Origin of the sequence: Pseudoxanthomonas sp. SL93 (genome assembly GCF_026625825.1) — a bacterium.
Classification (GTDB): Bacteria; Pseudomonadota; Gammaproteobacteria; order Xanthomonadales; family Xanthomonadaceae; genus Pseudoxanthomonas_A.
Window position 1 is genome coordinate 678269 of the sequence record NZ_CP113065.1, and the last position, 457660, is coordinate 1135928.

409 protein-coding genes, 4 tRNA genes, 1 other RNA gene and 6 pseudogenes (2 of these 420 cut by a window edge) are annotated in these 457660 nt (G+C 66.2%); 202 read left to right on the forward strand and 218 right to left on the reverse strand.

Annotated features, from left to right (window positions below; translation table 11 throughout):
* The 3 genes in view from OVA13_RS03140 to OVA13_RS03150 are tightly spaced (at most 6 nt apart) and all read left to right on the forward strand, a layout consistent with a single transcriptional unit that may run on beyond the window.
* Positions 1 to 932, forward strand: partial view of a Y-family DNA polymerase gene (locus tag OVA13_RS03140; RefSeq protein WP_267792368.1) — the 3' portion only. It extends 487 nt beyond the left edge of the window; 932 of the gene's 1419 nt are visible here — the last part of the coding sequence; its start codon lies off the left edge, out of view; its stop codon occupies positions 930 to 932.
* Entirely contained in the window at positions 929 to 4186 is a 3258-nt protein-coding gene (locus OVA13_RS03145) for an error-prone DNA polymerase (protein WP_267792369.1), read from the forward strand. The genes OVA13_RS03140 and OVA13_RS03145 overlap by 4 nt, the downstream gene beginning before the upstream one ends.
* A 6-nt stretch (positions 4187 to 4192) precedes the next feature.
* Positions 4193 to 4786 carry an alpha-ketoglutarate-dependent dioxygenase AlkB gene (locus OVA13_RS03150; protein WP_267792370.1) on the forward strand — a complete coding sequence of 198 codons (594 nt, stop codon included), beginning with the start codon at positions 4193 to 4195 and terminating at the stop codon, positions 4784 to 4786.
* A gap of 203 nt (positions 4787 to 4989) precedes the next feature.
* Here the strand turns inward: OVA13_RS03150 and flgL are convergent, their stop codons facing one another.
* The 12 genes from flgL to OVA13_RS03210 form a co-directional block, all read right to left on the reverse strand.
* Complete coding sequence (flgL, locus tag OVA13_RS03155; protein WP_267792371.1) at positions 4990 to 6192, reverse strand: flagellar hook-associated protein FlgL; 1203 nt, start codon at positions 6190 to 6192, stop codon at positions 4990 to 4992.
* Complete coding sequence (gene flgK / locus OVA13_RS03160) at positions 6189 to 8069, reverse strand: flagellar hook-associated protein FlgK (protein WP_267792372.1); 1881 nt, start codon at positions 8067 to 8069, stop codon at positions 6189 to 6191. The genes flgL and flgK overlap by 4 nt, the downstream gene beginning before the upstream one ends.
* Positions 8070 to 8083: 14 nt before the next feature.
* Positions 8084 to 9097 carry a flagellar assembly peptidoglycan hydrolase FlgJ gene (gene flgJ / locus OVA13_RS03165; RefSeq protein WP_267793612.1) on the reverse strand — a complete coding sequence of 338 codons (1014 nt, stop codon included), beginning with the start codon at positions 9095 to 9097 and terminating at the stop codon, positions 8084 to 8086.
* 35 nt (positions 9098 to 9132) lie between these two features.
* Positions 9133 to 10314: a flagellar basal body P-ring protein FlgI gene (locus OVA13_RS03170; protein ID WP_324288258.1), complete on the reverse strand. Its 1182-nt coding sequence runs from the start codon at positions 10312 to 10314 to the stop codon at positions 9133 to 9135.
* Positions 10315 to 10324: 10 nt separating this feature from the next.
* The gene (gene flgH, locus OVA13_RS03175; RefSeq protein ID WP_267792373.1) at positions 10325 to 11011 is read right to left on the reverse strand and encodes a flagellar basal body L-ring protein FlgH; all 687 of its coding nucleotides are present in this window, start codon (positions 11009 to 11011) and stop codon (positions 10325 to 10327) included.
* A 22-nt stretch (positions 11012 to 11033) separates the two neighbouring features.
* On the reverse strand, positions 11034 to 11819 hold the full coding sequence (gene flgG, locus OVA13_RS03180) for a flagellar basal-body rod protein FlgG (RefSeq protein WP_267792374.1): 786 nt from the start codon (positions 11817 to 11819) through the stop codon (positions 11034 to 11036).
* Positions 11820 to 12688: 869 nt separating this feature from the next.
* Positions 12689 to 13441 carry a flagellar basal-body rod protein FlgF gene (locus OVA13_RS03185; protein ID WP_267792375.1) on the reverse strand — a complete coding sequence of 251 codons (753 nt, stop codon included), beginning with the start codon at positions 13439 to 13441 and terminating at the stop codon, positions 12689 to 12691.
* 98 nt (positions 13442 to 13539) lie between these two features.
* Entirely contained in the window at positions 13540 to 14760 is a 1221-nt protein-coding gene (gene flgE, locus OVA13_RS03190) for a flagellar hook protein FlgE (RefSeq protein WP_267792376.1), read from the reverse strand.
* Between the two features lie 43 nt (positions 14761 to 14803).
* Positions 14804 to 15484: a flagellar hook capping FlgD N-terminal domain-containing protein gene (locus OVA13_RS03195; RefSeq protein WP_267792377.1), complete on the reverse strand. Its 681-nt coding sequence runs from the start codon at positions 15482 to 15484 to the stop codon at positions 14804 to 14806.
* Positions 15485 to 15514: 30 nt separating this feature from the next.
* Entirely contained in the window at positions 15515 to 15922 is a 408-nt protein-coding gene (gene flgC, locus OVA13_RS03200; protein ID WP_267792378.1) for a flagellar basal body rod protein FlgC, read from the reverse strand.
* A gap of 3 nt (positions 15923 to 15925) precedes the next feature.
* A complete protein-coding gene (gene flgB / locus OVA13_RS03205) occupies positions 15926 to 16312 on the reverse strand; it encodes a flagellar basal body rod protein FlgB (protein ID WP_267792379.1) in 387 nt (128 codons plus the stop codon).
* Positions 16313 to 16436: 124 nt separating this feature from the next.
* Positions 16437 to 17393 carry a chemotaxis protein gene (locus OVA13_RS03210; RefSeq protein WP_267792380.1) on the reverse strand — a complete coding sequence of 319 codons (957 nt, stop codon included), beginning with the start codon at positions 17391 to 17393 and terminating at the stop codon, positions 16437 to 16439.
* Positions 17394 to 18207: 814 nt separating this feature from the next.
* Here OVA13_RS03210 and flgA point away from each other — a divergent pair.
* The 4 genes from flgA (at position 18208) to OVA13_RS03230 (ending at position 21015) form a co-directional block, all read left to right on the forward strand.
* Complete coding sequence (gene flgA, locus OVA13_RS03215; RefSeq protein WP_267792381.1) at positions 18208 to 18858, forward strand: flagellar basal body P-ring formation chaperone FlgA; 651 nt, start codon at positions 18208 to 18210, stop codon at positions 18856 to 18858.
* Positions 18859 to 19029: 171 nt separating this feature from the next.
* Positions 19030 to 19338 carry a flagellar biosynthesis anti-sigma factor FlgM gene (gene flgM / locus OVA13_RS03220; protein WP_267792382.1) on the forward strand — a complete coding sequence of 103 codons (309 nt, stop codon included), beginning with the start codon at positions 19030 to 19032 and terminating at the stop codon, positions 19336 to 19338.
* A complete protein-coding gene (locus OVA13_RS03225) occupies positions 19335 to 19688 on the forward strand; it encodes a flagellar protein FlgN (protein WP_267792383.1) in 354 nt (117 codons plus the stop codon). Before flgM ends, OVA13_RS03225 begins: the two co-directional genes overlap by 4 nt.
* A 154-nt stretch (positions 19689 to 19842) precedes the next feature.
* Positions 19843 to 21015, forward strand: coding sequence for an ATP-binding protein (locus OVA13_RS03230; protein ID WP_267793614.1), 1173 nt, complete (start codon positions 19843 to 19845; stop codon positions 21013 to 21015).
* A 150-nt stretch (positions 21016 to 21165) separates the two neighbouring features.
* On the opposite strand, the gene OVA13_RS03235 is transcribed toward OVA13_RS03230, so the two are convergent.
* The 3 genes from OVA13_RS03235 to OVA13_RS03245 form a co-directional block, all read right to left on the reverse strand.
* On the reverse strand, positions 21166 to 21507 hold the full coding sequence (locus OVA13_RS03235) for a GIY-YIG nuclease family protein (protein ID WP_267792384.1): 342 nt from the start codon (positions 21505 to 21507) through the stop codon (positions 21166 to 21168).
* Positions 21473 to 23119, reverse strand: coding sequence for an EAL domain-containing protein (locus tag OVA13_RS03240; RefSeq protein ID WP_267793615.1), 1647 nt, complete (start codon positions 23117 to 23119; stop codon positions 21473 to 21475). The genes OVA13_RS03235 and OVA13_RS03240 overlap by 35 nt, the downstream gene beginning before the upstream one ends.
* Positions 23120 to 23184: 65 nt before the next feature.
* Positions 23185 to 23859 carry a sensor histidine kinase gene (locus tag OVA13_RS03245; protein ID WP_267792385.1) on the reverse strand — a complete coding sequence of 225 codons (675 nt, stop codon included), beginning with the start codon at positions 23857 to 23859 and terminating at the stop codon, positions 23185 to 23187.
* 231 nt (positions 23860 to 24090) lie between these two features.
* Here OVA13_RS03245 and OVA13_RS03250 point away from each other — a divergent pair, with 231 nt between their 5' ends.
* Complete coding sequence (locus OVA13_RS03250; RefSeq protein ID WP_267792386.1) at positions 24091 to 25614, forward strand: phospholipase D family protein; 1524 nt, start codon at positions 24091 to 24093, stop codon at positions 25612 to 25614.
* Between the two features lie 100 nt (positions 25615 to 25714).
* Here OVA13_RS03250 and OVA13_RS03255 read toward each other — a convergent pair whose 3' ends face one another.
* From OVA13_RS03255 to flhB, 29 genes and pseudogenes are all read right to left on the reverse strand, one after another.
* On the reverse strand, positions 25715 to 26905 hold the full coding sequence (locus OVA13_RS03255; protein ID WP_267792387.1) for a methyl-accepting chemotaxis protein: 1191 nt from the start codon (positions 26903 to 26905) through the stop codon (positions 25715 to 25717).
* Between the two features lie 127 nt (positions 26906 to 27032).
* The gene (locus OVA13_RS03260; RefSeq protein ID WP_267792388.1) at positions 27033 to 28103 is read right to left on the reverse strand and encodes a protein-glutamate methylesterase/protein-glutamine glutaminase; all 1071 of its coding nucleotides are present in this window, start codon (positions 28101 to 28103) and stop codon (positions 27033 to 27035) included.
* Positions 28103 to 28705 (reverse strand): chemoreceptor glutamine deamidase CheD, encoded by a 603-nt coding sequence (cheD, locus tag OVA13_RS03265; protein WP_192202683.1) that lies wholly within the window; start codon positions 28703 to 28705, stop codon positions 28103 to 28105. Before cheD ends, OVA13_RS03260 begins: the two co-directional genes overlap by 1 nt.
* A complete protein-coding gene (locus OVA13_RS03270) occupies positions 28702 to 29616 on the reverse strand; it encodes a CheR family methyltransferase (protein ID WP_267792389.1) in 915 nt (304 codons plus the stop codon). The genes cheD and OVA13_RS03270 overlap by 4 nt, the downstream gene beginning before the upstream one ends.
* A 98-nt stretch (positions 29617 to 29714) precedes the next feature.
* Complete coding sequence (locus tag OVA13_RS03275; protein WP_324288262.1) at positions 29715 to 31943, reverse strand: methyl-accepting chemotaxis protein; 2229 nt, start codon at positions 31941 to 31943, stop codon at positions 29715 to 29717.
* A 91-nt stretch (positions 31944 to 32034) separates the two neighbouring features.
* Positions 32035 to 32439 (reverse strand): hypothetical protein, encoded by a 405-nt coding sequence (locus tag OVA13_RS03285; RefSeq protein ID WP_267792390.1) that lies wholly within the window; start codon positions 32437 to 32439, stop codon positions 32035 to 32037.
* Positions 32440 to 32617: 178 nt separating this feature from the next.
* Positions 32618 to 35260 (reverse strand): EAL domain-containing protein, encoded by a 2643-nt coding sequence (locus tag OVA13_RS03290; RefSeq protein ID WP_267792391.1) that lies wholly within the window; start codon positions 35258 to 35260, stop codon positions 32618 to 32620.
* A gap of 200 nt (positions 35261 to 35460) precedes the next feature.
* Positions 35461 to 37716 carry a methyl-accepting chemotaxis protein gene (locus OVA13_RS03295; RefSeq protein ID WP_267792392.1) on the reverse strand — a complete coding sequence of 752 codons (2256 nt, stop codon included), beginning with the start codon at positions 37714 to 37716 and terminating at the stop codon, positions 35461 to 35463.
* A gap of 218 nt (positions 37717 to 37934) precedes the next feature.
* A complete protein-coding gene (locus OVA13_RS03300; protein ID WP_267792393.1) occupies positions 37935 to 38423 on the reverse strand; it encodes a chemotaxis protein CheW in 489 nt (162 codons plus the stop codon).
* Positions 38424 to 38523: 100 nt separating this feature from the next.
* Positions 38524 to 41241: a methyl-accepting chemotaxis protein gene (locus OVA13_RS03305; RefSeq protein ID WP_267792394.1), complete on the reverse strand. Its 2718-nt coding sequence runs from the start codon at positions 41239 to 41241 to the stop codon at positions 38524 to 38526.
* Between the two features lie 109 nt (positions 41242 to 41350).
* Complete coding sequence (locus OVA13_RS03310) at positions 41351 to 42130, reverse strand: flagellar brake protein (RefSeq protein WP_267792395.1); 780 nt, start codon at positions 42128 to 42130, stop codon at positions 41351 to 41353.
* 497 nt (positions 42131 to 42627) lie between these two features.
* On the reverse strand, positions 42628 to 44868 hold the full coding sequence (locus OVA13_RS03315) for a methyl-accepting chemotaxis protein (RefSeq protein ID WP_267792396.1): 2241 nt from the start codon (positions 44866 to 44868) through the stop codon (positions 42628 to 42630).
* A 255-nt stretch (positions 44869 to 45123) separates the two neighbouring features.
* On the reverse strand, positions 45124 to 46314 hold the full coding sequence (locus tag OVA13_RS03320; protein WP_267792397.1) for an OprO/OprP family phosphate-selective porin: 1191 nt from the start codon (positions 46312 to 46314) through the stop codon (positions 45124 to 45126).
* 97 nt (positions 46315 to 46411) lie between these two features.
* A complete protein-coding gene (locus OVA13_RS03325) occupies positions 46412 to 48388 on the reverse strand; it encodes a chemotaxis protein CheA (protein WP_267792398.1) in 1977 nt (658 codons plus the stop codon).
* A 50-nt stretch (positions 48389 to 48438) separates the two neighbouring features.
* Positions 48439 to 48804, reverse strand: a complete 366-nt coding sequence (locus OVA13_RS03330; protein WP_192202671.1) for a response regulator — start codon at positions 48802 to 48804, stop codon at positions 48439 to 48441.
* Positions 48801 to 49115: an STAS domain-containing protein gene (locus OVA13_RS03335; RefSeq protein ID WP_267792399.1), complete on the reverse strand. Its 315-nt coding sequence runs from the start codon at positions 49113 to 49115 to the stop codon at positions 48801 to 48803. Before OVA13_RS03335 ends, OVA13_RS03330 begins: the two co-directional genes overlap by 4 nt.
* 127 nt (positions 49116 to 49242) lie before the next feature.
* The gene (locus OVA13_RS03340) at positions 49243 to 50250 is read right to left on the reverse strand and encodes a chemotaxis protein CheW (protein WP_267792400.1); all 1008 of its coding nucleotides are present in this window, start codon (positions 50248 to 50250) and stop codon (positions 49243 to 49245) included.
* Positions 50247 to 51029, reverse strand: coding sequence for a ParA family protein (locus tag OVA13_RS03345; protein WP_267792401.1), 783 nt, complete (start codon positions 51027 to 51029; stop codon positions 50247 to 50249). Before OVA13_RS03345 ends, OVA13_RS03340 begins: the two co-directional genes overlap by 4 nt.
* 101 nt (positions 51030 to 51130) lie before the next feature.
* Positions 51131 to 51979, reverse strand: a pseudogene (motD, locus tag OVA13_RS03350) (flagellar motor protein MotD); the annotation flags it as partial.
* A gap of 18 nt (positions 51980 to 51997) precedes the next feature.
* Positions 51998 to 52738 (reverse strand): flagellar motor protein, encoded by a 741-nt coding sequence (locus tag OVA13_RS03355; RefSeq protein ID WP_267792402.1) that lies wholly within the window; start codon positions 52736 to 52738, stop codon positions 51998 to 52000.
* 297 nt (positions 52739 to 53035) lie between these two features.
* Positions 53036 to 54877, reverse strand: a complete 1842-nt coding sequence (locus OVA13_RS03360; protein ID WP_267792403.1) for a chemotaxis protein CheA — start codon at positions 54875 to 54877, stop codon at positions 53036 to 53038.
* 27 nt (positions 54878 to 54904) lie between these two features.
* Positions 54905 to 55048: a hypothetical protein gene (locus tag OVA13_RS03365; RefSeq protein WP_267792404.1), complete on the reverse strand. Its 144-nt coding sequence runs from the start codon at positions 55046 to 55048 to the stop codon at positions 54905 to 54907.
* 37 nt (positions 55049 to 55085) lie between these two features.
* Positions 55086 to 55697 (reverse strand): protein phosphatase CheZ, encoded by a 612-nt coding sequence (locus OVA13_RS03370; RefSeq protein WP_267792405.1) that lies wholly within the window; start codon positions 55695 to 55697, stop codon positions 55086 to 55088.
* The gene (locus tag OVA13_RS03375) at positions 55697 to 56077 is read right to left on the reverse strand and encodes a chemotaxis response regulator CheY (RefSeq protein WP_267793616.1); all 381 of its coding nucleotides are present in this window, start codon (positions 56075 to 56077) and stop codon (positions 55697 to 55699) included. The genes OVA13_RS03370 and OVA13_RS03375 overlap by 1 nt, the downstream gene beginning before the upstream one ends.
* Before the next feature lie 130 nt (positions 56078 to 56207).
* Positions 56208 to 56960 carry an RNA polymerase sigma factor FliA gene (locus tag OVA13_RS03380; protein ID WP_267792406.1) on the reverse strand — a complete coding sequence of 251 codons (753 nt, stop codon included), beginning with the start codon at positions 56958 to 56960 and terminating at the stop codon, positions 56208 to 56210.
* Positions 56957 to 57772 (reverse strand): annotated as a pseudogene (locus OVA13_RS03385) (MinD/ParA family protein); the annotation flags it as partial. The pseudogene OVA13_RS03385 and the gene OVA13_RS03380, both read right to left, overlap by 4 nt.
* Positions 57773 to 57827: 55 nt before the next feature.
* On the reverse strand, positions 57828 to 59558 hold the full coding sequence (gene flhF / locus OVA13_RS03390) for a flagellar biosynthesis GTPase FlhF (protein ID WP_267792408.1): 1731 nt from the start codon (positions 59556 to 59558) through the stop codon (positions 57828 to 57830).
* Positions 59559 to 59724: 166 nt separating this feature from the next.
* Positions 59725 to 61806 carry a flagellar biosynthesis protein FlhA gene (flhA, locus tag OVA13_RS03395; RefSeq protein WP_267792409.1) on the reverse strand — a complete coding sequence of 694 codons (2082 nt, stop codon included), beginning with the start codon at positions 61804 to 61806 and terminating at the stop codon, positions 59725 to 59727.
* The gene (gene flhB, locus OVA13_RS03400) at positions 61803 to 62933 is read right to left on the reverse strand and encodes a flagellar biosynthesis protein FlhB (protein WP_267792410.1); all 1131 of its coding nucleotides are present in this window, start codon (positions 62931 to 62933) and stop codon (positions 61803 to 61805) included. The genes flhA and flhB overlap by 4 nt, the downstream gene beginning before the upstream one ends.
* A 142-nt stretch (positions 62934 to 63075) precedes the next feature.
* Here flhB and OVA13_RS03405 point away from each other — a divergent pair, with 142 nt between their 5' ends.
* The 5 genes from OVA13_RS03405 (at position 63076) to OVA13_RS03425 (ending at position 71188) form a co-directional block, all read left to right on the forward strand.
* Positions 63076 to 64902, forward strand: coding sequence for a DUF885 domain-containing protein (locus tag OVA13_RS03405; RefSeq protein ID WP_267792411.1), 1827 nt, complete (start codon positions 63076 to 63078; stop codon positions 64900 to 64902).
* 66 nt (positions 64903 to 64968) lie between these two features.
* A complete protein-coding gene (locus OVA13_RS03410) occupies positions 64969 to 65361 on the forward strand; it encodes a DUF2946 family protein (RefSeq protein ID WP_267792412.1) in 393 nt (130 codons plus the stop codon).
* A gap of 61 nt (positions 65362 to 65422) precedes the next feature.
* Positions 65423 to 66712, forward strand: coding sequence for a TolC family protein (locus OVA13_RS03415; protein ID WP_267792413.1), 1290 nt, complete (start codon positions 65423 to 65425; stop codon positions 66710 to 66712).
* Complete coding sequence (locus tag OVA13_RS03420; RefSeq protein WP_267792414.1) at positions 66709 to 67956, forward strand: efflux RND transporter periplasmic adaptor subunit; 1248 nt, start codon at positions 66709 to 66711, stop codon at positions 67954 to 67956. The genes OVA13_RS03415 and OVA13_RS03420 overlap by 4 nt, the downstream gene beginning before the upstream one ends.
* A gap of 25 nt (positions 67957 to 67981) precedes the next feature.
* Positions 67982 to 71188 (forward strand): efflux RND transporter permease subunit, encoded by a 3207-nt coding sequence (locus OVA13_RS03425; RefSeq protein ID WP_267793617.1) that lies wholly within the window; start codon positions 67982 to 67984, stop codon positions 71186 to 71188.
* On the opposite strand, the gene OVA13_RS03430 is transcribed toward OVA13_RS03425, so the two are convergent.
* Positions 71161 to 72144, reverse strand: coding sequence for a GGDEF domain-containing protein (locus OVA13_RS03430; RefSeq protein ID WP_267792415.1), 984 nt, complete (start codon positions 72142 to 72144; stop codon positions 71161 to 71163). The two genes, OVA13_RS03425 and OVA13_RS03430, sit on opposite strands and share 28 nt — an antisense overlap.
* 156 nt (positions 72145 to 72300) lie before the next feature.
* Complete coding sequence (cls, locus tag OVA13_RS03435) at positions 72301 to 73563, reverse strand: cardiolipin synthase (RefSeq protein ID WP_267792416.1); 1263 nt, start codon at positions 73561 to 73563, stop codon at positions 72301 to 72303.
* 191 nt (positions 73564 to 73754) lie between these two features.
* On the opposite strand from cls, the gene OVA13_RS03440 reads away from it, so the two are divergent.
* The gene (locus OVA13_RS03440; protein ID WP_267792417.1) at positions 73755 to 74393 is read left to right on the forward strand and encodes a hypothetical protein; all 639 of its coding nucleotides are present in this window, start codon (positions 73755 to 73757) and stop codon (positions 74391 to 74393) included.
* Positions 74394 to 74471: 78 nt separating this feature from the next.
* On the opposite strand, the gene OVA13_RS03445 is transcribed toward OVA13_RS03440, so the two are convergent.
* The 30 genes and pseudogenes from OVA13_RS03445 to OVA13_RS03590 all read right to left on the reverse strand — a co-directional run bounded on the left by OVA13_RS03445 (position 74472) and on the right by OVA13_RS03590 (position 102839).
* A complete protein-coding gene (locus OVA13_RS03445) occupies positions 74472 to 74744 on the reverse strand; it encodes a hypothetical protein (protein WP_267792418.1) in 273 nt (90 codons plus the stop codon).
* An 87-nt stretch (positions 74745 to 74831) separates the two neighbouring features.
* Positions 74832 to 77285: a YadA-like family protein gene (locus OVA13_RS03450; protein WP_267792419.1), complete on the reverse strand. Its 2454-nt coding sequence runs from the start codon at positions 77283 to 77285 to the stop codon at positions 74832 to 74834.
* A 419-nt stretch (positions 77286 to 77704) separates the two neighbouring features.
* Positions 77705 to 78295, reverse strand: a complete 591-nt coding sequence (locus tag OVA13_RS03455; RefSeq protein WP_267792420.1) for a TetR/AcrR family transcriptional regulator — start codon at positions 78293 to 78295, stop codon at positions 77705 to 77707.
* A gap of 216 nt (positions 78296 to 78511) precedes the next feature.
* Positions 78512 to 79303, reverse strand: coding sequence for a flagellar biosynthetic protein FliR (fliR, locus tag OVA13_RS03460; RefSeq protein ID WP_267792421.1), 792 nt, complete (start codon positions 79301 to 79303; stop codon positions 78512 to 78514).
* A gap of 18 nt (positions 79304 to 79321) precedes the next feature.
* A complete protein-coding gene (locus OVA13_RS03465) occupies positions 79322 to 79591 on the reverse strand; it encodes a flagellar biosynthetic protein FliQ (protein ID WP_267792422.1) in 270 nt (89 codons plus the stop codon).
* Between the two features lie 10 nt (positions 79592 to 79601).
* Positions 79602 to 80438, reverse strand: a complete 837-nt coding sequence (fliP, locus tag OVA13_RS03470) for a flagellar type III secretion system pore protein FliP (RefSeq protein WP_267792423.1) — start codon at positions 80436 to 80438, stop codon at positions 79602 to 79604.
* 3 nt (positions 80439 to 80441) lie between these two features.
* Positions 80442 to 80834 carry a flagellar biosynthetic protein FliO gene (gene fliO, locus OVA13_RS03475; RefSeq protein WP_267792424.1) on the reverse strand — a complete coding sequence of 131 codons (393 nt, stop codon included), beginning with the start codon at positions 80832 to 80834 and terminating at the stop codon, positions 80442 to 80444.
* Between the two features lie 10 nt (positions 80835 to 80844).
* Positions 80845 to 81120 (reverse strand): flagellar motor switch protein FliN, encoded by a 276-nt coding sequence (gene fliN, locus OVA13_RS03480; RefSeq protein ID WP_324288294.1) that lies wholly within the window; start codon positions 81118 to 81120, stop codon positions 80845 to 80847.
* Between the two features lie 65 nt (positions 81121 to 81185).
* Positions 81186 to 82223, reverse strand: coding sequence for a flagellar motor switch protein FliM (fliM, locus tag OVA13_RS03485; RefSeq protein WP_267792425.1), 1038 nt, complete (start codon positions 82221 to 82223; stop codon positions 81186 to 81188).
* An 18-nt stretch (positions 82224 to 82241) separates the two neighbouring features.
* Positions 82242 to 82799 carry a flagellar basal body-associated FliL family protein gene (locus OVA13_RS03490; RefSeq protein WP_267793618.1) on the reverse strand — a complete coding sequence of 186 codons (558 nt, stop codon included), beginning with the start codon at positions 82797 to 82799 and terminating at the stop codon, positions 82242 to 82244.
* 203 nt (positions 82800 to 83002) lie between these two features.
* Entirely contained in the window at positions 83003 to 84265 is a 1263-nt protein-coding gene (locus OVA13_RS03495) for a flagellar hook-length control protein FliK (protein ID WP_267792426.1), read from the reverse strand.
* Positions 84265 to 84720: a flagellar export protein FliJ gene (gene fliJ / locus OVA13_RS03500; RefSeq protein WP_267792427.1), complete on the reverse strand. Its 456-nt coding sequence runs from the start codon at positions 84718 to 84720 to the stop codon at positions 84265 to 84267. The genes OVA13_RS03495 and fliJ overlap by 1 nt, the downstream gene beginning before the upstream one ends.
* A gap of 18 nt (positions 84721 to 84738) precedes the next feature.
* A complete protein-coding gene (gene fliI, locus OVA13_RS03505) occupies positions 84739 to 86136 on the reverse strand; it encodes a flagellar protein export ATPase FliI (RefSeq protein WP_267792428.1) in 1398 nt (465 codons plus the stop codon).
* Positions 86133 to 86660, reverse strand: a pseudogene (locus OVA13_RS03510) (FliH/SctL family protein); the annotation flags it as partial. The pseudogene OVA13_RS03510 and the gene fliI, both read right to left, overlap by 4 nt.
* Positions 86661 to 86749: 89 nt before the next feature.
* The gene (gene fliG / locus OVA13_RS03515; protein ID WP_267792429.1) at positions 86750 to 87757 is read right to left on the reverse strand and encodes a flagellar motor switch protein FliG; all 1008 of its coding nucleotides are present in this window, start codon (positions 87755 to 87757) and stop codon (positions 86750 to 86752) included.
* Positions 87750 to 89417 (reverse strand): flagellar basal-body MS-ring/collar protein FliF, encoded by a 1668-nt coding sequence (gene fliF, locus OVA13_RS03520; protein WP_267792430.1) that lies wholly within the window; start codon positions 89415 to 89417, stop codon positions 87750 to 87752. Before fliF ends, fliG begins: the two co-directional genes overlap by 8 nt.
* A gap of 109 nt (positions 89418 to 89526) precedes the next feature.
* Complete coding sequence (gene fliE / locus OVA13_RS03525) at positions 89527 to 89889, reverse strand: flagellar hook-basal body complex protein FliE (RefSeq protein WP_267792431.1); 363 nt, start codon at positions 89887 to 89889, stop codon at positions 89527 to 89529.
* 77 nt (positions 89890 to 89966) lie between these two features.
* Positions 89967 to 91448: a sigma-54 dependent transcriptional regulator gene (locus OVA13_RS03530; protein WP_267792432.1), complete on the reverse strand. Its 1482-nt coding sequence runs from the start codon at positions 91446 to 91448 to the stop codon at positions 89967 to 89969.
* Positions 91441 to 91821, reverse strand: a complete 381-nt coding sequence (locus OVA13_RS03535) for a response regulator (RefSeq protein WP_267792433.1) — start codon at positions 91819 to 91821, stop codon at positions 91441 to 91443. Before OVA13_RS03535 ends, OVA13_RS03530 begins: the two co-directional genes overlap by 8 nt.
* A gap of 18 nt (positions 91822 to 91839) precedes the next feature.
* Positions 91840 to 93255, reverse strand: coding sequence for an RNA polymerase factor sigma-54 (gene rpoN / locus OVA13_RS03540; RefSeq protein WP_267792434.1), 1416 nt, complete (start codon positions 93253 to 93255; stop codon positions 91840 to 91842).
* A gap of 237 nt (positions 93256 to 93492) precedes the next feature.
* Entirely contained in the window at positions 93493 to 94125 is a 633-nt protein-coding gene (locus OVA13_RS03545) for a response regulator (protein WP_267792435.1), read from the reverse strand.
* Between the two features lie 229 nt (positions 94126 to 94354).
* The gene (locus OVA13_RS03550) at positions 94355 to 94933 is read right to left on the reverse strand and encodes a PilZ domain-containing protein (RefSeq protein ID WP_267792436.1); all 579 of its coding nucleotides are present in this window, start codon (positions 94931 to 94933) and stop codon (positions 94355 to 94357) included.
* A gap of 2 nt (positions 94934 to 94935) precedes the next feature.
* A complete protein-coding gene (locus OVA13_RS03555; protein ID WP_267792437.1) occupies positions 94936 to 95241 on the reverse strand; it encodes a hypothetical protein in 306 nt (101 codons plus the stop codon).
* Positions 95238 to 95657 carry a flagellar export chaperone FliS gene (fliS, locus tag OVA13_RS03560; RefSeq protein ID WP_267792438.1) on the reverse strand — a complete coding sequence of 140 codons (420 nt, stop codon included), beginning with the start codon at positions 95655 to 95657 and terminating at the stop codon, positions 95238 to 95240. Before fliS ends, OVA13_RS03555 begins: the two co-directional genes overlap by 4 nt.
* A 55-nt stretch (positions 95658 to 95712) precedes the next feature.
* Positions 95713 to 97077 carry a flagellar filament capping protein FliD gene (gene fliD / locus OVA13_RS03565; protein ID WP_267792439.1) on the reverse strand — a complete coding sequence of 455 codons (1365 nt, stop codon included), beginning with the start codon at positions 97075 to 97077 and terminating at the stop codon, positions 95713 to 95715.
* A gap of 341 nt (positions 97078 to 97418) precedes the next feature.
* A complete protein-coding gene (locus OVA13_RS03570) occupies positions 97419 to 98624 on the reverse strand; it encodes a flagellin (RefSeq protein WP_267792440.1) in 1206 nt (401 codons plus the stop codon).
* Positions 98625 to 98714: 90 nt separating this feature from the next.
* On the reverse strand, positions 98715 to 99860 hold the full coding sequence (locus OVA13_RS03575; protein WP_267792441.1) for a flagellin: 1146 nt from the start codon (positions 99858 to 99860) through the stop codon (positions 98715 to 98717).
* A 79-nt stretch (positions 99861 to 99939) separates the two neighbouring features.
* Entirely contained in the window at positions 99940 to 101136 is a 1197-nt protein-coding gene (locus tag OVA13_RS03580; RefSeq protein ID WP_267792442.1) for a flagellin, read from the reverse strand.
* Between the two features lie 337 nt (positions 101137 to 101473).
* Positions 101474 to 102073, reverse strand: a complete 600-nt coding sequence (locus tag OVA13_RS03585) for a hypothetical protein (protein ID WP_267792443.1) — start codon at positions 102071 to 102073, stop codon at positions 101474 to 101476.
* Positions 102057 to 102839 carry a tetratricopeptide repeat protein gene (locus tag OVA13_RS03590; protein WP_267792444.1) on the reverse strand — a complete coding sequence of 261 codons (783 nt, stop codon included), beginning with the start codon at positions 102837 to 102839 and terminating at the stop codon, positions 102057 to 102059. Before OVA13_RS03590 ends, OVA13_RS03585 begins: the two co-directional genes overlap by 17 nt.
* 224 nt (positions 102840 to 103063) lie before the next feature.
* Here OVA13_RS03590 and OVA13_RS03595 point away from each other — a divergent pair, with 224 nt between their 5' ends.
* Both OVA13_RS03595 and OVA13_RS03600 read left to right on the forward strand, forming a co-directional pair.
* Positions 103064 to 103483 (forward strand): hypothetical protein, encoded by a 420-nt coding sequence (locus OVA13_RS03595; RefSeq protein ID WP_267792445.1) that lies wholly within the window; start codon positions 103064 to 103066, stop codon positions 103481 to 103483.
* Positions 103484 to 103830: 347 nt separating this feature from the next.
* Positions 103831 to 104784 carry a helix-turn-helix transcriptional regulator gene (locus OVA13_RS03600; protein ID WP_267792446.1) on the forward strand — a complete coding sequence of 318 codons (954 nt, stop codon included), beginning with the start codon at positions 103831 to 103833 and terminating at the stop codon, positions 104782 to 104784.
* A gap of 53 nt (positions 104785 to 104837) precedes the next feature.
* Here the strand turns inward: OVA13_RS03600 and OVA13_RS03605 are convergent, their stop codons facing one another.
* Positions 104838 to 105464 carry a TetR/AcrR family transcriptional regulator gene (locus OVA13_RS03605; protein ID WP_267792447.1) on the reverse strand — a complete coding sequence of 209 codons (627 nt, stop codon included), beginning with the start codon at positions 105462 to 105464 and terminating at the stop codon, positions 104838 to 104840.
* Positions 105464 to 105721, reverse strand: coding sequence for an acyl-CoA-binding protein (locus tag OVA13_RS03610; protein WP_267792448.1), 258 nt, complete (start codon positions 105719 to 105721; stop codon positions 105464 to 105466). The genes OVA13_RS03605 and OVA13_RS03610 overlap by 1 nt, the downstream gene beginning before the upstream one ends.
* 151 nt (positions 105722 to 105872) lie before the next feature.
* On the opposite strand from OVA13_RS03610, the gene OVA13_RS03615 reads away from it, so the two are divergent.
* On the forward strand, positions 105873 to 107861 hold the full coding sequence (locus OVA13_RS03615; RefSeq protein ID WP_267792449.1) for an SDR family oxidoreductase: 1989 nt from the start codon (positions 105873 to 105875) through the stop codon (positions 107859 to 107861).
* 6 nt (positions 107862 to 107867) lie between these two features.
* A complete protein-coding gene (locus tag OVA13_RS03620) occupies positions 107868 to 108512 on the forward strand; it encodes a hypothetical protein (RefSeq protein WP_267792450.1) in 645 nt (214 codons plus the stop codon).
* A gap of 27 nt (positions 108513 to 108539) precedes the next feature.
* Here OVA13_RS03620 and OVA13_RS03625 read toward each other — a convergent pair whose 3' ends face one another.
* The 4 genes from OVA13_RS03625 to OVA13_RS03640 all read right to left on the reverse strand — a co-directional run bounded on the left by OVA13_RS03625 (position 108540) and on the right by OVA13_RS03640 (position 112188).
* Positions 108540 to 108965, reverse strand: a complete 426-nt coding sequence (locus OVA13_RS03625; RefSeq protein WP_267792451.1) for a group II truncated hemoglobin — start codon at positions 108963 to 108965, stop codon at positions 108540 to 108542.
* A gap of 90 nt (positions 108966 to 109055) precedes the next feature.
* Positions 109056 to 110006, reverse strand: a complete 951-nt coding sequence (locus OVA13_RS03630; RefSeq protein ID WP_267792452.1) for a restriction endonuclease — start codon at positions 110004 to 110006, stop codon at positions 109056 to 109058.
* Between the two features lie 272 nt (positions 110007 to 110278).
* Positions 110279 to 110848, reverse strand: a complete 570-nt coding sequence (locus OVA13_RS03635; protein WP_267792453.1) for a phasin family protein — start codon at positions 110846 to 110848, stop codon at positions 110279 to 110281.
* A gap of 95 nt (positions 110849 to 110943) precedes the next feature.
* Positions 110944 to 112188: a patatin-like phospholipase family protein gene (locus OVA13_RS03640; protein ID WP_267792454.1), complete on the reverse strand. Its 1245-nt coding sequence runs from the start codon at positions 112186 to 112188 to the stop codon at positions 110944 to 110946.
* 87 nt (positions 112189 to 112275) lie between these two features.
* Between OVA13_RS03640 and OVA13_RS03645 the strand changes: the two genes are divergently transcribed.
* Positions 112276 to 112989: a DUF8198 family protein gene (locus tag OVA13_RS03645; protein WP_267792455.1), complete on the forward strand. Its 714-nt coding sequence runs from the start codon at positions 112276 to 112278 to the stop codon at positions 112987 to 112989.
* Position 112990: 1 nt separating this feature from the next.
* On the opposite strand, the gene OVA13_RS03650 is transcribed toward OVA13_RS03645, so the two are convergent.
* On the reverse strand, positions 112991 to 113266 hold the full coding sequence (locus OVA13_RS03650) for a polyhydroxyalkanoic acid system family protein (RefSeq protein ID WP_267792456.1): 276 nt from the start codon (positions 113264 to 113266) through the stop codon (positions 112991 to 112993).
* A 96-nt stretch (positions 113267 to 113362) separates the two neighbouring features.
* On the opposite strand from OVA13_RS03650, the gene OVA13_RS03655 reads away from it, so the two are divergent.
* Positions 113363 to 114163: an FHA domain-containing protein gene (locus OVA13_RS03655; RefSeq protein WP_267792457.1), complete on the forward strand. Its 801-nt coding sequence runs from the start codon at positions 113363 to 113365 to the stop codon at positions 114161 to 114163.
* On the opposite strand, the gene msrQ is transcribed toward OVA13_RS03655, so the two are convergent.
* A complete protein-coding gene (msrQ, locus tag OVA13_RS03660) occupies positions 114132 to 114761 on the reverse strand; it encodes a protein-methionine-sulfoxide reductase heme-binding subunit MsrQ (protein WP_267792458.1) in 630 nt (209 codons plus the stop codon). The two genes, OVA13_RS03655 and msrQ, sit on opposite strands and share 32 nt — an antisense overlap.
* 138 nt (positions 114762 to 114899) lie before the next feature.
* Positions 114900 to 115868: a protein-methionine-sulfoxide reductase catalytic subunit MsrP gene (gene msrP, locus OVA13_RS03665; protein WP_267792459.1), complete on the reverse strand. Its 969-nt coding sequence runs from the start codon at positions 115866 to 115868 to the stop codon at positions 114900 to 114902.
* 208 nt (positions 115869 to 116076) lie between these two features.
* Here msrP and serC point away from each other — a divergent pair, with 208 nt between their 5' ends.
* The 3 genes from serC to aroA all read left to right on the forward strand — a co-directional run bounded on the left by serC (position 116077) and on the right by aroA (position 119838).
* Positions 116077 to 117162 (forward strand): phosphoserine transaminase, encoded by a 1086-nt coding sequence (gene serC / locus OVA13_RS03670; RefSeq protein WP_267792460.1) that lies wholly within the window; start codon positions 116077 to 116079, stop codon positions 117160 to 117162.
* Positions 117163 to 117260: 98 nt separating this feature from the next.
* Positions 117261 to 118418, forward strand: coding sequence for a prephenate dehydratase (pheA, locus tag OVA13_RS03675; protein WP_267792461.1), 1158 nt, complete (start codon positions 117261 to 117263; stop codon positions 118416 to 118418).
* 115 nt (positions 118419 to 118533) lie between these two features.
* Entirely contained in the window at positions 118534 to 119838 is a 1305-nt protein-coding gene (gene aroA, locus OVA13_RS03680; RefSeq protein WP_267792462.1) for a 3-phosphoshikimate 1-carboxyvinyltransferase, read from the forward strand.
* A 224-nt stretch (positions 119839 to 120062) separates the two neighbouring features.
* On the opposite strand, the gene OVA13_RS03685 is transcribed toward aroA, so the two are convergent.
* Both OVA13_RS03685 and OVA13_RS03690 read right to left on the reverse strand, forming a co-directional pair.
* A complete protein-coding gene (locus OVA13_RS03685; protein WP_267792463.1) occupies positions 120063 to 120641 on the reverse strand; it encodes an energy transducer TonB in 579 nt (192 codons plus the stop codon).
* A 133-nt stretch (positions 120642 to 120774) separates the two neighbouring features.
* Entirely contained in the window at positions 120775 to 121425 is a 651-nt protein-coding gene (locus OVA13_RS03690) for an energy transducer TonB (protein WP_267792464.1), read from the reverse strand.
* A gap of 111 nt (positions 121426 to 121536) precedes the next feature.
* On the opposite strand from OVA13_RS03690, the gene serS reads away from it, so the two are divergent.
* Positions 121537 to 122817 carry a serine--tRNA ligase gene (gene serS / locus OVA13_RS03695; RefSeq protein ID WP_267792465.1) on the forward strand — a complete coding sequence of 427 codons (1281 nt, stop codon included), beginning with the start codon at positions 121537 to 121539 and terminating at the stop codon, positions 122815 to 122817.
* A gap of 231 nt (positions 122818 to 123048) precedes the next feature.
* On the opposite strand, the gene OVA13_RS03700 is transcribed toward serS, so the two are convergent.
* Together OVA13_RS03700 and OVA13_RS03705 are read right to left on the reverse strand one after the other, a co-directional pair.
* Complete coding sequence (locus OVA13_RS03700; protein WP_267792466.1) at positions 123049 to 123825, reverse strand: DNA alkylation repair protein; 777 nt, start codon at positions 123823 to 123825, stop codon at positions 123049 to 123051.
* Positions 123826 to 123888: 63 nt separating this feature from the next.
* Positions 123889 to 124467: an FMN-dependent NADH-azoreductase gene (locus tag OVA13_RS03705; protein WP_267792467.1), complete on the reverse strand. Its 579-nt coding sequence runs from the start codon at positions 124465 to 124467 to the stop codon at positions 123889 to 123891.
* A gap of 116 nt (positions 124468 to 124583) precedes the next feature.
* On the opposite strand from OVA13_RS03705, the gene OVA13_RS03710 reads away from it, so the two are divergent.
* The 4 genes from OVA13_RS03710 (at position 124584) to OVA13_RS03725 (ending at position 127318) form a co-directional block, all read left to right on the forward strand.
* Positions 124584 to 125591: a LysR family transcriptional regulator gene (locus tag OVA13_RS03710; protein ID WP_267792468.1), complete on the forward strand. Its 1008-nt coding sequence runs from the start codon at positions 124584 to 124586 to the stop codon at positions 125589 to 125591.
* A gap of 248 nt (positions 125592 to 125839) precedes the next feature.
* Positions 125840 to 125929, forward strand: a tRNA-Ser gene (locus tag OVA13_RS03715).
* A gap of 38 nt (positions 125930 to 125967) precedes the next feature.
* The gene (locus OVA13_RS03720; protein WP_267792469.1) at positions 125968 to 126756 is read left to right on the forward strand and encodes a DUF5694 domain-containing protein; all 789 of its coding nucleotides are present in this window, start codon (positions 125968 to 125970) and stop codon (positions 126754 to 126756) included.
* Positions 126757 to 127036: 280 nt separating this feature from the next.
* A complete protein-coding gene (locus tag OVA13_RS03725; protein ID WP_267792470.1) occupies positions 127037 to 127318 on the forward strand; it encodes a hypothetical protein in 282 nt (93 codons plus the stop codon).
* A gap of 84 nt (positions 127319 to 127402) precedes the next feature.
* Here the strand turns inward: OVA13_RS03725 and OVA13_RS03730 are convergent, their stop codons facing one another.
* Positions 127403 to 127834, reverse strand: coding sequence for a penta-EF hand family protein (locus OVA13_RS03730; protein ID WP_267792471.1), 432 nt, complete (start codon positions 127832 to 127834; stop codon positions 127403 to 127405).
* 312 nt (positions 127835 to 128146) lie between these two features.
* On the opposite strand from OVA13_RS03730, the gene OVA13_RS03735 reads away from it, so the two are divergent.
* Together OVA13_RS03735 and OVA13_RS03740 are read left to right on the forward strand one after the other, a co-directional pair.
* Positions 128147 to 131272, forward strand: coding sequence for a sensor histidine kinase (locus OVA13_RS03735; RefSeq protein ID WP_267792472.1), 3126 nt, complete (start codon positions 128147 to 128149; stop codon positions 131270 to 131272).
* Between the two features lie 93 nt (positions 131273 to 131365).
* Positions 131366 to 132532, forward strand: coding sequence for a serine hydrolase domain-containing protein (locus OVA13_RS03740; protein ID WP_267792473.1), 1167 nt, complete (start codon positions 131366 to 131368; stop codon positions 132530 to 132532).
* Positions 132533 to 132665: 133 nt separating this feature from the next.
* On the opposite strand, the gene OVA13_RS03745 is transcribed toward OVA13_RS03740, so the two are convergent.
* Positions 132666 to 133508: a type 1 glutamine amidotransferase domain-containing protein gene (locus tag OVA13_RS03745; RefSeq protein ID WP_267792474.1), complete on the reverse strand. Its 843-nt coding sequence runs from the start codon at positions 133506 to 133508 to the stop codon at positions 132666 to 132668.
* A gap of 108 nt (positions 133509 to 133616) precedes the next feature.
* On the opposite strand from OVA13_RS03745, the gene OVA13_RS03750 reads away from it, so the two are divergent.
* Positions 133617 to 134522 carry a LysR family transcriptional regulator gene (locus OVA13_RS03750; RefSeq protein WP_267792475.1) on the forward strand — a complete coding sequence of 302 codons (906 nt, stop codon included), beginning with the start codon at positions 133617 to 133619 and terminating at the stop codon, positions 134520 to 134522.
* A 514-nt stretch (positions 134523 to 135036) separates the two neighbouring features.
* Here the strand turns inward: OVA13_RS03750 and OVA13_RS03755 are convergent.
* From OVA13_RS03755 to OVA13_RS03765, 3 genes are all read right to left on the reverse strand, one after another.
* Positions 135037 to 135843: an isocitrate lyase/PEP mutase family protein gene (locus OVA13_RS03755; RefSeq protein ID WP_267792476.1), complete on the reverse strand. Its 807-nt coding sequence runs from the start codon at positions 135841 to 135843 to the stop codon at positions 135037 to 135039.
* Positions 135844 to 135943: 100 nt separating this feature from the next.
* Positions 135944 to 136165: a DUF2188 domain-containing protein gene (locus tag OVA13_RS03760; RefSeq protein WP_267792477.1), complete on the reverse strand. Its 222-nt coding sequence runs from the start codon at positions 136163 to 136165 to the stop codon at positions 135944 to 135946.
* A 444-nt stretch (positions 136166 to 136609) separates the two neighbouring features.
* Entirely contained in the window at positions 136610 to 137482 is an 873-nt protein-coding gene (locus tag OVA13_RS03765; RefSeq protein ID WP_267792478.1) for a M28 family peptidase, read from the reverse strand.
* Positions 137483 to 137630: 148 nt separating this feature from the next.
* Here OVA13_RS03765 and OVA13_RS03770 point away from each other — a divergent pair, with 148 nt between their 5' ends.
* Positions 137631 to 138278, forward strand: coding sequence for a response regulator (locus OVA13_RS03770; RefSeq protein ID WP_267792479.1), 648 nt, complete (start codon positions 137631 to 137633; stop codon positions 138276 to 138278).
* 98 nt (positions 138279 to 138376) lie between these two features.
* Here the strand turns inward: OVA13_RS03770 and rne are convergent, their stop codons facing one another.
* Complete coding sequence (gene rne / locus OVA13_RS03775; protein WP_267792480.1) at positions 138377 to 141553, reverse strand: ribonuclease E; 3177 nt, start codon at positions 141551 to 141553, stop codon at positions 138377 to 138379.
* Between the two features lie 381 nt (positions 141554 to 141934).
* Between rne and OVA13_RS03780 the strand changes: the two genes are divergently transcribed.
* The gene (locus tag OVA13_RS03780) at positions 141935 to 142933 is read left to right on the forward strand and encodes an RluA family pseudouridine synthase (protein ID WP_267792481.1); all 999 of its coding nucleotides are present in this window, start codon (positions 141935 to 141937) and stop codon (positions 142931 to 142933) included.
* Positions 142934 to 142957: 24 nt separating this feature from the next.
* Here the strand turns inward: OVA13_RS03780 and OVA13_RS03785 are convergent, their stop codons facing one another.
* The 3 genes from OVA13_RS03785 to OVA13_RS03795 are packed head-to-tail and all read right to left on the reverse strand — an operon-like array spanning position 142958 to position 144132.
* Complete coding sequence (locus OVA13_RS03785; RefSeq protein WP_267792482.1) at positions 142958 to 143347, reverse strand: DUF1761 domain-containing protein; 390 nt, start codon at positions 143345 to 143347, stop codon at positions 142958 to 142960.
* 24 nt (positions 143348 to 143371) lie between these two features.
* The gene (locus OVA13_RS03790) at positions 143372 to 143779 is read right to left on the reverse strand and encodes an energy transducer TonB (RefSeq protein WP_267793619.1); all 408 of its coding nucleotides are present in this window, start codon (positions 143777 to 143779) and stop codon (positions 143372 to 143374) included.
* Positions 143780 to 143784: 5 nt separating this feature from the next.
* On the reverse strand, positions 143785 to 144132 hold the full coding sequence (locus OVA13_RS03795; protein WP_267792483.1) for a 4a-hydroxytetrahydrobiopterin dehydratase: 348 nt from the start codon (positions 144130 to 144132) through the stop codon (positions 143785 to 143787).
* A gap of 92 nt (positions 144133 to 144224) precedes the next feature.
* Here OVA13_RS03795 and OVA13_RS03800 point away from each other — a divergent pair, with 92 nt between their 5' ends.
* Positions 144225 to 144821: an NfuA family Fe-S biogenesis protein gene (locus OVA13_RS03800; protein WP_267792484.1), complete on the forward strand. Its 597-nt coding sequence runs from the start codon at positions 144225 to 144227 to the stop codon at positions 144819 to 144821.
* Between the two features lie 15 nt (positions 144822 to 144836).
* The gene (locus OVA13_RS03805) at positions 144837 to 146453 is read left to right on the forward strand and encodes a transmembrane repetitive protein (protein ID WP_267792485.1); all 1617 of its coding nucleotides are present in this window, start codon (positions 144837 to 144839) and stop codon (positions 146451 to 146453) included.
* 144 nt (positions 146454 to 146597) lie between these two features.
* Here the strand turns inward: OVA13_RS03805 and OVA13_RS03810 are convergent, their stop codons facing one another.
* Together OVA13_RS03810 and OVA13_RS03815 are read right to left on the reverse strand one after the other, a co-directional pair.
* Entirely contained in the window at positions 146598 to 147053 is a 456-nt protein-coding gene (locus OVA13_RS03810) for a c-type cytochrome (RefSeq protein WP_267792486.1), read from the reverse strand.
* 7 nt (positions 147054 to 147060) lie between these two features.
* Positions 147061 to 147465, reverse strand: coding sequence for a c-type cytochrome (locus tag OVA13_RS03815; protein ID WP_267793620.1), 405 nt, complete (start codon positions 147463 to 147465; stop codon positions 147061 to 147063).
* Positions 147466 to 147858: 393 nt separating this feature from the next.
* Here OVA13_RS03815 and OVA13_RS03820 point away from each other — a divergent pair, with 393 nt between their 5' ends.
* Genes OVA13_RS03820 through OVA13_RS03830 form a run of 3 tightly spaced genes read left to right on the forward strand, consistent with a single transcriptional unit; the run spans position 147859 to position 155614 of the window.
* On the forward strand, positions 147859 to 149001 hold the full coding sequence (locus OVA13_RS03820) for an efflux RND transporter periplasmic adaptor subunit (RefSeq protein ID WP_267792487.1): 1143 nt from the start codon (positions 147859 to 147861) through the stop codon (positions 148999 to 149001).
* Positions 148998 to 152507, forward strand: coding sequence for an efflux RND transporter permease subunit (locus OVA13_RS03825; RefSeq protein WP_267792488.1), 3510 nt, complete (start codon positions 148998 to 149000; stop codon positions 152505 to 152507). The genes OVA13_RS03820 and OVA13_RS03825 overlap by 4 nt, the downstream gene beginning before the upstream one ends.
* Positions 152504 to 155614, forward strand: a complete 3111-nt coding sequence (locus tag OVA13_RS03830) for an efflux RND transporter permease subunit (protein ID WP_267792489.1) — start codon at positions 152504 to 152506, stop codon at positions 155612 to 155614. The genes OVA13_RS03825 and OVA13_RS03830 overlap by 4 nt, the downstream gene beginning before the upstream one ends.
* Before the next feature lie 84 nt (positions 155615 to 155698).
* On the opposite strand, the gene OVA13_RS03835 is transcribed toward OVA13_RS03830, so the two are convergent.
* The 8 genes from OVA13_RS03835 to ykgO form a co-directional block, all read right to left on the reverse strand.
* Complete coding sequence (locus OVA13_RS03835) at positions 155699 to 156961, reverse strand: TraB/GumN family protein (protein WP_267792490.1); 1263 nt, start codon at positions 156959 to 156961, stop codon at positions 155699 to 155701.
* Positions 156951 to 157481, reverse strand: coding sequence for a GNAT family N-acetyltransferase (locus OVA13_RS03840; RefSeq protein WP_267792491.1), 531 nt, complete (start codon positions 157479 to 157481; stop codon positions 156951 to 156953). The genes OVA13_RS03835 and OVA13_RS03840 overlap by 11 nt, the downstream gene beginning before the upstream one ends.
* Before the next feature lie 10 nt (positions 157482 to 157491).
* Positions 157492 to 158376, reverse strand: coding sequence for a carbon-nitrogen hydrolase (locus OVA13_RS03845; protein WP_267793621.1), 885 nt, complete (start codon positions 158374 to 158376; stop codon positions 157492 to 157494).
* Positions 158377 to 158467: 91 nt separating this feature from the next.
* Positions 158468 to 159781: an NTP/NDP exchange transporter gene (locus OVA13_RS03850; protein WP_267792492.1), complete on the reverse strand. Its 1314-nt coding sequence runs from the start codon at positions 159779 to 159781 to the stop codon at positions 158468 to 158470.
* 9 nt (positions 159782 to 159790) lie between these two features.
* Positions 159791 to 160753, reverse strand: coding sequence for an aldo/keto reductase (locus tag OVA13_RS03855; protein ID WP_267792493.1), 963 nt, complete (start codon positions 160751 to 160753; stop codon positions 159791 to 159793).
* A 122-nt stretch (positions 160754 to 160875) separates the two neighbouring features.
* Complete coding sequence (locus tag OVA13_RS03860; protein ID WP_267792494.1) at positions 160876 to 161907, reverse strand: agmatine deiminase family protein; 1032 nt, start codon at positions 161905 to 161907, stop codon at positions 160876 to 160878.
* A 32-nt stretch (positions 161908 to 161939) separates the two neighbouring features.
* A complete protein-coding gene (locus OVA13_RS03865; protein ID WP_267792495.1) occupies positions 161940 to 162269 on the reverse strand; it encodes a hypothetical protein in 330 nt (109 codons plus the stop codon).
* A 174-nt stretch (positions 162270 to 162443) separates the two neighbouring features.
* Positions 162444 to 162569, reverse strand: coding sequence for a type B 50S ribosomal protein L36 (gene ykgO / locus OVA13_RS03870; protein ID WP_010342887.1), 126 nt, complete (start codon positions 162567 to 162569; stop codon positions 162444 to 162446).
* 171 nt (positions 162570 to 162740) lie between these two features.
* Here ykgO and cmk point away from each other — a divergent pair, with 171 nt between their 5' ends.
* From cmk to OVA13_RS03920, 10 genes are all read left to right on the forward strand, one after another.
* Complete coding sequence (gene cmk, locus OVA13_RS03875; RefSeq protein ID WP_267792496.1) at positions 162741 to 163409, forward strand: (d)CMP kinase; 669 nt, start codon at positions 162741 to 162743, stop codon at positions 163407 to 163409.
* Between the two features lie 188 nt (positions 163410 to 163597).
* Complete coding sequence (gene rpsA / locus OVA13_RS03880; RefSeq protein ID WP_267792497.1) at positions 163598 to 165289, forward strand: 30S ribosomal protein S1; 1692 nt, start codon at positions 163598 to 163600, stop codon at positions 165287 to 165289.
* A 99-nt stretch (positions 165290 to 165388) separates the two neighbouring features.
* Positions 165389 to 165694, forward strand: a complete 306-nt coding sequence (locus OVA13_RS03885; protein ID WP_267792498.1) for an integration host factor subunit beta — start codon at positions 165389 to 165391, stop codon at positions 165692 to 165694.
* Between the two features lie 79 nt (positions 165695 to 165773).
* Entirely contained in the window at positions 165774 to 166061 is a 288-nt protein-coding gene (locus OVA13_RS03890; RefSeq protein WP_267792499.1) for a lipopolysaccharide assembly protein LapA domain-containing protein, read from the forward strand.
* 3 nt (positions 166062 to 166064) lie between these two features.
* A complete protein-coding gene (gene lapB, locus OVA13_RS03895; protein ID WP_267792500.1) occupies positions 166065 to 167243 on the forward strand; it encodes a lipopolysaccharide assembly protein LapB in 1179 nt (392 codons plus the stop codon).
* Positions 167243 to 168208 carry an MraY family glycosyltransferase gene (locus tag OVA13_RS03900; RefSeq protein WP_267792501.1) on the forward strand — a complete coding sequence of 322 codons (966 nt, stop codon included), beginning with the start codon at positions 167243 to 167245 and terminating at the stop codon, positions 168206 to 168208. Before lapB ends, OVA13_RS03900 begins: the two co-directional genes overlap by 1 nt.
* Positions 168209 to 168227: 19 nt before the next feature.
* Positions 168228 to 170141, forward strand: a complete 1914-nt coding sequence (locus OVA13_RS03905; protein ID WP_267792502.1) for a nucleoside-diphosphate sugar epimerase/dehydratase — start codon at positions 168228 to 168230, stop codon at positions 170139 to 170141.
* A complete protein-coding gene (gene galU, locus OVA13_RS03910; protein ID WP_267792503.1) occupies positions 170138 to 171037 on the forward strand; it encodes a UTP--glucose-1-phosphate uridylyltransferase GalU in 900 nt (299 codons plus the stop codon). Before OVA13_RS03905 ends, galU begins: the two co-directional genes overlap by 4 nt.
* 57 nt (positions 171038 to 171094) lie before the next feature.
* Positions 171095 to 172393 carry an NAD(P)/FAD-dependent oxidoreductase gene (locus OVA13_RS03915; RefSeq protein WP_267792504.1) on the forward strand — a complete coding sequence of 433 codons (1299 nt, stop codon included), beginning with the start codon at positions 171095 to 171097 and terminating at the stop codon, positions 172391 to 172393.
* 5 nt (positions 172394 to 172398) lie between these two features.
* A complete protein-coding gene (locus OVA13_RS03920) occupies positions 172399 to 172743 on the forward strand; it encodes a tRNA-binding protein (RefSeq protein ID WP_267792505.1) in 345 nt (114 codons plus the stop codon).
* A 70-nt stretch (positions 172744 to 172813) separates the two neighbouring features.
* On the opposite strand, the gene OVA13_RS03925 is transcribed toward OVA13_RS03920, so the two are convergent.
* Genes OVA13_RS03925 through OVA13_RS03935 form a run of 3 tightly spaced genes read right to left on the reverse strand, consistent with a single transcriptional unit; the run spans position 172814 to position 177072 of the window.
* Positions 172814 to 174019, reverse strand: a complete 1206-nt coding sequence (locus OVA13_RS03925) for an acetyl-CoA C-acyltransferase (RefSeq protein ID WP_267792506.1) — start codon at positions 174017 to 174019, stop codon at positions 172814 to 172816.
* A 23-nt stretch (positions 174020 to 174042) separates the two neighbouring features.
* Positions 174043 to 176415 (reverse strand): 3-hydroxyacyl-CoA dehydrogenase/enoyl-CoA hydratase family protein, encoded by a 2373-nt coding sequence (locus tag OVA13_RS03930; protein ID WP_267792507.1) that lies wholly within the window; start codon positions 176413 to 176415, stop codon positions 174043 to 174045.
* A 15-nt stretch (positions 176416 to 176430) separates the two neighbouring features.
* Positions 176431 to 177072, reverse strand: a complete 642-nt coding sequence (locus OVA13_RS03935) for a TetR/AcrR family transcriptional regulator (protein WP_267792508.1) — start codon at positions 177070 to 177072, stop codon at positions 176431 to 176433.
* 221 nt (positions 177073 to 177293) lie between these two features.
* Between OVA13_RS03935 and ndk the strand changes: the two genes are divergently transcribed.
* From ndk to OVA13_RS03990, 11 genes are all read left to right on the forward strand, one after another.
* Positions 177294 to 177719 (forward strand): nucleoside-diphosphate kinase, encoded by a 426-nt coding sequence (gene ndk, locus OVA13_RS03940; RefSeq protein WP_162337947.1) that lies wholly within the window; start codon positions 177294 to 177296, stop codon positions 177717 to 177719.
* A 46-nt stretch (positions 177720 to 177765) separates the two neighbouring features.
* Positions 177766 to 178953, forward strand: coding sequence for a dual-specificity RNA methyltransferase RlmN (gene rlmN / locus OVA13_RS03945; RefSeq protein ID WP_267793622.1), 1188 nt, complete (start codon positions 177766 to 177768; stop codon positions 178951 to 178953).
* Entirely contained in the window at positions 178943 to 179758 is an 816-nt protein-coding gene (gene pilW / locus OVA13_RS03950) for a type IV pilus biogenesis/stability protein PilW (protein ID WP_267792509.1), read from the forward strand. Before rlmN ends, pilW begins: the two co-directional genes overlap by 11 nt.
* On the forward strand, positions 179755 to 180570 hold the full coding sequence (locus OVA13_RS03955; protein WP_267792510.1) for a helix-turn-helix domain-containing protein: 816 nt from the start codon (positions 179755 to 179757) through the stop codon (positions 180568 to 180570). The genes pilW and OVA13_RS03955 overlap by 4 nt, the downstream gene beginning before the upstream one ends.
* 60 nt (positions 180571 to 180630) lie before the next feature.
* The gene (locus tag OVA13_RS03960) at positions 180631 to 181266 is read left to right on the forward strand and encodes a YfgM family protein (protein WP_267792511.1); all 636 of its coding nucleotides are present in this window, start codon (positions 180631 to 180633) and stop codon (positions 181264 to 181266) included.
* Positions 181266 to 182453: an outer membrane protein assembly factor BamB gene (gene bamB, locus OVA13_RS03965; RefSeq protein ID WP_267792512.1), complete on the forward strand. Its 1188-nt coding sequence runs from the start codon at positions 181266 to 181268 to the stop codon at positions 182451 to 182453. The genes OVA13_RS03960 and bamB overlap by 1 nt, the downstream gene beginning before the upstream one ends.
* Positions 182454 to 182646: 193 nt before the next feature.
* Complete coding sequence (gene der / locus OVA13_RS03970; RefSeq protein ID WP_267792513.1) at positions 182647 to 184047, forward strand: ribosome biogenesis GTPase Der; 1401 nt, start codon at positions 182647 to 182649, stop codon at positions 184045 to 184047.
* Positions 184044 to 185261, forward strand: a complete 1218-nt coding sequence (gene glp / locus OVA13_RS03975; RefSeq protein WP_267792514.1) for a molybdopterin molybdotransferase MoeA — start codon at positions 184044 to 184046, stop codon at positions 185259 to 185261. The genes der and glp overlap by 4 nt, the downstream gene beginning before the upstream one ends.
* 36 nt (positions 185262 to 185297) lie before the next feature.
* Positions 185298 to 186437: a molybdopterin-synthase adenylyltransferase MoeB gene (moeB, locus tag OVA13_RS03980; RefSeq protein WP_267792515.1), complete on the forward strand. Its 1140-nt coding sequence runs from the start codon at positions 185298 to 185300 to the stop codon at positions 186435 to 186437.
* A 75-nt stretch (positions 186438 to 186512) separates the two neighbouring features.
* Positions 186513 to 186764, forward strand: a complete 252-nt coding sequence (locus tag OVA13_RS03985; RefSeq protein WP_267792516.1) for a hypothetical protein — start codon at positions 186513 to 186515, stop codon at positions 186762 to 186764.
* Positions 186765 to 186794: 30 nt separating this feature from the next.
* Positions 186795 to 188639, forward strand: a complete 1845-nt coding sequence (locus tag OVA13_RS03990) for a monovalent cation:proton antiporter-2 (CPA2) family protein (protein WP_267792517.1) — start codon at positions 186795 to 186797, stop codon at positions 188637 to 188639.
* Here the strand turns inward: OVA13_RS03990 and OVA13_RS03995 are convergent, their stop codons facing one another.
* Positions 188640 to 189437: an alpha/beta hydrolase gene (locus tag OVA13_RS03995; RefSeq protein WP_267792518.1), complete on the reverse strand. Its 798-nt coding sequence runs from the start codon at positions 189435 to 189437 to the stop codon at positions 188640 to 188642.
* Positions 189438 to 189456: 19 nt separating this feature from the next.
* Positions 189457 to 189753, reverse strand: coding sequence for a DUF1244 domain-containing protein (locus tag OVA13_RS04000; protein ID WP_267792519.1), 297 nt, complete (start codon positions 189751 to 189753; stop codon positions 189457 to 189459).
* A gap of 106 nt (positions 189754 to 189859) precedes the next feature.
* Between OVA13_RS04000 and folD the strand changes: the two genes are divergently transcribed.
* The 4 genes from folD to tadA all read left to right on the forward strand — a co-directional run bounded on the left by folD (position 189860) and on the right by tadA (position 194479).
* The gene (folD, locus tag OVA13_RS04005) at positions 189860 to 190717 is read left to right on the forward strand and encodes a bifunctional methylenetetrahydrofolate dehydrogenase/methenyltetrahydrofolate cyclohydrolase FolD (protein WP_267792520.1); all 858 of its coding nucleotides are present in this window, start codon (positions 189860 to 189862) and stop codon (positions 190715 to 190717) included.
* Positions 190718 to 190913: 196 nt separating this feature from the next.
* Positions 190914 to 192371 carry an IMP dehydrogenase gene (guaB, locus tag OVA13_RS04010; RefSeq protein ID WP_267793623.1) on the forward strand — a complete coding sequence of 486 codons (1458 nt, stop codon included), beginning with the start codon at positions 190914 to 190916 and terminating at the stop codon, positions 192369 to 192371.
* 60 nt (positions 192372 to 192431) lie between these two features.
* The gene (gene guaA, locus OVA13_RS04015; protein WP_267792521.1) at positions 192432 to 193997 is read left to right on the forward strand and encodes a glutamine-hydrolyzing GMP synthase; all 1566 of its coding nucleotides are present in this window, start codon (positions 192432 to 192434) and stop codon (positions 193995 to 193997) included.
* Positions 193998 to 193999: 2 nt separating this feature from the next.
* Positions 194000 to 194479 carry a tRNA adenosine(34) deaminase TadA gene (gene tadA, locus OVA13_RS04020; RefSeq protein WP_267792522.1) on the forward strand — a complete coding sequence of 160 codons (480 nt, stop codon included), beginning with the start codon at positions 194000 to 194002 and terminating at the stop codon, positions 194477 to 194479.
* A gap of 4 nt (positions 194480 to 194483) precedes the next feature.
* Here tadA and OVA13_RS04025 read toward each other — a convergent pair whose 3' ends face one another.
* Positions 194484 to 194951, reverse strand: a complete 468-nt coding sequence (locus tag OVA13_RS04025) for a DUF2721 domain-containing protein (RefSeq protein ID WP_267792523.1) — start codon at positions 194949 to 194951, stop codon at positions 194484 to 194486.
* A 102-nt stretch (positions 194952 to 195053) separates the two neighbouring features.
* Between OVA13_RS04025 and orn the strand changes: the two genes are divergently transcribed.
* On the forward strand, positions 195054 to 195623 hold the full coding sequence (gene orn / locus OVA13_RS04030) for an oligoribonuclease (RefSeq protein WP_267792524.1): 570 nt from the start codon (positions 195054 to 195056) through the stop codon (positions 195621 to 195623).
* A 53-nt stretch (positions 195624 to 195676) separates the two neighbouring features.
* Here orn and OVA13_RS04035 read toward each other — a convergent pair whose 3' ends face one another.
* Together OVA13_RS04035 and ppsA are read right to left on the reverse strand one after the other, a co-directional pair.
* The gene (locus tag OVA13_RS04035; RefSeq protein WP_267792525.1) at positions 195677 to 196624 is read right to left on the reverse strand and encodes a mechanosensitive ion channel family protein; all 948 of its coding nucleotides are present in this window, start codon (positions 196622 to 196624) and stop codon (positions 195677 to 195679) included.
* 100 nt (positions 196625 to 196724) lie between these two features.
* Positions 196725 to 199115 (reverse strand): phosphoenolpyruvate synthase, encoded by a 2391-nt coding sequence (ppsA, locus tag OVA13_RS04040; RefSeq protein WP_267792526.1) that lies wholly within the window; start codon positions 199113 to 199115, stop codon positions 196725 to 196727.
* 151 nt (positions 199116 to 199266) lie between these two features.
* On the opposite strand from ppsA, the gene OVA13_RS04045 reads away from it, so the two are divergent.
* Positions 199267 to 200088: a posphoenolpyruvate synthetase regulatory kinase/phosphorylase PpsR gene (locus OVA13_RS04045; protein ID WP_267792527.1), complete on the forward strand. Its 822-nt coding sequence runs from the start codon at positions 199267 to 199269 to the stop codon at positions 200086 to 200088.
* A gap of 117 nt (positions 200089 to 200205) precedes the next feature.
* Positions 200206 to 200691 (forward strand): DUF1249 domain-containing protein, encoded by a 486-nt coding sequence (locus tag OVA13_RS04050; protein ID WP_267792528.1) that lies wholly within the window; start codon positions 200206 to 200208, stop codon positions 200689 to 200691.
* Between the two features lie 20 nt (positions 200692 to 200711).
* Here the strand turns inward: OVA13_RS04050 and OVA13_RS04055 are convergent, their stop codons facing one another.
* From OVA13_RS04055 to OVA13_RS04065, 3 genes are all read right to left on the reverse strand, one after another.
* The gene (locus OVA13_RS04055; protein WP_267792529.1) at positions 200712 to 200939 is read right to left on the reverse strand and encodes a hypothetical protein; all 228 of its coding nucleotides are present in this window, start codon (positions 200937 to 200939) and stop codon (positions 200712 to 200714) included.
* Between the two features lie 229 nt (positions 200940 to 201168).
* A tRNA-Glu gene (locus OVA13_RS04060) sits at positions 201169 to 201244 on the reverse strand.
* A gap of 55 nt (positions 201245 to 201299) precedes the next feature.
* A tRNA-Ala gene (locus OVA13_RS04065) sits at positions 201300 to 201375 on the reverse strand.
* Positions 201376 to 201515: 140 nt separating this feature from the next.
* Here OVA13_RS04065 and OVA13_RS04070 point away from each other — a divergent pair.
* From OVA13_RS04070 to OVA13_RS04170, 21 genes are all read left to right on the forward strand, one after another.
* Complete coding sequence (locus OVA13_RS04070) at positions 201516 to 202253, forward strand: beta-ketoacyl synthase chain length factor (protein ID WP_324288270.1); 738 nt, start codon at positions 201516 to 201518, stop codon at positions 202251 to 202253.
* Complete coding sequence (locus OVA13_RS04075; protein ID WP_267792531.1) at positions 202246 to 203064, forward strand: lysophospholipid acyltransferase family protein; 819 nt, start codon at positions 202246 to 202248, stop codon at positions 203062 to 203064. The genes OVA13_RS04070 and OVA13_RS04075 overlap by 8 nt, the downstream gene beginning before the upstream one ends.
* The gene (locus OVA13_RS04080) at positions 203031 to 203291 is read left to right on the forward strand and encodes an ApeE family acyl carrier protein (protein ID WP_267792532.1); all 261 of its coding nucleotides are present in this window, start codon (positions 203031 to 203033) and stop codon (positions 203289 to 203291) included. The genes OVA13_RS04075 and OVA13_RS04080 overlap by 34 nt, the downstream gene beginning before the upstream one ends.
* Before the next feature lie 11 nt (positions 203292 to 203302).
* Positions 203303 to 203557, forward strand: coding sequence for an acyl carrier protein (locus OVA13_RS04085; RefSeq protein ID WP_267792533.1), 255 nt, complete (start codon positions 203303 to 203305; stop codon positions 203555 to 203557).
* 29 nt (positions 203558 to 203586) lie between these two features.
* Positions 203587 to 204129, forward strand: coding sequence for a COG4648 family protein (locus OVA13_RS04090; RefSeq protein WP_267793624.1), 543 nt, complete (start codon positions 203587 to 203589; stop codon positions 204127 to 204129).
* The gene (locus OVA13_RS04095) at positions 204122 to 205810 is read left to right on the forward strand and encodes an ApeI family dehydratase (RefSeq protein WP_267792534.1); all 1689 of its coding nucleotides are present in this window, start codon (positions 204122 to 204124) and stop codon (positions 205808 to 205810) included. The genes OVA13_RS04090 and OVA13_RS04095 overlap by 8 nt, the downstream gene beginning before the upstream one ends.
* Complete coding sequence (locus OVA13_RS04100) at positions 205800 to 206591, forward strand: glycosyltransferase family 2 protein (RefSeq protein ID WP_267792535.1); 792 nt, start codon at positions 205800 to 205802, stop codon at positions 206589 to 206591. Before OVA13_RS04095 ends, OVA13_RS04100 begins: the two co-directional genes overlap by 11 nt.
* Entirely contained in the window at positions 206588 to 207535 is a 948-nt protein-coding gene (locus OVA13_RS04105; protein WP_267792536.1) for a lysophospholipid acyltransferase family protein, read from the forward strand. Before OVA13_RS04100 ends, OVA13_RS04105 begins: the two co-directional genes overlap by 4 nt.
* Positions 207516 to 209069 carry an HAL/PAL/TAL family ammonia-lyase gene (locus OVA13_RS04110; RefSeq protein WP_267792537.1) on the forward strand — a complete coding sequence of 518 codons (1554 nt, stop codon included), beginning with the start codon at positions 207516 to 207518 and terminating at the stop codon, positions 209067 to 209069. The genes OVA13_RS04105 and OVA13_RS04110 overlap by 20 nt, the downstream gene beginning before the upstream one ends.
* Positions 209059 to 209490 (forward strand): acyl-CoA thioesterase, encoded by a 432-nt coding sequence (locus OVA13_RS04115; RefSeq protein WP_267792538.1) that lies wholly within the window; start codon positions 209059 to 209061, stop codon positions 209488 to 209490. Before OVA13_RS04110 ends, OVA13_RS04115 begins: the two co-directional genes overlap by 11 nt.
* Positions 209487 to 210140: an outer membrane lipoprotein carrier protein LolA gene (locus OVA13_RS04120; RefSeq protein ID WP_267792539.1), complete on the forward strand. Its 654-nt coding sequence runs from the start codon at positions 209487 to 209489 to the stop codon at positions 210138 to 210140. Before OVA13_RS04115 ends, OVA13_RS04120 begins: the two co-directional genes overlap by 4 nt.
* Positions 210141 to 210168: 28 nt before the next feature.
* Entirely contained in the window at positions 210169 to 212502 is a 2334-nt protein-coding gene (locus OVA13_RS04125) for an ApeM family transporter (protein ID WP_267792540.1), read from the forward strand.
* Positions 212499 to 213731 (forward strand): NAD(P)/FAD-dependent oxidoreductase, encoded by a 1233-nt coding sequence (locus tag OVA13_RS04130; RefSeq protein WP_267792541.1) that lies wholly within the window; start codon positions 212499 to 212501, stop codon positions 213729 to 213731. Before OVA13_RS04125 ends, OVA13_RS04130 begins: the two co-directional genes overlap by 4 nt.
* Entirely contained in the window at positions 213719 to 214267 is a 549-nt protein-coding gene (locus OVA13_RS04135; protein ID WP_267792542.1) for an ApeN family LolB-like membrane protein, read from the forward strand. Before OVA13_RS04130 ends, OVA13_RS04135 begins: the two co-directional genes overlap by 13 nt.
* Positions 214264 to 215454 (forward strand): beta-ketoacyl-ACP synthase, encoded by a 1191-nt coding sequence (locus tag OVA13_RS04140; RefSeq protein WP_267792543.1) that lies wholly within the window; start codon positions 214264 to 214266, stop codon positions 215452 to 215454. Before OVA13_RS04135 ends, OVA13_RS04140 begins: the two co-directional genes overlap by 4 nt.
* Positions 215455 to 215910 (forward strand): hotdog family protein, encoded by a 456-nt coding sequence (locus OVA13_RS04145; RefSeq protein WP_267792544.1) that lies wholly within the window; start codon positions 215455 to 215457, stop codon positions 215908 to 215910. It abuts the gene before it with no gap.
* Positions 215907 to 216641 carry a 3-oxoacyl-ACP reductase FabG gene (gene fabG / locus OVA13_RS04150; RefSeq protein WP_267792545.1) on the forward strand — a complete coding sequence of 245 codons (735 nt, stop codon included), beginning with the start codon at positions 215907 to 215909 and terminating at the stop codon, positions 216639 to 216641. The genes OVA13_RS04145 and fabG overlap by 4 nt, the downstream gene beginning before the upstream one ends.
* Positions 216638 to 217879 carry a beta-ketoacyl-ACP synthase gene (locus tag OVA13_RS04155; RefSeq protein WP_267792546.1) on the forward strand — a complete coding sequence of 414 codons (1242 nt, stop codon included), beginning with the start codon at positions 216638 to 216640 and terminating at the stop codon, positions 217877 to 217879. The genes fabG and OVA13_RS04155 overlap by 4 nt, the downstream gene beginning before the upstream one ends.
* A 24-nt stretch (positions 217880 to 217903) precedes the next feature.
* Positions 217904 to 218359: an ApeA family protein gene (locus OVA13_RS04160; protein ID WP_267792547.1), complete on the forward strand. Its 456-nt coding sequence runs from the start codon at positions 217904 to 217906 to the stop codon at positions 218357 to 218359.
* Positions 218356 to 218895, forward strand: coding sequence for a hypothetical protein (locus tag OVA13_RS04165; RefSeq protein ID WP_267792548.1), 540 nt, complete (start codon positions 218356 to 218358; stop codon positions 218893 to 218895). Before OVA13_RS04160 ends, OVA13_RS04165 begins: the two co-directional genes overlap by 4 nt.
* A 108-nt stretch (positions 218896 to 219003) precedes the next feature.
* Complete coding sequence (locus tag OVA13_RS04170) at positions 219004 to 219444, forward strand: excinuclease ATPase subunit (RefSeq protein ID WP_267792549.1); 441 nt, start codon at positions 219004 to 219006, stop codon at positions 219442 to 219444.
* Positions 219445 to 219489: 45 nt separating this feature from the next.
* Here OVA13_RS04170 and OVA13_RS04175 read toward each other — a convergent pair whose 3' ends face one another.
* From OVA13_RS04175 to OVA13_RS04185, 3 genes are all read right to left on the reverse strand, one after another.
* Positions 219490 to 220404 (reverse strand): copper resistance protein B, encoded by a 915-nt coding sequence (locus OVA13_RS04175; RefSeq protein WP_267792550.1) that lies wholly within the window; start codon positions 220402 to 220404, stop codon positions 219490 to 219492.
* Positions 220401 to 222203, reverse strand: a complete 1803-nt coding sequence (locus OVA13_RS04180) for a copper resistance system multicopper oxidase (protein ID WP_267792551.1) — start codon at positions 222201 to 222203, stop codon at positions 220401 to 220403. Before OVA13_RS04180 ends, OVA13_RS04175 begins: the two co-directional genes overlap by 4 nt.
* Positions 222204 to 222331: 128 nt before the next feature.
* Positions 222332 to 222733: a CopL family metal-binding regulatory protein gene (locus OVA13_RS04185; RefSeq protein WP_267792552.1), complete on the reverse strand. Its 402-nt coding sequence runs from the start codon at positions 222731 to 222733 to the stop codon at positions 222332 to 222334.
* 159 nt (positions 222734 to 222892) lie between these two features.
* Between OVA13_RS04185 and OVA13_RS04190 the strand changes: the two genes are divergently transcribed.
* Both OVA13_RS04190 and OVA13_RS04195 read left to right on the forward strand, forming a co-directional pair.
* Positions 222893 to 223906, forward strand: coding sequence for a glucokinase (locus tag OVA13_RS04190; RefSeq protein ID WP_267793625.1), 1014 nt, complete (start codon positions 222893 to 222895; stop codon positions 223904 to 223906).
* A 275-nt stretch (positions 223907 to 224181) separates the two neighbouring features.
* Complete coding sequence (locus tag OVA13_RS04195) at positions 224182 to 224589, forward strand: hypothetical protein (RefSeq protein WP_267792553.1); 408 nt, start codon at positions 224182 to 224184, stop codon at positions 224587 to 224589.
* 17 nt (positions 224590 to 224606) lie between these two features.
* Here the strand turns inward: OVA13_RS04195 and OVA13_RS04200 are convergent, their stop codons facing one another.
* Positions 224607 to 226169, reverse strand: a complete 1563-nt coding sequence (locus OVA13_RS04200; RefSeq protein WP_267792554.1) for a sensor histidine kinase — start codon at positions 226167 to 226169, stop codon at positions 224607 to 224609.
* Between the two features lie 209 nt (positions 226170 to 226378).
* On the opposite strand from OVA13_RS04200, the gene OVA13_RS04205 reads away from it, so the two are divergent.
* The 13 genes from OVA13_RS04205 (at position 226379) to OVA13_RS04265 (ending at position 243061) form a co-directional block, all read left to right on the forward strand.
* Positions 226379 to 227353, forward strand: a complete 975-nt coding sequence (locus OVA13_RS04205; RefSeq protein ID WP_267792555.1) for a helix-turn-helix transcriptional regulator — start codon at positions 226379 to 226381, stop codon at positions 227351 to 227353.
* 160 nt (positions 227354 to 227513) lie between these two features.
* Positions 227514 to 228194, forward strand: a complete 681-nt coding sequence (locus tag OVA13_RS04210) for a response regulator (protein ID WP_267792556.1) — start codon at positions 227514 to 227516, stop codon at positions 228192 to 228194.
* Positions 228195 to 228294: 100 nt separating this feature from the next.
* On the forward strand, positions 228295 to 228720 hold the full coding sequence (locus OVA13_RS04215) for a response regulator (protein WP_267792557.1): 426 nt from the start codon (positions 228295 to 228297) through the stop codon (positions 228718 to 228720).
* Positions 228721 to 228804: 84 nt separating this feature from the next.
* On the forward strand, positions 228805 to 229788 hold the full coding sequence (locus tag OVA13_RS04220) for a SphA family protein (protein WP_267792558.1): 984 nt from the start codon (positions 228805 to 228807) through the stop codon (positions 229786 to 229788).
* A 77-nt stretch (positions 229789 to 229865) separates the two neighbouring features.
* Positions 229866 to 230678, forward strand: coding sequence for a DUF2092 domain-containing protein (locus OVA13_RS04225; RefSeq protein WP_267792559.1), 813 nt, complete (start codon positions 229866 to 229868; stop codon positions 230676 to 230678).
* A gap of 2 nt (positions 230679 to 230680) precedes the next feature.
* Positions 230681 to 231262: a hypothetical protein gene (locus OVA13_RS04230; protein ID WP_267792560.1), complete on the forward strand. Its 582-nt coding sequence runs from the start codon at positions 230681 to 230683 to the stop codon at positions 231260 to 231262.
* Between the two features lie 83 nt (positions 231263 to 231345).
* The gene (locus OVA13_RS04235) at positions 231346 to 232404 is read left to right on the forward strand and encodes a BamA/TamA family outer membrane protein (RefSeq protein WP_267792561.1); all 1059 of its coding nucleotides are present in this window, start codon (positions 231346 to 231348) and stop codon (positions 232402 to 232404) included.
* A gap of 203 nt (positions 232405 to 232607) precedes the next feature.
* Positions 232608 to 233144, forward strand: a complete 537-nt coding sequence (locus tag OVA13_RS04240; RefSeq protein ID WP_267792562.1) for a DUF4136 domain-containing protein — start codon at positions 232608 to 232610, stop codon at positions 233142 to 233144.
* Positions 233145 to 233315: 171 nt separating this feature from the next.
* On the forward strand, positions 233316 to 235844 hold the full coding sequence (locus tag OVA13_RS04245) for a hypothetical protein (protein WP_267792563.1): 2529 nt from the start codon (positions 233316 to 233318) through the stop codon (positions 235842 to 235844).
* 117 nt (positions 235845 to 235961) lie between these two features.
* Positions 235962 to 236945, forward strand: coding sequence for an HAD family hydrolase (locus OVA13_RS04250; protein WP_267792564.1), 984 nt, complete (start codon positions 235962 to 235964; stop codon positions 236943 to 236945).
* 101 nt (positions 236946 to 237046) lie between these two features.
* On the forward strand, positions 237047 to 237826 hold the full coding sequence (locus OVA13_RS04255) for a bestrophin-like domain (RefSeq protein WP_267792565.1): 780 nt from the start codon (positions 237047 to 237049) through the stop codon (positions 237824 to 237826).
* On the forward strand, positions 237827 to 240088 hold the full coding sequence (locus OVA13_RS04260) for a patatin-like phospholipase family protein (protein ID WP_267792566.1): 2262 nt from the start codon (positions 237827 to 237829) through the stop codon (positions 240086 to 240088).
* A gap of 153 nt (positions 240089 to 240241) precedes the next feature.
* On the forward strand, positions 240242 to 243061 hold the full coding sequence (locus OVA13_RS04265) for a di-heme oxidoredictase family protein (RefSeq protein ID WP_267792567.1): 2820 nt from the start codon (positions 240242 to 240244) through the stop codon (positions 243059 to 243061).
* A gap of 233 nt (positions 243062 to 243294) precedes the next feature.
* On the opposite strand, the gene OVA13_RS04270 is transcribed toward OVA13_RS04265, so the two are convergent.
* From OVA13_RS04270 to OVA13_RS04280, 3 genes are read right to left on the reverse strand one after another with little or no spacing between them, the layout of a single operon-like run.
* Positions 243295 to 244701, reverse strand: coding sequence for an OprD family outer membrane porin (locus OVA13_RS04270; RefSeq protein ID WP_267792568.1), 1407 nt, complete (start codon positions 244699 to 244701; stop codon positions 243295 to 243297).
* 14 nt (positions 244702 to 244715) lie between these two features.
* Complete coding sequence (locus OVA13_RS04275) at positions 244716 to 246416, reverse strand: aspartate:alanine exchanger family transporter (RefSeq protein ID WP_267792569.1); 1701 nt, start codon at positions 246414 to 246416, stop codon at positions 244716 to 244718.
* 30 nt (positions 246417 to 246446) lie between these two features.
* On the reverse strand, positions 246447 to 249203 hold the full coding sequence (locus OVA13_RS04280; protein ID WP_267792570.1) for an aminotransferase class I/II-fold pyridoxal phosphate-dependent enzyme: 2757 nt from the start codon (positions 249201 to 249203) through the stop codon (positions 246447 to 246449).
* 317 nt (positions 249204 to 249520) lie between these two features.
* On the opposite strand from OVA13_RS04280, the gene OVA13_RS04285 reads away from it, so the two are divergent.
* From OVA13_RS04285 to OVA13_RS04295, 3 genes are read left to right on the forward strand one after another with little or no spacing between them, the layout of a single operon-like run.
* Positions 249521 to 250303, forward strand: coding sequence for an OmpA family protein (locus OVA13_RS04285; RefSeq protein ID WP_267792571.1), 783 nt, complete (start codon positions 249521 to 249523; stop codon positions 250301 to 250303).
* A 38-nt stretch (positions 250304 to 250341) separates the two neighbouring features.
* Positions 250342 to 251652, forward strand: a complete 1311-nt coding sequence (locus tag OVA13_RS04290) for a DUF3300 domain-containing protein (protein ID WP_267792572.1) — start codon at positions 250342 to 250344, stop codon at positions 251650 to 251652.
* A 12-nt stretch (positions 251653 to 251664) separates the two neighbouring features.
* The gene (locus tag OVA13_RS04295; protein WP_267792573.1) at positions 251665 to 252558 is read left to right on the forward strand and encodes a DUF2950 domain-containing protein; all 894 of its coding nucleotides are present in this window, start codon (positions 251665 to 251667) and stop codon (positions 252556 to 252558) included.
* A gap of 88 nt (positions 252559 to 252646) precedes the next feature.
* Here OVA13_RS04295 and OVA13_RS04300 read toward each other — a convergent pair whose 3' ends face one another.
* Positions 252647 to 253042: a response regulator transcription factor gene (locus OVA13_RS04300; protein WP_267792574.1), complete on the reverse strand. Its 396-nt coding sequence runs from the start codon at positions 253040 to 253042 to the stop codon at positions 252647 to 252649.
* A gap of 211 nt (positions 253043 to 253253) precedes the next feature.
* Here OVA13_RS04300 and OVA13_RS04305 point away from each other — a divergent pair, with 211 nt between their 5' ends.
* The 5 genes from OVA13_RS04305 (at position 253254) to OVA13_RS04325 (ending at position 258844) form a co-directional block, all read left to right on the forward strand.
* Positions 253254 to 255623 (forward strand): ATP-binding protein, encoded by a 2370-nt coding sequence (locus OVA13_RS04305; RefSeq protein WP_267792575.1) that lies wholly within the window; start codon positions 253254 to 253256, stop codon positions 255621 to 255623.
* 12 nt (positions 255624 to 255635) lie between these two features.
* Complete coding sequence (locus tag OVA13_RS04310; protein WP_267792576.1) at positions 255636 to 256307, forward strand: response regulator transcription factor; 672 nt, start codon at positions 255636 to 255638, stop codon at positions 256305 to 256307.
* Between the two features lie 77 nt (positions 256308 to 256384).
* The gene (locus tag OVA13_RS04315; protein WP_267792577.1) at positions 256385 to 257203 is read left to right on the forward strand and encodes a transglutaminase family protein; all 819 of its coding nucleotides are present in this window, start codon (positions 256385 to 256387) and stop codon (positions 257201 to 257203) included.
* A gap of 346 nt (positions 257204 to 257549) precedes the next feature.
* Positions 257550 to 258176 (forward strand): sigma-70 family RNA polymerase sigma factor, encoded by a 627-nt coding sequence (locus OVA13_RS04320; protein ID WP_267792578.1) that lies wholly within the window; start codon positions 257550 to 257552, stop codon positions 258174 to 258176.
* Complete coding sequence (locus tag OVA13_RS04325; protein WP_267792579.1) at positions 258173 to 258844, forward strand: ChrR family anti-sigma-E factor; 672 nt, start codon at positions 258173 to 258175, stop codon at positions 258842 to 258844. Before OVA13_RS04320 ends, OVA13_RS04325 begins: the two co-directional genes overlap by 4 nt.
* A gap of 61 nt (positions 258845 to 258905) precedes the next feature.
* On the opposite strand, the gene OVA13_RS04330 is transcribed toward OVA13_RS04325, so the two are convergent.
* Positions 258906 to 259316, reverse strand: a complete 411-nt coding sequence (locus tag OVA13_RS04330; protein ID WP_267792580.1) for a cupin domain-containing protein — start codon at positions 259314 to 259316, stop codon at positions 258906 to 258908.
* A gap of 579 nt (positions 259317 to 259895) precedes the next feature.
* On the opposite strand from OVA13_RS04330, the gene OVA13_RS04335 reads away from it, so the two are divergent.
* A complete protein-coding gene (locus OVA13_RS04335; RefSeq protein ID WP_267792581.1) occupies positions 259896 to 260252 on the forward strand; it encodes a hypothetical protein in 357 nt (118 codons plus the stop codon).
* Here OVA13_RS04335 and OVA13_RS04340 read toward each other — a convergent pair.
* Positions 260249 to 261079 carry a S1 family serine peptidase gene (locus OVA13_RS04340; protein ID WP_267792582.1) on the reverse strand — a complete coding sequence of 277 codons (831 nt, stop codon included), beginning with the start codon at positions 261077 to 261079 and terminating at the stop codon, positions 260249 to 260251. The two genes, OVA13_RS04335 and OVA13_RS04340, sit on opposite strands and share 4 nt — an antisense overlap.
* A gap of 1420 nt (positions 261080 to 262499) precedes the next feature.
* Here OVA13_RS04340 and OVA13_RS04345 point away from each other — a divergent pair.
* From OVA13_RS04345 to OVA13_RS04360, 4 genes are all read left to right on the forward strand, one after another.
* Positions 262500 to 263369 carry a hypothetical protein gene (locus OVA13_RS04345; protein ID WP_267792583.1) on the forward strand — a complete coding sequence of 290 codons (870 nt, stop codon included), beginning with the start codon at positions 262500 to 262502 and terminating at the stop codon, positions 263367 to 263369.
* Between the two features lie 2427 nt (positions 263370 to 265796).
* Complete coding sequence (locus OVA13_RS04350; protein WP_267792584.1) at positions 265797 to 267305, forward strand: hypothetical protein; 1509 nt, start codon at positions 265797 to 265799, stop codon at positions 267303 to 267305.
* Positions 267295 to 268215 carry an ATP-binding protein gene (locus OVA13_RS04355; protein WP_267792585.1) on the forward strand — a complete coding sequence of 307 codons (921 nt, stop codon included), beginning with the start codon at positions 267295 to 267297 and terminating at the stop codon, positions 268213 to 268215. The genes OVA13_RS04350 and OVA13_RS04355 overlap by 11 nt, the downstream gene beginning before the upstream one ends.
* Positions 268216 to 268706: 491 nt before the next feature.
* Positions 268707 to 269531, forward strand: coding sequence for a hypothetical protein (locus tag OVA13_RS04360; protein ID WP_267792586.1), 825 nt, complete (start codon positions 268707 to 268709; stop codon positions 269529 to 269531).
* A gap of 73 nt (positions 269532 to 269604) precedes the next feature.
* On the opposite strand, the gene OVA13_RS04365 is transcribed toward OVA13_RS04360, so the two are convergent.
* Together OVA13_RS04365 and OVA13_RS04370 are read right to left on the reverse strand one after the other, a co-directional pair.
* Positions 269605 to 270300: a hypothetical protein gene (locus OVA13_RS04365; RefSeq protein WP_267792587.1), complete on the reverse strand. Its 696-nt coding sequence runs from the start codon at positions 270298 to 270300 to the stop codon at positions 269605 to 269607.
* Positions 270301 to 270432: 132 nt separating this feature from the next.
* Positions 270433 to 270696, reverse strand: coding sequence for a hypothetical protein (locus OVA13_RS04370; protein ID WP_267792588.1), 264 nt, complete (start codon positions 270694 to 270696; stop codon positions 270433 to 270435).
* Between the two features lie 159 nt (positions 270697 to 270855).
* Here OVA13_RS04370 and OVA13_RS04375 point away from each other — a divergent pair, with 159 nt between their 5' ends.
* The 3 genes from OVA13_RS04375 (at position 270856) to OVA13_RS04385 (ending at position 272849) form a co-directional block, all read left to right on the forward strand.
* Positions 270856 to 271113, forward strand: a complete 258-nt coding sequence (locus tag OVA13_RS04375; RefSeq protein WP_267792589.1) for a type II toxin-antitoxin system RelB family anti-toxin — start codon at positions 270856 to 270858, stop codon at positions 271111 to 271113.
* A gap of 165 nt (positions 271114 to 271278) precedes the next feature.
* Positions 271279 to 272451, forward strand: coding sequence for an RHS repeat-associated core domain-containing protein (locus OVA13_RS04380; protein WP_267792590.1), 1173 nt, complete (start codon positions 271279 to 271281; stop codon positions 272449 to 272451).
* Between the two features lie 95 nt (positions 272452 to 272546).
* The gene (locus tag OVA13_RS04385) at positions 272547 to 272849 is read left to right on the forward strand and encodes a hypothetical protein (protein WP_267792591.1); all 303 of its coding nucleotides are present in this window, start codon (positions 272547 to 272549) and stop codon (positions 272847 to 272849) included.
* 703 nt (positions 272850 to 273552) lie between these two features.
* Here OVA13_RS04385 and OVA13_RS04390 read toward each other — a convergent pair.
* Positions 273553 to 273804: a site-specific integrase gene (locus OVA13_RS04390; protein ID WP_324288271.1), complete on the reverse strand. Its 252-nt coding sequence runs from the start codon at positions 273802 to 273804 to the stop codon at positions 273553 to 273555.
* Between the two features lie 626 nt (positions 273805 to 274430).
* Between OVA13_RS04390 and OVA13_RS04395 the strand changes: the two genes are divergently transcribed.
* The 6 genes from OVA13_RS04395 to OVA13_RS04420 all read left to right on the forward strand — a co-directional run bounded on the left by OVA13_RS04395 (position 274431) and on the right by OVA13_RS04420 (position 284320).
* Entirely contained in the window at positions 274431 to 276467 is a 2037-nt protein-coding gene (locus tag OVA13_RS04395) for a ferritin-like domain-containing protein (protein WP_267792592.1), read from the forward strand.
* Between the two features lie 1288 nt (positions 276468 to 277755).
* Positions 277756 to 278406: a (2Fe-2S)-binding protein gene (locus OVA13_RS04400; protein ID WP_267792593.1), complete on the forward strand. Its 651-nt coding sequence runs from the start codon at positions 277756 to 277758 to the stop codon at positions 278404 to 278406.
* Positions 278403 to 279383 carry an FAD binding domain-containing protein gene (locus tag OVA13_RS04405; protein WP_267792594.1) on the forward strand — a complete coding sequence of 327 codons (981 nt, stop codon included), beginning with the start codon at positions 278403 to 278405 and terminating at the stop codon, positions 279381 to 279383. The genes OVA13_RS04400 and OVA13_RS04405 overlap by 4 nt, the downstream gene beginning before the upstream one ends.
* Positions 279380 to 281590, forward strand: a complete 2211-nt coding sequence (locus OVA13_RS04410) for a xanthine dehydrogenase family protein molybdopterin-binding subunit (protein WP_267792595.1) — start codon at positions 279380 to 279382, stop codon at positions 281588 to 281590. The genes OVA13_RS04405 and OVA13_RS04410 overlap by 4 nt, the downstream gene beginning before the upstream one ends.
* 305 nt (positions 281591 to 281895) lie before the next feature.
* Entirely contained in the window at positions 281896 to 282609 is a 714-nt protein-coding gene (locus OVA13_RS04415) for an XdhC family protein (RefSeq protein WP_267792596.1), read from the forward strand.
* Positions 282610 to 282976: 367 nt separating this feature from the next.
* Positions 282977 to 284320 (forward strand): esterase/lipase family protein, encoded by a 1344-nt coding sequence (locus tag OVA13_RS04420; protein WP_267792597.1) that lies wholly within the window; start codon positions 282977 to 282979, stop codon positions 284318 to 284320.
* Here OVA13_RS04420 and OVA13_RS04425 read toward each other — a convergent pair.
* The 3 genes from OVA13_RS04425 to OVA13_RS04435 form a co-directional block, all read right to left on the reverse strand.
* Complete coding sequence (locus tag OVA13_RS04425) at positions 284295 to 285179, reverse strand: helix-turn-helix domain-containing protein (RefSeq protein WP_267792598.1); 885 nt, start codon at positions 285177 to 285179, stop codon at positions 284295 to 284297. The genes OVA13_RS04420 and OVA13_RS04425 overlap by 26 nt on opposite strands.
* Positions 285180 to 285282: 103 nt before the next feature.
* Entirely contained in the window at positions 285283 to 285957 is a 675-nt protein-coding gene (locus OVA13_RS04430; RefSeq protein ID WP_267792599.1) for a helix-turn-helix domain-containing protein, read from the reverse strand.
* Positions 285958 to 287259: 1302 nt separating this feature from the next.
* Positions 287260 to 288096, reverse strand: a complete 837-nt coding sequence (locus tag OVA13_RS04435) for a c-type cytochrome (RefSeq protein ID WP_267792600.1) — start codon at positions 288094 to 288096, stop codon at positions 287260 to 287262.
* Between the two features lie 252 nt (positions 288097 to 288348).
* Between OVA13_RS04435 and OVA13_RS04440 the strand changes: the two genes are divergently transcribed.
* Positions 288349 to 290001, forward strand: coding sequence for a GAF domain-containing sensor histidine kinase (locus OVA13_RS04440; RefSeq protein ID WP_267792601.1), 1653 nt, complete (start codon positions 288349 to 288351; stop codon positions 289999 to 290001).
* Complete coding sequence (locus tag OVA13_RS04445) at positions 289998 to 290639, forward strand: response regulator (protein ID WP_267792602.1); 642 nt, start codon at positions 289998 to 290000, stop codon at positions 290637 to 290639. The genes OVA13_RS04440 and OVA13_RS04445 overlap by 4 nt, the downstream gene beginning before the upstream one ends.
* A 10-nt stretch (positions 290640 to 290649) precedes the next feature.
* On the opposite strand, the gene OVA13_RS04450 is transcribed toward OVA13_RS04445, so the two are convergent.
* The 3 genes from OVA13_RS04450 to OVA13_RS04460 form a co-directional block, all read right to left on the reverse strand.
* On the reverse strand, positions 290650 to 291606 hold the full coding sequence (locus OVA13_RS04450) for an alpha/beta hydrolase family protein (protein ID WP_267792603.1): 957 nt from the start codon (positions 291604 to 291606) through the stop codon (positions 290650 to 290652).
* The gene (locus OVA13_RS04455; RefSeq protein WP_267792604.1) at positions 291606 to 293774 is read right to left on the reverse strand and encodes a serine hydrolase domain-containing protein; all 2169 of its coding nucleotides are present in this window, start codon (positions 293772 to 293774) and stop codon (positions 291606 to 291608) included. The genes OVA13_RS04450 and OVA13_RS04455 overlap by 1 nt, the downstream gene beginning before the upstream one ends.
* A gap of 730 nt (positions 293775 to 294504) precedes the next feature.
* Positions 294505 to 295227, reverse strand: coding sequence for an SOS response-associated peptidase (locus OVA13_RS04460; RefSeq protein WP_267792605.1), 723 nt, complete (start codon positions 295225 to 295227; stop codon positions 294505 to 294507).
* A 1149-nt stretch (positions 295228 to 296376) separates the two neighbouring features.
* On the opposite strand from OVA13_RS04460, the gene OVA13_RS04465 reads away from it, so the two are divergent.
* From OVA13_RS04465 to OVA13_RS04475, 3 genes are all read left to right on the forward strand, one after another.
* Positions 296377 to 296871 carry a CGNR zinc finger domain-containing protein gene (locus tag OVA13_RS04465; protein ID WP_267792606.1) on the forward strand — a complete coding sequence of 165 codons (495 nt, stop codon included), beginning with the start codon at positions 296377 to 296379 and terminating at the stop codon, positions 296869 to 296871.
* 224 nt (positions 296872 to 297095) lie between these two features.
* Positions 297096 to 297965 (forward strand): helix-turn-helix domain-containing protein, encoded by an 870-nt coding sequence (locus OVA13_RS04470; RefSeq protein ID WP_267792607.1) that lies wholly within the window; start codon positions 297096 to 297098, stop codon positions 297963 to 297965.
* Positions 297966 to 298148: 183 nt separating this feature from the next.
* The gene (locus OVA13_RS04475) at positions 298149 to 298913 is read left to right on the forward strand and encodes an SDR family NAD(P)-dependent oxidoreductase (protein WP_267792608.1); all 765 of its coding nucleotides are present in this window, start codon (positions 298149 to 298151) and stop codon (positions 298911 to 298913) included.
* A 918-nt stretch (positions 298914 to 299831) separates the two neighbouring features.
* On the opposite strand, the gene OVA13_RS04480 is transcribed toward OVA13_RS04475, so the two are convergent.
* Entirely contained in the window at positions 299832 to 300737 is a 906-nt protein-coding gene (locus OVA13_RS04480) for a hypothetical protein (RefSeq protein ID WP_267792609.1), read from the reverse strand.
* 1072 nt (positions 300738 to 301809) lie between these two features.
* Positions 301810 to 302760 (reverse strand): integron integrase, encoded by a 951-nt coding sequence (locus tag OVA13_RS04485; protein ID WP_267792610.1) that lies wholly within the window; start codon positions 302758 to 302760, stop codon positions 301810 to 301812.
* 244 nt (positions 302761 to 303004) lie between these two features.
* Here OVA13_RS04485 and OVA13_RS04490 point away from each other — a divergent pair, with 244 nt between their 5' ends.
* Complete coding sequence (locus OVA13_RS04490) at positions 303005 to 303346, forward strand: hypothetical protein (protein WP_267792286.1); 342 nt, start codon at positions 303005 to 303007, stop codon at positions 303344 to 303346.
* Between the two features lie 1418 nt (positions 303347 to 304764).
* On the opposite strand, the gene OVA13_RS04495 is transcribed toward OVA13_RS04490, so the two are convergent.
* Complete coding sequence (locus tag OVA13_RS04495) at positions 304765 to 304920, reverse strand: hypothetical protein (RefSeq protein ID WP_267792611.1); 156 nt, start codon at positions 304918 to 304920, stop codon at positions 304765 to 304767.
* 648 nt (positions 304921 to 305568) lie between these two features.
* On the opposite strand from OVA13_RS04495, the gene OVA13_RS04500 reads away from it, so the two are divergent.
* The 6 genes from OVA13_RS04500 (at position 305569) to OVA13_RS04525 (ending at position 308893) form a co-directional block, all read left to right on the forward strand.
* Positions 305569 to 305991 carry a DUF7832 domain-containing protein gene (locus OVA13_RS04500; RefSeq protein WP_267792612.1) on the forward strand — a complete coding sequence of 141 codons (423 nt, stop codon included), beginning with the start codon at positions 305569 to 305571 and terminating at the stop codon, positions 305989 to 305991.
* A gap of 85 nt (positions 305992 to 306076) precedes the next feature.
* A complete protein-coding gene (locus tag OVA13_RS04505) occupies positions 306077 to 306358 on the forward strand; it encodes a hypothetical protein (RefSeq protein WP_267792613.1) in 282 nt (93 codons plus the stop codon).
* Positions 306359 to 307176: 818 nt separating this feature from the next.
* Positions 307177 to 307500 (forward strand): DUF3658 domain-containing protein, encoded by a 324-nt coding sequence (locus OVA13_RS04510; protein WP_267792614.1) that lies wholly within the window; start codon positions 307177 to 307179, stop codon positions 307498 to 307500.
* A gap of 74 nt (positions 307501 to 307574) precedes the next feature.
* Complete coding sequence (locus OVA13_RS04515) at positions 307575 to 307955, forward strand: DMP19 family protein (protein ID WP_267792274.1); 381 nt, start codon at positions 307575 to 307577, stop codon at positions 307953 to 307955.
* Positions 307956 to 308032: 77 nt separating this feature from the next.
* On the forward strand, positions 308033 to 308581 hold the full coding sequence (locus OVA13_RS04520) for a hypothetical protein (RefSeq protein WP_267792615.1): 549 nt from the start codon (positions 308033 to 308035) through the stop codon (positions 308579 to 308581).
* 75 nt (positions 308582 to 308656) lie between these two features.
* Complete coding sequence (locus OVA13_RS04525) at positions 308657 to 308893, forward strand: hypothetical protein (RefSeq protein ID WP_267792616.1); 237 nt, start codon at positions 308657 to 308659, stop codon at positions 308891 to 308893.
* 563 nt (positions 308894 to 309456) lie between these two features.
* Here OVA13_RS04525 and OVA13_RS04530 read toward each other — a convergent pair.
* The 3 genes from OVA13_RS04530 to OVA13_RS04540 all read right to left on the reverse strand — a co-directional run bounded on the left by OVA13_RS04530 (position 309457) and on the right by OVA13_RS04540 (position 312378).
* On the reverse strand, positions 309457 to 309645 hold the full coding sequence (locus tag OVA13_RS04530) for a hypothetical protein (RefSeq protein ID WP_267792617.1): 189 nt from the start codon (positions 309643 to 309645) through the stop codon (positions 309457 to 309459).
* Between the two features lie 89 nt (positions 309646 to 309734).
* The gene (locus OVA13_RS04535) at positions 309735 to 310823 is read right to left on the reverse strand and encodes a UvrD-helicase domain-containing protein (RefSeq protein ID WP_267792618.1); all 1089 of its coding nucleotides are present in this window, start codon (positions 310821 to 310823) and stop codon (positions 309735 to 309737) included.
* Entirely contained in the window at positions 310801 to 312378 is a 1578-nt protein-coding gene (locus tag OVA13_RS04540) for an ATP-dependent nuclease (protein ID WP_267792619.1), read from the reverse strand. The genes OVA13_RS04535 and OVA13_RS04540 overlap by 23 nt, the downstream gene beginning before the upstream one ends.
* A gap of 296 nt (positions 312379 to 312674) precedes the next feature.
* On the opposite strand from OVA13_RS04540, the gene OVA13_RS04545 reads away from it, so the two are divergent.
* Genes OVA13_RS04545 through OVA13_RS04555 form a run of 3 tightly spaced genes read left to right on the forward strand, consistent with a single transcriptional unit; the run spans position 312675 to position 314475 of the window.
* Positions 312675 to 312959 (forward strand): YuaX family protein, encoded by a 285-nt coding sequence (locus tag OVA13_RS04545; protein WP_259303820.1) that lies wholly within the window; start codon positions 312675 to 312677, stop codon positions 312957 to 312959.
* 5 nt (positions 312960 to 312964) lie between these two features.
* Positions 312965 to 313855, forward strand: coding sequence for a TIR domain-containing protein (locus OVA13_RS04550; RefSeq protein ID WP_259303819.1), 891 nt, complete (start codon positions 312965 to 312967; stop codon positions 313853 to 313855).
* A complete protein-coding gene (locus OVA13_RS04555) occupies positions 313855 to 314475 on the forward strand; it encodes an SEC-C domain-containing protein (protein WP_267792620.1) in 621 nt (206 codons plus the stop codon). The genes OVA13_RS04550 and OVA13_RS04555 overlap by 1 nt, the downstream gene beginning before the upstream one ends.
* 270 nt (positions 314476 to 314745) lie before the next feature.
* On the opposite strand, the gene OVA13_RS04560 is transcribed toward OVA13_RS04555, so the two are convergent.
* The gene (locus OVA13_RS04560) at positions 314746 to 315825 is read right to left on the reverse strand and encodes a site-specific integrase (RefSeq protein ID WP_267792621.1); all 1080 of its coding nucleotides are present in this window, start codon (positions 315823 to 315825) and stop codon (positions 314746 to 314748) included.
* A gap of 104 nt (positions 315826 to 315929) precedes the next feature.
* On the opposite strand from OVA13_RS04560, the gene OVA13_RS04565 reads away from it, so the two are divergent.
* A complete protein-coding gene (locus tag OVA13_RS04565; protein ID WP_267792622.1) occupies positions 315930 to 316862 on the forward strand; it encodes a DNA-binding protein in 933 nt (310 codons plus the stop codon).
* Between the two features lie 88 nt (positions 316863 to 316950).
* Here the strand turns inward: OVA13_RS04565 and OVA13_RS04570 are convergent, their stop codons facing one another.
* The 3 genes from OVA13_RS04570 to OVA13_RS04580 form a co-directional block, all read right to left on the reverse strand.
* Complete coding sequence (locus OVA13_RS04570; RefSeq protein ID WP_267792623.1) at positions 316951 to 317439, reverse strand: 3'-5' exonuclease family protein; 489 nt, start codon at positions 317437 to 317439, stop codon at positions 316951 to 316953.
* 496 nt (positions 317440 to 317935) lie between these two features.
* Positions 317936 to 318496 (reverse strand): 3'-5' exonuclease family protein, encoded by a 561-nt coding sequence (locus OVA13_RS04575; RefSeq protein WP_267792624.1) that lies wholly within the window; start codon positions 318494 to 318496, stop codon positions 317936 to 317938.
* A 35-nt stretch (positions 318497 to 318531) separates the two neighbouring features.
* Positions 318532 to 318621, reverse strand: a tRNA-Ile gene (locus OVA13_RS04580).
* Between the two features lie 253 nt (positions 318622 to 318874).
* Here OVA13_RS04580 and OVA13_RS18000 point away from each other — a divergent pair.
* The 4 genes from OVA13_RS18000 (at position 318875) to azu (ending at position 321599) form a co-directional block, all read left to right on the forward strand.
* Positions 318875 to 319051, forward strand: a complete 177-nt coding sequence (locus OVA13_RS18000; RefSeq protein WP_324288272.1) for a type II toxin-antitoxin system RelB family antitoxin — start codon at positions 318875 to 318877, stop codon at positions 319049 to 319051.
* Positions 319029 to 319244, forward strand: coding sequence for a hypothetical protein (locus tag OVA13_RS04585; RefSeq protein WP_267792625.1), 216 nt, complete (start codon positions 319029 to 319031; stop codon positions 319242 to 319244). Before OVA13_RS18000 ends, OVA13_RS04585 begins: the two co-directional genes overlap by 23 nt.
* A gap of 467 nt (positions 319245 to 319711) precedes the next feature.
* Positions 319712 to 321118 (forward strand): oxygen-independent coproporphyrinogen III oxidase, encoded by a 1407-nt coding sequence (hemN, locus tag OVA13_RS04590; RefSeq protein ID WP_267792626.1) that lies wholly within the window; start codon positions 319712 to 319714, stop codon positions 321116 to 321118.
* 22 nt (positions 321119 to 321140) lie between these two features.
* A complete protein-coding gene (gene azu / locus OVA13_RS04595; RefSeq protein ID WP_267792627.1) occupies positions 321141 to 321599 on the forward strand; it encodes an azurin in 459 nt (152 codons plus the stop codon).
* A 7-nt stretch (positions 321600 to 321606) separates the two neighbouring features.
* Here azu and OVA13_RS04600 read toward each other — a convergent pair whose 3' ends face one another.
* Complete coding sequence (locus tag OVA13_RS04600) at positions 321607 to 322023, reverse strand: DUF4124 domain-containing protein (protein WP_267792628.1); 417 nt, start codon at positions 322021 to 322023, stop codon at positions 321607 to 321609.
* 175 nt (positions 322024 to 322198) lie between these two features.
* On the opposite strand from OVA13_RS04600, the gene OVA13_RS04605 reads away from it, so the two are divergent.
* The 11 genes from OVA13_RS04605 (at position 322199) to OVA13_RS04655 (ending at position 331813) form a co-directional block, all read left to right on the forward strand.
* Positions 322199 to 322960: a hypothetical protein gene (locus OVA13_RS04605; RefSeq protein ID WP_267792629.1), complete on the forward strand. Its 762-nt coding sequence runs from the start codon at positions 322199 to 322201 to the stop codon at positions 322958 to 322960.
* Positions 322961 to 323051: 91 nt separating this feature from the next.
* Complete coding sequence (locus tag OVA13_RS04610) at positions 323052 to 323426, forward strand: DUF4345 domain-containing protein (protein ID WP_267792630.1); 375 nt, start codon at positions 323052 to 323054, stop codon at positions 323424 to 323426.
* Positions 323427 to 323502: 76 nt separating this feature from the next.
* On the forward strand, positions 323503 to 324075 hold the full coding sequence (locus OVA13_RS04615; RefSeq protein WP_267792631.1) for a sigma-70 family RNA polymerase sigma factor: 573 nt from the start codon (positions 323503 to 323505) through the stop codon (positions 324073 to 324075).
* Positions 324072 to 324890, forward strand: coding sequence for an anti-sigma factor (locus tag OVA13_RS04620; RefSeq protein WP_267792632.1), 819 nt, complete (start codon positions 324072 to 324074; stop codon positions 324888 to 324890). Before OVA13_RS04615 ends, OVA13_RS04620 begins: the two co-directional genes overlap by 4 nt.
* A gap of 125 nt (positions 324891 to 325015) precedes the next feature.
* Positions 325016 to 325981: an acyl-CoA desaturase gene (locus OVA13_RS04625; protein WP_267792633.1), complete on the forward strand. Its 966-nt coding sequence runs from the start codon at positions 325016 to 325018 to the stop codon at positions 325979 to 325981.
* The gene (locus OVA13_RS04630; protein ID WP_267792634.1) at positions 325978 to 327225 is read left to right on the forward strand and encodes an NAD(P)/FAD-dependent oxidoreductase; all 1248 of its coding nucleotides are present in this window, start codon (positions 325978 to 325980) and stop codon (positions 327223 to 327225) included. The genes OVA13_RS04625 and OVA13_RS04630 overlap by 4 nt, the downstream gene beginning before the upstream one ends.
* Positions 327222 to 328091, forward strand: coding sequence for a DUF1365 domain-containing protein (locus OVA13_RS04635; protein ID WP_267792635.1), 870 nt, complete (start codon positions 327222 to 327224; stop codon positions 328089 to 328091). The genes OVA13_RS04630 and OVA13_RS04635 overlap by 4 nt, the downstream gene beginning before the upstream one ends.
* Positions 328092 to 328144: 53 nt before the next feature.
* The gene (locus OVA13_RS04640; protein WP_267793626.1) at positions 328145 to 329377 is read left to right on the forward strand and encodes an SAM-dependent methyltransferase; all 1233 of its coding nucleotides are present in this window, start codon (positions 328145 to 328147) and stop codon (positions 329375 to 329377) included.
* Positions 329374 to 329931 (forward strand): DUF2878 domain-containing protein, encoded by a 558-nt coding sequence (locus tag OVA13_RS04645; RefSeq protein ID WP_267792636.1) that lies wholly within the window; start codon positions 329374 to 329376, stop codon positions 329929 to 329931. Before OVA13_RS04640 ends, OVA13_RS04645 begins: the two co-directional genes overlap by 4 nt.
* The gene (locus OVA13_RS04650; RefSeq protein ID WP_267792637.1) at positions 329928 to 330713 is read left to right on the forward strand and encodes a DUF1295 domain-containing protein; all 786 of its coding nucleotides are present in this window, start codon (positions 329928 to 329930) and stop codon (positions 330711 to 330713) included. The genes OVA13_RS04645 and OVA13_RS04650 overlap by 4 nt, the downstream gene beginning before the upstream one ends.
* A 17-nt stretch (positions 330714 to 330730) precedes the next feature.
* The gene (locus tag OVA13_RS04655; protein WP_267792638.1) at positions 330731 to 331813 is read left to right on the forward strand and encodes an SAM-dependent methyltransferase; all 1083 of its coding nucleotides are present in this window, start codon (positions 330731 to 330733) and stop codon (positions 331811 to 331813) included.
* A gap of 27 nt (positions 331814 to 331840) precedes the next feature.
* Here OVA13_RS04655 and OVA13_RS04660 read toward each other — a convergent pair whose 3' ends face one another.
* From OVA13_RS04660 to OVA13_RS04700, 9 genes are all read right to left on the reverse strand, one after another.
* The gene (locus tag OVA13_RS04660) at positions 331841 to 333310 is read right to left on the reverse strand and encodes a transporter (protein WP_267792639.1); all 1470 of its coding nucleotides are present in this window, start codon (positions 333308 to 333310) and stop codon (positions 331841 to 331843) included.
* 64 nt (positions 333311 to 333374) lie between these two features.
* Positions 333375 to 333902 carry a hypothetical protein gene (locus tag OVA13_RS04665; RefSeq protein WP_267792640.1) on the reverse strand — a complete coding sequence of 176 codons (528 nt, stop codon included), beginning with the start codon at positions 333900 to 333902 and terminating at the stop codon, positions 333375 to 333377.
* A 1-nt stretch (position 333903) separates the two neighbouring features.
* Positions 333904 to 334596, reverse strand: a complete 693-nt coding sequence (locus OVA13_RS04670; RefSeq protein WP_267792641.1) for a C39 family peptidase — start codon at positions 334594 to 334596, stop codon at positions 333904 to 333906.
* On the reverse strand, positions 334593 to 335009 hold the full coding sequence (locus tag OVA13_RS04675; protein ID WP_267792642.1) for a hypothetical protein: 417 nt from the start codon (positions 335007 to 335009) through the stop codon (positions 334593 to 334595). Before OVA13_RS04675 ends, OVA13_RS04670 begins: the two co-directional genes overlap by 4 nt.
* A gap of 124 nt (positions 335010 to 335133) precedes the next feature.
* Positions 335134 to 336678 (reverse strand): hypothetical protein, encoded by a 1545-nt coding sequence (locus tag OVA13_RS04680; RefSeq protein ID WP_267792643.1) that lies wholly within the window; start codon positions 336676 to 336678, stop codon positions 335134 to 335136.
* Positions 336679 to 336889: 211 nt separating this feature from the next.
* Entirely contained in the window at positions 336890 to 337297 is a 408-nt protein-coding gene (gene crcB / locus OVA13_RS04685) for a fluoride efflux transporter CrcB (protein ID WP_267792644.1), read from the reverse strand.
* A gap of 3 nt (positions 337298 to 337300) precedes the next feature.
* The gene (locus OVA13_RS04690) at positions 337301 to 338680 is read right to left on the reverse strand and encodes a replication-associated recombination protein A (protein WP_324288274.1); all 1380 of its coding nucleotides are present in this window, start codon (positions 338678 to 338680) and stop codon (positions 337301 to 337303) included.
* Positions 338681 to 338736: 56 nt separating this feature from the next.
* Complete coding sequence (gene lolA / locus OVA13_RS04695) at positions 338737 to 339360, reverse strand: outer membrane lipoprotein periplasmic chaperone LolA (RefSeq protein WP_267792645.1); 624 nt, start codon at positions 339358 to 339360, stop codon at positions 338737 to 338739.
* Between the two features lie 150 nt (positions 339361 to 339510).
* A complete protein-coding gene (locus OVA13_RS04700; protein WP_267792646.1) occupies positions 339511 to 341871 on the reverse strand; it encodes a DNA translocase FtsK in 2361 nt (786 codons plus the stop codon).
* A gap of 287 nt (positions 341872 to 342158) precedes the next feature.
* Between OVA13_RS04700 and trxB the strand changes: the two genes are divergently transcribed.
* The 6 genes from trxB to OVA13_RS04730 all read left to right on the forward strand — a co-directional run bounded on the left by trxB (position 342159) and on the right by OVA13_RS04730 (position 346796).
* Positions 342159 to 343112, forward strand: coding sequence for a thioredoxin-disulfide reductase (gene trxB / locus OVA13_RS04705; protein WP_267792647.1), 954 nt, complete (start codon positions 342159 to 342161; stop codon positions 343110 to 343112).
* 19 nt (positions 343113 to 343131) lie between these two features.
* Positions 343132 to 344019, forward strand: a complete 888-nt coding sequence (locus tag OVA13_RS04710) for a metallophosphoesterase (RefSeq protein ID WP_267792648.1) — start codon at positions 343132 to 343134, stop codon at positions 344017 to 344019.
* Complete coding sequence (locus tag OVA13_RS04715; protein WP_267793628.1) at positions 344019 to 345146, forward strand: GNAT family N-acetyltransferase; 1128 nt, start codon at positions 344019 to 344021, stop codon at positions 345144 to 345146. Before OVA13_RS04710 ends, OVA13_RS04715 begins: the two co-directional genes overlap by 1 nt.
* Before the next feature lie 28 nt (positions 345147 to 345174).
* Complete coding sequence (aat, locus tag OVA13_RS04720; RefSeq protein ID WP_267793629.1) at positions 345175 to 345924, forward strand: leucyl/phenylalanyl-tRNA--protein transferase; 750 nt, start codon at positions 345175 to 345177, stop codon at positions 345922 to 345924.
* Between the two features lie 86 nt (positions 345925 to 346010).
* Positions 346011 to 346229, forward strand: a complete 219-nt coding sequence (gene infA, locus OVA13_RS04725) for a translation initiation factor IF-1 (protein ID WP_055943174.1) — start codon at positions 346011 to 346013, stop codon at positions 346227 to 346229.
* Between the two features lie 198 nt (positions 346230 to 346427).
* A complete protein-coding gene (locus OVA13_RS04730) occupies positions 346428 to 346796 on the forward strand; it encodes a hypothetical protein (protein ID WP_267792649.1) in 369 nt (122 codons plus the stop codon).
* Positions 346797 to 346875: 79 nt separating this feature from the next.
* Here OVA13_RS04730 and clpA read toward each other — a convergent pair whose 3' ends face one another.
* Positions 346876 to 349155 carry an ATP-dependent Clp protease ATP-binding subunit ClpA gene (gene clpA / locus OVA13_RS04735; protein ID WP_267792650.1) on the reverse strand — a complete coding sequence of 760 codons (2280 nt, stop codon included), beginning with the start codon at positions 349153 to 349155 and terminating at the stop codon, positions 346876 to 346878.
* Between the two features lie 156 nt (positions 349156 to 349311).
* The gene (gene clpS / locus OVA13_RS04740) at positions 349312 to 349632 is read right to left on the reverse strand and encodes an ATP-dependent Clp protease adapter ClpS (RefSeq protein ID WP_267792651.1); all 321 of its coding nucleotides are present in this window, start codon (positions 349630 to 349632) and stop codon (positions 349312 to 349314) included.
* A gap of 146 nt (positions 349633 to 349778) precedes the next feature.
* On the opposite strand from clpS, the gene OVA13_RS04745 reads away from it, so the two are divergent.
* The 4 genes from OVA13_RS04745 to hflD are packed head-to-tail and all read left to right on the forward strand — an operon-like array spanning position 349779 to position 352452.
* The gene (locus OVA13_RS04745) at positions 349779 to 350237 is read left to right on the forward strand and encodes a hypothetical protein (protein WP_267792652.1); all 459 of its coding nucleotides are present in this window, start codon (positions 349779 to 349781) and stop codon (positions 350235 to 350237) included.
* Positions 350238 to 350714 carry an NUDIX hydrolase gene (locus OVA13_RS04750; RefSeq protein WP_267792653.1) on the forward strand — a complete coding sequence of 159 codons (477 nt, stop codon included), beginning with the start codon at positions 350238 to 350240 and terminating at the stop codon, positions 350712 to 350714. It abuts the gene before it with no gap.
* Positions 350711 to 351844 carry a tRNA 2-thiouridine(34) synthase MnmA gene (mnmA, locus tag OVA13_RS04755; protein WP_267792654.1) on the forward strand — a complete coding sequence of 378 codons (1134 nt, stop codon included), beginning with the start codon at positions 350711 to 350713 and terminating at the stop codon, positions 351842 to 351844. The genes OVA13_RS04750 and mnmA overlap by 4 nt, the downstream gene beginning before the upstream one ends.
* A complete protein-coding gene (hflD, locus tag OVA13_RS04760) occupies positions 351841 to 352452 on the forward strand; it encodes a high frequency lysogenization protein HflD (protein WP_267792655.1) in 612 nt (203 codons plus the stop codon). Before mnmA ends, hflD begins: the two co-directional genes overlap by 4 nt.
* A 7-nt stretch (positions 352453 to 352459) precedes the next feature.
* Here hflD and nadE read toward each other — a convergent pair whose 3' ends face one another.
* The 10 genes from nadE to OVA13_RS04810 form a co-directional block, all read right to left on the reverse strand.
* On the reverse strand, positions 352460 to 353425 hold the full coding sequence (gene nadE / locus OVA13_RS04765) for an NAD(+) synthase (RefSeq protein WP_267792656.1): 966 nt from the start codon (positions 353423 to 353425) through the stop codon (positions 352460 to 352462).
* The gene (locus tag OVA13_RS04770; RefSeq protein WP_267792657.1) at positions 353422 to 353703 is read right to left on the reverse strand and encodes an acyl carrier protein; all 282 of its coding nucleotides are present in this window, start codon (positions 353701 to 353703) and stop codon (positions 353422 to 353424) included. Before OVA13_RS04770 ends, nadE begins: the two co-directional genes overlap by 4 nt.
* Positions 353700 to 355235, reverse strand: a complete 1536-nt coding sequence (locus OVA13_RS04775; protein WP_267792658.1) for a class I adenylate-forming enzyme family protein — start codon at positions 355233 to 355235, stop codon at positions 353700 to 353702. The genes OVA13_RS04770 and OVA13_RS04775 overlap by 4 nt, the downstream gene beginning before the upstream one ends.
* Positions 355232 to 357175 (reverse strand): asparagine synthase (glutamine-hydrolyzing), encoded by a 1944-nt coding sequence (gene asnB, locus OVA13_RS04780; RefSeq protein ID WP_267792659.1) that lies wholly within the window; start codon positions 357173 to 357175, stop codon positions 355232 to 355234. The genes OVA13_RS04775 and asnB overlap by 4 nt, the downstream gene beginning before the upstream one ends.
* A gap of 27 nt (positions 357176 to 357202) precedes the next feature.
* Complete coding sequence (locus OVA13_RS04785) at positions 357203 to 358351, reverse strand: hypothetical protein (RefSeq protein WP_267792660.1); 1149 nt, start codon at positions 358349 to 358351, stop codon at positions 357203 to 357205.
* On the reverse strand, positions 358344 to 358595 hold the full coding sequence (locus OVA13_RS04790; protein ID WP_267792661.1) for an acyl carrier protein: 252 nt from the start codon (positions 358593 to 358595) through the stop codon (positions 358344 to 358346). The genes OVA13_RS04785 and OVA13_RS04790 overlap by 8 nt, the downstream gene beginning before the upstream one ends.
* Positions 358592 to 359626, reverse strand: coding sequence for a ketoacyl-ACP synthase III (locus tag OVA13_RS04795; protein WP_267792662.1), 1035 nt, complete (start codon positions 359624 to 359626; stop codon positions 358592 to 358594). Before OVA13_RS04795 ends, OVA13_RS04790 begins: the two co-directional genes overlap by 4 nt.
* Before the next feature lie 166 nt (positions 359627 to 359792).
* Entirely contained in the window at positions 359793 to 362378 is a 2586-nt protein-coding gene (gene acnB, locus OVA13_RS04800; RefSeq protein WP_267793630.1) for a bifunctional aconitate hydratase 2/2-methylisocitrate dehydratase, read from the reverse strand.
* Between the two features lie 52 nt (positions 362379 to 362430).
* Positions 362431 to 362832, reverse strand: a complete 402-nt coding sequence (locus OVA13_RS04805; protein WP_267792663.1) for a type II toxin-antitoxin system VapC family toxin — start codon at positions 362830 to 362832, stop codon at positions 362431 to 362433.
* Positions 362829 to 363041 (reverse strand): AbrB/MazE/SpoVT family DNA-binding domain-containing protein, encoded by a 213-nt coding sequence (locus tag OVA13_RS04810; protein ID WP_267792664.1) that lies wholly within the window; start codon positions 363039 to 363041, stop codon positions 362829 to 362831. Before OVA13_RS04810 ends, OVA13_RS04805 begins: the two co-directional genes overlap by 4 nt.
* Before the next feature lie 282 nt (positions 363042 to 363323).
* Here OVA13_RS04810 and acnA point away from each other — a divergent pair, with 282 nt between their 5' ends.
* Positions 363324 to 366092 (forward strand): aconitate hydratase AcnA, encoded by a 2769-nt coding sequence (gene acnA / locus OVA13_RS04815; RefSeq protein WP_267792665.1) that lies wholly within the window; start codon positions 363324 to 363326, stop codon positions 366090 to 366092.
* Between the two features lie 183 nt (positions 366093 to 366275).
* Positions 366276 to 366752 (forward strand): hypothetical protein, encoded by a 477-nt coding sequence (locus OVA13_RS04820; protein ID WP_267792666.1) that lies wholly within the window; start codon positions 366276 to 366278, stop codon positions 366750 to 366752.
* An 18-nt stretch (positions 366753 to 366770) separates the two neighbouring features.
* Here OVA13_RS04820 and OVA13_RS04825 read toward each other — a convergent pair whose 3' ends face one another.
* On the reverse strand, positions 366771 to 367307 hold the full coding sequence (locus OVA13_RS04825) for a nuclear transport factor 2 family protein (protein ID WP_267792667.1): 537 nt from the start codon (positions 367305 to 367307) through the stop codon (positions 366771 to 366773).
* A gap of 39 nt (positions 367308 to 367346) precedes the next feature.
* Here OVA13_RS04825 and OVA13_RS04830 point away from each other — a divergent pair, with 39 nt between their 5' ends.
* Both OVA13_RS04830 and OVA13_RS04835 read left to right on the forward strand, forming a co-directional pair.
* Positions 367347 to 369029 (forward strand): long-chain fatty acid--CoA ligase, encoded by a 1683-nt coding sequence (locus tag OVA13_RS04830; protein WP_267792668.1) that lies wholly within the window; start codon positions 367347 to 367349, stop codon positions 369027 to 369029.
* 253 nt (positions 369030 to 369282) lie between these two features.
* Positions 369283 to 370152 carry a crotonase/enoyl-CoA hydratase family protein gene (locus OVA13_RS04835; RefSeq protein WP_267792669.1) on the forward strand — a complete coding sequence of 290 codons (870 nt, stop codon included), beginning with the start codon at positions 369283 to 369285 and terminating at the stop codon, positions 370150 to 370152.
* 135 nt (positions 370153 to 370287) lie between these two features.
* Here OVA13_RS04835 and OVA13_RS04840 read toward each other — a convergent pair whose 3' ends face one another.
* From OVA13_RS04840 to prfB, 4 genes are all read right to left on the reverse strand, one after another.
* Positions 370288 to 372483, reverse strand: coding sequence for an ATP-binding protein (locus OVA13_RS04840; RefSeq protein WP_267792670.1), 2196 nt, complete (start codon positions 372481 to 372483; stop codon positions 370288 to 370290).
* A gap of 3 nt (positions 372484 to 372486) precedes the next feature.
* Positions 372487 to 373572 (reverse strand): cyclic di-GMP phosphodiesterase response regulator RpfG, encoded by a 1086-nt coding sequence (locus OVA13_RS04845; protein ID WP_267793631.1) that lies wholly within the window; start codon positions 373570 to 373572, stop codon positions 372487 to 372489.
* 401 nt (positions 373573 to 373973) lie between these two features.
* Positions 373974 to 375497 carry a lysine--tRNA ligase gene (gene lysS / locus OVA13_RS04850; RefSeq protein ID WP_267792671.1) on the reverse strand — a complete coding sequence of 508 codons (1524 nt, stop codon included), beginning with the start codon at positions 375495 to 375497 and terminating at the stop codon, positions 373974 to 373976.
* A gap of 86 nt (positions 375498 to 375583) precedes the next feature.
* A protein-coding gene (gene prfB / locus OVA13_RS04855) for a peptide chain release factor 2 (protein ID WP_267792672.1) occupies positions 375584 to 376709 on the reverse strand; the annotation gives its coding sequence in 2 pieces (ribosomal slippage) (positions 375584 to 376633 and positions 376635 to 376709; 1125 coding nt in all).
* Between the two features lie 148 nt (positions 376710 to 376857).
* Here prfB and OVA13_RS04860 point away from each other — a divergent pair.
* Positions 376858 to 378780: a tetratricopeptide repeat-containing diguanylate cyclase gene (locus OVA13_RS04860; protein ID WP_267792673.1), complete on the forward strand. Its 1923-nt coding sequence runs from the start codon at positions 376858 to 376860 to the stop codon at positions 378778 to 378780.
* Here OVA13_RS04860 and OVA13_RS04865 read toward each other — a convergent pair.
* Positions 378777 to 379673: a LytTR family DNA-binding domain-containing protein gene (locus OVA13_RS04865; RefSeq protein WP_267792674.1), complete on the reverse strand. Its 897-nt coding sequence runs from the start codon at positions 379671 to 379673 to the stop codon at positions 378777 to 378779. The two genes, OVA13_RS04860 and OVA13_RS04865, sit on opposite strands and share 4 nt — an antisense overlap.
* Before the next feature lie 153 nt (positions 379674 to 379826).
* Here OVA13_RS04865 and OVA13_RS04870 point away from each other — a divergent pair, with 153 nt between their 5' ends.
* Positions 379827 to 381032, forward strand: a complete 1206-nt coding sequence (locus OVA13_RS04870) for an acyltransferase family protein (RefSeq protein ID WP_267792675.1) — start codon at positions 379827 to 379829, stop codon at positions 381030 to 381032.
* A 14-nt stretch (positions 381033 to 381046) separates the two neighbouring features.
* On the opposite strand, the gene recJ is transcribed toward OVA13_RS04870, so the two are convergent.
* The 13 genes from recJ to hrcA form a co-directional block, all read right to left on the reverse strand.
* Complete coding sequence (gene recJ / locus OVA13_RS04875; RefSeq protein ID WP_267792676.1) at positions 381047 to 382780, reverse strand: single-stranded-DNA-specific exonuclease RecJ; 1734 nt, start codon at positions 382778 to 382780, stop codon at positions 381047 to 381049.
* Positions 382777 to 383730 (reverse strand): phosphoglycerate mutase, encoded by a 954-nt coding sequence (locus OVA13_RS04880; protein WP_267792677.1) that lies wholly within the window; start codon positions 383728 to 383730, stop codon positions 382777 to 382779. The genes recJ and OVA13_RS04880 overlap by 4 nt, the downstream gene beginning before the upstream one ends.
* Before the next feature lie 5 nt (positions 383731 to 383735).
* Positions 383736 to 384200 carry a transcription elongation factor GreA gene (gene greA, locus OVA13_RS04885; RefSeq protein WP_267793632.1) on the reverse strand — a complete coding sequence of 155 codons (465 nt, stop codon included), beginning with the start codon at positions 384198 to 384200 and terminating at the stop codon, positions 383736 to 383738.
* An 8-nt stretch (positions 384201 to 384208) separates the two neighbouring features.
* Positions 384209 to 387451, reverse strand: coding sequence for a carbamoyl-phosphate synthase large subunit (carB, locus tag OVA13_RS04890; protein ID WP_267792678.1), 3243 nt, complete (start codon positions 387449 to 387451; stop codon positions 384209 to 384211).
* A 93-nt stretch (positions 387452 to 387544) separates the two neighbouring features.
* Positions 387545 to 388099: a hypothetical protein gene (locus OVA13_RS04895; protein WP_267792679.1), complete on the reverse strand. Its 555-nt coding sequence runs from the start codon at positions 388097 to 388099 to the stop codon at positions 387545 to 387547.
* Entirely contained in the window at positions 388096 to 389223 is a 1128-nt protein-coding gene (gene carA / locus OVA13_RS04900) for a glutamine-hydrolyzing carbamoyl-phosphate synthase small subunit (RefSeq protein ID WP_267792680.1), read from the reverse strand. Before carA ends, OVA13_RS04895 begins: the two co-directional genes overlap by 4 nt.
* 248 nt (positions 389224 to 389471) lie before the next feature.
* Positions 389472 to 390191: a 4-hydroxy-tetrahydrodipicolinate reductase gene (gene dapB / locus OVA13_RS04905; protein WP_267792681.1), complete on the reverse strand. Its 720-nt coding sequence runs from the start codon at positions 390189 to 390191 to the stop codon at positions 389472 to 389474.
* Positions 390192 to 390244: 53 nt separating this feature from the next.
* Positions 390245 to 391579 (reverse strand): sensor domain-containing phosphodiesterase, encoded by a 1335-nt coding sequence (locus OVA13_RS04910; protein WP_267792682.1) that lies wholly within the window; start codon positions 391577 to 391579, stop codon positions 390245 to 390247.
* A 126-nt stretch (positions 391580 to 391705) separates the two neighbouring features.
* Entirely contained in the window at positions 391706 to 392818 is a 1113-nt protein-coding gene (locus OVA13_RS04915; RefSeq protein ID WP_267792683.1) for a prephenate dehydrogenase, read from the reverse strand.
* A gap of 52 nt (positions 392819 to 392870) precedes the next feature.
* Positions 392871 to 393992, reverse strand: coding sequence for a molecular chaperone DnaJ (gene dnaJ / locus OVA13_RS04920; RefSeq protein WP_267792684.1), 1122 nt, complete (start codon positions 393990 to 393992; stop codon positions 392871 to 392873).
* Between the two features lie 127 nt (positions 393993 to 394119).
* The gene (dnaK, locus tag OVA13_RS04925) at positions 394120 to 396042 is read right to left on the reverse strand and encodes a molecular chaperone DnaK (RefSeq protein WP_267792685.1); all 1923 of its coding nucleotides are present in this window, start codon (positions 396040 to 396042) and stop codon (positions 394120 to 394122) included.
* Between the two features lie 107 nt (positions 396043 to 396149).
* The gene (gene grpE, locus OVA13_RS04930) at positions 396150 to 396668 is read right to left on the reverse strand and encodes a nucleotide exchange factor GrpE (protein ID WP_267792686.1); all 519 of its coding nucleotides are present in this window, start codon (positions 396666 to 396668) and stop codon (positions 396150 to 396152) included.
* A gap of 42 nt (positions 396669 to 396710) precedes the next feature.
* Positions 396711 to 397760 (reverse strand): heat-inducible transcriptional repressor HrcA, encoded by a 1050-nt coding sequence (hrcA, locus tag OVA13_RS04935; protein ID WP_267792687.1) that lies wholly within the window; start codon positions 397758 to 397760, stop codon positions 396711 to 396713.
* Between the two features lie 93 nt (positions 397761 to 397853).
* Here hrcA and recN point away from each other — a divergent pair, with 93 nt between their 5' ends.
* Positions 397854 to 399521: a DNA repair protein RecN gene (gene recN / locus OVA13_RS04940; RefSeq protein WP_267792688.1), complete on the forward strand. Its 1668-nt coding sequence runs from the start codon at positions 397854 to 397856 to the stop codon at positions 399519 to 399521.
* A 107-nt stretch (positions 399522 to 399628) separates the two neighbouring features.
* Here recN and fur read toward each other — a convergent pair whose 3' ends face one another.
* Positions 399629 to 400033 carry a ferric iron uptake transcriptional regulator gene (gene fur / locus OVA13_RS04945; protein ID WP_187572453.1) on the reverse strand — a complete coding sequence of 135 codons (405 nt, stop codon included), beginning with the start codon at positions 400031 to 400033 and terminating at the stop codon, positions 399629 to 399631.
* 102 nt (positions 400034 to 400135) lie between these two features.
* On the opposite strand from fur, the gene bamE reads away from it, so the two are divergent.
* A complete protein-coding gene (gene bamE / locus OVA13_RS04950) occupies positions 400136 to 400528 on the forward strand; it encodes an outer membrane protein assembly factor BamE (protein WP_267792689.1) in 393 nt (130 codons plus the stop codon).
* Here the strand turns inward: bamE and OVA13_RS04955 are convergent.
* Together OVA13_RS04955 and OVA13_RS04960 are read right to left on the reverse strand one after the other, a co-directional pair.
* Positions 400525 to 400785 (reverse strand): RnfH family protein, encoded by a 261-nt coding sequence (locus OVA13_RS04955; protein ID WP_267792690.1) that lies wholly within the window; start codon positions 400783 to 400785, stop codon positions 400525 to 400527. The two genes, bamE and OVA13_RS04955, sit on opposite strands and share 4 nt — an antisense overlap.
* A 1-nt stretch (position 400786) precedes the next feature.
* Positions 400787 to 401215 carry a type II toxin-antitoxin system RatA family toxin gene (locus OVA13_RS04960; protein WP_267792691.1) on the reverse strand — a complete coding sequence of 143 codons (429 nt, stop codon included), beginning with the start codon at positions 401213 to 401215 and terminating at the stop codon, positions 400787 to 400789.
* Between the two features lie 40 nt (positions 401216 to 401255).
* Between OVA13_RS04960 and smpB the strand changes: the two genes are divergently transcribed.
* The 5 genes and pseudogenes from smpB (at position 401256) to OVA13_RS04985 (ending at position 404122) form a co-directional block, all read left to right on the forward strand.
* A complete protein-coding gene (smpB, locus tag OVA13_RS04965; protein ID WP_267792692.1) occupies positions 401256 to 401744 on the forward strand; it encodes an SsrA-binding protein SmpB in 489 nt (162 codons plus the stop codon).
* Between the two features lie 127 nt (positions 401745 to 401871).
* Positions 401872 to 402225, forward strand: a transfer-messenger RNA (tmRNA) gene (gene ssrA / locus OVA13_RS04970).
* Between the two features lie 138 nt (positions 402226 to 402363).
* Positions 402364 to 402780 (forward strand): annotated as a pseudogene (locus OVA13_RS04975) (PAS domain-containing protein); the annotation flags it as partial.
* Positions 402781 to 402912: 132 nt separating this feature from the next.
* Positions 402913 to 403764, forward strand: a pseudogene (locus tag OVA13_RS04980) (HWE histidine kinase domain-containing protein); the annotation flags it as partial.
* A gap of 7 nt (positions 403765 to 403771) precedes the next feature.
* Positions 403772 to 404122, forward strand: a complete 351-nt coding sequence (locus OVA13_RS04985; protein WP_267792693.1) for a response regulator — start codon at positions 403772 to 403774, stop codon at positions 404120 to 404122.
* A 13-nt stretch (positions 404123 to 404135) separates the two neighbouring features.
* Here OVA13_RS04985 and arsN2 read toward each other — a convergent pair whose 3' ends face one another.
* From arsN2 to OVA13_RS05010, 5 genes are read right to left on the reverse strand one after another with little or no spacing between them, the layout of a single operon-like run.
* Positions 404136 to 404567 carry an arsenic resistance N-acetyltransferase ArsN2 gene (gene arsN2 / locus OVA13_RS04990; RefSeq protein ID WP_267792694.1) on the reverse strand — a complete coding sequence of 144 codons (432 nt, stop codon included), beginning with the start codon at positions 404565 to 404567 and terminating at the stop codon, positions 404136 to 404138.
* Entirely contained in the window at positions 404564 to 405238 is a 675-nt protein-coding gene (locus OVA13_RS04995) for an aquaporin (RefSeq protein ID WP_267792695.1), read from the reverse strand. Before OVA13_RS04995 ends, arsN2 begins: the two co-directional genes overlap by 4 nt.
* The gene (locus OVA13_RS05000; protein WP_267792696.1) at positions 405238 to 405627 is read right to left on the reverse strand and encodes an arsenate reductase ArsC; all 390 of its coding nucleotides are present in this window, start codon (positions 405625 to 405627) and stop codon (positions 405238 to 405240) included. Before OVA13_RS05000 ends, OVA13_RS04995 begins: the two co-directional genes overlap by 1 nt.
* A gap of 42 nt (positions 405628 to 405669) precedes the next feature.
* Positions 405670 to 406140: an arsenate reductase ArsC gene (locus OVA13_RS05005; RefSeq protein WP_267792697.1), complete on the reverse strand. Its 471-nt coding sequence runs from the start codon at positions 406138 to 406140 to the stop codon at positions 405670 to 405672.
* A 28-nt stretch (positions 406141 to 406168) separates the two neighbouring features.
* Positions 406169 to 406498 carry an ArsR/SmtB family transcription factor gene (locus OVA13_RS05010; protein WP_267792698.1) on the reverse strand — a complete coding sequence of 110 codons (330 nt, stop codon included), beginning with the start codon at positions 406496 to 406498 and terminating at the stop codon, positions 406169 to 406171.
* Positions 406499 to 406515: 17 nt separating this feature from the next.
* On the opposite strand from OVA13_RS05010, the gene arsH reads away from it, so the two are divergent.
* Positions 406516 to 407259 carry an arsenical resistance protein ArsH gene (gene arsH, locus OVA13_RS05015; protein WP_267792699.1) on the forward strand — a complete coding sequence of 248 codons (744 nt, stop codon included), beginning with the start codon at positions 406516 to 406518 and terminating at the stop codon, positions 407257 to 407259.
* Positions 407260 to 407284: 25 nt separating this feature from the next.
* On the opposite strand, the gene paoC is transcribed toward arsH, so the two are convergent.
* From paoC to alr, 8 genes and pseudogenes are all read right to left on the reverse strand, one after another.
* Positions 407285 to 409483, reverse strand: a complete 2199-nt coding sequence (paoC, locus tag OVA13_RS05020) for an aldehyde oxidoreductase molybdenum-binding subunit PaoC (RefSeq protein WP_267792700.1) — start codon at positions 409481 to 409483, stop codon at positions 407285 to 407287.
* A gap of 4 nt (positions 409484 to 409487) precedes the next feature.
* Complete coding sequence (locus tag OVA13_RS05025) at positions 409488 to 410438, reverse strand: FAD binding domain-containing protein (RefSeq protein ID WP_267792701.1); 951 nt, start codon at positions 410436 to 410438, stop codon at positions 409488 to 409490.
* Positions 410435 to 411067, reverse strand: a complete 633-nt coding sequence (gene paoA / locus OVA13_RS05030) for an aldehyde dehydrogenase iron-sulfur subunit PaoA (RefSeq protein WP_267793449.1) — start codon at positions 411065 to 411067, stop codon at positions 410435 to 410437. The genes OVA13_RS05025 and paoA overlap by 4 nt, the downstream gene beginning before the upstream one ends.
* A gap of 608 nt (positions 411068 to 411675) precedes the next feature.
* Positions 411676 to 414051, reverse strand: a complete 2376-nt coding sequence (locus tag OVA13_RS05035; RefSeq protein ID WP_267792702.1) for a Tex family protein — start codon at positions 414049 to 414051, stop codon at positions 411676 to 411678.
* Between the two features lie 159 nt (positions 414052 to 414210).
* Positions 414211 to 414783 (reverse strand): annotated as a pseudogene (locus tag OVA13_RS05040) (OmpA family protein); the annotation flags it as partial.
* A gap of 195 nt (positions 414784 to 414978) precedes the next feature.
* Entirely contained in the window at positions 414979 to 416448 is a 1470-nt protein-coding gene (locus OVA13_RS05045) for a WS/DGAT/MGAT family O-acyltransferase (protein WP_267792704.1), read from the reverse strand.
* A gap of 75 nt (positions 416449 to 416523) precedes the next feature.
* Positions 416524 to 417945: a cryptochrome/photolyase family protein gene (locus OVA13_RS05050; protein WP_267792705.1), complete on the reverse strand. Its 1422-nt coding sequence runs from the start codon at positions 417943 to 417945 to the stop codon at positions 416524 to 416526.
* 30 nt (positions 417946 to 417975) lie between these two features.
* The gene (gene alr / locus OVA13_RS05055) at positions 417976 to 419148 is read right to left on the reverse strand and encodes an alanine racemase (protein ID WP_267792706.1); all 1173 of its coding nucleotides are present in this window, start codon (positions 419146 to 419148) and stop codon (positions 417976 to 417978) included.
* Positions 419149 to 419585: 437 nt separating this feature from the next.
* On the opposite strand from alr, the gene OVA13_RS05060 reads away from it, so the two are divergent.
* A complete protein-coding gene (locus OVA13_RS05060) occupies positions 419586 to 419960 on the forward strand; it encodes a hypothetical protein (RefSeq protein WP_267792707.1) in 375 nt (124 codons plus the stop codon).
* A gap of 3 nt (positions 419961 to 419963) precedes the next feature.
* Here OVA13_RS05060 and OVA13_RS05065 read toward each other — a convergent pair whose 3' ends face one another.
* The 5 genes from OVA13_RS05065 to OVA13_RS05085 form a co-directional block, all read right to left on the reverse strand.
* The gene (locus OVA13_RS05065; protein WP_267792708.1) at positions 419964 to 421361 is read right to left on the reverse strand and encodes a replicative DNA helicase; all 1398 of its coding nucleotides are present in this window, start codon (positions 421359 to 421361) and stop codon (positions 419964 to 419966) included.
* Between the two features lie 231 nt (positions 421362 to 421592).
* The gene (rplI, locus tag OVA13_RS05070; RefSeq protein ID WP_267792709.1) at positions 421593 to 422042 is read right to left on the reverse strand and encodes a 50S ribosomal protein L9; all 450 of its coding nucleotides are present in this window, start codon (positions 422040 to 422042) and stop codon (positions 421593 to 421595) included.
* Between the two features lie 100 nt (positions 422043 to 422142).
* On the reverse strand, positions 422143 to 422373 hold the full coding sequence (rpsR, locus tag OVA13_RS05075) for a 30S ribosomal protein S18 (protein ID WP_267792710.1): 231 nt from the start codon (positions 422371 to 422373) through the stop codon (positions 422143 to 422145).
* 11 nt (positions 422374 to 422384) lie between these two features.
* Positions 422385 to 422810 carry a 30S ribosomal protein S6 gene (rpsF, locus tag OVA13_RS05080; RefSeq protein ID WP_267792711.1) on the reverse strand — a complete coding sequence of 142 codons (426 nt, stop codon included), beginning with the start codon at positions 422808 to 422810 and terminating at the stop codon, positions 422385 to 422387.
* Between the two features lie 219 nt (positions 422811 to 423029).
* A complete protein-coding gene (locus OVA13_RS05085; RefSeq protein WP_267792712.1) occupies positions 423030 to 423368 on the reverse strand; it encodes a HesB/IscA family protein in 339 nt (112 codons plus the stop codon).
* 118 nt (positions 423369 to 423486) lie between these two features.
* On the opposite strand from OVA13_RS05085, the gene asnS reads away from it, so the two are divergent.
* The 16 genes from asnS (at position 423487) to OVA13_RS05165 (ending at position 437698) form a co-directional block, all read left to right on the forward strand.
* Positions 423487 to 424887, forward strand: a complete 1401-nt coding sequence (asnS, locus tag OVA13_RS05090) for an asparagine--tRNA ligase (protein ID WP_267792713.1) — start codon at positions 423487 to 423489, stop codon at positions 424885 to 424887.
* A 3-nt stretch (positions 424888 to 424890) separates the two neighbouring features.
* A complete protein-coding gene (locus tag OVA13_RS05095) occupies positions 424891 to 425199 on the forward strand; it encodes a hypothetical protein (RefSeq protein ID WP_267792714.1) in 309 nt (102 codons plus the stop codon).
* The gene (locus OVA13_RS05100) at positions 425196 to 425504 is read left to right on the forward strand and encodes a hypothetical protein (protein WP_267792715.1); all 309 of its coding nucleotides are present in this window, start codon (positions 425196 to 425198) and stop codon (positions 425502 to 425504) included. Before OVA13_RS05095 ends, OVA13_RS05100 begins: the two co-directional genes overlap by 4 nt.
* Before the next feature lie 10 nt (positions 425505 to 425514).
* On the forward strand, positions 425515 to 426159 hold the full coding sequence (locus OVA13_RS05105) for an FMN-binding negative transcriptional regulator (protein ID WP_267792716.1): 645 nt from the start codon (positions 425515 to 425517) through the stop codon (positions 426157 to 426159).
* Positions 426160 to 426262: 103 nt separating this feature from the next.
* Positions 426263 to 427051, forward strand: coding sequence for an SDR family oxidoreductase (locus OVA13_RS05110; protein WP_267792717.1), 789 nt, complete (start codon positions 426263 to 426265; stop codon positions 427049 to 427051).
* Positions 427052 to 427137: 86 nt separating this feature from the next.
* A complete protein-coding gene (locus OVA13_RS05115; RefSeq protein WP_267792718.1) occupies positions 427138 to 428565 on the forward strand; it encodes an aldehyde dehydrogenase in 1428 nt (475 codons plus the stop codon).
* 7 nt (positions 428566 to 428572) lie between these two features.
* Positions 428573 to 429238, forward strand: a complete 666-nt coding sequence (can, locus tag OVA13_RS05120) for a carbonate dehydratase (RefSeq protein ID WP_267792719.1) — start codon at positions 428573 to 428575, stop codon at positions 429236 to 429238.
* On the forward strand, positions 429231 to 429662 hold the full coding sequence (locus OVA13_RS05125) for a RidA family protein (protein WP_267792720.1): 432 nt from the start codon (positions 429231 to 429233) through the stop codon (positions 429660 to 429662). The genes can and OVA13_RS05125 overlap by 8 nt, the downstream gene beginning before the upstream one ends.
* Position 429663: 1 nt before the next feature.
* Complete coding sequence (locus OVA13_RS05130) at positions 429664 to 430212, forward strand: 3-hydroxyanthranilate 3,4-dioxygenase (protein ID WP_267792721.1); 549 nt, start codon at positions 429664 to 429666, stop codon at positions 430210 to 430212.
* Between the two features lie 44 nt (positions 430213 to 430256).
* Positions 430257 to 430898, forward strand: a complete 642-nt coding sequence (locus tag OVA13_RS05135) for a nucleotidyltransferase domain-containing protein (RefSeq protein ID WP_267792722.1) — start codon at positions 430257 to 430259, stop codon at positions 430896 to 430898.
* A gap of 121 nt (positions 430899 to 431019) precedes the next feature.
* Positions 431020 to 432030: an amidohydrolase family protein gene (locus OVA13_RS05140; protein ID WP_267792723.1), complete on the forward strand. Its 1011-nt coding sequence runs from the start codon at positions 431020 to 431022 to the stop codon at positions 432028 to 432030.
* A 163-nt stretch (positions 432031 to 432193) separates the two neighbouring features.
* A complete protein-coding gene (kynU, locus tag OVA13_RS05145) occupies positions 432194 to 433468 on the forward strand; it encodes a kynureninase (protein ID WP_267792724.1) in 1275 nt (424 codons plus the stop codon).
* 30 nt (positions 433469 to 433498) lie between these two features.
* A complete protein-coding gene (locus OVA13_RS05150; protein WP_267792725.1) occupies positions 433499 to 434869 on the forward strand; it encodes an FAD-dependent oxidoreductase in 1371 nt (456 codons plus the stop codon).
* A 108-nt stretch (positions 434870 to 434977) separates the two neighbouring features.
* Complete coding sequence (gene sbcB / locus OVA13_RS05155; protein WP_267792726.1) at positions 434978 to 436417, forward strand: exodeoxyribonuclease I; 1440 nt, start codon at positions 434978 to 434980, stop codon at positions 436415 to 436417.
* A 37-nt stretch (positions 436418 to 436454) separates the two neighbouring features.
* A complete protein-coding gene (locus OVA13_RS05160; protein WP_267792727.1) occupies positions 436455 to 437141 on the forward strand; it encodes a DUF2461 domain-containing protein in 687 nt (228 codons plus the stop codon).
* 20 nt (positions 437142 to 437161) lie between these two features.
* Positions 437162 to 437698: a DUF2939 domain-containing protein gene (locus OVA13_RS05165; RefSeq protein ID WP_267792728.1), complete on the forward strand. Its 537-nt coding sequence runs from the start codon at positions 437162 to 437164 to the stop codon at positions 437696 to 437698.
* 13 nt (positions 437699 to 437711) lie between these two features.
* Here the strand turns inward: OVA13_RS05165 and OVA13_RS05170 are convergent, their stop codons facing one another.
* The 5 genes from OVA13_RS05170 to OVA13_RS05190 all read right to left on the reverse strand — a co-directional run bounded on the left by OVA13_RS05170 (position 437712) and on the right by OVA13_RS05190 (position 445881).
* Entirely contained in the window at positions 437712 to 438620 is a 909-nt protein-coding gene (locus tag OVA13_RS05170) for a 5'-nucleotidase (protein WP_267793450.1), read from the reverse strand.
* Between the two features lie 64 nt (positions 438621 to 438684).
* A complete protein-coding gene (locus OVA13_RS05175; RefSeq protein ID WP_267792729.1) occupies positions 438685 to 439182 on the reverse strand; it encodes a hypothetical protein in 498 nt (165 codons plus the stop codon).
* Between the two features lie 141 nt (positions 439183 to 439323).
* Positions 439324 to 440094: an NAD kinase gene (locus tag OVA13_RS05180; RefSeq protein ID WP_267792730.1), complete on the reverse strand. Its 771-nt coding sequence runs from the start codon at positions 440092 to 440094 to the stop codon at positions 439324 to 439326.
* 24 nt (positions 440095 to 440118) lie between these two features.
* Complete coding sequence (locus OVA13_RS05185) at positions 440119 to 440727, reverse strand: hypothetical protein (protein WP_267792731.1); 609 nt, start codon at positions 440725 to 440727, stop codon at positions 440119 to 440121.
* A 99-nt stretch (positions 440728 to 440826) separates the two neighbouring features.
* Positions 440827 to 445881, reverse strand: coding sequence for an NAD-glutamate dehydrogenase (locus OVA13_RS05190; protein ID WP_267792732.1), 5055 nt, complete (start codon positions 445879 to 445881; stop codon positions 440827 to 440829).
* A 345-nt stretch (positions 445882 to 446226) separates the two neighbouring features.
* Here OVA13_RS05190 and OVA13_RS05195 point away from each other — a divergent pair, with 345 nt between their 5' ends.
* From OVA13_RS05195 to OVA13_RS05205, 3 genes are read left to right on the forward strand one after another with little or no spacing between them, the layout of a single operon-like run.
* Positions 446227 to 446931 carry a TetR/AcrR family transcriptional regulator gene (locus tag OVA13_RS05195; protein WP_267792733.1) on the forward strand — a complete coding sequence of 235 codons (705 nt, stop codon included), beginning with the start codon at positions 446227 to 446229 and terminating at the stop codon, positions 446929 to 446931.
* 13 nt (positions 446932 to 446944) lie between these two features.
* Positions 446945 to 448117: an efflux RND transporter periplasmic adaptor subunit gene (locus OVA13_RS05200; RefSeq protein WP_267792734.1), complete on the forward strand. Its 1173-nt coding sequence runs from the start codon at positions 446945 to 446947 to the stop codon at positions 448115 to 448117.
* Between the two features lie 12 nt (positions 448118 to 448129).
* Positions 448130 to 451270: a multidrug efflux RND transporter permease subunit gene (locus OVA13_RS05205; RefSeq protein ID WP_267792735.1), complete on the forward strand. Its 3141-nt coding sequence runs from the start codon at positions 448130 to 448132 to the stop codon at positions 451268 to 451270.
* A gap of 102 nt (positions 451271 to 451372) precedes the next feature.
* Here OVA13_RS05205 and OVA13_RS05210 read toward each other — a convergent pair whose 3' ends face one another.
* On the reverse strand, positions 451373 to 451756 hold the full coding sequence (locus OVA13_RS05210; protein ID WP_267792736.1) for a winged helix-turn-helix transcriptional regulator: 384 nt from the start codon (positions 451754 to 451756) through the stop codon (positions 451373 to 451375).
* Between the two features lie 129 nt (positions 451757 to 451885).
* Between OVA13_RS05210 and OVA13_RS05215 the strand changes: the two genes are divergently transcribed.
* Complete coding sequence (locus tag OVA13_RS05215) at positions 451886 to 452785, forward strand: SDR family oxidoreductase (RefSeq protein WP_267792737.1); 900 nt, start codon at positions 451886 to 451888, stop codon at positions 452783 to 452785.
* Positions 452786 to 452844: 59 nt separating this feature from the next.
* Here OVA13_RS05215 and OVA13_RS05220 read toward each other — a convergent pair whose 3' ends face one another.
* Both OVA13_RS05220 and OVA13_RS05225 read right to left on the reverse strand, forming a co-directional pair.
* Positions 452845 to 454719 carry a DUF885 domain-containing protein gene (locus OVA13_RS05220; protein ID WP_267792738.1) on the reverse strand — a complete coding sequence of 625 codons (1875 nt, stop codon included), beginning with the start codon at positions 454717 to 454719 and terminating at the stop codon, positions 452845 to 452847.
* Positions 454720 to 454974: 255 nt separating this feature from the next.
* Positions 454975 to 456123, reverse strand: a complete 1149-nt coding sequence (locus OVA13_RS05225) for an acyl-CoA dehydrogenase family protein (RefSeq protein ID WP_267792739.1) — start codon at positions 456121 to 456123, stop codon at positions 454975 to 454977.
* Positions 456124 to 456249: 126 nt separating this feature from the next.
* On the opposite strand from OVA13_RS05225, the gene OVA13_RS05230 reads away from it, so the two are divergent.
* On the forward strand, positions 456250 to 457179 hold the full coding sequence (locus OVA13_RS05230; RefSeq protein ID WP_267792740.1) for an ArsR/SmtB family transcription factor: 930 nt from the start codon (positions 456250 to 456252) through the stop codon (positions 457177 to 457179).
* Positions 457176 to 457660, forward strand: partial view of a homocysteine S-methyltransferase family protein gene (locus tag OVA13_RS05235; RefSeq protein ID WP_267792741.1) — the beginning only. The gene runs 610 nt beyond the window's last position; 485 of the gene's 1095 nt are visible here — the first part of the coding sequence; the start codon lies at positions 457176 to 457178; the stop codon falls past the right edge of the window. Before OVA13_RS05230 ends, OVA13_RS05235 begins: the two co-directional genes overlap by 4 nt.

The window sequence follows — 457660 nt, forward strand, 5'->3', positions numbered from 1 at the left end:
CGATGGCGGACATGCTGGACCGCGTGCCGGTGCGGCGCGCGCGCCTGCCGAACGACGCCGGCGAGCGCCTGCACCGCATGGGCATCCGCGACCTGCGCACGCTGCGTGGGTTGCCGCGCGACAGCCTGCGCCGCCGCTTCGGCCTGCCGGTGCTGGAACACCTGGATCGCCTGTACGGCCAGGCCGACGATCCGCTGGCGTACTACGCGCCGCCGGACCACTTCGACGCGCGCATCGAACTCGGCTACGAGGTCGAGAACCACATGGCGTTGCTGTTCCCGTTGCGCCGCCTGATCGGTGATCTGTGCACCTATCTGTCCATCCGCGATGGCGGCGTGCAGCGTTTCGTACTGCGGCTGGAACACGAGGAAGGCCACACCGATGTCGAAGTGGGCCTGCTGGCCGCCGAACGCGAACCGGCGATGCTGTTCGAGCTGACCCGCAACCGGCTGGAACGGGTGCAGATCGCGCAGCCGGTGGTGGGCGTGCGCCTGCTGGCGCGCGAGCTCCCGCCGTTCGTGCCGGCCGCGCGTGACCTGTTCGATACGCGACCGCAGCAGCAGTTGCCATGGCCGCAGCTGCGCGAACGCCTGCGTGCGCGCCTCGGCGACGAGGCGGTCCATCGCGTGGCGCCCGGCGGCGATCCGCGTCCGGAACGTGCGTGGCGGCGAGTGCAGGGCGATGGCGGCCGCATCGAACAGGCGCCGGTACGTCCGCCACGCCCGACCTGGTTGCTGCCGCAGCCGGTGCCGCTGCGCGACCCGCAACCGCGCATCGTTTCCGGCCCCGAACGACTGGAAAGCGGCTGGTGGGACGGCGAGGATGCGCGCCGCGACTACTACGTGCTGGAAACCTCGCAGGGCCAGCGTGCGTGGGCGTTCGCGCCGCCGGGCGAGCAGGGCGGCTGGATGCTGCACGGATGGTTCGCGTGAGCTGGGACGATGCGGTGGATGGCGTGGATCGCGACACGCCCGGCGGTCGCCCGCCCCGCGCGTGGGAAGTGGCGCAGCGGTTGCGCCGCCATGCCGCCGCCAACGACGATGGCCCCCAGGAAGATGCCTGGCCGGCCTATGCGGAATTGCATTGCCTGTCGGATTTCTCGTTCCTGCGTGGTGCGGCCAGCGCGGAGGAACTGTTCGAGCGCGCGCGCGATCTCGGCTATGAAGCACTCGCGATCACCGACGAATGCTCGCTCGCCGGCATCGTGCGCGGTTGGGAAGCCGCGCGTGCGACAGAGCTGAAACTCATCGTCGGCAGCGAGTTCACCCTGGTGTGCGGACTGAAGTGCGTCCTGCTGGTGGAAACCGCCGCCGGCTACACGCGCCTGTGCGAGCTCATCACCACCGCCCGGCGCGCCGTCGACAAGAAGGGCTACCGGCTGACGCGGCAGGAGGTGGAACGCATCCTCTCCGATGTCGATCCCGCGGTCTGTGGCCTGTTCGCGCTGTGGCTGCCATCCCCCGGCATCGACGATGCGCAGGGGCGCTGGCTGCAGTCGGTATTCGGCGATCGCGCGCACCTGGCGGTGGAACTGCACCGCGAGCAGGACGATGCGGCGCGACTGGCGCGCCTGCTCGAAAGCGCGGCACGCCTGGGGATGGTGCCGGTGGCCGCCGGCGACGTGCACATGGACGTGCGCCGGCGCCGCGCCCTGCAGGACACGATGACGGCGATCCGGCACGTCACGCCGCTGGCCGAATGCGGTGAGCACCTGTTCCGCAATGGCGAGCGCCACCTGCGCACGCGGCGGGCGCTGGGCAACATCTATCCACGCGCACTGATCGACGCCGCGGTGGATCTGGCGCGGCGCTGCAGGTTCGACCTCAAGCGCGATATCCATTACCGGTACCCTGCTGAACTCGTTCCCGAAGGCCACACGCCCACCACGTGGTTGCGCGAACTCACGGAGCGGGGCATGCGCGAGCGTTGGCCGGAGGGTCCGTCACCTGCCATCGTGAAGCAGATCGACGGCGAGCTCGCCCTGATCGAAGAACTCCAGTACGAGGCGTTCTTCCTCACGGTGTGGGACATCGTGCGTTTTGCCAAGGAGCAGCACATCCTCTGCCAGGGACGTGGTTCATCGGCGAACTCCGCGGTCTGCTTCGCATTGGGCATCACCGTGGTCAATCCCGCCGAAAGCCGCCTGCTGATGGCCCGTTTCCTGTCGAAGGATCGCGGCGAGCCGCCGGATATCGACGTGGACTTCGAGCACGAACGCCGCGAGGAAGTGCTGCAGTACGTCTACACCAAGTATGGCCGGCGCCGCGCCGCGCTGGCCGCCACCGTGATCCGCTACCGCGGCAAGAGCGCGGTGCGCGACGTGGCCAAGGCCTTTGGCCTGCCGCCTGACCAGATCGCGCTGCTGGCCGACTGCTACGGTTGGGGCAACGGCGAGGCGCCGATGGAGCAGCGGCTGCGCGAGGCGGGCTTCGATCCCGAAAACACGCTGATCCGGCGCGTACTGGCAGTGACCGACCAGCTGCGCGACCACCCGCGCCACCTCTCGCAGCACGTGGGCGGCTTCGTGATCGGGGATGCGCCGCTGTCGACGGTGGTGCCGGTGGAGAACGCTTCGATGGATGACCGCACCATCATCCAGTGGGACAAGGACGACCTGGAGACGATGGGCCTGCTCAAGGTCGACTGCCTGGCGCTGGGCATGCTGACCTGCATCAGGAAGGCGGTGGACCTGGTGGAGAAGCATCGTGGTTTCCGCCTGGATCTGGCCAGGCTGCCGAACGACGATGCGAAGACCTTCGAGATGATCCAGGCCGCCGACACCGTCGGCGTGTTCCAGATCGAGTCGCGCGCGCAGATGAGCATGCTGCCGCGGTTGAAGCCGGACAAGTACTACGACCTGGTGGTGGAAGTCGCCATCGTGCGGCCCGGCCCGATCCAGGGCGGCATGGTCCATCCCTACCTGCGCCGGCGGCAGGGCAAGGATCCGGTGACCTATCCCTCCGAGGGCGTGAAGGACATCCTGGGGAAAACGCTGGGCATCCCCCTGTTCCAGGAACAGGTGATGGAACTGGTGATCCATGCCGGCTACACACCCTCGCAGGCCGACGGCCTGCGCCGCTCGATGGCGGCCTGGAAGCGCGGCGGCGACATGGAGCCGCATCGCCTGCGCATCCGCGAGCTGATGCTGGGGAAAAACTACTCCCCGGAGTTCATCGACCAGATCTTCGAACAGATCAAGGGGTTCGGTTCCTACGGATTCCCGCAGAGCCATGCGGCCTCGTTCGCCAAGCTGGTCTACATCAGCTGCTGGCTGAAGCGGCACGAGCCGGCGGCCTTCGCGTGCGCGCTGCTCAACGCGCAGCCGATGGGGTTCTACTCGCCCAGCCAGATCGTGCAGGACGCACGCCGTGGACAGGGCGGCCGGGTGTCCATCGAGATCCGGCCGGTCGACGTCACCGTCAGTGACTGGGACAACACCCTGGAAGGCGGTCATGCGCGCCGGGGTGTCGACGATGGCGGACAGGCGGCGCTGCGGCTTGGGTTCCGGCAGGTGGGCGGGCTGTCGGAGGAGGCCGGCAAGGCGATCATGGCCGCGCGGGCGCTACGCCCGTTCGTCGATGTGCGCGACCTCTGCCTGCGGGCCAGGCTCGACGAGAAGGCGCGCAACGCACTGGCGGAAGCGGGCGCACTGCAGGCGCTCGCCGGCCATCGCCACGCCGCACGCTGGGCGGTTGCCGGCATCGAACGGCAGCGCCCGTTGCTGCCCGGCAGTCCGGACGAGGACGTGATCGCGTTGCCGGCACCTACGGTGGGCGAGGACGTCACCTCGGATTACCGCACGACCGGACTGACGCTGGGCGAGCATCCGCTGTCCTTGCTGCGCGAACGCCTGCGGCGGCAGCGCGTGGTCGATTCGCAACAACTGCGCGGGTTGCCGCCCGGGCGGGGCGCGTTCGCGGCCGGCATCGTCACCCAGCGGCAGCGGCCGGCCACCGCGAAGGGCACCATCTTCGTCACGCTGGAGGACGAGCACGGCATGGTCAACGTGGTGGTGTGGTCGCACGTGGCGCTGCGCGACCGCAAGGCGCTGCTTGGCGCGCGGCTGATGGCGGTACGCGGCCGTTGGGAACAGGTGGACGGCGTTTCCCACCTGATCGCACGCCGGCTGGAGGATTTCAGTCACCTGCTGGGCGAGATCCAGCCCGGTTCCCGCGACTTCCACTGATCCGGCATGCGTGCGCTGACGGCCCTCACCGACGATCTCTTCGCCCCGGCGATGCACCAGCTGGTGCATGACGACCAGGGCGGCATCCGCTACTGGCCGGGCGCCATCGACGCGGAGACGGCGCAGCGCTGGTTCGACCTGCTGCATGCACGCGCGGCCTGGACGCACCTGCAGCGCCCGATGTACGACCGCATCGTCGACGTGCCGCGGTTGCTGGCGAACTATGCCGTGGAGGCGCTGCCGGCCGACCTGCCGCTGGCGTCGCTGCTGGCCTGCGTGCAGGCGAGGGCGCCTGCACCGTACTCGCGCATCGGCATGAACCTCTACCGCGACGGCCACGACAGCGTGGCCATGCACGGCGACAAGCTGCACACGCTGGCGGCCGGGCATCCGATCACGCTGGTCTCGCTGGGCGCGCCGCGGCGCATGCTGATCCGTGCCCGTGATGGCGCGCGCGAAACGCTGGCGGTGGACCTGGAACCGGGCAGTGTGCTGTCGATGAGCCACGCCTCGCAGAGCACGCACGAGCATGGCATTCCCAAGACCCGGCGCGATCAGGGTCCGCGCATCAGTGTGGTGTTCCGGCTGCGGCCGGCTTGAGGGAAGCCGTGTAGGAGCGACGTGAGTCGCGACCGTGCATAGTCGTGGCCCGGAACGCATCTGGAGCGCGCTCGAACGAAGTTTCATGGCTCACCGAGCGTGCGGTCGCGACTCACGTCGCTCCTACAGAAAAGCAGAAAAAAAAGCCGCGAGGGAATCGCGGCGCAAGGGCAAGGACTGCTTGAAAAGGGGGTGCGCCGTCGTCAGCCCATCAGCTTGAACAGCGACAGCGACTGCATCTGCATGAACACGGTCTGGGCCGCCTGCAGCGCGGTGTTCTCCATCTCGTAACGCCCGATGGCCTCGGCCCAGTCCAGGTCGCGCAGCGTGGACAGCGTGCCTTTCAGGGTGATGCTGTTGGCTTCGCGCAGCGCGGCGGCGTCATCGATGGCCGACAGTTGGGCACCACCGCTGGCGCGCGCATCGATCATCCTGCCCTGGGCGGTGGCGACGTCGCGCATCGCGCTCTGCAGCCCGTTCTGCATGGCGGCGCGCTGCGCATCGGTGGTGGGATTGCTTTCCAGCGTGGTGATCAGGCCCTGCACGGTCGCGAAGATGTCGCGCGTGCCGGCCGGGCCGACAGAAAAGCTGTCGCCCGCCGCCGGCTGTCCGTCGATCTTCATCTGCACGCCGGCAAACGCGATGCTCTCGCCCTTGGTGTAGGTGCCGCTGGCGACCAGGGCGTTGCCGGCGTCGCGGACCTCGTAGGTGCCGGGCGCGGTGAAGTTGAGCTGGTAGCTGCCGCCGGTCCAGGTGCTGGTGTTGGTGACGCTGAAGTCCATCAGCAGGCCGGTGCCGGTATTGCCGGCCGCGGCGCTGCCATCGATGCGCCCATCGCCCGTGCGCAGGCGGATGAAGACCTCGCTGCCGGGGAGGGTGTCGGACACGAACATGTCCGGCGCCACTTCCACCTGCCGCTGGGTCTGGTCGCCGCTGTAGATCACGCCGCCGTTGCTGATCGCGAACGGCGTGCTGCCATCGGCGGTGCCGCCGAACAGGTAACGGCCGGCGCCGTCGGTGCTGTTGGCCAGGTCCAGCAGGCCGGCCTGGATGGCCTTCAGTTCGGTGCTGATGGCCTTGCGGCTGTCGTCGCCCAAGGCGGCGTTGTTGGCCTGGATGGCGAGTTCGTTGATGCGCGCCATGGCGTCGCCGACCTGGGTCAGCGCGTTCTCCTGCAGCCCCAGCCGGTTCTGCACGGCATTGCCGTTCATCGCGAAGCGTTCCAGTTCCGCCAGCGCGCGGTCCAGGCCGACGGCGGTGCCCGCCGCGACGGGATCGTCCTTGGCGCTGACCAGCTTCTGTCCGCTGGAAAGCTGCTGCTGGGTATGCGCCAGCTGCGCCTGCTTGGCCAGCATGGTGCTGATCGAGCGCTGGTACATCATGCCGGTGGAAATGCGGTAGTTCATCGACGCGTGGCTCCCAGCAGGGACTGGAACAGGGTGTCGGCGGCGGCGATGATCTGCGCGGCCGCCTGGTAGGCCTGCTGCAGGCGCATCAGGTCGGCGGCTTCCTCATCCAGGTTGACGCCGGAAATGCTGTCGCGCGCGGCCTGCGCCTGGTCGTGGATGACCTGCTGCGCCTGCGCGGAGTAATCCGCCTGCCGCGCGGCCGAGCCCACCTGCGTGGTCAGTCCGCCGATGGCGCCGTTGAGCGTCATGGTGCCGCCGTTGAGCACGCGCGCGTCGTCCAGGTTCGCGAGCAGCTTGGCGTTGCCGTTGTCGCTGGAGTTGGCGCCGGTCGGGCCGACGGTGAAGGTGTCGCCGGCCGCGGGCGCGCCGTCCAGCGTCAGGCTCCAGCCGTTGTGGCTGATGGTCTGGCCGGGCGTGTAGGTGAAGGGACCGGTGCCATCGATGGTGTACTGCGTGGCATCGATGAACTCGATGTCCGCCGGCGCCAGCAGGTTGGCGTTGGTCGCGTCGGTGACCTTCAGCGCGCTGAGCTTGCCGCTGCCCGTGTTGGTCAGGTCGGTGGTGGCCTTGACCGGGGTGGCGGCCGCGATGCGGCTGGGGTCGCTGATCGCGACCTTGATGTTGCCGGCGGCCCCGGCCGTGGGCTGCAGCAGGAAGCGGTCATTGGTGGCCGGCGTGCCGGAGGCGAGCACCAGCTCGACGCCGTTGACGACCAGCGGATCGGCGGCCGTCCCGGTGCCTGTCATGGGAATGGCCGCGCCGGTGTCCGGATGCGTGGCCTGCCAGTTGGTGCCGTCGAAGCGCAGCAGCACGTTCTGCGCGTTCAGCGCGCCGGTGTTGCCCAGGGACGTCTGGAACGACGCATTGCCGGTATTGCCGGCATGCGACGACATGCGCGGTGCCGACAGGGCGAAGAAGTCCGCCCCCATCTGCCCGTACAGGTCCATGCCGGCGTTGTGGCCGGCATTGAAGGTCTGCGCCAGCGACGTGGCCACGCGGCCGAGTTCGGCCACGGCGGGGTCCAGCACGGTGGTGCGGAATTCGATCAGGCCGCCGATCTGCCCGCCGAGCGCGCGCTTGTCCAGGGTGACGCGCTGGTTGTTGGTCTCCAGCGCGACCTGCAGCCGTTCAGGCCGGAAGGGATCGGCCACGGTGACCAGCTTGCTGGCGGTGGCGCCCACCACCAGCGGCTGCCCACCCGCGCTGAAAACATTGACCAGGCCGCCATCCTGGGTGACGGCATTGCCGCCGGTGTAGGAAACAAGTTCGCTGATCAGCTGGTCGCGGCGGTCCAGCAGGTCGCCCGAGGGATTCGTGTTGCCGCCGATCTGCCCGTTGAGCTGGGCGATCTCCTTCGCCAGGCGGTTCACTTCGCCGGTGGCGGCGGTGAGGCCGGCGTTGACTTCGACATCCAGCCCGTCGAGGTGCTGGTCGATCTGGCGGAATCGCGTGGTCAGCGCATTGGCCTGCGCCAGCAGGCTTTCGCGGTCGGCAGATCCGGCCGCGTTCGACGACAGCGCGCTGGCCGCGTCGAAGAAGGACGACCACGGCGCGCTGATGCCGGTGGCCTTCTCGGAGAACAGGCTGTCCATGCGGCTGGACAACACCGAAAGCTGCTGCAGGCGGCTGAGTTCGCCGCCGCTGTCCAGCAGGCGCGAGGTCGCCAGCGAGTCGGCCATCCGCCGCACGTCGACGATCTGCACGCCGTTGCCCTGGTAGCCGTAGCCGTAGAACGTGCCGTCGCGCGCCTCGAACTCGGTGCGCTGGCGCGAGTAGCCCGGCGTGTTGATGTTGGCGACGTTGTGGCTGACCGTGGACAGCGCCCGCTGGAAGGCGATCAGGGCGCTGCTGCCGGTGGCGAGGAGGTTGGACATGGGGTCTTCCTGGGTCAGCGCCGCAAGGCGTTACTTATCGCCGAACCCACCGCGTTGCCGACGGTGGAGCCCATCGACGACAGCACCTTGCCCAGCGTCGGGCCGTTGGCGATGGAGGCGATCTTGTTGGCGTAGGTGGGGTCGGTGGCGTAGCCGGCTTTCTGCAGGCCGCGCGCGAAACCGGCTATGTCGCGGCCGGCGGCCAGTGCCTGCTGGTAGCGCGGATTGCTCTTCAGCAGGCGCACGTAGTCGGCGAAGCTTTCGGCGGGCGAGGCGTAGGCACGGAAGTCCGCGGTTTCGCTGTGCTTCACGCCATTGGTGTACTCGTGGGTGGCGGTGCGGGCGCGTTCGCCCTTCCAGCCGGTGGCCTTGATGCCGAACAGGTTGTGCGCGCTGCCACCGTCGCCGGTCTTGATCACGCGTCGGCCCCAGCCCGTTTCCAGCGCGGCCTGCGCGACCAGTGCGCGCGGGTCCACGCCCAGCTCCTTCGCCGCGCTCTGCGCGTGGTCCCAGATCTCGGCGACAAAGCGCTCGGGCGTGTTGCGGGCGTACCTGGACGGATCGGCGGACGCGACGTTCTCCACTTCGGCGCAGGCCGCATCGGGTCGCACAGTGATGGTGTCCAGCGTGATGGTGGCCGGCACGCTGGCGCCGTCGCGGGCCGCGCTGCTGCCGATGCCACGACCGGCGATGGCGTCGAGCATGGAATCGGCCTCGGCCGACGGCATCATGCGGCGATAGGCGGACAGCGCCGTGTTGGTCGCGACCGGCGGGGTGGTGTCGGTGGCGCCCAGCTGGCGCGCGATCATCGGTGCCAGGCCCAGGCCGCGACCTTCGGTCATCGCCTTGGCCAGCTGCTGGTCGTACATGTCGCGGAAGGTCTGGTTCTCGCCGGGGAACAGCGAATCCCCGAAGCTGGCCTCGCGCATGCACTTGATCAGCATCTGCGCGAACTGGCCCTCCAGCTTGCGCGCCACGTCCTGGATGCGCGCGTTGTCCGGCTTGCCGCCGGCATCCGCCAGCGACATCGCAGGTTGCAGCGCTCCGAGCGGCGTCGTGCCCATCAGATCACCTCGAGCTCCGCGCGCAGCGCACCCGCCTGCTTCAGCGCTTCCAGGATGGCGATCAGGTCGCCGGGGGCCGCGCCGACTTCGTTCACGGCGCGGACGATCTCATCCAGCGAGGTGCCGCCTTCGAACTTGAACATGCGGCTGCCTTCGGCATTGATCGACACCGACGACTGCGGCGTCACCACCGTCTGGCCGCCGCGCGAGAATTCGTTCGGCTGGCTGACGTTCGCCGATTCGGTGATGGTCACCGTCAGCGAGCCGTGGGTGACCGCAGCCGGCATCACCTGCACCTGCGCGCCGATCACCACGGTGCCGGTGCGTGCATTGACGATGACCTTGGCCGGTGCGCTGCCCGGCGTCAGTTCCAGGTTCTCCACCTGGGAAAGGAAATTGATGCGGCGGCTGATGTCGCTGGGGCCACGCACTGCCACGGTGACGGCATCCAGTGCATAGGCATTGCCGGCGCCGAAGTTCTGTTCCAGCGCGGCGACCATGCGCGACACGGTGGTGAAGTCGGCGCGATGCAGGTTCAGCGTGATGGTGCCGTCGCCGGCATCCATCGCATTCGGCACCGCGCGCTCGACCGTGGCGCCATTCGGGATGCGGCCCACGCTGGGCACGTTGACCGACACGCGCGACCCGTCCTTGCCCTGCGCGCCGAAGCCACCGACCACCAGGTTGCCCTGCGCGATGGCGTAGACCTCGCCGTCGGCGCCACGCAGCGGCGTCATCAGCAGGCTGCCGCCGCGCAACGACGTGGCGTTGCCGATGGAGGACACGGTGATGTCGATCGGCTGGCCGGGTTTGGCGAAGGCGGGCAGGTCGGCGTGGATGGCGACCGCCGCGACGTTCTTCAGCTGCGGATTGACGTTGGGCGGCACGTTGACGCCCAGTTCGCCCAGCATGTTCTTCAGGCTCTGCACGGTGAAGGGTGCCTGGCTGGTGCGGTCGCCGCTGCCGTCAAGGCCCACGACCAGCCCGTAGCCGACCAGCGGATTGCTGCGCACGCCACCGACCTGGGCGAGATCCTTGATGCGTTCGGCACGCGCGGCGGGTGCCAGGCAGAGCAGCACCAGCCCGATCCACGCCAGCAGCCCGAGCAGCGTATAGGTGTCGATGCGGCGCGGCTTCTTCGCGGGCGTGGGGTTCGAGCGTTCGGCGTTGGGCGTGTCCATGGCGCGATGCTCAGTTGGGGAAGACGGGGGAGTTGAAGAACCGGCCCAGCCAGCCCATCGAGTTGGACTGCGCGATGGCGCCGCGGCCGCCGAAGGCGATGCGGGCGTCGGCGACCTTGCTGGAGGCGATGGTGTTGTCGGTGCCGATGTCGGCCGGGCGCACGATGCCCTGGATCTGCACCAGTTCGTCACCCTGGTTCAGGCGCATGTTCTTCTGGCCCTGCACGACCAGATTGCCGTTGGGCAGACGCTGGATGACGGTGACGGTCACGCTGCCCTGCAGGCGGTTGCTCTGCGCGCTGTTGCCGGCGCCGCTGAAACCGCGGTCGCCGTTGACCGAGGCGCTGAGGATTTCGCGTCCGTTCCAGGTGACCGGGGCACCGGCGATGTTGGGCGCGGCCATGCTGATCTCGCTGCTCTTGTCGACCGAGGTGGTGGCCGAGGTCTGCGCGGCGGTGTTCTCCACCAGGTTGATCGTCAGCAGGTCGCCCACGTCGCGTGCGCGGCGGTCGGCGTAGAGGTTCAGCCCGGGGCCGGCGCGGTAGATGGAACCGGCCGTCGCCGGCGCCTGCACGGCGACGATGGGCTGGATGGGCTGCATCGGCGCGTAAGGGCGCACGTCGCCGTAGTAGCGTGCGCAGCCCGGCAGCAGCATCAGCGCGCAGGCGAGGGTGGTGGCGGACGTGGAGCGCTTCATGGCGTTTCCCGGTATGCGTGGATCAGACGTTGTTGTTGAGGTAGCCCAACATCGAGTCGGTGGTGGAGATGGCCTTGGCGTTCATTTCGTAGGCGCGCTGGGTTTCGATCATGCTGACCAGCTCTTCCACGACGTTGACGTTGGAGCCCTCCAGCGAGCCCTGCACCAGCCCGCCCAGGCCGTTGAGGCCGGGGGTGCCGTTCTGCGCGGGGCCGGAGGCGGTGGTTTCGACGTAGAGGTTTTCGCCCTTGGCCTGCAGGCCGGACGGATTGACGAAGTCGGTGAGCGTCAGCGAGCCGATTTCCAGCGCCTGTGCCTGACCGGCCATGGTCACGCTGATGGTGCCGTCGGCGCCGATGGTCATCGACTGCGCGCCTTCGGGTACCTGGATGCCGGGCTGCACGGGGTAGCCGCTGTTGGTGACCAGTTCGCCCTGCGCGTTGATCTGGAACGAACCGTCGCGGGTGTAGGCGGGCGAGCCGTCGGGCAGCAGCACTTCGAAGAAGCCGCGGCCGTTGACCATCACGTCCAGCGAGCGGCCGGTCTGCTGCGGGTTGCCCTGCTGGAAGTCCTTCGACGTGGAGACGACGCGCACGCCGGTGCCGAGCTGCAGGCCGGACGGCAGCTGCGTCTGCGAAGAGGTGGAGCCGCCGGGCTGGCGCACCTGCTGGTACAGCAGGTCTTCGAAGCTGGCGCGGTCGCGCTTGAAGCCGGTGGTGTTGGTGTTGGCCAGGTTGTTGGAGACCACGGACATGCGCGTCTGCTGCGCATCCAGTCCGGTCTTGGCGACCCAGAGGGCCTGGTTCATGGCGTGGTTCCTCGCTGGTGGAAGGGGGGAGCCGCGCAATGCGGTTCCTCGCCCTCTCTCAGGCAAGTCCTGTGCCGAAACGGATGCCGTAAGTCCGGCGCGGGATCTGGCGGGCCTCAGGGGATGGCGCGCCCGGCGGCAGGAAATTGGCGCCGGACCGCTTCCAGGCCCCTCTCCCTGGACTTCGAGCCCCTCTTCTTGCGGCGACCGATGGAAGTCACTGAGGGAGCGGGGGGTTGGGGTGAGGGGCAACGAAGTCCGTTCCAGGTGCGCATCGTCGCTTTGGGGTCTTGAGCCTGGCGAGATGGTTCTTTTAGTACGCCAGCATGGCGCGCTCGCCGCGGGGCCCTACTTTTCTTTGCTTGTGCAAAGAAAAGTAGGCAAAAGAAAGCACACCCCGGCGGTCCGCCCGCCGCACGCGGCGGGTGCGCAGTCCCGGCGGGAATTTTCGTAAGGGCCATCCTGGCCCATACGAAAACTGCGCACGTCCTGTGCGCCGCCCCGTTGGGGTTTTACCCGCCGTGACTGCCGGACCTCAGGGGCCCCGAAGCCGTCCGCGAAGCATCGTGAGCGGGCTTGGTTTTTTGCTCTTGCCTTCGGGCCCCCTTGAGGCACGGCGAGTGGGCCGGGTAAAACCCGAAGGGCGCCGCCATGGATGGCGGCGTTTTCGTATGGCACAGGGATGTGCCTTACGAAAATTCCCGGACCGCTCGCGGACCCGGAGCGAAGCGCAGGGCGTGCCGCCTGGGGTGTGCTTTCTTTGCCTACTTTCTTTGCACAAGCAAAGAAAGTAGGGCCCCGCGGCGAGCGCGGAAGAATTCCGTGTTGGAAAGCCGACGATTAAGCCTTAGTGGCCTCGGTTGAAGCGATCAACTACCCAACCGCAGCAACTGGTTCGACGACTGCGCCATCTCGTCGCCGGTGCGGATCACCTTCACCTGCATCTCGAACTGGCGCTGCATCTGGATCATCTGCACCAGCGCACCCGCCGCATCCACGTTGCTGCCTTCCAGCACGCCCGTGGTCAGGCTGTTGCCCGTAGCCTGCGGGAGCGCCGGAGCCTGCGGATCGGAGGGGCGCATCAGACCGTCGCCGCCGCGTGCCAGCTGCGCCGGCGTGGCCTGCACCATCCGCATCCGGCCCACGACTGCCATGGTCTGCGGGCCTTCGCCCTGCGGGATGATCGACACCGTGCCGTCGGCCCCGATGTCGATGGACTGCGCGGGTGGTACGGCGATGGGGTTTCCATTGTCGTCCAGCACCGCACGGCCGCCGGCGGTGACCAGCTGGCCGTTCGGCGTCACGCTGAGCTCGCCGTTGCGCGTGTAGGCGGTGCCGCCATCGGCGGCCTGCACGGCCAGCCAGTGGTTGGGCTGCAGCGATACGTCCAGAGATCGCCCGGTGACCATCTGCGACCCCGTGCGCGAATCGAACCCGGGATCCATCAGCATGGCGTCCACGCGCGATGGGAAACCCTGGCCCGGGATCTTGAACGCCTCGGTGCCCGCCAATGCCGCCTTGAAGCCCTTGGTGTCCACGTTGGCGAGGTTGTGCGACACCGTGCCCTGCGCCTGGAGCGAAGCGCGGGCACCGGTCATGGCGACGTAGAGGGCTTTGTCCATGGTCTGGTTGATCCGCGATGTGTGAGGGAGGCGTGGTGCAGGGCGATGGGCGACGGGCGACCCTGTGGATGCCCGTCACCGCTGACCGGTCAGGAGGCTTAGCGGATGTTGATGACCGTCTGGGTGATCTGGTCCTGCGTGGACAGCATCTGCGAGTTCGCCTGGAAGTTGCGCTGCGCCACGATCATGTTGACCAGCTGCTCGGTCAGGTCGACCGTGGAGGCTTCCAGTGCACCCGAGGCCACCTGGCCGAAGTCGGACGTGCCGGGCGCACCGATGCGCGGTTCACCCGAGGCGAAACTGTGCGTCCAGGTGTTGTTGCCCTGCGACACCAGGCCCTGCGGGTTGGTGAAGTTGGCCAGGCCCACCTGGCCGATGGCGCGGTCCACGCCGTTCGAATAGCGCGCGTACACCACGCCTTCGGGCGACACGCTGAACTCGTTGAGCTTGCCGGTGGCGTAGCCGTCCTGGTTCTGGATGCGCTTGGCGAACTGCTCGCCGTACTGGGTGGTGCCGCTGATGTTCAGCGTCATGTTCAGCACGCCTGCGCCCGTGGTGGGCGTGAACGGGGCCAGCGTCACCAGGCCGTTGGCCGGTGCGGTCAGCGTGCCGTTGTTGTCGAACTGCACATTGGTCGGCGCACCCATCGACGTGCCGTCCACGTACACGTGCATCTGCCATTCGTTCGGGTTGGCGGTCTTCACGTAGTACACCGACTGCTGGTGCGAAACGCCGAGCGAATCATAGACATTGACCGAGGTGGTCTCATTGAAGCTGGCGCTGTCATTCGGCGAGAACGGCGTGATGGTCGGCTGCGCGGCGTTGCCTGGCAGGGTGACGCCCAGGTCCACGTTGGTGGTGGGCGACGGCGGGCTGTCGGTGGTCAGCAGCTGCAGGTCGACCAGCTGGCCCGTGTCGAAACCCACGTTGTCCGCGCGCGGCGGGAACACCTGCAGGCGGTAGCCGTCGGGCGTGGTCACGAAGCCGTTGGGGTCGCGCTGGAAGTTGCCGGCGCGCGTGTAGACGTTGGTGCCGTTGTTGCTGACCGTGAAGAAGCCTTCCTGGTCGATCGCCAGGTCCAGGTAGCGGCCGGTCTGGTTGATGTCGCCCTGCGAGAACTGCTGCGCCACGTTGGTGACGCGCACGCCGGCGCCGATCCCGTTCTGCAGCAGCCCGTAGCCGGTGGTCGAGAAGACTTCGGCGAACTCGGCGCGCGACTCCTTGAAACCGGTGGTGCCGACGTTGGCGATGTTGTGCGAGGTGACGTTGAGGTCGGCGTTGGCCGCCTTCATGCCCGAGAGCGAACTGTTGAAAGCCATGAGGTTCTCCTTGCGGTGTGCAGGTGGGAGTGGCGCGGTGGGATCAGGTGGTCGACTTGCCGATGCGCAGCACGTAGTCGAGCGGTGCGGTGCCCAGGCCGGGCAGGTTGAGGTAGAGCCCGTCGGAACCGATGGTGACGCTTTCGACGGTGGCATCGACGTAGGTGTTCAGTTCGGTGCCGGTGCCGTCGCTGGCGACGTGCTGGGCCGTGATCGAGTACGCACCGGCCGGCGCGCGTTCGCCATTGGCTTTCAGGCCGTCCCAGACGTAGGGCGTTTCACCCTTGCCGGTGGCTTCCACTTCCACCGTGTCCACGACCACGCCGCTGGCGTCCTTGATCTCGAATTTCACCGTGCCGGCGCCCGGCGCCATGACCAGGCCGCTGGCGTTGCCGCTGGCGGGCAACGCGATCGTCTTGGACGGCACCAGCACCGAATGCCCGACCAGCGAGGCGCCTTTCAGCACCTGGTCGCCGGTCAGCGCGGACGTGAAGCCGCCGACGGTGGTGTTGAGGTCGCTGATGCCCTGCACGGTGGAGAACTGCGCCAGCTGGCCGATGAACTCGCTGTTCGACAGCGGCTTCAATGGGTCCTGGTGCTTCAGCTGTTCGGTCATCAGCCGCATGAAGTCGGCCTGGCCCAGGTTCTCCGGCTTCTTGTTGGTCGGCGTGCCGGTGGTGGCGGTGTTGATGGCGGCAAACGGGTCGCCGTTGATGGTGGCCATGGGGATGCTCGGTCAGGAAAGGGAAGCCGCTCAGCGGCCCATCGTCAGCGTGGCCAGGGCCAGTTCCTTGGCGGTGTTCAGGACTTCGACGCCCGCCTGGTAACCGCGCGAGGCCGAGATCAGGTTGACCATCTGGGCCACGGGGTCCACGTCGGGCGCATACACATAGCCATCGCCATCGGCCATCGGGTGGCCGGGCTCGTAGCGCTTGATCGGCGGCGCGTCGCTCTGGGTGATTTCCTTCACCTGCACCGACGTCAGCGAGCCATCCGCATTCAGTGGCCGTGCCTGGAAGATCGGCTCGATCGGCTTGTACACCGCCTCGGGCGAGGACGCGATGGAATCCGCGTTGGACAGGTTGCTGGCGATGGTGTTCAACCGCACCGACTGCGCCTGCAGGGCGGAACCGGCCACGTCGAAGATGGGCAGGTTGCTCATGGCTTATTGACCCGTGATGGCGGTGAGCATGGTGCGCACCTTGGATTCGATGAAGCTGAGCGAGGCGCGGTATTCCAGCGCCGCGCGACCGTAGGCCGCCCGTTCGGTGTCGGCATCGACGGTGTTGCCGTCCAGGCTGGGCTGCACGCCGTCGCGCTCGAAGATACGCGGGGAGGCGTCCAGCAGGGTGAGGTGGCGTTCGCTGGTGGTCTGCAGCGGCGAGGCCTTCAGCGCCGCGCTTTCCAGCGCCGCCTGGAAGTTCAGGTCCTTCGCCTTGTAGTTGGGCGTGTCCGCGTTGGACAGGTTGCTGGCGATCAGCTGCATGCGCTGCTCGCGCAGCGGCAGGGCCGTCGCATGGACGCCCAGGTAGTTGGAGATGGGATTGGACATGGCACCGCTCCGGCAGACCGTTGCCGGGGATGCTGCAAGGCGTGTGCCAGAACAGGGCGGGGCCCGCGCCGGGGCCCGGGATTCGCGCAGCGAATCCTGGGTGTCTTATCGCGTTGCGATAGGACTAGGCCGCCGCCATCTGCGCCGCCACCACCTGGTTCAGGCGGAACAGCACGTGCTCGGCCAGTTCGTGCGGGCTGTACTTGGCCACGAAGGCGTTCGCGCCCACGCGTTCCACCATGGCGTTGTTGAACACGCCCGACAGCGAGGTATGCAGCAGCACGTAAAGGCCGGCCAGGCCCGGATGGCGCCGGATTTCCGTCGTCAGCGTGTAGCCGTCCATCGCCGGCATCTCGATGTCCGAGATGACCATGGCGTAGCGCTCGGCCGGATTCTCGCCGGCGGCATGCACCTGCAAGAGATGGTCCAGTGCCTGCCGTCCATCCGAAAGCAGGGTGGTGGTGACGCCCAACTGCTCCAGCACGCTGCGGATCTGCGAGCGCGCCACGCGCGAGTCGTCGACCACCAGTACCTGCAGCGGCGGCGAGCCTTCCGGCAAGGCCATTTCCGGCGCCAGGGCGGCATCCATGCGCGTCTGGCAGATGTCGGCCAGCACGCTTTCCACGTCGATCACCTGGATCAGTTCGCCCTGGAAACGGGTCACGGCGGTCAGGTAGCTGTTGTCCGCGCCCAGTTCCGGCGGCGGGTGGATGTCTTCCACGGCGATGTTGACGATGCGCTCCACGCCGCTGACCAGGAAGCCCTGCACGGAGCGGTTGAACTCGGTCACCACCAGGTAATTGGGGGTGTTCTCGGGGTTGGGGTCGCGTTCGGGGTGGCGGATGCTCAGGCCCAGGTCCAGCACCGGCACCGAACGCCCGCGCACGTCGGCCACGCCGACGAACTCGCTGGGCAGCCCCGGCAGCTGGAACAGGCTGGGGCGGCGCAGCACTTCCTGCACCTTGAAGACATTGACGCCAAAAAGCTGACGCCCGCCCAGGCGGAACAGGAGCAGGGCGAGGCGGTTGTGGCCGGCCAGGCGGGTGCGCTGGTCGATACGATTGAGCAGATCCTGGGTCATGCACAGTATATCGGCACGGGGCAGGGGCACTTGAGGCGGAACCGGATGCCGTTTCCCGCTCTCGAGCCCCTCTCCCTACGGCGACCGAAGGAAGTCCTTGTGGGAGAGGTGGCGCGCGGTGAGGGCCAACGGCGTCCGTCGCGCGTGTGGGCCTTGGAGCGTGTCCATCGGGCGCGCGGTTGTTACACGTTTCTTGGCCTGACGGAAGGGTTGTCGCATACGCAGGCATGGCGCGCTCGCCGCGGGGCCCTACTTTTCTTTGCTTGTGCAAAGAAAAGTAGGCAAAAGAAAGCACACCCCGGCGGTCCGCCCGCCGCACGCGGCGGGTGCGCAGTCCCGGCGGGAATTTTCGTAAGGGCCATCCTGGCCCATACGAAAACGGCGCACGTCCTGTGCGCCGCCCCGTTGGGGTTTTACCCGCCGTGACTGCCGGACCTCAGGGGCCCCGAAACTGCGCCGGACACATCCGTACGCCGTGCTTTGCTGTTGCTTTCGCAGTTGCTTTTTGGACCCCTTGAGGCACGGCGAGTGGGCCGGGTAAAACCCGAAGGGCGCCGCCCTGGATGGGCGGCGTTTTCGTATGGCACAGGGATGTGCCTTACGAAAATTCCCGGCCCGCTCGCGAACCCGGAGCGCGCAGCGCGGAGGGCGTGCCGCCTGGGGTGTGTTTCTTTGGTCCTTTCTTTGCACAAGCAAAGAAAGGACGCCCCCGCGGCGAGCGGCACCATGCCCGGAAGCCGACGTATCTCCGCCACGAGCGCGAGCTGGCACACACCTTGCACGCCTGTCGACGATGAACCGACGGAGTCTGCCCATGCTGCGCCTCGCCACTGCCCTGATCACGGGATTGACCGCGTGCGCCGTATTGGCGGCCGACTTCCAGCCCGTGGACAGCATCAAGACGGCCGCCCTGGGCGCACTGCCTGCCGGCAGCGATGCCGATGCCACGCTGGACCCTTCGCTGCGGCTCCCGCGCTGCGGCGCTGCGCTGACGGCGCGCGTGCAGGGCAGCAACAGCGTTGAAGTCAGCTGCCCCCAGGATGCCGGCTGGCGCCTGTTCGTGCCGGTGCGCATCCGCCGCAGCCAGACCGTGCTGGTGCTCAACCGCGGCATCGCCCCGGGCGAAGCGATCACCGCGGATGCCTTCACCCCGGAGGCCCGCGACGCCAGCCGCATCGTCGGCGCGGCCGTGGCGGACCCGGCCCAGGCCGTCGGCCGCGTGGCGCGACGCACGTTGTCGGCGGGCGCGGTACTGTCCGCCTCCGACCTGGTGGCGGCACGGCTGATCCGGCGCGGCGACAACGTGGCGCTGGTGTCCCGGCGCGGCGGCGTGGAAGTGCGCGTGGCCGGCAAGGCATTGGCCGACGCGGGCGAGAACGAACGCGTCACCGTCGAGAACCTGTCATCGCGCCGCGTGGTCCAGGGCGTGGTGGGTCCCTCGGGTGACGTGTGGGTAAGTCGTTGAAACAAGGAATGAAACACCGCCCTAAAGTTCCATCCGGGGTGGCCGATACCGAACGTGGGTGGAAGACAGTCGGGAAAAAACCGACCCTTTCGCGGAAGTGCGGCAACCGTCACTAAAGTTGGGCGGGCCGCGGCCGATAACCCCCATGAACCCTGTTACAGGTGAACCGACATGAGCCAGAAAATCGAAGGCACTCCCCCCGCCGCCGTACGCACCACCGGTCCCGTCAGCGGGCGTGTTGCCAACGCGGGTGCCGACCGTTCCGGGCCGGTGGAAGCCGCAGCCGGTGGCGACAGCCTCCGCCTGACCGGTGAAGCCGCCGGGCTGCAGGCGATGCAGCGCGAGCTGTCCACCGCACCGGCCATCGACGACGCCCGCGTGCAGGCCGTGCGTGAAGCGCTGCAGGCGGGCACGTACAAGGTCAACGCCGAGGCAATCGCCGACGGCATGCTCAGCCTGGAAAAACAGCTGGGCGCATGACCTCCATGACGGCCACGCCCCTGCAACGCCTGGCGGCCGCCCTGGAAGAAGAGCGGCGCGCCATCGTCGAGCACGACGTGGAAGCGCTGGTGCGCTCCACCCAGGACAAGCTGGACGCCCTGCGCACGCTCGAGAATTCGGCCGCCGGTTTCGGCTTTCCCGCCGAACTGCAGGAACGCCTGGCGGAACTGGCCGAACAGAACCATGCCAACGGCATCCTGCTGGCCCGCCGCCGTCGCGAGGTCAACTGGGCGCTGCGCCACCTGGGTCGCAGCGAAAGCACCGGCGCCTACGATGCGCAGGGCCAGACCAGCACCGTCAGTCCGGTGCGTCCGCTGGCGGTCGCCTGACCGCCCCGGCGTCGCAAACTGCGAAGCCGCAACTTGCCGCCCCCCGGGCGCGGTCCGATACTGGCCAGCCATACCCCACGCGCCGGTCGCCTTTCCTCCCGTGAGCACGCCCCAGCCCCTGGCCGTCCCCGACGACTCGCCGCGCTTCGCCGACATGCAGGCGCTGGCCGAGCTGATGAGCGATGGCCTGCTGCTGTGCCATGGCACGGGCCGCCCCATGCATGCCAATTCCGCGGCGCGCGCGCTGGTGCCGGACGCCAGCGATGCCCTGGGCGCACTGATGGGGTTGCTGCCGCTCGAGGCCATGCGCACCGCGCATGCCGAAGGACGCTGGAGCGGCGAACTCGCCTTCGATGACGGGCGCATCCTGCAGGTCAGCGCCTATCACCACGACAACGGACGCGGCGGTTACTACCTGATCGTCTTCCACGACGTCAGCGAAGCGCATGCGCGCCAGCAGGAACTGCAACGCCGCCATGCGCAGCTGCGGCAGACGCTGGTCCGCCTGGCCGGTGCGCAGGAGCAGCTGGTGCAGTCGGAGAAGATGGCCTCCATCGGCCAGCTGGCCGCCGGCGTCGCGCACGAGATCAACAACCCCATCGGCTACGTGCACTCCAACCTGGGCTCGCTGCAGGAATACCTGCACAGCCTGTTCTCGCTGATCGAAGTCTACGAACGCGCGCTGCGCTCGCCCGATCCCAAGGCGATGCTGCCCGAGATCGACGACATGCGGGGCCGTTACGACATCGACTTCATCACTGGCGACCTGCCGCAGCTGATGTCCGAGTCGCGCGAAGGCATCGAGCGCGTCACTGCCATCGTGCGCAACCTGAAGGATTTCTCCTACTCCGGCCGCGACGACAGCTGGAAATCGGCGGACCTGCACGCGGGCCTCGATTCCACCATCAACATCATCTGGAACGAGCTCAAGTACAAGGTCACCCTGGAGAAGCACTACAGCAAGTTGCCGCTGGTGCAGTGCCGGCCCTCGGAATTGAACCAGGTGTTCATGAACATCCTGCTCAATGCCAGCCATGCCATCGACGAGCGGGGCACCATCACCGTGACCACCGGCGTGGCGGGCGAAGAGGTCTGGGTGGAGATCCAGGACAGCGGGCACGGCATTCCCGACGAGATCCTGCAGCGCATCTTCGACCCGTTCTTCACCACCAAGCCGGTGGGCAGCGGCACCGGGCTAGGCCTTTCCATCTCCTACGGCATCGTCAAGAAGCACAACGGCCGCATCGAAGTGCGCAGCGCGCAGGGCGAGGGCTCGTGCTTCCGCATCACGTTGCCGATCCGGCAGCCGAGCGTCGACGCGGCCTGAACAAGCACCTCCTGTAGGAGCGACGTAAGTCGCGACCACACGCGTGTGGTTGTCCTGGACCTCTGTCCACGCGATTACCCAAGGGCGGCCGCTGTCTGCGCAGGGCAAGCCCAGCGAGCACCCGGATTGGCCGGCTTCCGCGGTCGCGACTTACGTCGCTCCTACAGGGAAAGCAGCGAAGAACGCGAGTTTCTTCGCGCGCGGCAGCCGCTTGAGCTCTGCCTCGGCGCGCGATGCCGTGCTGCGGTCGGGGTACTCTCGGCTGGCCAGCAGCCGCAGTGGCGGGTTCGCGCGGGTGTACTTGGCGCCGGTGCCGGCGGCGTGCGCCGCATAGCGTGACTCCAGCCGGTTGGTGATGCCGGCGTAATAGGCGCCGTTGCGGCACTCGAGCAGGTACAGGTGCCAGCACGCGGCCGTCGCCGCTGCTCGTTCCGTCCCTTCCTTCCCGACGGCAGGCTCAGCCGTGGGTGCGGTGGTGCGGCTGGTTTTCATAGGCGGTGAAGGCCTGGCGGATATGTTCGCGCAGGTCGTCGTCGTTCCACGGCTTGGTCAGGAAGCGGTAGATCTCGCCGCGGTTGATCGCCTCGGTGACCGTGGCCAAGTCGGTGTAGCCGGACAGCACCAGGCGCACGGTGTCGGGGTACAGCACGCGGACGCGGCCGAGGAACTCGGTACCGCTCATGTCCGACATGCGCTGGTCGGACAGGATCACCTGCACGTCATTGGTGGCCAGCAGTTCGAACGCGTCGGTGACGTTGCTGGCGGCCAGCAGGCGGTAGCCATCACGGCGGAACAGGCGCACCAGCGAACGCAGGATGTTCTCCTCGTCGTCCAGCAGCAGCAGCGTGCGGTCCGGCTTGGTGGCCGCGAACGCATCCGACCGCAGGTAACGCCTGCGCAGCACCGCACCGGCTTCCTCGGCCGACATCGGCTCGCCGAACAGGTGGCCCTGGAACATGTCGCACTGGTTGCGGCGCAGGAAGCCCAGCTGCATGTCGGTCTCCACGCCATGGGCGATGACCTTCATGCCCAGCTGGTGGCCCATGGCGATGATGGCGCAGGTGATGGCGACCTCGCGGTTGCTCGATGGCACGCCCTTCACGAAACTGCGGTCGATCTTGATCTTGTCCACCGAGAACCGGATCAGCGAATCCAGGTTGGAATCGCCCATGCCGAAATCGTCCAGCGTCAGCCGCACGCCTTCGCGGTGCAGGTTCGCCAGCGTGCGGTGGACCAGGTTCATGTCCTTGGCCAGCGCGTTCTGGCGCACTTCCAGCACCACCATCTGGGTGGGAATGCCGGCTTCCTGCATCGCTTCCAGTACTTCGGAAACGAAGCTGGGCCGCAGCAGCTGCAGCGTGGAGACGTTGATCGCGATCTCGAAATCGTCGAAACCCCAGTCGCGCCAGATGCGTGCCTGCTTGAATGCGTTGCGCAGCACCCAGTCGCCGATCTGCACGATGACGCCCAGTTTCTCGGCCACGTGCATGAAACGTTCCGGCACCAGCATGCCCAGCGCCGGCGAATACCAGCGCAGCAGCGTCTCCATGCCGACCACGCGGCCGTCATGCGCGTTGATCTGCGGCTGGTAGAACAGGCGCAGTTCGTTGTTGGCGATGGCGTTGATGATCTGTCGCGCGATGATGCTGTCGCTGCGGGCGGTGATGGCCGCGCCGCGGCGGTACATGCGGACCAGGTTGAGCCCTTCGTGCTTGGCCTGGTCCACCGCGCTTTCGGCGCACTGCAGCAGGGCGGTGGGCGAGTCCGCGTGCTCGGGGCACAGCGCGATGCCCAGCGTGCCGGTCAGGAACAGCGTGTACGGCAGCACCGTCATGGGCAGTTCGATCTGCTCGCGCAGGAAGGCGCCGAATTCCTCGGGGGGCAGGGTGGCCGGGCTGCGCGGCACGGCCACCACGAACTCGTCGCTGCCGTGCCGCCACGCGCGCGCGTCCTGCCCGACGGCCTGCTGGAGGCGTTCGCTGATCATCGCCAGTGCCTGGTCGCCGACTTCCACGCCCATGTTCTCGTTGATCGAACGGAAGTGGTCGATGTCCACGTACAGCAGCATCAGCGGCGTGCCACCGTTGTTGGCGGTGTCGACCATGCGCTGCAGGTCGGGCTCGCCCGCACCCAGGCGCGGCAGGCGTGGCAACTGGTGCGGATCGGTATTCAAGGGCGTTCGCGCGGCATCGTGGGCGTGGCCGCATAGGGTAGGCGAAGTTGCCAGTGCATGCCGTGCTCCGCGGCCTGTTCCGACAGCGAGCCGCCCACCGATGCCGCCAGCGCCCGCAGGAGCGCGAGGTCGTCGAGGGCAGGGCGTGATCCGCAACGCACGTGCAGGCAGAAGGCGGAAGGCGTCGCCTGCGCGTCATCGGCCAGCGACAGCTGCGTGGCCGCATGGCCGGCCGTCTGCCTGGCCAGCGCCTGTGCGATCCGGAACGCCACTCGCGCCACGGCGCTCTCCGGTGGCCGCGGCAGCGGTGCCAGCGCGATGTCAACGGCGCCGACCTGCGTCGAGATGCGTTCCATCTCGGCGCGCAGCGACGCCTCCAGCCCCAGTGCGTCGAGTTGCGGCGGATGCAGCACCGCGTGGAGTTCGCGCAGTACGGCGACGGCGTCGTCGCTGGCGCGCATGATGTCCTGCAGGTCCTGCCGGCGCTGCTCCGGATCGCTTTCATCCTGGGTCAGGTGCGCGGTCATGCGGATGGCCGACAGCGTCTGCCCCACCTGGTTGTGCAGGGCGCGCCCGACCGTGTTGCGGTCGTCTTCCTGTTGCAGGAACAGCTGCAGCAGCAGGGCCTGCAGGGTAGTGGCGTCCAGCGGATCGGGGGACGAAGGCGGCATCGGTCGGCAGCGCGTACGGAAACGAGGGCAGTATGCCAGCCGTCGGGCGCGGCTTGCCGGCCTGCATGGGCGGTGACACCATCGGCAAAGCCGGGTGCCGGATGACGTCCTTCAGGGGGAACGCGTCGTCGTCGGCTTCGGGTTCTGCCGGTTGCGCGCGACGCGCGGCCGCCGACGCATGCAACGGGGGCCGGCCCTGCCGGTCGCGTGTCTTCCTGCGGAGAAGCGCCGATGCGCCGCCTGCTCGTCCTGTCCTTCTCGCTGCTGCTGGCCGCGTGCGCCCAGCTGCCGCCCCGCGCCGAGCTGCCTGATGCCATGGCGCCCCCACCGGCAACCAACGGCACCTTGGCGGAGCGTGTGCTGGCCGCCGAGGCCCGGCATCCGGGGCAATCCGGTTTCCGCCTGGTCAGTACCGGCACCGAGGCCTATGCGCTGCGTGCCTACAGTGCGCAGGCCGCCACCAGCCATCTCGACGTCCAGACCTACATCTGGCACGCCGACCTGACCGGCAAGCTGCTGGCGCGCCAGGCGCTGGCAGCGGCGGATCGTGGCGTGCGCGTGCGCATCCTGGGGGATGACCTGGACGCGCGCGCCAAGAACCGGGGCTTCGCGGCGCTTGATGCCCATCCGAACATCGAGGTGCGCCTGTACAACCCGATGGCCAGCCGCAGCGGCAGCCTGGGCAAGGTGGGCGAGTTCAGCACGGGCTTCAAGCGGCTCAACCACCGCATGCACAACAAGAGCTGGATCGTCGACGGCCGCATCGCGCTGGTGGGAGGGCGCAACCTGGGCGACGAGTACTTCGATGCGCACGACGGCACCAACTTCGTCGACCTGGACATGCTGATGGCCGGGCCGATCGTGGCGGAGATCAGCAGCAACTTCGACCGGTTCTGGAATTCGCCTTCCAACTATCCCATCGCCCAGCTCGCGCCGGAGGCGGTGGACGATGCGCAGCTGGCGCGTTTGCGCGGCGTGCTGGACCAGGCGGCCGAGGCGCTGTCCGCCAGCCCCTACCGGCAGGTGCTGCGCGAAGACCCGCAGGTGCAGGCATTGCTGGAAGGCGACACGCGGCTGCACTGGGGCAGCGACTGGCGTTTCGTCAGCGATGATCCGCTGAAGGCGCGGCTGCCGCTGGAACAGCGTTCGGCGGTGCTGCAGGCCCTGGCGCCGGCCATGCAGTCCGCACGGCACGACCTGCGGCTGATCTCGCCGTACTTCGTTCCCGGCGAGCGGGGAACGCAGGGCCTGGCGGATGGCGCACGGCGCGGGGTGGCGATCGGCATCCTGACCAATTCGCTGGCGGCCACCGACGTGGCCGCCGTGCATGGTGGCTACGTGCGCTATCGCCGCACGTTGCTGGAAGCGGGGATCGCGCTGTGGGAACTCAAGCCGGCCGGCGGAGAGAAGGCGGACTTCAGCCTGCGGGGTTCGTCGGGTTCAAGCCTGCACACCAAGGCGATGATCGTCGATGACCGGCAGGTGTTCGTCGGCTCGTACAACCTCGATCCACGCTCCACCTCGCTGAACTGCGAGCAGGGCGTGCTGGTGGGCCATCCCGCGCTGGCGGCGGAGCTGACCGCGCTGTTCGACCAGCAGCGGCAGGGCGCACGTGCCTGGGCGGTGACCCTGACCGACGACGGCATACGCTGGAGCGACGGCACGCAGACCTGGACCCGCGAGCCGGAGGCGGGCACGTCGCAGCGCGCCATGGCCTGGTTGATGAAGGTGCTGCCCGTGGAGTCGCAGCTGTAAGGAAGCGCGGCCCGCAGCGGGCGCCCGGAAAAGACGAAGGCCGGGATGCCGTTGTCGCGGCAGTCCCGGCCTTGGCCCGAGGGATCGTGGTGCGTCCGGATCAGAACAACTCGACCGTGCCCGCGCCCATGTTCTGCTGGGCCACCGGCTTGTGCGGCGGACGTTCCCACTCGCTGCGCTGGTCGCGCAGGCGGTTGCCGATCAGGCGCAGGGCGCTGAGCAGTTCGTTGTCGGTCGCGCCGCCGGAGCGGTGCAGCAGTTCCTGCAGGGCGACGGCTTCCTTGTTGATCGCGGTCAGGCGCTCCAGGTGGGTGACGGCGCTGCCCAGCGACTGGGTGGCGATGTCCTCGAACTGCAGCGAGCGGACGGCTTCGGCGACGCTGGCATCGATGGCGTGGCCGCACATCGAGACCTCGCGCATGCCGTCGCCCAGCGAGGCATTGATGGCCGCCACCTGGTTGAGCATGTTGGCCGCTTCGCCGCGCGCTTCCCGCGAGCGGTCCAGGTCTCGCGAGGCCATGTTGGACACGGTGTCGCGTACCTTGGCGATGGATTCCTTGGAACTGTGCGCCAGCTTGCGGATCTGTTCGTTGAACGCGGTGGAGCGCTCGGACAGGTTGCGCACTTCGTCGGCGACCACCGCGAAGCCCCGGCCGGCTTCACCGGCACGCGCGGCCTCGATGGCGGCATTCAGCGCCAGCAGGTTGGTCTGGTCGGCGATGGACTTGACGTCTTCCAGCAGCGAGAAGATGCCGTCCAGGTGCTGCGCCATGTCGTCGATGTGGTGCACGGTGGTGCCGCTCTGGCCGGCCACCTGTTCCAGCGCCTCGACCAGCTGTTCCATCCGCTGGCTGGCGTTCTGGGCGAAGCGCGCCACGTCCACGCCGGCGCGGTCGCCGTCGCCGTTGCGGTCGATGATGCGGGCGATGGCGGTGCTCTGCTCGCGCGACTTGCGGTTCATCGCATCGAAGCTGCCGCCCAGGTTGTTGACCGCTTCGCGGATCAGTTCGCGGGCCCGGTCGATCTCGCTGCGCGAGCCTTCGATCTCGTTGTTCACGAAGCGGCGCAGTTCGGTGAGCAGGGCATCCTGCTCGCGCACGACGCTGGCGTGTTCCGGGGAGATCTGATGCGAGTTGACGACCGTCAGCCAGGCGAAGATCAGCCAGGCCAGGGTCAGTGAAGTCAGCAGGGCCCACTGCATGGCGGTCGGCCATTCGAAGCCGACGGACACGGGGAACAGCAGGGTCAGGATGAGGGGTGCTGCCAGACGAACCAGGATGCGCGGATACATGAGTGCTCTCTACTGAAGCTCAATGTTGAATATCGGCCGTGGGCATCGCGTCTTTAGCGGGTAAATCGCCGTTGCCTGGGGATTGGTTGAAACTGTGATGGCGGCGCGCGCCGGTGGCATGCGCACGTCAGACGATCTGCGCGGCCAGGTCCAGCAGGCGCTGGGCGATCCGGTCCAGCGGCACGACATCCTTCGCCGCCCCCAGCTTCACCGCCGCACCGGGCATGCCCCAGACCACGCTGGTGGCCTCGTCCTGCACCAGCGTCGGTGCGCCGGCCTGGGCCATTTCCAGCAGGCCGCGCGCGCCGTCGTCGCCCATGCCGGTGAGGATGGCACCGACCGCGTTGCCGCCCGCGCTGAGCGCGACCGAGCGGAACAGCACATCCACCGCCGGCTTGTGCCGGTTGACGGCCGGACCGTCGTCGATGCGGCAGCGCCAGCGGGCACCGTCGCGGATGACACGCATGTGTTGGCCGCCCGGCGGCAGGTAGGCGTGGCCGGGCAGGATGGCTTCGCCATCGCTGGCCTCGCGTACCGCCATGGCCGAGTGGCGGTCCAGGCGTTCGGCGAAGGCGCGACTGAAACCGGCGGGGATGTGCTGCGTCAGCACGATGGCGGGTGCGTCGGCCGGCATCTGTTCCAGCACCACGCGCAGCGCCTCGGTACCACCGGCGGAGGCGCCGATGGCGATCAGGCGGTCGGTGGTGCGGAAGCGCAACGCGGGCGGCGAGGGCAACACCGTGTCCAGGCTGGTGCGCGGGCCGTTGCTGCGGGCGATCGGTCGCACGCGCGCCTTGGCCGCGGCCTTGACCTTGGCGATGATCTCGTCGGCATACGCCTGCAGGCCGCTGGCGACGTCGAGCTTGGGCTTGGACACGAAATCCACCGCGCCCAGCGCCAGCGCCTGCAGCGTGGTGTCGGCGCCGCGCTCGGTCAGCGAGGAAATCATCACCACCGGCATCGGCCGCAGGCGCATGACGTTCTCCAGGAACGCCAGGCCGTCCATGCGCGGCATTTCCACGTCCAGCGTCATCACGTCGGGATTCAGGCGCTTGATCTTGTCGCGTGCCAGCAGCGGATCGGCGGCGGAACCGACGACCTCGATGCCCGGGTCGCGCGACAGGATCTCGGTCAGCATCTGCCGCACGACCGCCGAGTCGTCGACGATCAATACCTTGCAGGGGGAAGGACTACTCATCAGAACAGCTCCACGCCTCCGGTGACCGGCGCCCTCGACAGACGGGCGCGGGCGGCGGATTCGGCGGCCAGGACCTCGGCGTCATGGGCATGCGGCAGGCGCTGCACCACCACGCGGCCGGTGTTGGGGAAATACCAGACCTTGCGCGGATGGATGCCGCGCAGGTCTTCGGCGACCACGGGAATGCGTTCGGCATCCAGGTACTTGCGGACGAACTCGGCGTTGCGCGTGCCGACCGGGTTGCTGGTGAAGCCTTTCAGCACGTTGGCACCGCCGAACACCTTGGCCTCCAGCCGGTTGCGCGCGGCACCCCGCTTGAGCAGGTCGTTGATCAGCAGTTCCATGGCGAAGCTGCCGTAGCGCGCGGGTGCACCGTCGCCCACGTTGCCGTCCGGCAGCAGGAAGTGGTTCATGCCGCCCAGCTTGAGCAGCGGGTCGCGGATGCAGGCGGCCACGCAGGAGCCCAGCACGGTGACCAGCGCGGTGTCGTTGTCCACCACCAAGTACTGCGTGGGCAGCAGCTTGGCCGCTTCGGTCTTGAAGCGGGCGTCGTGGTAGCGCATCACGCTGCCATCGGCGAACGAGGCGGCGGCTGAACTCATGCGCCGGTCCCGGCGCGGCGGTACAGCGTGCGACCGCAGGGCTGGATGATGTCGGCGGCGTGCAGGTAGTTTTCCGAATGCCCGGTGTACAGCATGCCGTCGTCGGCCAGGTGCGGCACCAGCCGGGTCAGGATGCCGCGCTGGGTGGGCTTGTCGAAATAGATCATCACGTTGCGGCAGAACACCGCGGTGAACGGTCCCGCCACGTCGTAGCGCGGCGCCAGCAGGTTGAGCGGGCGGAAGTCGATCAGCTGGCGCAGCGCGGGGTGTATGCGGCAGAAGCCTTCGTTGGGTCCGCTGCCGCGCTGGAAGTAGCGGCGCTTCAGTGCGTCGTCGAGGCTGGCGATACGTTCGATCGGGTAGACGCCGCGCTCGCCGGTCGCCAGCACCTGGGTGTCCACGTCCGTGGCCAGGATGCGGATCGGCGGCGCCATCGTGCCGTAGGCCTCGCAGGCGGTGATGGCAATGGAATAGGGCTCTTCGCCGGTCGACGATGCGCACGACCAGAGCTTGAGGGGTCCGTCATGGACGCGCCGGCCCAGCTCTTCGCGCAGGCGTTCGAAATGATGCGGTTCGCGGAAGAACGAGGTCAGGTTGGTGGTCAGCGCGTTGGTGAACGCCTGCCATTCGTCGCCGCCATCGCGTTCCAGCTGGTCCAGGTAGTCCTTGAAGCTGCGCAGGCCCAGTGCGCGCAGGCGGCGCGACAGGCGTCCGTAGACCATGTCGCGCTTGCCGTCGGCCAGGGCGATGCCGGCGCGTTCGCGGATCAGTTCGCAGACCCGGCGGAAGTCGCGGTCGTCGAAGTCGAAATCGCGATTGCCGGCCGCCGGGCGCGCGTCATCGTCGCGGGGCGGGGCGGGGGTCCGTCGTGTCGTGGCGGCCGGTGCAGGGTGGCGGGTGCTGACGGACATCGTGTTCTCGGAGGGGCAGGGGATTACGGTCGCTCAGTCACCGGCTTCCTCCCCACGGGAAGGAAGCCGGTCATGCCTTGCGATGCAAGCGGTGTGCCTCAGAATTCCTGCCAGTCATCGCCCTCGGCCAGCGCCGGTTCGGGCGTGGAATGGGCGACGGTGGGACGGAATGCCGGCTTGGCGGCGACCGGCGCCGGCTTGCTGGCGGCAGGCTTGGCGGCACTGGCCGTGGCGCGCGTGTCCAGCTTGAACACCGAGACGCTTTCGGACAGCGCGCCGGCCTGTTCTTCCATCGAGCGGGCGGCGGCGGAGGCTTCTTCCACCAGCGCGGCGTTCTGCTGGGTGGTCTCGTCCATCTGGGTGATGGTCTGGTTGACCTGCTCGATGCCGGCCGACTGTTCCTGCGAGGCCGCGGAGATCTCGGCCATGATGTCGGTCACGCGCTGCACGCTGGCGACGATCTCGCCCATCGTGGCGCCGGCCTGGTTCACCAGCTTGGAACCGTCGGCGACCTTGTCCACCGAGTTCTCGATCAGGCCCTTGATCTCCTTGGCCGCATTGGCCGACCGCTGGGCCAGCGTGCGGACTTCGGAGGCGACCACGGCGAAGCCGCGGCCCTGCTCGCCGGCACGGGCGGCTTCCACCGCCGCATTCAAGGCCAGGATGTTGGTCTGGAAGGCGATGCCGTCGATGACCGAGATGATCTCGGCGATCTTCTTGGACGACTGCTCGATGTCGCGCATGGTGGTGACCACCTTGCCGACGACTTCACCGCCCTGCGAGGCGACACCGGCGGCACCGATGGCCAGCTGGTTGGCCTGGCGGGCCGATTCGGCGTTCTGGCGCACGGTGGAGGTCAGTTCCTCCATGGAGGCAGCGGTTTCTTCCAGGTTGGCGGCCTGCTGTTCGGTGCGGCGCGACAGGTCCGAGTTGCCCGACGCGATCTCGCCGGCAGCGGTGTTGATGCTGGTCGAAGCGTCCTGGATGCGGCCGACGATGTCGGTCAGCTGGGCGACGGTGGCATTGGCGTCGTCGCGCATGCTGGCGAACACGCCATGGAAGTCGCCTTCCATGCGGGCGGTCAGGTCGCCGCGGGCGATGGCCTGCAGCAGTTCGGACACCTCGGCCAGGTTGCCGTCGGTGGTCTCCATCAGCTGGTTCAGGCCATCGATCATGTCGCGGAAGTCGTACTGGTACTTGTCCAGGTCGCCGCGCTGGGCGAAGTCGCCCAGGGCGGCGGCCGTCGCCAGGCGCTTGATCTCGGCATTGATCGCCGACAGGTTGGCCTTGGTGGCATCCATCGTTTCGGTCAGGTTGGCCTTTTCGCCCGGCAGCTTGGGCATGTCCAGGCTCAGGTCGCCGACGGAGTAGCGCTGCATGATCTTCAGCGCGTCGCCGATGGCCTGCAGGTGCGAGGCCACCAGGGCGTTGGTGTCGCGCACCATGCGTCCGTACTCGCCGGGGAACTGGCTGTCGTCCATGCGGTAGCTGATGGTGCCTTCGTCGTGGCGCGCGGCCATCTCGCTCTGGGCGGAAATGACGGACTGCACCTGCGTCTGCATGCGCTGCATGGCGGCCAGCAGCTGCCCGACTTCATCCTGGCGGGACGTGTCGATCTTGCCGTCGAGCTTGCCGGCGGAGACGTCGTTGGCGACGCGCACGGCCTCGCCGACCGACTTGGCGATGGCGCGGGCGAAGAACCAGGCCAGCGCCAGGCCGCCGACGATGCCGGCCAGCAGCATGATGACCAGCAGCGTGCTGCTGGCGGTAAAGGTGCTTTCGGCGTCGGCATTGGCCTGCTGCGCCTGGTGATCCACTTCCGCGATCAGCTCGGTCAGCGAGCCGGTCGCCTTGGTGTGCAGGTCTCGCGTGGTGCCGATGAAGGTGTCCACGGCGTCGTCCGCCAGGTCCAGCTCCAGCATTTCATTCACGTCGTTGTACGACTGCATCGCCGCCGCCCAGTCCTTGACGAAGCGCTCATAGAGCTGCTTTTCCTTGGCGGTGGTGATCAGGGGGCGGTAGTCCTTGATGCCCTGGTCGATCTGCGCCTTGATCTTGCCGGCACGCACCTTGGCTTCTTCCTTGACGGCTGCGCTCGCACGCACGTGGCTGCGGTACGACGCACTGCGGTATTCACCCACCTGGCTGCGCAGTTCCGCGGCGGCCTGCACGCTGGGCAGCACGCTGTCCGTCACCTGCGTGGTGGCGCCGTTCAACGAGTTCAGGCCGACGAAGGCGGTCACGCCCTGGATCAGCATCAGGGCCAGTACGACGCCGAACGCCAGCATCATCTTCGTCGTCAGTTTGAGGTTCTTCATCCGCTGCATGGGATTCTTTTCCTTTACCAGGGCGCGCGCCGCGCCACTCACAAGTGCGACCGGGAGAAGGCGGGGCGCAGGGCCCCGCCGTGGCAATGCATCAGCGGATGGTTGCCAGCTTCAGGTTGGACGGTGAGCTGACCACGATTTCCGCACGCGCGGCATCGCGCTGGATGTTGCCGATCACGCACACGTCCTTGCCTTCCAGCGTTTCCGGGGCGGGCTTGAACTTGGCGCGGGCATCGCCGGGGATGCGGGCGGTGAAGGTGTGGCGCGGGAAGTTGCCGCCCATGTACAGGAAGGTCGGCGTGCCTTCCGAGTTCTCGGCGAAGCGGGCCTTGCCCACGGTGCCGCAGACGGTGCCGGCCTTGCCCGCGAAGCGCACGGCCATGTCGGCCGGGATGGCGTTGTCGATCTGCGACTGGCCGGTGGCCGGCGAGGCCGGCATCAGCAGGGCGGCACCGACGGTGGCGATGGACAGGGTCAGGATGGACGCGATTTTCATTCCAGTGTCTCCGGGTTTGATCTGGGAAGGGGTAAAGGCTCGTTGCCTGAGATCGGCGGCGCGGCGCGGAACTTGAGTGCGGCAGGGACGTCAGTGAGCGGTCGCATGTCCGAGTGGGATATCCATCACAGTTCCGGTCCCGACAGATTGGCTATCGACGGCAATCGCTGCGTTGGAGTCAGGCGGGCATCGCCGTTGCAACCGCGATGTCGTCCCGCATCACGCTGTCGCAGTGCTGCGCCAGCCAGATTTCCAGCTCGGCGGCGGGCAGCGGCGGCGAGAACAGGTAGCCCTGCAACACGGGGAAGCGCTGCTCGGTCAGGAAGCGGTGCTGCGATTCGGTTTCCACGCCTTCCGCCACGACCTTCATGCCCAGGCTTTCGCCGATGCGCAGCACCGAGGTGGTCAGCGTGCGGGCGATCGCGCTGGTGTCGATGTCGCGCACGAAGCTCTGGTCCAGCTTGAGTTCGTGGATGGGCAGGCGGTGCAGGTGGCTGAGGCTGGAATAGCCGGTGCCGAAGTCATCCAGCGACAGGCGCACGCCCAGCACGTAGATCGCCTCTATGTTCTCCAGCACGTCCGGATCCGGGTCGAGCATGACGCTCTCGGTGATCTCCAGCGTCAGGTCGTTCGGGGTCAGGCCGTAGGCGTCCAGCAGGTCGGAAATCTGCAGCGACAGTTCTGGATCGCGGAAGTTGATCGCCGAAATATTCACCGACACGCGGGGTACGTCGATGCCGCGGTGCCGCCAGTCGGCCATCTGCGCGCAGGCCTGGCGCAACACCCACAGGCTCAGTTCGGAGATCAGGCCGCATTCTTCCGCCACCGGCACGAAGCGCGCGGGCGGGATCACGCCCAGGTCGGGGTGGTGCCAGCGCAGCAGCGATTCCACGCCGTACAGATGGTTGCCGCCATGGCCGCCGACCTGCGGCTGGTAGTGCAGTTGCAGCTGGTTGATGCGCAGCGCCTCGCGCAGCGCCGTTTCCAGCGACACGCGTTCCTGGGCGAGGCGGTTCATGTCGACGCTGAAGAAGCGGAAGTCGCCGCCGCCGTCGCTCTTGGCGCGGTACATCGCCATGTCGGCGTGGCGCACCAGCAGGTCGATGTCACGGCCGTCGTCGGGGAACATGGCCACGCCGATGCTGGCGCTGGGGTGCAGCGTCATCAGCCCGGCGGCGGTCGGCGCGGCCAGCGCACCGAGCAGGCGTTCGGCCACGCTGCCGGCTTGTTCCGCACTGCACATGGGCAGCACCGCGACGAATTCGTCGCCAGCCTGGCGGCCCACGATGTTGACCCCGCCCAGTTCCTCGCTGAGGCGTGCGGCCACATCGCGCAGCAGGCCGTCGCCCGCCGCATGGCCCTGCGCGTCGTTGATGCGCTTGAATCGGTCCAAATCAATGAAGAGCACAGCGGCGGTGCCGTTGGCCTGGGCCACGTTCGCCAAGGCCTGTTCGGCCTTCGCGCTGAACATGATGCGGTTGGGCAGCCCGGTGAGGGTGTCGTAGAAGGCCAGCTGGTGCACGCGCTCGTTGGTCTGCTCGCGTTCCAGCGTCAGTGCGCAGAGGTGCAGGCAGGTGTCGGCCAGCTTGGCATGCAGTTCGTCGGGGCCACGGTTCTCGCGGAAGTAGAACGACAGCGTGCCCAGCACGCGTCCGCTGCTGGACTTGATGGGATGGGTCCAGCAGGCGCGCAGGCCGAGCGGCAGGGTCAGGTGGCGCGTGCCCGCACACAGCGGATCGGTCGCGATGTCCTTCACCAGCACGGGACGGCCGCGCCACGCCGCCGCCCCGCAGGCGCCGGCGCGCGGGCCGATGGCCATGCCTTCGACCTTGCGGAACCAGGCGTCGGGCAGGCTGGGCGACGCCAGCGGCCGCATCAGCCCTTCGTTGTCCACGGTGATGATGGAGACGGTGAGCTCCGGCGCGATGTGTTCCACCTCGCGGCAGATCAGCGTCATCACGTCGGCCACGCTCCACTCGTGCACCAGCGCGTCCAGCACCTTGTTGTGCAGCACCTGGTGCATCTTGGTCTGGGTGATGTCGCTCAGCACGCTGACCAGGCCCAGCAGCACGCCGTCCTCGTCGTGCACCGGATTGATGGCCGCCGACAGCCACAGCGGCCGGCCCACCTTGCTGTAGAGCAGCACTTCGGTCTGCAGGCCTTCGCCCGCGGAGATGGCGCGGTCGATGCGGTCGTTAAGGGTGGGGTCGGTGTGCGCGCCCGAAAGCAGTTGCGCCGGCTTCATGCCGCGCAGTTCCTCCAGCTTGTAGCCCAGCATGCGGGTGAAGCCGCTGTTGACGTAGACCACCTCGCGGTCGGCGGAGCTGACGAAGATCGCGTTGTCGCTCTTGTCCACCACGATCGACAGCTGGCGCAGGCGTTCCAGCTGCCGCTGCTGCTCGCTGGTGTCGCGGATGAAGGCGGTATGGAAGACCTGGTTGCCCAGCACCACCTTTGACATCGACACCGAGCCGGCCACCTGGCTGCCGTCGGTGCGGTGGATCACCACGTCGCGGTTGCTGCCCAGCAGCTGGGCAAGCGAGGCTTCCGGATCGCCTTCGGCGCCCGGCGCCGTGCACGACATCAGTTTCAGGAACGGGGTGCCGTGCACCTCTTCGCGACGGCACTTCCACAGCGCTTCCGCCGCCGGGTTGAACAGGACCACGCGGTGGCGGCTGTCCAGCACCATCGCGGCGTCCACCGACTGTTCCAGCACATGCCAGAGGGTGTCGTGGCCCGCCTCCGGTGCCGGCGCAGCCGGGGGAGACGTGTCAGCCGGCGTGACGGCAGGACGCAGCGACGTCAGGGTGCGCCTGAGCATGCGACGTCCTTTGCCGGAAGGGCTGATCGGGGGCTGGCTTCAATGGTGGCGTGCAGTACGGCGGTCATCGTGGGCCAGTGGGAGTGCCTTAGGGACTCATATCGGCCGGCATCCGGGTTACTTGAAGGCCGGAATGGCGGGCGGGCATGCAGGGCTGGCGGGAACGTCCGGGGCCGGATGGCCGGCCCCGGACGCGCCGGTCAGAACTCCTGCCAGTCGCCGTCGGCGAGGGCGGGTTCGGGCTTGCGGGCGGCCGGCTTGCGCGCGGTGGCCTTGGGCGCCGCTGCCCTGGCCGGCGCGGTGGCGATGGCCTGGCTGATCGCCTGGCGCACCGGGGCCGCATGCCCGTTGTCCAGCTTGAACACCGACACGCTCTGCGTCAGTGCACCCGCCTGTTCTTCCATCGAACGCGCAGCGGCCGTGGCTTCCTCCACCAGCGCGGCGTTCTGCTGGGTGGTCTCGTCCATCTGGGTGATGGTCTGGTTGACCTGCTCGATGCCGGCCGACTGTTCCTGCGAGGCCGCCGAGATCTCGGCCATGATGTCGGTCACGCGCTGTACGCTGGCGACGATCTCGCCCATGGTCGTGCCGGCCTGGTTGACCAGGGCCGAGCCATCGGCCACGCGGTCCACCGAGTTCTCGATCAGGCCCTTGATCTCCTTGGCCGCGTTGGCGCTGCGCTGGGCCAGCGTGCGCACTTCGGAAGCGACCACGGCGAAGCCGCGGCCCTGTTCGCCGGCACGCGCCGCTTCCACTGCCGCATTCAAGGCCAGGATGTTGGTCTGGAACGCGATGCCGTCGATGACCGAGATGATCTCGGCGATCTTCTTGGACGACTGCTCGATGTCGCGCATCGTGGTAACCACCTTGTCGACGACTTCGCCACCCTGCGAGGCGACACCGGCAGCGCCGATGGCCAGCTGGTTGGCCTGGCGAGCGGACTCGGCGTTCTGGCGCACGGTGGAAGTCAGTTCCTCCATCGAGGCAGCGGTCTCTTCCAGGTTGGCGGCCTGCTGTTCGGTACGGCGCGACAGGTCGTTGTTGCCGGAGGCGATCTCGCCGGCGGCGGTGTTGATGCTGATGGCGGCCATCTGGATGCCGCCGACGATCTCGGTCAGCTGGGCGACGGTGGCATTGGCATCGTCGCGCATGCTGGCGAACACGCCATGGAAGTCGCCTTCCATGCGGGCGGTCAGGTCGCCGGCCGCGATCGCGCGCAGCAGGGCGGACAGCTGCGCCAGGTTGCTGTCGCTGATGGTCATCATCGCGTTCAGGCCCTGCACCATCTGGCGGAAGTCGTGCTGGAAGCGGGCTTCGTCGCCGCGGGCGCTGAAATCGCCGGCCGCCGCGGCCTGCGCCAGGCGCTTGATCTCGGCATTGATGGCCAGCAGGCTCTGCTTGGCCGCGTCCATCGCTTCATGCAGGAACGCGCGCGTGCCCGGCAGGCGGCGCGCATCCTGGCTGAGGTCGCCGTTGGCGTAGCGTTCCAGGATGCCGATGGCATCGCGGAAGGCGTCCAGGTGCTCGAACATCATGGTGTTGATGCCACCCGCCAGCTCGCCGTACACGCCGGGGAAATCCTCCGGCATGCGGTGGGTGATATCCTCGGCTTCGTGCACGCGGATCATCTGGTGCGTCTCCTGCGAGAACCGCTCCAGCATGTGCACCATTTCGTCGGTGGCTTTGAGCATCTGGCCGACTTCGTCGAGGCCGTGGTGGCCGGTGCGCACGCTCAGGTCGCCGCGCGAGACGCCGCGGATCGCGGACAGGGCGCGCGCCACGGGCACCAGCACCGACTGGCCGATCACCCAGCCGATCACCATGCTCAACAGCACCAGCAGGCCGCCGGCGATGGTCATGATGAAGGTGAACTGCAGGGCCTGCGCCTGGGTGTCGTCGATGTAGACGCCGGTGCCGATCACCCAGCCCCATGGCTGGTAGAGCGCGGCGTAGGAGGTCTTCGGCACGGGGGCATCTTCGCCGGCCTTGGCCCAGCTGTAGTCGACATGGCCACCGCCATCGCGCGCCACGCGGACGAATTCCGGGAAGATGCGCTTGCCGTCCGGGCTCAGCACGTCGTTGAGCGGCTTGCCGATCAGGTCAGGGCGGGTGGGGTGCATCAGCATGACCGGCGCTTCGTCGGTGACGAAGAAGTAGTCCACGCCCTTGTTCGCCTGCATCGAGGCGAGGGTGGCGAGCGCGCGTTCCTTCGCCTGCGCCTCGTCCAGCGCGCCACTTGCCGCCTGTTTCGCGTAGCCGTCGATCACGCCCAGCGCCATTTCCGTCTGCGCCTTCAGGCCGGCCTGGCGCGTCCCGGTCAGGTCGAGGTACTGGATGCGGGCAGCCACCACGGCCAATGCCACCGTACCGGCGGCTACCAGGGCGGTCTGGATGAGGAACTTGCGCTTGAGCGGAAGGTTGGAGAGCAGGGCGGCAATCTTGGCGTTGAACGTCATGGCGGGATCTCTGGCGACAGGTGGGGCCTGTGCATGCGGAATGGGGCGGATTGCCCTCATGGGTAATAGCGGCCGTGGGCGGCCGAATTTCAGTGGTTTTCTTGCCCTTACGACCAAAGATGCGGGGGATACGCCGCGGCGCCGCGCACGAAAAAGGGACCGGAGGCCTTGCGGCCTGCGGTCCCTGGAGAACACGTGCGCGCCGCGAAGGCGATGCGTCAGGCGGCGGCCTGTTCCGGCAGCGGCTGGCCCAGGTCGGCGCTGTCGATCAGCGTCTCGATGTCCAGCAGGATCAGCATGCGGTCGTCCACCGTGCCGATGCCGGAGATGAAACGCGTGTCGACGCTGGCACCGAATTCCGGCGTCGGGCGGATCTGTTCGGCGGCCAGTGCGATCACGTCGGACACGCTGTCCACCACGATGCCGACCACGCGGTCTTCCACGTTCAGCACGATCATCACGGTGAAGGCGTCGTAGCGGGCTTCCTTCAGGCGCAGCTTCAGACGCAGGTCGATGACCGGCACGATGGTGCCGCGCAGGTTGATGACGCCCTTGATGTAGTCGGGTGCGTCCGGCAGGCGGGTGACGGAATCGTAGCCGCGGATCTCCTGCACCTTCAGGATGTCCACGCCGTAATGTTCCTCGCCCAGCGTGAAGCTGAGGAACTCGTCGGGGGTGGCCACGGCTTGGGTTTTCTTGTCGCTCATTCGGAAGGCTCCTGTCGCAGCCGGTAGAAGTATCGGGTGGGTTCCGGGGCCGGAACCCGTCAAGGCTTACATCGGCCCCGGGAGGGGTTTCTTTAACGGCTCAGGACGGCTGCCGCAGCGGAGCGCGACCGGCGGCCGGTTGCCCTGCGATGCGGGTCACACGTTCGCGGACCAGCGCCTCGACCGCGCCATCCGCGGGCAGGCGGAACGCGGACACCGCGTCGGCCAGGGCCATGGCCTGTTCTTCCATCGAACGTGCAGCGGCCGTGGCTTCTTCCACCAGCGCGGCGTTCTGCTGGGTGGTCTCGTCCATCTGGGTGATGGTCTGGTTGACCTGCTCGATGCCGGCCGACTGTTCCTGCGAGGCCGCCGAGATCTCGGCCATGATGTCGGTCACGCGCTGCACGCTGGCGACGATCTCGCCCATCGTGGCGCCGGCCTGGTTCACCAGCTTGGAACCATCCGCGACCTTGTCCACCGAGTTCTCGATCAGGCCCTTGATCTCCTTGGCCGCATTGGCCGACCGCTGGGCCAGGGTGCGGACTTCGGAGGCGACCACGGCGAAGCCGCGGCCCTGCTCGCCGGCACGGGCGGCTTCCACCGCCGCATTCAAGGCCAGGATGTTGGTCTGGAACGCGATGCCGTCGATGACCGAGATGATCTCGGCGATCTTCTTGGAGGACTGCTCGATGTCGCGCATGGTGGTGACCACCTGGCCGACGACTTCGCCGCCCTGCGAGGCGACGCCCGCGGCACCGATGGCCAGCTGGTTGGCCTGGCGGGCCGATTCGGCGTTCTGGCGCACGGTGGAGGTCAGTTCCTCCATCGAGGCGGCGGTCTCTTCCAGGTTGGCCGCCTGCTGTTCGGTACGGCGGGACAGGTCGTTGTTGCCTGCGGCGATCTCGCCGGCCGACGTGTTGATGCTGGTCGAAGCGCCCTGGATGCGGCCGACGATGTCGGTCAGCTGGGCGACGGTGGCATTGGCATCGTCGCGCATGCTGGCGAACACACCATGGAAGTCACCGTCCATCCGCGCCGTCAGGTCGCCCTGCGACAGCGACTTCAGCACGTGCGACACCTGGTCCACGCTGCCGGCGATGGTGCCCAGCAGCGTATTCAGCTGCTCCGACAGTCCCAGCACGAAGCCCTGCTTGCCCTGCGTGCCGATGCGGCCGGACAGGTCGCCGGCCGACGCGGCCTGCACGATGCGGGTGACTTCCTGTTCCACGTTGACTTCGGCGGTACGGTCGGCCCATTCGACCACGTAGCCCGCACGCTGGCCGTCGGCGTCGATCACCGGATTGATGATCAGCTGCATGATGTGGCCGCCCACGGTGATCTGCGCGCGGTGCGTGCCTTTCAGCTGGGCCAGCATCTTCGACTGGTGCTCGGGCTTCTTGTGGAAGATGTCGATGTTGCTGCCGATCATGGCCGCCACGCTGAAGGCGGGCAGGTCGCGGCGGATGTCCTGTTCCACGTCGGCCAGCATCTTCAGCAGGGGACGGTTGGCGTACAGGATGTTGCGGTCGGCGTCGGCGATCATCACATGGGTGGTGACGTCGTCCAGCGCGGTGCGGATGCGCAGGCTTTCCCGGGCGACGGCTTCGTCGCGGGCGGTGCGTTCGCGCAGGTTGGCCTGCATGCGATGCATCGCGCCCAGCAGGTCGCCGATCTCGTCCTTCCGGTCCACCCGGATCGTCGTGGCCAGGTTGCCGGAAGCCACTTCGTCGGCAATGGAGACGGCCACCTTCAACGGCTGGGCAACCAGGCGGCGCACGCCCAGCCACGCCAGCACGGAGATCACGCACAGGGCCAGCAGCGAGAGCAGCGTGATATGGGTGGCAAGCTTGTCGGTTGCCGCGGTAATGGCCGAGCGGGGTTCCACGGCCACCAGCGCCCATTTCCACGGCGCGAAACGCTTCACGGCGACCAGCGCAGCGACGGGCTCGTCACCGGCACGCGGCGCGACCCGCAGCTCCTCGTGGCCGTTGTCCTTCGCCAGCAGGGCCTTCATGGCCGGCACGGAGGCGGCATCCACCACATCGGCATACGCCTTGTCCTGGCTGGCGGGATGCACGGCCAGCTTGCCGTTCTGTTCGCCATCGGCCAGGTCCACCACGAAGAAGTAGCCTTCCTTGCCCAGGCGCGTCTGCCGCAGTTTGTCCTTCAGCGCGGCCAGGCCGTCGCTGTAGTTCTGGCCCACGAACAGGATGCCGACGGTCTTGCCCTCGGCATCCTGCAGCGGCTCGTAGTGCGTCATGTAGTCACGCCCGAACAGGCGCGCGCGGCCGGTGTACGGCTTGTCCTGCAGGATCAGCGCATACGCCGGGTGTGCGTGATCCAGCACGGTCCCGATGACGCGCTCGTCCTTCGCGTTGCGCAGCGAGGTGGAGGCGCGGATGAACTCGTCGCCGCTGCGCACGAACAGCGTGGCGACCACGCCGGTGGTGGCGGTGAAACGGTCCACGGTGGTGAAGTCGAGATTGACCAGCTGCCTGTCGAAGCGGAGCTCGGGCACCTCGAATTCGCCGATCAGGGTGGTGCGCGCGGGATCGACCGACACGTCGCCCTCGGGCAGGGCGGCGCGGAAGCTGCCGGCCATCTTCTGGGTGGCTTCGGTCAGCGTGCTGTCGTACAGCGCCACGGACTCCAGCATCACCTGGGCGGCGACGTCGAGATCGGCGAGCGCGCGCTCCTCGATGGCCTGGGTGGACTGGCGCTGTACCACGACAGCCAGGACCGCCAGCACCACGGCGACGGAGACGGTGACCAGCAAGGCGAGCTTGCTGCCGAGGGAGAGGCGGGAAAGACGGTTCATCGGAGCGGTGTCCTGGCGTTCGACAGACGGAAGGGCTGGCACTTGTATCGGCGCCCGCGCCGGGATGTTGAGGAAACGTGAAGGCGCGCCGACGGACGGCGGCAGGGCCTCAGGCCGCGCCGCGTTCGCGTGCGCTGCGCTGGCGCTCCAGGCGGAAGATGTAGCGCTGGATCAGCGCGTCGGCGCCACGCGGCAGCTGGGTGAACTGGCAGCCGGCACGCCAGCTTTCGGTGCCGTTCTGGTTGAGCTGCCGGTGCAGGCTCTTGACCATCAGCCGTACGCTGAGCGCACCGGTCTCGGGCAGGTGCAGCAGGCAGTCCGGGAATTCCTTGTACGGGCGCAGCGTCGGGTTCTCCGCCTGCACGGCCAGGGCGACGCCGCCGCCACTGATGTCCAGCACGCGGTAGTGCTGGTAGGTGGTCTCCCCATCCGGGTGGTGCTGGGGAATGCTGCAGTCGATCGCCTGCGTGACCGGCACCTGCAGGCGGTAGAACTCGCGGCGCTGCAGCCGCAGCACGCTTTCGGGGAGCGGCGCGCGGAACGTGGTCTGCCCGTCCATCTGCATGCGTTGCAGCGACTGCAGACGGAACTGCACGTGGACGCGGTCAAGCCGCGACACACAGGTCAGGTGGCTGGCTTCCTCGACGTTGCGGTTGATCGCTTCGTTGGCACTGCCGTCGATCAGCACCATGTCCTCGTCCTCGTCCACGCTGATCAGCGAGGTGGGGAACGCATGGTTGCGCGGCATCGCGTTGGCGGTGACCAGCGCACGGCGATCGATCAGCGCCTGCAGTATCTGCCGGATCTCGTGCACGCCGTGCACCAGATACTTTTCCTCTTCCTCGTACCGGACAGGGTCAGCCAGGTCGAAGTCGGTGGGCTCGGTCATACGGGCGGCGATCAGACGTCAGGCCTTGGAAAAGGCGTCACAGGCTGTATCGGCGCGCGTCGCATCAACTTTAGCGACGGGCGGGGGCGTGTCGCGGGTGGCCGGGTGCAGGGTGTTGGCCGAGGGGGTCTGGTCGGTCCACCTCTTCTCACACCAAGGGTCAACGTTGGATCTTTTCGGGTCTCTCTTCTCACACTAAGGCCCAACGTTGGATGTTTTTTGGTCTCTCTTCTCTCATTCAGGCCCAGCGTTGGATGTTTTTCGGTCTCTCTTCTCTCATTCAGGCCCAACGTTCCCTGTTTTTGGGTGTCTCTTCTCTCATTGAGCTCCAACGTTGACCCTTTGAGGTCCAACGCCGGACCTTTTTCGGTGTCGCGCCACGCGTTTCCGGCTCCCCGCATGCGGGGAGAAGGGTGCCGCGTGCGCATGTGCTCCACAACGCACACGGCCCGGAAATTCCGGGCCGTGTGCTGGGTACTGACCGACGGCGGCGCCGATCAGAACTCCTGCCAGTCGCCGTCGGCGAGGGCGGGTTCGGGCTTGCGGGCGGCCGGCTTGCGCGCAGTGGCCTTGGGCGCCGCTGCCTTGGCCGGCGCGGTGGCGATGGCCTGGCTGATCGCCTGGCGCACCGGGGCCGCATGCCCGTTGTCGAGCTTGAACACCGACACGCTCTGCGTCAGCGCACCGGCCTGTTCTTCCATCGAACGCGCAGCGGCGGTGGCTTCTTCCACCAGCGCGGCGTTCTGCTGGGTGGTCTCGTCCATCTGGGTGATGGTCTGGTTCACCTGCTCGATGCCGGCCGACTGCTCCTGCGAGGCCGCGGAGATCTCGGCCATGATGTCGGTCACGCGCTGCACGCTGGCGACGATCTCGCCCATGGTCGTGCCGGCCTGGTTGACCAGGGCCGAGCCGTCGGCCACGCGGTCCACCGAGTTCTCGATCAGGCCCTTGATCTCCTTGGCCGCATTGGCCGACCGCTGGGCCAGGGTGCGGACTTCGGAGGCGACCACGGCGAAGCCGCGGCCCTGTTCGCCGGCACGGGCCGCTTCCACCGCCGCGTTGAGCGCCAGGATGTTGGTCTGGAACGCGATGCCGTCGATGACCGAGATGATCTCGGCGATCTTCTTGGACGACTGCTCGATGTCGCGCATCGTGGTAACCACCTTGTCGACGACTTCGCCACCCTGCGAGGCGACACCGGCGGCGCCGATCGCCAGCTGGTTGGCCTGGCGGGCCGATTCGGCGTTCTGGCGCACGGTGGAGGTCAGTTCCTCCATGGAGGCGGCCGTTTCCTCAAGGTTTGCCGCCTGCTGTTCGGTACGGCGCGACAGGTCGTTGTTGCCGGAGGCGATCTCGCCGGCGGCGGTGTTGATGCTGATGGCGGCCATCTGGATGCCGCCGACGATCTCGGTCAGCTGCGCCACGGTGGCATTGGCATCGTCGCGCATGCTGGCGAACACGCCATGGAAGTCGCCTTCCATGCGGGCGGTCAGGTCGCCGCGGGCGATGGCCTGCAGCAGTTCGGACACTTCGGCCAGGTTGCCGTCGGTGGTTTCCATCAGGCGGTTCAGGCCTTCCACCATGTCGCGGAAATCATGCTGGTACTTGTCGGCGTCGCCGCGGTGGGTGAAGTCACCGGAAGCGGCGGCAGACGCCAGTCGCTTGATCTCGGCATTGATCGCGGACAGGTTGGCCTTGCACATGTCCATGGCTTCGGTGATGACCGCCTTTTCACCGGGCAGCTTCTCCATGTCCACGGACAGGTCGCCGATGGCGTAGTGGCGCATCACCTCGACAGCCCGCATCTTGACGCCGATGTGCTGGGCGACCAGGGCATTGGTGTCGCGCACCATGCGACCGTACTCGCCCGGGAAATCGCCGTCGTCGATGCGGTAGCTGATCTGGCCTTCGTCGTGGCGGCGGGCCATCTCGCCCTGGGCGCCGATCACCGAGACCACCTGCATCTGCATGCGCTGCATGGCGGACAGCAGCTGGCCGACTTCATCCTTGCGCGACGTATCGATGCGTCCGTCCAGCTTGCCGGCCGACACGTCGTTGGCCACGCGCACGGCTTCGCCGACGGGGGTGACGATGGCGCGCGCGATCACCCAGCCCAGGCCGATCGCCAGCAGCGTAAGCCCGATCATGCCGGCGACGATGGCGCGCGCACTGGCCCTATAACCGGCGTCGGCACTGGCGATCTCTTCGTTCAGCACGGCGACGCTGTGCTCGTTGAGCGCTTTCAGCGCCGCGAACAGTTCACGGCGGCGCGGACGCGACTTTTCGTCCGAGACCGACTGCGCCAGCACGTAGTCGCCTGCTTCAAGCGCGGCATCGATTTCCTTGCGCGCGTCGAAATAGGCGGTCAGCTTGGTGGTGACGTCGGCGTACAGCTGCTTCTCCTTGTCGTCGGACGGCAGCGCTTCGAACAGCTTCTGCTGCTCTTCGACGATCTTCTTGCTGTCGGCCATGCGCTTGTTGTAATCGATGATCGCGTCGGGCTCGTCCAGGCGGGTCAGCTGAGCGATCTCGAACGTGCGGAATTCGCCCAGCTGGGAACGCACTTCGCCCATGTACTGGACGGACGGCATGTCGACACCGGCCACGGCCTGCAGCTTGTCGTTCAGCGCGCCGAGCCGCAGCAGCGAAAACACACCCAGGAGGACCGTCATGAGGGCGGTGAGGGCGAAGGCCACGGCCAGCTTCCGGCCGATGGACAGGTTCTGGAACCATTTCATGTGATGCATCTCCGGTTGAGCATGGAAGGCGTGCAGCGGGCCAGCGCCCACGGGTGTGTGGACGTCGCGGTGTCGATGAGGGATTCCCCGTCCCGATCCGGCCTTGCCGGCGTTGCATCGTCTGCAGAGGTGGTAACGGCGGCCCTGGTGGCTTCTTGATGACCGTTCGGCGGGAAAGTAATCGCGTTTACCTGATTGCCGGCCTGCGTCGCGCGCGAACTGTGACGCGCGCGGCGTGGCCGGCGTGGTGGGCGATCAAAAGTGCATCTGCGCGCGCAGTTCGAACACGTCCGGGCTGGCCGAGAAGGCACCGCGTTCGGCGTCGACCTTCACGTAGTTGGCCTGGAACTTGAAGTTCTGCGCCACGTACCAGTTGGCGCCCAGTGTCCAGTTCTCTTCCTTGCCGCCGGCGATGCCGTCGCTGTCCAGGTCGATGCGGCTGTAGCGGGCGAGCAGTTCCAGCGCGCCGTACTTGCCCTTGGGCTTGGGGTTGCCGACGTTGCCGCCGCTGTAGGCGCGCGACTCGCCAGTCACCAGCCAGCTGCCGAACACATAGGCGCCGTCGGCCGAATACGAGGGCAGGCCCAGCTCGCGCGAGGTCTTCTGGTGCAGGTATTCGCCCTGCACGGACCATGCGCCATGGATCCACAATGCCTCCAGGCCGCTGCGGTCGATATGGTCCACGCGCGTCAGCGTGCCCGAATCCACCAGTCGCACGGCCGTCAGCGAGGCTTCCGGCTTGGCGCGCCAACGCGCACTCGGGTAGACCGTGACGCCCAGGCCGTTGACTTCGCTGTCGGGATTTTCGCGGGTGGCGGAAACGCCCAGGTGCAGCACGTTGCCGGCCTGCTTGAAGGGGGTCCATGCCACGCGCGCGGCGGCCGTGTCGCCCTTGTTGTTGCCCTGCAGGTCGGATTCGAAGAAATAGCCGGCATTGACGATGTAGGTGTCGCGCTCAAACGCCCAGTCGATGCCGCTGCGGCGGCCCTGGTAGAACGCCTGCGTGGGCAGCGCACTCTCCATGAAGCTGCCGGCGCGCGTGGCGGTGTTGCCTTCGAAGCCCAGCGGCAGTTTCATCTGGCCGATGCGCAGCTTGCCCGCGTCATGGCCGAACAGCGCCTTGGTTTCGACCCGAAGGGCCACGTCGCTCCAGGTCTTGGCCTGGAAGTCGAACGTCACGCCGAAGTCGTACACGCCCTTGCGCTTGAGCGTCACGCCGAGTTCCTGCCGGCGCCACGCATCGTCGTCTTCCAGCTGCGCGCCGTTGTAGCCGGTGCCCGAGAACTGGTTGGCGTCGTACTGCAGGTTGCCGCCCAGGCTCAGCTCGGTGCCGTTGGCGAAGGTGATCTTCGGCGGCCAGGCGCTTGCCTTGGTGGCGGCTTCTTCCGCATGGGCGCTGGCATGGACGGCCATCAGGGCCAGGGCGAGGGTGGAGAGATACTTCATGTATTTACCTGTCGAGTGTGGGCATGCGCCCACCCGTCGCGGCCAGTGTAGGGCCGCGCTTGATGTCAACGCATGGATGAATGAGCGAGCGGCGGCGTCACGCCGCCTGGAGGGTCCTGCGTGCGCGCACCAGTCCGCCGACATCGACGATCAGTGCCACGCGGCCGTCACCGAGGATGGTGGCGCCGGAAATGCCGTCGATGCGGCGATAGTTGTTCTCGATGTTCTTGACCACCACCTGCTGCTGGCCGATCAGCTCGTCCACTTCCAGTGCAAGTTTCTGGCCATCGGCTTCCACCACCACCACCAGCGGATCCTGCGCGTCGCTCTGGCCGTAGCGGTAGTAGTCGTTCAACGACACGATGGGCAGGTATTCGCCGCGCACGCGCAGCACGCGGCCGTCCCCGGCCACCGTGCGCACGTCCTCGGCCTGCGGCTGCAGGGCTTCGAGCACGTAGCCGAGCGGGAGGATCAGCGTTTCGTCGCCGACCGACACGCCCATGCCGTCCAGGATGGCCAGCGTCAGCGGCAGCCGGATGACCACGCGCGTGCCGCTGCCGGACGCGCTTTCCAGCTGCACTTCGCCGCCCAGTGCCTGGATGTTGCGGCGGACCACGTCCATGCCCACGCCACGACCGGAGAGATCGGTCACGGCCTCGGCGGTGGAGAAGCCGGGCTGGAAGATCAGGTCCCACACCTGGCCATCGGTGGGGTTCTCGGGCACGGCCAGGCCGCGCTCGGCGGCCTTGGCGAGGATGCGGTCGCGATTCAGGCCGCGGCCGTCGTCGCTGACTTCGATGACGATGTGGCCACCCTGGTGCGAAGCGGCGAGGGTGATCGTGCCGGTTTCGTCCTTGCCCGCTTCGCGGCGTGCCTCGGGGAGTTCCAGGCCATGGTCGATGGAGTTGCGCACCAGGTGGACCAGCGGGTCGGCGATGCGTTCGATCAGGCCCTTGTCCAGCTCGGTGCCTTCGCCGATCGTGCGCAGGCGCACCTGCTTGCCCAGGCGTGCGGACAGGTCGCGGACCAGGCGCGGGAAGCGTCGGAACACCGCGTCCACCGGCAGCATGCGCACGCCGATCACAGCTTCCTGCAGGTCGCGCGTGTTGCGTTCCAGCAGGTCCAGGCCGGCGAACAGGCGCTCGCACTGCGCGGGATCCAGCAGGCCGGATACCTGCTTGAGCATGGCCTGGGTGATGACCAGTTCACCGACCAGGTTGATCAGGCCATCGATCTTGTCGACGCTGACGCGGATGGAGGTTTCCGCGGCGGCGCCGTCATTGGCGGCGGCGGGGCCGGCGGCGGTCGCGGCGGCAACAGGTGCCTGTGCCGCGGCTTCGACGGCAGCGACCGGAATGGCGTTGCGCTGCATCGGCTGGATGTCCAGCTCGCAGTCGTCCACCACCCAGGCGAACACGTCGTCGATGGCGCTGCGCGGTACCTTGCCGATCAGGCCCAGGTCCCAGGCCAGATAGGCTTCCAGCGGATCCAGCTGTTCGAAGCCGGGCAGGCGTTCCAGCCTGCAGGCCACCTCCAGCGGCGCCAGGTGTTCCAGTTCGCGGATGATCCGCAACGGGTCGTTGCCGCTCATGAACAGCGACGGCGCCGGCGTGAAACCGATGCGCCAGCCTTCGGGCGTCTCGTCGCCCTTGGGCGCCTCGGCCGCGGCGGCGGCCGGTGCTGCCTGACCGGTCAGCACGGCATTCAATCGGTCCTTGATGGCCTGCACCGCGGCCGGGTCCGCCGGCGTGCCGTGTTCGGCTTCCGCAAGCAGGGCGCGCAGCACGTCCACCGAGGCCAGCATGGCGTCGATGGCCGGTGCGCTGACGGCGCGCTGGCCGCTGCGCAGTTCGTCCAGCAGGGTTTCCAGCACGTGGGTCAGGCCGGCGATGGCGTCGAAGCCGAACGTGGCCGACCCGCCCTTGATGGAATGTGCGGCGCGGAAGATCGAGTTGATCAGGTCGCCATCGCGGCTGCCCTGTTCAAGCGACAGCAGCCCGGCCTCCATCGCTTCCAGCCCTTCACGGCTTTCTTCGAAGAACGTGGCGTGGAAGCGCTGCATGTCCATGTTCATTGCGGTGGAGCCCTGTGGCGGTGTGCGGAATGGAGGAGGACGGCGAGGGCTCAGCCCAGGACTTTCTGGACGGTGGCGACCAGCTGTTCCGGATTGAACGGCTTGACCAGCCAGCCGGTGGCGCCGGCGGCCTTGCCTTCGGCCTTCTTGTCGGCGGCCGACTCGGTGGTCAGCATCAGCATGGGCGTGAACTTGTAGTCGGGGATGCCGCGCAGCGCACGGATCAGCGAGATGCCGTCCATGTTGGGCATGTTGACGTCGGTGACCACCGCATTGAACTTCTGTCCCTGCGCACGTCCCAGCGCGACCTGGCCGTCCTCGGCTTCATCCACCGAATAACCCGCCGAAGTCAGGGCGAAAGCGACCATCTGTCGCATCGAGGCCGAATCGTCCACTACCAGAATACGTGCGCTCATGCCGCGTTCTCCACTGCTTGCGTGTTGTCTTTGTTGATGTCGGAGGCCGTCAGGCCCAGTTGCGGTCCCACGCCCAGCAGGCGCGCGGCATCGCGGAAGCTCTGGCTGGTGGCACCGAAGTCGGTGGCCAGGCCCGCCTGTTGCCGCTGCCGGACGAAGCTGCACAGCACCTGCAGGCTGGCGGTATGGATGCGTTGCACGGCGCCGGCATCCAGTACCAGCGTGTGCTGCTCCAGGTGCGGTGCCAGATGCTGTTTTAGGTCGGTGGCGGCCTCGATACCGAGGTCATCACCCAAGGGCACTGCGCTCATCTTGTCTCCGGAAGGGCGGCTCTAGTGGGGTATCGGCGCGGGCGGGTCAGTCTTGAGGGCGCGGCGTGAATGTGTGACGGGCGTCAGGAAGCGATGGGCCGTTTCCCGCGTTCGTCGTCGCGTCGCGTCACTTCAGCAGTTGCGACGCATCCAGCAGGATCACAGCACGCTCGTTGAGGCGCGCCACCCCTCGGAACAGCGGATTGGTGATGCGGCCGACGCGGGCGTTGTCGGGCGGTTCGATCTGCTGGTCGGTCAGGTTGGCGACGTCTTCCACGGCGGTGACGCGCAGGCCGAGGGTCTCGCCGTTCTCTTCCAGCACCACCACGCGGGTGTTGGCGTCTGTTTCCACCGGACGACGGCCCAGGTACAGGCCCATGTCGATCACCGGCACCACCTGGCCGCGCAGGTTCATGACGCCGAGCATGTGGTGCGCGGCGCCACGCAGCGGCAGCAGGGTGGCGGGCAGCACCACTTCCTGCACCTTCAGCAGTTCCAGCGCGTAGTGCTGCTGGTCGCAGCGCAGGCGCAGCCAGCGGGTCTTGCGTTCGGTGGCGCGCCGGCGCTCACCGCTGTCGATGGGCGCCTGCAGGTAGGGTTTCATCGGCAGCGGCGGCACGGCGCGCGGGGCGGCGGCAGGCAACGGACGCGGAGCGGGCGCTGCCGGCGCCGCTGCGAGCGGAGCGACCGGGATGACCGGCGCGGCGGCAGGCGCTTTCGGTGCCTCCGTACGCACGACATCCGCGGGTGCGGTGGGCGCGCCGCCACCGTGCAGCTGGTCGAGGAGCGCTTCGAATTCGTCGTCGGTGATCAGGTCGGCTTCGCTGCCCGGACGCACCGGTGCGACGGCCAGGGTGGGCGCGACAGCGGCCACGGGCGGAGTTACCGGCACGGCGGGCTGTGCGTCGACCGCTTCGGGCACGCTGGGCGCCGGGACCGCATCCGCTGCCGCCTCCATCGCGGCCTGTTCGGCGGCGACGGATTCTTCCGCCTGCGCCGAAGGTGCCAAGGCGGCATCGGCAACCTCGACAGTGGCCGGCGCGGCCTCGCCGGCGACGGGCGGTGCGGGCTGTGCCGCGCCAAGGTCGCCGAGCAGGTCCATCAGGTAGTCGTCCATCACGGCGGGCGTGCTCATGCGGCCTGCTCCATGACGCGCGATTCGGTCAGCAGCAGCCAGTCGAGCGCGCGCCGGTAGGCCGACAGGCCGCGACCGGGATACTGGGCGGCGGGGGAGGAATGCGTCAGCACTTCGACGCTGCAGATGCGCGTGTCATTTGGAATGGCGTCGTTCCAGACCATGTCGCCGTGTTCGTCCTGCATCGCCTTGAGCGTCTCGGCGCCCGTGCGCGTGCGACGGTCATGCAGCGTGGGCAGCACGGACACCGGCAGCGGACGCCGCCGCGAGCGCTGGATCATCTCGGCGGTGCGGCACATGCCTTTCAGGCCGTGCAGCGCCAGCGGTTCGGTCTGGGTGGGGATGATGACGTGGTCGGCCGCGGCCAGCGCGTTGACCATCAGCAGGCCCAGCGTGGGCGCGCAGTCGAACAGGACGAAGTCATGCGCCTGCCCGCCGCGCGTCAGCGCATTGGACAGCGCCAGGCCCAGGCCCGGCTGCGTCGCGCTGCGGCGTTCCAGCGTGGCCAGCGCGGTCTGCGCGGCGACGAAGCCGAGGTTCTCGATTTCCGTCGCGCGAACCACGCGCGCCAGTTCCGGCGGATTCTCGTCGAACAGGTCCAGCACGCCGGCCGGCTGCGGATCCGCCGGCACGCCGAAGGCACGGGTCAGCGAGGCATGCGGGTCCAGGTCCACCAGCAGCACGCGATAGCCGCGCATGGCCAGTCCACGCCCGAGGGCGAGGGTGGTGGTCGTCTTGCCGACGCCGCCTTTCTGGTTGGCGATAGCCCAGACACGCATCAGTTCACTCCTTCCTGCATTGGGGGACCGGCGGGCAGCCCCGCCGATGCCTGGGGCAGGGGCGGCAGCGCGATCACCGGCGGCGGAACGTCATCCGCCTGTTGTGCATGCAATTCCGGTGCCGCTCCGGTGGGGCTGGCCAGGATGATCAGCAGCACCCGGCGGTTGGCGTTGCGGCCCTCCTGGGTGGTGTTGTCGCCGATCGGGCGGAACTCGCCGTAGCCGATCATCGCCAGCCGCTCCGGCGGGATCCCGTCGCGCACGAACAGGTGCACCACGCTGGCCGCGCGCGCCGACGAAAGTTCCCAGTTGGACGGGAACTGGTAGGTCGCGATGGGGCGGTCGTCGGTATAGCCTTCCACGCGCACCGAGTTGGGCACGTTGCCCAGCACCCCTGCCAGCTTGGACACGGTCTCCTGCGCCTGCGGGGCCAGTGCCGCGGAGCCGGTCGGGAACAGGATGTCGCTGTTGATCTGCACTTCGATCCACAGCGCGGCGCGCTTGACCACCACCAGCTTCTCGTCGATCAGCGGGGCGAGCGCGTGCTCCAGGTCGTTGGCGATCTTCTGCAGTTCGCCCTGGGCATTCTGCAGACCTTTCGCGTCCACGGTCATGTTCATCTGCGAGGCCATCGCGGCCAGCAGGGTGACGTTGGGGGAGGGTGAGGGGGCGGACGGCCCCTGCTTGGCGCCGGACTTGATCGGCGAGGGGCGGTCGAAGTCCGCGCCCTGCAGCTGGTGGTTGCCCACCTGCACCGGGTTGATCGTGCGCGGCGCGCCACCGAACGCGGCGGTCAGCGCGTCGGCCATCACGCGGTACTTGCCTTCGTTGACGGTGGAGATGGCGTACATCACCACGAAGAAGGCCAGCAGCAGCGTCATCAGGTCGGCATAGGGGATCGCCCAGGCCTCGTGGTTGGCGTGCTCTTCGTGCTTCTTCCTGCGTGCCATCTCGATTGCTCCGCCGGATCAGTGCAGGAAGCCGGCCAGCTTGGCCTCGATGTTGCGCGGGTTCTCGCCCTGGGCGATGGCGATGAGACCTTCGATGATCATTTCCTGTTCGCGGCTGCGGCCACCGATCACGCTCTTCAGCTTGCTGGCGACGGGCAGGAAGAACAGGTTGGCCGACGCGATGCCGTAGATGGTCGCGGTGAACGCGGCGGCGATGCCGTGGCCCAGCTTGCTGGGGTCGGCCAGGTTCTTCATCACCGCGATCAGGCCGAACACGGCGCCGATGATGCCCAGCGTGGGCGCGTAGATGCCCATGGCCTCGAATACCTTCGCGGCCGCCAGGTCCTGGTGTTCCTGGCCGTTGAGGTCGATTTCCATCATGTGGCGGATCGATTCCGGCTCCACGCCGTCGACCAGCATCTGCAGGCCTTTCTTCAGGAACGGGTCGTCCTGCTGGTTTACCAGCGGCTCCAGCCCCAGCAGGCCCTGCTTGCGCGCGATGTTGCTCCATTCGACGATCTGGCCGACCAGTTCATCGCCGCCGCTGCCCGGCGGTCGGAGCACCCAGCGCATGATCGACATCGCGCGCTTGAACACCGGCGGCGGCGTATGCACCAGGATCGCGGCGATGGTGCCCAGGATGACGATGACGAACGCCGCCGATGACCACAGCGACGACAGGCCCGCGCCCTTGAGGATGCTGCCGCCGACCAGGGCGACCAGCGCCAGGATGAGTCCAATGAGGCTGAAGATGTCCATGTGCAGATCTATCGGCCCGGTTCAGGTGGACTTGAGGTGTCGCCCCTGCAGGAGCGACGTAAGTCGCGACCGTGATCACACAGACACCGGAATGTCATGTTGTGCACAATGTGCGGTCGCGGGTAGATGGCGGCTGTTGTAGGAGCGACGTGAGTCGCGACCGCATGTCCAACCTCCTAGTGGAAAGCCGGTCGTTCCCCATGCGGGCGCGCTGCGGCGCGTTTCGAGTTGTTGCAGCGATTACTGCTATCGGGGCGCGGTCCCGACTCACGTCGCTCCTACAGGGAGCACACTGCGTCACGCCGTCGCGCGCAGCCCGTCCACGTCCAGGATCAGGGCCATGCGGCCATCGCCGATCAGGGTGGCGCCGGCGTAGCCGCGCAGGCCGCGCACGGCGCGCGGCAACGGCTTGATGACGACTTCCTCGCGGCCGCGCACCTGGTCCACGACCAGGCCGAAGCGCTGTTCGCCCATCTGCAGCACCACGATGGTCAGCAGCGGGGCGACCATCGGTTCCACGTCCAGCCACTGCCGTAGGTCCACCAGCGGCAGCGTGTGCGACTGGCGGTCCAGCACGGCCTGGCCGTCGAACCAGCGCAGGCTGGTGGCCGGCGCATGCAGCACTTCCAGCACGCGCGCCAGCGGCAACGCGTAGACCGGTTCGCCGGCCTGCACCAGCAGGGTGGGCAGGATGGCGAGCGTCAACGGCACCCGGATGACGAAACGGCTGCCGCGGCCGACGTCGGAATGGATGGTGATCTGCCCGCTCAATTCGCGGATGCGCGACTGCACCACGTCCATGCCCACGCCTCGGCCGGAGATGTCGGTGACTTCCGCCTTGGTCGAGAAGCCGGGCAGGAAGACCAGTTGCAGGCACTCGTCATGCGACAGGCGTGCGGCGGCCTCGGGATCGATCAGGCCTTTTTCCAGCGCCTTCACGCGCAGGCGCTCGGGATCGATGCCGGCGCCGTCGTCGCGGATCTCGATGGTGACGAAGTCGCCTTCCTGCTGCGCGGACAAACGCACGTGGCCTTGCCGTGGCTTGTTGCAGGCTTCGCGCAGGCTGGGCACTTCGATGCCGTGGTCGATCGCGTTGCGGACCAGGTGCACCAGCGGATCGGCCAGGGCCTCCACCAGGTTGCGGTCGAGTTCGGTTTCGGCGCCGACCAGTTCCAGGTCGACTTCCTTCTGCAGCGTGCGGGCGACGTCGCGCGCGACCTTCGGGAAGCGCGAGAACACCTTGCCCACCGGCTGCATGCGCGTGCGCATCACCGCCGTCTGCAGGCGGGCGGTGGCGATGTCCAGGCTGCTGACCGCGCGGTCGAGTTCTTCGTCGCGGATGCGGACGCGCAGGGTCTTCAGGCGGTTGCGCGACAGCACCAGTTCGCCGACCAGGTTGACGATGGCATCCAGCCGCTTGGTGTCCACGCGGATGGTCTGTTCGGCTTCGCCGTTGGATTTGGTCGCCGACGGCTTGACCGCAGGCGCCGCCGGAGCGGCCTTGGGTGCGGGCGGGCGTGCGGGCGCCGGGGCAGGCACTGCCTTGGCGCCGGGCGGCGCACCGCCATGCAGGTTGTCCAGCAGCGCTTCGAATTCGTCGTCGCTGATCAGGTCGCTGCCGGGGGCGGGCGCCTTGGCGGTGGGCGCCGAGCCGCCGTGGAGTTGGTCCAGCAGGGCTTCGAATTCGTCATCGTCGATCATGTCGCCGCCGGCCGACGGCGCCGTGGCGATGGCGGCGGCCGGCCTGGCCGGCGCGCTGGTGACGTGCACGTCGAACTGTTCGATGAGCGCGGCCGGCGCATGCGGCGGGTCTTCGCTGGCAGCGACCGCGTCGAGCATCTGCTGCAGGTAGTCCAGCGACTGCTGCGCGGCGTCGAAGTGGTGGGGTTCCAGCGTGGCCTGGCCGGCGCGCACCATGCCCAGTGCTTCTTCGGCGGCGTGGCACAGGTTGACCATGGCCTGGATGCCAAGGAAGCCGGCACCGCCCTTTAGCGTGTGGAAGCCGCGGAACACCGCGTTGAGTTGCGCGCTGTCGGACGGATCCTGTTCCAGCGTGACCAGCTGTTCGCCCAGGCGGTCGAGGATTTCCTGTGCTTCGATCAGGAAGTCGGCTGCGATTTCGGGGGTGACGGCGGACATGGGCGGGGCGGGTACCGGTACGTGCGATCAGCGGGAGGAATCGATCAGGCGGAGCTTGCTGGCCTGGCGACGGCGCAGGACGCGCAGGACCAGCACGTCGCAGACCAGCAGCAGCCCCACCAGCAGCAGGACGATGGGGTGACGGGAACGGCTGGCGGATCGGTCGGTCATGGCTGGTCTCCGGTTCCGCGTCGCGTTCCCTTCGCGGCTACAGCCCCAACCCGGAGAGCAGGTCGTCGGCGTCGTTCTGCGAATACGCGTTGCGGTCAAGACCAGCAACGGCCGGGCCGGCGAGATCTGAAGTGTTTTTCTTTTCCGGCGGGGGCAGGCCCAGCGCGCCGAAGCCCTCGTGCACGCGGCGGACGATGCCGGCGACGCGGCGGATGATCTGGCCGGTGAGGTCCTGGTAGCTCTGTGCCAGCGCCATGTCCGACAGGCCCTTGCCGATGCTGTCCACCAGCGCCGCCTGCTCGGGCGACAACGCCGTGCCCTTCAGCTGGGTCGCATAGCCGCGGCATTGCTCGGCCAAGTCCAGGGTGGTGTGGCTGGCCTGTTCGGTCATGGCGACCACGTGATCCAGGCGCGCGCAGGCGTCGTCCAGTTCACCGGCGTCGGTCGGCGGCAGCTCGCCCAGCGTCTGCGCCAGTTCGCGGGCCAGGCGGCCCAGGCCCTGCATCATCGGCTGCGTGCGCCAGGCGGCGATGGCATCCAGTTCGCGACGCCAGCCGGCTTCGTCGCCCTGTTCGAGGGCATCCAGCGCGTGCTGCAGTTTTTCCACCAGCGCGGCGCGTGCGCCGGCGACATCGGCCACGGCGCTCATCAGGCGGCGGCTCCCAGGCGTTCGAAGATCTTGCCCAGCTTCTCTTCCAGCGTCTGCGCGGTGAACGGCTTGATGATGTAGCCGTTCACGCCGTTCTGCGCGGCTTCGATGATCTGTTCGCGCTTGGCCTCGGCGGTGACCATCAGCACCGGCAGGGTCTTGTAGCGGTCGTCGGCGCGGATGGCCTTCAGCAGTTCGATGCCGGTCATGCCGGGCATGTTCCAGTCGGTGACCACGAACTCGAAGTTGCCCTGGCCCAGTGCGGTCAGCGCGCTGTTGCCGTCCTCGGCCTCGGCGGTGTTGGTATAGCCCAGGTCGTTGAGCAGGTTCTTGATGATGCGGCGCATGGTGGAGAAGTCGTCCACGATCAGGATGCGCATGTTCTTGTTGGCGGTCACATCGAACTCCGGTGTAAAGCGTGCTCACGGGGAGCAGGGCAGGGCAGGGGCTGCAGGGTTGCGGCCTACCGGAGCCTTATCGGCAGGCCGCGGGGTTTCTTCAGTGCCGCGTTCAATCTTCTTCCAGGCCGGCGTCGGCCTTCTCGAAGACCTGCAGGCGGCCGCGCAGGCGGACCATGGCCTGGCCGTGGATCTGGCAGACGCGCGATTCGCTGACGCCCAGCACGGCGCCGATCTCCTTCAGGTTCAGCTCCTGCTCGTAGTACATCGACAGCACCAGCTGTTCGCGCTCCGGCAGCAGGCCGATGGCCTGCACCAGTTGCTGCCGGAACTCGCCGCGTTCCAGGTTCTGCTGCGGCGACGGTCCGCCGGTGCGCGAGGTGCTGGGCTCGCCGTGGTCGTCGATGTGCGACTCCAGGCTCAGCACCTGGCCGCGGGCGGCGTCTTCCATCAGCCGCAGGTATTCCGGCAGGGGCATCTCCATGGCGGCGGCCACTTCGGTGGCGATGGCGGCGCGCCCGGTGCGCTGTTCGATCTCGCGCACGGTGGACGCGGCCTGGCGCGCGCGACGGTGCACCGAACGCGGTACCCAGTCGCCGCGACGGATCTCGTCGATCATCGAGCCGCGGATGCGGATGGACGCATAGGTTTCGAACGAGGCGCCCTGTTCGGCGTCGTAGCTGCGCGAGGCCTCCAGCAGGCCGATCATGCCGGCCTGGATCAGGTCGTCCACTTCCACGCTGGCGGGCAGCCGCGCGGCAAGGTGGTGGGCGATGCGGCGCACGAGGTCGGCATGCTGGGTGACCACATCGGTGCCGGTGCTGCGTTGCACCGCGCGGTACTGGGCGGCAGCGGCGGTGTTCATGCGGCCACCCCGCGCGGCTGGATGAGGCGTTCAACGAAGAATTCCACGTTGCCGCGTGCCCCGGCCGGCGGCTGCCAGCGGGCGGTCATGCGGGCGATGTCGGCGATCGCGCGGGCCGACGGGCTGCCCGGATAGGCCTTCACCACCGGCTGCTGCCGCTGCACGGCGCGGCGCAGCCAGTCGTCCTGCGGCACCGCGCCCAGGTAATGCAGGGCCACGTCGCCGAGGAAGCGCTCGCAGACGCGCGCCAGCTTCTCGTACAGCTTCCGGCCCTCATTCGGGTCGCGGACCATGTTGGCGATGACGTGCACGCGGTCCAGGCCGCGCTCGCGCGCCAGCACCTTGATCAGCGCGTAGGCGTCGGTGATGGAGGCGGGCTCGTCGCAGACCACCACCACCGTGTCCTGCGCGGCCTGGCAGAAGGTCAGCACGCTGTCGGTGATGCCGGCGGCGGTGTCCACCACCATGATGTCCAGGGCGCGCTGCAGTTCGGAGAACACGTTGACCAGGCCGACGTGTTCGGCCGGCGACAGTTCGGCCATGTGCCGGAAACCCGACGAGGCCGGCACGATCAGCAGGCCCTCGGGGCCTTCGACCAGCACGTCGTCCAGCTGGCAGCGCCCGGCGACCAGGTCGGCCAGGGTGAACTTGGGGGACACGCCCAGCAGCACGTCCACGTTGGCCAGGCCAAGGTCGGCGTCCATCAGCAGCGTGCGCTTGCCCATCTCGGCCAGCGAGACGGCCAGGTTCACCGACACGTTGGTCTTGCCGACACCGCCCTTGCCGCCGGTGATGGCGATGACGCGCACCGGATGGAAGGCACCCGGCAGCGGTGGCGTGTTGCGGGGATTGGTCTGCAGCAGGTGATCAGGCGACATGGCTGGTCTCGGAAGTGCTGGGTTCATCGGCTTCGCGGCGCAGTTGGTCGAGGCGAAGCACGAGGTGTGCGCTGTTGGCGCGGTGCAGGTCGTCCGGCACGCGCTGGCCGTCGGTGACCCACGCCATCGGCAGCTGGTGATCGACCACGACGGAGAGTGCGCTGCCCAGGCGGCCGGTTTCGTCGAGCTTGGTCAACACCACGCCCTGTGGCTGCACGCTGTTGAAGCGGCGGACGACTTCGTCCAGGTCGCCGAAGTGCGAATTGGCCGGCAGCACCAGCAACGTCTTCACCTGCCCGGAGGCGCGCAGCCAGTTGAGCTGGCCGACCAGGTTGCGGTCGCGCTGGCCCAGGCCGGCGGTGTCGATGAGCACCAGCTTGTAGTCGCGCAGGCGTTCCAGCACCAGCGCCAGGCTCTCGGCGCTGTCGGCCTCGTGCACGGCGATGCCCAGCCGGCGGCCGTAGCCGTGCAGCTGTTCGCGGCCGCCCACGCGCACGGTGTCGGTGGTGACCAGGGCGACGTCGCGCGCGTTGTGGCGTTCGGCGAAGCAGGCGGCGAGCTTGGCGATGGTGGTGGTCTTGCCGGCACCGGTGGGGCCGACCAGCGCGATGACGCCGCCGGTTTCCAGCAGGTCGGTGTCGAACACCGGCAGCTTCTTCGACAGCAGGCCCAGCATCAGGCCGCGGCCGCGGTGGGCTTCGGTATCGGCGGGAATCTGCAGCGCGATGTCGCGGGTGATGCCGGCATCGAAACCGTAGTCTTCCATCAGTTCCATCGCCTGCATGCGCACCGGCGAACCGCGCAGGCGTTCGTCGGTGAGGCGGTGCATCTCGCGTTCGATCATTTCGCGCATCGAGGCCAGTTCGCTGCGCATCTGCACCAGCTGCTCATCGCTCTCGCGTGCCTGGATGCCGGTGTCGGCCACCACGGTCAGCGTGGGAACGGTGACGGCGGCCGGTGCCGCGACAGGGTTGAGGGTGGCCGTAGCGCCGGCAAACGCATGCAGCGGCGTGACATTGGCAACGGGTTCGGGAATCGCGACCGGCGGCGCGATGCTGGGCAGCAGCGCGTCGAAGTCGATCGTGTCGGTGGGGTCGGCCTTGCCGGGCCTGTTGGTGCGCGCCGGCGGTTCGCTGGTGGTCGCGCGTGCAGCCGGATTGACCGGCGACGCGATCGGTTGGGCGATCGGCGGGGCGACAAAGGCGGGTGCGGGCGGCGCTTCGATCGGGTCGTTGGCCGGCAGCGGCGGCAGGCACTCGGCCAGCTTGGCGGCGAACGATGCCGGTTCGATCATGGCCGGCCTGGCGTGCGCGGCGACCGGCGCACGGGCGACGAAGGCCGGTTCCTGCGCGAGCGGCGCGCTGGCCGGTGCCAGGGCGGAATCGTTGCTGCGCGCAGGTGCCGGCTGGCGGCGCGCCTTGAAATAGTCGGCGGCGGCCTCGGCGGGCGACGGGGTTGCGGTGGCATCCGCGGCCTGGCCGCGTGTGCCGGCCACCGGCGACGGATCGAGCAAGGGGTGAAGGGCAGGTGCCGGGGCGGCCGGGCGCATCGCGTCCAGCGTGCGCTGCACCAGCGCTTCGTCATAGTTGCTGGCGGCGACGATCTCGACCCCGTCCTCGGTCACCCGGTTGGACAGGATGACCGCGTCCGGACCATGTTCCTGCCGCACCATCGCGAAGGCGGTGCGCATGTCGGCGGCGACGAAGCGTTTGATTTTCATGGTCGTGGGCCGTGATTCGTGATTGGGTATTGGTGATTCGCAAAGGCAACAGCAAAGGCGCAGCGTCGTTTCCGGTGGTGCCTGATGGATCGGGTTGTGGCTTTCATTACGGTTCTCTCCGCCTGCGGTGACTGACTACTGCCGATCACCAATCACGCATCACCCATCACGAAATGGTTCCCACCAGCTTCAACCGCTTGTCCTCGGGAACCTCGCTGTAGGCCAGCACCGACAGCGAGGGCACGCTGTGGCGGACCAGGCGGGCGAGGGCGGCGCGGACCGAACCCGGTACCAGCACCACCGCAGGCTCGCTGCGGGCTTCCTGCTTGGTCACCACGTCGGACAGGCTCTGGTGCAGGCGTTCCGCCAGCCCCGGTTCCAGTGCCGCACCGGTTCCCTGCGTGCTGTCCTGCAAGACGCGTTCCAGATTGGGCGCCAAGGTATAGACGGGCAGTTCGGGCGCCATGCCCGAGATCTCTTGCACGATGAAGCGCCCCAGCGAGGTGCGCACCGCGGCGGTCAGCGCGGCCGGGTCGGTGTTCTGCGGGGCGAACTCCACCAGCGACTCGACGATGCGGCGCAGCTGGCGGATCGGCACGCGCTCGATCAGCAGGTTCTGCAGCACGCGCACCACGGTGGACAGCGGCAGGGCCTTGGGCGTCAGGTCCTCGACCAGCTTGGGCGCGCTGCGGCCCAGGTTGGACAGCAGCTGCTGCACTTCCTCGTGGCCGAGCAGTTCCGGCGCGTGTTCGCGCACCAGGTGCGACAGATGGGTGGCCACCACCGTGGCCGGATCGACCACCGTATAGCCCAGGGATTCGGCGGTGGCCTTCTGGTGCGGCTGGATCCACACCGCGTCCAGGCCGAAGGCCGGGTCCTTGCCGGCGATGCCGTCGATGGGACCGAACGCGCCACCGGGGTCCAGCGCCAGTTCGCGGTCCGGGTGGATGTCGGCCGACGCCACCGGCACGCCGTGCACCAGCAGGCGGTACCCGTTGGAGGGCAGTTCCAGGTTGTCGCGGATATGGACCGGCGGGATCAGGAAGCCCAGGTCGTGCGTCAGCTTGCGGCGCACGGCCTTGATGCGCGACATCAGTTCGCCGCCCTGGTTCTTGTCCACCAGCGGGATGAGGCGGTACCCGACCTCGAGCCCCAGCGGATCGACCGGGCGCAGTTCGTCCCAGGTCAGCTCGGCATTGCGGTCGGGGGCGCCGGGACCGGGCAGGGCGGGCACGTCGCCGTCCGCCGCCTCGGGTCCTTGCTGGGTCCGCTTCCACATCTTCCAGGCCAGGTAGCCGATGCCGGCGGCCAGCGTCAAAAAGGCGACGTTGGGCATGCCGGGCACCAGGCCGACCAGCCCCAGCACGCCGGCCGCCACCGCCAGCGCCTTGTGCTGGCCGAAGGCCTGGCCCATCACCGCCTTGCCCATGTCTTCCGAGCGCGAGGCACGGGTGACCAGCATGGCCACGGCCGACGACACCAGCAGGGCGGGCAACTGGGCGACCAGGCCGTCGCCGATCGACAGCAGGGTGTAGGTCGAGGCCGCTTCCGCCGCCGGCATGCCGTGCTGGAACATGCCCACCGCGAACCCGCCGACCAGGTTGATGAACAGGATGAGGATGCCGGCGATGGCGTCGCCGCGGATGAACTTGTTGGCGCCGTCCATCGAGCCGTAGAAGTCGGCTTCCGCGCGCACTTCCTCGCGGCGCGCCTTGGCTTCCTCGCGGGTCAGCACGCCGGCGTTGAGGTCGGCGTCGATGGCCATCTGCTTGCCGGGCATCGCGTCCAGGATGAAGCGGGCCGACACTTCGGCGATGCGGCCGGCACCCTTGGTGATCACCACGAAGTTGATGATGGTCAGGATCGCGAACACCACGATGCCGACGGCATAGTTGCCGCCCACCACGAATTCGCCGAACGCCGCGATGACCTTGCCGGCGGCGTCATGGCCGTTCTGGCCGTTGAGCAGGATGACGCGGGTGGACGCCACGTTCAGCGCCAGGCGCAGCATCGTCGTCATCAGCAGGATGATCGGGAAGATGGTGAAGTCCAGCGGCCGCTTCACGTAGATCACGGCCAGCAGCACCACCAGCGAGATGGCGATGTTGAAGCTGAAGAGGGCGTCCAGCACCGGCGGTGCCAGGGGCACCACGATCATGGCGAGCAGCGCCAGCACGACCAGGGGCGCGCCCAGGCCGTTCTTCACCACGTCCATCAGCCGCAGGCCGGCGCTGGGTTGCGCGCTCATGCCTTGCCCCCGTGCTCATCGATGTCCACCGCCGGCAGGTCGGGCAGCGGCGCCTGGCCGACGCGCCAGGCGCGCAGCTGGTAGACGTAGGACAGGATCTGGGCAACGGCGGCGTACAGTCTCACGGGAATCTCCCGGCCAATCTGTCCTTCGCGATACAAGGCGCGTGCCAGTGGCGGGGCCGAGACGATGGCGATGCGGTGGTCGTCGGCGATCTCGCGGATGCGCATGGCCAGTTCGTCCACGCCCTTGGCGACCACCGTGGGCGCGCCCATCTGGCCGCTTTCGTACTTCAGCGCGACGGCGTAGTGGGTCGGGTTGACCACGATCACGTCGGCCTTGGGCACGTCTTCCATCATCCGGCGCTGCGACATCTGGTGCTGCATCTGGCGGATGCGGCCCTTCACTTCGGGGCTGCCTTCGCTTTCCTTCATTTCCTCGCGCAGTTCCTGCCGGGTCATCTTCAGCTTCCGCATCCAGTTCCATTTCTGGTACGGGGCATCGATGGCCGCCAGCAGGATCAGGGCGCCGGTGGTCGCCAGCAGCAGCGTGCTGGTGAAGCCCAGGCCGCTGCGGATGGCCTGTTCAAGCGGCATGGTCAGCAGTTCGCGCAGCGGATTGAGGCCCAACTTGATGCAGATCGTGGCCGCGCCACCGATCAGCACCACGCGCAGCAGGGACCGGAGCAGCTCGGCGACGCTTTCCGCGCCGTACAGGCGCTTGATGCCGGCCATCGGGCTGAGCCGCGTGAAATCGGGCATCAGCGACTTCTGCGAGAAGCGCAGGCCGCCCATCAGCGCCGGGCCGGCGACACCGGCCAGGATGCAGACCAGGGCGACCGGCGCCACCACGGCCAGCAGCTTGAGCAGCAGCAGGCCGGTGTAGCCGAAGAGCTGGTCGGGCTGGCGCATCAGGCCCGGTTCCGGGCTCAGCGCGATCTTCATCCAGCCCAGCGTGTTGCGGCCCAGCGAGGGTGCCATCGCGATGACCGTCAGCACGCCCGCGCCGAACACCGCCGCCGTCGCCAACTCGCGCGAGCGCGGGATGTTGCCCTGTTCACGGGCATCGCGAAGCCGTTTCTCGGTAGGAAGCTCTGTGCGTTCGCCGCTTTCGTCCTGCTCGGCCATGACTGTGTTCCGACGGGGTCATGGCGGGTGCTGCAAGAGTTGTTCCAGACCGGCGTCAACGCGGCACAGCGCGACTGGCATCTCACCCGTGTCCGCGAGCTGCGGCGACAATGCGCGCCTGTTTCCCAGGCCAGGAGGCCCCATGTCGATGACTCCCCGCATCCTGCTGGTAGCCGTTTTCCTGCTGCTGCCCAGCATCGCGACGGCTGCCCCTCCGCCGGCCGGCCGTGGCCTGAATGCGGTCATGGATGCCCAGTTCCATCGCGCCGTCGCCGCCGACCCGGAACTGGCCAGCCTGGTCGGGGCGGGCACCGACGACAGCAATGCCCGGCTCACAGACATCTCGCTGGCGCAGCGCGAGGTGCTGCGCGCGCAGATGCGTGGCTTCCTTGCGGAGATCGAGGGCTTCGATCGCAGTGCACTGACCGGACAGGACCGCTGGAGCCACGATGCCGGCCGCTGGTTCTACCAGCGCCAGCTGGAACTGCTCTCGTTCGACTGGGCACCGGCCTGGATGCAGCTGTCCGCCGGACCGTACGCGGTGGACCATCTGTTCGGCATGGCGACGATGCTCCCGCGCACGCTGGATGCCAACCATGCGGTCCGCAGCGAAGCGGACGCGCGCCGTTACGTGCAGCGCCTGCACGCGGCGCGGACCAAGCTGGACCAGCTGAAAGCCAATGTCGACATGCAGGCCGCCCACGGCGTGGTGCCGCCGCGGGTCGCGCTGGAAGGGGCGGCGGGGCAGATCCGCGAACTGATCGAGCCAGCACCCGCGCAGAGCGTCTTCGTGGTGTCGCTGGCGCGCAAGCTGGACAAGCTGGACGGCCTGGATGCACCCACGCGCGCGCGCCTGCTGTCCGAGGCGGCGGCCGCGGTGGAGGACGACGTGAATCCCGCCTATGCGCGGCTGCTGGCACGGCTGGAGCAGGCCATCGCCGCGCAGCCACACAGTCGTGGCCTGTGGGCGCTGCCGCAGGGCGATGCGTACTACGCTGCCGCCCTGCGCTGGTACACCAGCACCGACATGACGCCCGAAGAGGTGCACGCGGTGGGTCTGGCGGAAGTGGCACGCATCGAACAGGCAATGGACGCGCGCCTGCGCGAACTGGGCCTGGCCGACGGATCGCTGGTGGAACGCATTGAACGCCTGAACCGCGATCCGCGACGCCGCTACGAGGATTCCGACGCCGGCCGCGAGGCGTTGCTGGCGGACGTGCGCACGCGGCTCAAACTTGCCGAGCCGATGTTCCCCGCCTTGTTCAGCCGCCTGCCGACCCAGGCGCTGGACGTGCGCCAGGTGCCGGACTATGCGCGCGCCGGCGCACCGGGCGCTTACTACTCGCCGCCTGCACAGGATGGCTCGCGGCCGGGCATCTTCTTCGTCAACCTGGGCACGATGGACCTCAACCGCTGGACCCTGCCGACCCTGGCCTACCACGAAGGCGCGCCCGGCCATCACTTCCAGGTTTCGCTGTCGCAAGGCCTCGAAGACCTTCCCATCCTGCGTCGCACGCTGAACCTCAGTGCCTTCTCCGAAGGCTGGGCGCTGTATGCCGAACAGCTGATGGCCGAGCAGGGCGTCTACGCCGATGATCCTGCCGGCGACCTCGGACGCCTGCAGGCGGAGATGTTCCGCGCCGTGCGCCTTGTGCTGGATACCGGCCTGCACCGCATGCGCTGGACACCGGAGCGTGCGATCGCCTACCTGCGCGACAAGACCGGCAAGAGCGAATCCGAATCGCAGGCGGAGGTGTACCGGTACCTGGTGCAGCCCGGCCAGGCCAGCTCGTACAAAATCGGCCAGCTGAGGCTGCTGGCGCTGAGGCAGCAGGCACGCGAGCGCCAGGGCGCGGGCTTCGACCTGCGCGCCTTCCACGACACGCTGCTGCTGAACGGTGCGCTGCCGTTGTCGGTGGTGGACGGCGTGGTGGAGGAATGGATGCAGGATGACGCAGCTAAGAAGTGAAGGGCGGGCTGCGGCTCGCCGGTTGTCATTGTCTAACGCCGTCGCTGGCGGCTAGGATGCGCAGCGATGCTCCGCTTCCTCCGCCACCGTTGGGTCCGTCTGCTGCGCCTGCCCGCACTCGCGGTGCTGTTGCTGGCGGTGCTGGCCAACCCCGTGCTGGCGTCGCTGGGCGACCTGCACGAGCTGGGCAATGGCAGTGAACACCTGCATGCCGTCAGCGATCATGATGATGGCCTCACGGACGACGACCATGGCCATGCCGATGGCGACATGGGCGAAGGCGACCTGCTGCATGCACTGATGCATGCCAGCCATTGCTGTGGTCACCTCACCGCGGTCATGCCCGCCGCGATGCGGGTGCCAGCGATGATCCTGCCGGCCGCCGCCCCGGTCACCGACACGCTGCCGGTGCCCTTCGCACCGCCAGGCTCCCTGCTGCGTCCTCCGATCGCCGCCTGACGCCTTTACCGGGCTGACGTTCCGTCGCCCGCGTCCGTCACCGACTTTCCGGAGAGCTCCCATGTGGTTGCGACTGGCGGCATTGGCCGCCTTCGCGATCGTGCCGTGTGTGCATGCACAGGTGCGATCGCCCGCTGTATCCCCCGAAACACTGACGCTGAATGACGCCATCGCGCGCGTCGCCCGCCTCCATCCCGATCTGCGCCTGTTCGGTGCCCGCACCGAGGTGCTGCTTGCCGAGCGCGATGCCGCGATCCGTCGCCCGCTTTTGAGCGCCGGCGTCGAGGTGGAGAATGCGCTGGGTACAGGGGATGCCCGCGGCTTCTCCACGGCCGAACTCACGCTGACATTGGCCGGCGTGCTGGAGCGGGGTGGCAAGCTAAATGCCCGTCGCACACTGGCACAGGCACGTATCGATGCCCTGTCCGTGCAGCGCGAGGCACAGCGCCTCGACCTGCTGGCCGAAGTGGCGCGCCGCTATCTGGTCGTCACCTCCGCGCAAGCGCACCACGGGATCGCCGCGCAGGACATCGCGCAACGCCGCCGTACCGTCGCGGCCGCGCGGCAGCGTCTGCAGGCGGGTGCATCGCCGGAATCCGTGGTGCTCACCGCACAGGCGGCACTGGCACGCGCGGAAATGACGCTCGCGCGCGCCGCGCAGCAGCAGGATGCCGCGCGTCAGCATCTGGCGGCCCTGTGGGGCGAGCGCGAGCCGCGGTTCGCGGTGTCATCGGGCGATCCGTTGACGCTGCCCGCCATCGACGACATGCAGGCCCTGGCCGCCTTGCTGGAAGGCACGCCGGAACTTGCCCAGTTCGCCGATGAACATCGCCTGCGCGAAGCCCGCCTGCGCCTGGCGCGCAGCACCGCGACCCCCGACCTCGACTGGCAGGTCGGCGTGCGCCGGCTGCAGGACAGCAGCGACATGGCCCTGACTGGCAGCTTGTCGCTTCCACTGGGAAGTGCGCGCCGTGCCGGCCCGGAGATCCGCGCCGCCGAGGCCGACCTGGCCGCGCTGGCGATCGAGCGTGAATCACGCGACATCGCCCTGTACGCCACGCTCGCCGACGCGCACGGTCGCTACCGCGTTTCGCAACTGGAAGTGCAGCGCGTGCGCGACGAAGTGCTACCGCGCCTGATGCGCGCCGAACAGGCGGCGGAGCGCGCGTACCGCGCCGGCGCCATCGGTTACCTGGAATGGGCGCAGCTGCAATCCGAGACCACCTCCACACGACGCCAGCAACTCGAGTCGGCGCTTGAAGCACACCGCGCGCTGATCGAACTGCAGCGCCTGACCGGGCAGGCCCTCGTGGCCCAGCCCGCCATCCATGCACAAGGAAGCACGCCATGACCCTGCGAACACTCACTGGCGCGTTTGCGCTTTCCCTGATGCTGGCAGGTTGCGGCGGCGCCACGGACGGGCACGGCCACGAAGAAGAGGGTGCGCACGACCAGGCCGACGCGGCACGCGGCGAACACGGCGGCCGTCTGTTGAAGAAGGACGGCTTCACCATCGAATTGGCGATCGCGGAAACGGGCACGCCACCGAAGTACCAGGCCTGGCTGTACCGTGACGGCAAACCCCTGCCCGCGAACGCTGGCAGCATCGAAGTTCGCCTCGTTCGCCTGGGTGGCGTGCGCGAGACGCATGTGCTGGCACCGCAGCCGGACGGCAGCCTGCTGGCGAAGACCGTCGTGGGCGAGCCGCATTCCTTCGATGTCGAGGTGGTGGCGCAGGTCGAAGGCAAGGCATTGCGCTGGGCCTACGACAGCTATGAAGGCCGCACCACCATCGCCGCGAAGATCGCCGGGGAATCCGGCATCCGTGTGGCGCCGGTGCAGGCCGGCACCATCGCCGACGAGCATGAAGTGCAAGGATTGCTGACGCCGGTGGAAGGTCGCGTCGCCAACATCGCTGCACGCTTCCCCGGCCCCATCCGCCGACTGGCCGCCAACGTGGGCGACCGCGTGCAGGCCGGCCAGACGATGGCCAGCGTGGAAAGCAATCTCAGCCTGACCACGTATGCCGTCACCTCGCCGATCACGGGCGTCGTGCTGGCGCGGCATGCGACCGTAGGCAGCGTAGCGGGCGAGGGCGCCACGTTGTTCGAAGTGGCGGACCTGTCCACCTTGTGGGTAGACCTGCACATCTTCGGTGCCGATGCGCAGCACATCGTGCCGGGCGTGCCGGTGACGGTGACGCGGTTGAGCGACGGGGCCACCCTGCAGACCACGCTGGAACGGGTGCTGCCGGGAACGGCGACGGCCAGCCAGAGCACCGTCGCCCGGGCAACGCTGGAAAACGCGGATGGCCTGTGGCGTCCGGGTTCCGCGGTCAAGGCGCGTATCACCGTGGAGCAGCAGCCGGCGGCAATGGCGGTACCCGTCGCCGCGCTGCAGACCTTCCGCGACTGGGAGGTGGTGTTCGTGCGTGTCGGCGACACCTACGAAGTGCGACCTGTCGAACTCGGCAAGCGCGATGCGCATCAGGTGGAAGTGTTGTCGGGCCTTGAGGCCGGCGACCAGGTGGTGGTGGAGCAGAGTTACCTGGTGAAGGCCGACATCGAGAAGTCGGGGGCATCGCATGACCATTGAACGGTCCCTTCCGGCATCGCGCGGCGTGCTGGAACGCATCCTGCGTTTCGCCATCGCGCACCGCTGGCTGATGATGGCGCTGACAGTGGTGCTGGTCGCGGTGGGTGCCTGGAGTTTCAGTCGGCTGCCGATCGACGTCACGCCGGACATCACCAACGTGCAGGTGCAGATCAATACGCAGGTGGACGGCTATTCGCCGCTGGAAGCGGAACAGCGCGTGACGTACCCCATCGAGACGACGCTGACCGGACTGCCGGGGCTTGACCATACGCGTTCGATCTCGCGCTATGGCCTGTCGCAGGTGACGGTGGTGTTCAAGGACGGCACCGATCTCTACTTCGCCCGCCAGCAGGTGGGCGAACGTCTCCAGCAGGTGAAGTCGCAGCTCCCTGCCGGGCTGGAGCCGGGTATGGGCCCCATCGCCACCGGCATGGGCGAGATCTTCATGTACACGGTCGACGCCAGCGCAGACGCCCGCAAGCCGGACGGCACGCCGTATACCGCCACCGACCTGCGCACGCTGCAGGACTGGGTAGTACGGCCGCAGCTGCGCAACGTCCCGGGCGTGACGGAGGTCAACACCATCGGCGGTTTCGCGCGGCAGATCCACATCACGCCGGACCCGGCACGACTGGTCGCGCTCGGCTTCACGCTGCACGACGTGGTGCAGGCGGTGGCCAGCAACAACCAGAACGTGGGCGCGGGCTACATCGAACGCAACGGCCAGCAGTTCCTGGTGCGTGCGCCGGGCCAGGTGGCCGACTTGGAGGGTATCCGCGACATCGTGCTGGACCGGCGCGAAGGCGTGCCGATCCGCGTGCGCGACGTGGCACAGGTGGGCGAGGGGCCGGAACTGCGGACGGGCGCGGCCACGATGGACGGCAAGGAGGTCGTGTTGGGTACCACGTTCATGCTGATCGGTGCCAACAGCCGCGACGTGGCGCAGGCCGTGGCCGCGCGACTGGCCGACGCCAACCGCAGCCTGCCCGCGGGCGTGCGCGCCGAGGCGATGTACGACCGCACCTCGCTGGTGGACCGCACCATTCGCACGGTGGCGAAGAATCTGGTGGAAGGCGCGGTGCTGGTGATCGTGGTGCTGTTCCTGCTGCTGGGCAACGTGCGCGCGGCGCTGATCACCGCGGCGGTGATTCCGCTCGCCATGCTGTTCACCCTGACCGGCATGGTGCGCGGTGGCGTGTCGGGCAACCTGATGAGCCTGGGGGCGCTGGATTTCGGCCTGATCGTGGATGGCGCCGTCATCATCATCGAGAACTGCCTGCGCCGCTTCTGCGACCTGCAGCATGCGCTGGGTCGCCTGCTGACGGATGAGGAGCGCCTCGACGCCACCGCGTCGGCGACGGCGGAAGTCATCCGGCCCAGCCTGTTCGGCCTGGGCATCATCACGGCCGTGTATCTGCCGATCTTCGCGCTCACCGGCGTGGAGGGAAAGATGTTCCATCCCATGGCGATCACCGTGGTGCTGGCACTGAGCGGCGCGATGGTGCTGTCGCTGACCTTCGTGCCGGCGGCCATCGCGCTGTTCATGCGCGGCCGTGTGCAGGAGAAGGAAACCCGCGTGATGCGATGGGCACGCCGTGCGTACGCGCCGGCGCTGGCATGGGCGCTGCGTCGGCGCTTGCTTGTCGGCGCGGGTGCCGCGTCGCTGGTCGTGGTATGCGGGCTGCTCGCCACGCGGCTGGGGACCGAGTTCGTGCCCAGCCTGGACGAAGGCGATATCGCCATGCATGCCATGCGCATTCCCGGCACCAGCCTGGACCAGGCGGTGCGCATGCAGGCGACGCTCGAAGGACGGATCACCCGGTTTCCGGAAGTGCACCGCGTGTTCGGCAAGCTGGGGACGGCGGAAGTGGCCACCGATCCGATGCCACCTTCGGTGGCGGATACCTTCATCATGCTCAAGCCGCGTGCCGAATGGCCCGACCCGCGCAAACCCAAGTCCAGCCTGGTGGCGGAGATCGAGCGCGCGGTGCAGCAGATTCCCGGCAACAACTACGAGTTCACCCAGCCCATCCAGATGCGCATGAACGAGCTGATATCAGGCGTACGCGCGGACGTGGCCATCAAGGTCTACGGTGATGACCTGGATGCCCTGGTTGCATTGGGTGAGCAGATCGAACGCGTGGCGAAAACCGTCGACGGCGCAGCCGACGTTCGGTTGGAGCAGGCGACGGGGCTGCCCTTGCTGACGATCACGCCCGATCGCCAGGCGCTGATCCGCTACGGACTCAATCCCGGCGATGTGCAGCACACCGTTGCCACCGCGGTGGGCGGTGAAGTGGCAGGGCAGCTGTTCGAAGGCGACCGTCGTTTCGACATCGTCGTGCGCCTGCCCGAGGCGTTGCGCCAGGATCCTGCTGCGCTGCACGACCTGCCCATCCCGTTGGGACGCAGCGACAACCAGGACGAGTCCACCCGTTCCGCGGCATGGGGTTCCGGCACGCCGGGCACGGTGCCGCTGCGCGAGGTCGCGAAGATCGGCATCACGCTGGGGCCCAACCAGATCAACCGCGAGAACGGCAAGCGCCGCGTGGTGGTGACGGCCAACGTGCGTGGCCGGGATCTGGGCGGATTCGTTGCGGAACTGCGACAGGAGATCGATGCCGGGGTTCAGGTGCCTGCCGGCTACTGGGTGGACTATGGCGGCACGTTCGAGCAGTTGATCTCGGCAAGCCGGCGCCTGGCCATCGTGGTGCCGGTGACGCTGGTAGTCATCTTCGCGCTGCTGTTCTGGGCATTCGGCTCGGCGAAGGATGCCGTGATCGTGTTCACCGGGGTTCCGCTGGCACTGACCGGCGGCGTGGTGGCGCTGGCACTGCGCGGTCTGCCGTTGTCTATCTCGGCCGGTGTGGGTTTCATCGCATTGTCCGGCGTAGCGGTACTGAACGGACTGGTGATGATCACCTTCATCCGCAAGCTGCGTGAGGATGGAATGCGGCTGGACCAGGCCGTGATGGACGGCGCACTGGGCCGGCTGCGTCCGGTGCTGATGACGGCGCTGGTGGCTTCACTGGGGTTCCTGCCGATGGCGCTCAATGCCGGTGCCGGCTCGGAGGTGCAGCGGCCGCTGGCCACGGTGGTGATCGGCGGCATTGTCTCGTCCACGCTGCTGACGTTGCTGGTACTGCCCGCCCTGTACCGCTTTCTGCACGGCGAGCGCACCGCGGGGCGCAACCGCTCCGCGGGTCAGAACAACCCGTCGGCGATGACGTAGCTGTCGCGGCCGTTGGACTTGGCCCGGTAGAGCGCCGTGTCCGCGCGGGAAAACCAGTCGTGCCAGGTCTTTTCCTGTTCGCGCAGCATCGCCGCGCCCAGTGAGATGGTGATGCGGCCGCCCGGTCCGCGCAGGCCGCCGCGCACGGCCTTGCGCAGGCGCTCGGTGGCCGATTCCAGGTCGGCACCGGTTTCCAGTTCCAGCAGCGCGACGAATTCCTCGCCGCCGAATCGGAACACCTGGTCGTTGCGCCGCATCTCGAAGCGCAGGATCGAGGCCAGGTCGGCGATGGCGGCATCACCGGCGGCATGGCCGTACAGGTCGTTCACTTCCTTGAAGTGGTCCAGGTCGAGCACGACCAGTCCGTAGCGGCGTCCGTTGCGCTGGAACGCGTCCACGGCATCGGCGAGTGCGCGTTCCATGCTGCGGCGGTTGGGCACGCCGGTCAGCGCGTCCATCGCGGCGAGCTTTTCCAGCCGCGCGCGGTCGCCCTGGGTGCGCTTGGCGAAGATGTAGGAAAACCCGGTGATCAGCAGCACGCTGACCGCCACCGATATGGCATGGAAGCCGTCATGGAAGAAGTCGGGGATCAACTGCACCCCGACCAGGATGGCCACGTTCGCGGATACCGCCAGCCAGCGGTTGGCGATGAAGAAGTTGGTCAGCAGGACCAGGTAGATCCACGTAAGCGCCGCATGCCCCACCAGCAGGCAGGCGGTCAGGCATCCCGCCGAGTTCAACACGCAGAGCGCGGCGCCTGCCCGCAGGCCGTCGCCGCTGCGCCATGCGTAGACCACCGGTGCCAGCACACAGGCCACGATGCCGAGATCCATCAAGGCAAGCAGGGGCTGGCCGCTGAGCCAGCGGTAGATGCCGAAGACAGCGATGGTGACGCCGGTGATCGAACCCAGCAGGACGATGATGTCCAGTCTGAAGTCGCGGCGTTTCGGCTTCATGGTGAGGGCGGGATGGACAAAGGAGGTGTCGGTGGATTCGTCGTTCAAACGTGCGATGGCCCGCAAGCCAGCCTGCCAATCGGGAGCTGTGCGCAGTGTAGGGACTCGCGCGGCACTCCGCGTGACGTGGGTCACGCTTGCCGGATCGGCATTCCGTCAGAGCTGCGAGGAGAACAGCGACGCCAGCCGTTCCAGCGCCTTCTCCCGCCACGGCCGTTGCAGCCATTGCGCATGGGTGATCTCGCGCGCCTTCTGCAGGTCCTGCTCGAACACGCCGGTGACGCGCTGCGCGAAGGCGTCATCGTAGAGGTTGAGGTTGGCTTCCTCGTTGAGGCGGAAGGACCGGTTGTCGAAGTTGGTGGAGCCCACCGACACCAGGTGGCCATCCACGATGAGCATCTTGCAGTGGAACATCGTCGGCTGGTACTCGAAGATGCGTGCGCCCGCGGACAGCAGGTCTCCCCACTCCGCGCGCGAGGCCTTGCGCACGACTTCGGTGTCGATGTGTTCGCCGGGAACGACGATGCGGATCTTCACCCCGCGCCTGAGCGCATCGGCGATCACCTGCCGCATCAGGTCGTCCGGCACGAAATAGGCGGCGGAAAGGTCCACCGTATGTTCGGCCGCCGCGATCGCCATCAGGTACATCAGCATCATGCTGTCGCCGCCACCGCTGGGAGAGGCGATGAACACCTGCGCGGGCGTGTCGCCTTCGCGTGGCAAGGACGGGAAATACGCCTCCCCCGACAGCACGCGGCCCGTGGTCTTGATCCAGTTGTCCATGAAGGCGGCCTGCATCTGCGCCACGGCCGGCCCGCGCAGCTGGTAGTGCGAGTCGCGCCAGTGCCCGGGATCTTCGGCGTGGCCGTTCCACTGGTCGGCGATGCCCACGCCACCGGTGAACCCGACCCGGCCATCCACCACCAGCAGTTTGCGATGGGTGCGGTTGTTGATGCGCCCCAGCGTGTACCAGTGCAGCGGGTGGAAGTATTCCACTTCGACGCCGGCGGACTTCATGTGGTCGATCAGGGTGTCATCCACTTTCTGGCTGCCGACCCAGTCCAGCAGCACGTGCACCTTGACGCCGGCCTTGGCACGCGTCGCGAGCGCCTTCGCGAAGCGTTCGCCGATGTCGCCCGACCAGTAGATGTAGGTTTCGAAGGTGATGGTGTGCTGCGCGGCTTCCACGGCGGCGAGCATGGCGGGGAATATCTCCGCCCCGTTCTCCAGGTTCTCGACATGGTTGCCCGGCAGGATGGCGGGGCCCAGCAAGGTGCCCATTTCGCGCTGGAACTGTGCGTCGCGCACGCCGTACTGGTGGCTTACTGCATGGTCGACGCGCTTCTCACCACCGGTGAAGTTCAACCACAGGATGGTGATGACGAACGCGCACACCGCACCCACGACAATCCAGAGCATCTTCTTCCTCGTCAGCCAGGCCATCCCGCAGTCCCCGTTTCCAGTGCGGCCCGAGGGACCGCCACGCCAGCGTGAGGGCCGGTGCGTAAATGTGATGTGGACGCCAAGGTCCTTTGTCATTGCCTGTTCAGTTGCGGACGCCGATCCTGCGCATCGGACGCCGGATCGCCGGCAGGAGAGGGGGTTGCATCATGAAGGCTTTCAAGACACTGCTTGCCACGGCCGCGCTGGGACTGTCCCTGCAGGCTGCGTTGCCGGCCGTGGCGCAGACCGTGGGTTACAACGTCCGTACGGGTGACGTGTGGGTCGATACACGCCTGGGCGAGATCAACGATTACGGTCGGCGCTATCGTGATCCGTTCGTGTCGGAAATGACGGGTTACTACGGCGCGCCGCGCTCGCTGGTGACGGATCTGCTGGACCGCCGCGGCTGGGCGCCTGCGGATGTCTACTACGCCTGCGCCATCGCGCGCGCGCTGGGCATTCCCTGCCTGGACGTGGTCGACCGCTACGAGCGCAATCCCGGCCAGGGCTGGGGCAACCTGGCCAAGCAGATGGGCATCAAGCCCGGTTCGCCTGCGTTCCATGCGTTGAAGAACGGCACCGTCGGCACCTATGACCGCTGGGGCTATCCGGTGCGTGTCGACCAGCGTGTCAGTGTCGACTGGTCCAAGCATGGCCCGGGCCATGGCAAGGGTGGGTCGGCATCGGCCAAGCCCAAGCCGGCCGCCGCTTCGCAGGCGAAGAGCCAGGGCAATCCGGGCAAGGGCAATGGCAACGGAAATGCCGGCAAGGGCAACGCCGGCAAGGGAAACGGGCGGGACAAGTAAGCAGTCCCGCGTATCGGACATCGGCGGCCTCCTTCGGGAGGCCGTTTCCGTTTTACGGGGCCATGCACGGGTAAGGCACTAATCCTCGCGCGAACGCACGGCCCATCCGATGCCCAGTGCCAGGTTGAGCAGCATGCCGGTGATCACGATGCCACGCGCCACGCCCGTGGGCAGATCGTCGATCAGGTTGACCAGCAGGCTCCACGGCAACGACAACGCCCACGCGAAGGCATAGGCCAGGGGATCCGGCTGCAGGTCCCACAACCGGTGGTCGGACGCATGGATCAGGCCCAGCGCCGCGGCACAACACAGGACATAGAACACCAGCAGGCCATAGATGGCGATGCGCAACGTACGATCCCTCCGCAAAAGAGAGAGGGCGACCGGCCTGCCGCCCTGTCTCTGGCTACGTGCTGCAGGCGTCAAGCAGGCCAGCGATTACCAGCCAAAGCCGACGCCCACGCCGGCCGAACTCTCCGAACCACTGAATGCACCGCCGAACGTCACCGTGGCGCGATCCGAAATCGCCCGCTGGTAGCCGATCGACAGCGCCTGCTCACCGCCCTGGAAGCCGATGCCCACGCCCACGCGGTTCTGTGTGCGCACACCGGCCGTGCTGGTGGCCATGTTCAACATGGCGGCATTCATCGCACCTTGGCGTTCGATACGTTGATCCTGCCGGTCGAACCGCCATTCCATGTCGCTGCGCAGTTCGTCGATGGCCGCCATCGGCGCGGCGACCGCCTGCTGGAAGCGGGCATCGGTATAGGCGTTGGCGGATGACAGGGTGGTGGCGTCGCCTGCGTCGATGTCGTCCTGCACGTCCTGCCGCACCGCCGCTTCGCGTGCGTCGGTGTAACCGTTGGCCGTGCCAACCGCCGCGGCATCCCCTGCATCCATCTGGCCCTTGTTCACCGCATCGGTGGCGGTGACGCCGGCCGCCACGTTGGCCACGCGCGAACCGCCATCGCCTGCCAGGGTGATCGCGCCCTGTTCCGCATCGTCATAGGCCACCGCCAGAGGGTTGGCACCCGGTCCCTGTGGTCCCTGCGGCCCGCTTGGTCCCTGCGGTCCCGTCGGGCCGTCAGGCCCCTGTGGACCGGTCGGCCCGGAAGGTCCTTCAGGACCTTGGGGGCCAGTGGGCCCGGAAGGCCCCTGTGGCCCGGCGGGAATGTTGTCGATGCGCGTGTTCAACGCCGTCAACCGCGCATCCACGGCAGCGAAGGCGGAGCCCACGTTGTTGTAACTGCTGCCCTGGATGACGTACGTGGGCGGCGTGAAGATGCCCCCACTGAAGTCCGCGCCTCCGCCGAGCGCCTGCGCCAGCGTGTCGAGCTGCGACACGTTGACCGCATCGGTGTCTTCCGTGCCCGCCGCCAGCCGGACGATCTGGCGCAGCGTGGTGGTGTTGCCCACCGACACCGTGTTGGCACGGTCGCTGGTCGAGTCCGCGCCCAGCGCGACCGAGTTGGTGGCGTTGGCGAACGCCCCCGTCCCCAGCGCCATGCTGGAAGTCTGCGCGGCATTGGCGGAACGCCCCAGCGAAATCGCATCCACCGCCGTCGCCTGCGCGTTGTTGCCCACGGCCAGCGCATCGGTGGCGGTCGCATCCGCCGACTGGCCAAGCGCCACGCTGCGCGTGCCTGATGCCACCGAATTCTGCCCCAGCGCCGTGCTGACATTGCCGGTGGCACGCGCCGAGCTGCCCAGCGCCACGGAATTGCTGCCCTGAGCCACGGAGTTGTCGCCGATGGAGCTCGCGTTGGGCCCGGTGGCCTGCGCATTGGTACCCACCGCGACGCTGTTCTGTCCATTCGCATCGGCGCCGGTGCCGACGGCGGTCGCATCGCTGTTGTCGGCGCGGCTGCCGTTGCCTATCGCAATGCCGTTGACGCCCAGCGCGGTGACATCCGCATTGCTGCCCATCACGATGCTGTCCGTGCCGTTGGCGGTGGCCGAGTAACCGATCGCGACCGTGTTGGTGTTCAGCGCTTCGGCGAACACGCCCAGTGCGGTGCTGGTCGCGCCGCTGGCCCGTGACGCCGCGCCGATCGCCGTGCTGGCGTCGGTCGTGGCGCGGGCGTCGTACCCCATCGCCACGCTACCGATGCCGGTGGCCTGGGCGAAATTGCCCACCGCCGTGCTGGCATTGTTGGAGGACGTGCTTTGCGCGCCCACCGCCACCGCGGAGGCGCCGCTGGCGTTGGCGTTCAGGCCGAACGCCGTGGCGCCTTCGCCAGCGCCGATGGATCCGCCGCCGAAGGCGATCGCGCCCAGGCCGTTGGCGTTGGCGTTGTTGCCGAACGCGGTGGCGCTGTCGCCCTGCACCTGGCTGTTGTTGCCCAGCGCGATGCCGTTGACCGCGGTGGCGCCGGCCAGCGCATTGTTGCCGAACGCGATGGCGTTGGTGGCCTGCGAGCGCGACAGGTTGCCCAACGCCAGGCTGTCCGCCGCAGTCGCCTGTGCACCACCGCCGACGACCAGGCTGCGTTCGCCGCTGGCCTGTGCGCCGATGCCGAACGCCTGCGCGCCAAGGGCATTGGCCGACGCGCCGGTGCCGATGGCCAGGGTCTGGTCGGCCGTGGCGCTGCTCAATGCACCCAGGGCGAGCGATGCCTCACCGAAGGCGTTCGCGCCGGAACCGATGGCGGTGGTGCCGTTGCCATTCGCGGTCGCGCCGTCACCGCAGGCGAAGGCGCTGGTGCCTGTCGCCGTGGGCACGGGCGTCGGGCCGTCGCACACCTGCTGTGCGAACGCTAGGGCGGGCGCCGTCAGCCACACGATGGCGGCGGCAAGCCGATGGGTACGCGCGAACGGAAACGGACGGTGATCCGGCGCCCGGCGCGACGGGTTCGACGAGAGCGGGTTGCGTGCAGATGCGTGGCGTTTCATGTTGCCTCCGTGTCAGGACGTCAGGGGAACGAACAGACGCACCACTGCAGCGCGGCATGCGGGGCTTGCGCAGGCGAACCCGTGGATACGGAGGCAATGTTCGACGACCGGACACGGGCCACGCGGGCGGTGCGGATCAGGGACGGCGTGGATTTCAGGGGACGGAGCAGCGGCTCGGTGTTTCGACGCAGCGCATCAGCGCCATCGTCGGCGCGACCTTTCCGCGACAGGCACGGACGCCGCATGGCACGGCGCGCACGACATTTCCGGAAGGCCGGCGGGCGACAGACGAAATGCCAGGAACGCAACGCTGCACATGGGGCAGGCTCGTCGGAAGCCCGGATGGAAGGGCGACGGGCGCGAGGTTACCCCGATGCCCGTGAAGACCATGGCCGGGCGGCGCATGCCGCCCGCGCGAATCAGACGCTCAGTGCTTCCAGCGTCTTGAAGACCTGCGGCACGGCCAGGGCGGGCATGCCGCCGTTCACCGCCACCGCGCGCAAGGCGTGCTGGTAGCTCTGCCAGATCAGCTCGTCGGCATGCTGGATGTCCACGCCGCGGAACTCACCGGCCGCGATGCCGCGCGTCAGTTCCTGGCGCACCGGTTCGCGCATGCGGCGAAGCACGGCGTTCATCTCCGCTTCCACGCCGATCGACCACCGCGCGGACACACTCCACAACGCGGGGAAGGCGATGAAGGTGGCGGCATCCTCGCGCGCCATCCAGAAATAGAAATCCAGGATGCGCTGCGCATGCGTCGAACCCTGCGGACGTTCCACGATGGGCGCGCGGCGCGCGCTGTAGTCGCGGATCAGCAGGGTGGCGATGATGTCCGCCTTGGTTTCGAAATGCAGGATCACGCCACGGGCACTGAGGCCGGTCTCGCCGCCCAGGTCCATCAGCGTGGTCTGGTCGAACCCCTTGGTGAAGAACAGCCGGCGCGCGGCCTCGAGCACGGCTTCACGGGTTTCCTGGCTGGTACGTCGCTTGAAGTTCGAATCGCGTGTCACACCGCATCCTCTTGTGTAGCCCGACGGGAATCGTCACGGGGCACAGGGTCCGCATGCGTTCCTTCCATGCGGTAGCGTATGTTGTATCCCCTGTGGCTCCATTCTGCACAGGTAATGCGTGAAGTGGAACCGCCTGCGCAAAAAATCCGGAGGCGTGGCACAGGGAGGGCGCCACCGGGCTCCCAGAACGTGTGCAGCCGGGTGTTCCGCGGGTGGTCAGGGCGTCAGTTGCCGCGCCGCATCAAAGGACAGGTCGAAGATCCGCTGGACAGGCGGCCCCAGCTCGCCGGCCAGCAGCGCCAGCAGGAACAGGCCTAGCAGCAGCGCGGTAGGCAGGCCCAGCTGGATTGGGTTCAGCGCCGGCGCGGCGCGGCCCAGCACGCCGAAGGCCAGGTTCACCGCCAGCATCGCCACCATGACCGGCAGCGCCAGGCCCACCGCGGCCCGGAGCATGTGGCTGAAGAGGGCGGGTGCCACCTGCAGCATGTCCGCCACGTCGGGCAGGGCAGTGCCGATGGGCAGCGAGCGGTAGCTGTCCACCAGCAGCGACACCAGCGCCAGATGGCCGTTCAAGGTGAAGAACAGCAGGCCGAAGGCCAGGTAGAACCACTGGCCGACCACGCCGGAGTTCACGCCGCGCAGCGGATCGGACATCTGCGCGAACGCCAAGCCGGTGCCCTGCGACACCAGTTCGCCGGCCATCGCGCCGGCCTCGAACGCGAGCCGCAGCATGAAGCCCATGCTGGCGCCCAATGCGAGTTCGCGTGCCACGTTCAACACCGTGCTGGCATCGAAGGCGATGCGGTCCGGCGTGCCGGGAAGGAGGGGGGCAAGCGCCATCGCCAGCGCGCCGGCGATGATCACCCGCACGCGCACGGACACCGCGCGCGTGCCGATCAGCGGCGCGGCCATCAGCAGGGCGCCGGTGCGCAGCATCGTCCACAGGATCGCGTTGACCATGCCGAAGGCCTGCTGGCCGTCGATGACCATCTGGGTCGCGGGGTCCATCGTGTCGCGTCCGCGCCGTCAGCCGATGAGGTGCGGCAGTCGCTGGAACAGGTTGGTCGTGTATTCGACCAGTACGCCGAGCAGGTAGCTGCCGGTGGCGAACAGGGCCGCGGTCAGCGCGATGGCCTTGGCGACGAAGGCGATGGTGGGCTCGTTCAACTGGGTGGCGGCCTGGATGACGCCGATCACCACGCCGACCACCAGCACCACCAGCAGCAGGGGACCACCGACCCACAGCGCGATCTCGAGGCCGCCGCGCAGTTCGGTGAGGGCAAGTTCTGGACTCATGGGATGCGCCTCAAACCACGTTGAAGCTGGCGGCCAGCGAGCCGACGATCAGCACCCAGCCGTCCACCAGCACGAACAGCAGGATCTTGAACGGTGCGGACACCAGCATCGGCGACAGCATCATCATGCCCATCGACATCAGCACGCTGGCGACCACCAGGTCGATGATCACGAACGGGATGAAGATCAGGAAGCCGATCTCGAACGCCGTCTTCAGTTCGCTGGTGATGAACGAGGCCACTACGATGGGGAAGGGCACATCGGCCGGGCTGGTGTAACTGCCATGGCCCGCGAGGCCGGCGAAGGTCATCAGGTCGGTTTCGCGCACCTGCGCCAGCATGAAGTCGCGCAACGGACCGGTGGTCAGCGTCCACGCGCTGGAGAAATCGATCTGGCCGTTGAGGTAGGGCGCCATGCCCTGTGCCCACGCTTTTTCGCCCACCGGCATCATCACCAGCATGGTCAGGAACAGCGCCAGTCCCACCAGCACCTGATTGGACGGCGTCTGCCCGGTTCCCAGTGCCTGCCGCAGCAGGCCCAGCACGATGACGATGCGGGTGAACGCCGTCATCGCCAGCAGCGCCGAGGGAATCAGCGTGATGGCCGTCATCAGCAGCAGCGTCTGCAGCGGCAGGCTGACCGTGTTATCGCCGATCTGGCCGACGTTGACCTTGGGCAGCACGGGCAGGGTCGGCGCCGACGGCGCGGCGGGTGCGGCGGGCGTGGCGGCCTGTGCGTTGCCGGCGGGCGCGGTGGCTGCCGGCGGCGTGGTGGCGGCCTGCGCCAGCGCAGCGACGGGGGCGCACAGCCACAGCAGGCAGATCAGGGAAAGGACAAGGCGACGCATCTTTCAGGTCTCTTTGCGCAGGCGCTTGGCCAGCAGTTCGGCGAAATTCGGCATCGTCGGCGCGGGCGCCGGCGGCAGCGGTTCGGGCAGGGCGTGCAATGCGGTGATGCCACCGGCGGTCACGCCGATCAGCAACTGTTCCTTGCCGACTTCGATCACCATCACGCGTTCCTTGGTGCCCACCGACAGCATCGACACCACGCGCAGCTGCTCGTTCGGACGGATGCCCAGGCCGGCGCCGGGCAGCCGTTTGAGCAGCCACGCCAAACCCAGGATCAGGCCCAGTACCAGGATCAGGCCGACCAGCGCGCCACCGATGCCGGGCGTACTCGGGGCGTGCTGGCCGATCTTCTGCGCGGGTGCGGCAGCGGCGAACAGGACGGGAAGGAGCGTCATCGTGGTTGGCTCAGCGCAGTCGGCGGATGCGTTCGCTGGGGCTGACCACATCGGTCAGGCGCACGCCGAAACGGTCGTTGACCACCACGACTTCGCCGTGTGCGATCAGCGTGCCGTTGACGAACACGTCCAGCGGTTCGCCAGCGCCACGTTCGAGTTCCACCACCGAACCCTGGTTGAGCTGCAGCAGGTTGCGGATGGGCATGCGGGTGCGGCCCACTTCCAGCGACAGCGTGACCGGCACGTCCAGGATCACGTCCAGGCTCATGTCGGTGTCGTTGTCCATCTCCTGCCCGGCGGAGTCCGGGCTGGTGTCGCCGAAGGCGGCGAGGGTGTCTTCGTTCTCGGGGATCATGGTGTGGCGTCCTGGAAGGCGACGGGTGTCAGGGCATGGCGGGGCGGCGCCGCGTGCTTGTGGTGGCTGCCGGGGGGATGCTTGGCGGTGATCTTCACCGCGTTGTTGCCGTTGGAGATGCCGAACTCGCCGGTGAACACCGGCACCTGTTCGACGCACACCGGCACCGACTTGGGCAGGTCGATGGGCAGGATGTCGCCCACCTTCAGCTGGGTCAGCTGGCGCAGGTTGATGCGCTTCTCCGCCAGCACGCTGGAAACGGTGACTTCGGCACCGCGCAGCTGCTCGTGCAGGGTGACGCGGAAGCTGTCGTCGTCGTGCACGCGGTCGGACTGGATGCCGGCGTCGAGCAGTTCGCGGATGGGTTCCAGCATCGAATACGGCAGGGTCACGTGCAGGTCGCCGCCGCCACCATCCAGTTCCACATGGAAGCGGCTGACCACGACGTACTCGCGCGGACTGACGATGTTGGCGAAGTGCGGATTGACCTCGCTGGTGATGTATTCGAAATCCACCGGCATCACCGGCGCCCAGGCGTCGATCAGGTCGGCGAAGGTCTGCTTCAGCAGCAGGTGGATCACCCGCATCTCGGTCTGGGTGAATTCGCGGCCTTCGATCTTGGCCGGATAGCGTCCGTCGCCGCCGAAGAAGTTGTCCACCATGGTGAACACCAGCTTCGGTTCGAACACGATCAGGCCCACGCCGCGCAGCGGCTTGAACTTGATCAGGTTGAGGTTGGTCGGCACGTACAGCGAATGCAGGTAGTCGCCGAACTTGATCGTCTCGATGCCGCGCACCGACAGTTCCGCCGAGCGGCGCAGCAGGTTGAACAGGCCGATCCGCCACGTGCGCACGAAGCGCTCGTTGATCATCTCCAGCGTCGGCAGCCGGCCGCGCACGATGCGGTCCTGGCTGGCGAAATCGTAGGTGCGCGCGATGGTGGGATCGACCGGCGGCTCCTCGGTCTCGATCGCGCCGGAATCCACGCCGTTGAGCAGGGCATCGATTTCGTCTTGCGAGAGCAGGTCACTCATCATGGCGGCGGGCTTCCGTTACTGCATCACGAAGCTGGTGAACAGCAGGGATTCGGCCGATGGCTTGCCGGTCTCGGCGACCAGCAGCGTCTTCACTTCGGCCAGCGCCGCGCTCTGCAGTCGTTCCTTGCCGGCACGGCTCATCAGGCTGGTGGCGTCCTGCTGGGCGAACAGCATCAGCAGGCGCGCACGGATGGCGGGGGCATGCAGCTCGATGGCCTTCATCGCTTCGGGATCGCGCGTCATCACCTGTACTTCCACCTGCAGGTAGCGCGCACCGCCGGTCTCGCCGACCAGGTTCACCACGAAGGGCGGTTCCAGCGCGAAGTACTGCGCGGGTGCCGGCACGGTGCCGGGGCTGGCGGTCTTCGGCGCTTCAGGCTTGTCCGACTTGCCCGCATGGCCGGCGAAGTACCACGCCGCGCCACCGGCGGCGCCGGCCGCGACCACGGCGACCAGGCCAATGGTCAGCAGCGATTTGCCGCCCTTGGGCTTGTCGGCCTTGTCGGCCTTGGATTTGCTTGCGGTCTTGTCGGCGGCTGCCACGGCGATGGATCTCCTGAGGGGTCTGCCCAGGTGATGCAAGCGGTGTGCCGTGGCTGTCCGGCGGGCCCGACGGGGTTTTGACGGCTCTGGTTCCCTGTAGGAGCGACGTCAGTCGCGACCACAGGAATCAATTACCCGGAAACATTCATCACCGGACAGCCTTCGCACGGAAGGAGAATCCAAGGCGAGCGAAATCAGCGGTCGCGACTCACGTCGCTCCTACATGAGATTTTTCAGGCGTAGGCGTCCAACAGGCCCAATGCGGTCATGCGGACGGGGCGGGGAAGCTCGGCTTCACCGGTCAGCGCAGGGCCACCGGCCTCGCCGTCGCCATGGCGGCCGTCCGCGCGTTGCGGCGGGGACTGGTGCTGCTGGCCCACGTCGGCATGCGCCAGCTGGAAGCCGTGCTGGCCCAGCATGTCGCGCAGCTTGGGCAGGCTGTTTTCCAGTGCCTGCCTGACGTCCGCCTGTGCGCTGGTGAAGTCGGCGTGCACGCGGTCGCCGTCCAGGCGCAGGCGCACTTCCACGGTGCCCATCTCGTTGGGCGTGATCTTGATGTGGGCATGGCCGATCTTCTGGTCGGCCATCCAGCGCACGCTGTCGCCGATCTCTTCATCGAAACGGCCGCCATGCAGGTCCGCGCTTGGGGCCTCCATCGGATTGACGGTGGCCGTGCGCGGCAGGCCCAGCGGCGACGTGGCGCTGCCGAGGCCCGCGAGGGTGTTGCCGGTGGGGGAGGTGCTGTCGGCATCCTCGCTGCGCAGGGCGTCCACCACGTCCTTGCCCAGCGAAAGCGCTTCCGGCACCGCCGCGGCGATGTTGCCGCTGGCCAGATGCGCGGCGAAGGAAAGGAGGTTCTGCAATGCCGGCTTGGCGCCTTCCGTCGTGGCGGCGGGCAGCGGCGTGGCAGCGGTTGTCTCGGTAGGGACCGCGGCATCGGTCGGCAGCGTGGCGTCCGCTGTCGGCGTGGCCAACGGCGGTGGCATGTCCAGTGCCTGGAGCGCTGGCGCGACGGTGCCAGCTTCGGTTCCCGTCAGCGGCGTGGCAGGCGTGCGGCCGGGAATCGCTTCGGCGGCGAACGCAACGCCGGCCGGATCGGCCGGCGGCAGCAGGGTGGACGCGGCATCGCCCAGCAACGGGTTTTCCGGTGCGATGGCGATGGCGGCCAGCGGGGTGGCCACCATGGCGGTCTCCACGGGCAAAGGTGAGGCAGGCAGTGGCGCAGCCGTGTCATCGTCGGGCTTGGCGGCGCGGCGCGCAGTGGTCCGCGGCGCCTGTTCCACCGGCGTCGCGTCGGCGGCACGACGGTCTTCGCGCGGCACGCCGGGCTTCTCGCCGCGCGTCGATGCTTCCGCCTTGTCGCGCCGGACCAGCGTTTCGAAATCGGGTTTTTCCTTCGCGCCCGCGCTGCCATCGCGTGGCGCTGCATCCATCGCGGGAGCGCCGGGTTTTGCGGTATTGCCTGCGAAGGCGAGGGCGGACATCGGCGCGGGCATCAGGCTTCCTCGCTTTCCTGCGCGGCGGTGGCGGCCTGGCGCACGCGGCGTGCGCCCAGGTCGTCCATCTCGCGCTGGTCGCGGCGTTCGACCACCTGCCGTTCCTGCGCGCGATAGCTGGCGGCCAGCTGTTCCAGCACCTGCTTGTCGCGGCTGGCCAGCAGCAGGCGGTCGCGTTCGATGTCTACGCCGGTGCGGCTGCGGTCCACGTTCTGCAACTGCTGCGTCAGTGCCTGGTCGATGCGGTCCAGGAAGGCGCGGCGATTGGCCAGCTGTGCCGGGCTGGTGGCCGCCATCTGGCTGTTGGCGTATTCCTCGGCGTAGCCGCGCAGTTCTTCCAGCCGCGATTCCTGCAACGCGAGCGAGCGTTGGCGCTCGGCCAGGTCGCGGGCGACGGAATCCTCGTGTTCCTGTGCGCGGCGCAGCAGCGGGTCGATTCGGCGGGATTGCATCATGGCGGGACTTCCTTGGCGTTACTGCGGACTGCGCGGCGCGGGGGCGCCGGTGGGGGCATTGCGTTGGACCAGGGTTTCGAGCGACGCGCGGCTGCTGGGCAGGTCGGCGGCGCGCGCCACGTCCTGGCCCAGGAACTCGACGATCTCCGGCCAGCGCTCCAGGGCTTCGTCCACGGTGGGATCGTTGCCACGCTGGTAGGCGCCGATGGCGATCAGGTCGCGGTTGCTGTTGTAGGCGGACAGCAGGCGCTTGAGCTTGCGGATGCGGTCGCGCCAGGTTTCGTCGGCGATCTCGGTCACCACGCGGCTGACCGAGGATTCCACGTCGATGGCCGGGTACAGGCCACTGTCGGCCACGCGGCGCGACAACAGGATGTGGCCGTCGAGAATGGCGCGCGCGGCGTCGGCGATCGGATCCTGCGGATCGTCGCCTTCGGTCAGCACGGTGTAGAACGCGGTGATGGAACCGCGCCCGGCCGAGCCGTTGCCCGCACGTTCGACCAGCGCGGGCAGGCGGGCGAAGACGGACGGCGGGTAGCCGCGCGTGGTCGGCGGTTCGCCCACCGACAGGCCGATCTCGCGCTGCGCCTGCGCAAAGCGGGTCAGCGAATCCATCAGCAGCAGCACGTTGAGGCCCTGGTCGCGGAACCATTCGGCGATCGCGGTGGCGCGGTAGGCGCCCTGCAGGCGCGCCAATGGCGGACGGTCGGCCGGGCTGGCGACGACCACGGCGCGCGCCAGGCCTACCGGGCCAAGCGTGCTTTCGACGAAGTCGCGCACTTCGCGGCCGCGTTCGCCGATCAGGCCGACGACGATCACGTCGGCGGCGGTGTAACGGGTCATCATGCCCAGCAGCGTGGATTTGCCGACGCCGGAACCGGCGAACAGGCCCACGCGCTGGCCGCGGCCGATCGGCAGCAATGCGTTGATGGCACGTACGCCGACATCGAGCGGTTGCGTGATGGGCTCGCGCGAAAGGGGATTGATGGCGGCGCCGGACAGGCTGACGGTGCCTTCGGCGCGGATCGGGCCGCGGCCGTCCAGCGGCACGCCGTCGCTGTCGATCACGCGCCCCAGCAGGCCTTCGCCGACTTCCACGCCACCGCGCCGGCGCGACGGCACCACGCGCGCGTTGGGCAGCAGGCCATGCAGTTCGGCGCTGGGCATCAGGTAGGTACGTTCACCGGCGAAGCCGACCACTTCGGCATCCACCCAGCCGCCGTCGGCGACTTCCACCTTGCAGGTGGCACCCATCGGCGCTTCGCAGCCGATGGCTTCCAGGGTCAGACCGACCGCACGGCGCAGGATGCCTTCGCGGATCAGGCCGCGCCCGCCCAGGTCGGGACTGATCTGCGACAGGCGCGCGGACAGGCGCAGGTCGCGCGCGGTTAGCCATTCGAGAGGCTGCGCGCTCATGCACGGGTACCGCGGTTGAGGACGGTTTCCAGCGCACCGCGCAGGCGTGCTTCCAGCGTGCCGTCGATGCGGACGCTTTCGGCATGCACGCGCAGGTCGCCGCGGGTTAGGCTGGTGTCGGCGGTCAGCCGCGTGGCCGGCATCAGCGACAGCACCGGCGTCAGCGCGGCGATGTCGTCCGGATGCAGGCGCAGTTCGACTTCACGGTTGGCGCCGCCGACGGCGTCGAGTGCTTCGCTGGCCAGTTCCTGCAGCAGCATCGGGTCGGCCTGGTAGGCACGGCCGACCAGCGCGCCGGCGATGCGCACGGCCAGCTCGGACAGGGCGCCGACCACTTCGTTTTCCAACCGGTCCAGCGGGCGCGAGAAGTTGTCCAGGATCCCTTCCATCTGCGCGGCGAGGCGGCGCACTTCGGTCTGCCCCTGCGCGAAGCCTTCCGCATGGCCTTCGGCCAGGCCGCGTTCCAGGCCCTCGCGGTAGGCGGCGTCCTGGATGGCCTGGATCTCCTCCAGGCTGGGCGGGCGGGGCGGCGGCGGTGCTTCCTGTTCGGGCGCGTCCTGGCGAAGCACCACGTCGAGGGGCGGCGCCATCCAGCGGATCGTGGAGGGGGCGGTCATACCATCTCCTCGCTGCTGGCCACCAGCGAGATGACGCCCTGGTCAGCCAGGCGGCGCACGATGGCGAGGATTTCCTTCTGCGCGCCTTCCACGTCGGACAGGCGCACGGGGCCGCGCGCTTCCATGTCTTCCAGCAGGATCTGCGCGGCGCGCTGCGACATGTTGCGGGTGATCTTTTCCTTCACCTTGGCATCGGCGCCGCGCAGCGCCAGGCCCAGGCGATCGTTGGGGACTTCGCGCAGCAGCGCCTGCAGTTCGCGGTCGCCCAGGTCGGCCAGGTTGTCGAACACGAACATCAAGTCCTGGATGCGCGAGCCGAGGTCGGCGTCGACCTGGGTGATGCTGCTCAGGATGGCCTGGTCCTGGCCGGAATCCATGAAGTTGAGGATGTTCGCGGCCACCTTGACGCCGCCGATGCTGGACGACTTGAGGTTCTGGTTGCCGGCGAACTGGCGTTCCATGATCTCGTTGAGTTCGTTCAGCGCGTTCGGCGGAATGCCGTCCAGCGTGGCGATGCGCAGCAGCACGTCAGTGCGTGCGCGTTCGGGCAGCATCTTCAGCACGTCGGCGGCCTGGTCGCTGTCCAGGTGCGAAAGCACGATGGCGATGATCTGCGGGTGTTCGTTGCGCACCAGGTCGGCGATGGCGCGCGGGTCCATCCACTTCAGCGTGTCCAGGCCGGTGGTGTTGCGGCCCAGCAGGATGCGGTCGATCAGGCTGCCGGCCTTGTCTTCGCCCAGGGCCTGCACCAGCACCTTGCGCACGTAGTCGTCGGCGCCCATGCCCAGCGAGGTCTGCTTGTCCAGCGCTTCGCCGAAGGTGGAAATGACCTGCATCACCTGCTCGCGGCTGACGCCGGAGATGGTGGCCATGGCGATGCCGAGCTTCTGCACCTCCTTGGCGTTCATGTGCTTGAGCACTTCCGCCGCGTCTTCCTCGCCCAGCGAGAGCAGCAGCACGGCGGCCTTCTGCACGCCGTTGAGGGTGGCTTCACCGTTATTCATCGCTGGCCACCCAGTCCTTCACGACCTGCGCCACCTGCTTGGAATCGGCCTTCACCGCTTCCCGTGCCTGGCGCAGCCGGTCCTCGTAGGCGTCTGACGCGAGCGCACGCAGCGGCGGTGCTTCGTCCTGCTGCAGTGCGGCCACCAGGCGCGGACCGTCCTCGTCGTCATCCACCAGCGAGACGTTGACCGCGTCGTCGGATGGCTTCTTCAGCGCCTTGGGCTGGATGATCTGGCGCATGGCCGGGCGCAGCACGCCGAACAGCAGCAGGATGACCACCAGGGCGCCGACGCCGTAGCGGGCGATGTCGCGCAGCATGGGGTTGTGCAGCCACGGGCTTTCCCAGAACGGCACGTCCTCGGGCTTGTCGACTTCGCGCACGAAGGGCGCATTCATCACCGACACCGAGTCGCCGCGCGCAGCATCGAAGCCGACGGCTTCCTTCACCAGGGCTTCGATGCGGGTCAGCGTGGCGGCGTCCAATGCCGTCATGACGACCTTGCCGTTCTCGCCGGTGCGCGGCACGTGGTCGACCAGCACGGCGGCGGTGACGCGGCGCACGCGGCCGGCCGGCTGACGCGTGTGCTGCAGCGTGCGGTCCATCTCGAAGTTGCGGGTGGCGCTGCTGGCGGTCTCCACCGGGGCGGCGGGGTTGGGCGCAGCCGCGGCGTTCGGGCCGGGCGGCGTGTTGCTGGTGGCGCCGGGGACGCCTTCGGGGCCGGTGCCCGCAACGGTGTTCTGGCTGACCTGTTCGCTGCGGATCTTGGCCGGGTCGTTGGCGAAGGTTTCGCGGGCTTCCTCGGTGACCGAGAAGTCCATGTCCACCGCGACTTCCGCATTGATGCGGCCGGGGCCGGTGAGCGGCTCCAGCAGTTCGCGGATGCGGTCGTTGAAGGAGGTTTCCAGCTTGCGCACGCGCTCGAACTGGGCGGCGTTGAGCGCGGCTTCGCTGTTCGGGTCGCTGATGGTCAGCATGCGGCCGCTCTGGTCGACCACGGTGACGCGTTCGGGCGCCAGGTCGGGGATGCTGGACGAGACCAGGTGCACGATGGCATCCACCTGGTTGCGCTCCAGCAGGGCGCCGGAACGCAGGTCCAGCACCACCGACGCGCTGGCGACTTCGCGCTGGCGGGTGAAGGCGGACGGCTTGGGAATGGCCAGGTGCACGCGGGCGTCGCGCACCGGGCGCAGGGTGGTGATGGTGCGGACCAGTTCGGTTTCCAGCGCGTGCTGGTAGCGTGCGTTCTCGACGAACTGGCTGACGCCGAAGCCCGGGTCGCGCTCCATCATCTCGAAGCCCAGGCGGCCGCTTTCGGCCAGCCCGGCGCCGGCCAGCTTCAGGCGGGCGTCGTGCAGGTTCTCTTCCGGCACGGAGATGGCGCCGGTACTCTGGTCCAGCTGGAACGGGATCTGCGCGGCGCGCAGCATGTCGGTGGCTTCGGCGGTGGCCTTGGCGTCCAGCCCGGTGTACAGCGGCGTGTACGCAGGCTTCTGCGACCAGAAGAACACCATCAGTCCCACCGCGACCGCGCCGGCGATCATCAGCAGCGTGCCCATCTGGCGGAACACCGGCACGTCCTGGATCCGGGAAAGCGCCGCGCCTGCCTTCTCGGCATTCAGCGATTCCTTCAGCGATTCCTTGGAGAGGGTGAGGGCCATGGCGTTGCGGTTCCTGCGCTGGCGTTGCTGGAGAAGGTGGCTGGGGAAGACAGTGGAAGGATTCGGTTACGGCGGTTTGCTTGAAAGGACGGGCGTCAGGAAGCGCGCATCAGAGAGGCATGTTCATGACGTCCTGGTAGGCCTGCACCAGCCGGTTGCGCACTTCCACGGTGGCGCGGAAGGCGACCTGCGACTGCTGCGCGGCCACCATTACCCGGGCAAGGTCCGCCCGCGGGTCACCCAGTTCGAATGCCTGCGCCAGTGCGCCGGCTTCCTTCTGCGTGTTGTTCACGCCCTGGAGCGCGTTCTGCAGGCTTTCCCCGAAGCTCGGCGCCTTGAGCGCCGGCTGCCCGAAGCCCACCGCGCCGGGCGCGAAGGCGCCGGGATCCTGCACCGGTTCCAGCGAGCGCGTGCCCATCTGGGTCTGGTAGCTGCGGATCTGCGACAGGATGGAAGAGACGGCGTCGGACATGGGCGGCGGTGTGTGGCGTCGTGGTGTCTTGTCGTGTCAGCTGCAAGACGTGTGCCGAAACCGTTTGCCGCCCCCAGTCAGTTTTCCGTCGCCAGGGCGGCGTCGTCGCGTTCGACGCCGTACTTGCGCAGCTTTTCCACCAGCGTGGTGCGGCGCAGGCCCAGCAGCTGGGCGGCATGCGCCACCACGCCGCCAGCGCGGTCCAGTGCGTCGCGGATCAGGTTCAGTTCGATCTGGGCGATGTGTTCGCGCAGGTCGATGCCTTCCTCGGGCAAGCGGTCAGCGGTCTTCGCGGCAACCGCGGCCACGGGGACCGCGGGGGCAACCGTAGCGGCCATCGGGGTCGACGCGATCGTCGCCTGGTCTTCCACGGCGGCTTCGGCGGCGGTCTCCGCCGGCAGGTTCTCGGGCTGGTAACGCTTGGGCAGGTCGTGCACGCGCACCAGCCCACCCGGGTGCAGCACCGCCAGGCGTTCGACCAGATTGGTCAGCTCGCGCACGTTGCCGGGCCACGCATAGCCGCGCAGCGCGTGCAGCGTGTCGGCGGCGAAGCGCACTTCGCCCCGGCCGGTGCGGGCCAGCTGGGCCGCGATGGTGGTGACCAGCACCGGCAGGTCGTCCGCACGCTCGCGCAGGGCGGGCATCTCGATGGGGAACACGTTCAGGCGGTAGAACAGGTCTTCGCGGAAGTGGCCGTCGGCGATGCGGTCTTCCAGGTTACGGTGGGTCGCGGCGATCACGCGTACGTTGCAGCGGATGGTCTGGTTGCCACCGACGCGCTCGAAGCTGCGCTCCTGCAGCACGCGCAGCAGCTTGACCTGCATGGGCAGGCTCATGTCGCCGATCTCGTCCAGCAACAGCGTGCCGCCCTCGGCCATTTCGAAGCGGCCCTTGCGGGCGCTCAGCGCGCCGGTGAAGGCGCCTTTCTCGTGGCCGAACAGTTCGCTTTCCAGCAGGTCCGGCGGGATGGCGCCGCAGTTGATCGCGACGAAGGGCCCATCGCGGCGCGGCGACTGGTCGTGGATGGCGCGGGCCACCACTTCCTTGCCGGTGCCGGACTCGCCCAGCACCAGCACGGTGGTGTCGAACGCGGCCACCTGGTCGATCATGCGGCGCAGGCGCGTCACCGCGGCGCTGTTGCCGGTCGGACCGCTGGCGCTGACGTTCTGTGCCTGGTGTTCGGTGTCCAGCCGCTTGAGGCTGGCGCGGCGCAGGCAGGCTTCCAGCTGCGCATGGCGGATGGGGCTCTCCAGCGACCAGACGCCCGCCTCGTGCAGGCCATGGGCGGTGGCGAACGCGGCCGTGTCGCCTTCCAGCAGCAGCACCGGCGGCGGCAGCTGCGCCTTGCCCAGCCAGGCGAAGAAGGCGTCGGCCGCGCGGGTATCTTCCAGCGTGCCCACCACCACGGCCAGCCAGTCGTGCGGACGGTGGCGACCGACATCCACGTCACCGGCTCCGGCAACCCAGCGCGGTGTCAGGTCCATGAACTCGAGCAGGCCGGCCAGGCGTTCTGCACGCGTGGTGTCGGTGTCGATGACGAGGATGCGGGATTCACTCATGGCGGCTGTCTTTGAATTTTTCGAGGATGGGCAAGACTTCCTGGATGTAGGAAAGCTTGCTGACGAAGTCGTCGGCGCCGGCGCGCATGGCGTGCTCGCGGTGTTCGGCGTCGTCGAAGTGGCTGGCGATGACCACGAACGGCGGTGCGTCCTGGGTCTTGATCAGGCGGGTGGCCTGCAGGCCGCCCATTTCCGGCATGGCCAGGTCCATCAGGACGACCTGCGGGCGCAGCGTCTCCGAGCGCTCGATGGCTTCCAGGCCGTTGCTGGCGCGGCCCACGATGTCCAGCCACTCCACCTTGCGCAGGTGGCGCATGGCGGCGTTGATGAATCCCTCGTGGTCGTCGACCAGCAATACCGTGATCTTGCTCATGTTCATCCGCTCCGTTGGTTATCCGGCCTTAGCCAAGACCGTAACGGTAGCGCGTCGGCGTTCCCGGGCGGGAGCGATATCGAGCTGTTCCCGGTACTTCGCCACAGTTCTGCGGGCGATATGGATGCCCTGGCGGGCCAGCAGGCCGGCAATGGCCTCGTCGGCCAACGGCTTGCCGGCCGGCTCGGCGTCGATCAGCCGGCGCACCATGGCGCGCACGGCGGGTCCGGACACGTTGGCGCCTTCCAGCCGCACGGCGAAGAAATGCTTCAGTTCGAAGGTGCCCCGCGGGGTCTGCATGTACTTGCCGGTGGTGATGCGCGAAATGGTGGACTCGTGCATGCCGATCTCGTCGGCGATCTCCTTCAGCGTCAGCGGCGCCATCGCTTCGTCGCCGTGGGCCAGGAAACCGGCCTGGCGCTCGACGATGGCGCGCGCGGTGCGCAGCAGGGTGTCGTAGCGGATCGACAGGCCGCGGGTCAGCCAGCGGGCTTCCTGCAGCAGTTCGCGCAGCTTGCCGGCGCCGGGCGAGGCATCGGCCTGGTCGAGCGCGCGCTCCTGCAGGGCATTGACGCGCACGCGCGGGGTGGTGGCCGGGTTCAGCGCGACCCGCCAGGCGCAGTCGGCATGCCAGGCGACCACGTCCGGCACGATGTAGCCGGACGGGGCGGGCGCCAGCGATTCGCCGGGGCGCGCCTGCAGGGAGAGGATCAGGCGCACGCCTTCCCGTACCTGCTCGTGGTCCAGGTCGAGCAGGCGGGCCAGGCCGTCGTATTCGTGCGCCGCCAGCAGCGCCAGGCCGTCGTTGACGATGCGCAGGGCGATGGCGCGGGCCGGCACGCGGCCTTCCAGGCCTTCGAGCTGCACGCGCAGGCATTCGCGCACGTCGCGGGCGGTCAGGCCCGGGAACTCGCCGTGCAGCAGGTGCAGGCGCAGGGCGAGCGCGTGTTCGGCGGTGATGCGGAACTGGGCCGAGGCGATCAGCGCCAGCGATTCCGGATCCTGTTCCAGGTAGCCGGCGTCGTCGGTGTGTTCCAGCCAGAAGGCGATGACCTGCAGGGCGGCCGCATCGAGTTCCAGCGCCAGGCGGGTCAGCACGCGGACGTGCGGATCGCTGGACTCGCCGGCTTCGACGCGCTGCATGCGGTCGTCGTCGCCTTCGTGCCAGCTGGCGCCGGGGACGTCCCACAGGTTGGATTCCGGCAGTTCGTCGAACGCGGCGGTCTCGACCACCGCGCTGTCTTCGGCGACCGCGTCCTGCGCGGCGTCGGCATCGTGGGTCTCTTCGATTTCCAGCAACGGGTTCAGGTCGAGTGCGCGACGCACTTCCATTTCCAGTTGCAGGCCGTCCAGCTGCAGCAGCCGGATGGACTGCAGCAGTTGCGGTGTCAGGTGGAGCTGTTGCCCGAGTTGGGCGGATATCCCCGTTTTCATTCCCGTGTCCCCGATTCGATGCCGTGCCGTGGTGGGCTTCACATCGTGGAAACACTTTGCGCGCGTCGCGCCAGAAAAATAATCGGGGCGTTTCTGGTTGTGATGAGGGCGCGCCCGACCTGCCGTGAGGGTTTCCCCTACAGCGCCGGGTTATCGTCGATGGGAAGTGCCCGTCAGGGCAGTGCGGTCACGGGAATCCGTCACCGGCGGGGCGTATCCACCCCGTACCTGCAAGGCTCAGGCCAATTCGTTCTGGTGGCGGGCGGCCAGCAGCAGCAGATCATTGGCGCGCCGGCACCCGAGCGATTCCATCATGCGCGCGCGGTGGGTTTCCACGGTCTTGACGCTGATGCCCAGGTTGGCGGCGATTTCCTTGCTGCTCATGCCGCCGCCCAGCTTGCGCAGGATCTGGCGCTGGCGTGGCGACAATGCGGCGATGCCGGTGGGGCGCTGGTTGCCCAGCATCGGTGCCAGCATCTTCGATGACACCTGCGGGCTGAGGAACACCTGGCCTGCCGCAGCGGCACGCAGCGCCAGCTCCAGCTCCATCGGCGCGGCTTCCTTGACCACGAAACCGGCGCAGCCCCGGTCGAGCGCCACGCGCACCTGGGTGGGGTCGTTGTGCATCGACATGATGACCACGCGCGTCTGCGGCAGCGAGTCACGCAGGATCGGCAGCACGTCCAGTCCGCTGCGGTCGGGCAATGACAGGTCCAGCAGGACCAGGTCCGGGCGATGGATGGTGGCCATGTCGATGGCCTGCTGGGCATTGCAGGCTTCGGCCACGACGTCCACGTCGGGCAGTGACTGGAGCAGTCGGCAGATGCCGGCCCGCACCAGGGTGTGGTCATCGACGATGAGTACGCGCACGGGGGAGTAAAACCAGTTGGCTGTTGCTGTTTTGGTGTCGTCACAATAGCGACGGGATGGCGATGCGCCAATTCAGAAAAAAGCCATTACGCAGGAAAGCCGACGCAAGTCACACTAATCCGTCCGCAAGGGGGATCAAAAGGGCATGTGCGGCAAATTCGGGCTGTGATGGTGTTGCACCATCCAGGGGCGTAGGGTGCCGTTCTGCGTGAAAGAAGTGTTAGCCGACTCAGTCGGGCCGGCGGGCGAGGGCCGCCTGGCGGGCTTCGGCAATCTGCCGGCGATGCATGCGGAAGAGGTGGCGTTCCATCGCCTCGGCCAGCCCCGGGCTGAGGGCGTCGAAGCGCAACCACAGGTGACGGTCGGCCTGGGCCAGGACGGTGGCGGGCAATTCGATGTGATCGCTCAGCCAGCCGACCGGTTGCAGCATGGCCACGCCCACGGTGCCTTCAGTGAAGCCGGGCGAGGTCGGCAGGTCGATGCGCAGGCCGCGATGCGACCAGCGCAGCGGGCACACGGGCAGGGCGTCTTCGCTGCGACGGGCCAGCCGGCCCAGCAGCGAGAGCACCAGGTCGAGCTTGGCTTCGAGCCGTTGCAGCGACGGCGTCGCCTCGTTGCGTTCTTCGGCGTCGTCGCCGCGCACGTCCTCGGCGATGGCCAGGCCATGCAGCAGCGCTTCGGACTGGGCCTGCAGCAGCACGCGCTCGCCGGCGACGAAGCGCACCGGCAGCACCGCCTCGCAGGTCAACGCGTCGCCGAAAAGTGCGACGTCGGCGGCATGGTCAAGCGCGGGTGCCTGTGCGTGCATGATCAGTCCTCGGCCAGGGCCAGGTAGGCGCGTGCAGCGCGGTCTGCGCGCTGCGTGGCCTGCATCTGGCGGCTTGTTTCGTCACGTGCGAGCTTCATCTGCTGCTGCAGGTCCAACTGCGCGCGCAGCAGCTTCGCCAGCGCGTCGTAGCCCGCTTCGCGGCCGCCATCGGCATGCAGGAAGGCACGCACGTCGGTGTCGTGCCGAACCAGCAGCTGTTCCACGTTGTGCAGCTGCCCGCCCTGCAGTTCGGTCTGCATCGCCTGCAGCTGCGCGAACAGATCATCCAGGGTGGGCAGGGGGTTCATCGTGCGGCGGCGGCCATGGCAGGGGCGTGGCGCTGTTCGGCCGGAATGGCGTTCCAGGCCGATTCGATCTCCGACAGCAGGTCCAGCGATTCGCGCAGGCCCGAGGCGTCGTTGTTGAGGTTCGCTTCGATCAGCCGCGACTGCACGTAGTCGTAGAGGGAGGACAGGCTGCCCGCGATCTCGCCGCCGGCCTCATGGTCCAGCGACCCGTTGAGGTGGCCGATGATGGCGCAGACCTCGCCGATGGCCTTGCCCTTGCGTGCCAGGTCGCCGCGTTCCATGCAGGCTTCCGCCAGCCGCAGGCGTTCGCAGGCGCCGGCCAGCAGCAAGGCCACCAGGCGATGCGGATCGGCTTCCATGACCGCACTGCTGAGGCCGGTGTTGCGGTACTGGGCGGCGTACGAATGCGATGACATTCCATTTTCTCCTGTGATCCCCGGGACGGGTTTGCGCCCCGGTGCGGATCCGCGGTTATCCGGTCTGGTTTGCCAAGGAGGCAAGTTGTTGGGCCAGGTAGCTGCTGGTACTGCTCATCTGCGCGACCATCGAGTCCATCGCGACGAACTGCGCCTTGTAGCGGTTGCCGACGGCCTCCATGCGCGCGTCCAGGGCGGTGCGCTGGGTGGCCACGTCCTTGATCTGCGCATTCAGGCTGCTGGTGCGCTGGGTGAACGCGCCACCGCTGCCGATGTAGCTGCCGACGGCCTTCTGCAGCTTGCCGGCGAACGCGCTGTCGCCGGTGAAGGCGGCCCGGATCTTCTCCGGGTTGCTGGTCAATGCGGTGGTGAACTTGCTGCTGTCGAACACCAGCGTGCCGTCGGAGGAGGGGTACCCCTTCGTCTGCAGGCCGAGGGTCTTGGCGTCCAGGCCCTGCGCGGCCAGTTCGCCCAGAGCGCCGCTCAGCACGTTCCTCAGCTGGCCCGCGGCGCTGCGCATCTGCGCATCGCCGGTCAGGGCGGAAGGCTCGTCGCTTTCGGCGTTGTACTTGGTGCTGGTGTTGATCGCGTTGATGGCCGCGTTGTACGCGGTCACGAAGTCCTGCATCAGCTTGCTGGCCGCGGCCGTGTCGGTGGACACGGTGACGGTGCTGGTGCCCTTGGTCTTCAGGTCCAGGGTCAGGCCGGGCACGGCGTCGGTGATCTTGTTGCCGCTGGCGGTGACGGTCAGGCCGTCGATCTTCACTTCCGCATCGGCGGCGGGGACGCGTTCCTGCAGGCTGGCGGCCAGCGCCTGCAGGTCGCTGCCGCCCGAGGCGAAGGCCAGCGAGATGCCGTTGTCGGCCCCGGTCTTGTCGGAGGAGACGGACAGGTACAGGCCGTCGTTGGACGTCAATACGCTGGCCTGCACGCCCTTGCTGCGGGCGGCATCGTTGATGGCGCTGCGGACATCCTGCAGCGAGCTGTCCTGCTTGATGTCGAGAGTGAGGGTCTCGTCGCCCACCGTCAGCGTCAATTGGCCGGCGCCGAACTTCTGGTCCGCCGCCACCGGCTGGTTGGTGATCCACTTGTTGGCGGTGGCCAGGTTGACCACTTCCACCGAATAGGTGCCATTGGGGGCGCCCGAGCCGACCGAAGCGCCCACGACCGTGTCGGTGCCGGATTTGACCGTGCGGGTGTCGAAGGCGGTGGCGGCCTTCAGCGCGTTGAGGGCCTTGTCGAGGTTGCTGAAGGCGGAACTGACCGTGCCCAGCGCGGACAACTTGAACTTGGCCTGGGATTCGATGCGGGTCAGGCGGTTCTCGGCCGGCGCGCGATCGGCGGCCACCAACTGGGAGACCATCCCGTTGATGTCCATGCCGGTGCCTATGCCACCGTAACCCATCGAATAGTCAGCCATTGCCGTCTCCTGTCAGTGCCCTTCCGCAAAAGGGTGGCCGGGCGGGCCTGGCATCCGGTACCGGATGGGGCCCGCCCATGCAGTTTCAGTAACGGCCTGCGGTGGCCGTTCTTTAGCCCGCATTTCTCCGTCTCCCACCGTGGCCATCGGTCCGGCCCCTGGTGAGAAATGCAGGCAGTCCGGGTCGATGCAGGGTTTGTGCCAGAACGGTCGCCATCGGCGCCGGGAACCATGAAAAAAACCCCCGCCGTTGCCGGCGGGGGTCGGGGTACTGCCAAACGGAGGGAGACGAATCCGTCCGTGACGACAGAGAATCAAGCGAAAGGGAGAAACATCGCGCCTCAGCGCAGCAGCGACAGCACGTTCTGCGGCACCTGGTTGGCCTGGGCCAGCATGGCCGTACCGGCCTGCTGCAGGATCTGGGTGCGGGTCAGTTCGGCGGTTTCCTTGGCGAAGTCGGTGTCGCGGATGCGGCTGCGCGAAGCGGCCAGGTTTTCCGAGCTGGTCTGCAGGTTGGCGACCACCGAGGTGAAGCGGTTCTGCACCGCACCCAGGTCGGCGCGCGCGCTGTTGACGGCCGTCAGTGCCTTGTCGACGATTTCCAGGGCCTGCTGCGCGCCCTTGAAGGTCGAGATGTCCAGGTTGCTGGCGTACTGCTTGGTCGTCGCGGTGGTGCTGGCGGCCACGTCGGCCGGGGCGGTACCACCAGTCCAGGTGCCGGTTTCCACGGCGATGCCCAGGAAGTCGCCATCCGAATCCACGCTGTCCTTGACCGAGGTCAGGTTGACGGCGCCGTTGGCACCCAGCTCGGCCAGCACGCCGGTTTCGCCGATCTTGGCATTGATCGCACCGACCAGCGCGGTGGCGGCGGCGTCACGCGTACCGGTCGCAGAGCCTTGCGCGGCGACTTCGACGGTATCGATGGTGACGGCGGTGCCGTCGGCGTTGGTCAGCTGCAGACCTTCGATCTTCAGGTCGGTCGTGCCGTTGGCCGGCGTTGCCGTGGTGAACGTGGCGGTGGCGAACATCGCACCGCCCAACGCCTGGGCCTGCGCATCGACGACCTTGTCGATGGCGATGGCCTGCGAGGCGTTGGCGCCGACCTGGAACAGCTGGCTGGTGAACGAGCCGTCCAGCAGCTTGGTGCCGTTGAAGTCGGCCTGCTTGGCGACGCGGTCGATTTCGGAGGTCAGCTGCTTGACTTCGGCGTTCAGCGCGGCGCGGTCGGACGAGGAGTTGGTGGCGTTGGCCGACTGCACCGACAGCTCACGGATGCGCTGCAGGTTGTTGCCGATTTCGGTCAGCGAACCTTCGGCGACCTGGGCCAGCGAGATGCCGTCGTTGGCGTTGCGCACGGCAACGTCCAGGCCGCGGATCTGGGTGCTGAAGCGTTCGGAGATGGCCAAACCGGCGGCGTCGTCCTTGGCGCTGTTGATGCGCAGGCCGGACGAAAGGCGCTGGATGGTGGTGGCCAGTGAAGCACCGCTGCTGCTCAGATTGCGCTGGGCGTTCAGCGAGATGGTGTTGGTATTGATGACCTGTGCCATGGAAGTTTCCTTTAGGCGGGATTACGAAGGAGAGAAGCCCGGGCCGGAAAGGGTGGCGATGGAGACCACCCGTTCCGGCGCATCACCGCGTTAGCGGAGCAGGCTGAGCACGTTCTGCGGCACCTGGTTGGCCTGGGCCAGCATGGCCGTACCGGCCTGCTGCAGGATCTGGGTGCGGGTCAGTTCGGCGGTTTCCTTGGCGAAATCGGTGTCGCGGATGCGGCTGCGCGAAGCGGCCAGGTTTTCCGAGCTGGTCTGCAGGTTGGCGACCACCGAGGTGAAGCGGTTCTGCACCGCACCCAGGTCGGCGCGCGCGCTGTTGACCGAGGTCAGGGCAGCGTCGACGATTTCCAGGGCCTTCTGCGCGCCTTCGAACGTGGTGATGTCCAGGTCCTTGGCGAACTGCGCGGTGCCGGCCGTGGCCGCCGTCGTCGCCGCGGTCAGGCCCGAGCCGGTGACGGTGCCGCCCACGACCAGGTCGGTGTCGGCCTTGACCGAGGTCAGGGTGACCTGGTCGGCGTCGACCGAGGCGTACACGCCGGTCTCGCCCAGCTTGGCGTTGATGGCAGAGGCCAGGCCCTTGGCGATGTCCTCACCGGTCGCGCCGTTCTTGTACTCGACATCGGCGATGGTCACACCGTTGATGGTCAGGTCAGCGATGCTGCCGTCGGCGGCGGCATCGGCGATGGCCGCACCCGTGACATCGGCGGCGAACTTCACGTTGCCCAGCGCAGCAGCCTGCGCATCGACGACCTTGTCGATGGCGATGGCCTGCGAGGCGTTGGCGCCGACCTGGAACAGCTGGCTGGTGAACGAGCCGTCCAGCAGCTTGGTGCCGTTGAAGTCGGCCTGCTTGGCAACGCGGTCGATTTCGGAGGTCAGCTGCTTGACTTCGGCGTTCAGCGCGGCGCGGTCGGACGAAGAGTTGGTGGCGTTGGCCGACTGCACCGACAGCTCACGGATGCGCTGCAGGTTGTTGCCGATCTCGGTCAGCGAACCTTCGGCGACCTGGGCCAGCGAGATGCCGTCGTTGGCGTTGCGCACGGCAACGTCCAGGCCACGGATCTGGGTGCTGAAGCGTTCGGAGATGGCCAGACCGGCGGCGTCGTCCTTGGCGCTGTTGATGCGCAGGCCGGACGAAAGACGCTGGATGGTGGTGGCCAGTGAAGCACCGCTGCTGCTCAGATTGCGCTGGGCGTTCAGCGAGATGGTGTTGGTATTGATGACCTGTGCCATGAGTTCTACTCCTTAGGCGTTTTCTGCACGGGGGAAAAGTTTTCCAACGATCCCCGCCGTGCGGCCGGGGATACCTGGTTCAGCGTTGCAACAAGCTCATTACGTTCTGCGGCACCTGGTTGGCCTGGGCCAGCATGGCCGTGCCGGCCTGCTGCAGGATCTGGGTGCGGGTCAGTTCGGCGGTTTCCTTGGCGAAGTCGGTGTCGCGGATGCGGCTGCGCGAGGCGGCCAGGTTTTCCGAACTGGTCTGCAGGTTGGCGACCACCGAGGTGAAGCGGTTCTGGATCGCACCGAGGTCGGCGCGCGAGCCGTTGACCGAGGTCAGGGCCTTGTCGACGATCTCCAGCGCCTGCTGGGCACCGGCGAAATCCGAGATGTCCAGGTCGGACACGAACTTCGGCACTTCGCTGGTGGCCACGGCCGTCGCCGTGTAGGTGCCGCCGGTGATGGCGACGCCGAAGGCCGCGAAGTCACCGTTGGCATCCACGCTGGTCTTGACCGAGGTCAGTTCCAGGCCGGTGCCGGCGGCATCGACGTTGGCGTAGATGCCGGTTTCGCCGAGCTTGCCGTTGATATGGGCGGCCAGCGCCTTGGCGGCGGCTTCGTTGGTGGCGGCAACCGAACCGGCGCTCTTGACGGTCAGGTCGTCGAAGGCGACGGCATTGCCGGCGCTGTCGGTCAGGGTCAGACCGGTGATGGTGATGTCCGCGGTGGCGGAGGCCGCCGCCGTGATGGCCAGCGTGCCGCTGTCGAACTGCGAACCGCCCAGGGTCAGGGCGCGGGCGTCGACCACCTTGTCGATGGCGATGGCCTGGCCGGCGTTGGCGCCCACCTGGAACAGCTGGCTGGTGAACGAGCCGTCCAGCAGCTTGGTGCCGTTGAAGTCGGCCTGCTTGGCGACGCGGTCGATTTCGGAGGTCAGCTGCTTGACTTCGGCGTTCAGCGCCGCGCGGTCAGAGCTGGAGTTGCTGGCGTTGGCCGACTGCACGGCCAGTTCGCGGATGCGCTGCAGGTTGTTGCCGATTTCGGTCAGCGAACCTTCGGCGACCTGGGCCAGCGAGATGCCGTCGTTGGCATTGCGCACGGCGACGTCCAGGCCACGGATCTGGGTGCTGAAGCGTTCGGAAATGGCCAGACCGGCGGCGTCGTCCTTCGCACTGTTGATGCGCAGGCCCGACGACAGGCGCTGGATGGTGGTGGCCAAAGAAGCGCCGCTGGTGCTCAGGTTGCGCTGAGCGTTGAGCGACATCGTGTTCGTGTTGATTACCTGTGCCATGTTCGTCTCCTCTTATTTGGATTCACGGCGTTGAAGGGAAAAGACGCTGCCTGTTTGTTTTGGTTGGGCTAGTCGCCTTTGCGTTGCGAAATGAATAACGGCGCTACAAAAAAAACCTTTAGCCCCGGAACGAAAATTTGTGCTAAGCCCCGTGGATGGGCACCGTCCCCCGTTCCCGGCCAGGGAGAAGAAAGCCCTTTTCGAGCCCTCAAGAACGGCGCACGGCGGCCGTTAAGGCGCGCCCGCGCGCGCAGGTGCATCGGTCGAAGAGGAGAGGGGATGCCCGGCATCGCAGCGGGCGATCGGTCGCGCGTGGCGCGCGATCAGGCGTGCACGGCTACGGGATGCGCCTGCGCCACGCGTCCTGCGGATCTTCCAGCAGCGACAGGCCTTCGATGCGGTACTCGCAGCCGATCAGCGTGCGTGCTTCGAGCCCCGGCAGTTCGCTGGCGTAGATCACCAAGGCGTGCTGGTCGTCCAGCGCGCCGGACAAGGGTGCATCGCGGGTGCGTTCGAGTTCCCGTTCCAGCTGGGCGGCGGCCTGGTCCAGCGGGCCGTCCACCAGCATGAGCACACGGTTGTCGGTGATGACGATGGCGTCGCTGTAGTGGCCCCACGCGCGCGCGGGTTCGGCCAGCCGGTAGAGATCCATCATCGGCGCCGCGTACTGGCGTTCGGTCTGGACGAATTCATCCGGGCGCTCGCGTCGCAACCGCGACAGCAGTCCCGCGATGTCGACCACGGACGTGCGACACGTCAGTGCATCCAGCAGGGCGTCGCCCGATGGCTGCAGCAGCGGCAGCGTCCCGGCATCGGGTGTGGCCGTCGTGGCCGTCGTGGCGGACGAGGCAGGGCGGGGCGCCGGCGCCTGCGCTGCGCACGTCCACGGCAGCAGGCAGGCGAGCGTCAATGCGAAGGCCTTATTCGAGCTGCGCATTCGCGTGGGCGGCGTCCAGGGCTTCCATCGCGTCGCGCGGCTTCAGCTTGCCGGCCTTCTCGAAGGCGGTGGCAGCGGCATCTTCCTTCTTGTCGCCATAAAGCAGCAGCAGCACGTTGGCATGCTCGACATGCGCGATGGGCGAGTCCGGCGTCAGTTTCAGCGCCGTCTTGATGTGGGATTCGGCGTCGGCGGCCTTGGCGCCATAGGTCAGTCCGCCGATCATCGCGCCGATCTTGCCGATGATCTCGGCGTGATACAGCGCCAGGGCGGTATGCGCTTCGGCGTGCTTGGGCGCGAGTTCGAGCGTCGTGTCCAGCGAGGTGCGTACCTTGCCGGCGATGCCCTGCTTGAGTGCCTTGGCGATGCTGAGCCCCTGGCTGTAGCGGCCCAGTGCGAACGCATGGCGGTAGTGGCTGTTGGCTTCGTCCGGCAGTGCCTTCACCGCGGCTTCGGCCAGCTTGGCAGCCTGCTCGAAGCGTTTGAGCTGTTCGGCCTCGTCATCGACCAGATAAGTGGCATGGATGCCGAGGGCCTTCACCGCCACCGAAGCGCCCAGCGGGCCCAGTGCTTCGCCCGCGTCGTACGCGGCCTGGAAATCACCCCGGTGGAACGCCCGCCAGGCGTCCTGCAGGCGCTGGGCGAGATCGGCCGCGGCGATCCCCTTGGCCGCCTTGCCGGCCGACGCGATCAACGCCTGGGCACGCTTGTCGTCGGGATAGGGTTCCAGGTCGCCCGCATGCAGCGCGGGCCAGGCTTTCTTCAATGCGTCGCCGGCGTAGGCGAAGGCTTTGGCGTCATGCGGAAATGGTGCCCACTTCGATGCTTTTCCAGCCATTGTGCGTCCCTCCCAGGAAGCGATGAGCATGGCCGCAGGCCTGAGCACTGGCAAGCCCCGCGCATGAACGCCAGTAGTGTGATTGCTCGATGGGGCTTGGGCAGCATCCGCTGCGTAGACCGGCCATTGGGGCCGGTACCCGGGAAAACCCCATGCCCCTGAAGAAGAAAGCGCGCGCCAAGACGCCGGAACCCACCTTGCGCCATGTCTGGCTGGCCGGTCTCGGCCTGGTCGCCGTCGCCCGTCGCGAGGCCGTCACCGCCGCCAACGATGCGGCCGCCCGCATCGTCTCGCTGCGCGAGCAGGCCGAAAAGCTGGCCAACGAAACGCAGGCCAACGTGCGGGATGGCATCGCCAGTGTCCGCGAGCAGGGTGAGGCCAGGGTCGGCCAGTTCAGCGCCGATGTCGAAGCTCGCCTGGCGCCGGTGCTGCTCAAGCTGGGCCTGAAGCCCGCCGGCAAGGTGGCCAAGCCGCGCGCACGCAAGCCGGCGAAGAAGGCGCCGGCCGCCAAGCGGACCTCCACCGCACGCAAGCCGGCCGCCCGGCGTACCACGCGCCGCAGCCGCGCCTGATCGGCTCGCCACGCCACTGCACCATCGAACGCCCCGGTTTGCCGGGGCGTTCCTGTTTCAGGCGGCTGCGCGCGGGACGCATCAGTGAGATGGGCGATGCGCCGGCTTGGGAACTGGCCTTGGTGGCCTGGCGGGTTCACAACCGGTGGCGGGGCGGGTTTCCTGGCGCGCGCGCCCGGTGCGAGGTCTGCGCAGGGATGCAGCCGTTGCAACGGGTGCGGCCGTCCGCCAAGCAGTGGTCCGCTGGGTAACGGATGGGCGATGCCGGAGACCACAGGCGGTGGAGGGTTCGCCGCCTGACGCCATTGAGGACTGGATCAGTCCCCAATGGGCGGCATACTGGCTCCATGCTGAGCACCTCGAACCGACTCCTGCGCCTCTTGTCGCTGATGCAGTCCCGCCGCCACTGGACGGGCGCCGAACTCAGCCAGCGGCTGGACGTGGACCGCCGCACGCTGCGCCGTGACGTGGAACGCCTGCGCGAGCTGGGTTATCCGGTGGATGCCTCGCCGGGACTGGGCGGCGGTTACCGGCTGGGGTCGGGCAGCGCGATGCCACCGGTGCTGCTGGAAGACGATGAGGCGGTGGCCGTCGCCGTTGCGCTACGGACCGCCGCCGCCAGTGTGGGGCGCATGGAGGACACGGCGCTGCGTCTACTGTCCAAGCTGGACCAGTGGCTGCCGGCCAGGCTGCGCAAGCGGGCGAGCGCGTTGTATTCCGTCACGCTGTCGTTGTCGGGCGGCGCACCCACGTCCGACGTGGATTCACTGCTGTGCATCGCGGGCGCCTGCCGGGATGGTTTCCGCTTGCGCATGCATTATCTCGACCGCAGCAACCGGGCCAGCGAGCGGTTGATCGAACCGTTGCGGCTGGTGCATACCGGCAGCCGCTGGTACCTGGTGGCGTGGGACATGAAACGCGAGGACTGGCGGACGTTCCGCGTGGACCGCGTGCAGTCCCTGCATGAAACCGGCACGCAGTTCCCGCCCCGGCCGTTCCCCGGTGATGTCAGCGAATACGTCGCCCAGTCCATCACCCAGCCCTTCACCCGCTTCAAGGTGAAGCTGCGCCTGCCGGGCGCCATCGAGCACCAAGCCGGTCGCGTACCCCCGTGGTGCGGCATCCTGCAGGCCGGCGATGAACATCACTGCGTGCTCGACCTGGGAGCGGAGTCGGTCGAAGGGTTGCTCGCCCTGATGGCCCTGGTCGGGCCAGGGTTCGAAGTGCTGGACGACAACGGCCTGCTGCCGCAGCTGCGGGAAGCCTCGTCACGGCTGGGCCAGGCGCTGTCCCCCGCCTGAGAGGTTCGCCATGCGTCGTCCGCACGCCACGCCGGACGCCGGCGTTGCGGCGATCACGCCACGTAGGCCTGCGTCAGCGTGTTCAGATGCACGCGCTCGGCATCGCGCAGGAAGGGCGCCACCAGCATCATCACCTGCACGATGCCCTGGCGGATGGCGGCCTGTTCGTCCTTCTCGCCGCGCGAGGCGGCGTAATTCAGCCAGAAGGTGGAAATGACCAGCACGTTGGTGGCGGTGGCGGCCAGTTCGGCGGCCGATGCGCGCATCACGCCCGCGCGGGACATGCCGCGCATTACTGCATGCGCGCTGTCGTCGGCGCGCTTCAGGATGCGGGCGAAGCGCATGCGCAGTCGCCGGTTGCGGCTGAGGATTTCGACCAGGTCGCGGTACAGGAACCGGTAGTCCCAGATGCATTCGAAGACCAGGTGCAGCTGCAGCCAGATGTCTTCCAGTCCCGGCAGGCGATCCGCCGGTGGGGTCAGGGCGGCATCCATGCGCTCTTCGTAACGCGCGAAGAGCTGCTCGATTATGTCGTCCTTGTTGCGGAAGTGGTAATACAGGTTGCCCGGGCTGATTTCCAGCTCGTCGGCGATGTGGTTGGTGGTGACGTGCGGCTCGCCCTGCGTATTGAACATCGCAAGCGAGGCGTCGAGGATCCGCTGGCGGGTGTCGCGCGCCACTAGGCCGTGAGCTTCTTCACCAGGTCGACGTATTTCTTCTGTGCTTCCTCCTGCGGCGTGCCCTTGAGCTTGGCCCAGGCCTCGTACTTGGCCGTGCCGACGAAATCGAAGAAGCCCGGCTTGTCTCCTTTCACATCACCTTCCGAACCTTGTTTGTACAGACCGTATAGGCGCAGCAACGTGTCGTTGTCGGGGCGTTCGGACAGGCCCTGGATGTCCTTGGATGCTTGCTCGAACGCGGTTTTGAGATCGGCCATGGATGTTCCCTCCCAGTGAACGCGGCCATCTGACCACGGGGCGCAGTACCGGTCAATCCGTGACGGGATTGTCGAACCGGGGCGGCTCTGGCAACTTAGGCCGCAGGGCGGTCGGAGGGGCTCGCCCACACAACGGAAGGGATGGGACGTCATGAGCTATTTCGTCACCGGCGCCACGGGTTTCATCGGACGTTACCTGGTCGGCAACCTGCTGAAGCGCAGCGGCACGGTGCATGTGCTCGTCCGCAAGGATTCGCAGAAGAAGTTCGATGCCATCGCCAGGAAAGCGGGCTGGGACATGAAGAAGATCGCCGTGGTGCACGGCGACATGACCAAGCCTAAATGCGGCTTGACCGCGGCGCAGATCCGCACGCTGTCGGGCAAGGTGAAGCACTTCTTCCACCTGGCCGCCATCTACGACCTGACCGCCACGCGCGAGTCGCAGCAGGCCGCCAACATCGATGGCACGCAGAACGCGCTGGATCTCGCGGCCGCGGCAAAGGCGGGCTGTTTCCACCACACCAGCTCCATCGCGGCGGCAGGCCTGTATCCGGGCATCTTCCGCGAAGACATGTTCGACGAAGCCGAGGGCCTGGATGACCCTTACCTGCGTACCAAGCACGAATCCGAAGGACTGGTGCGCAGGGAGACGCGGGTGAAGTGGCGCATCTACCGGCCGGCGATGGTGGTGGGGCATTCCAGGACCGGCGAGATGGACAAGATCGACGGCCCGTACTACTTCTTCACCCTGATCAAGAAGCTGCGCGAACTGCTGCCGCCGTGGATGCCCGTGCTGGGCATCGAGGGTGGGCGCATCAACATCGTGCCGGTGGATTTCGTCGCCGACGCCATGGACCACATCGCGCACAAGCCCAAGCTGGATGGCCATACCTTCCACCTTACCGACCCCGAACCGATGCGCGTGGGCGAGGTGCTGAACACGTTCGCGCGCGCCGGCCACGCGCCGGAAATGACCATGCGCCTGGATGCGCGCATGTTCGCCTTCGTCCCCAGCGGCATCCGCGCCGCCGTCGGCAACCTGCCGCCGGTGCGTCGCTTCATCGGCATGCTGCTGCGCGATTTCAAGATTCCGAAGGAAGTACTGAAGTTCATCACCTATCCCACGCGCTTCGACAGCCGCGAGACCGAGCGGGCGCTGAAAGGCACGGGCATCGTGGTGCCCCGCCTGGATGACTATGCCTGGCGCCTGTGGGACTACTGGGAACGCCACCTCGACCCGGACCTGTTCATCGATCGCACGCTGAAGGGCAAGGTGCGCAACAAGGTGGTGGTCATCACCGGCGGCTCGTCCGGCATTGGCCTGTCCACCGCGCAACGCGTGGCGGAAGCCGGTGCCACGACGATCATCGTGGCGCGTGGCGAGGAAGAGCTTTTCAAGGCGCGCGACGACATGAAGAAGGCCGGCGGCAAGGTATTCGCCTACACGGCGGACCTGGCCGACATGGCCGATTGCGACCGCCTGGTGAAGACCGTGCTGGACGAGCACGGCCACGTCGACATCCTGATCAACAACGCCGGCCGCTCGATCCGCCGCTCGATCGAGGCGAGCTACGACCGCTTCCACGATTTCGAGCGCACGATGCAGCTGAACTACTTCGGCAGCATCCGCCTGATCATGGGTTTCCTGCCGAAGATGACCGAGCGCCGCAAGGGCCACATCATCAACATCAGCTCGATCGGCGTGCTGGCCAATTCGCCGCGCTTTTCCGCCTACGTCGCATCGAAGGCCGCGCTGGACGCCTTCAGCCGCTGCGCGCAGGGCGAGCTGTCGGGCAAGGGCATCAGCTTCACCACCATCAACATGCCGCTGGTGAAGACGCCGATGATCGCGCCGACCAAGATGTACGACAGCGTGCCGACGCTCTCCCCGGAGGAGGCCGCGGACCTGCTGGTCAAGGCCATCATCGAGAAGCCCAGCCGCATCGCCACGCGCCTGGGCATCTTCGCCGCCCTGGTCAACGCGCTGGCGCCGAAGGCCTACGAGGTGGTGATGAACACCGCGTTCGAGCTGTTCCCGGATTCGGCCGCCGCCAAGGGCGACCGCAAAGCGCTGAAGGAAGCGGCGCCCAGCCAGGAGCAGATTGCGTTTGCTTCGTTGATGCGGGGCGTGCACTGGTAGGCGTCGATGCGGATCTCCTGGGCTAGGACGCTCGGGCTGGGCTGCGTGCTCCTGGTGGGCATCGGGGTCGGCATGTGGTTGCTGTTATCCCGCGTCTTGGGCGAGCGCGATGCTTGGCTAGCCGCGTGGACCGCTGAGGGTGCGCGTGCCGCCGCGCGGTACGAAATCGATGCGTACCTGGAAGGCAAGTTGATACCCCAGCGGGCCATGTCGTGCGGTGCGCAGGAGTGGGTTGTTGTCCTAGCCGGTGGTGCATGCTCCTCGGAGACCGTCATCCACGCGAGATCGTCGAAGGACGGTGGCGAGGCAAGGCTGAGGCCGTCGAAAGGCGCCGGGTATCGTTGGAAGGGCGAATTCCATCGTGATATCGACATGGTGTTGAGTCCGCAGCAGTCCGCACGCTTTCGCGAACTGGCGACGCGTGCGTTGGCGCTGCCTGACGCTTACAGGGCAGGCTGCACAGGAGTTCCCTGCCTGCAATCCGGATTCGCCGCTTGCGTCGATGGTGACTGGCGATCGGCCTATGGCCCGCCGGAGCGATTCACCGCAGGAGATCGCAGGGAACCGGGGGACGAACTTTGGTCGGATGCTTTGGCGATTCTCCGGGTCGAGACAGCGCTCGACCCGGACGATTACGTCATTTGCATGTAAGCGATGACGTTGCCGGGACAGGAGACTTTAGCCTTCGTCCGCCCACCGCAACGGCACCGCCTGCATGTTCCGCATATGCAGTGCCAGCGGCTCGATCCGCGACCACAGGAAGTCGCGCAGTTCGGCGTCTTCGACCGTCTCGGTCAGCGCACCATGGAAGCAGGCCAGCCAGCCGCTGGCTTCGTCCATGCCGATGGCGAAGGGCAGGTGGCGGGCGCGGAGCATCGGGGCGCCGTGCTTCTGCGTGAACAGCGGCGGACCGCCCAGCCAGCCGCTGAGGAATTCGAAGAGTTTCTGTTCACTGCCGTCGAGCGAGGGCGGGTGCAGGCGCCGCACCGCGGCCGCCTCGGGCAGCGCGTCCATCAGCGCGTACATGCGACGGGTCATCCGCCGCAAGCCGGCTTCACCGCCAATGCGGTCGTAGGGAGTGGTGGGGGTGGCGGGTTCGCTCATGACAGGTCGGGCGGGCGGGGCTTCCATCATGCCGTCGGCCTCAGGCCGGACGCAGCGGCCAGGTGTCGCAGGCGGGCCGATGCGTACGCGTCACATGTTCCGGCACTGGCGCCAGCGGACTGGCTCGTCGCTTCCCGGCGGCGGGTTGAGCTGCACGCGGGTGGTGCGCAGGGCGGGGTAACGTTCCAGTTCAAGGCAGATCCATGGCCACACTTCCTTCTCGGTGCCGGTGCGGTCAACGCTGAGCGTCAGCTTGGTCTGCCACACGCCGCTGCTGATGCCCGGCGTCTTGGTCAACGCCTGCAGCACGGCGCGCATCTGCTGTTCCAGTTCTTCTTCGGTCGGCTCCCGGAACGGCGCGTCAGCCGGCTTGCCGACGACAGCGGCGGGTGCAGGCGCGTTGGCCGGCGCCGGTACCACGGTGGGCGTGGGACTTGCCTGGCGGCTGTCCAGCAAATTGCCCATAGCCACCATCGCGACGGCGCCCGCCGCCACCGCGCCAAACCAGGCGATGCCGATGTGGCGCTTTGCGCGTGCCGCCGCATACCCGGTTACCTGCAGATGCAGGGCCGGTTCGATCAGCGGTTTGACCTCGGGCCAGAGCCGGGGGCCATCCAGCAACTCGATGTTGGTGCCCTGCGCGGCGTCGCGGCCTTCCTTCTCAACCTTGCCCTCGGTGGCCAGGATGCCGCCCTGTGCAGCGCCCAGACGGATGCTGGAGGCCAGCTCCACCACAGGCGCCGCGGCGATGCGGTACGCCGAACCGTGCTTGCAGGAGAGCAGCCAGCGCTCTTCACCGCGCGCCAGCAGGAAGGTGGACTGCGGTTCGCGGGATTCGTGAGGTTCCGGGCTGGCTTCGACCAGGCCGCGGCGCTCCATCGCCACGAGCACCAGCTTGGAGAACTCGCGCCAGCGCAGGCCGGACAACGCGTGCAGGCCGTAGGCCCTCTCGTCGCGGGGACGGCGGACCATCCAGAAATAGGCGGTTGCCACAACGCCGATCACCAGGGTGACGGCCAAGCCGAGAAGCCAAATGGGCATAAATCGCAAACGCGCTTTTTGTTATTCGAATGCGCAATTCTAACCAGCCGGCCCCGGCATGTCTGTCGGGTCAACCCCTGCCTATCGCAGGCCCTTCGCAGACGGTTCATGGGCGGAAGCGAGCATGAAAAAGCCCGCCAGTCCGAAGCCGTAAGGGGAGGGGAGCATACGTACTTCGAGTGGACTGGCGGGCCGTATCGATTGTTACGCCAACCGATGCTGCCTTGCAACAAAAATCTGTTCAGAAAACGCACTGTTCCAGTGCGTTGCCGTCAGCCTGCGGAAGCCTTGCGCGGCGCGCGCTTCGCCGTCACTTTCTTGACGGGTTTGCTGGTGGCCTTGGTGGCCTTGGTCGCCTTGCGGGCCGGGCTCTTGCGGGCAGCCTTCGGCTTGCCGGCGGGTACGCCGCCCAGCTTGCGCAGTTCCGCGTTCAGCTCTTCGACCCGGTCGATCAGTGTGGAGAGGTCTTCACGGCTGGGGACTTCCAGGCGGCGCAGGGCGCGCTGCACGCGTTCCTCGAACACCTTCTCCAGCCTGTCCCAGGTATCCGACGCGCGCTCGCGCGCCTGGCCGACGGTGGTTTCCACCGCATCGCGCATCACCTGCGCCTTGCCACCGGCCAGCTTGCGCGTGGTCTGCTCCAGCGACAGCCCTTCCTTCACCAGCGTCTCGAACAGCTTGGTGCCTTCGGACTGCGCGCGCCCGAACGCGCCCACGCCGGCCAGCCACACCTGCTGGGCGGATTCACCCAGGCTCTTGGACAGGCGCTCGGCCTGCGCCTGCAGGTTCTCGTTCTTGGCGGAAGAAGCGGTCTTGCGGGCGGATTTCTTCAAGGTGGCCATGGGGTTCCGTTGGCAGTCGAGACGAGGGATGAGGCGCCAGCGTCGGCGCGATGTCTAGAGTTTTCACACCAGCGCCCCGCGCTGGCGAAGGACGATCAGTTGCGTGTCGATGCCCGCCGGCGCGAAACCACCTGGTCCACGTCGTCCAGCGCGCGGCGCAGGCGGGCGGTGGTCTCGGTCATGCGCGGCGCCACGTCCAGCCCGTCCAGGATGGAGCGGTGGCGTGCGTTGACGATGTCGTCACGGTAGCGGATGCCATGCACCGCCAGCATCGGCTTGAGCACATCCGCACGCTTGCGCAGGTCGGCCAGCGTGTTGCGGTACGCAAGCTGGCAGACGCGGTGGCGCGAGGAGAAGCTGAAGAGGTTGGTGAAGAAGAGTTCGCTGTCGGTCGCGTTCGGCTCGAACACCAGCTGGTCGATGTCGGGGAACTGGTGCGGGTACTTTTCCATGCCGATCTGCATGCGCGACTGCAGCAGCGTACGCAAGGTCTGCGACAGCACGGCGGGCAGGCCACCGCTGGCCAGCCCCACCTGTTCCGCCTCGTCGGCGTGCGGCGCGGCGCGGTTGGCGTCGAACGGCACCAGCGGGTTGATGCCGATCATCAGGTCGATGTCGCGTTCCAGCACCGTGCTGGCGTGCATGGTCCGGCGCAGGGCCCCGTCCAGGAAGTGGCGTCCGCAGATCTCCACCGGCGGATACAGCCCGGGCAGTGCGGAACTGGCCTGCACCGCGCGCGAGATGGGGACGTCGTCCCAGCCTTCCTCGCCGAAGCGCACGGCCTCCCCGCTGTCCAGGTCCACCGCCACCACGAACAGGTCGGTATCCAGCTTGCGGAAATCGTTGCTGCGGCCGCGGCGGGTGAAGATGTCGTGCAGGAAGCGCTCGACGCCCTCATTGTCGAAGATGCCGGTGGGCACCAGGCCACCGAAGCGCAGGAACAGGTCCGACCACCGCACCGCCTTGCGCGGATTGCGCAGCAGCCTGCCCAGCCAGTCGCCATAAAGCGCGGGCAGGCTGGCGGCGCGGCGCAGGTATTCGCCCACGTTGGGGCGCAGGAAGGTCTCCGGCCGGAACTCGGCGTCGTCACTGGTACCGGTGATGAAGATGCGGCACATCTCTGCCGTGCTCATGCGGTTGGCCAGGCCGGCGGCGAGGAACGCGCCTGAGCTGACGCCCACGTAGCAATCCATCCGGGTCAGGTCCAGCCCGTCCAGGGCCTCGTCCATCGCGCGCAGCGCACCCAGTTCGTACATCCCGCCGATGGGGCCGCCGCCGGCGATGGCCAGCCCGATCTTGCCGCTCCGGCCCCGCTTGCGCGCACTGTGGATCGAAAGCATGTACTTCCCGTCTTGACGTTACCGGCCGAGTGTAGCCGACAGATCGGGTGCTTGCGGTGGACTGGCGTGGCCGGGATCATGCGGGGCATGGCGCGAAGCAACCCCCTGATCGAACGCCTGGGCCGTCGTCTCACATGGCACCAGGCCCTGCATGATCCGGCCCGCGAGCCGCGCAACCGGCTGCGCTGGCTGCCGGAGCTTCGGCGCTGGCAGGCCGAGCGGCTGGAACGCAGCTTCGAGCATTTCCTGAACGATCCGCGACGTCGGTCAGCGGCGATGTTCTTCCTGACCGATGTCTACGGCGACCATGACTTCAGCCGCCGCGACGCCAACGTGGCCAAGGTCATGCCGATGATGCAGCGCCTGCTGCCGGCCGCGGTGCTGGGTACGGTGGCCCATGGCATCGAACTGGGCGCGCTGACCCATGCACTGGATGTGCGCATGGCCGAAGCCCTGCACCGCATCGCCCCGACGCGCCGCAAGCTGGATGCGGAACTCTACGCCAGGGCCTATCGCGAGGTGGGGCATGCGCGGTTGCGCGAGCACCAGATCGACCTGATCGCCGAAGTCGGCGTGGGCCTGGCGCGCGCGGTGAAGACGCCGGGCGTGGCCACGCTGCTCAAGCTCTCGCGCGGCCCGGCCAAGGCGACCGGCCTGGGCGAACTGCAGGGGTTCCTGGAGCGTGGCTTCTCCGCGTTCGCCGCGCTGGGCGACGGCAAGGCCTTCGTGCGGGACATCGAGGACGCCGAGCGCGAGGCGTCGCGCCGGCTGTTCGACGGGCATCCCGATCCGTTCGGCTGAATCAGTCGAACTTTTCCGACAGCACGCGGCGTATCTCCACTTCGATCGGCCCCTTCATGGCCGACAGCAGGAAGCCGAGGGAAGCGGTGACGTGCAGCTGCTGGGGAAGCAGTGCGATATGGCCATCGACGCCGGAGCGGTTGAAGTTCAGCGTGTCACCGTCCCAGCCATAGTCCATGTCGAAGCGCTCGGCCAGTTTCTTCGCCACTTCCTCCACGGCCTTGCGTGCCTGTTTCGGCGTCTTGGTGTGGTTGTGCAGGATGTCGATGCTGGCCATGGGGAGCTCCACTGAGGTGTGCCTATTCTGCGCATGCACGGCGTGGAGGCAAGCCGGGGCTGTCGAATCCATGCCAACCTGCTAGGCTCCTGCAGCGTGGAAAGCCTGCGACTTCATTTCATCAACCGCCCTTCACCCGACCGTCCGTTGTCCACGGGCGTGCACCGCATCGTGCGCGAGGCTGCGGGCACCATCGGCGTGGGGGACGTGCTGCAGGGCGCGCTGCTGGCGCAGATCTGCGTGGACCGTCGTGGCCTGTGGCTGCAGGTGGCCAATGGCATGCGGGGCGTGCACATCAACGGGCGGCCGGTGAAGCGCATGGCCGTGCTCCGCCCGGGCGACTCCATCTACGTCGAGGGCGTCGAGCTGCTGCTGCAGTCGGCACATCAGCCCGCCGGCGATGTGCGCGATATCGACACGACCCAGAGCGATGCCCGCGTGGTCCTGCGGGGCGTGGGTGGCAAGTACCACGGTCGCAGCATTCCGTTGAGCCAGCCATGCCTGGTGGGTCGGGCCCGCGACGCCACGCTGCGGATCGACGACCCTGCATTCGCCGAGCGCCACGCGCGGCTGGAGCTGCGTGGGGAGCGCGTGCTGCTGCGTGACCTGGGCTCCGTCGAAGGCACGCGGGTCAATGGCGTGGTGGTGCGGGACGCGCTGCTGGTCGCGGGCGACCAGGTCGTCTTCGACGCACAGCACCGCTTCATCCTGGAAGTGCCGTGGCTGCCCACCGCCTCCCTGGCGGCGCCCGTTGACGACGAGATCACGGTGTCGCCTCCGCCGGTGGCCGCCACGGTCAAGGCGCGGCGCTCGCTGGGCCGCTGGCCGTGGCTGTTGCTCGCCGCGTTGCTGTTGGCGGCCGCGCTCAGCGCACTGCTGCTTTTCGGGGCGGGCTGAAGCGCTTCCACGCCCGCCAACCCAGCAGAACCGCCAGGATGCCCGCATAGAGCAGCGGCTCGCGGATGTCGGATTTCACCACCCACCAGAAGTGCAGCACCGCGAGCACGCCGATCGCATAGACCGTCTTGTGCAGCTTGCCCCAGTTGCGCCCCAGCCGGCGGATCCAGCCCTGGGTCGACGTCACTGCCAACGGAACCAGCAGGAGCCAGGCGGTGAAACCGACGGTGATGTAGGGGCGCTTGGCGATCTCCTCGAAGATCTGCGTCCAGTAGCCGCGCAGGTCCAGCCCCAGGTAGACCGCCAGGTGCAGCGTGGCATAGAAGAACGCGTACAGCCCCAGCAGGCGGCGGAAGCGGATCAGCACGGGCTGGCCCGTCAGCTGGCGCAGGGGCGTGATGGCGAGGGCGATCATCAGCAGGCGAAGTGCCCACAGGCCCGTGCGGTGTTCGATTTCGGCCACCGGATCGGCGCCCAGTGCGTCGCTGCCGGTGGTCCAGACGTCGTGGAACTGCCAGGCCAGGATCGCCAGAGGCGTCAGGGCCAGGGCGTGGACAAGTGTCTTGGCGACGATGAGGGAAGGGGAGCGCTTGGGCATGGATGCTCAGTCTGATGCCGGAAAGGGACGGGCCGGGGCGTCCGCTGCGCAGGCCCATGCTTCTGCTGGCAAACGCAAGCAGGCCTGGCGACGAGAGCGCCGTCAACCGCGATACACGATGGTTGCCGAACGACAGCCTCAATACCACTTCTTCAGGTCCATCCCCGCATACATCGAGGCCACCTGGTCCGCATAGCCGTTGAAGAGTTTCGTCGGGATCCGTTCGGCGAACAGCTTGCTGGCCGTGCCCGAGATGCGGCGTTCGGTCTTCTGGCTCCAGCGCGGATGGTCGACATTCGGATTGACGTTGGAGAAGAACCCGTATTCCGACGGCTGCAGGTCGTGCCACGCGGTTTCCGGCATGCGCTCGACGAACTTGATCTCCACGATCGACTTGATGCTCTTGAAGCCGTACTTCCACGGCACGACCAGCCGCAGGGGCGCGCCGTTCTGCTGCGGCAACGGCTTGCCGTACAGGCCGGTCGCGAGCAGCGCCAGCGGATTCATGGCCTCGTCGATGCGCAAGCCTTCGCGGTAGGGCCAGTTGATGGAGCGGTACCGTACCCCTGGCATCTGCACCGGGTCGGCCAGTGTGGTGAAGGCCACGTACTTGGCCTTGGAGGTGGGTTCGAACCGCTTCAGCACTTCGCCGAGCGGCACGCCCAGCCACGGGATCACCATCGACCACCCTTCCACGCAGCGCAGCCGGTAGATGCGTTCCTCCGGTTTCAGGCCTTTCACCAGGTCATCCAGCGACAGCTTGCCGGGCTTGGCGCAGTGACCGCCCACGGCCACCGTCCAGGGCGACGTGCGCAGGGTCTTGCGTGCGGTGGAGGGGTCGGCCTTGCCGGTGCCGAACTCGTAGAAGTTGTTGTAGCTGGTGACATCCTCGTAACGGGTCAGCGTCTCCGCGGTGCGAAAGCCGGAGCGGGCCTGCTCGGGCGTCACCGTGGCCTTGGGCGGCGGGGGAGGTTCGGCATCGGCGCAGCCGGACAAGGCCAGGGCGGGCGCCATCGCGAAGGCGCGCAGCAATGAGCGCCGCTCCCGGTAGATCGCTTCGTCGGTGATCTCGGAGGCGGGGATTCGCAGGGCATCGCGCAGGGACATGACGGGCTCCGGAAGGGGGGGGTGCGGGTTGGAGAGGCAAAGGGAGCAAATAATTCCCGGCCATGCCGGAGACTGATGCCACAGAGTAATACGCGAGCCGCCCAGGGCAGGATGCAGCGCGTGCGTATTCCATGCCCGGGCGTCCGCTTGGTTGCCCCTGCAACTGATGCACTGCGGCATACTAGGGGTTCATTCTTTCAGGTGCCCCATGACGCGCGCGTTCAATTTCAGTGCCGGCCCCGCCACCCTTCCGGAACCGGTGCTGCGGCAGGCCCAGGCCGAGATGCTCGACTGGAATGGCATTGGCGCGTCCATCGTGGAAATCAGCCACCGCAGCGCGGATTTCATTGCCGTCGCGGCCGAGGCCGAAGCCGACCTGCGCCGGCTGGTCGGCATTCCGGACGACTATGCGGTGCTGTTCCTGTCCGGCGGCGCGACCACCCACCAGGCCCTGCTGGCGCTCAACTTCGCGGCGCCTGGGCAGGTCGTGGACTACGTGGTTACCGGCCACTGGGGCAAGACCGCCATCAAGCAGGCCCGGCCGTACTGCACCGTCAACATCGCCGCCGATGGCGAGACGGGCGGCTTCCACGACATCCCGGCGCGGGACACCTGGCAGCTCACGCCCGGCGCCGCCTACGTGCACATCACCGCCAACGAGACCATCCACGGGGTGGAGTTCCGTGATACGCCCGACGTGGGCGAGGTGCCGCTGTTCGCCGACTTCAGTTCCAGCATCGCATCCGAGCCCATCGATGTGTCCAGGTACGGCGTGATCTACGCCGGCGCGCAGAAGAACCTGGGGCCGGTCGGCGTGGCGGTAGTGATCATCCGCAAGGACCTATTCGGGCGCAGCGGCCAGCCGCGCGCCGACATCTTCGACTACCGCTCGCACGCCGAGCGCGATTCCATGCTCAACACCCCGCCTACCTGGAACTGGTACCTGGCCGGCCTGGTGTTCAAGTGGATGCTGGCCGAAGGTGGCGTGGCCGAGTTCGCGCGCCGCAACGCGGTGAAGTCGTCGCTCGTCTACGACGCCATCGATGCCTCGGGCGGCTTCTATCGCAACGACGTGGTGCCTGCGGTGCGGTCGCGCATGAACATCCCGTTCTTCCTGCCCGACGAGACCCTGACGGCGCGCTTCGTGGCCGAATCCAAGGCCGCCGGCCTGCTGGCGCTGAAGGGCCACAAGGCGGTCGGTGGCATCCGCGCCTCGCTCTACAACGCGCTGCCGGTGGAAGGCGCGCAGGCGCTGGTGCAGTTCATGCACGACTTCCAGCAACGCAACGGATAAGTAGCGCTGTTGTAGGAGCGACGTAAGTCGCGACCGCCAACCCTTCCGGTCGCGACTCACGTCGCTCCTACAGAAAGCATCTTCAGGGAATACGAAATATGGCCTCCAAACCTGCCCCGCCCAAGAAAACCGCCAAGCCCACGAAGGGCAAGAAGGCGGAGACGGCCCCCACGCCCGCTCCAGTCCTCTCCGATGTCCGCGCCAAGATCGACGGCATCGACCGGCAGATCCAGGCGCTGATCGCCGAACGCGCGCAGTTCGCGCACCAGGTGGGCAAGGCCAAGGGCAAGCTCGCAGCCGCCGTCGACTATTACCGCCCCGAGCGCGAAGCGCAGGTGCTGCGCATGGTGGTGGACCGCAACGAAGGCCCGCTCAGCGACGAAGTGCTGGTGCATGTGTTCCGCGAGATCATGTCCGCCTGCCTTGCCCAGCAGGAGCCGCTCAAGATCGGCTTCCTGGGTCCGGAAGGCACCTTCAGCCAGCAGGCGGTACTGAAGCATTTCGGCCGTTCGGCGCACGGCCTGCCGTTGGCCAGCATCGAGGAAGTGTTCCAGGAAGTGGAGAGCGGCAACGCCGATTTCGGCGTGGTGCCGGTCGAGAATTCGGGGCAGGGCACCATCCAGATCACGCTGGACATGTTCCTGACCTCGAACCTCAAGATCTGCGGCGAAGTCGAACTCCGCGTGCACCAGTACCTGCTTTCGCGCAGTGGCCGCATCGAGGACATCGAACGCATCTACTCGCATCCGCAGTCGTTCGCGCAGACGTCTTCGTGGCTGCGTGCCAACCTGCCCAAGGTGGAGAAGATTCCCGTGTCCAGCAACGCGGAGGGCGCGCGTCGGGCGCGGGGTTCCGACGATGCGGCCAGCATCGGCGGCGAAAGCGCGGGCCATGTGTACGGCCTCAAGAAGGTGGTGATGAGCCCCATCCAGGACGATGCGGACAACACCACGCGCTTCCTGGTCATCGGCCGCAGCATCTTCCCGCCGTCGGGCCACGACCGTACCTCGGTGCTGGTCTTCATCCATGACAAGCCCGGCGCGCTGTTCGACGTGCTCAGCCCGTTCGCCCGCCATGGCATCAGCATGAACCGCATCGAATCGAGGCCGTCGCACCACGCCAAGTGGGAATACGGCTTCTTCATCGACCTGGCCGGCCACGTCGAGGATGAGGCCATGAAGCAGGCGCTGGCCGAACTGAAAAAGCATTCGGCGCAGATCAAGGTGCTGGGTTCTTATCCGGTCGCGGTGCCTTGAGGGCCGTGATTCGTGATGGCGGATTCGCGATCTGCCGTCGCAGTGATCATGCCCCGTCCGAACGCCGCCCATTGATCCGCTCCTCACGAATCACTAATCACTCATCACAGCTCCCATGACGCAAGACTGGATCGCCTCCGCCGGCCAACCCCTGCAGGGCACCCTGGATATCCCCGGCGACAAGTCGGTGTCGCATCGCGCGGTGATGTTCGCCGCGCTGGCTGACGGCACCTCGACGATCGACGGTTTCCTGGAAGGCGAGGACACCCGCGCCACCGCCGCGATCTTCTCGCGCCTGGGCGTGCAGGTGGAAACCCCGTCGCCGTCGCGGCGCATCGTGCATGGCGTGGGCGTGGACGGCCTGAAGGCCGCGGACGGTGCGCTGGATTGCGGTAACGCCGGCACCGGCATGCGCCTGCTGGCCGGCCTGCTGGCGGCGCAGCCGTTCGACAGCGTGCTGGTCGGCGATGAGTCCCTGTCGAAGCGTCCCATGCGCCGCGTCACCGGCCCACTCGCCACGATGGGCGCGCGCATCGACACCGAAGACGGCGGCCTGCCGCCGCTGCGCATCCAAGGCGGCCATTCGCTGCGAGGCATCGACTACACGCTGGAAGTCGCCAGCGCGCAGGTGAAGTCCGCCGTGCTGCTGGCCGGCCTGTATGCCGAAGGCGAGACCGTGGTGCGCGAGCCGCATCCCACCCGCGACTACACCGAGCGCATGCTGAAGGCGTTCGGCGTGGACATCAACTTCTCGCCCGGCTTCGCGCGCCTTCGCGGCGGGCAGCGCCTGAAGGCCACCGACATCGCCGTGCCGGCGGACTTCTCGTCGGCGGCGTTCTTCCTGGTCGCGGCCAGCATCATTCCCGGTTCTGCACTGCGCCTGCGCGCGGTCGGCCTGAATCCCCGGCGCACCGGCCTGCTGCAGGCGCTGCGCCTGATGGGCGCGGACATCACCGAGGAAAACGCCAGCGAGCACGGCGGCGAGCCGGTCGTGGATCTGGTGGTGCGCCATGCGCCGCTGCGCGGCATCGAGGTGCCCGAGGCGCTGGTGCCGGACATGATCGACGAGTTCCCGGCGCTGTTCATCGCGGCGGCCTGCGCCGAAGGCCCCACCGTCGTGCGCGGCGCGGCCGAACTGCGCGTGAAGGAGTCCGACCGCCTGGCGAGCATGGCAAACGGCTTGCGGGCGATGGGTCTGCGGGTGGACGAGACGCCGGATGGCGCGACGATCTTCCCGGGCGAACTGCTGGGTGGAGTCGTGGACAGCCATGGCGACCACCGCATCGCGATGGCGTTCTCCATCGCGGGGCAGGTGGCGAAGGGCGAAGTGCGTATCGGCGACATCGCCAACGTGGCCACGTCATTTCCGAATTACGACGGGCTGGCAACGGGCGCGGGGTTTGCGCTGCGGAAGGCCTGAGGCTGTTGCTTTCTGCAGGAGCGACGTGAGTCGCGACCGTACGCCCAAGATTGCCTGCGTGTTCGCTTGAGCTACCGTGCGACGGTCAACGATGCGCTCGTGCGTCAGGCTCCCGGTGCACAAAGACATTCGGTCGCGACTTACGTCGCTCCTACAAGGGGGCAAAAAAAACGGGGAAGCCATGGCTTCCCCGTTCCGTTACAGGGTGAAGGCGTGCGTTCGCCTTACTGGGTAGCCACCAGGTCCGATGGCTTGAAGTCCACCGGCACGCGCACGCTGCTGGCAACAGCCTTGCCATTGCGCAGCGCCGGCTCGAAGCGCCACTGGCGAACGGCGTTCAGCGCGGCACGGTCGAGCTCACGCTCACCGCTGCGTTCGGCGATCTTGACGTCCACCGGATTGCCGTTGGCATCCAGCTCGGCCATCACCACGACGGTGCCACCCACGCCGGCGCGCAGCATCGAAGCGGGATATTTCGGCTCGACGTTGCCGGCCATGGCACGCGGCTGGCGATTGGTCGCGGCCACGCGGTCGACCGCTTTCTTCGGCTTGCTGGCCACGGCGGCCTGCGCCGGCCGCTCACGCGACGTGTCGGCGGCCGGTATCGTAGGCGCGGGGGTGGGCGCACTCGTTGCCGCCTGCTGCGAAACCTGGCGGTGCTGTGCCATCCACACCAGGGCGGCGGTCGTCAGTGCGAACGCCAACAGCACCAGCAGGACCGGGGACACACCGCGCCGTGTTGGCGCCGCGTTGTCTTCCAGAGTTTCCGGAGCGCGATATTCGTTGTTTGCGGACTGCGTCATGGGACCTCCTGATCACGTTGTGGAACGTGGTCGAGTCTTGCATGCCGCTTTGTTGCGACTACGTGAGTCGCGAGTGAAACCGACGCGCTGGATTCAGCAATCCGAATGAAGGTTCAGCAACGCGAGCAGCGCGTCAACGCATCTTGAAATCCACCGGCACCGTCACGCTGCCGACGATCGCCTGACCATCGCGCTGGCCGGGACTGAAACGCCAGCGACGCACGGCGTCCACCGCCGCGCGATCGAGATCGCGCGAACCACTGCGTTGCTGCACGTCCACCGACAGCGGCACGCCATCGGTGCCCACTTCCACGCGCACCATCACCGTGCCTTCCGCGCCTTCGCGGATCGCGGCGGGCGGATACTCGGGCGCCGGCGTCTGGCCGGGGAGGGGCACCGGTACCTCGGTCGGCGCCAGGCCCACGCCTGCGGGCAGCGGCGCATCGGCTGCGGTCGGTGCCACGGGTGCGGTGGGGGCTTCGGGTACCGGGGCCGGCATCGGTTTTTCTTCCACCAGCTTGGGCTGCTCGTCGGCGCGCCGGGCGGGCGGCTCGTCCATGCCGCTGGCGCCATCGCCGGTGGACAGCGGCTCGGGCAGCGCCTCGATCGGCAGTGCCTTGCCCGCGGCGGCCGGTTCCGGCTTGTAGAACCCGTCGTCGCGGCCGGCCCACCAGACGATCACGAACAGCAGCAGGCCGATGCCGAAGGCGATGGCGGCGTTGCGCAGGGCGGTGCGGGGCAGGCGGAAGGTGAAGTGCGGGTCGTGCGGTTGCTGGGCCGACATGGGAGTCACCGGTGAAGACGCGCCGATTCTTGCACATGCCGGGTTAACCGCGCGGGCAACGGGTCGCAGATGGGCGATAATGCCGGCTTCCCACGCCAGACCGCAGTTTCCATGCTCGATCCTGTCCTGCTCCGCACCCAGCCCGCCGAACTCGCCCAGCGCCTCAAGGAGACCCGGGGTTTCGACCTGGACGTGTCCCGCATCGCCGAGCTGGAAGCCTCGCGCAAGCAGATCCAGAAACGCACCGAGGAACTGCAGAACCTGCGCAATACCCGCTCCAAGGCCATCGGCCAGGCCAAGGCCAAGGGCGAGGACGTCTCCGCGCTGATGGCGGAAGTGGCCGGCTTCGGCGACGAGCTGAAGGCTTCGGAAGTGAAGCTCGACGAGATCCGCGCCGAGATCGAGGCCATCGCCCTGGGCATCCCCAACCTGCCGCACGCCAGCGTGCCGGTGGGCAGCGACGAGGCCGGCAATGTCGAACAGCACCGCTGGGGCACGCCGCGTACCTTCGATTTCGCGGTCAAGGACCATGTGGAACTTGGCGCGCGCCACGGCTGGCTGGACGCCGACACGGCCGCCAAGCTGTCCGGCGCACGCTTCACCGTGCTGCGCGGCCAGCTGGCCCGCCTGCACCGCGCACTCGCGCAGTTCATGCTGGACCTGCACACCATCGAACACGGTTACGAAGAAACCAGCGTGCCGGTGATCGTCAACGCCGATTCCATGCGCGGCACCGGCCAGCTGCCGAAGTTCGAGGAAGACCTGTTCGCCACGCAACTGGGCGAACACAAGCGCTACCTGATCCCGACGTCCGAAGTACCGCTGACCAACATCGTCCGCGACGAAATTCTCGACGACGCCCGCCTGCCGCTGCGCATGACGGCGCATTCGATGTGCTTCCGTTCCGAAGCCGGCAGCGGCGGCCGCGACGTGCGCGGCATGATCCGCCAGCACCAGTTCGAAAAGGTGGAACTGGTGTCCATCGCGCGCCCGTCCGAAAGCTACGACGAGCAGGAGCGCATGACCCGCGCCGCCGAGACCGTGCTGGAGAAGCTGGGCCTGCCGTACCGCCGCATGCTGCTGTGCACGGGCGACATGGGCTTCGGCGCCACCAAGACCTTCGACCTGGAAGTCTGGCTGCCGTCGCAGGACATGTACCGCGAGATCTCCTCGTGCTCCAACTGCGAGGACTTCCAGGCGCGTCGCATGCAGGCGCGCTGGCGCAACCCGGCCACCGGCAAGCCCGAGCCGGTGCACACGCTCAACGGCTCCGGCACGGCAGTGGGTCGCGCATTGATCGCGGTGATGGAGAACTACCAGAACGCCGACGGCTCGATCACCGTGCCCGAGGTGCTGCGCCCGTACATGGGCGGCGCGGAACAGATCGCCTGACGCGATATCCCTTCTCCCGCGCGCAGAAGGTGCAGCACATCCCTTCTCTCCGCTAGCGGGGAGAAGGTGCCCGGAGGGCGGATGAGGGGCCGCTGTTCGCTCGGGACTTTTCGTTCCGCTGTCTGCCTATGATCGAATCTTGTAGGCGAGTGAGCGCTTTCGGCGCCCTGTCTCCGTTCGCCCCTCACCCGCCTTCGGCACCCTCTCCCCGCACGCGGGGCGAGGGGAGCATCAAGTCTTCTTCGCGCGTCCCTTGGGGGCCTTCGCCACCTTGGCGCGCACCGTCGTGCGGCTCAGATCGCGTAGCGCGTCCTTGCCGATCCAGCGTCGCGTCGGGTCGTCGGACGCCGCCAACCGGGTGGCCAAAGTCGTCGCCTCCGCATGCAGCGCTGCATTGCGATGGCCGATGGCACGCAGTGCCCAGCTAACGCCCTTGCTGACGAAATTGCGCGCATCGCCCGCGGCCGTATCCACGTGGGCCAGCCCGGCGAGGAAGGGCGCATCGGGCGTGTGGCGGTCATGCACTGCCAGCCCGGCCAGCAGCGCGAACGCCGCGCGTTTCTCGAATTCGCCACGCTTGCGTGCCCACGCCTCGATCCGCTCCCATGCGTGCGCGCTGCGATCGAACAGGTGCAGGCACAGGGTGTCGCAGACCGCCCAGTTGTCGAACTGGCGGCACCAGCGGTCCATCTGCGTGGCGGTGAGTTGTGCCGGATCGGCGATGAAGGCGACTAGCAGCCGCGCTTCGTAGACGCCGCTGTCCCACAGTGGTTGTGCCAATGGGTGTTGGCGGCCGAAGCGTTTGCCCAGCGCCTGGATGTCGCGCATGGGCACGCCGAGTGCGTGGGTGTCGGGGATGCCGTAACGCGCCAGCCCGGCGCGATGGTCCGGGCTGGCGGCGGCTTTCAGCAGGGCGAGCGCTTGTGCGACGTCGATGGCGTCACCCGTGGCTGCATCGCGGCGCGTACGGGTGGTTCTCGGACGACGCAGAGCGGTGCGGTCGGGCATCGGGGGGTCGCCGTGACGGGTGCCGGCAGCATACCGGCTCCCGTCAGCGCGACCGCGTGCCGATCAGGCGGCCTCGCGCAGCGGCGCGGGGATGCTGGCCAGCGCGGCCTCGATGGCGTCGCTGCGGTGCTGCGCCGAGTAGGCGATGCGCTCGGCGCGTACGAATTCCACGTCGGTGATGCCCAGGAAACCGAACACCTGCTTCAGATAAGGCGTCACGAAGTCGATCGCGGTGCCGGCGTATTCGCCGCCGCTGGCTTCGGCCACGATCACCTGCTTGCCGCCGGCCAGGCCGATCGGTCCGTTCTCGGTGTACTTGAAGGTGCGGCCGGCCACGGCCACGCGGTCGATCCAGGCCTTCAGCGTGGACGGGATGCCGAAGTTGTAGCGCGGCGCGCCCACCACGATGACGTCGGCGTCGAGGAACTGCTGCATGGTCAGTTCACCGGCTTGCGCGGCGGCGCTGTCGCCCCCACCCAGTACGGCACCGGTCAGGTGGGCCAGCGGCTCGGCGTCCAGGTCGCGGTAGGTGACCTCCAGCCCGGGCACGCTGTCCTGCCAACGGGCTACGATGGCGGCGGTAAGCTGGCGCGTGACCGAGTTGTCGGCCAAGGCGCTGCTGTCGATATGCAATAGTTTCATGATGTCTCTCCGGTCGGATGCGGCCTCAACCGCGTTGGAGGACACTGTAGGTCGTTGCATTTGTGGGATAAACGTGGTCTAACGTCACTGATTGTTCTAAGGGTGGAATTCTCGTCATGCAGCACGACCTCAACGATCTCTATTACTTCGCCATGGTGGTGGACCACGGGGGCTTCGCCGCCGCCGAACGCGCCCTGGGCATCCCCAAGTCCCGCCTGAGCCGCCGCATCAGCCAGCTGGAAACCGACCTGGGCGTGCGCCTGCTGCAGCGTTCCACGCGCCGGTTCGCGGTGACGGACGTGGGCATGAGCGTGCACCGGCATGCGCAGACGATGCTGGCCGAGGCGCAGGCCGCGCGCGAAGTGGTCGACCGGCTGAGTGCGGAGCCGCGCGGCGTGGTGCGCGTCAGCGTGCCGGTGGCGGTGGCGCAGATGCAGTTGCCCAAGATCCTGCCGATGTTCCTGGACAAGTACCCCAAGGTCCGGCTGCAGCTGCACGTCAACAACCGCCGCGTGGACATCATCAACGAAGGCTACGACGTGGCGCTGCGCGTGCGCGCCAAGCTGGACGACGACGGCAGCCTGGTGATGCGCAGTTTCGGCCAGATCCAGGAGCTGCTGGTCGCCAGCCCCAAATACCTGCAACGCGCCGGCCGTCCGCGCGACCCGGACGAACTGGCCCAGCACGTCACCCTGAGCATCAGCGAGGACGAGGCCCGCCAGCGCTGGGAGCTGCACGGCCCCAATGGCGAGGTCCGCCGGGTCGAGCTGCAGCCGCGCCTGGCCGGTTTCGATTTCCCGCTGCTGCAGTCGATGGCGAAGGACGGGTTCGGCATCACGCTTTTGCCGGAGACGGTCTGCGCGGAGGCGGTGCGCAAGGGCGAGCTGGAGGTGGTGCTGCCGGAATGGAGCCTGCCGCAGGGCATCTGCCATGCGGTGTTCGCGTCGCGCCGGGGCCTGTTGCCGGCGGTGCGGGTGTTCATCGACTTCCTGGCGGAGCATCTGCCTCAGCAGATCGAGTCGTCGCGGCTGGATTGCGGTGGCAAGTGTGCGGAGGAGAAGGAGAAGGCCATCGCGATGGCCATCGACAACACGCAGGCCGGCAAGGTAAAGAAGGCCTCGTAGGCGCTGACGGGTTCGTGCGAAAATGCCATCCGGCCTGCAAGGGGCCGGGCAGGGGACTTGGTAGCGGGGGCAGGCTCTGAACCTGAAATCCGCACCAAGACATCCCCGAAAGCAATACCGGAGAGATGGCCGAGTGGTTTAAGGCAGCAATCTTGACTGCGCAGGCCGAAGGCCGGAGCGAACATCGACCGTAGGTCGATGGTAAAACTGCCGTACGGCGCGCAGCGCCGCGGTAGGGTAGTGACAACGGAGAGATGGCCGAGTGGTTTAAGGCAGCAGTCTTGAAAACTGCCGTAGGTGTAAGCCTACCGTGGGTTCGAATCCCACTCTCTCCGCCACGTTCTAAACCGTCCTATGTCCGGTGGAAGAAAAGCTCATGCGTCGACTCTTCGTGCTGGCGTTGCTTCTGTTGCACAGCGCCGCCTGGGCCTCCGACGCACCGGCGCGCGTCATCGTCATCGGCACCTACCACTTCAGCAATCCCGGACAGGACAAGGCCAACGTGGACTCGGTGGACGTCACCGTGCCCCAGCGACAGGCGGAACTGAAGTCGGTCACCGATGCTCTCGCGAAATTCCAACCGACGTTCGTTGGCGTCGAGTGGCCCGCCGATGCAGCGCGCGAGCAATATGCGCGCTATCTGGACGGCACGCTGCCGCCCTCCAGCAACGAAGTCGTGCAGTTGGGATTCCGACTGGCCAGGCAGATGGGGCTCGAACGCGTTCATGGGCTGGATGTCGCGGGTGACTTTCCTTTCGAACCGTTGAGTGCGTGGGCGCAGGCCAACGGCAGGTCGGGTGACCTGCAAGCGCTGATGGCGCAGGCCCAAGGCATCACGGCGCGCATTACCGCACTGCAAAGCACCCACAGCATCGGTGGCGTACTGCGCGAGATGAACACGCCGCAGGCCCTAGATGAGGCTGCGAGCTTCTACGCGGAGTTCCTGCGTTACGGAAGCGGTGCGCAGCAACCGGGTGTCGAGCTGAATGCCGCCTGGGCGAAGCGCAATTTCGCGATCTGCGCACGGCTGCTGCAAGCCCTCAAGCCCGGAGATCGCGCGGTGGTGTTCTACGGGCAGGGGCATGTTCCGCAGCTGGCGGCCTGCCTGCGCTCGACGCGCGGTGTCGAGGTCGTGGAAGCGGACGCGTTTCTTCCGTCCTCTTGACCGCTGGAAATGCATCCCGTGCTTCCGCCTATCAAGAAATCAGTAGATCCGCTCGACGGCGACTTGCCGTTCTAGACGTCAGGCGGTGGGCAGCGTAGTCGCGGGCAAGGCCGACGCCCGCACCCCGGGCCTTCGCACTGGATGGCGACCGACGCATCTCCCCGGGTGCGCTTCGCTTACCCGGGGCGACGGTCTACGACCATCGGCCAATCCGACTCTGCCCCGTGCATTGCAAGCGCCCGCTAGACTGCGGCAACGATTTGTCCGGACACCACCCCACATGAAACTCACTCCCACCCCCATCACCGCCGCACTGGCCGGCATCTTCGCCGGCGTGGCCATGCCGTTGCTCTGGCCGCGGCTGGGTGGCGAGACCTTGAACTGGGTGTTTGCGTTCCTGCTGGTGGTCGCGTTGCCGGTGCACGTGCTGGTGGTGGGCTTCAATCCGCCGCGCGAATCGGCGGGGAAGGGGGCGCTGGATACTGCGCTGTTCAAGCGTGTGGTGGTGTGGCTGCTGGCGGCGCTGGCGACCATCGCCTTGATGCGGCTGCTGTCCGTATAACCGGTGAAGGAAGCCGTGCGACAGGTTCGCTAAGGGTGCGCCGATGCAGGTGTCGCAGCCGTTCGACAGCCCTGCAACATCGCGCTACTTGCCGCCGATCATGGGGACGCCCAGGCCCGCCCTCAGTTCGGCCAGGTCCACGTTGCCGTCGTCATTCCTGTCGAGCCATTGGAAACGGAAACTCAGGCTGCGACGCAGCTCGCTGTCCGACAACGCGCCATCGCTGTCGATGTCCGAACCGATGATCCGTTCCGAAGCCGACACTCCGGCGTGATCCTGCGGGCCGAGTATCGCCTGCAGTTCCTCTGCCGAGATACGGCCATTGCGGTCGTGGTCCATCATCGCGAACGCCGCATCGCTGTCGTATTCGTACCGGCTGATGACATCGTCCTTGTTGAGATCGAGTGCCAGGAAGCGCTCGGTGGCTACGGTCGCGTCCTGCGCCTGGCAGACGAACGCGGGGTATGCGACAAGCAGCGTCGTCGAAGCGAGCAAGGCCAACTTGGAAGCCTTCATGACATTTCTCCCGGGTGAGCGCGATCCAGCGTGCGGTTGTCGACACCAACATGGACCCAGCTTGGGTGCCGCCGCGCGCGCGTTCAACCGCAGAACTAACCAGCGTGGCTAGGTAAATGTACTGAGCATGTGCACCGGGCGCGGCGGGGGCACGACACCGGGCCAAGGCCGCAGGCCGGCCATGCGAACCGGATCGCCACGTCGTTCGACCCAAGTCGGACACCAGCACGCCACCCGCCTCGGGTAAAGTTCCTTCCGAGCGAACGTTTGCATGCACCGCCCTTCGGGGGGCGGGCCGCTGTCGCAGGACGCGTGCGTTCTTTCATCGTGTCGGCGATGGTTGAAGGGGATCGGTTGGACAGCGTGGGGTATGGACACATCGGGCGGGCCGGAAGGTCGCGCGGCAGGCGCGTGTATGCGGTGCGCGCGGTGCTGCTGTGCGCGCTGCTGGTGTTCGCCGGCATGGCGCAGGCGCTGGATGCCCACCGCCAGATCGCCCAGTTCCACCACACCGCCTGGACCGTCAAGGAAGGCGCGCCCGGCCAGATCACCGCGCTGGCGCAGACCGCCGACGGCTATCTGTGGCTGGGCACGCAGGTGGGCCTGTTCCGCTTCGACGGCGTGGATTTCGAACGCTACGACCCACCGGGTGGGCAGGCTTTCCCCGCCACCAGCATCTCCGCCCTGCACGCCGCACCGGATGGCAGCCTGTGGATCGGCTTCCGCTATGGCGCGGTCAGCGTGCTGCGCAACGACCGCCTGACCCATTACGGCGAAGCACAGGGGCTGCCCACCAGCACCGTGTTCCGGTTCGCCCAGGACCACGACGGGCGCCTGTGGGCCGCCACGTTCACCGGCCTGGTGTACCTGCACCAGGGCCGCTGGCAGCGCACGGAGGGTGCATGGCAGGTGCCCGGCAGGCAGGCGCGCACCGTCTTCGTCGATCGCGAGGGCACGCTGTGGGTGGCGACCGAGCGTGGCGTCGCCTTCCTGCGCAAGGGCACGCGCGTCTTCCAGGCCGTGGACGCGCCGGTCGGCCGCATCAGCCAGATCGCACAGGCGCCGGACGGCAGCCTGTGGATCGCCGAAAACGAGGGCGGCGTGCGCCAGCTGCCACGCCACGGCACGCCACCTGCGACACGATCGCTGGCCGCGTCGTCGGCCGGCCTGCTGTTCGACCGCGACGGCACCTTGTGGGCCACCACCATGGGCGAGGGCGTGCAACGCCTGTCGCGGCCGATGGACACCACGGCGCCGGCAGCAGGTGCGCCCGCATTCGAGCATTTCCGCCAGGACGACGGACTCAGCGCCGATTACCTGCTGCCGGTGCTGGAAGACCGCGAAGGCAATGTCTGGGTGGGCAGCAGCCGCGGGCTGGACCGCTTCCGCCATGCCAACGTGGTGCTGGCGATGCTGCCCGATGGCGCGCAGGATTTCGCCATCGTCGCCGGCGACGACGGCTCACTGCTGGTCGGCAGCCGCAACCGCCCGCTGATGCAGCTGCAGGGCCGGCAGCTGCGCTTCCTGGACCTGCCCCCGCCGCTCACGGCCGCCTACCGCGACCGCACAGGCACGGTCTGGCTGGGCGGGCCCGATGGCCTGTGGACGTGGCGCGACGGGCAGCTGGCGCCGGTCACGCCGCTGCCGGTGTCAGGATATTCCGGGGTGCAGGCCATCGCGCGTGACCGCGACGGCGCGCTGTGGGTGTCGTTGAACACGCCCGGCATCCATCGCCTGACGGATGGCAGGTGGCACCACCTGCGCGACCAGGCGGGCATGCCCGACGGTTCGTCGCCGCTGGCGCTGCTGTCCGCGGCCGATGGCGCACTGTGGATGGGCTTCGCGCGCGACAAGATCACGGTGATGCGCGGCGGCGCGCGGCAGGTGATCGGCACCGAGCAGGGTCTGGCGGTAGGCAACGTCACCGCGCTGGTGGAAGGCCGCGGCGGCATCTGGATCGGCGGCGAGCGCGGGCTGGCGCGGTTCGCGGCGGGACGCGTGCGCAGCCTGCGCGCGCCGGCGGACAGCCCGTTCCGCGGCATTTCCGGCATTGTCGAGGCCCGCAACGGCGACCTGTGGTTGAACGGCGCGCGCGGCGTGCTGCACGTGAAGGTCGCCGACGTGGCGGGGCTGTTTGATGCGGCGGCGCCGGTGTACGAGCAGTTCGATTTCCTCGACGGCCTGCCTGGCGTACCGGCGCAGTTCCGGCCCATTCCCACCGCGGCCGAAGGCAGCGACGGCCGGCTGTGGTTCGCGACCACCAGCGGCGTGGTGTCGATCGATCCAGCCAGGATCCGGCGCAATCCCACGCCGCCACCCGTGGCCATCGCGACGGTGACCGCGGACGAACGCGCGCATGGCGTGGGCGGCGCCACGCTGCGGCTGCCGCCCGGCACGCGCAACCTGCAGATCGCCTACACCGCGCTGAGCCTGTCGATCCCGGAACGCGTGCGCTTCCGCTACCGGCTGGAAGGCTACGACGAGGACTGGCAGGACGCCGGCACGCGCCGCACCGCGTTCTACAACGACCCGGGCCCCGGCCACTACGTCTTCCGCGTGATCGCCGCCAACAACGACGGCGTCTGGAGTCCGCAGGGCGCCGCGCTGCCCATCGTCATCGCGCCGCGCTACTACCAGACCGCGTGGTTCATGGCCCTGTGCGTGATGTTGGGGGCCTCGCTGCTGTGGGTGGCTTACCTGCTGCGCCTGCGCCACCTGTCCAGGCAGATCCGCGAACGCCTCCAGGAGCGCCATCGCGAACGCGAGCGCATCGCGCGCGAACTGCACGACACGCTGCTGCAGAGCGTGCAGGGGCTGATCCTGCGGTTCCACGCGGTGGCGGGTTCGCTCGGGCGCGAGGCACCCGCGCATGCGGCGATGGAGCGCGTGCTGGACAGGGCCGATGAAGTACTGGTGGAAGCGCGCGAACGCGTGCTGGACCTGCGCCGCTCGCGCTTGCCGGGTGACCTGCCCGAGGCGCTGGCCGGGCTGGGCGAGGAACTGGTGCCGGACTTCTCGATCGATTTCCGCCTGGTGGTGGACGGTGACCCGCGCGCACTGGATCCGCTGATGCGCGACGAGCTGTACCGCATCGCGCGCGAAGCGGTGCTCAATGCGTTCCAGCATGCCCGCGCCGACCACGTGGAGGTGGAACTGACGTACGCGGACGATGCGCTGCACCTGTGCGTGCGCGACGACGGCGCCGGCATGCCCGTCGAGGTGCGGCAGCGCGGCGGCCGCGAGGGGCATTGGGGCCTGGCCGGCATGCGCGAACGGGCCGAACGCATCGGCGCGCTGCTGGAGGTCGGCCCCGGCCCCCGCGCGGGCACGCAGGTGCTGCTGCGGGTGCCGGCCGACGCGGTCTACCTGGCCGCGATGCGTGCCAAGCGTCGCCGCTGGTGGCCGGGACGGCTGTGCATGCGACGCACGCGCAGCTGATGCGCATCGCGTACGCCGTGCCGGGCGTCCCCATGACGTGTGGCGGTTAACTTAGCGCGCCCGATCCGTAACATCGCACCGACAGGAGGACCCATGCGCCTAGCCTCGACGATCTGCCTGCTTGCCTTGCTTCCGCTCGCCGCGTGGGCCACCACGCCGCCACCGTCACCGCTCCCCACGCGTGCCGCGCTGGATGCCGAACTCGTGGCGGCGATGCGCGCGGCGCAGGCCAACGGGCTGGCCATCGCGGTGATCGACGACGGCAAGGTGGTGCACGTGGCCGCCTACGGCCAGCGCAATGCGCAGGGTGATCCCTTGCAGACGAACACCGTCATGTACGGCGCATCGCTGACCAAGGCGGTGTTCGCCTGGACCGTGATGCAACTGGTGGACGAGGGCAGGCTGGACCTCGACCGCCCCATCGGCGAGTACTTCGACAAGCCACTCACCGACTATCCTGCCGAGGACAAGTACGGCCCGTGGCCCGACCTGGCCGGTGATGCGCGCTGGAAGCAGATCACCGCGCGCATGCTGCTGACGCACAGTGCTGGCTTCGCCAACTTCGCCTACCTGGAGCCCGACGGCAAACTTCGCATCCATTTCGAGCCCGGCAGCCGGTATGCCTATTCCGGTGAAGGATTGATCCTGCTGCAGTACGTGCTGGAACGCGGGCTGGGCCTGGATGTGGGGCAGGAGATGCAGCGCCGCGTGTTCGACCGCTTCGGTATGCCCGACACCAGCATGACCTGGCGCCCGGACTTCGCCGCCAACCTGGCCGATGGCTGGAACGAGGACGGCAGCACCGAGCCGCACGACGAGCGCAGCCGCGTGCGGGCCGCCGGTTCCATGGACACCACGATCGCCGACATGGCGAACTTTGCCGCCGCTTACGTCAACGGCGACGGGTTGAGCGCGGCCAGCGCGTCGGCGCTGACCACGCCCCAGCGACCGATCACCACCGCCAGCCAGTTCCCCACGCTGCAGGACGAACTGCCGGCCGCGCAGCGCCGCCAGGACCTGGCAGCGGGGTTGGGCGTGGTGGTGTTCGATGGGCCGCAGGGCCCGGGCTTCTTCAAGGGCGGCCACAACGATTCCACCGGCAACACCTGGGTGTGCTTGAAGCAGCGCAGGCGCTGCGTGGTGATCCTGGGCAACGATGTGCGCGCCGAACGCGCGTTCCCGCGGCTGGTGGCCTTCGTGCTGGGGGAAACCGGCGTGCCGTGGACGTGGGAGTACGGCAGCAAGGCGTTCATCGACTGACGCGACCGGCGGTGCGAGGGTCGTTGGGTGTTTTTCGCCCTCGCGCCACCCTTTGTGTGGGAAGCGCGCGGCCGTGCGACCCGTGCGCCCGCCGGGAAGGCAGGCGCAGGGCGGGTCGCGGCGGGCCGCGGCGTCAGTCCAGCCGCTCCAGCAACACCTTCGCCACGTCGACCGCCGAGGCCGGGTTCTGGCCGGTGATCAGCTCCCGATCGACCACCACGTTCGACTGCCACGGCTGGGCGTTGCTGCGGTACGCCACGCCGGCCTGCTGCAAGGCGATCTGCGGATAGAACTTCATGCGGCCGCCATTGAGCGCGGCCTTGGCCTGTTCTTCCTCATCATTGCTGATCACCGTGACCTGGTAGCCGGCGTAGATCCACTCAGGCTGTGCGGCCGCACGGTTGTCGCGTTCCATCCCCCGGACGAAGACCGGGTTGTCTGGCAGCGTAGACAGCAGGGCGATGGGCCCGTGGCAGACCAGGGCGGTGGGCTTGCCGTGCTGGTGGAAGTCGGTCAGCAGGCGTCCCAGCGAGGGGCTGGCCAGCAGGTCCTGCATGGGCGCGTGGCCGCCGGGGATGTAGACGGCGTCGAATTCGCCGTAGCCGATCTGTTCCACCCGCGCCAGGCTGAGCACCGGCGACTGGGTGGCGGACGTCAGCTTCAACTGCGCCAGCAGGTCGGCATGCGATTGCAGGCTGGCGGCATCGTTGCCGAAGTAGGCCTTGTCCACCGAGGTGCGGTCCACCGTCGGTGCGCGGCCTTCCGGCGTGGCGAAGGTGACCTGGTGGCCGGCGTCGCGCAGTGCCTTGACCGGCTGCATCAGTTCGTTGAGGTAGAAGCCGGTGGGGTAGACCTGGCCGTCGCGCAGGTCGAGGTGGTCGGCGTCGGACAGCACCACCAGCACGTGGGCAGCCTGGGCGTTGGTCGAGGCGACGGCGAGCAGGACGGCGGCGGCGAGGGGGGCGAGCAGTTTCATGGGGGTCTCCGGTGCGGGCGGGAAGCCCGGGATGGCGCGCACTGTATTCTTGGCGCGCGGGGCGATAAATTGGCCTGAGAGGGATTCATCTGTTCTCCGGAGGCAAGAATGGCGCGACGGTTCGATCACCTGGCCGATGTCGAGGCGCTGGTGGCGGTGGTGGACCACGGCTCGCTGACGGCCGCGGCGGTGGCGCTGTCGACCACGCCGTCGGTGATCAGCCGTGCGATCGTCCGGCTGGAAAGCCGGCTGGGCAGCCAGCTGTTGCGGCGGACCACGCGCCGCATCGGCCTGACCGAGGCCGGCCGCGCCTACGTGGAGCAGGCACGCGCCGCCTTCCACCTGATCGACGATGCCGAGCGCGCGGTGCAGGGCGAGGCGGGCGTGCTGACCGGGCAGGTGCGCATAAGCGTGCCGACCACGTACGGGCACTACCGGCTGCCGGAGCTGCTGCGCGATTTCATGGAACGGCACCCGCAGGTGCGGCTGGAGGTGAACATCGCCAACCGCAATGTGGATCTGGTGGCCGAGGGCTACGACCTGGCGATCCGGCTGGGTCCGCTGCCCGACAGCGGGCTGGTCGCGCGCAAGCTGGAAGACGCTGCCTTGTGCGTGGTGGCGTCACCCGAGTATCTGCAGCGCTACGGCACGCCGTCATCGCTGGATGCGTTGGCGCGGCATGTCTGCCTGCCGTTCGTGATGCCCAGCAGTGGCCGGCTTGCGCCGTGGCTGTTCCGCAACGGCACGGACGATGTCGAATGGCTGCCGGAATCGCGCATCACCGTGTCCGAGGATGTGCTGGGGGTGGTTTCGCTGGCGCAGCGCGGCGCGGGCATCTGCCAGACCTACGACTTCGTGGTGGAGGAGCCGCTGCGCGCGGGCCGGCTGGTGGAAGTGCTGGCTGCGCTGCGGGGGCGCTCGCGCATGTTCTCGATGATCTATGCGCCGCACCGGCGACTGTCTGCGGCAGCGCGTGCCCTGATCGATGCGCTGGCCGCACCGTCACCCACGTAATGACCCTGGATGACGCGCGCCGCATACCCCGCGGGGGCGGTGGCGGGCGCGACATGCCACTGCATGCATTTACCTGCACACGTGCATGCATTTACCTTTGACACGCGCGTTTTTCGCCCCGATAGTCACTTTCCCGAGGGGAAAGGAGGTCGTGATGAAGACGATGCTGACGCGCTACATGACCTGGATGCTGATCGCAGCGGCCACCCTGCTGCTGTTCGGTCTGGCGCAGGTGCCGGAGCTGTGGGCACCGCTCACCTGAGCCGCGTGCCGGTCGCCTGAAAAAAACAAACCCGGTCGCCGAGAGACGCCGGGTCTGAAAGAAGGGGGAAGTCCCCGGATCCTGCCGTGCTGCTTGCTCAAGACAGCGCCCGTTTCCATTGCTGAGCGGCCATCTTGGCCTTTGCAGGGCGTGCTACCGGGGACGCCTGCATCATGCGCGCCGCGTCTCACATTCACAGTCGGGGTTTGCCGCAGGGGCGTGTAGGAATATTCCTACACATCCTGTCGGCACTCATGCGAACAGCGCGTTGATCGCCCCATAGCCCATGGCCTGTGGATCCGGCAACGCCGTGCGGTCCGCGTGCAGGAATGTGTCGACCTGCCCGCGCAGTTGCCCGTACATCGATTCCGCCAGTGCCGAGCCGGTACTGATCCGGCGCACGCCCCAGGCCTGCAATGTGTCCAGCGCCTGCAGCTGCGGGCGCAGCATCACGTTCAACGGCATGCCCGCCTCGGTGGCAAGCCGACGGATGCCATCCGCATCGACCAGGGCGGGCACGAAGAGCCCGTCTGCCCCGGCTTCGCGATAGCGCGCGGCGCGCGCGAGCACTTCGCCGATGCGCGCGTGGTCGGCGACCAGCGAACGCAGGAACACATCGGTGCGCGCGTTGATGAAGACATCCACGCCGTGCGCCAGGCAGGCCTCGCGTACATGGCGGATCTTGGTGGCGAGCAATGCGGGATCGCCAGCGCCATCCTCCAGGTTGATGCCGGCCACACCAGCGCGGACCAGTTGCAGCACGGTATGCGCCACCGCAGCAGGATCGTCCGAATAGCCGCCCTCGATATCGATGGTCAGCGGCACGCGAACGACACGGGCGATGCCGGCGACGGCCTCGGAAAACACACTGATCGGCAGCTGGTCACCGTCCGGATAGCCCTGTGACCAGGCCAGCCCGGCACTGGTGGTGGCGACAGCAGGCGCGCCTACGCTTTCGATCAGGCGCGCGGTACCTGCATCCCAGGCGTTGGCCAGCCTGAGCAGGCCGTGCTGGTGCAGGTGGCGGAAACGGGCGGCGGCAGTGGGAAGGGCATCCATGGCAGGGCATCAGGCGGCGACAGGAATCGCCAGCTTGCCATGCGGCGGGGCGGGCGACTCACCGCATACGGACATCAACCCTGCGTGGCTGTCCCCGGCTTCAGGCGCAGAGGCGCATGCCGTTGAACAAGCGCCATTTGCCGTCACCGCCTTCGACGTTGATGGCGTACTCCAGCCCCTGCTGCTGTCGCTGCATGGCGAGCTTCACCGCATACCGCAGCGCAGCGCCACGGGTGGGAAACCGCAACGGCGGCGACTCGTTGATCGACAGCGCGAACGTGCCGTCGTCGGTGGGGGTGTTGAACAGGTCGAAGGTCATCATGGGGGAGATGAGAGGGAGTGCCTGATACTAAAATTACGGGCCGTACCGTGATGCAGATGCAAAATCGGGAGGACCCTTTGGCGGGCATTCAGCGATGTGCATCAGACGTTGGAAAAAACGTGCGCTGCGGCTGAACCGTCTACACACGGTCTTCGCAATCCCGAACGTATAAAACGCGGCAGTGGTTGGCACGCGGATCCACCCCTTCCGCCGCCAGTTCCCTCCTCACCGAGCCCTTGCGGCCGACGACCCGGGAGCCACGAGAGAACCAAACGCAGCGCAACGGACATCCCCCTGTTCCTTGCTGCGCCTGGCGGTCGATCGCGAGTCCGACACCGTCGCCGTCCGGAGAGCCAGGCGTGTTCTCGTACTGAAACATCAGCAGCCAGCAACAAGAACGGGCCCCTCGGGGCCCGTTGTCGTTTGCAGCGGGGGAGCGGGACGTCAGTGCCGGGCGGCGGCGTCCCACGCGCGCAGCCCGGTTTCCACCACGGTCAACGCGTCGTCCACCTGGCTGCCGTCGAGTTCGGCGACCGTGTCGCGCGGGCTGTGGATCACCTGCATCACCTTGGGCACCTGCGCGGGCTTGCCGCCACCGAACACCTCCAGAATGGGCGAGATCTCGTCGCCAGCCACCAGCGAGAACGACACCGCCGGCCAGCCGGCTTTCAGGAAGGCCAGGTGGTCGGTGGGGGGGTACTTGTCGCCGGGCGAGAAGCCGAGCTTCTGCCGGGTGCTGGCGGCCCGCAGCGCGTCGACCAGCGGCGTGTCGGCGTCCGGCGACATCATCCACAAGGTGTCGCCCCAGCCGAACACATCGAAGTTGACGTACAGCGCGGGCTTCTCGCGACCGGGCGTGGTGACCCAGGCGTGCGAGCCCAGCAGGCCCAGTTCCTCGAGGTCCCAGAACACCACCTGCACGCGATGGTGGGCCAGCGGTCTGGCCTGCAACGCAGCGGCCAGTTCCAGCACCGCGGCCACGCCGGAGGCGTTGTCGGTGGCGCCATGCCCCACCTCCACCTGGTCGTAGTGGGCGCCGATCAGCAGCAGCGGCGCATCGGCCGCTCCGCCCAGGTCGGCGACCAGGTTGGTGCCGGACTTGCCATTGCGCTCGAAGGCTTCCTTCTTCCACGGCACGCCGAGTGCCGTCAGGCGTTGACCGATGGCATCCGCCCGCGCGCTGCTCTGCGCATGGGCGCTGATCTGCTGCACCTGGGTTTCCCAACGCTGGGAAACGGCGGTGTCGGCGCAGGCGGGCAGGGCGATGGTCAGCGACAACAGGCAGGCACAGGCGAGCAGCGATGGACGACGCAACATGGAAGGATCCCCGATGGAAGGGCCCGAGTATGCCGCAATGTGCTTGTCTGTTCGCGTGCGGGCGCGGGTAGGCGGCATCGAATGTAACTTGCTAGGCCCGCATGGCCGGACTAGTCTCGCCACACCCCCGTTCCGGAACCTGCATGCGATGACCATCCGCGTTTTCCTGATCGACGACCACGCGCTGGTGCGTACGGGCATGCGGCTGATCCTGGGTACGGATCCGGACATCGAAGTGATCGGCGAAGCGGAGACCGGCGAGATCGCACTGCCGCAGATCCGGCAGATGAAACCCGATGTGGTGCTGTGCGACCTGCACCTGCCCGGTTACAGCGGGCTGGAGGTCACCGAGCGCATCGTGCGTGGCGAACCCGGGCCGCGCGTGATCATCGTGTCGGTGCTGGAGGACGGGCCATTGCCCAAGCGGCTGCTGGAGGCGGGTGCGTCCGGTTACATCGGCAAGGGTGGTGATGCGGCGGAACTGATCCGTGCGGTGCGCGATGTGGCGCGCGGCAAGCGCTACCTGGGCGTCAACGTTGCGCAAAACCTGGCGTTGCATACGGTGGGCGGGGATGCTTCGCCCTTCGATGCGCTGTCGCCGCGCGAACTGGAAGTGGCGATGCTGCTGACCCAGGGGCTGCGGCAGGAAGAGATCGCCAAGCGCCTGAGCCTGAGCGCGAAGACGGTGAACACGCACAAGACCCGCCTGTTCGAGAAGACCGGCGTGCAGGACAACATCGCCCTGGCACGGCTGGCCGCGCAATGGGGCCTGTCGGACCCGTCCCGCGCGCTCTGATGCCGTCGCATCGGCGGCCGTCGATGCCCGCTTTTCCCTGACCTGAAACGACACTGGCCGCTTTCGCGGCCAGTGTCGGGTGAAGCGCGGCGCCTGGATCAGGCGCTGCGTTCGTTGTTGCCTTCGTCGCCCTCGGGCTTGTCGGCCGTGTCGTCATCGTTGTGCGCGATGACCGGCGGCGCGGCGGGTTCTTCCACCGGCTTGGGCGTCGGCACGGGTTCGAACAGGCTACGCGTCACCGAGGCCGGCGTATCCGCATCGGCCACGAAGAACAGCGAACCCGTGCTGCCGCGCGGCGCTGCCGGAGCGGCAGGCTTGGCGACGGGTGCCTGAGGCGCCACGGCAGGCGCAGCCGCGACGACAGGGGTTTCCTGCGTCGGCTCGACGGGCGGCGTTTCGAGAACCGCGGGGGCGTTTGCCACGACGGGAGCAGCGATCTCGGGTGCCGGGGCTTCCACCGGTGTGGCCTGGACCGGCGCGATGACCGCTACTTCCACCACGGGTGCCGGCACCGGCGCGGCGACGGCTTCAATCACCGGTGCGGGTTCCGCGGCGATCTGGGCCTTGGCCTGTTCGACCACGGCGACGCCGACCGGCGCTTCGGCCTGGACGGTGGCAGCAACTTCGGCCTTGGCTTCGACGCTGATCGGTGCGGGCGTCTCGAAGACCGCCGGCGCGGCGGCCGCCACCGGTTCTGCGACGGGCGACGATGCGACGACCGGAGCCGCGGCGATGGCGGTCACCGCCACGGCGGCGGCGCGTTCGCGCGGGGCGGGCGTGGCGACGGGCACGACGGTGTCGTCGTCGAAATCGAACTCGGGCTGCGAGCGGCTGGCCACCGGAGCGGCTTCATCGCTGCCCAGGTCGTCCATGGCCATCTCGTCGCCGGCGCCGGCGGCTTCGCCATTGCCACGACGGCGGCGACGGCCACCACGGCGGCCACGACGGCGGCGACCACCTTCACCGGTTTCACCGGCCTCGCCGGAGGCGACGGCGCCTTCGGCGCCTTCCGCGATCAGCTCATCGGCATCGGCTTCGGCCGATGCGGTTTCCTGCAGCTTGGCCGGCGAAGGCGCGGCGACCGGACGTGCGGTTTCGGTGGCCACGATGGCGGCCGCCGCGACGGGAGCGACCTGCACGATGCCGTCGGCGTCCGCCACCACCGCATCGGGCTTGGCCGGCTTGGGGGCGTCGGCCGGGCGCGGCGACGGATTGCGCGGGGCGTTCGCGTTGCCGCCGGCATTCTGCTGCGGCTTCGGTGCCTTGGGCTGCTGCGGCGGGTTCTGCGGCTTCTGGCCCTGCGGCTGTGCCTGCTTCTGCGGCTGCTGATCACCGCGCGGCTTCTGCGCCTGCGCCTGGCCGCCCTGCGGCTTGCGCTCGTCGCGACGCTGCTGCGGCTGGCCGCCTCGGTCCTGGCGTTGCGGGCCGCGGCCTTCACGGTTGTCGCGGTTTTCGCGGCGACCGTTGCGGTCGTTGCGGTCACTGCGCTGGCGGCCATCCTGCTGCGGACGTGCCTGCGGTGCCGGCGCGGCGGCTTCATTGCCACCGAGCAGGCGCTTGAACCAGCCGATCACCCCACCACTGGCCGCAGGCGCGGCAGCGACGACGGGCGCGACGACCGGGGCGGGAGCGGCGAACGCCACGGGGGCTTCGCGTTCCTCGCGCACCGGGGCCGGCTGGGCGTGCTTGACGTGGGTGACGGCAGGCGCGGCCGGGATGTTGAGCTGCGCCTTGGTCAATGCATGCACCGGCAGCTTGCGTGGCGTACCACGCTGGTAGCTGGGCTTGCTGCTTTCCTCGCCGAGCTCGTTCTCGCGGATGCGGGTGACCTCGTAGTGCGGGGTATGCAGGGACTCGTCGGCAACGATGATGACGGGCGCGTCGTGGCGCTGCTCGATCTCGCGCAGCGCGCTGCGCTTCTCGTTGAGCAGGAAGTTGGCGATCTCGAGCGGGGCCTGGATCAGCACCTGCCCGGTGTTGTCCTTCATCGCGTGCTCTTCGGCCACGCGGATGATCGACAGAGACAGCGACTCGACGCTGCGCATGCGGCCATGGCCTTCGCAGCGCGGGCAGACGATCTGGCTGGACTCGCCCAGCGACGGACGCAGGCGCTGGCGGCTCATCTCAAGCAGGCCGAAGCGCGAGATGCGGCCGATCTGCACGCGGGCGCGGTCGTACTTCAGCGCGTTCTGCAGCTTGTTCTCGACTTCGCGCTGGTGCTTGTTGCTCGACATGTCGATGAAGTCGATCACCACCAGGCCACCCAGGTCGCGCAGGCGCAGCTGGCGGGCCACTTCCTCGGCCGCTTCCATGTTGGTGTGGAACGCCGTCTCTTCGATGTCGCCGCCCTTGGTGGCGCGCGCCGAGTTGACGTCGATCGCGGTCAGGGCTTCGGTCTGGTCGACCACGATGGAGCCGCCGGAGGGCAGGCGGACGTTGCGTTCGTAGGCGCCTTCGATCTGCGATTCGATCTGGAAGCGGTTGAACAGCGGGATGTCGTCCTTGTACGCCTTCAGCTTGCGCAGGTTGTGCGGCATGACCTGCTGCATGAACTCGCGGGCGGTTTCGTACAGTTCGTCGGTGTCGACCAGGATCTCGCCCACGTCGCTGCGCAGGTAGTCGCGCAGGGCGCGCACGATCAGGCGGCTTTCCTGGTAGATCAGGAACGGGGCCGGCTTGGTCAGCGCCGCTTCGGCGATGGCCTTCCAGACGCTGAGCAGGTAATCCAGGTCCCACTGCAGCTCTTCGGCATCACGGCCGACGCCGGCGGTGCGGATGATCACGCCCATGTCGTCGGGAATGGCCAGCGCATCCATCGCCTTCTTCAGCTCGGCCCGGTCGTCGCCCTCGATGCGGCGCGACACGCCACCGGCGGTGGGCGAGTTGGGCATCAGCACCATGTAGCGGCCGGCCAGCGAGATGAACGTGGTCAGGGCGGCGCCCTTGTTGCCGCGCTCGTCCTTGTCGACCTGCACGACGACTTCCTGGCCTTCCTTCAGCAGCTCGCGGATGCCGGCCTTGTTGTGGTCGACGCCGGCCTGGAAGTAATCGCGGGAGATTTCCTTCAGCGGCAGGAAGCCATGGCGGTCCGCGCCGTAATCGACGAAGGCGGCTTCCAGGGAGGGCTCGAGCCGGGTGATGCGGCCCTTGTAGATGTTGGACTTCTTCTGTTCCTTCGACGGCTGTTCGATATCGATGTCGTACAGGGTCTGACCGTCGACGATGGCCACGCGCAGCTCTTCGGCCTGCGTAGCGTTGATCAACATGCGTTTCATGGTGCGTTCCTCGCGCGCTGCTACCGCGCGGAACGCCATGGCGTTTCGCCTCTGGAACGGTACGCCGCCCCTTGCGCAGGCGCAGCGGGGTGGGTCGGGTTTCCAGCGCTACGACACCACGGCAGGCCGCGGGAGCGCTTATTTCTAATGTGTGTTGCGGGCCGGCGGCAGCTTCCGGAAGGGTCGCGCCGCGCGGGACATGTTCAGCCACAGGTGCCGTCACGCACCTGGCGGTATCCGGGCTTGCCGATGAGCCGCTAACATGGCCGCCCCTGGGGCGGTGGCCGCGCACTTGCCGGAGACGCGGGGAGCCGGGCTTCTGGCCCATGGAACAACTCCCTGCGAAATCAAACCCTTATCTCGCCCGCCGAGTGTAACAGAATGAATGGTATGAACCCCAGCCCCCCCTCCGACAAACCGGCCACGGTCGCCAAGTCCGCCGTGCGCACCATCAAGGTGCCGGAAGACCGTGGCGGCCAGCGCCTGGACAACTTCCTGCTGGGGCAGCTGAAAGGGGCGCCGCGCAGCCTGGTCTACAAGCTGGTGCGCAGCGGCCAGGTGCGCGTCAACGGCGGCAGGGCCAAGGCAGAGCGCAAGCTGGAAGGGGGGGACGAGGTCCGTATTCCCCCCGTCAGTCTCGCGGAGACGGGAGACAAGACGCCGCCGCCGACCGGGTTCCTGAAGCGGATGGAGGCGGCGATTGTGTTCGAGGACGCACGCCTGCTGGTGATCAACAAGCCTTCCGGCGTGGCGAGCCACGGCGGCAGCGGCATCAGCCACGGCGCCATCGAGACCATGCGGGTGCTCCGGCCCAACCAGACGCTGGAACTGGTCCACCGCCTGGATCGCGATACCTCGGGCCTGCTGATCATGGCCAAGAAGCGCTCCGCATTGTCCGAACTGCAGGCGCTGCTGCGCGAGGACAGCGAGAACGGCGCGCGTGGCATCGAAAAGCGCTACCTGACGCTGCTGGTCGGCCGGATGCCCGATGGCGTGATGAGCGTGGATGCGCCGCTGCACGTCGGCCTGCGCCAGGGCGGCGAGCGCCACGTGCAGGTCAACGCGAACGGCAAGGAATCGCTGAGCCACTTCCGCGTGCTCGAGCGACGCGGCGGTCATTCCTACTGCGAAGTCCGCATCGAGACCGGTCGCACTCACCAGATCCGCGTGCATGCGCAACACCTGGGCCATCCCGTCGCGGGGGATGACAAGTACGGCGACGAGGCCGCCAACAAGCGCCTGCGCGAACAGGTCGGACTGAAGCGGCTGTTCCTGCATGCGGCATCGCTGCAGTTTGCGCTGGACGCGGGCAAGACGCCCTACGTGCTCAATGCGCCGCTGGCGGATGAACTGGCCGAGGTGTTGAACCGGTTGGGGTGACGCGCGCCCGCGATGTGCGGACGCTCAGTGCCAGAGTCCGAGCACCAGCCCGAACAGCGTGAACTGCAGGGTGTGGTAACCGCCGTCGATCAGCCACAGGCGCAGGCTGCGCTGTGCGAACAGATAGTTGATGCCGAAGCTGGCGGCGACGAAGCATGCGCCCACCATCGCGCCGGTGCAGGTCGCATGCAGCAGTTCAGGCCGCGGGCCCAGGAAGCGCGCGAACACGTACGCGGCCAGCAGCGAGAACACGAACGCACCGCCGAAGATCTTCGCCGGGTGGCCCTTCTGCTGCGGGTCCATGCCGGCGGCACGGTTCCAGGCGTTGCCGAACAGCGGGCCGTACCACACGCCCCCCAGCAGGAAACTCGACGCCGCGGCAACGACCACGGCCCAGTAGTTGATGTCGTGCATCGTGGGCTCCCTGTCGGGTGGCGATCAGCCGGGCGTGCCTTGCGCGAAGCAGCGCGTGGGCTTTTCCAGTACCGGCGGGAAGTTCACCGGCACCGTGATGGTGTGGCTCACGGCCTTGCCGTTGCGCGTCGCGGCGCGGAACTTCCAGGTGCGCACTGCCTCGAGCGCGGCCTTGTCCAGTGCCGGGTGCCCGCTGCTCTGCGCCTGCGCGACCTGCGACGGCACGCCATCCTGTTCGATGGTGACGCGCAGCACCGTGGTGCCGCCATCACTGTTGCACTCGGCTTCCGGCGGGTAGGCCGGCGGTGGCGTTTCGATCGCGGCCAGCTCGGTCGGCGCGATGGCCGGGGCGGCGGGCGGCTCGCTGGTGCCACCGCAGCCGGCCAGCACCAGCGCTAGGGAAACCGCGGACAGGCGTTGGAAGGAAAGCATGCGCATCAGGCTTCTCCCAGTAGTGCGCTGGCCTTCGCCGCGCAGATGAAGTCGTTTTCGCTCAGGCCGCCGACATCGTGGGTGGAATAGCGCACGACGGCACGGTTGTAGTGCACGCCCAGGTCGGGATGGTGGTCCTCGGCATGGGCGATGAAGGCCAACGCGTTCACGTAGGCCATGGTTTCGTAGTAGTTGGCGAACGGGAATGTCCGCACCAGTGCATGGCCTTCCTCGGCCAGTTCCCAGCCGGGCACCTGCGGCAGCAGTTCCGCGACGCGGGCGGGCGACAGACGGTGTTCGCTGCCGCGCAGCGGCATGCAGTGGGCCTGGGCAAGCGGGATGAGATCGGACATGTGTATCCTCCGGCGTACGGGCCAGCTGAACGTTGGCCGACGACTGGCAGTTGAGTGTGAGCGCCTTGCAGGCAGATGGCTAGAATACCCGCATGATCCAGATTTCCGACAGCGCACAGGCGCATTTCCGCAAGCTGATCGAGCGCGAGGCCCTGCCGGGCCTGGGCGTTCGCCTGAGTGCGGTCCATCCGGGTACGGCGCAGGCCGATGCGCGCCTGGAGTTCTCCGAACCGCGCGACCTGATGGGCGATGAGTGGGCGGTGGACTGCGACGGCTTCACGCTGTACGTGGACGCCAACAGCGTGCACTGGCTGGATGGCGCCGAGATCGACTACGTGATGAAGGGCGCCAATGCGCAGCTCACCATCAAGGCGCCGCGCATCAAGGGCGAAGCGCCGGCCGATTCGGCCTCGCTGGTGGAACGGGTGCGCTGGGTGGTGGACAACGAAGTGAATCCGCAACTGGCCCAGCACAAGGGGCGGGTCGCGGTGGAGGAAGTCAGCGGCGATGGCGTGGTCTGGCTGCGCTTCGGCGGTGGTTGCCATGGCTGCGGCATGGCCGACGTGACCCTGAAGCAGGGCATCGAGAAGACCCTGATGGCGCGCGTGCCCGGCGTCACCGCAGTGCGCGACATCACCGACCACGAGACCGGTGACGCGCCTTATATTCCCCGCGACAACGCGGCCTGACGGTCCCCGGCGCCGGTGACGAAAGCCGCCGACCTGATCGCCGCGCTGCTGCCGCGCAAGGCAGCGCCCATGCTGGAACGCCACACCGGCCTGCCTTATGGCTGGGGCCTGTGGATGCGGGCATTGCCGGCGCGGCTGGGCGTGGTCACGCGCGAGAAGGCCGATGCGGTGATCCTGCTGCTGGCGCAGCGCCCGCCGCGTCCCGCCGATCCGGTGGCCCCGGTGCTCAGTCGGGTGCAGGCCTGGCGGTCGTTGTTCTACCAGGGCTGGGAGCCGCCGCCCCGCGAAGAGCGGGGCCTGCGCTGGTTCGCCGGCTTCAGCAGCACGCTGCTGCACGTCGGCTTCTTCCTCTTCCTGTTGTGGGTGGCGCTGGTACAGGTGCCGCCACCGCCGACCGACGCCGGTGACAGCAGCCGCGTGCGGCTGGAGATCGTGGGCGACGGCACGCCGGAAGAAATGGGCGGCGGTCCGCCTGCCGCGGAGCCCACGCCGCAGACCGCTCAGTCGTCGCCCTCGCCGGAAAGCGGCGGCGCGCCTGCTCCGCGTTCCGCGCCGCAGCCCGATGTCAGTACGCCCACGCTGAGCGCCGAGATCCCGGAGCTGACTCCGCGCGACGTGCCGGAACCAACGATCGCATCGCAACCATTGCAGGTGACCGAAGTACCCGAGCCCACCCGGGCCTTCGTGCTCCCGCCACCGACGCCCCGCGTTCCGGACGTGGTGGCGCCAGCGGTGCGGGAGGCCGGCGTGCCCACCCGCGAGATCCCCACGCCCGTGCAGGCCCCGCCGGTCAGGCGCGACCTGCCGCCCCGTCCGGTCGACGTCCCTCAGGTCGCAACCCGGGAGGCCGAGATCCGCGAGCGCGAAGTGCTGGCGCCTGCGCCCCAGGTGCGCGAAGTGCAGGTCCCGCGCCGGGAGATCGCCCCGCGCCCGATCGCCGCACCGGAAGCCACCGTCCGCCAAGCCGAAGTGCGTGCGCCCGCGCCGCGACCGGCTGCACCTGCACCCGCGCCGTCACCTGCGCCCCAGGGCGCCACGGCCAGCACGCCCTCGCGGGCGCCTTCACCGTCGGCGGGCACACCCGCGACACGCGGAAGCCAGCCCGGCGCCACGGCATCCGGCCCCGCGGCGGCCAACCGGCCCGGAGGCTGGGCAACGCCGCAGCGGGGCGATGACTGGGGTGCTTCCAACCGGAACGTCGCAGGCGACAGCGGCGCGGACGGCGGCCAGAAACCCGGCCTCTACAACGCCGATGGCAGCCTGCGGGTGCCGGACGGCGCGGGTACCGCGACGGCTGACCGGGGCGCCCCCGGCGGCGAGAACGATGCGTGGACGCGTGAGCGGCTGGAGCAGTCCGGCACCTGGTTGCAGCGGCCTCCGTACGACTACGAGCCCACCAGTCTCGACAAGTACTGGGTGCCCAGCGAATCGCTGCTGGCGGAATGGGTGCGGCGCAATGTGCGCGAGATGGAGATCTCCATTCCCGGCACCAACCTCAAGCTGAAGTGCAAGATTTCCGTGCTGCAGCTTGGCGGCGGTTGCGGTCTTGGCAGCCTGTTCCCGGATCCGCCGGTCGCGCGCCCGCCGCCCGAGATTCCGGTCAAGCGCACGCCGATTCCCACCGACAGTTGAGGGCCGCGGATGGTGGGGGGTACGTCGCGAACGGGCACCGCGATCTGCCAGCGCGACTAGTGTCGCCTTGCACATGTCCTGCCCCAAAAGAAAACGGAGCCTTGCGGCTCCGTTTCTGCTTTCGCGACGAGGGGCGAAGGCTGACTAGTGGACGCCGTGCAGGTCGCGCAGCTGCGAGGGACGCGAACCGAAATACGCTGCCAGGTCCGAGATGTCCTGGTCGCTGAGGTCCGCGGCCTGCGGGGTCATCAGCGCGTGCTGGCGGTCACCCGAACGGTAGGCCTGCAGCGCATGCGCCAGATAGTCGGCGTACTGGCCGCCCAGCTTGGGGTAGACGTCGTCGATCGGCGCATTGCCTTCGGCGCCGTGGCAGTCCACGCAGCTCTGGCCAGTGGCCTTGCCCTTGGCCTTGGCCAGTTCCTCGCCCTTGGCAATGTGGCCCTTGGGCAGGCCGGCGGACGAACTGGAGCCGTGCTCACCGCTGGCGTGGCCAGGGTTCTCGGCTGCGGCCTCGGAAGTCTCCTTGTTGGAGCATGCCACCAGGGCGAGGGCAGCGAGCAGGGCGATGGCTAGACGCTGGGCGTGCTTGGCGTTGGGCATGGTGGGATTACTTGACCGTAGAAAGGAATGCGGCGATGTCGGCGATGTCCTGGTCGGAGAAGCTTTCCGACTGGGCCTGCATCGTGGGGTGCTTGCGGTTGCCGTTGCGGTACTCGGTCAGCGCGTTGGCCAGATAGTCGGCCGACTGCCCGCCGATGCGCGGCACGTGGAAGTTGGGGTAGGCATTCTTGTACCCGGTGATGCCGTGGCAGCCCTGGCAGGTATAGGTCAGGGTACGGCCGGTCTCGGCGTTGCCGACCAGCGGCTTGGCGGCGGCCGGAGCGGCTGCGGCGGGCGCAGCGGCTTCGGTCGGGGCCGGCGCGACGGCCGACGGGGTTTCCTGTTGTGCAGTCAGGGCAGCCAGGGGAAGGGCGGCCAAGGCAAGGCAAGCGGCGAGCGGCAGCGGTCGCATCATGTCGTAATCCGGGACTCTCAAGTTGCGCGCGCCACGTACCACCGCAGCGCTTGGCTTTCGCAAGTATAGCGTGCGAGTCACACGGGCCGCCATCCGCCGGACGGCGCGCCGCTGGCGTGGGCATGGCATAGGCTGCAACGGAACAGCTGCGTCGTGTGTTTCGGCATGGGCGTGCCATGTCCGGTACGCCTGTCGTTGGCCGACACGCAGACACGCAACCCTTGGCGACGGGCATGCATCCCAACCCGATGTCCATCGCGGGCGGGTATGCCAGCGGGCACGTAGCACCCCGCACGACGCAAGTCACCATGACCTTCGGCGCATGGAAGTCGTTCATGGGTGATATACCTTCGTACAACACCTAAACAACACCACCACGGTCCCACCCTCATGTCTCGACCTGTCCAACATCCCGGCCGTCCCTACCTGCGCCTGGCGCTGGTGCCCGTCCTCTGCGGTCTCCTGGTCCTGACGGCCTGCAAGGGCGGTGGCCCCGCCGCCGAAGCCCAGGCCAAGAACGGCGAGGCCCCCAAGGAGCCCGATGCCGTCCCGGTCGAGGTGGTCAAGGCCAGCCGCCGCCCGGTGGCCGCCAGCTACAGCGGCACGGCCGCGCTGGAAGCGCTGGGCGAGTCGCAGGTGGTCGCCAAGACCTCCGGCGTCGCGCTGGCAGTGATGGTGGAGGAGGGCCAGGTGGTCCGCGCCGGCCAGGCGCTGGTCCGGCTGGACCCGGACCGCCTGCGCCTGCAGGTGGCCCAGGCCGAAGCGCAGATGCGCAAGCTGGAGAACAACTACCGTCGTGCGCAGCAGCTGGTGGGCCAGCAGATGATCAGCGCCAACGACGTCGACCAGATCAAGTACGACCTGGACAACGCCCGCGCCATGTATCGCATGGCGGCGCTCGAACTGTCCTACACCACGGTGACCGCGCCGATTTCCGGCGTGGTGGCCTCGCGCTCCATCAAGACCGGCAACTTCGTGCAGATCAACACGCCGATCATCCGCATCGTCGACGAATCGCGCCTGGAAGCGACCTTGAACGTCTCCGAACGCGAGCTCTCCAAGTTGAAGGCGGGCCTGCCGGTGGCGCTGGCCGTCGACGCGATGCCGGGCAAGGTGTTCCAGGGTACGGTGGACCGCATTTCGCCGGTCGTCGATTCTGGCAGCGGTACGTTCCGCGTGGTCTGCTCGTTCGGCAGTGACGGCGTGCTGCAGCCCGGCATGTTCGGCCGCATCAAGATCGACTACGACCAGCGCGCCGATGCGCTGGTGGTACCGCGCGTCGCGCTGCTCGACGACGGCGACCCGGCCGTGTTCGCGGTGCGCGGCGGCAAGGCCGCGCGCGTGCCGGTGAAGATCGGTTACGTGGATGGCGAATGGATCGAGGTGCGCGAAGGCCTGAAGCCCGGCGACCAGGTGGTCACCGCCGGCAAGGTGGCGCTGCGTGAGGGCAGTGCGGTGCAGGTGATCGGCGCCGAGCCCGCCAAGGTGGCCGCCAAGGCCGAGAACGCCAAGACTGTCGGAACCAAGCAATGAGCGCGCCCGGCCACGTTCCCGGGGAGCACGAGCCCCACGCGGCGGGCGGCGATGGCAGCATGGGTGGCGGACTGGTCGAGTTCTCCACCCGCCGCCGCGTCACCGTGGCGATGTTCTGGATCACGATGTTCCTGTTCGGCGTGATCGCGCTGTTCTCGCTGAAGGTCAACCTGCTGCCCGACCTGAGCTATCCCACCCTGACCGTGCGCACCGAGTACACCGGTGCCGCGCCCTCCGAAATCGAGACCCTGATCAGCGAGCCGGTGGAAGAAGCCGTCGGCGTGGTCAAGAACCTGCGCAAGCTGAAGTCGGTCTCGCGTACCGGCCAGAGCGACGTGGTGCTGGAGTTCGCCTGGGGCACGGACATGGACCAGGCCAGCCTGGAAGTCCGCGACAAGATGGAAGTGCTGCAGTTGCCGCTGGAAGCCAAGGCACCCGTGCTGCTGCGTTTCAATCCGTCGACCGAGCCGATACTGCGCCTGGCCCTGGCCAACAAGCAGGAGCCGAAGAACGACGCGGACGCCGTGCGCCTGCTCACCGAGCTGCGCCGTTACGCCGATGACGACCTGAAGAAGAAGCTCGAGCCCGTCGACGGCGTGGCGGCGGTCAAGGTCGGCGGTGGTCTCGAGGACGAAATCCAGGTCGACATCGACCAGCAGAAACTCGCCCAGCTGAATCTGCCGATCGATACCGTCATCCAGCGCCTGCAGCAGGAGAACATCAACATCTCCGGCGGCCGGCTGGAAGAAGGTTCGCAGCGCTACCTGGTGCGCACCGTCAACCAGTTCGCGACGGTCAACGAAATCCGCGAAATGCTGGTCACCACGCAGAGCGGTGGCGACAACGCCGCGGCGTCCGCGGCAGCGCAGATGGCCGCCATCGCGGCCTCGACCGGCTCGGCCGAAGCGATGGCCGCGGCCGCTTCCGTGCAGAGCGCATCGTCGGGCGGCAGTTCGACGGTCGCCGGCGGCATGCCGGTCCGCCTGAAGGACGTCGCCGACGTGCGCCAGGGCTTCAAGGAACGCGAGGCGATCATCCGCCTCGGCGGCCGCGAAGCCGTCGAGCTGGCGATCTACAAGGAAGGCGACGCCAATACGGTGGCCACGGCCCAGGCGCTGAAGGCCAAGCTGGAACAGATCAAGAACCAGACCCCACCGGATGTCGAACTGACCATCATCGACGACCAGTCGCTGTTCATCGAACACGCCATCTGGGACGTGCAGAAGGACGCGATGATCGGCGGCGTGCTGGCGATCCTGATCATCTTCCTGTTCCTGCGCGATGGCTGGAGCACGTTCGTGATCAGCCTGTCGCTGCCGGTCTCCATCATCACCACGTTCTTCTTCATGGGCGAGCTGGACCTGAGCCTCAACGTGATGTCGCTCGGCGGCCTGGCGTTGGCGACGGGCCTGGTGGTCGACGACTCCATCGTGGTGCTGGAGAGCATCGCCAAGGCACGAGAGCGTGGCCTGGGCATCCTCGAAGCGGCGATGGTCGGTACCCGAGAAGTCAGCATGGCGGTGGTGGCGTCCACGCTGACCACGATCGCCGTGTTCCTGCCGCTGGTGTTCGTGCAGGGCATCGCCGGCCAGCTGTTCCGCGACCAGGCGTTGACGGTGGCGATCGCCATCGGCATTTCGCTGGTGGTGTCGATGACGCTGATCCCGATGCTGAGTTCGCTGAAGGGTCGTCCGCCGCTGGCATTCCCGGATGAACCGGCACATCCGCAGTGGCGCCCCGATTCGCGCTGGCAGAAGCCGCTGGCGACCACGGGTCGTGGCGTGGGCGCGGCCGTGCGTGGATTCTTCTTCGGCATCGCATGGCTGGTGGTGCGCGCCTGGCGCGGGCTGGCCGCCGTGGTGGGTCCGGTGATGCGCAAGCTCAGTGATCTGGCGATGGCACCGTACAACCGCGCCGAAGCCGGCTACATGCGCCTGCTGCCCGCGTCGCTGCGCCGCCCCTGGCTGGTGCTGGGCTTCGCCGCCGCCGCGTTCGTGGGTTCGATGCTGCTGGTGCCGTTGCTGGGTGCGGACCTGATCCCGCAGCTGGCCCAGGACCGTTTCGAGATGACGGTGAAACTGCCGCCGGGCACGCCGCTGGCGCGCACCGATGCCGTGGTCCGCGACCTGCAGCTCAAGCACGCCAAGGATGAAGGCATCCATGCCCTGTACGGCGTGAGCGGCAGCGGTACCCGTCTTGATGCCAATCCCACGGAAAGCGGCGAGAACATCGGCAAGCTGTCCGTGGTGATGGCCGGTGGCGGCAGTGAAGAGGTCGAAACCCGCGAAACCGAGGCCCTGCGTGCGTCGATGAAGGACCATCCCGGTGCCCAGGTCGATTTCAGCCGTCCGGAGCTGCTCAGCTTCTCCGCCCCGCTGGAAGTCGAACTGCGTGGCCAGGACCTGGCCGGCATCGAACAGGCAGGCCAGAAGCTCGCCGCGCTGCTGCGTGCGAATCCGCACTACGCCGACGTCAAGTCGACGGTGGAGCAGGGCTTCCCGGAAATCCAGATCCGCTTCGACCAGGAACGCGCCGGTGCGCTGGGCCTGACCACGCGCCAGATCGCCGACGTGGTGGTCAAGAAGGTGCGCGGCGAAGTGGCGACGCGCTACAGCTTCCGTGACCGCAAGATCGACGTGCTGGTGCGTGCCCGCGAGACCGATCGCGCTTCGCTGGAAAGCATCCGCCAGCTGATCGTCAATCCGGGCAGCGCACGTCCGGTGACGCTGTCGGCGGTGGCCGATGTCGTCGCCACCACCGGCCCCAGCGAAATCCACCGCGCCGACCAGGTGCGCGTGGCCATCGTCTCGGCCAACCTGCGCGACATCGACCTGGGTGGCGCGGTGCAGGAAGTCGAGAAGATGGTGTCCGAGAATCCACTGGGCGCCGGCGTCGGCATGCACATCGGTGGACAGGGCGAAGAGCTGGCCGAATCGGTCAACTCGCTGATGTTCGCGTTCGGCCTGGCGATCTTCCTGGTCTACCTGGTGATGGCGTCGCAGTTCGAGTCCCTGCTGCATCCCTTCGTCATCCTGTTCACCATTCCGCTGGCCCTGGTCGGTGCGGTGGGCGCCCTGTTCCTGACCGGTTCGGCGGTGTCGGTGGTGGTATTCATCGGCCTGATCCTGCTCGTGGGCCTGGTGACCAAGAACGCCATCATCCTGATCGACAAGGTCAACCAGCTGCGCGAGGCCGGCGTGTCCAAGCGCGAGGCGCTGGTCGAGGGTGCCCGTTCGCGACTGCGGCCGATCATCATGACGACCTTGTGCACGCTGTTCGGCTTCCTGCCGTTGGCGATCGCGATGGGCGAGGGTGCCGAAGTGCGTTCGCCGATGGCGATCACCGTGATCGGCGGCCTGCTGGTCTCGACCCTGCTGACGCTGCTGGTCATCCCGGTCGTCTACGACCTGCTGGACCGCCGCGCAGACGAGTACTACCTGGAGCGCGGACGCCGCGCCCGCAAGGGTGCGGCACTGCCACCGGTCGGGGAGGGCGAACCCGCATGAGCGTCGCGGAGTTCAGCATCAAGCGGCCCGTGACGGCGGTGATGTTCTTCATCTCGCTGTTCGTGATCGGCCTGATCGCCGCCATCCGGCTGCCGCTGGAGGCCTTTCCGGAGGTCTCGCCGCCTTTCATCTTCGTGTCGCTGCCGTACACCGGCTCGACACCGGAGGAGGTGGAGCGCACGGTGCTGCGGCCGGCCGAGGAAGCGTTGTCGACCATGGCCGGCATCAAGCGGATGGAGTCCAACGCGAAAGCGGACGGCGCCCAGATCTTCATCCAGTTCTCCGACTGGGATCGCGATGTCGCCATCGCCGCGTCCGAGGCGCGCGAGCGCCTCGACGCGATCCGCGACGACCTGCCCGACGATCTGCAGCGCTACTTCGTCTTCAAGTTCTCCACCACCGATCAACCGGTGCTGCGGGTACGCCTGGCCAGCAAGACCGACCTGACCGGTGCGTACGACATGATCGAGCGCGAGTTCAAGCGCCGCATCGAACGCATCCCGGGCGTGGCGCGCGTGGAGGTGTCGGGCGCGCCGCCGAACGAAGTGGAAATCGCGATCAACCAGGATCGCCTGACCGCGCACAACCTGAGCCTCAATGACCTGACGACACGGCTGCAGGCGGTCAATTTCTCCATCTCCGCCGGTGTCATCAGCGACGGCCCGCAGCGCCTGCGCGTGCAGCCCGTCGGCGAACTGACCGACCTGCAGCAGCTGCGTGACCTGGTCATCGGGTCCGGCAACGTGCGGCTCGGCGACATCGCCGACGTCCGCCTGAAGCCTGCGCGGATGGACTACGGCCGGCGCCTGGACGGCCAGCCCGCCGTCGGCCTGGACATCTTCAAGGAACGCAACGCCAACCTGGTCGATGTCTCCAGCAAGGCGCTGGCCGAGGTCGAGTCGATCCGCGCCCAGCCCGAGATGAGCGACATCCAGGTCAAGATCATCGAGAACCAGGGCGACAACGTCACCTCGTCATTGCTTGAACTGGCGGAGGCCGGCGCGATCGGCCTGGTCCTGTCGATCGTGGTGCTGTGGTTCTTCCTGCGCCACTGGCCGTCGGTGTCGATGGTGACGCTGGCGATTCCGATCTGCTTCGTGATGACGCTGGGCTTCATGTACTTCGCCGGCGTGACGCTCAACATCCTGTCGATGATGGGCCTGCTGCTGGCCATCGGCATGCTGGTGGACAACGCCGTCGTCGTGGTCGAGAGCATCTACCAGGAACGCGAGAAGTATCCGGACAACCCCACCTGGGCCTCGATCGTCGGCACCCGCCACGTGGCGATCGCGCTGTCGGCGGGCACGCTGTGCCACTGCATCGTGTTCGTGCCCAACCTGTTCGGCGAGCGCAACTTCCTGAGCATCTACTTGGGCCAGATCGCGATCACCATTTCGGTGTCGCTGCTGGCCTCGTGGCTGGTCGCGGTCAGCCTGATCCCGATGATCTCGGCCCGGTTGAAGACTCCCCCCCAGGTGCGCAGCGAGACCGGCATCATCCCGCGCATGCAGAAGCGCTACGCAGGGTTCCTGCGCTGGACGCTGGAACACCGCGGCTGGAGCGTGCTGGGCATCCTGCTCATCATCGTGGTCAGCTTCGTGCCCATGAAGATGACCAAGTTCGACATGTTCGGCAACGACGGCGGTGGCGAGGCGGAGCTGTACTACCAGTGGAAGGGCGCCTACACCAAGGAGCAGATGTCGGCCGAGATCCTCAAGGTCGAACAGTTCCTCGACGCCAACCGCAAGAAGTACCGCATCAGCCAGATCTATTCGTACTTCAGCGAACAGGGTTGGGGGGGGACGCAGATCAAGTTCGATACCGAGAAGGCCAGCGAGACCAAGCCGATCGTCGAACAGTTGCGCAAGGACCTGCCGAAGTCGGCCCGCGCCAACATCGGCATCGGCGGCGACGGCGGCAACCAGGGCGGCGGCGGCCAGCCCGGCCAGAGCGTGTCGTTCCAGCTGGTCGGCGACTCGACCCAGACCCTGGCGGAAATCGCGGACGACCTGATTCCCATCCTCGCCAAGCGCAAGGAACTGCGTGACGTGCGCGTGGATGTCGGCGACCAGAACAGCGAGTTGAACGTGCGCGTCGACCGCGAGCGCGCCGCGGCCTTCGGCTTCACCTCCCAGCAGGTGGCCAGCTTCGTGGGCCTGGCCCTGCGTGGCGCACCGTTGCGCGAGTTCCGCCGTGGCGAGACCGAGGTGCCGGTGTGGGTGCGTTTCGCGGGCGCCGAAGACTACGGCACCGAAGACCTGGCCGGTTTCATGGTGCGTTCGCCGGATGGCCGCACGGTGCCGCTGTTGAGCCTGGTCGACGTGGGCATCACGCCTTCCGCCACGCAGATCCAGCGCACCAACCGCCAGACGACGCTGACCGTGCAGGCCAACCTGGCCGAGAAGGTCACCGTGCCGGACGCGCGCAAGGCCATGGAAGAGGCGCTGGAGGGCATGTCGTTCCCGGCGGGCTACAGCTATTCGTTCGACGGCAGCGCCTTCCAGGAAGACGACGAGGCGATGGGGCAGATGATGTTCAACCTGCTGATCGCGCTGGTGATGATCTACATCGTCATGGCCGCGGTGTTCGAGTCGCTGCTGTTCCCGGCGGCCATCATGAGCGGCGTGCTGTTCTCGGTGTTCGGTGTGTTCTGGCTGTTCGCGCTGACGGGCACCACGTTCGGCATCATGTCCTTCATCGGCATCCTGGTGCTGATGGGCGTGGTGGTGAACAACGGCATCGTGATGGTCGAACACATCAACAACCTGCGGCGACGCGGCATGTCGCGCACGGACGCACTGGTGGAAGGCAGTCGCGAGCGCCTGCGTCCCATCCTGATGACGATGGGCACGGCGATCCTGGCGATGGTGCCCATCGCGATGGCGAACACCCAGATGGCCGGCGACGGTCCGGCCTACGCGCCGATGGCGCGTGCGATTGCCGGCGGTCTGGCGTTCTCGACGGTGGTCAGCCTGCTGTTCCTGCCGACGATCTACGCGATCCTGGACGACATGCGCAGCGGCACCTCGCGCGTGATCGGGAAGGCCAAGCAGCGTCGCGGCGATGGCAAGCAGGCGGCCGCGGTCGCCGCCATCCACGTGGACTGAGCCCCCCGTCCAGTGTGGAAGAGGGAAACGAAAGAGCCGGGCATTGCCCGGCTCTTTTTCGTTCCTGCTTCAAGCTTCCGAGGGTCAGCCGAAGAACTTGCCCAGCATCCGAAGCCCACCGGTCCATACCCCGATGCCGGTACCCAGGCTGGTCAGGAAGAAGTTCAGCAGGATGCGCGCCACGCGGTTCTTCCACCAGCCGCGCACGGTCTGAACATCGTCGCGCAGCGCCATGAAATCTGCGTAGGTGGGCTTGCGCAGCGTGGCTTCGACGAACGCGCTGACCGTGCCGGACGCCAGCGCGGGGTGCAGCGGCGTCAGCGGTGACGAAATGAACGCCGCCAGGATGCTCAGCGGATGCCCACCAGCGATCGCGCACCCGATGGCACCTAGCACGCCGGTGGCCAGCACCCACTGCACGATCAGGTCCGACCCCACGTCCACGCCGCCCTGCCAGAAGCCCCAGGCGAAGCCGCCCACGAGGAAGACGCCCAGCAGTAGGGTGAACCACGGGATGCTGCTCTTGGTGGGCACGCTTTCCAGTTCTGTGAGCACCTCGTGCGGCGCCGCGGTGTCTTCACGAAGGTGGCGCACCAGGCCTTGCAGGTGGCCCGCGCCGACCACGGCGAGGACCTTGTAGGGTTCGCCGTCGTCACGGGCGCGGGGCGCATCCGCTGCCACCTGCCGCAGGCGCGTGGCCATGTACTGGTCGCGCTCGGCGATGATGCTGCGGTAAAGCGCCGGGCTTTCGTTGGCGAACTCGCCGAAGCTGGACTCCAGCATGTCGCCCTGCTTGAGCTTCTCGATCTCTTCGTCGCCGACTTCCTCGTCGGCGAACATCCCGGCCAGGATGCCGGCACCGACCTTGGTGCGGCCCCACCAGCCAAGCGAGTGCAGCGCGCGCTTGAAGGTCAGGCCGACTTCGCGATCGATCAGGTGCAACGGCAGTCCGCGCTCGCGTGCATCCAGGGCGCCGGCCTTGAGTTCGGCGCCGGGTTCGACGTCCAGCTGCTCGGCGAGGCGTCGCTGGTAGGCGGCCAAGGCCAGGTTGGCGGCGAACAGGTGTGTCTTGCCTTCGCGGATCACCTTGACCAGGTCCATCCGCGCCAGCGCATCCGGATCGGTCAGCGATTGCAGGCGGCCGGCATCCAGTTCGATGGCCACGCTGTCGTATTCGCCACTGGCGATCGCGGCGCGCACGGCGTCCACGCTGCTGCGCGACACATGCGCGGTACCCAGCAGGGTGAAACGCACGCCATCGCGCTCGACGGTCTCGTGCGGCTGGCCGGCCAGTGCGGAAGCGGCCGGGGTAAGGGAAGTGGTGTCGTCCATCATCTCATTCGTCATGGGGCGCGTCGGCATTGCCGGCACCCAGGGTGCGCTGCATCTGCACGGTGTCCAGCCATCGGCCATGCTTCCAGGCGATGCCGCGGAAAATGCCGATCAGCTGGAAGCCGAATTTCTCGTGCAGCCGGATCGACGCGGTATTGGTGGGTTCGCCGATCACGGCGATCATCTGCCGGTAGCCGCGCGTTTCGCAGGCCTCGATCAGCCGTTGCAGCAGGGCCGCACCGATGCCGTTGCCCTGTTGCCCCGCCGCGACATAGACCGAATTCTCCACGGTGAAGCGGTAGCCGATGCGGGCGCGGTAGCTGCTGGCGTACGCGTAGCCGACGACTTCGCCGCCGCGTTCGGCCGCCAGGTAGGGATAGCCTGCGGCCAGCACGCCCTGCATGCGGCGCTGCATTTCGGCCTGGTCCGGCACGTCGTACTCGTAAGTGTTGACGTGGTCGCGGACTTCCGCGGCGTAGAGGGTGGTAATCGCCGGCACGTCCGCCAGCGTGGCATCACGGATGATCAGGTCCAAGCGCGGTGTCTCAGTCGATGTAGCGCTTCAACAGGTCGCCGTACGCGTCGATGCGGCGGTCACGGAGGAACGGCCAGATGCGGCGTACGTGCTCGCTGCGCTGCAGGTCAACTTCGACCGTCAGGATTTCCGCCTCGGTGCCGGCTTCGGCCAGGAATTCGCCCTGCGGGCCGAGCACATGGCTGTTGCCCCAGAACTGGATGCCGGAGGTACCCAGCGGTGAGGATTCATGACCGACGCGGTTGCAGCTGAGCACGGGCAAGCCGTTGGCCACCGCGTGGCCGCGATGGCTCAACACCCACGCATCGCGCTGCCGGTTCTTCTCGGCCTGTTCGTCCGTGGGGTCCCAGCCGATCGCGGTGGGATACAGCAGCAGGTCGGCGCCGGCCAGCGCCATCAGGCGCGCGGCTTCCGGATACCACTGGTCCCAGCACACCAGCACGCCCAGCCGGCCCACCGATGTGTCGATCGGTGTGAAGCCGATGTCGCCCGGTGTGAAGTAGAACTTCTCGTAGAAACCCGGATCGTCCGGGATGTGCATCTTGCGGTACTTGCCGGCGATGCTGCCGTCCTTTTCGTAGACGACGGCGGTGTTGTGGTAAAGGCCGGCGGCACGCCGTTCGAACAGCGACGACACCAGCACCACGCCATGCTGCTTCGCCAGCCTGCCCAGGCGTTCGGTGCTGGGGCCCGGGATTGGTTCGGCCAAGTCGAATTCCTGCACCGATTCGTGCTGGCAGAAGTACGCGCCGTTGTGCAGTTCCTGCAGCAGGACCAGCTTCGCACCGCGCTTCGCGGCTTCGGCCACCCGGTCTTCGATCACCGACAGGTTGGCGTCGGCATCGCCATGGTTCTTTTCCTGGATCAGGGCTACGGGCAGGCTGGTGCGGGTCATCGGGGCAGGGTCGCGGACAGGATGCTTCAAGGGGGAACGCATGGTACCGCGTCGACCGTGACGGCAGGCGGACCCGGCATGAACGTCCTGCTCAGGAGACGGATTGCCTTGCCTCCCTGCTGCGCTGCTGGCGTCCCAGCGACAACCCGGTGAAGGCCCATGCCAGGGCGATGCCGGTGCCGATGAACATCGCCATCGACGGATGTTCCGCCAGGACGTCCAGCGCGCGCTTGACCCAGCCGCTGAGCGCATCGCCGCCCCGGTAGACGACGGTGTCGATGAAGTTCTTCGCCTTGTATTTCTGCTCCGGCGGGACGACGGTGTACAGCATCTCGCGCCCCGGCCGGACGAAGGCGTATTCGCCGGCGCGCCGGACCACCATCACCACCACGAACACCGCGAAGGTGGGGGCCAGTGCCAGCCACAGGAAGCCGGCTGCCATCACCACCGGAACGGCCACCAGCAGCACGCCCACGCCCAGCCGCTGCGCCAGCCTGCCCGTGATGAACAACTGGCTGAGGATGGCCAGGCCCTGCACCACCGTGTCGATCAGGCCGAAGACCTGGGTCTGCCGTTCCTTGTCCGGGAACAGTTCATCGACCAGCCGCGCCTGTTCGAAATACAGGAAGGTCGTCACCGTGGCCAGCAGCATGACGAACAGCGCAATGCCCAGCAGATACGGCGACCGGAACACATCCGTCGCGCCTGCGAACGGATTGCCGCCCAGCGGCTGCCGGCGTTGTTCGGCTGCACTTGCGCCAGCCGGCAGGGGATGACGGTCGCGCCAGCGATGCAGCCACAGCGCCGTGGCACCACTGGCGCCGATCAGCAGCGCCGACAGCATCATCAGGCCACCATGGCCCAGCGGCTTCACCAGCAGCGTGGTCAGCAATGGTCCCGTCAGCCCGCCCAGGCTCGCGCCGCTGGCGATCAGCGCGAACAGGCGCTTCGCCTCGCTGCTGGCGAGTACGTCGGCCAGCACGCTCCAGGCCAAAGAAATCATCAGCAGATTGATGACCGACACCCAGATGTAGAAGCCGCGCGCCAGCCACACGTCGTCCGGCCGCACCAGCATGACCGCGCCGAAACCCAGCAGGCTGGCCACCACCAGGCCGAACACCCACGGCACGATCCGGCGCCGCGACACCTTCGATGCCAGCCAGCCGAACAACGGCAACACCGCCAGCGTGGCGACGAAGGTGCCGGTGAACAGCCACTGCAGGTTGTCGACACCGCCGGTGACGCCCATCGTTTCCCGGATGGGGCGCAGCATGAAATAGCCGGTGAACAACAGGAAGAACATCGCCAACCCCGCCCCGACCGCTGGCGCCTCGTGCGGGACCACATTGAACACGCGGGCGATGAAGCCCGAAGCGGGCGAGGGGGCGGGGGCGGGTCGATTCATCGGCGAGGATCAGGCGAGGGCGGCGATCAGCGCCTGGCGCTGGGCATCGGTCAGGTCCGGACCGGTCCCGGCCAGCAGGTTGTCGCTCTGCCGGTCCGGCTTGCCGGTCGCGGGAATCACCGCCGTGACCGCAGGATGGCTCAGCGCGAACTTGAGGAAAGCCTGCGCCCACGAGGTGACGCCGGTCGCCGTCAGTGCTTCCGGCACGGGCTTGTCCTTCACCTGCGCGAACAGCTTGCCGTCCTCGAATGCACGGTTGATCAGCACCGCCACGCCCAAATCCCGCGCCAGGGGCAGCACGCGCTTCTCCGCGCCACGGCTGGTGACGGAGTAGTTGATCTGCAGGAAGTCCGGCTTCTCGGCCTGGACCACGTCGGCCAGTTCGTCCTGCGCGCGCTCCACGTAATGCGTCACGCCGACGTAGCGCACCTTGCCCTGTGCTTTCAGTTCGCGTGCGACCGCCATCTGGGTCTTCAGGTCGCCCAGGTTGTGGACCTGCAACAAGGCCACCTTGTCGGTTTTCAGCCTGCGCAGCGTGTCGTTGAACTGGGCCATGCCCGCCTCGCGGCCGGTGACGCCGGAGAGTTTGGTGGCGATCCAGGCGCGACCGGTGAGGCCCTGCTCCGCAAGCAGGGCGCCCATGACGTCCTCGGCGACGCCATAGGTGGGGGCGGTGTCGATCACCGTGGCGCCGGCGGCGAAAAAGCGTTTCAGCACCTCGCGCAACGGATCCAGTTCCGCCGCGGAATTGCCGACCTGGAAGCTGCCGGACGTGCCCATGCCGATGACGGGAATCTTTTCGCCGCTGGACGGGATGGCCCGCGTGTTCAGCGGACCGGGAAGCGCGGCGGTCCGCGCAGGCGCCGCCGACGGCGTGGCACCCCCGGCCTGCGCCACATCGCGGCATGCCGCCAGTCCCAGGCCTGCAGCGGCCAGTGCGGAAGTGGTGAGGAACGTGCGTCGTGAGTACATCGGCAGACTCCGGCTGGGAGGGGACTACCGGTTATCAACGATCGCTGCGCGGGGTGTGTAAACGAAACGTTCAACGGGACCCCAACCAACGGCAGGGTCCACTGAAACCGTGACGCACTGCCTCAGCCGAGGAGGCCGCTGGGCAACTGCATGGTGATGCAGTGCAGGCTGCCGTTCTGCCAGATCAGCGAGCGGCACGGCACCTGCACGATCTCGCGATCCGGATAGGCCTGTGCGAGCACGGCGGCGGCGTGGTCATCCGCGGCATCGCCGTAGGCCGGCATCAGCACGGCGCCATTGATGATCAGGTAATTGGCGTACGAGGCGGCCAGACGGCGACCGTTGTCGATCACCGGCTTGGCCCAGGGCAGCGGGAACAGGCGGTACGGTCGCCCGTCGACGGTGCGCAGCGCGGCGATATCCGCGGCCATGGCCTGCAGCTCCACATGGTGCGCATCGCCTGGATCGTCGCAGGCCTGGAACACGATGGCGTCGCCCGGTGCGAACCGGGCCAGGGTATCGATGTGGGCGTCGGTGTCGTCGCCTTCCAGATAGCCGTGGTCCAGCCAGAGCACGCGCTCCTGTTTCAGCCAGCCCGCCAGCCTGGCGGTCAGCGCTTCACGGCTGGCGTCGGGGTGACGCTCATGCAGGCACTGCCAGGTCGTCAGCAGCGTGCCGGTGCCGTCGGTTTCGATGGCACCACCTTCCAAAGCAAAATCAATGCTTTGGACGAAGTAGTTATGAAACAACTGCATGCCGGACAGCTCGCCGACCAGCAGGTCGTCGCGACTGGCTTCGTACTTCCCGCCCCAACCGGTGAAGCGGAAGTCCAGCAGCTTGAAGTGACCGTTGTCGCGCAGGGTGATGGGCCCGGAGTCGCGCAGCCAGGTGTCGTCGTATTCGGCCAGCACGAACCGCACGCGTCCCATGTCCACGCGCGCCGAGCGCAACCGGGCTTCGGCGTAGGTCTGCAGGTCGTCGTCGGCGGCGCAGATCACCACATCCTGGAAGCGCGTGATGGCAGCGACCAGCGCCACATACGTGTCCTCGACATCGGCCAGGCGGTCGGCCCAGTCGGTATCGGCATGCGGCCACGCGATCAGGACCGCGGATTGGGGTTCCCACTCCGCGGGGAAACGAAAGGCATCGGTCATCGGTCTGCTTGCAGGTGCGTGGAGCGGGTGGATCAGCGGATCGGCGGCTTCGGACCGATTTCCTCGGCGCTGGCCTTGTTCAGTACCACGTCGATGACGCGGCTCTTTTCGAAGTACACGGTGAACGTGGGGTAGACCCAGCGATGGATCACCGGCCACTGGCGCTTCTGGCCGCCACGTGGCTCCAGCTTCTCCTGCGGCGCGCCGAAGCGGGCTTCCACCTGGGCCGCGGTCTGGCCGCGGACGGGGGCGGCTTCGGCGGGTTTCTCCTGGGCGCGTTCCACCAGGAGGGTGTCGGCGGAGGCGGTGCCTGCCAGGCCGAGCAGGGCGATCAACGGAAGTGCGAGGGCGCGACGATTCATGAGAGGGTTCCCCTGGGTGACCCGCCATTTATAACAAAAGGCCGGAAACAAAAAGGCGGCCGGGAGCCGCTTTTGACATGGCTTGTCGATGGCCCGGAGGGTTGCCGCCATGGATGGCGGCAACAAAAAACCGCCCGAAGGCGGCTTTCTGGGCTTTCGCGGGACGACAGCGGATCAGCGCTGACGGGCCTTGAAGCGCGGGTTCGACTTGCAAATCACGAAGACCTTGCCGCGGCGGCGGACCACCTTGCAGTCGCGGTGACGGGCCTTCGCCGACTTCAGGGAGGACAGGACCTTCATGAGATAAACCTCGGCGTAAAAGAGTATGGGGCACGACTAAGCCCGCTATTCTAACGGCAATTCCACAGGCATATCAAGCGGTTGCAGCAGCGAGCCTGATGAAGCCGGTTGGCGGGCGGGCGAGGGCGTGCCAAGGGGCGTCATAATGGCGCAAAAATCCCAGGACCCACCATGCCCGACAATGCTCCCGTGCTCACCATCGACGGCCCTTCCGGGGCCGGGAAAGGGACGGTCAGCCGGATCGCCGCCCAGCGGCTGGGCTGGCATTACCTGGACTCCGGTGCGCTCTACCGGGCCGTCGGGGTGGCCGCCAGCTGGGCGGACCTGGACGTGTCCGACCCGACGGCGCTGGTCCGCTGCGCCTTCGACACCCGGGTCGGATTCCGCGAGACGGAGCAAGGGCTGCGGGTGATCGTCGACGACCTGGATGCCACCGACGAGCTGAGGCTTGAAACCACCGGGGCGCTGGCCTCCGCGATCGCCGCCATCCCCGAGGTCCGGTCCGCCCTGAAGGAGCGCCAGCGGGCATTCCGGCAGCCGCCGGGCCTGGTGGCCGATGGCCGGGACATGGGGACGGTGATCTTCCCGGACGCCCCCTACAAGGTCTTCCTGACGGCCAGCGCCGACGAGCGGGCCGAAAGGCGCTATAAGCAGTTGAAAGAAAAAGGGGTTTCGGTCACAATCGACGGTCTGCTACGCGAGATTCTCGCCCGCGACGCCCGTGATGCCCAGCGCACGGTGGCGCCCTTGCGGCCGGCCGAAGACGCCGTCCTCATCGACACCACCGGCCTGGACATCGATCAGGTGGTCGGTCGCGTGCTGTCGCTGGTGAAGCCGTAACCGGATTCCCCGCTTCCGCACGCAACGCGGATCCCGTGCTGCAGAGACAGTCCCGTCGCATGGCAATGGTGCCGTGTCGGCGGTTTTTTCCACATCCAACACACGGCACTCCCGTGCCGAAAGGGTGGACAGGGGGAATCGCCTCATCCGGCGACCGCCTGTCCGTGTGTCCAACTGAGTATTCAACAATGACCGAATCATTTGCCGAACTGTTTGAACAGAGCCAGACCCAGCTGGCCAAGCTGAAGCCGGGCGCGATCGTCACCGGCGTCGTCGTGGAAGTCCGCAACGACGTGGTGGTGATCAACGCTGGCCTCAAGTCCGAAGGCATCGTGCCGATCGAACAGTTCCGGAACGACGCCGGTGAAATCGACGTGGGCGTGGGCGACGAAGTCAAGGTCGCGCTCGATTCCATCGAGAACGGCTTCGGCGAAACTGTCCTCTCGCGCGAGAAAGCCAAGCGCGCCATGGTGTGGGACGAGCTGGAAGAAGCCCTGGAGAAGAACGAAACCATCACCGGCCGCATCAGCGGCAAGGTCAAGGGTGGTTTCACCGTCGACATCAAGGACGTCCGCGCATTCCTGCCGGGCTCGCTGGTCGATGTGCGCCCCGTGCGCGATCCGGGCTACCTGGAAGGCAAGGAGCTGGAATTCAAGCTCATCAAGCTGGACCGCAAGCGCAACAATGTCGTCGTCTCCCGCCGTGCGGTGGTCGAGAGCGAGCATTCGGAAGAGCGCGAGCAGCTGATGGACAAGCTGCAGGAAGGCGTGGTGCTGAAGGGTGTGGTCAAGAACCTCACCGACTACGGCGCGTTCGTCGACTTGGGTGGCATCGACGGCCTGCTGCACATCACCGACATGGCCTGGAAGCGCGTGCGCCATCCGTCCGAAGTCGTCGAAGTCGGCCAGGAGCTGGATGTCCGCGTGCTGAAGTACGACCGTGAGCGCAACCGCGTCTCGCTGGGCCTGAAGCAGCTGGGCGAGGATCCGTGGGACAACATCGCCCGCCGTTACCCGGCCAACAGCCGCGTGTTCGGCAAGGTCTCCAACGTCACCGATTACGGCGCGTTCGTCGAGATCGAGCCGGGCGTCGAAGGCCTGGTGCACGTCTCCGAGATGGACTGGACTAACAAGAACGTCAATCCGTCCAAGGTCGTGCAGGTCGGTGACGAAGTCGAAGTGATGGTGCTGGACGTGGATGAAGAACGTCGCCGCATCTCGCTGGGCATGAAGCAGGTCGCCGCCAATCCGTGGGAAACCTTCGCGGCCACCCACAAGAAGAACGACAAGGTGTCCGGCCAGATCAAGTCGATCACCGACTTCGGCATCTTCATCGGCCTGGACGGCGGCATCGACGGCCTGATCCACCTGTCCGACATCAGCTGGAACACCACTGGCGAAGACATCGTGCGCAACTTCAAGAAGGGCGACACGCTGGAAGCCGTCGTGCTGGCCGTTGATCCGGAGCGCGAGCGCATCAGCCTGGGCGTGAAGCAGCTGGAGCAGGATCCGTTCGGCCAGTACATGGCGGCGCATCCGAAGGGCACCAAGGTCGAAGGCACGGTCAAGGAAGTGGACGCCAAGGGCGCCACCATCGAACTGGCCGACGGCATCGAGGGCTACGTGATGGCACGCGACATCGCCAACGAGCGCGTGGACGACGCCAGCCAGCATCTGAAGGTCGGCGACAAGGTCGAAGCCAAGTTCATCGGCATGGACCGCAAGGGCCGCACGTTGCAGCTGTCGATCAAGGCCAAGGACGAAGCGGAAACCGCCGAAGCACTGGCCGAGTACAACAAGTCCGCGACCGACGCCTCCGCCGGCACCACCAGCCTGGGTGCGCTGCTGCGCGCGCAGCTGGATGGCGGCAAGTCCGAGTAAGCGGCATCCCGCCGTCGCAATATCCCTAGCAGTACCGTTCCCCGCCGGCCCGGAGCAATCCGGGCCGGCGCGGATACATCCGCCCGAACCTTGCATGCGATGACCAAATCCGAACTCATCGAGATCCTGAGCCGCCGCCAGCCGCACCTCAAAGCCGAGGATGTGGACCTGGCCGTGAAAGCGCTGCTGGAGATGATGGGGGGCGCGCTGTCCCAGGGCGAACGCATCGAGATACGTGGTTTTGGCAGTTTTTCGCTGCATTACCGCCCGCCCAGGCTGGGCCGCAATCCCAAGACGGGTGAATCCGTCGCGCTGCCGGCCAAGCACGTACCGCATTTCAAGCCCGGCAAGGAGCTGCGCGAACGCGTCAGCGACGTCACGCCGATCGAAGAAGCGGGCGACTGATCGAAGGGCGTTGGCCGGATGCTGTCTGGATCCGCGCCGTCTCCGTTAAGCTAGGCGCCTACCCGCAGGGAGCCGCCTGATGAATATGTTCCGCCTGGTCATTGCACTGGTATTCCTTGCCGTCGGCCTGCTGGTCGGCGTGCTGAATACCCAGCCGATCACGCTGGATTTCCTGTTCGCCGAATTCCCCACCTCGTCCGGTGCCGCGATCATCGTGTCGCTGCTGGCGGGCGTGCTGATCGGCGGCCTGATCGTGGTGGCCACGCTGGTCCTGCCGATGTACGCCAAGCTGCGGAAGGCCAACAAGGCGCAAGCCGCCGTTCCCCCTGTTTCCTCCCCGCCCGCGTCGCCGGGCAACGGGATCTGACGCATGGATTTCCTGACCGAGTGGTTCTGGTTCTTCCTGTTCCTGCCCCTGGCCGCACTCAGCGGCTGGGTGATCGGCCGTCGCGGCGGGCAGCGCCATGGCGACACTCAGGTGAGCCGCCTGTCCAGCACGTACTTCCGTGGCCTCAACTACCTGTTGAACGAGCAGCCGGACAAGGCCATCGAGCTTTTCCTGCATATCGCAGAACTGGACAAGGAAACGTTCGAAACCCAGGTCGCCCTTGGCCACCTGTTCCGCCGGCGCGGTGAAGTGGATCGCGCCATCCGCCTGCATCAGGGGCTCGTGCAGCGCACGGACCTGAGCGATGCACAGAAAGTCCAGGCCTTGCTTGCACTGGGCGAGGATTACATGCGCTCCGGCCTGCTTGACCGCGCCGAGACTGTCTTCAGTGATCTGGCCCGGATCGATCAGCGCGCACCGCAGGCGCTGAAACACCTGATCGGCATCTACCAGTCCGAGCGCGACTGGGAAAAAGCCATCGAAAACGCGATGCGCTACGAGGAAGTCACCGGCGAAGCCATGGGCAAGCTGGTGGCCCAGTTCGAATGCGAGCTGGCCGAGCGCCACCGCACCGCCAACAATACCGAAGCCGCGCTCGCGGCCGTGGCCCGCGCCTACCAGGCCGATGCCGGCAGCGTGCGCGCCGGCATCATCGAAGGACGCATCGAAACGGATGCGGGCCGCCACGAATCGGCCATCCGGGCTTTCGAGCGCGCCGCCCGGCATGACCCGGACTACCTGCCGGAAGTGCTTCCCAGCCTGCTGGCCAACTACGAGCAGGGCGGTGATCTGTCGGGCGCCCGGGCGTTCCTGTCCGAGATGTGCGAGCACTACCGCGGCATCGCGCCGGTGCTGGCGCTGACGAAGCTGGTCGAAAGCCAGGACGGCGTCGCGGCGGCGCGAGCCTATCTGGCCCGCCAGTTGAAGGATCGTCCGTCCGTGCGCGGTGAAGCGGCCCTGATCGACCTGACGCTGGCGGAGGGCGCCGATCCCTCGGCCACGTTGCACGACCTGAAGCACATCACCGACCAGTTGCTGGTCCGCAATCCCAGCTACCGCTGCACCCGTTGCGGATTCGGGGCGCGCACCCACCACTGGCAGTGTCCCAGCTGCAAGGAGTGGGGCACCGTCAAGCCGCTGCTCAATTACGCGGTGGTGTAGTGCCTTCCTGGACGTCCTGGCTGCTGCTCCATTTCATCGCAGCCGTCGCCGGCACCTGGCTGGCTCGCCACTACGCGCTTCGGGGCAATCTGCTCGATCAGCCGGGTGAGCGACGCAGCCATACCGTAGCGACCCCTCGCGGGGGCGGGATCGCCATCGTGCTGGCCGTAGTCGCGGGCGGGTTGTGGCTGGTGTTCCGTGGCTCGCACGGACTACTCCTTCCCGCGTTTCTTGCCGGGTTGCTGCTGGTGGCCGGCATCGGCTGGTGGGATGACCATCGCCCTCTGTCCCCGTGGTCCCGCCTGGTGGTGCAGGCCCTTGCAGCGGGCCTGTTGGCCTGGGGCGTCTGGCACGACAGCGGGGATTGGGCCGGTGTGCTCATCGCATTCGGTGCCGCCGTGGTGCTGGTGAATGTCTGGAATTTCATGGACGGCATCAATGGCCTGGCGACCAGCCAGGCCGTGATAGCCTCCACGGCCTTTGCTTTTGCCCTGCCGGGGGCCTGGGGACTGATGGGGGCGGGCCTGCTCGCCGCCTGCCTGGGGTTCCTGCCGTTCAACTTCCCGCGTGCCCGGATTTTCCTGGGGGATGTGGGAAGCGGGGCACTGGGCTACGTGCTGGCTGCGTTGCTGGCGGCGGGCTGGGCTGACTCGACCGTACCTTGGCCGCTGCTGTGCCTGCCGCTCTGTGCCTTTCTTGTCGACGCGGGCTTCACATTGCTGGGGCGCATGCTGAAAGGCGAACGCTGGTGGACCCCCCATGTGACCCATCTCTACCAGGCTGCGGCCCGCCGATACGGGCACGTGGTCACAACCGTGATTTACGGAGCGTTTGGCGGTGTTACTTTACTGTTAACCTATCTGCTGTCGCAGGAACCCGTCCCGACAACGCTCGTCGTGACGTCAGGCGTGTATCTGGCGGCACTGCTGTTATGGGTCAGGTTGCGCAGGGGAGTTGGTGGCTAGTTCTAGGGAGAAGGACCGGATGAATTCCTGGCGGGACCGAATGAGCGGCATGATGCCGCGGTTCCTCGTAGCTGCCCACGACCTGACCATGGTCTGGTTGTGCTGGCAGGTGTTGCACCGTCTGCGCTATGCGATGGTGGCACAGCCGCCCGAATTCCCCCTGTGGTCCAACGAAATCCTCATCGTCCTGCTCGGACAGGGGCTGGTGTTCTGGTGGATGGGCCTTTATCGCGGGTTGTGGCGATTTGCGAGCCTGCCGGACCTGTGGAACATCGTGAAGGCCTGCGCGCTGGGTTTCCTTGCCGTGGTGGTGGGGCTCTTCTTCTATAACCGTTTCGGCTCCACGCCGCGGGCCGTGCTGGGCTTCTACCCGTTCGCGCTGGTCGGTTTCCTCGGTCTGCCCCGGCTGGTCTACCGCGCCTGGAAGGACAGCCAGGCACAGCGGACCAACGAGACCGCTTCCCGCGTGGTGATCCTGGGGGCCGGCCGGGCCGGCGAGGCCCTGGTACGGGAGCTGCGCCGTACCGGTGTCTATCACCCGGTGGCGTTCCTGGACGATGCCGTGCGACTGCAGGGTTCCAAGCTGCAGGGGATTCCCGTGCTGGGCGGGCTGGAGAATGCCGCCGCCGTGGCACGCGAGACGGCCGCCCGCATGCTCGTCATTGCGATGCCGTCGCTGGATGCGCCTGCGATGCAGCGCGTGGTGGCCATCTGCGAAAGCACCGGTCTTCCGTTCCGGATGGTGCCGCGCCTGGTCAATGTGCTCGAAGGCCAGGCGATGCCGGGCGACCTGAAAGAAGTCGCCATCGAGGATCTGCTGGGCCGCAAGTCGGTCACGCCGGACTGGAAACTGATCCGCGGCTGGCTGGGCGGTCGCACGGTCATGGTGACCGGTGCCGGTGGCTCGATCGGTTCCGAACTGTGCCGCCAGTGCGCGCGGCATGGTGCCCAGCGCATCGCATTGCTGGAGATCGACGAACTGGCGCTGATCACCATCCAGGGCGATCTGCAGCGCGCGTTCCCCGATCTCGAAGTGTTGCCGGTTCTGGGCAATTGTGGCGATCCAGCCGTGATCGACTATGCCCTGCGCATGGCCGAACCCGACGCGGTCTTCCACGCGGCGGCGTACAAGCAGGTGCCGTTGCTGGAGCAGCATCTGCGTGAAGCGGTCGGCAACAACGTGCTGGCCACCGAGACGGTGGCGCGCGCCTGTCGCGATGCTGGTGTTTCGACGTTCGTCCTCATCTCGACCGACAAGGCCGTGGACCCCGCCAATGTGCTGGGCGCGACCAAGCGGCTGGCAGAGATGGCCTGCCAGGCGCTGGATGACAACCGTTCCACGACGCGCTACGTGACCGTCCGTTTCGGCAACGTGCTGGACTCCGCGGGCAGCGTCGTGCCGTTGTTCCGCGAACAGATCCGCAAGGGTGGCCCTGTCACCGTCACCGATCCCGACGTGACGCGTTACTTCATGACCATTCCCGAAGCCTGCCAGCTGATTCTGCAGGCGGCCTCGGGGGCAGCGCATGCCTCGATCTACACGTTGGACATGGGCGAGCCCGTGCCGATCCGGCTGCTGGCAGAACAGATGATCCGTCTCGCCGGCAAGCAGCCGGGCCGGGACATCGCCATCGTGTATACGGGCCTGCGCCCCGGCGAGAAACTCCACGAGACGCTGTTCCACGAGGAAGAGCGTTATCGGCCGACGTCCCATTCGAAGATCATGCAGGCGGTCGCGCGCGAGGTGTCGTCGGATTTCATCGACATGGCCCTGCAACGCCTGAAAGCGGCGCATGCGCGCTACGACACCGCGGAACTGCAGGAACTGCTGCGCGTCGCGGTGCCCGAGTTCACGCCCCGCCCGAACGAAGCAGAGGCGGCATCGGCTACCATCGTCGCCTTCCCCGGTCGCGAAGCACGCAGGATCCGATGACACAGCGCATCCGAAAGGCCGTCTTCCCCGTGGCGGGTCTGGGTACCCGCTTCCTGCCCGCGACCAAGACCGTGCCCAAGGAGATGCTGCCGATCATCGATCGGCCGCTGATTCAGTACGCGGTCGACGAGGCGGTGGAGGCCGGCTGCGACACCCTGATCTTCGTCACCAACCGCTACAAGCATGCGGTTGCCGACTACTTCGACAAGGCCTACGAGCTCGAGCAGAAGCTTGAGCGGGCCGGCAAGCATGAGCAGCTCGAGCTGGTGCGCAATGTACTGCCGAGCCATGTGCGCGCTGTCTTCGTGACCCAGGCCGAGGCCCTTGGCCTGGGCCATGCCGTCCTCTGCGCGAAGCCGATCGTGGGAGACGAACCGTTCGCGGTCCTGCTGCCCGACGACCTGATCTGGAACCGCGGACCCGGTGCACTGAAGCAGATGGCCGACGCCGCCGAAACGACCGGCGCCAGCATCATCGCGGTGCAGGATGTGCCGCAAGACCAGACGGGCAGCTATGGCATCGTGGCCACCGACGCCTTCACCGGCAGGGAAGGGCGCATCCGCGCCATCGTGGAGAAACCGAAGCCCGAGGTTGCGCCCAGCAACCTGGCCGTCGTCGGCCGCTATGTGCTTGACTCGCGCATCTTCGCCCTGCTCGAGAACACCGTACCCGGCGCCGGCGGCGAGATCCAGCTGACGGATGCCATCGCGGCACTCCTGTCGGAAAAGCCCGTGCATGCGTATCGCTTCAAGGGCACGCGCTTCGACTGCGGTACCCACATCGGTCTCATCGAGGCGACCATCCGCTACGCACTCGACCACGAGAAGCTCAGCGACGCCGCCCGCATCATGATGCAGGACGCATTGAACGAACTGGGCGTGCAGGAACTCGAGTAAGTTCCGCACCGCCGAACGCCTGATCCGAACAGTCCGCCTGGCCACCCGATGGATGCCATGTCCGCAACCGACACATCCGGGGCCGGCTACTATCTCGATACGGCGGGCGAGACTCCACCCTCGCCTGTCCTGCAGGGGAGCATGGACGCGTCGGTCTGCATCATCGGCGGCGGGTTCGCCGGGCTCAATACCGCGCTCGGACTCGCGGAACGGGGCATCCCGCATGTCGTCCTGCTTGAGGCGGAAGCGACGGGGCATGGCGCTTCCGGCCGCAACGGCGGCTTCGTTTTCGGGGGCTTCTCACGGGGTGAGGACGCGCTGCTGCGGGAACTGGGCGCCCAGCGTGCCAGGGCGCTCTATGAAGGCACGACGGATGCTGTCGAACTGATCCGCGAGCGCATCAGGCGCCATGCCATCGCCTGCGACGACACGCACGCCGGCATCATCTGGGCCAACTGGTTCAAGGATCCTGAGGTATTGCGGTGCCGGCAGCGCCTGCTGGCGGACCATTACGCTCAGGACTGGCGCTGGATGCCCCGGGAAATGCTGCGGAGCCAGATCCGGACGCATCGTTACCACGACGGCCTGTTTGAACCGGGCGCCTTCCATTTTCATCCACTGAAGTACGCGCGCGGGATTGCGCGCGTGGCACAGGAGCAGGGGGTTTCGCTGTTCGCGCGCTCGCCGGCGACATCGCTGGCGCGGGACGGTGCGGGTTGGCGCGTGGCCACGCCGCAGGGGCAGGTGAGGGCACGTCATGTCGTCCTGGCCTGTGGCGGCTATCTTGCCGGCCTGCATCGTCGCGTGGATGCGGGCGTGCTGCCCATCGCTACCTACGTGATGGTGACCGAACCCCTGCATGCACGCATGCAGGACGCGCTCACAACGCAGGCCGCGGTCTACGACACGCGGTTCGCCTTCGACTATTACCGTCCGCTACCCGACACAAGATTGCTGTGGGGCGGGCGCATCTCCGTGCGCGACCGGTCCGCCGGAGCGGTCCGCAGGCTGCTTTATCGGGACATGTTGAAGGTGTTTCCCCAGCTCGAAGGCGTCCACATCGACCATGCGTGGTCGGGGTTGATGAGTTACGCCCGCCACCAGATGCCGCAGGTGGGGCGCGTTGAGGACGGGCTGTGGCTTGCGCAGGCGTTCGGGGGGCATGGCGTGGCCCCGACCACGCTGGCCGGTGAGGTCATCGCCAGTGCCATCGCCCATGAGGATCCGCGCTGGCGCGAGTTCGCGGACTATGGTCTCGTTTCCGCTCTGAAGCCGGCGGGTTTCGTTGGCGCGCAGCTCGGCTACTGGTGGGCCGAGTTCAAGGATGCATGGAAAGACAGGATGGAACGCAGGTGACCGACATGACGGCAATGCAGGATCCCATCGAATGGGCCGACTTCGAACGGGTCGCGTTATGCGTGGGGACGGTGATGAAGGTCGAGGCCTTCCCGCAGGCGCGCAAACCGGCGTGGAAGCTCTGGGTGGACTTCGGGCCGCATGGCACCAGGAAGACCAGCGCGCAGATCGTCAGTCTCTATTCGGCGGAGGATCTGGTCGGGCGGCAGATCGTCGGCGTCATCAATTTCCCGCCGAAGCAGATCGGCGGATTCCTGTCGGAGTTCCTGCTGACCGGCTTCCACACAGACGCCGGCGTGGTCATCACCACCGTGGAGCGCCCGGTGCCGAATGGTACGCGGATGGCGTGAGTGAAGGTACCGCAATGACAAAAAAGGCGCCTTGGGGCGCCTTTTTCGTTCAACACGGAAGGGCAAACAGTCAGAGCGACTCGAAGATGCCCGCCGCACCCATGCCGGTGCCGATGCACATGGTGACCATGCCGTACTTCTGCTGACGACGGCGCATGCCGTGGACGATGGTGGCGGTGCGGATCGCACCGGTGGCGCCCAGCGGATGGCCGAGGGCGATGGCGCCGCCCAGGGGATTGATCTTCGAAGGATCAAGGTCGCTGTCGCGGATCACCGCCAGCGCCTGCGCGGCGAACGCTTCGTTGAGCTCGATCCAGTCCAGCTGGTCCTTGGTCAGGCCGGCCTGCTTCAGGGCCTTCGGAATCGCGGCGATCGGGCCGATGCCCATCACTTCAGGACGCACGCCGGCGACCGAGAAGCTGACGAAACGGGCGAGCGGGGTCAGGCCGTAATCCTTGATCGCCTGCTCCGAGGCCAGCAGCACGCCGGCGGCGCCATCGCTCATCTGCGACGAGGTACCGGCAGTGACGGTGCCGCCGAACTGCGGATTGCGGAACACGGTCCGCAGCTTGGCCAGGCCTTCCAGCGACGTGTCCGCACGCGGGCCTTCATCCTGTTCGACCAGCAGTTTCTTCAGGCGAACGGTGTTGCCGGCCAGGTCGGGCTGGCGCGAGATCACTTCGTAGGGACTGATCTCGTCCTTGAACTCGCCCGCGGCCTGCGCGGCCAGGGCCTTCTGGTGCGAGGCGACGGCGAAGGCGTCCTGTTCCTCGCGCGAGATCTTCCATTCCTCGGCCACCTTCTCGGCGGTGATGCCCATGCCGTAGGCGATCGCAACGTGGTCGTTGTCGAACACGCTCGGCGCCATGGCGACTTTGTTGCCCATCATCGGCACCATGCTCATGCTCTCGGTGCCGCCGGCCAGCATCAGGTCGGCGTTGCCCAGACGGATCTGGTCGGCCGCCATCGCCACGGCCTGCAGGCCGGACGAGCAGAAGCGGTTGATGGTCTGCGCGGCGATCGTGTTGGGCAGGCCCGCCAGCAGCAGGCCGATGCGCGCCACGTTCATGCCTTGCTCGCCCTCGGGCATGGCGCAGCCGATGATGGCGTCATCGATGCGGCCGAGGTCGATGCCCGGGGCCTGCGCGACGACGGACTTCAGCACGTGCGCCAGCATGTCGTCCGGACGGGTGTTGCGGAATACGCCCTTCGGCGCCTTGCCGACCGGCGTGCGGGTGGCGGCGACGATGTAGGCTTCTTGGATCTGCTTGCTCATTTCGATGTGTCCTTGTCCGTCGCTTAGTTACGCAGGGGCTTGCCGGTCTTCAGCATGTGGCCGATGCGCGCCTGGGTCTTTTCCTGCTGCGCGAGCTCAACGAAGTGCTTGCGCTCCAGTGCGAGCAGCCACTCCTCATCCACCAGCGCGCCGCGGTCCACTTCGCCGCCGCACAGGACGGTGGCGATGCGCACGGCGATCTCGTAGTCGTACTCGCTGATGAAGCGGCCTTCCAGCATGTTGACCAGCATCATCTTGAAGGTGGCGATGCCGACGTCGCCGGCCACCTGGATGCGGCGGGCGGGCAGGGGCGGGCGGTAGCCGCTTTCGGCCAGGGCCAGCACCTGCTGCTTGGCGATGTACAACTGCTCGTAGGCGTTGAACACGACCAGGTCGTTCTCGCGCACCAGGCCCAGTTCCTTCGCCTCTACCGCGGACGCCGACACCTTGGCCATCGCGACGGTTTCGAAGGTCTTCTTGAGTTCCGCGAACACATCGCCACCCGGGCCCGCCGCCTGCGATGCGCGCACGGCGATTTCCTTCAGTCCGCCACCGGCCGGCAGCAGGCCGACGCCGGCTTCGACCAGGCCGATGTAGCTTTCCAGTGCTACCACCGCTCTGGCGCTGTGCATCTGGAACTCGCAGCCGCCGCCCAGTGCCAGTCCGCGCACGGCCGCGACCACCGGCACCAGCGAGTACTTGATGCGCTGGCTGGTGGCCTGGAAGTTGGCGACCATCGCCTCGAACTCGGCGATCTTGCCGGCCTGCAGCGCGCCCAGCGCACCCGCCAGGTCGGCACCGGCGGAGAACGGCTCCTTCGGCTGCCAGATCACCAGGCCCTTGAACTTCTGCTCGGCGAGGGTGATCGCCTGCTGCACGCCTTCCAGCACCGCGTCCGACACGGTGTTCATCTTGGTCTTGAAGCTGACCACGCCGACACCGTCGCCGTCGGTCCACAGACGGACGCCGTCATTCTCGTAGACGGTCTCGCCCTGGGCGAAAGTTTCACCCAGCAGGGGATCCGGGAAGCGCTGGCGCTGGTAGACGGGCAGGGCCGACCGCGGCAGCTTCGTATTCCGGGCGGGGCTGTAGCTGCCCTCGGGCGCGTGGACGCCGTCCCGGCCATCGAACACCCAGTTCGGCAACGGCGCACTGCTCATGGTCTTGCCGGCGACGATGTCGTCAGCGATCCACTGCGCCACCTGCTTCCAGCCCGCCGCCTGCCAGGTTTCGAACGGACCCAGCGACCAGCCGTAGCCCCAGCGGATGGCCAGGTCCACGTCGCGCGCGGTATCGGCGATGTCGGACAGGTGGTAGGCGCTGTAGTGGAACAGGTCGCGGAACACCGCCCACAGGAACTGCGCCTGCGGATGCTGGCTTTCACGCAGCTTGGCGAACTTCTCGGCAGGGTTCCTGATCTTCAGGATTTCGACCACTTCCGGCGCAGCGGCGCGGTCGGCCGGCCGGTAATCCTGCTTGGCCAGATCGAGCACCACGATGTCCTTGCCCACCTTGCGGAAGATGCCGGCGCCGGTCTTCTGGCCCAGCGCGCCCTTGGCGATCAGGGCCTCCAGCCACTTCGGCGATTTGAAGTAGGCGTGCCACGGGTCGTCGGGCAGGGTATCGCCCATGGTCTTGATGACGTGGGCCATGGTGTCCAGGCCGACCACGTCGGAGGTGCGGTAGGTGGCCGACTTGGGCCGCCCGATCAGCGGGCCGGTGACGGCGTCCACTTCGTCGAAGCCCAGCTTGAACTCGGCCGTGTGGTGGGCGGTCGCCAGGATCGAGAACACGCCGATCCGGTTGCCGATGAAGTTGGGGGTGTCCTTCGCATACACCACGCCCTTGCCCAGTGTGGTCGTCAGGAAACCTTCCAGGCCCTCAAGCACCGAGGCGTCGGTGGTCTTGGCCGGGATCAGTTCGGCCAGGTGCATGTAACGCGGCGGATTGAAGAAGTGCACGCCGCAGAAACGATGGCGAAGCTGTTCTGGAAGAACTTCCGCCAACTTGTTGATTCCCAAGCCGGAAGTGTTGCTGGCCAAGACGGCATGGTCGGCCACGAACGGCGCGATCTTCTTGTACAGGTCCTGCTTCCAGTCCATCCGTTCGGCAATGGCCTCGATGATCAGGTCGCAGCCTTTCAGGTGTTCCAGCCCGGTTTCATAGTTGGCCGGGGTGATGGCTTCCGCCAGCGACTTGCTGGCCAGCGGGGCGGGGCTCAGCTTGGCCAGGCCCGCGATGGCTTTCAGCACGATGCCGTCGGGGTGGCCCTCCTTGGCGGGCAGGTCGAACAGCACGGTGTCGACCCCGGCGTTGGTCAGGTGCGCGGCGATCTGCGCCCCCATCACACCGGCGCCCAGGACGGCCGCCTTGCGTACAAGCAGTTGGTTGGACATGAGGAATCCTTGCGATTACAGGGGTTGTTTGACGTGGTCGGCGCGCAGGCCGGCCTCGGCGAAGCGGATCAGTTCGCGGGCGGCCCGTTCGCGGTGTGCCGCTTCGGTGACGCCCGCGGGGCGCTTGATCAGGCCGAAATCGGCCATGGCGTAGGTCAGCGCGCCGGACAGGAAGTCCAGCCGCCAATAAAGCTCTTCCTTGCTCAGGGCCGGCACGCAGCCGGCGATGGCCTTGCCGAAATCGCGCAGCACGTGGCCGTAGTGGTCGGACAGGAACTGGCGCAACCCGTCGTTCTTCTCGGCATAGGCGCGGGCGATGACCCGGACGAAGGCGCCGCCGCCGTTGCGGTCCTGGGCCAGCGCCAGCGCGGGCTCGACGAACGCAGCCAGCACTGCCTCCAGCTCGCCAGGACGTTCGGCCAGCGCCTTCTGCAGCTGCGACAGGCGGGCAGCGGTCATGTCGTCCATCCGGCGGCGGAAAACCTCGTTGACCAGGTTCTCCTTGCTGCCGAAGTGGTAGTTGACCGCGGCGATGTTGACGTCGGCGCGGCTGGTGACCTGGCGCAACGACGTGCCGGCAAAGCCATGCTGGGCGAACAGCTCTTCGGCGGCCCCCAGGATGCGTTCCTTGGTGGAGAAGTGTGTGGCATTGCCCATGGGTCACCTGACTAAATCAAACGCTTGTTTGACTCATTCTCAGCCGGGCAGACGGGAGGTGTCATGCTGCCGTGCAGCAAACTTCTGGCGGCGGGTCGCTGCAACCCGCGGCTGGATACGTTAGAATCTCGCTACGCTTTCTGGTCTAAGCCCGCGTTTCGACGCGGGTTTTTCATGTTAACCTTGGGCCTTCAGTGGCCCGCCCAACGGAGAAAATCCCCATGGCGCTGGAGCGCACCCTGTCAATCGTCAAGCCCGATGCCGTCGCCAAGAACGTCATCGGCGAGATCTATGCCCGTTTCGAAAAGAACGGCCTGAAGATCGTCGCCTCGAAGATGAAGCACCTGTCGCGCCGTGAGGCCGAAGGTTTCTACGCCGTGCATCGCGAACGTCCGTTCTTCAATGCGCTGGTCGAGTTCATGATCTCCGGTCCGGTCGCCATCCAGGTGCTGGAAGGCGAGAACGCCGTGCTGAAGCATCGCGACATCCTCGGCGCCACCAATCCGAAGGACGCTGCGCCGGGCACGATCCGCGCCGACTTCGCCGATTCGATCGACGCCAACGCCGCACACGGTTCGGATTCGGTCGAGAACGCGAACATCGAGATCGCGTATTTCTTCGCCGCCACCGAAGTGTTCTCGCGCTGAGCGAACAGTGATGAGCAGCCACGAACTGCCACCGATCGAACTGAAAATGGCCACGGACGCACCGTCCGTGGCCATCGGTGCCTCCGTGCCTGCGAAACAGAACCTGCTGGACCTGGATCGCGAGGGCCTTGAGCATTTCTTCATCGAGAAGCTGGGTGAACAGAAGTTCCGCGCCCACCAGGTGATGAAGTGGATCCACCACCGCTACGTCACCGACTTCGACCAGATGACGGACCTCGGCAAGAACCTGCGCGCCAAGCTGCAGGAGCACGCCGAGGTTGTCGTGCCACAGGTCGTATTCGACAAGCCCTCCACCGACGGCACCCACAAGTGGCTGCTCGGCATGGGGGTCGATGGCAAGAATGCGGTCGAAACCGTCTACATCCCCGACAAGAGCCGCGGCACGCTGTGCGTGTCGTCGCAAGTGGGCTGCGGGCTGAACTGCACGTTCTGCTCGACGGCCACGCAGGGCTTCAACCGCAACCTCACCACCGCCGAGATCATCGGACAGGTGTGGGTGACGGCACGCCACCTGGGCAACGTGCCTGCGCAGAACCGTCGCCTCACCAACGTGGTGATGATGGGCATGGGCGAGCCGCTGCTCAATTTCGACAACGTCGTCCGCGCGATGAACATCATGCGCGACGACCTGGGCTATGGCCTGGCGAGCAAGCGCGTCACGCTGTCGACCTCGGGCCTGGTGCCGATGATCGACCGGCTGTCCACCGAGACCGACGTGTCGCTGGCGGTCTCGCTGCACGCGCCCAACGACGCGCTGCGCGAACAGCTGGTGCCGCTCAACAAGAAGTACCCGATCGCCGAACTGATGGCATCGTGCGTGCGCTACCTGCGCGCGAACAAGAAGCGCGACTCGGTGACGTTCGAGTACACGCTGATGAAGGGCGTCAATGACCAGCCCGAGCATGCGCGCCAGCTGGCACAGCTGATGCGCAAGTTCAGCAACGCCGCGCAGCTGAAGGATGCCGGCAAGGTCAACCTGATTCCATTCAATCCGTTCCCCGGCACGCGCTACGAGCGCTCGCCGGACGAAGAGATCCGCGCGTTCCAGAAGCTGCTCCTCGACGCGCAGGTGCTGACGATGGTGCGTCGCACGCGCGGTGACGACATCGATGCGGCCTGTGGTCAATTGAAAGGGCAGGTCATGGATCGTACGCGCCGGCAGGCCGAGTTCCGGCGCCATCTGCAGGAACAGGGCATCGACGATGCGGCATGACGGGTTCTGGCTGCTGCTCTTCCCCGTACTGCTGATGACCGGTTGCAGCCGGCTGACCTTTGTAAAACCGAAGATGGAACGCACGGACGGCGAGCAGATCGCGCAGGACTACACCGTGCGCGACAGCCCCGAGGTCAAGCGGCGACAGGCCATCCAGAGCACGTTGTCGCGATCGATGCAGCGCATGCAGTCGGGCGACCTGGATACCGCGGCGCGCGAAGCACAGGCCGCGCTCAAGCTGGACCCCTCGTCCGTGGATGCCTTGACCATGCTGGCGGTGATCGAGGACCGTCGCGGCCAGGGCGCGAAAGCCGGCGAGCTCTACAAGCGGGCAGCCGAACTGGCGCCGCGACAGGGCATGGTGCAGAACAACTACGGCACCTGGCTGTGCAGCCAGGGCCATGCCGCCGAATCACTGGTCTGGTTCGACCGTGCCATCCGGGCGCCCGGTTACCCGACGCCCGCCGTGGCCCTGGCCAACGCCGGCAACTGCGCGCTGTCGTCCGGCCAGGTCGAACGGGCCGAGCGCGACCTGAGGCAGGCGATCAAGCTGGATCCGGGCAACGCGACGGCACTGGGTGCGCTGGCGGAGGTCGAGTTCCGCCACCAGCGATACCTGCCTGCGCGTGCCTTCATCGAACGCCGCCTGGCCGCTGCGCCTGCAAGCCCGGGCGTGTTGAAACTCGCATCACAGATCGAGGAAAGACTCGGCGACAAGGCTGCTGCCAGTCGATATGTTCGGCAACTTCGGGCGGAGTTTCCCGACGCGGTGGACGTCACAACTGGGGGAAATGCAGGGTCATGACCGATTTGAACACGATGCAATCGCAGGACCCGCAGGGGTGCGGGGATCTGCTCCGGGCCGCGCGCGAACGCGGCGGGATGTCGCTCCAGGACGTCAGCCAGCGGTTGAAGATGCCGACGCGCGTCCTGCAGGCACTTGAAGCCGGCCAGTGGGAGCAGCTCGGTGGCGCGGTCTTCGTGCGCGGCCAGCTGCGCAGTTACGCCAGGCTGGTGGGGATCGACGTTGAACCTTTCCTGCAGCAGGCGCAGGTGGGGTCCGTGCGCCCCGCGGAGCTTGTCAGCCGCAGCTATACGCCGCGTTTCCAGCATGTCTTCGAGAGTTTCAAGCGCCGGGCTGTCTACGTGGTGCTGACGGTGGTGATCGTCACGCCGGTGTGGATGGGGCTGCGGCCGCAGCTGGGCACGGGATCGTCCGACAGCACCACGGCGTCGCTGGACGTGGTTCCCGAGGCGGGCGAGTCGGTGCCGGCGGATCCCGCCGCCATGACCGCGCGCGCACAGGCCACGCCTTATGTTGCGTCGATGACGCCGATTCCGCGTGCTGCGACGCCTTGGCTGTCGATGCGATTCAAGGGCGACAGCTGGGTGGAGGTCAACGCGCCGGACGGCCGCAAGGTGGAGCACGCGCTGATCAAGTCCGGTGAAGAACGCCGCTATGCGCAGGGCGAGGTCGGGCGGGTCAAGCTGGGCGATGCCACAGCGGTCGAGGTTCAGCAAGCCGGTAGTACGGTGGATCTTGCGCCGTACCAGCGCGCGAATGTCGCACGCTTTACGGTATCCTCTGAGGGTTCCCTAGCGCCGGTCGGTGACTGACCCGCGCGCGGGTTTGTCCAACCAAGACCAAGACCCCGCCTCGACGGGGCAAGAGAGCGCATGGCGATTGATGATCTGCTCGACGAGCACGAACAAAGTGAACGCGTCCGCGGCTGGCTGAGGAACAACGGCGCCGGCCTGATCGGTGGCGTTGCCCTGGGCCTCGCGGTGATCCTGGGCTGGCAGTGGTGGCAGAAGGACCAGGCCCGGAAGAACGAGCAGGCCCATCTGGATTACCAGGCGGCGCTGGAAGGCGCGACGGGCAATGACCTGAAGAAGGCCCAGGCCGCGGTCGCCAAGCTGTCCACCGAGGACGAGGTGTATGCCGACCTGGCTGGCCTGCAGCTGGCCAAGGCCCAGGTCCAGGCAGGTGAGCGCGATGCGGCCATCGCCACCCTGCGCGGGCTGACCCCCGATGCTTCGCTTAAGCCGGTCGTCGACCTGCGGCTGGCACGCCTGTTGAACGATGCAGGCAAGCATGCGGAAGCGCTGGCGCTGCTCGCGAAGAGCGACGATCCGTCCAGCCTCGAGGCGCGCGGTGATGCCCTGCTGGCGACCGGAAAAGCCAAGGAAGCACAGGACGCCTACACCAAGGCACTCGCCACCCTGGACGTCGCCTCGCCGCAGCGTCGCCTGATTGAAATCAAACTGGTCAGCGCCGGTGGCACCCTGCCCAAGACGGGAGGCACGGCCTGATGCGTTCATCCACCCATTTCGTGACCCGTGTGATCGCCTCGGCCGCGTTGCTCGCGATGCTGGCAGGCTGCAGCACGGTGAAGGGCTGGTTCGGCAGCAAGGACAAGGAAGGCGAAAAGCCGACCGATCCGGCGGAACTGGTCGACTTCACCGCCAGCGCCACCGTGGCCAAGCTCTGGTCGGCCAATGCAGGCAAGGGCGAGGGCCGCATCGGCCTGCAGCAGGTGCCTGCGGTGGACGGCGGACGGGTCTACGCCGCGGCCGTTGAAGGCGGTGTGCGCGCCTTCGACCTGCAGTCCGGCAAGCCTGTGTGGCACTACAAGTCCGATCTGCGCCTGTCGGGTGGTCCCGGGGCGGCCGACGGACTGGTCGTGGTCGGAACGCTGAATGGACAGGTCATCGCCCTTGACGCCAGTACCGGCGCCGAGAAGTGGACGGCCAAGGTTCCGAATGAAGTGATCGCCGCGCCGACCATTGGCCAGGGGCTGGTGTTCGTGCGCAGCAATGACGGGCGCGTGTCGGCGTTCAATGCCGAGGATGGTGAGCGCCGCTGGTTCTGGAACCATGACCTGCCCAACCTGACCGTGCGTGGCAACGCGCCTGCGGTGCTGGGGCCGGGCGTCCTGTTCGTCGGCAACGACGACGGCACGGTCTCCGCGCTGGCGACGCCCGATGGCCGCCCGCTGTGGACGCAGGCGGTTGGCATTCCGGAAGGCCGCACCGAACTGGACCGCATGGCCGACGTGGATGGCGCGCCCGTCCTCGAAGGCACCACGCTGTTCGCCACCAGCTACAAGCAGGAAACCGTCGCCATCGAAGGCCCGAGTGGTCGTCCGATGTGGACGCGCGACAAGGGCGGTGCCGGTGGTCTTGGCGTGACCAGCAGCGTCGTCGTCGTATCCGATCCTGCGGGCACGGTATGGGCGCTGGACAAGTACAGTGGCAGCGCCACCTGGTCCAACACCACGCTGGCCCGCCGTTCGCTGACTGCACCGACCATCCATGGCGACTTTGCCGTGGTGGGTGACTACGACGGCTACCTGCACTGGCTCAAGCTGGACAATGGCGAGCAGGCCGCGCGTGAACGCGTGGGCGGCAAGGTGCTGCGTGGCAAGCCGGTGGTGGCCGATGGCATCCTGATCGTGCAGGACGTGGACGGCGGCCTGACCGCGTTCGGCTTCAGGTAAGCGGCGAAGGAGGGGCGCCCGGCTCCCGTCCATCTTTGCGGAATCACCCTCGAAGGGCCGGCTTGCCGGCCCTTCTTCGCGACGCGACCGGCATTTCCCGATACCATGGCGACCCCGCTGCAGGCGGGAGCGGCGCGTTCCGCGTGCCCCTGGTCTGCCCGGTGTCCCTTTCTTTCTATCCGGTTGTTTCCCCATGTTGCCCCTCGTTGCCCTGGTCGGTCGTCCCAATGTCGGCAAGTCGACGCTGTTCAATGCGCTGACGCGCAGTCGCGATGCCCTCGTGCACGACCAACCCGGCGTCACCCGCGACCGGAACTACGGCGTCTGCCGCCTTGATGCCGACGAGCCCTTCCTGGTGGTGGATACCGGCGGTATCGCCGGCGAAGAAGAAGGCCTTGCCGGGGCCACCGCGCGGCAGGCCCGCGCCGCCGCCGAGGAAGCGGACCTGGTGCTTTTCATCGTCGATGGCCGCGAAGGCCCGTCGGCGCTCGATGACGAAATCCTGGCCTGGCTGCGCAAGGCGGCACGTCCCACGCTGCTGGTCGTCAACAAGATCGACGGCATCAACGAGTCCACCGCGCTGTCGGACTTCGCTCGCTACGGCTTCGCCGATGTCATCACCATCTCCGCATCGCATCGCCAGGGCATCGACGACCTGCTCGAAGAAGTACAGCAGCGCCTGCCGGAAGAAGGTGCGACCGAAGCCCTGGACAACGACCCCAACCGCATGCGCGTCGCCTTCGTCGGCCGTCCCAACGTGGGCAAGTCCACGCTGGTGAACCGGCTGCTGGGCGAGGAGCGCATGATCGCGTCCGAGGTGCCGGGCACCACGCGCGATTCCATTGCCGTGGACATGGAGCGCGACGGCCAGCAATACCGCCTGATCGACACCGCCGGCCTGCGCCGCAAGGGCAAGGTGGAGGAGGCGGTCGAGAAATTCAGCGTGGTCAAGACGCTGCAGGCCATCGAGCAGTGCCAGGTGGCCGTGCTGCTGCTGGACGCGACCGAAGGCGTCACCGACCAGGACGCCAGCGTGCTGGGCGCCGTGCTCGATGCCGGGCGGGCGCTGGTAGTCGCCATCAACAAGTGGGACGGGTTGACCACCTACCAGCGCGAACAGGCCGAGGCGCTGCTGGCACGCAAGCTGGGTTTCGTGGAGTGGGCGGAAGTAGTGCGCATCTCCGCGCTGCATGGGTCCGGCCTGCGCGAACTGTTCAAGGCGATCCACCGCGCGCACGCGTCGGCGACCAAGGAATTCGGCACCAGCGAGGTCAACAAGGCGCTGGAAATCGCTTACGAGACCAATCCGCCACCGAGCATCCGCGGCCATGTTTCCAAGCTGCGCTACGTGCACCCGGGCGGTGCCAATCCGCCGACCTTCATCGTGCACGGCACGCGCCTGAAGGTGCTGCCGGAATCGTACAAGCGGTATCTGGAGAACTTCTTCCGCAAGCGCTTCAAGCTGGTCGGTACGCCGGTGCGTTTCATCTTCCGCGAGGGCAGCAATCCTTACGAAGGCAAGAAGAACGTGCTGACCGAGAAGCAGGTCGCCAAGAAGCGTCGCCTGATCCGCCACGTCAAACGCGGCAAGTGACCGGATACCCGTCTCGCATCGGTTTCGCCGAAGCCGGGCAGATCATCCGGCAGGTCGCCGGCAACCGGATGCTGGGACCGGAGCGCATCGCCGTCACGCGGGCCAGCGGACGCGTGCTCGTCGAGCACATCGTCGCGCCCATCCCTTTGCCGCCGTTCGACAACAGCCGCATGGACGGTTTCGCCTTCGCCCATGCCAGCCTGCTGCGTGGGGAAGACACCCTGCTGCGATTGGCCGGTGAACAGTTCGCCGGCCGCCTGCAGGCCTTGCAGGTCGGCGCCGGTGAGTGCGTCCGCATCACCACGGGCGCGCCGCTGCCCGCGGGCACGGATACCGTCGCCATCAAGGAAGACTGCATCGTGCAGGACGGCGTGGTGCGCGTACCGGCGGGCCTGCGGCCGGGCGCGGACACAAGGCGCGCGGGCGAAGACGTGCAGGCGGGTACGCGCGTGCTCGTCGATGGCCAGGTGCTTACCCCGGCACGGGTGTCCCTGGCCGCTGGGCTGGGCATCGCCTCGCTGGCGGTCGCGCAGCGCCCGACCGTTGCCGTGTTCACGACGGGCGACGAACTGGTCGAGCCCGGCCTGCCACTGGCGCCGGGCCAGATCTACAACGGCAACCGCGAACTGCTGATGGGCCTGCTGCGCGCGGAAGGGCTGGAACCCACTGCGTGGCCGACGCTGCCGGATGATCCGGAGCGGATGACCGCGGTGCTGACCGATGCGGCGGCGGCGTTCGATGTCGTCATCACCTGCGGCGGTGTGTCTGCCGGCGAGAAGGACCACATGCCGGCGCTGCTGGCGGCGCAGGGACGCATCCACTTCTGGAAGGTACGGATGAAGCCCGGCATGCCGGTGCTGTTCGGCGAAATGGACCGTGCCCTGTTCCTGTGCCTGCCCGGCAATCCGGTATCCGCGTTGGCCACGTTCCTGACCCTCGGGCGCGACCTGCTCGATGGCCTGCAGCGCCGGCGTGAGCAGCGCCCGCAATGGAAGGCCGTGTTGCACGCGCCCTGGCGCAAGACGCACGAGCGACTGGAATTCCTGCGTGGATGGCTGGAAAGCAGTGCTGATGGACGGCTGCAGGTCACGCCCAATGCGGCCGACGCCTCCCACCACCTGCGCGCGGCCGCCGACAGCAATGCGTTGATCATGCTGGGCGAGGGCGTGCACGACTACCGGGCGGGCGACGTCGTGGACGTGATCCGCTGCTGATGCGGCGTGCTCGGCGATCTGCGCGATAATCGTCCCATGGCCATACGCGAAATCGATCCGCAAGAAGTGGCGACGCTGCTGGCGCAAGGCAGCGTGTTCATCGACGTGCGCGAAGACCACGAGCGCGCCAGCGGCCAGGCCGAGGGTTCGCGTGGCATCCCCAAGGCGCAGCTGGAAGCGGATCCGGCCGCCCATGTGCCGGATCACGATGGTCGCGTGGTGCTGATCTGCCAGAAGGGCGGGCGTTCTCTCGAGGTGGCACGCACACTGGAAGCGGCGGGCTACACGCGGCTTTTCTCGGTGACAGGCGGAACCACACGCTGGATCGAGGAGCGCCTGCCGGTGGTCGTGCCCGTGCAGTCCGATGATGCCCGCGACTTCAACGAGCGCTATTCCCGCCACCTGCTGCTGCCCGAAGTGGGCGTGGCGGGCCAGCAGCGCCTGCAGCAGTCGCGCGTGCTGATGATCGGGGCGGGCGGCCTGGGGTCGCCGGCCGCGTTCTATCTGGCTGCCGCAGGCGTAGGGCAGCTGCGCATCGCGGACGACGACGTGGTCGACCGCAGCAACCTGCAGCGGCAGATCCTGCATACCGAAGCGCGCGTAGGCGAACCCAAGGTGACGTCGGCACAGGCCACGCTGGCCGCGCTCAACCCGCGCACGCAGGTGCAGGCCGTGGCCGAGCGCGTCACCGTCGACAATGTCGAGCGCCTGCTGGATGGCGTGGACGTGGTGCTGGACGGCGCCGACAACTTCCCGGTGCGCTACCTGCTCAACGACGCCTGCGTGAAGCTGGGCAAGCCGCTGGTGTACGGCGCGGTGCAGCGTTTCGAAGGCCAGGTGAGCGTGTTCGACGCCGGTCGCCACCGTGGCCATGCACCTTGTTACCGCTGCCTGTTCCCGGAACCGCCGCCACCGGAGTTCGCTCCCAACTGTGCCGAGGCCGGCGTGCTGGGCGTGCTGCCCGGGGTCATCGGCCTGCTGCAGGCCACCGAGGTCATCAAGCTGCTGCTCGGCATCGGCGAACCGCTCTCCGGCAGGCTGCTGCACTTCGATGCGCTGTCGATGCGCTTCCGTGAAACGCGGCTCCGCCACGATCCCGACTGTGCGGTCTGCGCGGCCGGCAAGGCATTTCCCGGCTACATCGACTATCCCGCGTTCTGCCGCGCGCCGGCCTGACGGCTTGAAGGCATGCCTGCGCTGCCGGTAGGGTGGCGCTTGGCCGCCATGCTGGCGGAACACCGGAGGAAGGCCATGCGGACGCTGACGTTCATCGTGGTGGGCCTGCTGCTTGTCGGGTTTGCGATGTGGCTGGCAAAGCCCGCGAAGCGGCGCAACGTCGCTGTCTTCTTCACGCTGGGCTGGCTGCTGGCGGTCCTGTGGAACCTGCGCACCGGCATGGCGCACGGTTACTCGCTGCAGGAGGAAGCACCCATCCAGCTGTTGATCTTCGCGGTGCCGGTCGCCGCTGGCTGGTGGCTCGCACGGAAGGCGCACGGCCGTTAGCACGACGACGGCATCCGGTAGACTGGTGGCATGAGTGCAGAAGCAAGTGCCAGTGACCTGGTGAAAGTCGTCGCCCTGCTGGGCGCCGCCGTCGTGACCGTCCCGATCTTCCGCCGTCTGGGCCTGGGCTCGGTGCTGGGCTATCTGGCTGCGGGCCTGGCGATCGGTCCCTTTGGCCTGGGCTGGTTCTCCGATCCGCAGTCGATCCTGCATGTCGCCGAACTCGGCGTGGTGATGTTCCTGTTCGTGATCGGCCTGGAGATGCGGCCGAGCCACCTGTGGAGCCTGCGCCGGCAGATCTTCGGGCTCGGGACGCTGCAGATCCTGCTGTGCACGCTGGCGTTGACCGGGGTGGGCCTGGCTTTCGGCTACCCGCTCGCGGTTTCCTTCATCGGTGGCATGGGCTTCGTACTGACCTCCACCGCCGTGGTGATGCAACTGATGTCCGAGCGCGGCGACGTCGCCTTGCCGCAAGGGCAGAAGGTGGTATCGATCCTGCTGTTCGAAGACCTGCTGATCGTGCCGCTGCTGGTGCTGGTGGCCCTGATGTCGCCGCATGTGGTGCAACCCGAGGAAGGCTCACGCTGGGGAGCCATCGGCATCGGCGTGGCGTCGCTGGCGGGCCTGATCGCGGCGGGCATCTGGCTGCTCAACCCGCTTTTCCGCGTGCTGGCCGCCGCCAAGGCGCGCGAGGTGATGACCGCCGCCGCGCTGCTGGTGGTGTTGGGCGCCGCGTTGCTGATGCAGCTGGGCGGCCTGTCGATGGCAATGGGTGCATTCCTCGCCGGCGTGCTGTTGTCCGAGTCCACCTTCCGCCACCAGATCGAGGCGGACATCGAACCCTTCCGCGGCATCCTGCTGGGCCTGTTCTTCCTGGGCGTGGGCATGGCGCTGGATTTGGGCGTGGTGGGCAGCAACTGGCCGCTGATCGTCAGCGCCGTGCTGGCGATGATGCTGGTGAAGGCGTTGTGCATCTACGCCGTGGCGCGCCTGACCCGCAGCACGCATCCCGAAGCGCTGGACCGTGCCGTGCTGATGGCACAGGGCGGCGAGTTCGCCTTCGTGCTGTTCGCCGCCGCGGCGGCCGCTGGCATCATCGATGCCACCGTCAACGCCAACCTGACCGCCATCGTGGTGCTGTCGATGGCGCTGACGCCGCTGTTCGCCCTGCTGCTGCGCAGGTTCTCGCCGGCCGTGAAGGAGTCGATGGAAGGAATCGAGGAGGCCAACGGCCTGAGCGGCAGCGTCCTGATCATCGGCTTCGGCCGCTTCGGCCAGGTGATGAGCCAGTCGCTGCTGGCGCGCGACGTGGACGTGACCATCATCGATACCGACATCGAGATGATCCGCAGCGCGGAGGAGTTCGGCTTCAAGATCTATTACGGCGACGGCACCCGGCTGGACGTGCTGCGCGCCTGTGGCGCGCACACCGCGCAGGCCATCGCCGTCTGCGTTGACAACAAGGACGCCGCCAACCGTATCGTCGAACTGGTCAAACACGAGTTCCCGCAGGCACAGGTACTGGTGCGTTCGTTCGACCGCGAACATTCGCTGGCGCTGATCGACGCGGGCGTGGACTACCAGATCCGCGAGACGTTCGAATCGGCCGTGGAATTCGGCAAGGCCGCGCTGCGGAGCGTCGGTGTTTCGCAGGAGGAGGCCGACGCCATCGCCGAAGAGATCCGTCGCCGCGATGCGGAGCGGTTCGAACTGGAGATGGCAAGCGGTGACCTGATCGAAGGCGCCCGGATGCTCTACGGCAACAAGCCCCGACCGGCCAAGCCCACGCCAACGCCGTTCACCAAGCCCAAGCGGGAAGCCAGGGCGCTCACCGAAGAGACGGCCGAGGTCATCGGCGAAGAGGAAGAGGAATAGCTACCGCGCGCCGCGCGGCGACACGCCGGGCTTGCCATCCGCCTGCAGGAACCTGCCGAGCGAGGTCCAGTAGCGTGGATCGTCCGACACGCTGTTGTGGTCGGCACCGGGGAAATCGACAACCTGGGCCGGCCGGCCGAAGGCATCCAGCAGCGCCTGCGTGTGGCGCGTCGGTATCACCTCGTCACGCCCCGCGCGCAATACCAGCAAGTCGCCGCGGTGGCGCGGCAGGTAGTGCAGCGAGTCGTAGCGGTCACGCAACAACCAGCGCACGGGGAAAGCGGGGTAGTGCGCCTGCGCCACGCTCGCCAGGCTGTCGAATGGCGTGACCAGCACCAGGCGCCGGACATCACGCTGCGAGGCCACGTAACTGGCCACGCCCGTGCCGAGGCTGCGCCCCGCCACATCGACCTGTCCGCTGCCGTGGCGGGCCACCGCTTCGTCGAACACCGCCAGCGCATCCGCCAGGATGAGGGACTCTTCGGGGTTCCCATCGCTGGCGCCATAGCCACGGTAGGCCAGCAGGTAGACCGTGGTGGTGGGCAGGGCATCCCGGAAGGCATCACGATTCCATTCGATACGCTCGCCATTGCCACCGAAATAAACCAGGGCGCGCGGGTGCCCGGGATTGACCACCCAACCGCGCAGCACCGCATCGGGGCGCGTGATGGCGATGTCCGTCGCCGCGGCGGGCGGGCGCGTGCCGTGCGGGAAGTAGATCAGCGACCGCTGCTGCACGTAGAGCAGCATGCACAGCCCGGCATAGCCAAGGACCAGCAGGAGTCCGGCGATCCCCATGATCCGGACAGCCCGCCGTCTACCCATGCTTCTGCTGTGCCGCCTTGAAGGCCGCCAGTTGTTCGGGCGTGGCTTCGTGCTGGTGGCGCGCCTTCCATTCGGCGAACGGCATGCCGTATACCGCTTCGCGCGCCTGCTCCTTGTCCATCGCGACGCCCGCGTCTGTCGCGGCTTCGCGGTACCAGTCGGACAGGCAGTTGCGGCAGAACCCGGCAAGGATCATCAGGTCGATGTTCTGCACGTCGGGTCGGTCTTGGTTGAGGTGCTTGAGCAGGCGACGGAAGGCGGCGGCTTCCAGGGCGGTCGTATCGGTCATGGCGGGCAATCCGGAGTGCGGAGAAGAACGGGGGAGCGACGTCGCTCCCACAGAAATGCGGGAATCGGGGACAATGGCGGCTCACTTTATACCCCACGCTCCCCCCATGACTGCCCGAATCCTGGACGGCCGCCGCATCGCCGAGAACCTGCTGGACGAACTGAAGCTGCGGGTCGACGTGCGCGTCGCCTCCGGGCTGGCGAGACCGGGACTGGCGGTGGTGCTGGTGGGGGGCGATCCTGCGTCCGCCGTCTACGTGCGCAACAAGCGGCGCGCGGCGGAGAAGGTGGGCATCGCCGCCTACGACTACGACATGCCGGAAGGCACCAGCGAAGCGCAGCTGCTCGCGCTGATCGACCAGCTCAACGCCGATCCGCGGATCCACGGCATCCTGGTGCAGCTGCCGTTGCCGGGCATCCCCGATGCCAGCCGCCTGATCGAACGCATCGACCCGCTCAAGGACGTGGACGGTTTCCACCCGGCCAACGTCGGCCATCTGGCGCTGCGCCAGTTCGGCCTGCGTCCTTGCACCCCGCGTGGCATCACCACGCTGCTTGCGTACACGGACCGGCCGGTGCGTGGGCAGAACGCCACCATCGTCGGCGTCAGCAACCACGTGGGCCGTCCGATGGCGCTGGAGCTGTTGATTGCCGGCTGCACGGTGACGAGCTGCCACAAGTTCACGCCGCCCGACGTACTGAAGGCCCGGGTGGGCGATGCCGACATCCTGGTGGTGGCGGCCGGCAGGCCCGGCCTGGTGCCGGGTGAATGGGTCAAGCCGGGTGCGGTGGTCATCGACGTGGGCATCAACCGTCTGGACGATGGTCGCCTGGTGGGTGATGTCGGCTTCGATGCCGCGGCCGCCCGCGCCAGCTGGATCACGCCCGTCCCCGGAGGCGTAGGGCCGATGACCGTGGCCACGCTGATGCAGAACACGCTGGAAGCCGCCGAAGCGGCCGCCTGAAGCGGGCCAGAGGGCCCTGGGCGTTGGAGCGACGTCAATCGCGACGGAACCGCCGGGGAAAAGCCCATCGCGACTGACGTCGCTCCCCCGTGCCCGTGGGTGGTGCAGGAAATGCATCGTTCCGCCCGTGGCGACAGACGGAAGACCCACCGATCAGGGTATAATGTCGCGCTTCCCCAACTATCCGGGCCCGCCGATGCTGCGCATCCAGGCTGAAGCACTGACGTACGACGACGTTTCGCTCGTCCCCGCTCACTCCACCGTCCTGCCCAAGGATGTCAGCCTGGAAACGCGCCTGACGCGCGACCTGCGGCTGAAGCTGCCGATCGTTTCGGCCGCCATGGACACCGTCACCGAGGCCCGTCTCGCCATCGCCATGGCGCAGCTGGGCGGCATCGGCATCGTGCACAAGAACCTGACCATCGGCCAGCAGGCGGCCGAAGTGGCCAAGGTCAAGAAGTTCGAAGCCGGTGTCATCAAGGAGCCCTTCACCGTCGGTCCCGAGACGACCATCGCCGAAGTGCTCAAGCTCACCCGCGCACGCAACATCTCCGGGGTGCCGGTGGTGGACGGCGGCCAGCTGGTCGGCATCGTCACCAGCCGCGACATGCGTTTCGAGACCAAGCTGGACGATCCGGTCCGCCACATCATGACCAAGAAGGACCGGCTGGTCACGGTGAAGGAAGGCGCCAGCGATCAGGAAGTGCTGCAGCTGCTGCACCGCAACCGCATCGAGAAGGTGCTGGTGGTCAACGACGACTTCGAGCTGCGCGGACTGATCACGGTCAAGGACATCCAGAAGAAGAGCGACAACCCCAACGCCGCGAAGGACAGCGCCACGCGCCTGCTGGTGGGCGCTGCGGTCGGCGTGGGTGGCGATACCGAGCAGCGCATCGAAGCGCTGGCGGCTGCCGGCGTGGACGTGGTCATCGTGGACACCGCGCACGGCCATTCGCAGGGCGTGCTGGACCGCGTGGCCTGGGTGAAGAAGCGCTTCCCGCTGCTGCAGGTCATCGGTGGCAACATCGTCACCGGCGAAGCCGCGCTGGCATTGATGGATTCCGGTGCCGACGCGGTGAAGGTCGGCGTAGGCCCGGGGTCCATCTGCACCACCCGCATGGTGGCAGGCGTAGGCGTGCCGCAGATCACCGCGATCGACATGGTCGCCGAGGCGCTGCAGGACCGCATCCCGCTGATCGCCGACGGCGGCATCCGCTATTCCGGCGACATCGGCAAGGCACTGGCCGCCGGTGCCTCCACGGTGATGATCGGCGGCCTGTTCGCCGGCACCGAGGAGGCCCCGGGCGAAGTGGAGCTGTTCCAGGGCCGCAGCTACAAGAGCTACCGCGGCATGGGCAGCCTGGGTGCGATGGAGAAGGGCAGCAAGGACCGTTATTTCCAGGACGCCAGCGACGCCGACAAGCTGGTGCCGGAAGGCATCGAAGGCCGCGTCCCGTACCGCGGCGCGGTCGGCAGCATCGTCCACCAGCTGGTGGGCGGCCTGCGCGCGACGATGGGTTACGTGGGCTGCGCGACCATCGAGGCCATGCGCAGCGAACCGAAGTTCGTGGTCATCACGGGCGCCGGCCAGCGCGAGAGCCATGTGCACGACGTGCAGATCACCAAAGAGCCGCCGAACTACCGGATGGGCTGATCGATACCAGAGAAGGGAGACGTCGCCGTTTCCCTTCTTCGTTTATAGCTGCAGGACATCATGACCAACATCCACACCGACAAGATCCTCATCCTCGATTTCGGCGCGCAGTACACGCAGCTGATCGCCCGCCGTATCCGCGAGATCGGCGTCTACTGCGAAATCTGGGCGTGGGACCACGATCCGGACGAAATCGCGGCGTTCGGCGCCAAGGGCATCATCCTGTCGGGCGGGCCGGAATCCACCACCCAGCATGGCGCGCCGAAGGCGCCGCAGCAGGTGTTCGACAGCGGGCTGCCCATCCTGGGCATCTGCTACGGCATGCAGACGCTGGCCGCCCAGCTGGGCGGCGCCACCGAAGCTGCGGACGCGCGCGAGTTCGGCCACGCCGAAGTGGAGCTGGTCGCGCATGACGCGCTGCTGGGCGGACTGACCGACCATGCCGGGCGCACCAGCCTGGACGTGTGGATGAGCCACGGCGACCATGTGGCCAAGGCGCCGCCTGGCTGGACCATCACCGCCGTCACCGACCGCATCCCGGTGGCGGCGATGGCGCTGGAGGAAAAGCGCTGGTACGGCGTGCAGTTCCACCCCGAGGTGACCCACACCAAGCAGGGCCAGACGCTGCTGCGCCGCTTCGTCGCCGAGATCTGCGGCTGCAAGACCTTGTGGACAGCCGCCAACATCATCGACGACCAGATCGCCCGCGTGCGCGAACAAGTCGGCACGGACGAGGTGATCCTGGGCCTGTCGGGCGGCGTGGATTCTTCCGTTGTCGCGGCGCTGCTGCACAAGGCGATCGGCGAGCAGCTGACCTGCGTCTTCGTCGACACTGGGCTGCTGCGCTGGCAGGAAGGCGACCAGGTGATGGCGATGTTCGCCGAACACATGGGCGTGAAGGTCGTGCGCGTCAACGCCGCCGACCGCTATTTCAAGGCACTGGAAGGCGTTGCCGACCCCGAAGCCAAGCGCAAGATCATCGGCAACCTGTTCGTCGAGATCTTCGAGGAAGAGTCCAACAAGCTGAAGAACGCCAAGTGGCTGGCGCAGGGCACCATCTACCCCGACGTCATCGAGTCCGCCGGCAGCAAGACCGGCAAGGCGCACGTCATCAAGAGCCACCACAACGTCGGCGGACTGCCCGAGCACATGAAACTGGGGCTGGTGGAGCCGCTGCGCGAGCTGTTCAAGGACGAAGTGCGTCGCCTGGGCGTCGAGCTCGGCCTGCCGCGCAGCATGGTCTACCGCCATCCGTTCCCGGGACCAGGCCTGGGCGTGCGCATCCTGGGCGAAGTGAAGCGCGAATACGCAGATCTGCTCGCCAAGGCCGATGCCATCTTCATCGACGAACTGCGCAAGGCCGACTGGTACGACAAGACCAGCCAGGCGTTCGCCGTGTTCCTGCCGGTCAAATCGGTGGGCGTGGTGGGTGACGCGCGCGCCTACGAATGGGTCATCGCGCTGCGTGCGGTGGAGACCATCGATTTCATGACCGCGCACTGGGCGCACCTGCCGTACGAACTGCTGGGCACGGTATCCAACCGCATCATCAACGAGCTTCGTGGCGTGTCGCGCGTGGTCTACGACATCAGCGGCAAGCCGCCGGCGACGATCGAGTGGGAGTAGGCATGCCGGAGCTCGATCACGAGCACTGGATGCGGCATGCCTTCATGCTGGCGGACCGCGCCGAGCAGGAATTCGATGAGATTCCGGTCGGTGCGGTGCTGGTCAGTGCGGATGGCCAAGTGCTGGGCGAGGGTTGGAACCGCAACCTGGCCGACCATGACCCCACCGCGCACGCCGAGATCGTGGCGATGCGCCAGGCGGGCCAGCGGCTGGGCAACCACCGCCTGGTGGGCACTACGTTGTACGTGACGTTGGAGCCGTGCGCGATGTGCGCGATGGCCATGGTGCATGCGCGCGTGGAGCGCGTGGTGTTCGGCGCCACCGACCCCAAGACCGGCGCCTGCGGCAGCGTGTTCGACCTGATCGCCGATCCGCGCCACAACCACCGCATCGAGGTGCAGGGTGGGGTACTGGGGGAAGACGCGAGCCGTCGCCTGACCAATTACTTCCGGGCCAAGCGCGGAAAACCGTTGCTGCCCTGACCGCTCAGCCGGTGGGGGATGCCCGCCGTTTGCTGTGGCGGTGATCCATTTCCTCGTTGATCGCGGTGACGGCCAGCGTGGACTCGCGCGCCAGCAGCACGCTGGCCGCCAGCATCGCCAGCACGCCCAGCGCGGCCAACCAGGTGGGCAACGCACCCAGCCGATGGCCGGTGAACGTATCCACGGCCACCGCCAGGCTGGTGCCCACGAAGAAGGTGATCGCGGTGTACAGCAACTGGCCCGCACGCAGGATGATCAGGCTGCGACGGCGCTGCAGCGCGATGCGCTTCTCGAACAGGCCGCGCTCGGCTTCGTCCTCGATGTCCACCAGCTCCTTCAGCAGGCTGCGGGCACGGTCGATGATGCGGGACAGCCGGTTGTTGGCCGACAGCAGCAACGAGGCCGTGGCGGTCAGGAAGAAGGCCGGGGCCAGCATCGCAGTCAGCACGGCATGGTCGGGGGGAGCGTTCATGGGCCGGTCGTGGGAGTGGTCTGCGTTATGATGACATGACGCAGCGTCAACGCGATTCCCGGAGTGGATTTCCGGGCCTTTCCAATCTTCAAGGGCGGGTGCATGACAGCCAACCACACGAACAACGACCGTCTCATCTGGATCGACCTGGAAATGACGGGCCTGGACACCAACCAGGATTCGATTCTTGAAATCGCCACCGTGGTGACGGACTCGAAGTTGAACGTGCTGGCCGAAGGCCCCGAGTTCGCCATTGCCCATCCGGTGGCCGTACTCGACGCGATGGACGACTGGAACCGCAACCAGCACCGCAAGTCCGGCTTGTGGCAACGCGTGGTGGAAAGCCAGGTGACGCTGGGGCAGGCCGAGGCGCAGACGGTCGCCTTCCTGTCCGAGTGGCTGCCGGCCGGCGCATCACCGATGTGCGGCAATTCGATCTGCCAGGATCGTCGCTTCCTGCACCGGCTTATGCCGCGCCTGGAGAAATACTTCCACTACCGCAACCTCGATGTCAGCACGCTCAAGGAGCTGGCACGACGCTGGGCCCCGGAAGTGCTCGAGGGGGTGCGCAAGCAGTCGAACCATACCGCCCTGAGCGACGTGCGCGACTCCATCGATGAGTTGAGGCACTACCGGCGCCACATGGCGGCGCTGGCCGGCGATACGGTGTAGGAAAGGCTCAGCCCCGGCCTGGCGGGCGCACCGCAGCTGGGCAGGGTATCCGGCTAAGGGGCGGGTTTCGCCATGTCGCCGTCATCCACGACGCCTTTCGTGACGATGTCCATCAGCGGCGTGCCATCCGCGTTGTGGTGGTACACGTGCAGGTCGCGTTGCGGGTAGGGGATGTTGAGGCCGTTGCCGATGATCTGCGTGCGCACGCCCTCGGTCAGCTCGCTCTTCGCCTGGCCGAAATCCTTGGTCTTGGTCCAGGCCGACAGCGTCAGGTCCACGCTGCTTTCGCTGAGGCGCGTCACCAGCACGAACGGTTCGGGATCCTCGAGTATCAACGGGTTGGCGCGGGCCAGGTCCAGCAGGATTTCCTTTGCACGGCGCAGGTCGTCGTCGTACCCCACGCCGACCAGGATGTCGATGCGCCGGCGTGGCTTGGCAGTGAAGTTGATGATGGGGGCGGTGGTGATCATGCTGTTGGGCAGGATGATCAGGCGGTTGTCCAGCGTGCGCATGCGGGTCTGGAAGATGCGGACTTCTTCGATCACACCCTCAAGTCCCGCGGCCTGCACGAAGTCGCCGTCGCGGAACGGCCGCAACACGATCAGCATCACGCCCGACGCGATGTTGGACAGCGAATCCTTCAGCGCCAGGCCCACGGCGAGGCCCGCCGCGCCGAGCACCGCCAGCATCGAGGTGGGGTTCACGCCGAGCGATGTCAGCGCCGTGACCACCACCAGTACCATCATGGCCGCATAACTGGCGCGGCGCAGGAAACCGCCCAGCGTGGCGTCCGCCTGCGTGCGGCCCATCACGCGTTCCAGGCCCGTGCTCAGCCGCTTCGCCAGCCACATGCCGACCAGGAAGATGAGCACGGCCGCCAGCAGCTTGAGACCCCACGTCTCCAGCAATTGCAGCCAGTCGATGCCGCGCAGCTCGTTGAGCAGCACCGCGGGTTCGGTGGGGATTTCAGGAAGGGCGGCGGGGGCACGCGGTGCGGACATTCTCGGCTCCGGAAAAACAGCACGCCCCTGATGGGGCGTGCGATGACATGCGTGGAGATGGTAGCCGGGCTGGCGTGAAGATGGGCTGTCGCCGCCGTGATCAGGCGGCCTTGAGCTTGGCCAGGCGCAACCAGGTATCGACGACGGTGTCGGGGTTGAGCGACACCGATTCGATACCCTCCTGCATCAGCCACTCGGCCAGGTCGGGATGGTCCGACGGACCCTGGCCACAGATGCCGACGTACTTGCCCTTGGCGCGTGCCGCCTTGATGGCCATCGACAGCAGCTTCTTGACGGCGGGGTTCCGCTCGTCGAACAGGTTGGCGACGATGCTGGAATCGCGGTCCAGCCCCAGCGTCAGCTGGGTCAGGTCGTTGGAACCGATCGAGAAGCCGTCGAAGATCTCCAGGAACTCGTCGGCCAGCAGGGCATTCGACGGCACTTCGCACATCATGATGATCTTCAGCCCCGGCTTTCCATCGCCAGCGCCATCGCCCTGGCGCAGGCCGTGCTTGGCGAGCACCTCGATGACCTTGCGGCCCTCCTCCAGCGTGCGCACGAACGGGATCATCACCCACAGGTTGTCCAGGCCCATCTCGTCGCGCACGCGGCGCACCGCCTGGCATTCCAGCGCGAACGCCGGCTCGAACGACGGATCGACATAGCGGCTGGCGCCGCGGAAGCCGATCATCGGGTTTTCTTCATGGGGCTCGTAACGCGTGCCGCCGATCAGGTTGGCGTACTCGTTCGACTTGAAGTCCGACAGGCGCACGATGACCGGATGCGGCGCGACCGAGGCGGTGATGGTGGCGATGCCTTCCGCCAGGCGGTCCACGTAGAAACTGACCGGGTCGGCGTAGCCGGCGGTCTTGGCGTCGATCTTCCGGCGGACATCCAGGTCCTGGCGGTCGTATTCCAGCAGCGCCAGCGGATGCACCCCGATATGGCTGGCAATGATCATCTCCAGGCGCGCCAAGCCGATGCCGGCGTTGGGCAGCTGGCCGAAGTCGAACGCGCGCTCCGGGTTGGCCACGTTCATCATGATCTTGAGCGGCGCTTCCGGCATCGAGGCCAGGTCGGTGGTCGTGCGCTCGAACGGCAGGATGCCGGCATAGATGAAGCCGGTGTCGCCTTCTGCGCAGCTGATGGTCACTTCCTGCCCATCGGCGATGTGGTCCAGCGCGTTGCCGGTGCCGACCACGGCAGGCACGCCCAGCTCGCGCGCGATGATGGCGGCGTGGCAGGTGCGGCCGCCGCGGTTGGTGACGATGGCGCTGGCGCGCTTCATCACCGGTTCCCAGTCGGGGTCGGTCATGTCGGCCACCAGCACGTCGCCCGGCTGCACGCGGGCCATGTCGTCCAGCGAGCGCACCACGCGGGCGATGCCGCTGCCGATCTTCTGGCCGATGGCGCGACCCTCAGCGATCACCTCGCCACGCGCCTCCAGCGCGTAGCGCTCGATCTGCGTGGCCTTGCCGCGCGACTTCACCGTCTCCGGGCGGGCCTGCACGATGAACAGCTTGCCGGTCACGCCGTCCTTCGCCCACTCGATGTCCATCGGGCGGCCGTAATGCGCCTCGATGGTCAGTGCCTGCTTCGACAGTTCCTGCACGTCGGCATCGGTGATGGAGAACGTGTTGCGCAGGTTGGCCGGGGTGTCTTCGGTTTTCACGCGCTCGCCGGGCTGGTCCGAATAGACCATGCGCAGCAGCTTGCTGCCCAGCGAACGGCGAAGGATGGCCGGCTTGCCCTGCTTCAACGTGGGCTTGTAGACGTAGAACTCGTCCGGATTCACCGCGCCCTGCACGACCATCTCGCCCAGGCCGAAGGAAGAGGTGACGAACACCACGTCGCGGAAGCCCGATTCGGTGTCCAGCGTGAACAGCACGCCCGATGCGCCCACGTCGGAGCGCACCATCAGCTGCACGCCCGCGGACAGGAACACATCCTCGTGCTTGAAGCCATGGTGCACGCGGTAGGCGATGGCGCGGTCGTTGTAGAGGCTGGCGAAGACTTCCTTCACCTTGCGCACCACATCGTCGGCGCCGGTGACGTTGAGGAAGGTTTCCTGCTGGCCGGCGAAGGACGCGTCGGGCAGGTCTTCCGCCGTCGCCGAAGAGCGCACGGCCACCGCGATGTCGGTGCCGCCGTTGTCGGCGCAGAGCTTGGCGTAGGCGCTGCGGATGTCCGCATCCAGGTCAGGCTGCAGGGGTGCGTCGATCACCCAGCCGCGGATCTCGCCGCCGGCAGCGGTCAGGGCGGGCACGTCCTCCACGTCCAGCGTGGCCAGCTTGTCGAAGATGCGCTTGGACAGGTCGTTGTGGGCGATGAAGGCCTTGAAGGCCTCCGCGGTGGTGGCGTAGCCGCCCGGCACCGAAACCCCCAGACCCGCAAGATGGCCGATCATCTCGCCCAGGGAGGAGTTCTTGCCGCCCACGCGGGCCAGATCGGCCAGGCGCAGTTCGTGCAGCCACAGGATGTTCTCGTTCAAGCGAATGCTCCGAAGCGGCCCGCATCGCGCCGATGACCATCGGCGTGGGGCCGTGTCCATGGGGAAAGAAGCGATATGATGCAGTGCATACCAATTGCAGACAAGCTTGATCTGATGGGGGTTTTCATGGTGAAGCACGGAACCGGCGGACATGTCTGACCTGCGCCCGGTGTTCTACGTATCGGATGGCACCGGTATCACGGCCGAGACCATCGGCCACAGCCTGCTGACTCAGTTCGCCGGAATGCGCTTCCAGACGGACCGCATTTCCTTCGTGGACGACGAGGAGAAGGCCAGGGACGCGGCCGACCGCATCCGTCGCACCGGCGAGAAGCTTGGCAGCCGGCCCATCGTCATCAATTCCTGCGTCGACCCGGCGCTGAGTGCGCACCTGGCCGAGAGCGGGGCACTGATGCTGGACGTGTTCGCGCCCTTCATCGAGCCGTTGGAGCGGGAACTGGGCCAGCAGCGGCAGTCGCGCGTGGGCCAGGCGCACGGGCTGGTGGATTTCGAGACCTACCACCGTCGCATCAATGCGATGAACTTCGCGCTGACGCATGACGACGGCATGGCGGTGAACTACGACGAGGCCGACGTGATCCTGGTGGCGGTGTCGCGCGCCGGCAAGACGCCTACCTGCGTCTACCTGGCTCTGCACTACGGCATCCGCGCGGCCAACTATCCGCTGACCGATGGCGACCTGGAGACGGACCGCCTGCCGATGCGCCTGCGTCCCTACCGCCGCAAGCTGTTCGCACTGACCATCGATCCGGACCGCCTGCACCAGATCCGCCAGGAACGCCGCCCCAACTCCAGCTACGCGAAGATGGAAACGTGCAAGCGCGAAGTGGCCGCGGCCGAGGCGATGTTCCAGGTGGAACGCCTGCCCACGCTCAGCACCACCAACAAGTCCATCGAGGAAATTTCCAGCAAGGTGCTGTCCACGCTGGGCCTGCAGCGGGACATGTACTGACGGGAGAGGGGCTTTGCGACGCGCCGGACGCGTACGTCCGGGGAACCCTTAACTTAGGCCGCACGCACCGTCGCGTCAATGCTGCCGCAAGGCGGCGTGCACGTGTAGCATCGAGCCATGTCCCAGGCCCTCGCACGCACCGCACGCATCCCCCGGCTCAGCCGGTTCGGCTGGCTCATGGCGCTTTACGCCGAGAACCATGCGCGGCTGATCCGGCTGTTCTCGCCGGAAAATCTCCAGGCGGGCAGCTATCTGTCCTCCATCGGCGATGGGCTGGACCTGCGGCTGGACGTGATCGAGACGCACCGCTACACGGTGGAACTGCGGCTCACCTACGACATCTGCGACCCGCTGACCGGCGAACCCGACCCGTCGGCGTTCGTGCGCCTCTACCGGGATGCGCTACAGGCCGAAGCCACGCATTGCTACGTGGGGCGCCGCTGGCAGGACGTGATCGGTTTGTATCCGCCGCCGGCCGAAGTCATCAGCCACCGCATGCGCATGAACACGTTCCTCGGCAAATGGCTGGAATACCTGGCCGAACAGGGCCATGGCGTCGCCACGCTGCGCCCCGTGGACGCGGTCCGGCGCGACGTCGCCTGACGGAACGGGCAGGCTGCCTGTCAGGCCACCCGCATGAAGCGGATGGCATTCAAGCGGCGCAGCCCGCTGTTCGCGTCGCGCGACAGGTTCATCACATCTATCGAGCCCATCGTTTCCAGCTCCAGCAGGCGCTGGGCGACCGCATCGAAGGCCGCATCGTCCAGCCCCAGCGAACCGGGGGTCCACCGCGTGTCGCGATTGATGGGAAGTTGCGAGACCAGCTCATCGGCAAGTGCATCGTGCGTCATGACGCAGGCTCCAGGTAAAGGGGCACCACTTTCGACCACACCCGTCTCGGATGACGTGCCGGCAGGGAGAAAAGATGCAGGCTGTCCGATCCGCTTCTACGGCATTCCGGGTGAGATTCTTGTAAAGCCGTGCGAAAGGGGAATTACCCGGGCAAACGGGCGCCGGCGCGACGGTTCCGGCGACGCAAAAACAGACAGGCCCGGTTTCCCGGGCCTGTCTGATGAAGAGTGGCGTCCCCACGGGGATTCGAACCCCGGTCGCTACCGTGAAAGGGTAATGTCCTAGGCCTCTAGACGATGGGGACGCAGTGAAACACGTTGCCAGGTTTTCAATCCCGGACGGCCTAATGTCCGGAAAAGTGGTGGAGCCAGGCGGGATCGAACCGCCGACCTCCTGCATGCCATGCAGGCGCTCTCCCAGCTGAGCTATGGCCCCACGTCGCTGGCAGGAGCGAAATGATAGCCAGCCCTTTTGCGATGCGCAAGCGTTGCTTTCGTTTTTTTTCACAACTGGCGTGACAAGGTGCAGACAGGTTGAAATAGCCGGCTTGGAAACGACAAGGCCTGCGCACGCGGATGATCGGATTTACAGTGAAGCAATGGGCCGCATGGGCGCCGGGCCTGACCGATCAGGACGCATGGCGTGCGTGGGCGCGTGCGCCATGGCGTCCGACGGGCGAGGAGACGCCTGCATTGCCGGAGGTGCCTGCGATGCAGCGACGGCGCATCGAACGCCTGGGCCGCATGGCCATCCAGACCGCCTGCTGGTGCCGGGAAGCACAGGACGAAGGTGCGCCGCTGGTGTTTGCTTCGCGGCATGGCGACGTGGCCCGTTCGATGGAACTGCTGGATGCGCTGGCCCGCGAAGAGCCGCTGTCGCCGACCACGTTCGGGCTGTCCGTCCACAATGCGATCGCGGCGTTGTATTCGATCATCCATGGCGCGCGTGGCAATTACCTGGCGGTCGCAGGCGGAAAGGCCACCGCGGAGGCGGCCTGCGTGGAGGCGGCCGGCCTGCTCGCGGACGGCGCCAGCGAGGTGCGCGTGGTCGTCTACGACGCGCCGCTGCCGCCCATCTATGGCGATTTCGCCGACGAACCCGATGCCGGATTTGCCTGGTGCTGGCGGCTGGCTCCGCGTGGCGCGGAGGGCGCCCACCTGCAGCTCGACTGGAACGGGACGCCCGCCGCCCCGCCAACGCCCGGTGCCGGCCTGCCGCATGGACTCGAGGTGCTGCGTTTCCTGTTGAGTGAGGAAAGGGAACTGCAGTTGTCGGAAGATGGGCTGCACTGGCGCTGGCAGCGGCATGGGTGATCGACTGGACCACGCCTGGCGGGTGATCGGCACCGGCATCAGTTTCCTGACCTTCGGGCTGGGCGGGCTGTTCCTGCGGGTGTTCGTCATTCCTCCCATGCAGTGGTTCATCCACGATGACCTGACGCGCCAGAGACGCGTGCGACGCGTGGTGCAACGGAGCTTCGGGCTCTTCGTCGAATGGATGCGGGTGCTGGGCGTCATGACCTACGAGATCCGGGGACGGCACCGGCTTCAGCGGGACGGTCTGCTTGTCCTGGCCAACCATCCGACGCTGATCGACGTGGTGCTGCTGGTTTCGCTGTTGCCGAATGCGGATTGCGTGGTGAAGTCGGCCGTGGCGCGCAATCCGTTCATGCGCGGTCCCGTGCGCGCGGCTGGTTACGTGGCCAATGACGACGGGGCGGGGCTGGTGGAGGACTGCATCGCAGCGGTGAGGGCGGGGGGCAACCTGGTGATCTTCCCGGAAGGCACCCGGACGACGCCCGGGCAGCCCCTCAAGCTGCAGCGGGGCGCGGCCAATATCGCGGTGCGCGGACGCTTCGACATCACCCCCGTCCACATCACATGTAAGCCGCTGACGCTGGGCAAAGGGGAGAAGTGGTATCGTGTGCCGCCGACGCGGTTTCATATGGTGATCGATGTTCAGGAAGACCTGCCGATCGCCCCGTTCCTGAACGGAACGGAGGGGGTGGACCCGCAGGCAGGGGGAGAGGCGCTGGCAGCCCGGCGCCTCACGGAACATCTAGCCAATCATTTCGCGGGGAGAGCCACCACGTGCAGGCACTTGAGCACGAGATCAAGGAATTGATCATTTCATCGTTGTCGCTGGAAGACATCGCGCCGGAGGACATCGACGCGGCGGCGCCCCTTTTCGTCGAAGGCCTGGGACTGGACTCCATCGACGCGCTGGAACTGGGCCTGGCCCTGCAGAAGCGGTATGGCGTCAGCCTGTCGGCCGATTCGCAGGAGACGCGTCGCCATTTCTCCAGTGTCCGCGCACTGGCCGACTTCGTGGCTTCGCAGAGCAAGCAGTAGGTTCCGGCAAGATGACCAAGAACGAACTTTTCGACCGGATCGTGACGATCCTGCATGACAGCTTCGAGATCGAGCCGGCACGCATCACGCCCGAGGCACGCCTTTACGACGACCTGGACATCGACAGCATCGACGCGGTGGACCTGATCGTGCAGCTGAAGCCGCTGCTGGGCCGCAACCTGCAGCCCGATGCCTTCAAGGCGGTGCGCACGGTGCAGGACATCGTGGACGTGCTGTACGGGTTGATCCGCGAAGAAGCCGCCTGAGCCGCGCCGGAGTACTGCCCTTGAACCGGGTGCGTGCGACCGTGCTGCTGGCCTTGTCGCTGGCTTATCCGCTGGTGGTGTACTGGGCGCTGGGACGCTTCGAACCCCGCTGGCTGGCCTTGCTGCTGTTCGCCTTGGCGCTGCTGCGTGCGGTCGCCACGCGCCAGGCGGTCTGGCTGGTGGCCGCGGCCGGCGCCGGCTTGCTGGCGCTGCTGGCCACCCTGTTCAACGACGCGTTGCCGCTCAAGCTGTATCCGGCGCTGGTCAACGTGGTGATGCTGGGCGTGTTCGCCACCAGTCTGGTGTTTCCGCCGTCGGCCATCGAGCGCATCGCGCGCCTGAGTGAACCCGACCTGCCGGCGCATGGCGTGGCCTACACGCGCCGCGTCACGCAGGTATGGTGCGGCTTCTTCGTCGTGAACGGCACGCTGGCATTCGCCACCGCCCTGTGGGCGTCGGACCGCGTGTGGGCGCTCTACAACGGCCTGTTGGCGTACGCGCTCATCGGATTGCTTTTCGCCGGCGAATGGCTAGTGCGCCAGCGCGTGAAGGCGGCCCACCGGCATGGCTGAGTGGATCCCGCTGGAAGAAGTCGCGCTGCGCCCCGTCGTGGATCGCGCATTCGTGCTGTCGGACGGCAATGCCCGCGACCACGCATATTTCCGGCAGCGCGTGCGGGACTGGCATGCGCTGTTCGCTGCGTTGCCGGGCGCGGCGTGGGCACTTCATTTCGAAGATGCCGGTGAATTCGCCACCGCGCTTTACGGCGCGTGGCACGCCGGCAAGACGGTGGTCCTGGCGGGTGATGCCTTGCCCGGCACGCAGTCGCGACTGGTGGCGCAGGTGGCCGGCTTTGCCGGCGACTGGCAGGCCAGTGCGCAGCCCGTGCGTGCGCCGTTGCTGACGGAAGACGCGGGGCCGCTGGCTGCGTTGGATGGCGAAGCGACACAACTGGTCGTCTTCACCTCCGGCAGCACCGGCGAACCCAGCGCAATCCGCAAGTGCCTGCGACAACTGGCCAGCGAAGTGGTGGCGCTGGAATCCGCATTGGGGGCCGGCATCGGCGATGCGGCCGTGCATGGCACCGTCTCGCACCAGCACATCTACGGCCTGCTGTTCCGCGTGCTGTGGCCGCTCGCGGCCGGGCGCGCCATCGTGCCGCGTGCTTTCTTCCCCGAAGATCTGTTGGCGGCGATGAAGGCGCGTGATGCCGTCCTGGTGGCCAGTCCGGCCCACCTGAAACGCATGCCGGCGCAGCTTCCGTGGGCTTCGCTGCATGGACGCTTGCGCGCCGTGTTCTCGTCCGGCGGGGCCTTGCCTGCCGAGGCTGCGCTGGACGCGGCCCGCATGCTGGGCACGCCGCCCACCGAGATCCTGGGCAGCAGCGAGACCGGCGGCATCGCGTGGCGCCGCTGGGACGAAGAGCAGCCCGTGTGGCGACCGTTGCCCGGGGTGGACTGGCGGCTGAGCGACGGCGTGCTGGAAGTCTCGTCGCCGCATCTGCCCGGCGCCGCATGGTGGCGCAGCCAGGATCGTGCGGAAGCGGACGAGCGGGGCGGTTTCCGCTTGCTGGGGCGTGCGGATCGCATCGTCAAGGTCGAGGAACGACGCGTGTCGCTGGAGGCCCTGGAGGCGCAGCTGCGTGCGCATCCGCAGGTGTGCGAGGCCCGCGTGCTCCTGCTGGGAGGCGCGCGCACGACGCTCGCCGCCGTGGTGGTGCCGCAGGGCGACGCCGCCGACATGCAGGACGCCGCGGCACGACGCCGTCTGTCGCAGCGGCTCGGGGCGCATCTGTCGTCGAGCCATGACGCGGTGACGCGCCCGCGCCGCTGGCGCTTCATCGATGCGATGCCGGTCAACGCGCAGGGCAAGGTCACAGACGCTGCGCTGACGGCGCTGTTCCGTCCCGAACGGCCCACGCCCCACTGGACCGTGCGTGGAGCCACCCGCGCGCATGTGGAGCTGGCGCTGGACCCGTCGCTGGCAGTGTTCGATGGCCACTTCCCCCAAGCTGCCGTGTTGCCGGGCGTGGCGCAGCTGGACTGGGCCATCCAGCTGGCACGCGAAGCCTTCGCCGTGCCGCGCCGTTTCGTGCGCATGGAGGCGCTGAAATTCCAGCGCGTGGCGCGTCCCGGCGACGTGGTGCAGCTGGACATGGAATGGCAGGCGGAGCGTCATACGCTGACCTTCCGCTATGTCTCGGTGCATGGCCCGCATGCCAGCGGACGCGTGGTGTTCGGCCATGACGAATGACGTCCAGGCCCTGCCGGCGCAGGGGACCGGCTTCGTGCCGCTGGTGGTGATCCCGGTGTACGACCACGAACACGCCATCGGCGCGATGGTGGACGGCGTGCTGGCGACGGGCAACACCTGCCTTCTGGTAGATGACGGCTCGGGCCCCGCCTGCGCCGCGGTACTGGATGCACTCGCGCAGCGCCATGCACCACGGGTCCGGCTGCTGCGGCTGGCCGTCAACCAGGGAAAGGGCGGCGCGGTGCTGGCGGGATTCACCGAAGCGGCGCGACTTGGTGCGACCCATGTGCTGCAGATCGACGCCGACGGCCAGCATGACCCCCGCGACATTCCACGCTTCCTGTCGCTGTCGCGACAGCTGCCCGCGCAGGTGATCTGCGGTACGCCGCAATACGACGCCAGCGTGCCGAAGGGCCGCCTCTACGGCCGCTACCTGACCCATGTCTGGGTCTGGATCAACACGCTGTCGTTCGCGATCCGCGACTCGATGTGCGGTTTCCGCGTGTACCCGCTGGCACCGGTGCTGACCCTGATGGACGAGGAAACCATCGGCAAGCGCATGGATTTCGATGTCGAAGTGCTGGTGCGCCTGTACTGGCGCGACATCGGCGTGCAGAACGTGCCCACCCGCGTGACCTATCCGCTGGACGGCGTGTCGCACTTCGATGTCTGGCGCGACAACGTGCGCATCACGCGCATGCATACCCGTTTGTTCTTCGGCATGGTGTGGCGCCTGCCACGGCTGCTCCGCCGCCGGCTGGCGGGGAGAACGGGCGCGTGAGCCGCGAGCAGGGCCAGCACTGGGCGGACATCGGCGAGTCGACCTCGGTCGGCGGCATCCTGCTGCTGTGCTGGGTGCACCGCTGGCTGGGCCGCTGGCCGTTCCGCGCGTGCGTGTACCCGGTGGTGCTGTTCCACTGGCTGGCAAACCGCACGGCGCGGCAGGCGTCACTGGAGTACCTGCGGCGCCTGCAGGCGGATGCCGGCGTGTTCGACACGACACCCGGCTGGCGGCACAGCCTGAAGCATTTCGCGATGTTCGCCGAAACCCTGCTCGACAAGATCCTCGCACTGGGCCAGCGCTATCCGGCCGATCGCGTGCACATGGAACGGCACGGTGTGCTGGAGCGGGTCAGGAGCGGGCAGGGCGGGCTGATCATCACGGCGCACCTGGGCTGCCTGGAGCTTTGCCAGGTCATGGCGGACCAGGTGCCCGGCTTCCGCCTGACCGCGCTGGTGCACACCGGCCACGCCGAACAGTTCAACCGCCTGATCCGCCGGCTGGATGCGGGCAGCCGGGTCGAGCTGCTGCAGGTCACCGACCTGGGGCCGGCGGATGCGGTGAAGCTGGCTGAACGCGTGGCCCGCGGTGAATTCGTCGCCATCGCTGGCGACCGGGTGCCGTTGCGCGGCGGTCGCAGCGTCACCGCGTCCTTCCTGGGCCACGATGCGCGCCTCCCCATCGGCGCGTACGTGCTGGGCGCCGCCTTGCGCTGCCCGGTGTTCACCATGGCATGCACGCACCGTGACGATGGCTATGTGGTGCGTTTCGAGCACTTCGCCGAACGCATCGAACTGCCGCGGGGTTCGCGCGACGCGGCGCTCACCGGCTACGCTGTGCAGTTCGCGCAGTGGATGGAAGTACAGGTCCGCCAGTCGCCCTATGACTGGTTCAATTTCTACCCCTTCTGGGATCAGGTAACGCATGACACCCGCCCCGCATGACCCCACGCCGCCGGTGTTCGGCGACGCCACGCTGCGTATCGAGGACGTGGTGGCGCTGTCGCGCCGCGCCGTGCCCGTGCGCCTCTCGCAGGATCCCGGCTTCCGCGCGCGCATCGCCCGTGGCGCGGACTTCCTGGACCGCCTGCTGAAGGAAGAAGGCGTCATCTACGGGGTGACCACTGGCTACGGCGATTCCTGCACGGTCAACATCCCGCCGGCCCTGGTCGCCGAGCTGCCCCAGCATCTGTACACCTACCATGGCTGCGGGCTGGGACGTTTCCTGGACGAGGCCGAGACGCGCGCCGTGCTGGCCGCGCGGCTGGCGTCGCTGGTGCGTGGCATGTCCGGCGTCAGCCTGCCCCTGCTGGAAGGGCTGGAAGCACTGCTGCGGCACGACGTACTGCCGCTGATTCCGGCCGAAGGCTCCGTCGGGGCCAGTGGCGACCTGACGCCGCTCTCGTACGTGGCGGCCGTGCTGTGCGGGGAACGCGAGGTCATGCATGGCGGTCGCCGCCGGCCCGCCGCCGATGCGCTGGCCGAGATCGGCCTGGCGCCGCTCACGCTGCGGCCGAAGGAAGGCCTGGCCATCATGAACGGCACCGCCGTGATGACGGCGCTGGCATGCCTGGCCTTCCAGCGTGCTGAGTACCTGTCGCGACTGGCGACCCGCCTCACCGCCTTCAACGTGCTGGCCAGTGCCGGCAACGCGCACCACTTCGACGCGGTGCTGTTCGCCGCCAAGCCTCATCCTGGCCAGTCGCGCGTGGCCCAGCGCCTGCGCGAGGACCTGCACAGCGATCGCCCGCCCCGCAATGAGCAGCGCCTTCAGGACCGTTACTCGCTGCGCTGCGCGCCGCACGTGATCGGCGTGCTGGAGGATGCGCTGCCGTTCTTCCGCCAGCTGATCGAGACCGAGCTCAACAGCGCCAACGACAATCCGCTGATCGACCCGGAGCGCGAGCAGATCCTGCATGGCGGACATTTCTACGGCGGGCACATCGCCTTCGCCATGGACGCGATGAAGAACGCCGTGGCCAACGTCGCCGACCTGCTGGACCGCCAGCTGGCCCTGCTGGTGGATGCACGCTACAACCATGGCCTGCCGGCCAACCTGTCCGGCGCCAGCGGCCCGCGCGCGGCCATCAACCATGGCCTGAAGGCCTTGCAGATCAGCGTGTCCGCGTGGACGGCCGAGGCCTTGAAGCTGACCATGCCCGCTTCGGTTTTTTCGCGCTCCACCGAATGCCACAACCAGGACAAGGTCAGCATGGGCACCATCGCCGCGCGCGACTGCCTGCGCGTGATCGAGCTGACCGAACAGGTGGTGGCCGGCATGCTGATCGCCGCGCGGCAGGGACTGGCGCTTCGCCAGCGCGTCGGCATGGACTCGGACCTGCGCGATGGCCTGGCGGAAATGTACGCCGCGCTGAGCGAGCAGATCGCCCTGATCGAAGAGGACCGCGCGCTGGACGGCGAGCTGCGCCAGCTGCTGGTGGACATCCGTGAACAACGCTGGCCCGTCTATGCCGGTTGACGGCGCACGCGACCTGTCGGCCGAGGTGGCGCTCAGCCCGGCCTTCCACGACTGCGACGCGATGGCGGTGGTCTGGCACGGGCACTATTTCAAGTACCTGGAGATCGCCCGCTGCGCGCTGCTCCAGCGCCATGACTACGACTATCCGCAGATGCGCGATTCCGGCTACCTGTGGCCGGTGGTGGATGCGCGCATCAAGTACATCCGCCCGCTGCTGTACGCGCAGCCGCTGAAGGTGGTGGCCCGCATCGTGGAATGGGAGAACCGGCTGAAGATCGACTACGAGATCCGCAATGCGGCCGATGACCAGGTGCTGACGCGGGCGCACACCATCCAGGTGGCGGTCGACGCCGCTTCAGGCGAAATGCTTTACATCTGCCCGCCAATCCTCTGGGAAAAGCTGGGAGTGGAACGTCCATGACACGGAAACGGGGTGGCGTCCTGCGCCGCGGCCTGGCGGGACTGCTGGTGTCGCTGCTGCTCTCCACGGGCGCAGCGCACGCACAGGCACAGGCAGGCGATGCGCTTGCACAGGTACAGCAGCGCGTGGCGCAGGTGCCGGTGTTGCGTGGGCAGTTCCAGCAGGAAAAACAGGTCAGTGGCTTCAGGAACCCGCTGCGCTCACAGGGAATGTTCGTGCTGGCGCGCGAGAAGGGCGTGGTCTGGACCACGCTGAAGCCGTTCCCGTCGGAACTGGTGCTGACGCGCGAGCGCATCGTCAGCCGCCAGCGCGACGGCAGCAGCCGCGTGGAAGTGGACGCGCGCCAGCAGCCGGCCCTGCGCTCGGTCAACGCGATGATGTTCGCGTTGATGAGCGGCGACGTGAAAGCGCTTACCGGTACGTTCATCGTGCAGGTGGAGCTGCAACCGAAGAACGCCTGGCGCATGTCGCTGGTACCGCGCTCCGCGGCGCTGGCGAATGCCTTCAGCCGCATCGAGCTTCAGGGCGACCGTTACGTCCGTGACGTGACCATCCAGGAAGCCAACGGCGACCGCACGCACCTGGTCTTCAGTGCGCTCGGCGAGACGCCGGCTCGCCTGTCCAGTGACGAGGCCGCACGGTTTGACTGAACGGGCGACACCGGCGGAGGGAGATCAGGTGCTGCGCGGCTGGCGCTGGCTGGGCGTCGCGTGGCTGCTGGTGCTGGTCGCGGTGGGTTGGCACCAGGTGGGTTTCTGGCAGCAACCGCGGATCGACAGCGATGTGCTGGCGCTGCTGCCGGAAGCCGGCGATCCCCTGCTGTCGGACGTCACCCGGCGCATCGCGGATGCCAGTTCACGCCAGGTGGTGGTGATGCTGGGTGCGACCTCGGCCGGCTCGGCACTGCGCGCACGAGATGCGTTCCGCCGCCATGTGGCAGCGGCGGCCGGTGGCGCGACGCTTCCCCTCGTGGAAGGGGAGTCCCCGGAAGACTGGTTCGGTCAGGCGCGGGGGTTCTACGCGCCGTACCGTGATCGGCTGCTGACGGCGGCGCAGCGCGAGCAGTTGGCTGCCACTCCCACGGGTGCGCTGGCCGAGTCGGCACTGGCAGGCCTGTATGGCCCGATGGGTGCGCCGCGGCTGACCGAATGGCACAACGACCCGCTTGGACTGTGGCCGCACTGGTGGCAGGCACGCGCGCGCGGCGCGGGGCTTTCATTGGACCAGGACGGCCTGCTGCAGGCGGAAGGCCGGCACTGGGCGGTGCTGCAGTTCACCACGCGGGGCTCGGCGTTCTCGCTGGATGGCGAGCCACGCATCCGGCACCTTCTCGATGGCGCGGCGAAGGCGGCAGGCGAGGCCGCGCCCGGGCTGCGCGTGCTGAATGCCGGCGTGCCGCTGCATGCCGAGGCCGCGGCGGTGCAGGCCAGTCGCGAAGTGAATACGATCGGGTGGGGGTCGCTGGCGGCGGTGCTGCTGCTGGTCTGGCTGGCGTTCCGCTCGCTGCGGCCGCTGCTGCTGGTGGCGCTGTCCCTGGTAGTGGGCTGCGCGGTGGCGCTGACCGTGACCACGCTGGTGTTCGGCAAGGTGCACCTGCTGACCCTGATCTTCGGTGCGAGCCTGGTCGGCGTGGCCGAGGATTACGGCATCCACTGGTTCGCGTCGCGACAAGCCGCGCCGCAGGATCGGCGCTGGGCATTGCTGCGCCACCTGCTGCCGGGGTTGTGGCTGGCGCTGCTCACCAGTGCGCTGGCGTACCTCGCGCTGGGTCTGGCGCCGTTCCCGGGGCTCCGGCAGATGGCGTTGTTCTCGGTGGTGGGGCTGGCGTCGGCGTTCCTGACCGTCATCCTCGGATTCCCCTGGCTGGACGGCGGCCGCGTGCGCACCACCCTTTTCTCGCAGTGGCTGGGCGGAACACTCGATCACTGGCCGCGCCTGCGTCGCGGTCGCGCGGCCTGGGTGGCGGTAGCCGTCGTGGTGGGTGTCGGTGTGCCCGGCCTGCTGCTGGTGCGCAGCAACGACGACCTGCGCAGCCTGCAATCGTCGCCGGCTTCGCTGATCGCCGAGCAGCGCGAGGTCGGTCGCCTGCTGGGCATGCCCAGCCCCGCGCAGTTCTTCCTCGTGCAGGGACGCGATGCCGAGCAGGTGCTCCAGCGCGAGGAAGCGCTCGTCGCCCGCCTGGCACCGCTGGTGGATGCCGGGCGCATCGGTGGTTACCGTGCCATCAGCGACTGGCTCCCTTCGCAGCAACGCCAGGCCGCGGACGCGGGGCTTACCGCGCGCATCGAGGCATCGGTACTGCAACAGGTGGGGGGCGCAGTCGGCGAACCCCTGTCGCGCGGTCGCTTCGCCCCTGCGCCGCTCGACATGCAGAGCTTCCTGGCTTCATCGGCTTCGCAGCCTGCCCGCCACCTCTGGCTGGGCACGGTCGGGCAGGGCAAGGCCTCGGTGGTGATGGTGGACGATCTGTCGCGCGCGGAAGCCCCGGCGCTGCTGTCTTCCCGGGCAGAGGGCTTGCAGGGTGTGCGGTGGGTGGACAGGACCGCGGATTTTTCGCGCCTGCTCAAGCACTATCGGCGCATGATGACGGTGCTGTTGCTGGCGGGCGTGGTGCTGGTGTTCGGCGTGCTGTACGCGCGCTATCGCGGCCAGGCGTGGCGCGTGTTCGCGCCCACCGTCATTGCCGGCGTGCTGACGGTGGCGCTGCTGGGCTGGCTGGGCCAGCCACTGCAACTGTTCAACATCCTCGCGTTGATGCTGCTGCTGGGCATGGGCATCGACTACGGCATCTTCCTGGTGGAACACCGCGGCGACGCGAGCGCCTGGCTGGCCGTGTGCGTGGGCGCGGCGAGCACCTGGCTGGCGTTCGGCCTGCTGGGCCTGTCGGCCACCCCGGCCTTGCGCGGCTTCGGCCTGACCCTGCTTTTCGGTATCGGCCTGGTCTGGCTGATCTCCCCCTTGTTCCGGCCTTCGCCGGAACCGCATCCCGTGAACGGAAACCCAGCAGCATGAAGACGGAACGTACGGAAATCCTGATCATCGGCGCCGGCCCGGCCGGCTCGGTGGCCGCGGCCATGCTGCGCCAGCAGGGGCGCAAGGTGCTGATCGTGGAGCGCGAGCAGTTCCCGCGTTTTTCCATCGGCGAAAGCCTGCTGCCGCAGAGCATGGAATACATCGAGGCTGCCGGCTTGCTGCAGGATGTGGTGGAAGCCGGCTTCCAGTACAAGAACGGTGCCGCGTTCGTGCGCGGCGAGCGCACCACCGAGTTCGACTTCCGCGACAAATTCTCGCCCGGCTGGGGCACGACCTACCAGGTGCAGCGGGCCGATTTCGACCACGTGCTGGCGAAGGGCGCCGAGCGCATGGGTGCGGAAGTGCGGTACCGGCACGAAGTGCTCTCCGCCGAACCGGGCACCACCCCGCGCGTCACCGTGCGTTCGCCGGAAGGCGAGGTGTATGCGATCGAAGCGGATTTCATGCTGGATGCCAGCGGCTTCGGGCGCCTGCTGCCGCGGTTGCTGAAGCTGGAATCGCCGTCCAACTTCCCGGTGCGCGGTGCCATCTTCACCCACGTGCGCGACCACATCCCGGCCGAGGCCGGCTTCGACCGCAACAAGATCCTGATCACCACGCATCCGGAACACGTGGACGTCTGGTACTGGACCATCCCGTTTTCGAACGGCTGCTGTTCGCTGGGCGTGGTGGCGGAGCAATCGTTCCTGGACCGCTACGCTGGCACCGAGCTCGAGCGCCTCCAGGCCATCGTCGGCGAGGACCCCAACCTGACGCGCCTGCTGAAGAACGCCGAGTGGGCTGTGCTGCCGGTGCGCCAGATCACCGGCTACTCGTCCAACGTGCGTTCGCTGTGGGGCGAGGGTTATGCGCTGCTCGGCAACGCGGGCGAATTCCTCGACCCGGTGTTCTCGTCCGGCGTCACCATCGCCTTCAAGTCCGCGCAGCTGGCCAGCGACTGCCTGCGCCGCCACTACGCCGGCGAAACGGTCGACTGGGAGGCCGACTTCGCGGTGCCGTTGCGCGGCGGCGTGCAGACATTCCGACGCTTCGTGGAATCCTGGTATGCCGGGGGCTTCCAGCGGATCATCTTCCATCCCGATCCGCAGCCGGACATCCGCCGCATGATCTGTTCGATCCTGGCCGGTTACGCCTGGGACAGGAAGAACCCCTACGTCGCCGAAACCCAGCGACGCCTGCAGGTGCTGGAGCAGCTGTGCACCGGCTGATCGCCCTGCTGATGGCGGTCCTGCTGCTGGCCGGCTGCGCGACGTCGCCGCCCGCACCGGCGGTCGCGCTGCCGGCATTGCGCCTGTCGCCGGCCTCGCTGGGGCAGGAGCTGGCATTGCAGCAGCGCCTGGTTTTCCGCCATGGAGCGCACCAGCGCGAGCTGGACGCCCTGCTGGAAGTCGATGCGGCCGAAGTGCGGCTGGTGGTGCAGGCGATGGGCCAGTCCGGCGTGCGCCTGCAGTGGGACGGCAGGGAACTGACCCAGCAGCGCGCCGCATGGCTGCCGGCCAGCGTGCGCGGCGAACGCGTGCTGGACGACCTGCAGTTCAGCCTGTGGCCCCTGGACGCCATCCGCACCGCACTGCCGCCGGGCTGGCAGGTCACCGAGCAGGGAAATGTGCGCGAACTCGAACACGAGGGGCGGACGTGGTTGTCGCGCACGCGCGTGGATGCGGCCACCCTGCACCTGCGCAACCACGCCGAAGGCTATGAACTTGTCATCGAGTCGGTGGACGACGGAGGCGACAGTCCGTGAGCAGCGCGCCGGTCTTTCTCAATGAACTGGGCATCGTCTGCTCGCTTGGCAACGGCCAGGCAGACGTGCGTGCTTCCATGCTCGCAAGCGACAGCCCGCGCGGCGTGGCGATGCACGATGACGTCATCGTCGGCCGCGCTTTGTCGCTGGGTGCGGTGACGCAGTCCTTGCCGTCGCTGGACGATCATCCGGTCGAACGCCACGGCCGCAACAACGCGCTGCTGCGGGCCGCATACCGGCAGATCCAGGCCGCGGTTCGCGACTCGATCGGGCGCTACGGCGCCGACCGGGTGGCGATCGTCGTCGGCACCAGCACCTCCGGCATCGGCGAAGCCGAGCATGCGATGACGCACCTGCACCAGCAGGGTCGCTGGCCGACGGGGTTCCACTACCTGCAGCAGGAAATCGGTGCGCCCTCGCGCTTCCTCGCCGCCGAATCCGGCGCGCGCGGTCCGGCCTGGACCATCTCCACCGCCTGTTCGTCCAGCGCCAAGGCACTGGCCTCGGCAGCACGGCTGCTGCGTGCGGGCGCGGTGGATGCGGTCATCTGCGGCGGCGCGGATTCGCTGTGCCGTTTCACCGTGTCCGGTTTCAGTGCGCTGGAATCCGTTTCGGAAGCCCGCTGCAATCCGTTCTCGCGTCATCGCAACGGCATCAACATCGGCGAGGGTGCGGCCTTGTTCCTGATGACGCGCGAGCCTGGGCCGGTGCGGCTGGCGGGCTGGGGCGAGAGTTCGGACGCCCATCACGTGTCTTCGCCGGAGCCACAGGGCATCGGTGCCATCGCGGCCATCGACGAAGCGTTGCGGCGTGCTGGCATCGCGGCCAGCGGCATCGACTACATCAACCTGCACGGCACCGCGACACCGCAGAACGACGCGATGGAGAGCCGTGCGGTGGCGGCGACGATCGGGCTGGACGTGCCGGTCAGTTCCACCAAGCCGTTGACCGGCCACACCCTGGGCGCGGCCGGCGCGATCGAGGCCGGGCTGTGCTGGCTGGCGATGGTCGACAATCTACAGGCGGGCCTGCCGCCGCAATGGTGGGATGGCGAGCGCGACCCCGCGCTGCCGGCGCTTGCCTTCGTGGCACCCGGCATGCGGTCAGCGAAACCGCTGCAGTACGTGCTGAGTCATTCGTTTGCATTTGGCGGCAGCAATGCCGTGCTGCTGTTCGGAGCCGGGTGAATGGGAACGCTGTACGACATTGAACGCGTGGTGCCGCATCGCGGCACGATGCGGCTGGTGGATCGCCTGGTCGGTTGGGACGAGGACACCGTCGCGGTGGAACTGCGCGTGCCCGAGGAGGGGCCGTTCAGCCATGACGACGGCGTACCCGCGTGGGTGGGCGTGGAATACATGGCGCAGGCCATCGCCGCGTGGGCGGGCTGCCATGCGCGGCGCGCGGGGCGCGAGCCTTCGGTCGGCTTCCTGCTGGGCACCCGCCGCTACCAGAGCACCACCCCTTACTTCCCCGCGGGAACCCTGCTCAGGGTAGAGGCAACCCGCGAGCTGTTGGGCGAGAATGGGTTGGGCATGTTCAGTTGCCGCATCCTGGGGGACGGCGAAGAACTGGCAACCGCGAATGTATCGGTGTTCGAGCCACCGGACGCCATGGCTTATCTGGAGAGCGTGCAGGCATGAGGGGAGATTCAACAGTCCTGGTGACGGGGGGAAGCCGGGGCATCGGCCGCGCGATCGCGCTGCGCGCCGCGCAGGACGGGTTCGACGTGGTCGTGCATTGCCGCAGCCGCGTCGAGGAAGCGCAGTCCGTGGTGGAACAGGTCCGACTGCTGGGACGCGAGGCACGCGTGCTTGCGTTCGACGTGGCCGACCGCGCGGCGACCGCACAGGCGCTGGAGGCCGACGTCGCCGAACACGGCGCCTACTACGGCGTGGTCTGCAACGCCGGCATCGCGCGCGACACCGCATTCCCCGCCATGAGCGGGGAGGACTGGGACGCCGTGCTGGGGACCAACCTCGACGGCTTCTACAACGTGCTCAATCCCCTGGTGATGCCGCTGGTGCGTCGCCGCAAGCCAGGACGCATCGTCACGCTGTCGTCGGTGTCGGGCCTGGTGGGCAACCGTGGCCAGGTGAACTACAGCGCGGCCAAGGCCGGCATCATCGGTGCGACCAAGGCGCTGGCGCTGGAACTGGCCAGTCGCGGGATCACCGTGAACTGCGTGGCCCCGGGCCTGATCGATACCGAGATGGTCAGTGGCGAGATCGTGGACGAAGCATTGAAGATGATTCCGATGAAGCGCGTGGGCAGGCCGGAGGAAGTGGCGGCCGTGGTGTCCTTCCTGTTGTCGCCGCAGGCGTCCTACGTGACCCGCCAGGTGATCTCGGTCAACGGGGGGCTGGTCGGATGAGCCGCATCGACCGACGCGTCGTGGTGACCGGCGCAGGCACCATCAGTCCGCTCGGCCACGACTGGCCCAGCGTGCACCTGCGGCTGCGTGAGTGCCGCAACGCCGTGCAGCACATCGCCGACTGGGACAAGTACGAAGGGCTCAATACGCGGCTGGCGGCCCCGGCGGAACCGTTCGAACTGCCGGCGCACTACAACCGCAAGACCACCCGCAGCATGGGCCGCGTGGCCCTGATGTCGGTACGCGCCACCGAATTGGCGCTGGCGCAGGCCGGCCTGCTGGGCGACCCGGTGTTGAAGAGCGGTCGTGTCGGCGTGTCGTACGGCTCTTCCGCAGGCAGCCACGAAGCGGTGGGCGACTTCGGGCGCATGCTGAACCACCACACCACCGAAGGCATCAACGCCACCACGTACCTGAAGATGATGAGCCACACCGCGCCGGTCAACATCGGCGTGTTCTTCGGCCTGACCGGCCGCGTCATCACCACGTCCAGTGCCTGCACGTCCGGCAGCCAGGGCGTGGGCTCGGCGTACGAGGCCATCCGCAACGGCAAGCAGATCGCCATGATCGGCGGCGGCGCCGAGCAGCTGGACGCCACGGCGGCGGCGGTGTTCGACACCTTGTTCGCCACCAGCGTGCGCAACCACGAGCCGGCCAGTACGCCGCGTCCGTTCGACGCCAATCGGGACGGGCTGGTGCTGGGCGAGGGCGCCTGCACCCTGGTGCTGGAGGAACTGGACCATGCGCTGGCGCGCGGGGCGGACATCCTGGCCGAAGTGGTCGGTTACGGCACCAACAGCGACGGCCAGCACGTCACCCAGCCCAGCGCGGACACCATGGCGCAGGCGATGCGCCTGGCGCTGGAAGATGCCGGGCTGTCGCCGGACGCCATCGGCTATGTCAACGCGCATGGCACGGCGACCGATCATGGCGACATCGCCGAAACCGCCGCCACCGCCGCGGTGTTCGGCAGCCGCATGCCGATCAGTTCGCTGAAGAGCTACGTCGGCCACACGCTGGGGGCGTGCGGCGCATACGAGGCGTGGATCAGCATCGAGATGATGCGCGAGGGCTGGTTCGCCCCCACGCTGAACCTGGACGAACGCGATCCGCGTTGCGCCGACCTGGACTACATCACCGGCGAGGGCAGGGAACTGCAGACCGACTACGTGATGAGCAACAACTTCGCGTTCGGCGGCATCAACACGTCGCTGATCTTCAAGCGCTGGAAAGCCTGACGTTCCACATCCACAGGGGGAAGAATGAAGAAGGGTTCCGTTTCGTTGCTGTTCGCGCTCATGCTGGCAGCGGCCAGCCTGCCGGTCCTGGCGGGCAAGCAGGATCCGATGGTGGTTCCCGCCTACGAGCGCGTGGAATCGACCAACGGCGTTGCGCCCACCGCCGCACGCATCAAGGCCGCGATCATCCATGCAGGCAAGACGCGCGGATGGACGGTCGCCGACAGCGAGCCCGGCAAGGTCACGCTGCGCTACGCGCCGCGCACCCACGAGGTGATCGTCGCGGTCCGCTACGACGCCAACGGGTTCAAGATCGAATACGTCTCCAGCAAGGAGATGAACTACGAGGTCAAGCGGGGCACGGCGGAGATCCACGGCAACTACAACCGCTGGATCCGCAACCTGGCACTGGACATCCAGAATTCGCCTGTCTTCCATCAGCAGGACGCCGCCGATGCCGCCCAGGCGGCCACGCCATGAGCGATGCCCGCTGGCGTCTGCCGTTGGCCCTGTGCCTGGCCGCGCTCGCAGGGCCGGCGATAGCCAGTGATGTCATCCGCACCAGCCCGACGATCGTGCTGCGCGACGGGTACGCCGGGTATCCGGAGTTCATGAAGGAATGCGACTGGGCGGCCGAACTTCCTGCACATCTGGTCGAATATTCGAAAGGCCTGGTCGAACTGACCGACCAGGATCTCGGGACATTGCCCGGCCGCACCCTGCGCATCCGCATCATGAACATGCGCAGCGCCGAGGGTGGCGCATTCTCCGGCCCCAAGTGGGCGATGATCCGGGCGGAACTTTTCCAGGACGGCAAGCTCATCGGGCAGTACCAGCCCTACCGACAGACGATGACGCTGTTCCGCGGCGGTTGCTCGTCGCTGGCCAAGATCAGCGATGCGCTGGCGGCGGATACGGCCGCATGGCTGCGTCGCGGCGACTACAGGGTCCAGTTCGCCGACGAACAGGCCGTCATCGAGATCGGTCCGGAAGAGGACGTGCCCCCCATCCAGTAGACCCTCCGTGCGGGCGCCCGAAGCGATCTGCACGACAGCCAGACACCCGGGCCGGCAAGCTGCTGCCCGGCGCGGCGCCGCCGCCCTTTCCACCACCAGGAGCCTTGCATGAAATCCTTCCTCACCGCCGGCCTGACCTTCCTGCTGATCGCCACGCCCCATGCGATGGCCGCCGACACCCGCGTCGAACTGCCGTTCCAGGAACTGGTCAATTCACCCGAAGCCAAGGCCGCCGGCATCGACGGCAGCGTGCGTTTCTATCTCGCCGGCCAGAAGACGCCCGCCGTGGTGTCGCGCTTCGGTGAGGACGTGACCAACAAGAAGACCAATGGCGTGGGCAAGTCCGATGCCGAATCCTGCCGCTGGGTGGCGCTGTCCGCGTTGAAGGCCTTGCAGGAAGGCGCCAAGGACCGCGGCGCCAATGCGGTCATCGACATCGTCAGCTACTTCAAGAAGAACGAGTTCCGCAGCGCCACCAATTACGAATGCCATGCAGGCGGCATCATGAGCGGTGTCGCCTTCAAGGCGACCTACGCCAAGGTCAAGTGATTCCAAGGGTGCACCCGGTGCATCACCGGGTGCACCCCTGCTGCGTCAGAACCAGATCCTGACGCCCGCGACGACGCGGGTGTCGCGGGTGGATTCGCCATCGGCGCGCCGGAAGTCGGCACTGTCGCCCACCGCGCGCTCGTGCACCAGGCCGATGTAGGGCGCGAAACGGCGCGTCATTTCATAGCGCAGGCGCAGACCCGCCTCGATGCCGGAGATGCCCCTTCCGACGCCGTACTCAGGATCATCCTTCGCTGCAATGTCCAGCTCCACCAGCGGCTGCAGGATCAGGCGGTTGGTGATGCGCAGCGTGTACTCGGCTTCGACATTCGCGGTCACCTGTCCGCCCTCGCCGACGTAGGCGGTGGCCGACACCTCGAAGCGGTAAGGCGCCATGCCCTGCACGCCAAACGCCGCCCACGTGCGGGAATCGCCTGGCTTGAAGTCATGCTTCACGCCGGCCACCACGTCCCACCACGGCGATACGCTGCGCCCGTAAAGCGCTTCCAGGTCCGCGCTCTCGGTGTGGCCGCCCATGCGTTCGCCTTCGCTGCGCAGCCAGAGGCGGTCGGTATCGGTGCCGAACCAGGCGCTGCCTTCCCACGCCTGGCCGGTGCCTTCGTCGGCATCCCACGCCTCCAGCCGGTTGAAGGTCACCCTGTGGTTGAACGCCGGCGCGTGCTGCATGGCATGGTGGTCGATGTCGGGAAACGCCGCCGCCAGATCGTCAGCGGTGACCGGAGGAACGGGCTCACGCGCCGCCGTTCCTGCAGTCGCGGACATCGCCGCGTGGTCGTGCTGTTCGTGTTGCGCGCGCTCATCCTGTTTCGTTGGCAGCTTGGTCGTCGGCGCCGCGTGCTGCGCATGGTCATGGTGCTGCGCGTATGCCGGCGTACCGGTGACGGCCAGCATCGCGGCGGCGCACGCGAGACGTAGCGGGGTGGGGAAGGCGGTCTTCATGCCTCGATCCTCACTTCCCGCATCATGCCGGCTTCCATGTGGTAGAGCAGGTGGCAGTGGAACGCCCACCGTCCCAGCGCATCGGCGCGGACCCGGTAGCTGCGACGCGTGCCGGGCGGCATGTCGATGGTGTGCTTGCGCAGGTGGAAGCCGCCCTCGGCGTCCTCCAGGTCACTCCAGACGCCATGCAGGTGGATCGGGTGCTGCATCATCGTGTCGTTGACCAGCACGATGCGCATGCGCTCGCCGTACTTCAGCCGCAGCGGGTCGGCGCTGGCGAACGGAATGCCGTCGAACGACCAGGCGAACTTCTCCATGTGCCCGGTGAGGTGCAGTTCGACGGTACGCCCCGGTTCGCGGCCGTCCGGATCGTCGAACAGGCTGCGCATCGCGCCGTAGGTCAGGACCTGGCGCCCGTTGTCGCGCAGGCCGATACCCGGGTCGTCGAGCTTCGGCTCGCTCGCGGACGACTGCATGTCGACCAGCGGGTTGCCGGTCTCGCTGGCGGGGTGGTTCGGCGCGGTCGACGTCCCGCCATGCGCACCGTGATCCATCGCGCCCATGTTCGCGCCGCAGCCACCTTCGCCCATCATGGCGCCGCACCCGCCTTCCATGCCTTTCCCTGCGCCGTGTCCGCCCATGTCGTGGCCCATGTCCGCCATGGTCAGCAGTGGCCGCGGATCGCGGGCCGGGATGGGCGCTTCCAGTCCATCGCGGACGGCGAGCGTGCCGCGCGCGTAGCCGGTGCGTCCCATGTCCTGCGCGAAGATCGTGAAAGCGTCCTGGCCGGTGGGCTCGACGATGACATCGAAGGTCTCCGCCACCGCGATGCGGAACTCGTCCACGCTCACCGGATGGATGTACTGCCCGTCGGCGGCGACAACGGTCATCTTCAGGCCCGGGATGCGGACGTCGAAGTAGGTCATCGCGCTGCCGTTGATGAAGCGCAGCAGCACCTTCTCCCCCGGCTTGAACAGGCCGGTCCAGTTGCCCGCCGGCGCCGCGCCGTTCACCAGGTAGGTGTAGGTGTGCGCGTTGATGTCGGAAATGTCGGTGGGCGTCATCCGCATGCGCCCCCACATGCCGCGGTCCTCGATCGTCTCCGCCAGGCCGTCGCGCTTCGCGTCGCGCACGAAGTCGACCAGCGTGCGTTGGTAGTAGTTGTCGTGCTCCGGCATTTTCTTCATGCGCCGGTACAGCGCGGCGGGGTCCATGTCGGTCCAGTCCGACAGCAGCACGACGTGTTCGCGGTCGTGGTGGTAGGGCGCCGGCTCGCGCGGATCGATGATGAGCGCGCCGTACAGGCCCGCCTGTTCCTGGAACAGCGAGTGGCTGTGGTACCAGTAGGTGCCGGACTGCTTCACCTGGAAGCGGTACTGGAAGGTCTCGCCCGGTGCGATGCCGTTGAAGCTGAGGCCGGGCACGCCGTCCATGTTCGACGGCAGCAGGATGCCGTGCCAATGGATCGAGCTCATGTCGCGCAGGCGGTTGGTCACGCGCACGGTGACCGTGTCGCCCTCGCGCCAGCGCAGCGTGGGTGCGGGCAGGCTGTTGTTGACGGTGATCGCCGGGCGCTCGCGGCCGGTGATGTTGACCGGCGCCGCGCCGATAGTCAGGGCGAAATCGGTGCCGCTCACCAGAGCGCTGCCACCGCGTCGGGCTGGTGTGCCGGCAGACGCGGGCAGGCGCGCCAAGCCCATCCCCATCGCGGCGCCGCTCGCGGCCAGTCCGGTGACGAACTGGCGGCGCGTAGCGCGGAAGGCACCCGGGCGTGCGGGTGCGGAATCATCATGGTTCATTGCAGTGCCATCCTGTGGATCGGCTGCACGACGCCTGCGCAGGCAGGATAGTCGGCAACAAAGGTCGACGGGCCAGCGTCACCCAACGGGTGCGTGCCGGCATCAGGTACTTGCCGTGTGATACGGCGTCAGGCAACCAGGATGGGAGGTCGGTGCCGATGCGGGAGATGAACGGATGCATGCCCGTGCGCACGGTAGGACGGTGCGTCGGCCTGCAGGGGCACCATGGGTTGGAGCATCGTCGGCCAGAGCAGCGCCGGCGCGTGCAGGGTGCAGACACCATCACAGCTGCCGGCGGTGCAGCAGTCGGGCAGGGCGGCGCTGTCGTCCGCAGGCAGGGCGGCGTCCACGGGAACGGGCGCCGGTGCGCCTACGTCTTCGTGGCAGGGTGGATCGTCGTGCTGCGCGGCCTGTCGTGCGGCGGCGCTTTCCGCTGCAGGCATGCCCGTTGCCGCATGCGCGTAGGTGGTGCCATTCACCAGCAGGATCAGGCAGAGCAGGGCGCGTAGCAGGGGCGCGAACCGGGACATGGCGCCATGATACGCCATGGTGGCCGGACATACCTTTGCGTAGGGTGGTTTCGCCGCGCCATGCCGCGGTGTCGCACCCCTATCCTGCGGGGACACGATATCCTTGTGCCGTATTTCAGGCATTGGCAGCGTGGCATTCGCATGGCGGGCACGGTAATGATGAACAAGGTGCCGGCAGGCGTTTCCACCCCGCGCGCCCAGGAGGCCACCGGGAAGCGCATCATCGTCGCGGACGTCGGCGGTACCTATGCGCGGCTGGGCTGGACACAGGCGGCAGACGCGGAGCAGGTGCACGACTATCGACGCTACGCCTGCGCCGACCATCCGGACCTGGCCTCGATCCTGCGCGACTACGCCGCGGACGGCGTCTGCGAGGGCGCCGTGGTGGCCATCGCGGGCGTGCTTGAGGGCGACCGGCTGATCAATTCCAACCTGCCGTGGGCGGTGTCGGTGGAGCAGACACGGCAGGCCGCCGGCCTGGAATGGGTGCGCCTGATCAACGACTTCGAGGCCGTGGCCAATGCCATGCCCCTGTTGACGCGCGACACCCTGTCGCCGTTGACCCGGGCCACGGAGGCCACCGCCACGTCACCGGCCCTGGTCCTCGGACCGGGTACCGGGCTGGGCGCGGCATTGTGGATGGAAGGTCATCCGCCGCGCGTGCTGGCCACCGAAGTCGGCCAGGCCGCGCTGGCCGCCGGCAATGACCTTGAGATGGACATCGTGCGGCGGTTGCTGCGCGAGCGCCGCCATCTGAACAACGAGCATGTGCTCTCCGGCACGGGCCTGATGAACCTGTATCGGTGCCTGTGCGAACTGCGTGGTGGTTCACCGTTGCATGCCGATGCGGGCGCGCTGGTCGCCGCCGCACAGTCGGGCGATGCGCTTGCGCTGGAAACGCTGCAGGTCTTCTGCGGCTGGCTGGGCAGCCTGGTGGGCGACCTGGCCATCATCTTCGGCGCCAAGGTCGTCTACCTGGCCGGTGGCGTCACCGCGCATATTCCCAGCTTCCTGCACGACGGCCACTTCCTGCAGCGCTACCTCAACAAGGGCGTGATGTCCGAACGCCTGGAGCAGGTGCCGGTATGGCGGGTGGAACACGGCCAACTGGGGCTGCTGGGCGCGGCGGCCTGGTATCGGCAGCATGTGGATGTGGCGGCAACGCTGCTCTGACCCTGGAGTCGCTGCGTGCCCGTAGGCGTGGACGGGGTGCGTAGATTTACTGGTGATCACCCGGTAGTTTCACGCTGGTCATTCAAGGTGCGCATCTTCAGTTTTGGATAGCAGGAAGGACATGACATCCCGGTTGCTTGATGATCAGGCGCAACCGTTTCATGCAACGAAGCGGGGCGGGAGGATTGAATCTAGTTCTAGGTCTGGAACACGATCCGTCGGGATCGGGACGCCTGTTTAAAAGAACGTTTCACCTTTACCTCGGAGGTCGAATCATGCGCACGATCTTTCGTTTTCGCTTGTCGGTGAATGCAGCCAGGCTGGTCCTACTGCTGTTGCTGGGCGCGGCGATGCTGCCGCTGCAGGCCTCGCCCTCCAACAAGTGGCGCGTCCAGGCAAGCGGTACCGCCAAGGTGGCTGGCGAAGTGGAGCTGTCGTTCACGCCCAAGGGCGGCACGGCCAGCACGGTGGTCGTGCAGATCCCCGCGCGGACCGGCGAGAACCAGGCGGCACGGCTGATCCGCGACGCGGTCATCGCCAGCTACGGCAAGTCGGTCTACCACACCGAAGTGGATGATGGCGAAGACGTGCTGGTGAAGGCGCGCGGAAGCACGCCGTCGTTCGACCTCATCGTGACGCGCAACACCGCGGAGGGATTGCGGTTGAGCCTGGACAAGGAATAGGCCAGTTTCCAGCGCGCTCAGGCCTCGGCGGCCGACAGCGGACACCGGAGTTCCACCCGCGTACCGCCTTCCTCGCGATTGCGGATCTCCAGTCGCCCGCCAAGGCTGCGCGCCCGTTCTTCCATGCTCAACAGGCCCAAGCCCTGGCCGAACAAGCGTTGCCACTGGTCGGGCAGGCCCTTGCCGTTGTCATCGACCTGCAGCACCACGTCACCGTGCTCGCGGTACAGGCGGATGCGCACCCAGCTGGCCTGCGCGTGCGTGCCGACGTTGTGCAGCGCTTCCTGGGCCACGCGGAAGAGGTTGAGCTTGGCGTGGCACGACAGCGGCAGGTCCTCCACGCGACTGCAATCCATCTGAAGTCCGCCCTCGGTTCCCTGCGCCTGGCACAGCCCGATCAGCGACGCCGACAGGCTGGTGTAGCGCAGGATGCTGGGATGCAGTGCGTGGGAAATCCGCCGGATGTCGCCCGACACGTCCTGCACCTGCTGTTGAATGTCCTCCAGGCGCGCGCGCTCATCGGGTGCGGCCTCGCGCTTGAGCGCGCTCAGCTGGATGGAGACGGACGCCAGCGACTGGTTGATGTCGTCGTGCAGGTCCTGGGCGATGCGCGTGCGTTCGGCTTCCTGCACCACCAGCATGCGCCCGGTCAGCTCGCTGAGCCTCCGATAGGCGCGACTCAACGAGGCGCGGTCCGATGTCCGCTGCTCCACCAGCGTGGCCAGATACAGGTGTGTGATGGCCAGGCACGACGCCCACAGCTGTACCGACAGCGTCGTCATGCCGAGGTCCGGCCACACCATCGGGCCTATGCCGTGGCTGCAGAAATGCATGCACAGCAGGGTGATGCAGAGCAGGGTGAGCGAAGACACCACGGGGCCATTCACGATCAGGCACCAGATCAGCAGGATCGCCGGTGCCAGCATCAGTGGCGCATGGAAGGCGGCGGGAAGCACCTCGCTTGTCCAGGCGATGGAGAGCAACACCACCATAGCCACCAGCGCGAACAGGTTGATGGCCGATGGCCGCCAGCGGCGCTCCGGCTGCGCGCGTTGCAGCAACAGGCTCAGGAAGCCCGGCACCACCAGCAGATAGCTCAGGCTGTGTGCCAGCGCGACGTTGATCCAGCCCCCGATGTGGTGCGCCATGCCAAGTCGTGGCATCGCCTGGGTCACCCAGTACGCCGCCAGCACCGGCAACACCAGGCCCGCCACGACCACGAAGCGCAGGACGCCGCGGAAATCCACCAGCGAAAACCTGAAATCCGTTCGCTTCAACACCAGGCTGGCCAGGACGACCAGCAGGAACACGCCGAGCAACACGACCACGACGCTACCGACCGGCGTGCCCAACAGCGCGAGGAAACCCGTCGTGCCGATGAGCGCCCCCGCCACGCAGGCCACCCAGCGCCGGCGGGGCAGCGCCAACAGCGCGCACATCAGCACCGCGCCCGGCAGCCACAACATGTGCGCACGCGGCGCCGTCATCCAGAGCTCCACCGAGATGAGCTGGCCCAAAGCGGTGGCGGCGGCAACCAGCGCGCCGGTGAGCAGGTGCTGCGTGACTCGGTTCTGCGGCATTGCAGACAAAGCGGGCCTCCCTCTTTCCCTGGCTGACGCGCCGTTGCACCGCAGGCGGCGGCGTACGGAAGGCCGGCGTGTAAATCCGCTTACACGACCATCCATCGGTTTCCCGACCTGTTCGCTTGATGTCACATTTACGGGCCCGCAAGATGGCGCGCTATCCAGATTCCGACATCCCCTGTTTTCGTGGCCTGGAGACGTGATGCATGGGTGCCTACCAGAGTGCGACCATCGAGGGGTTCGACGCCGAGGCGCTGCTCGGCGTGGTGCGCGATACGCGTTTCGATCAGCGCTTGCTGGCTCGGGGACATTTCAGGGCCCAGGTGCAGCGGGTGGTGTTCGATGACTTCAGCCTGGACTGTGGTGCCTATTCGCTGCCGGTATTCGCCAGCGGCACGTTCGGCCCGCGCGTGATGGCACTGGCGATCGCACTGGAGAGTCGCGAGGCCATGTGGATCAACGGCCGTGCCGTACAGCAGGCGGAACTGATGGTCTTCGCGGAAGACCAGCCGGTGGATGTCAGGCCGTCGGCAGGCCTGTGGCAATGGGCCGTCGTGCTGGTATCGCGTGAGCGCCTGCAACAGGTGGCGCAGGCCTGCCTGGGAAGGGAACTGCCGCTTCCGGCGAGCGGCTGGAAGACGCACCCGCACTGGCGCGCGCAACACATCGCGACGAGCATCCGGCGGACGCTGCATGCCGCATCCGGATGGGATGCGGCGACGGCCACCGCGACCATGAGGACGGCGGGCGAGGGACTGCTTGCGAGTTGCGTGCGGGAAATGGGCGGCGCGATCGGTCCCACCGCATTGCCACGGCCCGTGGCGCATGGTCGCGACGCGGCTCGCCTCATCCGCCGCGCGGAGGCGCTTATCCGCGAGCACTACGGCACCGGCATGGCAAGCGAGCAGCTGTGCGCGGCGCTGGGTGTGGGGGAGCGTCAGGTCGAACGCCTGTTCCAGCAGGCCTACGGCATGACGCCACAGCGCTGGCAGCAGGTCGCACGACTGAACATGGCGCACCAGGCATTGCTGCATGCGCAGCCCAACGAGCACGTCACCGATGTCGCCCTGCGCTTGGGCTTCGGCCACCTGGGACGTTTCTCGACCCGTTACCGGGACCTGTTCGGGGAAGCACCGCGCGATACGCTGCAGCGCGCCAGGAAAGTAACCGCTGTTACCTAATTGTCCTTGTCTGGGTCCGAACCTCTTGGTTCCAGTAGTTTTACTGGTCCATGCCAATCCCCCGCGCCTTTGTCACACCGAATGAAGGTTTGCTCCGTATCATCTGGTGCCGCAGGGGGAGACGTGCGGGGTTTCCTGCGGACGATCGGGGAGGTCGCAGATGGATGCTGTCGAATACCCATACGCAGAGCGGCAATGTGTCCGCTTGCTTGTTGCCGACGACCATATCCTGGTCGCGCAAGGCATAGAACAATTGCTGCGCCCCTGCTTCGGACACGTCCGGCTCGTCAACTCGGGGGAGGCGTTGATGGATGCGCTGATGCACCACACCTACGACGTGGTGATCACCGACGTCAGCATGGACGGCATGAGCGGCATCGAGGCGATGCAGCAGACGCGCCGGTTAGGGTGCACAGTACCTTTCATCTTCCTCACCATGCACGGGGGCGCCGCCATCGCCGCCGAGGCGATCCGTTCCGGTGCCAGTGGCTACGTGCTCAAGAGCTCTGCCGGGGAAGATCTGCTGCATGCAATCCGGGAAGTACTGGCGGGGCGGACTTATGTGGCGTCGAGTGTCGCCCTGAGGGCTATCCACGGCATGGAAGGCCAGCCGGGTAGCGGCCTGACCGACAAACAGAGGCGAATCCTGGAATACGTTGGCAAGGGGCTACGCTCCAAGCAGATCGCCTATGAGCTGGGCATCTCCGTACGCACGGTCGAGTCGCACAAGTACACGATCATGCAGGAGCTGGGGGTCCACGGCACGGTCGAACTGGTGCGCAGGGCGGAAGAGCTCGGCCTGCTGGATCTGCGTACCCTTCGCACGGCGTCCGTGGCGTGACCGCCGGCAAGTAGTTTTACTTGCCGCGCCTAGGTTGTTTTCCGCTAGGCAACGCCGCATCCGGCGCGCAACATCGGTTCAGGCGGAGGCGACCTGTGCCATGAGACGTGCGCGCATCCTGTTGGCGGAAGACAGCCCGGCCGTGGCCAGGCAGCTGCGCCTGCTGCTGGCCAACGTGTTCGACGTGAGCGGTTTCGTGGATGACGGTATTGCACTGCGACAGGCATTCGAGCACCTGCGCCCGGATGTACTGGTGTCCGACATCTCGATGCCGGGCATGGATGGCCTGCAGGCCATCGAACGACTGCAAGAGGAGTTCGGCCCGTTGCACATCGTGTTCGTCACCGTCCACGCGGATGAGGCCCTGGTCGCGCGCGCCATGGCGCTGGGGCCGTGCGGTTATGTGCTCAAGCCGGATGCGGGGGAAGACCTCATCGCCGCCGTGCACAGCGTGTTGGCGGGCAAACCCTACGTATCCTCCTCCATCGCCAAGGCAATGGAGGAACGCGGACAACCAGCGCCTTGAGGCGAGGGGCTGAACGAAGGTCGAGAACCGCTTTTATGCCAGCCACGCAGTCCTGACAGAACCGAACCCGCAGCGAGGTCATCAATGGAATGCACACGCACGCGCCGCTATTCGCCAAGGCTCACCCATTTCCTTGCCGGTGGCCTGCTGACTTCGCTGGCGCTGGGCTGCCAGACGGCATGGGCCACGGAAGGCGCCATGGGTCGCCCCATCACCGGCATGCAGATCACGCCTTACGCCGGCGTCATCCCGCCCACGCCCGGGATGCAGTGGCAGGTGGGTTATGTGTATTACGACGGCAAGGTCGAAGGTACGCGCGAGGTACCGATTGCCGGCCAGGTCTCGTTGGGGCTGGAAGCCGACGTCAACCTGTACCTGGCCGGCGGCGTCTACATCTGGCCGACGGCGGAAGGCCGCTGGAATTTCGCTTCCATGGTCACGGTTCCCTACATCGACGTGGAAGTAGGCGCCACGCTGGACGTGGGCGGTGCCAGCGCCAGGCGCAGCCAGAGCGCCGGCAACCTGTTCGACCTGTACTTCGCACCGGTCATCGCCAGTTTCCATATCGACCAGGTGCGCCATCTCTCCTTCGGCCTCTACTTGTACGCGCCCACGGCCGACTACGACCCCGACCGCATCGCCAACCCCGGGCTCAACGTCTGGACCGCGTCGCCCACCGTCAACTACACGCAGCTGTTCCAGCAGGGCACGCTGGAGTTCAGCGTGCAGGGCGCTTTGGACTGGTACAGCGAGAACAAGGACACCGACTACAAGAACGGAGTGGTGTGGCGCAGCGAGGTGCTGCTGATCAAGCGCACGGCCAGCGGCTGGGGCATCGGCGCGGTCGGCGGTTGGATCCAGCAGCTGGAAGACGATTCCGGCCCCACCGCAGACCGGCTGGGGGGATTCAAGGGCCGCGCCTTCGGTGTCGGGCCCGTGGTGACGTACGGCAAGAAGTGGCAGGACGGCGAACACGTCGACGTGACCTTCCGCCTGGTGGATGAGTTCTCGGTCAAGAACCGGTTCGAAGGCGTGCCGGTCAGCCTGATGGTGAGCTTCGGATTCTGATCATCCGGTCCTGCATGCCCGTTGGCGCATGCACGACCGGCCCTTGAAGCGGGCCGTGTGCCCAGGAGGCAAGTGCGATGAACGCAAGGCAATGGTTACCTCTCCGGCCCGCGCTGGTGATCTCGATCGCGTTGGCGTGCCCCGCCATGGCGGCGGAGCCGCCAGCTGAAAGTGTGGCCGCGCCGCAGGGCGCTGCGGTGGAACGCGACCCTGCCGCACTGGCGGCGCTGGACAGGATGGGCAGCGCGCTGCGCGGGCTGAGGCAGTTCAGCCTGACCTCGGACACCAGTACCGAGGTCGTGCTCGACACCGGCCAGAAGATCGAGCTTGACGGCACGGTGACCTACAAGGCAGCACGCCCGACCAGCCTGTACGTGGAGATCAAGAGCGACCGCAAGCTGCGCGAGCTTTATTTCGATGCGGGCAAGCTGACATTGCATGCGCCACGGCTGAAGTTCTATGCCAGCACCGACGTCAAGGCGAAGACACTCGGCGAGTTGGCCATCAATGCCGCGACCGAGTACGGCATCGATTTCCCGATGGCCGACATGTTCTTCTGGGGTACCGAGTATGCGCCGAAGGACCTGATCCAGTCCGCCATCTACGTGGGCGCAGCCACCCTGGACGGAGAGCGGGCGGACCAGTACGCGTTCACCCAGGAGGACGTGGAATGGCAGGTCTGGATCTCGCAGGAGACGTCGCTGCCGAAGAAGCTGGTCATCACCAGCCTGGATGATCCCGCGCTGCCGCAGTACCGCGCGCGGTTGCACTGGGATACGCGCACGCCGGTATCGGCATCCGTGTTCAAGTTCACGCCGCCCGCGGGATCGAGCCAGATCAAGCTGGTGCCCGCCGGAACAGCGGTGGCCAGCGTCGGACAGGAGAAATGATCATGCAGACCTCACTGAAGATTCCGTCGCTGCTGCTGGCCTGCGTGGTCGGTGCGGCGATGCTGGTACCTGCCGATATTGCCGAAGCCGCGCGCGGCGGCGGGCATGGCGGGGGCGCGCGTGCGGGCGCCAAGTCAAGCGTCAACCGTCCGGCCGCGGGCGCGCACGGCGGCGGACACGCGGCGAACCGGAGTGCAGGCGCCAACCGCGACGGCAATGCCAACGCCAACCGTAGTGCGAACGTCAACCGCAACCAGAACATCAATCGCAACACCAACGTCAACCGGAACACCAACGTCAACCGAAACACCAACATCAACGTGGACCGCGACATCGACATCGACGTCGACCACCACGGCGGCTGGAACGACTGGGACGACCATCCCTTCGCCACCGCGGCGGCGGTGACCGCCGGTGTCGCGATCACCTCGGCGGTGATCGGCTCGATCGTGTACTCCGTGCCGCCGAGCTGCGTCACCACCGTGGTCAACGGCATCGCGTACCAGCAGTGCGGTTCCACCTGGTACGAGCCTCGCTATTCGGGAACGACGGTGCAGTACGTCGTCATCAATCCTCCGGGCTAACGGTGAAGGCGTCGCGGGCCACGTGCCTGCCGGCATGCCTGGCGATGCCCTGGCCGGCCACGGCCGGGGGATCGGAAACCGACGTGGCCAGCCGCCAGGCGATGGATGACGCCTCGGGGATGGAGCAGGGCGCTGCGCGGAAGGACCGGACGAGCTTTGTCGTATTGCCCATTCCCCAATCCAACCCGGCCCTCGGCAGCGGGCTGGTGTTGGCGGGCGTGGCTTTCTACCAGCCGGCCGGCAGTCCGCGCCCCTGGATGACCGGGGCCGCCGTGCTGTGGACCGACAACGGCAGCCGCGGCGGCGGCGTGTTCCAGAAGGCGTACCTGCGCGGCGATCTCTATCGCGTGTCCGCCTTTGCTGGCGGGGCCAACCTCAACGTCAGGTTCTACGGCATCGGTGCGGGTGAGGCGAACCGCGATGTTTCCGTACCCATCGAGCAGAGCGGCCGCGCCGTGCAGCTGGATGGCTTGCGACGCCTGCGGCCCAACCTCTACGCCGGCCTGCGCCTGCGTGCCGCCCAGGTGGAGACGTCGCTGAGGTTCGAAGGCGAAGCGTCAGAAGAGTTCGACCTGGAATCACTGCAGCTCGATACACGCATAGGCGGGCCCGGCCTGCTGCTGCAGTACGACTCGCGCGACAGCGAGATGTATCCGTTGACCGGCCGTTACGCCAACCTGCAGCTGCAGTGGAACCTGGCGTCCTTCGGCAGCGACCTGCGCTACGACCGGCAGGAACTCAGCTACAACCATTACCGCAGCCTGTCGCCAAAAGGCGTACTGGCCCTGCGCGGCGCCCTGTGCCGGGCCAGCGATGGCGCCCCGTTCTTCGATATCTGCCTGTTCGGTGCCTCCAACGACCTGCGCGGCTACGAGACGGGCCAGTACCGGGACCGCGCGATGGCGGCCGTGCAGGCCGAGTACCGGTGGCAGTTCGCACGGCGCTGGGGCGCCGTGTTCTTTGCGGGCGTCGGGGGCGTGGCGCCGAGCATGAGCGACCTTGCCGATTCCCGAGCCCTGCCGTCCGGCGGGATGGGACTGCGCTTCAAGGCCTCGACGGCGTATAACGTCAACGTCAGCCTGGATTACGCCGTCGGCCGCGACACCGACGCGGTCTACGTCTACATCGGCGAGTCGTTCTGAAACCCGTCGCAGTCCTTCGTGCAGCACTGCTCTAGGTAGTTTTCCCCAACCCGCACCCGTAGTTCTTCGCATTACCGGACGTACATGCCCGTTTATCGTGCGGGCATGGCGCTGCCGTTCCGGTGTGCGCGCACTCCCACGCATTCAGCACCCGCTGGCCACGCAGGTTTCCGGACAAGGTCCGACAACACAGGAGAGCTTCGATGAACCGATTGTCTTTGGGAGGGCTGGTCCTGCTGCTGGCAGGCTGCGCATCCACGCCCACGGTCACCACGGACCACGACCCGGCGGCGAACTTCGCCTCCTACCGCACCTACAGCTGGGCGGCCAAGCCGCAGGCCGGCTCGCCACTGGTGCAGCAGCGCATCGTGGACGGCATCGATGCACGGCTGCGCGCGAAAGGCTGGACCCAGGCGCCCAACGGACAGGTGGCGATCGCGGCGCACGTGGTCGCCAGCCAGAAGCAGACCATCGACACGTTCTACAGCGGCACCGGCATGGGCGGGTGGGGGTATCGCGGTGGCTGGCGCGGCGGCATGGGCACCGCGACCAGTACGGTGCGCACCTACGATGTCGGCACGCTGATCGTCGACATGTTCGACGCCAGCACCCAGCAGGCCGTCTGGCGTGGCAGTGCGAGCAGCACCGTGCCGAGCTCACCCGAGAAGGTCAACCAGACCGTCGATGCGGCGCTGGACAAGATGTTCGCCGGTTTCCCGCCGGGAACGGCATCGCCCTGAGCGGAAAGGTTCCTCTTGCGCGGGCCCGGTGCCCCCCTCCTGGGCACTCTCCTATGCCGGGTCCGCGCACCTTTTCCTCCGCCGCCCACGCACCCTCCCTCGTCGCGACGCGCGGCGGAATGGAGGATGCGTCCGCGCCCTCGCGGGCATGCACGAGATCCGGAGCGCCACATGAAAGCCACTGCCATCCTCCTGTGCCTGGTCGCGTTGACCGGCCTGCTGTCCACGCCGGCGGGACGCGCGCAGACGGCCGAGCCTCCAGCCGCGATCGATGCGCGCCCGTTCCCGCGCGAGTTCACCGTGCAGGGTACGCAGTTCAGCATCCACCAGCCGCAATACGAGCGTTGGCAGGACAACCGCCTGACCGGCCACATGGTGATGTCGGTGAAGGCCGGCGTGCATACCGGTGCGGACGGCAAGTCGCAGGACTCGCTGGACCACGGTTCGCTGGATTTCAGTGCGCGCACCCAGGTCGACAAGGCCGCGCGCGCCGTGGTGCTGACCGACATGGAGATCACGCGGGCCAGTTTCCCCACGGCGACCGCCAAGCAGGACAAATACCTGGCGCTGGCGCGCGAGCAGCTGAAGAAGAAGAGCACGCTGACGGTCTCCCTGGACCAGCTGGAATCGGCGATGGCCATCGCCGCGGCCGACGCGGCCACGCCGTCGCAGGTGGTCAGGAACGATCCCCCCGACATCATCTTCAGCACCACGCCGGCCGTGCTGGTGATCGTCGATGGTCCGCCCGCATTGAAACCTTCCGGCGCCGCCGGCGTGCAGCGCGTCGTCAACAGCCGGTCGCTGCTGCTGCAGCAGGGTGGGAAGTTCTTCCTCTACATGGCCGGGCACTGGGCCGGCGCGCCTGCATTGGAAGGGCCGTGGACGCCGGTGGCCAAGGTGGACGGCGCACTTGCCGAGGCGATGAAGAAAGCGGTGGCGGACAAACAGGTGGAGACGATGGAGTCGCCGCCGGATGCGCTGAAGCAGGTGTTCGCCTCCGGGGCATGGCCGGAGGTCCATGTGCGTACGCAACCGGCCGAGCTGGTGTCGGTGCAGGGCGATCCGCAGTTCATCGCGATTCCCGGCACGCGGCTCAGCTACATCGACAATACCGGCGCCGATGTGTTCGTCGACGCGGGCAAGGACAATGCCTGGTACGTGCTGGTGTCGGGCCGCTGGTTCACCGCCGCCGGCAGCAAGGGGCCGTGGTCCTACGTGCCGCCAAGGTCGTTGCCGGCCGACTTCGCGAAGATTCCGCCCGACAGCCCCAAGAGCGGCGTGCTGGCGTCGCTGCCCGGCACGCCCGAATCGCGCGAGGCGCTGATCGCCAATGGCATTCCGCAGACCGCGACCGTGCAGCGCACGCAGACGAAGCTCGACGTGCATTACGACGGCGCGCCGCAGTTTGCCGCCATCACCGGCACGTCGCTGCAGTACGCGCGCAATACCGCCGTACCGGTGATACGTGTGTCGGCCGACAGCTACTTCGCGGTGGACAAGGGCGTGTGGTTCACCGCGGCCGCGGCGACCGGCCCGTGGTCGGTCGCGACGGAGGTGCCGGCGGTCATCTACACCATCCCCGGCAGCTCGCCGCTGCACTACGTCACCTACGTGCGCGTCTACGGCCAGAACGGGGACGAGGTCTACGTCGGTTACACGCCGGGCTATTACGGCACGGTGGTCAGCAACAACGTGGTCGTCTACGGCACCGGGTATCCGTGCACGCCCTGGATCGGCGCGTACTGGTACGGCTGCCCGCTGACCTACGGCATGGGGGTCTATTTCGGCTGGAATGCGTGGGTCGGCTGGACCTTCGGCTGGGGCTGGGGCTGGTACGACGGCTGGTACGGGCCCTACAGCCCGTGGTGGGGACCGTGGTATGGGCCGGTGTATCCGTATGGCTGGTGGGGCGGCGGTGCCGCCGCATGGAACGTGTACGGCCACTGGGGCAATGCGGCCGTCCGCGGCACGGCCGCCGCATGGGCCGATCCATGGACCGGGAATGTCGGCCGCGGTGCACGCGGCGGCTACTACAACGAAGCCACTGGCGGCCGCGGGGCAGGGCGGGCGGGCGTCAACACCAATATCTACACCGGCACCACCACCGCAGGCGCGCAGGGGATCCGCTACAACCCGCAGACAGGCCGCGTGGTGGCGGGGGGCGGTGCGATTGCCGCCAATCCCTACACGGGGCAGGCCGGCGCCGCGGGCCAGCGCACCGTGGTGAACACCAACACCGGACGCGTGACCCAGGCCGGGGGCGCAGCAGGCGTCGGTCCCGATGGCGCGGCCGGCGCGGGCGCGATCAACAGCGAAGGCCCGCGTGGCGACATCAAGGGGATCGGCGGATTCCATTACAACGCCGACACCGACACGCTGCACCGCGGCGGCGTGGTCAATGTCAACGACAACGTGTATGCCGGCCGCGATGGCAAGGTCTACCACTATGACGATGGTCAGTGGAACCAGGTGACGCGTCCCGACCGTTCCCAGAACCTCAGTGGCCAGACGCGGGAGAACCTGCCCGACAACCTGGACAGCGACCGATTCGCACGGCAACGCGGCAACGAGCGCATCAGCGGACGGCAACCGTCGCAGGTCAACATTCCCCGCAGTGGTGGGGGCGCGTCGCGGCCCGTCGGCGGCTTCAGGCAGGGGCTGGGGGGTGGCATGCGTGGCGGCGGTTTCCGTCGCCGATGACGTACGCGTACTCGCGCAAGGGCATTGACCCTGCATCGGGAGCAGAGGACCAAACCCTCTGGATGCCGACGGGCAGCGCATGCGCCGAACACTGCCACCATTGAAACGAGGTGACACATGAAGACCTTCATCCGATGCATGCTGTGCCTGCTGCTGGCCGTGATGGGGATGCCCGGGTGGGCACGCGATGCGCTGCCGTCCTGGCAGGACGGCGACACCAAGCGCGCCATCGTCGCCTTCGTCGAGAAGACCACGCGCGAGGGTGGTCCCGACTTCGTGCCGGTGGAAGCACGCATCGCCACCTTCGACAATGACGGCACGTTGTGGGCGGAACAGCCCGCCTACTTCCAGCTTATGTTTGTCTTCGACCGCATCCGCGCGCTGGCGCCGCAGCATCCCGAGTGGAAGACCACCGAACCCTACCGCTCGGTGCTGGCGGGCGACATGAAAGGCCTGGCGGCCGGCGGCGAGCACGGACTGATGGCACTGCTCGCCACCACCCATGCCGGCATGACGACCGACGAGTTCAGCGCCACCGTCAGGGACTGGATCGCCACCGCGCGTCATCCCGAGACCAAGCGCCCCTACCCGGCGATGACCTACCAGCCCATGCGCGAACTGCTGGCGTACCTGCGCGCGCACGGCTACAAGACCTACATCGTCTCCGGCGGGGGCCAGGAGTTCATGCGGCCCTGGGTCGAGCAGACGTACGGGATTCCACCCGAGCAGGTCATCGGCAGCTACGGCGAGCTGCGTTATGAACTGCGGGACGGCACGCCCGTGCTGGTGAAGGAAGCCAAGGTCGGCCTGGTGGACGACCATGCCGGCAAACCCGTCGGCATCCAGCGTTTCATCGGACGAAGGCCGGTGCTGGCGTTCGGCAACTCCGATGGCGACCTGGAGATGCTGCAGTGGACGACGGCTGGCGATGGTCCGCGTTTCGCCGGCCTCGTTCACCATACCGACGGCAAGCGGGAATGGGCCTACGATCGCGCATCGAAGATCGGCACGCTCGACAAGGCACTGGACATGGCCGGCCTGCGCGGCTGGACGGTCGTGGATATGGCACGCGACTGGCGCGTGGTATACAGCAACCCATAACGGGATTGAGGAGCTGGGCGTCCCGTCGGCGCCGGCGGAGGCGCTGACCACCGACGTCCTGCCGTGTCCAACGCCACGATCAGATGGGGAGGGGAGCCTGCATGAACTTCGCGTGGGTGGCACCGCTGGCGGCCGTCGGCCTGTTCGTGGGAATACTGGCCGTGGCCGAACTGGGACGACGGTTGGGGCAGGCAAGGCTTCAACGCGATCCCGACGATCCCACCAAGGGCGCCGCAGCCGCGGAAGCGGCCGTCTTCGGCCTGCTGGGCCTGCTGATCGCCTTCACCTTCTCGGGCGCGGCCTCGCGTTTCGAGGATCGCCGCCACCTGATCACCGATGAGGCGAATGCCATCGGGACCGCCTACCTGCGCATCGACCTTCTGCCCGCAGAAACGCAGGCGCCGATGCGGAGCATGTTCCGCCAGTATCTCGACCTGCGCGCCGAGGCGTACCACGCCGCCACGGATTTCGCGATCGTCGAACAACGGCTGGCGGCAGCGGCCGCGATACAGCAGGACATCTGGACGAGCGCGGTCACTGCGGTACGCCGGCCCGATGCGGCACCGCACGCCGCCATGCTCCTGCTGCCCGCGCTGAACGAAATGATCGACATCACCACCACGCGCGCGATGGCCACGCGCAACCATCCACCGGCCGTGGTCTTCCTGCTGCTGTGCGGCCTGAGCCTGGTGGGCGCCTTGCTGGTGGGGTACGGCACGGCGATGCGCCGGGAACGGAGCTGGCTGCACACCGTGACGTTCGGCGCCATCCTGGCACTGACCGTATACGTCATCTTCGACCTCGAATTCCCGCGCATGGGGTTCATCCGCGTCGATGCGGCCGACCAGGTGCTGGTGGAACTGCGCCGGAGCATGGATTGAATGGCGACGAAGCCGACCCTGCGCCAGCGGCTTTGCCTGGTTGCGGGGCTCTGCGCCGCCGCCTGCGTTTCGGTTCCATTGCCTGCTGCCGCCCAGCAGGCTTCCGCGGACACGACATCCTGCATCCAGCGTGACGGCAACCTGGCAAGACCGCGTATCGGGCTGGCGCTGGGCGGAGGCGGCGCGCGCGGCATGTCGCACGTACGCATCCTGAAGAAGCTGGAGACCCTGGGCATTCCCGTCGACTGCATCGCGGGCACCAGTGCCGGTGCGCTGATCGGCGCGATGTACGCCTCCGGACGCTCCACCGACGAGATCGAACAGCTCATCCTCACCACCGACTGGAAGGACGTGTTCAACGATGCGCTGCCGCGCCGTGACCGCTCGCTGCGCCGCAAGGCGGAGGACACGACGCGGCTCACCCAGGTCGGCATCGGGTTCCGCTCCGACAAGGGCGTGGGCATCGCGGCCGGTGTCAGCGAAGGCGCGAAGCTGCTTGCGCTGTTCGAACGCGCCACCGGCAGCGGCCGCGTCAGTGGCCGTTTCGACGACCTGCCCATTCCGTTCCGCGCGGTCGCGACGGACATCAACACCGGCAAGCCGGTCGTGATCGACCATGGCAGCCTGCCCATGGCGATGCGCGCCAGCATGTCGTTGCCGGCGATCTTCCAGCCGGTGGCGATGGAGGGAAAGATCCTGCTGGATGGGGGTGTCTCCGACCAGATTCCGATCGACGTGGTGCGTGCCATGGGGGCCCAGCGCATCATCGCGGTGGATGTGGGTACGCCGCTTTCGGTGCTGGACCGCAGCGCCAGCATCGTGGAAGTGCTGGACCAGCTGAGTGGCTTCCTGACCACCGGCAGTGCCGCACGGCAACTGGAAACGCTGGGGCCGGATGACCTGGTGATACGCCCTGACCTGGATGACCGCGTGGCCACCGGGGATTTCCAGAAAGCCGCGCTGGCGCTGGAAATCGGCCAGGCAGCAGCGGACGCGGCCACGCCGGCCCTGCGCAGCTTCGTGTACGCACCGCCCGCGCACGCCACGACGCCACGCCCGGTGCCGGTGCCGCCCGACCCGGAGATCGCCTTCGTCCACATCGTCAACCACACCGACTATGCCGACGACCTGCTGCTGTCGTACCTGCCCGTGACGCCGGGCCAGCGCCTGGACACGGGCGCGATGCAGGCCGGCATCATGCGGGCCTACGGCCTGGGCACGCTGGCCAGCATCACCTATGAAGTGAAACGCGAGAACGGACAGGTGGGTGTGGAAGTCGTGGCCACGCCCAAGCCCAACGGACCCGCCTATCTCGAGGCTGGCCTGACCCTGAGCAACGATCTGCAGGGCAACCGCGAAACCAACCTGCGTGCGGGCGTGCTGTTCGCACCCTTGTCACCGTATGGTGCCGAAGCGCGCGTGGTGCTGCAGCTGGGCAGCGAGCCGGGCCTCACCGGCGAGTACTACCATCCGTTTGACCTGGCCAACCGCTACGCCGCCAGCGTGCAGGGCGGCTACCAGAGCCGCAGCTTCAATGTCTTCGATGCGCAGGGCTACCAGGTCGAGCGTTACCGCCTGGACCGCTACGGCGTATCGGCGTTCCTGTTCCGTAACTTCTCCAATGTCCTGAGCATCGGCGTGGGCGCCGAGCGCTACGCCGGCAGTGCGCGCGTCGAGATCGGCGACCCGGCGGTGCGCCGCGAGGATTTCCAGGACGGTGCGGTCAGGGTGGTCGCCACGCTGGATGACATCGACAGCCTGTTCTTCCCCCGTGATGGCGTGCTGGCCCGGTTCGGTCTGCGCGGTTCACGCGACTGGATGGGCGCAGACGCGGAGTTCGACCAGATCGACTTCGACGCCTACGCGGCGAAGAGCTTCGGCCGCCATGCCGTGCAGCTGGGAAGCAGTTACCACGTGACCGCGTCGGGCGAGGCACCCCTGCAGAGCATCTACCGCCTGGGTGGCCGCTGGCGACTGGCGGGATTCCAGCACAACCAGCTCACCGGCAAGCACTACGCACTGGTGTTCGCCGGCTATACCTACGAGCTGGCCAACTTCCGCGGACGTTCGGCGCAGGTGGGCGGCACGCTGGAATACGGCAATGCCTGGCAGCGCCGCAGTGACATGGACCTGGATGACGGCATCCTCAATGCCAGCGTCTTCATCGGATTCGATTCGTGGATCGGCCCGCTCATCTTCGGCATCGGCGACCGCAAGGGGAGCGACCCCATCATCTTCGTCGAGCTTGGCCAGGGTCTGTAGCGCCCCGCGATACCCAACCCGCGGATTTGAGCAGGTAGTCACGCTCAGGTTTGTGAAGCTCTGCGACCATGTGCCCGAGGCAAGGATCGCGGTGGTGGAGACGGCGATCCGTATGACGCTCTGACCCCCCGGATTCACAAGGAGCCGTGCTCGATGTTCGCTTCCCTCGTCAGGCTGCGGGTACGTACACCCGTGGTGGTCTTACTGCTTGCGTTGCTGCCGCTGCTTGCCGCTTGCGGTGTCGATTCCTCTGCCGATGGCGACACCGACGGGGAGGGCGGCTTCTGGTCTTCCACGCGCGCCGCACCCGGCACGGTCATGGCGGGCGCGAGCCAGCAGATGGCCGCGGCGGAGCCGCCCAGGAACATCGCCGTGAACCCGGTGCCGCCCGGCCGCTACCGCATCGCCAGTGCGCACAGCGGCCTGTGCATCGAGATCCGCGACGGCAGCATGGCCAACGGTACGCCGCTGGTGCAGTCGGCCTGCGAAGCCACGCTGCACCGGCAGTTCTTCGACATCGGCGAGACCGCTGTCGGCCAGTACCGCCTGCGCAACCTGCAATCGCAGAAATCCGCGGACATTCCCGGGGCATCCGGCGCCGACCACGTCATCGTGCAGCAATGGGACGACAACGGCAGTGGCGCACAGCGTTTCCGCCTGCAACAGCTGGACGCCAGCGACCGCTACCGCATCGTCAACGTCAACAGCGGCAAGTGCCTCGGCATCGTCGGCGCATCGACGGCGGCGGGCGCGTCCGTCGAGCAGGTCACCTGCGCCACCGCGACGGCGCAGCAGTTCCACCTGGCCGCCGGCGAGCCGGAGGCCGTGCGCCAGAACGGATCGCAGCCGTTGCTGCCGCCACCACCGGCGGTGCCCGCATCGGCCAGCTACCAGCCACTGGCGTGGCCCGATGACGCCGCCGCCATCCACTTCACCCAGGAAGACGGAACGCTGGTCACCCACGTCGGTGGCCGCGTGCGCGACCGCCACGCCCGCGAACCCATCGTCGACGACAGCTATCAGGTATTCCCGCCGCAGTATTTCGAACGGCGTACGCACGAGATCGTCATCCATGACGATGCCGTGCCCGGCACGTCCGGCGAGCAGCGCATCCTGACCATCGTGGTCAGGCCGCAGCACTACTGGTATGGCACCAACTTCCGCCACGGCTACATCGGCCGCCGCAGCGAAGATCCGCTCGAGCCCACGTCGGTGGCGCTGTATGCCGACAACGGCGGCATGAAGCTGCTGCCCGGCGGCGTGGCCGCGCAGACGCCCATCGCCAACTACGCGCAGCTCGGCCAGGATCCGAACGGCAACTACACGCCGCCGGCCGGCGCACCGGGCAACGCGTTCGTGCTGGTCAAGGAGATCCGCACGGCAGCGAACGATGCGCACCGCCCGCTGCGCAAGGGCGACCTGGTGGAGTTCGAACTTGGCATCTTCCTGGCCGGCAACCCGGACCTCATCGGCCGCTTCAACTACTACGCCGAAGCGCTGGTCTACCGGGCCGGTGCGCACGGCATCGTGTCCTGGTATCGCGGGCCCGGGTATGGCGTGCAGCGGCCGCTGGACTCGCTGGCGATGCCGGCGGAAGCGCTCAGCGCCGGGCCTTGGATGACGCTGCACGAAGACACGTCCAGCGAACCGTTCCGCATGCTGCAGCAGGCCTCGCACAACATCGCCGGCTACAACATGCAGCCCTGGGCGGAGGGGCGCCGGCTGATCCACACCTCGTTCGCCAGCGGGCGGCATTCCGAAGAGAGCAACACGGTGTTCAGCGCGCACGCGGGCAAGACCGCGCCCAATTTCTCGCAGACACGCTGCGTGGACTGCCACACCGGCAACGGACGCAGCTCGCCGGTGGTGGGTGCGCCCCTGAACCGGCTGGGCGTGTTCACCGGCGTGGCCGGCGCGGGCACGCAGGCGCCCGATGCGCGCTTCGGCCTGCGCCTGCAGCAGGGCACCTACCGCGAAGCCGGCGCCAACCTCGACGGTCGCGAAGCCGAACTGGTGCTGACGGGTTACACCGAGTCGCCGGGCCGCTACGCCGACGGCAGCGGGTATGTGCTGCGCAGGCCGAACTACCTGTTGCGCGATCGCGCCGGCCAGCCGATGGCATTGCCGACGGCGCTGTCGGTGCGCGTCGCGCCTTCGCTGGTGGGGCTTGGCCTGCTGGAAGCCGTGCCCGAACAGCAACTCGAACGCCTCGCGCTCGCCCAGCAGGGCGATCCTGACGGTGTGGCCGGGCGCCTGCAGATCGTGGCCGACTCGCGTGACCCCGGGGTCAGCCGGGTGGGCCGCTTCGGTTGGAAGGGCGGCACCGCCACGCTGGAGCAGCAGACGTCGCTGGCATTCAACACCGACATGGGCGTGAGTTCGCCCCTGATGCCTTCACTGGAATGCGCACGCGGCAGCCTGGGCGCGGCCTGCGCCCAGGTGAACAACGGCAGCGCGAAGCTGACCGCGGCCGACATCCACCAGACCACGCTCTACCTGAGCCTGCTGGGCGTGCCGCCGAAGCGCGATTTCGACAATCCGCAGGAGCAGGATGCACAGGCGCGGGCGCGGCAACTGCGCGTCAAGCGCGGCGCGCAGATGTTCGAGGCCGCGCGTTGCGGAACATGCCACGCGCCCGAGTTGCGTACCGGACATCACCGGTTCGTCGAACTCCGCTACCAGACCATCCGCCCCTATACCGACCTGCTGCTGCACGACATGGGGCCGGACCTGGCCGACACGTACGTCGAGGGCCGTGCCACGGCACGCGAATGGCGTACGGCACCGCTGTGGGGGCTGGGACTGGCGGCCGCGATCAACCCGAACGTGCGCTACCTGCACGACGGTCGCGCGGCCACGCTGGAAGAGGCCGTGCTGTGGCATGGAGGGCAGGGCACGGCAGCCCGGCAGCGTTTCGAAGCGATGAGCGCCGCGGACCGCCAGGCATTGATGGATTTCCTCCGATCACTGTGATCGGCGGGAGCGCGATCGGGCAAGACACTGCCCGGATCGCACCAACGGCGGGGTAAGCAATGGCGGCCGCGCTCAGGACTTCTTCCATGCCGGCCAGCAAAGATCCGGGTGAAACCCCGCACGCGGACCGCACCGATCCAGAAACCCAGCGCGAGCGCCAGGTAGACCGCCAGTTCCGGATGCCGCGACAGGAGGGAAGCCAGCCCGTCCAACGTCGGAGCCCTGTGCCGTCTTCAGAGCTTCGGCGGGTCGTAGTAGATCATCACGCGCAGGTCCTTCAGGTCGCTCGACATCGGGGCCTCCTGGTCCACCTGGGCATAGCGCAGGCGCAGCAACAGTCCCTTGAACACGCCTTCCGGTACCGCCCACTGCACGTTGAAGTCGAATTCCTTCTTGGAGTAGTCGGTGGGCGAATCGGGATCCGAACCATCGACGTACAACGCATACACGCTGGCCCCCTTCACCGACTGGAACGCATAGGACGCACGCAGCAGCCAGGCGCCTTCGCCATCGCGGTTGAAATCCTCGACCTGCACGCTGGTGTAGCCCGGGTAGCCGCTCCAGGGGTTCTGCATGTTGGTGTCGCCGCGCGCACGCGTGTAGGCCGTGGTGAACAGCGCGCCCTTGTACGCCAGTTCCGCCTTGGCACCCCACTGGCTGGAGGAGAAATCCGTACCGCGCAGCAGGTCGTCGCCGGCGCTGCCCTGGTCGGAATACTGCAGGCCCAACGAAAGTTTCAGGTTTTCCGCCAGCGGTATGCCGTATTTCGCTTCGGTATAGAAGATGCTGATGATGTCGTCGCTGTAGTAGCCGATCGCGCCCACGGACAGCTCACCCGACTTGAAGTTGGCGCCCAGTGCGTAGACGCCACGGTCCACGCCATCCGGCGCGCCGGCGTCTTCGGCCATGGACACGAACTCGTCCGAGTTCCGTTCCTTGATCCTGTCGAAATAGCCACCACCCACGCGCCATTCCGGCCGACCGTCGCTGCCGCCGTAAAGGCCCTGCACCGCGATCGCCTCGAAGGTGTTGGGCGTCATGCGCGCATCGTTGCGGTTGAGATAGGGCGTATCGATGCCAAATCGGCCCAACGTCAGGCGGGTGCCCGGGTTGAGCAGGAATTCGCCATACAACTCCCCCAGCACCGTGTAGCCTTCCTGGCCGGGCGCGAGCAGCAGGGTGCCATCCTTGTCTTCCGGGCCATACAGCTTCTGCGACGTGTAGCCGGTGGCGCCGAGAGCGAAACGTTCGCGGAAATAGCCGGTCTTCAAGCCCAGTGAACCACCAAGGGCCCACGCGGTGCTGTCACTGTCGTCGAACTTCTCCCGGTCCAGGTAGAACGAGCGCACCTGCAGGTTGAACCTGGTGTCTTCGAAAGCCTTGCGCCGGGTTTCGCGTATCCAGTCGGCACGGCTCGGCGGACCGAAGGCTTCATCCAGCGGCGTCTGGCCCTGTTCGATGGAAGTGGGCTCGGCCTCCACAGCCTCCGCTTCGATGGCTTCCTTCTCCACCATGTTCGCCGATGGCGGAACGCCCTGTGCCATGGCCAGCTCCGGCACCAGGGCCAGCGCCACGGCCAGCGGCAGGGCAGCCCGGAGGCGGCACGGGTCGCCCGCCAGGACGTTCACTGTTCGCTTCATGACCGCCTCCTTCGCTACTGCGACAGCACCATGGCGAAATACCCGAACACGGTATACAGCACGCCGGAGACCGCGTAACCAACCGGGAATCCAACCCAGGGTACGCTGCTGTCGATCTCCTTCGCTGCCTCGCGCGCGGGGCCGGAGTGGGAACGCGAGCCGGCCACGCCCCCCATCAGCACCGCAGGATTGATCTTGAAGAAGTGGTAGCCGATCGCCCAGGTGACGAAGGGTGGGATGGTGCTGGCAACGAAGCCGGCCACGAAGATCTTGATCGCGATCGCGCCGGTCAGCTGTTCCAGCAGCGTTGCGCCGGCGTTGATGCCGACGATGGCGATGAACGTCACCAGCCCCAGGTCTTCCAGGATGTTGCGCGCGGCGTTCGGCGTGCTGCCGAAAAAGCGCAGTCGCGACGCGAGAGAGGAGACGAAGATGCCGGAGAGCAGCAGGCCGCCGGCGTTGCCCAGACCCACCTCAAAGTCGCCTACCGGTACGTTGATCTTGCCGATCAGCAGGCCAAGGACCATGCCGGCCGACAGCGTCAGCAGGTCGGTCGATGTACTGGGACGTGCGATCCGGCCCAGCTTTTCGGCCACCTTGTCGATCGTTCCCTTCAGGCCTGCAACGAAGAGCACGTCGAAACGCTTCAGTTCGGTCTCGGAGCCCAGCGGGATGGGCTCGCCGGCGCGTTCGATGCGGCTGATCTGCAACTGGCCGGCAAAGTCTTCCTTGGCGAAGGTCTTCAGCACCTTGCCGTCGGCCTCCTTCTCGGTCACCAGGATCTCGGCCTGGTCCAGCGGGATGTTCAGCACCTTGGCATCCGGCACTTCGGGCCCGATCAGCCCGAGGTTCGCCGTGAGTTCCTCCAGGCGGCCACCCAACGCGATCAGGTCACCCTGGCGCAACACTGTCGCCGGATCCGCACCCAGTGCTTCATCGCCACGCACGACATTGACGATCCGGTACTGCGGATAGGACTGACGGAAGTCATGGATGCTCTTGCCCGCCACCGCCGCATTTTCCAGACGGTAGGCGCGCAGGCTGGCGGCGCGATACCCGGTAATGCCGGCATCGTCCACATTCTTGACGCCGTGCTCGGCCTCGTACTGCTTGGCGGCGGCCTTGGCGTCGACGCCCCACCAGCGTGGCAGGTACTTGCAGACCAGGATGATGCCCACGGTGCCCCAGAGATAGGTCACGCCATAGCCTAGCGCGATCATCGCGGAGATGGATTCCGCGGTCGACCCTGCCGGTATCTTGTACGCGCCCTGTTCGACCGCCATTTCCGCGGTGCCGATCGCGGCCGACATCGTCTGCGAACCGGCGAGTACGCCGCCGGCTGCACCGGCGGGCAGCGCCAATACCTTGCTCATCACGACGACGAGAAGCAGGCCCAGGCCTGCACAGATCACCGCCAGCACGGTGAAGGTGATGCCGTCCTTCTTCAGGCTGTTGAAGAACGCCGGACCCACGCGCAGGCCGACGCCATACATGAACAGATAGTAGAAGAGGGACTTGGCGAAATTGTCGAGCTGCAGCTTGACGCCATAGATCGAAGCCCACGTTGCGATGGCCGCACCGACGACCACCGCCGCCGCGACCATGCCCAGTCCGTACCCCTTGACGGAGAACTTGCCAACCCAGACGGCCATGCCCACGGTGAAGAAAAGCAGGATGTACGGGTTTGTACCCAGGAATTCAAAGAACGCTTGCATGGCGCTTTCTCCTTGACGTACCGCAGTCGATCACTTGTCGGATCCGGCCCGGCGGCCGGCGAGGATGGAGGCCTTGATCAGCTTGATGCCCTGCGCGGCGTGGTAACCGTGGATTTCCTTGACGTCCAGCTTGCGCATGTAGGTGATGGTGTCGGCGGTGATCACCTGGCCGGGCACCATGATCGGGAAGCCGGGCGGGTAGGGGATCACGAAGTTGGCTGAGACCATTTCCGGCCCCTCCTTCAACCGTTTGTCGACCTCAGGGCTGGCCAGCTTGACGAACTCGCAGTTCGACTCGTCGTAGGCCATGAAGAAAGCCGGGCGCATGTGGCCCTCGTTGCTCCTGCCCTGCGGGTTGTCGCGGAACGCATCATGGAACCGGCTGAAATTGGGGAGGTCCGGCACGTCGACCATCAGCGACTGCACCCGTGCGGCGAAGGCTTCCTTCCCGGCGGAACTGGCCTGCTCCTGGCGCTGGTCGATCTCGCGCGACAGGTCGGCCAGGGCCTTGATCAGCAGCGCCGCGTCGCTGCGCGTGTTGTTGATGTTGGTCTGTACCAGGATGCTGTTGCGCGAAGTCTTGTTGATCTGGATGTCGAACCGTTCCGCCAACAGCCCCTTCAGCTGGCTGCCGTCGAAGCCGCCGTCGCCGCAGACCAGCGTCAGGCGGGTGGGGTCGAGCGCGAACTCGTCGCTATGCCACGCCTCCACCAGATCGGTCCAGGTGCCGTGCGGTGGGCCATAGTCCTTGATGCCGGACGCGCGGAACTCGGCAGGGATCATCTCCTCCGGGGTCGCCACCCGGAAGTACTTCGAGATCAGGGGATGCGTGTTGATCGAGTGGCGCAGCCGCAGCGCCAGGTCGGTCATCTGCATGGTCATGCCATACCCCTCCAGCTCCATCTGCCGGCGGGCGAGGTCGAGCGAGGCGATGAGCTGCAGGTTGGGCGAGGTGGATGTGTGGGCGAAGAAGGCCTCTTCGAACGGGCCCTCCACATGCTGGAAGTCGTCGTCCCAGACCAACATCATCGAGCCCTGCCGAAAGGCCGACATCGACTTGTGGGTGGAGTTGGTCTGGTAGACGCGGATGCGCACCCTGTCCGGGTCGGGCAGCAGCGGCATGTCCAGGGACTTGCTGTCCTTGGGGTCGATCTCGGGATGCTTCTGCTTCCAGGCGTCGTATTCCGCGCGATAGGCCTTGCTGCGATAACGCTCGGACAGGAACGCCGCCGCACCCATCGCGGTGCGCATGCGATGGAACGGATCGAACCTTGCGAATCCGAACCAGGCCTCGTCCCACAGGAAGATCAGGTCGGGTTTGATCGCCAGGCACTCTTCCATCACCTTGCGCGGGTTGTACATGTGCCCGTCGAAGGTGCAGTTGGTCATGTCGATGACCTTGACCCGGTCGAGCTTGCCTTCCGCCTGGCAGTCGAACAGTGCCTCCTTGATGGTGCGCAACGGTACGGCGCCGTACATCGAGAAGGACGTCAGCGGGAACGCCTCCACGTAGTACGGCTGCGCGCCGCTGAGCACGAAGCCGTAGTGATGCGACTTGTGGCAGTTGCGGTCCACGATGACGATGTCGCCCGGCTTGCAGACCGCCTGCACGACGATCTTGTTGGAGGTGGAAGTGCCGTTGGTGCCCAGATAGGCACGCTTGGCGCCGAAAGCGCGCGCCACGGCGTCCTGCGCCTTCTTGATGTTGCCCGTGGGCTCCAGCAGGCTGTCGAGGCCGCCCGTTGTCGCGGAGGATTCGGCGAACAGGATGTTGGTGCCATAAAAATGGCCCATGTCGCGGATCCAGTTGGAGCCGAAGATCGACTTGCCGCGCGCGATGGGCAAGGCATGGAAGGTGCCGATCGGGCGCAACGCGTACTTCTTCAGGTTGTCGAAATAGGGGGTTTCGTAACGGTCCCGGATGCCGTCCAGGATGGCCAGGTGGATCTCCATCGGCTCCTCGATGGAATGGAAAACCCGGCGCAGTGGCGCGGCTTCATCGCTGCCCGCGAGCTTCTCGGCCGCGCGGTCGGTCAGCAGGTACAGGTCGAGTTCGGGGCGAAAACGCTTCAGCGTGCGGGCCAAGGACGTGGACAGCGCGCCGGTCTCGAGCTGATCCGGGTCGACGTTGACATGGCGGGAAATGAATTCGTGAAGGTCTGGCACGCCCAGCAGTGAAGGGAAGCCGAAGCCGTCGATGATCACCACCGCCTGCACGTCGGCATTGACCATCGCTGCCAGCGCTGCGTCTTCGAAACTGCCCGCATGCACGACGGCGTAGTTGAACGCGTCATCCGGCCGGCGCATCAGCCGCATTTCCCGGTTGGCCTGCTCCCATTTCGCCGGATCACCGGGCGTGACGATCAGTACTTCGAAGTAGGGTTTGTCGTGCGAGCCGAGCAGGTCGGGCGGCAACGCGTCCAGCAGCGTGCGATCGTCATCCTTGACTGCATCCCAGGCCTGCTCGTCGCGGCGGTAGTCTCCGGACAGGATGGAGGCGGAAACCTTGCGTACCAGACGCGCGAACTGCGGTGCATCGCCGGCGCTCAGGGCCTCGTCCAGCAGGACCAGCAGCGCCTCTCCGGGATAGGCCCAGCATTGTTCCAGCGGGCGCAGCTGCGCCAGCCCGGCGCTGCAGCGTTCGCGCAGGGCGCTCGTGTCCTGCTGGGCACGCGCGCCCGCCCACGCACGTGCATCGGCATTGAGCTGGCGCCACTGGTCCGCACGCAGCGACGCAGCCACCAGGACGCTGGACAGTTTGGTTTGGGACGGCGATTCGGCAGTCATTGCAGTGCTCCGCGTTGAAGGGGCGGGAGGCGGATCACCGACGCCGTTGCGGAAAAGCGGGCGTGGCAGGGCCGCGGGATGAATGATCCGGATCGCAGGCTATCGGCCGCTTGCGCCCGCGGTAATTGGCCCTTGGGCCCATGCCGGGCAGGGCAAGGGCACGCCTTCGCGAACGAACAGGCTGTGTAGCCCCAAGGGCCAATTGCCGTGTCCCGAGGGGGCGCCTAGCGTGTCTCCACGACGGCATGGCCGCGCACCCGAGTCGGTCAGGGCGGATGGCCGCGCCCAACACTCATTCCCCGTGGAGGAAGCACGCAATGGCTACCCGCATCTCACTGAAGGCACGGATTCCCGCGCTGTTGCTGCTGGGCGCGCTCTGCGCGGCTGCCCACGCCGCCGATGGGGACAAGACCAGGATCAAGGGCGTCATCACCGGCGTGCAGGGCGATACGATCACCGTGGTCGACGCGAACCGCACCCAGCACAGCATCAATGTGTCGGACGAAACGCTGCTGAAGCGGACCCGCGGTCTCACCGGTGTCATCTATGAAAAGGCCGACCGCGCCGTGCTGGCTGCAGGCCTCCCTGTCACCGTGGAAGCGACGCCGTCCGGGGATCAACTCGCCGCGACCGAAATCAGCTTCAAGTCCGAGGACCTGCGCACCACGCAGCAGATCCAGGCGGGCATGGCGCCGACCAACGCCCGCATGGACCAGTTCGGTACATACGAACAGCTGGACGCCGCCGAAGTGACGTTCGCCAGCGGCAGCGCCGCGCTGTCCGCCGAAGGGAAGGCGGCACTGGATGCGTTCGCCGAGAAGGCCAAGCAGACCACGAATTACCAGGTGGTCCTTCAAGGCTTCACTGATTCCACCGGGAGCGCCGCCGCCAACCAGCGCTTGAGTACGCAGCGCGCCAACGCGGTGGCCAACTACCTGCAGCAGAAGGGTGGGCTTGCGCCTGGCCGGGTGCGTGCCGGCGACGGCATGGGCGTGGCGCCGGATGCTGGCAGCGGCGACAACGCCAGCGCACGCAAGGTCATCGCCAAACTGGTGGTCGACAAGGGCGTGCAGGCCGGTGCACAGAAGCCAGCCAAATAGGCCCGACCGCGTGAGTGGCGAGGCCAGGTGGAGGTGACATGCGTACGCAAAGGGTTGTGTTGGTGGCGTTGGCGTTGCTGGCATCGTTGGCGCTGGACCCGGCGGCTGCACAGACGGCCAAGCCGAAAGCCACGCCAGCCAGCACGGCGCAGGCGGCCGGGGAGAACTTCTCGCGCGAGCAGCTGGACCAGATGCTTGCGCCGATCGCCCTGTACCCCGACGCCCTGCTGGCGCAGGTACTGATGGCCTCGACATACCCGGGCGACGTCACCGATGCCGTCGCCTGGTCGAAGGCACACCCCGATGCCAAGGGCGAGGTCGCCGTGCGCGAGGTGGCGAGCCAGTCGTGGGACCCCAGCGTGCAATCGCTCGTCGCCTTCCCGCAGTTGCTCGCGGTGCTGGGCCAGGATCCCTCGTGGGTACAGAAGATGGGTGACGCGTTCCTGGCGCAGCCGGATGCCGTGATGGATTCGGTGCAGCGGCTGCGCCGGCAGGCCGAGGCCGCCGGCAACCTGGAATCCAATCAACAGCAGAAGGTCAGCCATCAGGCTGCGTCGTCGGGCAGTACGGCGACTACGACGGGCAACACGCCACAGACGATCATCATCGAATCGGCAGAGCCCGACGTGGTCTACGTGCCCAGCTACAACCCCAGCGTGGTCTACGGCTCGTGGGCGTACCCCTCGTATCCCCCGTACTACTATCCACCGCCGCCGTACTACTACCCCGGCGGCGCATTGCTGAGCTTCGGCATCGGCGTGGCGGTGGGCGGCGCGCTGTGGGGCAACTGCAACTGGGGTGGCGGCGACATCGACATCGACGTGAACCGCTACAACAACTTCAATTCCAACCGCCAGATCGACCGCAGCAGCAGCAAGTGGAATCACAACGCCGCCAACCGGGACGGCGTGCCCTATCGCGACAGTCGCAGCCGCGAGCAGTATGGCAACCGGCGCGAAGGTGCGGCAGGTCGGGAAGGCTATCGCGGCCATGCCGATGCCCGTTCCGGGGATCGTGATCGGGCCCGACAGTCGCTGCAGAGCCGCGGATTCGAAGCGCCCGCCACCAGCAACCGGGAGGCGCGTGACCGTGCCGGCAGTTCGCAGCGGCAGATGACGCAGCGGCAGGCGGGGCAGGGACAGGCCGGTCGCACGCCGTCAGGACAGGCGGTCGCGCGTGGACAGAATGCCTTCCAGGGCGCGCGCAGTCCGACCCAGTCCCGCACGGACGCGAGTCGCGGTCACCGCAGCGTGCAGAGTTCGCAGCGGCCTCAGAGTGCACGCCCGCAGGGGCGTCAGATGAGCCGCCCGGCCGGCGGAGCCCGCGGCGGCGGCGGCCGGCGTCGTTGAACGGAGAGCATGATGATCCCGCGCATCCCCACGTTGATCCTGGCCGGTACCCTGGTGCTTTCGGCACCGGCCACTGCCCAGCAGCTCTATCCGACGCCCGCGGCAGCGGCCGACGCGCTCGTGACCGCGCTGGAAGGCAGGGACACGGACGCCACGCCTCTCTCCACCGTGCTGGGTGCGGATTGGGAACTCTACGTGCCACGCGGCAGCGTGGAGCGCGAGGACGTGGACGCCTTCATCGAGAAATACCGGCAGCAACATGCATTCAAGTCGACCGATCCCACCCATTCGGTATTGAGCGTGGGTGCCGATGCCTGGACGTTGCCGGTGCCCGTGGTGAAGAAGGAGGGGGGCTGGGCGTTCGACCTGAAGGCCTCCGAGCCGGAGATACGTGCGCGCCGGATAGGGCGCAACGAACGCGATGCGCTGCAGGCCGTGCTGGCCTATTACGACGCGCAGATGGAGTACGCCAGCAAGGACCGCGACGACGATGGCCTGCTGGAATACGCCACCCGCTTCCGGAGCACGGAAGGCAAGCGGGACGGCCTCTACTGGGAGGCCGACGCGGCTGGGCAAAGCCCGCTGGGGCCGCTGTTCGGCGACGACACGCCCGATGGCGAGTGGCATGGCTACCACTACAGGATCCTGCTCGAGCAGGGACCCTCGGCGCCGCGGGGTGCCTACAGATACCAGCTGGGCTCCGCCATGACCCGCGGCTTCGGCCTGGTGGCCTGGCCGGCACGCTATGCCTACAGCGGGGTGACGAGCTTCATGATTAGCCACGCCGGCGACATCTTCGAGAAGGACATCGGACCGGACACCGACCGGATAGCCCGTGCCATGGTTTCGTTCGACCCGGACAGCAGCTGGACCGAAGTGGAGCCGGATGCGGAAGAAGCGCGGTAGCTGACGCGCACGACACGACGTGTGGCCAGGACTCCCACCCGCAGCAGGTTGGGCTGGCCGGGCCCTCAGGCGGGCCAGGGTGGGCGCCTCACGTCAAACGCGGTCCTGCCGCCGGGGCCGTTGAACGATTCGCTCGTCGGCAACGGTTGATCGCCGCCAGCACCGCGTTGATCAGCGCATCGCCGTCGACCGGCTTGCAGAGGTAGGCATCCGCGCCGCGCTTCATCGCTTCGCGGCGACTCTCATCGCTGTCGTTCCCCGTGAGCACCACCACCGGAATCGACGGGTGCCGTTCCTTCATCGACGCCTGGACGTCGAAGCCACTGACGCCTGGCATGCGCAGGTCGAGCACGACGCAATCGGGCGGACTGCGCGGCACGTGGTGGAGGAACTCCGACCCCGACTCATAGGCCAGCACGTCGAACCCGGCCGACCGCAGCAGGCGTCGCAGTGCGAGCCGGACGTCGCCCTCGTCATCGACCACGGCTACCAGGGGCGCTCTGCCAGTCATTGCGGCCCAAGGTCGCTCCAAGCGCGCCGGTGGGCAATTGGCCCTTGGCCCCATCCGCATCCGGACCAGCGCGCTAACCACCGGGGAACAAGTGTTGCCGAGCGACGGGCCGGCAAACGCACTCAGTAGAAATACCTAGTCGGGGGCAGTGGAATAGCGGTTGCTGAAAGTGTGGCCTGTCTCCATGCTGAATGCCTTGGTGGGAAGCTCGATGGACGGTTTCCGCACTGTCCCGCTGCAGTTCCTCCAATCGGTGGAAAGAGATGGATGGCCGCACGAGGTTCCACCCTTTCAGAACGCTGGCGACGGACTGTGCCGGGACGGCGGCCGCATGAACTGGGTCGAGGTGGTGTGGCCGCTGGTCATGTCGATGAGCCTGGTTTTCGGGTTGGTGCACCTGCTCATCTGGCGGACACGCCAAGGGGAATGGGTACACCTTGCGCTGGCCGTCGCTGCTTTCAGTCTGGGCGCGTTGACGGGCCTGGAACGCCTGATGCTGTCCAGCGAATCCACCGTGCAGACGGGCGTGCTGATCCACTGGATGCATGTCCCGGTTGCCGTGATGGTGGTATCCCTGATCGTTGCCGTGCATCTGGCTTTCCGCCATGGATCGCTCTGGTTGGCGGCCGTGGCCATCGGCCTGCGGCTCGTGGCGCTGGTCCTGAATTTCACCACTGGGGTCAATCTCAATTTCCTGAGCATCGACCGGATCACATGGACGACGTGGTGGGGCGTTGCGATCGCGCAACCGGTCGGACAGCCCAACCCGGGACTGGTCGTTGCCTTGCTGAGCAACCTGTTCCTGGCGGCCTATCTCGTACAGACACTGGTACGCGGACTGCGTGTCCAGCCGGCGCGCAGATCCACGCTGGTGATTACCTGTGGTGCCTGCCTGCTGCTGGTCGCTGTGCTGATCGCCGCCACGCTCGCCTGGGCGATTCCACTGCCCAGGGTACCTCTGACGCTGCCCAGCATCCTGGCGCTGTTGCTGGTCATAGGGTGGCAGCTGGGAGAGGAGTTCATCCGTCGCAGTCGGCTGGAAGGACTGTTGCAGAAAAGCGAGCTGCAGCGACTGGAAGCCGTGCGTGAACTCAACCTGGCGGCGATGAGCTCGGGATTGGGCTTGTGGAACTGGGACGCAACGAGCCGGACGTTCACCCAGAACTGCATCAACCGTAAGTTGCTCGGCAAGCCCCGGCACGTTGCCGAGCCGGAAGCAGACGGCTCGACATTGAGATTGATCGTCGACGACCCGGCCTCGGTCCTGTTCGCGCACGTCGAACCCGGTGAGATACGACCGCTGACTGAGCGCTTCGAGAAGGCCATCCGGCAACCGACGTACGAGCTGGATTACGCCATACGCGGCCCGGAAGGCGAACGGCAGTGGATCTGCCTGCGAGGAAGCGCGGAACACGATGCCAGCGGCGCGGTCGTGAGGTTGCGTGGCATGACGCAGGATGTCAGCAGGCGCCGTGGCGAGGAAAAGCAGCTTCGGGCGGTGCTCGATGCGTCACCGACCGCACTGCTTCTGGTCGACAGCAACGGCGAGATCCGCTACGCGAACGAACAGGGGGCCGTGATCTTCGGGTATGAGCGCGGCGAAATGCCCGGGGTCAGGGCCGATCAGCTGCTTCCCCTGGAGATCGATGTCGCCGCGATCGACGAACATAGGCAGCCGGCCCACCACGGCGGGCCCGGTGCCGACGGGCTGTATGGTCATGCGCGGTGTGGCCGTGAATTCCCTGTTGAAGTGGTGCTCAATCCCCTGGAGATCGACGGCCATGCGCATGTGGTGGCCGCGGTGAACGATCTGACCGAACGACAGCGTGCGGAGCAGGAGATGGCGTTCGAACGCGAGAGCATGGCGCACATGTCGCGTGTCACGCTGATCGGCGAGATATCCGGATCGCTCGCGCACGAACTCAACCAGCCCCTGGCTGCCATCCTCAGCAATGCACAGGCCGCCCAGCGCATCCTGCGCCGCGATCCCGCCGACGTCACCGACATCCGCGAAATCCTGGACGACATAGTCGAGAACGACAGGCGGGCGGGCGAGGTCATCAAGCGCTTGCGCGGACTGTTGAAGAAGGAGTGCAGGGCGTTCACCAGCCTTGCGATGAACGAGGTGGTACACGATTCGATCAGGATCATCCGCAACGACCTGGTCAACCGTGGCGTGGAGTACCGGCTGGACCTGGCAGTGCCGATCTGCCGCGTCCAGGGCGACCCGGTGCAACTGCAGCAGGTGTTGCTGAACCTGATCGTCAACGCCTGCGAGGCCATGGGCGAAAGCACCCCGCGCGAGATCACGGTGCGCACGTCCACCCCAAACGAATCACGCATCCAGGTCGAGGTGCGTGATACCGGGCCGGGCATCCCCGAGGACATGCTCGACGTGATATTCGCGCCATTCCAGACATCCAAGCCCAACGGGATGGGCATGGGCCTGGCGATCTGTCGCACGCTGATCCGCGCCCATGGTGGGCGCATCTGGGCCGCCAACCTCCGGGGCGGGGGCGCCAGTCTCTGTTTCGAACTACCCATGCTGGAGTAGATCATGACTGCAATGGTGCACATCATCGATGACGACGTCAGCGTGCTGACGGCCATGGGCCGCAGCCTCAAGGCAGACGGCCTGGACGTGACCTTGAATACATCCGCCGGCGAATTCCTGGCCGCGTACGATCCAGACGTTGGGGGCTGTGTCGTGCTTGACCTGCATATGCCCGGCATCAACGGCCTGGAACTGCAGCAGCTGCTTGTTGCCCGTGGCCACGAACCGCCCCTCATCTTCGTCAGTGGTGACGCGGATATTGCAAGCTGCGCCAGTGCGATGCGCACGGGGGCGTTGGACTTCCTGCCCAAGCCTGTCGAGTCCGAAACGCTGCTGGAAGCGGTGCGGCGCGGTATCCAGACCGATGCCGCGGAGCGCGCCCGTCGTGATGCGGAATCCGCCGCGGGACAGCGCTACCTGCGGCTTACGCGTCGCGAGCGGGAAGTGTTCGCCCACGTGATCGCGGGTCGGCTCAACAAGCAGATCGCCGCCGACCTGGGTATCTCGCTGAAGACCACCAAGGTCCATCGCAGCCGGGTGATGCAGAAGTTTGGCGTGCGGTCGGTGGCAGAGCTGGTGCGCGCGGCCGAGAAGGCCCATGTGGGAGGAGAGGACCATGTGCCCAAGGAGTATTGGCGGCAGGGCAGGGAGCGGGCAGGCAGCACCGACCCCATCCAGATATGAGAGGATGCCTGCAGCGTCCACCACGCCTTCAGCGGGTGGCGCCCTCGCAGTGAACCCCATCTCTCATCGGATAGAACATGCGCCTGCTGGCGGGATGCGAACTGGCAGTCGAATCGACCGAGGACTGCGCGGTAGTCGCCATGCTGCGGCCACGCAGCGGCGAAGCGCAATGGCTGATCAGCGAAGCCTATGCATTTGAACCCCACGTTCGGCCCACCGAATTCGTCGACGTGTTCGGCAACCTGTGCCAGCGTTTCGTGGTGCGGCAGGGGCGCATGCGGATCCGGGCCGAGCTAGAGGTGGAGACCGAGCGCGACGTTGCCATCGCGCCGTGGGTGGCGCCGGCACCGGCTGCCCTGCTGCCCGATCACGCCCTGCAGTACCTGCTGCCGAGTCGCTACTGCCCCAGCGACCGGGCTTTCGAGCAGGCGCAGGCCATCGTGGATGCGGCCGACCCCCGCAGTGGCCAGGTTGGCGCGATCGTGGAATGGATCCGCACCCATATCGCGTACCGGTATGGCGTGAGCGACGCCAGCACGGATGCACTCGACACCATGCAGGCGGGTGCAGGGGTCTGCCGCGACTATGCCCATGTCGGGATCACCCTGTGCAGAAGCCTGCGCATTCCAGCCCGGATGGTGGTTGGCTATCTGTACGGACTGGAACCCATGGACCTGCATGCCTGGTTCGAGGCTTACCTGGATGGCCGCTGGTACACGTTCGACCCGACGCAGTCAGCACCCCGTGGCGGTCGGATCGTGGTCGCCTACGGCCGCGATGCGGCCGACGTGGCGTTCCTGACCAATTACGGTTGGCTGCAGACGGTGGAAATGCAGGTATGGGTTGGCGAGCGAACCAGCGAGCTACCCCTTCCGGTCACGGACGAGAGCCGATAGCCGTCGAGAAGTCACCGGGCCGAGGTTGCTTTGCTCTCTCGCAGAGAGATTTCCTGATCCAGCCCCGCCTTCGGCGGGCGGAACGTCTGGCACCTGGGGCTTGGGGACTCCAGTTGTCGGCCCCGCGCAGCGCGACGGCCACCGCCACGGCGCCTCGCGCCCGGCCGTCCGGCGGCCCTGGCGACCGGGTGGGGCAGGGCCGCCCCATGACTCGCGTGGGGTGCCGGGGAGGGTGCCTCCCGGCCGGGGGCCGCCCTGGCATGCCGGCCCGTCAGGGGGGGAGCATCCAAATCGTACCGTTCCACGTAGATGCCTTCACACGAGCAACTTACACCCCGGAAGTACCATGGCATCCTACCCTGTCAGTACCCCCTCGCCATTGGAGACGGCACGCCTCTTGTCCAGCGCTTCGCAATCCCTGCGGGACCGCTATGACGGCGCCGCCGACATGGCACGGGTGGCCGGTCAGCGTGATCGCGACAGCTTCATGCGCATCTACGATCATTTCATGCCCCGGGTCTGCCTGTATCTTCGCGGCTTGGGATCCCCTGATGCGGTGAGCGAAGAGCTGGCACAGGAGGCGTTGTTGCGCTTGTGGCAGCGTGCCGCGATGTACGATCCCAACCAAAGCAGCGTTGGTACGTGGCTCTTCCGCATCGCCCGCAATCTTCACATCGACCGCGTGCGTCGCGAACCCGGCTGGGTACAGTTGCTGGAAGACGTGCAGGCCTCGCTTGACGACGATTTCTCGGTACGCCCGGTCTCGGTCGAAGACCATGTCGACCACCTGCAGTTGCAGCAACGCATTGCAACCCTGCCTGCCATGCAGGCACAGTTGATGCGCATGTCGTACCTCGAGTCCAAGACCCACCAGGAAATCGCCGCCCAGCTCGACATGCCGCTGGGTACGGTGAAATCGCATCTCCGACGCACGTTCCTCCGGCTGCAAAGCCAGATGCGGGGTGGCGCATGATGCCCCGCCATCACCTGGACCCGGCCACCCTGGTGAGCTTCGCCGCGGGAGCGCTGGCCATGGAAATCGCGGTGGTGGCCGCCACCCATCTGCAGGCCTGCGCCCATTGCCGTGCCCAACTGCGCGAAGCGGAATCTTTTGGTGGGCGACTGATAGAACAGCAGCATCCTTTCGCTTCGCACGATTCGCATGGGACGCACCTGCGCGAGGCAATGCTGCGACAGCTCGACACTAGCGTCGCATCGACGCCGGACCGTCCGGCGACAACGCCTCTGCACGAGGATGCGGATCTCCTTCCCAAGCCGCTGCGCGCCTATTTCGGCGAGTCATACAGTGGGCTGGCCTGGCGGTGGATGGCGCCGGGCGTGCACTGCATCCGGGCCACGCCAAGCTCCACCGGCACACTGCTCATGCTGAAGATTGCGCCGGGGCGCAGCATGCCGCTGCATGGCCATGGCGGCACCGAGCTCACCCAGATCCTGAGGGGGGCCTATGCGGATGCACTGGGTCATTTCGCTGCCGGCGATGTAGCCGATCTGGACAGCAATATTGAGCACCAGCCTGTCACCACGCCCGGTGCTCCCTGCATCTGCGTGTCTGCGCTGGACGCGCCGCTACGGTTCTCTGGCTGGCTGGCGCAACGGCTGCAACCCATCTTCAAGATCTGATGGTGGCTGCTTCACCTGCTGGCATCGCGGCCAGGGTAGGGTGAATCCGTCGCGCCATTGCTCAATGCGCCGCTGGGCGCATTGCCACGATCGGCTTGCCTTTCTCGACGAGGTACGTGGCCAGCTCCGCCGCCTTGGCGCTACCAGGGTTGTGTGCGGCGTGCGGCGTGCCGGCGGGGATGTACAGGGATTGCCCCGCTTTCAGTGTCACCGGCGGCTTGTCGTCGAACGAGTACTGCAGCGAGCCTTCCAGCACATACGCCACCTCGACACCTGGATGGGTGTGCATGCCGAAACTCGCGCCCGGTGCGAAGTCCACCCGTACCTGGACCACTTCGCGTCCGGCCACATCCAGGTCATGCCGCAAGGCTTCATGGCGTCCAACGCCGGACTGTGTGGCGTTCGCCGCCAGTAGTGTCACGCCTGCCATCACGGCGAGTGACGCAGTCAAGAGGATGTGCTTGGTGTTCATTTCGGTCTCCTGTGTTGGGTACGCCATGAGACGACCCCGCTGTATATCACATGTGTCCGGATGCCTGCCCTTTTGTAAGCGTACGTATCCAGGGCCATTGCGGGTACAGGTCGACAAACACATTTCGATCCCGCACCCACGTTTCAGGCGTTACCTGTCCGCGGCTGCGTTAGCCTGCGTACAGAAGATCGAGAGTTCGCCGGAGCAGGGCCGTAAGCGATGGTTATCGGGTGCAGGGAAGCTTGATAGCCGACACGATGCGGAGATTGGGCGTCCACGAAACTCTGGTCGGTGCAGACCATCCAGCAGGTCGTGCCGGAGGGACATGACGGGATCTGGATTCGCCTGGACGCCGCGTGGAGAAGGAGCGCGAGCAATGAGAACAGGATGCCGCGACGAAGGACGTCATCACCCAGCGGATACATCCTGACGCATGGGAGCGCGCCGCTTTACTGCAAGCGATTTCCACCCCAAGAAAAAAGCGCTCACCGGGCGTCAGCTACGCGTGGACTCATGCGGACGGCGCGGCCTCGGTTCCTTGGCTCCCATGAGGCTAAAGACTGCAGCACGAAGGTGCTGGTGGAATTCCGTGCACCCGCTGGGCAGGCGTTGGAGCGGCTCACCGACGAACAACTGGAAGACCTCGGTTTTCAGGTCTCGGTGCACAGCTACGGCGCGCTGGTGAAGGGGGAGGGCGAGACCATCATTTTCACCCAGTGGCCTATTGATCCGATCTTTACCCAGTCCTCCGCCACCACCGACCGCATTCGCTCGGCGTCGTCTGCACCGCCTGGGCCGCAGGCCCAGCCGGTCCAGACGCACGCCGGCCACGGCGACGTAGCCACCGGGTTCACTCAAGGCGTTGTCATTGCCGGCGATATCAAGAACGTGGGCGAGGTCGCTAACGTCGTAGAGGCCGGTGAGGCGAATTTCTAACTGGAGTCTGTCGGCCAGTGAGGGCTGTTCCCAAACTTCTCTGCTTCGATGATCTGGTCGATTGCGGTCTTCTTCCACATCATCCCAATCTGACCACCAATGTCTCTCAGGTCACCGGTACGTCCGGAATAAACTCCGGCGAGTGATCTAACCTCACCAATAACTTCTGTCCCCGTTAACTTCGGAGGATAAGCAAAGTGAACTCCTATCCTCCGCATTAGAACAGGTGCCCCAGAGAACCCTGGGCGAGTCGCCGTGTCGATGTAAGTCAGCGGAAGAGAGTTCACATCGACAGCTGGCTCGCTTGCGATCGTTGCACGCTTCCATACGGGAAAAACGTGCCTGCCTGCGTCCACAAATGGGAATCCGATTACGAATGCGTCATCGGATGCGCGAAGATCAAGATCACGCAATTCGGCATCATCATTGATGGCTGGCGCCTCGACAGCAGCATCAGCTATGGCGTCTTCGAAAGGAACTGCGACAACGTCAACCTTTGAGCCGTGGATTGGGTGTTCATACCATTCCGGCTGAGTTCTATCCGCGTCTTTGTAGAGGTCAAATGCAATGCCTCGCAAGTTCGAGAACGTGTTGTCCGTACGAAAGACAATGCGGAACTCGTCAGGTATGGCCGCGGTCTCCGATATGCATTCACCAGTCTCTGCGTTCTTTCCTGAAAAATTGTGCCAGTTGGTGATCAAAAAACGCTTGCCGCCATGCCTGTAAAGGAAAGCTGTTGCCGAACTTACGTGCTTTCCCTCAAAGTAAAGCTGAATCTGATGCGTGGCGCATGAAGCGTGATCGACAACCAAGATATTTTTCTCCATCAGCAGCGATCTCCCGGCACGTTTTCCCACCCATTCTTCAGCTTACGGAACACTTGTCCATTGATGCAGCGAAGCCCGCCGGATACCGGGGTGTAGGGGCGGGGCCCCTACGGTCACGCTCTATCCCGCACGGCTGCCTACGTTCCGGGCGTGCCAGTCGGCAAGGTCCACGACCACGACCTTTACGGTTCCCTGCAAAACTCGCCGTTTCTCGTTGCGAGCCCGGGCAGCATCCCGGCGCGCCTCTAGTTCCTGCCGCCACAGGATGCCCCGCATCCGTTCCGGGCTGATCCGCTGGCCGTCTGGTGAGACCAACCAGCGCCCGCGCTGCTTCCAACCGAGCCAGTCGGCGCGAAGTTCCGTATGACCGTGCACCACACGGTCGTAATGTGCCTGGGCACAGGGATTGGGTTTCTGTCCGTCGATCCAGCACGGCGGTCGATCCATCAGCATGCGAAAGCCTCCAGGGTGTCCTTGGGAGGCTTATCGGCAGGGAGAGGGCGATTCAGGAACCGGGCTCACTGAACTTGTGACTTGAGACTGGAATAGAGTCGCCATGAATATCAGTCGGTTAGCTCACTTCGATTGTCGCCCGAAACCCCAGCGAATAGGTCACAGATCTTCATCCAATCTGTGACGATCCACTCTTTCCGTTGATCTTGTGACTTAACAGACAGATGCAAACTTTCGGGGAACTGATTTAAAAAGCAGCATCTACTGAACGAGAGTGTCAATGCAGACGCCACTGATCCGGTCCTTCGTTCCTTGGGTAGACGGCGCCTGGGTCCACGGAGAATCGATGTACGCCCTTATGAACAAGCTTGGGTGGTACTCGAATCGTGGACCACTTCAGCTAATTAACGACCTAAGAAGAACGCAGGACGCTGCGCTTTCATTTCCGAGATTCATAGAACTCAGCTGCCTAGAAACGGAAGAACAGCGTCTATTCGTTAACGAGACGCCGGGCCTCCCGCCGATCCGAGGCTACCCATTCCGAGAGTTCGCCAGCAAAATCCGAGAGATTGCACGGGTATATGGATTCGCTGAGCGCACTTACGATTTGCTTCGCTATTGCCCCGAGTGCATCGAAATGGGTATGCATTTTGACGTCTGCCAGATTTCCTACGTCACTGCATGTCCGTACCACGGTGTCGCGCTCACATCTATCTGCAGATCCTGTTCGAGCAAGCAGTCATTGGCCTGCCACCTCAGCCAAGGGCCTTTCTCATGCCACAACTGCGGCGCCACGCTTATCAATGCAGATCTGACCGATCTAGCAGCTGCCAGATCTTATCGAAGGGAAGTCGGAGTCGCGCACGAGAGGCTCAGTAGAAAGCTGGCCCAGGTACCCCGCGTTTACGTGGAGGGGTGGGATACTTTAAAAGTTAGCGGATATGTTGAAGATGGGCTACGGAATGCCATGGCTGTCGCGATCGGACTACAGTCTCGTGGCGTTTCTCCGATCGTCGGCATCAAAGAACCATATCGCGCCATAAGGCTCGAATCGACCGCGAACGGGAGACCAAAACTCAGTCGCTTTCAAAAAGTTGGCGCGATACTTGATACGCCGATGGTCAATGACGATTCTCTGTTGCAGAGAAAATCTCTTATTCAGCGAAGGGTGGGCGCCTGGGTTGTGGAGCGCTACAAAGACCATCTTGAATGTATCACTGCCGCCCGAATGATACTTGCGTGCAAGAAGATGCGCGAGAAAGAGTTCGGCTCAACTGAAGGAAAGACGCACACATGCTGTATTGGAAGGGGCTTCGCAGCTTGGGAGCAGGGATTGGCAAGCAGAGCCACAAGCATTATCAACTGGGATCTGTGGGATTCTTGGCGTCTTGAGAATCGGCAGCGACTGGATTTTGCTCTATATGTCCTTGAGAAGTCTTGCTTCAGCCTGTCGGTACTAAACTTTGTCGAGAACGATCGGCATAGTTTTCGCTTGTGGTATCGAAGCGGAATGGATCTAAGGTTGACGCGAGAGTACAGTTGGGGAAGGCTTGAGCACGCCGTACTGCAAGCCAACATTGATGGGATCGATACACAAGACCTATGCGCCATGAGTTCGCGAACAAAGGAAGAGAAAGAATCCTGGCTGGTAGGCCTAGCGCACGTCGTCGACCATGCCGATACAACGATCAAAACAAAAAGCATTCATGCCGCGTCGTATCTCACGAGCAGGTTTGTCAGGGAATATGACGCAAAGGCACGTACTTTCCACTCTGCGGAATTTTTTCACACTGATATCAATCGGAGAGTCAACCCCGAGTTGCATATTTTGGGTTAGGCCCTTTGTCTACGCCCGCCTTGGAAGCGGCCGAAAGTGCTCGACAGCGTTCATGCGAACCCCTTGCGACAATCTTTTCGGGGCCTCTACTTATATTTCTCTGGCTGCATTGGAGATGCGACTTGTACTCGTTTCTTATATGGCAATGTTTCCTCATACTGCTGAAAATAATTACGCGAATTGCTCGGCAGCAACCCTCGTCCGCGGCTAGATGTTTGATCGATGCATTTGGCGGCCTGAAGCGCTGATAGCGGACCGCTTCGCTATCATGAAGTGATTCGCAAGCATCAGTAATTGTTTGGGATCTATCGACGAGAACGGGGAAGGGCGGAAGATCTACATCGCCGATAGCGCTATTCAACGACTGGCTCCGGTATCCGTACTCCGAGATCATTTCAATCGCCTTGAGCAGCCGATCCTTCAGTACGGTCGCAATCGCTCCTAGATTATCGAGATTGCGCACGTGCAGTGACTCGCAGAACTGTTCTGCACCTTTCTCGGCATGGTGGCTGCTGAAGTTCTCGAAATCTTTTCGCCATACGCTCTCATGGTGATACGCAAGCAGGAATCTCAACGTTTCCGGCGTCGCTGCACTGGTCAAGCACTTCAGGCAGTTGGACACGAGGAAGTGATAGCCGTCCCCACTAACATCTCTAAGGTCTGCCAAAGCGCTACCCGGCAAGAAGATCGCATTTCTCTTCTCTAAGAACTCCGAAAGGTAGCGCCTGCTAATGGAGATGGATGGAGGTCCGCCATTAAGGTACGGTTTCAGCGACTCAGTGAGAAGCCACTCCTTCGCTGCAGGAACCCGCTGGCACGCGCGCTCATAAAGGCTGAATCGGTCACCCCGATCATCAAACTCCTTCCAGTACCGCCCATTCGGATTCTTCCCTGAGGTATAGACCTCCTGAAAGAATGGCGGAGCAATGCGTGCTTCTAGAACCCCGTGAGGTTCACTAAGAGGGAAAAGCAGTGTTCGATTGAGCCAATGCACATCGCAATCAAGGGATGCGCATAGGTATCTCGCCCAAAGCTGGGCGAGGGCGCGATCTAGGTCGCTAGCAGAGCTTCGGCTCATTGCCAAGGGCAGGATTGGCTTTTGAATCCACGTCTGTAGGTTACGCCTGACATTGCTTAGGCTAAAAGTGCATCAAGAAATTAACATTTAGTTAACAAAAAAGGGCCCACCCACTGCGAATGGATGGACCCTGCCAGGTCGTAGGAGGACCTGATGATGCCGACAGACGATAAACCTGCCCTGAGGGTGGGTCAAGGAATACTTTGGCCTACTGACTGCCCCTCTCAAAGAAGGGGGAGTACGCATGGCTAAACGCTCCCATACCCCTGCGCAACAGAAACGACGCTCTTACGCTGCACCTATCAGAGCTAGAGGGCTAAGCGGATACAACATATGGTTCGTGTCGCCTCCGCTTGATACTACGCAACGACCGCTAACGCTCTGTTCGGATGTGGAGTTTGCCTGCCATCTCTACTTGGAAGGCGACCCTGAACTAAGGCTCATCGACTACACGCCGATAAGAGCTGTTCCCGAGAACAGAGAAAGATCAAACCGCCGCCACTTCGCGGTTGGCACGACGCTGCAAAGCCACGTCATCGACATTGACCTTGATCCCGCGGGCGATGGACAAGGCCCCGCGGGTCGTAGAGTCGTCACTCTCAGAGAGATACATGCTAGCGCGACCAGAATCCAGAGCTGGCGCTCCATCGTCGCAGCCATAAATCGATGCAAGTCTCACGAGATGCTCTCAATCATGGCGCGGCTTCGCCACTTGGTCGAAGAGCAGCCCGGTATTCGCATCAGCGATATAAAGCGCCAAGTGGCAGAACCTGCTGGACTGATCGAAGGTGCGATCGCTCTTCTCTTGAGAACACGCGACCTCACAAGTGATGTCGATCAAAGCATATGGAGCATGCTTACCAGGCTTTGGAGGCGGGAAGATGACTAGTGCTAGGCCAACCCGCAGTACCGCCAATCAGGAGCATCTAGACACCAAAGCCTGGCGATTCCCCGATTTAAGCCATTTGACCGATCATCAGAAAAAGCGCTTCCATAGCGTCAAAGACGCCGTGGAAGCATACATCGCGGGTGAGAACCTATCCGCCACACTGCTCAAGCATGGAATCCATCGCGAGCAGTTCTACCGAACTTTTAAGAAGTGTCAAACGCTGGATGACCATGGTGTCCTATTAGGCTGGGTTGGGGCGCTGCCTAACACTGAAGTAAAGCCACGCCAAAGAAGGGCGCCGCTCAGGCAAGCTGCTGGCAGACATGCGGGACATAGCGGTGCATTGGAGCTTCATTTCCGTCGACGTCCTCAAGTTGCGGCTTCCTTTAGGCACTACCTCGATACCAATGCGAGGAGGCGTCCTGGCGGAGAAGCTGGTATCAGGCACAAGTCTGCGCACATGGAGTTTCTGAGACTCTGCGAACAGGAGGATCCACAGAGACAGGAATGGCCGTTCGTGTGCGATCGAAGAGGATCTGGCGCCATTCGAAACTTTGTAAAGCAGTATCTGATATACAACTACGATAGGATTGTGGCGACCCAGTATGGCGACAAGGCCGCTACAAAATCCAAGGCCGGTACCGGCCAAGCTTCGATGCTCGTCGCTTGCGCCCCTTTCGACGTTGTCGAGCTCGACGAACATTCTGCGGGATTCATCGGAACAGTTCGGATCCGCACGCCAGAGGGCGTTCGATACTTAGACGCTGGCCGCGTGACGATCCTTCTGCTGGCAGATCGCCTCAAGGAACGGGTTCACGCGTTCAAGGTGATCTACAGGGAACAGGCCAATAGTGGCGACGTCCTAGATGTGCTCGACGCTGCCACAGTGGGAGAGCCAGGCCGCGCGCACAGTAAGGAAGAGCAGCAGCCCGTCCAGCCACTGGTAGATCTCGACTCTAGGTTCGGGTGGTGTGGCTTCAACGCACTGCTTCTGGACAACGCCTTGGTCCATCTTGCCGAAGAAGTCGTCGATCGCACCATATCTCTTTGTGGCTGTGCCGTGAATTTCGGACCCGTCCATACGCCTGCAAGAAGGCAGCTGGCGGAGCGCATCTTCAATGCCTTGGAACGCGCCGGATTCAAACGACTACCAATGACCACCGGGGCGCATCCAAACGATCCTAAAAGACAGGATCCAGAGCAGACCGCAAGAAGATGCGAACTTGATGCCGCGGAGATCGTCAAGCTGGTAGCCGATCTAGTGGCGAAGTTCAATGCGGCTAAGGGAAAGCGAAATTTGGCTGCTAGTGCCCACGAACGCATGAAGGCAATCATCTGTGGCGAGGAGCGCGACTTCTACCTTTTCCCATTTCTTCCGCCGCTTCGTGAGGGAGATGCAGATCTTTCCTTGTGCATTCAGCGGGTCCGTGTCCGAGGAAACCTGAAAACCGGCAGGAGGCCCTACTTCACCTTTCTCGAAGCAGACTACACCTCCCCCGAACTTGCCGAAGATTGGGACGCGATTGGATCCGAACTTGTCATCCACATCGATAGGTCAAACATTCGGCGAATAGCAGCTTTTAAGAATGGAGTTTCCGTCGGCTTGTGCTCCGCGTTTGGTCGGTGGGGACTCAGCGACCACTCGATCGACCTTCGAAAGCACATCAATAAGATGATTAGGGCAGGTTACTTGGAGAACGATCACGGAGGCGATGTTGTTGCCCAGTTCATCAAGCAACTTGGTGAGAAAGTTGGCTCATCCAAGTCACTCAAGGGGCACGTCAAGAAGGGAGTGCGACAGCTTGCCGACCACAATGCGCGACGCGAGTCTTCAACCTCGCAGACCAATGATCTCAATGTGACGAACGCGGTGAATGACCTCCTGGATCGCGCCTCCAGTCAACCTGACGAGGAGCTGGACTCTTGGGCTGACATGAGTGCGAGCAACGGAGACGGCTATGGACCTTGAAGACATAGTACTGCTTCGCAATCAGGTATGGGATGCACATCCGATCATCATCGAGTGTGCCATCCTGCCAACACCAGGGGTCCAGCATATTGTCTCCCTGGTGTCGAAGGCAGGCCGAAAATCTCGCGCGTCTCTCGCCGTCATTGCGAATCCTATGACAGGTAAGAGCTTCTGCGCTAAAGCAGTAGCAATCGAGATGAAGAGGAGCAAGCCGGGTTGCGGCGTATTGATCTTTGAAGTCGTCGAAGACGAGGCGCAAGCTGAAGGCAGAATCCTGTCAGAGTTCCTGAACCAGATCGATTTTGCGCCCACCATAGTCAGAGATCTATCCGGTAAGAGAAAGCAGGTACATCGTGCGCTCTTGGCACTAGCCGGTGATGCCAAACACCTCTTCCTTATCTTTGATGAGGCACAGGAGCTCAGCCCCAAGGAGTACGCTTGGATAAAGGCGGTGATCAATCGTCTTGTTAATGATCACGTCAAAGTGACCGTTGTTCTCTTTGGTCAGACTGAACTGAGGGAGAAGATTTCCAGGCTGGAGGATGCAAGATCGGATCTCGTAAAGCGATTCGGCTCAAAGCTCTATAATCTTGTGGGATTGCGGAATGTCGATGATCTGAGTGTAGTGCTCGAAGCGATGGACTCGAAATCTGAGTTCCCCGCAGGCTCCGGCCTCACTTACACCCAGCTTCTGCTGCCGCGATTCTACGCTGCCGGTGGTCGCCTTGCGGCTCATGCAGAAGGCATCTGGGCCAAGCTAAGCAAGTACAGAAGCTCTCGGACGGCAAATTCCGTTTCAATGTCGATATGTGCCGGGTTCTTGGCCAATCTCATGATGGCGCTAAGAGGCCACGATAGCGAAGATATGAAGATCACCTCGGAATTCATAAACAAGATTCCTGTCGATTGATGCCAGCCCGTGTCTCCCGACATGCGCCATGCTTGCCTTTGCACTGGGGCGAGAACTCGCTGTATGGGCTCATCCATAGGGTGGCTGAGTTCAATCTCTCGAGTGCTTGGGACATTGGAACTATCCTTGACCGCCAAGCTAGAATGGAGTTTGGCGTCGGCATTCCTTCGTCTGTGAATAATCTTGCATCGTTCTCTCGCTGGGCTGCTTTTGTCGACACACGCGAGATGGACGACTCTCCAGACCTATTGCGATATGCACTGTCGGCCGCTCACAGGGACTGTACCGATGTTCCGCATTCCTGGGCGGTTCCATGGCTGAAGTGGTGTCCACTATGTGTCCATGACGGCGTACACCGGATGGCGCATCAGCACAGAGCACGGACGTGCTGTTCGATACAGGGCCACTTCCTGCCGCTCAGAATGAAGCTCCATTCAACGTGTGCGTACTGTGGAGGAAGCTCGCACTACAGGATTCTTAGGGGCTCCAAAGTGTTCTGTTGCGAGGCCTGCGGCGCCACCTTCGCCAAGCGCGACAAAGCAGAGAACACCCCGTATCTGCAGATTTCGCCGGCACAATTGTCTTTGAATGAGGCGTTAGTCTCGATCACGGAGAACGTTGCGATCCCCGGTGTCTTTCCCAGCCAACCTGCGAGGGCGGGAGGCACGTATCGTGTTTCCCTCGCGCAGGACGTATCGATTCTCTACGGCGAACTGCAGTTCCAGGCCGCCCAGCCACTATCCCGCGTGAGCAAGGTGCTTTCGCGCTACTTCAGGTTTCGTCCCCTACAGCACCGTCAACGCCCTGAAGTTCACGATGTAACAGTAAGGCGCCTGCTGGAACAGGTGGCTTTCCTGGCCATGATCTCGGGCCATCGCTGCCTGTCCGCACCGAGCAACCAAGTCGATCCGCATTTTGCTTCCTGCCCGGTTTTGGAGGCTTTCGTCTATTGGAGAAAGCACCTCGCCTTACTAGACCAGAATGTATCCCACTCAATGGAGTCGGATCTGCAAGCCTCTTACTTGGGACTCTGCCTTTCAATAGCCTGGTACGCTCAAGAGCAAGCGGCTATTGCGGGCATCCCGATGACGCCCCACGCGCTAGGCGAATGGCTCGACCCAGAATTCACGCATCAAAGCCTTAGTCCTGACTGCGATTCGACACCACAAGGATTGGACCACCAGTTTCAATTTTTCGCCATTAATTGCACAGGCGATCCAGAATGGGCGCGACGATCCCGTCAGTTCAGATCGGTGTCTCGCCGGCTCATATCTCGCATGGATCAAGCCGAGGAAGCGGACTGGCTCATGGACTGAGATTGGAACTAGGCATCCGCCAACCGTCTCGCGTAGCCATCAGCACGTTCTTCTTCGGAAAACCTTGGTCACTCTAGGTGGGCAGCGTCGCTTTTCCCCCAACGTGTTCGAGTGTTGGCACCTCCTTCCAAAACTTGTCTCCCAAAGCGGTAGCCACATGTGAGAAGCTCTTTGCGAGAGCGCAATCTGGTAACGAATCGTAAGATCCAAAGCAGAATTCGATTCTTCTCGATTTCAAAGCCATCTCCAAGCGGTAAGGCAGCTCGGTCTCAAGGATCAGCTTCAGTAGTTCGTGATTTCCAGGGTGCTGGGCAGCCATATTCTTCATGGTGCGCACCGCCGCCCAGCATGCGTAACGCCACTGACCGAGACTGTAACGCTGCACATCCGCCATCAAGGCGCTAGCACTGCTTGCAAAGTATACGCGCTCCAGTTGTGAAATCTGGAGCTGGTGCCGGAGGCAAGCTTCCGCCTCGCCCATGAAGAGTTCCCTCCAAATCCGCAACCAGCCGTTCGCAAATGAGGGATCTCGACCTTGTGTCGTGAGGAATTCGATCAGCTGGCTGCGAAGCGACCTCCACGGGATGGTCCAACTGTACGACCATGCCAGTCCTTCTACCGAAGTCGTATTGATCAATGCCGCGCCATCGTTACGAATGATGCCCAAGGCATCCAATCTGTTCAGGAGGGATGCTGTCAGCTCACGCGATGATGAAACGCGCACGGGAGTTCGCGTGCGCTGTGATTCAACCAGTGCCAGCAGCTCCAAGGAACCGCGGCCGCCCAACGTCTCGACATCCTGTATCCGCGGCGCTTCTGGCCTCACGTCAGAGCCGAGGCGTGGACCGTTTGCCACGTTTGCTCTTTGCATATCCGAGCATCCAAAACAGGCGAGGTCGCGTCATTGCTGGGGAGTGGATGTACTCGAACGTGAGACCTCGTTATGGCTGGCAAGCTGAGCAACTTCAGTGAGCCTGAGCACGTCGAAGTAGACAGTCTCGCAGAAGTGAATCGTCAATTGCTTTAGCAGGCTGTCTCGCAGGGCTGCAGGCCCTAGGGCGGAGGCGGAATCATCCAAGACGAAATCGGCAACCGATGTCAGGCAATCTGCACCTCCGGATACCTTGGGACGCGTCACCATCCAGCTCAGCGTAACTTCAATCATGTCTTGCCTCGTCCTCGCGGGTCGCGAGGCTGCCAGGGAAGGCCGCGATGGGCCCGACCAAACGGCCGTACCCTTCCACCCCTATGGAAATTGCTTTCATCGCAGAATGCTACCGAAAATAGTGTAGACCAATAGTAGTGCACTTCTTAGCTTGCGTGGGTGCCTGCCGCTCTCGCCCCTAGTGCCATTTATCCCGTAATCCGTGCTCACCGGATTGCGCTTGGCTTGAGCCAGGAGGCCTTTGCTGATCAGATTGGCATGCACCGGACCCAGTACGGCGCCATCGAACAGGGGCGCAAAGACTGCCGTCTGTCGACCCTGTTAAGGATTGCGCACGCGCTTGATGTCGACCTCTGGGAGCTTCTGCAGAAGGCAGATCATGCGGTATTGCATCGACGTCCCCGGGGCCATGGATAGGACGCGGCTTCCTCGTCTGGACCAATGCCGCCCGAACTTCAAGTCGATCAAGCCAGTCTCGTGAAGGCATGAGACTCATTCGCGGGAGTATGCCGGCCAACTATCGAGAACTTGCGATGTGGCCCTTTCTCTTCCAAAGAATGGTGACGGTTGGTCCACGGGCGAATGCCGAGCTTTGACAGAAGCGGGAAAATTCTGAGTCCGCCCCCGCCATCAGCAATTCACACTGATCTCTGGAGCCAGTTCGGCAGCCTGATTTGCGGGCCGCCGCTACTTGGCCACCGGGCACGCCCACAACCTCGACAGCACCAGCAGCGCGAGGATGGCCAGCTGGCCCAGAAGCCGCCGTACAACGCCTGGATCCAGGATGGGCGTGTCGTTGATGCTGGGCAAGACCTCCCCGGCGGAAGCCTGGTAGCCATTCGTGAGTGGACGGCGGCAGGCGGCTATGCGGCCAAGTTCCAGCATACGGATGCACTGGGCAGCCCGGTGGCTGTGACCAATCAGGCAGGTACGCTCCTCGAGCGCAATGAGTACGAGCCTTATGGCGCGGTGATCAACAAGCCCAACTACCAGGGGATCGGCTACACGGGGCATGTGCAGGATGCGGTCACTGGATTGACGTACATGCAGCAGCGGTACTACGACCCGCAGGTGGGATTGTTCCTTTCGGTTGATCCGGTGACGGCTTTTAGCAATCCGGTGGGGACTTTCAATCGCTTTCGTTACGCAAACAATAACCCCTATCGTTTTATTGACCCGGATGGACGCGCTGTGTGTCCGAAAGAAGAACGCGGTTGTGTCGATTCGCCCCGAACTGAATCAGGAACTACCCCGCAGCTTGGGCCTTCCTCAGAGCAGCGCGCTGTAGATAGCCAGGTCAAAGCTGCATCCGATAGCGGCCGACTTTCTGATGGGACGAAATTGGATTTCTCTGGAAGAGAACAAGGCTTCAAAGCTTCAGCTGACGGCACCTCATCTAATCCGATGCAGACAGGCTGTGCAAAATGCAGCGATGGCTCAAGAAGAGAAACTGGTTCGTATAACAAGGGCGCGCTCGGTCCTAATGAAAGCGGTGGACATACCCACACCAATAGAACGTCCGGGTTGCCAGGTCCAGAAGATGGCCGTCTGGCGAATGCTACCGATAAGTCCGCATATGTAATATCTGAACGCGGGGCATTCAGCGTTGAAAAAACAGAAGTAGGCTATCGGATCAGAACGATTGATGGTGCTGCGCCAAGTAGTACGGAACGTGCAAAGATGAGGCTTATCATTGATGGCTGGAATCAGAACCAAGGAGGCTCAGGGATCTCATGTTCTGCCATACAGTGCTAATAGCCGTAGCGATTGCTGCTTGTGCTTTGTCGGCATGTGCACATCAGCAAGAGGCACCATCACTTGGAAGTTGTTCTGCTGGCGCACAATGTGCAATGGAAGGAGAACTGCAATTGCATGCGGGCGAGCCAGCATGGGTAGCCGTGCTCCAATCAGGAAACAAATGCGCCAAGCTGGCATTGCCAGATAGCTTTTATTCTGATGCTGAGCAGTGGAGAGGGAAGAAGGTCAGTGTGTCTGGCCGCGCCTTCCAGCAGCCGAGCTTCGAGCAAAGTGGTGATGCGGTGCCGTTCTGGTACACGGAGAAAGATCGAAAACTAGCGTTGGGAGTGTGTGACGATGGCATCGGTCTTTATGTCGAATCGATGCGGTCCCAAGCTGGGAAAGCATGGCCATGATGCTAATAGCATAGATAGACTATGGAAGAACAAATCCAGCCATACGGCGGACCGTCTAGTTGAATGGTTCTTGCGGTTGCGCTGGTCAACGTCAGAATTGCGGCGGCTGAGCGGCAACATATGGGCTGGACTGCTGGGCCTTTAGTAAACGTGACTTGAATGGAGGCGCGCGGGACGGAATTAGAATGGTGACGCTGATCATTACGACGAGCCTACAGAGATTTGCGGGGACTAGTTGCTACTGTCCGATGTCACCAATCGGCGCACCTCCGCGCCAGCCTTATTGGGACATCGGTGTATTTATATGTACCGGCCGGCTTGGCCGCATCGGCTCGCAGGTCGTGACTGAGCAGTGATAAGGATGGAAGCACAATAAGAAGATGAGCCCAAGGAGGCCCGTTTCTGCAACACTGAGCTGTAGGTGAGCCTTGGCTCGCTGCTCGCCTGGCTCCGTGACCATGGCCCGGAGTCTGTTTATCGTGCTAGAGGGCACGAAGTCGTAAAAGTGAGTCTGATTGTGAGTCAATTCAGGCAGGTTACTTGCTTAAGTATATCAATATCAATTACTTATCCTTAACTTTCGATTGAGGCTCCGGGCACCAATTCTCACTCACTTGGTTTATGCAGTTTGCCGGCGATCCCGTTAGGAATTTTCGCGCTAGACGCAGGTGGCAAGCGCGAAACGACGTCCCCGCGCAGCGCGCTAGCGCGGGTCCAATAGGCTGGCAGCCGGGTGGTCCGGCGCAACCCCGGCCTGGAAGTAGCCGATCACGTTGGCGACCGAACGGTGATCGGCCATGGCCATTAAGTTGGGCAGAGCAATGCCTTGCCGCGCGCCTTCGGTGACGAACCCCGAGCGCAGGCTCTGGCCACCAAAATCGCCTTCCAGCCCCACCAGCGCGGCACGCCGCTGCACGAGGGCCGCCGCCGCGGCCGATGAGAGGCCAGCGCCCACGGTTGACTCCCCCCACGCGGCTGAAGATCGGTCCGTCGGTGTGGCCGGCGCGGGCCAGACAGTCGGCCAATTCTGGGCGGCCAGGCCCATGATCAACGGGCCTCAGAGCACGTGTAATCGGAACCGCTTTTGCTGAAGTCGGCACCGCCGCGGAAAGCTGTCTGCCAGTTGGTACTAGTGGGCGGCTGTGTGATTAGGGATCGTTACAGAGGGTAGGGCGACTCGCGTGAGCGCGGCGAGCCCGAAGGTGCTGACCGGCTTCCCGGAATCTCAGACACCCTGAGATGTTGCGAACTTGCGATTTCGTGCTCTTGATTGCGGTGCGGTCCGCTCAAGAATTGTAGCGGAGAAGCCCAGGAAGCATCCTTATCAGTAGGACTGAATACGGTCATGGCAGAGCTGAAGACTTCCGCTCCAAGAGCGATCTCCATGGTCCCAAGTCCTATTTTCGGGGGTGAGGTAGTGCAGGGTGTACTCGCACCCACCCAGACGGCCAAGAGGAACTCTGGGACATCCCCCTCCAGTCGATGTAATCCAGATCGTTCTGCCGAGAACACATGCTGAACTCGGACAACCCCGATATTGTGTTCTGAATGGCCACATCAATCGAAATCGGGAGCTTCACCTTGACCATTTCATCCATCCCGACCTCACGAGAGCAGCTGTGGGCCCTGCTGGCCGAGGCTGCAGAGATCGAGCATCACCTGATGTGCTGCTATCTGTATGCGGCCTTCAGCTTGAAGCAGGAGGCTGATGCTGGCCTATCGAGCGAGGATCTTCCTTACGTCCTCCGCTGGCGCCAAGAGATCCTCGGTGTCGCCATTGAAGAGATGGGACACCTGGCCATGGTGTGCAACATCCTCTCGGCGATAGGTGCCCCAGCGCACCTTGCACACCAGAACTTCCCCATTGCGCCTGGCTACCATCCTGCCGGCGTGGTGGTGAAGCTGACACCCTTCAACCCCAGTACGCTTCAGCACTTTATCTTCCTCGAAAGGCCGGAAGACCATGATGTAGCGGACGGCGCCGGTTTCGAGCCGCCACAAACCTACCACCGCTTGACCAACATGAATCGCCTAATGACGGTAGGGACCGACTACGTAACGGTAGGTCAGCTATACGCCATCATCGCCCTAGGAATGACGTCCCTAACTGAGAAGCTGGGGGAGAAGGTGCTTTTCTCTGGCAATCCCGAGCATCAGCTCGATGAGGCGACGGGTCGCTTGCCGGGCCTGAAGGTCGTCAGATGCTTAGCTACGGCTCAACAGGCCCTCGATGCTATCGTGCGTCAGGGTGAGGGCGCCGCAGCGTCGGAGGAGCGGTCTCACTATCAGCGCTTTATCGCAATTCAACAGGAGTACGAAAGCCTCGTAGCGAGCCGGGATGATTTTCAGCCAGCTTATGCGGCGGCCGAAAATCCAGTAATGCGCATACCTCCGACGCCCGAGGGCAAGGTCTGGGTGAACTGCGAGCCTGCATCCAGCTTGATCGACCTGGGAAACGCCCTGTACAACCACTGCCTGAGGTGCTTGTCCTTGGCATACAGCGGCGTTGGCCGATCTACCCAGGCGTTGCTGGTCCGAACCAGTATCGATCTGATGAAGTTCCTGTCCCCCGTCGCCTCACGCCTCGCGCAACTGCCCGCTAACCTAGAATACCCAGGCGTCACGGCAGGAGTCAGCTTTGCCACAATTCGATCATCAGCTGCGCTACTTGGAGACGTCACGAGCTTAGGAATTCTTGCAGAACGGCTCGATGAGATCGCCGGGCGCTGCGAAAGACTCGGACAGAACGCCGCCGGCCAAGACGATGTACTCACTGCTACCCGGGATGGCGTAGCTCACTTGGCGACGAGGCTCAAGGCACATGTGGCCGGCGCTGCGGAGCACGGCGCCATTGCAGAAGGGGCCGAGCAGTTAGCGCCTCCGGTAGCAGGTGCGCGCTCTCACGCAGCGCTCGCCTCTGAGGGGAGTCCTCATACGCCTGTAGTGTCTATCGCTGGTGGTCCACCTCAGCCCATTCCAATGTCCGACGGCTACGAACGGATACCGGGGCCTGACATCGACCTCATCTACTCAGGAAAGCGATGCATCCATGCGCGATACTGCGTAACGGGTTTGCCAGGCGTGTTTATGGCCAACGTGGTGGGTCCTTGGATCAATCCCGCCGCGGCCAGCACGGAGGATCTTGTGACCGTGGCTCACATGTGTCCTTCGGGGGCGATTCAGTACAAGCGTCATGATGGAGGGCAGAACGAGCAGGCGCCCCCGGTGAACATCCTGCGCGTGAACGAGAACGGACCCTTGGCGCTCCGAGCCGAAACCTGGATCGACCAGGTGCCGGCGGGCATGAGGCTAACGCTGTGCAGATGTGGTGCCTCCGCCAACAAGCCCTACTGCGATGGAAGCCACAACACCATCAAGTTCCGGGCTAGCGGGGAGCCAGATTCCAGGCCCTCGGATCCGCTCGCGGCTCGGGGTGGCCCCTTGTTCATCGAGCCCGAGCTCAACGGTCCCCTGAACGTTACGGGGAATCTCGAGGTCTGCACGGGCACCGGCAGAACCGTGGATCGGGTTCGGACTGCTCGGCTATGTCGGTGCGGAGGCTCAGCAAACAAGCCGTTTTGCGACAACAGCCATCGAGCCAACGGATTCCGTAGCTAGGACCTCGTTACCGAGCGTATTGCTATGGCTGCTGAGTCGCCGCCCAGATCAATCCGAACATCGAAATGGCTAGCCCTATCCATTGCCACATCGTGGGCCATTCCCCGAGCAGCGGAATTCCCATGAGGATGGCCAGGGGCGGGTGCCAACGCGTGGAAGAGTGCGGCGCGTGCAGTCCCAAGCAGTTCGATGGCGCGGGAGAAGGCGTACAGCGACACAACAACCGACAGGATACTTTGAACCAGCTCCTGAATCACTAGGTCACTGATATCCGCGGAGGCCAGCCTGTGAAGGCCGCCGCCGGTGATGTAGATGGGGGCATACACCATCGCAGAGATCATCATTATGGTGATCGTGGCTGCGAAGTCATTCAGCTCCGATGCGCACGAGCGCGGTATACACCGCAAACATTGGCCCGCTAGAGCAAAGAGGGCATCTCCTCGCCATGCTCCATAAACTGCATCCAAGAGCCCGGAGCCGGCCACAGCAACGAGTCCAACCCGCAGAGTAAGCAGGCCGGAAATCCTCGTGGCGGAGAGCCTGTCGGCGAACCAGAACGAGGCGATCAACATGCCCCGCCATGGTGATCACGCCCAGTTGTATCACCGCCCCGTGAGCGAGCGGGGCATACAGGTAACCCTAACCGGTGGCCAGCACAAATAGTGGGCCGGCAAACACCTCGAGCAGAGCTGCACGCGGCCAGCCCAACCCCGCAAGGGTCGCGGGCTGTCGGGGCAGAAGGAAGGGCAGCAGGACCAGTGCCGCTGCGGAGAGCCTTAGGAACGTCATGTCCGCTGGCAGCAGCCAGGTTTCAATGCCGAGGTTAGAAACGGCAATGAATGCGCCCCAGATGGCAGCCGCTATCACTCCAAGCGAGAAGCCCAGTCGAACGGGCGTTAGCATGCTTTCCAAGGAGGAAGCAGCGGGTCGATGGTGGTGAAATTCGAGTTCATCACAAAGACCACTTTTGAGATGAAAGGATGGGGCTGACGAGGCGTAGCGATCAGACGCCCTACGCGACAAGGACTTGTAAGAATTACTTAAGTGTTGACCCATACCCCACGCCGCAAAAAGGGAGCTCTATTTGGTAATTCGGATTACTGAGGGAGAGTTTCGGCTGGTTGCGGTACCTGTCGTGATCTTGCGAAGAGGTCGCCTCACAGCCATCCGCAACGTTGACTGCGTTTCGGGAGAGGGCTAACTAGAGAGGAACGGCGCGGGCAAGAGAAGGCTTTCCTGGGCTCACCTACTGACGTCGCTACCCATCGATTCAATCGAGAGGCCGCACATGAGTCAGATCCCCCCGATGGTTCCTGGCAGTCCTCCAGACGACCTGCAGCACGCTGCGCCCGACGACGAGTCCCGTCGGGACTTCCTGATTGCGGGAAGCACCGTGGCTGGTGCAACGCTAATCCCGTTGTCATCCCTGACGGCCGCACCGGCGCAAAGTGATCCGCAAAGCAGCGTCCGGCGTACACCCCTGACGATCACAGTGAACGGCGAGCGCCGCGCTATGCAGGTGGACAACCGTCAGTCCCTGCTGGACTTGTTACGGGAGTCCCTGCAACTTACCGGCACGAAGAAGGGGTGCAATCAGGGGGCTTGTGGTGCGTGCACAGTGTTGGTGGATGGACGCCGGATTGTCTCGTGCCTCGCCCCAGCCGTTCTCTATGACGGCGCAGAAGTGACCACGATTGAAGGGCTTGCCGTCGGGGACCGACTCCATCCGCTGCAGCAGGCCTTCATCGATCATGAGGGCTTCCAGTGCGGGTACTGCACGGCGGGTCAGATCATGTCCGGGGTGGCATGCATCAAGGAAGGACACGCGACCTCAGAGCAAGAAGCCAAATATTGGATGAGCGGAAATATCTGTCGATGCGGTGCATACGCGGGTATCAGCGCTGCGGTGGTAGATGCCGCCCAGAGGGAGCAGTCATGATTCCTTTCACCTTATCTCGAGCAAAGAGCGTCGATGACGCGGTCAAGCTGGCGGGCGAGGGTGGCCGCTACATTGCGGGCGGCACGACGCTATTCGATCTCATGCGCGAGGAGGTCGAGAAGCCACAGTCGCTGGTCGACATCAACTCGCTTCCTCTTGACTACATTCGGAAAGAAGAGGACGAACTGGTGATTGGGGGACTGGTCAGGATGTCTGACATGGCCGCCAACCCGGAAGTCAAGCGACATCACCCGCTGTTGTCGGAGTCATTGATCGAGGGCGCATCTCCTCAACTGAGAAATATGGCTTCGATCGGGGGGAATCTTCTCCAGCGCGTTCGATGCCCCTACTTCCGCATGCGGGATGTGGGTTGCAACAAGCGCCAACCTGGCTCCGGTTGCGCCGCCCAGGATGGCCTGAACGCAGGACACGCAGTGCTGGGAGCCAGCGAGCATTGCGCGGCCACCCACCCGTCGGACGTTGCGGTGGCTTTGATAGCGATGGATGCCACGCTCCACGTCCAAGGCCCTTCCGGCCGGCGAAGCTTTCCCGTCGAAGAGCTATTCCGGCTACCCGGCAGCACTCCTCACCTGGAACATACACTGGCTCCCGGCGAGTTGATTGTCGAGGTTCGGGTGCCTTTAGGGCCGCATACACGGCGCGCCCGCTACCTGAAAGTCCGTGACAGGGCCTCTTACGAGTTTGCATTGGTCGCAGCCGCAACCGCCCTCCACATTGAAGGTGGCGTTGTCCGTGATGCGCGGGTGGCTTGTGGAGGCGTGGGCACCCGACCATGGCGGATGCGCGATGTCGAGAGGCTGCTGGTCGGTGAGCGGCCATCTCGTGAGTTGTTCGAGAGTGCAGGGGAGGCGGCGACATCGGGCGCAAAAGCACTTCACCACAACGGCTACAAGATCCCGCTCCTGGCGCGGACCGTTACGCGCGCCCTTGAAATGGCGAATGAGGTGGCAGCATGAGCGCGCTGATTGGAAAAAGCGAGAAGCGGGTCGATGGCCGAGACAAGGTCACCGGGCGTGCCCAGTACGCCGGTGATTTTCACTTGCCAGGCCAGTTGTATGGCGTGGTAGTGCCTTCAACGGTTGGTCTGGGACGGATCCTGAGTATCGATTCTGCCGCGGCCCAATCCCTGCCTGGCGTGGTCGCGGTTATCAGCCACCTGAACGCCCCCAAGTTGCCCTACAAGCCTCATAAGGCCTTCATCGACCCTGCGGTGGGTGAGCGCCTGCACATGCTTCAGGACGCCACTGTCCGCTTCTATGGGCAGCCTGTCGCGGTGGTCGTCGCGGACTCCTTGGACAATGCCGAGCGAGCGGCGAACGCATTGAACGTGCGCTATGAGCGGCAGAGACCCATTGTAGATTTGCGCGATCCATCGCTACCCACAGTCGTACCGACAGCGATGGGAGAAGAGGCCGCCAAGCATCGAGGGAACATGGCCGCTGTCGTCCCTGACATTGTGACCGTCGAGGAGGACTACGACATCGCGCGCGAGAACCACAACCCGATCGAACTCCACGCCACCTTGGCAGCATGGAATGGTGACAAGCTCACCCTTTGGAGCAAGAGTCAGTTCGTGGTCAACGAGCAGGCGGAAATCGCGGCCATCTTTGGAATCGAACCGGCCAACGTCCAGGTCATCAGTCCGTTCATCGGTGGCGCCTTTGGTACCAGCCTGCGCACATGGCCACACGTCACGCTGGCTGCCCTGGCGGCCAAGCTCACGGGACGTCCGGTGAATGTGACGCTCTCACGCAAGCAGACTTTCTATACGACCGGCCACAGGCCCTTAACGCTGCAACACCTGCGGGTGAGTGCAACCCGCGATGGCCGCCTCACGCATCTCGAGCATCGGGGTGTGGGCGAGACCAGCCGCTACGAACAGTTCGCGGAAGCCTTGGTGAACGCCACCAACTACATGTACTCCTGCCCCAATCTCAAGGTGGACTATCGCCTGCAGCCCTGCGATACATCCACGCCAACCTACATGAGAGGCCCAGGAGAGGCCAGTGGGATCTTTGCGCTTGAAACGGCGCTTGACGAGCTCGCCTACAAACTAGATATGGACCCCGTCGAACTGAGGCGGCGAAACGAACCAAAAATCGACGAAGGGAACGGAAAGCCGTTTTCCAGCAGGTCTCTGCTGCGGTGCTACGAGGAGGGTGGTAAGCGATTTGGTTGGTCACGCCGTACGCACAAGCCTGGTTCAATGAAAGACGGGCGCACGTTGATCGGCTGGGGCATGGCATCGGGTACGTATCCGGTTTGGTTCATCCCGGCGAACGCCCGGGCACGTATCACTTCTGGCGGTCAGTTCGAGGTAGAGGCTGCTGCAAGCGATATGGGACCTGGCACGTACACCTCTATCACGCAGGTCGCCGCCGAGACGCTGGGCGTCCCGATGGAAGCGGTTCGATTCCGTCTTGGCCAGTCAGACTTTCCCCCTACGCCACCGCATGGCGGCTCCATGACCATGGCTTCGGTTGGCTCAGGCGTTCAGAGCGCCTGCAGAGCATTGCGGGCCGAACTGATCAAAGTAGCTACCACGGCTGACGGCTCACCCTTCCGGGGAGCCAACCCGGAGTTCCTGTATTGGGGTGAAGGTTCGCTGCGGCAGCGCGAGAAGGGCGGTGAACTTACCTATGAGCAGCTTGCGAGGCTCGCCCCGGCGGGCTTGAGCGCCGACGGTACGGGAGGGCGCGGGGAAGAGGCGTCGAAGTACTCGATGCACGCCTTTGGTGCCGTCTTCGTGGAGATAGGCATTGACCCCGATGTGTACACCATGCACATCCGCCGGATGGTGGGCGCCTATGGCGCCGGAAGGATCATCAACCCTCGGCTGGCAACCAGCCAGTGTGTGGGCGGCATGGTCGGCGGCATCGGCATGGCGATCATGGAGGCAACAGTACTGGATGCCCGCGATGGGCGCCCGATCAATGCGCACATGGCCGACTATCTGATGCCCGTCAATCTGGACATCGGCGACATGCAGGTCATCTTCGTGGACGAGGAGGATCCTTACGTGAATCCGCTGGGGGTAAAGGGGCTGGGTGAGATTGCCTTGGTGGGGGTCGCGCCGGCGATCGGCAACGCGATCTATCACGCGACAGGGCAACGCATACGAAACCTCCCCATTCGCATCGAGAATCTGCTGCATCACGCTTGAGCGTGCACATGGCTACGTCCGCCCCGGCATGGCCGTCCTGGCCTGTCCATGGCTTGGTCGATGACGTCGTGCCCCTCATGCTGCAGTGCGCGGCGGCCCAGGAGCCGTTCGTCCTGGCCACGTTGGTAAAAGTGGTGGGTTCCTCGCCGCGTCAGGTGGGGTCCGAGTTGCTGATCACGCCACGGGGTGAGATTCACGGTTACGTGTCAGGGGGTTGCGTGGAAGCTGCGGTCGCCGCAGAGGCCCTGCAGTGCTTGAAAGATGGCTTGCCCCGCCTACTTGCCTACGGAAAGGGAAGTCCTTACATGGACATCCAGCTCACATGTGGCGGGCGGATCGAAGTGTTCGTCAGGCTCGTCGAACCTGGAAGCCGGTGGCTTGCGTGCCTTGCCGCTGCCAGGGCAGGGCGCCACGCCGTAGACGTCTTCACCCACCTGGACACCGGCGCCATGGCCGTGGGAGGGGATAGCTGGCCTTCCAACCTGGTCCATCGATGCCGGTACGCGCCGCCCATCAGGCTGGTCCTTATCGGCGGCGACCCGATCACCTTGGCCGCCGCCCTGCTGGCCGGACACATGGGAATGGAGGTCGTGCTATGGCGCCATCAAGGTCCCGCTGATCCACCGCCGCAGGTGCCAGTGACGAGTTACCTCGCCGGTTCGCTGCAGGAAGGGCTGGACGCGCTGAAGATCGATGAGTTCACGGCAGTCTACTGTCTCACTCACGACCTTGATCTTGACGTGCTGGTGCTTCAGCAGGCGCTCCCCAGCGCTGCGTTCTGTGTTGGCGTGCTCGGTAGCCGCAGTAAGCGCGAGGCGCGAATACAGGCGCTGGAAGCCCGTGGCGTCAATCGTCTGTCGCTTACCCGCTTGCGATCGCCGGCGGGGCTCGCCCTTGGCGCCAAGACTTCACGTGAGATCGCACTGTCGATCCTGGCGGAAGTAGTCTTGCTATCCCGACGCCACAACATCAACCTCGTCGGTGAGGTGGCGTCAGAGCCCATCCTTGTCGCTATCTGAGCCTGGGGCAGGGTAGCCAGCCATGGAAACTCAGATGAGGACTTTCCGCTGGTGCCTCGTCTCGATCCTCTTCCAGTTTGCCGCGTGTTCCTCTTTTCGAGAGATCGATACAAGCCAAGCAGGGGATGGCACGGCCAGCGAAAAGCCAGACAAAAGCCAGGGTGAACGCCGCGGGACGCCTCCATCTGTGCGCAGCGCGGATGTCTCATGCGCTCTGAGGGCACTCGATGGCATGGCAAGCAACCAGAGAGAATCCGCCCTGCAGGCATCAGCCAAAGCAACGGCTTGCACAAGGGCTTGGTTGAAGGTAGTAACGCGGGAGCACAAACGGTGGCGCCAGGGGGACGTCGTCGTGGGTGGCGTGCCGATGGAAGTCATCCTGCGAGATGCGTCACCCAATCTGGTTGACAACTTTCAGATCATTCCCTCTGATCGGGTACCGATGCGTATGTACTGGGGAGCGAGAAAGACGAAGCCCGGCTTCGGTGTACCGGTTGTCCTCATGTCGGAACGGTGCAGCGGACGGCCCGAGTGCAAGCTGTTACCTCCTTCCGGAGTGGCCCGGTCTGCAACTGCCTGGCTTGAACCTGGCAGAGCAAGGGGCACTGCGCGCCTGGTACTGGGTCACGCCATCAGAACCAAGGGCGTTTACACAGGCTCCAACTATTGGCCCCTTGCCGAGGACAGTTCAGCGTTCTATGCAGCGGCACTGGACGACTCCCCTATTCGACGCCTCTCCATCTGGAATCTGCTCGGAGGGCGAGAGATGGGGCGACGGGCTGGAGTCTATCTGCTTGAAGACTATGACCCGAAGAAGCGCACACTGGTGATGATTCATGGCCTGGGCAGCAGTCCTGTGACGTGGGCCCGCCTGTCCAACGCTGTCTGGGCTGATCCCGAGCTTCGCGCCAGCTACCAGATCTGGCAGGTCGTCTACGAGACAAATGAACCCATCTTGGTGGCCCGACACAGGGTGAAGCAGCATCTGGATGCTGCATGGGAAGTCCTGGATCCCTCGGGGACCGCACCGGCGAGGCATCACATGGTACTCCTTGGTCACAGTATGGGCGGCGCGATCTCACGGCTGCTCATGGCTCAATCGAACGACGCCGTCTGGAATGCCGCCTTCACCAAACCCGTGGCATCCCTCGCCGGTAGCTCTGAAGATATACGGTACCTGGAAGCAATGTTTCGCTTCGATCCTTATCCCGGTGTAAGGCGCGGGGTATTTCTGGCGTCTCCGCATCAAGGCAGCCCGACCGCCGGTTCCTTCATTGGGCGAACCTTCAATCGCCTAGTGGGACGACGCAGTCCGGAGTTGGCATCCCTGCAGCGGGTCGCGGCCGCCAATGAAGAGGCGATACCGTTAGGCCTGAGAGACTACTTTCTCCGGGAGAACATCAACAGCATCACGACACTCAGGCGCGATCAGCCCGTCATGGCGGCTGCCAGAGCGTTGACCATTCCGTGCGCGACCCCATTCCATACCATTGCAGGACACCGCGCGAACAGTTCACCACCCGGCGATGGCATCGTGCCTCTCGACAGCGCTATCCTGCCTGGCGCAGCTTCAACTCTGGTAATCGAAGCTGGCCACAATGTACACGAGTACGACGAAGCGATCGCAGAGGTCGTACGCATACTTCATCTGGATCTTTCCGGAACCGCACAAGCCTCCTGCGGACTCATGCATGACGCCGATACTGGCTAGGCGTGCACCTCATGATCCGGTGGAAGGCCGAGGTGAACGCGGAGGACGTCGTATAGCCAACGGCATGGCCGACATCCTTTACGTGCAATCCGGAATGTTCCAGCAGATCGCATGCAACTTTCATCCTCATGCGCGTCAAGTATTCATGGGGTGGCACGCCCGTCGCAGCGCGAAAGGCCCCGCAGAAGTGGAACCTGCTCATGCTGACCACGTTTGCCAAGTCCTGGAGGGTGATGTCGGTGCCTATATGCTCCCTCATGTAAGAGATGACCCGTCGCACCTGCCAATGTGCCAGGCCCTTCTGCGGCTTGAAGGCCAGCGTGCCCAAGGTCGAGTGAGACCGAAGAAGCTGCAGGCACACCAGATCGATCGCATGTTCAAGAAAAAGGGTTGAGTGCATTTGCGGCCACTCAATTTCATCGCAAAGCAGCTTCATAAGCTGGAACAACTTGGGGTCGGAGTGTCCAACTCGCGCTTGGATCTCCATAGTACGGCCCTCGGCCAACTGGTCGGCACACGAAGCAAGCCTGTCTTGACTGAGTAGAACATTGGAAACTTCGATATTCCCATTGATGCTCCATGCTCCTCCTTGTCCACGCGGCGCGATCGTGACAACGCCTGGTCCTTGCGCGAGGGATACCTTCTTTCCGTCGATCACGGCCTTGACATTCACTCCTCCGGCATAGGTTGCCGCAATGACATGTTCCGACAGGGGAGGCAACCTTCCTTCAAACGAGCCGTTCTGCCAGCGACCGGTCAGCTGCGTGCCCCCTCTCAGAACGTACGGCGATACCGGCGGCGGGACGCCAACCAGGTCGCGGATACCTTCGACTGCGCTGGCTAGTGCTTGAGTCCTCATATGCGCCTCGTAGACAGTACGGCATGGCAGCCAGAAGATGCGTTGTGGATAAAAGCTGACGTGATGCGATTTCTTAAAAGTAGAGGCGGGCAAACGATCAACGCTAGGATCTGATTGCGCGTACAGGAAGATTCGTGCCCTTCAGTCGTCCTGGATACCATTCACGGTGGTCCGCCTGCCTGCCACCCCGGATAATCTGCTTTACGTAATCGGAAGGCGAATACCCAAAGTAGAGCTTGAACCGCCTTGCAAACTGGGACTGGTCCGTAAACCCCGTCATTGCCGCTACCGACGCGATAGCTGTTCTTGTCTCCGTAAGAAGCTTGCGTGCTCTAAGCATCCTTACACGCTCAAGATAGGCCATGGGTGAGGTGCCCGTGCTCCGCTTGAACAGGCGGGAGAAGTGGAACCTGCTGACCTGCGCGATACACGCCAGATCCGTAAGGGCGATATCCGCGTCTGGACTACCGTGTATGAAGTCAAGAACACGAGAGAGTGCGCTTGGATGAAGAGCATCACTACTTGACGCGAGGTGGCCGACGTTGGCATTGAAGCGGTGTACGAGATGCGCCGCCAGCGCACAGGAGAGGTGTTCGGCGACGAGCGGCTGGACCGGATGCTCCGGAAGCGACAGCTCTCTTGCAAGCAAATTCAGCATCGACTCAACAAAAGGATCGCGTGCACCAAAGCAGTTTCTTAGGATGACCTCGTCCTTATCCTCTCGCAGGTGTTGGGCGGATGCCTCGATAAGCAACCTGGTGGGAATGCGGGAGATCACAATCGAGCCTGGCCGATCCCATCGCCACCGGGATTCCACACCTCGCGGGTGTAATCCCAAATTTCCGGGTACGACGATCCTTCGATGAGTACGGCCCAAACGCCTCTGCTCAAAATTCGCATGCCCAAGGTAGCGCATGGCCAGAATGTGGTGATCTTGCGGCTGTGATATTGCCTCTCCCGGTCGTCGCAAATGGTGGATCTGGACCGTAATGCCAGACCATGGTCTATAAGAACTTCTCAGATCCAGCTTCTGAGGAAGTTCGGCGTTAATGAGTGAATGGCGGCCATAAGCGGCCATCGTCACCTCCATCGCGTTGGGACGGCAGCATCCTCATTCATGATGATATCCATCATGTAAATGAATGTACTTACCGCTTATCCGACGGCGGGGTAGTGGTTGGGTGGGCGGGGTCGCCGCAAGGCCGCGACATAGAACGCAATCTCGCGACAGCGCTACGCCGATGCCCGGGCGGTACTGGTGTGGCCGCCGGAAGCATTGGCGCGCGATTCCTATAGTTGCCCAGCACAGCACTCACGGCTCAATCGCGCGAGCTAGAAAAGGATGGCTTGGGCCGGCGCACGATCTAGCCGGTGGTCCCAGCTAGAGTCGAGTACGACATCACCGAGGCGTCGCGACGCCTCGGTCCGTCTTGAATGCGTTATCCGCGCTTGGGCGGCGGCGAAGTCGGTCGAGTGCGACACAGAACGTCAGTTCGTAAGAATGCCACTGTCCGACGCGTGTTCCGCGTCTAGCTTCCAAGGTGTCATTGGAAGCCTGATGGGTTTGTAACGCAGAAGTGGACAGTTCGGGTAAGTAGTTGATCTTACTAGACTCAGCGGTTCTCTTCCGACGCATCCCCGGACGTCACCTCACGCACCCCATCTGCAGCAAGACTGGACAGCACACCATTCAGTGCAAAGAAACACATACCACGCAGACATATCGCAGCACAGTTCAACGAGGGTCACGCTCAGAACACTTGGAAACCTAGCCTTCGTGTATGCGCAGCCGGTAGTGGACGACAAGGTAGCTGACTGTAGTTGCCGCTACGCTGGAGGCGACTCAGTTAGGGTTGCTCGGATAGCCGCTCCGAGGCGGGAAGCGGACAACTTGGCGGTGCAGCGGTTAGGGATCGTTATCGGGGGTAGGGGGCGGCAGCTTCCGACCCAAAGCCGACATCCGCGAAAGCGCACGCTCTGCACCCTGCTGGGTCAGCTTATACGTCGGCTTGTTAGCCAGACCCCTCGGCCCTAACTTAGAGCCGTACCAATGGGAAAGCCAGACCAATAGATTAAAGAACTAGGGTTCATCTGAGCCCACCTCAGTGGGCATTGATCGAAGATATATCCAAAGCGCACTGAGCTCCTCATCGCTCGACTGGCCGATTGCCCGCCACGGCATATAGCGGCCATCGATGGCCGTGCCGTCGGGACGTTTGCCCGTTCGCATCGCGCGCAGGAAGTCCTCGCGGGTCCATGCCGCGAAGCGCTCATTGGACGGCGTCAAATTGGATGCCAGAGGCGCGGCGGGCCCCCCGTGCGACATCCTGCCGCCCGCCAGATTGGGCTGGTGGCAGCCCGTGCACAGCTGGGCCAGATGACGCCCTTGCTCGAAGGTACCGCCCGTCGGCTCCAGGGCGATAGCCGGCACGCGGTGATCGATACGCTCCGCCGACAGGAACCCGTCCAGGCCTCCCGTCGCCAACAGACTCCGGGCCACCGGTCCAAGGGAACTGCGCGGTATTGGCGCTTTCGCGCGAGGCAAACTTGCCACGTAAGCGGACATCGCTTCGATCTCCCTGCGGCTCAGACTGGCGAATTGCGCCGAAGGCATCATCAACAGAGACCTCCCGCGTGCATCCACGCCATGGTGCAAGGCCCGGTACATGCGCTCGTGCAGGGCACGCGGCGACTCGCCCTGGCGAAGCCCCAGGGGGGTGCCGACGATGCGAGCAAAGGGCTGCTCATCAATTACGACCTTGCCGGCCAACGCCTCGCCATGGCAATCCATGCAGCCACGCGAGCGCACCAGCTCTTGTCCGCGAGCTGCCAGCATGACGTCGGGAGCTTCCAATGACACGTCCGCTGGGTACGTCCGACGCAGGCGGGCTTCGCTCGCTGCGTAGACGAAGATCACGCACAAGGCTGACAGCGCCGTGATAACGAGCAAGACGCGAACGGACCAACGGCCAAGCAGCTTGAATGAATGCACGGAGCACCGGGAGCAGGGGAGTGGCGCACAGGCTCGCAGGCGGCGATGGCCCCTGCCACACCCCCCGGTGGGTGATGAACACCCGCCGAAGACAGGTAGCGTCCCGCGCTTTGGCAAGGTCTGAGCCCACCGGCTCCAGGCGTACCATGCGCGCACGCCCAGGCCGGACCGCTTTCCATGCCCGTTTCCGTTCCTGAATTGATGCACGAGCCCGACCCCGCCCGCGCGCACCTCGCGCTGCTTACCCAGATGATCGAAGACATCTCCGGCGAGCTGGCGCTGGCGCCGCTACTCGACCGCCTGGTCGAGCGCGCCTGCCATCTGATAGGCGCTGACGACGGCCTCATTGGCCTGTACGATAGCGACGCCGATGTCATCCGTACCGTCAGCAGTCACAACATCCCCCCCGACCAGTTGGCCGACGCAGTGCCGCGGGGCCACGGCCTGACCGGATACGTCCTCGCCGAGGGTCGTGCGTATCGCGGTTATTACGACCAACTTCCGTCCACGCCGCGCGACGCACCGCCCGGCATGTACGTCATCGGCATGCCCGTCCATGCGCGTAAGCAACTCGTCGGCGTGTTCGGCGTAGGCGTGCATGACGGGCGCACCCTGGGTCAAGAAGCACAGGACATGCTGGCGCTGTTCGCTCGCCATGCCGGGGTGGCCATCGACAACGCACGACGATATGCGGAAGAGACGCGCCGTGCCGCGCGTTTTGCGCTCATCGCGCGCGTGGCCGCCATCGGGGCGTCCGGTCCCGACCTGGATTCACTGCTTCAACAGGCCGCCGACGCAATCCACGAAACGCTCGAGTACCCCAACGTGGATATTCCGCTGCTGGACCCTTGCATGCCCGATACCCTGGTCATCCGTATCCGCGGCGGCACCTACAAACAACTGATACGCCATGAGGACCGCTTGCCGATCGATCGCGGCATCATGGGCGCCGCCGTGCGCGAGCGGCGCACACAGCTGGTCAATGACGTAGCGCGCGATCCACGCTATGTCACGCCGCCGGGTGTGGTGCCGCCAGCGGCCGAGCTCGCGGTGCCAATCCTGCACGGCAGCGAGGTACTGGGTGCCCTGAACGTGGAGGGTGACCTGCACTTCGACGAGCTTGATCGCACCAGCCTGGAGATCGTTGCCGAGCATCTCGGCGTGGCTATCGTCAACGCGCGGCTGCATGAGGAATCCACCCGGGCCGCCATTCTCGAGGAACGGCAGCGGCTGGCGCGCGAACTGCACGACAACGTCACCCAGATCCTGTCCTCGATGAGCCTGATCACCCAGTCACTTGCGCAGGCTTGGCGCCAGGACGCTGACGAAGGCGCGCGCCGGATCGAGCGCCTGGGCGAGCTCTCGCGCTTGGCCTTCGGCGAGATGCGTGGCCTGCTGCAGGAACTCTCTCCGGACAAGCGCCCGCGCCAGCGCCCCCGGGGAACGCTGGAGCAGCGGCTGGTGCCCTTGCTGGCGGCCATGGCGCCCGACCACGTTCGGTTGGTGATACGCACGGACGGCGTGCTGCCCCAGGAAGAAGCGCATGAAGATGCTGTCGTGCGGCTTTGCCAGGAAGCCGTCTCCAACGCCGTTCGCCACGGCGCACCGTCCTCCATCGGCATCCGTGCGCGACTGAGTCAGGACCGCCTGCTGTTGACCATCATCGATGATGGCCGAGGCATGCCTGCCAACGTGCGCCGGGGCATGGGGCTCGACAATATGCGCCGCCGCGTAGCTGAACTGGGAGGGAGGCTGCAGATATCGCCCCGCCAGCCAAGCGGCACGCGGATCCGCGCGATTCTGCCGCGCGCCGACAGGGTGATGCCATGACCGACACGATCCGCATTCTACTGGTGGATGATCACGCAGTGGTTCGCGAAGGACTGCGCGGACTGCTGGAGCAGCAGCCTGACATGGTCATCATCGGCGAGGCCGGTGATGGCGCGGCCGCCCTGCGCGCCGCTGCCGCTGCAAGCCCCGACGTGGTAATCCTGGACATGAAAATGCCGGGCGCCACCCCCTCGGACACCATCGCCGGCTTGCGTACTGCATGTCCCAAAGCCCAGGTGCTGGTGTTCACCAGCTATGCCGAGGACAGCCAGGTGCGCGACGCGCTGACCGCGGGCGCGAGTGGTTACCTGCTCAAGGATGCGATGCGCGAAGATCTGATCCGTGCGGTACGTGAGGTGCATGCGGGGCGTGCGTGGCTAGACCCACAAGCGCAGCGTCAGATGCTCGACTGGATGCGCCGGCCCCCCTCAGTACTGGAAAGCCTGACCGAGCGGGAACGCTCCGTGCTCGTGCTGCTGGCTGAGGGCCACAGCAACAAGCACATCGCGCGCAGGCTTTCGCTGACCGAGGGCACCGTGAAAGGGTATGTCAGCCAAGTGTTGGACAAGCTGGGCGTGTCCGACCGTACGCAGGCCGCGCTGTTGGCGCACCGCGAGGGTCTGGTGACACGCCCATGACGCGGATCCGTCACCTCGCCAGCATCGCTTCGATATGCGCGCGCGCCAATCGCCATGCGGGTCCCCCGGCAACCAGGTCGAAGTGACCTGCATCGGTGATATCCACGCGCTGCACGTCCACCCCGTCTGGCACCGCACGCGCATAGTCGTGCGCTACATGCGGCGGCACCAACCGATCCAACGTTCCGCTCACCATGATCACTCGCACGTTGTTGCCACCGATGCGGGTCGGTGAGGTGTCGGCGTAGACATCGGGCCGGGTTGCATCCGGCAGGCCCACCAGACGCCCGCCAATGTCCTCCCCGCAGATGCCAGGGATGAGCGGCGCGTAGCGTTCCAGATCGCCGATGCCTCCCAGCACCACGACGCGCTTAGGCACCAGCGACGCAGGTCCGCGCAAAGCACTGCTGCGAGCCAGTCGGTCCCGACCGGCGGCCCACAGCGCGAGGTGACCTCCTGCCGAATGACCCACGGCTGCCAGGTGGTCAAGATCCAAGGGATAGCTGCGCGCGAGTTTCCGCAGATGATCGAACCCGTTGGCGACATCCTCGTAGGTTCCGGGATATCCGCCGCCGTCCTCGTTCGCCCTGCGGTATCCGATGTTCCACACCGCGATGCCGCGCTCGGCAAGGTCCGCGCCCAAGTGGCGCAGCTGCTCGCGTCCTGCCGTACGGCTGCTCCAGCAGCCACCATGCAACAGCACCACCACCGGAAACGGGCCCGACCCGCGTGGCAGGAAAAGGTCACCCTGCTGGGTCGGTGCCTCGCCGTACGCCAGCACCGCATGCGGCTGCGGGCGCGGAATACGCATGAAGCCTGGTATATCCAGAGGTTCGACCTGCGTCCTGGGGTGTGCCGACGGCGTCGAAGACGCATCCGCAGCGCGTACGGGCGTGATGAGCACCGCGCCCAATGCCAGCGCCAAGCCGCCCAGGCCGCGGCCGCGCCCGTCCTGAGGCGTACGCATCACCCTTCTCCCTGGCGGGCCATGGCCTTGGTCGCATCCGCGCGTTCGAAGACATAGCGATGCTGCGATTCCAGCAACACCAGGCGCGCACCTTGCGGTGAATCTTCCACGATCAGCTCATATCCATCGGTGCCGGGGTCGACCGTGACCAGCGTGCTGGTGCCGTCGCTGTTGTGCCGGGTTCCCACTTCGCTGCGCCATTCGCCGAAATCGACGATGGTCCTGCCGCCTTCGCGGCGCAGCTCCATTGGCCCCAGCAGGGCATTGCGATACGTGCCTTCAAGCGTGTCCACGACAGGCGCCGGCGCCGGCACGGTGAGAGAGCGACGCTCAGCGGCGGCACTGGTGGAAAGCCGTGCCGCGGCAGCCGCCAGCTCGCCGGCCGCCATCGGCCTGCCGTCGAAAAGGACTTCCAGCAGGCGCCTGCGCATCAGGCCCATCAGCGCGGCACCGTTGTCGGCGTTTGTCAGCAGCACAATGCCCACATCATGTTCGGGCAACCACAGCATGCCCGTCTGGTAGCCCGGCATGGAGCCGCCGTGCTGCACGCTGCGCACGCCTCCACTGCGATCGATCACCAAACCCATGCCATAGGAGGCCTCCGCGCCCAACGCCACCTGCGGTGCCCAACGCGCCAGCAGCGCATCCGCCCCCACATAGCGTTTTCCATCGGGGAGTCGACCCCGTGCGAGTTCAACAGAGACGAACCGCAACATGTCCTCGACGTTGCTCCATGCACCGCCTGCCGGGCGGACAGGCACGATCGAGCGGTTTACGCCCAGGTCCACCAGCGCCACGCGGCCCTGTGCATCCCAGGCATGCGGACTGGCGTGGTTGCCGGCCAGGGCCTGGTCGAAATCGAAAGTAGTGCTGCGCATGCCCAGCGGCGCGAAAACTTCTTCGTGCATCGCGTTGTCGTAGCCGTTGCCGAGGGGCTGGTCGGGGTGGGCTATACGCGCACCCAGATAGCCCCCCGCGGCAGCGAGCGGATTGGAATACTGGTAAAGCTGTCCGAATGCAGTGGTGGGGACGACGTCGCGCAGGTCGGCCACCACGTCTTCGGCATCCCGGCCAGTGAACTCCATCAGCCACGGGTAGTCCTGGCGCGGCAGCCCAGTACAGGCGCACAGCAGGTGCCGCACTTCGATCTTCCGGCTCGCGTCGTCGCTTCCCAGCCGGAACGACGGCCAAGCACGTACCACGGGCATATCCCACTGCAGGCGGCCTGCGTCGACCATTCGCGCCAGCATCATGGTGGTCATGGCCTTGGTATTGGACGCCACCAGGAAAAGTGTCTTCTCATCGACCGTTTCCGGTGACCCTTCGGCACGTAGACCCTGGCCGCCGGCATAGACCACGCGGCCACCCTGCAGCAAGCCCATAGCGACGCCGGGAATGCCCAGTTGTTGACGCGCATCAGCAATGAAGGCATTGAGTTGGCGGACCTCCGCCTCTCCCAGCTGTCGGGGAATCCGCCCCTCGAAGGATTCGCGCACGTGGCCGGTCGGCATGATGCGCCCATTGATGAGCGCCAACTGGCTGCGCCTGCGATCGGCGACGTCCAAGGGCATGTCCACGAAGAAGACGGTCCAAGCGCCATCGCGACCGAATACGCTGGCGGACAGCAGACGGTTCTGCGCAGCGGGGGTGTCGTAGCGGTAGCTGGCGATCTGTGTCCACCCGTCGCGTGCGGCGCCGGGCGTGGACAGCCGCAGGGGAGCGTCGGGCGTACGACCAAGACGCGACCAAGCATCCGCGAGCGCCGCATCCGCCGTCGAGCCGCGCGCGTCCACTGCCGCCACCCAGGCATTGGCTTCCGGTGGCGAGAGCCAAGTCACATCGCCACCGCTGTGCAGCGTCCAGCCTGCGGGTGCTAGGAAACGCGTACCCACCTGTGTAGTCACTTCGGTATCGTGCGCCAGCTTGGACGCGCCAGCAGTAGATAATGATGCGTGCGGCTCGATGGCTCGGGCTGCGAAGACGACTGTCGCGGTGACACTGGCCAACAGAAGCGCCCCAAGCAGCTGACGCTTGCGGTTGATATCGGTAGCGCGGCGCCGGAGCTTCACGCGGGTGATTGAGGGCTGACCATCGCTGCCAAGCGTGTTTGCGATGGGCTGCGAGGAAATCGATGGATCGTCGACGGTTCGAGAATCAGGGGAATGCATGAGCGTTATCCGGGGGAGGGCCGGGAAAGCTTGCGTCCCGCAGGCATCCGCGCTCCAGCGTCCTTCGTCGGGTCCGTACGCTAACTGTCGTCATGGCACGCTGCCCCAATGGGGCGCACCGTGACCCCGCTAGGGGTTAGTTGCCAGATTTGTTCTCACATTGGCGGCCTGCTGCGGAGGGCTCATTCAATCAGCAGTGGCTCTGGAAGAATGGTTTCATGGGACTTTTGATCTATGCATCAATCTCACCTTGGAACCGCTGCGGCGATCACCGTGCTGGAATGGCCGACGATGAGGCGCACGCCTTCTTCACCACCCCTGTTGAATGCCCTAAGGGATTCGCGTTTCGTCTTTGGCTGCCGAGTCCGCTCCAGTCGAAGCCCGGTCAGTGGCGTCTTCCTGCTTGATGCACTGGTCCAGCATGGCGCCGGTCAACCCATTGCAGCGTGCCGGAACTGCCGGCCGCATACTCTGATCCATCGTTGCGTCCGTAGCTGGGGCGGGCGCCATGCTGCCGGCATTGCTTCCGGCATTCTCACCAGGCGGACTGCTGACTTCCTGGCTATCCAAGGACACCGTGGGATCGTCGCGGCGGTCGCAGCCGGCCAGCAGGACTAGGAACGCAGCGGCGTAGAGTAGGGTTCTCATTGATGTTCTCCTCGAAGGACCACCAAGAGAGCATGTCCGTGGTGACAACAGGGTGCACACCTGACTTCGCTTGCCCTACGACCTAGTCATCTTCCCAGTCTTCGTCTTCGTCCGTCGGTTCGGGGCCCTTCTCAGCCGGATCGACCGGCTCAAGAAGCGTGTAGTCGTCCACATCGGCCTTCGCAATGGCGCGCCCCACGGTGTAGCTCTCCAAGGAGGGGACGTGGGCATGTCGAAGCAGTGAGCGGGGGCTGGAGATGGAGCCGGTCAGCCAACGGATAGCGTTCTTGCCCTCAAGGAAAATAGGGCCGTCCTGAGTTAGAGGCGACGGGATGGCCAGGTTGGGGGCGGTCAGCACCGCGAAGCTGAGAAGTGAGGTCCCATCCTCGCCTTCCCAGCGCTCCCAGAGGCCGGCAGCCAACAATGCCGATCCGTCCCGCGTCTGGATGAAGTGGGGCCACGGCGGCTTTCGCTGGCGGTCCCATTTGAAGTAGCCGGACATAGGAACCAGGCAATGCCGCTCCTTCCATGCCTGGGCGAAGATTCGGCTCTTCGGGGCCCTTTCAAGGCGCGCGGTGACGGTTGTGTAGTGCGTCGTGGGCTCTTTGGACCAGCGGGGCACGAGACCCCAGACCATATCGATCAGGACGACCAGGCGGTTGTCCGTCATTGCGATCACGTTGGCCGGCTTTCCCTTGCCAATGTTGTATCTGTCCTGATCGTCTGCGATCGCCTGCGCAATGGCTTCAGGGATGGACTCCGCCAGTTGGTCCCGGTCGGCAATGGCCTGAGCGAATCGACGCATTCTGAAAGCCTAACCGCTGACGCGTGAGTTTAAGATTCACCGAGCAGCAAAAGGCCGGACGAGGAGTAACCCAACCACGCAGGGAGGTGTGTTCGCCAGGAAACCGCATCATGGAATATCAGTTGGACGCGCCTTGCGGCCACTCCCCTTACCGAGAACAAGCCTCTCAACACCTTGACCGATGAGGTGGGCCTCGTTGTCGTCTGTTCGCAGGTCTAAGAAGGTGCTTGGCAGGAGCCGTGGAGATGGGCGTAATTGGGTCAGGTCAGCGCTTGGCCAGATAGTGGTATTTGCCGGAAGGCCCAATTGCGAGATGACAGAAATTGTCCGCGATGGCCCTATCTGAGAAGGCGGCCTGGCGGATTGTCTCTTGTGCACTGTGCTTGAAAACATCCCACCAGATTGGCCACGGAGGGGTGTTCGCTCATGTCCATCAGGCAGGGCAGGGCGATGCCCCGTTCCCTCAGCAAGTGACGATCAGGCAGTCTTTCACCGCAGACGAGATGAGGCGGCTAGCGAACGAGCGCAGGCTCCTTAGCAACATTCAAGGGGGCGAAAAATCGCGTCATCGCTTGTGCTCTGAGGGACGCCGTACTTCTCGAACAAGAGGCGACGCTGTCGTACCCACTGCGTAGCCCATCCGGCACCCTGAGATGGCGAGCGGAATGCAACCTGATGGCGTGCGTCGGGCTCACCAGCGAGGAGCGCACCAACCCAACCTTCGCCGACCTTGGAGATCCGAATGACCTCTTGACCCCGAAACAGCAAGGTCCACAAGTCGTCTTCAATAAGCCACGAAAAGCCGTCCGGCAACGGTGTTTTTGGGATGACGTTCACGATTTTCTCCTCGCGTGAACCGGGTGGAGAAAATATACGTAAGCGACGTTTTGCGGGCGTGATGTTGCGGGTTGTGGTGGAAGACCTACGCAGAGGCCTTATCCAGCGTGGTTACCCATGCGCCGGACGTGCCAGTCGACCAAGACTATTGCGGTTGCTGGCAGAACCCCTCCCTTCCATTGTGAGCCCCTATCCACAGCCCCACCCAGCTGCAGCACTTTCGTGCGGCGGTGAGGTCCCCCGTGGTTGGGCTGTGTCCGCTCTTGCCCAGCCGTGATAACCTGTTAACCGTATTTTTCAAGGTTACTTGCCATGCATGCTGTTAAACCGCATGCCGGCATCGGTGGGGTGCCGTACGCTCCACAGGTCGGGGATCATCTCGCACTGAATCCGCTGAACACCGAAGCGCTCAGCCAGGGACAGGCAATCGATCACTGGGAGAGCAGGGAGGATATGCACCGTTGGCTGGTGCGGCAGGGCGTCGATCCGGCAGGCGAGCATACGCCGTCGGACCTGCTGCAACGCGGCCGTGACCTCTGGAGCGCCGAGCGGAAAGCAATTGCCACGGGCAAGGCAGGCGAACCGTTAGATGTGCAGCCGCTCAACGTTCTCCTGGAGGCGCATCTGACCTCGCCGCGGCTGCAGCGGGATACGTCAGGCAGGTTAGAGATCACCCATGTATCCGCCAATGGGACGGCCGCGTCGCCGCTCGGCCCGGTGGCCGAAGCCGCGGCGCACCTTCTCTCGGATGGCGACTTCGCGCTGGTCCGGCAGTGCGAGCATCCGAACTGTATCTTGTGGTTCTAAGACCGCACCAAATCGCACAAGCGGCGCTGGTGCAGCATGGCCCAGTGCGGTAACCGCGAGAAGGCGGCTCGCTTCAGGAATCGGAGCGCCACGCAATCGCCGAAGGCTTCGCCACGCCACAAGCTGCGTCAGGGTTCCTAACGCAATCACAGGGGTGCGAAGAAGCTTTGGTATCAATGACAGCACTCAGCGCATGCACCAGTAAAGATCAAGCGAGCCCGTCAATGCAGAACGTCTCCCCAATGCTGGAAAACCTAGTGAGCGTCCACAGTATCGCTCGCAGCTGGAGCGGTGTGAATGCGCTCCTGACAGACTTCACCTGCTCGGGTCGCGTAATGTACGAGGTTCCTCACCAGGAGAATGCCCGGGCCGGCATGATCCTCGAAGAGGTGGGCGAGTATCGTTCAGAGCCCAGGTTGAAACGCTCGATGGCGTGCACGGTCGATTACAGGCCCAAGCAGTTGAACTTCGTCCCGGCGGGCATGGACATCTGGGGCTTCAGCAAGGACATCCGCTATGCAAGGGACATACGCGTCTCGTTCAACGCCAAAGAACTCGCCGAACACTGCCATATCGAGCACACGGATGCTGCTTCCGTACCGGATCTCCGATTCTCGGACGAGAAGCTATCGGCGTTGATGCAGCTCATCGCAGGCGCAGTATCTGATCAGGATGCCGACGACCAGCTCTACGGCGATGGGCTGATCACCGCGTTCGCCGCGAGATTCTTCTCCCGCAGCAAGGTCGTGGCACGGGGACCGTCAAGACTCTCTCCCGTGCAGTTGCGAAGCGCCATCAGCTATCTGGAGGCCAGTATGCCGCTCCGCGTCGAGCTCGCTACCCTGGCTTCTCTTGCAGGGCTTTCGCCGTATCACTACAGCCGGGCATTTAAGGCGTCTACGGGATTGGCGCCCTATCAATGGCAACTCCGATCCAGGATCCAGCGCGCACAAAGCCTGCTCTTGACCACGAGCGCCTCACTGGAGAGCGTAGCCGAGGCGACAGGATTTGCGGACGCTGTGCATTTCGGCCGGACATTCCGAAAACTTACTGGCGCGACGCCCGCAGCATGGCGCCGGAATCGACGCTCCTGACATTGCGGCATCGGACGCCCGCGCGGCGGCATAACGCCCCCTGAGATCCGACAGCAATTTCGAACTGTTTCCGGCAAGAACGGCCCGTGTCGAACGTGTCGGCAGACGGGATACTGGTGACGCATCTTGGCATGGCCAAGGAGTCAACCTGGTTCCGTGTGCGCCTTTGGTAAGGCGCTACCGGTGCCTTTCATCGACAGGATCGACATGATCAGCTTGATTGGAAAACGCGCATTGGTGACCGGCGGCGCTCGTGGCATCGGCGCGGCAATTGTGAAAGCTCTGGCAGAAGGTGGCGCCGACGTGGCGTTTACCTATCGCGCTTCGGCCGAGAAGGCGCGGGCATTGGCCGCCTCCATCCAAGGCACCGGACGGCGTGTCATCGCCATCCAGGCCGACAGCGCCGAGCCTGCCGCCATCTCGCGCTCGGTGAGCGAGGCCATCGAATTCCTGGGTGGGTTCGACATTCTCGTGAACAGTGCGGCGATCGCACATAACGGGATGATCGAAGATCTTGATATGGACGAGTATCAGCGTCTCATGGATACGAATGTGCGAGGCCCGGTCTTGTTCTCCAAGGCAGTGATACCGCACCTGGGCGAGGGTGGCCGAATCATCACGATCGGCTCTGGCTTGTCCGAGCGCGTCCCGTTTCCTGGCGTGACCGCCTATGCGATGACGAAAGCGGCGCTGGTGGCGTTCACCCGCGGTCTGTCACGAGAACTCGGTCCCAAGGGCATCACCGTGAACCTGGTGAATCCTGGCTCCACCGACACGGACGCCAATCCGTCGGATGGTCCTGCGGGGGATTTCCAACGCAGCATGACGTCGCTCGGCCGTTTCGCACGACCAGAGGAGATTGCCTATGCAGTCGCCTTCCTCGCGAGTCCCGCGGCAGGCGTGATCACGGGAGCGTCCCTCACGGCGGACGCGGGAGCGCTCGCGTAGCCCAAGCTCGCATCACCCGCTACTCGTGCGTCGATGCATTGACCTGAACTCCGACGTCGGCTATTGGCGGCATCACGTCCATGGCGGTGTCGATCTCGAATGCACGCGCCGCGCACACTCCGATGTTCCCCACCGCCCACGAGGCACCGCCTGCGGATGCGCGAGTCTTCCGGTGAGTCACACTTGATACGGCAGGAGCCCGTGCTGTGTCGGCGCGCCCGGTCGAGGTTCCGCTGCGTGATGCTGGCGGTGATCTACATAGAGGCCCGCTTCCGCGATCCAATTTCTCTGGAAGACGTCGCGAGGGCGTCGCACGTCAGCAGGTTTCACTTCGCTCGGGCATTCCGCGCGGAGACGGGCATGAGCACCATGCAGTACGTCCGTTGGCGACGCGTCCATGAGGCCAAACGCCTCCTTCGAACCGGTGGCATTCCGTTGGCGACCATCGCTACGGATCTCGGATACTTCGATCAGAGCCACTTCACACGCGTATTCCGCTCGGTAACCGGTTTGCGACCGTACGAGTACCTAAATGGAGTGGCACGCCCTGAGCTGATCATAAGGGCTACAGTGCCAAGCCTCTGTCGTGGCGAATCAAAGTCGAACTCTCGAATGGCAAAGGCACACATAGTGCGTTGACAGGTTCGATCTCACGGAAGCTAGTCGGCATGTCCGCTCCTGGCCGAAAGCTGACATCGACTGGGGCGGGGATTAGGGATGTTTATCGGGGGAAGGTGGCATGGCAGCTTCCGACCCAAAGCGGACATCCTACGGATGTCCGCGTCTTGTGGTCATCGCAGCTAGGCGGTCGAGCGAACTGATGGTCTTGCGAACCGCTTGCCGCTCATACACGCGTCAGTGATTGCCGTAGCGTACGGATTGGAGATGTCTACTGAATCCGGCGCGCTTCAGTCACGATCACAATCCTATGCTTCGCGCCGCGGCAATGATTTCCCGCTTTCTCCCCTCGCTAGGCCACCCCTCGACTACGGATACCACCCTTCCATCCTTCAAGAAGTAGAACGTTGGGGTTGACCACGAATCAAGGGCGGGAAGCTCCGCACGGTCAAAGGCAATGACCATAGGATGTTTCTCATGTTCTATGTTCCACTCCCGTAGAACATCTATGTAAAGCTGTCGATCAACTGGGGCAATCCAAATTGAATTAAGCATAACGATTGACAAGTCTCCGTCCGCCTCGATGGCGGCTATCGCGTCCCTCGAGAAATGGCAAAGGGGATGGGAGATGACGATGATCCTAGGCCCGTTGTTAACCTTGAGTTCCACACGTCTCAAAGTACTCCCTGAAGCCGGAACAGCGATCGCCGTTGCTCCCGAAATTGAATCGAAAGCAATGTCTGGCATGCGTTCTACGGCGAATAGTGGGAACCTATCTTCCAATCCCCTGGCCTGCGCGATGTCGCGCGACGCGACCAAGGCCCCGTGCATGTCTCCATAAGTTCGCTGAGAGACCAAGTCCCGGGTACTCAAAGCCTCGAACGTCTGCATCATGACTTGCAGTGCCTTCCTGCTTATCGAGTAGGCATGCGCGATATTGGCCGCCCTGAACAGGGTAAGAAGATCTTGATCTCCCAGTTCAGACGGATCGCGAGTCGAGTAATTAGCGAAGTTATTTTCGAAAGAATCTAGTATGGCCGAAGCCCTTTGCGCGGTTGTCAGTCCGCGAGTCTGTTCGTGAACCTCCATGAAGTCGCCATACTCGCGGCTTAGCTCCGGGCCGGCGGAGGCATCCGCCGGCCAAGCGTTCGCGATACCAATGCTTAGACCAAGAAGGATAAGAGGCCATCTCGTTATCCAGCGCATTTGGACTATCCTTCCAACTAGAATATTCAGGAGACTAGCAATTTCTCATGCAGATAGTGTTGATGTTGTACGCGCAAGTTGCCTTCTTGGCGCACTCGTAACTCTCATAGTCGCAGGGCTGCGATGGACATACCGGGCCCGCCGGATCCAGTAGAGGACGCATGATCTGCTCGTCTACGCCGTCTCGCACTCGAATATTCTTCATCATTCCCACAGTATGCTGGGCTCCGAACAGGCTCATGATCTGGTAGATCTGGGAAGCCGCTAGCTCTGACTGGAGGTCATCGTAGCTGAAGCTAGTTATGCCGCGCTCGTTGAACTTGAGACTTGAGATAAATCGTCGCCTTGCCGGCTCGGAGAGTGCGGCAATCGGCGATGATCGGCCTGCAGTTCTGAGATGCTCTTCAAGATCTGATCTAGACTTGATCGGTGCAAGGCTAAGTGCGACGTCTTGTTGAAGACTCTCCTGCGCCCTAACTACTTGCGCTAAGCGAGACTGCTCGCTCGGGGTGGTCTGAGCATGAAGATGTGCACTAAGAGTCACTGAGAGCACTAGGGCAACAAACAGTAGAGTTGAGTTTTTCATCGTTAAGTACCTCCATGTGGCGTTAGTGTACTGGCCGCGCCAATGCCACGGCTCAGCAACCCGACACTAACTGCAAACTGTTAACGGCCTGTCGGCGGCTGGATACGTAAATGAACGCACCGTTACGAGTCATTTCCTCTCCTCCGGCGCTGCTTGCTGTTCGTGGTCCGAATCTAGCTCACCGAGCCTGCTATGTTGGTTCTTCGACTCCGAATTCGACCCGTACGTACTTGGGTAAATGCGTGAACATAAGGGGCACGTGCTCCTAAATTTTCCCTTTATTAGTTGCAGAGTGACGTGCTTGCGTCCCGCTTCGGGCCGTCATTACCCTCACATTCGTGCGGGCCGGAACGCTTTCGCACGAGATTGGCGCAGGCTTTTCGGTCGAGGACATCGCTAGGATAGAGGACTAGTGACGCTAATCGGCGTAGCGGCATGGCAGGTTCCGACCCAAAGCGGACATCTAAGGATGTCCGCCTCTTTAGGTCAGGGTACGTGCAACCGGTCAAGCGGGCTCAGCGTCTTGCGGACGGCATGCTCCACATGCGTGTAGATCATGGTCGTCTTGAGATTTCGGTGACCGAGCAATAGTTGGATGGTCCGAATGTCCGTGCCGGCTGCCAGCAAGTGAGTGGCAAACGAATGACGTAGGGTGTGAACCGAGGCGTGCTTGACGATGCCGGCTTGGCGCACCGCATTCTTAAATGCCATCTGCACTCCAGACTCAGACGCATGCCAGCGGAGTCGACGACCTGTCTGAGGGCAAGCCCGCACAACGCGAGACGGAAACAGGAACTGCCAAGCCAGGCTCTGGCTGGCGCTTGGGTACTTTCGCTGCAGCGCATTGGGCAGAGGAGCAAAGCCGGCGCCGCGCGCAAGGTCTTGCTTATGCAGCTTGGCCACTCCCACCAGCTGGCGCCCAAGCCGAGACCGGAGGCGATCAGGCAGCAGGGTGGTACGGTCCTTGCCCCCTTTTCCCGCTCTGACATGAATCAGCCCAGCCTCGAGGTCCACGTCCTTGACCCTGAGGGTCATGCACTCGGTGACCCGTAGCCCGGACCCGTAGAGCAGGTGTGCCATCAGGGCAGTAATACCTTCCATCTGCGCCAGAGCTGCCACCACCTCATCCATGCTCAAGACAACCGGCAGGCGATCCCTGCGTTGGACGCGCCGTAGACCATCCAGATGGCCAACCTCCACCTCAAGGACATCTCGATAGAGGAACAACAGGGCGTTGAGGGCCTGGGACTGTGTGGAGGCCGCAACACCCCCTACGGCGGCAAGGTGATTTATGAAAGCCACGATGCCACTGGTGCCAACGACGCGCGGATGCTGGCGGCCATGGAAATGGATGTACCTACGAATCCAGAACCGATAGGCCTGCTCGGTACGGCGGCTCAGATGTCGGCGGCGGCAGACCAGGGACACCTGGTCCATGAGCCGCAGCGGTGGTTGGATGGTTGGGGTCAGGTCACCCCATGAGGGTCGCTCCAGTGGGGGTCAAACGAGGGCAGATTGCCCTCGGCGGCGTTATCTGTGGGTCCGGTTATACGCCGGCTTGTTAGCCGGACCCAGCCGCCCTAAGATCGAGCCGTAGCAAGGGGATAGCCCACCATACGGTGCGCTGTGGATAAGTCGTATAACCGGACCCAGGGATCCGGCTATTAGGTAGTTAGGCCCCATGATATTCGCTGCAGCGACCGACGAGAACACGCTGTTCGTATTCGCTTCAATCTCGGAGGCAATCGCGTACTGCGAGAGTATCGACGTGGAGGATGGCGGCTGGATCTTCTGGGATCACGCAGGCAACGCTTTGAGCGCGGAGTTCCTCACTCCAAACCATCGCGGCAGATTCACCGTTGGTGGGGGCACATATCGGCTGGTCCAGGTATCGGGCAAGCCCACGCTGACAGAGTCTATTGCCAGCATCCATCACATCAATGGCAACCCATATTTTTCCACTCTTTCTGCGGTCCATGAGCATCTCGCAACCCCGACCCAGGTGCCCCAGCATGGAGCCTAACAATTCATTCAAGCCGAACCCGCTTCGCGGGTCGGCTTAACTCAGGTGTTAGGCGGCTATGGCGAGTACGACGCAACTCAGTACTGGAACCCGAGTCATCGGCTGGCTGTGGCTTCTCATGGCTCCAGCCATTGCGGGAATGGCGTTCATCTCGACAGTTAAGTCGGATACGACCTATTGGATCCAAGTCGCTGCTTTCTCAATTGTGGCGCTAGCCGGCGCGGTCGGAGGCGTAGCAACTGGACTTCGCTACCTCTGGGGGGTTCGCGTGCTTCACCTACTCTCATGGATTGGGTTTACGTATTACGTCGGATCCGGGCTGCTCGGTCTCTTCTTTTCAGCGTCCTCGGGTAAGTTCTCCCCGGTGGTGTTTCTCATCGTAGGGCTGATAATGGCGCCCGGACTCGGCTTTGCCGTGCTTGCAGTGGCGCTGCGCTCCAGCCTTCGAGCTCAGAGTACGCCGCCTAACAATTCGTCCAAGCCGACGCCGCTTCGCGGCGCGGCTTAACTCAGGTGTTAGGCGCCATGAAAGCAGTGCGACTACTGCTAATAGTTCTTTTGCTCGCGAGTTGCTCCGGCACAGGCCCCGGCCCCGGCCCCGGCCAAGATCAGCTTCATGCTGACTTCCTTACACTACATCCTGGCTGTCAGCTTCTCTCCTCCTCTGCCGGCGAGGGAGACAGTGACAATGTCTACATCTGGTTAACCTATACCTGCGGCCCGTCCGGGCAGGTCCACCGTACGGAGACGCTGTATCAGCAAGTAGGTGACGAGTGGGTGCTAAATCGAGAGGCGTCGCTTCGGTGATCCGCGTGGCGCCTAACAATTCATTCAAGCCGAACCCGCTTCGCGGGTCGGCTTAATTCAAGGTGTTAGGCCCCATGAAAGAGCACCAAATCTATCTAATCGGCGGGGGCGACGACGAATCCGGCATTCTTACGCCTGATCGTCGGGGTGACGAATGCTGCTTGTCATTCTTATTCCGTGGCAAGCGCATTGATGCGTCTGCTTATGACTTTTTCGATGCATTCTGCGGCATCCGAAGGCTGTTGGAGGCGGACTCGCTTATACCCTTTTGCTACGGTGCAAGTCTCAATGTCTACCCATCCCGCATCTCGCGGCAAATGGCCTCGGGCACAGTTGCGTACGTTTTGACTTTTGGCAAATCGGCTGAGACCCGTGTACACATCTTCGATTCTGGCCCGGACGTAACGCCGGCCTCTGTAGACAATCAAAAGAGCTTCTATGCTGATTGGGTCGCGTCGCTGGGGCCTAACAATTCATTCAATCCGAACCCGCTTCGCGGGTCGGCTTAATTCTGGTGTTAGAGAGCGGCAGTGAGATCTTTGTCCGTGCAAGTACAACCAGAGCGTTCCCCTGGCATCGATATGGTCGCTCTGACCACATCGTTCCGGACTCTAGTTGGCCGGATTGATCTCGTTCGGAGCCATTCCTTCGACAACGGCAATGACAATGGCGCTTACTACAACTTCACATTCGGCACCGATCGCCCAGCCGAGCTTTGGCGCTTGATCCAAGACTCCATATTTCAGGCCCCTGAGCATCGCCGTCACCTAGCATCGTCCGCCATGGCTATGTGCTCCAGCGAGGGTGGTTGGCACAGGTACTCTCAACTCTATCATTGGGATCCAGAGGTGCCCGTTGTCTCCGTTCCCGCCCTCTAACAATTCATTCAAGCCGAACCCGCTTCGCGGGTCGGCTTAATTCCGGTGTTAGGCCGCACACGAACATGGTCGATGGCTCAAGAAATCAGTTTCCGCTCTGGAAGGCGTTCTGGATTGTCTGTCCGGCGACGTATCTCATTGCAATCGCGCTATTTGCGCTCACAAACTTCGTCACGGATCGCCTTGGCGGTCACACTGTCGAGATCATTGCTGGGCAAGAGGTACGTTCTGTCAGTGCGGAGTCGTTCAAGTACGCTTGGTACAACAGCGTAGCGATCCAGGTCATTGCCGTGCTCCACGCTTGCCTATGCACTTTTATCGTTCTTCGTTACAGGCGCAGTACTCGCAGTAGATGGCTTGCAGCCCTCTCCATCGCAGCTGTCCTTACATACCTCGGCTACACCTTGTACTGTACATACGGCTTGTTCCACCCAGATCCTAATCTTTGGCCGATCACTTACTAGTGCAGGTACGGCCTAACAATTCATTCAAGCCGAACCCGCTTCGCGGGTCGGCTTAATTCAGGTGTTAGCCCTCATGAAATATGACGACGCGTCATGGCACTACGGTGGCAACTTCCCATCTGATCTACCAGACTCGGCTGGTGCAACCCATACGGGGATGTTCCTGGTTTGGGCGGTTCTAGCCGGACTGGGCGGTGAATTGTTCACGGTGAAGGAGCCTGAGCTAGTTAGAGAGCTTCGCGGTCGCACAACCACCCCCGGCGCCTTCTTCCTAAGAGTTTGTGACGGTAAGCTCACCAACGAGGATTTTAGCGATCGTGGCAACGAGTTCGCCGTCGCCTACTATGAGGATGGACAGTTTCTGGCGGACTACGAGGCGACGCTGGGCAGCGGCTTAGCCACCCCGTACCACGTGCCGGATACTTGGGAGAGCTTTGATGCATTGCGCCCCCGTTTGGACCAGCGCCTTGCCCGTTGGGCAGGTGCTGAGGGCTAACAATTCATTCAAGCCGAACCCGCTTCGCGGGTCGGCTTAATTCAGGTGTTAGGCACCAATGGAAGGTCATCTACCAAATCGGCAAATGCTCTTCGTTTGGGGCGACTTCAATGCCTGCGGCTGGGCCGCTGGTGGCGACGAGAGCATCTATGCCCTGGACAAAGATGCCCTCGCTGCAATACCGGCAAAAGATGGCATGGCGATCTTCGTTTGGTGTGAGGACGAGCCCGACACCATCCTCGGCTGCGTCGCAAGGCTTGAGCACATCACGCTAGGCGCATTTACTGGCTGGCGCGCGGTGCCTGTTGGTGGCACCTTCTACCGTGGCCCAGTGCCCGCGCATCTGCTTGGCGGGCTTGGTGCCTAACAATTCATTCAAGCCGAACCCGCTTCGCGGGTCGGCTTAATTCAGGTGTTAGGGCGCATGAACAAAAGTATGGACGCTGACACTTTCAAGAAGCACTCGGACCTAGCCGTACAAACAATGCTCGACGTACGTAATGTCACACTTGACTACTCACCAACTAGCCTGCGGCTTATCGATGAGGCTATTGAAAGCATGAGGACTCAAGGCCTCACCTCGGACGATATGCCTGGAGTGCTTTACTCTTTTGGCTGCTACTTGGGTGAGGTTATGGTACGTGGGCTCGGGGCTCGCTGGGTCGATTCACTGCAGGATTCTCAAGCAGGTGGTTTCATGTCGCATTGCGTCGTGACTCAAAACGGGGTGTCCTGGAACGTTCTAGCAAGGTGCAGCAAGTGCTTGGACGACATTAAATATGGTGGCGCTTATGACTTATACCTTGCTGCATCACAGCCTGCGCCCTAACAATTCGTTCAATCCGAACTTGCTTCGTTACACCCGCAACATGGCAGGTTAAGCTTGCCATGTTGCCGGCTCCACTACGCAAGTCGGCTTAACTCAGGTGTTAGGCCGTTTGGTTGGCGCTTCAAAGTGGCATCACTGGTCTGCCGTAACGATGTCGTTGTTCACCCTTCCGGTCGCTCTTCGGACGGGCTCTCAGGCAAGCGCCTCCCCGGTCGGACCCCGTGCACCCCACCCCAGCGGCTTGCCTGCATCCGGCGCCTCTTTCTGGTACAACGCTGGCCTAACAATTCATTCAAGCCGAACCCGCTTCGCGGGTCGGCTTAATTCAGGTGTTAGGCCTCACAAGAATGTCCACTATGACTCCAGCCGACGACCAAGATGATCCGCCGCTTGATGCGGACGATCTGCGGGCGGTTGCCGCGCTCACTCAGGATGACCTTCTTGCCATAGATCGAGCCATTCTGGCCAGTAGTAGCGCAAACTGGCGAAAAGTCGCCCTTGTTGTAGCTGTCGCAATGGACGCATATCCGGACCAGTACTACGACGTTCCAGATGTCTTCTACAGCCAACGCCTCAGAGATCTAGTCTCGGCTGGCCATCTGGAGGCGCAGGGCAATCTGTACCGCATGCGTTTCAGTGAGGTTCGCCTTACTCTCGCCGGCCTCGACAGTGAGGCCTAACAATTCATTCAAGCCGAACCCGCTTCGCGGGTCGGCTTAATTCAGGTGTTAGGCCCCGCAAGGAACTGCGTAGCATGGACAAGAACGACTTCCTCATCGAACTCTCCGAAAGTGACCGCACAGCTTACGGTCGTGTTGATTTCGCAGCCAAAACAGCGCAGCAGCAGATTTTCTCAGCTGTCTGGGCGCTTGAGAGCCAAGTCAATGGTGGCGGCTTCGAGAGCTTCTTCGAGAACGAAGACCCTGCCTTGGTCGCATTCGCACCAGAAGCGCTGCAGACAATCGGAGCGGTCACCTGCGCGGATATAGTCCGTCGTGCCGCCTCCGCGGCTCCTGGCCTGTTGGATGACCTCGACTCTGAGTTCTATGCTTACCCAGACGATCTGACTGACTTGCTATACAAGTACGTAGCGGCCAACCCAGATGCATTCGGTCCCGCCACGGGCGGGGCCTAACAATTCATTCAAGCCGAACCCGCTTCGCGGGTCGGCTTAATTCAGGTGTTAGACCTTGACTGGGGAGGGGGCGCGACATGAAAGATCCGAGTAAGCACGCGAGCGAGCGCGAGATCGCTAGCGACATTCTGCTCCAGACCTCAGCGATTGCCACTCCGCTGCTGTCCACGTTCTCCGCTTGGCTCATGGCCGGGCTCGGAGCTGCGTTCACGCTTTTGGTGGCAAATATCGACTCAATCGTAAAGTACGTGGCAGCGCACAACTTCCGTTGGGCCTTGCTTTGGTTCGCCGCTTCGCTACTCGCGGGTCTTGCCGCCCGCTTCCTCTCGGTCGTTGTCTCTGCAAGTCTTGCCTCCAACGCCGTGCTTTCTGAGCGCCTACCAAAGGCTATCCAAGCCGCCCCCTCGTTCTCTTTGCCTGCGTTCAAGCACTTCTACTTCAGTGGCCTATTCCTGCCCTACAAATGCGTGGCAAATAGGACCTTCGCAAAAGTCCAGCGCGGTGACTTGATGGCCAGCCAACGCCTGACTGCCAAAGCCTCACAGTTGCAAGCCATACTCGTGCTATTGCAAATTGTCTGTTCTACGGCCTCGATCCTGGTTCTTGCATCCGGGATCAAGGTCTAACAATTCGTTCAAGCCGATGCCGCTTCGCGGCACGACTTAATTCAGGTGTTAGACCGCAGGAGCAGGATTCAAAGCATGGACTTACTACGCAAGCTTCTGATTAAGCGCATTGCCATCAGTCTCGTCAGCGCATTGTTCATCTCCTATTTCCTTGTCGTGGTTTTCCTTATGTTTGGCCCCTTGTACGTCAACGGAGAACTCGCGATCGCCCAAGCGTTAGAGCTCACGCTGATGATTTCTCCGGTAGTTGGGTTTGCTATCTTCCTCATGCTGCGTCGTAGAGACCGTAAGCGTAAAATTCATGGGCTATGATGAGACACCATCCGGGCTTGCGGTCTAACAGTTCATTCAAGCTGAAGCCGCTTCGCGGCTCGGCTTAAATGAATTGTTAGGCGGGCTATGACAGACAGTCTTGGACCAGAGCAGAAAGCATTGCACCAGGCCGTTGGCGAGGTGCTGCACTATATTTGGGATCCAATTGGGGTAGCAGGCGTGCCGCAGGCCCGTGATGAGTACGATGGCTACGTCGATCACGTCTGCAGTCTGTTATGGCGCGGTGCAAGCAACGCTCAACTTGCTCAGCATCTTGTGCAGATAGCTGATGAGCATATGGGCCTCACTGGCACAGAGAGTCGCGCTGCCTTGGCCGCCGGCAAACTACTGGGATGCGGTTACACGCTAGCCCGCCTAACAATTCATTCAAGCCGACGCTGCTTCGCGGCACGGGTTAATTCAGGTGTTGTTCGATGTCCGCTTCCGGCCGGTGGCGGACATCTGCCCGGGCAGGGGATTAGGAAGATTTATCGGGGGTAGGGGAGTGGCGGCTGCCGACCCTCAAGTAGAACGGAGAGCGGCAGTGCCGCCCTCCGAACGCTTCAGCTCGTCAAGCCAAGGGCGAACACACCTCCCAGGCCCGTGCTAAGCGCCGCCAGGCCCCACAGGCCGACGCTGATCCGTCGCCATTTGTCGGTCGCCACCGCGTGGGCGTCCTTCAGCGCTGCCAACGCATCGGCAAGAGCCTGCGCCGGCGCGAGCGTGCTCGTTGCGAGCATCAAGGTGATCACGAGCCAATGAAGGGCAATCCCGGGCTGGTGACTTGAGGCATCCGTATGACGGTATCCTCACGGCTGTGCCAAGCCGCCGGACGCGCCCACTAGTCTGGGGATTCATAGACCTGGTGCCCCGGCCAGGCACAGGCGCCAGCCATCACAAAGGCCACGCTCTGCCGTGCCCGCGTCAAGGCCACGTAGTACCTGGCCGGTGAGGTGATACGGGAGGCGTCGGCGGTGCGCAGGAACAGAGTCAGGGGGCCATTGGGATAGATCAGCACGCGCGAATACGTCCGCCCCTTAGCCTGACCGAAATTGACCGCAGAATAGCCATCGCAAGTTTCGCGGCGGTCATGCCGCAGGACGGTTGGGGCATATTGCAGCACATACTTTTGCACCAAGTTCGGTGTCACCACATAAATACCGTCGTGCCCAGTCACATCGGTGTTGCCTGACTGGGTCCGGGGCAGGTTCGGATACAGCGCATCTGCCAGATCACACAGTGACTGCGCGCAGCGGTGGCTAACCACCCGATGCTGGATCTGGCACAAGTTGCGTGTCTGCCAATCCTGGAACAGCTGCACCATGGCTACGCCCCGGTACTGCTGATGACGGGGGGAGTGGTTCGTGGCATAGGTTGCCTGGCGGATATCACCCACCAGCGTGATTTCAATTCCGCTGGTGAGCAGGCGCTCGACCAAGTCTAGGTCGTAGCCAGCCAGATCCTGGATCTCATCTATGTAGACCTCATCGTACATGGCCGTTAGGCGCTCGATGACCTTACCTCGCGTGAGCTCATCACATCGCACGGCAAAGTCAGCGGCGCGGTCGGAGTACATCTTATCCCCGGCGAGATAGTGGCGAGCCACCTGGGTGCGCGGGGCACGGTTGTTGGTCCTGCCCTCAACGAAGAGGAAGGATTCAACCCTTGGTTGGGCGCAAAGTGCGGGTTGATAAGGCCGGATGCACTCGCGCAGAAGGAAGCCATACCAGCTGTATAGCGTGACGTGGACGGGGACCGTGCCGGCGTGGCGATCGAAAGCCTGACGGATCTCCTCCAGATTTTCCAGAGTGTAGGTGATGATGGCGATCCGGCGTTGCGGGCGCGCCAGCGCCTGGCGCACCAACATCGTCGTCTTGCCGGAACCGGCGGCCGAGAGCAGTACCTGATTAGGCGATGGCACGCTGGACATAGTCCGGATACACGATCGAGTGGGGGCTGTTGAAGATGGCCAGAGCAGTATCGGTCTTGTTGCCCTTCATGAACTTCAGCAGCGCCGCCTCGTCGGCGAACGTCTTATCCAGGACCAGATTCAACTGCGCCAGGGTATTGGCCTTTATCAACTGTTGTTCCAGCGAGGGAGCGTCCTCATCGGAGTCATAGTAGATGTAGTTCAGGAAATCGTTATAGCGTTCCTGCAAGACGGCCACATCGCCGTCGTTGTCGGTCACTACACGGGCTGGGATATCCAGACGTGCAGCGATCTGCAGGAACCGCTTGAAGGCCAGGGAGTTGACCGAGATCACATCCACACCCCGGGCCAGCGCAGGCACACCATGGTGATCCTTGAAAGCGCGCTGGACGATCAACTCATCCGAGGGGCCCTCGACCAGGATTGCTTGCTTGGCCAGGATCAGCCGCAGGGTGTCGTGCCCCGGCAGTTTCATGAAGTAGTCGTGCGTATCAGGTGGTAGCTGGTCGAGTTTGATGTGTCCTCGCGCACCGAAGAGGATCACGTTATCCACACCAAGCTTGTTCAACACGAAGCTGCTGTGTGTGGCGATAATTACTTGCTGGGCGGTAGATAGGGCTGCGATCTTATCGATCAACTGGGTCATGCTGGAAAAGGATAGATGATTCTCAGGCTCTTCCACCAGCAGCACATGCGCGGCGCCAGCGGCCCGCATAGCCAACTTCATTTTGACCGCGCTCTGTTCGCCTTTACCGGCGTGGGTGAAAGGAAGATCGTCCAGGTAGGGAGACAGACTGGCCTCCCACGTCGAGCGCGCCGAGGTGTCCACGCCAACGGTCAAGGTCTTGCTGCTGACATCGCCAGCATTCGCAGCCAGGAAGGTATTGATGGCTGCTACGTCCGTTTCTTGGGAGAAGCTCTGGCGCATCCGGCGGTAGCTCAGTGACAGGGCCACCCGCTGAGCGGGTGAAAGCACCTGGTCGATGATGCTGCCGATGTAGCGATCCGTGCCTGAAAAGGTCTTGGCACTGGTGGTGTCGATGATCGTGGAGTCAAACGGGATGCTTCGGGCGGTGACGCCATTGTTAGCGAAGGAATACCAGCGCACCGTGTAGTACTCCACCGGCAAGCTGCCGCCCTGATGCTGACGCAGATAAGCATCGAACTCGGAGCGATAGTCCTCATTGAGCTCGACCAATAACCGGATGCCGGCCATGTCAGCACCAAGGGAGTTGTTGGTACCCCGCAACGAAGCCAGGGCTGCGTCCCGCCCGAGGTAGGCCTCGATCATGATGCGCGGCGGCGAACCGGGCCGGCCTTGCCTGAGGTCTGTCAGGTACGCATCGACCACCGGCTGGTGGAAAAGATAAGGCGTGATCTCGTAGGCGATGCCGCGTCCGTGCAGCTGGTCCGTCACGACCGCATGAATCGCTTCCAGGAGCGTGGACTTGCCGACCTCGTTATTGCCCACGATGAGATTCATATGTGGGTTGAGCGGCAAATCCAGGTGGCCAAAAGCCTTGAAGTTCTCGATGACGACTCTTTCAATCGGCATGTTCATCCTTGTACGACTGCAGGGCGGGCTTGGCGCCCGAAGCCCCGCCGGATAGGGGTGGGCGGCGTTCATACTAAACCGGGCCCAGGCGGCCCAGGAGCGCGAGCGCCGAGAACAGGCCGAAGCCGACGCCTTGTGCCGGCGCCCGCCTGGAGGTCCTGGAGCCGCTTCTGGCCAAACTGGGCTCTGCTGGAACCCCTCACAAGAAGCCCCGGCGCGTCTCGCCATCCGAGACGGACCGCGCTTAGCATCTGCATGCTCGCCTATTGAGGCAGGCCCCAACCAGGGACACGACCATGATCAAAATAACCGGACTTGATGAGCTAACACGGCAGTTGGACCAGGCGCAGGCGGCCATTGATGAAATCGATGGGGATTTGGGGACCGTAAGCTTCGATCCCCATGATCCGGCCAGTATCGAGGCGGCCATCCAGCAGGCCAAAGTCCTGATCGATGGCAAGGTCCAACCGTGGGCAGACAATCCTTTGGTCGCTCAATTGGCGGACGGGCTAAAAGAGCAGTATCGCAACGCAATCATCGAGCGCGCCGCAGAAGCGCGGTTAGCGGGTGATCTGGAATGAGCGCTGTGGACCTGTTCGACCAGATCAGGACGGCCGTTCTTGATCTTCAGGGCGCAAATTACCAAAGTTATGAACGCCCGTTGCGGACGTTGGGTCGCCTGCTCAACCACGAAGACCTCAGCACCATTAATCGCACCCTGACCGAGGGGCTGGATTACCCGCGATTTCTCGCCCAGAGCGATGCCACCGGCGGCAGCATGGTCGGTAGCCACCGGCTTGTTTGGCCTGAGGATTCCATCAAGCAGCTTGGCATGATGCTGTTGGTGATAAAGGATGTGACCTCACGGCCAGACTACGCACTGGATTTTGCGCATACGTATTTCGACTCCAGTTCGCACGTCATGGCCGGCTTGCAGGCCATGACGCGCGATCTGATCATTCCTTTCGTGAGGGACTACAAGACGTATGTCAGCAAGCGAGGCGCGGTGAAAGTAGCCTTGATCAAGGAAAAATCCAACAAGATCTTCATCGTCCACGGTCACGATGGGGAGGCGCGCGAAACAACTGCTCGCTTCATCTCCAAGCTTGGCTTGGTGCCGGTCATCCTTCACGAGCAGGCCAGCCGAGGGCGAACCATCATCGAGAAGGTCGAGGCCCACGATGATGTCGGCTTTGCGATCGTGCTGCTCACGCCCGATGACGAGGGTCGAGCGCACGGCACAGACGCCTTGGAGCCCCGCGCCCGTCAAAACGTGCTGCTGGAACTGGGCTACTTCATTGCCCGCCTAGGGCGAGAGAACGTATGCACACTGAGGAAAGGCCAGGTGGCGATCCCCAGTGACTTCGCCGGCGTTGTCTGGACCGACATGGATGGGGCCGGCGGTTGGCACTTGGCGCTGGGCAAAGAGTTACATGCTGCGGGTTATCAGATCGACTGGAATTTGGTGATGAGCTGATGCACACCACCACGCCTGGCGAGATTTCCCGGCCGATCAAGCGCCTGATCGAAAAGGTGGTGCCCGGAGGCAACGGAATCTACCTGCCCGTGAACCCCGAGGCGGGCGCCGTCGTCAACGAATGCTTTCCCAACGTGCAAGCCAAGCTCGAACGCGATGGTGGTCAGATGCTGTGTGGTTGGCAGGTGTGGGAATGGCCGCACGTGCTGGTAGAGGCCGAGTTTCACGCCGTGTGGAAAAGCCCGGCCGGTGCGTTAGTCGACATCACTCCCAAAACGCAGAATGAAACGCACATCCTGTTCGTGCCTGATCCACGACTGAGCTATCAGGGCCTAGCAAAGGATAACGTGCGGGTCCCCCTCAGGGACGACCAGGTGATTCGCCACTTCATCCGCGTGTCGGAGCTGATTGTGCAGGTCATGAACAAGGGCGAGCGCATATCCCAGTACGGACACGTTAGTGTCCCCGCGTACGAAATACTCCCGCTGCAGGAAGCACGCGGCTTCCTTGGCGTGTCACTCGCTTCGGGCCTGCGAGATCATGATGCCTGTCTGTGCGAGAGCGGCAACAAATACAAGCGCTGCCACGGCCGCGGGTGGAGTTCCGTTCTCGGCTCGTGAGTATGCGGTTGACACCGGCTGTCAGATTATTGCTCGACCGTGCTCTCAAGAGAGGGCGATGGTATGGACCACGACGAAACCAATCAAAGCAGCCTGCCACAGGACGAGTACGACGCGTGGCTTAGAGCCAAGATTTTGCGCGCACTCCGTGATCCACGACCATTGATTCCGCACGAGCAAGTGGTGGCCTCGGTGACGGCAAAAATTGATGCGATCGCCAGACGCAAGTCTGGCGATAAGAAATGGGAAGACACGCATCGGTTAGCAAAACTACTTCAGCAAGCGTGCCGCTGGATTTTCCTCGGCTGCACCCGCTTGAAAATACCCAATCACACTCGCCACCGATCGGTGCTCGGTCATTGCCATCACGGCCGGCAGCGGCACGCCTTGCTTCCCGGCCTCGGTGACAAATCCCGACCTTAGGCTATGCGCCCCAAAGTCCCCCTCCAACCCCGCCAGGCGGGCCCGCCGTTTCACGATCGTAGCCACGGAGCCCGGGAGCAGGGCAGGGCCGACCCGTTCCTTCCAGATACGGCGGAAGATCGCCCCCTCATGGATCCCCGCGGCCTCAAGCCACGCCGCGAGCGCTTCGGCGCTACGCCCCAGGATCGGCTTGTCCGGAGTCGAATCTGCCTTCACCCCTGCTTGCTGGGTCTTGGAGTACTCCAGCCGATAGATGTAGCCATCCTCGCCGACTTTGCGCAGGTCCCGCATGTCGGCAGCGGCGATCTCACTACGCCGGCGCCCACCGCTGGCGAAGCCGAAGCAGAGCAGGGCACGGTCACGCCGGCCTTCCAGGCTGTCATCGCAGGTGGCTAGCATGGCCTCGAGCTCGGCACGGGTAATCGCGGTCTTCTTGGTCGGGCGCTCCCCGCGTTTGACCGCCGCGCGCCGCGCCCGGCTGAGCAGGGTTCGGACGCTCGGCAGCTCGCAGGGGTTAGCCAGACGCTTGAGCTTGTGCGCCGTAGACAGCACAGCGACGCGTTGGACCACCGTCGATAGCTTCAGTGGCCCGACCTTGGCCTTGAGTCCGGCGGAGACCAGCGCCTGATCGATCGCCGTCGGCAACTCGCTGACCAAGCCGCTCTTAGCCTTGCGTTGGATGTGGTCGACCAGGAACTGGATCACCACAGCCTCGCTCGCCGGCAAGGCCAGCTCAATGCCGTAGCGGGCTTGGTGCCAGCCGGCCCAGTAGCGCAGGGCAGTGGCGTAGCTGCGGGTCGTGTTGGCCGCGGCCGCTTCGGCGAGCAGTTCGCGCACCGCATCGGCGGCCTGCTGGGCAAGCTGTTCCGGCAGGACCAGATTTGCGGCTGTCGCTAGGGCGACGGGCAATGTGCTATTTCGCTTCATACTATGTAATGTACGTTATGAAATAGGGCACTTACTAGCGATAATCATCACTTATCGCAAGTACGTATTCAACGGGGCAGGGCGGCGACAGAGGAGGCATTCCCATGGCACGAGGCATAACCGAAACCGACGTCCACACTGCCGCCGACGAACTGGTCGCGGCCGGGGAACGCCCGACCGTCGAACGCATCCGCGCACACCTGGGCACCGGCTCACCCAACACGGTGACGCGGCACCTGGACACGTGGTGGCAGGGACTCGGCCGCCGTCTACACATGCAGCAGGTTCGCCTGGCGGTCCCTGACGCGCCGGAGGTGGTGACCGCTTTAGCAGGGGAGTGGTGGGAGCTGGCCCTGGCGGCGGCCCGCATCGAATGTGCCCAGGCCTTGGCGATTGAACGCAGCACCCTACTTCAGGACCAGGAGGCCCTCAACGAAGAGCGTGCCCGCTTGGACAATGAAACCAGTGCACTGCGCGCCGAACTGGATGCGGCAAGACACTCATTACAGGTCGCTCAGGTCCAAGCCACAGAGCAGCAACGCCTGATTGACCAGCTGCAGCGTCAGAGCGGGGAGCTGGCGCAGCAGCGGGACATGGCACTGGCCCACAGCAAAGAGCTTGAGGTTGCGCGTGAGGCGTTGCAGGCTCATCTGCAGCGAGCTGAAGATTCGGCCCGCGCAGAGCGTGAAAGCCTCACTCAACACCTTCGCGCGGCAGAGGAACGGGCCCATGCCGAGGTCGATCGTGCGCGCCAAGAAGCTAAAGAGCTTTCGTCCAAGCTCTCTACGCTAGTCAAAGAGCGGGCATCGGTTGAACGTCGACACCGCGATCAACTCGAAACGGCCCGCATGGCCACCGCCGACATTCAACAGGAATTGGCCGGCCAACGGGCAAGAGCCGATGCTTTGGAAGCTCAGATGGAGAGCCTTCGAAACCTGCCAATTGCGCTAGAGGCAGCCTTCCGGAAGCGGAGTTCCGCTGGGTCGAAGGCTCAGCGGACGAAGGCGAAAGTACGGGGTGGTTCCGGCACCCCATGAGCCAAGCCAGACGTGTATTACCGACATTGAGGCCGAAACGTTGGACCAGCGAACAGGAGCAGACCCCTTGGCCATGCTTCACTTGCCCTCAACTCATTGACTTCCTGGCTTGCTCATCTAGCCAGGCAGAGCGAAATGCGACAGCGTCCACGAGTGCATGATGCCGGCGAGCCGCCTCAATGGGGTTGACTTCGAAATAGCGCTCCAACCTTTGCATCAGCGTGCCTTCACGAGCAAGTCGAGTTCGATAGGGGGCGGCCGGCGGGCTTCGGTCGCACCCACTCCATACCCGATGGAGCATTGAAAAATCGAGCGGCGCGTCTGCGAAGATCTCGCAATCACCCAACGACTCCAAGAACACCCGCAGCGCGTGCGTCATTGCATGGTCTGTCATCGCGGCCTGCCCACGATCGAGGAGCGGGTAAACGTTTTCGCGCACGAAGCTGGACGGCACACCAGGTAGCGGGTCGCGCTCAGCGTAGAAGACGTGCTCGCCGTCTTCACTGACTAGGGCCAAGCTGACGAGTTCACGAAGCGCATCATTGGCCCATTCGCTGTCAAGAAACAGCCTGATCATGGCCCACACCGCTCGACCAGAGCGGCCTCCAGTCTTGTAAGCATTCCGGTATCTCCCAAGTCTCGCTCGCAATGCACGAGCTGCAACCGCATAGCGGCCGGCCAACCCGGGTCATCGTCGTCAAGGGCTAGCCAGCGGCTTCCTTGATGGGAACGGATGTTCTGCAGATACCAGGAGATCTCCTCCCAGCGCGACCTGGTCTTCGTAGTGGGCGGCAGATGATTATGCACGGCATCTATGACTCGAGTAGCGACAGGCGCGGGCAGCAACCCCCTTAGTTCGTCCAAAGTGTGGTCCTTTCCCCAAGTGGAAGAGACCACGATCTCGAGGTGACCCAGATAGGGCGAGAGAGTTGTAGCCAGAGCAGATGCATGCAGGAAGAACGGGCCTGGGTAAGGTGTCGGACCCAGGGTCATCTCAAGCTGCCAGTCATTGAAGGGCGCAGGAGCCCACAACGGATGCAGAACCCCGTCGAAGTCCAGGAACAGGAGCGTAGTCATGGCTTCTGTGGTCTCAGGCCCATCCTGTGTGCGGTCAAAGCCCAGGGCGGCGGCGTGACCCTACCTGTGACGACCAGCCACGCCATTCGCAGTGCCTCCGCATCAACTAGCGCGTGGTGGCGCCGAGCCGCGGCAAGAGGATGGCCCGCAAAATAGTCTTCCACCAACATGCCCGTGGCGCCTTCCTTCAGCATTCGCGTCATGACGGGATTGGGAACCGGCCCACATGCCGCTGCCTGATCGTCTGAAAGGTCGAACCCAGCGATCACGTACTGTAAGAGGGTCAAGTCGTTAGGATAGTCGGCCACTACCATCGGCTCAGGGATGGCGCCCAAGAAGGCGCGCAGGCCGGTCGTCATTGCCTGATCGGTCATACGCCATCTGCCACGTTCGAGCAGGGGATAGACAACCGATCGCACGAAGTCGGTGGCCACCTCAGGCAAAGGGTCGCGCTCAGCGTAGAACTTGTGAATGCCGCCATCGGTGACGAGCGCTAAGCTCACTAGCTCGGAACCAGTCGGATCCGCCCATTCAGTGTCCAGGAACAGATAGGTCATCAGGCCGCCTTGAGCAACCTCAAATTTAGGGTTGTTGCCCCTGGCCGGACTCGAACCGGCATAAGCCGCTTATCTGGCGCTGACGGGTTATAAAACCGCTGCTCTAACCATTGAGCTACAGGGACTGATCGGTCGACCGATCAGCCAGGTATTCGAAGCGCGCGGCAGAGGATGTTCATTGATACGAATCTAGCAAGTCTGGACGACAAATCAATAGCTCTGCGGACCATCGCTCCCAAATTTGGGGGCATTACGAGTAACAGCACATGATGTTAGTTAGACCACATGCCCCCGAATTTGGGAGCGCTTGAACCGTCTGACACGCAGATGCATGATCGAACCGTGAAGTCATTGTGAGCTGAGGCGGAGGACAAATCTATGAGTTCGGACGTACCTGGGAAAGCTCAGGGCCTGCCAGACGACGAGTACGACGCTTGGTTCAGAGCCAAGGTGCAGCGTGCGCTGCAGGACACGCGGCCTTCAATTCCGCATGAGGAAGCCATGGCTCAGGTCAAGGCAACAATTCAGGCTATTGCCGATCGCCGGAATCGTTGACGAGGCGGTCACCGGATCGATGAATCAGATGCAGAGCTGCAGGAATTTGTCGTCCCACAGAGCAGCGTTGCTGGAAATTGAAGTCCAGATTTCAGCGCTGCTGGAACTTATGGGCAGGGATTTCTGGAAATTAGGGCTTCGGCTGCTGGAACTTGTTGATTGTCAGCATCAATCCCCAAAGCTGGAGGCCTGAGGCGCCAGTTGCCTTGAGAAATCTAGGTTTGCGAGATCAAGAATGAGGTGGTTGGTTGGCTGCTTGATCGGAATTGGGGCAGCTTGTTGGCGCCCGATCGATTTCGGGGCGTTTGTCGGCAGGCTTCGCGGCGGGTGTTGGATGTGGCCGGGGTGATTTCACGGCGGCAGACAGCAGGATCATCCACGAGTGCGCTGCCCACCTGCAGATCGCTGAAGTCGTGACTATCCAGAGATCGCACGGAACTTGTGACAAAGGCGTAGCGGAGCCAGATTTGTCACAGCTTTAGTGAGCCCGGTTTCAGGAACAGGCGCACCAGTCAGCACCACCAGCCCCAGTCCCCCATCCTGTATTTCGCATAATGTCTATTATGTCAATAACCAGATGGGGCCAGCACGCCCAAGTTGGTGTAGCCCGGCTTGATTCCAATCAATGCGGTTCCGGGTCGATGCTCCTAGCCTGACGCCATGGCCACACACGTCAACCCACCGCTGTTCGACCCGGACCTGCTGCGGCGCTATGACCGTCCCGGGCCGCGGTACACCTCGTATCCCACAGCGCCACAGTTCGACGTCGCGTTCGGACAGGATCAGTTGCGCCGGCACCTGGTGGCCAGTAACCGCGGCGACCCGGCGCGCCCGTTGTCCCTCTACGTCCACATCCCGTTCTGCAGCAGTCCTTGTTTCTACTGCGGCTGCAACCGCGTCATCACCCGGGACAAGACCCACGGCGAACGCTACATGGATTACCTGTACCGCGAGTTCGCCCGCATGGCGCCGCTGATGGACAGCCGGCGTCCGGTCGTGCAGCTGCATTTCGGCGGTGGCACGCCGAACTTCCTTTCAGCCGCACAGATCGTGGATTGCGTGGCCGACCTGCGCAGCCAGTTCACCTTCGCAGCGCCCGACGTCCTGGAGTGCTCGATTGAACTGGATCCACGTTTCGTGGAGCCCGGCGACATCACCGTCCTGGCCCAGGCCGGGTTCAATCGTGCCAGCCTGGGCGTGCAGGACTTCGATCCGGCCGTGCAGGAAGCCGTCAACCGCGTGCAGGGCGTGGAGGAAACGCTGGCCATCATCGACGCCTGCCGGCGCGACGGCATCGGGTCGGTGAACGTGGACCTGATCTATGGCCTGCCCAGGCAGACCCGCGAAGGCTTCGGGCGCACCCTCGACATCACGCTGCAGGCACGGCCCGATCGCATCGCCGTCTACAGCTATGCGCACCTGCCCGCACTGTTCAAGCCGCAGCAGCGCATCCGGCCCCAGGACCTGCCCAGTCCCGAGGACAAGCTGATCCTGCTGCAAAGCGCGATGGAGAAACTGGTGGCGGCAGGCTACGCGTACATCGGCATGGACCATTTCGCGCTGCCCGACGACGAACTTGCACGCGCGCAGGCACGTGGCGACCTGCACCGCAACTTCATGGGCTATACCACGCAGGCAGACACCGATCTGTTGGGCTTCGGCGTCAGCGCCATCAGCCATGTCGCCGACAGCTTCAGCCAGAATCCACGCGATATTCCAAGTTGGGAAAGCGCCATCGATGACGGTCGGCTGCCGGTGTGGCGTGGCATGTCGCTGGATGCGGACGATGTGGTACGTGCCGACGTGATCCAGGAACTGATGTGCCACGGCCGGCTGGATTACCAGCGCATCGGCCGGCGGCACGGCATCGCCTTCACCGACTATTTCGCCGACGCGCTCGCGCGATTGCCGGCGCTGGCCGAAGACGGCCTGCTCGAATTCACCGCCGCCGGTTTCCGCGCGACCGCGCGCGGCCAGCTGCTGTTGCGCGTGATCGCCATGTGCTTCGACCGCTACCTGCCCACCCTGCCCGCCACCGATGCGTCGCGCTTTTCGCGCACGGTCTGACATTTCCCTACGGAGTCTCCTGATGGATCCCCTGCCCCGCCTCCTTGCCGCCCTCGCGCTGCTGGCTGCCACCTCCGCGGCGCACGCCTCCGGCAACTGCATCATCGCGTTGAAGGCCAGCGACCAGATGAAATACGACATCTCCGCCGTGACGGTATCCGCCTCGTGCCCGACGATCAGGATAGAGCTGGTGCATACCGGCAGGCTTCCCGTCACCGCCATGGGACATAACGTGGTGATCAGCCACAACCGCGACGTCACCGCCGTGAGCAGCGCCGCGCTCAAGGCAGGCGCCGCCGCCCACTATCTGCCGCAGGGCGATGCCCGCGTGGTGGCAGCCACCACGATGATCGGGGGCGGCCAGAAGACAAGCGCCAGCTTTCCTGGCAGCAAGCTCAAGGCGGGCGATGACTACACCTTCTTCTGCAGTTTTCCCGGCCACTCGGCCTTGATGAAGGGAAGGCTGATCGTGGTGAAGTAGGCGCGTCTCAGCGGCAAGCTTCCTGCACCCGCTCGTCCCAGCGGCGCAGCTCCAGGAAGGTACGCTTCAGGCCCCGGTGTGCGAGGGCGCGGTCGCGCTGCGCCTTGGTCCGGGCGCAGGCGTCGGCGTCACGGTGCAGGGAAATGACGGCGCCCTGCGGCCCCTGTCGCCTGCCTGGCGGCGTGCGCGATGGGCGGCGCGGCGCTGGCGTGGCCGTTGGCCGGGCGCTCGCGGCGGGTGCCGCAGCGATCGTAGGCGACGCCTCCATCTCGCGCCGCCACGCTTGCGTGGTGCCCGTCGTGCAGGGCGTCGCCTGGTAGATCGATCTACCCTGCGCATCGTGGCATTTGTAGACCGTCTGCGCCGTGCCCGTCGGGCAACCCATGGCCAGTGCCAGCAGCAGGCAACGCCTGATCGTCTTCATCCGCACCTCCCTGTGGTGCCGAGAGCGTGGCCTTTGGGGTGCGGCCTGGCCATCGGTGTTCCACCCGCACGAGGGTCGGGGTTTGACGCTTCCCAGGGATGCCCAGCCGTCTTCACTGCATCCAAACATTCGGACGCCACGTATTGCCGGTCATCGTCGTTGCCACGGTCTCCGCATGCGTCCCCATCGCTCCCTGTTGTTGCTGCTGACCTGGCTGCCGGCGTTGCACAGCCCGGCGGCCGCGGCCCTGGAGCACTACGAGGGCCAGGCCTATCGGTTGAAGGGCGGACAGCTGCTCTACCGCGAGTCGCACTGGTTGCAGGCCGATGGCGAGCGACTGGTGCTCTATCGCTGCCCCACCGGCGAGCCCTTTGCCCGCAAGGTCGTCAGCGATGGCACCCCTGCCCCCGACTTCGAGCTTGTCGATGCACGCGACGGCTACCGCGAAGGGGTCCGCACGCGGAGTGGGCAACGGGAGGTCTACACGCAGGCCAACGGAAAGGCCGGCGAACAGCGCAAGCCATTGCCTTCGCGCAGCCAGCAGATCATCGATGCCGGTTTCGATGCCTATATCCGCCAGCAGTGGAACACGCTGACCCCTGCCGACACGCGACAGGTTGCCTTCGTGCTCCCCAGCCGGCTGGATACGTTGGCGTTCAAGCTGCAGCCACGCGACTCACGCGACCCGGCCGCGCGCAGTTTCCGCCTGTCATTGGATGCGTGGTATGGCGCGGCGATCCCCGGCATCACCGTGACGTATGCGCAGGCCGGTCGCCGCCTGCTGCGCTTCGAGGGCATCGGCAACATCCGCGACGACCAGGGAGACTATCCCAGCGTGCGCATCGAGTTCCCGCCGGCGCAACGACGCTCCGCCACCCCGGGTGAGATCGACGCTGCCCGCCGGCAGCCGCTGGTGAACCGGTGCCAGCGCCGGTGATCCGCGCTGCCCGCCATTACCGCTTCACCGTGCCGTCACGGGACAGCGGGCATCAACCTACCCCTTCCTACGACAAGGACGAGTGCCTGCCATGGTCAACGCCTATCTGTATCTCAATGCCATCCTCTACCTGCTGCTGGCGGGCTGGTGCACGTTCGCGCCGGCCAAGACCGCGGCGGCGGTCGGTTTCCTGCAACTCTCGCGCTCCGGGCAGTCGGAGTACCTGGTCATCTACGGTGGCCTGCAGCTGGGCATGGCATTCCTGTTCGCCTGGTTCGCCTACACCCAGCAACCGCGCAACGGACTGGTGGTCGCGCTGGCGTTCTACCTGCCCATCGTGGTCTATCGCTGCGCCACGCTGGTCAAGTGGTGGCCGGTGGAGCCCACGACACTCGCGCTTGCGGTGGTGGAATGGGTCTTCCTGCTGGCCGGGGCCGCGCTGTTGTGGCGCCTGCGCACGCCATGACACCGTGGCAGTCACACCGGGTCGTGTAGGATGCAGCCCGCCCCATCCCGTCCGCGCCAGCGCAGGTCAAGCCCGCATGTTGGATACATCCGAACGTCCTCTGTCAGCTGCTGACGAGTCCGGTCAACTGCTGCTCGCCACCGCGCGCGGCGACACTGCGGCCTTCGAGCAGCTTTACCGCGCCACTTCGTCCCGGCTGTTCGGCGTGTGCCTGCGCGTGGTGCCGCAGCGGAGCGAGGCGGAAGACGTGTTGCAGGAAGTGTTTGCGAACGTCTGGCGCAAGGCGGGTCAGTTCGATCCTGCCCGCGCCAGCGGCAACACCTGGCTGGCGATGATGGCGCGCAACAAGGCGATCGATCATCTGCGCGCCAGCAGGAACGCGCGCCAGTCGGTGCCGATCGACCTGACCGATGAACTGGCGGACGAATCCCCCAACGCGCAAGCCGTCGCCGAAGCCGCGCTGGAAGGCCATCGCCTGGAGGATTGCCTGCAGGAACTGGAGGCGCCGCGTCGCGCCCTGCTGCGCACGGCCTTCTTCGAAGGCGTGACCTACGAAGAACTGGCGACGCGCAGCCAGACCCCACTGGGCACGGTGAAAAGCTGGATCCGCCGCAGCCTGGCCAAACTCAAGGCGTGCCTGGAAGCATGAACACGCCCACGCTGCCGTTTGAACAGGACCCGCCCGCCGATGCCGTGCTGGCCGGCGAATACGTGCTGGGCGTGCTGGATGCCGCCGAGCGTCGCCAGGTGGAGCAGCGCATCGCGCAGGAGCCCGCCTTCGCGCAGGACGTCGCGCAATGGGAAGCCAGGCTGATGCCGTTGGTGGAGCAGATCGCGCCGGTGGCGGTCCCCGACTACGTCTGGGCTCGCATCGTCGATGCACTCGGCATCAAGCCCGCGCCGCGCAGCACGCGGGCAACGGAAAATCGTGGTGCCGGCTTCTGGGAGAGCCTGGGTTTCTGGCGTTGGCTCAGCGTGGGCGGCTTCGCTACCGCCGCGGTCTGTGGATTGGCCCTGTTGAATGCGGTGCGCACGCCGGACGTTCCCGTGCCGCCGCCGGTCGTCGTACAGCCGGTCCCTACCCCACCGGTCACCACGCCGCCTGCGGCCCCCACCGAGATGGCGTCCACGTTGACGCAGGACGATGGCAAGCCCGGTTACGTGGCCACGCTGGACGCGGCCACGCGGCGCATCACCGTCACTCCGCTGCAACCCGGCGTGGACGACGGCAAGGTGCCCGAGCTGTGGCTGATCCCGCAGGATGGCAAGGCGCGTTCGCTGGGCGTGTTCGACGAGAAGCACACGCACTCGTCGAAGATCCCGGAAGAATTCGTGGAACTGCTGGGCACCGAAGCCATCCTGGCGATGACGTTGGAACCGCCGGGAGGCGCACCGGGTGGCGTGGCCACCGGTCCGGTCGTCGCGAAGGGCGGCATCCAGTTGCTGGCAATGAGTCCGCCCTGACCCATACCGCCTGACTCGCACGTCGCGGGTGGGGCATGCGGCGACGGCGACGGATCGTTGCCGCCTGCATCCGGATGCAGGCTTGCTGCGTATGAGCCTGTGAATTTCCATGGAGCTCCATCGCCGTGCCGAGCCCTTCGCTCGACCCTTCAGGACCGCAGCCACGCGTCGGCGCGTGGCGTACCGTGCTGCGCTGGTTCGACACCGCCGCGGAAGCGCCGCTTGACGAAGCACGCGCGGACCGCATCGACTGGCTGCGGGCATTGCCCTTCATCGCATTGCACCTGGCCTGCCTGGCGGTGTTCCAGGTGGGTTGGTCCTGGTTCGCGATCGGCGTTGCAGTCGCCCTGTACGCGGTGCGCATGTTCGCGCTGACCGGCTTCTACCATCGCTACTTCTCGCACAAGGCCTTCCGCACCTCGCGGGTGGTGCAGTTCGTGTTCGCCGCCATCGGCGCGACCTGCGTGCAGCGCGGTCCGTTGTGGTGGGCCGCGCATCATCGCGAACACCACCGCCATACCGACACGCCGCAGGATCCGCACTCGCCGCGGCACAAGGGATTCTGGTGGAGCCACATGGGCTGGTTCCTGACCCCGCGAGGCTTCCGCACGCAGTGGGATTCCATTCCCGACCTGAAGCGCTTCCCCGAGCTGCGCTTCCTGGACCGCTTCGACATCCTGCTGCCGGTCCTGCTGGCGGTCGGCCTGTACCAGCTGGGTGCGTGGCTGGAAACGGCCTATCCGTCCCTGGGGACCGACGGGCCACAACTGCTGGTGTGGGGGTTCTTCGTGTCGACGGTGGTGCTGTTCCATGCGACGGTGACGATCAACTCGCTTGCGCACCGTTTCGGCAGCCGCCGTTTCGATACGGCCGACGACAGTCGCAACAACGGCTGGCTGGCGCTGATCACTTTCGGCGAAGGCTGGCACAACAACCATCATCATTTCCCCGGCTCGGCGCGGCAGGGGTTCCGCTGGTGGGAATACGACATGACCTGGTACATCCTGAAGGTCATGTCCTGGTGCGGCCTGGTGCGTGACCTCAAGCCGGTGCCCGCCGGACTGGCGCGTCCGCGACGGAGCCGCGCATGAGCCGCATCGCCGTGGTGGGCAGCGGCATCGCCGGCATGGGTGCGGCGTGGCTGCTCTCGCGCCAGCATGAGGTGGTGCTGTTCGAAAGCCAGGATTACATCGGCGGGCATACGCATACGCATGCGATCACCCTGGGCGACACCACCCATGCCGTCGACAGCGGCTTCATCGTGTTCAACCCGCAGAACTACCCCCTGCTGACGCGCCTGTTCGAACAGCTGCGGGTGGCCTCGCAGCCGACCACGATGAGTTTCTCGGTCAGCGACGACCGCAACGGGCTGGAATACAACGCAGGGACGCTGTCCGGCCTCTTCTGCCAGCCGGCCAATCTGGTCAGTCCGGCGTTCTGGCGGATGCTGCGCGACCTGAGGCGTTTCTACAGGGAGGCGCCGGCGGTGCTGGATGAACCCTCCCCAGGCCCGACGCTGGGGAACTACCTGGCGCACCATGGCTATTCCGCGATCTTCCGCGATGACCACATCGTGCCGATGGCCTCGGCCCTGTGGTCGTCGCCTTCGCGCACCATCCTCGACTTCCCCATGCAGCATCTGGTGCGCTTCATGGCGAACCATCACATGCTGCAGGTCAGCGACCGGCCCGAGTGGCGCGTGGTGCGCGGCGGCTCGCAGCGCTATGTCGATGCGCTGCGGCGGCAATGGCAGGTGCAGGAACGCCTGCTTTCGCCGGTCTCCGCGATCCGCCGCCATGCGCAGGGCGTCACCCTGACCACGCCCACCGGCGATGAAGACTTCGATGAAGTCGTGCTGGCCTGCCATGCCGATGATGCGCTGGCGCTGCTGGTCAACCCCACCGAGCGCGAGCGCGACATCCTGGGCGGGATCACCTACCAGGACAACGAAGCGCTCCTGCACACCGACGCACGTGCCCTGCCCCGCAACCGGCGCGCCTGGGCGGCATGGAATGCGCATGTGCCCGACCGCACCGAGGCCGCGTGCAGCGTCAGCTACTGGATGAATGCCCTGCAGTCGCTGCAGGCGCCTGAGCAGTTCATCGTCAGCCTGAACCGCACGGCGGACATCGATCCGCGCCGCGTGCTGCGCCGGATGCACTATCGCCATCCCCACCAGACGCCCGCCAGCGTCGCCGCGCAGGCGCGTCGCCATGAGATCCAGGGTGTGGCGCATACCTGGTATGCAGGCGCGGGCTGGGGATTCGGTTTCCACGAAGACGGCCTGCGCAGTGCGGTGGACGTGGCACGTGGCCTGGGCGTGGAGTGGCGATGAGCGCGCTCCCGCGGATCCTGCCGGTGGCACTCGATGCGGGCGATGCGTTCGCCGATCACTCCCCTGCGCCGGCGGCGATCCGGCAGAGCGCGCTGTACGTGGGCTGGGTGCGGCACCGCCGTCATTCGCCGGTGCCGCATGCATTCCGGCAGAAGCTCTTCATGCTGCACGTGGACCTGTCCGAACTGGACACGGTATTCCAGCGGCGCTGGTTCTGGTCGGTGGGCCGCCGCAACCTGGCGGAGTTCCGCCGCAGCGATTTCCTGGGCGACCCCGCCGTTCCCCTCGACCGCGCCGTGCGCGATTGCGTGCAGCAGCACACGGGCCAGCGCCCCACGGGTCCGATCCGCCTGCTGACGCACCTGCGCTATTTTGGCCACAGCTTCAATCCGGTGTCCTTCTATTACTGCTACGCCGCCGACGGCAGGCAGCTGCAGGCCATCGTCGCCGAGATCACCAATACGCCCTGGAAGCAGCGTCACTGCTACGTGCTGCCCGTGTCGGCTGCCATTCGGCAGGGCGGCGCCCTGCACTGGACGTTCGACAAGGCCTTCCACGTGTCGCCGTTCATGGCGATGGCGCACGAGTACCACTGGCGTTTCACGGCGCCCGCCGATGCACTGCGCGTGCACATGCGCGTGCTGGAGCCGGATACTGGCGCGGGCACCGAGGCTGCCTGCGCATTCGATGCCACGCTGGTGTTGCATCGCAGGCCCTGCGATGGCCGGCAACTCGCACACGCCCTGTTCCGTTTCCCGCTGATGACGCTGCAGGTGGTGATCGGCATCCACTGGCAGGCACTCCGCCTGTGGCTGCGAGGCAACCCCGTGCACGACCACCCCGACAAGAGAACCCCGTCTCCATGAGCCATCACGACGCCGTTTCCGTCGCCTCCCCCGCCACGTCCGCACCTGTCGGCATGATCGATCGCCTCCTGCGCCGTCGCCTGCTGGAGACACTGATGGAAGTCCGTGGCCGCATCACCCTGGAGGAGGCGGGCGCCGTCACCGTGCTCGGCACGCCGGACGAGGTGGACGGCGTTCCGCTGACCGTGCACCTGCGCATCCACGACCCCGCGTTTTACCGCCAGGTGGCCCTCAATGGCAGCGTCGGCGCAGGCGAAGCCTACATGGACGGTCTCTGGGACTGTGATGACCTTGTGATGCTGGTACGCCTGCTGGTGCGCAATCGCGATCGCCTGGATGCGATGGAAACCGGCACGGCACGCCTCGGCGGGTGGCTGATGAAAGGGCTGCACGCGCTGTCGCGCAACACGCGTCGCGGCAGCCGTCGCAATATCGCCGCGCACTACGACCTGGGCAACCCGCTGTTCGCACTGTTCCTCGACGCGAACCTGATGTATTCGTCGGCGATCTTCCGCGACGCCGGCGAATCCCTGGAAACCGCCTCGGAACGCAAGCTGGAACGCATCTGCCGGAAGATGGGACTGGGCCCGCAGCATCACGTGGTCGAGATCGGCACCGGCTGGGGCGGTTTCGCGCTGCACGCCGCCGGCCGCCATGGCTGCCGTGTCACCACGACCACCCTGTCGCGCGAGCAGCATGACCTGGCACTCCAGCGCATCGCCGAGGCCGGCCTTGCGGATCGCGTCGACGTGGTGATGAAGGACTACCGCGACCTGCAAGGCCGGTACGACCGGCTGGTGTCCATCGAGATGATCGAGGCCATCGGCCACCAGTACCTGGACACCTACTTCGGCAAGGTCGCGTCGCTGTTGAAGGACGACGGCATGGCGCTGATCCAGGCCATCACCATCGAAGACCACCGCTATGCGCAGGCACTGAAATCCGTCGATTTCATCAAGCGCCACATCTTCCCCGGCAGCTTCATCCCGTCGGTCGGCGCCATGACCGGCGCCATCGCGCGTGCCAGCGACCTTCGCCTGTTCAACCTGGAGGACATCGGCCCCAGCTACGCGCTGACGTTGCGGGCATGGCGACAGCGCTTCATGGCGCGCCTGCCGGAGGTGCGCGCCCTGGGCTATGACGAGCGCTTCATCCGCATGTGGGAGTTCTACCTGGCCTACTGCGAAGGCGGCTTCATCGAGCGCTCCATCGGCGACGTGCATCTCTGGCTGACCCGGCCGGGCGCACGACCTGACCAGTTCGTTCCCGAATGGCAGGGCGCATGATCGACAGGCTGGCCAACTTCGTCCTGTTCCAGCTGCACTGGTTCGTCGCCGTGATCGGCACGGCGAACGGTCATGCCTGGCTCGGTCCGGCGTGGCTCCTGCTGTTCGCGGCGTGGCAACTGCATCCCCGCCATCGCGCGCGCGGAGACGCGCTGTTGATGGCAATCGCCATGGCCGTGGGTACCGCCCTGGATTCGACGATGGCGGCGACGGGCCTGCTGGCATACGCGGCACCCGGTCCGTCCACGTCGTTGGCGCCGCTGTGGATCATTTCGCTGTGGGGCGGCGTCGGCCTGGCCTTGAACCATTGCCTGGCATGGCTGACCTGGCGCCCCCGCCTCGCCGTACTGCTGGCGATGCTGTTGGGCCCGCTCTCTTACCATGTGGCCGGGCGAGGCTGGAGCGTGGTGGCTTTCGCTGATCCGTTTGCTTCTACCTTTGCCCTGCTTGGCCTGTCGTGGGGCGTGGCCTTTGCGCTGCTGTGCCTGGCCGCGCGTCACCTGCGCCAGCGCACGACGGCCTCCCCCCTGGTACGAGAGGAACCCGCGAAATGATCCTGTGGCCACTCTGGACCGTTGCCGCGGCCGCCACCGTGATGATGCTGGCGGGTTGGTACTGGCAATGGCGGCATCGCAACGCGGGCATCGTCGACGTGCTGTGGTCGGTCGGCATGGCGGCAAGCGCGGTGTTCTACGCCTTCGTGCTGCCAGGCGCTTCGTTGCCGCGGCTGCTGGTGGCGGTGCTGGGAGGGCTCTGGGGGCTTCGTCTGGCATGGCATGTGGGCCATCGCGTCTTCACCGAAGAGGAAGACGGGCGCTACCGGTTCCTGCGCGAGCACTGGCAGGGCAGCCAGGCGCGCTTCCTGCTGTTTTTCCTTGCGCAGGCGGGCTTCGTGCTGATCTTTTCGTTTCCGTTCTGGATCGCGGCGCACAACCCGGTTCCGCACTGGACGCCGTGGACGGCGCTCGCCCTCGCGATCTGGCTGGTTTCGGTCGGCGGCGAGAGCGTGGCGGATCGCCAGTTGGCGAGGTTCCGCAACGATCCCGCCAACCGTGGCAAGACCTGCCGCACCGGTCTGTGGCGCTACTCCCGCCATCCCAACTATTTTTTCGAGTGGCTGCACTGGTTCGCCTATGTCTTCCTCGCCGTCGGCATGGGTCCGACATGGGTGGCGGCGGCACTGAGCGGGCCGGTGGTGATGCTGCTGTTCCTGTATCGCTTCACCGGCATTCCCTACACCGAAGCCCAGGCGTTGCGCTCACGCGGCGCCGACTATGCCGACTACCAGCGCACCACCAGCGCTTTCCTTCCGCTTCCGCCCCGCCGCGGGCAATGACCCGCCTGGAGCCCCGCATGAGCACGCCCGTTTCGTCCCTTCCCACCGCCGAAGCTCCCGCACGCGAACCGCTTGCCACCGTGCTCGCGGAGCGTGGCTTCATTCCCGATGCCTTGGTGCGCCAGGGCATCCGCCACCTCTGCACGCGGCGCCTGCGCGAGGAGCGCCAGGGCGGTGCCGATGCCATCGGCGAACGGCAGCGCCGCCGCATCGACGCTCTGCGCACCAGCGCCATCGCCATCGAAACCGATGCGGCGAACCGGCAGCACTACGAGCTGCCCCCCGCCTTCTTCCAGCACTGCCTGGGCAAACACCTGAAGTACAGCAGCTGCTACTGGGACGCCACCACACCCGACCTGGACGCCGCCGAAGCGCGCATGCTGGAGCTGTACGGCGAACGCGCCGAACTGATGGACGGCCAGCGCATCCTCGAGCTGGGCTGCGGTTGGGGTTCGCTGACGCTGTGGATGGCGGCGCGCTTCCCCGCCTCGCGCATCACCGCGGTGTCCAACTCCCGCCCCCAGCGCGAGTTCATCGAGGCCCGCTGCCGCGAACGCGGATTGTCGAACGTGCAGGTCATCACCACCGATGTCAACGCACTTGCCCTGGACGACGCCGCGTACGACCGCGTGGTGTCGATCGAGATGTTCGAGCACATGCGCAACTACGAGCAGCTGCTGGGCCGCATCGGCCAATGGCTGGCGCCCGGCGGCAAGCTGTTCGTGCACATCTTCTGCCATCGCGATCTGCTCTACCCCTTCGAGGTGCAGGGCGAGGACGACTGGATGGGTCGCTACTTCTTCACCGGCGGACTGATGCCGGCGGCGGACACGCTGCTGCACTTCCAGCAGGCCGTGACGCTTGAACAGCGCTGGCTGCTGTCCGGCCAGCACTACGAGAAGACCGCGAACGCCTGGCTGCAGAATCAGGACCGGCATCGTGATGCGGTGCTCGCCATCCTGGAGGAGGCCTACGGCAAGGCACAGGCACGCCTGTGGCACCAGCGCTGGCGCATGTTCTGGATGGCGTGCGCGGAGCTGTTCGGCCATGACGAAGGCCGCGAGTGGCAGGTGGCGCACTACCGGTTCCGCCGCGACTGACGCGGCGCCGTGGCATGCGCATGCCGGTCAGAAGTTGATCGGCACGCGTGCGGTCAGCGTCAGGTCCGGCGTGTCGCGGGTGACGCCCACGCCCAAGGCCACGTTCAATGACGCGCGATCGTTGAAGCGGTACGTGCCGCCCAGCAACAGCGTGCCCAGCGTGATGCGCACCGCGCCGGCCACTTCCTGGCCGTTCTGCTTGGTCTTGCCGATGATGCTCTGGTCGTAGCCGATGCTGATGGCGGCCTTCTCGTTCAAGGCCAGGCCCATGCCCAGGTTGAAGCCCAGGATGTCGCCGGCCTTCACGTCACCGAGGAATTCGTCTTCGCCGAGCAGCACCTTGCGCGAGACATCGTTGCGCTCGAAGTTGTAGAGGTAGCTGAAGCTGCCGAAGAACACCACGGGGTCGGACGGATACAGCCAGGTGATGCCCGGCTGCACGGCGTGGAAACCGCTGCCCGTCGGCAGTTCCAGCGGCAGGCCGGTGCCGGTGGTGTTGGAAACGCAGCGCGTGACGCAGTCGGTGGTCACCTCGAACAGGTCACGGCCGGTGCGGCTCTTGTAGCGCAGCCAGCCGATGTAGAACGGCTTGTCCGGACCACCCTGGTTGATCTGGTAGCGCGCGGTGAATTCCACGTCGCCCAGTCCGTTGCCATCCGCATCGAAGACATTGTCCTGCGCCGACCCGGTGAAGATTTCCCGGCTCACCGTATCGCTGTGGATATAGACGTAAGGCACCTTGGCTTCCACTTCCATGCGCCGGTTGATGCCGTAGCGGCCGGTCAGCGTGGCGATGGCGGTGGTGGTCTTGACCTGCCGCACGTCGATCAGGCCGATGAGGATGGCGGGAATCACCGTGTAGCCGACCAGCGCGACGCGGTCGTTGCCCGAATAACCATATTGGAGCGAGGGCTCCAGCACGAACTTTCCGGATGGCGTCAGCACGCCCGGCTGGTCGAAGATCTGCGCCACTTCCGGTGGGCGCGTGTCGGATTCTGGCGCCTGGCCTACCGGTTGTGGCGCCTGTGCGCTTTCCTGCGCCGCGGCCTGTGCCACCTGTGCCACGTCGTACTGCACCGGCGTGGCCGGTGCGCCGGCCTCCGCGGGCCGCGGTGGCGGCGGGGTCGTCGCGATGGCCTCGCCGACAGGCTGGATCTCGCGGAAGGTCGGCGCCTGGTTCAGGGACGGCACCAGCACCGGAGCAGGTGCGCCACGTGCGCGTGCGCTGGCCAGTATTTCGTCGTTGAGCGCGTTCTGCATGCGGAACAGCTCGCGTTCCTGTGCCTGCAGCGACTCGCGCATGGCCTCGAGACGCTGCGTCTGCGCGTTGATCTGCTGCTGCAAGGCGTCCAGGCGCGCGTCGGGCGAGCCCGCGTAGGCCGCCTGTGCGCCCTCCGGTGAAGGAACTTCCTGCGCGATCGCCTGCCCGCTCTGCAGCACGCCGAAACCCACGGCCAGTGCCAGCGGTGCCACGTCCCTCAACGACGTCCCTTTCATGGTGTTCCCCTTCTCAGGTTCTGTCTCCTGGCCCGTTCCGCGCGATGCCGGCGCGGGCCGCGGTTCACGGGCCGCCTGGCGCGCGGATCAATGCATCGGTCAGCGCACCATTCGCGTTGAGGTCCTGGAACGTACCCAGGGTGTCCACGCCCACGTTCACGCGCGTGGCGGTATTGATGTCCTGGTTGTCCAGCGTGTTCTGGATGACCACGCCACCGGCGATGCCAGCGGGATCGAAGCGGTTGCCCTCGCCCACCTGCACGACCACGCCGCGGTTGAACTCGGCCAGTGACTGCGCCTGCTGGTCGGTGATGCTGCGCACGTCGGGGATCTGCACCGCGATGCGCGCGGTCAGTTCTCCGTTGACGTACACCACGCGCTCGATGCCGAACGACAGCATCATCCCGGAAGGCAGCTGGAAGCCGCCCCGCATCTGCGCCAGCCGGGCCGGGTCGACCGGTTGCCACTCCGCCCCCAACCCGCCACGAGGCGCGCTGTCCGACCCGCTGCCCTGCCCCTGCGCACCGGCGGGCAACAGCATCGCCGCCGCGATGATGGCCAGCGTCCGCATCTTCTTCGCATGCGTGTCCATGTCAGATGTCTCCCGGTCCGCGCCTGGGCACGGTGATGTTGCGCAGGCCATCGCGCTGGATTCCCATGTCGAGCGGCGCCGGAGGAGCGGTCTGCCAGTCGCTGGCCTGGTTAAAGCGGGCCAGTTCGCGGCGGTTGTGCACCACGAACAGCACGCGGTTGTCCCACAGGGCCTCGAACCGCGAACGCGGCATGGCGCGCGTGCCACGCGCGGGATCGCCCAGCAGCACGCGACCGTTCTTCAGGCCCTTGACGACGACGAAATGGCGATAGCCGCGATCATTCAGCAGCACGATCGCCGGCACGTTCTCTTCCTGCAGTTTCTCCAGCGGCAGTTCGAAGCCGTCCGCCTCGAATCCCTTCGACTTCAGGTAACGCCGCATGTCGAGCAGCGAGAAGCCTTCCTTGCGGATCTTCACCTGGTCGCCGTTGTTGTACATCTGCACGAACACATCGACCTCGTTCACCGGATGGCCGTACTGGTGCGTCAGCAGGGTGGCCGTCGCCGCCGAGCCGCAGCTGAAGTCGTACTGCTGCGGGATGGTCATCTTGAAGCGCGCTTCCTTCAGGCTGGTCACGCGCACGCTGTAGGCGCCGCCGTTGGGCAGGCGCAACTCCGTGGTGCTGGCGGACGCGCCGCCCAGCACGGCCAGCGCGCAGGCAAGCGCGCCACCCCTCAGGCGCAGTCGCTTCACGGCATCGGATCCACGAAGTCGACCGTGACGATCATGGCGTTCTGGATCAGCACGTTGGTGCCGGTGTTCTGGATCACCGTGTTGATGCCGTTGGAATTCCCGAACGCGCCATCGGAGATGGCATTTGAGCCGCTGATGATGCGGTTGGCGGTATTGCCTTCCACCGATCCATCCACGTCGATCAGGTTTTCCGTCGTTCCGTCACCGCCGCGCAGATCGGCCAGGCGCCCGGCATCGACGGTGCGTCCAAGCTCGCTGACGGGCTTGAATGGCACTTTCAATTCGACCAGGGGCAATGCTTCCGTTGCCGATGTCGCGTCCACGGCCACGTCATTCCCGGCCTGCGTGGCCAATGCAAAGAAAAATATTCCCGATGCCGCCAGACGCAGCATGGTCACTCGATGCGGTTGCATGGTCAGTCTCCCTTGCCATGCGTTCCTGTGCGTTCACGCCGACCTTCGCCCGCATGCGGGCGACACTCCGGCAATCACGCGCAATGCCCCGGGCCGTCACCGGCCCAGGGCATCTTCGGAGCGCTTACGGACCTACGGTCAGGTTGGCTTGCACGGTGATGCCCTGCTGGATCAGCGATGCCATGCCGCTGTTCTGGGCCGCCACCATGATGCCTGCCGCCGACTGGCCGACGCTGGTCATGTTGTTGGACATGTTGAACGTGCCGGCGTTGTTGGCCACGGATCCGCCCGAGCCGCCTGCGCCGCCCGTGGCACCATTGCCCACGCCGCCAGTGCCGACGCCGCCGTTGCCGGTACCGCCATTGCCGTCACCGCCGACGCCGCCCTCGGCGCCCACGGCACCGGTCGCACCGTCACCCGCGGTGGCATCGCCGTTGGAGGCCGAGGAGGACGCGCCGCCGTTGGTGGCATCGCCATTGCTGGCATCACCGCCATCGCCGCCGTCTCCCGCCGTCGCGGTCAACGTGCCGCCTGCGCCGCCCGTGCCCGAACCGGCTGCACCCGTACCGGTGCCATCGCCGCCCGTGCCGGAGCCATCACCGCCGGTACCCGAGCCTGCGCCACCGGTGCCGGTGACATCGCCCGACGTACCCGCACCCGCCGTCGCGGTGCTGGAGCCACCGGTCGACGTCGCGTCACCCGACGTGCCTGCACCACCGGTCGCCGTGCCGTCGCCGCTGCTGCCGTTGCCGGCGCCGCGTTCGCGCGAATCGCCACTGCCTGCACCGGCGTCGCCACCGGAAGCACCTGCGATGGAGCCGGTATCGCCACTGCCTGCGCCGGCATCACCGCCGGAGGCACCGCTGCCACCCAGCGTACTGCCGCCCAGGCCGCCCGCGTCGCCGCCCCAGCCGCCGGCATCGCCACCGGAGCCGCGGCCGTCGCCGCCGTAGCCCTTGCCGTCGCCGCCGTTGCCACCGCGGGTGTCATCGACGTTGCCGCCGCGACCACCGTTGCCGGCCACGGCATCGCCGATCGAAGCGCTGCCATTGGAAGAATCGCCAGCCGATGCGCTGCCGTTGTTGGCATCGCCACCGCTGCCGCCGTTGCCGCCGTTGCCGCCGTCGCCGCCGTTGCCGCCAGCGCCGTCGCCACCGTTGCCCGTGCCGCCATAGCCCTTGCCGCCATAGCCCGCTCCACCCTTGCCACCGTCACCGCCATTGGCATCGCCCCAGTTCTTGGCGACATTGCCAATGTCGTGCACGGTCACGCCCGAAACGCTGCCGATCAGCTTGGTTTCGGCCACGGCCTTGCTGTGGTTGAAGGAGTTGGAGAACGTGGAGGTCGCGGTGCTGCCGTTGTTGGCGGCAGTGGAGCCGTAACCTTCTGCCTTGGCGCTGCCGCGATTGTTGCGGTTGTCGCCGTCATGCGAGCTGTTGTCGCTGTGGTCGGAGTTGTCCGAGTTGTTGCTGCTGTCGCTGTTGTCCGAATTGTCGGAGTTGTTGCTGTTGTCGGTATTGGTGCTGTTGTTGCTGGCGTCAACGGCCAGGTTGACCAGAATGTCGTCGCCGGTTCCGTTTTCCGTATTGGTTTGTTGTGCGAATGCCTGTCCCGTCAGACCGAGTCCCAGCAGCACCGCGGATGCAATGAGAGTCTTGCGTGTGCACATCGTTGATTCTCCTTTTCGCCGCTCTGGGGCCCAGGGGAAGACCCTAAAAAGCGACGCGGGTCACATTCACACAGCAATCGTTAGCCACCCCGGGATGTGACGTTAAGAAGTCGTTAGCAGCATGACCGCTTGTCCGCAGGTCAAAGCGGACTGTCATGAAAGGACATCGAGAGACAGGCAACCGCCGTTGCCGGGCTGCGGTGCGTGTCGGTCAGCCGGGATGCACCGGCATGGACGACGCCAGCCGTGCGCCCGCCCAGACCAGCAGCAGCCCCAGCACCAGGCTGGCGAGCAGATAGGCGATCAGCAGGCCGCCGCGATCCGATCGCGCGAACAGCAGGCACTCCACCATCAGCGCGGAGAACGTGGTCAACGCCCCCAGTACGCCCACCACCAGGAAGGCGCGCCAGTAGATGGTCGAACTGCCGCGGGTTTCCAGCCAGACCACCAGGTAGCCGGCGGCGAAGGCGCCGATCATGTTCACCGCGAACGTTCCCCACGGGAACCCATGCCCCAGCTGCCGCAGCAGCACGCCACCCAGCCAGAAGCGGCCGGCCGCGCCCAGCGCGCCGCCCACCATCACCAGCAGCAGCTGCCACCACCACGGGCCGGCCGGCATCGCTCAGCCCTCTCCGTTCCGGCGATCGCCGGCCGAGGCACGCGCCTGGCGCCGTGCCTCGCGCAGCCGGTCGAGTTTCTCCTTCAGCTTGATCTCCAGGCCCCGCTCCACGGGCGCGTAGTAGACCTGTTCGCCCATAGCATCGGGAAACGCCGTCTGATCCAGCGCGATGCCGCCTTCCGCATCGTGGTCGTACTGGTAGCCGGTGCCGTAGCCCAGCTCCTTCATCAGCTTGGTGGGTGCGTTGCGCAGGTGCAGCGGCACGTCCTGCGTGCCGTACTCGCGCACGTCGCGCTTGGCCGCGTTGAACGCCATGTAGCCCGCGTTGGACTTGGCCGTGCTGGCCAGATAGATGACCAGCTGCGCCAGCGCCAAGTCGCCTTCGGGGCTGCCGAGCCGCTCGTACGTGTCCCAGGCATCGATGGCCATCTGCAGGGCACGTGGATCGGCCAGGCCGATGTCTTCCACCGCCATGCGCGTCATGCGCCGGGCCAGGTAGGCCGGGTCGCAGCCGCCGTCCAGCATGCGCGCCAGCCAGTACACGGCACCATCGGGGTTGGAACTGCGGACGGACTTGTGCAGCGCCGATATCTGGTCGTAGAACTGTTCGCCGCCCTTGTCGAAGCGGCGCGTACGGTCGGCCAGCACCTGCACCAGTGTCTGAGGCGTGATGCGGTTGCCCTCGTCGGCCGCCAGTTCGGCCGCGATCTCCAGCAACGTCAACGCACGGCGTACGTCGCCATCGGCGGCGCTGGCGATTTCGCGCAACGCGTCATCGTCCACCTGCAAAGGCTGGTCGCCGAAACCGCGCTCGCGGTCGTCCAGTGCCTGCCGCAGCGCCTGGCGGATGTCGTCGACCGACACCGCTTCCATTACGTGCACGCGGCAACGCGACAGCAATGCCGAGTTCAGTTCGAAGGAAGGATTTTCGGTGGTGGCACCGACGAAGATGATGGTGCCGCGTTCGATGTGCGGCAGGAAGGCATCCTGCTGTGCCTTGTTGAAGCGGTGCACCTCATCGACGAACAGCACCGTGCGGCGTCCGCCGGCGAAGCGCTGTGCCGCCTCGCCCAGCACCTGCCTTACCTCCGGCAAGCCCGACAGCACGGCGGAGATCGCCTTGAACTCGGCATCCGCATAACGCGCCAGCAGCAGCGACAGCGTCGTCTTGCCGCAGCCCGGCGGGCCCCAGAGGATCATCGAATGCACGTGCCCCGATTCAACTGCACGGCGCAGCGCACTGCCCGGCGCCAGCAGGCGGCGCTGGCCGACCATCTCATCCAGCGTGCGTGGCCGCATGCGTTCGGCCAACGGGCGCAGGGCCTCGTTGTCGACGCTCAGCAGGTCGGTCTGCGGTTCAAGCGGGGTGCGTGTCCTGGCCACGCTTCATTGTAGCGAAGCGTGGCCGCCGGTTACGGCTTGCGGACCATGCGTGGTCCTCAGGGGCCGCCCACCACGTCAACGCCCTTGGCGGGCGTATAGGCGAACGTGCCGCGCGCAAACGGCGGGTTGCGCTTCCAACCGGTGAAGCTGATCTCGGTGCGTTGGCCCACGGCGTCCTTCACTTCCATCTTCACCAGCGCGCCATTGGCGAAGGCCAGGCGTGCGGTCTGGAAACTGGCATCGCCTTCGTTCCTGGGCGTGAGCGTCAACCACTGCAAGCCGCCCTGGCCAGCGGCCTCGCTGACGTTGAACTGGCGGTCGAGCTTGCCGGGGTCGATCAGCGCCGCCAGCGGGCTGTTCTCTTCCTCGATGCCCTGCTCCCGCACCGTTGCCTGCTGCAGGTCCGGATCGTAGACCCACACCTTCTTGCCGTCGGCCACGATCAGCTGCACGTACGGCTTGTTGTATTCCCAACGGAACAGGCGCGGCGCGGACAGCGCGACACGGCCATTGGAACTCTCTTTCAGCTTGCCGCCCCCGTCGTAGACATTCTGGGTGAACTGGCCGTCCAGTCCCTTCAATCCGGTGGTGAAGGTCTTCAGCTCGTCACGTGCGCCGGCGAAAGCGCTGGTGGCAAGCAACGCGGTGGCGAGGACGGCGTAGCGTGCGGTACGGAGCATGGTGCGTTCCGGGATGAAGGACATGGGGTGCAGTGTGGCCGGATGAAACTGAATGGGGGGTGGGCGCACGAATCCCGTGGGAGCGACGTCAGTCGCGATGAAGCGTCGCGGGAGTCGATCGCGACTGACGTCGCTCCCACAGAAGAAGCCTCAGCGCGGCGGAGGCGGTGCGAGCACCTGGCGGTCGCCATTGTGTTCGGGTGGCGTGACCACGCCTGCGGCCTCCATGGCTTCGATCAGGCGGGCGGCGCGGTTGTAACCGATCTTCAGGCGGCGCTGCACCCCGGAAATGGAGGCACGCCGGCTTTCGGTGACGATCTTGACCGCTTCGTCGTACAGCGGGTCGGACTCGTCCCCCCCACCGCCACCGGATTCTGGCAGACCCGTCGGGCCGACGACGATGCCGTCCCCCATGGTCTGCACCTCCTCCAGCACGCCCTCGATGTAGTCGGCGGTACCGCTGGCCTTGAGGTGTTCGACGACGCGATGCACTTCTTCGTCGCTGACGAAGGCGCCGTGGATGCGTTCCGGCATCGCGGTGCCCGGCGGCAGGTAGAGCATGTCGCCGTGGCCGAGCAGCGTTTCCGCGCCGGACTGGTCCAGGATGGTGCGGGAGTCGATCTTGGAGCTGACCTGGAACGCGATGCGGGTGGGAATATTCGCCTTGATCAGACCGGTGATGACGTCCACCGACGGGCGCTGCGTGGCCAGGATCAGGTGGATGCCGGCCGCGCGCGCCTTCTGCGCCAGGCGTGCGATCAGTTCCTCCACCTTCTTGCCGACGATCATCATCATGTCGGCGAATTCGTCGATGAAGATGACGATGAAGGGCATCGGCTCCAGCGGACGCGGGGCCTCGGCCAGGTCCGGATTCGGCTTGAACAGCGGGTCCATCATCGGCTGGCCGGCGTCCTGCGCGTCCTTCACCTTCTTGTTGAAGCCGGCCAGGTTGCGCACGCCGACCGCGCTCATCAGCTTGTAGCGGCGTTCCATTTCCGCTACGCACCAGCGCAGGCCGTTGGCGGCCTCCTTCATGTCGGTGACCACCGGCGCCAGCAGGTGCGGGATGCCCTGGTAGACGCTGAGCTCCAGCATCTTCGGGTCGATCATCAGCATGCGCAGGTCTTTCGGCGAGGCCTTGTACAGCAGGCTCAGCACCATCGCGTTGACCGCCACCGACTTGCCCGAGCCGGTGGTACCGGCGACCAGCAGGTGCGGCATGCGCGCCAGGTCGGCCACGGTCGGGCGCCCGGCGATGTCCTTGCCCAGCGCCAGCGTCAGCGGACTGCCGGACTTGTCGTATTCCTTCGAGCGCAGCAGCTCGGAGAGGAAGATCATCTCGCGGCTGGTATTGGGGATTTCCAGGCCGATCACCGACTTGCCGGGGATCACGTCCACCACGCGCACCGACTTGACCGACAGGCCGCGGGCGATGTCCTTGTCCAGCGAACTGATCTGGCTGACCTTCACGCCGGGCGCGGGCTCCATCTCGAAGCGCGTGATGACCGGGCCCGGATAGGCGCCGACCACCTGCGCATCGATGCGGAAGTCCTTCAGCTTGAACTCGATCTGCCGCGACAGGGTTTCCAGGGTCTCCTCGGAATAGCCCTTGGTCTGCGGCTTGGGATCGTCCAGCAGCGACAGCGGCGGCAGGCCCGATTCGTCGCCACCCGTTCCGTGGAACAGCGGGATCTGCTGCTCGCGCTTGGCGCGTTCGCTCTTTTCAACCACCGCCGGCGCGGGCGGCTCGATCTTCACCGGTTCGCGCTTGGCGCGCGCCACCGCATCGATCTTGCGCACGATCTCACGCTCTTCGCGCATCGCACGGGTCTGCTGCCACTCATTGGCCTGCTGGCTGCCGCGACGGAACAGGTCCGGGATCATCAGCACGTACTTGCCGATGCGCTCCATCACCGCGAACCACGACAGGCCGGTGGCCAGCGTCACCGACACCAGGAACAGCACCAGCAGGAACAGGTTGCCCCCCAGCCCGCCGAAGCCGGCCAGCAGCGACTTGCCCACCAGCGTGCCGAGGATGCCGCCGGGACCTGCCGAAAAGTGTTCGGCGGGCACGCCGCGCAGATGCAGCAGGCCGCTCGCCGAGATCAGGAAGCCCACCATGCCGATCAGGCGCAACGCCGGCCCCAGGTCCGCTTCGCCATCCCCGTCGGTGTCCATGCCGAACAGCGCGATCCACGCCACCGCACCCAGGATCAGCGGCAGCAGGAAGGCGACGTATCCGCAGAATGCCAGCAGCATCGCCGACACCCATGCGCCGACGAAGCCCCCCATGTTCTTCACCGGCGCCGTCAGGCTGCCCGCCTGCGACCAGCTGGGGTCTTCGGGTGAAAAAGTGAAAAGGCTGGCCAGCAGATAAAGCAGCAAGGGGGCGATGGCGATCAACGCCAGGTCACGCCACAGGCGCTGGCGTCGCGGATTGGCGGCGGCCTGCTTGCGCGCCGCTGCGTTGGCGCCCTTGGGTTTGCCGTTTTCCGGAAGCTGTTTTGCCACCTTTCGACCAGACCTTAGGAAAATGTCATTAGTCCTTGATAATAAACGAATCCGGAGCGGATATCAGTACCATCAAGACCCGAGTTGGCAAGCGTGCCTGCAGGAGCGGCCACAAAAAACGCCGCGCCCCGGGCGCAGCGTCATCTTGAGGAAGGAACCGGCCCATGCATCACCGCTTTCCATCCGCGCGCCTTGATTAGACCTGGTCGCACCGCCACTCTATGCGCCTGCGAACGGTACGTCATCACGCCTTCGCACGACCGTTTTCCACCTTTTCGCGAGTATACATGAGCACTTCGAAGCACTGCCGCCTGTTGATCCTGGGCTCCGGACCCGCCGGTTGGACCGCCGCCGTCTATGCCGCGCGCGCCAACCTGAAGCCCGTGGTCGTCACCGGCCTGCAGCAGGGTGGCCAGCTGATGACCACCACCGAAGTGGACAACTGGCCGGGCGATGCTCATGGCCTGATGGGCCCGGACCTGATGGCGCGCATGCAGGCGCATGCGGAGCGCTTCGAGACCGAGGTGATCTTCGACCACGTCCATACCGCCGACCTGTCCCAGCGCCCCTTCAAGCTGATCGGCGACAGCGGCGAGTACACCGCCGATGCCCTGATCATCGCCACCGGCGCCACCGCCAAGTACCTGGGCCTGCCGTCCGAGGAAGCCTTCAAGGGCCGCGGCGTGTCTGCATGTGCCACCTGCGACGGCTTCTTCTACCGCGACCAGGACGTGGCGGTGATCGGTGGCGGCAACACCGCCGTCGAGGAAGCGCTGTACCTGTCCAACATCGCCCGCAAGGTCTATCTGATCCACCGCCGCGACACCCTGCGTGCGGAGAAGATCATGCAGGACAAGCTGTTCGCCAAGATCCAGGCCGGCAAGATCGAACCGGTGTGGCACCACACCGTCGACGAAGTGCTCGGCAACGACGCCGGCGTCACCGGCATCCGCGTGAAGTCGGTGCAGGACGGCAGCACCCGCGACATCGACGTGCACGGCTTCTTCGTGGCGATCGGCCATACGCCGAACACCGGCCTGTTCGAGGGACAGCTGGACATGAGCAATGGCTACCTGAAGATCCGCTCCGGCATCGAAGGCAATGCCACCTCGACGACGATCCCGGGCGTGTTCGCCGCCGGCGACGTCACCGACCAGCACTACCGCCAGGCCATCACGTCGGCCGGTTTCGGTTGCATGGCGGCGCTGGACGCCGAACGCTTCCTGGACAAGGACGGCTGAGCCCGGACCCCGCCGGCGCGTGGACAAGGTCCTCGTCAAGCAGCTGATCTTTCATGGCAGCTGGCTGGTGTTTCCCGTCATCGTCTGGCTGTGCTGGCGCCTGGCCCGTGGCCGCCGCCGGTGGTTCGCGAGCGTGGCCCTGGCCACCTGCCTGCTGTTCGCGTGGGCCCGCTTCGTCGAGCCACAGCTCATCCGGGTGAAGGAGACCACGCTGGCAGGCACCGGCGGCCAGGCCCGCATCGTACTGGTCAGCGACGTCCACCTTGGGGTCTACAAGGATCCACGTTTCCTGGGCCGGGTCGTGGAACGGATCAATGCAGTGCAGGCGGATGCGGTCGTCATCGCCGGTGACTTCACCTACGAGCCGCAGGAAGACGCCCTGCCCCGTATGTTCGCGCCCCTGGCGCGCCTGAAGATGCCGGTGTACGCGGTACTGGGGAACCACGACCAGCAAGCGCCCGGGCCGGACATCGACCACGCATTGCGCGAAGCGCTGGCCGCGCATGGGGTGCAGGTCATCGAGGGCCGGAGCATCGATCTGCCTCGGTTTCGCCTGGCGGGACTGGGTGATCGCTGGGCGCACCGCGACGATGCCGGCTTCCTTCGCGCTGCGCCTGCATCCCTGCCGACACTGGTGCTGACCCACAATCCCGACAGTGCGATCCAGCTGGACCAGACGGACGCCCGGCTGGTGCTGGCGGGACACACGCACGGTGGCCAGATCCGGATTCCCTGGCTGTATCGCCATGCCATCCCCAGCCGTTACGGATTCGATCGCGGCGAGCAGTGGCTGCAGACACCCCGGGGGCGCGTGCGGGTGTACACGACGGTAGGGCTGGGCGAGATCGGCTTGCCGATGCGGCTGTTCAATCCGCCCACCATCGACGTGCTGGACCTGCGGCCCTGATCGTGGAAACCCGCTTCCTCCCGTCACTGTCATCCGTGCCTTCGACAACCTGGGACGGCCTGCATGATGGCCGCAACCCGTTCGTGTCGCACGCCTTCCTGCACGGCCTGGAAGCCCATGGCTGCCTGCGCGAGGAGTGGGGCTGGACACCGCACCACCTGACGTTGTGGGAAGGCGGCATGCTGGTGGCCGCGGCGCCGGGGTATCTCAAGCACAACTCGCACGGCGAGTTCGTCTTCGACCATGCCTGGGCCCATGCATACGCACGTCACGGCTTGGACTACTTCCCCAAGTGGCTGGGCGCCGTGCCGTACTCGCCCGTCACCGGGCCCCGCCTGCTGGCGCGCAACCTGCAGGCGCAGCGCTGGCTGGTGGACGCCGTGCGCGCTGAAACCCTGGCGAACGGCTGGTCGTCGGCACACGTGAACTTCCATGCCGAAGGCGAAGATGCGGCGTTCCCGCCCGACTGGCTGCCACGTACCGACGTGCAGTACCACTGGCGCAACCCGGGTCACTGGCACGATTTCGACACGTTCCTGGCCGACTTCGATCACAAGCATCGCAAGAACATCCGCCAGGAACGCGCCAAGGTGCAGCGTGCGGGCGTCGGTTTCCGGGTACTGCACGGTGATGAAGCCAGCGATGCCGACCTGCAGGCGATGTTCGGTTTCTACCTGCGCACGTTCAACGACTACGGCAACTCGCCGGCACTGACACTGGACTTCCTGCGGCATCTCGCCCGCGAGATGCCGCGCCAGCTGGTGATGTTCCTCGCCGACCACGAAGGCCGGACGATCGCCGGCGCGCTGTGCCTGCGCGGTGGCGACACGCTGTATGGGCGCTACTGGGGGGCAGAGGTGGCGCTGCCGGGGCTTCACTTCGAGACCTGCTACTACCAGGGGATCGACTATTGCCTGCGCGAAGGCTTGCGCGTGTTCGAGCCCGGGGCGCAGGGCGAACACAAGATCGCACGCGGCTTCCTGCCCGCGTTCGTCCGCAGCCGGCACTGGATCGCCCACCCCGAGTTCGCCCAGGCGCTGGGGGCGTGGTGCGCGGAGGAAACCCTCGCCGTGCGACGCTACGCGCAGACCTTGATGGCGCATTCTCCGTTCAAGCAGATCACGTGAATGCGTGTCGCCATTGCGCAATGATGCCGTGATGCGCCAGCGCCCTTTCCTGCTGTCGGCCGAGCCCGACAGCCCGTTCCCGCCCGCCCACCTCGCCGTGCACCAGCCGGAGGGGCTGCTGGCGATCGGCGGTGACCTGTCGGTGCCACGGCTGCTCAACGCCTATCGGGGCGGCATCTTCCCGTGGTTCTCGGAAGGCCAGCCGCCCCTGTGGTGGTCGCCGGACCCGCGCATGGTGTTCTTCACCGATCAGGTCCGGCTTTCCTCGCGTTTCCGGCGGAGCCTGCGCCAGTCCCGCTGGGACGTACGCGCCGACAGTGCGTTTGACCAAGTCGTGGAGGCCTGCGCAGGCGCGCCGCGCCCGGGACAGGACGGCACCTGGATCACCGCCGGCATGCGCGCGGCGTACGGCGACCTTTACCGCGCCGGACATGCGCATTCGGTGGAAGTCTTCGAGGACGATGCTCTGGTCGGGGGCATCTACGGCGTGGCGATCGGCCGCATGTTCTTCGGCGAAAGCATGTTCAGTGGCCGCTCCGGGGGCTCGAAAGTCGCGCTGGCCGCGCTGGCACGGCGACTGTCTGCGTGGGGCTGGCCGTTGATCGACGCCCAAGTGGAGAATGACCACCTGCCGACGCTCGGCGCCGTTTCGATCACGCGTGACGTGTTCCTCTCCCGGGTAGCCGAACTGACGGCCCTGCCGGGGATGCCGGGCAGCTGGGCGGACGCGTTCGGCCGCTTCCCCGCGAGCGAATTGGCCCACTCCGCCGCGCCATAACGGAATTTTTGCACCGGGGTCAACTCCCGGGTACAATGCCGGGCTCTATGGCGCCAGCCATTCTCCGCTTCACACCACAGGTCTACATGTCGAAAGACGACTCCATTGAATTCGAAGGCACCGTTGCCGAGACGCTGCCCAACACGATGTTCCGGGTCAAGCTGGAAAACGGGCACGAGATCATCGCCCACATCTCCGGCCGCATGCGCAAGAACTACATCCGCATCCTGACCGGCGACAAGGTGAAGGTCGAAATGACCCCCTACGACCTCACCAAGGGTCGAATCACGTATCGCATGAAGTAATGCGTCCAACGCATTGATTTGAAAGCGGCCGCTGGCCGCTTTCTGCGTTTATACGGCCAGCATGGGCGGATTGCGTGGGTGGCATGACTTCCGGCACCGGGCCGCTGGTCATGGCCACTAAAGGCAGATTTGCCGCCCGGTCTCCCCGCGTAGCGTGAGCGCCGGCCAATCCGGGCCGCCACCTCTCCGAGCGCCGCCATGAACGCACGCCAGACCCTTCCCGTTCTTCTGATGCTGACAGCCAGCGCGGCCCCGTTGCTGGCCTGGGCAGGCGAGCCGGTCAGCGCGTGCGTCAGCCTGGGCAACGATCAGGAAATCGTGCGCGCGGGCAATGGCGACCAGTTCTACCTGCGGGACGGACAGGCGCACTACCGCGTCGCCTTCCGCAACAGTTGCGATTCCATCACCATCACACCGACCGTCGAGATCTCCACCAACGGGCAGGTCGGACAGCTGTGTCCGCGGGACACCAAGGTGAAGACCAAGCGCGACATCTGCCGCGTCCAGTCGATCGAACAGATCACGGCCGAGGAATTCACGCGCAAGCGGAACCTCGCCAGGCGCTGAGTCCACTCCCCCGTCGAACGCCTTGAACAAAGAAGGCGGCCCATGGGCCGCCTTCTTGCTTACCGTACCGCCGATGGCGTTAGACCGTGGCGGGCAGCAACCGCTCCGGCTCGGCCTGCGCATCCACCACCAGCTCGCCGTCGCGCACGTCGATGCTGACGCGGCCACCGTTGATCAGCTTGCCGAACAGCAGCTCGTCCGCCAGCGGGCGCTTGACCTTGTCCTGGATCAGGCGCGCCATCGGGCGTGCGCCCATCAGCGGATCGAAGCCGTGCTGGGCCAGCCAGTCGCGCGCCGCCGGGGTGGCGGACAGGCTGACGTGCTTCTCCTGCAGCAGCATTTCCAGTTCGATGACGAACTTGTCCACCACGCGCAGGATGTGGTCGAAGCCCAGCCCCTGGAACTGCACGATGGCATCCAGGCGATTGCGGAACTCCGGCGTGAAGCTGCGGCGGATCACTTCCATCGCGTCCGTGGAATGGTCCTGGCGGGTGAAGCCGATGGTGCGGCGTGATGCCTGCGCGGCGCCGGCATTGGTGGTCATCACCAGGATGACATTCTTGAAGTTGGCCTCGCGCCCGTTGGTATCGGTCAGCACCCCGCGGTCCATGACCTGCAGCAGGATGTTGAAGATGTCCGGATGCGCCTTCTCCACCTCGTCCAGCAGCAGCACGCAATGCGGCGTCTTGACGATCTTTTCGGTCAGCAGGCCGCCCTGGTCGAAGCCGACATAGCCGGGAGGCGCACCGATCAACCGGCTGACCGAATGCGGCTCCATGTACTCGCTCATGTCGAAGCGGACCAGCTCGATGCCCAGCTGCAGCGCGAGCTGCTTGGTCACCTCGGTCTTGCCCACGCCGGTGGGACCGGCGAACAGGAAGTTGCCGATCGGCTTGTCCGGATTACCCAGGCCACTGCGCGCCAGCTTGATGGACGAGGCCAGCGTCTCGATGGCCGGGTCCTGCCCGAAGATGACCATCTTCAGGTTGCGCTCCAGGTGCTGCAGCACGTCCTTGTCCGACGAGGACACCTGCTTGGCCGGGATGCGCGCCATCTTGGCCACGATCGTCTCGATCTCCTCGACGTCGATCAGTTCCTTGCGGGTCTCCACCGGCAGCAGCCGCTGCCGCGCGCCCGCTTCGTCGATGACGTCGATGGCCTTGTCCGGCAGCAGCCGGTCACCGATGTGCTTGACCGACAGGTCCACCGCTGCCTGCAACGCCTCGTCGGCGTAGGTCACGCCGTGGTGCGCTTCGTACTTGGGCTTGAGGCCCTGCAGGATCTCGTAGGTCTCGCCCACGGTCGGCTCGACGATGTCGATCTTCTGGAACCGGCGCGCCAGGGCGCGGTCCTTCTCGAAGATGCCGCGGTACTCCTGGAAGGTGGTCGAGCCGATGCAGCGCAGCTCGCCCGATGCCAGCGCCGGCTTGATCAGGTTGCTGGCGTCCATGGTGCCGCCACTGGCGGAACCGGCGCCGATGATCGTGTGGATTTCATCGACGAACAGGATGGCGCCCGGGATCTTCTTGATCGCGGCCAGCACGCCTTTGAGGCGTTTCTCGAAGTCGCCGCGGTACTTGGTGCCCGCCACCAGCGCGCCGAGGTCCAGCGAATAGATGGTGGCATCCAGCAGCACGTCCGGCACGTCGCCGTCGACGATGCGCTTGGCCAGGCCCTCGGCCAGCGCGGTCTTGCCCACGCCCGCTTCACCGACGTAGAGCGGATTGTTCTTGCGGCGGCGGCACAGCACCTGGATGGTCCGCTCGACCTCGTCGGCGCGGCCCACCAGGGGATCGATCCTGCCCTGCCGGGCCAGGTCGTTGAGATTGCTGGCGAACTCGGTCAGCGCATCGCCCTTGCCCTCGCCCTCGGCGCCTTCCGCCTTGCCCTCGCCTTCCGGCTGGCCTGCCCCCTCGTTCTCCTCGCCCTGCTTGGCGATGCCGTGGGACAGGTAGTTGACGATGTCCAGCCGGGTGACGTCCTGCTGGTTGAGGAAGTAGACCGCATGCGAATCCTTCTCGCCGAAGATCGCCACCAGCACGTTGGCGCCGGTCACCTCCTTCTTGCCCGAGGACTGCACGTGGTAGACGGCGCGCTGCAGCACGCGCTGGAAGCCCAGCGTGGGCTGGGTGTCGCGGCCATCGTCCTCGGCCAGGCGGGACACGGAGGCTTCGATGGCCTGTTCGAGGTCCTCGCGCAAGCGCAGGGCGTCGGCGCCCGTGGCCTTGAGCACGGCCTGGGCGGACGGGTTTTCCAGCAGGGCGAGCAGCAGGTGCTCGACGGTCATGAACTCATGGCGAGCCTCGCGGGCGCGCTTGTAGCACTGGCCGATGGTTTGCTCGAGGTCTTTACTGAACATGGTTGCCTCCGGGGCCTATGGCGACAATATGCGGCCTGGCGGGTGGATTTCCATCACCCTACCGGATTTCAGTGTTCAGGAATCGTTGCCTTGCGTAGCGCAGCGGCGCCCCCACACCGGATCAGGCGGCCCTGGCACGCGAATGCCGGGGCGCTTTCAGGATTTTTCCATCGTGCACAACAGCGGATGCTGGTTCATACGCGAAAACTCGTTCACCTGGGCCACCTTCGACTCGGCGACCTCCCGCGTGTAGACGCCACAGACGCCCCGTCCACGGGTATGGACGTGCAGCATCACCTGCGTGGCCTTCTCCAGGTCCATGGCGAAGAACTGCTGCAGCACCGTGACCACGAAGTCCATCGGCGTGTAGTCGTCGTTCAGCAGGAACACCTGGTACAGCGGCGGCGGCGCGACCTGGGGCTTGCTGGTTTCCACCAGCACGCCATGGTCGCGCTCGTTTTCATTCTTGCGGGGCATATGCGGATTATACGGGGCCATCGCAGGCCTGCACGGCCAGCGCCGCGACGGACTGTCCCGCCGGCATGGACGCCATGGCGGCCCGCGGCCACAATGTATCGACCCTTCACCAAGAGCCGACCCTGATGCGCGTGCCTGTTTCCCTGATGACGCTGCCCCTGTTGTGCGCCGCACTTGCCGCGCTTCCGGCGCTGGCAGCCGATGCCTCCGTGGAGGCCCGCCTGAAGGCACGCGGCATCCAGTTCGAGGTGGATGGCGATGGCGACTACAAGGTCACCTATTCGTACAAGCAGGAAAACCGCACCCAGCTGGTCTTCGTGTCCGGCGGCACCGAGGAGGTCAATGGCCTGAGCATCCGCGAGGTGTTCGCCCCGGCCGGCCGCGTCGCCGAGGATGGCGTGGACGGCGCCCGCGCCCTGTCCCTGCTGGCCGAAAGCCGAACCAAGAAGATCGGCAGCTGGGAGATTTCCGGTGATGTGCTGTACTTCGTCGTCAAGCTGCCGGACAGCGTTGACGGGGCCGCCCTGGAGGCGGCGATGGACGTGGCCGCGGAAACCGCGGACAACATGGAAATCGAACTCTCCGGCGACGAGGACAGCCTGTAAGTGAGCTACCGCGAAGGCCGCTTCTGGCAACCCGACGTGACCGTGGCCACCGTGGTGGTCCGCGACGGCAAGCTGTTGATGGTGGAAGAGCGCGCCCAGGGCCGGCTGGTGTTCAACCAGCCCGCCGGCCACCTGGAACCCGATGAAAGCCTGCTGGAGGCGGCGCGCCGGGAGACGCTGGAAGAAACCGGCTGGCATGTCGAACTGACGGCGTTCGTCGGCGCCTACCAGTGGAAGGCCCTCAATCCCGACGGCAGCGGCGGCCGCCACTACCTGCGGTTCGCCTTCGCCGCGGAGCCGCTCCGGCACGAGCCCGAGCGCGTGCTCGACGACGGCATCGTGCGGGCGGTCTGGCTGACGCCGACCGAGCTGCAGGAACAATCCGACCGCCACCGCAGCCCGCTGGTGTGGCAGGCGGTGCAGGATTACCTGGCCGGGCGCCGCTCGCCCCTCACGATGCTGCAGCAGATCGCGTGAACGGGCCGCGGGTCATCGTGGGGGTGTCCGGCGGCGTGGATTCGTCGGTCGCCGCCCTGCAGCTGGTACAACAGGGCGAGCGTGTCGCTGGCCTGTTCATGCAGAACTGGGCGGATGACGGCAGCGGCGATTGTCGCGCCGAAGACGATCGCCGCGACGCGGTGGCGGTCTGCGGCCGGCTCGGCATCCCGTTCCACTTCCGCGATTTCTCCAGCGAATACTGGCAGGGTGTGTTCGAGCATTTCCTCGCCGAGTACGCCGCGGGCCGCACGCCGAACCCGGACGTGCTGTGCAACCGGGAAGTGAAGTTCAAGCATTTCCTGGATGCGGCGCGCGAACTCGGTGCCGAGAAGATCGCCACCGGCCACTACGCGCGCGTGGCCAGCACCCAGGGGCGCTGGCAGCTGCTGCGCGGCGTGGACCGCAGCAAGGACCAGAGTTACTTCCTGCACCAGCTGGGCCAGTCGCAGCTGTCCGCGACCCTGTTCCCCATCGGCGACCTGCAGAAGGCCGACCTTCGCCGCATCGCACGCGAGGCGGGGCTGCAGACGCACGACAAGAAGGATTCGACCGGCATCTGCTTCATCGGCGAGCGCGACTTCCGTGAATTCCTTGGCCGCTACCTCCCCGCCCGCCGCGGCGAAATGCGCGCCGTCGGCGTCGACGATCCGCAGGGCGAAGTGATCGGCGAACACCCGGGCGTGTTCTATTTCACCCTGGGGCAGCGCGAAGGCCTTCAGATCGGTGGCGTGCGCGGACGGCCGCAGGCTCCGTGGTACGTGGTCGGCAAGGATGTCGCCAGCAACGTGCTGTACGTGGACCAGGACACCCACAGCCCCTACCTGCACTCCACGCAGACGTGGACGGAAGCTGCCCATTGGATTGCCGGCAGTCCGCCCGCAGGTACTTTCGAATGCACGGCGCAGACGCGCTACCGGCAGGCCGACGAGGCCTGCGCGGTGAGCGTACGCGACGACGGCAGCGTCGCGGTGCGCTTCGCGCGCCCCCAGCGGGCGGTAACGCCCGGCCAGTCGCTGGTGCTGTACGACGGCGAGGTGTGTCTGGGCGGTGCCGTCATCGCCCGCACCGACGCCCCCCTTGAACAGAAACTCGCGGAGCAGGCAGCTTGAGCAACCGATATTCCGACCGCGTGCTGGCCCTGGCAGGGTTGGCACAGGCGCTCCACCAGGTACGCCGCATCGCCGAGACGGGCCAGTCCGAATCCTCGGTGGTGCAGGCATCGCTGGACAGCGTGTTCCGCGTGGACGCCGACTCCACGTTGGCGGTCTATGGCGGTGTCCGCGACCTGACAAGCGGCCTGCGCGTGTTGCGCGGCTACCTGTCGAAGGAAACCCGTGACGACGCCCTGCCCCGCCTGGCCATGTCGGTGCTGCAGCTCGAGCGCCGCTTCGTGCGCGAAGGCGACGTGGTGGACGCGGTCGCCAAAGGGCTGGAAGACATCGCATCACGCGCCACCGAACTGGGCAGCACGCACCCCGACGTGCTGTCAGCGCTCGGCGGCCTGTATGCCGACACCATCAGCCACCTTCGCCCCCGCGTGATGGTGCAGGGCAATCCGCACTATCTGGGGCAGCCGGGCGTGGTCGCCGAGATCCGCGCCATCCTGCTCGCTGCCGTGCGTTCCGCCGTGCTGTGGCGGCAGCTGGGTGGCAGCATGTGGGACCTCATCCTCAGCCGCCGGGCCTTGCTGGAAGCCACCGACGACTGGCTCCGCTAGCGTCGCCTCACGCCATCGCGAACACCGCGGGCGGCGCGTGCAGGTATTCGGCCGCGCGCCGCTTGGCCTGGATATCCGCGTGGATGGCCTGCGCCTGTTGCACCGTCATGCCCAACGTAGCGGCCAGCTCTTCCGCCGGCCGCCCCTGTTCGCAAGACCACAGGGCCAGGTCCATCTGCGCGTACGGCAGGGCGAAATAGAACTCGTCCTGCCCCTGCGGCAGGCTGTAGGTGTCGGTGGTGGGCTTGGTCGAACATATCTCGTCAGGCAGGCCAAGATGCCGCGCCATCGCATAGACCTGTGTCTTGTACAGGTGCGCGATCGGCTTGATGTCGGCTGATCCGTCCCCGTTCTTCACGAAGAAGCCCTGGTCGTACTCCAGCCGGTTGGGCGTACCCACCACCGCGTAGTTCAGCCGGTCGGCGTGGTAGTAGTCCAGGGTCTTGCGCAGGCGCTGCTTGTGGTTGGTCGCCGCGACGATCCGAAGGTATGCCTCCAACGGCAGTCGCGCTTCCCTCGTCTCGCCGGACGGCGACTGCACCACCAGCTTGTAGAAATTGATGCCGCCGTCGATGCCGCCGTGCAGGACGATCTTGTTCTTCCAGCCATCGCCGTAGTCCGGGAACACCTGGCGTATCGCCGCATCGCGCTCGCGATAGCATCCGATGGCCTCCAGGGCCGGCGCGATGTCGTGCACTTCGTGGCGGATGCCCAGATGCTCCGCCAGACGGCGGCCCAGGCGGGTGGATTCGCCGCTGGAATCGCGTTCCGGCAGCAGCAGCCCCTGCACGCGGTCGGCACCGACCGCCTTCACTGCCAGGGCCGCGCACACCGAACTGTCGATGCCGCCGGACATCGCCACCACCAGCCCGCGACGCCGCAGCCGGCGCGTGGTATCGCGCATCCAGGTCGCGATGCGATCGGCCTCCGTGGCCAGATCGATCTCCAGTACCTCGGCACCCCACGCGCTCATGCGGCCTGCTTGCGCGACACGAAGCGCGCGACGGCATCCAGCGAATCCAGGTTGTCGGGCATCATCTCCTCGTCCTCGACCTTGATGCCGTAGGTTTCCTCCAGGAACTGGACCAGCTCCAGGAAGCCGGTGGAATCCAGCAGCTGGGCATCCATGAAGGACGCATCGTCGGCGTAGGCCTCCGCGGTTCCCATCAGGAAGTTGTCCTGGATGTACTGGCGCACGGTGGTCTTGACGGTGGATGGCGAAGCATCGGCAGAAGCGGAAGCAAGGGTCATGTCAGGCCTTGTCGGGTGGGCTTTCCGGTAGGAGTACGGGGTAACGCATCCACAAAGGCCACGTGCTTGGGCACCATGTGGTTTTCGAGGGTCGCCAGGCAGTGGCGGATGACATCGCGCTCGACCAGCCCGCTGCCGTCGGCCACGACCACCCAGGCCTTGACCGCATCGCCCAGCAGCGGGTCAGGCACGGGCCCCACTAGGCATTCGATGACGCCGGGCATGCGCTGGATGGCCTGCTCCACTTCGTGCGGGCTGACCTTTTCACCCCGCGTCTTGATGATGTCGTCCTTGCGCGCGATGAAATACAGCCAGCCGTCGGTATCGCTGCGGAACAGGTCGCCGGTACGCATGGCGATCCTGCCCGTTTCCGGATCGTGGAAGAGTTTCTCGGCCGTGCGCTGCGGGTCCTGCCAGTAGCCGGCCATCACATGATCGCCCTGCACCACCAGCTCGCCCTCGGCGCCCCACGGCAGTCGATGGCCCTGCTCATCGATCAACCAGCACCGCTGGCCTGCCAGGCCACGCCCCACGCTGCCGGGCCGCGCGGCGACCTGTTCCGGCGGCAGATAGCTGATACGGGTGCATTCGGTCTGTCCGTACATCACGCACAAACGGGCGAAGGGCATGCGTTCGCGCAGCTGCCGTTGCATCGCGACGGGAAGCGGCGCCGAAGCACTGGTCATCAGCCGCAGCGACGACAGGTCCCAGCGGGAAAGATCCTGCATGCCCAGCAGCATGGCGTACATGGTGGGTACCGCCGGAAACACCGTCGCCCGTTCGCGCGACATGACGTCGAGCGCCTGCGCCGGGAACGCGAAGGATTTCTCCAGCACCAGCGTCGCGCCGGTCGACAGTGCGAGCAGCAGCTGGCTCAGGCCGTAGTTGAAACTCAGCGGCAGCGCGCTGAACAGGACGTCGTCCTCGCGGATGGGCAGGTAGCCCGCGATGCACGCGGTGATGCTGGCCAGGTTGCGATGGCTCAGCATCACGCCTTTCGGCAACCCGGTGGTGCCTGAGGTATGACTGATGAGGGCCAGGGCATCCTCATCCACCACCGCATCGCGCCATGGCGAAGGAGATGCCGCAGCGGCGGTATCAGGCCAGGCATGTTCACCGCTCGTTGCGGGCGTCCATCCGGCACCGTGTACCCAGACATGCGGCTGCGCACCACCCTCCTGCTGCGCGGCACGCCATACGCGAGCCAATGAGGACTGCGTCAGCAGGACGCGGGCCTCCGTGCGTTGCATCAGGGCAGCGAGTTTCTCCGCCTTGGTCTGCGGGTTGAACGGCATGCAGACCGCGCCCGCCCGCAGCACGGCCCACAGGGCCACGACCATCTCGACACCGTTGTCCAGCAACAGAGCCACACGATCGCCTGCGCCGAGGCCCTGCCGGTGCAGATGCTGCGCGATGTCCCGGCTCCGTTCGTCCAGCTCACGGAAACTCAGGCGCTGCCCGTCGCAGACCAGCGCCACCTTGTCGGGCGTGCGCCGCACGCTGCGGGCGAACAGGGCATGCAGCAGCATCATGCCTGCCCCTGCGGCCGGATCAGGGATTCATGCAGGGCGAGCGTCGACAGGATGCCGACGAACGCCATGTTGTCCGGGAAGCCGATCGCGCGCCCGCTCCGGCACTTCTCCACCAGATGGGCGACGGCCGTGGTGTCGAACAATCCGCTGGCGGCTACGCGATCGGGTTGCAGCGCGTCCTTCACCCACGGCAGGGCGTCCCCGTTGGCGAAGAAACAGCCGCTGTCGGGCGCGCGATAGGGCTGCTTGGGCCGGCGCAGCACCGCATCGGGCAGTTCGCGGCGCATGGCGCGCTTCAGGATGTGCTTCTCGTCCAGGCCGCGCAGCTTGTATCGCGCAGGCAGCCGGTTGGCGAGTTCGATCACCCGATGGTCGAGGAAGGGATAACGTCCCTCGACCGATTGCGCCATGCTCATGCGGTCGCCCTGCGAAGACAGCAGGTAACCGGACAGCAGCGTGCTCGACTCCACGTACTGGTCGCGTGCCAGTGCGGGCCACGCCGCGATGCCGTCGGGCAGTTCTGCCGCCAGTGTCCGTACGGGATCCCAGGCCTGCAACTGCTCACGCAGGTCGGGGTGCAGGAAACGCAGGACGCGCTGCGTACTGCGGACACGCGGCAGATGCGCGAACCAAGGCTGGGAGCGCTGCTCAGCGCCCTCCTGGAAGAACTGCTCGGCGAAGCCGCGCGACCGCACCGGCGAATGGGCCAGGTATGGATACAGGCGGTCCAGCAACCGTCCCCGCCAGCGGCTGTCCGGCTGCACGGCCATGAAGCGGCGCAGCTTGGCTTCCTTGAACAGGTCATAGCCGGCGAATACTTCATCGGCGCCCTCGCCCGTCAGCACGACCTTGTAGCCTGCCTGGCGCACATGCCCAGCCAGCAGCATCATCGGCACCGGCGCCGTGCGCACCAGCGGGGACTCGGCATGCAGTACGGCACGGCGGAATGCGTCCGCGATGTCGGCGTGCGACACGACGATCTCGCTGTGTTCCGTACCCAGCGAATCCGCCAACAGCCGCTGGAAGGGACGCTCATCGAATTCGGCGTCGGCGAACCCCAGCGAGAAAGTGCGCAACGGGGTCCGGGTATGCCGGCGGATCAGCGTGGCGATCACCGAGGAATCCAGCCCGCCGCTCAGGTAGGCGCCCACCGGCACGTCGGCACGAAGCTGCAGGCGGACGGCATCGACCAGCAGCGCGTGCAGTTCCTCGGCGACGTCGTCCTCGCTTCGGCCGGACACATCCTCCGGCAGATGACGCCATTGCCAGTAGCGGCGAACCTGCGGCGTCAGCGCTGGGTCGCGCAGATCGATGGCCATGAGATGGCCGGGCGCCAGCTGTTCGACGCCGGAGAACACGGTGCGCGTGCCCAGCGTGCTCCAGAATGAAAACAACTCGCCGAGTGCACGCGTATCCAGGCCCCGGGGCTGGGCATGGCGGGCGTACAGGGATTTCACTTCGGATGCGAAGGAAAAGACGCCACCTTCACGACTGAAGTACAGCGGGCGTATGCCCACGCGGTCCCGCGCCAGGACGACGCGTTGCTGCCGCAGGTCATGCAGGGCGATCGCGAACTGCCCGTTGAGATGCTCGACGAACGCATCGCCGTAGCGGTCGTACAGGTGCACGATGACCTCGGTATCCGAGTCCGTGTAGAAACGATGCCCCTGGCGCTTCAGCGATTCACGCAGTTCCACATGGTTGAAGATCTCGCCATTGAAGATCACCCAGACGGTGCGGTCGGGATTGTGGATCGGCTGCCAGCCGCCCTTCGGATCGATGATCGAGAGGCGGGCGTGCGCTAGGCCCACCTGTCCGTCCACGCGGATGCGGCTGCCATCGGGCCCGCGGTGCCGCAGCGCCGCGATCATGTCCGCCAGCATCTCCTCGGGGGGCGACGGGGCACCGGCAGGCACCAGCACCCCGGCTATCCCGCACATGGCAAGGATCCCCTCACGCAACGACGTTCAGAAACAGCCATCGCCGTCGAAACTCAGGTCGGTGATCTGCCACGGGTGCGCTGCCGATAACCCGGAGTCGGAGGGCGACGCATGCAGGCCGACGGCGAAATGCGGCGTCGTTCGACCGGGCAGGAATCCGCATCGCGTCAGTACCGGCTCCGCGCCGGGCGCCAGGCAGGTGGTGAACATCTTGCTGCAACCGTCCTTGCGTGCCTGGGCCGCCGCGTGCGCCAGCAGCGCGGCCAGCGCCGTCGAGTCGTCGGCGTGGGCGACTTTCCAATCCTGCACATGCAGGCCGTACTCGGCCTCGTGGCCCATGGAAACCCGACGTGCCGCCAGGTAGCCCACGCAATGCTCACCGCGCCACGCCACGACGATCCGGTAACGCGCACGCGGATTGTCGCGCAGGCGCCATTGCAGGTGAGCGGCTTCGGGTGCGATGCAGGCGGTCTGCGGGGAGAGCGACGCGTACAGCGGTTGCAGCCAGGCATCGCTCACCCGCTCCACTTCCTCCACGCGCAGGTCACCCGCCGCCCGCGGCGCCAACCAGCGGGTGCGCAGGCGCCAGCCTGTGTCCATCGCCTTGCCCGCCATGGCGGCCAACGGCGACGGCATGCCACGGCGACGCAGCGCAGCGGCGGCATCCAATGGAAGGATGTAGAGGTGACGCGAGGGCAACGGTGCGAACAGCCGCCTCACCATGCCGATCGATTTCGGATTGCCGCCGACCGCCAGCGTGGCGTCGGCATGGCGGAACATCGCCTGGTTGAGCCACACCCCGCCGCCGGCACCTTCCAGGCCAGGGTCAATCTGCACGTCCATCAGCAACTGGCCACGATGGATCCGGCCTGCGTGGCGGATGGGCTGCTGCTCCATCCCGATGGCGGCGAACACCGGACCATCTTCGTGCCGCAGTATCCAGGCCTGGCCATATCCATGCTCAGGACGTCCCACGCCGTAGCGCCAGGCGATGTAGGCGGCATCGTCCCAATGCGTTCGGTTGCGGAATGCCAGCAAGGCCGCCCGGTCATCCGCCGCGGCCGGCCTGAACCGTTGCAGCAGTTCCTCCGGCGACCAGCCGAGGGCGCGCGCGAACACGCGCGTGGTCGCCTCGAAGCGTGGCAAAGGCGGCGGCGCCTGCGGGCCGTCACTCATCCAGCACCCCGTGCAGGCGCAGGTAGTCCAGCACGTCGCCCACCTGTCGCATGGCCTTGGAGGCTTCGGCGGTCAGCTGCAGGCCGAAGCGCTCGTCCAGTTCCGCCATCAGCATCAGCGCACCCATCGAATCCCAGCCCACCACGTCATCGCGCAGCATGTCGGGCGTCAGCAGCGTGGTCTCGGCGAACGCATCGGTCAGCATCCGCAGGGCTTCGGCGGAGGTGATTCGCGACTGGATCATGCGGGCACTCCCGAAGCGCCATACTCGCCGTGAAGCAAGGGTGTGCCGGGCGTCAGCGTCAGCACGGCCGACGCCCATGACAGCCCCACCCCGTACCCGATGAGCATCACGGTGCGGGGGTGTTCCGTTGCCGGTGCGGTACGCGTCAGGGTGACCGCGACCGACGGACCGCCACAGTTGGCGGTGTCCTCGATGGTCATCGGCACCTTGTCGTCGGGCAATCCGCACTTCTTGGCCAGGTGCTTCATGATGAAGCGGTTGGACTGGTGGAAGACGTACTGGTCGATGTCGTCCACGGATTTCTCCGCCAGCACCAACGCATCACGCACCAGCGTCGGCACGCGCTTGATGGTGAAGTTGAAGATCGCGGCGCCATCCATCTCAAGACGCAGATGGCGTGGATCGAGCGGCTCCCGGTCGCGGAACGCACCGCCACGCATGATCAGGCCTTCATGGCCGGTGCCATCGGTGTGCAGGCAGAAGCTGGCTTCCTCGTCGCCCCCCAGCTCCAGCGCGGTGGCGGAACCGGCATCACCGAACAGCAGGGTCGTGGCATGGTCGTCCGGGTCGGTGAAGCGGCTGGGGGTCTCGCCATGCAGCATCATGATGCGTCCATGGCCACCCCCCTTCAGCAGGGTGGCCGCCAGGTACAGGCCGTAGGGGTACCCCGAGCAGCCCAGACCCACGTCGAATGCAGCGCATGTATCGGGAAGACCCAGCCACTGGTGCATCACGCAGGCGGTGGAAGGCAGGAAGTAGTCCGGCGACTGGGTGACGAACACCAGCGCCGAGATGCTGTCGGGCGACCAGCCCAGCCGCTCCATGAGGCGCACCGCCGCGTCGCGGCACAGGTCGGCGGCGGTGATACCGGGCTCCACGACGTGCCGGTATCGCACGCCTGCCATCGATACGACCTTGCGTACCTCGTCGGCGCCGAAGTGGTCCGCCTCGGCAAGGTTGTCCACCCGCCTTGCAGGCACGCAGGTGCTGACCCCTGCCACGCGGAATCCCTGGATACGCGCTTGCGCCACGTCGTGGTGTCCCCTGTCTGGTTGCATGGCCCAGGTGGCGACCGACATCGCCCCGCCCTGTGCTTTGCACTTCAAACGACAGATCCCGCCGAAAGCGGCCGCTACGGCCCCAAAATGGAAAGCCCGGCCGAGGCCGGGCTTTCCTGCGGGGACCGTGGTGCGTGGATCAGGCCGCGACGGTGTCGGCCACGTCCTTGTAGTCCTGGATCTGGTCGAAGTTCATATAGCGGTAGATGGTGTCGCCATTGGCGTTGATCACGCCGATGTCCGCCATGTACTCCTCGCGCGTCGGGATGCGCCCCAGCCGCGAACAGATCGCCGCCAGTTCCGCCGACCCCAGGTAAACATTGGTGTTGCGACCCAGGCGGTTGGGGAAGTTGCGGGTGGACGTGGAGAACACGGTGGCACCTTCGCGCGCCTGCGCCTGGTTGCCCATGCACAGCGAGCAACCCGGCATTTCCATGCGCGCACCGGCGGTGCCGAACGTGCCGTAGTGGCCTTCCTTGGTCAGCTCGCTGGCATCCATCTTGGTCGGCGGCGCCACCCACAGGCGGGTCGGGATGTCGCGCTTGCCTTCCAGCAGCTTGGCAGCCGCGCGGAAGTGGCCGATGTTGGTCATGCACGAACCGATGAACACTTCATCGATCTTGGCACCGGCCACGTCGGACAGCGTCCTCACGTCGTCCGGGTCGTTCGGGCAGGCCACGATCGGCTCGACGATCTCATCCAGGTTGATGTCGATGACGGCGGCGTACTCGGCATCGGCATCGCCTTCCAGCAGCTGCGGGTTGGCCAGCCATGCTTCCATGGCCTTGATGCGGCGTGCCAGCGAACGGGCATCGGCATAGCCTTCGGCGATCATCCACTTCAGCAGCGTGATGTTGCTGTTGAGGTATTCGATGATCGGTTCCTTGTCGAGCTTGACCGTGCAGCCCGCGGCAGAGCGCTCCGCCGAGGCGTCGGACAGTTCGAACGCCTGCTCGACCTTCAGCTGCGGCAGGCCTTCGATCTCCAGGATGCGACCGGAGAAGATGTTCTTCTTGCCCTGCTTGGCCACGGTCAGCAGGCCGGACTTGATGGCGGCCAGCGGGATCGCATTGACCAGGTCACGCAGGGTGACGCCCGGCTGCATGGTGCCGCTGAAACGCACCAGCACCGATTCCGGCATGTCCAGCGGCATCACCCCGGTAGCCGCGGCGAAAGCGACCAGGCCCGAACCGGCCGGGAACGAGATGCCCACCGGGAAGCGCGTGTGCGAGTCGCCGCCGGTACCGACGGTGTCCGGCAGCAGCATGCGGTTGAGCCAGCTGTGGATGACGCCGTCGCCCGGGCGCAGCGAGATGCCGCCGCGGTTGGAGATGAACTCCGGCAGCGTGTGGTGCGTCTTCACGTCGACCGGCTTGGGATAGGCGGCGGTATGGCAGAACGACTGCATCACCAGGTCCGCGCTGAAGCCCAGGCAGGCCAGGTCCTTCAGTTCATCGCGGGTCATCGGGCCGGTGGTGTCCTGCGAGCCCACGGAGGTCATCTTCGGCTCGCAGTACGTGCCGGGACGCATGCCCTTGCCTTCCGGCAAGCCACACGCGCGTCCCACCATCTTCTGCGCCAGCGAGAATCCCTTGCCGGTATCGGGTGGGTCCATCGGCAGGCGGAACAGCGTGGACGGCGGCAGGCCGAGGGCCTCGCGCGCCTTGGCGGTCAGGCCGCGGCCGACGATCAGCGGGATGCGGCCACCGGCGCGCACTTCGTCGAACAGCACGTCGGACTTCACCTGGAACTCGGCGATCACGGCGCCGTCCTTCAGCGCCTTGCCTTCGTACGGGCGCAGTTCCACCACGTCGCCCATCGCCATCTGCGACACGTCCAGTTCGATCGGCAGCGCGCCGGCGTCTTCCATCGTGTTGTAGAAGATCGGGGCGATCTTGCTGCCCAGACACACGCCGCCGAAGCGCTTGTTGGGAATGAACGGGATGTCCTCGCCGGTGAACCACAGCACCGAGTTGGTCGCCGACTTGCGGCTGGAACCGGTACCGACGACGTCGCCCACGTAGGCGACCAGGTGGCCCTTGGCCTTCAGCGATTCGATGAACCTGATCGGGCCGCGCTTGCCGTCTTCCTCGGGCTCGATGCCTTCGCGGCGGTTCTTCAGCATGGCCAGCGCGTGCAGCGGAATGTCGGGACGCGTGGTGGCATCGGGCGCCGGCGACAGGTCGTCGGTGTTGGTTTCCCCGGTCACCTTGAACACGGTGATCGTCAGGCTTTCCGGCACTTCCGGCTTGCTGGTGAACCACTCGGCATCCGCCCAGCTCTGCAGCACGGCCTTGGCGTTGGCATTGCCCTTCTCCGCCTTTTCCTGCACGTCATGGAAGGCATCGAACATCAGCAGCGTGTGCTTCAGCGCATCGGCGGCGATCGCGCCGACCTCGGCATCGTCCAGCAATTCGATCAGCGGATGGATGTTGTAGCCACCCAGCATGGTGCCCAGCAGCTCGGTGGCGCGCTGACGGCTGATCAGCGCGCTCTTCTCCGTGCCGAACGCCACCGCGGCCAGGTAGGACGCCTTGACCTTGGCGGCATCGTCCACGCCCGCGGGTACGCGATGGGTGATCAGGTCGACCAGGAACTCGGCCTCCCCGGCCGGCGGCGCCTTCAACAGCTCGATGACCTCGGCGGTCTGCTGCGCGGTCAGCGGCAGCGGGGGGATGCCCAGCGCTGCGCGCTCGGCTACGTGGTGGCGATAGGCTTCCAACATGGTGGCTCCGGTCATTCGGTGGATCGGTGGAAAGGGAAATCCGGTGAAGTGCTTATTCGGTCGCGGGCACGATCAGCTTCAATCCCTTGAAGTAATCGCGATGGAAAGCGGTGTTGAAGGTGATCAGGCCGTCGCCCTGCAACAGGGCATGCGCCCCGATCAGGAAGTCCGCGATCGGACGCGCCTCGCCGTTGCGCTGGCGGTGGCGGCGTTGCATCTCGCCGGCACGCAAGGCCGACTTGGCCTCGATGGCACTGAAGTGCACGCCCATCTCCTCGAGCGCGGCCAGCGCATCGGCGCCGTTGCGCAGCGACGAGCAGAGCTCGGCCAGCGCCGCGTCGCAGAGCACCACCCGGCCGCTGCCCAGGCTCTGGCGCAGGCAGGCTTCAACCGCGTCGGCATGCGGGCCGTCGGTCAGCAGTTCCACCAGCACCGGGGCGTCGACGGCGATCATCCGGCCGCCTGCTCCTGGCCGCCCTCGGCGGTGGCATCCAGAGCGAACTTGCCACGCACGCGGGAAATCGCGTCGTCGACGCTCTTGCGCAGCACGATGCGGCTGCCTTCAAGCTCGACCTTCAGCACGCTGCCCTTTGTTAGGCCCAGTGCATCCCGTACCGCCTTGGGCAGGGTGATCTGGCCACGCTCCGCTACGGTTGCTTCCATCGGGGAGGCCCCTCTTGAGTATGGGCAAATGATACATACTTTTGCTTGCATACTCCAGACAGCAAGCCTCGCGGGACCCGCGGCTGCCCGCCCCATCCGCTCGGAGAGCCTTGGAACATGTGACGTTCGCGCACCCGCAACGCCGTCCCGCCATGCGCCCTTGGTCGGGTCACGGACGTCATGCAATTGGCGGATAATCAACGCAAGCACTGACAAGACGCACAGGATCCGCGGCCTATGCTGGTTCCTGAGCCCTCCCCCATCAGCTACAGGAGCCCTCGCATGAGCGATTCCTTCGCCACCCGTCGCACCCTGGACGTCAGCGGCAAGACCTACACCTACTTCAGCCTGCCCGCCCTGGGTGAACAGCTGGACCCCACGGGGGGCTTCGCCCGCCTGCCCTACTCCATGAAGATCCTGCTGGAGAACCTGCTGCGCTGCGAGGACGGCGTCACGGTGCTGCCGGAGCACATTCACGCGGTCGCCAACTGGAACGCGACGCAGGAGCCGGAGACCGAGATCGCGTTCATGCCGGCCCGCGTGGTGCTGCAGGACTTCACCGGCGTCCCCTGTGTGGTCGACCTGGCCGCCATGCGTGATGCCGTGGTCAAGCTGGGCGGCAACGCCGACCAGATCAATCCGCTGATCCCGTCCGAGCTGGTCATCGACCACTCCGTGCAGGTGGACGTGTTCGGCACCCCCGAAGCGCTGGACCAGAACGGCAGGATCGAGTTCGAGCGCAACCAGGAGCGTTACAGCTTCCTGCGCTGGGGGCAGAAGGCGTTCGACAACTTCAAGGTGGTGCCGCCCAACACCGGCATCGTCCACCAGGTGAACCTGGAGAACCTTGCCCGCGTGGTGATGACCACCGAACAGGACGGCGAATCGCTGGCCTATCCCGACACGGTGTTCGGCACCGATTCGCATACCACCATGATCAACGGCATCGGCGTGCTGGGCTGGGGCGTCGGCGGCATCGAGGCCGAAGCGGCGATGCTCGGCCAGCCTTCTTCCATGCTCATCCCGCAGGTCGTCGGCTTCAAGCTGACCGGCAAGCTGCCGGAGGGCGCCACCGCGACCGATCTGGTACTGACCGTCACCCAGATGCTGCGCAAGCTGGGCGTGGTGGGCAAGTTCGTCGAGTTCTACGGCGACGGGCTGCAGCACCTGCCGCTGGCGGACCGCGCCACCATCGGCAACATGGCCCCGGAGTACGGCGCCACCTGCGGCATCTTCCCGGTGGATGCCGAGGCGCTCACCTACCTGCGGCTGTCTGGCCGCAGCGAGGAGCAGATCGCCCTGGTCGAAGCCTACGCCAAGGCCCAGGGACTGTGGCACGACGCCAACAGCCCACATGCCGAGTACAGCACCACGCTGCATCTGGACATGGGTGACGTGAAGCCGTCGCTCGCCGGCCCCAAGCGCCCGCAGGACCGCGTGCTGCTGCAGGACATGCAGCAGAACTTCCGCGACAACCTCACGCCCTTCGTCGACGCGCGCCGCAAGCGCATCGACGTGGTGCAGGAGGACCGCCTGAAGAACGAAGGCGGCGGCGGTACCGCCGTGGGTGCGCGCGAGTCGGCGCACGAATCCGCACCCGACAGCGGTGCGGCATGGGAGCTGAAGGATGGCTCGGTGGTGATCGCCGCCATCACCTCCTGCACCAACACGTCGAACCCTGCCGTCATGCTGGGCGCCGGCCTGCTTGCCCGCAACGCGGTGGCCAAGGGTTTGAAGGCGCAGCCTTGGGTCAAGACGTCCCTCGGCCCCGGCTCGCGCGTGGTCACCGACTACCTGGAAAAAGCCGGCGTGCTGTCGGACCTGGAGAAACTGGGTTTCTACGTGGTGGGCTACGGCTGCACCACCTGCATCGGCAACTCCGGTCCGCTGCCTGACGACGTGTCCGCCGCCATTTCGAAGGACGATCTGGTGGTGGCGTCGGTACTGTCCGGCAACCGCAACTTCGAGGGCCGCGTGCATCCCGAAGTGAAGATGAATTACCTCGCCAGCCCGCCGCTGGTCGTGGCGTACGCCATCGCCGGCACCACCGACATCGACCTGACCACCCAGCCGCTGGGCAACGGCAGCGATGGACAGCCGGTCTACCTGAAGGACATCTGGCCCAGCAACAAGGAAATCGGCGACTTCATCGCGCGCACCGTCGGGCCGGAAATGTTCGCGAAGAACTATGCCGACGTGTTCAAGGGCGACAGCCGGTGGAACACCATCGCGTCGCCGGATGGCGCGCTGTACGCATGGGACGGCGGCTCCACCTACATCAAGAATCCGCCCTACTTCGATGGCATGTCGATGGACGTGGGCAGCATCGACGACGTGCATGGCGCGCGCGTGCTCGGGCTGTTCGGCGACTCCATCACCACCGACCACATCTCGCCGGCGGGCAACATCAAGAAGGACTCGCCGGCGGGCCGCTTCCTGCAGCAGCGCGGCGTGCAGCCCGCGGATTTCAACAGCTACGGCAGCCGGCGCGGCAACGACGACGTGATGGTGCGCGGCACCTTCGCCAACATCCGCATCAAGAACCTGATGTTCGGCGGCGAGGAAGGCGGCAACACGCTGTATTTCGGCAGCACACCGCCGGAAAAGATGTCCATCTACGACGCAGCCGTGAAGTACAAGGCCGATGGCGTGCCGCTGGTGGTGATCGCCGGCAAGGAGTACGGGACGGGTTCGTCGCGCGACTGGGCCGCCAAGGGCACCAACCTGCTGGGCGTGAAAGCGGTGATCGCGGAAAGCTTCGAGCGCATCCACCGTTCCAACCTGGTGGGCATGGGCGTGCTGCCGCTGCAGTTCATCGACGGCCAGAGCGCACAGTCGCTCGGTCTGGACGGCTCGGAGGTCTTCGACGTGACCGGCCTGCAGGATGGTGCCGCGAAGGTCGCCACCGTCACGGCGCGCAAGCCGGAGGGCCGGGAAGTGAAGTTCCAGGCCAAGGTGCTGCTGCTGACACCAAAGGAAGTGGAGTACTTCCGTCACGGCGGGCTGCTCCACTACGTGCTTCGCCAGCTGGCGGCACGCAAGGCCGGCTGACGCCCGGACGCTCGGACGCCCGCACCCGCCTCACCCGCCGCAGTGCAAGCGGCGGGTGAGGTTTGTAAACGCGGACTCCTGGTTGAAGAACGACTTGCCGGTTTCCGCGGTGCGCGGCGTTTTCCGAGAAAGACTAGCGCGTCGCGCAGTAATCGGTCGTTTCGTCCTCCCGGGAGGTACGCCATGAAACCCATATCGTCGTGTCACCGCATCCCCGTCCTCGCGAGCCTGCTGCTGGCAGCGGCATTGCCGTTGCACGCCGCGGGACCGGATCCCGCCGCCGCGAAGAAGCTGGCGGAGCAGCATGTCGCCGCACGCGACCGCGCCAGCGGCGATCCGCAGGCCTCCCACGAGGCTACCCAGGTGGAAGTGGCGGACCTCGAGGGCGACGGGCAGGACGAAATCATCGTGCTGTGGACGATGCTGGGCCCCACGTACTGGTCACACGGCGTCACCGTGCTCGCCGGCAAGGGTGATCGCTACCTGCCTGCCGGAGAAACGCAGGATCCGCTGGGCAGCGTGGAAGGCATGCAGGTGATGAAGGGCGTCATCCAGCTGACGACGAAATGGCCGGGGCCGAACGATCCGCGCTGTTGTCCCACCCTGCAGAAGACTCTTCGCTACCGCTGGGCATCGGACCGATTGATGCCCGTGAAGTGATGCGGACAGCCGGCGATGTCAGTGCGGCGCATCCCAATGGGCGTAATGGACCCGCCACTCGCCATCCTCCATGCGCCAGCCCGTCGTGACCTGATAGGTCTGCGCCTGTTGAGGCAACAGCCGGCCACTGCCTCCGGTCAACAACACCGGGAACTTCACCGTCGCATCCTCCCCCTGCACGTGCACATCCAGCGGTCCCGTGGTGACCCCCACGCTGGCCTGGCCGAGCGTACTGACACGCAGAAGATTGTGCAGCGCACCACGATCCATGCCGCCACTGCCCGTGAATTCATCGCTGACGCCGGCCATGAAATCGCCCACGCGCTTCTGTTCGACCGCAGACTGCATGGCCGAAAACTGCTGGCGCAGGCGCTCTTCCGGCGGGGCCGAGCCGCACGCCACCATGCCCAGCGCCAGGCAAAGCCACGCCGTCCGCCTGTGCCACCGGTGCTGCCAAGTAACAACCACGTCCCCTGCCATCAATGTCTTCGCCTTTTCCATCCGGAACGGTATGCTCCCCTGAGCGCCCAGGAAAAGCGCGCACCCGTCGAACACTGCAATGCAACCCTTAAGACCCTGGGGAGGGAGTAGAAGATGAGTCAGGATCGTCCGTGGTTCAAGAGTTACCCGCAAGGCGTGCCCCATGACGTCGACCTGGAGCAGTTCCGCTCCATCGTTTCCGTTCTGGAAGATTCCATCGGCAAGTATCGCGACCGCCCTGCGTTCCGGAACTTCGGCAAGACCCTGACCTACGGCGAGATCGACACGTTGAGCCGCCAGTTCGCGGCCTACCTGCTGGGCGAGTTGAAGCTGAAGAAGGGCGACCGCGTCGCCATCATGATGCCCAACTGCCTGCAGTATCCGATTGCCATCTTCGGCGTGCTGCGCGCAGGGCTGACGGTGGTCAACGTCAATCCGATGTACACCCCGCGCGAACTCAAGCACCAGCTGGTGGACTCCGGCGCCACCGTGCTGCTGGTGGTGGACAACTTCGGCAAGACGGTGCAGGAAGCGCTGCCGGGCACGCCCGTCAGGCAGGTCGTCACCACCGCGCTGGGCGACATGGTGGGATTCCCCAAGGGCGCGATCATCAACTTCGTGCTGAAGTACGTGAAGAAGATGGTGCCGGACTACGACATCCCCGGCACCGTGCGCTTCAAGGACACGCTGACGCTCGGGCAGCTGCACACGCTGCCGGACATCGAGATCGACCCGGGCGACATCGCCTTCCTGCAGTACACGGGTGGCACGACGGGCGTGGCAAAGGGCGCCATGCTGACCCACCGCAACATGGTGGCCAACATGCAGCAGGCTGCCGCCTGGATCGGCCGCAACGTGCAGCCCGACGGCGAGCTCATCGTCACCGCGCTGCCGCTGTACCATATCTTCGCGTTGACGGCGAACTGCCTGGTCTTCATGAAGTTCGGCGCGCTGAACCACCTGATCACCAATCCGCGCGACATGCCCGGATTCGTCAAGGAGCTCAGCAACATCCAGTTCACCGCCATCACCGGCGTCAACACGCTGTTCAACGGGCTGCTGAACACACCTGGCTTTGACCAGGTCGACTTCTCCCGTCTGCATCTCACCCTGGGTGGCGGCATGGCGGTGCAACGCGCCGTGGCCGAGAAGTGGAAGAAGGTCACCGGCGTCACCCTGGTGGAAGCGTATGGCCTGACCGAGACCTCGCCGGCCGCCTGCATCAACCCGATGGACCTGCAGGACTACAACGGTGCCATTGGCCTGCCCGTCCCCTCGACCGACGCGTGCCTGAAGGACGACGACGGCAACGTGGTGGCAACAGGTGAAGTGGGCGAGCTGTGCATCAAGGGCCCGCAGGTGATGAAGGGCTACTGGCAGCGGCCGGAAGAAACCGCCAACGTCATCGACGCCGACGGTTGGCTGCATACCGGCGACATGGCCAAGATGGACGACAACGGCTTCTTCTACATCGTCGATCGCAAGAAGGACATGATCCTGGTCTCCGGCTTCAACGTGTATCCGAATGAAGTGGAAGACGTGATCGCCGGCATCGAGGGCGTGCTGGAAGTGGCGGCCATCGGCGTACCGGACGAGAAGTCGGGTGAAGCGGTCAAGGTGTTCATCGTGAAGAAGGACCCCAACCTGACCGCCGACCAGATCAAGGCGTTCTGCCGCGACAACCTGACCGGCTACAAGCAGCCCCGGTATATCGAGTTCCGTACCGAGCTGCCCAAGACCAACGTGGGCAAGATATTGCGGAAGGAACTGCGGGATCCCCCTCCCGCTTCCCCCTGACCCCAAGGCCGGCGCAATGCCGGCCTTTCTTTTTTGGGTCAATGGCTTACCGGCATTTTAGTGATAGGCATCACGTTTTTATGACGGCAACCACGTGAATGCTTGTCCAGTGCCGTAACGCCTGCCACCGGACCGGTTTAATCCCGGGTTCAGGCGTAGGATCGCGCGCAGCGGACCATCGTTCAGCTAACCGCCAGAGCCTTTCCCCCACCGCTTTACCCGCAACAATCATCGCCGCCGAGGAGCAAAACCCATGAACAACGTCGAAAAACTGCAGCGCACCCGTACCTTCTCCACCATCCGCGTGGAATCCGCGCCCGACGGCAACAGCCACTGGATGTACATGCACAACGATGCCGCCAGCGGCTCGCGTCCATGCTTCCGCAGCGACCTCCTCGACGAGATGTGGAGCTTCACCTCTTCCATCACCCTGCGCGAAAGCGAGCGTCAGGTCGGCCGCCTCCGCCACTTCGTGCTGGCTTCGTCGGCCAACGCCTTCAACCTGGGCGGCGATCTTGACCTGTTCTCCAAGCTGATCCGCAGCAACGACCGCGAGCACCTGCTGGCGTATGCCCGTCGCTGCATCGATGGCGTGTACACGCTGCATACCGGCCTGGGCGGGGACGTCCGCACCATCGCGCTGCTGCAGGGCGATGCACTGGGGGGTGGCCTGGAGATGGCGCTGGCCTGCCACACCATCGTGGCCGAGGAAGGCGTCGAGATGGGGCTGCCGGAAGTGCTGTTCGGCCTGTTCCCGGGCATGGGCGCCTACTCGTTCCTGTGCAAGCGCGTGGCCCCGCAGTTGGCCGAACGCATCATCCTGGAAGGCAACATGTACACCAGCGAGCAGTTCCACCAGATGGGCATCGTGGATGTGCTGGTGCCCAAGGGCCAGGGCGAGGCCGCCGTGCAGGACCTGATCCGCCAGCAGCAGCGCGCACCGCATTCGCACCTGGCGATGAACGCCGTGCGCGGCATCTCGCAGCGCGTCAGCTACGACGAACTGATGAACATCACCGAAGTCTGGGTGGATACCGCACTGGCACTGGGCGACAAGTCGCTGCGCATGATGGAACGCATCGTGCGTGCGCAGGAACGTCGCGCCAGCACCCATGCAGCCTGATCTGATCGCATAGCGTCAACCTACGCCATCACAGGGGGCGGGAAATGCGCAATGCATTTCTTCGAGTGGCGGGCCGACGAATGTCGCCCGCCCGCAGCCCTTCCGGTCAGCCGGCTTAGACGCCCGCACCGCCTTTTACTGGCGCTCGCCGCCACCCTGCTCCGCGGCATGCTGGGCACGCTCACGGGCTTCCAGCGCCGCCCGGCCCTGGGCCAGATGCGAGTTGACCGTCGCCAGCCTGTGCCGCCATTCGCGCGAGATCTGCCAGTCCGCCAGGCGCATCAGCTCGCCCGCTGACGCCGCCAGCTTGACCAGGCCCAGGTTGCTGGCCACGCCCTTCAATGCGTGGGCATGCTCGCGCAGGTGCTCGCCCTCGCCTTTTTCCATCGCATGCGCCATGGCACCGATGCAGCCATCGGCGTCGTTGAGGCATTGCGCGATGAATTCGCGCTCGAATGCTTCACCCATGCCCAGCGCGGTCAGCTCGTCCAGCACGCTGACATCCAGCACGCCATCGGAAACCGAAATCTCGCCGCGCGCCGGCGAGGCGTTGGCGGCGCCCGCCATGGCCTTGCCGTTGGTGGCGATATCGGCCAGCGCGTCCAGCAGCCGCGTCGCAACGACGGGCTTGGCGAGGAAGGCGCGTGCGCCGGCCTGCTCGCAACGCTGGATGGATTCCGGGGTGACGTCGGCGCTGAGGATCAGCACCGGTGTGCGGCTGCCGCTGCCGGCTTCCATCACCCGCAGCTGCTTCAGCAGATCGAGGCCACTGAGGCCCGGCATGTGCAGGTCGCAGATCACCGCGTCATAAGCCGCCGATTCCAGTGCATTGAGCACGTCTTCGCCGCCGTTGACGCAGGTGATGCGATGGCCGGCCTTCTGCAGCAGGCGCTGTACGACCATGCGGTTCGCTTCGTGATCGTCGGCCACCAGGATCTGCATGGCGCGCACGCGGGCGCGGTGGCGCAGGAAAGGATCGGAGAACGCGATGATGTTCTCGGCGCCTGCCTGCTCGGATTCGTCCAGCCAGTTGGCATGTCCTTCCACCGCAGGCACATGGACGCGTTCGGGCACGGCTTCGAAAGGCAGTTCCACCCAGAAGCAGCTGCCACGCTGTTCGTTGCTTTCGAAGCCGATGGTGCCGCCCATGGCTTCGGTCAGGCCCTTGGCAATCGTGGTGCCCAGGCCGGTGCCGCCATAGCGGCGCGACAGGCTGCCGTCGGCCTGTTCGAACGCTTCGAACAGGCGCTCGCGCAGGGCGACCGGAATGCCGATGCCGGTATCGGTGACGGTGAAGCGCAGGCGGATGTGCCCGCCTTCGACCAGGGTGGGCGTGACCGCAAGACGCACTTCGCCCTCATCGGTGAACTTGACCGCATTGCCGGCCAGGTTCAGCAGCACCTGGCGCAGGTGTCCGGCGTCGCCTCGCAGCCTGGTGGGAATGGAGGCGTCCACGTGGCCTTCGTAACGCACCTGCTTGCCGCGCGCCTGCGGCAGCAGGATCAGGCCGATGCTTTCGACCAGCTCGCGCGTGGAGAATTCGACGATGTTGAGCTTGAGCTTGCCGGCCTCGATCGCCGAGATGTCCAGCACGTCTTCCACCAGGCCCAGCAACGTGCGCGTGGACGCCTGGATGGTCGACAGGCATTCGCGCTGCTCGCTGTCCAGCCGGGTGGTGGCCAGCAGTTCCGACATGCCCGCCAGGCCGTTCAAGGGCGTGCGGAACTCATGGCTCATGTTGGCCAGGAAACGGCTCTTGGCCTCGTTGGCACGGCGCGATTCCTCGTTGGCGCGGGTCAACTCGCGCAGCAGGCCCGACAGGTACATCGGCACGGCGATCAGGCCCACCCACAGGCCCAGGCCCAGGCTGAGGTTCTGCTGCCAGTACGGGTTCAACGCGATGACGGTGCCGAAGCTGAGGCACGCCGACACCACGGCCCCCACCAGATACTTGTTGCCGTAGCGGAGACCATTGCCGACGGTCACCCACATCAGGATGACGTACAGCCACGCCAACGGCTCGCCTTTCAGCACCATCGCGATGGTCATCAGGCCATAGTCGGTGACCATGCCGATGATGCGCCGGGTGTGCGACTTGCCGGGGGAAAGCAGGATGCCGATGAACAGCGCCAAGCCGACGCCTGCGCCCACGCCGCTCATCAGCGCGGACCAGCGGTAGACGTCCGGCGGCAGGCTGCCGTAGGCGGCCGCCACCATCATGTAGACGATGACACCGGTGAAGATGATGACGCGGATGGCCGTCTGGCCATGCTCGCTGTCAGGGCGGTTGGCCAGGCGGCTGCGGATCCAGGAAACCAGGTTGGATTGCATGGCTCACTCCATCCCTGGACGGCTTTGCACCGTCGAGTAGCGTTGGCAGATGTCGTCCAGCCGCGCCCGCCCCCGGATCAGCGCGTCGACACATGCGGGATCGAACAGGCGACCACGCTGGGCATACAGGTAGGCCAGGGCGGCGTCCTTCTCCCAGGCCTTCTTGTACGGGCGTGGCGAAATCAACGCATCGAACACATCCGCAACGGCCACTATCCTCGCTTCCAACGGGATTTCCTCGCCCACGAGGCCATCGGGGTAGCCGCTGCCGTCGTAGCGTTCGTGGTGGCGCAGGGCGATCAGCGCGCCCGTCTGGATGAAGCGGTTCTGGCTGCCGGACAGCAGCTGGTGGCCGATCTTGGGGTGGCGGCGCATCACGTCGGTCTCTTCCGCGGTCAGCGGCCCCGCCTTCATCAGCACCGAATCGGGAATGGCGATCTTGCCCATGTCGTGCAGCGGGGCGGCCAGCTCGATGGCACGCACCTCGTCCTCGGGCAGGCCCAGCTGCTCGGCGATCAGGCCGGCCACGTGCGCCATGCGCTCCAGGTAGGCACTGGTGCCGCTGTCGCGGTACTCGATGGCCCGTGCCAGCCGCGACAGCGTCTCGCGTTCGCGCTCCTCCACCTCGTGCATGCTGGACAGCAACCGCTGCTCCAGCGACAACGCACGCTGTTTGACGTTCTCGGACTGCTGGCGCAACTGCAGCAGGTTGCGGCAACGCGCGCGCAGCTCGCGCGGACGGACCGGCTTGACCAGGAAATCGATGACGCCAGCTTCCAGCGCGGCCTGCCGGATGGGCTCGTCGCCGACCACGGTGATCAGGATGATGGCGATGTCGCGATGCATCGGCAGCCGGCGGAAACGGCGGGCGAATTCCAGCCCGTCCATGCCCGGCATGCGGTAGTCCAGCAGCAGCAGGTCGGTGCGGTTCTTCTCGCACCATTCCAGGGCCGCCAGCGGATCGCCGAAATCATGGACGCTCAGTTCGGACGCGATGTCCTCGATGACATGGCGCAGCATCGTGCGCGCGGACGTCTGATCGTCGACGATGACGATATTCAATGCAGATCCAACCCCTTGGGGCCACATCAAGTGGCTGTCGGGCAAGGATACTCCGGCGACGGCGGGACTGGCATCTAACATGTCGGTAGGCCTGTTCGATGACACGGGCCGATGATGAACCGGCCAGGTACACGAGGGAAACCGATCCGAATCCGGGAGCCCCCTCCCCTGACTTCTATCGGCCTGGCGGGCGGAATATTGACCGCCCGTCTAGGAGTGTCTCGCAGGAAGCATGCCAGCCCGCGCGTGCAATGGCGTGACGAGGGAAAACGAGATCTTCATCACGTATTTCAATGGCTTGCCGCATGCCTTCTTGGCAGCCTCCGGCGGACCAGGGCGCATTGTGGGCCGAAGCGCCCCCCAGCGTCACCTGCGGCGAAGCGGCCATTGCCGTGCCGCGTCACTCTTTTGACGCAGCGGGCGGCCGATCAGCCCTGGTTTTCCGGCCGCATGTACGGGAACAGCAGGACATCACGGATGGAATCCGAGCCGGTCATCATCATCACCAGGCGGTCGATGCCGATGCCCAAGCCCCCCGTGGGCGGCAGGCCCACTTCGAGCGCACGGATGTAGTCCTCATCGAAATGCATGGCTTCATCATCGCCGCCTTCCTTCGCCTGCACCTGCGCCATGAACCGCGCAGCCTGGTCTTCCGGGTCGTTCAGCTCGGAGAAGCCGTTGGCGATCTCCTTGCCGTTGATGAACAGCTCGAAGCGGTCGGTGTAGCCCGGCTGGTCGTCGTTGGCGCGCGCCAGCGGCGACACTTCCACCGGGTGATCGGTGATGAAAGTGGGCTGCACCAGGGTGTGCTCCACCGTCTTCTCGAATATCTCGAGCAGCAGCCTGCCCCAGCCATAGGAAGGCTTGACGTGGATCTTCAGGCGTTCGCAATGGCGCACCAGCGCGTCGCGGTCGGTGCAGTCGCTGGCGGTGATTTCCGGGTTGTGGTGGCGTACGGCTTCGTCCATGCGCCAGCGACGGAACGCCGGCTCCAGGTCGATGGCCTGCCCTTCCCATTCCACGCTGCCGGTGCCCAGCACTTCGTGGGCCACATCGCGGATGACGCCTTCGGTGAGGTCCATGATCTCGGTGTACGTGGCGTAGGCCTCGTACAGCTCCAGCATGGTGAACTCCGGATTGTGGCGGGTGCTGACGCCTTCGTTGCGGAAGTTGCGGTTGATTTCGTAGACGCGCTCCAGGCCGCCCACGACCAGGCGCTTCAGGTACAGCTCCGGCGCCACGCGCAGGTACAGATCGAGGTCCAGCGCGTTGTGATGGGTCGTGAACGGCTTGGCGGCGGCGCCACCGGGGATGTAGTGCATCATCGGCGTCTCCACTTCCAGGAAGCGGCGTGCATCCAGCCATTCCCGGATCGCGCGGATGATGCGCGAACGCTTGATGAAGACGTCGCGCGCTTCCGGCGTGACGATCAGGTCCACGTAACGCTGGCGGTAGCGCTGCTCCACGTCCGACAGGCCATGCCACTTGTCCGGCAGCGGTCGCAGCGACTTGGTCAGCAGGCGCAGCGACTCCGCCTTCACCGACAGTTCGCCGGTACGGGTGCGGGTCAGGCCGCCTTCGACCCCGACGATGTCGCCGATGTCCCAGCCCTTGAAGGCCTCGTAGGTGTCTCCGAGCGTGTTCGACTGCAGGAACAACTGGATGCGGCCGGTCTCGTCCTGGATCTGCACGAAGCTGGCCTTGCCCATCACCCGCTTGGCCATCAGGCGGCCCGCCAGCTTGACCGTGCGCGCAGTGCCCTCCAGCGATTCCGCCGACCAGAGATCCTGGTCTGCGTACTGCGCGTGCAGGTCGCCGGCGTAATCGCTGCGACGGAAATCGTTCGGGAACGCGATGCCCTGCCCGCGCAGTGCCGTCAGTTTCGCGCGACGCTCGGCGATGAGGCTGTTCTCGTCGACGGGAATCTGCGGCGCGGGAGTCTGGTCGGTCATGGCGGAGGTTGTCTGCTGGCTGTTGGCGCCGGGCGTGCCCGGCTTGGAGGGGATGAAGCGGAGGAGCGGGCCCCGCTCTAGCTGGGTCAGGCGTCGATGCGTTTGGAGCCGGCTTCCAGGCCGGACTTCAGGCTGGCCTCGACGAACTCGTCCAGGTCGCCGTCCAGCACCTTCTGCGTATCCGTGCGTTCGATGCCGGTGCGCAGGTCCTTGATGCGGCTCTGGTCCAGCACGTAGTTGCGGATCTGGCTGCCCCAGCCGATGTCGGACTTGGTGGCTTCCACCGCATCGCGCTCGGCATTGCGCTTCTGGATCTCCAGTTCGTACAGCTTGGCGGCCAGCATCTTCATCGCGTTGTCGCGGTTCTGGTGCTGGCTGCGGCCGGTCTGGCACGCCACCACGATGCCGGTCGGCACGTGGGTGATGCGCACGGCCGACTCGGTCTTGTTGACGTGCTGGCCGCCGGCGCCGGAGGACCGGTACACGTCGGTCTTCAGGTCGGCCGGATTGATGTCGATGTCGATGTTGTCGTCGACTTCAGGCGACACGAACACCGAGGTGAAGCTGGTGTGGCGGCGATTGTCGGAGTCGAACGGCGACTTGCGCACCAGGCGGTGCACGCCGGTTTCAGTCTTCAGCCAGCCGTAGGCGAAATCGCCTTCCACGCGCAACGTGGCGGACTTGATGCCGGCCACGTCGCCGCCGCTGGCTTCCATCAGCTCGGTCTTCCAGCCGCGCGACTCGCACCAGCGCAGGTACATGCGCAGCAGGATTTCGGCCCAGTCCTGGGCCTCGGTGCCACCGGCGCCGGCCTGGATGTCGACGAACGCATTCGAGCTGTCCATCTTGCCGGAGAACATGCGCTGGAACTCCAGCTTGTCCACATGCGTGGCATAGCGCTCGACGTCGGCCACCACGGCATGCGCGGTGTCCTCGTCGTCCTCGCTTTCGGCCAGCTCCAGCAGTTCTTCCGCACCGACCAGGCCTTCGTCGATCGAGCGGATGCCGTTGACGGTCTTGTCCAGCAGCGAACGCTCGCGGCCCAGGGCCTGCGCGGTTTCGGGGTTGTTCCAGATATCGGGGCTTTCCAGCTCCCGGTTCACTTCTTCCAGACGCTCACGCTTGGCGTCGTAGTCAAAGATACCCCCGGAGCGAAGCCAACCGTTCCTGCAGGTCGGCGATGCGCTGGCGGATGGGATTCAGTTCAATCATGGTGCGGCGCGTGTGGGGTTGAGTCGGCCGGAAAGGATACCAGAGCGCCGTCGGGACGGGATTTCCGCCCGCGCGGCCCGTGCCTGGACCGGTTGCGGAACAGGACTTGCAACGCGAACCAGGCCACACCGACCGCGTAGGAACCGGCATGCCCCCCGTCCCCTCCCTGCCCCGCCTGCTGTGCTTCCCGCTGCTGTTTGCCAGCCTGTGGGGCTTGCCTTCGGCGTGGGCCTCGACGCCCGTCCAAGCGGCCACCTCAGTGCATGCGGACACCATCGCCCGCTGCCTGAAGCTGCGGCGCGACCAGCCCAGGACGGCGGTCGCGCTGGCCGAATCCCTGCTGGCGACGCCAGGGCTGCCGGTCGAGGACGAACTGAAGACGCTCAGCTGCCTTGGCATCGCGGCAGGCCTGCTGGGCGACGATGCGCGCGCGACCGCAGCCGCGGCGCGCATGGAGCAGCAGGTCCAGGCACATCCCGCGCTGGCGCCCGATTTCACGCTGCGCGCGTATTCCCAGGCCGGCTCCGTCTACCAGGGCGCCGGACAGATCCATCGGGCCGAGGCGGCCTATCTGCAGGCGTACCGGATTTCCCAGCAGCTGGATGAGCGCGAGGCCGCCCTGATCCAGGCCGCCACCCTGACCAACATCGGACTGATCCACGCCGACTATCTGGATTCGCCGGAGGTCGCCGACAGCTATTACCGGAAAGCCTTGGCCGCCGCCCGCTCGGTGCAGCTGGAAGACCCGCTGATCCTCCACAACCATGCGCTGAACCTGGTGAAGCTGGGTCGCGATACGGAAGCCCTGTCCGTCATCGACGAAGGCGAGGCCATGGCGAGACGCAAGGATGCCGTCGCGGTCACGCAGCGCCTCCGTGCCGAACGCGCCGGCCTCTGGATCCGCCAGGGGCGCCTGGAAGAAGCGCGCGCGTTGCTGGGCCAGGTCATCCACGAACAACGCCGCGACGCGGACCAGCCCGGGCTTGCCGGCTCGCTCGCCAAGCGCTCAACGCTCGAACGACTGGCTGGCGAACCCAACCGCGCCCTGGCAACGGCCGAAGAAGCCTGGCAACTGGTGGAAGGAACCGCGCAGCCGCAGAAACAGCGCGAGGTGCTGCTGGCCTGGATCGGTGCGCACGCGGCGCTCGGACAGGCCGAGAAAGCCTTGCAGGTGGGCGCCCGCCTGCAGACGCTGGACATGGAAGCCCTGAAACAGCAGCGACTCGACCTGCTCGCCGATCTGCAGGCACGCAGCGAGAGCGCCAATGCCCAGCGCGAAGTGCAGCGCCTGCAGCACGAAGCCCAGATCCGCTCTCTCAACGACGACCGGTCGCGGCTGCTGCGTCGCGCGGGCATGGGCGCGTTGGCCTTGCTGGTGGTGGCGGGGCTGGCGTTCGGGCTGATGCAGCGGCGCAGGAACCGGCAGCTGCGCGCGGTCAGCGCGACGGATCCGTTGACCGGCCTGCTGAACCGGCGTGCGGCGACGCGCGCCCTCCAGGCGATGTCGTCGCAACGCCCGAGCCCCGGCACGCGGCACACGGTGTTCCTGATCGACATCGACCATTTCAAACGGGTCAACGACACCTTTGGCCACCACGCGGGCGACGCGGTGCTGGTCGAACTGGCCCTTGCCCTGAGAGATGCCTGCCGGCCGGGTGACGTGGTCTCCCGCTGGGGCGGCGAGGAATTCCTGGTGGGCTGCACCGATCTTCCTGCCGCACAGGCCTGTGCCATCGCCGCGCGACTGCAGCAGACCCTGGGCGCCAGCCGCGAACTGGCGCCGGGGCAGTCATGGACCCTGAGCGTTTCGCTGGGCTTTGCGCCCTTCCCCTTCTTCGAAGATGCCGACCCCAGCTGGGACTATGCATTGCGCATGGCCGACCGCGCGCTGTATGCCGCCAAGGATCATCGCGATGCGTGGGCCGGATTGTGGGGCCGCCGCCTGCCGCGCGAGGTCGCGCCATCGGACGTGCTGGAGCAGCCTGAACCCCATGTCCGCAACGGCATCATCGAACTGCTGGCCAGCTACCCCATGGACCATCTTCACGCGCATCCGGCCCAGGCCGCCTAGGCGACTTCGGCGCCGGTGCGCACGCGCAGGTCCTGCCGGTAGCGGCGACTGCAGGGGAGCACGGTGCCGTCACGCAGGTGTACGCGTGCGTCCCCGGTGTCCAACGGCTCGATCGACGCGACGTGATCCAGCGACACCAGGTAGCTGCGATGGATGCGCGCGAACCTGCGCGGATCCAGCCGCGCCTGTATGCCGGCGATGGTGCTGCGCAACGGATAATCGTGGGCACGTACCCGCAGATTGACGTAGTTACCCGAGGCCTGCATCCATTCGATGTCCTGCGCGGCCACCAGGAATTCACGCCCCAGCTTGCGCACCAGGAACCGTTCCGGCCGGTCGACCGGCTCCACCGGCGGACCTTCGTCGGGCACGTCGAGCAGGCTGGCCTCGCCCTGCCAGCGGCGCAGCAGGAAGCGGTAGCCTTCCATCGTCACCACGATCGACGCGAAGCTGCGCACGTCCTTGAGATACTCGTAGAGCAGCTCGCGTGGCCACGGGCCGAACTCGTACTGCATGCCCTGCCAGCGGTAGACCAGCATGCGCAGCGCCACCATGCCCAGCACGTGGACGATGCAGACCACCAGGCTGGCCACCACGTAGCCCGCAAGGTCGCGCCGCCAATGGTCCCAGTGGAACGGGAACCGGCGCGTGTACCAGGCGATGGCGGGGATCAGCACCAGCAGCCACATCACCGCGCTGCTGCCTTCCCAGACCACCGGCTCCCAGCCCTGGATCGTCGAATCGCCACGCCGTATCTCGATGAGCGTGGTGAGGCTGTTGCCCGCCCAGTTCGTCCCCAGCAGCAGCACCCAGAAGCCGACTTCGACCCAGCGCTTCCATGGCAGGTAGCGTTCGTAGGGCGTGGGAAGCGGGCTGCGGGTGGATGAGTTCATTGCCGCATTCTACGATCTGCCTGCATTCCGGCTGCTGCGGTTCGTCCCTGCCATCCGCCATCCGTCCCTGCCGGCATGCGGAACATCACCCCGCAGTGGCGCGGGACCGCGGACGCCGCGAAGCTGCACCCAACGCCTCCTCCTGGACCCCTCATGCAACGCCGCCACGACCTTGATGCGATCCGCGTCGCCGCCTTCGCCCTGCTGGTGCTGTACCACGTGGGCATGTATTACGTGAGCTGGGACTGGCATGTGAAGAGCGCCAGCGCCGGTCCGGCGCTCGAGCCCTTCATGCTGCTGAGCAGTCCGTGGCGGTTGGCGCTGTTGTTCCTGGTCTCGGGCGCGGCCACGGCCTTCCTGCTGGAGAAAGCCCCGGGCGGCTTTCTTAAAAGTCGGTCGTGGCGCCTGCTGGTGCCGCTGGTGTTCGGCATGCTGGTGATCGTGCCGCCGCAGTCGTATTACGAAGTGCTGGATTCGCGCATCCCCGGTGGTTACCACGACGGCTATCTGGCGTTCTGGGGCCGCTACCTGGCCGGGGACGGCAGTTTCTGCGACGACGACGGTTGCCTGGAGGTCCCCACCTGGAACCACCTGTGGTTCGTCGCCTACCTGTGGGTATACACCGTCGTGGCCTGGGCCATCGGCCGGTCCGCACCGGCCGCGCTCGCCCGCATGCGCACCCGGCTGGGAGGCTGGCTGTCGGGCAGTGCGGCGCTGTGGGCACCCATCGTCCTGCTGGCCGTCGTGCGCGTGGCGCTGGTGGGCCGTTTCGAATCCACCCACGCCCTGGTCGACGACTGGTACAACCACGCGCAGTACTTCAGCGTGTTCGCGCTGGGCTTCCTGCTCGCGCGCGCAGAGGCGTTCTGGGAAGCACTGCAGCGGCTGCGTTGGGTTTCGCTGGTGCTGGCGACGGCCAGCTATGCGTTCATCGTCTGGCATTTCTACGGGTCCGGCTATGGCGAAGACCTGCCGCCGCCGGACGCATTGCGTACGCTGCAGCGCGTGGTATGGGCGACCAACCAGTGGGGCGTCATCGCCTCGATCTGCGGATTCGCCTACCGGTTCCGCCATGCCGACAGCAAAGCGTTGCGCTATCTGGTGCCGGCGGTATTCCCGGTCTACATCCTGCACCAGACGGTCATCGTGATGGCGGCCTACCAGCTGAAGCCCCTGGGGATCCCGGCGCTGCTGGAAGGCCCGCTGCTGGTCGCCCTGACCTTCGGTGCATGCTTCGGGGGCTACGCAATCATCCGCCGGGTGCGCTGGCTGCGCCCCTTGTTCGGCCTGAAAGCGCGCGAAGACCGGCCCACTGCTTCACGCCAGACCTCCGCCGGCATGGCCGCTGACGAACGCTGACAACCCACCCCGGATCAGGCGGGATCGGCCGCCTGCCAGTGCCGCAGCACCAGCTGGATGCCGCGGCGGTCCTGCCAGTCGTTGGTGTCCAACTGATAGGCCGCATGGATGCGCGGCGGCGGCGGCTGGTCGTTCCAGCCGCTGAAATGGATGGCGCTGAGGGGCTGTGGCCGACCGGCGGCACGCAGCGAGAGTTTCAGGTGGCGCTCGCCGACGACGCGCCAGTCCAGCACATCGAACACGCCATCGAACAGCGGCTCGGGAAAGCCCTGCCCCCACGGTCCCGCGCTGCGCAGCGCGTCGGCATGCGCGCGATCCAGTTCGTGCGCCTGCAGTTCGCCGTCGCTCGACAGCTCGGCCTGCAGCAGCGAATCGTCCAGCATCGCCGCCGCCTGCCGGTGGAAGGCATCACGGAACGCGGACAGCCCGCTCTCCTCCAGGGTGAGGCCTGCGGCCATCGCGTGGCCACCGAACTTTTCCATCAGTCCCGGGTGCGCGGCATCGATCGCCGCCAGCGCGTCGCGGATATGGAAGCCCGGAATGGACCGGGCCGAGCCGCGCAAGGTGGTGCTGCCCGGTTCGGCGGGCGCGAAGGCGATCACCGGACGATGCAGGCGCTCCTTCATCTTGGAGGCGACCAGTCCGACCACGCCCGGATGCCACTCCGCATCGAACAGGCAGGGCGCCAGCGGCGGCTGTCCGTCCGGTGAGGCGTCGACACGCGCCAACGCCACCTGCGCTTCGTCCGTCATCTGCTGCTGCACGCCGCGACGTTCGGCATTGATGCCGTCGAGTACCCGTGCGATCTCTTCCGCCTGCGTGGCGTCGTCGCACAACAGGCATTCGATGCCGAGTGCCATGTCCTCCAGGCGGCCGGCGGCATTCAGGCGGGGCGCGATGGCAAAGCCGATGTCGGTGGCCGTCAACTGCGCGGCCTCGCGCCCGGAGACACGGATCAGCGCCTGCAGGCCCGCACTGCCCTGTCCCGCGCGAAGGCGGCGAAGGCCCGCGCCCACCAGCGCACGGTTGTTGGTGTCCAGCGGCACCAGGTCGGCGACGGTACCCACGGCCACCAGGTCCAGCAGCGCGGAAAGATCGGGCTCGGCACCGGTGAACGCGCCGCGTTCGCGCAGGACGCGCCGCAGCGCCAGCAACACGTAGAACATCACGCCGACGCCGGCCAGCATCTTGCTGGGGAACGGATCACCCCGCAGGTTCGGATTGACGATGGCGTCGGCGAGCGGCAACACCTCGCCCGGAAGATGGTGGTCGGTGACCAGCACCTGCCAGCCTCGCGCTTTCGCCGCACCGATGCCCTTGTGGCAGGCGATGCCGTGGTCCACGGTGACCAGCAGGTCGGGCTTCAATGCCGCCAGTTCGTCCACCAGCGCCGGCGACAGGCCGTAGCCGTGCACCATGCGGTTGGGCACCGCCGGCGAAACCCGACGTGCGCCCAGCAGGCGCAGGCCACGCACGCCCAGCGCACAGGCGGTGGCGCCGTCGCAGTCGAAATCGCCGACGATGACGATGTGGCGGTCGTGCGCGATGGCATCGGCCAGCAACGCGGTGGCGGCATCGAGGCCGCCGAGCGAATCCGGCGACAGCAGTTGCGCCAGGCGTGGCTGTGCCTGGTCGGGGCTCAATGCACCCCGCGCTTCATAGATGCGCCGCAGCAGCGGTGGGACGGCGTCCGGCCATTGCCCTTCGGCCTCGACCGCGCGCCGGCGGATCCGCGGCGCAGGCGTCATGCCGGCACGTGGTCCGGCCGCAGGGTATCCAGGCGCGGCATGGACCGCCGCCAGAAGCGCCAGCGCTGCTCGCGTTTCAGCAGGAACTGCGCGCCATCTTCGAAGTCCAGCGTCAGGGCATCCAGCTCGCGCTGCGCCAGGGCGGCCAGCAACGGTCGCAGCGCATCCTGGCAGAACCGGTCGAGGTTGCGCAGATGGCGCAGGTCGATCAGCGCATCCACACCGCCCTCGCCATTGGCGTGCCCGGCATCCACGCCGGCCGCCTGGGCAAGCGCGCGCAGCAGCACGTCGTTGCCCTTCACCTGGCGGAAGCCCGTGCGCACGAAATCCGGCAACGCACCGCCGCCCCAGAACCACAGCGAGTTCACGGGCGGCTTGCCCTGCGCCACGCGCTGTGCGTTCCATGGGTGGTTATGCAGCGTCACCTGCGCCTCGCTGAGCAGGGCGCGCCAGCGACGGCCCGCCTCTCCGGCGGGCAGGTGTGCGAACAGGTCATCCCCCAGCACGTCATCTACCGGCACGAAGGCAGGCAATGGCGTGCCGGGTGGCAGGCGCAGGTACCAGCGCGATGGCTGGGGCGCATCCAGCAGCATGCCGGCATCGCCGAACAAGGGCTTCAGCGCCGGCAGGAGCCGCGTGGCATCTTCCTCGGTGATGCCCAAGGCATCGCCATGCGCCAGCATCCGCGCACCGCTCATGTCGGGCGAGATGCGGCAGGGATCGGCACGCAGCCAGGTGGCACCGGCGGCGTCGCCGGCATCGAGCTGCCGCGTGAGCGCCGCCACCGGCCAATGGTCAGGCGTCAGCTGGAACTGCCTACGCAGCTGCGCCAGCTCGCCCGCTTCCACCGCGCTGCGGTCGGCACGGCCAAGCGCACGTGCCACGTCAGGCGCAAGCACCTGCCCGACCAGTCGGGTACGGGCAGGCAGCAGCAGCGTAGCCAGCGCCATGGAGGTCAGTCGGCGTAGGAGACGCTGACGATTTCGTACTCGCGCTGGCCGGCCGGCGCATCGATGGTGACCGAGTCGCCCTCGTGCTTGCCGATCAACGCGCGGGCCAGCGGCGAGGAGATCGCGATCAGGCCCAGCTTGATGTCCGCCTCCAGGTCGCCGACGACCTGGTAACGCTTCTCCTCGTCGGTATCCACGTCGGCCAGCACCACCTTGGCACCGAACACGATGCGCGTGCCCGCATTGAGCTTGGTGACGTCGATGATCTCAGAGTGCGACAGTTCGCCTTCCAGCTGCTTGATGCGGCCTTCGATGAAGCCCTGCTGCTCGCGGGCGGCGTGGTACTCGGCGTTTTCCTTCAGGTCACCGTGCGCGCGTGCCTCGGCGATGGCGGTGATCACTTCCGGCCGCTTCACCGTCTTCAGCAGATCCAGTTCCTGGCGCAGGCGCTGCGCGCCCTGCATGGTCAATGGGGCTCTCACCCTTGAAGCTCCTTGTGCAGTTCCTGCAACGCCAGCACCGGGCCCGTGCCGCGGTATTCCAGCGAATGCACCAGCGCCTTGGCGCCGGCTACGGTCGTTGAGTACGTGACGCGGTGCTGCAAGGCCTCGCGCCGGATCGAGAAGGAGTCGGCAATCGCCTGGCGCCCTTCCGTCGTGTTGACGATATACACGATTTCGCCGTTCTTGATCAGGTCGACCACGTGCGGGCGACCCTCCAGCACCTTGTTGATCTGCTCGCAGGCCAGGCCATGCTCGCGGAACCACGCGGCGGTACCGGCGGTGGCGACGATGGAATAACCGCGCTCGACCAGCTGCTGCGCCACGGGCAGCACGCGTTTCTTGTCCGGATCGCGCACCGAGATGAACACCTTGCCCACGGGCGGCGCCTTGATGCCGCCGGCTTCCTGCGCGCGCGCCATGGCCGCGCCGAAACTGCGGCCCACGCCCATCACTTCACCGGTGGAACGCATCTCCGGCCCCAGGATCGGGTCCACGCCCTGGAACTTGGCGAACGGGAAGATGGCTTCCTTCACCGAATAGTAGTCCGGCACGATTTCCTTCAGTGGGCCCTGCGCGGCCAGCGGCTTGCCGGCCATGCAGCGGGCCGCGATCTTCGCCAGCGGCATGCCGGTGGCCTTGGACACGAACGGCACCGTGCGCGAAGCACGCGGATTCACTTCCAGCAGGAAGATGGTGTCGTCGCCATCGTCGTTGGACTGGATGGCGAACTGGGTGTTCATCAGGCCCACCACGTTCAGTGCCTTGGCCAGCTCCACCACCTGGCGGCGCAGCTCGGCCTGCGTCTTCGCGGACAGCGAGTACGGCGGCAGCGAGCACGAGGAGTCGCCGGAGTGCACGCCCGCCTCCTCGATGTGCTCCATCACGCCACCGATCAGCACCTCGCCGGTGGTGTCGGCAATGATGTCCACGTCGACTTCCACCGCGTTGTCGAGGAAGCGGTCCAGCAGCACCGGCGAATCGTTGGACACCTTGACCGCATCACGCACGTAGCGCGCCAGGTCCGATTCGCCGTAGACGATTTCCATCGCCCGGCCACCGAGCACGTACGACGGACGCACGACCAGCGGATAGCCGATCTCGCGTGCCAGCGCCAGCGCCTCGTCGGCGTTGCGCGCGGTGCGGTTCGGCGGCTGCTTCAGGCCCAGCTTCTCGACCAGCTGCTGGAAGCGCTCGCGGTCTTCGGCCAGGTCGATGGAGTCCGGCGACGTGCCGATGATCGGCACGCCGTTGGCCTCCAGCGCCTGCGCCAGCTTCAGCGGGGTCTGGCCGCCGTACTGCACGATGACGCCCTTGGGCTGTTCCAGCTCGACGATGGCCAGCACGTCTTCCAGCGTCAGCGGTTCGAAGTAGAGGCGGTCGGAGGTGTCGTAGTCGGTGGAGACGGTTTCCGGGTTGCAGTTGACCATGATGGTCTCGAACCCGTCCTCGCGCAGCGCCAGCGCTGCGTGCACGCAGCAGTAGTCGAACTCGATGCCCTGGCCGATGCGGTTGGGGCCACCGCCGAGGATCATGATCTTGTCGCGCCCGGTCGGCTCGGCCTCGCACTCGTCCTCGTAGGTCGAATACAGGTAGGCCGTGCCGGTGGCGAACTCCGCCGCGCACGAGTCCACGCGCTTGTAGACCGGCTTCACGCCCAGCGCCTTGCGCAGCACGCGCACGGCGGCTTCGTCGGTGCCGGCCAGCTGCGCCATGCGCGCGTCGGAGAAGCCCATGCGCTTCAGGCGGCGCATGCGCGCCTTGTCGAGCGAGCCCAGGCCATCGGCGGCGAGCTGCTTCTCGTCGGCGATGATTTCTTCCATCTGGTCCAGGAACCACGGGTCGATGAACGACAGCGCGTGGACCTGCTCGACGGTCATGCCGGCGCGGAACGCATCGGCCACGTAGAACAGGCGCTCCGGGCCCGGCGCCTTAAGCTCGCGGCGCAGCGTGGTCAGGTCGTCCTCGCTCTTCAGGTCCAGGCCGGTGGGGTCCAGGCCGACCTTGCCGGTCTCGAGACCGCGAAGGGCCTTCTGCAGGGATTCCTGGAAGGTGCGGCCCATCGCCATCACCTCGCCCACCGACTTCATCTGCGTGGTCAGGCGCGCGTCGGCCTGCGGGAACTTCTCGAACGCGAAGCGCGGGATCTTGGTGACCACGTAGTCGATGCTGGGCTCGAACGACGCCGGCGTCTTGCCGCCGGTGATCTCGTTCTTCAGCTCATCCAGCGTGTAGCCGACGGCCAGCTTGGCGGCGACCTTGGCGATCGGGAAGCCGGTGGCCTTGGAAGCCAGTGCGGACGAACGCGACACGCGCGGGTTCATTTCGATGACGACGACGCGACCGGTTTGCGCATTGATGCCGAACTGCACGTTCGAGCCGCCGGTATCCACGCCGATCTTGCGCAGCACGGCGATGGAAGCGTCGCGCAGGCGCTGGTATTCCTTGTCGGTCAGGGTCTGCGCCGGCGCCACGGTGATCGAGTCGCCGGTGTGCACGCCCATCGGGTCCAGGTTCTCGATGGAGCAGACGATGATGCAGTTGTCCGCGGTGTCGCGGACCACTTCCATCTCGAATTCCTTCCAGCCCAGCACCGACTCTTCCACCAGCACTTCGGTGGTCGGCGACAGTTCCAGGCCACGGGTGACGATGTCGATCAGCTCTTCGCGGTTGTACGCGATGCCGCCACCGCTGCCTCCCAGCGTGAAGCTGGGGCGGATGATGGTGGGATAGCCGACGCGGGTCTGGATGTCGAGCGCTTCTTCCAGCGTGTGGGCGACGGCGGCCTTCGGGCATTCCAGGCCGATCTCGGCCATGGCCACGCGGAACAGTTCGCGGTCTTCGGCCATGCGGATGGCGTCACGCGAGGCGCCGATCAGCTCGACGCCGTACTTTTCCAGCACGCCGTGGTCCGCCAGGTCCAGCGCGCAGTTCAGCGCCGTCTGTCCGCCCATCGTCGGCAGCAGTGCGTCGGGCTTTTCCTTGGCGATGATCTTCTCGACCGTCTGCCAGTTGATCGGCTCGATGTAGACGGCGTCGGCCATCTCCGGGTCGGTCATGATGGTGGCCGGGTTGCTGTTGACCAGCACCACGCGGTAACCCTCTTCCCGCAGTGCCTTGCATGCCTGCGCACCGGAGTAGTCGAACTCGCAGGCCTGGCCGATGACGATCGGGCCTGCGCCGATGATCAGGATGGTTTGGATGTCGGTACGTTTGGGCATGCTGTCCTCGATCTGTTGCTTGGCCGTCGCGCGCCCCGGGCGGCGCGACGGCGGGTAAGGCGTGTTCCGGCCGGTGGCCGGTGCTCGGCCACGTTATTCGGCGATACCGCACCTGGCCATGGCGCCGACCATGAAGGTCTCGAGTTCGGCGTCGGCCATCTTCAATGCCGGGAAGTCGCGTTCCAGCACCTTTGCGGCCGGCGTGGCCATGAACGTCATCATGTCGCCCATCTCTTCGGCATTCATGTCGCCCAGCGCGGCCTCCGGCGTGGGCGCCGGCTTGCCGTCCATGCTGGCCTGCACACCCGCCTGCACGAACGACATCAGCTTTCGCCCGCCCGCGGTGTCGGCGAATGCCAGCCATTCGCTGGCGGTCTGCTCGTCGCCGAACAGGTCCTTGAACGCGTCGGACATCTGCCCGGCCATCATCGGCGTCATCTCGCCAAGCAGGCACGCGCGCTGCGTGGCCTTCATCGCCACGAAGACCGGCTGCTCGCCGAACTGGTCGGTGATCACCTTCTCGATGGCGCCTTCGAAGCCCATCATCCGCTGCAGGCGCACCACCTGGTCATCGGTGGGCACCGCGGCGGCGGCCGGCAAGGCCACCATCGCCAGCACACCGGCCAGCAGCCAGGGACGCAGGTTCATCGCGCGGCTTCCATCGACTGCACGAAACGGTCGAACAGCGGCGAGACGTCGTGCGGACCCGGCGATGCTTCCGGATGGCCCTGGAAGGAGAATGCCGGCGCATCGGTCAGTTCGATGCCCTGGTTGGTGCCGTCGAACAGCGAGCGGTGGATCACGCGCACGTTGGCAGGCAGGCTGCCCTCGTCGACGGCGAAGCCATGGTTCTGCGACGTGATCATGACCCGGCCGCTGTCGAGGTCCTGCACGGGGTGGTTCGCGCCGTGGTGGCCGTGGCCCATCTTCATGGTCTTCGCGCCGGCGGCAAGCGCCAGCAGCTGGTGGCCCAGGCAGATGCCGAACGTGGGGATCTTCTTCGCCACGAACTCGCGGATCGCGCCGATGGCGTAGTCGCAGGGCTCCGGATCGCCCGGGCCGTTGGACAGGAACACGCCGTCCGGTTTCAGCGCCAGCACCTCGGCCGCGGGCGTCTGCGCCGGCACCACGGTGACGTCGCAGCCGCGTTCGGCCAGCATCCGCAGGATGTTGTGCTTCACGCCGAAGTCATAGGCCACGACCTTGAACCTGGCCTCGGCCTGCACGGGCGCGCCGGTGTCCAGGTCGATCTGGCCGTCGCGCCACGGGTAGGCCTTGTCGGTACTGACCACCTTGGCCAGGTCCATGCCCTTCAGGCCGGGGAACTTGCGTGCGGCTTCCAGCGCCTTTTCCACGTCCAGGCCGTCGCCGGCCATCAGGGCGCCGTTCTGGGCGCCGCGGTCGCGCAGGATGCGGGTCAGCTTGCGGGTGTCGATGCCGGCAATGGCGACGATGCCACGCGTCTGCAGCCACTCGGGCAGCGCCTGCTGGTTGCGCCAGTTGCTGGGGCGACGCGGCACGTCGCGTACGATCAGGCCGGCGCACCACACCTGGCCGGCTTCGTCGTCCTGGTCGGTGCAACCGGTGTTGCCGATATGGGGATAGGTCAGAGTGACCATCTGGCGGGCGTAGGACGGGTCGGTCAGGATTTCCTGGTAACCGGTCATCGCGGTGTTGAACACCACTTCGCCGACCGACAGGCCATCTGCGCCTACGGATTCGCCCTCGAATACGGTGCCGTCTTCGAGTACGAGGATTGCGGGTCGAGTCACGGGGTTCGCCTTGGGGTGGAGGAACCCTGCCCCTCCATCTTGCGGCTGCAAGAAACCGCGAACTCGGTATTTCTCCGGTCCGGGGCGGTGGGTAACAGGCGAGCGAGAATTGTACGGGGACGGCCTGTTCAGCGCCACCGTTTTTTGCAGCCCACGCGCCGATTCAGGCAGAAACCGCACAGCGACGGCGGCCGTCGTTCAGGATTCCGACCAACGGTGGGCGCAGCGCGGCAACGCGGAAACGCCCGTCAATCCAGCAGGTCGCGCACCCGGTAACTGCCCGGCGCGCGGCCGGCCAAGCGACGCGCGGCATGCAGCGCGCCGCGGGCGAAGATGTCCCGGTGGGTGGCGCGGTGGGTCAGCTCGATCCGCTCGCCCATGCCGGTGAACTGCACGGTGTGCTCGCCGACGATGTCGCCGGCACGCAGGCTGGCGTAGTGCACGTCGGCACCCGCGCTGCCGGCGGCCTGGCCGAGCGTCAATGCGGTGCCTGATGGGGCGTCCTTCTTGTGGATGTGGTGCGACTCGACCACGTCCACGTCCCACCCCTGCAAGGCGGCCGCGGCCCGTTCCACCAGGTCGGCCAAGACCGCCACGCCCAGGCTGAAGTTGCTCGCCCACACCAGCGGGATGCGCGACGCCGCGAGTTCAAGCGCCTGCTGCTGGACTGCGGAAATGCCCGTGGTACCCGACACCAGCGGCACGCCTCGCTCCACGCACAGGGCGAGGATGGGGTCGAAACCTTCAGGCAGGCTGAAATCGATCGCCACGTCGAAGACCGGCGCGCCGGACAGCTCGCTGGCGGCGAAATGCGGCACGCCTTCCACCACGCGCTGCGCAGGCGAGCGGCGTGTCACGGCGGCCACGACCTGGAGGCTTTCCGGTTGTCCGGCTGCCAGGCGGAGCAGCGACTGGCCCATGCGGCCGGAAGCACCATGGATGAGGAGGCGTGTGGGCGGAGTGTTCATGCCGGCATGGTAGCGGGTCCGTCGCGATGAAGGCGACCGCCGTCTTCACGACGTCATGGCGTATCCGGTCGACCCAGGTGGAAGCCCTGGCCGAACGGAACCCCGAGTTCCATCAGGGTGCGCAACTGGCCCTCGGTTTCGACACCTTCGGCGATGAGTTCCGCACGCGTGCCGTCCGCAAACGTGAGCAGGGCGGAAATCAACGACTGCAGCCGCGGGCGCGTGTCCACGTCGCGGATCAGGGTGATGTCCAGCTTGATGATGTCCGGCGCCAGCCGCAGCACGTGGCGCAGGCTGGAGAATCCGGCGCCGGTGTCATCCACCGCGATCCGCAACCCGGCCTGCTGGTAACGGGCAAGGCAGTCGGCGAGGCGTGCGTAGTCGTCCACCGCGGTGTGTTCGGTGATCTCCAGCACGATGCGGCGCATGTCGTGCCCGGCCAACAGCGCCGACAGCCGATCGCTGCAGGCGCTTTCGGGCGACACGTTGATGGCGAGGTAGGCGTCGGCGGGAACCTCGTGCAGCCGCGCCAGTGCGCCGGCCGCCGCGGCCAGTTCCAGCTTCACGCTCAGGCCGCATTGCGCCGCGTCTTCGAACCAGCGATCCGTCGACAGATCGTATTCCAGCGGGAAGCGGGCCAATGCTTCGTACCCGACAACCGCGCGGTCGGAAAGACGGACGATAGGCTGCAGCGCCATCGGCATCGGCTCGATGCCGAGCACCTCGTGCAGCCGCGCGCGCGCATCCACTACCTGCTGCCGTTCGCGCTCGCCACGCCCGATCCGCGCGTCCAGTGCAGCGCGCATCTGCGCGTGCTCGATGGCCTTGTACAGGCTGGCGGCAACCAGCGTGCTCAACTGCTCCAGCGTATGGCGATCGGTGTCGTCATAGGCATCGGGAAGCGCCGCTATGACCTTCAACACGCCGACCACCTGGCTGCGGAATCGCAGTGGCGCCACCAACATGGAACGCAAACCCACGCTACGGCAGGCATCGCGATTGACGCGCGGATCGGTCTCGCTGTCGTCGCAGCGCAGCACGCGGTCTTCCTCGATGCAGCGCCCGGTCAGGCTGCCAGCCAACGGCATGCTGAAACCCACCTGGCTCTGCGCGATGCCACTGGCAGACCAGTAGCGCATGTGGTCCCCATCGCGGATCTCGAGCACGGCACCGTCCGAGCCGGTGAGTTCCTGCGCCCGCCGGGTGATGGCGTCGACCACGTCCTGGGGATCCGGACCTGCCGCGGCGATCTCGCCCTGCGCAGCGACGATCCGCGTCAACAGCGCGATCGCGCCGGCATCGTCGCCTCCCCCCTCTGCTTCCCCGCGTGCCAACGCACGCTGACGGCGCGCCGCTGCCAATGACGCCAGTTTCGGATCCCGACTCATCCCCCGACGCTCCCTGCCGATGATGGAAACCTCATCGCGACCGCCTGCATGGCCGCGGCGCGCTGTCACGATCCTAGACAGGTGCCGGATCGCTGTCGAGTACACGCGTTTACCTTCGACTTTCTTTCACCCGCCCTTCACCACCACGCCAATACCCGACGCATCGATGTCATCGGCCACACGCTGCAGGCTGGCCACGTCCACCTGTTCGGCAAACCCGATGCGGAAATGCACATCCCCGTCCGGCGTGCGCGAGGAATGGATCGAGGACAGGCTGATGTCGTGGCGCTCGAAGACATGCAGCAGGGCCCGCAGCGAGCCCGGCCTGTCTTCCGGAAGGTGCACGCTCAAGGCACGCCGGCCGGCGAGATCCGCGAGCAGGTATCCGACGCGCTCGTAGGTGTAGTTGCCCTCCTGCAATGCCCGAGTGCCGATGGCATCGCGATTGGCATGCAGGAATTCGTGGCGGAACGCCGCGCGTGCCGCATCGGTGCCCTCGCCCACCAGTTCGGCCATGCGGGCGATCTGCCGGCCCATGGCCTCAAGTGTTTCCCGCGCGTAGGGATTGCCGAACTGGATGTCCTCGTAGATGGCCGGGTTCAACGACAGGATGCGCGCGATGATGGCCGCGTCCATTTCGAACGATGCCGAACGGAACGGCAGCAACGCGGCAAGGTCGCCAACATGCGGGGCCTGCCCGCGCAGCACGCCAGCCTGCGCCAGGTGCGAGGCGTGCACCATCGCCTGCACCAGCGCCATGATGCGGTCGTGCTGCTCGGGGCTGGACCGCACGCACTCGGCCTCCAGCGATCGCAGCAGCGCCTGCAACCAGGGACGCCAGTGCTCGAGTCGTGCTTCGCACACCACCATCACCCGGCCCTTCAGCGTCGGCGCCTTGGGCGGCGCAGTCATCGGATGCAGGCCTGCCACCTCGGCGCGTGACTGCAGCATCGCCGCCACGGGCGCCCCCTTGATCGAGGTGATGTCCAGCCACAGCTTGCCCGACTCGCTGCCGTCGGCAAGTTCGACATAGCGGTGGATCAGGTCACAGGTGTGGCGGATGGGCGCGGAAAACACCAGTACATCGGCGCGATGTACCAGTTCCACCTCGTCCATCGCTGCGGGATCCGCGGGGTCGCACCCGATGACGTCCAGCCCCATGCGATCGTTGAAGAACCGGCGTAGCCACCGCCCGTAAGCGCCTGCGCTGCCAACGATGCCAATCAGGGGTCCAGACATGGAAAGGGCTCCGCGAAGGAGCCCCATTCTAGAAGCAAGGCATGCCGCCGGATCACGACGTCATGCGGTCCCAGAAGCCCCTGACGCCATCGAGGAACGTGGCCGACTTGGGCGAGTGCTTGCGCGCTTCCTCGCCGCCGAAGGTGGCTTCGAACTTCTGCAGCAGCTCACGCTGTTCGGTGGTCAGGTTGACCGGCGTCTCGACCACCACGCGGCAGTACAGGTCGCCTTCGCTGCGGCTGCGCACCGACTTGACGCCCTTGCCGCGCAGGCGGAACAGCTTGCCGGTCTGGGTCTCGGCCGGAATTCGGATCTCCGCTTCTCCATTGAGCGTGGGCACGCGCACGGTGTCGCCCAGCGCGGCCTGCGAGATGCGGATGGGCACTTCGCAATGCAGGTCATCGCCGTCGCGCTGGAAGATGTCGTGCTCGCGTACGCGCACTTCCACGTACAGGTCGCCCGGCGGCGTGCCGGGCGGACCGGCCTCGCCCTCGCCGGTCAGGCGGATGCGGTCGCCATTGTCCACGCCGGCGGGAATCTTGACCGACAGGACCTTCTCTTCCTCCACGCGGCCTGCGCCATGGCAGTGCGTGCAGGGGCTCTTGATGGTCTGCCCACGGCCACCGCAGGCCGGGCATGCCTGCTGCATGGCGAAGATGCCACGCTGCATGCGCACGTTGCCGCGCCCACCGCAGGTGGTGCAGGTTTCGACCTTGCCGTCTTCCGAACCGGATCCGTTGCAGGGCTCGCACGCGACCAGCGTGGGGATCTCGATGCGCTTCTCGATGCCGGCGACGGCTTCTTCAAGGTCGAGTTCCATCACGTAACCGACGTCGGCACCCCGCCGTGCCGCGCGCGCGCCGCCCCCGCCGAAGATGTTGCCGAAGATGTCGCCGAAGATGTCGCCCATGTCGGGCGCGCCATGCCCTCCGCCGCCGCCCATGCCATGCTCGAACGCCGCATGGCCGTGCGCGTCGTACGCGCGCCGCTTGGCACCGTCCGTCAACACTTCGTAGGCTTCCTTGCATTCCTTGAACGCCGCCTCCGCCGCCGCATCACCGGGATTGCGGTCGGGATGGTGCTTCATCGCACAGCGGCGGTAAGCCTTCTTCAGGTCTTCTTCGCTGGCGTCGCGGGCCACGCCCAGGACTTCGTAATAGTCGCGTTTGCTCATGGTGCCGGATCAGGGGACTCGTGATGGGTTTCGCGGAAACAACACGGCGGCGGAAAACCGGGCTTCGGATGACGAAAGAGCGGAGCCACGGCTCCGCTCCTTCGGATCACGATTCCCGGATCACGAATTACTTCTTCTCGTCATCCTTCACTTCGGTGAACTCCGCATCCACCACGTCGTCGGCAGCGGCATTGCCTTGGCCGGCATCGGCCGCACCGGGCTGTTCCGAAGCGGCGGCCGCGGCGTACAGCGACTGGGCGGCTTCTTCCAGCGCCTTGGCCTTGGCTTCGATCTGCGCCTTGTCGTCGCCCTTCATGGCGGTGTCGAGGTCCGCGATAGCGGCTTCGACGCGGCCGATCACGTCACCCGGCACCTTGCTGCCGTGCTCGGTGATGGCGCTGCGGGTGGCGTGCAGCAGGCCATCGGCCTGGTTGCGCGTCTGCACCAGTTCCTGGAACTTCTTGTCTTCCTCGCGGTGCGCCTCGGCGTCCTGCACCATGCGCTGGATCTCTTCCTCGGACAGGCCCGAACCGGCCTTGATCTCGACCTTCTGTTCCTTGTTGGTCTTCTTGTCCTTGGCCGACACGTGCAGGATGCCGTTGGCGTCGATGTCAAAGGACACCTCCACCTGCGGCATGCCGCGCGGCGCCGGCTCGATGCCGGACAGGTCGAACTTGGCCAGCGACTTGTTGAAGCGGGCCTGCTCGCGCTCACCCTGAAGCACGTGCACCGTCACCGCGGACTGGTTGTCCTCGGCGGTGGAGAAGGTCTGCGAGGCCTTGGTCGGGATGGTGGTGTTCTTCTCGATGATCTTGGTGAACACGCCGCCCAGGGTCTCGATGCCAAGGCTCAGCGGAGTCACGTCGAGCAGCAGCACGTCCTTGACGTCGCCGGCGAGCACGCCGCCCTGGATCGCGGCGCCCAGCGCCACGGCTTCGTCCGGGTTGACGTCCTTGCGCGGTTCCTTGCCGAAGAACTCGGCCACCGCCTGCTGCACCTTCGGCATGCGGGTCTGGCCGCCGACCAGGATCACCTCGCCGATGTCGCTGGCGCGCAGGCCGGCGTCGTTCAGCGCGATGCGGCAGGGCTCGATGGTCTTCTTCACCAGGTCTTCCACCAGCGCTTCCAGCTTGGCGCGGGTCAGCTTGATGTTGAGGTGCTTCGGACCGGAGGCGTCGGCGGTGACGTACGGCAGGTTCACTTCGGTCTGCTGCGAGCTGGACAGCTCGATCTTGGCGCGTTCGGCGGCGTCCTTCAGGCGCTGCAGGGCCAGCGGATCCTTGCGCAGGTCGATGCCCTGGTCCTTCTGGAACTCTTCGACGAGGTAGTCGATGACGCGCTTGTCGAAATCTTCGCCGCCCAGGAACGTGTCGCCGTTGGTGGCCAGCACTTCGAACTGCTTCTCGCCGTCGACGTTGGCGATCTCGATGATGGACACGTCGAACGTGCCGCCACCCAGGTCATAGACGACGATCTTGCGGTCGGCGCCGCCGTCGCCCTTGTCCAGGCCGTAGGCCAGCGCGGCCGCAGTGGGCTCGTTGATGATGCGCTTGACGTCCAGGCCGGCGATCTTGCCGGCGTCCTTGGTGGCCTGGCGCTGGCTGTCGTTGAAGTAGGCCGGCACGGTGATGACGGCTTCGGTGACGGTCTCGCCCAGGAAGGCTTCGGCCGTCTTCTTCATCTTTTCCAGGATGCGCGCGGAGATTTCCTGCGCCGACAGCTTCTTGCCGTCGGAAGTCTGCACCCAGGCGTCGCCGTTCTCATGCGGAATGATGGCGTACGGGACCAGGTCCAGGTCCTTCTTGACTTCGGCGTCGGTGAACTTGCGGCCGATCAGGCGCTTCACCGCGTAGAAGGTGTTCTTCGGGTTGGTGACCGCCTGGCGCTTGGCCGACGCGCCCACCAGTACTTCGCCGTCCTTGGTGTAGGCGACGATGGAGGGCGTGGTGCGGTCGCCTTCCGAGTTTTCGATGACGCGGGCCTTGCCGCCGTCCATGATCGCCACGCACGAGTTGGTCGTGCCCAGGTCGATGCCGATGATCTTGCCCATGTGGATTTCGCTCCGTAGCAAATTCTGGTGTTGGCCGGCCATCGGCCGGGTTGATGGTCCCGATATAGGGATGCGATGGCGCGGTTCAAGCGCCCTCGCGATGTCATTCAGTCGTGTCTGGCGACCACGACCAGCGCCGGGCGCAGCAGGCGACCGTTGAGCAGGTAGCCCTTCTGGAAGACCTGCAGCACGCTGCCCGGGTCCGCGCCGGCAGCGTCGGCCTGGCTGATGGCCTGGTGGTGGTCGGGGTTGAAGGCTTCGCCCGTGGGGTCAAGCAGCGTCAGCCCGTTGTCGCCGGCCACCTTGAGCAACTGCTTGTAGGTCAGTTCGAGCCCGTCACGCAGCGGGCTGGCCTCGCTCCCGGCCGCGGCGAGGCCGGCGTCCAGGCTGTCGAAGACCGGCAGCAGGTCGCCCAGCAGGCGCTCGTTGGCGAACTTGCGGGCCTGTTCGATATCGCGCGCCACGCGCTTGCGCTGGTTGTCCAGGTCGGCGCGCTCCAGCAGGGACGCGGCGCGCAGCTGGTCCACTTCGTTCCGAAGCGTCTCCAGTTCGGCGATCAGGGGGTTGTCGGTGTCCTGGGGCGCGTTGTCGTGTCCCAGGTCGGCATCATGGTCGTTTTGGTTCATCTCGGGTCCCATGGCGGCAAGTCCGGCCGCCCAAGCCCCAACCTATGGGGCCGGCGTTTCCGGATTCAAGGCCGCGCCCAGCACATCGGCCGCCGCCTGCACCACCGGAATCACCCGGTCGTAGGCCATCCGGGTGGGGCCGATGACCCCCAGCACGCCCAGCACCTGCCCGCCCGCCATGTAGGGCGCGGTGACCACGGAAACGCCGTCGTGCGGCGCCAGGCCGGTTTCCTCGCCGATGAAGATGCGCACGCCGGGCGCGCGGATCGTGCGCTCCAGCAGCTGCAGGATCTCGCGCTTGCGGGCGAAGGCCTCGAAGAGTTCGCGCAGGCGCTCGAGGTCGGACAGCTCCTGCACGCCCATCAGCCGGGTCTGGCCCGCCAGCACCACGTCGTCGTTGGGGGGGGTCAGGGCCTGTTCGGCCAGCTCGATGGATTCGGCCAGCAGGCCCTCCATCTCGCTCTGTGCGCGGCGCAGGTCATGCAGCAGGCCGGCCCGGATCTCGGACAGCGGCCGGCCGGCGAACTGGGTATTCAGGTAGTTGGCGATGCGCTCCAGCTCGGACCGCTCATAGGCCCGCCGCGGTTCGATGACCCGGTTCTGCACGTCGTTGTCGGCGAACACCAGGATCGCCAGCACGCGCTTGCCATCCAGCGGCACGAAATCGATGTAGCGGAAGGCGAACTGCTCGCGCTTCGGCACGCTGACGACGCCCACGAAGTGGGTCATTGCCGACAGCAGTTCCGACGCGTTGCCGAGCAGCGCCTGCGTGCCGGCGCCACTGGGCAGCTCGGAGCGCAGTCGCGCCACTTCGGCATCGCCCAGCGACTTCACCTGCACCAGGCTGTCGACGAACACCCGATAACCCTGCGGGGTCGGGATGCGGCCGGCGGAGGTATGCGGCGAACTGAGCAGCCCCACTTCCTCGAGCTCGGCCAGGATGTTGCGGATCGTCGCCGGGCTGATCTCGAGGCCGGCATGGCGTGCGAGTGTCTGCGACCCCACGGGCTCGCCGTCGCGGATGTAGCGCGAGATCAGCGCCCGCAGCAGCTGGCGGGCGCGGGGATCCAGGGCGGGCGACGGCAAGTTCATGATGGTTAGATAGCGGTGCGACACGGGGTTTGCAAGCACGGGCCGTCGCCGGTGTCGCAGAACCTGAGCCGGTACGCATTACAATCCGGCCCCATGCTCAGACACCTCGCCATCAAGGATTTCGCCGTCGTCCGCGCTGCAGAGCTGGAGTTCGGGGACGGCATGACGGTCATTTCGGGCGAAACCGGCGCCGGCAAGTCGCTGCTGGTGGACGCCCTGGGATTCCTGTCGGGACTGCGTGCCGACAGCGGCGTGGTACGCCACGGTGCCGACCGCGCGGAGCTGTCGGCCGAGTTCCACCCCGCAGCCGATTCGCCCGCGCAGGCGTGGCTCACCGAGAACGAACTGGACGACGAAGGCCCTTGCCAGCTGCGGCGGGTCATCCGCGCCGATGGCGGTTCGCGCGCCTGGATCAACGGCCGCAGCGTCACCCTGACCCAGCTGTCCGACCTGGCCAGCCGACTGGTGGAAATCCACGGCCAGCACGAACACCAGGCGCTGCTGGCCCGCACCAGCCAGCTGGCGCTGCTGGACGCCTTCGCCCGCAATCACGACCAACTGGCCGACGTGCGTGCCGCTGCTCAGCAGTGGTCCGCCCTGCTCCGTGAGCGTGAACAACTGTCCGGCCAGGGCGACGTGTCCGACCGCATCAACTACCTGGAACACCAGCACGCCGAGCTCCAGCGCGAAGACCTGGCGCCAGCCGCACTGGAAAGCCTGGTCGCCGGCCACCGCCGGCAGGCGCATGCGGCCGGCCTGATCCAGGCCTGCGACACCGCGCTGGCGCAGTTGGCCGACGACGAAGGCCCCTCGCTGGCCCGCCAGCTGCAGCAGACCCGCGCAGACCTGGCCCGGCAGGCCGAGCACGAACCGCGCCTGCGCGACGTGGACGCCCTGCTGGAAGGCGCCGGCATCCAGATCGAGGAAGCGCTGTCGTTGCTGGTGCAGGTGCGCGAGGATCTGGAGGCCGAGCCTACCCAGTTCGACGAACTGGAGCGCCGCCTGGCCCGCGTGCACGACCTCGCCCGCAAGCATCGGGTACCGCTGGACGGCCTGCAGGAGCAGCACGACCGCATCGCGGCCGAACTGGAGTCGCTGCGCGGTGCCGGCGAACGCCTGGTCAAGCTCAATGGCGAGATCGATGCCGCACGGACCCACTGGCGCACCGCGGCCGCCGCACTGACCCGCAGCCGCCAGCGGGCGGCCAAGGCGCTGGGCGAGGCGACGACCGCCCTGATCGGCGAACTGGGCATGGGCGGTGGACGATTCGAGGCAGCGCTGGAGCCGCAGGAAGGCGAACGCCCCGACCCGACCGGCGCCGAGCGAGTGGAATTCCTGGTCTCGGCCAATGCCGGCCAGCCGCCGCGTCCGCTGCGCAAGGTGGCCTCCGGTGGCGAACTGGCGCGCATTTCACTGGCCATCGAAGTGGCCGCACTGGGCCTGGACGCCGTGCCGACCATGGTCTTCGACGAAGTGGATACCGGCATCGGCGGCGCCGTGGCCGAAATCGTCGGCCAGAAGCTGCGTGCGCTGGGCGCGCAGCGACAGGTGCTGTGCGTGACCCACCTGCCGCAGGTGGCGGCGCAGGGCCATGCCCACTACCGCGTCAGCAAGGCGCCGGTGGAAGGCATGACCCAGAGCGCCGTCGAGAAGCTGGGCGCGAAGCAGCGCGAGGAAGAGCTGGCCCGCATGCTGGGCGGCGTGGAAGTCAGCAAGGAAGCCCACGCGGCCGCCAAGCGGCTGCTGGCCAACGCGGTCTGATCCGTTCCAGTGCCTGATCTTGTGGGAGCGACGTCAGTCGCGATCGGGCTTTACCGGTCCGGCTTCGCCACTGACGTCGCTCCCACGCCTCTGCACCAGGGGGACGATCAGCGCTTCTTGCGCACGTAGAGCACCAGCGAGTGCTCTTCCAGTTCGTAGCCGTGCTTGGCGGCGATCTCGCGCTGCAGCTTCTCGATCTCGCTGCTCTCGAACTCGATGATCTTGCCGGTGTCCACGTCCACCATGTGGTCGTGGTGGCCGCCGCGGTCGAGCTCGTAGACAGCCTGGCCGCCCTCGAAGTTGTGCTTCAGCACCAGGCCCGCGGCCTCGAACTGCGTCAGCACGCGGTAGACGGTGGCCAGACCTATCTCGTCGCCGTGGTCCAGCAACTGGCGGTAGATGTCTTCGGCACTCAGGTGGTGCTGCGCGCTCTTCTGCTCCAGCAGCTCCAGGATCCGCATGCGCGGATGGGTGACCTTGAGGCCAACTTTGCGAAGGTCCTGCGATTCCATGGCGTCTCCGTTCACTCTCGGTTTAGCGCCAGCTGCCTGTAGCTCGGTTGCGGCGGTCGCCGGGAGTGTATCATCGGCGCGGTTTCCCACTGTATGTGTCCCATGCGCAAATTCCTGCTGGTTGCCGTCCTCGCCTCCGCCACTGCCGGCTGCGGCATCCTGTACAAGCAACCGATCTACCAGGGCAACCTGATCGAGAAGACCGCGGTGGACCAGCTGGCCGTCGGCCAGAGCAAGCAGCAGGTGCAGGCGCTGCTGGGCAGCCCGTCCATCGCCGATCCGTTCCATGCCCAGCGTTGGGATTACACCGCCTCGCAGCGCATCAACCGTCGTGGCGACACCGAGATCAAGAACCTGTCGCTGGTGTTCGACGGCAACACGCTTGCGAGCTGGGAAGGCGAATACTTCCCCGAGGCCGACCTGGAACTGTCGCGCGAAGTGCGCAAGTTCGGTCCCAACCTGGCCAAGGAAAAGAAGAAGGGCGGCCGCCGCTAAGGCGCCGTCCTGCGGGCGCGCCGCCGGCGCGCCTCCTTCGGGTCCATCTGCAGCGGCCGCAGCACTTCCACCCGGTCGCCATCGTTCAGCACCGTTTCCGGCGTAACCAGCACGCCATGCACGGCCAACGCCGACGCTTCTTCCAACCCCTCGAAACCGCATGCGGCCAACGCATCGGCGACCCGCGCGCCCGCAGGCAGGTCCTGGGTGACGGATTCGAAACGGTGCGGCCACGCGCGGATCACCTCCACCCGCATGTCATTCCCCGCGGTCGGCGGCGCGGACGAAATCGTCCACCATCCGGTCGGCCAGGGTCTGGAAGCCGATCGCCATGGCCGGCGCCAGCAGGCGGCTGGACGGCTCGAACTCCAGCGTCAGCGTGACCTTGCAGGCGGATTCGTCCAGCGCGTGGAAATCCCAGCGTCCGTGCAGCTTGCGGAACGGCCCGTCGACCAGGTTCATGTCGATGCGGTGCGGGCGGTCCAGGGTGTTTTCGGTGGTGAACCAGGTGCTCAGCGAGCCCAGCCCCAGGTCCAGCCGGGCCACCAGCCGGCCGGCGTCCTGTTCGATCAACTGGGCCGCACTGCACCAGTCGAAGCGACGGGGATAGGCGGCCACGTCGTTGACCAGGTCGAACATGCGGGCGGCCGAATGTTCGACCAGGGCGCTGCGGCGGATCGTGTGCATGTGGCTCGCGTGTGGTTCCGCCTTGGGCGACAATGGACGGATGGGCAAGAAACCGGACAAGAATAAAGCAACGGGCACGATCGCGCTGAACAAGCGCGCCCGCCACGAGTACCACCTGGAACAGCGCTACGAAGCGGGCCTGTCGCTGCAGGGGTGGGAGCTCAAGGCGATCCGTGCCGGTCGCGCCAACATCACCGAGGCCTACGCCACCATCCGCAATGGCGAGATCTTCCTGTTCGGCGCGCAGATCACCCCGCTGATCCAGGCGTCGACGCACGTGGTGACCGACGACCGCCGTACCCGCAAGATGCTGCTGCACCGGAACGAGATCGACAGCCTGATCGGCAAGGTCGAACGCGACGGCTACACGCTGGTACCCACGTCGCTCTACTGGAAAGGCAACAAGGTGAAGGCCGAGGTCGCGCTGGCCAAGGGCAAGCAGACCCACGACAAGCGCGCCACCGAGAAGGACCGCGACTGGGCACGCGAGAAATCCCGCGTGATGCGCCGGCACAACCGCGACGCGTGAAACGCGGCCTTGCGTGGGAGCGACGTCAGTCCCCTAAGTGAAGCCCGGTTGACCCCGTTCCGCCCCGATCCTTGTAACCACCCCACCCCGCCCCTACACTGCAAGGGTCAGGATGTTTCTGGCTCCCGGGGGTGCACTGGCTTCGACGGGGGTCGCGAAGTTGCCTGGTGCATGCCGAGGGGGTAGCTTTCCTCGTAAATCCAGCTGCAAAACTCTAGTTGCCAACGACGACAACTACGCTCTCGCCGCTTAAGGCGTAAGCCCCGAACCCACTTGTGCCCGTGCTCGTGGATGTAGGGTCATTATCACGGAACCGGCTGTGACGGCTGCCTGTCAGTCATGGCTTAACCAAAACAGGCTGGTCACCGGGTGCGCTTTGCGTGCCGTGCTGCTCGGGGGCGAGATCTAACGGAACGCTAAGCATGTAGTACCGGGGATGGAGTGCCCTCGGACGGGGGTTCAATTCCCCCCACCTCCACCATCTCTAACAAGAAGCCGGAACCGCGAGGTGCCGGCTTTCTTGTTTGCGGCGACGACATCCACGCACCCGCCGTGCCAGTGGGTTTGCCTTCGTCGTGTCTTCACGGCGGTAAAACGCGCTGCCGCTAAATTCATGCGCATGAGCATTCCGGGCGCATCGCTGGACATCCCGACGCCTCAGCCGATCAGCCTGTCCGCCAGTGCCAGGCTCCGGCTGTACGAGACGATCCTGCAGGCCACGCCCGACCTGGTCTACGTCTTCGACCTGCAGCACCGCTTCATCTATGCCAATGAGGCGCTGCTGGCCATGTGGGGCTGCAGCCTGGACGAGGCGATGGGCAAGACCTGCCTGGAACTGGGCTACGAGCCCTGGCATGCCGCGATGCACGACGAGGAGATCGAACGCGTCATCGCGACCCGCCAACCGATCCGCGGCGACGTGCCCTTCATCCATCATGTCCTTGGCCGGCGCATCTACGACTACATCTTCACGCCGGTGATCGGTCCGGATGGTGCCGTCGAGGCCATCGCCGGCACCACGCGCGACGTCACCGACCGCACCCTGCAGGAAGAAGCCCTGCAGCAGAGCGAGCGCCGCTTCAGCGCAATGGTCAACGCGAGCTCGGACCTGCTCTACCGGATGAGCCATGACTGGCGGGAGTCGGAAATCATCGGCGGCCGGCAGGTGGGCAGCCTGCCATCGGGCGCGGCCGACTGGATGGATTACATCCACCCCGAAGACCGCCTGCGCGTGGCCACCGCCGTGCAGCGTGCGCGCGACACGGTCATGCCGTTCGAGACCGAGCACCGCATATCGCGCGACGAAGGCCAGTGGAGCTGGGTTTCCTCGCGCGCCGTGCCGATCCAGGACGACGGCAAGGTCATCGAATGGTTCGGCGCCGCCACCGACATCACCGGGCGCGTGCGCAACGAGGAACACCTGCGCCTGCTGGTCAACGAGCTGAACCACCGGGTGAAGAACACGCTGGCGATCGTGCAGTCGATCGCCACCCAGACGCTGCGCAACAACGCCGACCCCGCGCTCGCGGCCGCGCAGATCGAATCTCGCCTGCTGGCGCTGTCGCAGGCACACGATGTGCTCACCCGGAAGAACTGGGAAGGCGCGCGCGTCGAGGACATCGTGCGCACCGCCATCGCACCCGTCGCCGGCGGCGATGCCTCCGCCCAGTTCGAGGTCACCGGGCCCGACATCTGGCTTGACCCGCGCCGCGCACTGGCGCTGTCCATGGCGCTGCATGAGCTATGCACCAACGCGATGAAATATGGCGCGCTTTCCGTGCGCGAAGGCCGCGTGCGCATCCAGTGGGCGCAAGACGTCTCCGGCGACCAGGCCACCTTCCAGCTGACCTGGTGCGAGCGCGGTGGCCCTGCCGTCACCGCACCCAGCAGGCGCGGTTTCGGTTCGCGGCTGGTCGAACGCGGCCTGCGGCATGACCTGGGCGGCGACGTGCAGCTGGAATTCGCACCCGAAGGCGTGGCCTGCCACATCAAGGCCCCCCTTCCCCTGCCATCCGCCTGAGGCCCGCATGTCACCCCGAGTGCTGATCGTTGAAGACGAATCGATGTTGCTGATGCTGCTGGAGGACCTGTTGCCCGAGATGGGCTACCAGGTCGCGGGCGCGGCCGGCACGGTGAAGGATGCGCTGTCGGCCCTGGAGCGGCTGGAGATCGATGTCGCCGTCGTCGACGTGAACCTGGGCGGCACCGAGTCCTTCCCGGTGGCTGACGCTCTGGCCGAACGCGGCATCCCCTTCGTGTTCACCACCGGCTACGGAGCGCGGGGCCTGCCCGCGCACTACGCGGGCACCGGCGTGCTGCAGAAGCCCTTCCGCAAGCAGGATCTCGAAACCGCGCTGCTGAAGCTCGGCGTGCGATGACCGTGTCGCGACGCTAGAGCAGCTTCGCCATGCAGACGGCCGAGGCCGGGCAGAGCGTGCGGAACTCCGCCGCCTGCTGCATCGCCGCCGGCGCCGCATCGCGACGGATCAGCGTGTAACCGTTGCCTTCGAAGAAGGTCTGCGCGGTCTGCGTCAGCAGGACCAGTTCGGTCACTCCCTGGCTGCGGGCATGGTCTTCAAGCTGCGCCACCAGACGGCGACCCGTACCCTGCCCCCTCCGCGCCGCAACGACCGCGAGCGAGCGCAGCAGGCCGGCCGGACCGAAGCGCTGCAGGCCGATGACGCCGGTGATCGCGGCCTCGTGCTCCTCGACCAGGAAGAAAACCTCGGCATCGGCCAGGTCCTCGGTGGGGAGCGCATCCTGCTGGAGCAGCACGACGATGCCTGGCAGGTCGTGATCCGTGGCGGCACGCAGTAGCGTCATTGTTCTTCCATCCGGGATGAGGGATCCGCGTCCAACAGCCATGCGGCGAGTGCCGTCGCCACCAGCGCACCGGCCAACTGGGCGATCACGAATCCTGCCATGTCCTCGGGGCGGATGCCGGAAAACGTCTGCGTCAACGACCGCGCCAGCGTCACCGCCGGGTTGGCGAAGGACGTGCTGGCGGTGAACCAGTACGCGGCGAAGATATAGCTGGCCACCAGCGCGGGCACCGCCTGCAGCCGGTAACGCACGCCCAGCAGGATGGTCATCACCAGCCCGCAGGTGGCCACGCCCTCGCTGAGCCACTGCGCGGCACCCGTGCGGGCCTGGGTGCCGGGCTGCAGCAGCGGCAGCTCGAACATGGCGTGCGCCAGCAGCACGCCGGCCACGGCGCCCAGGCATTGCACCAGCAGGTAGGCAAGCGCCGTCGTGGTCGGCAGCTCGCCGCGCAGGCGCATCACCAGCGTCACCACGGGATTGAAGTGCGCACCCGACACCGGGCCCAATGTCGTGATCAGCACGTAGAGCGCGCCCGCCGTGGCCGCGGCGTTGGCGAGCAGCGCGATGGCCGCGTTTCCCTGGCTGAGGGTCTGCCCCATGATCCCGGAGCCCACCACGGTGGCGAGCAGCACGGCGGTACCGACGAACTCGGCCAGCAGGCGCCGACGCATCACAGGGAATCCAGCAGCGCCTTCACCCGCGTGGATATCTCGTCGCGTACCGCGCGATACCCGGCGTCATCCATGTCGCGCGGGTCCGGCAGGCCCCAGTCCTCGCGGCGGCGTGCGGGAATCCACGGGCAGTCATCCCCGCAGCCCATGGTGATCACCGCATCGAACTCGCCTTCCACGTCGTCCAGCGACTTCGACGCGTGCGTGGTCAGGTCGTAATCCAGCTCACCCATGAAGCGCACCGCCTTCGGGTTGATGCGGCCGGAAGGACGCGAGCCGGCGCTGAAGGCTTCCACGCCGTCGCCCCCGTGGAGGCGTGCGAAGGCTTCCGCCATCTGGCTGCGGTTGGAGTTTTCGATGCAGACGAAAAGGACGCGTTTCGGGGTCATGTTGATCGCACGTGGAGGAAGGGAGAAGAAAGGAGGCCGCGGTCAGGCCGTGCCGAAGGCGCGCAGTTTTTCCTCGCGCGCCATCGCATCGAGTTTTTCCAGGGGCAGCGCCAGCAGCAGTTCGATGCGGCGGCGGAGCGTGACCCAGGCATCCATGAAGGCGGACATGTCATCGGGCGACTTCGCCGGGTCCGGCACGCCCCAGTGGGCAAGCACGGGTTGCCCCGGCCACACGGGGCAGGCTTCGCCGGCGGCCTTGTCGCACACGGTGATGACGAAATCGAGGTCGGCGGCACCCGACGCGGCGAACTCGTCCCAGTTCTTGCTCCGCAGCGGCGCGGTGTACCCGAGTTCGCGGATCAGTCGTGCCGCCAGCGGCTGCACGTCACCGGTGGGCGTGCTGCCCGCGCTGAAGGCCTGGAATCGACCCTTGCCCAGGACGTTGAGCAACGCCTCCGCCATCTGGCTGCGCGCGGAATTGCCTGTGCAGAGGAAAAGAACGCGATAGGTCATGACAGAGGCTCACCAGGGGAAAGGGAGTTCAGCAGGCGCAGGCATCGCTCGCCGGTGCGCACTCGACGACGGTCGCGCCCGCGCAGCAGTTGTGGGTCAGGTAGTCGACCAGGCCATTCATCGCCGCGAAGTTGGCGCGGTAGCACACGTGGCGGCCCTGGCTTTCGCTCTCCACCAGGCCGGCCAGCAGCAGCTCCTTCAGGTGGAAGGACAGCGTGGCCCCCGGCACGCCCAGCGCCTGGCCGATGTCGCCGGCCATCCTGCCCGCCGGGCCCGCTTCCACCAGCAGACGGTAGGCGGCCAGCCGGGTCGCGTGGCCCAGGGCGGTGAGTGCGGTGATTGCCTGATTCGTTTCCATGATTCTAGAATAATGGAATGAATGACCTCCGACAATCCCCTGCCGACCCCCTTCCCCACCTCGACCAAGCCCTGCTTCCGGGCCCCCAGCACGACGGGCCCGAGTCCGATGCGCTGGGCCACCCGCCCCGCATCCTGCTGCTGTACGGCTCGCTGCGGCCCACCTCCTTCAGCCGAAAGCTGGCGCTGGAAGCCGAACGCATCCTCCGCCACCTGGGCGCGGAGACGCGCGTCTTCGACCCGCACGATCTGCCCATGCTCGACAGCGTCGGCAAGGACCACCCCAAGGTCCAGCAGCTGCGTGCATGGTCGCAATGGTCAGAGGGCCAGGTATGGGTGTCGCCCGAGCGCCACGGCACCGTGACCGGCGTGTTCAAGAACCAGATCGACTGGCTGCCGCTGGAAGACGGCAGCGTGCGCCCCACGCAGGGCAGGACGCTGGCGGTGATGCAGGTCTGCGGCGGCTCGCAGTCCTTCAACGTGGTCAACACGCTGCGGGTGCTGGGGCGCTGGATGCGCATGGTCACCATCCCCAACCAGTCGTCCGTGGCCAAGGCCTGGCAGGAGTTCGACGACAACGGCCGCATGAAGCCCTCGCCCTACTACGACCGCGTCGTCGACGTCATGGAAGAGCTGGTGAAGTTCACCCGGCTGGTGCGCGGGCGCAGCGACTACCTGGTGGACCGCTACAGCGAACGCAAGGGCGCCCTCGCCGCCCGCGCGCTGGCCGAGGCCGCACAGGTGGTCGAAACCGGCACCTGATGCGGCTAGGCGCCCACCATCAGGCTCAGGCCAGCGTCGGCAACCGCGCCAGCAACTTGTCCAGCGTGATCGGATAGTCGCGTACGCGGATGCCGGTGGCGTTGTGGATGGCATTGGCGATCGCCGCACTGACGCCGCACAGGCCCAGCTCGCCCACGCCCTTGGCCTTCATCGGCGAGGACTTGTCGTCGGTTTCGTCCAGGAAGACCACCTCCTGGTGCGGCACGTCGGCATGCACGGCCACTTCATAGCCGGCCAGGTCGTGGTTGACGAAGAAGCCCAGCCGCTTGTCGACCGCCAGTTCCTCGGACAGCGCGCCCCCGATGCCCATCGTCATCGCCCCGATCACCTGGCTGCGCGCCTGCTTGGGGTTGAGGATGCGGCCTGCGGCGCACACCGCCAGCATGCGGCGGATGCGCGACTCGCCGGTGGCGACGTCCACGCCCACTTCGACGAAGTGCGCGGCGAACGTGGACTGCTGGAATTTCTTGGTCAGGTCGCCGAACTCGATGGTGTCCTCCACCACCAGTTCGCCATCGCGCGCCGCCTCGGCCAACGATGCGGTGCGTCCGCCCGCACGGACCTTGCCGTCCACGAACTCAGCCTGCGCCGCATCCAGCCCCAGCTTCTCCGCGACGGTCTGCCGCAGTTTCATGCAGGCGGCGTAGACGCCCGCGGTGGCACTGTTCGCGCCCCACTGGCCGCCGGAACCCGCCGACACCGGGAAATCCGAATCGCCCAGCCGCACCACCACCTTCTCCAGCGGCACGCCCATCACCTCGGCGGCGGTCTGCGCGATGATGGTGTAGCTGCCGGTGCCGATGTCGGTCATGTCGGTTTCCACCGTGACCTTGCCGTCGCCAGCCAGCCGCACGCGCGCGGCCGACTTCATCACCAGGTTGTTGCGGAAGCCCGCGGCCACGCCCATGCCGACCAGCCAGCGACCGTCGCGCACGCGGCCCGGCGAGGTGCTGCGCTTGTTCCAGCCGAAGCGCTCGGCGCCGGTCTGCAGGCATTGCACCAGCTGCCGCTGCGAGAACGCGCGCTCCGGTTTTTCCGGGTCCACCTGGGTGTCGTTGAGCACGCGGAACGCCACCGGGTCCATGCCCAGCTTCTCCGCCATCTCGTCCATCGCGATTTCCAGCGCCATCAGCCCCGGCGCTTCGCCCGGCGCGCGCATCGCATTGCCTTCCGGCAGGTCGAGCGTGGCCAGCCGCGCCTGCAGCTGGCGGTTGGCGCCGGCATACAGCAGGCGCGTCTGCTGGATCGCATTCTCGATGCCGCCGCCCGGCAGGTCGCCCGACCAGCTCTGGTGGCCGATGGCGGTCAGCTTGCCGTCGGCGGTGGCGCCCAGCCGGATGCGCTGGATGGTGGCGGGACGGTGCGTGGTGTTGTTGGCGATCAGCGGGCGCGGCAGGGCGACCTTCACCGGCCTGCCGGCCGCGCGCGCGCCCAGCGCCGCCAGCACCGCATCGGCGCGCACGAACAGCTTGCCGCCGAAACCGCCCCCGATGTACGGCGACACCAGGCGCACGTTCTCCTCCGGGATGCCCAGCGTCTTGGCCACGTCGCCGCGGCCCCACGCGATCATCTGGTTGGACGTCCACACGGTGAGTTTCTCGCCTTCCCAGGCGGCGATGGAGGCATGCGGTTCCATCATCGCGTGCGACTGGTCGGGCGTGGTGTAGGTGGCATCCAGTTGCACGGGTGCGGCCGCGAAGGCGCCTTCGAAATCGCCCACTGAAATATCGGGCTGGTCGCGCTCGGACACCACCGCACTGTCTTTTGCAGCGGCCAGGTCGAACGCGCCGCGCGTGCGGTCGTACTGGATGCGCACCAGTCCGGCGGCGGCACGCGCCTGCTCGAAGGTTTCCGCCACGACCAGCGCCACCGCCTGGTGGTAATGCTGGATCTCGGGGCCGCCCAGCAGCTTGGCGGTGTTGAAGTTGCCCTTGGCCAGCGTGCCGGCGTTGGCGGCGGTGACGATGGCCAGCACGCCCGGCGCCTTGCGCGCGGCGTCCAGGTCCATCGAGGCGATGCGGCCCTTGGCGATGCCGGCGCCGATCACGTGGCCGTAGGCGGGGTTCGGCGCGACGGCATGCTGCTCGTAGGCATAGGGCGCGGTGCCGGTGGTTTTCAGCGGCCCGTCGATGCGGTCCAGCGGTTTGCCGACCACCTTCAGCTGGTCGACGGGATTGGTGGTGGCGGGGGTATCGAATTTCATGGCGTCACTCCTTCGCCTCGGCCAGTACCGAGGCCAGCGTGCGCTCGGCCAACAGCAGCTTGAATGCGTTGTGCTCGGTGGGCCTGGCGCCGGCGAACAGGCGGTCGGTCACCGCCTTGGCGCCGTTCGGCAGTTCGGCCTCGGCCGCTTCGTCTCGCCACGGGGTGTAGGCCACGCCACCGACGGCCACGCGGCCGCTGCCGTCGCGCTGCACCACCGCCGCCACCGACACCAGCGCGAATGCATACGACGCGCGGTCGCGCACCTTGCGGTAGACCTGGGTGCCGCCGACCGGCTTGGGCAGGGTCACCGAGGTGATCAGTTCGCCCTTCGCCAGCACCGTGTCCAGGTGGGGCGTGGCGCCGGGGGCGCGATAGAAGCCAGACAGCGGCACGCTGCGTTCGGTGCCATCGGGCTGCACCGTCTGCACGGTGGCATCCAGCGCGCGCAGCGCTACCGCCATGTCGCCCGGATAGGTGGCGATGCACGCATCGCTGCCGCCGATCACCGCCAGTTGCCGGCTGACGCCTTCCAATGCGCCGCAGCCACTGCCGGGCAGGCGCTTGTTGCAGGGCTGGTGCGTGTCGTAGAAGTACGGGCAGCGCGTGCGCTGCAGCAGGTTGCCGGCGGTGGTGGCCTTGTTGCGCAGCTGCCCCGACGCGCCCGCGAGCAGCGCGCGCGACAGCACGCCGTAGTCGCGGCGCACGCGCGCATCGCTGGCCAGGTCGGTGTTGCGGACCAGCGCGCCGATCTTCAGCCCGCCCTCGGGCGTGGGCTCGATCCGGTCGAGCTGCAACGGATTGACGTCGACCAGATGGGTGGGCGTTTCCACTTCCAGCTTCATCAGGTCGAGCAGGTTGGTGCCGCCGGCGATGAAGCGCGCGCCTGGCTTGGCGGCGACCGCCGCCGCCGCGGCCGCGGGCGAGGTGGCGCGTTCGTAGGTGAAGGCCTTCATGCGCGGCTCCCGGCGACATCGGTGATCGCATCGATGATGTTGGAGTACGCGCCGCAGCGGCAGAGGTTGCCACTCATGCGCTCGCGGATTTCCTCCGCCGTGACCCTGGGCCGGGCCGTCAGCGTGCCGCTGACCAGGCTGGGCACGCCGTCCTTGATCTCCTCCAGCACCGCCACCGCCGAGCAGATCTGTCCGGGCGTGCAGTAGCCGCACTGGTAGCCGTCGTGCTTGATGAAGGCGGCCTGCATGGGATGCAGCTTGTCGGGCGTACCGAGGCCTTCGATGGTGGTGATGCGGTCGCCGTCGTGCATCACCGCCAGGGTCAGGCAGGCGTTGATGCGCCGGCCGTTGACCATCACCGTGCAGGCACCGCACTGGCCGTGGTCGCAGCCCTTCTTGGTGCCGGTCAGGTGCAGGTGCTCGCGCAGGGCGTCGAGCAGGCTGGCGCGGGTATCCAGTTCCAGCGTCTCGGTCTTGCCGTTCACTTCGAACGCGACCTTCGACATCACCGGGGGCTGCGCGGGCGCGGTACCGCCCTGGGCGAGTGCGACGGCGGGAACGGCGGCGACGGTGGCCGAGGTGGCCCCGGCCTTGAGCAGTTCCCGCCGGGTGAGGGTGAGGTTCCGCAGGTCATCCACGGGCTGTTTCCTGTTCTGGCTGGCGAGGGGGCTGGCACGACGGCCGCAGCGTAAGACAGGGAACGTAGGCCCGATGTGAGCATGCCCCCTGCCCCGTCCGTTTTAGCAGGGCCGGCGCCGTGCGCCGCCTCGCTCCGGCGCGCGGATCGCACGGCTGGTCGCAGGGGCGGCCCCAGGCCCCCCGTCGATGGGCCTTCTTGCACCGTCGACCAGGCCCTCACCGCCCTCCGCAACCCGACCGCCGGGCTCAATGTGAGAGAGATGGCACTCCCATCGCCATCGATGGCTCGCAGAAAGCCATCCCATCGCGCTCCGATTCCCAGCCGCCGGGCTCAACGTGAGAGAGATGGCTTTCCGGAAGCCATCGATGGCATTCCGAATGTCATCCCATGGCACGCCGAACCCCATCTGCCGGGCTCAATGTGAGAGTGATGGGGCTCCGATGGCGATCGATGGCATTCGGAAAGCCATCCCATGACACTCCGAACCCCCTCTGCAAGGCTCAACGTGAGAAGGATGGCGCTCCGATAGCCATCAATGGCGTTCGGAGCGCCATCTCCCCTCGGCGTGCGGTTGCCTGCCGGCGGTGGACGGGTGGCTCAGCCGTTGCCTTTCGCGCGGGCGAACGCCGCCGCCAGGGCGTTGTCGGCCGGCGGCGCGGCGGGCTTGTTCGGCTTGTTGAAGCCGCCCTGCCCGCGCCCACCGTCACGCCCACCGTCGCGGCGCGGGCCCTGCGGCGTGCGTGGCGTGGCGTGGCGTTCCTCGCGCGGCGCCTGCGGGGCGGGCGTGTCGTCCAGGCGTCGCGTCAACGCGATGCGCTTGCGCGGGATGTCCACCTCCAGCACGCGCACCTTGACGATGTCGCCGGCCTTCACCACCTCGCGCGGGTCCTTCACGTAGCGGTCGGCCAGCGCGGAGATGTGGATCAGGCCGTCCTGGTGCACGCCGATGTCGACGAATGCGCCGAACGCGGCCACGTTGCTGACCACGCCTTCCAGGATCATGCCGACCTTCAGGTCCTTCAGGTCCTCCACGCCATCGGCAAAGCGTGCGGCCTTGAACTCCGGGCGCGGATCGCGGCCGGGTTTTTCCAGTTCCTTCAGGATGTCGCGGATGGTCGGCACGCCGAACTTCTCGTCGGTGTACTGCTCGGCCTTCACGCTGCGCAGGAAGGCGGTGTCGCCGACGATCTGCTTCACCTGCCGGCCGCTGCCGGCCAGGATGCGTTCCACCACCGGATAAGCTTCCGGGTGCACCGACGAGGCATCCAGCGGCTCGTCGCCGTCGGCGATGCGCAGGAAGCCGGCGCACTGCTCGAAGGTCTTCTCGCCCAGCCGCGGCACGCCCAGCAGCGCCTTGCGCGTGCGGAAGGCACCGTGTTCGTCGCGGAAGCGCACGATGTTCTCGGCCACGCTGGACGACAGGCCGGACACGCGCGTGAGCAGCGCGGCCGAGGCGGTGTTGACGTCGACGCCGACGGCGTTCACGCAGTCCTCCACGCGCGCATCCAGCGCACGCGCCAGGCGGAACTGGTCCACGTCGTGCTGGTACTGGCCCACGCCGATCGCCTTGGGTTCGATCTTCACCAGCTCCGCCAGCGGATCCTGCAGGCGGCGCGCGATGGAGACCGCGCCGCGGATGCTGACGTCGAGGTCGGGGAATTCCTTCGATGCGAACTCGGAAGCGGAGTAGACCGAAGCGCCGGCTTCGCTGACGACGATCTTCTCCATCTTCAGCTCGGGCGCGAGCTTGATCAGCTCGCCGGCCAGCTTGTCGGTTTCGCGCGATGCGGTGCCGTTGCCGATGGCGATCAGGTCCACCTGGTGCTTCGCGCACAAGGCACGCAGCACATGCAGCGACGGGTCCCACTGGCGCTTGGGCTCATGCGGGTAGATGGTGGCGTGGTCGACCAGCTTGCCGGTGCGATCCACCACCGCGACCTTCACCCCGGTGCGCAGGCCAGGGTCCAGCCCGAGCACGGCCTTCGGCCCGGCGGGCGCGGCCAGCAGCAGGTCCTTGAGGTTGTCGCCGAACACGGCGATGGCCTCGGCTTCGGCCTTTTCGCGCGCCTGGTTGAACAGGTCCAGCAACAGGTGCATGTGCAGCTTGGCGCGCCAGGTCAGGCGGCAGGCATCCAGCAGCCACTTGTCGGCGGCACGGCCCTGCGCGGACACGCCGGCGTGCACGGCCACGCGGCCTTCGGCCTGCAGGTGGCCGGCCTCGGCCTCCATGCCCGGGTCGAGGTCGAGCAGCAGGATCTCTTCGCGGCGCGCGCGGAACAGCGCGAGCAGGCGGTGCGAGGGAATCTTCGCCAGCGATTCGGCGTGGTCGAAGTAGTCGCGGTACTTCGCGCCTTCGTTCTCCTTGCCGTCGGCGACCCGGGCACGGATGACACCGACTTCGGTCATCCATTCGCGCAGTTCGCCGACCAGCGCGGCGTTCTCGCCCCAGCGCTCCATCAGGATGGCGCGGGCACCTTCCAGCGCGGCCTTGGCATCGGCCACGCCCTTGTCGGCGTCGATGTAGGCGGCGGCCGCCGTCTCGGGTACCTGGGTGGGATCGGCCAGCAGGCTGTCGGCCAGCGGCTCCAGGCCGGCTTCACGCGCGATCTGCGCGCGCGTGCGGCGCTTGGGCTTGTACGGCAGGTAGAGGTCTTCCAGGCGGGCCTTGCTGTCGGCCGCTTCGATGTCGGCGCGCAGTTCGTCGGTCAGCTTGCCCTGTTCGTCGATGCTGGCCAGCACCGCGGCGCGGCGGTCTTCCAGTTCGCGCAGGTAGGTCAGGCGCACTTCCAGGTTGCGCAGCTGGGTGTCGTCCAGCCCGCCGGTGACTTCCTTGCGGTAGCGGGCGATGAAGGGAACCGTGGCGCCTTCGTCCAGCAGCGCGATGGCGGCCTTGGCCTGGGCGGGTTGCGCGCCGATCTCTGCGGCGATGGTGGTGGCGATGTGCAGCGCGAGCTTGGGATTACGGTCTTGCATTGCGTCCAGTCAGGCAGACCCGGCAGGCCGGGTGGGATGTCGATTGTGGCAACCCGCGGCCGGCGTGGGAACGGGTTGACAGCCACGTCGGTTCCCCTTCCGCCGCCGCAAAGAAAACGGGCCGCTTGCGCGGCCCGTCGGGTGTTGCGTGGTGATGGCTTACGAGCGCAGCGGCAGCACGCGGATCTCGACGCGACGGTTGAGCGCACGGCCCGCGTCGGTGTCGTTGCTGGCGACCGGGTAACGCTTGCCCATGCCGACGATCTCGAAGCGCTCGCGCTGCAGGCCCTGGCCGATCAGGTAGTTGCCTACCGACGAGGCGCGCTGTTCCGAAAGGCGCTGGTTGACTGCGTCGCTGCCGACGCTGTCGGTATGGCCACTGACTTCCACGATGGTCTGGTTGTACTCGCGCAGCGTGGAGGCCACGTTGTTGAGCGCCGGATAGAACTGCGACTTCAGGTCGGCCTTGCCGAAATCGAAGGTCACGCCATCGGGCAGGTTGAGCTTGATGACGTCGCCATCGCGGCTGACGTCGATGCCGGTACCGGCGGTCTGGCGCCGCAGTTCGGCTTCCTGCCGGTCCTGGTAGGCGCCGATGGAGCCGCCGGCGAGGCCGCCGACACCGATGCCGACCAGCGCACGCTGGCGCCGCTCGGTGGCGTCGCCACCGCTCAGCAGGCCCGCCACCGCGCCGATGCCGGCGCCGATCAGCGCACCGGTGCGCGTGCGGTTGGGGTCATTGGGGTCGGAGGTCTGGCCGGTGTAGCTGGCACAGCCGCCCAGCAGGGTCACGGTCAGCGCGGCCAGCGCGCCTGTCTTCAAGATCGTCTTCATGCATCCTCCTTGGTGGTCACAGCCCGATACGTTCGGGTTTGTTAAAGCCTAACCACCGAAATGTTCATAACCTGCGAGTTGCGCCCCGTTCATTCAGGCGCTGTCCGGTATCAGCGCCGTCGCGGAGGACGAATCCAGTGCGTGGTCCCAGTTGCCCATCAGGGCCAGGTAGAGGAGTTTTTCGAACTCGGGACCGAAGCGGCGGATCACCGCGTCGGGGTCGGGAATGAGCTTTGCGTCGGCAATCAGGCCGAAATGCACCCGGTTGTTGTAGCTCATGATGGAGATGCCCAGCCCGATGGAGCCGGTCTGCGGCACCCAGAACATCATCTCCCGCACCTGGCAGCCCCCCATGTACAGCGGTTGCTGCGGTCCGGGCACATTGGTCGCCACGGCGGTGGCCTTGCGGCTGAAAAGCTCCAGCGCGATGCCCTGCAGCGCGGCCGGCGCCATGCCCAGCGCGGCCAGCAGGCCGAAGGCGACGATGGCCTGGCGGGAATTCTTGAGGTTGTTCATGCACTCGGCGACGCGTTCCAGGCGCCGGACCGGGTTGGCCTCGCCCACCGGCAGGTCCAGGAACACCAGGCCGAAATGGTTGCCCAGCTTCTTGGCGTGTTCGAGCGGGCGCAGGTTGACCGGCACCGTCGCGCGCAGGGTGACGCCTTCCAGCTGTTCGCCACGCTCGATCATGTAGCTGCGCAGCGCGCCCGCGGCGGCAGCCATCAGCACGTCGTTGACCGTGCAGTCGCAGGCGCGGCCGACGGCCTTCACTTCATCCAGGTCGAGCGGCTCGGCCCAGGCGACCCGCTTGCTCACGCCCAGCCTGCCGCGCAGCATCGTCGGGGGATCGTCGGACAGTGCCAGCGCGTGCATCAGTTCGCGACCGATCTCGCCACCCTCCTTCGCCAGCACCGTGGCCAGCGTGGGGTCGCGGTACATCTCCATGCCCTTGCCCAGCACCTTGCCACCCAGCTGCATGTAGCGGTCGATGGCGCCGACGCGGCGCACGACCTCGACACCGTCCTTCTTCAGCCAGGCGGCGCGCAGTTCGCTGGACTTCTCGGGCTTGCGGGTGGTGTCGGTCAGCGACAGCAGCACCTGCACCAGCGCGATGCCGTCGGCGTAGCTGTGGTGGATGCGCGCCACCAGCGCCGACCCCGTGCCGTATTTCTCCACCAGGTGGAACTGCCACAGCGGCTTGGTCTTGTCCAAGGGCGTGGAAGCCATCTGGCTGGTGAAGCGTTCAAGCGCCTTCTTCTCCGAGCGCGGATCGTGGCGACCCGGCAGCGCGGAAAGGCGCACGTGCCAGTCCAGGTCGAAGTCGGCATCGGTCACCCAGGAGGCGCCGGCCGGCGTGTCGACCGCCTTCTGCAGGAAGCGCGGATAGGCGAGGAAGCGCTTGCGGATGACCTGCTTGAGCTTTTCCAGCGTCATCGGCTCGTCGAACATCAGGACGCCGGTGATCATCATCGGGTTGGTGGGGCGGCACATCCGCAACCAGGCGGTATCCACCCGCGACATCGCTTCACGGCGCGGCTTTCCAGGCGCTCTCTTCGTTGCCATGCTGCCCTCCCTCTCCTGCGCCGAGTGAAGCACGCGCCTGCGAAGGGCGTCAACGCGGCGGACCGTGAGCCGAGGTCAGTCGCCGCCGGTCTTGCGGTAGGCCTCCAGCGCCGCGTCGCGGCCGGCGGCCAGGTCCACGATGGGCATGCGCGGGTAGTCGGGCGCGACGCGCACCAGCACCGCCGGCTGCTGCCACGGCGCAAACCGCAGCGGCACCGGCAGCGCCGCCAGTTCCGGCACCCAGCGCGCGATGTAACGCCCGTCCTGGTCGAACTTCTGCGCCTGCGTCACCGGATTGAACACGCGGAAGTACGGTGCGGCGTCCGCGCCCGTGCCCGCGGTCCACTGCCAGCCCAGCGTGTTGCTGGCCAGGTCGGCATCCACCAGCGTGTCCCAGAACCAGCGCGCGCCATGCAGCCAGTGGAAGCGCAGGTGCTTGGTCAGGTAGCTGGCCACGATCATGCGCACGCGGTTGTGCATGTAGCCCGTGGTCCACAGCTCGCGCAGGCCGGCATCGACGATGGGCACGCCGGTGCGCCCGCGCTGCCAGGCATCCAGCAGCGCCGGCTGCGGGTTCGCCCACTCGAAGTGCTCGAAGCGCGGATTGAGGTTGCGGGTGGTGGTGTGCGGGAAGTGATGCAGCAGGTGATAGCCGAACTCGCGCCATCCCAGCTCGCGGATGTAGCCGTCCATGTCGGCGCTGTTGGCGGCGGTACGTACCTTTTCCAGCTCGTCGATGATGCGCCACGGCGCGATCTCGCCGAAGTGCAGGTGCGGCGAGAGGCGCGACGTGCCGACGCGATCGGTGCGGTCGCGGTCGCTGCGGTAGCCGCGCAACGCGCCGTCGATGAAGATGTCCAGGGCTTCGCGCGCGCCGGCGGCGCCAGGCTGCCAGGCCTCCCAGAAGCCGGCATCCCAGCCCAGCCGCGGGCGCAGGCCCAGCGCATCCAGCGATTCGCTCGCCAGCGCGCCGTCGACGGAAGGCAGTTGCCCCGGTGCATCCCAGGGCGCGGGCACGCGCCACTGTGCCAGCGCGGAGCGCCAGAACGGCGTGAACACCTTGTACGGCGTGTCCTGCTGGGTGGCCAGGTCCCACGGTTCGAACAGCAGCACGCCGTTGAAGCTTTCCACCTGCAGGCCGGCTTCGCGCAGCTGCTTCTTCAGGGCGGCATCGCGCGGCTGGGTGGCGGGTTCGTACTTGCGGTTCCAGAACACGGCCTCGGCGCCGGTCTCCTCCACCAGCGCCTGCAATGCGGCTGCGGTGGGTCCGTGACGCAGCACCAGCCGCGAACCGCGGCCGCGCAGATCGCTGTCGAGCGCCTGCAGCGAGCGATGCAGCCAGGCGTTGGAAGCGGCGCCGGGCGCCCAGTCGCCCTCTTCCCGGGGGCTGTGCACGTACACCGGTACCGGCGTGAAGCCGTCATCGAGCGCGGCACGGAGCGCGGGGTTGTCGTCCAGGCGCAGATCGTGGCGGAACCAGACAAGGGCGTGCGGCATGGAAGGACCCGGGAAGCGAGGACCCAAGCGTTACGCGGCCGGCGTGCCGATGGATGCAGCGTGTCCGCCGCTGTATTCGCGCGGGATGCGCTCGTTGAGCCCGGTGAGGATCTCGTAGGGAATGGTGCCGGCGGCCTGTGCGACCGCTTCGCAGGGAATGGCCGCCTCGCCCTGGCGACCGATCAGCACCACTTCGTCGCCGTTGTAGGCCGTGCCATGCGGCCCCACGTCCACCATGAACTGGTCCATGCACACGCGCCCGATGATCGGATGGCGGCCGCCGCGTACCAGCACTTCGCCGCGCGAGGACAGCGAACGCGGATAGCCATCGCCGTAGCCGATGGGCAGCGTGATGACGCGCGTGTCCTGCGCCGCCGTCCAGGTGGCGCCGTAGCTGACCGTGCGGCCCGCCTGCACCACCTTGAAGTACACCACCTTGGAGACCAGTGACAATGCAGGCTGCAGCACGACGGTGGCCTGCGATGCCGGATCGGGCAGCACGCCGTAGAGCGCGATGCCGGGCCGCACCATGTCCAGGCAGGTCTCGGGGAAATGCAGCACGCCACCGGAGTTGGCCAGGTGGCGAAGCGGCATCGGCGCGCCCAGCCGGTCGAAATGCTCGCATGCGGCCAGGAAGCGCTGGAGTTGCTCGCGCGTCATCGGCGACGCCGGGTCATCGGCGCAGGCCAGGTGCGAATAGACGCCCTTCACGATGCACCAGGGCGATGCCACGGCCGCCGCGATGAAGGCGGCGGACTTCTCGCTGTGCACGCCGATGCGCTCCATGCCGGTGTCCAGCTTCAGGTGGATCACCGCCTTGCGGCCGATGGATTCCGCCGCGTGCTCGACCTGCTTGAGCTTGTCGATCGAGGAGACCGTGACCTCCAGGTCATGGGTCAGGAACTGCGTCACCTGCGGCGCATGGATACCGCCCAGCACCAGGATCGGCACCGTGATGCCCGCGCGCCGCAGGGCGATGCCTTCTTCGACGAACGCCACGCCAAGCTGGGCGATGCCCTGCGCCTGCAGGTGCAGCGCCACCGGCACCAGCCCGTGGCCGTAGGCATTGGCTTTCACGATGCCCATCACCGGCACACCGGCATGACGCTGCAGTGCCCGCAGGTTGTGGCTCAGTGCGTCGAGGTCGACGCGGATGCGCGTGGGGCGGTCGTTTGCCTCGGTACGCGTGTGTGGGACTGACAAGGCGGCATCCACCGGAGTATCCATGCCGGGATTGTAGCGTTCGGCTTCCCGTTCAGGCCGGCCAGCGGGAAGGTGCGATAGGCTTGCGGCGGGTTCCAGGGATCGGCTCGGATGGCATTTCGCTCGCGATTCACCGTGATCACCCTTGTCGCCTCGTCGCCGCCGCCTTCGGCGTGTGGCGGTGGACAAGCACGCGGCCTGAAGCCGTCGCATCGCGATCCGGCGTTGCGTCTTCCACCCTTGCAAGCATCCCGATGACGGCATCGACACCGACATCGGCCGCCACCCCACCGGACCGGGTCGAAGCAGCGACGTCGACCGGCACAACCGAAGCGTCCCCTGCGCCGGCCACGGCACCCGGGACTAATCCTCCAGGCGCCCTCCGCGCCAGCGCACGGCCAAGCGCTCGCCCCCTGTCCGCGGAAGGCGAACGGAGGGTGGAGAAATTCCTGGCGGGTCTGCGGATCGCGAGCTCCGACGCGAGGGATTACGAGACGCTGGGCAGGTCGGAACCTGCGGACCCCGACTGGTCACCGCGGCTGGAGGCGCTGATCCAGCAGACGATCGAGCGTCACGCGCACGAGTTCGGACACCTGGAGATCAGCCGGCCCCGCTGCAGCAAGAGTCTGTGCATGCTGACGGCCGTGGCGACCACGCGGAACCCTCAGCAGCGGGCGCAGGCTGACTTCCAGCGCCTGGTCAGCCACTTGATGCAGGAACCCTGGTTCCGCGCGTCCTTCTTCGATGCCAGCACGACGATGGCGGGCGATGCGACCGGCGACGTGTACGTGAGCTACTTCATCCGCAAGTAGCGCCTACTCGAAACTGCCCACCGAGTCGTGGGCCAGGTTGTCGAAGCGGGTGTACTCACCGAAGAACTTGAGCTTGCACGAGCCGGTCGGGCCGGAGCGCTGCTTGCCGATGATGATCTCCGCCAGGCCTTTGTCGGGCGACGTTTCCTTGTTGTAGTAGTCGTCGCGGTAGATGAAGACGATCATGTCGGCGTCCTGCTCGATGGCGCCGGATTCGCGAAGGTCGGCCATCACGGGGCGCTTGTCGGTACGGGTTTCCAGCGAGCGGTTGAGCTGGGACAGTGCGATCACCGGCACGTTGAGTTCCTTCGCCAGGCCCTTGAGCGAGCGCGAGATCTCGGAGATTTCCGTGGCGCGGTTCTCGCTGTTGCCCGGCACCGACATCAGCTGCAGGTAGTCGATGACGATCAGGCCCAGGTCGTGCTCACGCTTCAGGCGCCGCGCCTTGGAGCGCAGTACTTCGGGGGACAGGCCGGGGGTGTCGTCGATGAAGATCTTGGTTTCCTTCAGCATGCGGATGGCGCCGGTCACGCGGCTCCAGTCCTCGTCCTCCAGCTGGCCGGTGCGCAGGCGGGTGGCGTTGACGCGGCCGTTGGACGAGATCAGGCGCAGTGCCAGCTGCGCGGCCGACATTTCCATCGAGAACACCGCGACGGCCTTCTTCGACTTGATGGCGGCGTACTCGGCCATGTTCAGCGCGAAGGTGGTCTTGCCCATGGCCGGACGCGCGGCCAGGATGATCAAGTCGGTGGGCTGCAGGCCCGCGGTCATCTCGTCGAACTCGGTATAGCCGGTGGGCAGGCCGGTGACGTTGCCGCCGTTCTCGAAGCGCGACTGCAGCACTTCGAAGGCGTCCTTCAACGCGGAATTCATCGCCACGAAATCGGTACGCCCGCGGGCGCCGGCTTCGGCGATGGCGAACACCTTCTGTTCCGCCACGGCCAGCAGTTCGTCGCTTTCCTTGCCCTCGGGCAGGAACGCATCGTTGACGATCTCGGTGCCGACTTCGATCAGCTGCCGCATCACCGCCTTGTCGCGCACGATCTCCGCATACGCGGTGATGTTGGCCGCCGACGGCGTGGTGCTGGCCAGTTCGATCAGGTAGGCGCCGCCGGCCACCAGTTCCATGTGGCCCTGCGATTCGAACCACTCGCCCAGCGTCACTGCGTCATACGGCCGGTTGCGCTCGGCCAGTTCGGTGATGGCGCGGTAGATCAGCTGGTGGTCGCGCCGGTAGAAGTCATTCTGCGTCAGCCGGTCGTTGATGCGGTCGTAGGCTTCCGGCGCCAGCATCAGCCCGCCCAGCACCGCCTGCTCGGCTTCGATGGAGTGCGGTGGCACGCGCAGTTGTTCGATGCGGGCGTCGTGGGGGTCGGAACGGAAACCGGAACGGGCGGGCATGGGCGTGGAAGATGTCCTGTAGAGCGGACGCGGCAGGGGCGCGGCGTGGGTGGAGCTGACAGACGATGGTAGTCGGCCGGGGGTGAGGACCGTTGCAGATAACCTTGTGGATAACCGGTGGGCATCTCACCTGCCGAGACGCACCCTACCCTTCGTCGGAACATGCGTTCGCACAAAACAGAACGGGCGCCTTGCGGCGCCCGTCCGGATGCAGCCTGGTCCGGTGAGGGATCAGGCTTCGGCGACCACGACCACCTTGACGGTGGTCTGCACGTCGGCATGCAGCTTCACGACGATGTCGTACTCGCCGATGTTGCGCAGTGCGCCTTCGCCCATGATGACTTCGCTCTTTTCCAGCGGCAGGCCGGCAGCGGTGAAGGCATCGGCGATGTCGCGCGGGCCGACCGAGCCGAACAGCTTGCCTTCGGTCGCGGCATTGGCCGAGATGGTGACGCTGGCGCCTTCCAGCTTGGCGGCGCGGCCTTCGGCGCCGTCATGCAGGGCCTTGGCCTTGGCTTCGTAGTCGGCGCGCTTGGCTTCGAACTCGGCGACGTTGGCGGCGGTGGCCGGCACGGCCTTGCCCTGCGGCACCAGGTAGTTGCGGCCGTAGCCCGGCTTGACGTTGACCTTGTCACCCAGGATGCCCAGGTTGGTCACTTTCTGCAGGAGAATCAGTTCCATGGTGTTGCTCCGTATTCGTTAGCAGGACTGGCCTGCAGCGATTGGCTGTCCGAATGACAGTTGAGGGTGTGGGGAGGCTCCCCTCGCGGGGAGCTCCGCATTACACGTCGTGGTTGTCCGTGTACGGGATCAGCGCCAGGAAACGGGCGCGCTTGACCGCGGCGGACAGCTGGCGCTGGTAGCGCGACTTGGTGCCGGTGACGCGGCTCGGCACGATCTTGCCGGTCTCGGTCAGGTACTGGCGCAGGGTGTTGAGATCCTTGTAGTCGATCTCTTTCACGCCTTCGGCGGTGAACTTGCAGAACTTGCGGCGGCGGAAGAACTTGGACATGGGGGTGCTCCTCAGGCGGCTTCGGCGGTGTCGGAATCGGTCGAGGCCTCGGGGGCGTCGCCTTCTTCGTCATCACGGCGACGGCGCTCGCCACGTTCGGGCTTGTCGCCCTTCTCGTCCTTGTTCTTCATGATCAGGGACTGCTCGGTATCCGGGCCATCGCGCTTGATGACCAGGTTGCGCAGCACCGCATCGTTGAAGCGGAAGCTTTCCACCAGCTCGCTCAGCACGGCCTGGTCGGCTTCGATGTTGAGCAGCACGTAGTGGGCCTTCACCAGGTTCTGGATCGGGTAGGCCAGCTGGCGGCGGCCCCAGTCTTCCAGGCGGTGGATCTTGCCGTTGCCTGCCTCGATCAGCGACTTGTAGCGCTCGATCATGGCCGGCACCTGCTCGCTCTGGTCCGGGTGGACCAGGAACACGACTTCATAGTGACGCATCGTTGTTTACCTTTCGGATGTGGGCCCGGCAGGCGGAATGCGCACCGGGCAGGACAGCCCCCCGACCACTCCGCGCGGGTACCGGCGGCGTGCGGTGGGGCAAGGACCCGCGGCCAGCAGGCCATCGGGAGCCGGAAATTATGTCAGGTCAGTGACTTAGGGGCAAGCCGGGACGAATTCGAGCCGCAAACCCGGGCCGGCGCCGGCCCTCCCCGCCCCTCAGGCCGCGTCGGCCGTGGTGGTGAAGCTCTCGCCGCAGCCGCATTCGGCGGCGGCGTTGGGGTTCTTGAACAGGAACGTCTCGCCCAGGCCCTGGCGGGCGAAGTCGATCTCGGTGCCATCGACGAGCGCCAGGCTGTCGGCATCCACGTAGATGCGCACGCCCTGGAAGTCGAACACCGTATCGCCCTCGCGCTGGTCACGGGCCAGGTCGGCCACGTGGCCCCAGCCCGAGCAGCCGGTGCGGGTCACGCCGAAACGCAGGCCCAGCGCACCCGGGGTCTGTTCGACGAAACGCTGCACGCGTTCCAGCGCAACCGGGGTGAGGGTGATGGCCATGCGGTGCTCCTGCGGGACAACTGGATTGGAATTATAGCGGGGCCACGCAGCGTGGGCCGCGCGGCTCTTGTAAACTCCGCGTTCCATTAATGTGTCTGATTACGGAAGGATTCAAGCCATGACGGTGGTAAGCGTCGAACATGCGCTGGCGGGCAGGCTCCCGGCTGGCGGCGAGGTCACGGTACGCGGCTGGGTGCGTACGCGACGCGACTCCAAGGCCGGCCTGTCCTTCGTGAACGTCAGTGACGGTTCCTGCTTCGCCGCCATCCAGGTGGTCGCGCCCAACACGCTGTCCAACTACGAAACCGAGATCAAGCACCTGACCGCCGGCTGCGCCGTGGTCGCCACCGGCACGCTGGTACCGTCGCAGGGCCAGGGCCAGAGCTTCGAGATCCAGGCCAGTGCGGTGGAAGTGGTCGGCTGGGTGGAAGACCCGGAGACCTATCCGATCCAGCCCAAGGCCCATTCGCTGGAGTTCCTGCGGGAAGTGGCCCACCTGCGCCCGCGCACCAACCTGTTCGGTGCGGTCACCCGCATCCGCAACTGCCTGGCCCAGGCCGCGCACCGCTTCTTCCACCAGAACGGCTTCTACTGGATCAGCACGCCCATCGTGACCACCTCCGATGCGGAGGGCGCGGGGCAGATGTTCCGCGTGTCCACGCTGGACCTGGCCAACCTGCCCCGCGGCAAGGATGGCGCGGTGGATTTCTCGCGCGATTTCTTCGGCAAGGAAACCTTCCTGACCGTGTCCGGCCAGCTCAATGCCGAGGCCTATGCACTGGCGCTGAGCAAGGTCTACACCTTCGGGCCGACGTTCCGGGCCGAGAACAGCAACACCACGCGCCACCTGGCCGAGTTCTGGATGATCGAGCCGGAGGTCGCCTTCAACGACCTGGCCGCGAACGCGCAGCTGGCCGAGGACTTCCTGAAGTACATGTTCCGCGCCGTGCTGGATGAGCGCGGCGACGACCTGGCCTTCATCGCCGAGCGCGTGCAGCCCGACGCGATCACCCGCCTGGAAGCCTTCGTCAACGCGCCGTTCGAGCGCATCGACTACACCGATGCCATCGGCCTGCTGCAGAAGTCGGGCCACAAGTTCGAGTTCCCGGTGGAATGGGGCCTGGACCTGCAGACCGAGCACGAGCGCTGGCTGACCGAGCAGCACGTCGGCCGCCCGGTGGTGGTGACCAACTATCCCGAGCACATCAAGGCCTTCTACATGCGCCTGAACGACGACGGCAAGACCGTCGCCGCGATGGACGTGCTGGCCCCCGGCATCGGCGAGATCATCGGCGGCAGCCAGCGCGAGGAGCGCCTGGACATCCTGGACGCGCGCATGGCGCAGTTCGGCCTGGATCCCGCGCACTACGGCTGGTACCGCGACTTCCGCCGCTACGGCACCGTCCCGCATGCGGGCTTCGGCCTGGGCTTCGAGCGCCTGGTGGTGTACGTCTGCGGGCTGGGCAACATCCGCGACGCGATCCCCTACCCGCGCGCACCGGGCAACGCGGAGTTCTGATCGATGCTGTTGTTCTTCGCCCTTTGCTTCATCGGCATCGCCATCGCCGGGTTCTGCGCATTCGTGATCTTCTGGCCGCTGACGCTGGTGCACATCCGTGACCGCCATGCCGCACTGGGTGCGCAATGGGGCGAAGGCGGCGCCTTCCTCAAGCCGGCGGCGCTGCGCTGGCTGCTGGGCGGTGGCTATCGTCGGATCTCCGACAGCTCGCTGTCGGGCCTGGCGACGCCGGCGCGGATCTCGCTGTACGTGATCTTCCTCGGGCTGGGCATGGCCGGGATGTTGTGGCTGTGGGCCGAGGCGTTGGGATGAGCGAGCACGTGAGCGAACATTGGTACCTGGCTTCACTGGGCCGCACCCTGATCTGGGCGCGCCTGCGCACCCTTGAAGCGGGCACGGCCGAAGTGCTGGACAGCGATGGGCATACCCTGCCCTACGACAGCGAAGACACGGCGCGTGCCGCCCTGTTCGACGCCGAATTCGTCGCGTGGGACGGCCTGGACGAAGAGGATGCGCTCGCGCGCGGGTTTTCCCTTCAGGACGTGTCGCCGCCCCACGCCGACAGCGATGACATGCTGCGGGCGATGATGGTGCAGTCGCTGGGCGCGCGCGCCTGAGCCCCGCGCCTTGTACACGCCACGCGCGTTCGTCGAAACCGACCTGGCCGAACTGGACCGGCTGATCGCGCGCGACGCGTTCGTCACGCTGGTCACCGTCGCCGACGGACTGCCTTTCGTCAGCCACCTGCCCGTGCTGTATGCGCGGGAAGGCGACCAGGTACTGATCGAAGGCCACTGGGCCCGGCCCAACCCGCAGGCCCGGCATGCCGGCAGCGCGCTGGTGATCGTGCATGGCCCGCATGCGTACCTGTCGCCCGGCTGGTATCCGGACAAGGAGGAAGCCGCGCGCGTGCCCACGTGGAACTACGCGGTGGCGCACCTGCACGGCACGCTGGAGATCACCGAAGAGACCGGCGCCCTGGCGGGTATCGTGGATCGGCTGAGCCGCGTGAACGAAGCGTCCGTCGGCAACGACTGGCGGTTCGAACACGACCGCGATGACCACGTGCGCCAGCTGCGGGGCATCGTCGGCTTCCGCTTCGTCCCCGACCGCATCGAACTGAAGTTCAAGCTCAGCCAGAACCACCCGGCGGCCAACGTGGCCTCTGCCGCGGGCGCCCTGCAGCAGCTCGGCGGTGAGGACAACCTGGCGGTGGCCAGCCTGATGCGCGAGCGTCTGGAGCGCCGCAAGGACGGCGTGGGAGCGACTTAAGTCGCGGCGGGATTTCGGCCCTTCGGGTTTGCCGGGAAAGCATCGCGACTTACGTCGCTCCCACAGGGCTACACTCGACGCCCTGTCTTTCCGGGAACGATGCATGGACCTCAATCTTGCCGGCCGCCACGCACTGGTCTGTGGCGCTTCAGAAGGCATCGGGCGCGCCGCGGCGCACGAACTGGCCCTGCTGGGCGCCGATGTCACCGTGCTGGCGCGCCGTGTCGATGTGCTGTCCGGCGTGGCCGCTGCGTTGCCGGTGGTGGCTGACGGCCAGCGGCACGGCTTCCGCGCGGCGGACGTTTCGCGGCACGACCAGCTGCGCGAAACGATCCAGGGCCTGGTGGCCGCGCAGCCGGTGGACATCCTGGTCAACAACACCGGCGGCCCTGCCGGTGGACGCGCCATCGACGCGGCTGCGGACGCCTACCTGTCCGCCTTCCATCACCACCTGCTGGCCAACCAGCTGCTTGCACAGGCCGTGGTCCCGGGCATGCAGGCCGCCGGCTGGGGGCGCATCGTCAACGTCATCTCCACGTCGGTGAAGGAACCCATCGCCAACCTCGGCGTGTCCAATACCATCCGTGGCGCGGTGGCCAGCTGGGCGAAGACGCTGTCGCGCGAACTGGGTGGCGCCGGCATCACCGTCAACAACGTGCTTCCCGGCTATACGCGCACGCAGCGACTGGAACAGATCCTGCGCGACCGGGTGCAGCAGACAGGCAAGGATGAGGCCGCCGTCGCCACCGCGATGCTGTCGACCGTGCCTGCAGGCCGGTTCGCCGAGGCCGGCGAAGTCGCCGCCGCCATCGCCTTCCTCGCCTCGCCCGCCGCCAGCTACATCAATGGGGTCAGCCTGGCGGTGGATGGTGGCCGCATGCAGTCGATCTGAGCGGTCGCCATGCGCTACCGCGAGGGGGGCTTGCCAATGCGGGTAAGCTAGTCGGGTACCAGGGCTACCGGGATCCGACGCGGCAGATGGAACGTTTCAGCCACTTCATCGACGGCGAAATGACCGCTCCGGTCGGCGGCGGCTGGCGCACGGTGTTCGAACCTGCGACCGCCGGCGCCTATGCCCAGGTCGCCGACGGCGGCGAAGCGGAAGTGCAGAAGGCGGTGGAGGCTGCAAGCCGCGCCCTGCCCGCCTGGGCATCCCTGCCCAACTCCGAGCGCGCGCGCTGGCTGGAGAAGCTGGCACACGCACTGGAAGACCAGTTGGCGCAGTTCGCGCGCGCGGAATCGCGCGATGCCGGCAAGCCACTGGCGCTCGCGCGCGACATCGAGATCCCGCGTGCGGTTTCCAACCTGCGCTTCTTCGCGCACGCCGCCACCCAGTTTTCCAGCGAATCGCACCATGGCGAAGCCGGGCTCAACTACACCCTGCGGCCGCCGCTGGGCGTGGTGGCCGCCATCTCGCCCTGGAACCTGCCGCTCTATCTGTTCACCTGGAAGATCGCGCCAGCCCTGGCGGCGGGCAACACCGTGGTCGCCAAGCCTTCCGAGATCACCCCGGCCACCGCCACGATGCTGGGCGAACTGGCCGCGCGCATCGGCTTCCCGCGTGGGGTGCTGAACATCGTCCATGGCACCGGCCCCGCGGTCGGCGAGCCGCTGGTGCTGCATCCGGCGGTGAAGGCCGTATCGTTCACCGGCAGCACCGCGGTCGGGCGCCGCATCGCCGGTCTGGCCGCGCCCCTGCTCAAGAAGGTGTCACTGGAGCTGGGCGGCAAGAACGCCACGCTGGTGTTCGCCAACAGCGACTGGCGCGCGAACCTGGACACGCTGCTGCGCTCGGCGTTCCAGAATGCCGGTCAGATCTGCCTGTGCGGTTCGCGCCTGCTGGTGCAGCAGGCCATCCACGACGAATTCCGCGACGCCCTGCTCGAGCGCGCTGCCACCCTGCAGGCGGGCGACCTGGACGACCCGGCCACGCGACTGGGGCCGATGGTGTCGCAGGCCCACTTCGACAAGGTGCTTGCCTGCATCGAGCGCGCCCGCAAGGAAGGCGGGCGCATCCTGCTCGGCGGACATGCGCTCGACCGGCCGGGCTGGTACATCGCTCCGACGGTCATCGACGGGCTGGGGCCCGAGGCGCCCACCAACCGCGAAGAGATCTTCGGGCCGGTGGTGACGCTGCAGCCTTTCGACGACGAGACCCACGCGCTGGCCCTCGCCAACAGCGGCGACTATGGCCTCGCGGCCACCGTCTGGACGCGCGACCTGGACCGCGCACATCGCGTGGCGGCGCAGTTGCGCGCCGGCATCGTCTGGGTCAACACCTGGATGACCCGCGACCTGCGCACGCCGTTCGGCGGCGTGGGCGCCTCCGGCCTCGGCCGCGAAGGTGGGCTGGAAGCCATGCGTTTCTTCACCGAACCCAAGAACATCTGCCTCGGCCTGCGATAATCCCCTCATGACGCATCTAGACGAACTGCTTCAGAACAACCGCGACTGGGCCGACCGCATCAAGCAGGAGGACCCGGGCTTCTTCAAGCGCCTTTCACAGCAACAATCGCCGCGCTACCTGTGGATCGGGTGTTCCGATTCGCGCGTGCCGGCCAACCAGATCCTCGGCCTGGACCCGGGCGAGGTCTTCGTCCACCGCAACATCGCCAACGTCATGTCGCATGGCGACCTCAACGCGCTGTCGGTGGTGCAGTTCGCCGTCGACATCCTGAAGGTCGAACACATCCTGCTGGTCGGCCACTACGGCTGTGGCGGCGTGCACGCGGCGATGACTGGCCTGCGCGTTGGCCTGGCCGACAACTGGCTGCGCCATGTGGCGGACGTGGCGCTCAAGCATGCCGACCTGCTGGAGCAGGTGGACACCGAATCGCTGCGGCATGCACGGCTGTGCGAGCTCAACGTCATCGAACAGGTCTTCAACGTCTGCCAGACCACCGTCGTGCAGGACGCCTGGGCGCGTGGCCAGCCGCTGGCGGTGCACGGCTGGGTATACAGCCTCTTCGACGGCCGCGTGCGCGAGCTGGGCATGGACGTGGCTGCCGCTGACGAACTGCAACCTGCCTACCAGCGCGCCCTGGCCGGCGTGCCGCCGAAGGGGAAGCGTGATGAGTGACATCGTCCACGCCGGCGATGCGCCCAAGCCGGTCGGCCACTATCCGCATGCGCGGCGCGTGGGCGGCCTGCTGTTCCTGTCCGGGATAGGCCCGCGCGACCCCGCCAGCAACGCCATCGTCGGCAACGTGCACGACGCCGAGGGCCACCTGATCAGCTACGACATCGATGCGCAGTGCCGTGCGGTGTTCGCCAACGTCCGCGCCGTGCTGAAAGCCAGCGGTGCGCGCTGGGAAGACCTGGTGGACGTGACGGTCTACCTCACCGACATGGCGCACGACTTCAAGGCGTACAACCGGGTGTGGACGGAGTATTTCCCCGACCCGGCCGCCGCGCCCTGCCGCACCACGCTGGGCATCACCGCGCTGCCGACGCCGATCGCGATCGAGCTGAAATGCATCGCGCACCTGCCCGAGGCCCGCTGACATGCTGCCCAACCCGCTCAACTTCCAGGCATGGATCGACGAGCACCGGCACCTGCTGAAGCCACCGGTCGGCAACAAGGTGATCTACGACGGCGACTTCATCGTCATGGTGGTCGGCGGACCCAATGCGCGCACCGACTACCACTGGGACGAAGGCCCCGAGTGGTTCTACCAGCTGGAAGGCGAGATGGTGCTGCGCATCCAGGAGGATGGCGCGGTCCGTGACATCCCCATCAAGGCCGGCGAGATCTTCCTGCTGCCGCCGCGCGTGCCGCATTCTCCACAACGCATGCCCGGCTCGGTCGGGCTGGTGATCGAGCGCCGGCGCCTGCCGCACGAGGACGATGGCCTGCTGTGGTTCTGCGAGCGCTGCAACGCGAAGGTGTACGAGGAGTACTTCCACCTCAACGACATCGAACAGGATTTCTTCCGCGTGTTCGAGGCGTTCTACCGCAACGACGAGCTGCGCACCTGCAAGACCTGCGGGCATCTGAACCCCCGTCCCAGCCGCTACGAGATGCAGGCCGATTCGCAGGCCGACATCACCTGAGCTTGCACTTGCCCAATCTGGGCACTATCGTGCCCGAAATGGGCATGAACGACGCTACGGGTTCCCGTAAGGTCAGCGAAGCGGCGGCACGCTACGCCACCGCCAGCTTGTCGGGCGCCCTGTTCACCACCACCCAGCAGCGCGTGCTGGCCTGCCTGTTCGGCGGATCCGGGCGCAGCTACGCGGTCAACGAGCTGATCCAGGCAACAGGCGCCGGCAGCGGCGCCGTCCAGCGGGAGCTGGCGCGGCTGTCAGGCAGTGGGCTGCTGACGGTCGAGCATGTCGGCAACCAGAAGCGCTACCGCGCGAATCCCGCTGCACCGATCCACGACGAACTGGCCTCCATCGTCCGCAAGACCTTCGGCCTGGCCGAGCCCTTGCGCGAAGCGCTGGTGCCGCTGGCCGGCCGCATCCACGCTGCCTTCCTCTACGGCTCGGTCGCCAAGGGCAACGACACCGCCCGCAGCGACATCGACCTGATGGTGATCGCCGACGAGCTGGCCTACGCCGACGTGATGCTGGCGCTGCACCCGGTGGCCGAACGTCTGGGGCGGCAGGTCAATCCCACGGTCTGCGCGCGCGACGAGCTGCGCACCCGGGTCGAGGCGGGGAACAGCTTCATCACCCGCGTGCTGCAACAACCACGGCAATGGCTGATCGGGGGCGAAGTTGACCTCGCCGCTTGAATTGCCGCCTGCGGGCGCGCCTCCGACACACTGCCATCATGAGACCGCACTGCATGCCGGCAGTCCTGTCGTCGCGGCACTGCAGCGCGAATACCATGCGGGCAGCCCCTACAATCCCACGATGCTGAAGATCGATACCCACGCGCATTTCCTGCCCCGCGACTGGCCCGACCTGGCGACCAAGTACGGCGACTTGCGCTTCCCGGTGATCCACCACGGCGACGACGGGCGCCATCGCATCTACAAGGACGGCAAGTTCTTCCGCGAGATCCTGCCCAAGACCTGGGATACCCAGGTGCGCATCGCCGACTACGCCACGTTCGGCGTGCAGGTCCAGGTCATCAGTACCGTGCCGGTGATGTTCAGCTACTGGGCCAAGCCACACCATGCGCTGGAGCTGCACCAGGCGCTCAACGACCATACCGCCGCCGCCTGCCGCGACTATCCCCGCCACTACGCGGGCATCGGCACGGTGCCGATGCAGTCGCCCCGCCTGGCCGTGCAGGAGCTGGAACGCTGCATGGACCAGTTGGGCCTGCAGGGTGTGCAGATCGGCAGCCACGTCAACGACTGGAACCTGGACGCACCCGAGCTGTTCGAGTTCTTCCAGGCGGCCAGCGAACTGGGCGCCGCCATCCTGGTGCACCCGTGGGACATGATGGGCGCCTCCTCGATGCCGAAGTACTGGCTGCCCTGGCTGGTCGGCATGCCCGCCGAGCAGTCGCGTGCGGCCTGCTGCCTGATCTTCGGTGGCGTGCTGGAGCGCCTGCCGGGGCTGAAGGTCTGCTTCGCCCATGGCGGCGGCAGTTTCCCGTACACCATCGGCCGCATCGAACACGGCTTCAACATGCGTCCGGACCTGGTGGCCACCGACAACCACCGCAACCCGCGCGAGTATCTGGACCGGGTCTATTTCGATTCATGGGTGGCCGATCCGCGCGCCCTGCACTACCTGCTGGACACCGTGGGGCACGAACGCGTGATGCTGGGCACCGACTACCCGTTCCCGCTGGGCGAACAGGAGCCCGGCGCCGGCATCGCCGCGCTGGGCCTGGACGAGGTGCAGCAGGCGCGTCTCTATCACGGTACCGCGCTGGAATGGCTGGGCCTGCCCGCCTCGAGGTTCACGTGATGGCGCCCCCTGCAGGAGCGACGTCAGTCGCGCCCACACGGCACAGCATGGCGAAGACCTTCAGTATCTTCCCGGGACACCAGTCCATCCGACGTCATCCCCAGCGACGCTCCATGGTCGCGACTCACGTCGCTCCTACCACCTACCGACCCTATACGACCCGATGACCGATCCGCTGTCCCGCACCCACATCATCGCCCTCGACGCGGCCGACCCGCTGCGTGCGCTGCGCAACGACTTCCTGATCCCGCGCCACAAGTACAACGACCAGGTGTACTTCTGCGGCAACTCGCTGGGCCTGCAGCCACGCGGTGCGCGCACGCACATCCAGGAAGTGCTGGACAAATGGGCGAACGAGGCCGTCGAAGGCCATTTCACCGGCAATGCCCAGTGGATGACCTACCACGAGCTGCTGCGCGAACCCCTGGCGCATGTGGTGGGCGCGCAGCCCGGCGAAGTGGTGGCGATGAACACGCTGACCACCAACCTGCACCTGATGATGGTCAGCTTCTACCGCCCCACCATGGAACGGCCGGCGATCCTGATGGAGGCCGGTGCGTTTCCGTCCGACCGGCACGCGATGGAATCGCAGGTGCGCTTCCATGGCTTCGACCCCGCCACCGACCTGATCGAAGTGCAGCCCGACCAGCCCGACGGCACGCTTTCGATGGCCGCCATCGAGCAGGCCATCGCGACGCATGGTCCGCGCCTTGCGCTGGTGCTGTGGCCCGGCATCCAGTACCGCACCGGCCAGGCCTTCGACCTGTCGGAGATCGCGCGGCTTGGACATGCACACGGCGCGGTGGTCGGCTTCGACCTGGCGCATGCCGCCGGCAACGTACCGCTGCGCCTGCACGACAGCGGCGTGGATTTCGCGGTGTGGTGCCACTACAAATACATGAACTCCGGCCCGGGCGCGGTGGCGGGGTGCTTCGTGCATGAGCGCCATGCGACCACCGACCGTCCGCGTTTCGCCGGCTGGTGGGGGCACGAGAAGGAAACCCGCTTCCGGATGGCGCCCGAGTTCGTGCCCACGCCTGGCGCGGAAGGCTGGCAGCTCAGTAATCCCCCCATCCTGGGCCTGGCGCCGCTGCGCGCGTCGCTGGAACTGTTCGAGAAAGCCGGCGGCATGGAAGCGATCCGCGCCAAGTCCCTCAAGCTCACCGGCCTGCTGGAAGCGCTCATCCGCGCACGCCTGGCCGACGTGCTGCAGATCATCACGCCGGAAGACACCACGCAGCGCGGCGCGCAGCTTTCATTGCGCGTGGCCGGGGGTCGTGAGCGCGGACGCGAACTGTTCGAATACCTGTTGTCGGTGGGCATCGTCGGCGACTGGCGCGAACCGGACGTCATCCGCATCTCGCCCGCGCCGCTCTACAACCGCTACATGGACGTCCATCGCTTCATCGAAGAAGTCGAGACATGGCGCGGGTTCTGACCATGACCTTCCAGACCGGGAACGCCTGACTTGAATACACCCGCCCCGCGCTCCCTCACCATCATCGGCGCCGGTCTCGCAGGCGCGCTGCTGGCCACGCTGATGGCCCGCGCCGGCTGGCAGGTGGACGTGTTCGAGAAACGCGGCGATCCGCGCGTGAAGGGCTATGAGGGCGGTCGTTCGATCAACCTTGCGCTGGCCGAGCGTGGCCGCCATGCACTGCGCATCGCCGATGCCGACGACGCGGTGATGCGGCAGGCGGTGATGATGCGCGGCCGCATGGTCCACTCGCTGGACGGACGCCAGCAGTTGCAGCGCTACGGCCGCGACGACAGCGAAGTCATCTGGTCCATCCACCGCGGCGACCTGAATATCACGCTGCTCGACCTGGCGCAGCAGGCCGGTGCGCGCCTGCACTTCCACCAACGCCTTGAAAGCGTCGATTTCGATACCCGCCACGCACGTTTCGCCGATGACGATCAGGGCGGCAGTCGCGACATTCCATTCGTCGCCCTGGTCGGGGCTGACGGCGCGGGGTCTTCGCTGCGCGCGGCGATGCAGGCGCGCCAGGATCTGGGCGAACGCACGGAGTTCCTGGACCATGCGTACAAGGAGCTGGAGATTCCGCCGGCACGCGATGGCGGCTTCATCATGGAACCCCACGCCCTGCACATCTGGCCGCGCGGCCATTACATGTGCATCGCGCTGCCCAACGACGAACGCACGTTCACGGTCACGCTGTTCCTGCCCAACCAGGGTGACCCGAGTTTCGCCAGCGTGCGCAGCGGCGCCGACGCGATGGCGCTGTTCCAGCGTGATTTCCCGGACGCGGTACCGCTGATCCCCGCATTGGAGCAGGACTGGGAGCGCAACCCCACCGGCGTGCTCGCCACGCTCTACCTGGACCGTTGGCACGTCGGAGCGCAGGCGGTGCTGCTGGGCGATGCCGCGCACGCCATGGTGCCTTTCCACGGCCAGGGCATGAATTGCGCCTTCGAGGACTGCGTATCGCTGGCGCGCCACCTGCAGCAGGGGGAGGATATGGAAGCCGCCTTCGCCGCCTTCGAGGCCGAGCGCAAGCCCAACGCGCTGGCGATCCAGGAAATGGCGCTGGAAAACTACGTCGAGATGCGCGACAAGGTGGACGATTCGACCTTCCTGCTGCAGCGCGAACTCGAACTGGCCCTGCAGCAACGCCACCCGGGGCGCTTCGTACCGCACTACACGATGGTCAGCTTCATGCGCATCCCCTACGCCATGGCGCAGCACCGCAGCGAGGTGCAACGCCACCTGCTGATGCGGCACACGCGCGGCATCGCCGACCTGGCAGGCATCGACTGGGCAGCGGTGGATGCCGATGTACTCTCCAGCCTGCCGGTACTGGAGGACGGCGCGGAGTGAGTGCAGGCTTTCTCTTCTACGATCGCGCCCATTCCCACCGTCCGTTCAGGCATTCAATCGTGCCGTCGCAACGGTACGCGGCAATGACCAGCGGATAGTGGACTTCTCATGGCCGGAAGCTTCCTCTTCTACGATCTTGAAACCTTCGGCGCAGACCCGCGTCGCAGCCGGATTGCGCAGTTCGCGGCGGTCCGCACCACGCCCGCCTTGGAAGTGATCGACGAGCCGATCAGTTTCTTCGTGCAACCCGCCGATGACCTGCTGCCCTCGCCCACCGCCACGCTCATCACCGGCATCACGCCGCAGCAGGCCTTGCGGCAGGGCGTCAACGAGGCGGAAGCCTTCGCACGCATCGCCGACGAGATGGGGCGACCGGAAACCTGCACGCTGGGCTACAACAGCCTGCGGTTCGATGACGAGTTCGTCCGCCACGGCCTGTTCCGCAACTTCCACGAACCCTACGAGCGGGAGTGGCGCGGCGGCAATTCGCGCTGGGACCTGCTGGACGTGATGCGCCTGATGCACGCGCTCCGCCCCGACGGCATCGTGTGGCCGAAGCGGGAGGATGGCGCGACGTCATTCAAGCTGGAACAGCTTGCGCTGGCCAACCATGTCCGCGAGGGCGACGCGCACGAAGCCCTGTCGGACGTCCACGCCACCATCGGGCTGGCCCGCCTGATGAAGCAGGCACAACCCCGGCTGTGGGAGTACGCACTGCAGCTGCGCGACAAGCGGTTTGCCGCGCGCCTGCTGGACATCACCGCGATGATGCCGGTGTTGCACGTCTCGCAGCGCTATCCCGCCCACCGCCTGTGCGCGGCTCCCGTGCTGCCGGTCGCCCGGCACCCGCGCTTCGACAACCGCGTGATCGTCTACGACCTGGACACCGACCCGAAGGGGCTGCTGTCGATGGCGCCCGACGACATCGCGGACCGCCTCTATACGCCCGCCGCGGACCTGCCGGAGGGCGAACAGCGCGTGCCGTTGAAAGAGGTGCATCTCAACAAGGCGCCGGCGCTGGTCGCGTGGTCGCACTTGCGGCCTGCCGATCACCAACGCCTGCAGCTGGACCCGGCGCTCATCGAAGCGCGCGCGCAGCGACTGCGCGACGCGGGACCGGCGCTGGCCGAGAAGGTCCGCCAGGTATTCGCCAACGAGCGCACGTTCGAGCGGCCCGATGTGGATGCCTCGCTGTACGACGGCTTCCTCGCCGACACCGACAAGCGCCGCTTCACCGACGTGCGTACCACCCCGCCGGAGTTGCTTGGGCAGCGCGACTTCGGGTTCCGCGACCCGCGCCTGCCGGAGCTGCTGTTCCGCTATCGCGCGCGCAACTGGCCGACGACGTTGACACACGACGAACGCCGGCGCTGGGATGATTACCGCCGCCAGCGCCTGGGCGGCGAAAGCGGTCTGTCCGAGCACAGCTTCGACGGTTTCGACCGCGAGGTGGCCGAATTGCGGACGTTGCACGCCGGCGATGGCACCAGGCTCGCGCTGCTGGACCACATACAGGCCTGGCGCGAGGATCTGCAGGCTACGCTCTGAACCACCGCGCCGAACCGGAAGACCCGACCCGCATACCATGGCCACCTACTTCACCGACGCTACCTTCAAGTTCCTGCGCAGCCTGGCGCGCCACAACGACAAGACCTGGTTCAACGACCACAAGCCGCAGTACGAGGCGAACGTGCGGCAGCCGTTCCTCCGCCTGCTGACCGACCTGCAGCCGGACCTGGCCGAAGTGAGCATCCACTTCCGCTCCGACCCCAGGACCGTCGGCGGATCCCTGTTCCGCATCCATCGCGACGCGCGCTTCTCCACGGACAAGTCGCCCTACAAGACCTGGCAGGGCGCGCGCCTGTTCCACGAGCGCCACAAGCAGGTGCCGGCCCCGTCGTTCTACTTCCACCTGCAACCGGGCGGATGCTTCGTCGGTGCCGGCCTGTGGCACCCCGAGCCCGACACGCAGCGGCGCGTGCGCCAGTTCATCCTGGACAATCCCGGCAGCTGGAAGAAGGCCGCGCACGACGCGAAGTTCCGCAAGCGTTTCGAGTTCGAGGAAAGCGAGAAGCTGGTGCGTCCGCCGCGCGGGTTTCCCGCGGATTTCGAGTTCATCGACGACCTGAAGCACCGCAACTTCGTATTCTGGCGCTCGCTGGACAACGACGTCGTCACCGGCCCGCGGTTGCGGCAGGTCCTGGCCGCCGACCTGGCCACCCTGGGCCCGTTCGTCGACTACCTGTGCGCCGCGCTCGATCTGGAATTCTGACCCTGCTGGAGACGATGCGCATGAAGAAATGGATCGCGCTGGCCCTGGTCCTGCTGCTGGCCCTGCTGGGTTATGTGGCTGCCGGCCCCTATCTGGCCATCCACGGCATCCGCACCGCGCTGGCCGAGCAGGACACCGGCAGGCTGGAAAAGCATGTCGATTTCCCGGCGCTGCGGGTCAACCTGCGCGCACAGGTCGAGGACTATCTGGCACGCCAGGCCGGGCCGGAGATCGCCTCCAACCTGTTCGGCGCCGCCGCGCTTTCGGTGGCCAACCAGGTGCTCGGCCGTGGCGTGGATACGCTGGTCACCCCCATGGGCATCGCCGCGATCCTGCAGGGGCGCTCGACGTGGAAGCGCGCGATCGGCGAGACCGTCGGCGGCGACACCTACGCGCCGCCGGTGCCCGCCGACCCGCTGAAGGAAGCGAGCCACCGGTATGAATCGCCTTCGCGCTTCACCGCCACCATTCCCGACGCCGACGGCAATCCGGTGGTGTTCGTGTTCACGCGACAGGGGCTGCGATGGCGCCTGACGGACATCCGCCTGCCGATCTGACCGGCGCCGTGCGTTACGGGTTGGCCACGCCGTGCGGGACATGGCCCGCCGCCACGTGCTGCCGCGCGCTGTCGATGTTGTGCTGCGAGTCGTCGAAGAAGATGTCGGCGCCGAAGGCTTCCAGGAACGGACCCTTGTGCCGCCCGCCGAGGAACAATGCCTCGTCCAGGCGCACGCCCCACTCGCGCAGCGTACGGATCACCCGCTCGTGCGCGGGCGCCGAACGCGCGGTGACCAGCGCGGTGCGGATCGGCGATCGCTCATCGGCCGGGAACACCTGCTGCAACTGGTGCAGTGCCGACAGGAAGTTGCGGAACGGGCCGCCGGAGAGCGGTTCGCGCGCGCGTTGCTGTTCGTGCCGGCCGAATGCCTCGACCCCCTGCTCGCGCGAGATGCGTTCGCTTTCGTCGCCGAAGATGACCGCATCGCCATCGAACGCGATGCGCAGCTGGTGCTCGTGCCGCTGCTGCGGTGCGCCCGCGGGGAGGATGGTCGCCGCGGCGATGCCGTGTTCCAGCGAGCGCCGCACGGACTCCGGGTTGGCCGACAGGAACAGGTCGGTACCGAACGGCTTCACGTAGGGCCAGGTGGGTTCACCGGCGGTGAACGTGGCACGCACGATGCCCAGGCCGTAGTGCTGGATGGAATTGAAAATGCGCAGTCCGGTGTCGGCGGAATTGCGCGACAGCAGGATTACTTCCACCCGTGGCGTGTCTTCGGGCGCACCGGCATTGAGGCCGAGCAGCTTGCGTACCACGGGGAACGCGATGCCGGGGGCCAGCACGTCATCCTCGTGGGTCCGTTGGTAGTCGCTGTAGACCTCGACGCCTTCCCGTTCGTAAAGCGCATGGCTTTCTTCCAGGTCGAACAGGGCGCGCGAGGTCACGGCGACGGTGAGCAGTCGTGGGGTGTTGTCGGCCATGGCGACAGTATCGGCCATGCCGCCATCCGCGCGCGAGCGGTCCCGCCCGCTTGCCGTCGGCGATTCAGGCCCCGGGCGGCGCGGTCACGCGCAGCAGTGCCGGGGGCCCGCGCCGGTTGTCCGGCGTCACGGCACGCACCTCGACCTGCAGGTCGAGCGGCTTCTGCTCGGACGGCGGGCCATCGCGCCACATGAAGAGGAATTCACTGCGTCGCCCATCCACGCGGCCGGCGACGGGACCTTTGGGAAAGATCGCCAGCCCGGCATCGCCCGCGACCACGCGGAACTCGAAACCCAGCTCACGCAACTTGTAGTCGGTGCCTCGCGGCCATTCCACGCTGACGGTCAGCAGGCCCGTGTCGTCGCAGGACGCATGCCGGGTGCCGACGCCGCGGGTGACGCTGGCCACTTCCAGCTCGGGCGGCTGCAGATCGCCGGCCACCCCATCCTGCGCCGTCGGCACGACGGGCTTGAACGGGGTGATGCCGGAAGACAGGGAACAGGCCGACGCATCGGCCACGCACATCAAGGCGCACAGCGCCCACGCGAACTTCATCTGCATCGTGACCCCTCCCCGGGCGGATGCGAACCAGCACGTCACGCGCTGGATAACATGGCGCGGGCCTGCCCACAAGTGTGAGGCTATGAGCGCGGTCACCGGCGGCAAGAGGCGGATGGCTGCAGGCCAGCCTCACGACGCCCCTCAGACCATGAACTGCTCGCTGAGGATGCGTTCTTCCAGGTTGTGTTCGCGGTCGAACAACAGGGTCACCATGCGGTCGCGCGATTCGCGGATGGTCACTTCCACCACGTCACGGACTTCATGCGAGTCGGCCGTGGCACTGACCGGCCGCTTGTAGGGGTCGAGCACGCGGAAGCGCACCTCGGTGTCGGCCTTCAGGATGGCACCGCGCCAGCGGCGCGGACGGAACGGTGCGATCGGCGTCAGCGCGATGGTGTGCGAACCCAGCGGCAGGATAGGCCCGTGCGCGGAAAAGTTGTAAGCGGTACTGCCGGCGGGCGTGGCGGTCAGCACGCCGTCGCAGATCAGTTCGTCCAGGCGGGTTTCACCGTTGAGATCGATCTGGATATGCGCGGCCTGCCGGGTCTGTCGCAGCAGCGAGACTTCGTTGTAGGCCAGCGAACCGGTGCTGGCACCGGATTCGGTAAGCGCCAGCATTTCCAGCGGCCGCAGCTTGGCCGGCTCGGCGGCGGCGATGCGGTCCAGCAACCCCTCGGGGCGGTACTGGTTCATCAGGAACCCCACCGTGCCCAGCTTCATGCCGAACACCGGCTTGCCCAGCGCACCGTGGCGATGCAGCGTCTGCAGCATGAAGCCATCGCCGCCCAGTGCGCACAGCACGTCGGCATCGACAGGCGTGCACACTCCGTGCTCCGCGTTCAACGCCGCCAGCGCCCGTTGCGCCTCGTCGGCGGGACTGGCAAGGAAGGCGATGCGTGGCGTGGAAGACATCCGTGGCTCCAGGGCGGCCGGGGGTCAAGCAGGGGGACACGTGGCGATGGCGGACCGTACGTCCAGCGCCCTGGCGATCTTCGCCGGATCACTGATCAGGAAGGCACCGTGGTCGCGGGCCCAGTAATCATAGGCCAACGCACGGACGGCGGGATCGGTGAAGGTGAACGCACCCTCGCGCTCACGCTGCTCAAGCAGCCGGCGCGTGGCATCGAACGCCTCGACGCCCGCCTGCTGGAACAGCAGGCGTCCGCTACCGAACTGGTCGTACAGCCGCTTCTGGACCTTGGCATTGCCACCCAGCATCTGCAGCGCGGCCTCCCGCCATGCGGGGTCGGTCGGCAATGTGTAGCCGTTGCCGCTGCAGGCGGCGTACGCCTCAATCTGCGCGATCAGCATACGGCGCTCGTCGTCACTCAGGGCGGTGGCCGCAGCATTGCCGGCGTACCAGTCCGCCAAGGCCTGGCGCGTGAACAGCGCACGGGCACTGTCGGCCCGTTCGGTCGCTGTCTGCCCGGTGATCTGGTCTGCGTAGACGGGGACATCACCGACCCGCCCCACCTGCCTGCGTGGCTCGGCGAAGCCTGTTCCCACCATCAGCATCACCGCGACAAGCCACAGGCGCCAGGACATGCGACCACCTCCTTGAACGAATCGGGGCGACCCGAAGGCCGCCCCGATTCTAACCATGCCTCATGGCCGGCGTTAAGGCCGGGCGCTTGGCTGCCTGGCCTATCGCTGCGCAGCCAGCTGCGCCAGGCGCTGCACCGCGACAGACGCGGTCGGGTAGTCCAGCGTCTTCTGCGCGGCCAGTTCGTTGAGCATGTTCAACGTGAAGCGCAGGCCGCTGTCATCACGCCCCAGCCAGGCCTTCACCTTTGCATCGGCATTGGCGCCCGGCATGGACAACACGTGGCCGGTCAGCGTGCGCTGGTGGCTGGCCAGTTCGTCGCGCAGCACGCCACGGGCGACCGCATGCCAGCGGCCATCCACCTTGAGCGCCTCGATCTGGTCCTGCAGCCACGGCAGGTGCAGCGCTTCGCCCAGGCGGTAGTGCGCCTTCGACACTTCGACCGGCTTGAGCTTGCGGGCACGCGCCAGTTCGATGATGTCGCAGGAAGGTTCCAGGTACGGCAGCGCCGCGATCTGGCCGGCCAGGGCCACGCCCAGGCCTTTCTCCTTCCAGTCGCGCAGGCTGGCCTCGTACGCCGGACGCAGCGAATCCGGCAGCACGCCGTCCGCGGCCCGGATCTCGTTGAGGCCGTCGTGGTAGCGGTCCACCGCCGTGGCGATGGCGGGGATCGGCCCCTGCCGCGTCAGCAGCCAGCGCGTCATGCTGCGCTGGACGTTCCAGATGACCTGCAGGGCGTCGATCTGCACGGACTCGGGCACCTTGCCGTCCAGTGCGTCGATCTGGTTCCACAACGCACGCGCGTCCAGCGTCTCGCGGGTGATGGTGAACGCCTTGGCCACTTCCGCCGGCGAGCGGCCGGTGTCTTCCTGCATGCGCAGCAGGAACGTGGCGCCCATGCGGTTGATGGTGGTGTTGGTGACCGCGGTGGCGATGATCTCGCGCTTCAGGCGGTGCTTTTCCATCTCGGACGCGTATTTCTTCTGCAGCGGCTGCGGGAAGTAGCGCTGCAGTTCCTTGGACAGGAAAGGATCCTCCGGGATGTCGGACTCCAGCAGCTGCTGGAATGCCACCAGCTTAGAATAGGACAACAGCACCGACAGTTCCGGACGCGTCAGGCCCTGGCCACGCGCCTTGCGTTCGGCCAGTTCCGCGTCGGACGGCAGGTACTCGATCTGGCGGTCCAGCAGGCCCTGCGATTCCAGCGTCTGGATGAAGTGCTGCTTGGAGCCGAGGCGCGAGACGCTCATGCGCTCCATCAGGCTGATGGCCTGGTTCTGGCGGTAGTTGTCCCACAGCACCAGGTCGGCCACTTCGCCGGTCATGTCGGCCAGCAGCTTGTTGCGCGCGTCCATGCCCAGCTTCTTGGCCTGCACCACGCCATTGAGCAGGATCTTGATGTTCACCTCGTGGTCGGAGGTGTCCACGCCGGCGGAGTTGTCGATGAAGTCGGTATTGAGCAGCACGCCGTGCTGCGCGGCCTCGATGCGGCCCAACTGGGTCAGGCCCAGGTTGCCGCCCTCGCCCACCACCTTGCAGCGCAGGTCGCGGCCATCGACGCGCAGCCCGTTGTTCGCCCGGTCGCCCACATCAGCATGGGTCTCGCTGGCGGCCTTGACGTAGGTGCCGATGCCGCCGTTCCACAGCAGGTCCACCGGCGACTTCAGGATGGCGCTCATCAGTTCGTTGGGCGTCATCGATTTCACGCCATCGGCGATGCCCAGCGCGGCGCGTACTTCCGGGGTGATGTCGATGGACTTGGCGCTGCGCGGATGGATGCCACCGCCCTTGGAGATCAGCTTGGCGTCGTAGTCGGCCCAGCTGGAGCGCGGCAACTTGAACATGCGGTCGCGTTCCTTGAACGACCTGGCCGCATCCGGGTTCGGGTCCAGGAAGATGTGGCGGTGGTCGAAGGCGGCCAGCAGGCGGATGTGTTCGGACAGCAGCATGCCGTTGCCGAACACGTCGCCGGACATGTCGCCGATGCCGACGCAGGTGAAGTCCTCCGCCTGGCTGTCGCGGTTCATCGCGCGGAAGTGGCGCTTGACCGATTCCCAGGCGCCACGCGCGGTGATGCCCATGCCCTTGTGGTCGTAACCGACCGAACCACCCGAGGCGAACGCGTCGCCCAGCCAGAAGCCGTGCGCGATGGCCAGGCCGTTGGCGATGTCCGAGAACGTCGCCGTGCCCTTGTCGGCCGCGACCACCAGGTAGGGATCGTCCTGGTCGTGGCGCACTACGTTCACCGGCGGCACGATCCTGTTGCCGACGATGTTGTCGGTGATGTCCAGCAGGCCCTGGATGAACAGCTTGTAGCAGGCGATGCCTTCGGCCAGCACGGCGTCGCGGTCGCCGCCCACCGGCGGACGCTTGACGAAGAAGCCACCCTTCGCGCCGACCGGCACGATGACGGTGTTCTTCACCATCTGCGCCTTCACCAGCCCCAGCACTTCGGTACGGAAATCCTCGCGACGGTCCGACCAGCGCAGGCCGCCACGGGCCACAGGGCCGAAGCGCAGGTGTACGCCTTCCACGCGCGGGCCGTACACGAAGATCTCGCGGTACGGGCGCGGCTTGGGCAGGTCGGGCACCTTGGCCGAATCGAACTTGAAGCTGATCGTGTGCGCCGGCGAGCCATCCTTGCCCACCTGGTAGAAGCTGGTGCGCAGGGTGGCCTCGATGGCACCCATGAAGCCGCGCAGGATGCGGTCGTCGTCCAGGCTGGAGACGCGGTCCATCAGTTTCAGCAGTGTCTGGTGCGCGGCCTCCGCCTGCCTGTCGCGACTCTCGCCACGCGCGTCGATCAGCGGCTGCAGCGCTTTCTGCGTGGCCTCGTCACCAGCGGCCAACGCCTGCAGCTGCTGCGAGAAGCGCACCTGGCCTTCCTTGATCTGCGCCTTGGTCTCGTTGCCGGTGGCCGGGTCGAAGCGGGCTTCGAACAGTTCCACCAGCAGGCGCGCCAACAGCGGATAACGATTGAGGGTTTCCTCCACATAGGTCTGCGAGAACGGCACGCCGGTCTGCAGCAGGTACTTGCAGTAGCCGCGCAGCAGCGCCACCTGGCGCCAGGCCAGCCCCGCGCCCAGCACCAGCCGGTTGAAGCCGTCGTTCTCGGCGTCGCCACTCCACACGCGGGCGAACGCTTCCTCGAACGTGGTGGCCAGGCGCTCCACGTCGATCTCGCCGTGCTGCGGCTCGACTTCGAACTCCTGGATGTAGCGCGCGCCCTCGGCGGTCTCCAGGCGGAACGGGTGCTCGGAGATCACCCGCAATCCCATGTTCTCCATCAACGGCAAGGCATCGGAAAGCGGGATGTCGCTTTGCTGGCGATACAGGTTCAGGCGCAGGCGTCCCTGGCCGGGACGCTCGCGATGCGACTCGTGCAGGCTCAGGCGCAGGTCGTCCGGCCCTGTCAGGCCGGCCAGCAGCTCGACGTCGCGCGCCGCGCCTTCCGGCGACACCACTTCGATGTAACCGGCGGGCAACGCACGGCCGAAACGGCTGGCCAGCTTGAGGCCCGCGGATTCGCCGTGGCGACCGATCAACCGCTCGCGCAGGTCGTCCTGCCAGTTGCGCAGCAGATGGGCGATGTCGCCCTCCAGCGCGGACGTGTCGACATCCACCTGCTCGCCCGCCTTCGGGCGGATGGTGATGTGCAGCTGCGCCAGCGGTGACTCGCCCAGCAGCACGCTGCTGTCGACGTACTCGCCGCGCATGGCGTCCTTCAGCAGCGATTCGATGCGCAGCCGGACTTCGGTATTGAAGCGCTCGCGCGGGATGTAGACCAGCGCCGAATAGAAACGCCCGTACCGGTCGCGACGCAGGAACAGCTTGCTGCGTACCCGTTCCTGCAGGCCCAGGATGCCCATCGCCGTGCGGTAGAGTTCGTCGTCGCTGGACTGGAACAGCTCCTCGCGCGGCAGGGTTTCCAGGATATGGCGCAACGCCTTGCCGCTGTGGCCGCTGGGCGACAGGCCCGACTTCTGCATGACGTACTCGTGGCGCTCGCGCACCAGCGGGATTTCCCACGGGCGGCGGTTGTAGGCACTGGAGGTGTACAGGCCGATGAAGCGCTGCTCCGCGACGGGATTGCCCTTCGCGTCGAACTCCAGCACGCCGATGTAATCCATGTTGCCAGGGCGGTGCACGGTGGAACGGCGATTGGTCTTGGTCAGGATCAGTGCATCGACGGACCCGCCCTGCGGCAGGTAGTGGGCGGCCAGCGTGTTGACGTTGCGCGGCGGCGTGGTGTCGCCGTGACGCAGCAGGCCCAGGCCGCTGTCTTCAACCGCACGCAGCACGCCCGTGGCCTTCTCGACCCGGTATTCGCGATAGCCGAAGAACGTGAAATGGTCGGCCGCGGCCCAGCGCAGGAACTCCTGTGCCTCGTGACGCCCCGCGTCGCCCACCGGCAGCCGGCGCGTGGCGAAGTCATCGGCCAGGCCGAGCATCTTCTCGCGCATGCTGCCCCAGTCGCGGACGATGGCGCGGACCTCGTCCAGCACGCCACGCACGCGCTTCTCGATGGCGGCCATCTGGTCGGCAGGCTGGCGGTCGATCTCCAGCAGCATGAGCGATTCCGGCTTGCCTTCGCCTACCGCCGTGATCTTGCCCGCCTTGTCGCGGGTGAAGCGCACCAGCGGGTGGCCCAGCACGTGCACGCCAACGCCCATGTCGGCCAGCGCCATGCTCACCGAGTCCACGAGGAAGGGCATGTCGTCATTGACGATCTGCAGGACCGTGTGCGGCGATTCCCAGCCCTGCCCCTTGGTGCTGGCATTGAACACGCGCACGTTGGCCGTCCCGGGCTTGCGGTTGCGCGCGAATTCGAGCGTGTTCAATGCAATGGCGGCCCACGCATCGGCGCCATGATGCGGATACTCGTCCTCTTCCATGCGCATGTAGAAGGCTTCGGCGAAGGCCTGCGTCTCGGCCTGCGACTTGCCCGACACGCGCTTGCGGATCGCCGACAGGATGGGGTCCAGCGAGAACGCCTGCTTCGTCGCGCCTGCGGTCTTGGCCGCCGCCACATCCGGTCGGGCAGCCACCTTCCCGGTCGGGGTCTTCTTCGGCCCGGCTGCCTTGGCGGCGGCCTTGCCGGATTCCTTCTTCGGTTTGGGCGGGGTGGCTTTCTTCGAACTGCGCGCAGCGTTCATGCAGGAGGTAACTCTACGATTGGTAGTCGAATGGTTATTGTAGCCCTCGCCGCGATGACAAGACTTGTTGCGAGGCGTCAAAAATCGCGCTTGCATTTCGAGGACCGATTGCCTAGCGACACTTGCCGGATGCCTGCGACTCGCCAGGCGCCTGGCGGGCATGCGGGTGCGGCGACAAGCGACTCGAAGCTGCCTGCACTTACCATCCGCCACCGCATGGCATGCAACCCCATGCGCCCGCGTTCCTCACGCCGTCTTTACTTGCAGATGCGCCGCTTTGTGCACGGATCAAGGCGGCTTTCAAGCCTTCCTAAATTCTGAACTGGACGGTATAGTCCAATCGCCATGAGCCCCTCCCCCGCACTGTCCGCGATCGAACAGCGCCGCCTGCGTGTGCACGCGGCGGTCAGGGAACTGCTCAGCGAACAGGGCTTCAAGGTCAGCATGGAGGCCGTCGCCGCACGCGCGGGGTGTTCCAAGCAGACCCTCTATGCGCAGTTCGGGAACAAGCAGGGACTGCTGCGCAGCCTGATCGAGGAACACCTGGACCTGGCCACCACGCCGTTGGCGCGCGACGTTGAAGACCCGCGCGGCACCCTGCTGGCGTTCGCCACGCAGCACCTGGAACACCTATGCGACCCGTCGGTGATGGCCACGAACCGGTTGCTGACTGCGGAAGCGCACCATTTTCCGCAAGAAGCGCAATCCCTCTACCACGATGGCTGCGATACTCTCCAGCAGAGACTCGCCGACTGGATAGGGAATGCGATGCGCCAGGGCCGGTTGAGGCATGACGAACCGCACTTCGCCGCGGAGATGCTGCTCGGCATGATCGCCGGTCTCGACCTTGAAAGGCAGCGCTTCGGCGTGGCGCATCGCGCCAGCGACGAAGCGCGGCAGCGGTGGGCGCGATTCGCGGTGGATGCCTTCCTGCGTGCGTTCTCGCCCGATGCGAAACACCGCGCCGATGATGGGCGCACCGATCCACCGACCGTGGTGCGCCTTCGCGCCCCGGGCGGACGCACCACTCCCAAGAACTCGAAAACCTGAAACGGAGCTTCCCATGACCTCCCCCGTCCGCCGTTACGCCCTCGCCGGCGCCATCCTGTTCGCGCTGGCCGCGTGCAGCAAACCCGAAGCCCAGCAGATGCCGACGCCCGAGGTGGGCGTTGTGAAGGCCACGCCGCAGAGCGTTCCGCTGCAGCGCGACCTGGTCGGGCGCCTGTCGGCGTTCCGCACCTCCGACGTGCGCGCACGCGTGCCCGGCGTGCTGATCAAGCGCGTCTACGAGGAAGGCAGCGAGGTGAAAGAGGGCCAGGTGCTGTTCCAGATCGACCCCGCCCCGCAGCAGGCTTCGCTGAGTGCCGCGCAGGCGAACCTCGCGTCGGCGCAGGCGACCTACGCCAACGCCAAGGTCGCGGCGGACCGCGCACGCCAGCTGGTGCCGCAGAAGTTCGTGTCCCAGTCCGACCTGGACAACGCGCAGGCCGCCGAACGCAGTGCGGCTGCCGCCGTGCAGCAGGCGCAGGCCAATGTATCCACCGCCCGCATCAACCTGGGTTACACGAACGTCACCGCACCCATCTCGGGGCGTGCCGGCAAGCAGCAGGTCACCGAGGGCGCCCTCGTCGGCCAGGTCGAGGCCACGCTGCTGACCACGGTGGACCAGATCGACCCGCTGTACGTCAACTTCTCCCTGGGCATCAACGAACTGGAATCGCTGCGCATGGCCCAGAGCAACGGCAGCCTGCAGCTGACCGGCGAAGGCGAAGCCAAGGTGCAGGTCATCCTGTCCGACGGCAGTGTCTTCAGCGAGGAAGGCCTGCTGGACTTCTCCGGCACGGTGGTGGACCCGGCGACCGGTGCGGTCTCGTTGCGCGCGCGCATTCCCAACCCGGAGAAGTCGCTGCTGCCGGGCATGTTCGTCACGCTGAAGGCCACGCTGGGCGAACGCAAGAATGCCTTCCTGATCCCGCAGGATGCGGTGCTGCGTGATGCCAGCGGCGCGTACGTCCTGGTGGTGGGCGCCGACGGCAAGGTCGTGCGCAAGTCGGTGACCGCCGAGAACCCGCGCGAAGGCCAGTGGGTGGTGACCTCCGGCCTGGCCGCCAATGACCAGGTGATCGTGTCCGGCGTGCAGAAGGTACAGCCTGGCGCACCCGCCAAGGCGACGCCCTGGAAGCCCGCCGCTCCGGCTGGCCAGCAACCCGCCGCTGCCGCCGCGCCGCAGAAGTAAGGGACGACCCCCATGCCCAAGTTCTTCATCGACAAACCGATCTTCGCCTGGGTGGTGGCGATCCTGATCTCGCTGGGCGGCGTGATCGCGATCTTCAACCTCGGCGTCGAGTCCTACCCCAACATCGCGCCGCCGCAGGTGGTGGTGAATGCCAGCTACCCCGGCGCCAGCGCGGAGACCGCCGAGCAGGCGGTCACGCAGATCATCGAGCAGCAGCTCACCGGCATCGACAACCTGCTGTACTTCAGCTCTTCTTCCGATGCCACCGGCGGCGCCAGCATCACGCTGACCTTCCAGACCGGCACCGATCCCGACATCGCGCAGGTGCAGGTGCAGAACAAGGTCGCCCTGGCCGAACCGCGCCTGCCCACCGAGGTGGTGCAGCAGGGCGTGGTGGTGGCCAAGGCCAATGCCGGCTTCCTGATGGTGGCCGCATTGCGTTCGGAGAATCCGGCCGTGGGCCGCGAACAGCTGAACGACATCGTCGGTTCGCGCGTGCTCGACCAGATCTCGCGCATCCCCGGCGTGGGCAGCACGCAGCAGTTCGGTAGCGAATACGCGATGCGCATCTGGCTGGACCCGAACAAGCTGCAGGGTTTCGGCATGTCCACCAGCGAAGTGCTGGGCGCCATCCGCAGCCAGAACGTGCAGTTCGCCGCCGGCTCCATCGGCTCCGACCCGGCACCCGAAGGCCAGGGCTTCACGGCCACCGTCACCACCGAGGGCCGCTTCAACTCGCCGGAGCAGTTCGAGAACATCATCCTGCGCGCCAACAGCGACGGCACCACGGTGCGGCTGAAGGACGTGGCGCGCGTCGCCATCGGCGCGACCGCCTACGGCTTCGAGACGCAATGGAACGGCGCGCCCACCGCGGCGTTCGCCGTGCAGCTGCTACCTGGCGCCAACGCGTTGAACGTGGCCGGCGCCGTGCGCGCGAAGATGGACGAGTTGCAGCCCAGCTTCCCGCAGGGCGTGCAGTGGTTCTCGCCGTACGACAGCACCACCTTCGTGCGCATCTCGATCGAGGAAGTGGTCAAGACGCTGATCGAGGCCGTGGTGCTGGTGTTCCTGGTGATGCTGATCTTCCTGCAGAACCTGCGCGCGACCATCATCCCCACGCTGGTCATCCCGGTGGCGCTGCTGGGCACGTTCCTGGGCATGACGGTGATCGGCTTCACCATCAACCAGCTGACCCTGTTCGGCATGGTGCTGGCCATCGGCATCGTGGTGGACGACGCCATCGTGGTGATCGAAAACGTCGAACGCATCATGACCGAGGAAGGCCTGCCACCGAAGGAGGCCACCCGCAAGGCGATGGACCAGATCACCGGTGCGGTGATCGCCATCACCGTGGTGCTGTCGGCGGTGTTCATCCCGTCGGCGCTGCAGGGCGGTTCGGCAGGTGAGATCTACAAGCAGTTCGCGCTGACGATTGCCATCGCGATGGTGTTCTCGGCGTTCCTGGCGCTGGGCTTCACCCCTGCCCTGTGCGCCACGCTGCTGAAGCCGACCCACGGCGGCAAGTCGAACGTGGTGTTCCGCACCTTCAACAAGTACTACGACAAGATCGCGCACACCTACACCGGGCACATCGGCAGCGCCGTCCGCCATGCGCCGCGCTGGATGGTGGTGTTCGCGGGCCTGACGCTGCTGTGCGGCTTCCTGTTCACCCGCATGCCCGGCAGCTTCCTGCCCGAGGAAGACCAGGGCTACGCGCTTGCCATCGTGCAGTTGCCGCCCGGCGCCTCCATGGAGCGCACCAGCAAGGTCTTCACCCAGATCCGCAGCACGCTGGAGAAGATGGAAGGCTATGACGGCATGATGGAGGTCACCGGCTTCAGCTTCGTCGGTCAGGGCGAAAACGTCGGCATGGCGTTCATCCGGCTGAAACCGTGGGAAGAGCGCAAGATCGATGCCGCCGGCTTCATCCAGCAGGCCAACGGCGCACTGTTCGGCATCAAGGAAGCCGGCATCTTCGTGGTCAACCTGCCCACGGTGAACGGCCTGGGCCAGTTCGGCGGCTTCGACATGTACCTGCAGGACCGCACCGGCCAGGGCCAGAAGGCGCTGGTGGAGGCGCGCAACATCCTGCTGGGCAAGGCCGGCCAGAATCCGGTGCTGACCGGCGTTCGCCCGAACGGCCTGGAAGACGCACCCCAGCTGAAGTTGAACGTGGATCGCGTGCAGGCGCAGGCGATGGGCCTGTCGCTGTCGGACATCTACAACTCGATCGGCCTGATGCTGGCGCCGGTGTACGTCAACGATTTCTTCTACGAAGGCCGCATCAAGCGCGTCACCATGCAGGCGGATGCCCCGTTCCGCATGAGTCCGGAATCACTGGGCAATTTCTACACGCCCAGCAGCCTGCAGAACGGCGCGATGATTCCGCTGACCAACGTGGTGAAGTCGGAGTGGATCACCAATTCGCCGTCGCTGACCCGCTACAACGGCTATGCCGCCATCAACATCGTGGGCTCGCAGGCGCCGGGTCGCAGTTCCGGCGAGGCGATGAAGGCGATGGAGGACATCGTCAACAATGACCTGCCAGCGGGCTTCGGCTTCGACTGGACCGGTATGTCGTACCAGGAAATCCTGGCCGGCAACACGGCCACGCTGCTGCTGGTGCTGTCGATCGTGGTGGTGTTCCTCTGCCTGGCCGCGCTGTACGAAAGCTGGTCGGTGCCGGTATCGGTGCTGCTGGTGGTGCCGCTGGGCGTGCTGGGCGCGGTCGTCTTCGCGATGCTGCGTGGGCTGCCGAACGACATCTTCTTCAAGATCGGCCTGATCACCATCATCGGCCTGGCCGCGAAGAACGCCATCCTGATCGTCGAGTTCGCCGTTGAGCAGCGCCGCGAAGGCAAGACGCTGCGCGATGCGGTCATCGAGGCATCGCGCCTGCGCTTCCGCCCGATCCTGATGACCTCGTTCGCGTTCATCATGGGCGTACTGCCGATGGCCATCTCCACCGGCGCGGGCGCCAACGCGCGCCACGCGATCGGTACCGGCGTGATCGGCGGCATGGTGTTCGCCACGTTCCTCGGCCTGCTGCTGATCCCCGTGTTCTTCGTGGCGGTACGCCGCATGCTGGGCGACAAGATGGACGAGCCGTCCAGGGAATACCTGGCCGAGCACAACAAGCCGCCGGCACGCTGAAGATCGTCGCCGTCATAAGGAGAAACCCCGGCCATGCCGGGGTTTCTCTTTTGTGTGCGACCGTGTCCCTGCCGTTGCCGTAGGCCCGCACTCCGGAAGACGCTATTTAGGTGTATGCGGGCCGGGCGCCACATACGCCTTGCGCGCCGCCTTGACCGCTTCATGATTGTCCGCCGCCCATTGCGCCAGCATCTCCACGCGTTCGAAGAACGACTGCCCGAGCGGTGTCAGCGTGTAGTCCACCCGCGGGGGGATGGTGGGAAACACCGCGCGCGCCACCAGGCCGTCCTGCTCCAGGTGGCGCAGGGTCTGCGCCAGCATGCGCGGCGAGATGTCGGCGATGCGCTTGCGCAGTTCGGAGAAGCGCAGCGTGCCCGGGGCGAGTTCGTGCAGGACCAGCACGGTCCAGCGGTCACCCAGGCGATCCAGCACGTCGCGGATGGGGCAGTTCTCGGTGAGGATCAGGGATTGGCGATGAAGGGTCATGGCGGCGGCGGTCGGCGGGGGTTACCTGGCAGTAACCCGGTTATCCGGGGCTCCCTGCTTGTGCGCCCGGAGCCCATTACTACCATAGGGTAACCAACAACTGTTCCGTTACCAAGGATGCACTTCGCCATGAATATCTCGACCCCCACCCTGCTGGTCACCGGCGCCTCGGGCCACCTTGGCCGCGCGGTGATCGCGCACCTGCTGGATACGGTGGGCATTCCCGCCGACCGCATCATTGCCACCAGCCGTACGCCCGCCACGCTTGCCGACCTTGCCGCGCGTGGCGTTACGGTGCGCGCCGCCGACTTCGATGATCCTGCATCGCTGGAGGCTGCCTTCACCGGGGCCGACCGCCTGCTGCTGGTGAGCACCGATGCATTGCTTGAGCCGGGCAAGCGCCTGCAGCAGCACCGCACGGCCGTGCAGGCCGCGGTGGTGGCAGGCGTGCGGCACGTGGTCTATACCTCGCTGCCCGTGCCCGAGACATCGAAGGTCAGCTTCGCACCGGACCACCTGGGCACCGAACAGGCCCTCGCCGCATCACCGTTGACGTGGACCGTGCTGCGCAATGCGTGGTACTTCGAAAACCTGCTGCATACCGTGCCGGGTGCACTCGCGGCTGGCCAATGGTCCTCCGCGGCCGGTGATGGCGGCATCGCCTACATCGCGCGCGACGACCTGGCACGCGCCGCGGCCATCGCGCTGGCCGCGGGCGACACGCGCAAGCGGACGCTCACCCTGACCGGGACGCAGGCATGGACCGCGCGCCAGCTGGCCGCGCGGATCAGCAGCGCCACCGGCAAACCGCTGGAGGTAGTGGACGTGAGCCTGGAGCAGTTGACCGAGGGCCTGCAGGCGCACGGTTTTCCACCCGCGCTGGCGGCCGTGTTCGCTTCATTCGATGCCGCCACGGCCGCGGGCGACCTGGGCGGCATCACGGATGACTATGCGCAGCTGACGGGGCGTGCGCCGGAATCCTTCGATGCCTGGCTGCTGCGCAACGGCGCGGGACTTTCCCGGGCCTGAGGCCGAAACAAGAACCCCGGCCGGAGCCGGGGTTCTCTTGTTGCCATTGGAGCGAGGACTCAGGCCTGCTTGGCCTTCTGGCTGGCGATCCACTGGTCCACGCGGCGTTCGAGCAGCGTCAGCGGCAGGGCGCCACCACCCAGCACGGCATCATGGAATCCCTTGATGTCGAACTTGTCACCCAGTTCCGTTTCCGCCTTCCTGCGCAGGTCCTGGATGCGGATCATGCCGACTTTGTAGGCCGTGGCCTGGCCCGGCATGATCAGGTAACGCTGCACTTCCGACTTGATCGCCGCCAGCGGCACTGCGCTGTTGGCATCGAAGTACTCCACCGCCTGCTGCTCGGTCCAACCCTTCGCATGCAGGCCGGTGTCCACCACCAGGCGGATCGCGCGCCACATTTCAGAACTCAGCCGACCGAACTCGGAATAAGGATCCTGGTAGGTGTTCGGCATTTCCTTGGCCAGCCACTCCGAGTACAGGCCCCAGCCTTCGGAGTACGCGGTGAAACCGGCCTGCGTGCGGAACTTCGGCACGCCGGTGAGTTCCTGCGCGATGGAGATCTGCATGTGGTGGCCCGGCAGGCCCTCGTGGTACGCGATGACTTCCAGCTCGGGCTTCGGCATGGCATTCATGTCCGACAGGTGCGCGTAGTACACGCCCGGACGCGAGCCATCCGGCGTGCCCGGGAAGTAGTGCTGGGCGGCGCCGTCCTGTTCGCGGAAGGCTTCCACGCGCTTCACTTCCAGGTCCGCCTTGGGCAGCAGGCCGAAGTAGTTCGGCAGTTCCTTCTTGATGTTGGCGATGGCCTTGGTCGCTTCGTCGATGTAGGCCTGGCGGCCGGCATCGGTGTTGGGGAACGCGAACTGCGGATCGCTGTCGATGAAGGCGAAGAAGGCATCCAGGTCACCCTTGAAGCCCACCTTGTCCTTCAGCGCCGTCATTTCACCCTTGATGCGCTCCACTTCCTTCAGGCCCAGCGCGTGGATCTCGTCGGCCGTCATGTTGGTGGTGGTCATCTGGCGCAACTGGTACTCGTAGTACGCCTTGCCGTTCGGGTGCGTGCTGCCGACGCCGGTGGCGTTCTCGCCCGCGTTCGGCAGGTCCTCCTCGCACCACGCGATGACGCGCTCATAGGCGGGCTTGAACTGCTCCAGCAGCGCCTTGCGCGCCTCTTCCTTCAACGCGGCGCCACGTTCGGCGCTGACCTTGCCGTTCTTCACCAGCGCGTCGGCCTTGGCCTGCGCGTCGGCCCAGATCGCCGAATCCTTGCCCGAGGAGAACGGGGCGCCGGCGATGACCTTCTTCGACTGGTCGATGACGCCTTCATAGGCGAACCTGGGCGGACGGATGCCCTGCCCGGCCGACTTGCGCGCACGCTCAAGCAGCTGGTCGAACGCACGTGCGCTGGCGTTGAGGCGCGACACGTAAGCGGTGTAGTCCGATTCCTCTTCCACCTTGTGGAAGCTGATCATCACGGTGGGGAAGAAACTCTGCGCACCGTTCATCTGGTCGAACGCATACCCGTCCACCAGGAAGGGCAAGCCATCACGGGCGTTCTCGTACTGCAGCTTCCACAGGTCGTAGGACAACTTGCCCTCGTCGCTCAGCTTGGCGTAGTCGAAGGTCTTCTCCATCTCCTCGACGCTCGCCTTCTGCCAGGCCACCTGGTCAAGCTGGGCCTTCTCGGACAGGTCGTCGATCTGGTCGTACAGGTCCTTGCGGCCCTGGAACGTCAGCTGCAGCGGGCTGAACTTCAGTTGTTCCTCGTACTTCTTCTCGAACCACTGGTTGAGGCGCTCGGTCTCGGCCGCGATGTCGGCCTGCGAAACGGTGGCGGCAGGCGTGGCGGCGGTGCCGGTTTCGGGCGAAGCAGCGCGGTCGCAGGCGGTCAGGGCCAGCGCCAGGGCACAGACGATCAGGGTTTTACGCATCGGGTTCTCCAGGAGGGACACGGGAGACAGACCCCCGCACCGGAGCACTCTAGCGGACCGTAAGGCGGCCCGTCCCATTACTAAAGATGGGGGGGCGCCATGGCAGCCATTGGGCGTGCAAGGCGAAGAACGCGCCGCCGCGCGCCTGGATGGCGAACAAGATTGCCTTGCGGCGCGACGGCATCCGGATCCGCAGCCCCAAAAAAGAAAACGGGCGCCGCCAGGACAGCGGCGCCCGTTGCAGGAACCCCAGGCTCAGCGCAGCCCGGTTTCGTTGCGGGCGATGACCAGGCGCTGGATCTCGCTGGTGCCTTCGTAGATCTCGGTGATCTTGGCATCGCGGAAGTACCGCTCCAGCGGCATTTCCTTGGAATAGCCCATGCCGCCGTGGATCTGCACGGCCTGGTGGGTGATCCACATGGCCGCTTCGGAGGCGGTCAGCTTGGCGATGGCCGCTTCGTTGCTGAAGCGCTGGTCCTGCCCCTTCACCCAGGCCGCGCGCAGCGTCAGCAGGGTGGCAGCGTCAAGCTTGCACTTCATGTCGGCGATCTTGGCCTGGGTCATCTGGAAGGTGCCGATGGGCGCACCGAAGGCCTTGCGCTCCTTGACGTAGGCGAGCGTGGCCTCATACGCCGCGCGCGCGATGCCGATGGCCTGGCTGGCGATGCCGATGCGGCCGGCGTCCAGCACGCCCATGGCGATCTTGAAGCCTTCGCCCTCCTTGCCCAGCACGTCGTCGGCGGCGACCACGTAGTCGGTGAACTCGATCTCGCAGGTGGCCGAGGCTCGGATGCCCAGCTTGGGCTCGGTCTTGCCGCGGTGGAAACCCGGCAGCGTGGTGTCGATCAGGAACGCGGTGATGCCACGCGCGCCCTTGTCGGGCTCGCTCATGGCGAACAGCACGATGTACTTGGCGACCGGCCCGGAGGTGATCCAGCTCTTCTTGCCATTGATGACGAAGCTGCCATCGGCCTGCTTGACCGCCCGGCACCGCATCGAGGTGGCATCGGAGCCGGACTGCGGCTCCGTGAGCGCGAAGGCGCCGATCTCGGCCCCCTCGGCGATCGCGCGCACGTACTTCTGCTTCTGCGCCTCGGTGCCGAACTTCAGGATGCCGTTGCAGAACAGCGAGTTGTTCACCGACATGATGGTGGAATGCGCGGCGTCGCCGGCGGCGATCTCGATCATCGCCAGCACGTAGGCGATCGGGTCCATGCCCGCGCCACCGTATTCGGCCGGCACTTCGATGCCCATCAGCCCGTTCTCGCCCAGCAGGCGGATGTTGTCCAGCGGGAACTCGCCCACCTTGTCGAAGTGCTCGGCGCTGGGCGCGATCTTTTCCTGCGCAATCCGGCGCGCCACGTCCTGGATCATCAACTGCTCTTCGGTGAATGCGAAATCCACGGCTGTTGCCCTTCACTGTTTGTTGAATACCAATTGTAACCCGCGACCATCCGCGGGCGTATGCCGGGGTTGACCCGCCCCCTCGCTGGCCGGACAATATCTCTATATCGCGATAGGAAGATATTTATGGATCTGGAAGCCTGGTCGACCCGCCTGAAAGTCTTCGCCGACGCCACCCGGGTACGCCTGCTGGCGCTGCTGGAGCGCGAGGAACTGACCGTGGCCGAGCTCTCCGCGATCACCCAGCTGGCGCAGCCGCGCGTATCCACCCACTTGGCCCGCCTGAAGGAAGCCAACTTGGTACGCGACCGCCGCGCCGGCGTTTCGGCCTATTACCGGTTCGACGAGGAACATCTGGATCCCGTGCAGCGCGAGCTCTGGCGCAGCCTGCGCCAGGGCAGCGACGACCCGCTGCTGCGGCAGGACGCCGAGCGCGTCGCCTCCGTGCTGGCCAACCGCGCCGCCGACCAGAACTGGGCGGACTCGGTCGCCGGCGACATGGAGCGCCACTATTCGCCCGGCCGCACCTGGGAAGCCCTCGCCCGTACCGCGTTGCCCCTGCTGGAGACCGGCGACGTGCTGGACATCGCCTCCGGCGACGGCGTGCTGGCCGAACTGCTGTCCCCGCATGCCAGCCGCTACGTCTGCGTGGACACCAGTGCACGCGTCGTGGCCGCAGCGGGCGAGCGCCTGCGCCGTTTCCCCAACGTCGAAGTGCGCGAGGGCGACATGCATGCCCTGCCCTTCAAGGACAACAGCTTCGACCTGGTCGTGCTGATGCACGCCCTGACCTATTCGACCAAACCCGCCCAGGCGGTCAGCGAAGCGGCGCGGGTGTTGCGCAAGGGCGGCCGCCTGCTGCTGAGCAGCCTGGCCAAGCACGAGCACCGTTCCGTCGTGGAAGCGTATGGCCACGTCAACCTCGGTTTCAGCGAGAAGGAACTGCGCAAGTTCGCCGAGAAGGCGGGGCTGGAAATCGCCAACAGCGAGACCGTCACGCGCGAACGCCGTCCCCCGCATTTCGAAGTCCTCTCGCTGACCGCCCAGAAGCCATGAAGACCCTCCCCTGGCTGAAGCCGGCACGCGCCGCCGCGCTTCACGACGCGCTTGAACGCCGCATCCTGATCATCGATGGCGCGATGGGCACCATGATCCAGCGCCACCGGCTGGAAGAAGCCGATTACCGCGGCGCACGCTTTGCGGACGGTTACGACAGCCAGCATGCGCATGGGGAAGGCTGCGGCCATGACCTGAAAGGCAACAACGACCTGCTGCTGCTGAGCAAGCCGGAAGTCATCGCTGGCGTGCATATCGCCTACCTGGAAGCCGGCGCCGACCTGGTCGAAACCAATACGTTCAACGCGACGTCGATCAGCCAGGCCGACTACCATCTTGAACACCTGGTCTATGAACTCAACAAGGCCGGAGCCGCGGTCGCACGCGCCTGCTGCGATGCCGTCGAAGCGGACGATCGTGCCAAGGGCAGGCCGGACAAGCCGCGCTTCGTGATCGGCGTGCTGGGCCCGACCAGCCGGAC

Bases quoted from the DNA above. Each gene is read 5' to 3' on its own strand.
- OVA13_RS04315 (WP_267792577.1), top strand. From the start codon at position 256,385: ATGCGCCTGCTGGCGGGATGCGAACTGGCAGTCGAATCGACCGAGGAC.
- OVA13_RS03835 (WP_267792490.1), bottom strand. From the start codon at position 156,961: ATGACGAATGAGATGATGGACGACACCACTTCCCTTACCCCGGCCGCT.
- OVA13_RS04165 (WP_267792548.1), top strand. From the start codon at position 218,356: ATGAGCGATGCCCGCTGGCGTCTGCCGTTGGCCCTGTGCCTGGCCGCG.
- OVA13_RS05125 (WP_267792720.1), top strand. From the start codon at position 429,231: ATGAGTGACATCGTCCACGCCGGCGATGCGCCCAAGCCGGTCGGCCAC.
- OVA13_RS04985 (WP_267792693.1), top strand. From the start codon at position 403,772: ATGTCACCCCGAGTGCTGATCGTTGAAGACGAATCGATGTTGCTGATG.
- OVA13_RS04280 (WP_267792570.1), bottom strand. From the start codon at position 249,203: ATGACTGCCGAATCGCCGTCCCAAACCAAACTGTCCAGCGTCCTGGTG.
- flhA (WP_267792409.1), bottom strand. From the start codon at position 61,806: ATGAGCGCGCAACCCAGCGCCGGCCTGCGGCTGATGGACGTGGTGAAG.
- rpsA (WP_267792497.1), top strand. From the start codon at position 163,598: ATGACCGAATCATTTGCCGAACTGTTTGAACAGAGCCAGACCCAGCTG.
- OVA13_RS04830 (WP_267792668.1), top strand. From the start codon at position 367,347: ATGAGTCAGGATCGTCCGTGGTTCAAGAGTTACCCGCAAGGCGTGCCC.
- tadA (WP_267792522.1), top strand. From the start codon at position 194,000: ATGCCGGAGCTCGATCACGAGCACTGGATGCGGCATGCCTTCATGCTG.
- OVA13_RS03550 (WP_267792436.1), bottom strand. From the start codon at position 94,933: ATGCACGCACAGGCACCCGCGCTTGACCATGCCGCCGACGTCGCACTT.
- OVA13_RS04805 (WP_267792663.1), bottom strand. From the start codon at position 362,832: ATGATCGCCGTCGACGCCCCGGTGCTGGTGGAACTGCTGACCGACGGC.
- ndk (WP_162337947.1), top strand. From the start codon at position 177,294: ATGGCGCTGGAGCGCACCCTGTCAATCGTCAAGCCCGATGCCGTCGCC.
- OVA13_RS05100 (WP_267792715.1), top strand. From the start codon at position 425,196: ATGAGCGAGCACGTGAGCGAACATTGGTACCTGGCTTCACTGGGCCGC.
- OVA13_RS04370 (WP_267792588.1), bottom strand. From the start codon at position 270,696: ATGATTGAAGTTACGCTGAGCTGGATGGTGACGCGTCCCAAGGTATCC.
- OVA13_RS04230 (WP_267792560.1), top strand. From the start codon at position 230,681: ATGCAGACCTCACTGAAGATTCCGTCGCTGCTGCTGGCCTGCGTGGTC.
- OVA13_RS03315 (WP_267792396.1), bottom strand. From the start codon at position 44,868: ATGAAATGGTTCCAGAACCTGTCCATCGGCCGGAAGCTGGCCGTGGCC.
- OVA13_RS03330 (WP_192202671.1), bottom strand. From the start codon at position 48,804: ATGAGCGCACGTATTCTGGTAGTGGACGATTCGGCCTCGATGCGACAG.
- OVA13_RS03600 (WP_267792446.1), top strand. From the start codon at position 103,831: ATGCTGAGCACCTCGAACCGACTCCTGCGCCTCTTGTCGCTGATGCAG.
- OVA13_RS04155 (WP_267792546.1), top strand. From the start codon at position 216,638: ATGAGCCGCATCGACCGACGCGTCGTGGTGACCGGCGCAGGCACCATC.
- OVA13_RS03760 (WP_267792477.1), bottom strand. From the start codon at position 136,165: ATGATGACCTTCGACCTGTTCAACACCCCCACCGACGACGGCACGTTC.
- OVA13_RS04615 (WP_267792631.1), top strand. From the start codon at position 323,503: ATGTTGGATACATCCGAACGTCCTCTGTCAGCTGCTGACGAGTCCGGT.
- orn (WP_267792524.1), top strand. From the start codon at position 195,054: ATGACAGCCAACCACACGAACAACGACCGTCTCATCTGGATCGACCTG.
- OVA13_RS04245 (WP_267792563.1), top strand. From the start codon at position 233,316: ATGAAAGCCACTGCCATCCTCCTGTGCCTGGTCGCGTTGACCGGCCTG.
- asnS (WP_267792713.1), top strand. From the start codon at position 423,487: ATGACGGTGGTAAGCGTCGAACATGCGCTGGCGGGCAGGCTCCCGGCT.
- OVA13_RS03185 (WP_267792375.1), bottom strand. From the start codon at position 13,441: ATGGACAAAGCCCTCTACGTCGCCATGACCGGTGCCCGCGCTTCGCTC.
- OVA13_RS03850 (WP_267792492.1), bottom strand. From the start codon at position 159,781: ATGAATCGACCCGCCCCCGCCCCCTCGCCCGCTTCGGGCTTCATCGCC.
- ykgO (WP_010342887.1), bottom strand. From the start codon at position 162,569: ATGAAGGTCCTGTCCTCCCTGAAGTCGGCGAAGGCCCGTCACCGCGAC.
- recN (WP_267792688.1), top strand. From the start codon at position 397,854: ATGCTCAGACACCTCGCCATCAAGGATTTCGCCGTCGTCCGCGCTGCA.
- OVA13_RS04955 (WP_267792690.1), bottom strand. From the start codon at position 400,785: ATGCGGGTGGAGGTGATCCGCGCGTGGCCGCACCGTTTCGAATCCGTC.
- OVA13_RS05200 (WP_267792734.1), top strand. From the start codon at position 446,945: ATGACCTCCCCCGTCCGCCGTTACGCCCTCGCCGGCGCCATCCTGTTC.
- OVA13_RS04490 (WP_267792286.1), top strand. From the start codon at position 303,005: ATGATATTCGCTGCAGCGACCGACGAGAACACGCTGTTCGTATTCGCT.
- OVA13_RS04045 (WP_267792527.1), top strand. From the start codon at position 199,267: ATGTCTGACCTGCGCCCGGTGTTCTACGTATCGGATGGCACCGGTATC.
- OVA13_RS04510 (WP_267792614.1), top strand. From the start codon at position 307,177: ATGACTCCAGCCGACGACCAAGATGATCCGCCGCTTGATGCGGACGAT.
- fliG (WP_267792429.1), bottom strand. From the start codon at position 87,757: ATGAATAACGGTGAAGCCACCCTCAACGGCGTGCAGAAGGCCGCCGTG.
- lapB (WP_267792500.1), top strand. From the start codon at position 166,065: ATGGATTTCCTGACCGAGTGGTTCTGGTTCTTCCTGTTCCTGCCCCTG.
- OVA13_RS05210 (WP_267792736.1), bottom strand. From the start codon at position 451,756: ATGACCCTTCATCGCCAATCCCTGATCCTCACCGAGAACTGCCCCATC.
- OVA13_RS05205 (WP_267792735.1), top strand. From the start codon at position 448,130: ATGCCCAAGTTCTTCATCGACAAACCGATCTTCGCCTGGGTGGTGGCG.
- OVA13_RS05165 (WP_267792728.1), top strand. From the start codon at position 437,162: ATGAAGAAATGGATCGCGCTGGCCCTGGTCCTGCTGCTGGCCCTGCTG.
- OVA13_RS04220 (WP_267792558.1), top strand. From the start codon at position 228,805: ATGGAATGCACACGCACGCGCCGCTATTCGCCAAGGCTCACCCATTTC.
- OVA13_RS04450 (WP_267792603.1), bottom strand. From the start codon at position 291,606: ATGCGTACGCCTCAGGACGGGCGCGGCCGCGGCCTGGGCGGCTTGGCG.
- OVA13_RS05160 (WP_267792727.1), top strand. From the start codon at position 436,455: ATGGCCACCTACTTCACCGACGCTACCTTCAAGTTCCTGCGCAGCCTG.
- OVA13_RS03935 (WP_267792508.1), bottom strand. From the start codon at position 177,072: ATGGGCAATGCCACACACTTCTCCACCAAGGAACGCATCCTGGGGGCC.
- OVA13_RS04160 (WP_267792547.1), top strand. From the start codon at position 217,904: ATGAAGAAGGGTTCCGTTTCGTTGCTGTTCGCGCTCATGCTGGCAGCG.
- OVA13_RS03420 (WP_267792414.1), top strand. From the start codon at position 66,709: ATGACCCTGCGAACACTCACTGGCGCGTTTGCGCTTTCCCTGATGCTG.
- OVA13_RS04295 (WP_267792573.1), top strand. From the start codon at position 251,665: ATGATCCCGCGCATCCCCACGTTGATCCTGGCCGGTACCCTGGTGCTT.
- OVA13_RS03810 (WP_267792486.1), bottom strand. From the start codon at position 147,053: ATGCCCAACGCCAAGCACGCCCAGCGTCTAGCCATCGCCCTGCTCGCT.
- OVA13_RS03465 (WP_267792422.1), bottom strand. From the start codon at position 79,591: ATGAGTCCAGAACTTGCCCTCACCGAACTGCGCGGCGGCCTCGAGATC.
- OVA13_RS03765 (WP_267792478.1), bottom strand. From the start codon at position 137,482: ATGTTGCGTCGTCCATCGCTGCTCGCCTGTGCCTGCCTGTTGTCGCTG.
- lysS (WP_267792671.1), bottom strand. From the start codon at position 375,497: ATGACCGACCAGACTCCCGCGCCGCAGATTCCCGTCGACGAGAACAGC.
- OVA13_RS04310 (WP_267792576.1), top strand. From the start codon at position 255,636: ATGGTGCACATCATCGATGACGACGTCAGCGTGCTGACGGCCATGGGC.
- OVA13_RS03650 (WP_267792456.1), bottom strand. From the start codon at position 113,266: ATGGCCAGCATCGACATCCTGCACAACCACACCAAGACGCCGAAACAG.
- OVA13_RS04880 (WP_267792677.1), bottom strand. From the start codon at position 383,730: ATGGCGCTGGCTACGCTGCTGCTGCCTGCCCGTACCCGACTGGTCGGG.
- OVA13_RS03620 (WP_267792450.1), top strand. From the start codon at position 107,868: ATGCGGATCTCCTGGGCTAGGACGCTCGGGCTGGGCTGCGTGCTCCTG.
- OVA13_RS05220 (WP_267792738.1), bottom strand. From the start codon at position 454,719: ATGCGTAAAACCCTGATCGTCTGTGCCCTGGCGCTGGCCCTGACCGCC.
- OVA13_RS04610 (WP_267792630.1), top strand. From the start codon at position 323,052: ATGGTCAACGCCTATCTGTATCTCAATGCCATCCTCTACCTGCTGCTG.
- OVA13_RS03640 (WP_267792454.1), bottom strand. From the start codon at position 112,188: ATGCTTTCGATCCACAGTGCGCGCAAGCGGGGCCGGAGCGGCAAGATC.
- OVA13_RS05010 (WP_267792698.1), bottom strand. From the start codon at position 406,498: ATGGAAACGAATCAGGCAATCACCGCACTCACCGCCCTGGGCCACGCG.
- OVA13_RS03270 (WP_267792389.1), bottom strand. From the start codon at position 29,616: ATGTCCGTCAGCACCCGCCACCCTGCACCGGCCGCCACGACACGACGG.
- OVA13_RS18000 (WP_324288272.1), top strand. From the start codon at position 318,875: ATGAGTTCGGACGTACCTGGGAAAGCTCAGGGCCTGCCAGACGACGAG.
- flgL (WP_267792371.1), bottom strand. From the start codon at position 6,192: ATGAACTACCGCATTTCCACCGGCATGATGTACCAGCGCTCGATCAGC.
- OVA13_RS04480 (WP_267792609.1), bottom strand. From the start codon at position 300,737: ATGCGCTGGATAACGAGATGGCCTCTTATCCTTCTTGGTCTAAGCATT.
- OVA13_RS03195 (WP_267792377.1), bottom strand. From the start codon at position 15,484: ATGGCCACCATCAACGGCGACCCGTTTGCCGCCATCAACACCGCCACC.
- OVA13_RS03300 (WP_267792393.1), bottom strand. From the start codon at position 38,423: ATGAGCGACAAGAAAACCCAAGCCGTGGCCACCCCCGACGAGTTCCTC.
- OVA13_RS03930 (WP_267792507.1), bottom strand. From the start codon at position 176,415: ATGTCCAACCAACTGCTTGTACGCAAGGCGGCCGTCCTGGGCGCCGGT.
- acnB (WP_267793630.1), bottom strand. From the start codon at position 362,378: ATGTTGGAAGCCTATCGCCACCACGTAGCCGAGCGCGCAGCGCTGGGC.
- OVA13_RS04535 (WP_267792618.1), bottom strand. From the start codon at position 310,823: ATGTCCAGCGTGCCATCGCCTAATCAGGTACTGCTCTCGGCCGCCGGT.
- OVA13_RS05085 (WP_267792712.1), bottom strand. From the start codon at position 423,368: ATGGCCATCACCCTCACCCCGGTTGCGCTGGAACGCGTGCAGCGTTTC.
- OVA13_RS04340 (WP_267792582.1), bottom strand. From the start codon at position 261,079: ATGGAGAAAAATATCTTGGTTGTCGATCACGCTTCATGCGCCACGCAT.
- dapB (WP_267792681.1), bottom strand. From the start codon at position 390,191: ATGAACACTCCGCCCACACGCCTCCTCATCCATGGTGCTTCCGGCCGC.
- flgE (WP_267792376.1), bottom strand. From the start codon at position 14,760: ATGGCTTTCAACAGTTCGCTCTCGGGCATGAAGGCGGCCAACGCCGAC.
- arsN2 (WP_267792694.1), bottom strand. From the start codon at position 404,567: ATGACGCTACTGCGTGCCGCCACGGATCACGACCTGCCAGGCATCGTC.
- folD (WP_267792520.1), top strand. From the start codon at position 189,860: ATGACTGCCCGAATCCTGGACGGCCGCCGCATCGCCGAGAACCTGCTG.
- OVA13_RS04205 (WP_267792555.1), top strand. From the start codon at position 226,379: ATGGGTGCCTACCAGAGTGCGACCATCGAGGGGTTCGACGCCGAGGCG.
- flgJ (WP_267793612.1), bottom strand. From the start codon at position 9,097: ATGTCGCTGGCGGATGCCGGCGGCAAGCCGGACAACGCGCGCATCCAG.
- OVA13_RS03705 (WP_267792467.1), bottom strand. From the start codon at position 124,467: ATGAAACTATTGCATATCGACAGCAGCGCCTTGGCCGACAACTCGGTC.
- dnaK (WP_267792685.1), bottom strand. From the start codon at position 396,042: ATGGGCAAGATCATCGGCATCGACCTGGGCACGACCAACTCGTGCGTG.
- serC (WP_267792460.1), top strand. From the start codon at position 116,077: ATGACGCGCGCGTTCAATTTCAGTGCCGGCCCCGCCACCCTTCCGGAA.
- dnaJ (WP_267792684.1), bottom strand. From the start codon at position 393,992: ATGAGCAAACGCGACTATTACGAAGTCCTGGGCGTGGCCCGCGACGCC.
- OVA13_RS03815 (WP_267793620.1), bottom strand. From the start codon at position 147,465: ATGCGACCGCTGCCGCTCGCCGCTTGCCTTGCCTTGGCCGCCCTTCCC.
- OVA13_RS03260 (WP_267792388.1), bottom strand. From the start codon at position 28,103: ATGAGTAGTCCTTCCCCCTGCAAGGTATTGATCGTCGACGACTCGGCG.
- OVA13_RS03820 (WP_267792487.1), top strand. From the start codon at position 147,859: ATGTCTCGACCTGTCCAACATCCCGGCCGTCCCTACCTGCGCCTGGCG.
- OVA13_RS05175 (WP_267792729.1), bottom strand. From the start codon at position 439,182: ATGCAGATGAAGTTCGCGTGGGCGCTGTGCGCCTTGATGTGCGTGGCC.
- OVA13_RS03915 (WP_267792504.1), top strand. From the start codon at position 171,095: ATGTCCGCAACCGACACATCCGGGGCCGGCTACTATCTCGATACGGCG.
- OVA13_RS04865 (WP_267792674.1), bottom strand. From the start codon at position 379,673: ATGAACTCATCCACCCGCAGCCCGCTTCCCACGCCCTACGAACGCTAC.
- OVA13_RS04255 (WP_267792565.1), top strand. From the start codon at position 237,047: ATGAACTTCGCGTGGGTGGCACCGCTGGCGGCCGTCGGCCTGTTCGTG.
- OVA13_RS03790 (WP_267793619.1), bottom strand. From the start codon at position 143,779: ATGCTTTCCTTCCAACGCCTGTCCGCGGTTTCCCTAGCGCTGGTGCTG.
- OVA13_RS04505 (WP_267792613.1), top strand. From the start codon at position 306,077: ATGCTCTTCGTTTGGGGCGACTTCAATGCCTGCGGCTGGGCCGCTGGT.
- OVA13_RS04115 (WP_267792538.1), top strand. From the start codon at position 209,059: ATGCCGGTTGACGGCGCACGCGACCTGTCGGCCGAGGTGGCGCTCAGC.
- OVA13_RS03570 (WP_267792440.1), bottom strand. From the start codon at position 98,624: ATGGCACAGGTCATCAATACCAACACCATCTCGCTGAACGCCCAGCGC.
- recJ (WP_267792676.1), bottom strand. From the start codon at position 382,780: ATGACGCCTGCGCCGCGGATCCGCCGGCGCGCGGTCGAGGCCGAAGGG.
- OVA13_RS05095 (WP_267792714.1), top strand. From the start codon at position 424,891: ATGCTGTTGTTCTTCGCCCTTTGCTTCATCGGCATCGCCATCGCCGGG.
- OVA13_RS03535 (WP_267792433.1), bottom strand. From the start codon at position 91,821: ATGAGCAAGATCACGGTATTGCTGGTCGACGACCACGAGGGATTCATC.
- OVA13_RS04785 (WP_267792660.1), bottom strand. From the start codon at position 358,351: ATGAGTGACGGCCCGCAGGCGCCGCCGCCTTTGCCACGCTTCGAGGCG.
- OVA13_RS03355 (WP_267792402.1), bottom strand. From the start codon at position 52,738: ATGGACATCTTCAGCCTCATTGGACTCATCCTGGCGCTGGTCGCCCTG.
- OVA13_RS04485 (WP_267792610.1), bottom strand. From the start codon at position 302,760: ATGGACCAGGTGTCCCTGGTCTGCCGCCGCCGACATCTGAGCCGCCGT.
- OVA13_RS03700 (WP_267792466.1), bottom strand. From the start codon at position 123,825: ATGCCCGACCGCACCGCTCTGCGTCGTCCGAGAACCACCCGTACGCGC.
- OVA13_RS04440 (WP_267792601.1), top strand. From the start codon at position 288,349: ATGCCCGTTTCCGTTCCTGAATTGATGCACGAGCCCGACCCCGCCCGC.
- fliR (WP_267792421.1), bottom strand. From the start codon at position 79,303: ATGGACCCCGCGACCCAGATGGTCATCGACGGCCAGCAGGCCTTCGGC.
- OVA13_RS04070 (WP_324288270.1), top strand. From the start codon at position 201,516: ATGATCGGATTTACAGTGAAGCAATGGGCCGCATGGGCGCCGGGCCTG.
- OVA13_RS05185 (WP_267792731.1), bottom strand. From the start codon at position 440,727: ATGTCCTGGCGCCTGTGGCTTGTCGCGGTGATGCTGATGGTGGGAACA.
- OVA13_RS04870 (WP_267792675.1), top strand. From the start codon at position 379,827: ATGCAACGCCGCCACGACCTTGATGCGATCCGCGTCGCCGCCTTCGCC.
- arsH (WP_267792699.1), top strand. From the start codon at position 406,516: ATGAATGACCTCCGACAATCCCCTGCCGACCCCCTTCCCCACCTCGAC.
- OVA13_RS03725 (WP_267792470.1), top strand. From the start codon at position 127,037: ATGAAACTCACTCCCACCCCCATCACCGCCGCACTGGCCGGCATCTTC.
- OVA13_RS05025 (WP_267792701.1), bottom strand. From the start codon at position 410,438: ATGAAGGCCTTCACCTACGAACGCGCCACCTCGCCCGCGGCCGCGGCG.
- OVA13_RS05005 (WP_267792697.1), bottom strand. From the start codon at position 406,140: ATGACCTATCGCGTTCTTTTCCTCTGCACAGGCAATTCCGCGCGCAGC.
- OVA13_RS04000 (WP_267792519.1), bottom strand. From the start codon at position 189,753: ATGACCGATACGACCGCCCTGGAAGCCGCCGCCTTCCGTCGCCTGCTC.
- trxB (WP_267792647.1), top strand. From the start codon at position 342,159: ATGAGCACTTCGAAGCACTGCCGCCTGTTGATCCTGGGCTCCGGACCC.
- OVA13_RS04465 (WP_267792606.1), top strand. From the start codon at position 296,377: ATGCATGCTGTTAAACCGCATGCCGGCATCGGTGGGGTGCCGTACGCT.
- OVA13_RS03290 (WP_267792391.1), bottom strand. From the start codon at position 35,260: ATGCTCAGGCGCACCCTGACGTCGCTGCGTCCTGCCGTCACGCCGGCT.
- OVA13_RS03325 (WP_267792398.1), bottom strand. From the start codon at position 48,388: ATGAACATGGACATGCAGCGCTTCCACGCCACGTTCTTCGAAGAAAGC.
- OVA13_RS04095 (WP_267792534.1), top strand. From the start codon at position 204,122: ATGGCTGAGTGGATCCCGCTGGAAGAAGTCGCGCTGCGCCCCGTCGTG.
- fliP (WP_267792423.1), bottom strand. From the start codon at position 80,438: ATGCGTCGCCTTGTCCTTTCCCTGATCTGCCTGCTGTGGCTGTGCGCC.
- fabG (WP_267792545.1), top strand. From the start codon at position 215,907: ATGAGGGGAGATTCAACAGTCCTGGTGACGGGGGGAAGCCGGGGCATC.
- OVA13_RS05190 (WP_267792732.1), bottom strand. From the start codon at position 445,881: ATGAACGCTGCGCGCAGTTCGAAGAAAGCCACCCCGCCCAAACCGAAG.
- OVA13_RS05050 (WP_267792705.1), bottom strand. From the start codon at position 417,945: ATGCCGCACGCCCTTGTCTGGTTCCGCCACGATCTGCGCCTGGACGAC.
- OVA13_RS04215 (WP_267792557.1), top strand. From the start codon at position 228,295: ATGAGACGTGCGCGCATCCTGTTGGCGGAAGACAGCCCGGCCGTGGCC.
- OVA13_RS03170 (WP_324288258.1), bottom strand. From the start codon at position 10,314: ATGGACACGCCCAACGCCGAACGCTCGAACCCCACGCCCGCGAAGAAG.
- OVA13_RS03730 (WP_267792471.1), bottom strand. From the start codon at position 127,834: ATGAAGGCTTCCAAGTTGGCCTTGCTCGCTTCGACGACGCTGCTTGTC.
- OVA13_RS03285 (WP_267792390.1), bottom strand. From the start codon at position 32,439: ATGAAAATCGCGTCCATCCTGACCCTGTCCATCGCCACCGTCGGTGCC.
- OVA13_RS03360 (WP_267792403.1), bottom strand. From the start codon at position 54,877: ATGTCCGCCGTCACCCCCGAAATCGCAGCCGACTTCCTGATCGAAGCA.
- OVA13_RS03795 (WP_267792483.1), bottom strand. From the start codon at position 144,132: ATGTCCGATCTCATCCCGCTTGCCCAGGCCCACTGCATGCCGCTGCGC.
- OVA13_RS04175 (WP_267792550.1), bottom strand. From the start codon at position 220,404: ATGAAGACCGCCTTCCCCACCCCGCTACGTCTCGCGTGCGCCGCCGCG.
- OVA13_RS04330 (WP_267792580.1), bottom strand. From the start codon at position 259,316: ATGAACACCAAGCACATCCTCTTGACTGCGTCACTCGCCGTGATGGCA.
- OVA13_RS05140 (WP_267792723.1), top strand. From the start codon at position 431,020: ATGCTGAAGATCGATACCCACGCGCATTTCCTGCCCCGCGACTGGCCC.
- OVA13_RS04190 (WP_267793625.1), top strand. From the start codon at position 222,893: ATGAACAAGGTGCCGGCAGGCGTTTCCACCCCGCGCGCCCAGGAGGCC.
- OVA13_RS04665 (WP_267792640.1), bottom strand. From the start codon at position 333,902: ATGGACACGCATGCGAAGAAGATGCGGACGCTGGCCATCATCGCGGCG.
- acnA (WP_267792665.1), top strand. From the start codon at position 363,324: ATGAGCGATTCCTTCGCCACCCGTCGCACCCTGGACGTCAGCGGCAAG.
- OVA13_RS04100 (WP_267792535.1), top strand. From the start codon at position 205,800: ATGACGAATGACGTCCAGGCCCTGCCGGCGCAGGGGACCGGCTTCGTG.
- guaB (WP_267793623.1), top strand. From the start codon at position 190,914: ATGCTGCGCATCCAGGCTGAAGCACTGACGTACGACGACGTTTCGCTC.
- OVA13_RS03255 (WP_267792387.1), bottom strand. From the start codon at position 26,905: ATGTATCCGCGCATCCTGGTTCGTCTGGCAGCACCCCTCATCCTGACC.
- OVA13_RS03905 (WP_267792502.1), top strand. From the start codon at position 168,228: ATGAATTCCTGGCGGGACCGAATGAGCGGCATGATGCCGCGGTTCCTC.
- OVA13_RS03575 (WP_267792441.1), bottom strand. From the start codon at position 99,860: ATGGCACAGGTCATCAATACCAACACCATCTCGCTGAACGCCCAGCGC.
- OVA13_RS03985 (WP_267792516.1), top strand. From the start codon at position 186,513: ATGCGGACGCTGACGTTCATCGTGGTGGGCCTGCTGCTTGTCGGGTTT.
- OVA13_RS03230 (WP_267793614.1), top strand. From the start codon at position 19,843: ATGCAGGCGCTGGCCGAGCTGATGAGCGATGGCCTGCTGCTGTGCCAT.
- OVA13_RS03250 (WP_267792386.1), top strand. From the start codon at position 24,091: ATGCGCCGCCTGCTCGTCCTGTCCTTCTCGCTGCTGCTGGCCGCGTGC.
- OVA13_RS04460 (WP_267792605.1), bottom strand. From the start codon at position 295,227: ATGCGTCGATTCGCTCAGGCCATTGCCGACCGGGACCAACTGGCGGAG.
- OVA13_RS03995 (WP_267792518.1), bottom strand. From the start codon at position 189,437: ATGGGGATCGCCGGACTCCTGCTGGTCCTTGGCTATGCCGGGCTGTGC.
- serS (WP_267792465.1), top strand. From the start codon at position 121,537: ATGCTCGATCCTGTCCTGCTCCGCACCCAGCCCGCCGAACTCGCCCAG.
- OVA13_RS04745 (WP_267792652.1), top strand. From the start codon at position 349,779: ATGACGCTGCCCCTGTTGTGCGCCGCACTTGCCGCGCTTCCGGCGCTG.
- guaA (WP_267792521.1), top strand. From the start codon at position 192,432: ATGACCAACATCCACACCGACAAGATCCTCATCCTCGATTTCGGCGCG.
- OVA13_RS03380 (WP_267792406.1), bottom strand. From the start codon at position 56,960: ATGAACACCGCCGCTGCCGCCCAGTACCGCGCGGTGCAACGCAGCACC.
- OVA13_RS03920 (WP_267792505.1), top strand. From the start codon at position 172,399: ATGACGGCAATGCAGGATCCCATCGAATGGGCCGACTTCGAACGGGTC.
- OVA13_RS03305 (WP_267792394.1), bottom strand. From the start codon at position 41,241: ATGAACCGTCTTTCCCGCCTCTCCCTCGGCAGCAAGCTCGCCTTGCTG.
- OVA13_RS04285 (WP_267792571.1), top strand. From the start codon at position 249,521: ATGGCTACCCGCATCTCACTGAAGGCACGGATTCCCGCGCTGTTGCTG.
- OVA13_RS04565 (WP_267792622.1), top strand. From the start codon at position 315,930: ATGGCACGAGGCATAACCGAAACCGACGTCCACACTGCCGCCGACGAA.
- pilW (WP_267792509.1), top strand. From the start codon at position 178,943: ATGCGGCATGACGGGTTCTGGCTGCTGCTCTTCCCCGTACTGCTGATG.
- OVA13_RS03530 (WP_267792432.1), bottom strand. From the start codon at position 91,448: ATGAGTGAATCCCGCATCCTCGTCATCGACACCGACACCACGCGTGCA.
- OVA13_RS04620 (WP_267792632.1), top strand. From the start codon at position 324,072: ATGAACACGCCCACGCTGCCGTTTGAACAGGACCCGCCCGCCGATGCC.
- OVA13_RS05170 (WP_267793450.1), bottom strand. From the start codon at position 438,620: ATGGCCGACAACACCCCACGACTGCTCACCGTCGCCGTGACCTCGCGC.
- OVA13_RS03890 (WP_267792499.1), top strand. From the start codon at position 165,774: ATGAATATGTTCCGCCTGGTCATTGCACTGGTATTCCTTGCCGTCGGC.
- OVA13_RS05130 (WP_267792721.1), top strand. From the start codon at position 429,664: ATGCTGCCCAACCCGCTCAACTTCCAGGCATGGATCGACGAGCACCGG.
- OVA13_RS03310 (WP_267792395.1), bottom strand. From the start codon at position 42,130: ATGACCGAGCCCACCGACTTCGACCTGGCTGACCCTGTCCGGTACGAG.
- OVA13_RS04400 (WP_267792593.1), top strand. From the start codon at position 277,756: ATGAGTCAGATCCCCCCGATGGTTCCTGGCAGTCCTCCAGACGACCTG.
- rplI (WP_267792709.1), bottom strand. From the start codon at position 422,042: ATGGAACTGATTCTCCTGCAGAAAGTGACCAACCTGGGCATCCTGGGT.
- OVA13_RS04210 (WP_267792556.1), top strand. From the start codon at position 227,514: ATGGATGCTGTCGAATACCCATACGCAGAGCGGCAATGTGTCCGCTTG.
- OVA13_RS03860 (WP_267792494.1), bottom strand. From the start codon at position 161,907: ATGACCGATGCCTTTCGTTTCCCCGCGGAGTGGGAACCCCAATCCGCG.
- can (WP_267792719.1), top strand. From the start codon at position 428,573: ATGACGCATCTAGACGAACTGCTTCAGAACAACCGCGACTGGGCCGAC.
- cls (WP_267792416.1), bottom strand. From the start codon at position 73,563: ATGCTCTGGATTGTCGTGGGTGCGGTGTGCGCGTTCGTCATCACCATC.
- OVA13_RS04470 (WP_267792607.1), top strand. From the start codon at position 297,096: ATGCAGAACGTCTCCCCAATGCTGGAAAACCTAGTGAGCGTCCACAGT.
- OVA13_RS03770 (WP_267792479.1), top strand. From the start codon at position 137,631: ATGACCATCCGCGTTTTCCTGATCGACGACCACGCGCTGGTGCGTACG.
- OVA13_RS03275 (WP_324288262.1), bottom strand. From the start codon at position 31,943: ATGCAGCGGATGAAGAACCTCAAACTGACGACGAAGATGATGCTGGCG.
- OVA13_RS04240 (WP_267792562.1), top strand. From the start codon at position 232,608: ATGAACCGATTGTCTTTGGGAGGGCTGGTCCTGCTGCTGGCAGGCTGC.
- OVA13_RS04630 (WP_267792634.1), top strand. From the start codon at position 325,978: ATGAGCCGCATCGCCGTGGTGGGCAGCGGCATCGCCGGCATGGGTGCG.
- OVA13_RS03405 (WP_267792411.1), top strand. From the start codon at position 63,076: ATGTCGATGACTCCCCGCATCCTGCTGGTAGCCGTTTTCCTGCTGCTG.
- OVA13_RS03245 (WP_267792385.1), bottom strand. From the start codon at position 23,859: ATGCCGCCTTCGTCCCCCGATCCGCTGGACGCCACTACCCTGCAGGCC.
- flgA (WP_267792381.1), top strand. From the start codon at position 18,208: ATGCTGCGCCTCGCCACTGCCCTGATCACGGGATTGACCGCGTGCGCC.
- paoC (WP_267792700.1), bottom strand. From the start codon at position 409,483: ATGAAATTCGATACCCCCGCCACCACCAATCCCGTCGACCAGCTGAAG.
- OVA13_RS03320 (WP_267792397.1), bottom strand. From the start codon at position 46,314: ATGAAGTATCTCTCCACCCTCGCCCTGGCCCTGATGGCCGTCCATGCC.
- OVA13_RS04500 (WP_267792612.1), top strand. From the start codon at position 305,569: ATGAAATATGACGACGCGTCATGGCACTACGGTGGCAACTTCCCATCT.
- azu (WP_267792627.1), top strand. From the start codon at position 321,141: ATGGATCCCCTGCCCCGCCTCCTTGCCGCCCTCGCGCTGCTGGCTGCC.
- OVA13_RS04180 (WP_267792551.1), bottom strand. From the start codon at position 222,203: ATGAACCATGATGATTCCGCACCCGCACGCCCGGGTGCCTTCCGCGCT.
- OVA13_RS03690 (WP_267792464.1), bottom strand. From the start codon at position 121,425: ATGTCGGCCCAGCAACCGCACGACCCGCACTTCACCTTCCGCCTGCCC.
- OVA13_RS04145 (WP_267792544.1), top strand. From the start codon at position 215,455: ATGGGAACGCTGTACGACATTGAACGCGTGGTGCCGCATCGCGGCACG.
- OVA13_RS04455 (WP_267792604.1), bottom strand. From the start codon at position 293,774: ATGCATTCCCCTGATTCTCGAACCGTCGACGATCCATCGATTTCCTCG.
- OVA13_RS04345 (WP_267792583.1), top strand. From the start codon at position 262,500: ATGGCTGTCGCGATCGGACTACAGTCTCGTGGCGTTTCTCCGATCGTC.
- OVA13_RS03750 (WP_267792475.1), top strand. From the start codon at position 133,617: ATGGCGCGACGGTTCGATCACCTGGCCGATGTCGAGGCGCTGGTGGCG.
- OVA13_RS03210 (WP_267792380.1), bottom strand. From the start codon at position 17,393: ATGACCCAGGATCTGCTCAATCGTATCGACCAGCGCACCCGCCTGGCC.
- OVA13_RS04770 (WP_267792657.1), bottom strand. From the start codon at position 353,703: ATGACCCTTGCTTCCGCTTCTGCCGATGCTTCGCCATCCACCGTCAAG.
- OVA13_RS04025 (WP_267792523.1), bottom strand. From the start codon at position 194,951: ATGAACGCTCCCCCCGACCATGCCGTGCTGACTGCGATGCTGGCCCCG.
- OVA13_RS04320 (WP_267792578.1), top strand. From the start codon at position 257,550: ATGGCATCCTACCCTGTCAGTACCCCCTCGCCATTGGAGACGGCACGC.
- fliI (WP_267792428.1), bottom strand. From the start codon at position 86,136: ATGAGCGCGCAGCCTCTCGAATGGCTAACCGCGCGCGACCTGCGCCTG.
- bamB (WP_267792512.1), top strand. From the start codon at position 181,266: ATGCGTTCATCCACCCATTTCGTGACCCGTGTGATCGCCTCGGCCGCG.
- flhB (WP_267792410.1), bottom strand. From the start codon at position 62,933: ATGGCCGAGCAGGACGAAAGCGGCGAACGCACAGAGCTTCCTACCGAG.
- OVA13_RS04120 (WP_267792539.1), top strand. From the start codon at position 209,487: ATGACACGGAAACGGGGTGGCGTCCTGCGCCGCGGCCTGGCGGGACTG.
- asnB (WP_267792659.1), bottom strand. From the start codon at position 357,175: ATGTGCGGGATAGCCGGGGTGCTGGTGCCTGCCGGTGCCCCGTCGCCC.
- bamE (WP_267792689.1), top strand. From the start codon at position 400,136: ATGCGCAAATTCCTGCTGGTTGCCGTCCTCGCCTCCGCCACTGCCGGC.
- cheD (WP_192202683.1), bottom strand. From the start codon at position 28,705: ATGAGTTCAGCCGCCGCCTCGTTCGCCGATGGCAGCGTGATGCGCTAC.
- OVA13_RS04420 (WP_267792597.1), top strand. From the start codon at position 282,977: ATGGAAGTCATCCTGCGAGATGCGTCACCCAATCTGGTTGACAACTTT.
- OVA13_RS03555 (WP_267792437.1), bottom strand. From the start codon at position 95,241: ATGAACCCCCTGCCCACCCTGGATGATCTGTTCGCGCAGCTGCAGGCG.
- OVA13_RS04385 (WP_267792591.1), top strand. From the start codon at position 272,547: ATGGAAGGAGAACTGCAATTGCATGCGGGCGAGCCAGCATGGGTAGCC.
- OVA13_RS04415 (WP_267792596.1), top strand. From the start codon at position 281,896: ATGGACATCCAGCTCACATGTGGCGGGCGGATCGAAGTGTTCGTCAGG.
- OVA13_RS04380 (WP_267792590.1), top strand. From the start codon at position 271,279: ATGCCGAGCTTTGACAGAAGCGGGAAAATTCTGAGTCCGCCCCCGCCA.
- rne (WP_267792480.1), bottom strand. From the start codon at position 141,553: ATGAAACGCATGTTGATCAACGCTACGCAGGCCGAAGAGCTGCGCGTG.
- fliF (WP_267792430.1), bottom strand. From the start codon at position 89,417: ATGGCCCTCACCCTCTCCAAGGAATCGCTGAAGGAATCGCTGAATGCC.
- OVA13_RS03365 (WP_267792404.1), bottom strand. From the start codon at position 55,048: ATGACCGACCGATCCGCCAGCCGTTCCCGTCACCCCATCGTCCTGCTG.
- rpsR (WP_267792710.1), bottom strand. From the start codon at position 422,373: ATGTCCAAGTTCTTCCGCCGCCGCAAGTTCTGCAAGTTCACCGCCGAA.
- OVA13_RS04660 (WP_267792639.1), bottom strand. From the start codon at position 333,310: ATGAAAGGGACGTCGTTGAGGGACGTGGCACCGCTGGCACTGGCCGTG.
- OVA13_RS03495 (WP_267792426.1), bottom strand. From the start codon at position 84,265: ATGCCCGCGCCGATGTCCGCCCTCGCCTTCGCAGGCAATACCGCAAAA.
- galU (WP_267792503.1), top strand. From the start codon at position 170,138: ATGACACAGCGCATCCGAAAGGCCGTCTTCCCCGTGGCGGGTCTGGGT.
- OVA13_RS04635 (WP_267792635.1), top strand. From the start codon at position 327,222: ATGAGCGCGCTCCCGCGGATCCTGCCGGTGGCACTCGATGCGGGCGAT.
- OVA13_RS03450 (WP_267792419.1), bottom strand. From the start codon at position 77,285: ATGAAACGCCACGCATCTGCACGCAACCCGCTCTCGTCGAACCCGTCG.
- flgK (WP_267792372.1), bottom strand. From the start codon at position 8,069: ATGTCCAACCTCCTCGCCACCGGCAGCAGCGCCCTGATCGCCTTCCAG.
- kynU (WP_267792724.1), top strand. From the start codon at position 432,194: ATGACCGATCCGCTGTCCCGCACCCACATCATCGCCCTCGACGCGGCC.
- der (WP_267792513.1), top strand. From the start codon at position 182,647: ATGTTGCCCCTCGTTGCCCTGGTCGGTCGTCCCAATGTCGGCAAGTCG.
- OVA13_RS03745 (WP_267792474.1), bottom strand. From the start codon at position 133,508: ATGAAACTGCTCGCCCCCCTCGCCGCCGCCGTCCTGCTCGCCGTCGCC.
- OVA13_RS03345 (WP_267792401.1), bottom strand. From the start codon at position 51,029: ATGCGTGTCTGGGCTATCGCCAACCAGAAAGGCGGCGTCGGCAAGACG.
- OVA13_RS03625 (WP_267792451.1), bottom strand. From the start codon at position 108,965: ATGAGCGAACCCGCCACCCCCACCACTCCCTACGACCGCATTGGCGGT.
- pheA (WP_267792461.1), top strand. From the start codon at position 117,261: ATGGCCTCCAAACCTGCCCCGCCCAAGAAAACCGCCAAGCCCACGAAG.
- OVA13_RS03595 (WP_267792445.1), top strand. From the start codon at position 103,064: ATGCCCCTGAAGAAGAAAGCGCGCGCCAAGACGCCGGAACCCACCTTG.
- OVA13_RS04555 (WP_267792620.1), top strand. From the start codon at position 313,855: ATGCACACCACCACGCCTGGCGAGATTTCCCGGCCGATCAAGCGCCTG.
- OVA13_RS04405 (WP_267792594.1), top strand. From the start codon at position 278,403: ATGATTCCTTTCACCTTATCTCGAGCAAAGAGCGTCGATGACGCGGTC.
- msrQ (WP_267792458.1), bottom strand. From the start codon at position 114,761: ATGCCCAAGCGCTCCCCTTCCCTCATCGTCGCCAAGACACTTGTCCAC.
- fliE (WP_267792431.1), bottom strand. From the start codon at position 89,889: ATGTCCGACGCCGTCTCTTCCATCCTGTCGCAGATCCGCAGCTACCAG.
- smpB (WP_267792692.1), top strand. From the start codon at position 401,256: ATGGGCAAGAAACCGGACAAGAATAAAGCAACGGGCACGATCGCGCTG.
- OVA13_RS04960 (WP_267792691.1), bottom strand. From the start codon at position 401,215: ATGCACACGATCCGCCGCAGCGCCCTGGTCGAACATTCGGCCGCCCGC.
- OVA13_RS04995 (WP_267792695.1), bottom strand. From the start codon at position 405,238: ATGCGTCGGCGCCTGCTGGCCGAGTTCGTCGGTACCGCCGTGCTGCTC.
- OVA13_RS03375 (WP_267793616.1), bottom strand. From the start codon at position 56,077: ATGCGCATCCTGATCGTGGACGACTTCTCCACCATGCGCCGCATCATC.
- OVA13_RS04600 (WP_267792628.1), bottom strand. From the start codon at position 322,023: ATGAAGACGATCAGGCGTTGCCTGCTGCTGGCACTGGCCATGGGTTGC.
- OVA13_RS04895 (WP_267792679.1), bottom strand. From the start codon at position 388,099: ATGAACCTGCGTCCCTGGCTGCTGGCCGGTGTGCTGGCGATGGTGGCC.
- OVA13_RS04085 (WP_267792533.1), top strand. From the start codon at position 203,303: ATGACCAAGAACGAACTTTTCGACCGGATCGTGACGATCCTGCATGAC.
- OVA13_RS04445 (WP_267792602.1), top strand. From the start codon at position 289,998: ATGACCGACACGATCCGCATTCTACTGGTGGATGATCACGCAGTGGTT.
- OVA13_RS04835 (WP_267792669.1), top strand. From the start codon at position 369,283: ATGAACAACGTCGAAAAACTGCAGCGCACCCGTACCTTCTCCACCATC.
- OVA13_RS03225 (WP_267792383.1), top strand. From the start codon at position 19,335: ATGACCTCCATGACGGCCACGCCCCTGCAACGCCTGGCGGCCGCCCTG.
- nadE (WP_267792656.1), bottom strand. From the start codon at position 353,425: ATGAGCGCGTGGGGTGCCGAGGTACTGGAGATCGATCTGGCCACGGAG.
- flgB (WP_267792379.1), bottom strand. From the start codon at position 16,312: ATGTCCAATCCCATCTCCAACTACCTGGGCGTCCATGCGACGGCCCTG.
- OVA13_RS03885 (WP_267792498.1), top strand. From the start codon at position 165,389: ATGACCAAATCCGAACTCATCGAGATCCTGAGCCGCCGCCAGCCGCAC.
- OVA13_RS03780 (WP_267792481.1), top strand. From the start codon at position 141,935: ATGAATGGTATGAACCCCAGCCCCCCCTCCGACAAACCGGCCACGGTC.
- grpE (WP_267792686.1), bottom strand. From the start codon at position 396,668: ATGAACCAAAACGACCATGATGCCGACCTGGGACACGACAACGCGCCC.
- fliO (WP_267792424.1), bottom strand. From the start codon at position 80,834: ATGACGCTCCTTCCCGTCCTGTTCGCCGCTGCCGCACCCGCGCAGAAG.
- crcB (WP_267792644.1), bottom strand. From the start codon at position 337,297: ATGCCGGCCGGCCCGTGGTGGTGGCAGCTGCTGCTGGTGATGGTGGGC.
- OVA13_RS04730 (WP_267792649.1), top strand. From the start codon at position 346,428: ATGAACGCACGCCAGACCCTTCCCGTTCTTCTGATGCTGACAGCCAGC.
- OVA13_RS03855 (WP_267792493.1), bottom strand. From the start codon at position 160,753: ATGTACTCACGACGCACGTTCCTCACCACTTCCGCACTGGCCGCTGCA.
- OVA13_RS04290 (WP_267792572.1), top strand. From the start codon at position 250,342: ATGCGTACGCAAAGGGTTGTGTTGGTGGCGTTGGCGTTGCTGGCATCG.
- fliJ (WP_267792427.1), bottom strand. From the start codon at position 84,720: ATGATGCAATCCCGCCGAATCGACCCGCTGCTGCGCCGCGCACAGGAA.
- OVA13_RS04130 (WP_267792541.1), top strand. From the start codon at position 212,499: ATGAAGACGGAACGTACGGAAATCCTGATCATCGGCGCCGGCCCGGCC.
- aroA (WP_267792462.1), top strand. From the start codon at position 118,534: ATGACGCAAGACTGGATCGCCTCCGCCGGCCAACCCCTGCAGGGCACC.
- OVA13_RS03430 (WP_267792415.1), bottom strand. From the start codon at position 72,144: ATGAAGCCGAAACGCCGCGACTTCAGACTGGACATCATCGTCCTGCTG.
- OVA13_RS03845 (WP_267793621.1), bottom strand. From the start codon at position 158,376: ATGACCCGCACCAGCCTGCCCGTAGCCCTGATCCAGGAAAAGAACCAT.
- OVA13_RS03235 (WP_267792384.1), bottom strand. From the start codon at position 21,507: ATGAAAACCAGCCGCACCACCGCACCCACGGCTGAGCCTGCCGTCGGG.
- OVA13_RS04820 (WP_267792666.1), top strand. From the start codon at position 366,276: ATGAAACCCATATCGTCGTGTCACCGCATCCCCGTCCTCGCGAGCCTG.
- flgG (WP_267792374.1), bottom strand. From the start codon at position 11,819: ATGAACCAGGCCCTCTGGGTCGCCAAGACCGGACTGGATGCGCAGCAG.
- OVA13_RS04525 (WP_267792616.1), top strand. From the start codon at position 308,657: ATGGACTTACTACGCAAGCTTCTGATTAAGCGCATTGCCATCAGTCTC.
- OVA13_RS03440 (WP_267792417.1), top strand. From the start codon at position 73,755: ATGAAGGCTTTCAAGACACTGCTTGCCACGGCCGCGCTGGGACTGTCC.
- clpA (WP_267792650.1), bottom strand. From the start codon at position 349,155: ATGTTCAGTAAAGACCTCGAGCAAACCATCGGCCAGTGCTACAAGCGC.
- OVA13_RS03410 (WP_267792412.1), top strand. From the start codon at position 64,969: ATGCTCCGCTTCCTCCGCCACCGTTGGGTCCGTCTGCTGCGCCTGCCC.
- rpoN (WP_267792434.1), bottom strand. From the start codon at position 93,255: ATGAAAACGGGGATATCCGCCCAACTCGGGCAACAGCTCCACCTGACA.
- OVA13_RS04265 (WP_267792567.1), top strand. From the start codon at position 240,242: ATGTTCGCTTCCCTCGTCAGGCTGCGGGTACGTACACCCGTGGTGGTC.
- OVA13_RS04605 (WP_267792629.1), top strand. From the start codon at position 322,199: ATGCGTCCCCATCGCTCCCTGTTGTTGCTGCTGACCTGGCTGCCGGCG.
- OVA13_RS04355 (WP_267792585.1), top strand. From the start codon at position 267,295: ATGGACCTTGAAGACATAGTACTGCTTCGCAATCAGGTATGGGATGCA.
- flhF (WP_267792408.1), bottom strand. From the start codon at position 59,558: ATGAAAATCAAACGCTTCGTCGCCGCCGACATGCGCACCGCCTTCGCG.
- OVA13_RS03955 (WP_267792510.1), top strand. From the start codon at position 179,755: ATGACCGATTTGAACACGATGCAATCGCAGGACCCGCAGGGGTGCGGG.
- OVA13_RS04680 (WP_267792643.1), bottom strand. From the start codon at position 336,678: ATGTGCACACGCAAGACTCTCATTGCATCCGCGGTGCTGCTGGGACTC.
- OVA13_RS03865 (WP_267792495.1), bottom strand. From the start codon at position 162,269: ATGAATCGTCGCGCCCTCGCACTTCCGTTGATCGCCCTGCTCGGCCTG.
- OVA13_RS03295 (WP_267792392.1), bottom strand. From the start codon at position 37,716: ATGACGTTCAACGCCAAGATTGCCGCCCTGCTCTCCAACCTTCCGCTC.
- OVA13_RS03580 (WP_267792442.1), bottom strand. From the start codon at position 101,136: ATGGCACAGGTAATCAACACGAACACGATGTCGCTCAACGCTCAGCGC.
- OVA13_RS04270 (WP_267792568.1), bottom strand. From the start codon at position 244,701: ATGAAGCGAACAGTGAACGTCCTGGCGGGCGACCCGTGCCGCCTCCGG.
- OVA13_RS04050 (WP_267792528.1), top strand. From the start codon at position 200,206: ATGTCCCAGGCCCTCGCACGCACCGCACGCATCCCCCGGCTCAGCCGG.
- OVA13_RS04845 (WP_267793631.1), bottom strand. From the start codon at position 373,572: ATGTGGCCCCAAGGGGTTGGATCTGCATTGAATATCGTCATCGTCGAC.
- OVA13_RS04560 (WP_267792621.1), bottom strand. From the start codon at position 315,825: ATGAAGCGAAATAGCACATTGCCCGTCGCCCTAGCGACAGCCGCAAAT.
- OVA13_RS04075 (WP_267792531.1), top strand. From the start codon at position 202,246: ATGGGTGATCGACTGGACCACGCCTGGCGGGTGATCGGCACCGGCATC.
- OVA13_RS04250 (WP_267792564.1), top strand. From the start codon at position 235,962: ATGAAGACCTTCATCCGATGCATGCTGTGCCTGCTGCTGGCCGTGATG.
- clpS (WP_267792651.1), bottom strand. From the start codon at position 349,632: ATGCCCCGCAAGAATGAAAACGAGCGCGACCATGGCGTGCTGGTGGAA.
- OVA13_RS03755 (WP_267792476.1), bottom strand. From the start codon at position 135,843: ATGGATGCCCTTCCCACTGCCGCCGCCCGTTTCCGCCACCTGCACCAG.
- OVA13_RS04650 (WP_267792637.1), top strand. From the start codon at position 329,928: ATGATCCTGTGGCCACTCTGGACCGTTGCCGCGGCCGCCACCGTGATG.
- OVA13_RS04035 (WP_267792525.1), bottom strand. From the start codon at position 196,624: ATGTCCGCACCGCGTGCCCCCGCCGCCCTTCCTGAAATCCCCACCGAA.
- OVA13_RS03740 (WP_267792473.1), top strand. From the start codon at position 131,366: ATGCGCCTAGCCTCGACGATCTGCCTGCTTGCCTTGCTTCCGCTCGCC.
- OVA13_RS04910 (WP_267792682.1), bottom strand. From the start codon at position 391,579: ATGAGTCGGGATCCGAAACTGGCGTCATTGGCAGCGGCGCGCCGTCAG.
- OVA13_RS04260 (WP_267792566.1), top strand. From the start codon at position 237,827: ATGGCGACGAAGCCGACCCTGCGCCAGCGGCTTTGCCTGGTTGCGGGG.
- OVA13_RS03585 (WP_267792443.1), bottom strand. From the start codon at position 102,073: ATGCGCAGCTCGAATAAGGCCTTCGCATTGACGCTCGCCTGCCTGCTG.
- OVA13_RS05135 (WP_267792722.1), top strand. From the start codon at position 430,257: ATGAACGACGCTACGGGTTCCCGTAAGGTCAGCGAAGCGGCGGCACGC.
- OVA13_RS03800 (WP_267792484.1), top strand. From the start codon at position 144,225: ATGATCCAGATTTCCGACAGCGCACAGGCGCATTTCCGCAAGCTGATC.
- OVA13_RS03685 (WP_267792463.1), bottom strand. From the start codon at position 120,641: ATGACGCAGTCCGCAAACAACGAATATCGCGCTCCGGAAACTCTGGAA.
- OVA13_RS05035 (WP_267792702.1), bottom strand. From the start codon at position 414,051: ATGCAAGACCGTAATCCCAAGCTCGCGCTGCACATCGCCACCACCATC.
- OVA13_RS04575 (WP_267792624.1), bottom strand. From the start codon at position 318,496: ATGACCTATCTGTTCCTGGACACTGAATGGGCGGATCCGACTGGTTCC.
- OVA13_RS04055 (WP_267792529.1), bottom strand. From the start codon at position 200,939: ATGACGCACGATGCACTTGCCGATGAGCTGGTCTCGCAACTTCCCATC.
- OVA13_RS03610 (WP_267792448.1), bottom strand. From the start codon at position 105,721: ATGGCCGATCTCAAAACCGCGTTCGAGCAAGCATCCAAGGACATCCAG.
- hrcA (WP_267792687.1), bottom strand. From the start codon at position 397,760: ATGAACTTGCCGTCGCCCGCCCTGGATCCCCGCGCCCGCCAGCTGCTG.
- OVA13_RS03635 (WP_267792453.1), bottom strand. From the start codon at position 110,848: ATGGCCACCTTGAAGAAATCCGCCCGCAAGACCGCTTCTTCCGCCAAG.
- OVA13_RS03240 (WP_267793615.1), bottom strand. From the start codon at position 23,119: ATGGTCGACACCGCCAACAACGGTGGCACGCCGCTGATGCTGCTGTAC.
- OVA13_RS04110 (WP_267792537.1), top strand. From the start codon at position 207,516: ATGACACCCGCCCCGCATGACCCCACGCCGCCGGTGTTCGGCGACGCC.
- fliM (WP_267792425.1), bottom strand. From the start codon at position 82,223: ATGAGTGACCTGCTCTCGCAAGACGAAATCGATGCCCTGCTCAACGGC.
- OVA13_RS03415 (WP_267792413.1), top strand. From the start codon at position 65,423: ATGTGGTTGCGACTGGCGGCATTGGCCGCCTTCGCGATCGTGCCGTGT.
- OVA13_RS05045 (WP_267792704.1), bottom strand. From the start codon at position 416,448: ATGGCAACGAAGAGAGCGCCTGGAAAGCCGCGCCGTGAAGCGATGTCG.
- msrP (WP_267792459.1), bottom strand. From the start codon at position 115,868: ATGTCCCTGCGCGATGCCCTGCGAATCCCCGCCTCCGAGATCACCGAC.
- OVA13_RS03340 (WP_267792400.1), bottom strand. From the start codon at position 50,250: ATGAGCACGCCCGCCGTGATGGACGACTACCTGATGGACCTGCTCGGC.
- fliN (WP_324288294.1), bottom strand. From the start codon at position 81,120: ATGGACAACGACACCGACATGAGCCTGGACGTGATCCTGGACGTGCCG.
- OVA13_RS04540 (WP_267792619.1), bottom strand. From the start codon at position 312,378: ATGCCGATTGAAAGAGTCGTCATCGAGAACTTCAAGGCTTTTGGCCAC.
- flgH (WP_267792373.1), bottom strand. From the start codon at position 11,011: ATGAAGCGCTCCACGTCCGCCACCACCCTCGCCTGCGCGCTGATGCTG.
- OVA13_RS04570 (WP_267792623.1), bottom strand. From the start codon at position 317,439: ATGATCAGGCTGTTTCTTGACAGCGAATGGGCCAATGATGCGCTTCGT.
- OVA13_RS03335 (WP_267792399.1), bottom strand. From the start codon at position 49,115: ATGAGCGCAGTGCCCTTGGGTGATGACCTCGGTATCGAGGCCGCCACC.
- fliD (WP_267792439.1), bottom strand. From the start codon at position 97,077: ATGGCTGACTATTCGATGGGTTACGGTGGCATAGGCACCGGCATGGAC.
- OVA13_RS05065 (WP_267792708.1), bottom strand. From the start codon at position 421,361: ATGCCCGCCCGTTCCGGTTTCCGTTCCGACCCCCACGACGCCCGCATC.
- lolA (WP_267792645.1), bottom strand. From the start codon at position 339,360: ATGCTCCGTACCGCACGCTACGCCGTCCTCGCCACCGCGTTGCTTGCC.
- OVA13_RS05195 (WP_267792733.1), top strand. From the start codon at position 446,227: ATGAGCCCCTCCCCCGCACTGTCCGCGATCGAACAGCGCCGCCTGCGT.
- OVA13_RS04325 (WP_267792579.1), top strand. From the start codon at position 258,173: ATGATGCCCCGCCATCACCTGGACCCGGCCACCCTGGTGAGCTTCGCC.
- sbcB (WP_267792726.1), top strand. From the start codon at position 434,978: ATGGCCGGAAGCTTCCTCTTCTACGATCTTGAAACCTTCGGCGCAGAC.
- OVA13_RS04915 (WP_267792683.1), bottom strand. From the start codon at position 392,818: ATGTCTGGACCCCTGATTGGCATCGTTGGCAGCGCAGGCGCTTACGGG.
- OVA13_RS03370 (WP_267792405.1), bottom strand. From the start codon at position 55,697: ATGAGCGCCGTGGCCGATGTCGCCGGCGCACGCGCCGCGCTGGTGGAA.
- OVA13_RS05110 (WP_267792717.1), top strand. From the start codon at position 426,263: ATGGACCTCAATCTTGCCGGCCGCCACGCACTGGTCTGTGGCGCTTCA.
- OVA13_RS05230 (WP_267792740.1), top strand. From the start codon at position 456,250: ATGGATCTGGAAGCCTGGTCGACCCGCCTGAAAGTCTTCGCCGACGCC.
- OVA13_RS04350 (WP_267792584.1), top strand. From the start codon at position 265,797: ATGGAGTTTCTGAGACTCTGCGAACAGGAGGATCCACAGAGACAGGAA.
- OVA13_RS04775 (WP_267792658.1), bottom strand. From the start codon at position 355,235: ATGATGCTGCTGCATGCCCTGTTCGCCCGCAGCGTGCGGCGCACGCCC.
- cmk (WP_267792496.1), top strand. From the start codon at position 162,741: ATGCCCGACAATGCTCCCGTGCTCACCATCGACGGCCCTTCCGGGGCC.
- flgM (WP_267792382.1), top strand. From the start codon at position 19,030: ATGAGCCAGAAAATCGAAGGCACTCCCCCCGCCGCCGTACGCACCACC.
- moeB (WP_267792515.1), top strand. From the start codon at position 185,298: ATGGCCATACGCGAAATCGATCCGCAAGAAGTGGCGACGCTGCTGGCG.
- fliS (WP_267792438.1), bottom strand. From the start codon at position 95,657: ATGTCATCGCATTCGTACGCCGCCCAGTACCGCAACACCGGCCTCAGC.
- OVA13_RS03710 (WP_267792468.1), top strand. From the start codon at position 124,584: ATGCAGCACGACCTCAACGATCTCTATTACTTCGCCATGGTGGTGGAC.
- OVA13_RS04860 (WP_267792673.1), top strand. From the start codon at position 376,858: ATGCCCCCCGTCCCCTCCCTGCCCCGCCTGCTGTGCTTCCCGCTGCTG.
- OVA13_RS04225 (WP_267792559.1), top strand. From the start codon at position 229,866: ATGAACGCAAGGCAATGGTTACCTCTCCGGCCCGCGCTGGTGATCTCG.
- OVA13_RS04520 (WP_267792615.1), top strand. From the start codon at position 308,033: ATGAAAGATCCGAGTAAGCACGCGAGCGAGCGCGAGATCGCTAGCGAC.
- OVA13_RS04840 (WP_267792670.1), bottom strand. From the start codon at position 372,483: ATGCAATCCAACCTGGTTTCCTGGATCCGCAGCCGCCTGGCCAACCGC.
- infA (WP_055943174.1), top strand. From the start codon at position 346,011: ATGTCGAAAGACGACTCCATTGAATTCGAAGGCACCGTTGCCGAGACG.
- OVA13_RS05215 (WP_267792737.1), top strand. From the start codon at position 451,886: ATGAATATCTCGACCCCCACCCTGCTGGTCACCGGCGCCTCGGGCCAC.
- OVA13_RS04515 (WP_267792274.1), top strand. From the start codon at position 307,575: ATGGACAAGAACGACTTCCTCATCGAACTCTCCGAAAGTGACCGCACA.
- OVA13_RS04200 (WP_267792554.1), bottom strand. From the start codon at position 226,169: ATGCCGCAGAACCGAGTCACGCAGCACCTGCTCACCGGCGCGCTGGTT.
- OVA13_RS04810 (WP_267792664.1), bottom strand. From the start codon at position 363,041: ATGGAAGCAACCGTAGCGGAGCGTGGCCAGATCACCCTGCCCAAGGCG.
- OVA13_RS04790 (WP_267792661.1), bottom strand. From the start codon at position 358,595: ATGATCCAGTCGCGAATCACCTCCGCCGAAGCCCTGCGGATGCTGACC.
- OVA13_RS05180 (WP_267792730.1), bottom strand. From the start codon at position 440,094: ATGTCTTCCACGCCACGCATCGCCTTCCTTGCCAGTCCCGCCGACGAG.
- OVA13_RS03630 (WP_267792452.1), bottom strand. From the start codon at position 110,006: ATGCCCATTTGGCTTCTCGGCTTGGCCGTCACCCTGGTGATCGGCGTT.
- OVA13_RS03720 (WP_267792469.1), top strand. From the start codon at position 125,968: ATGCGTCGACTCTTCGTGCTGGCGTTGCTTCTGTTGCACAGCGCCGCC.
- OVA13_RS04545 (WP_259303820.1), top strand. From the start codon at position 312,675: ATGATCAAAATAACCGGACTTGATGAGCTAACACGGCAGTTGGACCAG.
- OVA13_RS04645 (WP_267792636.1), top strand. From the start codon at position 329,374: ATGATCGACAGGCTGGCCAACTTCGTCCTGTTCCAGCTGCACTGGTTC.
- hemN (WP_267792626.1), top strand. From the start codon at position 319,712: ATGGCCACACACGTCAACCCACCGCTGTTCGACCCGGACCTGCTGCGG.
- OVA13_RS04675 (WP_267792642.1), bottom strand. From the start codon at position 335,009: ATGCAACCGCATCGAGTGACCATGCTGCGTCTGGCGGCATCGGGAATA.
- OVA13_RS03785 (WP_267792482.1), bottom strand. From the start codon at position 143,347: ATGCACGACATCAACTACTGGGCCGTGGTCGTTGCCGCGGCGTCGAGT.
- OVA13_RS03645 (WP_267792455.1), top strand. From the start codon at position 112,276: ATGGCGCGAAGCAACCCCCTGATCGAACGCCTGGGCCGTCGTCTCACA.
- OVA13_RS03960 (WP_267792511.1), top strand. From the start codon at position 180,631: ATGGCGATTGATGATCTGCTCGACGAGCACGAACAAAGTGAACGCGTC.
- OVA13_RS04410 (WP_267792595.1), top strand. From the start codon at position 279,380: ATGAGCGCGCTGATTGGAAAAAGCGAGAAGCGGGTCGATGGCCGAGAC.
- OVA13_RS03990 (WP_267792517.1), top strand. From the start codon at position 186,795: ATGAGTGCAGAAGCAAGTGCCAGTGACCTGGTGAAAGTCGTCGCCCTG.
- carB (WP_267792678.1), bottom strand. From the start codon at position 387,451: ATGCCCAAACGTACCGACATCCAAACCATCCTGATCATCGGCGCAGGC.
- OVA13_RS04185 (WP_267792552.1), bottom strand. From the start codon at position 222,733: ATGTCCCGGTTCGCGCCCCTGCTACGCGCCCTGCTCTGCCTGATCCTG.
- OVA13_RS04170 (WP_267792549.1), top strand. From the start codon at position 219,004: ATGAAATCCTTCCTCACCGCCGGCCTGACCTTCCTGCTGATCGCCACG.
- fur (WP_187572453.1), bottom strand. From the start codon at position 400,033: ATGGAATCGCAGGACCTTCGCAAAGTTGGCCTCAAGGTCACCCATCCG.
- OVA13_RS04640 (WP_267793626.1), top strand. From the start codon at position 328,145: ATGATCGATCGCCTCCTGCGCCGTCGCCTGCTGGAGACACTGATGGAA.
- rlmN (WP_267793622.1), top strand. From the start codon at position 177,766: ATGGCCACGGACGCACCGTCCGTGGCCATCGGTGCCTCCGTGCCTGCG.
- OVA13_RS03925 (WP_267792506.1), bottom strand. From the start codon at position 174,019: ATGAGCAAGCAGATCCAAGAAGCCTACATCGTCGCCGCCACCCGCACG.
- OVA13_RS04275 (WP_267792569.1), bottom strand. From the start codon at position 246,416: ATGCAAGCGTTCTTTGAATTCCTGGGTACAAACCCGTACATCCTGCTT.
- OVA13_RS04425 (WP_267792598.1), bottom strand. From the start codon at position 285,179: ATGAGGACTCAAGCACTAGCCAGCGCAGTCGAAGGTATCCGCGACCTG.
- OVA13_RS04195 (WP_267792553.1), top strand. From the start codon at position 224,182: ATGCGCACGATCTTTCGTTTTCGCTTGTCGGTGAATGCAGCCAGGCTG.
- OVA13_RS05000 (WP_267792696.1), bottom strand. From the start codon at position 405,627: ATGACCCCGAAACGCGTCCTTTTCGTCTGCATCGAAAACTCCAACCGC.
- OVA13_RS05115 (WP_267792718.1), top strand. From the start codon at position 427,138: ATGGAACGTTTCAGCCACTTCATCGACGGCGAAATGACCGCTCCGGTC.
- OVA13_RS03825 (WP_267792488.1), top strand. From the start codon at position 148,998: ATGAGCGCGCCCGGCCACGTTCCCGGGGAGCACGAGCCCCACGCGGCG.
- OVA13_RS03830 (WP_267792489.1), top strand. From the start codon at position 152,504: ATGAGCGTCGCGGAGTTCAGCATCAAGCGGCCCGTGACGGCGGTGATG.
- OVA13_RS04305 (WP_267792575.1), top strand. From the start codon at position 253,254: ATGCTGAATGCCTTGGTGGGAAGCTCGATGGACGGTTTCCGCACTGTC.
- OVA13_RS03150 (WP_267792370.1), top strand. From the start codon at position 4,193: ATGCGTGCGCTGACGGCCCTCACCGACGATCTCTTCGCCCCGGCGATG.
- OVA13_RS03615 (WP_267792449.1), top strand. From the start codon at position 105,873: ATGAGCTATTTCGTCACCGGCGCCACGGGTTTCATCGGACGTTACCTG.
- flgC (WP_267792378.1), bottom strand. From the start codon at position 15,922: ATGAGCAACCTGCCCATCTTCGACGTGGCCGGTTCCGCCCTGCAGGCG.
- OVA13_RS04655 (WP_267792638.1), top strand. From the start codon at position 330,731: ATGAGCACGCCCGTTTCGTCCCTTCCCACCGCCGAAGCTCCCGCACGC.
- rpsF (WP_267792711.1), bottom strand. From the start codon at position 422,810: ATGCGTCACTATGAAGTCGTGTTCCTGGTCCACCCGGACCAGAGCGAG.